The organism is Streptomyces sp. NPDC096323 (genome assembly GCF_040302845.1).
In the GTDB taxonomy this organism is placed as follows: Bacteria; Actinomycetota; Actinomycetes; order Streptomycetales; family Streptomycetaceae; genus Streptomyces.
This window is the reverse complement of sequence record NZ_JBEOSI010000001.1, coordinates 57,672-514,687: the sequence shown is the minus strand read 5'-3', so window position 1 is coordinate 514,687 and position 457,016 is coordinate 57,672. Positions and strand designations below refer to the sequence as shown.

At 71.1% G+C, this 457,016-nt stretch carries 392 protein-coding genes, 2 tRNA genes, 16 pseudogenes and 3 riboswitches (1 of these 413 only partly in view); of the genes and pseudogenes, 228 read left to right on the top strand and 182 right to left on the bottom strand.

Going from position 1 to position 457,016, the window contains the following annotated elements:
- The 3 genes in view from ABTX18_RS02305 to ABTX18_RS02295 are tightly spaced (at most 46 nt apart) and all read left to right on the top strand, a layout consistent with a single transcriptional unit that may run on beyond the window.
- A protein-coding gene (locus ABTX18_RS02305; RefSeq protein ID WP_352120832.1) for an FGGY family carbohydrate kinase crosses the window boundary here: on the top strand, window positions 1-506 show its final stretch. The gene continues 925 nt to the left of window position 1, outside the view; the window shows 506 of its 1,431 coding nt (coding positions 926-1,431); its start codon lies beyond the left edge, outside the window; the stop codon is at window positions 504-506.
- A gap of 46 nt (window positions 507-552) precedes the next feature.
- Entirely contained in the window at window positions 553-1,974 is a 1,422-nt protein-coding gene (locus ABTX18_RS02300) for an NAD(P)/FAD-dependent oxidoreductase (protein WP_352120831.1), read from the top strand.
- The gene (locus ABTX18_RS02295; RefSeq protein WP_352120830.1) at window positions 1,971-3,197 is read left to right on the top strand and encodes an FAD-dependent oxidoreductase; all 1,227 of its coding nucleotides are present in this window, start codon (window positions 1,971-1,973) and stop codon (window positions 3,195-3,197) included. The genes ABTX18_RS02300 and ABTX18_RS02295 overlap by 4 nt, the downstream gene beginning before the upstream one ends.
- A gap of 24 nt (window positions 3,198-3,221) precedes the next feature.
- Here ABTX18_RS02295 and ABTX18_RS02290 read toward each other — a convergent pair whose 3' ends face one another.
- Complete coding sequence (locus ABTX18_RS02290) at window positions 3,222-3,602, bottom strand: hypothetical protein (RefSeq protein WP_352120829.1); 381 nt, start codon at window positions 3,600-3,602, stop codon at window positions 3,222-3,224.
- Between the two features lie 96 nt (window positions 3,603-3,698).
- Window positions 3,699-4,220 (bottom strand): DUF309 domain-containing protein, encoded by a 522-nt coding sequence (locus ABTX18_RS02285; protein WP_352120828.1) that lies wholly within the window; start codon window positions 4,218-4,220, stop codon window positions 3,699-3,701.
- Window positions 4,221-4,329: 109 nt separating this feature from the next.
- Here ABTX18_RS02285 and ABTX18_RS02280 point away from each other — a divergent pair, with 109 nt between their 5' ends.
- From ABTX18_RS02280 to ABTX18_RS02270, 3 genes are all read left to right on the top strand, one after another.
- Window positions 4,330-6,963, top strand: a complete 2,634-nt coding sequence (locus tag ABTX18_RS02280) for an ATP-binding protein (RefSeq protein ID WP_352120827.1) — start codon at window positions 4,330-4,332, stop codon at window positions 6,961-6,963.
- A 48-nt stretch (window positions 6,964-7,011) separates the two neighbouring features.
- Window positions 7,012-7,085, top strand: a tRNA-Pro gene (locus ABTX18_RS02275).
- A gap of 201 nt (window positions 7,086-7,286) precedes the next feature.
- Window positions 7,287-7,511: a hypothetical protein gene (locus tag ABTX18_RS02270; protein ID WP_352120826.1), complete on the top strand. Its 225-nt coding sequence runs from the start codon at window positions 7,287-7,289 to the stop codon at window positions 7,509-7,511.
- 479 nt (window positions 7,512-7,990) lie between these two features.
- Here ABTX18_RS02270 and ABTX18_RS02265 read toward each other — a convergent pair whose 3' ends face one another.
- From ABTX18_RS02265 to ABTX18_RS02245, 5 genes are all read right to left on the bottom strand, one after another.
- Window positions 7,991-8,485, bottom strand: coding sequence for an FBP domain-containing protein (locus tag ABTX18_RS02265; RefSeq protein ID WP_352120825.1), 495 nt, complete (start codon window positions 8,483-8,485; stop codon window positions 7,991-7,993).
- Between the two features lie 56 nt (window positions 8,486-8,541).
- Window positions 8,542-9,045, bottom strand: a complete 504-nt coding sequence (locus tag ABTX18_RS02260; RefSeq protein WP_352120824.1) for a nucleotide triphosphate diphosphatase NUDT15 — start codon at window positions 9,043-9,045, stop codon at window positions 8,542-8,544.
- Between the two features lie 71 nt (window positions 9,046-9,116).
- Window positions 9,117-10,025 (bottom strand): diacylglycerol kinase catalytic domain-containing protein, encoded by a 909-nt coding sequence (locus ABTX18_RS02255; protein ID WP_352120823.1) that lies wholly within the window; start codon window positions 10,023-10,025, stop codon window positions 9,117-9,119.
- Entirely contained in the window at window positions 10,022-11,035 is a 1,014-nt protein-coding gene (locus ABTX18_RS02250; protein WP_352120822.1) for an SPFH domain-containing protein, read from the bottom strand. The genes ABTX18_RS02255 and ABTX18_RS02250 overlap by 4 nt, the downstream gene beginning before the upstream one ends.
- Window positions 11,036-11,250: 215 nt before the next feature.
- Window positions 11,251-11,880, bottom strand: coding sequence for a TetR/AcrR family transcriptional regulator (locus tag ABTX18_RS02245; protein ID WP_352120821.1), 630 nt, complete (start codon window positions 11,878-11,880; stop codon window positions 11,251-11,253).
- Between the two features lie 162 nt (window positions 11,881-12,042).
- On the opposite strand from ABTX18_RS02245, the gene ABTX18_RS02240 reads away from it, so the two are divergent.
- Window positions 12,043-12,936: a phosphatase PAP2 family protein gene (locus ABTX18_RS02240; RefSeq protein ID WP_352120820.1), complete on the top strand. Its 894-nt coding sequence runs from the start codon at window positions 12,043-12,045 to the stop codon at window positions 12,934-12,936.
- Window positions 12,933-13,892, top strand: a complete 960-nt coding sequence (locus tag ABTX18_RS02235) for a DMT family protein (protein WP_352120819.1) — start codon at window positions 12,933-12,935, stop codon at window positions 13,890-13,892. The genes ABTX18_RS02240 and ABTX18_RS02235 overlap by 4 nt, the downstream gene beginning before the upstream one ends.
- 78 nt (window positions 13,893-13,970) lie before the next feature.
- On the opposite strand, the gene ABTX18_RS02230 is transcribed toward ABTX18_RS02235, so the two are convergent.
- Entirely contained in the window at window positions 13,971-14,522 is a 552-nt protein-coding gene (locus ABTX18_RS02230) for a PadR family transcriptional regulator (RefSeq protein WP_352120818.1), read from the bottom strand.
- 62 nt (window positions 14,523-14,584) lie between these two features.
- On the bottom strand, window positions 14,585-16,600 hold the full coding sequence (locus tag ABTX18_RS02225) for an FAD-dependent oxidoreductase (RefSeq protein WP_352120817.1): 2,016 nt from the start codon (window positions 16,598-16,600) through the stop codon (window positions 14,585-14,587).
- 231 nt (window positions 16,601-16,831) lie between these two features.
- Between ABTX18_RS02225 and ABTX18_RS02220 the strand changes: the two genes are divergently transcribed.
- The gene (locus ABTX18_RS02220; protein WP_352120816.1) at window positions 16,832-17,356 is read left to right on the top strand and encodes a DoxX family protein; all 525 of its coding nucleotides are present in this window, start codon (window positions 16,832-16,834) and stop codon (window positions 17,354-17,356) included.
- Between the two features lie 129 nt (window positions 17,357-17,485).
- Here ABTX18_RS02220 and ABTX18_RS02215 read toward each other — a convergent pair whose 3' ends face one another.
- The 6 genes from ABTX18_RS02215 to ABTX18_RS02190 all read right to left on the bottom strand — a co-directional run bounded on the left by ABTX18_RS02215 (window position 17,486) and on the right by ABTX18_RS02190 (window position 21,938).
- The gene (locus tag ABTX18_RS02215; RefSeq protein ID WP_352120815.1) at window positions 17,486-19,132 is read right to left on the bottom strand and encodes an FAD-dependent oxidoreductase; all 1,647 of its coding nucleotides are present in this window, start codon (window positions 19,130-19,132) and stop codon (window positions 17,486-17,488) included.
- 62 nt (window positions 19,133-19,194) lie between these two features.
- Complete coding sequence (locus ABTX18_RS02210; protein WP_352120814.1) at window positions 19,195-20,109, bottom strand: AurF N-oxygenase family protein; 915 nt, start codon at window positions 20,107-20,109, stop codon at window positions 19,195-19,197.
- Window positions 20,110-20,438: 329 nt separating this feature from the next.
- Window positions 20,439-20,630 (bottom strand): hypothetical protein, encoded by a 192-nt coding sequence (locus tag ABTX18_RS02205; protein ID WP_352120813.1) that lies wholly within the window; start codon window positions 20,628-20,630, stop codon window positions 20,439-20,441.
- Between the two features lie 98 nt (window positions 20,631-20,728).
- Complete coding sequence (locus ABTX18_RS02200) at window positions 20,729-21,190, bottom strand: DUF6098 family protein (RefSeq protein ID WP_352120812.1); 462 nt, start codon at window positions 21,188-21,190, stop codon at window positions 20,729-20,731.
- A gap of 52 nt (window positions 21,191-21,242) precedes the next feature.
- A complete protein-coding gene (locus tag ABTX18_RS02195) occupies window positions 21,243-21,551 on the bottom strand; it encodes a hypothetical protein (RefSeq protein WP_352120811.1) in 309 nt (102 codons plus the stop codon).
- 9 nt (window positions 21,552-21,560) lie between these two features.
- Window positions 21,561-21,938, bottom strand: coding sequence for a DUF3140 domain-containing protein (locus ABTX18_RS02190; RefSeq protein WP_352120810.1), 378 nt, complete (start codon window positions 21,936-21,938; stop codon window positions 21,561-21,563).
- 175 nt (window positions 21,939-22,113) lie between these two features.
- Between ABTX18_RS02190 and ABTX18_RS02185 the strand changes: the two genes are divergently transcribed.
- From ABTX18_RS02185 to ABTX18_RS02175, 3 genes are all read left to right on the top strand, one after another.
- Entirely contained in the window at window positions 22,114-22,662 is a 549-nt protein-coding gene (locus tag ABTX18_RS02185) for a DUF1360 domain-containing protein (protein ID WP_352120809.1), read from the top strand.
- 532 nt (window positions 22,663-23,194) lie between these two features.
- Entirely contained in the window at window positions 23,195-24,424 is a 1,230-nt protein-coding gene (locus ABTX18_RS02180; RefSeq protein ID WP_352120808.1) for a PP2C family protein-serine/threonine phosphatase, read from the top strand.
- A gap of 229 nt (window positions 24,425-24,653) precedes the next feature.
- Complete coding sequence (locus ABTX18_RS02175; RefSeq protein ID WP_352120807.1) at window positions 24,654-26,072, top strand: DUF2252 domain-containing protein; 1,419 nt, start codon at window positions 24,654-24,656, stop codon at window positions 26,070-26,072.
- A 28-nt stretch (window positions 26,073-26,100) separates the two neighbouring features.
- Here the strand turns inward: ABTX18_RS02175 and ABTX18_RS02170 are convergent, their stop codons facing one another.
- The gene (locus ABTX18_RS02170) at window positions 26,101-27,051 is read right to left on the bottom strand and encodes an alpha/beta fold hydrolase (protein WP_352120806.1); all 951 of its coding nucleotides are present in this window, start codon (window positions 27,049-27,051) and stop codon (window positions 26,101-26,103) included.
- 90 nt (window positions 27,052-27,141) lie between these two features.
- Between ABTX18_RS02170 and ABTX18_RS02165 the strand changes: the two genes are divergently transcribed.
- Window positions 27,142-27,732, top strand: coding sequence for a TetR/AcrR family transcriptional regulator (locus ABTX18_RS02165; protein WP_352120805.1), 591 nt, complete (start codon window positions 27,142-27,144; stop codon window positions 27,730-27,732).
- On the opposite strand, the gene ABTX18_RS02160 is transcribed toward ABTX18_RS02165, so the two are convergent.
- Window positions 27,729-28,664, bottom strand: coding sequence for an oxygenase MpaB family protein (locus ABTX18_RS02160; RefSeq protein WP_352120804.1), 936 nt, complete (start codon window positions 28,662-28,664; stop codon window positions 27,729-27,731). The two genes, ABTX18_RS02165 and ABTX18_RS02160, sit on opposite strands and share 4 nt — an antisense overlap.
- A gap of 203 nt (window positions 28,665-28,867) precedes the next feature.
- Here ABTX18_RS02160 and ABTX18_RS02155 point away from each other — a divergent pair, with 203 nt between their 5' ends.
- Together ABTX18_RS02155 and ABTX18_RS02150 are read left to right on the top strand one after the other, a co-directional pair.
- The gene (locus ABTX18_RS02155) at window positions 28,868-29,248 is read left to right on the top strand and encodes a VOC family protein (protein ID WP_352120803.1); all 381 of its coding nucleotides are present in this window, start codon (window positions 28,868-28,870) and stop codon (window positions 29,246-29,248) included.
- A gap of 98 nt (window positions 29,249-29,346) precedes the next feature.
- On the top strand, window positions 29,347-29,781 hold the full coding sequence (locus ABTX18_RS02150; RefSeq protein ID WP_352120802.1) for an SRPBCC family protein: 435 nt from the start codon (window positions 29,347-29,349) through the stop codon (window positions 29,779-29,781).
- Window positions 29,782-30,042: 261 nt separating this feature from the next.
- On the opposite strand, the gene ABTX18_RS02145 is transcribed toward ABTX18_RS02150, so the two are convergent.
- The gene (locus ABTX18_RS02145) at window positions 30,043-30,894 is read right to left on the bottom strand and encodes a phytanoyl-CoA dioxygenase family protein (protein WP_503061080.1); all 852 of its coding nucleotides are present in this window, start codon (window positions 30,892-30,894) and stop codon (window positions 30,043-30,045) included.
- A 128-nt stretch (window positions 30,895-31,022) separates the two neighbouring features.
- Here ABTX18_RS02145 and ABTX18_RS02140 point away from each other — a divergent pair, with 128 nt between their 5' ends.
- The 3 genes from ABTX18_RS02140 (at window position 31,023) to ABTX18_RS02130 (ending at window position 33,103) form a co-directional block, all read left to right on the top strand.
- On the top strand, window positions 31,023-32,045 hold the full coding sequence (locus tag ABTX18_RS02140; RefSeq protein ID WP_352120801.1) for a LacI family DNA-binding transcriptional regulator: 1,023 nt from the start codon (window positions 31,023-31,025) through the stop codon (window positions 32,043-32,045).
- 238 nt (window positions 32,046-32,283) lie between these two features.
- Entirely contained in the window at window positions 32,284-32,709 is a 426-nt protein-coding gene (gene panD, locus ABTX18_RS02135) for an aspartate 1-decarboxylase (RefSeq protein ID WP_352120800.1), read from the top strand.
- 31 nt (window positions 32,710-32,740) lie between these two features.
- The gene (locus tag ABTX18_RS02130) at window positions 32,741-33,103 is read left to right on the top strand and encodes a GNAT family N-acetyltransferase (protein ID WP_352120799.1); all 363 of its coding nucleotides are present in this window, start codon (window positions 32,741-32,743) and stop codon (window positions 33,101-33,103) included.
- A gap of 626 nt (window positions 33,104-33,729) precedes the next feature.
- Here ABTX18_RS02130 and ABTX18_RS02125 read toward each other — a convergent pair.
- The 6 genes from ABTX18_RS02125 to ABTX18_RS02100 all read right to left on the bottom strand — a co-directional run bounded on the left by ABTX18_RS02125 (window position 33,730) and on the right by ABTX18_RS02100 (window position 39,347).
- Window positions 33,730-34,173 (bottom strand): winged helix DNA-binding protein, encoded by a 444-nt coding sequence (locus ABTX18_RS02125; protein WP_352120798.1) that lies wholly within the window; start codon window positions 34,171-34,173, stop codon window positions 33,730-33,732.
- On the bottom strand, window positions 34,170-34,655 hold the full coding sequence (locus ABTX18_RS02120; protein WP_352120797.1) for a MarR family winged helix-turn-helix transcriptional regulator: 486 nt from the start codon (window positions 34,653-34,655) through the stop codon (window positions 34,170-34,172). Before ABTX18_RS02120 ends, ABTX18_RS02125 begins: the two co-directional genes overlap by 4 nt.
- A gap of 76 nt (window positions 34,656-34,731) precedes the next feature.
- Window positions 34,732-36,093 carry a type III PLP-dependent enzyme domain-containing protein gene (locus ABTX18_RS02115; protein WP_352120796.1) on the bottom strand — a complete coding sequence of 454 codons (1,362 nt, stop codon included), beginning with the start codon at window positions 36,091-36,093 and terminating at the stop codon, window positions 34,732-34,734.
- A 181-nt stretch (window positions 36,094-36,274) separates the two neighbouring features.
- On the bottom strand, window positions 36,275-37,072 hold the full coding sequence (locus ABTX18_RS02110) for a family 1 encapsulin nanocompartment shell protein (protein WP_352120795.1): 798 nt from the start codon (window positions 37,070-37,072) through the stop codon (window positions 36,275-36,277).
- Window positions 37,072-38,142 (bottom strand): Dyp-type peroxidase, encoded by a 1,071-nt coding sequence (locus tag ABTX18_RS02105; protein WP_352120794.1) that lies wholly within the window; start codon window positions 38,140-38,142, stop codon window positions 37,072-37,074. Before ABTX18_RS02105 ends, ABTX18_RS02110 begins: the two co-directional genes overlap by 1 nt.
- 245 nt (window positions 38,143-38,387) lie before the next feature.
- A complete protein-coding gene (locus ABTX18_RS02100) occupies window positions 38,388-39,347 on the bottom strand; it encodes a LysR family transcriptional regulator (protein ID WP_352120793.1) in 960 nt (319 codons plus the stop codon).
- 140 nt (window positions 39,348-39,487) lie between these two features.
- On the opposite strand from ABTX18_RS02100, the gene ABTX18_RS02095 reads away from it, so the two are divergent.
- Entirely contained in the window at window positions 39,488-40,183 is a 696-nt protein-coding gene (locus ABTX18_RS02095) for a type 1 glutamine amidotransferase domain-containing protein (protein WP_352120792.1), read from the top strand.
- Window positions 40,184-40,459: 276 nt separating this feature from the next.
- On the opposite strand, the gene ABTX18_RS02090 is transcribed toward ABTX18_RS02095, so the two are convergent.
- Both ABTX18_RS02090 and ABTX18_RS02085 read right to left on the bottom strand, forming a co-directional pair.
- On the bottom strand, window positions 40,460-42,289 hold the full coding sequence (locus tag ABTX18_RS02090; RefSeq protein ID WP_352120791.1) for an alkyl/aryl-sulfatase: 1,830 nt from the start codon (window positions 42,287-42,289) through the stop codon (window positions 40,460-40,462).
- A gap of 145 nt (window positions 42,290-42,434) precedes the next feature.
- Window positions 42,435-43,016 (bottom strand): annotated as a pseudogene (locus tag ABTX18_RS02085) (helix-turn-helix domain-containing protein); the annotation flags it as partial.
- Between ABTX18_RS02085 and ABTX18_RS02080 the strand changes: the two are divergent.
- A complete protein-coding gene (locus tag ABTX18_RS02080; RefSeq protein ID WP_352120790.1) occupies window positions 43,003-43,752 on the top strand; it encodes an MFS transporter in 750 nt (249 codons plus the stop codon). The pseudogene ABTX18_RS02085 and the gene ABTX18_RS02080 sit on opposite strands and share 14 nt — an antisense overlap.
- A gap of 45 nt (window positions 43,753-43,797) precedes the next feature.
- A pseudogene (locus ABTX18_RS02075) lies at window positions 43,798-44,677 on the top strand (PhzF family phenazine biosynthesis isomerase).
- Between the two features lie 118 nt (window positions 44,678-44,795).
- Here the strand turns inward: ABTX18_RS02075 and ABTX18_RS02070 are convergent.
- From ABTX18_RS02070 to gnd, 3 genes are all read right to left on the bottom strand, one after another.
- A complete protein-coding gene (locus ABTX18_RS02070; protein ID WP_352121148.1) occupies window positions 44,796-45,152 on the bottom strand; it encodes a DUF2461 family protein in 357 nt (118 codons plus the stop codon).
- An 18-nt stretch (window positions 45,153-45,170) separates the two neighbouring features.
- Window positions 45,171-45,416 carry a hypothetical protein gene (locus tag ABTX18_RS02065; protein WP_352120789.1) on the bottom strand — a complete coding sequence of 82 codons (246 nt, stop codon included), beginning with the start codon at window positions 45,414-45,416 and terminating at the stop codon, window positions 45,171-45,173.
- A gap of 211 nt (window positions 45,417-45,627) precedes the next feature.
- Complete coding sequence (gnd, locus tag ABTX18_RS02060; RefSeq protein ID WP_352120788.1) at window positions 45,628-47,067, bottom strand: NADP-dependent phosphogluconate dehydrogenase; 1,440 nt, start codon at window positions 47,065-47,067, stop codon at window positions 45,628-45,630.
- 272 nt (window positions 47,068-47,339) lie between these two features.
- Between gnd and ABTX18_RS02055 the strand changes: the two genes are divergently transcribed.
- Window positions 47,340-47,933 carry a TetR/AcrR family transcriptional regulator gene (locus ABTX18_RS02055; protein ID WP_352120787.1) on the top strand — a complete coding sequence of 198 codons (594 nt, stop codon included), beginning with the start codon at window positions 47,340-47,342 and terminating at the stop codon, window positions 47,931-47,933.
- Window positions 47,934-48,095: 162 nt separating this feature from the next.
- Window positions 48,096-49,442, top strand: coding sequence for a transglycosylase family protein (locus tag ABTX18_RS02050; RefSeq protein ID WP_352120786.1), 1,347 nt, complete (start codon window positions 48,096-48,098; stop codon window positions 49,440-49,442).
- Here ABTX18_RS02050 and ABTX18_RS02045 read toward each other — a convergent pair.
- Window positions 49,412-50,758, bottom strand: coding sequence for a DMT family transporter (locus ABTX18_RS02045; RefSeq protein WP_352120785.1), 1,347 nt, complete (start codon window positions 50,756-50,758; stop codon window positions 49,412-49,414). The genes ABTX18_RS02050 and ABTX18_RS02045 overlap by 31 nt on opposite strands.
- Window positions 50,759-50,991: 233 nt before the next feature.
- Here ABTX18_RS02045 and ABTX18_RS02040 point away from each other — a divergent pair, with 233 nt between their 5' ends.
- From ABTX18_RS02040 to ABTX18_RS02025, 4 genes are all read left to right on the top strand, one after another.
- A complete protein-coding gene (locus ABTX18_RS02040) occupies window positions 50,992-51,693 on the top strand; it encodes a (2Fe-2S)-binding protein (RefSeq protein ID WP_352120784.1) in 702 nt (233 codons plus the stop codon).
- A gap of 227 nt (window positions 51,694-51,920) precedes the next feature.
- Window positions 51,921-52,568 (top strand): GAP family protein, encoded by a 648-nt coding sequence (locus ABTX18_RS02035; RefSeq protein WP_352120783.1) that lies wholly within the window; start codon window positions 51,921-51,923, stop codon window positions 52,566-52,568.
- A 151-nt stretch (window positions 52,569-52,719) separates the two neighbouring features.
- The gene (locus ABTX18_RS02030; protein ID WP_503061079.1) at window positions 52,720-55,401 is read left to right on the top strand and encodes a PA14 domain-containing protein; all 2,682 of its coding nucleotides are present in this window, start codon (window positions 52,720-52,722) and stop codon (window positions 55,399-55,401) included.
- Between the two features lie 127 nt (window positions 55,402-55,528).
- Complete coding sequence (locus ABTX18_RS02025) at window positions 55,529-57,880, top strand: GH92 family glycosyl hydrolase (protein ID WP_352120781.1); 2,352 nt, start codon at window positions 55,529-55,531, stop codon at window positions 57,878-57,880.
- Window positions 57,881-57,952: 72 nt separating this feature from the next.
- Here ABTX18_RS02025 and ABTX18_RS02020 read toward each other — a convergent pair whose 3' ends face one another.
- Together ABTX18_RS02020 and ABTX18_RS02015 are read right to left on the bottom strand one after the other, a co-directional pair.
- Window positions 57,953-58,285, bottom strand: a complete 333-nt coding sequence (locus ABTX18_RS02020) for an STAS domain-containing protein (RefSeq protein ID WP_352120780.1) — start codon at window positions 58,283-58,285, stop codon at window positions 57,953-57,955.
- Window positions 58,286-58,540: 255 nt separating this feature from the next.
- Window positions 58,541-59,053 carry a MarR family winged helix-turn-helix transcriptional regulator gene (locus ABTX18_RS02015; RefSeq protein WP_352120779.1) on the bottom strand — a complete coding sequence of 171 codons (513 nt, stop codon included), beginning with the start codon at window positions 59,051-59,053 and terminating at the stop codon, window positions 58,541-58,543.
- Window positions 59,054-59,133: 80 nt separating this feature from the next.
- Here ABTX18_RS02015 and ABTX18_RS02010 point away from each other — a divergent pair, with 80 nt between their 5' ends.
- Window positions 59,134-60,309, top strand: coding sequence for a PP2C family protein-serine/threonine phosphatase (locus ABTX18_RS02010; RefSeq protein WP_352120778.1), 1,176 nt, complete (start codon window positions 59,134-59,136; stop codon window positions 60,307-60,309).
- A gap of 29 nt (window positions 60,310-60,338) precedes the next feature.
- Here ABTX18_RS02010 and ABTX18_RS02005 read toward each other — a convergent pair whose 3' ends face one another.
- The 6 genes from ABTX18_RS02005 to ABTX18_RS01980 form a co-directional block, all read right to left on the bottom strand.
- Complete coding sequence (locus tag ABTX18_RS02005; protein ID WP_352120777.1) at window positions 60,339-60,797, bottom strand: ATP-binding protein; 459 nt, start codon at window positions 60,795-60,797, stop codon at window positions 60,339-60,341.
- Window positions 60,798-60,898: 101 nt separating this feature from the next.
- Window positions 60,899-61,342: a response regulator gene (locus ABTX18_RS02000; protein WP_136325649.1), complete on the bottom strand. Its 444-nt coding sequence runs from the start codon at window positions 61,340-61,342 to the stop codon at window positions 60,899-60,901.
- Window positions 61,339-62,961, bottom strand: coding sequence for a sensor histidine kinase (locus ABTX18_RS01995; protein ID WP_352120776.1), 1,623 nt, complete (start codon window positions 62,959-62,961; stop codon window positions 61,339-61,341). The genes ABTX18_RS02000 and ABTX18_RS01995 overlap by 4 nt, the downstream gene beginning before the upstream one ends.
- Window positions 62,951-64,204 carry a PP2C family protein-serine/threonine phosphatase gene (locus ABTX18_RS01990; protein WP_352121147.1) on the bottom strand — a complete coding sequence of 418 codons (1,254 nt, stop codon included), beginning with the start codon at window positions 64,202-64,204 and terminating at the stop codon, window positions 62,951-62,953. Before ABTX18_RS01990 ends, ABTX18_RS01995 begins: the two co-directional genes overlap by 11 nt.
- A gap of 171 nt (window positions 64,205-64,375) precedes the next feature.
- On the bottom strand, window positions 64,376-64,573 hold the full coding sequence (locus tag ABTX18_RS01985) for a hypothetical protein (RefSeq protein ID WP_352120775.1): 198 nt from the start codon (window positions 64,571-64,573) through the stop codon (window positions 64,376-64,378).
- Complete coding sequence (locus ABTX18_RS01980) at window positions 64,570-65,460, bottom strand: RNA polymerase sigma factor SigF (protein WP_352120774.1); 891 nt, start codon at window positions 65,458-65,460, stop codon at window positions 64,570-64,572. Before ABTX18_RS01980 ends, ABTX18_RS01985 begins: the two co-directional genes overlap by 4 nt.
- 323 nt (window positions 65,461-65,783) lie before the next feature.
- Between ABTX18_RS01980 and ABTX18_RS01975 the strand changes: the two genes are divergently transcribed.
- Together ABTX18_RS01975 and ABTX18_RS01970 are read left to right on the top strand one after the other, a co-directional pair.
- Entirely contained in the window at window positions 65,784-67,268 is a 1,485-nt protein-coding gene (locus tag ABTX18_RS01975) for an SDR family NAD(P)-dependent oxidoreductase (protein WP_352120773.1), read from the top strand.
- A 368-nt stretch (window positions 67,269-67,636) separates the two neighbouring features.
- Window positions 67,637-67,813, top strand: a complete 177-nt coding sequence (locus tag ABTX18_RS01970; protein ID WP_352120772.1) for a hypothetical protein — start codon at window positions 67,637-67,639, stop codon at window positions 67,811-67,813.
- Between the two features lie 82 nt (window positions 67,814-67,895).
- Here ABTX18_RS01970 and ABTX18_RS01965 read toward each other — a convergent pair whose 3' ends face one another.
- Genes ABTX18_RS01965 through ABTX18_RS01955 form a run of 3 tightly spaced genes read right to left on the bottom strand, consistent with a single transcriptional unit; the run spans window position 67,896 to window position 70,777 of the window.
- Complete coding sequence (locus ABTX18_RS01965; protein ID WP_352120771.1) at window positions 67,896-69,338, bottom strand: lipase maturation factor family protein; 1,443 nt, start codon at window positions 69,336-69,338, stop codon at window positions 67,896-67,898.
- 36 nt (window positions 69,339-69,374) lie between these two features.
- Complete coding sequence (locus tag ABTX18_RS01960; RefSeq protein ID WP_352120770.1) at window positions 69,375-69,899, bottom strand: DUF1990 domain-containing protein; 525 nt, start codon at window positions 69,897-69,899, stop codon at window positions 69,375-69,377.
- Window positions 69,896-70,777: a YndJ family protein gene (locus tag ABTX18_RS01955; protein WP_352120769.1), complete on the bottom strand. Its 882-nt coding sequence runs from the start codon at window positions 70,775-70,777 to the stop codon at window positions 69,896-69,898. The genes ABTX18_RS01960 and ABTX18_RS01955 overlap by 4 nt, the downstream gene beginning before the upstream one ends.
- Before the next feature lie 201 nt (window positions 70,778-70,978).
- Between ABTX18_RS01955 and ABTX18_RS01950 the strand changes: the two genes are divergently transcribed.
- Window positions 70,979-72,139: a DUF6777 domain-containing protein gene (locus ABTX18_RS01950; RefSeq protein WP_352120768.1), complete on the top strand. Its 1,161-nt coding sequence runs from the start codon at window positions 70,979-70,981 to the stop codon at window positions 72,137-72,139.
- Here ABTX18_RS01950 and ABTX18_RS01945 read toward each other — a convergent pair.
- Entirely contained in the window at window positions 72,129-72,284 is a 156-nt protein-coding gene (locus tag ABTX18_RS01945; protein ID WP_352120767.1) for a hypothetical protein, read from the bottom strand. The genes ABTX18_RS01950 and ABTX18_RS01945 overlap by 11 nt on opposite strands.
- A gap of 105 nt (window positions 72,285-72,389) precedes the next feature.
- On the opposite strand from ABTX18_RS01945, the gene ABTX18_RS01940 reads away from it, so the two are divergent.
- On the top strand, window positions 72,390-72,986 hold the full coding sequence (locus tag ABTX18_RS01940; protein ID WP_352120766.1) for a DUF3159 domain-containing protein: 597 nt from the start codon (window positions 72,390-72,392) through the stop codon (window positions 72,984-72,986).
- A 79-nt stretch (window positions 72,987-73,065) separates the two neighbouring features.
- On the opposite strand, the gene ABTX18_RS01935 is transcribed toward ABTX18_RS01940, so the two are convergent.
- Complete coding sequence (locus ABTX18_RS01935) at window positions 73,066-74,433, bottom strand: FAD-dependent oxidoreductase (protein WP_352120765.1); 1,368 nt, start codon at window positions 74,431-74,433, stop codon at window positions 73,066-73,068.
- Window positions 74,434-74,729: 296 nt separating this feature from the next.
- Here ABTX18_RS01935 and ABTX18_RS01930 point away from each other — a divergent pair, with 296 nt between their 5' ends.
- From ABTX18_RS01930 to ABTX18_RS01910, 5 genes are all read left to right on the top strand, one after another.
- On the top strand, window positions 74,730-76,796 hold the full coding sequence (locus ABTX18_RS01930) for a SpoIIE family protein phosphatase (RefSeq protein ID WP_352120764.1): 2,067 nt from the start codon (window positions 74,730-74,732) through the stop codon (window positions 76,794-76,796).
- Window positions 76,797-76,938: 142 nt separating this feature from the next.
- On the top strand, window positions 76,939-78,330 hold the full coding sequence (locus ABTX18_RS01925; RefSeq protein ID WP_352120763.1) for a wax ester/triacylglycerol synthase family O-acyltransferase: 1,392 nt from the start codon (window positions 76,939-76,941) through the stop codon (window positions 78,328-78,330).
- Between the two features lie 131 nt (window positions 78,331-78,461).
- Window positions 78,462-79,448 carry an aldo/keto reductase gene (locus ABTX18_RS01920; protein WP_352121146.1) on the top strand — a complete coding sequence of 329 codons (987 nt, stop codon included), beginning with the start codon at window positions 78,462-78,464 and terminating at the stop codon, window positions 79,446-79,448.
- A 1-nt stretch (window position 79,449) separates the two neighbouring features.
- Window positions 79,450-80,307 (top strand): amidohydrolase family protein, encoded by an 858-nt coding sequence (locus ABTX18_RS01915; protein ID WP_352120762.1) that lies wholly within the window; start codon window positions 79,450-79,452, stop codon window positions 80,305-80,307.
- Between the two features lie 33 nt (window positions 80,308-80,340).
- The gene (locus ABTX18_RS01910) at window positions 80,341-81,201 is read left to right on the top strand and encodes an Fpg/Nei family DNA glycosylase (protein WP_352120761.1); all 861 of its coding nucleotides are present in this window, start codon (window positions 80,341-80,343) and stop codon (window positions 81,199-81,201) included.
- A 6-nt stretch (window positions 81,202-81,207) separates the two neighbouring features.
- Here ABTX18_RS01910 and ABTX18_RS01905 read toward each other — a convergent pair whose 3' ends face one another.
- Window positions 81,208-81,849: a zf-HC2 domain-containing protein gene (locus ABTX18_RS01905; protein WP_352120760.1), complete on the bottom strand. Its 642-nt coding sequence runs from the start codon at window positions 81,847-81,849 to the stop codon at window positions 81,208-81,210.
- A gap of 81 nt (window positions 81,850-81,930) precedes the next feature.
- Between ABTX18_RS01905 and ABTX18_RS01900 the strand changes: the two genes are divergently transcribed.
- The 4 genes from ABTX18_RS01900 to ABTX18_RS01885 all read left to right on the top strand — a co-directional run bounded on the left by ABTX18_RS01900 (window position 81,931) and on the right by ABTX18_RS01885 (window position 85,773).
- On the top strand, window positions 81,931-82,683 hold the full coding sequence (locus ABTX18_RS01900; protein ID WP_352120759.1) for a LytR/AlgR family response regulator transcription factor: 753 nt from the start codon (window positions 81,931-81,933) through the stop codon (window positions 82,681-82,683).
- 62 nt (window positions 82,684-82,745) lie between these two features.
- Window positions 82,746-83,108 (top strand): hypothetical protein, encoded by a 363-nt coding sequence (locus ABTX18_RS01895; RefSeq protein WP_352120758.1) that lies wholly within the window; start codon window positions 82,746-82,748, stop codon window positions 83,106-83,108.
- Window positions 83,105-84,586 carry a sodium/solute symporter gene (locus ABTX18_RS01890; protein WP_352120757.1) on the top strand — a complete coding sequence of 494 codons (1,482 nt, stop codon included), beginning with the start codon at window positions 83,105-83,107 and terminating at the stop codon, window positions 84,584-84,586. The genes ABTX18_RS01895 and ABTX18_RS01890 overlap by 4 nt, the downstream gene beginning before the upstream one ends.
- Window positions 84,583-85,773, top strand: coding sequence for a sensor histidine kinase (locus ABTX18_RS01885; protein ID WP_352120756.1), 1,191 nt, complete (start codon window positions 84,583-84,585; stop codon window positions 85,771-85,773). Before ABTX18_RS01890 ends, ABTX18_RS01885 begins: the two co-directional genes overlap by 4 nt.
- Before the next feature lie 71 nt (window positions 85,774-85,844).
- Here the strand turns inward: ABTX18_RS01885 and ABTX18_RS01880 are convergent, their stop codons facing one another.
- Window positions 85,845-86,357: a hypothetical protein gene (locus ABTX18_RS01880; RefSeq protein ID WP_352120755.1), complete on the bottom strand. Its 513-nt coding sequence runs from the start codon at window positions 86,355-86,357 to the stop codon at window positions 85,845-85,847.
- Between the two features lie 124 nt (window positions 86,358-86,481).
- On the opposite strand from ABTX18_RS01880, the gene ABTX18_RS01875 reads away from it, so the two are divergent.
- On the top strand, window positions 86,482-86,679 hold the full coding sequence (locus tag ABTX18_RS01875; RefSeq protein ID WP_352120754.1) for a zf-HC2 domain-containing protein: 198 nt from the start codon (window positions 86,482-86,484) through the stop codon (window positions 86,677-86,679).
- Here ABTX18_RS01875 and ABTX18_RS01870 read toward each other — a convergent pair.
- Together ABTX18_RS01870 and ABTX18_RS01865 are read right to left on the bottom strand one after the other, a co-directional pair.
- Window positions 86,613-87,182, bottom strand: a complete 570-nt coding sequence (locus ABTX18_RS01870; protein WP_352120753.1) for a sigma-70 family RNA polymerase sigma factor — start codon at window positions 87,180-87,182, stop codon at window positions 86,613-86,615. The two genes, ABTX18_RS01875 and ABTX18_RS01870, sit on opposite strands and share 67 nt — an antisense overlap.
- Before the next feature lie 188 nt (window positions 87,183-87,370).
- Complete coding sequence (locus ABTX18_RS01865) at window positions 87,371-87,832, bottom strand: universal stress protein (protein WP_136325676.1); 462 nt, start codon at window positions 87,830-87,832, stop codon at window positions 87,371-87,373.
- Window positions 87,833-87,996: 164 nt separating this feature from the next.
- On the opposite strand from ABTX18_RS01865, the gene ABTX18_RS01860 reads away from it, so the two are divergent.
- Entirely contained in the window at window positions 87,997-88,842 is an 846-nt protein-coding gene (locus tag ABTX18_RS01860; RefSeq protein ID WP_352120752.1) for a polysaccharide deacetylase family protein, read from the top strand.
- Between the two features lie 87 nt (window positions 88,843-88,929).
- Here ABTX18_RS01860 and ABTX18_RS01855 read toward each other — a convergent pair whose 3' ends face one another.
- Window positions 88,930-89,589, bottom strand: coding sequence for a class F sortase (locus ABTX18_RS01855; protein ID WP_352120751.1), 660 nt, complete (start codon window positions 89,587-89,589; stop codon window positions 88,930-88,932).
- Between the two features lie 313 nt (window positions 89,590-89,902).
- On the opposite strand from ABTX18_RS01855, the gene ABTX18_RS01850 reads away from it, so the two are divergent.
- Entirely contained in the window at window positions 89,903-90,589 is a 687-nt protein-coding gene (locus ABTX18_RS01850; protein WP_352120750.1) for a hypothetical protein, read from the top strand.
- Between the two features lie 112 nt (window positions 90,590-90,701).
- Here ABTX18_RS01850 and ABTX18_RS01845 read toward each other — a convergent pair whose 3' ends face one another.
- Together ABTX18_RS01845 and ABTX18_RS01840 are read right to left on the bottom strand one after the other, a co-directional pair.
- Window positions 90,702-91,256, bottom strand: coding sequence for a hypothetical protein (locus ABTX18_RS01845; RefSeq protein ID WP_352120749.1), 555 nt, complete (start codon window positions 91,254-91,256; stop codon window positions 90,702-90,704).
- A gap of 173 nt (window positions 91,257-91,429) precedes the next feature.
- Complete coding sequence (locus tag ABTX18_RS01840; RefSeq protein ID WP_352120748.1) at window positions 91,430-92,197, bottom strand: bestrophin-like domain; 768 nt, start codon at window positions 92,195-92,197, stop codon at window positions 91,430-91,432.
- Between the two features lie 749 nt (window positions 92,198-92,946).
- Here ABTX18_RS01840 and ABTX18_RS01835 point away from each other — a divergent pair.
- The 3 genes from ABTX18_RS01835 to ABTX18_RS01825 all read left to right on the top strand — a co-directional run bounded on the left by ABTX18_RS01835 (window position 92,947) and on the right by ABTX18_RS01825 (window position 97,085).
- Window positions 92,947-93,903 (top strand): SCO0930 family lipoprotein, encoded by a 957-nt coding sequence (locus ABTX18_RS01835; protein WP_352120747.1) that lies wholly within the window; start codon window positions 92,947-92,949, stop codon window positions 93,901-93,903.
- A 192-nt stretch (window positions 93,904-94,095) separates the two neighbouring features.
- The gene (locus ABTX18_RS01830; RefSeq protein WP_352120746.1) at window positions 94,096-94,914 is read left to right on the top strand and encodes an SAM-dependent methyltransferase; all 819 of its coding nucleotides are present in this window, start codon (window positions 94,096-94,098) and stop codon (window positions 94,912-94,914) included.
- A complete protein-coding gene (locus tag ABTX18_RS01825; protein ID WP_352120745.1) occupies window positions 94,911-97,085 on the top strand; it encodes a putative bifunctional diguanylate cyclase/phosphodiesterase in 2,175 nt (724 codons plus the stop codon). The genes ABTX18_RS01830 and ABTX18_RS01825 overlap by 4 nt, the downstream gene beginning before the upstream one ends.
- Window positions 97,086-97,113: 28 nt before the next feature.
- Here the strand turns inward: ABTX18_RS01825 and ABTX18_RS01820 are convergent, their stop codons facing one another.
- Complete coding sequence (locus ABTX18_RS01820; protein WP_352120744.1) at window positions 97,114-98,013, bottom strand: LysR family transcriptional regulator; 900 nt, start codon at window positions 98,011-98,013, stop codon at window positions 97,114-97,116.
- 94 nt (window positions 98,014-98,107) lie between these two features.
- Here ABTX18_RS01820 and ABTX18_RS01815 point away from each other — a divergent pair, with 94 nt between their 5' ends.
- From ABTX18_RS01815 to ABTX18_RS01805, 3 genes are read left to right on the top strand one after another with little or no spacing between them, the layout of a single operon-like run.
- Window positions 98,108-98,815 (top strand): succinate dehydrogenase, encoded by a 708-nt coding sequence (locus ABTX18_RS01815; RefSeq protein ID WP_352120743.1) that lies wholly within the window; start codon window positions 98,108-98,110, stop codon window positions 98,813-98,815.
- Window position 98,816: 1 nt separating this feature from the next.
- Complete coding sequence (locus ABTX18_RS01810; protein WP_352120742.1) at window positions 98,817-100,766, top strand: fumarate reductase/succinate dehydrogenase flavoprotein subunit; 1,950 nt, start codon at window positions 98,817-98,819, stop codon at window positions 100,764-100,766.
- Window positions 100,763-101,509, top strand: coding sequence for a succinate dehydrogenase/fumarate reductase iron-sulfur subunit (locus ABTX18_RS01805; protein WP_136325685.1), 747 nt, complete (start codon window positions 100,763-100,765; stop codon window positions 101,507-101,509). The genes ABTX18_RS01810 and ABTX18_RS01805 overlap by 4 nt, the downstream gene beginning before the upstream one ends.
- A gap of 72 nt (window positions 101,510-101,581) precedes the next feature.
- Here ABTX18_RS01805 and ABTX18_RS01800 read toward each other — a convergent pair whose 3' ends face one another.
- Complete coding sequence (locus tag ABTX18_RS01800) at window positions 101,582-103,348, bottom strand: glycosyl hydrolase family 18 protein (protein WP_352120741.1); 1,767 nt, start codon at window positions 103,346-103,348, stop codon at window positions 101,582-101,584.
- 233 nt (window positions 103,349-103,581) lie between these two features.
- Window positions 103,582-105,996 carry an excinuclease ABC subunit UvrA gene (uvrA, locus tag ABTX18_RS01795; RefSeq protein WP_352120740.1) on the bottom strand — a complete coding sequence of 805 codons (2,415 nt, stop codon included), beginning with the start codon at window positions 105,994-105,996 and terminating at the stop codon, window positions 103,582-103,584.
- Window positions 105,997-106,144: 148 nt separating this feature from the next.
- Between uvrA and ABTX18_RS01790 the strand changes: the two genes are divergently transcribed.
- Complete coding sequence (locus ABTX18_RS01790) at window positions 106,145-106,636, top strand: phosphatase domain-containing protein (RefSeq protein ID WP_352120739.1); 492 nt, start codon at window positions 106,145-106,147, stop codon at window positions 106,634-106,636.
- 62 nt (window positions 106,637-106,698) lie between these two features.
- Here the strand turns inward: ABTX18_RS01790 and ABTX18_RS01785 are convergent, their stop codons facing one another.
- Window positions 106,699-106,914 (bottom strand): dodecin, encoded by a 216-nt coding sequence (locus tag ABTX18_RS01785; protein WP_136325688.1) that lies wholly within the window; start codon window positions 106,912-106,914, stop codon window positions 106,699-106,701.
- 205 nt (window positions 106,915-107,119) lie between these two features.
- On the opposite strand from ABTX18_RS01785, the gene ABTX18_RS01780 reads away from it, so the two are divergent.
- On the top strand, window positions 107,120-108,376 hold the full coding sequence (locus ABTX18_RS01780) for an extracellular solute-binding protein (RefSeq protein ID WP_352120738.1): 1,257 nt from the start codon (window positions 107,120-107,122) through the stop codon (window positions 108,374-108,376).
- Between the two features lie 54 nt (window positions 108,377-108,430).
- Here the strand turns inward: ABTX18_RS01780 and egtD are convergent, their stop codons facing one another.
- From egtD to egtA, 4 genes are read right to left on the bottom strand one after another with little or no spacing between them, the layout of a single operon-like run.
- Window positions 108,431-109,393, bottom strand: coding sequence for an L-histidine N(alpha)-methyltransferase (gene egtD / locus ABTX18_RS01775; protein WP_352120737.1), 963 nt, complete (start codon window positions 109,391-109,393; stop codon window positions 108,431-108,433).
- The gene (gene egtC, locus ABTX18_RS01770) at window positions 109,390-110,145 is read right to left on the bottom strand and encodes an ergothioneine biosynthesis protein EgtC (protein ID WP_352120736.1); all 756 of its coding nucleotides are present in this window, start codon (window positions 110,143-110,145) and stop codon (window positions 109,390-109,392) included. The genes egtD and egtC overlap by 4 nt, the downstream gene beginning before the upstream one ends.
- Entirely contained in the window at window positions 110,145-111,494 is a 1,350-nt protein-coding gene (gene egtB / locus ABTX18_RS01765; protein ID WP_352120735.1) for an ergothioneine biosynthesis protein EgtB, read from the bottom strand. Before egtB ends, egtC begins: the two co-directional genes overlap by 1 nt.
- Entirely contained in the window at window positions 111,491-112,807 is a 1,317-nt protein-coding gene (gene egtA, locus ABTX18_RS01760; protein ID WP_352120734.1) for an ergothioneine biosynthesis glutamate--cysteine ligase EgtA, read from the bottom strand. The genes egtB and egtA overlap by 4 nt, the downstream gene beginning before the upstream one ends.
- A 147-nt stretch (window positions 112,808-112,954) precedes the next feature.
- Here egtA and ABTX18_RS01755 point away from each other — a divergent pair, with 147 nt between their 5' ends.
- Window positions 112,955-113,797, top strand: coding sequence for a TIGR02452 family protein (locus tag ABTX18_RS01755; protein ID WP_352120733.1), 843 nt, complete (start codon window positions 112,955-112,957; stop codon window positions 113,795-113,797).
- Between the two features lie 56 nt (window positions 113,798-113,853).
- Here the strand turns inward: ABTX18_RS01755 and ABTX18_RS01750 are convergent, their stop codons facing one another.
- The gene (locus ABTX18_RS01750) at window positions 113,854-114,303 is read right to left on the bottom strand and encodes a type II toxin-antitoxin system PemK/MazF family toxin (RefSeq protein ID WP_352120732.1); all 450 of its coding nucleotides are present in this window, start codon (window positions 114,301-114,303) and stop codon (window positions 113,854-113,856) included.
- A gap of 110 nt (window positions 114,304-114,413) precedes the next feature.
- Between ABTX18_RS01750 and ABTX18_RS01745 the strand changes: the two genes are divergently transcribed.
- Both ABTX18_RS01745 and ABTX18_RS01740 read left to right on the top strand, forming a co-directional pair.
- On the top strand, window positions 114,414-115,433 hold the full coding sequence (locus tag ABTX18_RS01745; protein WP_352120731.1) for a LacI family DNA-binding transcriptional regulator: 1,020 nt from the start codon (window positions 114,414-114,416) through the stop codon (window positions 115,431-115,433).
- A gap of 56 nt (window positions 115,434-115,489) precedes the next feature.
- Window positions 115,490-115,972, top strand: coding sequence for a hypothetical protein (locus tag ABTX18_RS01740; RefSeq protein ID WP_352120730.1), 483 nt, complete (start codon window positions 115,490-115,492; stop codon window positions 115,970-115,972).
- Window positions 115,973-116,049: 77 nt separating this feature from the next.
- On the opposite strand, the gene trxA is transcribed toward ABTX18_RS01740, so the two are convergent.
- A complete protein-coding gene (gene trxA, locus ABTX18_RS01735; protein WP_352120729.1) occupies window positions 116,050-116,421 on the bottom strand; it encodes a thioredoxin in 372 nt (123 codons plus the stop codon).
- A gap of 115 nt (window positions 116,422-116,536) precedes the next feature.
- On the opposite strand from trxA, the gene ABTX18_RS01730 reads away from it, so the two are divergent.
- Window positions 116,537-117,979: a dihydrolipoyl dehydrogenase family protein gene (locus ABTX18_RS01730; RefSeq protein ID WP_352120728.1), complete on the top strand. Its 1,443-nt coding sequence runs from the start codon at window positions 116,537-116,539 to the stop codon at window positions 117,977-117,979.
- 41 nt (window positions 117,980-118,020) lie between these two features.
- Here ABTX18_RS01730 and ABTX18_RS01725 read toward each other — a convergent pair whose 3' ends face one another.
- On the bottom strand, window positions 118,021-118,611 hold the full coding sequence (locus tag ABTX18_RS01725; protein WP_352120727.1) for a histidine phosphatase family protein: 591 nt from the start codon (window positions 118,609-118,611) through the stop codon (window positions 118,021-118,023).
- Window positions 118,612-118,735: 124 nt separating this feature from the next.
- A riboswitch (adenosylcobalamin (AdoCbl) riboswitch) is annotated at window positions 118,736-118,829 on the top strand.
- A 45-nt stretch (window positions 118,830-118,874) separates the two neighbouring features.
- On the opposite strand from ABTX18_RS01725, the gene ABTX18_RS01720 reads away from it, so the two are divergent.
- Together ABTX18_RS01720 and ABTX18_RS01715 are read left to right on the top strand one after the other, a co-directional pair.
- The gene (locus tag ABTX18_RS01720) at window positions 118,875-119,090 is read left to right on the top strand and encodes a CbtB domain-containing protein (protein WP_352120726.1); all 216 of its coding nucleotides are present in this window, start codon (window positions 118,875-118,877) and stop codon (window positions 119,088-119,090) included.
- Between the two features lie 29 nt (window positions 119,091-119,119).
- Entirely contained in the window at window positions 119,120-119,893 is a 774-nt protein-coding gene (locus tag ABTX18_RS01715) for a CbtA family protein (RefSeq protein ID WP_352120725.1), read from the top strand.
- A gap of 128 nt (window positions 119,894-120,021) precedes the next feature.
- On the opposite strand, the gene ABTX18_RS01710 is transcribed toward ABTX18_RS01715, so the two are convergent.
- A complete protein-coding gene (locus ABTX18_RS01710) occupies window positions 120,022-120,531 on the bottom strand; it encodes a GNAT family N-acetyltransferase (RefSeq protein WP_352120724.1) in 510 nt (169 codons plus the stop codon).
- A 91-nt stretch (window positions 120,532-120,622) separates the two neighbouring features.
- A complete protein-coding gene (locus ABTX18_RS01705; protein WP_352120723.1) occupies window positions 120,623-120,979 on the bottom strand; it encodes a tetratricopeptide repeat protein in 357 nt (118 codons plus the stop codon).
- A gap of 141 nt (window positions 120,980-121,120) precedes the next feature.
- On the opposite strand from ABTX18_RS01705, the gene ABTX18_RS01700 reads away from it, so the two are divergent.
- Window positions 121,121-122,086 (top strand): pirin family protein, encoded by a 966-nt coding sequence (locus tag ABTX18_RS01700; protein WP_352120722.1) that lies wholly within the window; start codon window positions 121,121-121,123, stop codon window positions 122,084-122,086.
- Between the two features lie 799 nt (window positions 122,087-122,885).
- On the opposite strand, the pseudogene ABTX18_RS01695 reads toward ABTX18_RS01700, so the two are convergent.
- A pseudogene (locus tag ABTX18_RS01695) lies at window positions 122,886-123,221 on the bottom strand (zinc-binding dehydrogenase); the annotation flags it as partial.
- Between the two features lie 138 nt (window positions 123,222-123,359).
- On the opposite strand from ABTX18_RS01695, the gene ABTX18_RS01690 reads away from it, so the two are divergent.
- Both ABTX18_RS01690 and ABTX18_RS01685 read left to right on the top strand, forming a co-directional pair.
- Window positions 123,360-123,662, top strand: a complete 303-nt coding sequence (locus tag ABTX18_RS01690; RefSeq protein ID WP_352120721.1) for a hypothetical protein — start codon at window positions 123,360-123,362, stop codon at window positions 123,660-123,662.
- A 106-nt stretch (window positions 123,663-123,768) separates the two neighbouring features.
- Window positions 123,769-124,242 carry a peptidoglycan-binding domain-containing protein gene (locus tag ABTX18_RS01685; RefSeq protein ID WP_352121145.1) on the top strand — a complete coding sequence of 158 codons (474 nt, stop codon included), beginning with the start codon at window positions 123,769-123,771 and terminating at the stop codon, window positions 124,240-124,242.
- Window positions 124,243-124,416: 174 nt separating this feature from the next.
- Here the strand turns inward: ABTX18_RS01685 and ABTX18_RS01680 are convergent, their stop codons facing one another.
- Complete coding sequence (locus tag ABTX18_RS01680) at window positions 124,417-124,692, bottom strand: hypothetical protein (RefSeq protein ID WP_352120720.1); 276 nt, start codon at window positions 124,690-124,692, stop codon at window positions 124,417-124,419.
- Window positions 124,693-124,965: 273 nt separating this feature from the next.
- Between ABTX18_RS01680 and ABTX18_RS01675 the strand changes: the two genes are divergently transcribed.
- The 4 genes from ABTX18_RS01675 (at window position 124,966) to ABTX18_RS01660 (ending at window position 128,728) form a co-directional block, all read left to right on the top strand.
- Complete coding sequence (locus ABTX18_RS01675) at window positions 124,966-125,256, top strand: chaplin (protein WP_352120719.1); 291 nt, start codon at window positions 124,966-124,968, stop codon at window positions 125,254-125,256.
- Between the two features lie 812 nt (window positions 125,257-126,068).
- On the top strand, window positions 126,069-126,359 hold the full coding sequence (locus ABTX18_RS01670) for a hypothetical protein (RefSeq protein WP_352120718.1): 291 nt from the start codon (window positions 126,069-126,071) through the stop codon (window positions 126,357-126,359).
- A 1,646-nt stretch (window positions 126,360-128,005) separates the two neighbouring features.
- Window positions 128,006-128,320: a MerR family transcriptional regulator gene (locus ABTX18_RS01665; protein WP_352120717.1), complete on the top strand. Its 315-nt coding sequence runs from the start codon at window positions 128,006-128,008 to the stop codon at window positions 128,318-128,320.
- A 213-nt stretch (window positions 128,321-128,533) separates the two neighbouring features.
- Window positions 128,534-128,728 (top strand): hypothetical protein, encoded by a 195-nt coding sequence (locus tag ABTX18_RS01660; RefSeq protein WP_352120716.1) that lies wholly within the window; start codon window positions 128,534-128,536, stop codon window positions 128,726-128,728.
- Window positions 128,729-128,762: 34 nt separating this feature from the next.
- Here the strand turns inward: ABTX18_RS01660 and ABTX18_RS35805 are convergent.
- Window positions 128,763-128,993, bottom strand: a pseudogene (locus tag ABTX18_RS35805) (transposase); the annotation flags it as partial.
- On the opposite strand from ABTX18_RS35805, the pseudogene ABTX18_RS01650 reads away from it, so the two are divergent.
- A pseudogene (locus ABTX18_RS01650) lies at window positions 128,988-129,191 on the top strand (IS5-like element IS4811 family transposase); the annotation flags it as partial. The pseudogenes ABTX18_RS35805 and ABTX18_RS01650 overlap by 6 nt on opposite strands.
- A gap of 37 nt (window positions 129,192-129,228) precedes the next feature.
- On the opposite strand, the gene ABTX18_RS01645 reads toward ABTX18_RS01650, so the two are convergent.
- Window positions 129,229-129,504, bottom strand: a complete 276-nt coding sequence (locus ABTX18_RS01645) for a hypothetical protein (RefSeq protein ID WP_352120715.1) — start codon at window positions 129,502-129,504, stop codon at window positions 129,229-129,231.
- Window positions 129,505-130,166: 662 nt separating this feature from the next.
- Window positions 130,167-130,847 carry a TetR/AcrR family transcriptional regulator gene (locus ABTX18_RS01640; protein WP_352120714.1) on the bottom strand — a complete coding sequence of 227 codons (681 nt, stop codon included), beginning with the start codon at window positions 130,845-130,847 and terminating at the stop codon, window positions 130,167-130,169.
- 139 nt (window positions 130,848-130,986) lie between these two features.
- On the opposite strand from ABTX18_RS01640, the gene ABTX18_RS01635 reads away from it, so the two are divergent.
- Genes ABTX18_RS01635 through ABTX18_RS01625 form a run of 3 tightly spaced genes read left to right on the top strand, consistent with a single transcriptional unit; the run spans window position 130,987 to window position 133,884 of the window.
- A complete protein-coding gene (locus ABTX18_RS01635; protein ID WP_352120713.1) occupies window positions 130,987-131,205 on the top strand; it encodes a type II 3-dehydroquinate dehydratase in 219 nt (72 codons plus the stop codon).
- Entirely contained in the window at window positions 131,202-132,077 is an 876-nt protein-coding gene (locus ABTX18_RS01630) for a shikimate dehydrogenase (protein ID WP_352120712.1), read from the top strand. The genes ABTX18_RS01635 and ABTX18_RS01630 overlap by 4 nt, the downstream gene beginning before the upstream one ends.
- A gap of 19 nt (window positions 132,078-132,096) precedes the next feature.
- Window positions 132,097-133,884 (top strand): bifunctional sugar phosphate isomerase/epimerase/4-hydroxyphenylpyruvate dioxygenase family protein, encoded by a 1,788-nt coding sequence (locus tag ABTX18_RS01625; RefSeq protein WP_352120711.1) that lies wholly within the window; start codon window positions 132,097-132,099, stop codon window positions 133,882-133,884.
- A gap of 155 nt (window positions 133,885-134,039) precedes the next feature.
- Here ABTX18_RS01625 and pqqE read toward each other — a convergent pair whose 3' ends face one another.
- The 10 genes from pqqE to ABTX18_RS01575 form a co-directional block, all read right to left on the bottom strand.
- Window positions 134,040-135,146, bottom strand: coding sequence for a pyrroloquinoline quinone biosynthesis protein PqqE (pqqE, locus tag ABTX18_RS01620; RefSeq protein WP_352120710.1), 1,107 nt, complete (start codon window positions 135,144-135,146; stop codon window positions 134,040-134,042).
- Entirely contained in the window at window positions 135,143-135,415 is a 273-nt protein-coding gene (gene pqqD / locus ABTX18_RS01615; protein ID WP_352120709.1) for a pyrroloquinoline quinone biosynthesis peptide chaperone PqqD, read from the bottom strand. The genes pqqE and pqqD overlap by 4 nt, the downstream gene beginning before the upstream one ends.
- Window positions 135,412-136,170, bottom strand: a complete 759-nt coding sequence (gene pqqC, locus ABTX18_RS01610) for a pyrroloquinoline-quinone synthase PqqC (RefSeq protein ID WP_352120708.1) — start codon at window positions 136,168-136,170, stop codon at window positions 135,412-135,414. The genes pqqD and pqqC overlap by 4 nt, the downstream gene beginning before the upstream one ends.
- Window positions 136,167-137,063: a pyrroloquinoline quinone biosynthesis protein PqqB gene (gene pqqB, locus ABTX18_RS01605; protein WP_352120707.1), complete on the bottom strand. Its 897-nt coding sequence runs from the start codon at window positions 137,061-137,063 to the stop codon at window positions 136,167-136,169. Before pqqB ends, pqqC begins: the two co-directional genes overlap by 4 nt.
- An 11-nt stretch (window positions 137,064-137,074) precedes the next feature.
- Window positions 137,075-137,212: a pyrroloquinoline quinone precursor peptide PqqA gene (gene pqqA, locus ABTX18_RS01600; protein WP_352120706.1), complete on the bottom strand. Its 138-nt coding sequence runs from the start codon at window positions 137,210-137,212 to the stop codon at window positions 137,075-137,077.
- A 302-nt stretch (window positions 137,213-137,514) separates the two neighbouring features.
- Window positions 137,515-138,507 carry a ThuA domain-containing protein gene (locus tag ABTX18_RS01595; protein ID WP_352120705.1) on the bottom strand — a complete coding sequence of 331 codons (993 nt, stop codon included), beginning with the start codon at window positions 138,505-138,507 and terminating at the stop codon, window positions 137,515-137,517.
- Window positions 138,508-138,774: 267 nt separating this feature from the next.
- Entirely contained in the window at window positions 138,775-140,925 is a 2,151-nt protein-coding gene (locus ABTX18_RS01590) for an outer membrane protein assembly factor BamB family protein (RefSeq protein ID WP_352120704.1), read from the bottom strand.
- Window positions 140,926-141,102: 177 nt separating this feature from the next.
- A complete protein-coding gene (locus ABTX18_RS01585; RefSeq protein WP_352120703.1) occupies window positions 141,103-141,951 on the bottom strand; it encodes a citryl-CoA lyase in 849 nt (282 codons plus the stop codon).
- Entirely contained in the window at window positions 141,948-143,147 is a 1,200-nt protein-coding gene (locus tag ABTX18_RS01580) for a CaiB/BaiF CoA transferase family protein (protein ID WP_352120702.1), read from the bottom strand. The genes ABTX18_RS01585 and ABTX18_RS01580 overlap by 4 nt, the downstream gene beginning before the upstream one ends.
- Window positions 143,148-143,203: 56 nt before the next feature.
- Entirely contained in the window at window positions 143,204-143,971 is a 768-nt protein-coding gene (locus tag ABTX18_RS01575) for an IclR family transcriptional regulator (protein WP_352120701.1), read from the bottom strand.
- Window positions 143,972-144,182: 211 nt separating this feature from the next.
- On the opposite strand from ABTX18_RS01575, the gene ABTX18_RS01570 reads away from it, so the two are divergent.
- From ABTX18_RS01570 to ABTX18_RS01540, 7 genes are all read left to right on the top strand, one after another.
- The gene (locus ABTX18_RS01570) at window positions 144,183-145,685 is read left to right on the top strand and encodes an aldehyde dehydrogenase family protein (protein ID WP_352120700.1); all 1,503 of its coding nucleotides are present in this window, start codon (window positions 144,183-144,185) and stop codon (window positions 145,683-145,685) included.
- Window positions 145,682-147,430, top strand: coding sequence for a thiamine pyrophosphate-binding protein (locus ABTX18_RS01565; RefSeq protein WP_352120699.1), 1,749 nt, complete (start codon window positions 145,682-145,684; stop codon window positions 147,428-147,430). Before ABTX18_RS01570 ends, ABTX18_RS01565 begins: the two co-directional genes overlap by 4 nt.
- Window positions 147,431-147,435: 5 nt before the next feature.
- Entirely contained in the window at window positions 147,436-148,590 is a 1,155-nt protein-coding gene (locus ABTX18_RS01560; RefSeq protein WP_352120698.1) for an ABC transporter substrate-binding protein, read from the top strand.
- A gap of 51 nt (window positions 148,591-148,641) precedes the next feature.
- Complete coding sequence (locus tag ABTX18_RS01555; protein WP_352120697.1) at window positions 148,642-149,511, top strand: branched-chain amino acid ABC transporter permease; 870 nt, start codon at window positions 148,642-148,644, stop codon at window positions 149,509-149,511.
- Complete coding sequence (locus ABTX18_RS01550; protein ID WP_352120696.1) at window positions 149,508-151,343, top strand: branched-chain amino acid ABC transporter ATP-binding protein/permease; 1,836 nt, start codon at window positions 149,508-149,510, stop codon at window positions 151,341-151,343. Before ABTX18_RS01555 ends, ABTX18_RS01550 begins: the two co-directional genes overlap by 4 nt.
- A complete protein-coding gene (locus tag ABTX18_RS01545; RefSeq protein WP_352120695.1) occupies window positions 151,340-152,092 on the top strand; it encodes an ABC transporter ATP-binding protein in 753 nt (250 codons plus the stop codon). Before ABTX18_RS01550 ends, ABTX18_RS01545 begins: the two co-directional genes overlap by 4 nt.
- 319 nt (window positions 152,093-152,411) lie before the next feature.
- Window positions 152,412-152,915, top strand: coding sequence for a lamin tail domain-containing protein (locus ABTX18_RS01540; RefSeq protein WP_352120694.1), 504 nt, complete (start codon window positions 152,412-152,414; stop codon window positions 152,913-152,915).
- 71 nt (window positions 152,916-152,986) lie between these two features.
- Here ABTX18_RS01540 and ABTX18_RS01535 read toward each other — a convergent pair whose 3' ends face one another.
- Window positions 152,987-154,972: a SpoIIE family protein phosphatase gene (locus tag ABTX18_RS01535; RefSeq protein WP_352120693.1), complete on the bottom strand. Its 1,986-nt coding sequence runs from the start codon at window positions 154,970-154,972 to the stop codon at window positions 152,987-152,989.
- A 473-nt stretch (window positions 154,973-155,445) separates the two neighbouring features.
- Between ABTX18_RS01535 and ABTX18_RS01530 the strand changes: the two are divergent.
- The 5 genes and pseudogenes from ABTX18_RS01530 to ku form a co-directional block, all read left to right on the top strand.
- Window positions 155,446-156,072 (top strand): annotated as a pseudogene (locus ABTX18_RS01530) (FAD-dependent monooxygenase); the annotation flags it as partial.
- Window positions 156,073-156,525: 453 nt separating this feature from the next.
- Window positions 156,526-158,715, top strand: coding sequence for an FhaA domain-containing protein (locus ABTX18_RS01525; RefSeq protein ID WP_352120692.1), 2,190 nt, complete (start codon window positions 156,526-156,528; stop codon window positions 158,713-158,715).
- A gap of 297 nt (window positions 158,716-159,012) precedes the next feature.
- A complete protein-coding gene (locus tag ABTX18_RS01520) occupies window positions 159,013-159,378 on the top strand; it encodes a hypothetical protein (RefSeq protein WP_352120691.1) in 366 nt (121 codons plus the stop codon).
- Window positions 159,379-159,484: 106 nt separating this feature from the next.
- On the top strand, window positions 159,485-160,675 hold the full coding sequence (locus ABTX18_RS01515) for a PP2C family protein-serine/threonine phosphatase (RefSeq protein WP_352120690.1): 1,191 nt from the start codon (window positions 159,485-159,487) through the stop codon (window positions 160,673-160,675).
- Between the two features lie 152 nt (window positions 160,676-160,827).
- Window positions 160,828-161,745: a non-homologous end joining protein Ku gene (ku, locus tag ABTX18_RS01510; protein ID WP_352120689.1), complete on the top strand. Its 918-nt coding sequence runs from the start codon at window positions 160,828-160,830 to the stop codon at window positions 161,743-161,745.
- A 15-nt stretch (window positions 161,746-161,760) separates the two neighbouring features.
- Here ku and ABTX18_RS01505 read toward each other — a convergent pair whose 3' ends face one another.
- Window positions 161,761-162,585, bottom strand: a complete 825-nt coding sequence (locus ABTX18_RS01505; protein ID WP_352120688.1) for a sigma factor-like helix-turn-helix DNA-binding protein — start codon at window positions 162,583-162,585, stop codon at window positions 161,761-161,763.
- 197 nt (window positions 162,586-162,782) lie between these two features.
- Between ABTX18_RS01505 and ABTX18_RS01500 the strand changes: the two genes are divergently transcribed.
- The 3 genes from ABTX18_RS01500 to ABTX18_RS01490 all read left to right on the top strand — a co-directional run bounded on the left by ABTX18_RS01500 (window position 162,783) and on the right by ABTX18_RS01490 (window position 166,883).
- Window positions 162,783-164,234: a sugar porter family MFS transporter gene (locus ABTX18_RS01500; protein WP_352120687.1), complete on the top strand. Its 1,452-nt coding sequence runs from the start codon at window positions 162,783-162,785 to the stop codon at window positions 164,232-164,234.
- 64 nt (window positions 164,235-164,298) lie between these two features.
- On the top strand, window positions 164,299-165,723 hold the full coding sequence (zwf, locus tag ABTX18_RS01495) for a glucose-6-phosphate dehydrogenase (protein WP_352120686.1): 1,425 nt from the start codon (window positions 164,299-164,301) through the stop codon (window positions 165,721-165,723).
- Window positions 165,724-165,788: 65 nt separating this feature from the next.
- Window positions 165,789-166,883: an FUSC family protein gene (locus ABTX18_RS01490; protein ID WP_352120685.1), complete on the top strand. Its 1,095-nt coding sequence runs from the start codon at window positions 165,789-165,791 to the stop codon at window positions 166,881-166,883.
- A gap of 640 nt (window positions 166,884-167,523) precedes the next feature.
- Here the strand turns inward: ABTX18_RS01490 and ABTX18_RS01485 are convergent.
- From ABTX18_RS01485 to ABTX18_RS01475, 3 genes are read right to left on the bottom strand one after another with little or no spacing between them, the layout of a single operon-like run.
- On the bottom strand, window positions 167,524-167,697 hold the full coding sequence (locus ABTX18_RS01485; protein ID WP_352120684.1) for a rubredoxin: 174 nt from the start codon (window positions 167,695-167,697) through the stop codon (window positions 167,524-167,526).
- Window positions 167,694-167,873, bottom strand: coding sequence for a rubredoxin (locus ABTX18_RS01480; protein WP_352120683.1), 180 nt, complete (start codon window positions 167,871-167,873; stop codon window positions 167,694-167,696). The genes ABTX18_RS01485 and ABTX18_RS01480 overlap by 4 nt, the downstream gene beginning before the upstream one ends.
- Window positions 167,870-169,039 carry an alkane 1-monooxygenase gene (locus tag ABTX18_RS01475; RefSeq protein ID WP_352120682.1) on the bottom strand — a complete coding sequence of 390 codons (1,170 nt, stop codon included), beginning with the start codon at window positions 169,037-169,039 and terminating at the stop codon, window positions 167,870-167,872. Before ABTX18_RS01475 ends, ABTX18_RS01480 begins: the two co-directional genes overlap by 4 nt.
- A 141-nt stretch (window positions 169,040-169,180) precedes the next feature.
- Between ABTX18_RS01475 and ABTX18_RS01470 the strand changes: the two genes are divergently transcribed.
- Together ABTX18_RS01470 and ABTX18_RS01465 are read left to right on the top strand one after the other, a co-directional pair.
- On the top strand, window positions 169,181-169,753 hold the full coding sequence (locus tag ABTX18_RS01470; protein ID WP_503061078.1) for a TetR/AcrR family transcriptional regulator: 573 nt from the start codon (window positions 169,181-169,183) through the stop codon (window positions 169,751-169,753).
- Window positions 169,754-169,865: 112 nt separating this feature from the next.
- Window positions 169,866-171,173: a phytase gene (locus ABTX18_RS01465; protein WP_503061077.1), complete on the top strand. Its 1,308-nt coding sequence runs from the start codon at window positions 169,866-169,868 to the stop codon at window positions 171,171-171,173.
- A gap of 164 nt (window positions 171,174-171,337) precedes the next feature.
- Here the strand turns inward: ABTX18_RS01465 and ABTX18_RS01460 are convergent, their stop codons facing one another.
- Window positions 171,338-172,909 (bottom strand): cellulose binding domain-containing protein, encoded by a 1,572-nt coding sequence (locus ABTX18_RS01460; RefSeq protein ID WP_352121143.1) that lies wholly within the window; start codon window positions 172,907-172,909, stop codon window positions 171,338-171,340.
- A gap of 470 nt (window positions 172,910-173,379) precedes the next feature.
- On the opposite strand from ABTX18_RS01460, the gene ABTX18_RS35800 reads away from it, so the two are divergent.
- Window positions 173,380-173,604, top strand: coding sequence for a hypothetical protein (locus ABTX18_RS35800; RefSeq protein ID WP_503061076.1), 225 nt, complete (start codon window positions 173,380-173,382; stop codon window positions 173,602-173,604).
- Window positions 173,605-173,772: 168 nt separating this feature from the next.
- On the opposite strand, the gene ABTX18_RS01450 is transcribed toward ABTX18_RS35800, so the two are convergent.
- From ABTX18_RS01450 to ABTX18_RS01405, 10 genes are all read right to left on the bottom strand, one after another.
- Complete coding sequence (locus ABTX18_RS01450) at window positions 173,773-174,822, bottom strand: YihY/virulence factor BrkB family protein (RefSeq protein WP_352120680.1); 1,050 nt, start codon at window positions 174,820-174,822, stop codon at window positions 173,773-173,775.
- Window positions 174,823-174,871: 49 nt separating this feature from the next.
- Entirely contained in the window at window positions 174,872-175,558 is a 687-nt protein-coding gene (locus tag ABTX18_RS01445; RefSeq protein ID WP_352120679.1) for a DUF3618 domain-containing protein, read from the bottom strand.
- Entirely contained in the window at window positions 175,534-175,986 is a 453-nt protein-coding gene (locus ABTX18_RS01440; protein WP_352120678.1) for a phage holin family protein, read from the bottom strand. Before ABTX18_RS01440 ends, ABTX18_RS01445 begins: the two co-directional genes overlap by 25 nt.
- 25 nt (window positions 175,987-176,011) lie before the next feature.
- Window positions 176,012-176,686, bottom strand: coding sequence for a hypothetical protein (locus ABTX18_RS01435; RefSeq protein ID WP_352120677.1), 675 nt, complete (start codon window positions 176,684-176,686; stop codon window positions 176,012-176,014).
- Between the two features lie 381 nt (window positions 176,687-177,067).
- Window positions 177,068-178,039, bottom strand: coding sequence for a fumarylacetoacetate hydrolase family protein (locus ABTX18_RS01430; RefSeq protein WP_352120676.1), 972 nt, complete (start codon window positions 178,037-178,039; stop codon window positions 177,068-177,070).
- Between the two features lie 72 nt (window positions 178,040-178,111).
- Window positions 178,112-179,044, bottom strand: a complete 933-nt coding sequence (locus tag ABTX18_RS01425; RefSeq protein ID WP_352120675.1) for a VOC family protein — start codon at window positions 179,042-179,044, stop codon at window positions 178,112-178,114.
- A gap of 4 nt (window positions 179,045-179,048) precedes the next feature.
- Window positions 179,049-180,080: an amidohydrolase family protein gene (locus ABTX18_RS01420; RefSeq protein ID WP_352120674.1), complete on the bottom strand. Its 1,032-nt coding sequence runs from the start codon at window positions 180,078-180,080 to the stop codon at window positions 179,049-179,051.
- Window positions 180,077-181,219: an FAD-dependent oxidoreductase gene (locus ABTX18_RS01415; protein WP_352120673.1), complete on the bottom strand. Its 1,143-nt coding sequence runs from the start codon at window positions 181,217-181,219 to the stop codon at window positions 180,077-180,079. The genes ABTX18_RS01420 and ABTX18_RS01415 overlap by 4 nt, the downstream gene beginning before the upstream one ends.
- A gap of 23 nt (window positions 181,220-181,242) precedes the next feature.
- Window positions 181,243-182,205 (bottom strand): cyclase family protein, encoded by a 963-nt coding sequence (locus tag ABTX18_RS01410; RefSeq protein ID WP_352120672.1) that lies wholly within the window; start codon window positions 182,203-182,205, stop codon window positions 181,243-181,245.
- Entirely contained in the window at window positions 182,202-183,203 is a 1,002-nt protein-coding gene (locus ABTX18_RS01405; protein ID WP_352120671.1) for a fumarylacetoacetate hydrolase family protein, read from the bottom strand. Before ABTX18_RS01405 ends, ABTX18_RS01410 begins: the two co-directional genes overlap by 4 nt.
- 128 nt (window positions 183,204-183,331) lie before the next feature.
- Between ABTX18_RS01405 and ABTX18_RS01400 the strand changes: the two genes are divergently transcribed.
- Together ABTX18_RS01400 and ABTX18_RS01395 are read left to right on the top strand one after the other, a co-directional pair.
- The gene (locus ABTX18_RS01400; RefSeq protein WP_352120670.1) at window positions 183,332-184,264 is read left to right on the top strand and encodes a LysR family transcriptional regulator; all 933 of its coding nucleotides are present in this window, start codon (window positions 183,332-183,334) and stop codon (window positions 184,262-184,264) included.
- A gap of 143 nt (window positions 184,265-184,407) precedes the next feature.
- Window positions 184,408-185,667, top strand: coding sequence for a TerD family protein (locus ABTX18_RS01395; protein ID WP_352120669.1), 1,260 nt, complete (start codon window positions 184,408-184,410; stop codon window positions 185,665-185,667).
- A 45-nt stretch (window positions 185,668-185,712) separates the two neighbouring features.
- Here the strand turns inward: ABTX18_RS01395 and ABTX18_RS01390 are convergent, their stop codons facing one another.
- The 3 genes from ABTX18_RS01390 to ABTX18_RS01380 all read right to left on the bottom strand — a co-directional run bounded on the left by ABTX18_RS01390 (window position 185,713) and on the right by ABTX18_RS01380 (window position 187,267).
- The gene (locus ABTX18_RS01390; protein ID WP_352120668.1) at window positions 185,713-186,288 is read right to left on the bottom strand and encodes a DinB family protein; all 576 of its coding nucleotides are present in this window, start codon (window positions 186,286-186,288) and stop codon (window positions 185,713-185,715) included.
- A gap of 64 nt (window positions 186,289-186,352) precedes the next feature.
- A complete protein-coding gene (locus tag ABTX18_RS01385; protein ID WP_352120667.1) occupies window positions 186,353-186,928 on the bottom strand; it encodes a GNAT family N-acetyltransferase in 576 nt (191 codons plus the stop codon).
- Window positions 186,929-186,979: 51 nt separating this feature from the next.
- On the bottom strand, window positions 186,980-187,267 hold the full coding sequence (locus ABTX18_RS01380) for a DUF1905 domain-containing protein (protein ID WP_352120666.1): 288 nt from the start codon (window positions 187,265-187,267) through the stop codon (window positions 186,980-186,982).
- A gap of 329 nt (window positions 187,268-187,596) precedes the next feature.
- Between ABTX18_RS01380 and ABTX18_RS01375 the strand changes: the two genes are divergently transcribed.
- Complete coding sequence (locus ABTX18_RS01375) at window positions 187,597-189,411, top strand: ABC transporter ATP-binding protein (protein WP_352120665.1); 1,815 nt, start codon at window positions 187,597-187,599, stop codon at window positions 189,409-189,411.
- A gap of 31 nt (window positions 189,412-189,442) precedes the next feature.
- On the opposite strand, the pseudogene ABTX18_RS01370 reads toward ABTX18_RS01375, so the two are convergent.
- Window positions 189,443-189,598 (bottom strand): annotated as a pseudogene (locus ABTX18_RS01370) (helix-turn-helix domain-containing protein); the annotation flags it as partial.
- Here ABTX18_RS01370 and ABTX18_RS01365 point away from each other — a divergent pair.
- The 3 genes and pseudogenes from ABTX18_RS01365 (at window position 189,549) to gap (ending at window position 192,425) form a co-directional block, all read left to right on the top strand.
- Window positions 189,549-190,270: pseudogene (locus ABTX18_RS01365) on the top strand (M24B family metallopeptidase). The pseudogenes ABTX18_RS01370 and ABTX18_RS01365 overlap by 50 nt on opposite strands.
- Window positions 190,271-190,350: 80 nt before the next feature.
- Window positions 190,351-191,307 carry a GlxA family transcriptional regulator gene (locus ABTX18_RS01360; protein WP_352120664.1) on the top strand — a complete coding sequence of 319 codons (957 nt, stop codon included), beginning with the start codon at window positions 190,351-190,353 and terminating at the stop codon, window positions 191,305-191,307.
- Window positions 191,308-191,426: 119 nt separating this feature from the next.
- Entirely contained in the window at window positions 191,427-192,425 is a 999-nt protein-coding gene (gap, locus tag ABTX18_RS01355) for a type I glyceraldehyde-3-phosphate dehydrogenase (protein ID WP_352120663.1), read from the top strand.
- A gap of 70 nt (window positions 192,426-192,495) precedes the next feature.
- On the opposite strand, the gene ABTX18_RS01350 is transcribed toward gap, so the two are convergent.
- Window positions 192,496-193,506 carry a beta-sandwich domain-containing protein gene (locus ABTX18_RS01350; RefSeq protein WP_352120662.1) on the bottom strand — a complete coding sequence of 337 codons (1,011 nt, stop codon included), beginning with the start codon at window positions 193,504-193,506 and terminating at the stop codon, window positions 192,496-192,498.
- Between the two features lie 23 nt (window positions 193,507-193,529).
- Complete coding sequence (locus ABTX18_RS01345; protein ID WP_352120661.1) at window positions 193,530-194,981, bottom strand: Gfo/Idh/MocA family protein; 1,452 nt, start codon at window positions 194,979-194,981, stop codon at window positions 193,530-193,532.
- Window positions 194,982-195,234: 253 nt separating this feature from the next.
- Here ABTX18_RS01345 and ABTX18_RS01340 point away from each other — a divergent pair, with 253 nt between their 5' ends.
- From ABTX18_RS01340 to ABTX18_RS01310, 7 genes are all read left to right on the top strand, one after another.
- Window positions 195,235-196,029 carry an alpha/beta fold hydrolase gene (locus tag ABTX18_RS01340; protein ID WP_352120660.1) on the top strand — a complete coding sequence of 265 codons (795 nt, stop codon included), beginning with the start codon at window positions 195,235-195,237 and terminating at the stop codon, window positions 196,027-196,029.
- Window positions 196,026-197,297, top strand: a complete 1,272-nt coding sequence (locus tag ABTX18_RS01335; protein ID WP_352120659.1) for a cytochrome P450 — start codon at window positions 196,026-196,028, stop codon at window positions 197,295-197,297. The genes ABTX18_RS01340 and ABTX18_RS01335 overlap by 4 nt, the downstream gene beginning before the upstream one ends.
- Before the next feature lie 83 nt (window positions 197,298-197,380).
- Window positions 197,381-197,833 (top strand): flavodoxin family protein, encoded by a 453-nt coding sequence (locus tag ABTX18_RS01330; protein ID WP_352120658.1) that lies wholly within the window; start codon window positions 197,381-197,383, stop codon window positions 197,831-197,833.
- Between the two features lie 172 nt (window positions 197,834-198,005).
- A riboswitch (SAM riboswitch) is annotated at window positions 198,006-198,117 on the top strand.
- Window positions 198,118-198,157: 40 nt separating this feature from the next.
- Entirely contained in the window at window positions 198,158-198,274 is a 117-nt protein-coding gene (locus ABTX18_RS01325; RefSeq protein ID WP_352120657.1) for a putative leader peptide, read from the top strand.
- Window positions 198,275-198,347: 73 nt separating this feature from the next.
- Window positions 198,348-199,574 (top strand): LLM class flavin-dependent oxidoreductase, encoded by a 1,227-nt coding sequence (locus ABTX18_RS01320; RefSeq protein ID WP_352120656.1) that lies wholly within the window; start codon window positions 198,348-198,350, stop codon window positions 199,572-199,574.
- A gap of 18 nt (window positions 199,575-199,592) precedes the next feature.
- Window positions 199,593-200,999 (top strand): NtaA/DmoA family FMN-dependent monooxygenase, encoded by a 1,407-nt coding sequence (locus ABTX18_RS01315; RefSeq protein WP_352120655.1) that lies wholly within the window; start codon window positions 199,593-199,595, stop codon window positions 200,997-200,999.
- Between the two features lie 88 nt (window positions 201,000-201,087).
- Window positions 201,088-201,555, top strand: a complete 468-nt coding sequence (locus ABTX18_RS01310; protein WP_352120654.1) for a hypothetical protein — start codon at window positions 201,088-201,090, stop codon at window positions 201,553-201,555.
- A 26-nt stretch (window positions 201,556-201,581) separates the two neighbouring features.
- Here ABTX18_RS01310 and ABTX18_RS01305 read toward each other — a convergent pair whose 3' ends face one another.
- A complete protein-coding gene (locus ABTX18_RS01305) occupies window positions 201,582-202,172 on the bottom strand; it encodes a TetR/AcrR family transcriptional regulator (RefSeq protein WP_352120653.1) in 591 nt (196 codons plus the stop codon).
- Between the two features lie 276 nt (window positions 202,173-202,448).
- Here ABTX18_RS01305 and ABTX18_RS01300 point away from each other — a divergent pair, with 276 nt between their 5' ends.
- From ABTX18_RS01300 to ABTX18_RS01270, 7 genes are all read left to right on the top strand, one after another.
- Window positions 202,449-203,006 (top strand): (2Fe-2S)-binding protein, encoded by a 558-nt coding sequence (locus ABTX18_RS01300; RefSeq protein ID WP_352120652.1) that lies wholly within the window; start codon window positions 202,449-202,451, stop codon window positions 203,004-203,006.
- The gene (locus ABTX18_RS01295; RefSeq protein WP_352120651.1) at window positions 203,003-203,995 is read left to right on the top strand and encodes an FAD binding domain-containing protein; all 993 of its coding nucleotides are present in this window, start codon (window positions 203,003-203,005) and stop codon (window positions 203,993-203,995) included. Before ABTX18_RS01300 ends, ABTX18_RS01295 begins: the two co-directional genes overlap by 4 nt.
- Window positions 203,992-206,154: a xanthine dehydrogenase family protein molybdopterin-binding subunit gene (locus ABTX18_RS01290; RefSeq protein ID WP_352120650.1), complete on the top strand. Its 2,163-nt coding sequence runs from the start codon at window positions 203,992-203,994 to the stop codon at window positions 206,152-206,154. The genes ABTX18_RS01295 and ABTX18_RS01290 overlap by 4 nt, the downstream gene beginning before the upstream one ends.
- Window positions 206,147-207,280 carry an XdhC family protein gene (locus ABTX18_RS01285; RefSeq protein ID WP_352120649.1) on the top strand — a complete coding sequence of 378 codons (1,134 nt, stop codon included), beginning with the start codon at window positions 206,147-206,149 and terminating at the stop codon, window positions 207,278-207,280. The genes ABTX18_RS01290 and ABTX18_RS01285 overlap by 8 nt, the downstream gene beginning before the upstream one ends.
- Window positions 207,281-207,310: 30 nt before the next feature.
- The gene (locus ABTX18_RS01280) at window positions 207,311-208,180 is read left to right on the top strand and encodes an SMI1/KNR4 family protein (protein WP_352120648.1); all 870 of its coding nucleotides are present in this window, start codon (window positions 207,311-207,313) and stop codon (window positions 208,178-208,180) included.
- Window positions 208,181-208,270: 90 nt separating this feature from the next.
- Complete coding sequence (locus ABTX18_RS01275) at window positions 208,271-209,038, top strand: NPP1 family protein (protein ID WP_352120647.1); 768 nt, start codon at window positions 208,271-208,273, stop codon at window positions 209,036-209,038.
- Between the two features lie 52 nt (window positions 209,039-209,090).
- Window positions 209,091-211,277, top strand: coding sequence for an alpha-galactosidase (locus ABTX18_RS01270; RefSeq protein ID WP_352120646.1), 2,187 nt, complete (start codon window positions 209,091-209,093; stop codon window positions 211,275-211,277).
- Here the strand turns inward: ABTX18_RS01270 and ABTX18_RS01265 are convergent.
- From ABTX18_RS01265 to ABTX18_RS01255, 3 genes are all read right to left on the bottom strand, one after another.
- Window positions 211,274-212,929: an ABC-F family ATP-binding cassette domain-containing protein gene (locus ABTX18_RS01265; protein WP_352120645.1), complete on the bottom strand. Its 1,656-nt coding sequence runs from the start codon at window positions 212,927-212,929 to the stop codon at window positions 211,274-211,276. The two genes, ABTX18_RS01270 and ABTX18_RS01265, sit on opposite strands and share 4 nt — an antisense overlap.
- Window positions 212,930-213,006: 77 nt before the next feature.
- A complete protein-coding gene (locus tag ABTX18_RS01260; RefSeq protein ID WP_352120644.1) occupies window positions 213,007-214,641 on the bottom strand; it encodes an ABC-F family ATP-binding cassette domain-containing protein in 1,635 nt (544 codons plus the stop codon).
- Between the two features lie 318 nt (window positions 214,642-214,959).
- On the bottom strand, window positions 214,960-216,627 hold the full coding sequence (locus tag ABTX18_RS01255) for an IclR family transcriptional regulator domain-containing protein (RefSeq protein ID WP_352120643.1): 1,668 nt from the start codon (window positions 216,625-216,627) through the stop codon (window positions 214,960-214,962).
- Between the two features lie 185 nt (window positions 216,628-216,812).
- Between ABTX18_RS01255 and ABTX18_RS01250 the strand changes: the two genes are divergently transcribed.
- From ABTX18_RS01250 to ABTX18_RS01200, 11 genes and pseudogenes are all read left to right on the top strand, one after another.
- Window positions 216,813-217,598, top strand: coding sequence for a CoA transferase subunit A (locus tag ABTX18_RS01250; RefSeq protein ID WP_352120642.1), 786 nt, complete (start codon window positions 216,813-216,815; stop codon window positions 217,596-217,598).
- Window positions 217,595-218,242: a CoA transferase subunit B gene (locus tag ABTX18_RS01245; RefSeq protein WP_352120641.1), complete on the top strand. Its 648-nt coding sequence runs from the start codon at window positions 217,595-217,597 to the stop codon at window positions 218,240-218,242. Before ABTX18_RS01250 ends, ABTX18_RS01245 begins: the two co-directional genes overlap by 4 nt.
- Window positions 218,243-218,283: 41 nt before the next feature.
- Window positions 218,284-219,081: a protocatechuate 3,4-dioxygenase subunit beta gene (gene pcaH / locus ABTX18_RS01240; RefSeq protein ID WP_352120640.1), complete on the top strand. Its 798-nt coding sequence runs from the start codon at window positions 218,284-218,286 to the stop codon at window positions 219,079-219,081.
- A complete protein-coding gene (pcaG, locus tag ABTX18_RS01235) occupies window positions 219,081-219,755 on the top strand; it encodes a protocatechuate 3,4-dioxygenase subunit alpha (protein WP_352120639.1) in 675 nt (224 codons plus the stop codon). Before pcaH ends, pcaG begins: the two co-directional genes overlap by 1 nt.
- On the top strand, window positions 219,742-221,166 hold the full coding sequence (pcaB, locus tag ABTX18_RS01230; protein WP_352120638.1) for a 3-carboxy-cis,cis-muconate cycloisomerase: 1,425 nt from the start codon (window positions 219,742-219,744) through the stop codon (window positions 221,164-221,166). Before pcaG ends, pcaB begins: the two co-directional genes overlap by 14 nt.
- Window positions 221,167-221,311: 145 nt before the next feature.
- Window positions 221,312-222,517, top strand: coding sequence for a bifunctional 3-oxoadipate enol-lactonase/4-carboxymuconolactone decarboxylase PcaDC (pcaDC, locus tag ABTX18_RS01225; RefSeq protein ID WP_352120637.1), 1,206 nt, complete (start codon window positions 221,312-221,314; stop codon window positions 222,515-222,517).
- A 3-nt stretch (window positions 222,518-222,520) separates the two neighbouring features.
- A complete protein-coding gene (locus tag ABTX18_RS01220) occupies window positions 222,521-223,696 on the top strand; it encodes a 4-hydroxybenzoate 3-monooxygenase (RefSeq protein WP_352120636.1) in 1,176 nt (391 codons plus the stop codon).
- 24 nt (window positions 223,697-223,720) lie between these two features.
- On the top strand, window positions 223,721-224,623 hold the full coding sequence (locus ABTX18_RS01215; RefSeq protein WP_352120635.1) for a LysR family transcriptional regulator: 903 nt from the start codon (window positions 223,721-223,723) through the stop codon (window positions 224,621-224,623).
- A gap of 127 nt (window positions 224,624-224,750) precedes the next feature.
- The gene (locus ABTX18_RS01210; RefSeq protein WP_352120634.1) at window positions 224,751-225,308 is read left to right on the top strand and encodes a quercetin 2,3-dioxygenase; all 558 of its coding nucleotides are present in this window, start codon (window positions 224,751-224,753) and stop codon (window positions 225,306-225,308) included.
- Window positions 225,305-226,342, top strand: a complete 1,038-nt coding sequence (locus tag ABTX18_RS01205; RefSeq protein WP_352120633.1) for a prolyl oligopeptidase family serine peptidase — start codon at window positions 225,305-225,307, stop codon at window positions 226,340-226,342. The genes ABTX18_RS01210 and ABTX18_RS01205 overlap by 4 nt, the downstream gene beginning before the upstream one ends.
- A gap of 124 nt (window positions 226,343-226,466) precedes the next feature.
- Window positions 226,467-227,654, top strand: a pseudogene (locus tag ABTX18_RS01200) (MFS transporter); the annotation flags it as partial.
- On the opposite strand, the gene ABTX18_RS01195 reads toward ABTX18_RS01200, so the two are convergent.
- Window positions 227,654-228,601: a TauD/TfdA dioxygenase family protein gene (locus tag ABTX18_RS01195; RefSeq protein ID WP_352120632.1), complete on the bottom strand. Its 948-nt coding sequence runs from the start codon at window positions 228,599-228,601 to the stop codon at window positions 227,654-227,656. The pseudogene ABTX18_RS01200 and the gene ABTX18_RS01195 sit on opposite strands and share 1 nt — an antisense overlap.
- Before the next feature lie 646 nt (window positions 228,602-229,247).
- Between ABTX18_RS01195 and ABTX18_RS01190 the strand changes: the two genes are divergently transcribed.
- Window positions 229,248-230,909: an MFS transporter gene (locus tag ABTX18_RS01190; RefSeq protein ID WP_352121142.1), complete on the top strand. Its 1,662-nt coding sequence runs from the start codon at window positions 229,248-229,250 to the stop codon at window positions 230,907-230,909.
- A gap of 5 nt (window positions 230,910-230,914) precedes the next feature.
- Here ABTX18_RS01190 and ABTX18_RS01185 read toward each other — a convergent pair whose 3' ends face one another.
- Window positions 230,915-233,062 carry an MMPL family transporter gene (locus ABTX18_RS01185; RefSeq protein WP_352120631.1) on the bottom strand — a complete coding sequence of 716 codons (2,148 nt, stop codon included), beginning with the start codon at window positions 233,060-233,062 and terminating at the stop codon, window positions 230,915-230,917.
- Window positions 233,063-233,278: 216 nt separating this feature from the next.
- Complete coding sequence (locus ABTX18_RS01180; RefSeq protein WP_352120630.1) at window positions 233,279-235,570, bottom strand: exo-beta-d-1,3/1,6-glucosidase; 2,292 nt, start codon at window positions 235,568-235,570, stop codon at window positions 233,279-233,281.
- Between the two features lie 151 nt (window positions 235,571-235,721).
- On the opposite strand from ABTX18_RS01180, the gene ABTX18_RS01175 reads away from it, so the two are divergent.
- A complete protein-coding gene (locus tag ABTX18_RS01175; protein WP_352120629.1) occupies window positions 235,722-236,321 on the top strand; it encodes a TetR/AcrR family transcriptional regulator in 600 nt (199 codons plus the stop codon).
- Window positions 236,322-236,619: 298 nt separating this feature from the next.
- On the top strand, window positions 236,620-239,619 hold the full coding sequence (locus ABTX18_RS01170) for a carbohydrate binding domain-containing protein (RefSeq protein ID WP_352120628.1): 3,000 nt from the start codon (window positions 236,620-236,622) through the stop codon (window positions 239,617-239,619).
- 90 nt (window positions 239,620-239,709) lie between these two features.
- Here the strand turns inward: ABTX18_RS01170 and ABTX18_RS01165 are convergent, their stop codons facing one another.
- Window positions 239,710-240,627 carry a carbohydrate kinase family protein gene (locus ABTX18_RS01165; RefSeq protein ID WP_352120627.1) on the bottom strand — a complete coding sequence of 306 codons (918 nt, stop codon included), beginning with the start codon at window positions 240,625-240,627 and terminating at the stop codon, window positions 239,710-239,712.
- Between the two features lie 140 nt (window positions 240,628-240,767).
- Here ABTX18_RS01165 and ABTX18_RS01160 point away from each other — a divergent pair, with 140 nt between their 5' ends.
- Window positions 240,768-241,232, top strand: coding sequence for a hypothetical protein (locus ABTX18_RS01160; RefSeq protein WP_352120626.1), 465 nt, complete (start codon window positions 240,768-240,770; stop codon window positions 241,230-241,232).
- A gap of 97 nt (window positions 241,233-241,329) precedes the next feature.
- Here the strand turns inward: ABTX18_RS01160 and ABTX18_RS01155 are convergent, their stop codons facing one another.
- On the bottom strand, window positions 241,330-243,387 hold the full coding sequence (locus ABTX18_RS01155) for a SpoIIE family protein phosphatase (RefSeq protein ID WP_352121141.1): 2,058 nt from the start codon (window positions 243,385-243,387) through the stop codon (window positions 241,330-241,332).
- A gap of 212 nt (window positions 243,388-243,599) precedes the next feature.
- Between ABTX18_RS01155 and ABTX18_RS01150 the strand changes: the two genes are divergently transcribed.
- The 3 genes from ABTX18_RS01150 to ABTX18_RS01140 all read left to right on the top strand — a co-directional run bounded on the left by ABTX18_RS01150 (window position 243,600) and on the right by ABTX18_RS01140 (window position 244,829).
- Complete coding sequence (locus ABTX18_RS01150) at window positions 243,600-243,854, top strand: WhiB family transcriptional regulator (protein ID WP_352120625.1); 255 nt, start codon at window positions 243,600-243,602, stop codon at window positions 243,852-243,854.
- Window positions 243,855-243,929: 75 nt separating this feature from the next.
- The gene (locus ABTX18_RS01145; protein WP_352120624.1) at window positions 243,930-244,247 is read left to right on the top strand and encodes a YkvA family protein; all 318 of its coding nucleotides are present in this window, start codon (window positions 243,930-243,932) and stop codon (window positions 244,245-244,247) included.
- Between the two features lie 66 nt (window positions 244,248-244,313).
- The gene (locus tag ABTX18_RS01140) at window positions 244,314-244,829 is read left to right on the top strand and encodes a mycothiol transferase (protein WP_352120623.1); all 516 of its coding nucleotides are present in this window, start codon (window positions 244,314-244,316) and stop codon (window positions 244,827-244,829) included.
- 15 nt (window positions 244,830-244,844) lie between these two features.
- On the opposite strand, the gene ABTX18_RS01135 is transcribed toward ABTX18_RS01140, so the two are convergent.
- Window positions 244,845-245,693 (bottom strand): helix-turn-helix transcriptional regulator, encoded by an 849-nt coding sequence (locus ABTX18_RS01135; protein WP_352120622.1) that lies wholly within the window; start codon window positions 245,691-245,693, stop codon window positions 244,845-244,847.
- A gap of 99 nt (window positions 245,694-245,792) precedes the next feature.
- Between ABTX18_RS01135 and ABTX18_RS01130 the strand changes: the two genes are divergently transcribed.
- Window positions 245,793-246,224: a DUF2000 family protein gene (locus ABTX18_RS01130; protein WP_352120621.1), complete on the top strand. Its 432-nt coding sequence runs from the start codon at window positions 245,793-245,795 to the stop codon at window positions 246,222-246,224.
- Between the two features lie 54 nt (window positions 246,225-246,278).
- On the opposite strand, the gene ABTX18_RS01125 is transcribed toward ABTX18_RS01130, so the two are convergent.
- Complete coding sequence (locus tag ABTX18_RS01125) at window positions 246,279-247,580, bottom strand: phosphoribosyltransferase family protein (protein WP_352120620.1); 1,302 nt, start codon at window positions 247,578-247,580, stop codon at window positions 246,279-246,281.
- Between the two features lie 333 nt (window positions 247,581-247,913).
- Between ABTX18_RS01125 and ABTX18_RS01120 the strand changes: the two genes are divergently transcribed.
- The 10 genes from ABTX18_RS01120 (at window position 247,914) to ABTX18_RS01075 (ending at window position 259,503) form a co-directional block, all read left to right on the top strand.
- Window positions 247,914-249,170, top strand: coding sequence for an ATP-grasp domain-containing protein (locus ABTX18_RS01120; RefSeq protein WP_352120619.1), 1,257 nt, complete (start codon window positions 247,914-247,916; stop codon window positions 249,168-249,170).
- Between the two features lie 62 nt (window positions 249,171-249,232).
- Window positions 249,233-250,093: a hypothetical protein gene (locus ABTX18_RS01115; RefSeq protein WP_352120618.1), complete on the top strand. Its 861-nt coding sequence runs from the start codon at window positions 249,233-249,235 to the stop codon at window positions 250,091-250,093.
- A complete protein-coding gene (locus tag ABTX18_RS01110) occupies window positions 250,090-251,286 on the top strand; it encodes a PLP-dependent cysteine synthase family protein (protein WP_352120617.1) in 1,197 nt (398 codons plus the stop codon). Before ABTX18_RS01115 ends, ABTX18_RS01110 begins: the two co-directional genes overlap by 4 nt.
- Complete coding sequence (locus ABTX18_RS01105) at window positions 251,283-252,419, top strand: enolase C-terminal domain-like protein (RefSeq protein ID WP_352120616.1); 1,137 nt, start codon at window positions 251,283-251,285, stop codon at window positions 252,417-252,419. Before ABTX18_RS01110 ends, ABTX18_RS01105 begins: the two co-directional genes overlap by 4 nt.
- The gene (locus tag ABTX18_RS01100) at window positions 252,416-253,675 is read left to right on the top strand and encodes an MFS transporter (protein ID WP_352120615.1); all 1,260 of its coding nucleotides are present in this window, start codon (window positions 252,416-252,418) and stop codon (window positions 253,673-253,675) included. Before ABTX18_RS01105 ends, ABTX18_RS01100 begins: the two co-directional genes overlap by 4 nt.
- 10 nt (window positions 253,676-253,685) lie before the next feature.
- Window positions 253,686-254,474, top strand: coding sequence for a class I SAM-dependent DNA methyltransferase (locus ABTX18_RS01095; RefSeq protein WP_352120614.1), 789 nt, complete (start codon window positions 253,686-253,688; stop codon window positions 254,472-254,474).
- Window positions 254,475-254,511: 37 nt separating this feature from the next.
- Window positions 254,512-256,134, top strand: coding sequence for an ABC transporter substrate-binding protein (locus ABTX18_RS01090; protein ID WP_352120613.1), 1,623 nt, complete (start codon window positions 254,512-254,514; stop codon window positions 256,132-256,134).
- Complete coding sequence (locus tag ABTX18_RS01085; RefSeq protein ID WP_352120612.1) at window positions 256,131-257,084, top strand: ABC transporter permease; 954 nt, start codon at window positions 256,131-256,133, stop codon at window positions 257,082-257,084. Before ABTX18_RS01090 ends, ABTX18_RS01085 begins: the two co-directional genes overlap by 4 nt.
- Complete coding sequence (locus tag ABTX18_RS01080) at window positions 257,084-257,941, top strand: ABC transporter permease (protein WP_352120611.1); 858 nt, start codon at window positions 257,084-257,086, stop codon at window positions 257,939-257,941. The genes ABTX18_RS01085 and ABTX18_RS01080 overlap by 1 nt, the downstream gene beginning before the upstream one ends.
- Window positions 257,938-259,503: an ABC transporter ATP-binding protein gene (locus ABTX18_RS01075; protein ID WP_352120610.1), complete on the top strand. Its 1,566-nt coding sequence runs from the start codon at window positions 257,938-257,940 to the stop codon at window positions 259,501-259,503. The genes ABTX18_RS01080 and ABTX18_RS01075 overlap by 4 nt, the downstream gene beginning before the upstream one ends.
- 65 nt (window positions 259,504-259,568) lie before the next feature.
- Here ABTX18_RS01075 and ABTX18_RS01070 read toward each other — a convergent pair whose 3' ends face one another.
- Together ABTX18_RS01070 and ABTX18_RS01065 are read right to left on the bottom strand one after the other, a co-directional pair.
- Window positions 259,569-260,243, bottom strand: coding sequence for a formylglycine-generating enzyme family protein (locus ABTX18_RS01070; protein ID WP_352120609.1), 675 nt, complete (start codon window positions 260,241-260,243; stop codon window positions 259,569-259,571).
- 67 nt (window positions 260,244-260,310) lie between these two features.
- Window positions 260,311-260,703, bottom strand: coding sequence for a nuclear transport factor 2 family protein (locus ABTX18_RS01065; protein WP_352120608.1), 393 nt, complete (start codon window positions 260,701-260,703; stop codon window positions 260,311-260,313).
- 139 nt (window positions 260,704-260,842) lie between these two features.
- Between ABTX18_RS01065 and ABTX18_RS01060 the strand changes: the two genes are divergently transcribed.
- From ABTX18_RS01060 to ABTX18_RS01045, 4 genes are all read left to right on the top strand, one after another.
- Complete coding sequence (locus tag ABTX18_RS01060; RefSeq protein ID WP_352120607.1) at window positions 260,843-261,541, top strand: alpha/beta fold hydrolase; 699 nt, start codon at window positions 260,843-260,845, stop codon at window positions 261,539-261,541.
- Window positions 261,542-261,636: 95 nt separating this feature from the next.
- Window positions 261,637-262,314: an ABC transporter permease gene (locus ABTX18_RS01055; protein ID WP_352120606.1), complete on the top strand. Its 678-nt coding sequence runs from the start codon at window positions 261,637-261,639 to the stop codon at window positions 262,312-262,314.
- Entirely contained in the window at window positions 262,311-262,988 is a 678-nt protein-coding gene (locus tag ABTX18_RS01050; RefSeq protein WP_352120605.1) for an ABC transporter permease, read from the top strand. Before ABTX18_RS01055 ends, ABTX18_RS01050 begins: the two co-directional genes overlap by 4 nt.
- On the top strand, window positions 262,985-263,941 hold the full coding sequence (locus tag ABTX18_RS01045; protein ID WP_352120604.1) for an ABC transporter substrate-binding protein: 957 nt from the start codon (window positions 262,985-262,987) through the stop codon (window positions 263,939-263,941). Before ABTX18_RS01050 ends, ABTX18_RS01045 begins: the two co-directional genes overlap by 4 nt.
- 109 nt (window positions 263,942-264,050) lie before the next feature.
- On the opposite strand, the gene ABTX18_RS01040 is transcribed toward ABTX18_RS01045, so the two are convergent.
- Together ABTX18_RS01040 and ABTX18_RS01035 are read right to left on the bottom strand one after the other, a co-directional pair.
- Complete coding sequence (locus tag ABTX18_RS01040) at window positions 264,051-264,980, bottom strand: DUF6807 domain-containing protein (RefSeq protein WP_352120603.1); 930 nt, start codon at window positions 264,978-264,980, stop codon at window positions 264,051-264,053.
- The gene (locus ABTX18_RS01035) at window positions 264,977-266,128 is read right to left on the bottom strand and encodes a Gfo/Idh/MocA family protein (RefSeq protein WP_352121140.1); all 1,152 of its coding nucleotides are present in this window, start codon (window positions 266,126-266,128) and stop codon (window positions 264,977-264,979) included. The genes ABTX18_RS01040 and ABTX18_RS01035 overlap by 4 nt, the downstream gene beginning before the upstream one ends.
- Window positions 266,129-266,563: 435 nt before the next feature.
- Between ABTX18_RS01035 and ABTX18_RS01030 the strand changes: the two genes are divergently transcribed.
- Window positions 266,564-267,196 (top strand): LysE family transporter, encoded by a 633-nt coding sequence (locus ABTX18_RS01030; protein ID WP_352120602.1) that lies wholly within the window; start codon window positions 266,564-266,566, stop codon window positions 267,194-267,196.
- Between the two features lie 99 nt (window positions 267,197-267,295).
- Window positions 267,296-268,444 carry a serine hydrolase domain-containing protein gene (locus ABTX18_RS01025; RefSeq protein ID WP_352120601.1) on the top strand — a complete coding sequence of 383 codons (1,149 nt, stop codon included), beginning with the start codon at window positions 267,296-267,298 and terminating at the stop codon, window positions 268,442-268,444.
- A 63-nt stretch (window positions 268,445-268,507) separates the two neighbouring features.
- On the opposite strand, the gene ABTX18_RS01020 is transcribed toward ABTX18_RS01025, so the two are convergent.
- Window positions 268,508-269,671, bottom strand: coding sequence for an ABC transporter ATP-binding protein (locus tag ABTX18_RS01020; protein WP_352120600.1), 1,164 nt, complete (start codon window positions 269,669-269,671; stop codon window positions 268,508-268,510).
- 104 nt (window positions 269,672-269,775) lie between these two features.
- On the opposite strand from ABTX18_RS01020, the gene ABTX18_RS01015 reads away from it, so the two are divergent.
- Window positions 269,776-271,071 (top strand): alpha/beta fold hydrolase, encoded by a 1,296-nt coding sequence (locus ABTX18_RS01015; protein ID WP_352120599.1) that lies wholly within the window; start codon window positions 269,776-269,778, stop codon window positions 271,069-271,071.
- A gap of 133 nt (window positions 271,072-271,204) precedes the next feature.
- Here the strand turns inward: ABTX18_RS01015 and ABTX18_RS01010 are convergent, their stop codons facing one another.
- Window positions 271,205-271,777: a rhodanese-like domain-containing protein gene (locus ABTX18_RS01010; protein ID WP_352120598.1), complete on the bottom strand. Its 573-nt coding sequence runs from the start codon at window positions 271,775-271,777 to the stop codon at window positions 271,205-271,207.
- Window positions 271,778-271,878: 101 nt separating this feature from the next.
- Between ABTX18_RS01010 and ABTX18_RS01005 the strand changes: the two genes are divergently transcribed.
- From ABTX18_RS01005 to ABTX18_RS00970, 8 genes are all read left to right on the top strand, one after another.
- Window positions 271,879-272,157: a metal-sensitive transcriptional regulator gene (locus tag ABTX18_RS01005; RefSeq protein ID WP_352120597.1), complete on the top strand. Its 279-nt coding sequence runs from the start codon at window positions 271,879-271,881 to the stop codon at window positions 272,155-272,157.
- 65 nt (window positions 272,158-272,222) lie between these two features.
- On the top strand, window positions 272,223-272,954 hold the full coding sequence (locus ABTX18_RS01000; protein ID WP_352120596.1) for a PIG-L deacetylase family protein: 732 nt from the start codon (window positions 272,223-272,225) through the stop codon (window positions 272,952-272,954).
- 181 nt (window positions 272,955-273,135) lie between these two features.
- Window positions 273,136-274,104 carry an NADPH:quinone oxidoreductase family protein gene (locus ABTX18_RS00995; protein WP_352120595.1) on the top strand — a complete coding sequence of 323 codons (969 nt, stop codon included), beginning with the start codon at window positions 273,136-273,138 and terminating at the stop codon, window positions 274,102-274,104.
- On the top strand, window positions 274,101-275,291 hold the full coding sequence (locus ABTX18_RS00990) for an acyl-CoA dehydrogenase family protein (RefSeq protein ID WP_352120594.1): 1,191 nt from the start codon (window positions 274,101-274,103) through the stop codon (window positions 275,289-275,291). Before ABTX18_RS00995 ends, ABTX18_RS00990 begins: the two co-directional genes overlap by 4 nt.
- On the top strand, window positions 275,288-276,406 hold the full coding sequence (locus ABTX18_RS00985; RefSeq protein WP_352120593.1) for an acyl-CoA dehydrogenase family protein: 1,119 nt from the start codon (window positions 275,288-275,290) through the stop codon (window positions 276,404-276,406). Before ABTX18_RS00990 ends, ABTX18_RS00985 begins: the two co-directional genes overlap by 4 nt.
- 237 nt (window positions 276,407-276,643) lie before the next feature.
- Entirely contained in the window at window positions 276,644-277,519 is an 876-nt protein-coding gene (locus ABTX18_RS00980) for a phosphatidylinositol-specific phospholipase C/glycerophosphodiester phosphodiesterase family protein (RefSeq protein ID WP_352120592.1), read from the top strand.
- Between the two features lie 130 nt (window positions 277,520-277,649).
- Complete coding sequence (locus tag ABTX18_RS00975; protein WP_136325822.1) at window positions 277,650-277,844, top strand: hypothetical protein; 195 nt, start codon at window positions 277,650-277,652, stop codon at window positions 277,842-277,844.
- A 259-nt stretch (window positions 277,845-278,103) separates the two neighbouring features.
- A complete protein-coding gene (locus ABTX18_RS00970) occupies window positions 278,104-278,829 on the top strand; it encodes a hypothetical protein (RefSeq protein ID WP_352120591.1) in 726 nt (241 codons plus the stop codon).
- 40 nt (window positions 278,830-278,869) lie between these two features.
- Here ABTX18_RS00970 and ABTX18_RS00965 read toward each other — a convergent pair whose 3' ends face one another.
- Entirely contained in the window at window positions 278,870-279,187 is a 318-nt protein-coding gene (locus tag ABTX18_RS00965; protein WP_352120590.1) for a hypothetical protein, read from the bottom strand.
- A gap of 369 nt (window positions 279,188-279,556) precedes the next feature.
- Between ABTX18_RS00965 and ABTX18_RS00960 the strand changes: the two genes are divergently transcribed.
- On the top strand, window positions 279,557-280,954 hold the full coding sequence (locus ABTX18_RS00960) for an APC family permease (RefSeq protein ID WP_352120589.1): 1,398 nt from the start codon (window positions 279,557-279,559) through the stop codon (window positions 280,952-280,954).
- Between the two features lie 77 nt (window positions 280,955-281,031).
- On the top strand, window positions 281,032-281,886 hold the full coding sequence (locus tag ABTX18_RS00955; protein WP_352120588.1) for a PepSY domain-containing protein: 855 nt from the start codon (window positions 281,032-281,034) through the stop codon (window positions 281,884-281,886).
- 156 nt (window positions 281,887-282,042) lie between these two features.
- Here ABTX18_RS00955 and ABTX18_RS00950 read toward each other — a convergent pair whose 3' ends face one another.
- Window positions 282,043-283,944: an ABC transporter ATP-binding protein gene (locus tag ABTX18_RS00950; RefSeq protein WP_352120587.1), complete on the bottom strand. Its 1,902-nt coding sequence runs from the start codon at window positions 283,942-283,944 to the stop codon at window positions 282,043-282,045.
- Between the two features lie 285 nt (window positions 283,945-284,229).
- Here ABTX18_RS00950 and ABTX18_RS00945 point away from each other — a divergent pair, with 285 nt between their 5' ends.
- From ABTX18_RS00945 to ABTX18_RS00925, 5 genes are all read left to right on the top strand, one after another.
- Complete coding sequence (locus ABTX18_RS00945) at window positions 284,230-284,391, top strand: hypothetical protein (protein ID WP_352120586.1); 162 nt, start codon at window positions 284,230-284,232, stop codon at window positions 284,389-284,391.
- Between the two features lie 216 nt (window positions 284,392-284,607).
- Window positions 284,608-286,470, top strand: a complete 1,863-nt coding sequence (locus ABTX18_RS00940; RefSeq protein ID WP_352120585.1) for an ATP-binding SpoIIE family protein phosphatase — start codon at window positions 284,608-284,610, stop codon at window positions 286,468-286,470.
- 173 nt (window positions 286,471-286,643) lie between these two features.
- Complete coding sequence (locus tag ABTX18_RS00935; RefSeq protein ID WP_352120584.1) at window positions 286,644-287,321, top strand: TNT domain-containing protein; 678 nt, start codon at window positions 286,644-286,646, stop codon at window positions 287,319-287,321.
- Between the two features lie 7 nt (window positions 287,322-287,328).
- The gene (locus ABTX18_RS00930; protein ID WP_352120583.1) at window positions 287,329-287,565 is read left to right on the top strand and encodes a hypothetical protein; all 237 of its coding nucleotides are present in this window, start codon (window positions 287,329-287,331) and stop codon (window positions 287,563-287,565) included.
- A 231-nt stretch (window positions 287,566-287,796) separates the two neighbouring features.
- On the top strand, window positions 287,797-290,217 hold the full coding sequence (locus ABTX18_RS00925) for a glycoside hydrolase family 9 protein (protein ID WP_352120582.1): 2,421 nt from the start codon (window positions 287,797-287,799) through the stop codon (window positions 290,215-290,217).
- Between the two features lie 89 nt (window positions 290,218-290,306).
- Here the strand turns inward: ABTX18_RS00925 and ABTX18_RS00920 are convergent, their stop codons facing one another.
- Both ABTX18_RS00920 and ABTX18_RS00915 read right to left on the bottom strand, forming a co-directional pair.
- The gene (locus ABTX18_RS00920; protein WP_352120581.1) at window positions 290,307-292,100 is read right to left on the bottom strand and encodes an ABC transporter ATP-binding protein; all 1,794 of its coding nucleotides are present in this window, start codon (window positions 292,098-292,100) and stop codon (window positions 290,307-290,309) included.
- Between the two features lie 74 nt (window positions 292,101-292,174).
- Window positions 292,175-293,404, bottom strand: a complete 1,230-nt coding sequence (locus ABTX18_RS00915; RefSeq protein WP_352120580.1) for a benzoate/H(+) symporter BenE family transporter — start codon at window positions 293,402-293,404, stop codon at window positions 292,175-292,177.
- A gap of 151 nt (window positions 293,405-293,555) precedes the next feature.
- Between ABTX18_RS00915 and ABTX18_RS00910 the strand changes: the two genes are divergently transcribed.
- Window positions 293,556-294,146: a helix-turn-helix domain-containing protein gene (locus tag ABTX18_RS00910; protein ID WP_352120579.1), complete on the top strand. Its 591-nt coding sequence runs from the start codon at window positions 293,556-293,558 to the stop codon at window positions 294,144-294,146.
- A 10-nt stretch (window positions 294,147-294,156) separates the two neighbouring features.
- Here ABTX18_RS00910 and ABTX18_RS00905 read toward each other — a convergent pair whose 3' ends face one another.
- The 6 genes from ABTX18_RS00905 to ABTX18_RS00880 all read right to left on the bottom strand — a co-directional run bounded on the left by ABTX18_RS00905 (window position 294,157) and on the right by ABTX18_RS00880 (window position 303,527).
- The gene (locus tag ABTX18_RS00905; RefSeq protein WP_352120578.1) at window positions 294,157-294,945 is read right to left on the bottom strand and encodes a glutathione S-transferase family protein; all 789 of its coding nucleotides are present in this window, start codon (window positions 294,943-294,945) and stop codon (window positions 294,157-294,159) included.
- Between the two features lie 282 nt (window positions 294,946-295,227).
- Window positions 295,228-295,372: riboswitch (SAM riboswitch) on the bottom strand.
- 73 nt (window positions 295,373-295,445) lie between these two features.
- Window positions 295,446-296,036: an N-acetylmuramoyl-L-alanine amidase gene (locus ABTX18_RS00900; RefSeq protein ID WP_352120577.1), complete on the bottom strand. Its 591-nt coding sequence runs from the start codon at window positions 296,034-296,036 to the stop codon at window positions 295,446-295,448.
- A gap of 48 nt (window positions 296,037-296,084) precedes the next feature.
- On the bottom strand, window positions 296,085-297,560 hold the full coding sequence (locus ABTX18_RS00895) for an APC family permease (RefSeq protein ID WP_352120576.1): 1,476 nt from the start codon (window positions 297,558-297,560) through the stop codon (window positions 296,085-296,087).
- 187 nt (window positions 297,561-297,747) lie between these two features.
- On the bottom strand, window positions 297,748-299,097 hold the full coding sequence (locus tag ABTX18_RS00890) for an esterase-like activity of phytase family protein (protein ID WP_352120575.1): 1,350 nt from the start codon (window positions 299,095-299,097) through the stop codon (window positions 297,748-297,750).
- A 180-nt stretch (window positions 299,098-299,277) separates the two neighbouring features.
- On the bottom strand, window positions 299,278-300,639 hold the full coding sequence (locus tag ABTX18_RS00885) for an SWIM zinc finger family protein (RefSeq protein ID WP_352120574.1): 1,362 nt from the start codon (window positions 300,637-300,639) through the stop codon (window positions 299,278-299,280).
- A complete protein-coding gene (locus ABTX18_RS00880; protein ID WP_352120573.1) occupies window positions 300,636-303,527 on the bottom strand; it encodes an SCO1167/SCO6262 family helicase in 2,892 nt (963 codons plus the stop codon). Before ABTX18_RS00880 ends, ABTX18_RS00885 begins: the two co-directional genes overlap by 4 nt.
- Before the next feature lie 253 nt (window positions 303,528-303,780).
- Between ABTX18_RS00880 and ABTX18_RS00875 the strand changes: the two genes are divergently transcribed.
- The 3 genes from ABTX18_RS00875 to ABTX18_RS00865 all read left to right on the top strand — a co-directional run bounded on the left by ABTX18_RS00875 (window position 303,781) and on the right by ABTX18_RS00865 (window position 305,668).
- Window positions 303,781-304,833, top strand: a complete 1,053-nt coding sequence (locus ABTX18_RS00875) for a fatty acid desaturase family protein (RefSeq protein ID WP_352120572.1) — start codon at window positions 303,781-303,783, stop codon at window positions 304,831-304,833.
- 95 nt (window positions 304,834-304,928) lie between these two features.
- Window positions 304,929-305,111 carry a tail-anchor membrane protein gene (locus ABTX18_RS00870; RefSeq protein WP_136325839.1) on the top strand — a complete coding sequence of 61 codons (183 nt, stop codon included), beginning with the start codon at window positions 304,929-304,931 and terminating at the stop codon, window positions 305,109-305,111.
- A 14-nt stretch (window positions 305,112-305,125) separates the two neighbouring features.
- Window positions 305,126-305,668, top strand: coding sequence for an MOSC domain-containing protein (locus tag ABTX18_RS00865; RefSeq protein ID WP_352120571.1), 543 nt, complete (start codon window positions 305,126-305,128; stop codon window positions 305,666-305,668).
- A gap of 97 nt (window positions 305,669-305,765) precedes the next feature.
- Here ABTX18_RS00865 and ABTX18_RS00860 read toward each other — a convergent pair whose 3' ends face one another.
- Window positions 305,766-306,692, bottom strand: a complete 927-nt coding sequence (locus ABTX18_RS00860; protein ID WP_352120570.1) for a hypothetical protein — start codon at window positions 306,690-306,692, stop codon at window positions 305,766-305,768.
- A 96-nt stretch (window positions 306,693-306,788) separates the two neighbouring features.
- Window positions 306,789-307,097 carry a hypothetical protein gene (locus ABTX18_RS00855; RefSeq protein ID WP_352120569.1) on the bottom strand — a complete coding sequence of 103 codons (309 nt, stop codon included), beginning with the start codon at window positions 307,095-307,097 and terminating at the stop codon, window positions 306,789-306,791.
- 92 nt (window positions 307,098-307,189) lie between these two features.
- Between ABTX18_RS00855 and ABTX18_RS00850 the strand changes: the two genes are divergently transcribed.
- Window positions 307,190-308,092, top strand: coding sequence for an oxygenase MpaB family protein (locus ABTX18_RS00850; protein WP_352120568.1), 903 nt, complete (start codon window positions 307,190-307,192; stop codon window positions 308,090-308,092).
- Window positions 308,093-308,134: 42 nt separating this feature from the next.
- Here ABTX18_RS00850 and ABTX18_RS00845 read toward each other — a convergent pair whose 3' ends face one another.
- A complete protein-coding gene (locus ABTX18_RS00845) occupies window positions 308,135-308,734 on the bottom strand; it encodes a class I SAM-dependent methyltransferase (protein ID WP_352120567.1) in 600 nt (199 codons plus the stop codon).
- Window positions 308,735-308,893: 159 nt separating this feature from the next.
- On the opposite strand from ABTX18_RS00845, the gene ABTX18_RS00840 reads away from it, so the two are divergent.
- The 4 genes from ABTX18_RS00840 to ABTX18_RS00825 are packed head-to-tail and all read left to right on the top strand — an operon-like array spanning window position 308,894 to window position 313,285.
- Window positions 308,894-309,763, top strand: coding sequence for an MHYT domain-containing protein (locus ABTX18_RS00840; RefSeq protein ID WP_352120566.1), 870 nt, complete (start codon window positions 308,894-308,896; stop codon window positions 309,761-309,763).
- A 59-nt stretch (window positions 309,764-309,822) separates the two neighbouring features.
- Window positions 309,823-312,405: a sensor histidine kinase gene (locus ABTX18_RS00835; RefSeq protein WP_352120565.1), complete on the top strand. Its 2,583-nt coding sequence runs from the start codon at window positions 309,823-309,825 to the stop codon at window positions 312,403-312,405.
- Entirely contained in the window at window positions 312,402-312,839 is a 438-nt protein-coding gene (locus tag ABTX18_RS00830; protein WP_352120564.1) for a roadblock/LC7 domain-containing protein, read from the top strand. The genes ABTX18_RS00835 and ABTX18_RS00830 overlap by 4 nt, the downstream gene beginning before the upstream one ends.
- A 17-nt stretch (window positions 312,840-312,856) precedes the next feature.
- Window positions 312,857-313,285 (top strand): DUF742 domain-containing protein, encoded by a 429-nt coding sequence (locus ABTX18_RS00825; RefSeq protein WP_352120563.1) that lies wholly within the window; start codon window positions 312,857-312,859, stop codon window positions 313,283-313,285.
- 20 nt (window positions 313,286-313,305) lie between these two features.
- Here ABTX18_RS00825 and ABTX18_RS00820 read toward each other — a convergent pair whose 3' ends face one another.
- Window positions 313,306-313,815 carry a MarR family winged helix-turn-helix transcriptional regulator gene (locus ABTX18_RS00820; RefSeq protein ID WP_352120562.1) on the bottom strand — a complete coding sequence of 170 codons (510 nt, stop codon included), beginning with the start codon at window positions 313,813-313,815 and terminating at the stop codon, window positions 313,306-313,308.
- A gap of 143 nt (window positions 313,816-313,958) precedes the next feature.
- Here ABTX18_RS00820 and ABTX18_RS00815 point away from each other — a divergent pair.
- Window positions 313,959-315,164: pseudogene (locus ABTX18_RS00815) on the top strand (MMPL family transporter); the annotation flags it as partial.
- Between the two features lie 73 nt (window positions 315,165-315,237).
- Here the strand turns inward: ABTX18_RS00815 and ABTX18_RS00810 are convergent.
- Complete coding sequence (locus tag ABTX18_RS00810) at window positions 315,238-315,813, bottom strand: TerD family protein (RefSeq protein WP_352120561.1); 576 nt, start codon at window positions 315,811-315,813, stop codon at window positions 315,238-315,240.
- Window positions 315,814-316,216: 403 nt separating this feature from the next.
- On the opposite strand from ABTX18_RS00810, the gene ABTX18_RS00805 reads away from it, so the two are divergent.
- Window positions 316,217-317,698, top strand: coding sequence for an LCP family protein (locus ABTX18_RS00805; protein WP_503061075.1), 1,482 nt, complete (start codon window positions 316,217-316,219; stop codon window positions 317,696-317,698).
- Between the two features lie 65 nt (window positions 317,699-317,763).
- Here ABTX18_RS00805 and ABTX18_RS00800 read toward each other — a convergent pair.
- Window positions 317,764-318,039: pseudogene (locus tag ABTX18_RS00800) on the bottom strand (GNAT family N-acetyltransferase); the annotation flags it as partial.
- Between the two features lie 460 nt (window positions 318,040-318,499).
- Here ABTX18_RS00800 and ABTX18_RS00795 point away from each other — a divergent pair.
- From ABTX18_RS00795 to ABTX18_RS00775, 5 genes are all read left to right on the top strand, one after another.
- Window positions 318,500-319,123 carry a GTP-binding protein gene (locus ABTX18_RS00795; protein WP_352120559.1) on the top strand — a complete coding sequence of 208 codons (624 nt, stop codon included), beginning with the start codon at window positions 318,500-318,502 and terminating at the stop codon, window positions 319,121-319,123.
- A 119-nt stretch (window positions 319,124-319,242) separates the two neighbouring features.
- Window positions 319,243-319,656: a roadblock/LC7 domain-containing protein gene (locus ABTX18_RS00790; protein ID WP_352120558.1), complete on the top strand. Its 414-nt coding sequence runs from the start codon at window positions 319,243-319,245 to the stop codon at window positions 319,654-319,656.
- A gap of 114 nt (window positions 319,657-319,770) precedes the next feature.
- Window positions 319,771-320,868, top strand: coding sequence for a DUF6397 family protein (locus ABTX18_RS00785; protein ID WP_352120557.1), 1,098 nt, complete (start codon window positions 319,771-319,773; stop codon window positions 320,866-320,868).
- 18 nt (window positions 320,869-320,886) lie between these two features.
- Entirely contained in the window at window positions 320,887-321,375 is a 489-nt protein-coding gene (locus ABTX18_RS00780) for a GNAT family N-acetyltransferase (protein WP_352120556.1), read from the top strand.
- A gap of 248 nt (window positions 321,376-321,623) precedes the next feature.
- Window positions 321,624-322,265 (top strand): LAETG motif-containing sortase-dependent surface protein, encoded by a 642-nt coding sequence (locus tag ABTX18_RS00775; protein ID WP_352120555.1) that lies wholly within the window; start codon window positions 321,624-321,626, stop codon window positions 322,263-322,265.
- A 79-nt stretch (window positions 322,266-322,344) separates the two neighbouring features.
- On the opposite strand, the gene ABTX18_RS00770 is transcribed toward ABTX18_RS00775, so the two are convergent.
- Complete coding sequence (locus ABTX18_RS00770) at window positions 322,345-324,561, bottom strand: SpoIIE family protein phosphatase (RefSeq protein WP_352120554.1); 2,217 nt, start codon at window positions 324,559-324,561, stop codon at window positions 322,345-322,347.
- 239 nt (window positions 324,562-324,800) lie between these two features.
- On the opposite strand from ABTX18_RS00770, the gene ABTX18_RS00765 reads away from it, so the two are divergent.
- Window positions 324,801-325,874 carry an enoyl-CoA hydratase/isomerase family protein gene (locus ABTX18_RS00765; RefSeq protein WP_352120553.1) on the top strand — a complete coding sequence of 358 codons (1,074 nt, stop codon included), beginning with the start codon at window positions 324,801-324,803 and terminating at the stop codon, window positions 325,872-325,874.
- Window positions 325,875-325,931: 57 nt separating this feature from the next.
- On the opposite strand, the gene ABTX18_RS00760 is transcribed toward ABTX18_RS00765, so the two are convergent.
- The 5 genes from ABTX18_RS00760 to ABTX18_RS00740 all read right to left on the bottom strand — a co-directional run bounded on the left by ABTX18_RS00760 (window position 325,932) and on the right by ABTX18_RS00740 (window position 331,925).
- Complete coding sequence (locus tag ABTX18_RS00760) at window positions 325,932-327,461, bottom strand: rhamnulokinase (RefSeq protein ID WP_352120552.1); 1,530 nt, start codon at window positions 327,459-327,461, stop codon at window positions 325,932-325,934.
- Between the two features lie 16 nt (window positions 327,462-327,477).
- Window positions 327,478-329,523, bottom strand: a complete 2,046-nt coding sequence (locus ABTX18_RS00755) for a bifunctional aldolase/short-chain dehydrogenase (protein ID WP_352120551.1) — start codon at window positions 329,521-329,523, stop codon at window positions 327,478-327,480.
- A 63-nt stretch (window positions 329,524-329,586) separates the two neighbouring features.
- On the bottom strand, window positions 329,587-330,753 hold the full coding sequence (gene rhaI, locus ABTX18_RS00750) for an L-rhamnose isomerase (protein ID WP_352120550.1): 1,167 nt from the start codon (window positions 330,751-330,753) through the stop codon (window positions 329,587-329,589).
- A 364-nt stretch (window positions 330,754-331,117) separates the two neighbouring features.
- The gene (locus ABTX18_RS00745) at window positions 331,118-331,345 is read right to left on the bottom strand and encodes a hypothetical protein (protein ID WP_352120549.1); all 228 of its coding nucleotides are present in this window, start codon (window positions 331,343-331,345) and stop codon (window positions 331,118-331,120) included.
- 88 nt (window positions 331,346-331,433) lie between these two features.
- Window positions 331,434-331,925, bottom strand: a complete 492-nt coding sequence (locus tag ABTX18_RS00740) for a hypothetical protein (RefSeq protein WP_352120548.1) — start codon at window positions 331,923-331,925, stop codon at window positions 331,434-331,436.
- 157 nt (window positions 331,926-332,082) lie between these two features.
- Between ABTX18_RS00740 and ABTX18_RS00735 the strand changes: the two genes are divergently transcribed.
- Window positions 332,083-332,922 (top strand): pentapeptide repeat-containing protein, encoded by an 840-nt coding sequence (locus tag ABTX18_RS00735; RefSeq protein WP_352120547.1) that lies wholly within the window; start codon window positions 332,083-332,085, stop codon window positions 332,920-332,922.
- Window positions 332,923-332,936: 14 nt separating this feature from the next.
- On the opposite strand, the gene ABTX18_RS00730 is transcribed toward ABTX18_RS00735, so the two are convergent.
- On the bottom strand, window positions 332,937-333,461 hold the full coding sequence (locus ABTX18_RS00730) for an SRPBCC family protein (protein WP_352120546.1): 525 nt from the start codon (window positions 333,459-333,461) through the stop codon (window positions 332,937-332,939).
- Between the two features lie 97 nt (window positions 333,462-333,558).
- The gene (locus ABTX18_RS00725; protein WP_352120545.1) at window positions 333,559-334,488 is read right to left on the bottom strand and encodes a LysR family transcriptional regulator; all 930 of its coding nucleotides are present in this window, start codon (window positions 334,486-334,488) and stop codon (window positions 333,559-333,561) included.
- A gap of 115 nt (window positions 334,489-334,603) precedes the next feature.
- On the opposite strand from ABTX18_RS00725, the gene ABTX18_RS00720 reads away from it, so the two are divergent.
- Entirely contained in the window at window positions 334,604-335,476 is an 873-nt protein-coding gene (locus ABTX18_RS00720; protein ID WP_352120544.1) for an oxidoreductase, read from the top strand.
- Window positions 335,477-335,553: 77 nt separating this feature from the next.
- Here the strand turns inward: ABTX18_RS00720 and ABTX18_RS00715 are convergent.
- Window positions 335,554-336,222: pseudogene (locus ABTX18_RS00715) on the bottom strand (NADPH-dependent F420 reductase); the annotation flags it as partial.
- Between the two features lie 184 nt (window positions 336,223-336,406).
- Between ABTX18_RS00715 and ABTX18_RS00710 the strand changes: the two are divergent.
- The 6 genes from ABTX18_RS00710 (at window position 336,407) to ABTX18_RS00685 (ending at window position 342,802) form a co-directional block, all read left to right on the top strand.
- Window positions 336,407-336,958, top strand: a complete 552-nt coding sequence (locus ABTX18_RS00710) for a GH25 family lysozyme (protein ID WP_352120543.1) — start codon at window positions 336,407-336,409, stop codon at window positions 336,956-336,958.
- Window positions 336,959-337,049: 91 nt separating this feature from the next.
- Window positions 337,050-337,487 (top strand): MarR family winged helix-turn-helix transcriptional regulator, encoded by a 438-nt coding sequence (locus ABTX18_RS00705; protein ID WP_352121139.1) that lies wholly within the window; start codon window positions 337,050-337,052, stop codon window positions 337,485-337,487.
- Window positions 337,488-337,522: 35 nt separating this feature from the next.
- A complete protein-coding gene (locus tag ABTX18_RS00700) occupies window positions 337,523-337,792 on the top strand; it encodes a hypothetical protein (protein ID WP_326733446.1) in 270 nt (89 codons plus the stop codon).
- A gap of 132 nt (window positions 337,793-337,924) precedes the next feature.
- The gene (locus tag ABTX18_RS00695; RefSeq protein ID WP_352120542.1) at window positions 337,925-339,457 is read left to right on the top strand and encodes a carboxylesterase/lipase family protein; all 1,533 of its coding nucleotides are present in this window, start codon (window positions 337,925-337,927) and stop codon (window positions 339,455-339,457) included.
- A gap of 181 nt (window positions 339,458-339,638) precedes the next feature.
- The gene (locus ABTX18_RS00690; protein ID WP_352120541.1) at window positions 339,639-340,814 is read left to right on the top strand and encodes a S1 family peptidase; all 1,176 of its coding nucleotides are present in this window, start codon (window positions 339,639-339,641) and stop codon (window positions 340,812-340,814) included.
- A 497-nt stretch (window positions 340,815-341,311) separates the two neighbouring features.
- Window positions 341,312-342,802, top strand: a complete 1,491-nt coding sequence (locus ABTX18_RS00685) for a UDP-N-acetylmuramoyl-L-alanyl-D-glutamate--2,6-diaminopimelate ligase (RefSeq protein WP_352120540.1) — start codon at window positions 341,312-341,314, stop codon at window positions 342,800-342,802.
- A 49-nt stretch (window positions 342,803-342,851) separates the two neighbouring features.
- Here the strand turns inward: ABTX18_RS00685 and ABTX18_RS00680 are convergent, their stop codons facing one another.
- Complete coding sequence (locus tag ABTX18_RS00680) at window positions 342,852-343,301, bottom strand: GNAT family N-acetyltransferase (RefSeq protein ID WP_352120539.1); 450 nt, start codon at window positions 343,299-343,301, stop codon at window positions 342,852-342,854.
- Between the two features lie 154 nt (window positions 343,302-343,455).
- Between ABTX18_RS00680 and ABTX18_RS00675 the strand changes: the two genes are divergently transcribed.
- Window positions 343,456-343,743 (top strand): DUF2087 domain-containing protein, encoded by a 288-nt coding sequence (locus ABTX18_RS00675; RefSeq protein WP_352120538.1) that lies wholly within the window; start codon window positions 343,456-343,458, stop codon window positions 343,741-343,743.
- Window positions 343,744-343,780: 37 nt separating this feature from the next.
- Here the strand turns inward: ABTX18_RS00675 and ABTX18_RS00670 are convergent, their stop codons facing one another.
- On the bottom strand, window positions 343,781-344,662 hold the full coding sequence (locus tag ABTX18_RS00670) for a sigma-70 family RNA polymerase sigma factor (RefSeq protein ID WP_352120537.1): 882 nt from the start codon (window positions 344,660-344,662) through the stop codon (window positions 343,781-343,783).
- Between the two features lie 192 nt (window positions 344,663-344,854).
- Here ABTX18_RS00670 and ABTX18_RS00665 point away from each other — a divergent pair.
- Window positions 344,855-344,928: transfer RNA gene (locus ABTX18_RS00665), tRNA-Met, on the top strand.
- Between the two features lie 163 nt (window positions 344,929-345,091).
- On the opposite strand, the gene ABTX18_RS00660 is transcribed toward ABTX18_RS00665, so the two are convergent.
- Entirely contained in the window at window positions 345,092-345,934 is an 843-nt protein-coding gene (locus ABTX18_RS00660; RefSeq protein ID WP_352120536.1) for an oxidoreductase, read from the bottom strand.
- A gap of 68 nt (window positions 345,935-346,002) precedes the next feature.
- On the opposite strand from ABTX18_RS00660, the gene ABTX18_RS00655 reads away from it, so the two are divergent.
- A complete protein-coding gene (locus ABTX18_RS00655) occupies window positions 346,003-346,677 on the top strand; it encodes a DNA-binding response regulator (protein WP_352120535.1) in 675 nt (224 codons plus the stop codon).
- Window positions 346,678-346,794: 117 nt separating this feature from the next.
- On the opposite strand, the gene ABTX18_RS00650 is transcribed toward ABTX18_RS00655, so the two are convergent.
- The 4 genes from ABTX18_RS00650 to ABTX18_RS00635 all read right to left on the bottom strand — a co-directional run bounded on the left by ABTX18_RS00650 (window position 346,795) and on the right by ABTX18_RS00635 (window position 352,841).
- Window positions 346,795-347,268 carry a carboxymuconolactone decarboxylase family protein gene (locus ABTX18_RS00650; protein WP_352120534.1) on the bottom strand — a complete coding sequence of 158 codons (474 nt, stop codon included), beginning with the start codon at window positions 347,266-347,268 and terminating at the stop codon, window positions 346,795-346,797.
- Window positions 347,269-347,349: 81 nt separating this feature from the next.
- Complete coding sequence (locus ABTX18_RS00645; protein ID WP_352120533.1) at window positions 347,350-347,922, bottom strand: GNAT family N-acetyltransferase; 573 nt, start codon at window positions 347,920-347,922, stop codon at window positions 347,350-347,352.
- Window positions 347,923-348,050: 128 nt separating this feature from the next.
- Window positions 348,051-351,425: a pyruvate carboxylase gene (locus tag ABTX18_RS00640; protein WP_352120532.1), complete on the bottom strand. Its 3,375-nt coding sequence runs from the start codon at window positions 351,423-351,425 to the stop codon at window positions 348,051-348,053.
- A 342-nt stretch (window positions 351,426-351,767) separates the two neighbouring features.
- On the bottom strand, window positions 351,768-352,841 hold the full coding sequence (locus ABTX18_RS00635) for an alkene reductase (RefSeq protein WP_352120531.1): 1,074 nt from the start codon (window positions 352,839-352,841) through the stop codon (window positions 351,768-351,770).
- Between the two features lie 115 nt (window positions 352,842-352,956).
- On the opposite strand from ABTX18_RS00635, the gene ABTX18_RS00630 reads away from it, so the two are divergent.
- Window positions 352,957-353,337, top strand: coding sequence for a MerR family transcriptional regulator (locus tag ABTX18_RS00630; RefSeq protein WP_352120530.1), 381 nt, complete (start codon window positions 352,957-352,959; stop codon window positions 353,335-353,337).
- A 37-nt stretch (window positions 353,338-353,374) separates the two neighbouring features.
- Here ABTX18_RS00630 and ABTX18_RS00625 read toward each other — a convergent pair whose 3' ends face one another.
- Entirely contained in the window at window positions 353,375-354,121 is a 747-nt protein-coding gene (locus ABTX18_RS00625) for a TetR/AcrR family transcriptional regulator (RefSeq protein ID WP_352120529.1), read from the bottom strand.
- 121 nt (window positions 354,122-354,242) lie between these two features.
- Between ABTX18_RS00625 and ABTX18_RS00620 the strand changes: the two genes are divergently transcribed.
- From ABTX18_RS00620 to ABTX18_RS00595, 6 genes are all read left to right on the top strand, one after another.
- Window positions 354,243-354,860, top strand: coding sequence for a TOPRIM nucleotidyl transferase/hydrolase domain-containing protein (locus ABTX18_RS00620; protein WP_352120528.1), 618 nt, complete (start codon window positions 354,243-354,245; stop codon window positions 354,858-354,860).
- Window positions 354,861-354,974: 114 nt separating this feature from the next.
- Window positions 354,975-355,421 carry an SRPBCC domain-containing protein gene (locus tag ABTX18_RS00615; protein ID WP_352120527.1) on the top strand — a complete coding sequence of 149 codons (447 nt, stop codon included), beginning with the start codon at window positions 354,975-354,977 and terminating at the stop codon, window positions 355,419-355,421.
- Window positions 355,418-355,783, top strand: coding sequence for an ArsR/SmtB family transcription factor (locus tag ABTX18_RS00610; RefSeq protein ID WP_352120526.1), 366 nt, complete (start codon window positions 355,418-355,420; stop codon window positions 355,781-355,783). Before ABTX18_RS00615 ends, ABTX18_RS00610 begins: the two co-directional genes overlap by 4 nt.
- A gap of 39 nt (window positions 355,784-355,822) precedes the next feature.
- A complete protein-coding gene (locus ABTX18_RS00605) occupies window positions 355,823-356,293 on the top strand; it encodes a hypothetical protein (protein WP_352120525.1) in 471 nt (156 codons plus the stop codon).
- Between the two features lie 144 nt (window positions 356,294-356,437).
- Complete coding sequence (locus ABTX18_RS00600) at window positions 356,438-357,067, top strand: TetR/AcrR family transcriptional regulator (RefSeq protein WP_352120524.1); 630 nt, start codon at window positions 356,438-356,440, stop codon at window positions 357,065-357,067.
- Window positions 357,068-357,318: 251 nt separating this feature from the next.
- A complete protein-coding gene (locus ABTX18_RS00595) occupies window positions 357,319-358,524 on the top strand; it encodes a right-handed parallel beta-helix repeat-containing protein (RefSeq protein WP_352120523.1) in 1,206 nt (401 codons plus the stop codon).
- A gap of 92 nt (window positions 358,525-358,616) precedes the next feature.
- Here the strand turns inward: ABTX18_RS00595 and ABTX18_RS00590 are convergent, their stop codons facing one another.
- The 4 genes from ABTX18_RS00590 to ABTX18_RS00575 form a co-directional block, all read right to left on the bottom strand.
- Window positions 358,617-359,972 carry a VWA domain-containing protein gene (locus ABTX18_RS00590; RefSeq protein WP_352120522.1) on the bottom strand — a complete coding sequence of 452 codons (1,356 nt, stop codon included), beginning with the start codon at window positions 359,970-359,972 and terminating at the stop codon, window positions 358,617-358,619.
- A 95-nt stretch (window positions 359,973-360,067) separates the two neighbouring features.
- On the bottom strand, window positions 360,068-361,234 hold the full coding sequence (locus tag ABTX18_RS00585; RefSeq protein ID WP_352120521.1) for an alanine--tRNA ligase-related protein: 1,167 nt from the start codon (window positions 361,232-361,234) through the stop codon (window positions 360,068-360,070).
- A 204-nt stretch (window positions 361,235-361,438) separates the two neighbouring features.
- The gene (gene thpR, locus ABTX18_RS00580; RefSeq protein ID WP_352120520.1) at window positions 361,439-362,125 is read right to left on the bottom strand and encodes an RNA 2',3'-cyclic phosphodiesterase; all 687 of its coding nucleotides are present in this window, start codon (window positions 362,123-362,125) and stop codon (window positions 361,439-361,441) included.
- Window positions 362,126-362,130: 5 nt separating this feature from the next.
- Window positions 362,131-362,721, bottom strand: a complete 591-nt coding sequence (locus ABTX18_RS00575; RefSeq protein ID WP_352120519.1) for a TetR/AcrR family transcriptional regulator — start codon at window positions 362,719-362,721, stop codon at window positions 362,131-362,133.
- 342 nt (window positions 362,722-363,063) lie between these two features.
- On the opposite strand from ABTX18_RS00575, the gene ABTX18_RS00570 reads away from it, so the two are divergent.
- On the top strand, window positions 363,064-364,605 hold the full coding sequence (locus ABTX18_RS00570) for an MFS transporter (protein ID WP_352120518.1): 1,542 nt from the start codon (window positions 363,064-363,066) through the stop codon (window positions 364,603-364,605).
- Window positions 364,606-364,734: 129 nt separating this feature from the next.
- Here the strand turns inward: ABTX18_RS00570 and ABTX18_RS00565 are convergent, their stop codons facing one another.
- Window positions 364,735-365,940 (bottom strand): MFS transporter, encoded by a 1,206-nt coding sequence (locus ABTX18_RS00565; RefSeq protein WP_503061074.1) that lies wholly within the window; start codon window positions 365,938-365,940, stop codon window positions 364,735-364,737.
- Between the two features lie 232 nt (window positions 365,941-366,172).
- On the opposite strand from ABTX18_RS00565, the gene rph reads away from it, so the two are divergent.
- On the top strand, window positions 366,173-368,767 hold the full coding sequence (rph, locus tag ABTX18_RS00560) for a rifamycin-inactivating phosphotransferase (RefSeq protein ID WP_352120517.1): 2,595 nt from the start codon (window positions 366,173-366,175) through the stop codon (window positions 368,765-368,767).
- A gap of 115 nt (window positions 368,768-368,882) precedes the next feature.
- Here rph and ABTX18_RS00555 read toward each other — a convergent pair whose 3' ends face one another.
- Together ABTX18_RS00555 and ABTX18_RS00550 are read right to left on the bottom strand one after the other, a co-directional pair.
- Entirely contained in the window at window positions 368,883-369,581 is a 699-nt protein-coding gene (locus ABTX18_RS00555) for a tectonin domain-containing protein (RefSeq protein ID WP_352120516.1), read from the bottom strand.
- 291 nt (window positions 369,582-369,872) lie between these two features.
- Complete coding sequence (locus ABTX18_RS00550; RefSeq protein WP_352120515.1) at window positions 369,873-370,451, bottom strand: TetR/AcrR family transcriptional regulator; 579 nt, start codon at window positions 370,449-370,451, stop codon at window positions 369,873-369,875.
- A 182-nt stretch (window positions 370,452-370,633) separates the two neighbouring features.
- Here ABTX18_RS00550 and ABTX18_RS00545 point away from each other — a divergent pair, with 182 nt between their 5' ends.
- The 3 genes from ABTX18_RS00545 to ABTX18_RS00535 are packed head-to-tail and all read left to right on the top strand — an operon-like array spanning window position 370,634 to window position 373,010.
- The gene (locus ABTX18_RS00545; RefSeq protein WP_352120514.1) at window positions 370,634-371,284 is read left to right on the top strand and encodes a CatB-related O-acetyltransferase; all 651 of its coding nucleotides are present in this window, start codon (window positions 370,634-370,636) and stop codon (window positions 371,282-371,284) included.
- 38 nt (window positions 371,285-371,322) lie between these two features.
- On the top strand, window positions 371,323-372,600 hold the full coding sequence (locus ABTX18_RS00540) for an erythromycin esterase family protein (RefSeq protein ID WP_352120513.1): 1,278 nt from the start codon (window positions 371,323-371,325) through the stop codon (window positions 372,598-372,600).
- Window positions 372,597-373,010: a VOC family protein gene (locus ABTX18_RS00535; RefSeq protein WP_352120512.1), complete on the top strand. Its 414-nt coding sequence runs from the start codon at window positions 372,597-372,599 to the stop codon at window positions 373,008-373,010. The genes ABTX18_RS00540 and ABTX18_RS00535 overlap by 4 nt, the downstream gene beginning before the upstream one ends.
- 98 nt (window positions 373,011-373,108) lie before the next feature.
- Here the strand turns inward: ABTX18_RS00535 and ABTX18_RS00530 are convergent, their stop codons facing one another.
- On the bottom strand, window positions 373,109-374,071 hold the full coding sequence (locus tag ABTX18_RS00530) for a zinc-binding dehydrogenase (RefSeq protein WP_352120511.1): 963 nt from the start codon (window positions 374,069-374,071) through the stop codon (window positions 373,109-373,111).
- A 94-nt stretch (window positions 374,072-374,165) separates the two neighbouring features.
- On the opposite strand from ABTX18_RS00530, the gene ABTX18_RS00525 reads away from it, so the two are divergent.
- The 6 genes from ABTX18_RS00525 (at window position 374,166) to ABTX18_RS00500 (ending at window position 399,984) form a co-directional block, all read left to right on the top strand.
- Window positions 374,166-374,804, top strand: a complete 639-nt coding sequence (locus tag ABTX18_RS00525; RefSeq protein ID WP_352120510.1) for a TetR/AcrR family transcriptional regulator — start codon at window positions 374,166-374,168, stop codon at window positions 374,802-374,804.
- A 314-nt stretch (window positions 374,805-375,118) separates the two neighbouring features.
- Complete coding sequence (locus ABTX18_RS00520; RefSeq protein ID WP_352120509.1) at window positions 375,119-376,102, top strand: ricin-type beta-trefoil lectin domain protein; 984 nt, start codon at window positions 375,119-375,121, stop codon at window positions 376,100-376,102.
- 133 nt (window positions 376,103-376,235) lie between these two features.
- Complete coding sequence (locus ABTX18_RS00515; protein WP_352121137.1) at window positions 376,236-376,727, top strand: nucleotidyltransferase domain-containing protein; 492 nt, start codon at window positions 376,236-376,238, stop codon at window positions 376,725-376,727.
- Window positions 376,728-377,185: 458 nt separating this feature from the next.
- Complete coding sequence (locus tag ABTX18_RS00510; protein WP_352120508.1) at window positions 377,186-377,404, top strand: MbtH family protein; 219 nt, start codon at window positions 377,186-377,188, stop codon at window positions 377,402-377,404.
- A gap of 390 nt (window positions 377,405-377,794) precedes the next feature.
- Window positions 377,795-392,428, top strand: coding sequence for a non-ribosomal peptide synthetase (locus tag ABTX18_RS00505; RefSeq protein ID WP_352120507.1), 14,634 nt, complete (start codon window positions 377,795-377,797; stop codon window positions 392,426-392,428).
- A complete protein-coding gene (locus tag ABTX18_RS00500) occupies window positions 392,425-399,984 on the top strand; it encodes a non-ribosomal peptide synthetase (protein WP_352120506.1) in 7,560 nt (2,519 codons plus the stop codon). The genes ABTX18_RS00505 and ABTX18_RS00500 overlap by 4 nt, the downstream gene beginning before the upstream one ends.
- A 10-nt stretch (window positions 399,985-399,994) precedes the next feature.
- On the opposite strand, the gene ABTX18_RS00495 is transcribed toward ABTX18_RS00500, so the two are convergent.
- From ABTX18_RS00495 to ABTX18_RS00480, 4 genes are read right to left on the bottom strand one after another with little or no spacing between them, the layout of a single operon-like run.
- Window positions 399,995-400,900: an NAD-dependent protein deacetylase gene (locus tag ABTX18_RS00495; RefSeq protein ID WP_352120505.1), complete on the bottom strand. Its 906-nt coding sequence runs from the start codon at window positions 400,898-400,900 to the stop codon at window positions 399,995-399,997.
- Window positions 400,901-400,948: 48 nt separating this feature from the next.
- On the bottom strand, window positions 400,949-401,716 hold the full coding sequence (locus tag ABTX18_RS00490; RefSeq protein WP_352120504.1) for a phosphatase PAP2 family protein: 768 nt from the start codon (window positions 401,714-401,716) through the stop codon (window positions 400,949-400,951).
- 3 nt (window positions 401,717-401,719) lie between these two features.
- The gene (locus ABTX18_RS00485) at window positions 401,720-402,673 is read right to left on the bottom strand and encodes a YihY/virulence factor BrkB family protein (protein ID WP_352120503.1); all 954 of its coding nucleotides are present in this window, start codon (window positions 402,671-402,673) and stop codon (window positions 401,720-401,722) included.
- Window positions 402,674-404,422 carry a bifunctional phosphatase PAP2/diacylglycerol kinase family protein gene (locus ABTX18_RS00480; protein ID WP_352120502.1) on the bottom strand — a complete coding sequence of 583 codons (1,749 nt, stop codon included), beginning with the start codon at window positions 404,420-404,422 and terminating at the stop codon, window positions 402,674-402,676.
- Between the two features lie 422 nt (window positions 404,423-404,844).
- Between ABTX18_RS00480 and ABTX18_RS00475 the strand changes: the two genes are divergently transcribed.
- Window positions 404,845-405,672: a class I SAM-dependent methyltransferase gene (locus ABTX18_RS00475; protein ID WP_352120501.1), complete on the top strand. Its 828-nt coding sequence runs from the start codon at window positions 404,845-404,847 to the stop codon at window positions 405,670-405,672.
- Window positions 405,673-405,703: 31 nt separating this feature from the next.
- On the opposite strand, the gene ABTX18_RS00470 is transcribed toward ABTX18_RS00475, so the two are convergent.
- Together ABTX18_RS00470 and ABTX18_RS00465 are read right to left on the bottom strand one after the other, a co-directional pair.
- Window positions 405,704-407,053, bottom strand: coding sequence for an APC family permease (locus ABTX18_RS00470; protein WP_352120500.1), 1,350 nt, complete (start codon window positions 407,051-407,053; stop codon window positions 405,704-405,706).
- A gap of 144 nt (window positions 407,054-407,197) precedes the next feature.
- Window positions 407,198-407,326, bottom strand: coding sequence for an LPFR motif small protein (locus ABTX18_RS00465; RefSeq protein WP_276613944.1), 129 nt, complete (start codon window positions 407,324-407,326; stop codon window positions 407,198-407,200).
- Window positions 407,327-407,951: 625 nt separating this feature from the next.
- On the opposite strand from ABTX18_RS00465, the gene ABTX18_RS00460 reads away from it, so the two are divergent.
- The 4 genes from ABTX18_RS00460 to ABTX18_RS00445 are packed head-to-tail and all read left to right on the top strand — an operon-like array spanning window position 407,952 to window position 410,612.
- Complete coding sequence (locus ABTX18_RS00460) at window positions 407,952-408,419, top strand: STAS domain-containing protein (protein WP_352120499.1); 468 nt, start codon at window positions 407,952-407,954, stop codon at window positions 408,417-408,419.
- Entirely contained in the window at window positions 408,416-409,108 is a 693-nt protein-coding gene (locus tag ABTX18_RS00455) for a response regulator (protein WP_352120498.1), read from the top strand. The genes ABTX18_RS00460 and ABTX18_RS00455 overlap by 4 nt, the downstream gene beginning before the upstream one ends.
- Complete coding sequence (locus ABTX18_RS00450) at window positions 409,105-410,214, top strand: PAS domain-containing sensor histidine kinase (protein ID WP_352120497.1); 1,110 nt, start codon at window positions 409,105-409,107, stop codon at window positions 410,212-410,214. The genes ABTX18_RS00455 and ABTX18_RS00450 overlap by 4 nt, the downstream gene beginning before the upstream one ends.
- Window positions 410,211-410,612: a response regulator gene (locus ABTX18_RS00445; protein WP_352120496.1), complete on the top strand. Its 402-nt coding sequence runs from the start codon at window positions 410,211-410,213 to the stop codon at window positions 410,610-410,612. Before ABTX18_RS00450 ends, ABTX18_RS00445 begins: the two co-directional genes overlap by 4 nt.
- Window positions 410,613-410,782: 170 nt before the next feature.
- Here the strand turns inward: ABTX18_RS00445 and ABTX18_RS00440 are convergent, their stop codons facing one another.
- The 3 genes from ABTX18_RS00440 to ABTX18_RS00430 form a co-directional block, all read right to left on the bottom strand.
- Window positions 410,783-412,036 carry a PP2C family protein-serine/threonine phosphatase gene (locus tag ABTX18_RS00440; RefSeq protein WP_503061073.1) on the bottom strand — a complete coding sequence of 418 codons (1,254 nt, stop codon included), beginning with the start codon at window positions 412,034-412,036 and terminating at the stop codon, window positions 410,783-410,785.
- Entirely contained in the window at window positions 412,033-412,833 is an 801-nt protein-coding gene (locus ABTX18_RS00435; RefSeq protein ID WP_352120495.1) for an alpha/beta fold hydrolase, read from the bottom strand. The genes ABTX18_RS00440 and ABTX18_RS00435 overlap by 4 nt, the downstream gene beginning before the upstream one ends.
- A gap of 578 nt (window positions 412,834-413,411) precedes the next feature.
- Window positions 413,412-414,233 (bottom strand): alpha/beta fold hydrolase, encoded by an 822-nt coding sequence (locus tag ABTX18_RS00430; RefSeq protein WP_352120494.1) that lies wholly within the window; start codon window positions 414,231-414,233, stop codon window positions 413,412-413,414.
- 236 nt (window positions 414,234-414,469) lie between these two features.
- Here ABTX18_RS00430 and ABTX18_RS00425 point away from each other — a divergent pair, with 236 nt between their 5' ends.
- The gene (locus tag ABTX18_RS00425; RefSeq protein WP_352120493.1) at window positions 414,470-415,729 is read left to right on the top strand and encodes a PP2C family protein-serine/threonine phosphatase; all 1,260 of its coding nucleotides are present in this window, start codon (window positions 414,470-414,472) and stop codon (window positions 415,727-415,729) included.
- 254 nt (window positions 415,730-415,983) lie between these two features.
- On the opposite strand, the pseudogene ABTX18_RS00420 reads toward ABTX18_RS00425, so the two are convergent.
- The 3 genes and pseudogenes from ABTX18_RS00420 to ABTX18_RS00410 all read right to left on the bottom strand — a co-directional run.
- A pseudogene (locus ABTX18_RS00420) lies at window positions 415,984-416,346 on the bottom strand (RNA polymerase sigma factor); the annotation flags it as partial.
- A 375-nt stretch (window positions 416,347-416,721) separates the two neighbouring features.
- Entirely contained in the window at window positions 416,722-418,095 is a 1,374-nt protein-coding gene (locus tag ABTX18_RS00415) for a cryptochrome/photolyase family protein (protein ID WP_352120492.1), read from the bottom strand.
- Between the two features lie 37 nt (window positions 418,096-418,132).
- The gene (locus tag ABTX18_RS00410) at window positions 418,133-419,698 is read right to left on the bottom strand and encodes an SDR family oxidoreductase (protein WP_352120491.1); all 1,566 of its coding nucleotides are present in this window, start codon (window positions 419,696-419,698) and stop codon (window positions 418,133-418,135) included.
- A gap of 591 nt (window positions 419,699-420,289) precedes the next feature.
- Here ABTX18_RS00410 and ABTX18_RS00405 point away from each other — a divergent pair.
- Window positions 420,290-421,825 (top strand): alpha/beta hydrolase domain-containing protein, encoded by a 1,536-nt coding sequence (locus ABTX18_RS00405; RefSeq protein WP_352120490.1) that lies wholly within the window; start codon window positions 420,290-420,292, stop codon window positions 421,823-421,825.
- 282 nt (window positions 421,826-422,107) lie between these two features.
- Here the strand turns inward: ABTX18_RS00405 and ABTX18_RS00400 are convergent, their stop codons facing one another.
- Window positions 422,108-424,456, bottom strand: a complete 2,349-nt coding sequence (locus ABTX18_RS00400; RefSeq protein ID WP_352120489.1) for an ABC transporter permease — start codon at window positions 424,454-424,456, stop codon at window positions 422,108-422,110.
- Window positions 424,453-425,145, bottom strand: coding sequence for an ABC transporter ATP-binding protein (locus ABTX18_RS00395; RefSeq protein WP_352120488.1), 693 nt, complete (start codon window positions 425,143-425,145; stop codon window positions 424,453-424,455). Before ABTX18_RS00395 ends, ABTX18_RS00400 begins: the two co-directional genes overlap by 4 nt.
- 383 nt (window positions 425,146-425,528) lie before the next feature.
- Here ABTX18_RS00395 and ABTX18_RS00390 point away from each other — a divergent pair, with 383 nt between their 5' ends.
- Window positions 425,529-426,689: a sensor histidine kinase gene (locus tag ABTX18_RS00390; RefSeq protein WP_352120487.1), complete on the top strand. Its 1,161-nt coding sequence runs from the start codon at window positions 425,529-425,531 to the stop codon at window positions 426,687-426,689.
- A complete protein-coding gene (locus ABTX18_RS00385) occupies window positions 426,686-427,360 on the top strand; it encodes a response regulator (RefSeq protein WP_352120486.1) in 675 nt (224 codons plus the stop codon). The genes ABTX18_RS00390 and ABTX18_RS00385 overlap by 4 nt, the downstream gene beginning before the upstream one ends.
- A 761-nt stretch (window positions 427,361-428,121) precedes the next feature.
- On the opposite strand, the gene ABTX18_RS00375 is transcribed toward ABTX18_RS00385, so the two are convergent.
- From ABTX18_RS00375 to ABTX18_RS00350, 6 genes are all read right to left on the bottom strand, one after another.
- Window positions 428,122-428,568 (bottom strand): VOC family protein, encoded by a 447-nt coding sequence (locus ABTX18_RS00375; protein ID WP_352120485.1) that lies wholly within the window; start codon window positions 428,566-428,568, stop codon window positions 428,122-428,124.
- A gap of 485 nt (window positions 428,569-429,053) precedes the next feature.
- Window positions 429,054-429,671, bottom strand: coding sequence for a hypothetical protein (locus ABTX18_RS00370; RefSeq protein ID WP_352120484.1), 618 nt, complete (start codon window positions 429,669-429,671; stop codon window positions 429,054-429,056).
- 180 nt (window positions 429,672-429,851) lie between these two features.
- Window positions 429,852-432,920 carry an alpha-mannosidase gene (locus tag ABTX18_RS00365; RefSeq protein ID WP_352120483.1) on the bottom strand — a complete coding sequence of 1,023 codons (3,069 nt, stop codon included), beginning with the start codon at window positions 432,918-432,920 and terminating at the stop codon, window positions 429,852-429,854.
- A gap of 73 nt (window positions 432,921-432,993) precedes the next feature.
- On the bottom strand, window positions 432,994-434,010 hold the full coding sequence (locus tag ABTX18_RS00360; RefSeq protein WP_352120482.1) for a LacI family DNA-binding transcriptional regulator: 1,017 nt from the start codon (window positions 434,008-434,010) through the stop codon (window positions 432,994-432,996).
- 52 nt (window positions 434,011-434,062) lie between these two features.
- Window positions 434,063-434,989, bottom strand: a complete 927-nt coding sequence (locus ABTX18_RS00355; protein ID WP_352120481.1) for an ROK family protein — start codon at window positions 434,987-434,989, stop codon at window positions 434,063-434,065.
- The gene (locus ABTX18_RS00350) at window positions 434,986-436,698 is read right to left on the bottom strand and encodes a class I mannose-6-phosphate isomerase (RefSeq protein WP_352120480.1); all 1,713 of its coding nucleotides are present in this window, start codon (window positions 436,696-436,698) and stop codon (window positions 434,986-434,988) included. Before ABTX18_RS00350 ends, ABTX18_RS00355 begins: the two co-directional genes overlap by 4 nt.
- A 269-nt stretch (window positions 436,699-436,967) precedes the next feature.
- On the opposite strand from ABTX18_RS00350, the gene ABTX18_RS00345 reads away from it, so the two are divergent.
- From ABTX18_RS00345 to ABTX18_RS00325, 5 genes are all read left to right on the top strand, one after another.
- On the top strand, window positions 436,968-438,284 hold the full coding sequence (locus ABTX18_RS00345) for an ABC transporter substrate-binding protein (protein WP_352120479.1): 1,317 nt from the start codon (window positions 436,968-436,970) through the stop codon (window positions 438,282-438,284).
- Window positions 438,278-439,222, top strand: coding sequence for a carbohydrate ABC transporter permease (locus ABTX18_RS00340; RefSeq protein ID WP_503061085.1), 945 nt, complete (start codon window positions 438,278-438,280; stop codon window positions 439,220-439,222). Before ABTX18_RS00345 ends, ABTX18_RS00340 begins: the two co-directional genes overlap by 7 nt.
- A gap of 2 nt (window positions 439,223-439,224) precedes the next feature.
- Window positions 439,225-440,055: a carbohydrate ABC transporter permease gene (locus ABTX18_RS00335; RefSeq protein WP_352120477.1), complete on the top strand. Its 831-nt coding sequence runs from the start codon at window positions 439,225-439,227 to the stop codon at window positions 440,053-440,055.
- Between the two features lie 70 nt (window positions 440,056-440,125).
- Complete coding sequence (locus tag ABTX18_RS00330) at window positions 440,126-441,301, top strand: glycoside hydrolase family 76 protein (protein WP_352120476.1); 1,176 nt, start codon at window positions 440,126-440,128, stop codon at window positions 441,299-441,301.
- An 86-nt stretch (window positions 441,302-441,387) separates the two neighbouring features.
- Complete coding sequence (locus tag ABTX18_RS00325; RefSeq protein ID WP_352120475.1) at window positions 441,388-444,477, top strand: glycoside hydrolase family 38 N-terminal domain-containing protein; 3,090 nt, start codon at window positions 441,388-441,390, stop codon at window positions 444,475-444,477.
- Between the two features lie 292 nt (window positions 444,478-444,769).
- Here the strand turns inward: ABTX18_RS00325 and ABTX18_RS00320 are convergent, their stop codons facing one another.
- Genes ABTX18_RS00320 through ABTX18_RS00310 form a run of 3 tightly spaced genes read right to left on the bottom strand, consistent with a single transcriptional unit; the run spans window position 444,770 to window position 446,816 of the window.
- Window positions 444,770-445,264: a hypothetical protein gene (locus ABTX18_RS00320; RefSeq protein WP_352120474.1), complete on the bottom strand. Its 495-nt coding sequence runs from the start codon at window positions 445,262-445,264 to the stop codon at window positions 444,770-444,772.
- Window positions 445,265-445,269: 5 nt separating this feature from the next.
- Complete coding sequence (locus tag ABTX18_RS00315; protein WP_352120473.1) at window positions 445,270-446,232, bottom strand: oxidoreductase; 963 nt, start codon at window positions 446,230-446,232, stop codon at window positions 445,270-445,272.
- A 32-nt stretch (window positions 446,233-446,264) separates the two neighbouring features.
- Window positions 446,265-446,816, bottom strand: coding sequence for a carboxymuconolactone decarboxylase family protein (locus ABTX18_RS00310; RefSeq protein ID WP_352120472.1), 552 nt, complete (start codon window positions 446,814-446,816; stop codon window positions 446,265-446,267).
- Between the two features lie 688 nt (window positions 446,817-447,504).
- Between ABTX18_RS00310 and ABTX18_RS00305 the strand changes: the two genes are divergently transcribed.
- From ABTX18_RS00305 to ABTX18_RS00275, 7 genes and pseudogenes are all read left to right on the top strand, one after another.
- On the top strand, window positions 447,505-448,044 hold the full coding sequence (locus ABTX18_RS00305; RefSeq protein ID WP_352120471.1) for a carboxymuconolactone decarboxylase family protein: 540 nt from the start codon (window positions 447,505-447,507) through the stop codon (window positions 448,042-448,044).
- A gap of 17 nt (window positions 448,045-448,061) precedes the next feature.
- Window positions 448,062-449,351: an MFS transporter gene (locus ABTX18_RS00300; protein ID WP_352120470.1), complete on the top strand. Its 1,290-nt coding sequence runs from the start codon at window positions 448,062-448,064 to the stop codon at window positions 449,349-449,351.
- Between the two features lie 346 nt (window positions 449,352-449,697).
- Window positions 449,698-449,982, top strand: a complete 285-nt coding sequence (locus tag ABTX18_RS00295) for a hypothetical protein (RefSeq protein ID WP_352120469.1) — start codon at window positions 449,698-449,700, stop codon at window positions 449,980-449,982.
- Window positions 449,939-450,136: pseudogene (locus ABTX18_RS35795) on the top strand (transposase); the annotation flags it as partial. The gene ABTX18_RS00295 and the pseudogene ABTX18_RS35795, both read left to right, overlap by 44 nt.
- A pseudogene (locus ABTX18_RS00285) lies at window positions 450,067-450,876 on the top strand (IS701 family transposase); the annotation flags it as partial. The pseudogenes ABTX18_RS35795 and ABTX18_RS00285, both read left to right, overlap by 70 nt.
- A gap of 367 nt (window positions 450,877-451,243) precedes the next feature.
- On the top strand, window positions 451,244-451,387 hold the full coding sequence (locus ABTX18_RS00280; protein WP_352120468.1) for a hypothetical protein: 144 nt from the start codon (window positions 451,244-451,246) through the stop codon (window positions 451,385-451,387).
- A 96-nt stretch (window positions 451,388-451,483) separates the two neighbouring features.
- Complete coding sequence (locus tag ABTX18_RS00275; protein WP_352120467.1) at window positions 451,484-452,779, top strand: MFS transporter; 1,296 nt, start codon at window positions 451,484-451,486, stop codon at window positions 452,777-452,779.
- A gap of 330 nt (window positions 452,780-453,109) precedes the next feature.
- On the opposite strand, the gene ABTX18_RS00270 is transcribed toward ABTX18_RS00275, so the two are convergent.
- Window positions 453,110-453,679, bottom strand: coding sequence for a TetR/AcrR family transcriptional regulator (locus tag ABTX18_RS00270; RefSeq protein WP_352120466.1), 570 nt, complete (start codon window positions 453,677-453,679; stop codon window positions 453,110-453,112).
- Window positions 453,680-453,781: 102 nt separating this feature from the next.
- On the opposite strand from ABTX18_RS00270, the gene ABTX18_RS00265 reads away from it, so the two are divergent.
- The 3 genes and pseudogenes from ABTX18_RS00265 (at window position 453,782) to ABTX18_RS00255 (ending at window position 456,853) form a co-directional block, all read left to right on the top strand.
- Window positions 453,782-454,693, top strand: coding sequence for an alpha/beta hydrolase family protein (locus ABTX18_RS00265; RefSeq protein ID WP_352120465.1), 912 nt, complete (start codon window positions 453,782-453,784; stop codon window positions 454,691-454,693).
- 657 nt (window positions 454,694-455,350) lie between these two features.
- A pseudogene (locus ABTX18_RS00260) lies at window positions 455,351-455,558 on the top strand (hypothetical protein); the annotation flags it as partial.
- A gap of 104 nt (window positions 455,559-455,662) precedes the next feature.
- Window positions 455,663-456,853: an alpha/beta hydrolase family protein gene (locus ABTX18_RS00255; protein ID WP_352120464.1), complete on the top strand. Its 1,191-nt coding sequence runs from the start codon at window positions 455,663-455,665 to the stop codon at window positions 456,851-456,853.
- Window positions 456,854-457,016: the final 163 nt, after the last annotated feature.

The following is a 457,016-nucleotide window of genomic DNA, read 5'->3' as shown; positions in this document are numbered from 1 at the left end:
TCGACCCGGTCGGCGGCGCCGTTCCCGACTCCGGCGGTGTCACCTTCGTACCGGCCCTCGCCGGGCTCGCCGCCCCCTGGTGGCGGGGCGACCTGCGGGGATCGGTGACCGGGCTGAGCCTGGACACCACCGCCGGCCACCTCGTGCGCGCGCTGTGCGAGGGCATCGCCGCCCAGGTCGTCGAGCTCGCCGACGCGGTGGCGGCCGACCTGGGACGGCCGCTGTCCGCCCTGCGCGTCGACGGCGGACTGACCCGCTCGACACTGCTCATGCAGACCCAGGCCGATCTGCTGCAACGCCCGGTGGAGGTCTCGGCGTTGCCCGACGTCACCGCACTCGGCGCCGGAGCCGTGGCCAGGATCGGCCTCGACCCCGGACTCTCCCTCGCCGAGGCCGTCCCCGCCTGGCGGCCGGCCGCGGTGTACGAACCACGCATCGGCCCCGAGGAGGCGGCCGAGCGCCTCGCCGCGTTCCGTGCGGCCGTCGACACGCTCCTGGAACGGTGATGAGCACCAGCTCGTACGTCACGAACTACCGTGGCCGGACGCCCCGATGACGCACACCGTCACGACCGCCGGGGACCCGCTGCCGGCGCTGCCCGGCGGAGCCCCGTACGACGTCACCGTCATCGGAGCGGGCGTGGTCGGCACCGCCATCGCCCGCGAACTCGCCCGCTACCCGCTGAGCACCGCCCTCGTCGAGGCGTCGGACGACATCGGCAACGGCACATCCAAGGCCAACACCGCGATCCTGCACACCGGTTTCGACGCCGTGCCCGGTTCTCTGGAGGCCCGTCTCGTACGCGAAGGACAGCAGAAGCTCTCCGCGTACGCCGCCGAGACGGGGATTCCGGTGGAACGCGTCGGCGCCCTCCTCGTCGCCTGGGACGCGGAACAACTCGCCGCGCTGCCCGCCCTGCTGGCCAAGGCGGAAGCCAACGGCTACCACGCGGCCCGGCTCCTGGACGCCGACGCGGTCGCCGAACGGGAACCCCATCTGGGCCCCGGCGCACTCGGCGCACTGGAGGTCCCCGGCGAATCCGTCATCTGCCCCTGGACCACGCCCCTCGCCTTCGCCACCCAGGCGGTCCGCGCGGGCGTCCACCTGCACCTGGACTGCCCCGTCCACGACATCCGGCCCGGGGACGCCGTCCACACCCTGACGACCGGCCGCGGACCACTGCGCACCCGCTTCCTGATCAACGCCGCCGGGCTGTACGCCGACGAGATCGACCGGATGCTCGGCCACGACGTCTTCACCGTCACCCCGCGCCGCGGCCAGCTGATCGTGTTCGACAAACTCGCCCGCGACCTCGTCCGCCACATCCTGCTCCCCGTCCCCACCGCCGCGGGCAAGGGCGTCCTGATCGCACCGACGGTCTTCGGCAACATCCTGCTCGGCCCCACGGCCGAGGAACTCGACGACAAGACCGCCACCGGGTCCACCCAGGAGGGCCTCGCGCTGCTGAGGGAGAAGGGCCGCAGGATTCTGCCCCGGCTCCTCGACGAGGAGGTGACCGCCGTGTACGCGGGACTGCGGGCGGCCACCGGCCAGGAGGACTACCGGATCCAGGAATATCCCGGCCGGCGCTACATCGCCGTCGGCGGCATCCGGTCCACCGGGCTGACCGCCTCCATGGCCATCGCCGACCACGTCATCACCCTGCTCTCCCGGACCGGACTCGACCCGGGCGCCCCCGCCGGCCTCGAAGCCCTCACCATGCCCGCCCTCGGCGAGGCCGACCGCCGCCCCTGCCTCGACGCGTCACTCATCGCCCGGGACCCGGCCTACGGCACCGTGGTCTGCCACTGCGAACGCGTCACCGCGGGCGAGATCCGCGACGCACTGGCCTCGACCCTCCCGCCGCGAACCGTCGCCGGACTGGCCCGCAGGACCAGAGCAGGCAACGGACGCTGCCAGGGCTTCTACTGCGGGGCAGGTCTCCGCGCGCTGACCGAGGGGGCCCGGCCATGACCCGACGCGAGCGGACCGTCGACGTCCTGATCGTCGGAGCAGGACCCGCAGGACTGGGCGCCGCCACCGAACTCGCCGCGTCCGGCGTGCGACGGGTCGAGGTCCTGGAACGCGAACAGACCGCGGGCGGCATCCCCCGCCACTGCCACCACACGGGGTTCGGCAGCCGTACGGGAGGGGGGACGACCGGCCCCGAGTACGCCCGCCGGTGCACGGACGTCGCCACGCGCGCCGGCGCCGCCCTGCGCACCGGCATCACCGTCACCGGCTGGGCCGGACCCCTCACCCTCGACGCCACCGGACCGGACGGGCTCGAACGGATCACGGCACACGCCGTCGTCCTCGCCACCGGGGCCCGCGAACGCCCGCGCAGCGCGCGGCTCGTCCCCGGCACCCGCCCGGCGGGCGTCTACACCACCGGAGAGCTCCAGCAGGCCGTACACCTCCACCACCAGCACATCGGCACCCGCGCCGTGATCGTCGGCGACGAGCCGATCAGCCTTGCCGCGGCCGATGCCCTGCGGGCCGCCGGGGTCGCGGTCGTCGCCCGGGTCACCGACCGCCCGCCCTTCCTCCCCGCAGCCTTCGGACCGGGCCGCGGCGCCCCGCTGCTCACCCGCACCACCGTCACGGCCCTGACAGGCCGCACCCGGCTCACCGGAGTCGCGGTGCGCCACGAGGACGGCCGTACGACGACCCTGGCGTGCGACACCGTGGTGTTCACCGGCGACTGGATCCCCGACCACGAACTCGCGCGGCGCGGCGAGGTCCCCCTGGACGCGGGGACCCGCGGTCCCGCGTACGACGCCGCGTACCGCACCGGCGCCCCCGGGGTGTTCGCCGTCGGCAACCTGCTCCACCCGGTGGAGAGCGCCGGCACCGCGGCAGCGGAGGGCCGTGCCCTCGCCGTCCCCGTACGACGCCATCTGGCCACCGGAGCCTGGCCGGCACGCCGGCCCGCGTTCGCCGTCGCCGCGCCGCTGGAATGGATCGCGCCCAACCTGCTCGGTCCCGAAGGCGACCGGCCGCTGAACAACCGCTTCGTCCTGCGCACCCTCCGGCCGCTGACGGCCCCGCTGCTCGTGGTCCGGCAGGACGGGCGGGAACTGTTCCGCCGGCGCCTGCTGCGCAGCGTCCGGCCGGGCCGCCCCCTCCACCTGCCCGCCGACTGGCTCGACCGGGCCGACCCGCGGGGCGGCACGGTGAACGTCTCGACCGGGTGACCGGGTGACCGGATGAACGGGTGCTCAGGGAATCAGCAGCCAGTCCGCACCGATCGCCGCCACCAGGCCGACTCCGAGCAGCCAGCTGCCGAGCCGGGTCCGGCCGTTCCTGCTGAGCTCGATCACGATCCCGCACAGGATCAGAGCGAGCCCGTACACCCCGACCACCAGGACCGAGGACCGGCTCGCGATCCGCAGTCCCAGGACGACCGCCATCGCCGCCATTCCGACCGAGGAGAGGACGATCCGCAGGCGTCTGGCCTGCCGCGGCGTCAGTCTCCGGTCCCCGGCTTCCCCGGCTTCCCCGGCTTCCCCGGCGCCCCCGGCATCCGCGGTGTCCTCTGTCTCGGCTATCGGTGCGTCGATCGCCTGGTCCTGGTCCTGGTCCTGGTCAGAAGTGCTCATGACGCCGGATGTTAATCGTTTCCCACGACCCTGTTCACCGCTCTCGGTCAAGGGCAGGGAAACCAAGGGGAGTTGGGTGAAACCTCGCTCGCGCTGTCAGCCGTCCGTCCGCAGCCGCGGTGCTTCCGCGGCCGCGTCGATGACCGGCGCGCCCGGCTCCTCCACGCGCGCGGCCAGCTCCGTGGCCCAGCCGTTCAGTGCGCCGATACGCATCCTGTACGGCGTCGGTGCAGAGCCGGAGCCGGAGACATCGGCATGGGTGACGAACTCCTCCAGCGCCGCCGCACCCCGCCGGAGCAGCCGCGCCCCGCCCGTCGCGTTCCCCCGGGCGGCATGGGTCAGCCCGACGGCCAGCTGGGCCAGTCCGCGCCACAACTCCCGCTCCGCGTCGGGGCCCGACTTCCACGCGTCCTCGAAGACCTCGTGCGCGTGGAACGGCATTCCCGCGTCCAGCAGCCGCTGAGCCTCCCGTACGGTTTCCAGGGGGTCGCGCACCATCCCCTCGGGCTGCCGCTCCACCCCCCGCGCGCCGTACGGCAGAGGGCGTCCCAGCCCGTCGCGGGGGCGCGCGTTGTGCGCCCGCCCCTCGATGTCCCGGTCCCTGCGCGTCTCGTCCACCCCTCGATTGTGCCTCGCACCTGCGACGAACTGCCCGAACCACTGTCGGTGGGCCCCCGCGCACGACTAGTCTCGACTGTCACCGAAACGACTTTGGGGGAGGGTAGGCATGAAGCCGTCCCGGCCGCTGTACGAGCGCGAACCGGAACTCGCCGCTGCCGCTCAAGCCGTAGACGCGCTCTGCGGCGCACAGGCCACCGGCGGGCTGCTGGTCTTCAGCGGCGAAGCAGGCATCGGCAAGACGGCGCTGCTGGCCGAGATCCAGGCCATGGCAGCCGACCGGTGCACCGTCTGGTCCGCCCGAGGCGGCGAGACGGTCACCTCGGTTCCGTTCCACGTCGTACGCCAACTGCTCCAGCCCGCACTCGACGAGTTCTCCGCCGACGAGGTGAAGGCCCTGTTCGGAGCCTGGTACGAGAGCGCGGCACCGGCCCTGGGCCTCTCCGAGCCGACCGGCCCGCAGCCCGACCCGCAGGGTGTGCGCGACGGCCTCGACTGGGTCGTCCGACAGCTCGCCTCCCGGGTGAGTCACCGCCCGCTGCTGCTCATCATCGATGACGCGCACTGGGCGGACGGCGAATCCCTCGCCTGGCTCGCCTCGTTCACCGCCCGGCTCGGCGAAGTGAGGGTCCTGGTCGTCCAGGCCCACCGTCCCGAGGAGCTCGCGGCCCGCGAGGCCAAGCGCACCACGGCCGGCAGCCACCCGGCGCAGGTCCGCGTCGCCCTGCGCGCGCTCACCCCGGACGCGACCGCCGAACTGGTCCGCGCGACTCTCGGGGAGCACGCCGACGACCCGTTCTGCCGCGAGGTGTGGGCCGTCACGGGCGGCAACCCCTACGAGGCGGTCGAACTCGTCGCCAAGGTCCAGGACCGCGAACTGGCCCCGCTCGAGGAGTCCGCCGGGCTGCTGCGCGAACTCGGCGCTTCCGCCCGGGGCAGCGGTCTCGTCGACCGGCTCGAACGGCTCGGGACCAACGCCAACCGGTTCGCCTGGGCCGCCGCCGTCCTCGGTACGGACATCTCCCAGGACCTCGCCGCCACCCTGGCCGGGATGAGCCCCGCAGAAGCGGCGGACTGCACGGCCCGGCTGCGCGAGGCCCGTATCGTCACCGGCTTCGACCCGCTGGAGTTCGTACACCCCCTGATCGCCACCGCCGTGTACCGCTCCATTCCGCCGGCCACCCGCACCGCCATGCACGGCAGGGCCGCCTGGGCGATCACCCGGGCGGGCCTGGGACCGGCCGCCGCCTCCCGACATCTGCTCGAAGTCCATCCCGACGACGACCAGGAGCTGGTCGGACAGTTGCGGGCGGCCGCCAACCAGCACCTCGCGGTCGGCGCCCCCGAGGCCGCCCGGCGCTGCCTGGAGCGGGCCCTGCGGGAGCCCCCGCGCCACGACGCGCGCGCCACCCTGCTCTACGAACTGGGCTGCGCCACACTGCTCAGTTCGCCGGCCACCACCGTCCAGCACCTGCGGGCCGCGCTCGACCTGCCGGGCCTCGCCGACGAACTGCGGGTCGACGCCACCTACCGGCTCGCCGCCGCGCTGTCGCACAACAACCAGCTGAAGGAGGCGGCGCTCGCCCTGGCGGCCGAGGCCGAGCGCACCGCGCCCGGCCCGGGCCTGATGCGTCTGCAGGCCGCCCACTTCCTCTGGGAGGGCATGCAGGCCACCGAGGAGGACGGTCCAGGCCGCTCCCGCCGGCTCGCCGCCAACGCCGACCACCTCGCCGGCCGGGACAACGCCGAGCGGGCGCTGCTCACGCTGCGCGCCTTCGACGCCATGCTGCGCGGCGAGAACTCCCAGCTGATCGTGGACCTGTGCGAACGTGCCCTGGTCAACGGCCACCCCGCCCGCGGCCTCGGCTGGACCGACACCGAATGGGGCTTCGAACTCCCGACCCTGCTCGGCATCACCTACGCCTTCACCGACCAGCTGGACCGCGCCGAGGAACTCTTCGGCGAGGCCGTGCGCGCCTTCGAGATCTCCGGATGGAGCGGCGCCCACCTGGCCTTCGCCCACACGCTGATGGGACTGGTCCACCGCCGTCGCGGGCGGCTGGCCGAGGCGGAGGCCTTCCTGCGCGAGGGGCTCCGCCTCGCCGACCGGGTGGGCAGCGGACTGCCCGTGCACTGGGACGCCGCCTGTCTGCTCATCGACACACTGCTGGCCCGGGGCCGCATCACCGACGCACGCAAGATCGCCGACCAGTACGACTTCGGCCTGCCCTACCCCAGCGCCATGGTGCTGCCCGACGCCCCGTGCGTCCGAGGGCGACTGCTGCTCGCCGAAGGCCGTACGAAGGAAGCCGTCACGGAGCTGGAGGCGGCCGGCCAGTCCCTCGAACCGCGCGGCAGGTTCAACGGCATCTGGGGCCCCTGGGCCGGCGACCTGGCCCGCGCCCTGGCCGACGACGACCCGGACCGCGCCGCCCAGCTCGCCAACTCCGCCCGGATACACGCCGAGCGGTTCGGCACCGACACGGCGATCGGCGAGGCGCTGCGCTGTGTGGCCCTCTTCGCCCGCCCCGAGGAGGCCGCCCGTCTGCTGGGCGAGGCGGTCCGCCACCTGGAGGCGTCGCCGTCCGGCTACGAACGCGCGCTCGCCCTGTTCGACCACGGGGTCGCCACCCGGTCCCCGCGGGAGCTCGCCCGGGCGCACAAGCTGGCCACGGCCTGCGGCGCCGAGGCCCTGGCCACCCGCGCCCAGCAGGCACGGGCGTCGATCCGGTCCACGGAGTGAGGTAATGTTTGTCCTGCGCAGCCGCCCGGAGGACCGGGTGACTGGCAGCGGGACGTGGCGCAGCTTGGTAGCGCACTTGACTGGGGGTCAAGGGGTCGCAGGTTCAAATCCTGTCGTCCCGACTCGAGAGAGTCGTGGGCCGAGGGCCGGTACCGGAGAAATCCGGTACCGGCCCTCGGCCGTTGGGGTGTGAGCCACCTCTGAGCTACCAGCGGCCGGCCGGGATCCGTTCCCTCCAGCACCCGCTCGCGGATCCGGACGTCCAGGGTGCGCCGGCTGTCGTCGGCCTCCCGCCTGCGGAGGTAGCGCCCGACCTGGGCCAGGTGCCAGAGCAGCGGCGCGCCGCTCGCCCACTGCGCGCATCCCCGCAGCCCGGGCATCTGCAACAAGGTCGTCAGAACCTGCCCGAGGACCCGGAACGGCTCCCCGGCGCCCTGCTCCTCGGCCTTGTCGGAGCCCGGCAGCTGCGCACGGGCGTCCTCGGTCACCGCCGCCGTTCTCCGGTCTCCGCGCTCCACGGCCTGCCGGGCGAGCTCGTCGACCAGTGACGCGACGAACTCGGTCATGAAGGCGGCGTCCTCCTGCTCGTCGAGCGTCCAGGGCTCGTCGCCCTGGGCCTCGGCGTCCGTGAACAGGTCGCTGTAGTCGGCGAAGCGCACCTCAGCCAGCCAGCCCTGCATCAGCCCGGAGACCGCGTCGGCGTGCCCGGCTGCGCGTGCTCCCCCGGCCAGCGCCACGAGCCACTCGCGTCGTTCGCTCGCGGCGTCCCGCAGACCGCCGACCCCGTGGACGAACACAAGTTGAGGAGTGCCCGAAACGCTCACTCGTGCCCCCGAAGTATGGTGCGCCGACCATCGGGTGACCCTGGCGACAACTCACGGGCCCGGGGCGTGAATCAGTCAGGTGACGGGTGGAGGGACGGTTGCTCGTTCGTGAGCGTCTTGACCCCCGGCCGCGCGCGTTACGGCGCCGACATCGTGTCCGTCCCGTCAACCAGCGGGGCGGGCACGGCCGTGCTGCGCCCCGCTCAGCCGAAGAGCTTGGCGACGAACGCCGAGAGATTGGCCGTCGTCCGGGCGATCTTCTCCTCCAGTGTCAGCGACTCCTCGAAGCGTGCGCCCGAAGCCACCGCCTTCCTGCCTCGTACGTACAGCGAGCACGCCAGGTCGGTGCACATGTACAGACCGACCGAATTCCCCTCGCGCCCCGCCGGTCCCGCCTTGCGGGCCGTCTGGAGGGATACCCCGCTGCCCGGGTGTGTGGTCAGGCAGAGCGAACACATGCTGCGATGGAGGAATCCGCGCTGGTGGGAGGGGAAGCGCAGCGAGATCCCGGTCAGCCGGCCGTCGTACTCGGTGACGATGTAACTGCGCCCGGGGGCGGAGAGGTCACGCCACCCCAGGAAGTCGAGATCGTCCCACGGCAGCTCCTCGAACTCCCTGGGCAGCGGCAAGCGCTTGGCTTCTCCCTTGGAGCAATTGACGAACGATGTGCGGATGTCCTGCTCGGTCACGGCCTTCATACCGACGACGCTAACTCTGCCTACGAGCCCTAGGCAAATGATTAATGCTTATAGGGTTATGCCTGTGCCGTCTCGGGCGCGATGTCCAGGCGGTGTACGGGCGGGTGCGCGATGCCGAGATCCGGGCGCCAGGCGGCGAGGATCTGCGCCGAAGGGTCGAACAGCGGCGTCGGCAGTTCCTCGGGCCGGGTCCACTGCCAGGCGCTGATGAGATGGGGCTCGGTCACCCGCGCGGCGCCTTCGCCGATGGTCACCAGCGCGGCCATCGTCACCCGGTTGATCCCGTGGACCGCGTCGTGCAGCATCGCGAAGACGCGCACCTCGCGCTCGGCGGCCTCCAGCCCCGTCTCCTCCCGGAGCTCACGCACCGCCGCCGCCGCGATCGACTCGTGCGTCGGGTCGACCTTGCCGCCGGGCAGCTCCCAGGTGCCGCTGTGGTGGCGCCCGAGCAGGATGCGGCCCTGCCCGTCCTGTACGAGCACACCGACACCCAGCGCCGCCTGGGCCAGGGGCGGGCGGGAGTTGCGGGCGGGGACCGGGGGCGTCGCGGCGCTGTCCATGGGGTTCCTCACGGGGTTCGGTGGCCGTTACCACGCGTAGAGCCTATGGGGCGGGCCCGCGCGCACTGCGGCTATACGGCCAGCCTCAGGGAGGTGGCCGAGATGCCGAGCCGCACGGTCTGGCCCCACGTCAGCACCAACGCGTCCGCCTCCATGCCGTCGCCGAAGACCACCAGCCGGTCGGACTCGACGGTCAGCCGCAGCCCCTGCCCGCGGCCCAGCTCCCCCGAGACGAGCGAGGTGCCCGTCGCCGGTGACGGCCAGGCCTCCCGGACGAACCAGAGCAGCCGGGGATCGGTCGGGCCGGGAAGGGCGAGCGCGCTGCGGCGTTCCTGCCACAGGGAGCGCAGCCACCCGGTGGCGCCGGTCCCCGTGCCGACCAGCACACCGGACGAGGCCTGTGACTCGGCGGGGGAGGCGGGGGAGTCCGCGGGGCCGGTGCCCAGCCGGTAGCGCGCCGTCTGGTGTCCGGACGGGCCCAGGTAGATCTCGTTGAGGGCCAGGAGCCGCTGGGTGTCGTCGGCCACCGCCTCGACCATCGTGAGCTCGTCCGCCCGGCTGCCCGGCGCCACGGCCGCCCGCAGGAGGGCCGCAGCGTCGGCGGGCCGGTGGCGCACCAGGACGCCCGGGTTGCGGCCGGGGTCGGTGTCGATGCCCACGACCGGCTGGCCGGAGAGGTACTTGGCGGCGTTGGCGACCAGCCCGTCCTGGCCGACGACGACCACCACGTCCTCGGGTGCGAACAGGAACCGGTCCAGATCCGCCCGCTCCACCCGGGAGTGGCGCCACTGGAGCGGCACGGCCGCCGCCACGTCGGCCAGGGCCTGCCGCGTCCGTTCGTGCCGCCGGGCCACCTCGTCGATGGACCGGCCCCGGCTGGAGAGGAAGAACGCCGCCTGGCCGTGCGTCCCGTGCCGGGCCAGCAACTCCTCGTACTCGGTGGTGCGGTGGACCAGGACCGCCCTCGGAGCCAGACTCACGCCCGGGTCTCCGGGGCGCTCCGGCCGAGCTTGGCGAGCAGGCCGGTGAGCACGTCGGGGGAGAGGGTGAGGCTGTCGATGCGCGGCAGGTTCTCGGCGACCCGGGTGGCGGCCAGCGCGTGCAGGGTCGAGGTGTCGACCTCCCCGTGCACCCGCAGCCACGCCGCCTGCGCCTCGGCGCGGGCCGCGCCGACCTCACGGGCCGCCTCCGCCTCCGCGCGTGCGAGCCGCACCGTGCGGGCCGCCTCCGCCTCGGCGCGCACCCCGTCAGCTGCCGCGTGCTCCTCGGCCTCGCGGCGGGTGTTGGTGCCGCGCTGCTCGACCAGCTGCTCCTCGCGCCGGGCGAGCTCGATCTGGCTGGCCAGCTCGTTCTCGGCGATCGTCCGCTCGCGTTCGACGGCCACGGCACGGCGTTCGTAGGTGGCCCGGTCGGCCTCCTGCTGGATCTGCTCGCGGGCCGGCGTGCGCAGCGCGCGTTCCACCTCGGCCTCGGGGCGGATGGCGACGACGCGCACCGCCACCACGTCGATTCCGGTGGCGGGGAGCCTGGGTTCGCCGGCCAGGCCGGCCGCCACCCGTTCGCGTACCGCGGCGACACCGTCCACGAGGGCGGCGGCCAGCGGGGTGCGGGCCAGTACGTCCAGGGTGTGCTGCTGGGCGGTCTCGGTCAGCAGCGTCGCGATCTGCTCCAGTGGCGCGCCGCGCCAGGAGCCGGTGTCGGGATCGACGGAGAAGTCGAGCCGCGCGGCCGCCTCGGCCGGATCGCTGATCCGGTACGTGACGGTGGCCTGCACGGTGACGTCCTGGAAGTCGGCCGTACGGGCGTGGAACGCCATGGCCAGCTCGCGGTCGTTGACCGGCACCTCGGAGAGTGCGGCGCTCAGCGACCGGTACCAGAAGCTCAGCCCCGCCCCGTCGTGGGCGAGCACGCCGCGCTTGTGGTGGCGGATGTGGGCGGTCGGCGCGGAGCGCAGATGGCGCCAGCCGAAGCGCCGGGTGATGTCGGCCATGATGGACCCCCTCGTTCTCGTCGTGGCGACGATAATGGCTCGCGTCGCATATCGTCAAGGGGACGAAAAGGGGATGAGTGTGAGCGCGTGACCACATGCGGGCGGCCGGTGACTTCCGCAGAAGTCACCGGCCGGCCGGGGTGTGCGCCGCCCCCGTCCCCACGGTGCGGCGCGGGCGGGCCGTCGTCATCCGCTGGGACGACGGCCCACGTCTGTCAGGACCCGGACGCCTGCGCGTCCAGGCCGAGTGCGGGAAAGACGGCGGCCTCCACGAAGCGGACGAGGAACGTCTCGTCCGCCTGGGCGCACTCCAGCAGCGGACGTGCGCGCATCACGCCCAGCAGCTGGGCGGAGACGAACTCCGTCGCCGGGTTGTCCGCGGCCACCTCGCCCCGCGCCACCCCGCGCGCCACCATGGCGTCGATCGCCGCCAGTTCGGGCAGGATCAGCGACTCGCGCAGCGCGCACAGCAGCTCGGGGCTCTGCAGTGCGGCATGGCTCAGGGCCAGCATCAGAGGCGTGTCGCGTCCGGAGCCCTCACCGATGGCGCGCGCCGCCGCCCGCAGGTCCCCGGCGAGCGTGCCCGTGTCGATCCGGCCGAGCAGTCCGTGCCGGGTTCCGTGCAGGGCGGCGACGACCAGTTCGGGTTTCGACCCCCACTGACGGTAGAGCGTGGACTTTCCGCAGCGGGTCCGGCTCGCGACGCCCTCCATGGTGAGGGACTCGTAGCCGCTCTCTCTCAGCATGTCGAGCACGGCCGTGTAGAGCTCCTTGGCCCGCTCCGGCGTGATCTTCGAGCGGCGCGACGCGGTGGCCTGCTCCGGCCCCGATTCCTGCGACGACATGCGCTTTCCCTCTCTGCGACTCTGCGACGAGGTCCATCGATACGCCAGTGTACCGATACGTGAGTGTTCCGATACGCCTCCGTATCGGTACACTGGCGTATCGATACGGCAGGGACCCGCTCCCTGCCACCGCACACCGCTTCGTCAGCAAAGGGGCACCGGATGAGGTTCGCCGGTAGCAGGCCCGCCGATCGGGAGCCGGACACTTCTGCCCGCCCGCCCCTCGTCCGCGAGCTTCTTCTCGTCGTAGGACTCTTCGTGATCTACAAGTTCGGCCGTCAGGCGGCCAACGGTCACGTCGACGAGGCGTACCACAACGCCGGACGCGTATGGGATCTCGAACGCGCCGTGCACCTGCCCGGCGAGGGCGCCGTACAGAGTCTGCTGCTCCACGACGAGACGCTGATCCACCTCGCGAACACCTATTACGCGACCGTGCACTTCCCGGCCACGCTGCTCTTCCTCGCCTGGCTGTACTGGCGCCGCCCGCGCCACTACGTCTGGTCGCGCCGCATCCTCGCCGCGCTCACCGGCGCCGCGCTGGCCCTGCACCTGCTGGTCCCGCTCGCACCGCCGAGGCTGCTCGCCGCGACCGGCCTGACCGACACCGGGCAGGTCTACGGACCGACGGTGTACGGGTCCACGCCGGCCACCGACTCGATGGCGAACCAGTTCGCCGCCATGCCCTCACTCCACTTCGGCTGGGCCCTCATGGTCGGTGTCGGCCTCGTCGTCGCCACCCGCTCGCGGTGGCGCTGGCTGTCGCTGCTGCACCCGGCGATCACGCTCCTCGTCATCGTCGGAACCGCCAACCACTACTGGCTGGACTCGATCGTGGTGGCCGCGATGCTCTCGGTGGCGTTCGCGGCGCTGCGGCTCCCGCGCGCGGAACCCGTCCGGGCCCATCTGCCGTGGCCGTCCACGGCCGGAGTCCCGGCCCAGGCGGTCGCGGCACCGGCCGCCCATGCCGTCGCGGCACCGTACGGCTCCGGAATTTCGTCCACGTACGCCTCCGGGCGCCCCTCCTCCTACGCCTCCTCGGGAGCCCGGCGATGAACGCCACCCTGGCCGCCGTCGCGCTGTCGCTCGTCTCCGCCGCCGCCTACGCCTGGGCCGCGGTGGCCCAGGCGCGGCTCGCGGGGCGCACCGCACCGGGCACCGGAACGCTCAGGCTGCTCGGCAGCGGCGCCTGGTGGTCGGCCGTCGGGCTGAACGCCGGCGGCGCCCTGCTGCACGTCGCCGCCCTGAAGTACGGTCCGCTGACCCTCGTCCAGCCGCTCGGCGCGCTCACCCTGGTCGCCGCCGTACCGCTGGGAGCACGGGCCGCGGGCCGCAAGGTCTCGACGACCGAGTGGCGCGGCACGCTCCTGACCCTGCTGGGGCTGGGAGCGCTGCTGATGACCGCGGGCGGCTCCGCCCCGCACGAGACGCTGAGCCTGGCCGAGGCGCTGGCCGTCGGCGCCGCGACCATGGCGCTGGTCGCCGGGCTCAGCCGCCCGGGCGCACGGCCCGGACTGCGGCACGCCGCGGCCTCCGGCATCACCTCGGGCGTCGCCTCCGCACTGACCCAGACGCTGACCGTCGCCGTCACGGACCACACCACCGGCCCGCTGTTCAGCTGGCGCCTGGTCGTCGTCGCCCTGCTCGTCTCGGCCTTCGCGATGGGCGGGCTGCTCCTCTCCCAGACCGCCTACCGGGGCGGCCTCGGCGCACCGCTCGCCGTCGTCACTCTCGCCAACCCGGTCGCCGCGGCGGCGATCGGCCTGGCCCTGCTGGGCGAGCGGCTCCAGGGCGGGACGATCAGCCTGGTCCCGGCGCTGCTGGGCACCGCGGCGGCCGCACAGGGCGTGATCCTGCTCAGCCGCGCCCAGGCGCAGGCCGCCCCCGCCGCCGCGGCGGTCGTGGCAGGACCGGCTCCGAGCGTCCCGTCGAGGGTCGTCATCAGGAGCCCGCGGGCCGTACTCCACCAGCAGCACGCGCATCTGCGGCGGATCAGGGCCGACCGGTCGTAGCGGTCCAGCCCTGTGGTCGGTCTGCGGTAAACCGCGGCCTGCCGGCCGTAGCGGCCCTGCCCGGTGGTCCGCCGGTGCCTAACCGAGGCCGGCCGCCGCCGCGCCGGCGTCCTCGGCCAGCGCCCGGGTCAGCCAGCCGATCCAGAAGTTCTCCAGATCGATGCCGCCGCGCAGCACCAGATGGCGCAGCCGGTCCTGTGCCGCGTCGCGCCCGGGCGGGAAGTCGCGCTCCTCGATCTCCTGGTACTCCGCGAGCCGGCGCCGGTGCAGCGCGAGGTGGCGGCGCAGCTCCGCGTCGAGACCGGGCGCACCGACGACCGCCGCCGCCCGCATCCGCAGCAGCAGCGGATCGCGGATCTGCTTCGGGTCCTCGGGGCGGGCCACCCAGGCGGACAGCGCCTCCCTGCCCGCGGGCAGCACCTCGTACTCCTTCTTCTGCCCCCGGGCCGGCTGGGCCGGTTCCAGGGCCCTGATCTGCCCGGTCTGCTCCAGCTTTCCCAGCTCGCGGTAGATCTGCTGGTGCGTGGCGGACCAGAAGTAGCCGATCGACCGGTCGAACCTGCGGGTCAGCTCCAGCCCTGACGAAGGCTTTTCGAGCAGAGCGGTGAGGATCGCGTGCGGGAGTGACATGGGGTGCATCCTAAGGACCGCCGGAGGGCCGGACCTGCGGGTCCGGCCCTCCGGGACCGGGGTCAGAGCGAGGCGGCGAGTTCCGTGCCCTGGCGGATCGCCCGCTTGGCGTCCAGCTCGGCCGCGACGTCCGCGCCGCCGATCAGATGCGCGGGGCGGTCCGCGGCGAGCAGCTCCTCGTACAGGTCCCGCCGGGGCTCCTGGCCCGCGCAGAGCACGATCGTGTCGACCGGCAGCAGATGCTGTTCCCCGTCGACCGTGATGTGCAGTCCGTCGTCGTCGATCCGGTCGTAGCCGACGCCCGCGATCATGTTCACGCCCCGGTGGCGGAGCTCGGTGCGGTGGATCCAGCCCGTCGTCTTGCCGAGACCCGCGCCGACCTTGGTCGCCTTGCGCTGGAGCAGATGGACCGTGCGCGCGGACTTCGGGCGCTCGGGCGTGCCGAGTCCGCCCCGCTCGCGGTACTCCGTGTCGACGCCCCACTGCCGGAAGAACGTCTCCGGATCCAGGCTCGCCGCGTCCCCGCCGTCGGTCAGGAACTCCGCGACGTCGAAGCCGATGCCGCCCGCGCCGACCAGCGCCACCCGGTCGCCCACCGGCGCCCCGTGCCGCAGCACATCGAGGTAGCTGACCACGCTCGGGTGGTCCACGCCGGGGATCGCCGGCGTACGGGGGGTGACCCCGGTGGCCAGGACGATCTCGTCGAAGCCGTCGAGCTCCCCGGCGCCGACCGGGGCGCCCAGCCGCAGCTCGACCTTCTCCTCCGCCAGCCGGGTGCGGAAGTAGCGCAGCGTCTCGTTGAACTCCTCCTTGCCCGGAACCCGGCGCGCCACGTTGAGCTGCCCGCCGATCTCCTCGGCCGCGTCGAAGAGCGTCACCTGGTGCCCGCGCTCGGACGCCGTCACGGCGCAGGCCAGTCCGGCCGGTCCGGCGCCGACGACCGCGACGCGCTTACGGGTGCGGGTCGGCGAGAGGGTGAGTTCCGTCTCGTGGCAGGCGCGCGGATTGACCAGGCAGGAGGTGACCTTCCCGCTGAAGATGTGGTCCAGGCAGGCCTGGTTGCAGCCGATGCAGGTGTTGATCGCGTCCGCACGGCCCTCGCGCGCCTTCGCGACGAAGTCCGGGTCCGCGAGGAACGGCCGGGCCATCGACACCATGTCCGCGCGCCCCGCCGCCAGGACCTCCTCGGCGACCTCCGGGGTGTTGATGCGGTTGCTCGTCACCAGGGGGACGGAGACGGCGCCGCGCACCTTCTCGGTGACCCAGGTGAAGGCGGCGCGCGGCACGGACGTCGCGATGGTGGGGATGCGGGCCTCGTGCCAGCCGATGCCCGTGTTGATGATCGTCGCCCCGGCCGCCTCGATCTCCCGGGCGAGCCGCACGACCTCCTCCAGCGACGACCCGCCGGGCACCAGGTCCAGCATCGAGAGCCGGTAGATCAGGATGAAGTCGCTGCCGACCCGCTCCCGTACGCGCCGCACGATCTCGACGGGGAAGCGGATGCGGTTCTCGTACGAACCGCCCCAGCGGTCCTCGCGGTGGTTGGTCGCGGCGGCGATGAACTCATTGATCAGGTAGCCCTCGGAGCCCATGATCTCGACGCCGTCGTACCCCGCGCTCTGCGCCAGCGCGGCCGCCGTCACGAAGTCCTCGATGGTTGACTCGACCTCGTCGTCGGTCAGCGCGTGCGGGACGAACCCGCTGATCGGCGCCTGGATCGCGCTCGGCGCCACCAGCGCGGGGTGGTGCGCGTACCGCCCGAAGTGCAGGATCTGCATGGCGATCCGGCCACCCGCCGCGTGCACGGCCGACGTCACCACGGCATGCTGTGCGGCCTCCGCCTCGGTCGTCATCTTCGCGCCGCCGGGCAGCGAGCAGGCCTGCTCGTTCGGTGCGATGCCCCCGGTGACCATGAGGCCCACGCCACCGCGGGCGCGGGCGGCGTAGAACGCGGCCATGCGCTCGAAGCCGTTCTCGACCTCCTCGAGGCCGATATGCATCGATCCCATCAGCACCCGGTTGGGGAGGGTCGTGAACCCGAGGTCGAGCGGGCTCAGCAGATGCGGGTACGGGCTCATGGGGTGGCTCCTCGCGCGGTGTGGTTACGCCAGTTCTAGACCACCGAAACGTCATTGTGCAACAAGTTGCACAATGACGTATGTCGCACTGTGTCACGAGTCACGTGCGGCTCGGGGGCGCCCGGACGGCGTAACAACGTGACCCGCCGGGAACCCGGCGCGCGGAGAGTGGTTTCCGTACTTCCTGGGCCAGGCTTCAGGCCGGCCCCCCGAACCCTCCCGGAGAACCTCATGAGCAGCGTCAACCGTCGTGACCTCGGCCTCCTTGTCCTTCGCGTCGGCACCGGCGCCGTGCTGGCCGCGCACGGCAGCCAGAAACTCCTCGGCTGGTTCGGCGGCGGGGGCATCGAGGGCACCACGGCCGGGATGGAGGCCATGGGCTTCCATCCGCCCAGGCACAGCGCGATCGCCGCCGGTCTCGGCGAGGCCGGCGGCGGCGTCCTGCTGGCGCTCGGCCTGGCCACTCCGGCGGCCGGCGCCGCCGCCGCGGGCGCCATGGCGGGAGCCGTGGCCGTCCACGCCCCCGCCGGCTTCTTCGCGCAGGGCGGCGGCTACGAGTACCCCGCCTTCCTGGGCTTCACCGCGGGCGCGATCGGCCTGGCGGGCCCGGGCCGCTACTCCGTGGACCACGCCACCCGGCACGCGTTCAACCAGCCGTGGATGGTCGCCCTGGCCTTCGTGGGCAGCGCCGCGGCCGCGGTCGCCGTCGTCGGCAAGCGGGCCAAGGGGCAGAGCGCGGAGCCGGAGGAGTTCTGAGCCCAGGCCCGCAGGTTGGCGTGAAGCCCGCAGGTTGGCGTGAAGCCCGCAGGTCAGCGCGGAGACCGCAGGTTGGCGTGAAGCCCGCAGGTTGGCGTGAAGCCCGCAGGTCAGCGCGGAGACCGCCGGTCAGCGCGGAGACCGCAGGCCGCGCCCCTTCGCCGCGGCGATCAGCGCGGGGACCGTCTCGAACTTGGCCCGCGGGCGGCCCTGTTCGCGGCCCCGGGCCTGCTCGGCGCGGTCGATGGCGGCCAGCCCCCGGGCGTCGACCACCTGGCGGCCACGGCTCCGGGCCAGGCGCCCGAACGCCTTGGCGGGGTACGCGGGCGAGGGCAGCGCGCCGGCGACGGCGTCGGCCAGCAGGGTGCCGACGGTCTCGGCGGCGCAGGTGCGGTTGGCTCCGATGCCGCCCGACGCGCCGCGCTTGATCCAGCCGACGACGTAGCTGCCGGGCAGGCCCGCCACCCTGCCGCCCTCGTGCGGCACGGTGCCGGTCGCCTCGTCGAAGGGCAGACCGGGAACCGGCAGGCCACGGTAACCGATCGCCCGCAGGAACAGGCCCGCAGGTATCTCCTGATCGCCCGCGGCGGCCGTCACGCGCACCGCCTCGACGCCGTCGCGGCCGAGCACCTCCACGGGGGCGGAGTGGAAGCGGAAGACGATACGGCGTCCCGGCGGCGGTGGCTGCGACCAGTCGACGCTCTCCCGGGGCAACTCCCGCAGCAGGGCGGCCTTCTCGCCCTCGGCCGCGCCGTCGAGCACCTCACCGGTCCGCGGGTCGTGGTCGTCGACCACCAGGTCCACGCCCGGCAGATGACCGAGGGCGAGCAGTTCGGACGCGGTGCAGGCGGTGTCGTCGGGTCCGCGCCGGCCGAGCAGGACGACTTCGCGGACCCGGGAGTCCCGCAGCGCCGCCAGCGCGTGGCCGGCGATATCCGTGCCGGCCAGCGCGGCGGGGTCGGTGACGAGGATGCGTGCCACGTCCAGCGCTACGTTGCCGTTCCCGGCGACGACCACCCGCTCTGCCGACAACTCGACGGTTTCCGGCGTGACTTCCGGGTGGGCGTTGTACCAGGAGACGAACCGCGTGGCCGGGATGCTGGAGGGCAGGTCCTCGCCCGGGATGCCGAGCCGGCGGGAGTCGGAGGCGCCGACCGCGTAGATCACCGCGTCATGGTGGGCGGCGAGCTCCTCGACGGTGAGGTCCTTGCCGACCTCGACCCCCAGGTGCATCCGTACCCGGGGATGGGAGTGGAACCGTGCGAAGGTCTCACCCACGCCCTTCGTCGCGGGGTGGTCGGGCGCCACGCCGTACCGGACCAGGCCGCCCGCCACCGGCAGCCGGTCGATCAGCGTCACCTCGGCGTTGGTGTGCAGCAGCAGGTCCTCGGCCGCGTACATCCCGGCCGGGCCGGTGCCGACGACGGCCACCCTGAGGGGAGCGAAGTCGGACGGCAGACTGCGCGGGAACGACGGCTCGCCCCAGGCGTGGAAGTTCGGCCCGGCGGCGGGCTCCCGCTCCCGTCCCTCGTAGTACGCCGCGTTGATCGCTGCGTACTCCTTCTGCCCCGCGGACAGTGTGTCCACCGGGAAGATCGCGTCGACCGGACAGGCATCGGCGCAGGCGCCGCAGTCGATGCAGGTCGCCGGGTCGACGTAGAGCATCTCCGTGCTGCCGAAGGCCTGTTCCTCCGGCGTGGGGTGGATGCAGTTGACGGGGCACACGGCGACGCAGGTGGCATCGCTGCAGCAGGTCTGGGTGATGGCGTAGGTCATCTCGTCAGCTCGGGCTCTCGGCTCGGGTCAGGTCGGGTCTGCGCGCTCGCGGAGGACCCGGGTCAGATCAGGTGGGCACGCTTGTAGAAGAACAGGGCCGGCCTGGTGAGGAGGCGGGCCGAGGCCAGGAACTCCATCAGGCCCGCACAGCTGGAACGCATCAGGGACTTGTGGTGCTCGTTGGCCTTCGCCTCGGCGCGGGCGCGGGTGCTGTCCAGTCCCGCGTTCGCGTAGACGTCCCGGTTCACCATGCTGGTGACGATGTAGTACGAGGCGATGGCGACCACGAGCGAGTTGATCTGCCGGCGCAGCGGTCCCGCGGTGCGCAGGCGCCTGCGGGTCTCGTCCCGGGCGAACTTCATGTGCCGGGACTCCTCCACCACATGGATGTTGTTGATCGTCCGGACGAACGGCGCGACCCGCTCGTCCCGCATCCAGTCCCGCTGCATCACGTCCAGCACCTCCTCCGCCACGAGAATCGCCGCGTACGCCGCCTCGCCGAAGGCAAGTGTCTTGAAGGCGCGGCCCAGTTCGACCACGGGCCGGCGCGGCCGGTAGGCCGGTGCGCCCAGCTTCGCGGCGCCGCGCGCGAACATGATGGAGTGCCGGCACTCGTCGGCGACCTCGGTGAGGGCCCACTGGAACCGCGGGTCGGTGGGGTCCTTGGCGTACATGTCGCGCAGCACCATCTGCTGGAGGATCATCTCGAACCAGATGCCGGTGCTGGCGACGGAAGCGGCCTCCTGGCGCGTCAGCGCCTTGCGCTGGCCATCGGTCAACTCCTGCCAGTAAGCGGTTCCGTAGAGGGTGCTCCACTCCGGGCTCGCGCCGTGGTGACCGGTGTCCAGCGGCGTGTCCCAATCCACCTCGGTGGCCGGGTCGTACGAGAGTTTCGCGGCCGAATCGAGCAGGCGCCGGGCGACGTCCTGCTCGGCGAGCCGGTTCTGGTCCTCCGGCCGAACGGTGCTGCTTGCCATGCTGCGGCTCCTTGAATCGCGACAGACCGACCCGACGGCGATGCCCGGCCTCTTGCCTCGTCACGTCCCGGCCCGATGAGGCCGAGGGCCGGCGGGCGCCGTCCTCGCTTGTTAGACGTGGCGTCTAGCAAGCTGTTAGACGGAAGGTATAGCAAGAGGGTCGTCCAGGCCTACCCCCGCGCAGGGAATCCGTACGATCTCTCCACGACGAGGCTTGGACCGCCCGGCACATGGGGTGTCACGGGGCTGGGCACAGAGGTGCGCGCGGCCCCGTCAGTCCGGGGCCGCGCGCGAGTGGGTTGGACTGTAGCGAGGGCATGAGCGCCGGTTCAGGGATGGTCGGGCTGCTCGTCCGGCGGGGTCGCCCCGCCTTCGCCGCCCCCCTTGTTGCCCTTGTCGGTCCCGTGGGGCCGGCCGCCGCGGCCGCCGCCCGGCTGACCGGCCTTGATCTCGGCGCTGTCCTGAGGGGTGGCGCCCCCCTTGTCGCTTCTGCGCTGTTCGGGCTGCTGCGGGTTCGCCATGTCGACTCCCGGAGTGGTTGTTCGGTGCGGTGCGCCCTTCGCGCGGACACACACCGCCCATTGTCCTCCCGTCCGCGGCGGACCGCCCGGCCACGGCCTCAGTCGTTCGTCCGGCGCAGCGGGCCCCAGGCGCCGGCCTCGCGCTCCACCTTCTCGCGGGCCTCGCTGATCATTCCCTCGTCGATCCAGGCCATCGGCTCGACGTGCCCGACCAGCGGCTCGTTGTCGGGGCCCCGACCGTCCTCCTGGCCGACCAGGACCCAGGGGCGGACCCCCGGCCCCTTCTCGCGCGGCAGGTGCGAGTAGTCGTGCAGACGCCGGGCCACCCAGAGCTCGACAGGCCGGCCCTCCCACCAGGGCTCGACATACAGGGGGTTGGCCGACAGGCCGGGCATGTCGACACCCGTGAGATCGTCCCTGCTCATCACCTTGCCGAGGTCCGCCTCCGGGCCGCTGGACCAGCGCACGTACAGCCCCTCGCGCTGTTCGACGAGACGGGCGAGGTCCCGCAGCGTGTACAGGACCGGCAAGTCGTCCGAGCTGCTCGGTGCTGCGGTCACGGTCACTCCTTGTTCCGCTGAGCTCCGTCTTTCCCCTGACGCGGGGTGGCATTCAGGGGCGCGGGTTCATCCGTCGCCACGGCGGCCGGCTGTCCGCGCCGGTACGCCCGGCCACGGACGCACACCGCGGGCACAGGCGCTGCACGCGGTCCGCGGCGCCGCCGGACTCCGGAAGGGCGTCCGTCCAGGACACGCCCGCGAAGCACGTGAGCTGCGAGCGGCTGAGAGAGAGCCCGCAAACCGTCTCGTTCCGGCCGGGCTCCCATGCGTGCGCCTCACCGGCGGGCAGCCGCCGACGGCCCTCCTCCTCGTCGGTCCACTGACCGGAGGCGGCGACCGCGTATCTCGTACGCCGGGCCATCGTGCCGGGTCACCTCTGCTGGGCACGCGAACCGCCGGCGTCGGAGGCCGGTGGCTTCAACGGGTCGTGGCCGAGCGTCATCTGCCGGTGGCGCCATACGGCGTCGCCGGCCTTCTGTTCCAGGTCGGCCCCCCGTTGGGCGGTGATGGCGTCGATGACCTCGCGCATGACACGGATGTCGTCCTCGGTGAGGTCGGTGCGCCGCTTGCCGAGGATCTCCAGCACCCGACGGCCCTTCCCGGTACCCGCCTGGTCCGGGACCTCCTCGGTCTCCTCACCGGCGGAACGCGTCCGGAGCCAGTCGCCCAGTTCGCGCGAGGTCATGTTGACCACCGCGTGGAACTCGTTCCACAGCTCGTTCAGCTCTGTTTCAGGAATGTCCGCCATGACCGACCTCCACTTTCGTCCGCAGATGTCCCTGTGTCGTGCCGAGTACCCAGGGGCCTCCCCTGAAACCTGCGCCCGAGGTGTGGCGCCGGTTCCCAGGGGTACCCGTCCGGCGTCGCCGTCGGGACGGCCGGACCGGGCCGTCCTCCCTGCTCACCGCACCGCTGGAGGCGTCATGACAGCCGAGGAGCCCACGGAACAGAACGCGGGACAGAACGCGGAACAGGACACCGGGCAGAGCGAGGGACAGAAGTACGACGAGCGAGGGGCCGTGCCCGTGCTGGGTTACGCCGTCATCGCAGGTACGTACGCGGCCGCCTGCGGGGCCTTCGTGCTGCTCGCGCGCCGACGCGGTGTCGTTCTGCCCGAGCGCGTGCCGCCGTGGGACGTTGCGCTGCTGGGCGTGGCGACGTACAAGACGGCACGGCTGCTCACCAAGGACAAGATCACCAGCTTTCTCCGGGCGCCCTTCAGCCGCCGTTCGCAGGACACGACGGCGGGCGAGGTGTCTGACGAACCGCGGGGCCGCGGTCTCACCCTCGCGATGGGTGACCTGGTGACGTGCCCCTTCTGCACCGCCTCCTGGACAGCCACGGGACTCCTGGGCAGCTATGTACTCGCTCCCCGGGCCACCCGGCTCATAGGCGCCGGCTTCGGCGCGATGGCCGTCGCCGACTGGCTGCAGTACGCCTGGGCATGGACCCAGCAGAACGCCGAAGGCTGACCGAAGACGTTCCGCGGTGCCGGTGTCATGACTGAGAGGCGCGCCGCGCGAGCCGAGGTTGCATCGGCACCGTCGACTGTCATCTCCCCAGCAGGGCTTCCAGGACGGCCGTGAGCTCCTCGCGGCCGCCCCGATCGGCCATCCCGACGGCCGTCGCCCGCAGGCGAGGCAGTTCGCGCGCGTGCAGACCGGTGCAGGCCCAGTCGGAACGTGGGGCCGGGTTCGTCCGCCTGATCGTCCATCGCCCGCAGCTCCACGAGCGGGAATCCGAGCAGCCAAGCGGTACAAGCCCGGTTGATCCGCACGACCTCGCCGTCGTCGAACAGACTCCACGCCCAGTTCCGCGGCCGGGCTTGCGCATGCTGAGGCCGGCAAGCTCGTCGCGGTCGACCACGTCGAGGGCGGAAGCCGGTACACGTTCCCGGCTGAGCCGGCCGTACGCGCCCCTTGTCGCCCGCCCAGGCCCGGTGGGCTGTTCTCTTTTATCGTGGAATCGGCACACCGTGAAGGCCGAAGCCGAGGCGGACAGCACATGAGAAGACCGCAGATCGACTACACGGCGGTCTTCCATGCTCTGCCCGGCATGGTGGCGCTGCTCACCCCGGACCTGCTGTACGCCGACGCCAACGGTGACTTCCTGCGGCTGGCCGGGCGTACGCGCGAGCAGCTGCTGGGCCGCTACATCTTCGATGTGTTCCCCGAGAACCCGAACAACAAGGCGGCGGCCGGCATGCGGGAGACCCGGGCGTCGATGCTGCGGGCGGTGGCCACCGGTGAGCGCGACACCATGGCGCTGCTGCGCTACGACATCGAGGATGCCGAGTCGCCCGGCCGTTGGGTGGAGCACTTCTGGAGCCCGATCAACGCGCCTGTGCTGGATGCCGAGGGACATGTGGCGCTGATCGTGCACCGGGTGGAGGAGGTCACCGAACTCATCCGCGCCCGCGGCGGCCCCGGCCTCAACGGTCACGCGCGTGTGCTGGAGGCCGAGCTCTACACCCGTGCCCGTGAACTGCAGGACGTCAATGAACGCTTGCGCCGGGCGCAGGCGCGCGATCGGGAAATCGCCCTCGCGCTGCAGGAGGCCATGCTTCCCGCCCCCACGCCGGTCGGGCGTCACCTGGCGGCCGTCCGCTACTGGCCCGCCGTGGGCACCCTGCACGTGTGCGGCGACTGGTACGACCTGGTCGACCTCCCCGGTGACCGCATCGCGGTCGCGGTCGGCGACGTCGTCGGCCACGGCTTGGCGGCGGCATGCGTCATGGGACAGCTGCGCAGTGCGCTGAGCGCGGCCGCCCGTGTCGCCGAGGGGCCGGCCGAGGCCCTGGAGGCACTCGGTCTGTATGCCCGCAGTGTCGACGGGGCCGATTCGACCACTGCGGTGAGTGCCCTGATCGACTGGGGCGACCACACCATCACCTACAGCAGCGCCGGCCATCCGCCGCCGGCCCTGCTCGATACGGACGGCACCGTGACCTTTCTCGACCGGGCGACCGATCCGCCTCTAGGCGCGCGTCCCGAACACGCCCCGCGGCCGGAGGCCGGTACAACCTTCGACGCCGGCGCCACGCTGGTTCTCTATACGGACGGGCTGGTCGAACGCCGGACCGAGGACATCGACACCGGCCTGGCCCGCCTCGCCGACTCCCTCGCCCGACATGGCCGCCGCGACCCGGAGGACCTGGCCGACGCCCTGCTGGCCGACCTGGTCCCACCGGCCGGCAACACGGACGACACGGCGCTGGTCGTCATCCGCCTGTAAAGCGCTTAGATCGCACCCGTGCTGCTCGTTCGTATCGCCCTTCTGCTGGTGGGGCCGGAGTCAGGCGGTGGGGTGAGGTGGCCGTCGCCGCTCACCCGGGCGGAAAGATCTCACCCGGGCGGAAAGATTATGTCCGATTTGACTCTTCTGTCATTTCTGGCAGCGTGGTCGGTGCCGTATCTCCCCTCATCCTCAGGGCGATGTCGAGACCACCCACGGAGCCGCAGTCATGGCCGACAACCCTCCGGACGGACACGACGTGCGGCACCGGACCACGCAGCAGCGGGCCGCTCTCGGAAAGGCCGCGCGGGCCGTGGTGCCCCGCTCCAGCCACGCCGAGTTCGCGTCAGGGCCGGGGCGGGCGGACCCATTGAAGATCATCGAGAAGCAGTCGGCGTCCCGGCTGCCCGACCTCGTGCCGGTCCGCTACGGCAGGATGTCCGAGTCGCCGTTCCGCTTCTACCGGGGTGCGGCCGCCGTGATGGCATCAGATCTCGCGCACACCCCGACGACGGGACTTCGGACCCAACTCTGCGGTGACGCCCACATGTTGAACTTCCGGTTGCTGGCCTCACCCGAGCGCCGGCTGATGTTCGACATCAACGACTTCGACGAGACGTTGCCGGGCCCGTGGGAGTGGGACGTCAAACGCCTGGCCGCCAGCCTCGTCATCGCGGGCCGGGCGAACGGCTTCAGCACCAAGGAGCGGGCCGCGGTCGTCCGGGCCGGCGTGCGGTCGTACCGGGAGAGCATGCGAACCTTCGCCGGACTCGGCAACCTGGCGGTCTGGTACGCCCAGTTCGACGTCGACCGGGTACGGGACCGCTTCGCGGCCGACCTGTCAGCACGGGGCCGCGAGCGGTGGGCGCAGGCCGTGACCAAGGCGCGTTCGCACGACACCCTTCAGGTCTTCGACAAGCTCACCCACGTCGTCGACGGCCGGCGTCGCATCATCTCCGACCCGCCGCTCATCACCCGCCTCGAGGATCTGCTGCCGGATGACCGGCGTGATGCCATGGAACAGCAGATCCGCACGCTGATCGGACATTACGGCGAGACCCTGCAATCGGACCGGCGGTTCCTGCTGCAGCGGTACCGCGTGGCCGACATCGCCCGCAAGGTCGTCGGGGTCGGCAGCGTGGGCACGCGCTGCTGGATCGTACTCCTGCTCGGCAAGGACGACGAGGATCCGCTGTTCCTCCAGGCCAAGGAGGCCGACGAGTCGGTGCTGGCGCCCCACGTGGGGAACAGCACGTACCGCACACAGGGCGAGCGGGTGGTCGCCGGACAGAGGCTGATGCAGGCCACCAGTGACATCTTCCTGGGCTGGGAGCGCGCCGAGGGCATCGACGGCCGGCGACGGGACTTCTACATACGGCAGTTGCGGGACTGGAAGTGGGTCGCGGCGGCGGAGGACATGGTGCCCCGGGGCATGCGTACCTTCGGGGCACTGTGCGGTGCGACGCTGGCACGGGCCCACGCGCGATCCGGCGACCGCGTCGCCATCGCCGCCTATCTCGGCGGCGGCGACTCGTTCGACCGGGCACTGGTGACGTTCGCCGAGCACTACGCCGACCGGAACGAGCGCGACCATCAGGCACTCCTCGACGCCATCCGCACCGGGCGGCTGCCCGCCGGAGCCGCCTGAACAAGTCTTTCGGTGCACCTTCCCGTATCTACATCTGCTCGGCACGCTCGTGATCGATGAATGCCGTCAACACGTCCGCGGTCGCGTCGGGCTGCTCATCGGGAATGAAGTGTCCGGCCTGTGGGATGACGACGCCGGTCGCGTTCTCTGCCCACGGGCTGATGGAGGCGGCCATGTCGGGGATCGAGCCGTGGGAGCTGGAGATTCCCAGGACCGGGACGGTCAAGTGCCCCCGTTCGAGAGCGTCATGATTCCTGCGCGCTGATTCCGCGGCATCGCGGTAGTAGGCGAGAGACGCCGAAAGGCCGCCCTCGGCCGCGATGGCGGCGGCGTAATGATCGATCTCGGCGCCGTCGAAGGTGTCCGGGGACAGGGCTTTGACCTTCAAGAACCAGCCGACGTAGTCACGCTCGCGGCCGGTGAGCAGAGTCTCGGGCAGTTCGGGCACCAGGTGGAAGGCGAAGTGCCAGGTCTTCCAGGCCCGCTCCGGATCCATGGGGACGGAGTCCGGGAGGGTGATCCCGGGAATGCCTGCGTCCAGCAGAGCGACACCATGCAGGCGCTCCTCGTACTTCAGGGCCATCGAGAAGGCGACCCAGGCCCCGATGTCGTGGGCGACGAGCCAGTACTTCGGCACATCGAGCGCGGTCAGCGCGGCCTGGACGCGCGAGGCGACGGTGTGGGTGTCGTAGCTCCCGCGAGGGCGGTCGGAGTGGCCCTGCCCCGGCAGGTCGATCGCGATCACGCGGAACCGCCCGGCAAGGCCGGGCATCACCTTGCGCCAAGCCCACCAGGTCTGCGGGAATCCGGCGAGCAGGACGACGGCGGGACCGGACGGCCGGCCGCCTTCCACGGCGTGGAGCCGGATTCCTTCCGCGTCGACCCAGCGGTGAGTGAAACCCGCAAGGTCGTGCAGCGGCAGTCCGGGGAACGGATTCTGGTCGCAGGGGCGGTTCGGGGCCATGGCGTCGTCGGTCATGATCGTGAGCCTAGCGCATCTTGAACTGACCAGTTCAAGATAGGATGGGCGGCCCAGCAACGGGTGGTCGGAGAACGAGGTGCATGTGTGATGGCCGGGAAGAAGCAGTTCGACGTGGGCATCGCGCTTGACGCGGCGATGGTCCGGTTCTGGCGGGCCGGATACGCCGACACGTCTGTCGACGACCTCTCCAGGGCGACCGGATTGAACCGCAGTTCCCTCTACTCCTCGTTCGGCGACAAGGACTCGCTCTACCTGCGATGCCTGGACCGGTACGCCGAGCGGTACGGAAGCAAGTACGACCAGGCGCTTTCACGGGCGTCCGAGGAACCGCTCCAGGCGGTACGGGCGTTCTTCGACGTCACCCTGCAGCGCATCGCCGACCCCGACGTACCCGATGGATGCCTGGTCGCCCAGACCGCGATGGCGGCACCGGCGCTCAGCCCCGCCGTCGCCGCGCGCGCGTTCGAAGCCCTGGGCCGTCAGCATGCCCGGCTGCGGAACGCCTTGAACGCCGCGCAGTTGGCCGAAGGCGACGCCGAGGACTTCGCGGTACACCTGGCGGCGGTCAACCAGTCACTGGCCGTGATGAGCAGGACCGGAGCGAGCGAGAAGCAGCTCCGTACGGTCACCGACATCAGCATGCGCGCGCTCTCGCACGCCTTTCATGCCCGGAGCTAGGGCCTTTCGTTTGGATCGGGCCGGACCCCGCGAGCCCGGCATGATCCAAACGAAAGGCCCTGGTCCGACGGGCGTGGTGGGATCATGGCCCAGCGAATCGCGGCGGTCAGTGCTCGCCCGGTCGGGGCCACGCAGGTTTCGGCCATGCCGGACAGCCGGGGCAGTTCCAGAGCCGTGCGGGCCCACCGGGGGAGAGCCGCGATGGAGTTCGCGGCGAGGACGGCATAGGGCGCACGGGCGATCCAGGGCAGGGGCGGGTGCAGAAGGATGAAGCGTGCTGCCTCGCGTGCTTCCTCCGTCGGGCGCAGTTCGCCCCGGTACGCCCCGAGGCGGGCGGCGAGTTCGCTGCGACTGCGTGGGGGGTCGGTGACGCCGAGTGCTTCCGCCACCCGCGCCGTGTCGGTGAGGTAGCCGTCGCACCCGGCCGCGTCGAGCGGTTCGGCTCCGAATCGCTGGTGGGCGAGCAGGAAACTGTCGACCTCGGCCGCGTGCACCCAGCCGAGAAGGTGGGGATCGGCGGCGCTGTAGAGCTCTCCGCGTGAAGTCGTTCCGCGCACCCGGCCGTGTACGGCACGGACGTGGTCGACCGCCTGCTGTGCGTCGTCCGCTGTTCCGTACGTGGTGACGGCGAGGAAGGTGCTGGTGCGCTGGAGCCGTCCCCAGGGGTCGCCGCGGTAACCGGAATGAGCCTCCACGGCAGCCATGGCCAACGGGTGCAAGGACTGGAGCAGCAGCGCCCGCAGTCCACCGATGAACATGGACGCATCGCCGTGGACGGTGCGAATCGGCCGGTCCGGACCGAACCAGCGCGGGCCGGGCTCTCCGTGGATGCGGGCGCGGTTCTCCGGCCCTGCGGGACCGGCGACCTGGGCGAAGATCGCGCTGCCCAGCCGCTCCCGCAGGCCGGATACGGCACGCGCGGACGAGTCCATAAGGCCAGTATGCGCTCAGGGCAATTCCGGGTCGGCGTCATGCCCGCCGCCGGGCCCACCACGCCCGAACCACTCAGAGATCATTTACGGGAGACGCCCGACAAGCCAGTGGCCACATTCGGCAGAGACCAGGTGTGTGGCCCTTCGGCGCGGGTAGCCGGAACGACGTCCGGAGCCCGGATCCGTGAGACAGGAGGATGGCCATGGCGGTGCCGAAAACGAGCGTGCTGGTGCTGGACTGCGCGGAGCCGAGGGAACTGGCTGAATTCTATGCCGTGTTGCTCAATGCGGAAGTCCGCGTCGGCCGCGAGCCCGACATCGTCGAAGTCGTGGGGCAGACCGGGGTGCATCTCGCGATCCGTAGGGACCACGGTTACGCGCCCGCCAGTTGGCCGCGCCCCGATGATTCCCAGCAGGCTCACCTGCGCATTCTGGTGGCACGGGAGGATATCGACGAGGCGGAGCGCGAGGCGGTCGGCCTCGGCGCGCGTCCTCTGGACACGAAGAACAACGGAGGCCTTCATGACACGCGCCTCTATTCCGATCCCGCCGGGCACCCGTTCACGCTGGCCACACCTGCTTGATCCGCCGAACTGAACCTGGCCGTTCCGCGTGCGGAAAAGGGATCTGTGACCTGCTCCCCGCGAAGTACCCGAGAAGAAGTACCCAAGAAGGAGTCCTCATGTCCTCTTCGATAGTCGAGACCGTCGATATCAAGGCCCCGGTGGCCGTCAGTTGGGCACTGTGGAGTGATGTGGCTCAGTGGCCCAGGTTCCTGAGTCATGTCCAGCGCGTCGACCCACTGGACGAGCGCCGTTTCGCTTGGCAGTTGGCACTGCCGGGGGTCGACAAGAGCTTCGTGGCCGAACTCACCGAGGTGGTGACGGAGAACCGGATCGCCTGGAAGACGACGGAGGGCGTGCATCACGCCGGCGTCGTCACCTTCCATCGATTGGACGACGAGTCGAGTCGGTTGACCCTGCAGATCGAATACGACCCCCAGGGATTTATCGAGCACCTGGGAGCCCTCACCAATCTCGACTCGGTCCTGGCCAATTACGACCTCGGTGAGTTCCAGACGCTGGCCGAGCGGATCGCCGCAGGCGACATGCACTGAAGGTCTCCGCCTACCGCGGCAAAATCATCCCTCGGAGGAACCCGGGAAGCCGTCGGCAAGGCAGTTGCCGGCTTCCGTGTCCACGTCACCGCAGTCCGAGTGACGGTGATCACGGACGTCCTTGAGGGTGCCGCGTAGGCGTGGACCGTCGTCGTGGGGGGCCCGCGAGAGTGGGTGATGCCGCCCCCGGCCACCTGCCGAGGCGCCGGAGAAGTCGGGCGACCCGTAGCGGGTCAGGGCGCCGGAACGGACATGGCGGTCTCAGGCATCGCCCATGACCAGACCTTCGATGGTGTGCTTCTGTGTGACCGGCACGAGTTCCTTCACACGGGGGCACGCGAGGTGCTTGCGGACCCGCTCGGGCAGGGAGTCCCAGAAGCCGGTGGTGACGGCGGTGTCGTGCCGGTCTCCGTTGTTGGCCTCCGGCCCGTCGACGCCGAGTACCAGGACGGGGCGGGACTTCGCGGACTCGTTTTTCGTGCCGCGGTGAATGGTCAGGGCTGTCCGTGCGGAGATGTCCCCTCGCCGGGGGTATTTGCGCACGGCGCGTTCCACGTACCGGTCGTAGTGCGACTTGGGCGGAAACATGCCGTGTCCGAACTCCGGACTGTCGTCCCACTGCGTGCCCGGCGCGATCTCGAAGGGGCCCATGTCCTGTGCGGTGTCCACGGTGGTCACGTTGAAGGCGAGCGAGGTCAGGCGCCGCTCGCGGCGAGTCTCTTCCGGCAGCGGGAAGTCCCGGTGCCACGGCTGGTTGACGGCGCCCTCGAGCGGAACGTCGAAGCCGAGTTCCACGATGCGGTAGTCGGGGCCGAGCACTGCCGTGCAGAGCGACCGCACCCAGGGATGATCGACCAATTCGACGAAGCCCCTGATCTGCTCGGGGTGGATCTCGACGTAGTAGCGGTTCGGTCCGCGCCCCACTGCGCCGCCGGGGCGTGTGCGGGCCTCGGCGAACGCCGCGTCGACGTCCTCCCGAAGCCGGTCGGCCCATTCCCTCGTGAACGCGCCCTTCCGGGCGGTGATGCCGTCGCTGTACAGGGCCTCGACATCCGCGGACACGTCGACCTCCGGACCGTGGGCGGCGAACTCGGGGAATGCGTGGGTGGTCACGGCGTGCCTCCTTGCGCAGGGATGCTTGGCGGCTTCATGTTGCAGCGTTGCATGCAACGTGGCAATAGCTGCTGCTCATCTTCTTTCGCCCTTGGACCGCAATCGGGCTCCGTGCCAAGATGGCCGCCGTGAGCAGTCGTCTGAAGGACGTGGCAGCCCGGGCCGGGGTGTCAGTACGTACCGTTTCCAACGTGGTCAGTGGCTCGGCGCCGGTGGCAGACGCGACCCGGGTACGGGTCCAGGCGGTCCTGGACGAGCTCGGCTACCGCCCGAACCTGGCGGCCCGAAATCTGCGCGCCGGCCGTACGGGGCTGATCGGGCTGGCGATCCCCGAGCTGTACTCGCCCTACTTCGGTGAGCTCGCAAGCCTGCTCGTCGCGGCCGCTCAGCAACGTTCCTGGACGGTCGTCATCGACCAGACCTTTGGTGATCCCGAAGCGGAGAGACGGTTCTTCGAAGGAACCGGGGGACGGCTGGTGGACGGACTCATCATCAGCCCCTGGGCGCTGGGTCCGGAGGAGTTGAGGGCCGACGCCCGCAACATGCCGGTGGTCCTGCTGGGGGAGCGCCACCCTCAAGGACTGGCGGACCGCGTCGCCGTCGACAATGTTCTCGCGGCCGAGGAGGCGACGACGCACCTGCTCCAGGGCGGGCGCAGACGGATCGCGGCGATCGGTGTGCAGCCACATCTGCGCAACGAGACGGCCCGCCAGAGGCTCGAGGGATACCACCGGGCACTACGCCGGGCCGGGCTGCCCTTCGACCCCGTGCTGGAGCGGCCGGTGGAAGCGCTGCACCGTCAGGACGGCGCCCAGGCGATGGCCTCTTTGCTGCGAATCGATGTGCGGCCCGATGCCGTGTTCGCCTTCAGTGACGAACTCGCCCTCGGTGCATTGCACGTGGCGCACGAACGCGGTCTCCGTGTTCCGGAGGACCTCGCGATCGTGGGGTTCGACGGCATCGAGGACGCGCGATACTCGTACCCTCCGCTGACCACCGTGGCGCCGGACAAGAAGCAGATAGCCGAGCGAGCCCTGCAGTGTCTCGGAGACCGAATCCACAGCCCCGCTGCCACGACGGTGCCACCCCTGGACATCGTGGTACGCCATGAGCTCTGCGTCCGGGGCAGCAGCCGTCCCGCGGGTGCCTGAACGGCACACGCCGAACCACCACGTGCGGCTGTACTTCTGTGGGAAAGGTCGCTGCCGCGGCAAATGGAATGGGTACGAGTCGCGGTAGTGGGGGGCATCAGGAGAGTCGGCACCGGGTCAGCAACAGTCCTGAATAACCTGCTGACCCCTGCCCGAACGTGCGACTCGATGTACTCTGGGCGCACCGCCCTTGACCTGCAAATACGCAGGCAGGGAGCCTAGCAGACGGAGTGCCCTCATGATGCGTACCATGTTCAAGTCCAAGATTCACCGAGCCACCGTGACGCAGGCCGATCTGCATTACGTCGGCTCCGTCACCGTCGACGCCGCGCTGATGGAGGCCGCCGACCTGCTGCCCGGTGAGCTCGTCCATATCGTCGACATCGACAACGGCGCGCGGCTCGAGACGTACGTCATCGAGGGCGAGCGCGGTTCCGGCGTCATCGGGATCAACGGCGCCGCCGCCCACCTCATTAACCCCGGTGACCTCGTCATTCTGATCAGCTACGCGCAGGTCGAGGACGCCGAGGCGCGCGGGCTGATTCCGCGTATCGTCCATGTCGACGCGGGCAACCGGATCGTCGAGCTCGGCGCCGACGCCTCCGCGCCCGTGCCGGGATCCGACACCGAGCGCAGCCCGCACGCCGTGCCCGCGGCGCGCTGACGCGCCTCACCGAGCGAGGGAGCAACCGCCCATGACAGAGCAGGCCGGACAGACCGTGCCCGACATCCGCGACGACCGGGCGGCGGGCAAGCTGCTCGCGTACGTGGACGGCGAGGCCGCCGGGGTCATCGTGTACTTCGCGCTGGAGGGGACGCCAGCGGCGCTCGTCGCCGTGCACACCGTCGTCGAGCAGGGGCACGAGGGCAAGGGCATCGGCGGTTCCCTGGTGAAAGAGTTCTACGCCATGGCCGCCCGCGAGGGCGTCCCCGTCGTCCCGCTCTGCCCGTACGCCGCGAAGTGGGCGTCGCGCCACCCCGACGAGGCCCCCGAAGCCCCGGCGGAACTGGTGGAGCGGGCCAAGAAGGAGCTCGCCCTCCATTCTGAACTCCACTGACCCCGGGCTCACCGTGCGCCGCCTCGTGTACGAGGACCTGCTCGCCCGGGCGGGTGCGCTCGGCCGGAGGCGGCGGCGGGCGGGGGCGGGGGAGCGGGAGGTGGAGGTGGAGGTGCGGGAGGTTGGAGGTGCGCACGGTTCTGGTCGAGGGCGCCTGCAAGCGCTTCCAGGCCGGTGATCAGGACGGGTGCCTGGATGCCGCAGCGGTCGCGGCCGCATGCTGACGGCCGCCGCGCGACCGGGTGTGTGCCGGCGCGAGGCTGTGGGCCGGCTAGCGCATCCGCAGTCCGTACGTGTGGACTCACCGGGCGAGGGCAGCCGCTCCGGGAGACGGTGGAAGAGATCCACCCCGACCGTTCGGAGGCCCGAGATGACCCACCCGTTCCCCGACCCGGTACCGCCGGCGCCCACCCCAGGGCCGCTGCCGGGGCCACCGCAGCCACTGCCGGAGCCGACACCGGTTCCGCCAGGTCCCGGGCCTACACCGCCCAATCCGACACCGCCGGGCCCGGCGCCCGACCCGATTCCGCAGCCGCCCGCGCCGAACCCCGAACCGGTGCCGCCGCCCGAGCCCGAGCCCTCACCGGTCGGCTGACGGAACAGGTCGGCTGACGGAACCGGCAGGCTCAGCGCTCGGCCAGCACCGCGTTGGCCCGTGCGGTGACCTCTGTCAGGACCCGGGCTGCAGCCGCCAGGTCCTCGGCCGGCAGGTCCGCGTACAGCCGGGTGGTGATCTCCGCGATGCCGGCCCGGTGCGTACGGTGCAGTGCGCTGCCCGCGGCCGTGTGGGCCAGCCGTGCCACGTCTCCCGGCTGTTCTTCCAGCAGTCCCCGCGTGACCAGGCCGGTGAGGACCGTCTCCACGGTCGGCGCGTCCGTCTTCAGCGTGGAGGTCATGCGCTCGACGAGCCGGTGGCGCTCGATGCTCCCGCCGTTGTCCGCCGTGGCGTTCAGGGCGACGGACTCCTGGAAGCTGGTGCCGGTGGCGGCCAGCAGCCCTTCCAGGACGGCGCGCGTGGCGTAGTGGGCCTGGCCGATGACCTGGCCGTTGACGGTCGGTGCTGCGGTCATGAGGACTCCTCGGTGCAAGGTTCGGTGATTAGGGGAACCGGCACGTCGAGCAGTGCCGTCAATGCCTGGGTGAACGCCTCGGTGCCGGGGCCCTCCAGGCCGCCCAGGGGTGCGAGCAGCTCGTCGACGAGCCGGCGCACCACTTCGACCGCGCGGCCGGTGACCGCGAGGCCCTCATCGGTCAGGGACAGCCGGACGGCCCGCGTGTCGGCGGGGTCGGGCGCCCGTTCGACGAGGCCGGCGGCCTCCAGGCCGCGGGCCAGTTTCGAGACGTAGAGCGCTTCGAGTCCGGTGTGGTCCGCGAGTGCGCGCTGGTTCGGCCGCAGCCCCGTCCGCTGCAGTCCCAGCAGGGAACCCAGGAGCGAGTACTGCGCGTGCGTCAGCCCGAGCGGGGCCAGCGCCCTGTCGATGGCCACCCGCCATTTCATCGACAGCCGCCAGACCAGGAAGCCGGGGGTCGCACCGTCGGTTGCGTTGCTCATGAGCAATACAGTACATGGCTACTATCGCCATGGCTACTAAATGCCGAACGAAGGTCCAGGTCCTGCGGAGTCCGGCTCAGGCGTCCAGCTCCAGCAACGCGTCGGCGTGTGCCAGCCCGCTCTCCGCGGCGATCGAGTCCAGCGACTGGGCGTCACGCACTGGAGCGAACCGGACCGCGGGGCCGTCCTGCCCCGTGCCCGCCACCGTGCGGTATCCGTACACCGCGGGCCGCGGCAGGCTGTTGTAGGCCCATGGCGTGGAGAAGTAGTACGCGCCGGTGTCGTACAGCACCACATAGTCACCCGCCCGCAGTTCGGGCAGCTCCCGGGCGTGCGCGACGACGTCCCCGGCGAAGCAGCACGGCCCCGCGATGTCCTGGACGAGCGCCGGTCCGGCCTTCGGGAGCCCCTCGGCGTCGAACGCGCCCACCCGCAACGGCCAGGCCTCCGGCATGAAGACGGTACGGGTGGCGGTCTGCGCGCCCGCGTGGGTCAGGGCGATCCGACGGCCCCCGGCGTCCTTCGTGAACTCCACCAGCGCGCCGATGAAGCCGTGCTTCGCCATCAGCGACCGGCCGAACTCGGTGACGAGTTCGTACCGTCCGTCGAGCATCCCCGGCACCGCCCGGCGCAGGGCGGCCGCATAGGCGGCGAACGTGGGCCGGACCGTCTCGTCCGCGAAGTTGACAGGCAGGCCGCCGCCGATGTCGAGGCCGGTGACCTGCCTGCGCCCGAGCCGGGTGTTGATCTCCTCGGCCAGCAGGTACGTCTCGCCGACGCCCGCCGCGATCAGCTCCACGGAACACCCCTGCGAACCGATATGGGCGTGCAGACGGGTCAGCCACGGGTGCGTCGCGAACGCCTCCATGACCCGTTCGCGCGCTCCGGGATCGCGCAGCGCCACGCCGAACTTGGAGGTGGCCGTAGCCGTGCTCATCGCGCCGATGGCCCCGCCGCCGACCTGGGGATTGACCCGGAGCCCGATGGCGGACACCGCGTCGGAGGGCCGCAGCGAAGCGATCCGGCGCACCTCGTCCAGGCTGTCGGCGTTGAGCGCCACACCGAGCGCCAGCGCCCGGCGGATCTCGTCACGCGTCTTGACGGGGGAGTCGAGGACGATCTTCGCCGGCGCGAACCCGGCTTCGAGCGCGATCCGCAGCTCACCCGGGCTTGCGACCTCGCATCCCATGCCGCACGCCGACAGGAGTCGCAGCACGGGCACGAGCGACGCGGCCTTCGCGGCGAAGGTGTGGAGCACGCCGGGGACCTCCGCGAACGCCTCGTGGAGCGCGGCGACCGAGCCGCGTACGCCGTCCGTGTCGACGAATCCGGCGACGGGGCTGGACTCGCCGAGCAGTCCGGTCGCCACGGCGTGGCGGACCGCGGCCGCGACACGCGCGGAGGAGGGCGGGGCGGGAAGCGACGGGGAAGGGCTCATGGCATCGGATGTGGTGATCGGTCGGCCCCCGGTCTCCGTCCAGCAGGACGACATCGGTGCGGGCCCCCGGCCGGGCGGCCGGTGGACCGTACGGACCCACGGCGAGCCCGTGCGGTGAGGCGGACGGCGAGCAGGACGAGGGGCGGATGCCGGGATCGTCCGGATCCCTCTCCGCCGTCGGTCAGGCGATGATCGGGACCACCGCCTCCGGGGTCAGCATCCGGAAGGTGAACGACTGGTGGAAGTACAGCCGGATGTCGGTCGCGTCATGGTCCTGGTAGCCGATGGACAGGTCCTCGCCCAGGCACAGTTCGAAGTCGCCGCCCCGGGTGGACAGCAGCAGCCCGCCCGCGACGGCCGGCGCCCACAGGATCTGGTCGTCCAGCAGCCGCACCAGGTGTGTGGAGACGGGATAGCCGTGGTCGGACGTCTCGGTCGCCTCCGTGTACGCGTCCGCGCCCAGCAGCAGCCGGTACGGCCCGTCCACACCGGCAAGGCGCAGCCGGGTCAGCGCCTGACTGACCGTGGTCGGGTAGTCGCGCGCATCGGCGGGCAACGGCAGCGCGGTGTGCGAGGAGCCGTCGCGCAGGCCGGCGATCCCGGCCGAGGCGTATCCGTCGATGATCGCCATGTCCTCGGCGAACGCACAGGTGCGGGCCGCGTCCTTGACGGGCTGCCAGTCACTGTCGTCCGAGCCGCGATCGACATCGTCGACGGCCGCCCGTGTCACGGTGAACGGCACCCGCCACTCGATGACCGGCATCGACGTGCGGGCCCGGGCGATGACGTCGGGAGCGGGCGGATCGATGTCGCGCAGATGGCCGTCGCCGACCGCGGCCAGTCGCGGACCCTGCGGACCGCTGACATCGACGACCCGGCGGCCGGCCAGATGGCGGCTGAACGTGCGCCGGGCCTCCTCTTCGATCTGGTCCCAGGCGGCCTGGGTGACAGGGGCGAGTTCGCGGTGGAGGTTGTTCATCACTGGGCGCTTTCTTGCAGGCTGCCGATGCGCAGCGAACCGTCCCGGACCGCCGGCGTGACCACGGCCCTCGCCACCGGTGCGGACGCCGGCTCCGGCTGGGGCTTGGCCTCGGCGGAGGCGGGCAACGGCGGCGGGGCGTCGAGGAAGTCGGCGCCGGGGGCGTGGAAGAGCGTGCCGGTGACCGCGGTCGAGAAGTCGAGGATGCGGTCGTGGGTGCCGGGCGGGTCGCCGAGGAACATGTTGCGGAGCATCCGCTCGGTGACGTCCGGGTCGGCGGCGAAGCCGATGAAGTACGTGCCGAACTCGCCCTGGCCGAAGCTGCCGAACGGCATGTTGGCACGCAGGATGTCGCGCTCGGTGCCGTCCGGCTCGGTGATGGTGGTCAGCGCCACATGCGAATCGGCGGGTTTGACTTCGTCGGCCATCTCGATGTCGGTGAACTTGGTCCGCCCGATCACCCGCTCCTGTTCCTCGGTCGACAGGGCGTTCCACGAGGTCAGATCGTGCAGATACTTCTGCACGACGACATAGCTGCCGCCCGCGAACGCGGGGTCCTCGTCCCCCACGAGAGCCGCCGACCGGGCATCGTCGCCCACCGGGTTCTCGGTGCCGTCGACGAATCCCAGCAGGTCCCGGTGGTCGAGGTAGCGGAACCCCTGCGTCTCGTCGACGACCTTCACCGCGCCGCCCAGCCGGTTCAGCAGCTGCGAGGCCCACTCCCAGCACACGTCCATCCGCTCGGCCCGCACATGGAACAGCAGGTCACCGGGGGTCGCGGGGGCGTGATGGCGGGCTCCGTACAGTTCCTTGAAGGGGTGGAGGGAGGCCGGCCGAGGGCCCGAGAACAGCCGGTCCCAGGCATCGGAGCCGAACCCGGTCACGCAGACCAGCCCGGTATCCGGGTAGCGGAACCCGATGGAGCGGGCGAAGGCCGCCAGATCGGGCAGCGCCTCGTGGACGACCGGCTCGCCCCCGGGCTCGATCGTGGCGACCAGGATCAGGGCCGCACTGCTCAGGGGCGCGACGACGGGCTGTGCCGCGGCCTGTCCCTCGCTGGTCTCGGGCATGCGGCGGCTCCATGAGCTGGCTCGGCGGTACGACACGGTGGAACACGCCCCTGCCACAGGCGCGGCGAACGGGGACCCGCTGCCACTTACCCACACCCCGCGGCCGGCCGCACTCCGGGTCACCCGGCCGGGCGACGCGTACGGCCGCTTGAGCCGCCCGGTACTGGGCACGGGGCAGTCATCGAGGCGAGGGCGCCGACGGCGTGGCACGCCTGTCGAACACCGCCCGATCGTGCGGGACGGACCTACCAGCCGCGGCCCGCCCGCACGAGGTGGTCGCGGACCAGGTCCACATGAGGGTTCGCGGCAGAGCCCGGCCGGCGCACCAGATAGGCCGTGTTGATCGGCGCGTCCTCCGGGTCGGCGAGCAACGTCAGCGTGCCCGAGGCCAGTTCGCTCGCGCAGAGGTAGCGGGGCAGTACCGAGAAGCCCGCGCCCGCGGCGACCAGAGCGAGGACGCCGCGCAGGTCGGGGACGGTGACGGCGGCCGGGCAGCCCAGCCGTGAGCCGAACACATGCCGCCAGTAGCGGCGGGCGATCGGCAGGTCTTCCGCGTACGTGATCAGCGGTACCCCGTGCAGCACCGCGGGCCCGTCGGTGGCGAGCGCCCGCGGACCCCCGACGCGCTCGGCGACGTCAGGCGCCGCGACCAGGACGAACTCCTCGTCCATCAGCGGGACGGCACTCAGGGTGCGGCCCCGCGGCCGGCTGGTCGCGATCACCAAGTCATGCTGTCCCGAACGCAGCTCGTCGAGCAGCGGGTCCGTCAGGCCGGTGCTCGTGCGCAACCGCACTCCCTGGGTCACGAGCGCTGCGAGCGCCGGGAGCACCCGCAGGCACAGCAGCTCGGCGGGTCCGGCCAGCCGGACAGGTCCGGCGGCCGGGGCGCCGGCGGAGCTGTCGTCCCCGGTGATCACCGCCAGGTCGTCGAGGGGTGCGGCGACGCGGACGGCGAGGGCGTCCGCGAAGGGCACGGCCACCACGCCACGCGCCTGCCGCTCGAACAGTTCGCGCCCCAGTCGGCGCTCCAGGGTCCGGATCTGGGTGGTCACCGTCGGCTGGGAGAGACCCAGCACGCGGGCGGCGGCGGTAAAGGAGCCGGAGCGGTGAACGGCGAGGAAGGTGCGCAGCAGATTGAGATCTGCCGGCCCGGCGGCGGCCGTCTGCCCCATTCCCGTCATCCCATTGGATTCCCTATCGCTCATGGTCGCGATCCTATTGGAACCCGGTGGGTGTCCCGCCGTACCGTCGAGTCCGTCGGCGTGACGGCGGCCCGAAGGAGCGGGGCCGCCGGAGCGCACAGCCCACGGGGTGCAGGCCGCCCCGTCTCTCCGAAGGACATGACATGGCACAGATCCTCTTCGTGGTGACCGGATCCGACCACTGGACCCTGGCCGACGGCACCGAACACCCGACCGGCTTCTGGGCGGAGGAGGTCGTCGCCCCGTACGAGAGGTTCCGGGCCGCAGGTCACGAGATCGTCGTCGCCACCCCCGGTGGAGTGGTGCCGACCGTGGACCGGGGCAGCCTGGCCCCCGAGTTCAACGACGGCCAGGAGAACGCCGACAAGATGGCGGCGGCCGTCGCCGCCATGGCCGAGCTCGAGCATCCGCTGAAGCTGGAGGACGTGGACCCCGCCGACTACGCGGCGGTCTTCTACCCGGGCGGGCACGGGCCCATGGAGGACCTGGCGGTGAACGCGGACTCCGGCAGGCTGCTGACCCGGGCGCTGGAGTCGGGGATGCCGCTCGGCATCGTCTGCCACGCCCCGGCCGCCGTACTCGCAGCAACGAGGGGCGACGGCGCCAACGCCTTCGCCGGGTACCGGCTCACCGGCTTCACCAACACCGAGGAGGGCCACGCAGGCTTCGCCGACAAGGCCAAGTGGCTGCTGCAGGACCGTCTCGTGGAGGCCGGCACCGACTTCCAGGAGGGCGAGCCGTGGGCCCCGCACGTGGTCGTCGACCGCAACCTGGTCACCGGCCAGAACCCCGCATCGGCCGGCCCGCTCGCCGACGAACTGCTGAAGACGATCGGCTGACGGTTCTCTCGCGGTTCCGTGCCGCATTGTTGCCCAGGTCACCACCGACGCGGCTGCTGCTGTGGATCATCCGCCGGTAGCCCGCCGGCTCACAGAACGGTGCAGGGCGGCGACACCTGAGGACCAGGCTGATGAAGTCCCGCCGCCGGAGAGTCCGAAGGATCCGGAACCCACGACGCCGTGGTCAGCCGCATCGCACTCGTCGGGCCGCCTCGAAGGCACGCTGCGGGCTCCGGCGGCCGGGCGCGGCAGCCGGAGCGGGCGGGATGTCGCTGCTCAAGGCGTGACGATGGCGAAGTCCGGGTCGGGGGTGTCGAGCAGGCTCACGAGGGTCGCGAAGACCTGGGGGTCGCCTTGGACCTGTACGTCGTCCAGGCCCTTGCCCGCCAGGACCGCGAGCAGTTGCGGCTTGGTCAGGGTCAAGGTCAGGTCGGCGACCGGGCGCGGCGCGTCGCTCCCTGGGGCGGTATCGGTGCTGCGGTAGGTGAGGGCGCCGTTGGAGAGCAGGAGGTGCCAGGTGCGGCCCTCGTCGGTGACGTTCCACGTCATGGTGAGCCGCTCGTCCCACGCGTTCGGACCGTCGATACGGATGGCGAGCGAGTCGATGAGCATGTCGACGGTCAGAGCCATCGCCATCTCGGGGTTGGTCGCGTTCAGCGCCGTGTGCGCGACCTTGCCGCGCAGTTCCTGGGCGCCCATCAGGTAGAAGTTGCGCCAGGTGCCGTTCTCCGCACCGAAGCCGAGCTTCTCGTAGACCGAGGCCAGCGCCTGTTTGGCGATCGAGTCGCCGGGGGCGGCGAAGACCGCGTGCCCCAGCAGCGTGGCGGCGAACCGCAGGTCCCCGGACGCGGCGTACTCCTCGCCCTTGGCGATCAGCGCCGGCACACCGCCGTAGTCGGCGGCGAACCGCTGGGCCTGCTCGACGGGCGGGTGCTCCCACAGGTGGGCGGGGTTGCCGTCGAACCAGCCCATGTAGCGCTGGTAGATGGCCTTGACGTTGTGGCTGACGGAGCCGTAGTAGCCGCGGTTGGCCCACCTGTTCGCGATCGCCGGCGGGAGCTCCATCCGTTCGGCGATCTCCGTGCCGGTCAGTCCCTGGTTGGTCATGCGCAGGGTCTGGTCGTGGAGATAGGCCCACATGTCGCGCTGGCCGGCCAGGTGCTCGATGATGCGGTCCCGGCCCCACGTGGGCCAGTGGTGGGAGGCGAACGCGACCTCGGCCCGGTCGCCGAACAGCGTGATCGTCTCGCCCAGGTAATGCGCCCAGATTCGGGTGTCGCGGACCAGCGCCCCGCGCAGGGTCAGGATGTTGTGCATGTTGTGCGTCGCGTTCTCCGCCATGCACAGGGCCCGCCGGTCGGGGAAGTAGAAGTTCATCTCCGAGGGCGCCTCGGTGCCCGGCGTCATCTGGAAGACGATCCGCACACCGTCGACGGTCTCCTCCTGACCGGTGCGCGTGATGTCCACGGTCGGCGGTACGAGGGTGATCGTGCCCTTGGACGTCGTCATCCCCAGCCCGGCACTGATGTGCCCCGCAGGGCCCTTGCTCAGTTCCGCGCCGTACATGTACACCGCACGACGGGTCATCGCGCCGCCCGCGTACACGTTCTCCGAGACCGCGTGCTCGAGGAACCCGGCCGGTGCGATCACCGGCACCGGGGCATGGCCGTGCGGCAGAACACCGCGGGAACCGCCGAAGTGGTCGCCGTGCGAGTGGGTGTAGATGAGCCCGGTGACGGGGCGGTCGCCGCGGTGCTCGCGGTACAGCGCAAGCGCGGCGGCCGCGGTCTCCGCCGAGATCAACGGGTCGATGACGATGACCCCGGTCTCGCCCTCGACCAGCGTCATGTTCGACAGATCCAGGTTCCGGACCTGGTAGATCCCCGTCGTCACCTCGAACAGGCCCTGCTTGTTGCACAACTGGCTCTGCCGCCACAGGCTGGGGTGCGCGCTGGCGGGGCAGTCCTCGTCGAGAAACGCATACGCATCCCCGTCCCAGATCACCCGCCCGTCCTCCGACCGGACGACCGCGGGTGAGAGGGCGGCGACGAATCCCCGGTCGGCGTCCTCGAAGTCGGACCTGTCGGTGTAATCCAGATCATTCATAGACAAGGGATAACCTAAAAAATACCCATTTGCGCGTAAATAGGTCGCGCGCCCCTCGGTCGCTTGCCTGCAGCTCTCGGCGTTCTCCGCACTGTGGCCGGCTCTCCGCGGCCTGCGGCGTACCGGCCGGCGCCGGCCCTCATGAGCGGAAGGTGCGGCGGTAGGTGTCGGGTGGAACCCCGACGCTGCGATGGAAGTGGCGGCGCAGGGTGGTGGCCGTGCCCATACCGGTGACCACGGCGATGTTGTCCACGGTGGCGTTGGTGGTCTCCAGCAGTTCCTGAGCGTGGCGGATGCGCTGGGTGTGGAGCCACTGCAGCGGCGTGGTGCCGGTGAGGTGCTTGAAATGCCGGCCGAGGTGGCGGGAGCTCATGCGGGCCTGGCGGGCCAGGTCCTCCACGCCGAGCGGTTCGTCCAGTCGCTCCAGCGCCCAGGAGAAGAGTTCGCCCAGCGGGTGGCTGCCGGGGGCGGGGAGAGGGGTGGCGATGAACTGGGCCTGGCCGCCGTCGCGGTGGGGCGGGATGACCAGGCGTCGGGCGATCTTGTTGGCGTTGGCCGAGCCGTGGTCGAGGCGGACCAGGTGCAGGCACAGGTCCATGGCGGCGGCCTTGCCCGCGGAGGTGAGGACGTCACCGTTGTCGACGTAGAGGACGTCCGGATCGACGGTGGCCGCCGGGTGGCGCCGCGCCAGTTCCCGTGTGTGAGCCCAGTGCGTGGTGGCGCGCTGGACCTCACCGCTGGTGCTGTCGGCGTTCGGCCTCGGCGCCGTTGCATTGACCGCCTTCGCCGCCGTGGAACGCGCCCTCGAAGCCCGCGCCGCGGCCGACGGCCGACGAGCGCCGCTGCTCCCTCCCTCGCTCTTCCGCTCCCGCGCCTTTGCCGCCACCGCGGCGGTGGGCCTGCTGATCAGCCTCGGCTACTACGGCGTGCTCTTCCTGACCACCCTGTACTTCCAGCAGGAGCGCGGCTTCAGCGCCCTGGCAGCCGGTCTGGTGCTGCTGCCGTCGGTGGGCATGGGCCTGCTCGCGGCGCCGTTGTTCAGCCGGATCTCCGCGAGGACCGGCCCGTACGTGCCGATGGCCGCGGGGCTGGTCCTGGGCACGCTCGGCTTCCTCGGCTGGCTGCTCGCCGGGGACCGCACACCGTACTCGATTCTCCTGTTCGCCCTGATCGCCACCGGCCTCGGCCAGACCATGACGGCGCTGGCCGCCACCGCCGCCGTCATCGATGCCGCCTCGGCCTCCGGCGCGGGCATCGCCGCCGCAGTCTTCAACGTCTCCCGGCAGACCGGCAGCGCGGTAGGGGTGGCCCTTTTCGGGACCTTCGCCACCACGGCGGCCGACTTCACGGCGGGCCTGCGGCTGTCGGCGGCGGTCGCCGCGGCCGCCTTCGCAGCCGGCGCACTGCTCGCCCTGACCGCCGGACGCAGTGCTCGCAACCGCCCTCCTGCTGCCCCCTGTTGACCCCTGTCCGCTTCATCCGCCCAGCCAACCGATGGGACTTCGCAGATGACGAACCTCAACACCACCACCCCGGGACCGAAGCCGGCCGCGCAGGTGCTGCACTACACCGCCTTCGCCACCAGCCCGGCCGGCGGCAACCTCGCCGGCGTCGTCCTCGACGCCACGGCGCTCGGCGACGACGAGATGGTGGCGATCGTCGCCGACCTGGGCTACTCGGAGTCCGCCTTCGTCATCCCCGGCCCCGCCCCCGCCGGCGACGGCTCCTTCACCCTGCGGTTCTTCAGCCCAAAGGCGGAGGTCGGCTTCTGCGGCCACGCCGCGGTGGCCACCGCGGTGGCGCTCGGCGAACGGCTCGGCACCGGCGACTTCCACACCTCGGCGGGACTGGTGCCCGTCCGGGTCGTACGCGAGGACGGCACTCTCAAGGCCACGCTCACCAGCGTGGAGCCGGCGGTGTGCGACGTGGAGCCGGGCCGAGGTGGCGGAGGCCCTGGCGGCGCTCGGATGGGAGGCCGCCGAACTCGACCCCGCCCTCCCGTCGCGCATCGCCTTCGCGGGCGTACGCCACCTGATCCTGGCGGCCGCCACCCGCGAGCGACTGGCCGACCTCGACTACGACTTCGACCGGTTGCTGCGCCTCATGCAGCGGCTCGACCTGACGACGGTGCAGCTGGTGTGGCGCGAATCCGCCACCGTCTTTCACGTCCGTGACCCCTTCCCCGTCGGCGGCGTCGTGGAGGACGCCGCCACCGGCGCCGCGGCCGCCGCCTTCGGCGCCTACGCCCGCGAACTCGGTCTGGTTCCGGCAGCCGCGCACCTCACCCTGCACCAGGGCCACGACATGGGACGTCCGTCTCTCCTGGAGGTCGATCTGCGCACCGGGGAGCCGCGGGTAAGCGTCACCGGCGCTGCAATCGGCGTCTGACCCGGTAGCCGCTCATACTCAGCGCTGGGCAGCCCCTCTCGGGCCGGTCGTCAACGCTCTGACGGCCAGTCCCGCCAGATGCGGGTCCAGGTGGTCAGTCCGCCAGCCGGGGGCGATGTCAGGTGGCGCGCTTCACGTGGTGGGCCGGCCACATCGGCAAGGCGTCCAGGTCGGTGGCGGCCGAGAGTACCCGTTCGACCGCTTCCGGAGTGTGCAGCCATTCCTCGCAGCCGAGAGAACGGGCGGCGATCAGCGAACGGTGGCGCAGCGGGTCCGCACGGGGGTGAGCTGCCGGATAGCCGCGCGGGGGGCGTTTCATCAGGTCCCCGGAGATGTCGTATCCCTTGTGCCGCACGTCCTTGACGATGGCTGACAGTTCGCGGCCGCCGGCCTCGGAGGCCACGGCCCTGCGGAACACGTCTACCTGGCCGGGGTCGGGATACCACCAGGCGCCCTGGACCCGCAGGCCGTCCAGGGAGAATCGGAGACCGATCTAGATCTTGCGGCCGAGTCGGATCACCGCGCTCTGGTTCTGCCACCACCAGGAGTCGGCGCGGTAGTGCCGGACGGAGAAGTCCTCGTACCGGGGGTCGGTGTCGGCGACCTCGTTGAGCAGGGCGATCATCGGACGCTCGCGGTCTGCACGGTGGCGCTCCCTGGTCGCCTTGGTCGGTTCACCCTGGAGCTGCCACAGCACGTCCATGGCTTGCTCCGGCCAGCCGGTGAACTGTCTGCGCATGCGCGGAGAATAGCCCAGCCCGTCGTTCGCGAGCCCCGCGCGCGAGGGGCGTCGGCCGCTAGTAACAGGCACGAGCGGTGGTGAACCGGCGACGCCGGAGCAGGCCGGAGAAGTGGTCAGGCGCAGTGGGCGGCCTGGGTCACCCTCTGGGCCGGGCAGGCGCCTGCCGGGCCCAGCGGGCGGCCTGGGTCGCCCGCCGGCCTTGCTGCGGTCAGCTTTCGACTTCGGTCTTGTCGTCGCCCCAGAGGGTGTGGAAGGTGCCTTCGCGGTCGGTGCGGTGGTAGGTGTGTGCGCCGAAATAGTCGCGCTGGCCCTGGGTGAGGGCGGCGGGGAGGCGTTCGGCGCGCAGGGAGTCGTAGTAGGCGAGGGTGGCGGCGAAAGCGGGGGTGGGGACGCCCTGGGTGACGGCGGTGGCGATCACGGTGCGCCAGTCGTCCTGTGCCGCCGCGATCTCCTCGGCGAAGCTCTTGTCCGACAGCAGGCTCGGCAGCTCGGGCTGCGCTTCGTAGGCGCTGGTGATGCGGTCGAGGAACGCGGCCCGGATGATGCATCCGCCGCGCCAGATCGCGGCGACCTTGCCGAGGTCGATGTTCCAGTCGTACTGCTCGCTGCCGGCCGCGATCTCGTGGAAGCCCTGGGTGTAGGCGACGATCTTCGAGGCGTACAGGGCCTGCTCCACCTGGTCCGCGAAGGCCCTCGCGTCGTCCTCGCCGAGCTTGCGGGCGGCCGGTCCGGCGAGGTGGCGGGAGGCCTCGCGGAGGGCGGTGTGGCCGGAGACGGAGCGGGCGAAGACGGCCTCGGCGATGCCGGAGACGGGAACGCCCAGGTCGAGGGCGATCTGCACGGTCCAGCGGCCGGTGCCCTTCTGCTCCGCCTGGTCGAGCACGACGTCGACGAAGGGTTTACCGGTCGCCGCGTCCACATGCGAGAGCACCTCTGCGGTGATCTCGATGAGGTAGGAGTCCAGGCGCCCGGTGTTCCAGGTGCGGAAGATGTCCGCGATCTGCGAGGGGGAGTATCCGGCGACGTCGCGCAGGAGCTGGTACGCCTCGCCGATGAGCTGCATGTCCGCGTACTCGATGCCGTTGTGCACCATCTTGACGAAGTGGCCGGCCCCGTCCGGCCCGATGTGGGTGGTGCAGGGCGTGCCGTCCTTCGCCTTCGCCGCGATCTTCTCCAGCATCGGTCCGAGCGACTCGTACGACTGGGCGGAGCCGCCCGGCATGATGCTCGGCCCGTTCAGCGCGCCTTCCTCGCCGCCCGAGATGCCCGCGCCGACGAAGTGAATGCCCCGTTCCCGCAGCTCCTTCTCGCGGCGCCGGGTGTCCTCGAAGTGCGCGTTGCCGCCGTCGATGATGACATCGCCCTCGTCCAGCAACGGGGCGAACTCCTGGATGACCGCGTCCGTGGCCTCTCCGGCCTTCACCATGACGACCAGGCGCCGTGGGCGTTCAAGCGCCGCGACGAACTCCTCGGGCGTGTGCGCGGGCACGAAGGCCCCCTCGGCGCCGAATTCCTTCACCAGGGCATCCGTTTTCGCCGTCGTCCGGTTGTGCACCGCGACCGTGTAGCCGTTGCGGGCGAAGTTGCGGGCCAGATTGCGGCCCATCACCGCGAGTCCGGTGACGCCGATCTGCGCACTGCCGCTCATCTGTCTGCTCCTGCAATCTGTCGGGAGGACGGGGGAAGGCCGGCGGCCGCGAGGGCGCCGGGCGCGGAATCGCGGGCCGGGTCGCCCGCGGTGCTGCGATGTCCAGTATGGATACGGCGGTGGAGGACGGCCTGTTCACCTGCCGGACGGCGCGCCGTGGCCCGGTCCGGTCGCCGGCCCGGTGTGCGCTCTCGGCTCGCCAGTCTGCCTGTGTATATTCGGAGAAAAGCTAAAGGTCCTAGGCAGCACGGCAGCACACGGTGGGGGCGGCGATGGTTCGCGCAGGGCTCACGACCGACCGGGTCGTGGCGGCGGCTGCCGACCTGGCCGACTCGGCCGGCTTCGACAAGGTCACCATCTCCGCGCTGGCCCGCGGCTTCGGCGTCAAGGACGCCAGCCTGTACTCCCACGTCAAGAACCTCCGTGACCTGCGCACCCGGGTCGCATTGCTGGCCGCGGGGGAGTTCATCGACCGGATCGAGGCGGCCGTGGCCGGCCGGGCCGGAAAGGACGCGCTGATCGCGTTCGCCGACGCCTACCGGTCCTTCGCGCTCGAGTGCCCGGGCCGGTACGAGGCGACGCGGGTGCGGGTCGACCCCGCGATCGTCGCCGAAGCACCCGCGTACCACCGGACCATCGAGACCACCTCGTCGATGTTGCGCGCCTACAACCTGACCGAACCCGATCTCACGGATGCGGTAAGGCTCCTGCGCAGCACCTTCCACGGGTTCACCGCGCTGGAGGCCGACGGCGGATTCGGTGCGCCGCGCGCCGTGCAGACATCCTGGGAGCGGGCGGTCGAGGCCCTGCACTTCCTGCTGGCCAACTGGCCCTCGGCGACCGGCGGGGGCGGACGCGGCGTGTGATGCCGCGGGTGGGTGCCGGCCGGGAGCGCCCAGGCCGGCTGCCGCGCCGGAGGCACCCGGCCACGAGGTGGCCGGAACTCGCTGTGCTCTTGTCATCACCCGCTGTCTGCCCATAAGTTGACCGCTTGCGACGTGTCCTATTGCCAGTGGGGGAGCCAAGTCATGGCCGCGAACGGACGGCACCGCAGATACCAGCCGAGCCGGATCAACCGTGCCTCGCTCGCGGTCACGGCGGGCGGCGCGGGCATTGCCCTGCCGCTCATCACCGCGGCTTCCGCAGGCGCGGCGTCAGGTGATGTCTGGGACAAGGTCGCCGCGTGCGAATCCACCAGCAACTGGCACATCAACACGGGCAACGGGTACTTCGGCGGGCTTCAGTTCACCCGGTCGACCTGGGCGGCGTACGGCGGCACGGTCTACGCGCCGCGTGCGGACCTGGCCACCAGGGACGAGCAGATCGCCATCGCCGAGAAGGTCCTCGACGGGCAGGGCCCCGGCGCGTGGCCTGTCTGTTCCGGGAAGGCGGGCCTGACGCGGGGCGGTGACGGCCCCGACATCAGCACGCAGACCGAGCGGACCGAAGCGGTCGCGACACCGAAGCAGGCCGATCACCGGACCTCCACGCAGGCAAGGGCCGAGACGAAGACGGCCTCGGCGCCCGCCACGCCGACCACCGTGCCGGGCAAGCGCGACTCGTACACCGTGGCGCGCGGGGATTCGCTCTCCGGGATCGCGGCCGACCGGCGCCTGGAAGCCGGCTGGCAGCGGCTCTACTCGGCGAACCGCAAGGTCGTCGGTGACGACCCGGACCTGATCTTTCCCGGCCAGCGCCTGAGCCTCGACCTGGCGGGCACCCCGAGGACGGGCACCCGCACTGCTCCGAAGGCGGATGCCTCGCCGGAGCGGACAGCGAGGCAGCAGGCGGCGCCCGCACCGAAGAAGACGGCGCAGGCGGAGCGCAGCCGGACGGCCCAGCCCTCGAAGGCGAAGCCCAGGCCGACGGAGCACCCCAAGCAGACGCAGCACACCCAGCAGGCGAAGCCCAAGCCCAAGAAGACCGAAAGCCACAAGACGCAGACCCCCAGGACCGAGCGGGCGGAGAAGCACTCCGGGCTCACCGCCCCGGTGGCGGCCGGCATCGGCACCCCGTACCACCAGGCGGGTTCCTGGTCCAGCGGCTACCACACGGGCGTCGACTTCCCCGTGCCCACCGGCACTTCGGTGAAGGCGGTGCGGTCCGGCACGGTCGTCTCGGCGGGCTGGGGCGGGGCGTACGGCTACCAGATCGTCATCCGGCACGGCGACGGCAAGTACAGCCAGTACGCGCACCTGTCGTCGCTCCTGGTGCGCTCCGGTCAGCACGTCGGCGGGGGGCAGCGCATAGCCCGCTCCGGCTCCACCGGCAACGTCACGGGGCCGCACCTGCACTTCGAGATCCGGACGGGCCCCGACTACGGCTCCGACGTCGACCCGCTGGCCTACCTCAGGGCGGGCGGCGTCAGGGTCTGAACGCCGGGACGGTCACCGGCCGCGACGGCGGAGGCGGCGGACCCCGCGCAGGACGCGTTCCTGCGCCCGGCGCCGCCGAGCCCCCCGCCGTCCAGCGGCTCCGGGTCCGGTCCGAACCCGGACTGACCCACCCGGCGCTCCAGCGACCTTCGCGCGGGCAGCGGCGCAGGCACGGGAAACGTTTCGGCGGCCGTCACCGGAGGCCTCGGCACCACGGGCTCCGGCGGGGTTACCACGGCCGCCGTCGCCGACCGGACCGGCCGCGGGAGAAGACCCGGGTCGCCCGGTGCCCCCGCCGGGCCGGCCGCTTCGCCCGCCGGGGCCGGCGAGCCGGCGGGCCCGGTGAAATCCCCCGGGCCCTCGCCGGCGGTCGCCGCGGGCAGGGACACCGCCGAAGGGGCGGTGACGGTGGGGCCACCCGCGGTGCTGCCCGCACGGACAGCGGGCGGTGAGGGCTCGCAGCCCTCGGCCTGCCGCACCTCGCGGCGCTCCGCGCTCATCCGTTCCGTGGTGAGCATGATCAGTCCGCCGGCTGCCACGGCCCCGCAGACCAGGGCGAGCATCGTGCCCGCGGTGCCGTGCCGGAACTGTTCACCGAACAGCGTGATGCCGACCGCCGCGGCCACCACCGGGTTCACCACGGTCACCGTGGCGAGCGGGGCCGTCAGACCCGCGCCGCGGTAGGCGGCCTGGGACAGCAGCAGTCCGGCTCCCGCGAGCGCGGCGATCACCAGCAGTGTGGGAAGGCCGGCGCCCACCGAACCCGAGGTCCACTGCATGGCCACGGTCTTCGTGAACACCGAGGCGATGCCGAAGGCGACACCCGCCGCCCCGGCCAGGACCACACTGCGCATCACCGGCCGGCGCATGGCCTTCGCGACCAGGATGAGCGCGGCCACCGCGCCGAACGTCACGATGGCGAGCATCAGCTGCTCCGGCCCACCCAGGGTATGAGCGTCGGAACTCCCGGTCAGGGCCAGCAGCCCCGCGAGCCCCACGGTCGCCATGACGGCCCCGCGCCAGGCGGTGGCCCCGGCCTTGCGGCGCACGAAGAGAGCGGCCATCGGGAGGGCGAACACGATGGTCAGGGCGCCCAGCGGCTGAACGAGGCTGAGCGGGCCGTACGCCAGCGCCACCACGTGCAGGACGGCGCCCACGCCGTTCAACGCCACCGCCGCCCACCAGACGCGGTCGCGCAGCGGTGCGAGGGAGCGGCCGTCAGAGGCCGTGGCCACGCGCTCCTGCACGATCGCCCCGGCCGCGTAGGCGACCGCGGAGACCAGTGACAGCAGCACGGACAGCGCGAGGGAACTCATGTACACCACGATCTCCCTTCAAAGCCGCCGCGTCGTCGTCCCTGAGACGGCGATTCGGCCTACTGCTTTGGTAGTACGGGAGTGCTCCCAGTGTCCTCCTCCCGACGGTAGTCCTCCCCGCGGCCGGCGTCAGAACGATCATCCCGCACGGATACGGTGGACCGCGAGCCGCGGCACCGCCGGTGCCCGAGGCATCACAGCAGGTGGCCGGTGGAGCGGGAGGGGGCAAGCCGATGGAGGGGAACGACGCGACCGGCCCGGGCGGTTTCTTCGCGCTGCGGACGGCCCCGGTACCGGACGGCGGGCACTTCGCGCTGGCCCGTCTGTACGCCGGGGAGGGCGCACCGCTCACGGCCCGGATCGACACGGTCGCCGAGCGGCTCGGGACGTCCGAACGACGCGTCGCCGCCTCCGTCGCGCATCTGGGTCTCGCCGCGCGGCTCTGGTCCATCGCCCTGGGACCGGCGGCCCTGACGGGCGGTGTCCCCGGCCTGCGGGCCGAGGACCTCCACTGGGACCCGCGGCTGCCCGCCCCGCACGACCTCTGGTCCGGGGACGAAGCCACGCTCGCGGGCTCGGCCGCCCTGATCCGGGACGTCGTCCAGTACGGCCATCTCGCACCGCTCGCCGAGGCGATCCGCCGGGACACACCCGTGCCGGCCCGGCTGCTGTGGGGCAACGCCGGATCCGCGCTGGCCGGAGCCGTACGGCAGCTGATCGCCTGGGCGCGCATCCACGGCAGACCGGACGTCGCCGCGCGCGCCCGGGCCCTGGCGGCCGAACTCTTCGACCACCCGGATCTGCGCGACACGGGCGCCCCGCACGGGCCGGGCTACCGAAGAGGCACCTGCTGTCTCTACTACCGGGTTCCTGGCGGCGGCCTGTGCGGTGACTGCGTCTTCGACAGGGCCCCGCACAGGCCGCCGGGAGGATGAGGCGGGCGCCGGGCCTTTGCACGGCAGAGCCTTTCGGGTTTCTCTCGTGAGTGGTCCGGCACGTACGGCGGCAGGGGAGCGGCGAACGGGTTACGAAGTCGACGGAGAACGGTGCGTCTCCGCCCCACCCGTCCCCGTCCCGAGGAGCCCGGACATGCAGCAGTCCACCGCGAGGACCATCGGTGCCGGGCTCCGTGCCCGCACCCCGAGGTCGATCGGCACCACCGATGGTTCTTGACCTCGTCCTCATCGGCCTGGCCATCAACGCGGGACCCCTGCACAACAGCGCGTTCATCCTGCTGCTCTCCGCGCCCCGGGGTGTGCGCAAGGGGCTGGCCTTCATCCTGGCGTGGCTCGGCTGCCTGGTCCTGGTGCTTGCCGCGGTGCTTCTGCTGACCGGTGGCAAGCCACCATCACCCAGGAGCGCCCCTTCCACGGTCGCGCTGGCACTCAAGCTGGTGCTGGGTATCGCGATGGTGGTCTACGCGGAGCGGAAGCGGCGCCGGGGCAGCGCCCGCCGGCCGCCTCGGACCCCCAAGTGGCTGGGAAGGGTGGACAGCGCATCGGGCTGGACCGCCGCGGGACTGGGCGTCCTTCTGCAGCCCTGGGGCCTGGTCGCGGCAGGCGCCGCGACCGTCGTCCAGGCGCACCTGACCTCGGTCGGCTCGTACGTGGCGCTGCTGGTCTTCTGCCTGCTGGCGACCTCCGGCCTGATCGCGATGGAGCTGTACGCGACGTTCCGGCCCGCGAGCGCACGGGCCGAGCTCGGTGCGCTGCGCGACTGGACCGAGAGTCATCAGGACCAGGTGATCGTCACGCTCTCCCTGCTCGTCGGTGTGTGGCTGGTGGCCAAGAGCATCTACCAGCTCGTGTGATCCGTACCGCCGCCGCGCACGCCGAAAGGCGGCGCGGTGATCCGGTGCGCGCCGTCGTGCCGAGGGCTCTGACGTGGGCTCTTTTGGAATTCCTCCGCTCCGCACAGGGGCTTGTCATGGACCTGGACAGCGCCGCATCCGGCGTGCTGTCATGCCAACGGTCAATCCTTCCAACGTTGTACATCGGGTGGCGACGAGCCGCCACCCTTCCTCAGGAGGAGGTTCCGTGCGCATCGACAAGAGACTGATTCTGTTCCTGGCAGCCGCCGTGGGCGCCGCCGGACTGACCGCCGTACCCGCTGCGTCGGCGGTCGGCCAGGACCCCGGAGACTCCACCGAAGTGCGGGGGCTGAAGGGGGAGTACTACACACAGTCCGCCCCCGGAGCCTTCGACTTCGACGAGCTCAAGGCCACCGGATTCGATCCCTCCATCGACTTCCCGACCCTGGAGTCGCGGCTGACCTCGGCCACCGGACAGGCCGACGACGCCAGCATCCGGTGGACCGGGAAGATCGTGCCGGAGAAGTCCGGCACCCATACGTTCTCCATGATCGGCGACAACGGCTTCCGTCTCTGGATCGACGGGAAGCCGGTCATCGACCACTGGGTCGACGACTGGGACAAGGAACAGACCTCCCAGCCGGTCGAACTGACCGCCGGCACCGCCTATGACTTCAAAGTGGAGTACTTCGAACACTTCGGAGGCTCCAACCTGCACCTCAGATGGACCGAACCGGGCGGCACCAAGGTGCCCGTACCCCAGTCCGCGTTCCGGCTGCCGGACGACTTCGCTTACGACGGCGCCATCGGCGCCACCGTGCTCGCCGACGGACGCACGCTCAAGCTCGACTTCGCGCAGAAGCTCGGCGCGCTTCCGGCGGGTCTGGTGAACCACCTGGACGCCGTGATCGGCGGCGCCGAGTGGCCGCTCGGCGCTGTCGAGGCGGACCCGGCCGACCCGCGCAGCCTGACCGTCGCCCTCAAGGAGCCGGTCGTCGGAAACAAGGCCGGCGACGCCAAGGGCCTGGCCGACATCCGCTACGACGGGGACGGCGCACTGGCCGGTGAGGACGGCAAGCAGGTCGGCGCCTTCTGGTCCAGCGGCCTCAACCGCTCCACGTATCAGCTCCGCACGAAGTGGGCCGACGAGGTGGGGCCGAAGAACGCCCTGCCCGAGTACCCGCGCCCCCAGCTCACCCGGGACAAGTGGCAGAACCTCAACGGCTCCTGGGAGTTCGCCGCGGCGAAGGCGGGGGAGCAGCCGCCGGTCGGCAGGAAGCTCGGCGAGAAGATCCTCGTCCCCTACCCGGTCGAGTCCCAGCTCTCCGGGATCGAACGGCACGAGGACCGCATGTGGTACCGCCGGACCTTCACCGTCCCGAAGAACTGGAAGGTCGGCTCGGCCCAGCGGCTCCAGCTGAACTTCGGCGCCGTGGACTGGCAGTCCGAGGTGTACGTCAACGGCCACAAGGTCACCGAACACAGGGGCGGCTACGACAAGTTCAGCGCGGACGTCACCGACGCGCTGAAGCCCGGCCGCATCCAGGAGCTGATCGTCGGCGTCTACGACCCGACCGACGCCGCGGACGGTGAGAACCCGCCGATGGGCAAGCAGCGCCTGGACCCGAGCGGCATCTGGTACACACCGTCCTCCGGTATCTGGCAGACCGTCTGGATGGAACCGGTCGCGGCCGACCACGCGGACTCGCTGAAGCTCACCCCGGACGTCGCGGGCGAGAGCGTCGCCGTCGAGGTGCGCGGAGTGCGGGACGGTGTGCCGGTCACGGCGACCGCGTACGACGGCAGGCGCAAGGTGGGTACGGTCACCGGGCGGACCGGGTCGGCCCTGAAGGTGCCCGTGCCCGACCCGCACCTGTGGTCCGCGGACGATCCGCACCTCTACCGGCTCGAGGTCACGGTCGGATCCGACCGGGTCGGCAGCTACTTCGGTATGCGGTCCGTCGCCGTCGAGAAGGTGAACGGCACCCCGCGCACCATGCTCAACGGCAAGCCGGTCTTCATGATGGCCACCCTCGACCAGGGGTTCTGGCCGGACGGGCTGCACACCGCGCCGACCGACGAGGCACTCGCGTACGACCTGAAGATGCACAAGGCGCTGGGCTTCAACTCCGTCCGCAAGCACATCAAGGTCGAGCCCGACCGCTGGTTCTACTGGGCGGACAAGCTGGGCCTGATGGTCTGGCAGGACATGCCGGCGATGAACACCGTCAACCCGTCCGCCGCCGCGCGCGCCGAGTACGAGCACGAGATGAAGGAGATGATCGACGAACACTCGAGCCACCCGTCCGTCGTCATGTGGGTCACCTTCAACGAGGGCTGGGGCCAGTACGACGAGGCCCGGATCGCCGACCAGGCCAAGGCCTGGGACCCGACACGCCTGATCAACAGCATGTCCGGGATAAACCTCGGCGTCGACGGCGGCACCGGGGACATCATCGACGAGCACGGCTACCCGAGTCCCGCGCTGCCGGAGCCGGACGGCCGGCGGGCCCTGATGAGCGGCGAGTACGGCGGACTCGGACTCGCGGTGCCCGGCCATGCCTGGGCCGTACAGCAGTCCTACATCGCGGTCGACCCGGCCACCTACACCGACGACTACCTGACCAAGCTCGACGAGGTGCACGCGCTGGCCTGCAAGGGCGGCAACGGCGCGGTGTACACGCAGATCTCCGACGTGGAAGGCGAGTTGAACGGCCTGCTCACCTACGACCGCAGGGTCGTCAAGCCCGATGTGAAGCGGGTCCACGACGCGCAGCGGGCACTGATCCGCGACGCCTCGAAGGACGCCGTGGCGGGCTGTCCTGCGGTCTGACCTTTCGTCACCGCTGTGGTCCGGCCCTGCGCGGGGCGGACCACAGCACCGTCCGACCCCTTGACGCAGATCAACGGGGAACCAAGAATGATCACGCTCTGACAACGTTGTCCGAAGGAGTATCTCCATGCACCGGATCCCACGGCCGCGACTTCGCGGCCCGGCGGCCGCACTCGCCGCCGCCGCGCTCCTGGGCGGTGTCCTCACCGGCGGGGCCACGGCCCAGGCCGCACCCAGGACCGACGGCCGGCTGACCGACTTGGTCAACCCGTTCATCGGCACCCAGAACGAGGGCAACACCTACCCCGGCGCCTCCGTGCCCTTCGGCATGGTGCAGCTCTCCCCGGATACCGGTCACAACACCGGTTACGACTACGGCGAGAACCACATCCGCGGCTTCTCCTCCGTCCATCTCTCCGGCGTCGGCTGCGGGTTGGGCGGGGACCTGCCGACCCTGCCCACCACCGGTGACGTCACCGAGACCGACTACACCAAGTACGCGGCCGAGTTCAGCCACGACGACGAGAAGGCGAGCCCCGGCTACTACAAGGTCCGGCTCAGGACCGGCATCGAGGCGGAGCTGACCGCGACGCAACGCACCGGTGTCCAGCGCTACACCTTCCCCGCCACCGACAAGGCCAACGTCCTGCTCAACGCGGGCCAGTCACTGCACCGCACGCTCTCCTCCGAGGTCGAGATCCTCGACAACCGCACCGTGTGGACCGCGATCAGGGGCAGCGGCTTCTGCCAGGACACCAAGGCGTACACGGTCTACACGGTCACGCACTTCGACCGGCCGTTCACCACGTCCGGAACCTGGAACGGCGACACCGTCACCGAGGGCTCGAAGAAGTCCTCGGCCACCGACGCCCGCAACGGCGCCTGGCTGCGCTTCGACACCACCGGGGACCGCACCGTCGAGGCCACCACGGCCCTGAGCTACGTCGACGCCAAGGGCGCCGCGCTCAACCTCCGCGCGGAAGGCGGCCGCACCTTCGACCGCGTCGAGCGCGCCGCGCAGCGCACCTGGGAGAACCGCCTCGAAGGCGTGAAGGCCCAGGGCGGCAGCGACGAACTCCGTCGCACCTTCTACTCCTCCCTCTACCGATCCTTCCTCGCGCCCAACGTCGGCAGCGACGCCGACGGCCGCTACACCGGCTGGGACCAGAAGAAGCACCGGGCGGACGGCTTCACCTACTACCAGAACTGGTCGCTCTGGGACACCTACCGCACCCAGGCCCAGCTCCTGGCCCTGCTCGCCCCGCGCGAGTCACGCGACATGGCGATATCCGTCCTGCGGATCGACGCCGAAAGCGGCTGGCTGCCCAAGTGGGGCTACGGCACGGTCGAGACGAACATCATGACCGGCGACCCCGTCACCCCCTTCCTCACCAACGCCTACCAGCAGGGACTGCTGAAGGGGTACGAGGAGGAGGCGTACCGCGCCCTCAAGAAGAACGCCGACGGGGTGCCGGACGCCGGCTCCGCCCCGGTCGGCCGCGAGGCCAACGCCGAGTATCTGAAGGACGGCTTCGCCCCGTACATCAAGGGCCGTCCGCACGCCAAGCCCGGCGACTCCGACTACGACCACGGTGCCTCCGCCACCCTGGAGTACGCCCTGGCCGACGGCATGCTCGCCGAGATGGCCCGCGACCTCGGCCATGACGCCGACGCCGCGCGCTACGAGAGCCGCGCCCAGAACTACCGGAAGATCTTCGACCCCTCCACCGGCTTCTTCCGCGCCCGCGACGCCTCCGGCGCCTTCACCGGCCCCGCCGACCCGGCGCAGAGCGAGGGCTTCCACGAGGGCACGTCCTGGCAGTACCAGTGGATGGTGCCGCAGGACATCCCCGGCATGGTCGACCTGATCGGCGGCAAGGGCGCCGCCAACGAGCGGCTGGACTCCTTCTTCGCCTACGACAAGCTGCTCGCCGACCCGGCGAAGACGGCCCGCGAGGTGTGGGTCAACGGCCCGTACGCGTACTACAACGCCGACAAGTACAACCCGCAGAACGAGCCCGACCTCATCGCCCCGTACACCTATCTCTCCACCGGCCAGCCGTGGAAGACGACCGACGTGGTCCACGCCGCGCTGACGCTCTTCACCAACGGGCCGACCGGCATGACGGGCAACGACGACCTCGGCACCATGTCCGCCTGGATGGTGCTGTCCTCGATCGGCGTCTTCCCGGTCCAGCCGGGTACCGACACCTGGGGTCTGTCCACACCCGCCTTCGAGCGCGTCGACATCACGCTCGACCGCCGGTACTACCCGCGCGGTTCGCTCACGGTGAGCGCCCCCGGGGCCTCGGAGACCGACCGCTACATCCAGTCGGCGCGGCTCGACGGGGCGCGGCAGTCGCGCACCTACCTCACCACGGACGACATCCGCTCGGCGCGTTCGCTCTCCTTCACGGTGGGCAGCGAGCCGTCGGCGTGGGGCACCTCGCCCGAGGACGCTCCGCCCGCACTGGGCTGAGGCGGACACCGCACGCCACGCGAGCGCCCTTCCCCACTCCGACGGGGGGAAGGGCGCTCGCGTGTTCTGGCCTCAGGCGGGCAGGGGCGAGTCGATCGCCTCGGCGACGGTCGGGAAGACCGGCAGGACGCTGTCGAGGCCCAGTACCCCGATCAGCCGTTCCACGAAGGGGGACGGCGCGGCGACCCGCAGCCGGGGGCCCAGCAGGGTCTGGCCCTGAAGAAGAACGTTCACCGTCGTCGAATCCGCGAAATTCACCCCCGAGAGGTCGACGACCACTGGTGCGTCGCCGTCCTGCGCCGCGCTCTCCAGCGCGCCGCCGAGGGGGGCGACGTTGTCGAGGTCGAGGTCACCTGTCACGGCGAGGACCAACGCTCCGCGGTCCTGGCGTGGGACGATTCTCATGGCTTTGCCGGCGCTGGGGGATGGAAGCACTTTCACCTCGTGATGCACTGGACAGCGGGGGGAAGAGCGAGAACGCCGGTTGATATGGACGGTCCGACGCAGATCCGTTCCTGCTCGCGGCGGGTGTCGGCCAACGATAGAAGTAACAGTTGCCATTTGACAACATTCTCCGTGGGACAACAATCTGTACCCCGGTGATCAACGTACGCACCCGTCGAGGAGTGCCCCGGTACGCGGAAGCAGGGCTGGATGATGCTAGGCGCTGTCCGCGATGTCGTCGCGGAGCCGGTCAGCCGGGCTCCGGCCGGCGGCGAGCCGCTGCGACGCGGCCGAGCGGAAGGCGGCGAGCCCCTCGGTGAGCGCCGCCACCTCGGCCGGCTGCATACGCTCCAGTACGGCGGAGAGCTCGCGCGTGCGGATCGCCCGGCACTCCTCGAGGAGGGCGCGGCCCCGCCCGGTCAGCCTGAGCTCGACCTCACGGCGGCTCGTCGCGCTCGGGTCCCGCTGGACGAGGCCCATGGCCTCCATCCGGTCGCAGAGCCTGCTCACCGACGGGGCGCGCGAACCGAGCGCCTCACCGAGCGAGCGGAGGTTGCTGCCCTCCTGCCGCTCGATCACGAGCAGGGCCCGCAGCTGCGAGGGCGAGACCGTGCCGGGAGGCGCCGCCTCCTGGCCGCGCCCCCACAGCACCTCCAGCAGTTCGGAGGCGGCGCAGACGTCCTCGGAAACCCGCTCGAGGTGGTGAGGAAGGCCGGCGCGGTGGGGCATCCATCCACTCTGTCATCCGGAGCGTCCTCCTGTCAGCCCGGCCCCGTCCCTGTCACCCGACGAAGAATGAGCGGAAGACCGTGAACGCCCGTATCGAGATCGAACAAGCCATCCGCGCCGCCGCGCCGCACGCACTGGTGGAGACGGTGCGCGACGCACTAGCCACCGCGTACGACGCCCGGTCCGTGGAGCTGTTGCTGGCGGACTACGGGATGACCGTGCTCAAGCCGGTCGGCGCCGCACCGGAGCAGGAACGCGTTCTGTCGGTGCACAACAGCCCGCAGGGCCGGGCCTTCGGCAGCCAGCGGCCGCACGAGGAGCCGGCCGGTGACGGCGGCCAGGTCGACCATCACTTTCCCGTGACGGTACGCGGCGAGCGCCTGGGAATCCTCAGCGTGCGTCTTCCGGCCGATGCGGTCACCCCGCAGACCACTGACGAACTGGCCCACGTGGCCGACTTCCTGGGCCGCGAGATCGTTGTGGCGGATCGGGACACCGACCACTACCGGCGGGCCCGTCGCGTCAACCGGCTCACGCTCGCCGCCGAGATGCAGTGGCAACTGCTCCCCGCCCGGGCCCTCACCGCGGCCGAGTACGCCATCGGCGCGCAGTTGGAACCCGCCTACGCCATCCACGGGGACAACTTCGACTGGGCCGCGGACGGCGACCAGCTGACCGTCTCCGTGACCAACGGCTGGGGTGAGGGCATCCAGGCCTCCCTGCTCACCAACCTCGCCGTGAACGCGTTGCGCAACGCCAGGAGGGCGGGGAGCGGCATCGCGGACCAGGCGGCCCTCGCCGACCAGGCGCTCTACGAGCAGCACCGCGGCCACGCCCATGTATCGACCCTGCTGCTCCGCTTCGACCTCGCCACCGGACGGGTCGGCGCGGTGGACGCGGGCTCCCCGCAGCTGTGGCGGCTGCGGGGCGGCGCGGTCGCCCGGGTGGAACTGGACGCCCAGCTGCCGCTCGGCATGTTCGAGGAGTCGCAGTACGTGGCCCAGAGCTTCCAGGTGCTTCCGGGTGACCGTCTGCTGCTCGTCAGCGACGGGGTGTACGACGCCGTGTCACCCCAGGGCGAGGCGTACATGGAACGCGGACTGGCCAGGGTGATCCTCGGGACGCGGCTGCTGCCCGCCGCGTCGGTCCCGGGGGCCGTCCTGCGTGAACTCGCGGACCACCGCGCCGCGGACACGCTCGATGACGCGCTGGTCGTCTGCATCGACTGGTTCGGCAGACAGAGGAGTGACGGCTGACGCAACGGCCCGTGCGCTGCCCGGTCTGATCAGCTACTGAGCATGAACTCGGCACGGATGCGCTTGCCGACCGGCACCCGCTCGGCCGTCAGACGGTCGCAGAGGGCCACGACGATCTCCATGCCGTGCCCCCCGAGCCGGCTCGGGTCGGGGGAGTAGAACACCGGGAGCGCGCTGCTGCTGTCGTACACCGTGACGCTGACGCGCTCGGCGTTGCCCTCCAGTTCCAGCAGGTAGGGACCGTGGCTGTAGCGGTCGGCGTTGGTGACCAGCTCGCTCACGGCGAGCATCAGGTCATTGCGGGTGTGCGGGCCGAGCACGGCCATCCACTCGGCGACGAGCCGCGCGAGAAACCGATCGGCCAGGGCGCGCGCCTGGGCAATGCACCCGGGCTCGCCGTCGAACACCTCGGTGCTGTGCAGTGTCTCCGTGGGCGGACGACAACTCCGAGGGGAGTCGTCGGGCCGGGAGATGGCCTGTTCGTTCATGTGCTCCAGCCAGGGCGCGGCGGGGAGGCGGTGGGGCCTCTCTTCTCGCTGATCGTGTACCCACGCCGGGAGATCCCACTCCCGGGTGATGTCAGCGGATATTACGCCCGTCCGGGCAGCCGCACCACGGTCACGAAGAACTCGTCGATCTGGCGGACCGCCGCGATGAACTGGTCGAGGTCGACCGGCTTGGTGACATAGGCGTTGGCGTGCAGCTTGTAACTGCGCAGGATGTCCTCCTCGGCGGAAGACGTGGTCAGCACGACCACGGGAATGAGCGAGAGCTCAGGGTCCTGCTTGATCTGCTCCAGCACCTGGCGCCCGTCGTACCTGGGCAGGTTCAGGTCGAGCAGGATCAGGTCGGGGCGTGGGGCGTCGCCGTACGCGCCGCGACGGTAGAGGAAGTCGAGCGCCTCCTGCCCGTCGCGGACCACATGGAGCGTATTGCGGATCTTGTTGTCCTCGAACGCCTCACGCGTCATGAGCTCGTCGCCGGGGTCGTCCTCTACGAGCAGGACCTCGATGGGCTGTACGGGGTTGGTCACGCGGTGTCTCCGGAGATCTCGTCGGGGCCGGCCGTTTCCCCGGAAACTGCTGGGGAGGTTTCGGCGTCGGCGGGGAGGCAGAAATGGATGCGGGCGCCCTGGCGGGGTTCGGGGTCGAGCCAGATCCGGCCGCCGTGGAACTCGATGATCTTGCGGCACAGGGCAAGTCCGATGCCCGTGCCGTCGTATGCGTCGCGGGCGTGCAGACGCTGGAAGATGACGAAGACCTTGTCGGCGAACTCCGGGGCGATGCCTATGCCGTTGTCCGTCACGGTGAAGTGCCAGACGTCCTCCTCCCGGACACAGCCGACCGTGACGACACACGGCTCGTCGGGGCGGCGGAACTTCACGGCGTTCCCGATCAGGTTCTGCCAGATCATCGCGAGCGTCGTCGCGTCACCGTTCACCTCGGGGAGCGGGTCCGCACGCACGACCGTGGCTCCCGCCTCCTCGATGACCAGTGCCAAATTGGCCAGGCCCCGGTCCAGAGCGTGGTCGAGATCCACGGCGCTCCAGCCGTCGTGCACCCGGCCGACCCGGGAGAAGGTGAGCAGGTCGTTGATGAGCACCTGCATGCGCTTGGCGCCGTCGACCGCGAAGTCGATGTACTGCTTGCCGCGCGCGTCCAGCTCGGTCCCGTACCGCTTGTCCAGCAGCTGGCAGAACGACGCGATCTTCCGCAGCGGCTCCTGAAGGTCGTGCGAGGCGACGTAGGCGAACTGCTCCAGCTCGGAGTTGGAACGGCGGAGCTCCTCCGTCTGCTGTGCCAGCAGTTCCTCGCGCTCCTGGGAGGCATCGAGCTCCTCGACCAGCCGGCACCGCATGTCCTCGACGGCGGCGGCCACGGCCCGTACGTCGGACGGCCCGCGCACCTGGATCCGTCGGCCGAAGGCGCCGGACCGCACCCGCCGGGAGGCCTCGGCCAGGGCATTGAGCGGCCGTCCCACCACGCGGTGCAGCAGCAGGCTGAGGGCAAGCACGCACAGGACGAAGCAGGCCACCAGTGCGATCAGTGCCTTGTCGCGTGTGGCGTGTGCGTCGCCGAGCTGGTCACGCGCGTGGTCCCGGGCGGCGTCGAGATGGGACTGCTGGGCGGTAAGGAGGCGCCGGAGCGTGTCGAAGGCCGTCTTGCTCCCGGCGGTCCTGGCGGACGACCGGCCCTCCGGGCCGTCGCGCCGGACGGAGGCGATCAGCGGTTCGGCATGCTCCTTGCGCCACTGCGTTGCGGTGGCGGCGATCCGGTCCAGATCGCGGTTGTACGGGTCGCCGGTGCCGAGGGCCTCGCGGACCCGTGCCAGGCGCCGCTGCTCGTCGCGCTTGCCGCTCGTGTACGGCTGCAGGAAGGAGGGGTCGCCGGTGAGGGCGTAGCCACGGACCCCGGTCTCCTGGTCGAGCAGCGCGTTCTGCAGCTGGAAGGAGGCCGAGCGGGCGGGCTGGATACGGTCGACGAGTTCGGTGGTCCGGTCGGATATTCGGGCGAGGACGAGTCCGCCGACCACCAGACAGCCGCACACGACCAGGACGAAGCAGCTCAGGATCAGATGGACCCAGTTCTGCACCGACAGTCGCGCCAGCCGTCCCGGCGGCTGCAGGGTGTCGTCCGGTGGGTCACTGCTCATGAGCTGTCCTTTTCCAGGCGAGATGCAGCACGGCCACGTCGTCGGCGAGGCCGCCGTACGGAGCAGCCCCCTCGGAGGCGCCGGCGACCAGCGCGTCGACGAAGGGCCGGGCCGGCAGTGCGGACCGGTCCCGGGCCATGGCCAGCAGGCCTTCCTCGCCCAGTCGGGTGTCCGGTCCGGTGCGGCCCTCGAACAGGCCGTCGGTGAAGAGTACGAGACCGGCGCCGGGTGCCAGCGCGTGCTCGGTCGAGACCCACTGGCCGTGGCCGGGCAGCAGGCCGAGTGCGATACCGCCCTCGGGCTCCACCCACTCGATGTCCGTTCCGTGGCGCAGCAGGAGTCCCGGGTGTCCCGCCCTGACGATGACGGCGTGGTCCCCGCCGGGGGGCAGGACGAGCGAGGTGACGGTCGCGAAGACATGGGGGTCGGAGCGTTCCGCGACGAGGATCTCCTCGAGCAGTGCGAGTTGTTCGAGCTGGTCGGTGCCGCACAGGACCGCGGTGCGCCAGGCCACCCGCAGGCAGACCCCGAGCGCGGCCTCCGCAGCACCATGTCCGGACACGTCGCCGATCACGGCGTGGACGGTGCCGTCGGGTCTCTGGACCACGTCGTAGAAGTCGCCGCTGAGCAGTCCGTGGGCGCGCCCCGGCTCGTAACGGGCGACGGCCTCGAAACCGTCGTCGTGCAACAGCGGGACGGGCAGCAGCCCGCGTTCGAGGCGCGCGTTCTCCTGGGCCATCAGCTGAGTGGCGCGCAGGGCGGCCGCCGCCCGCTCGACCTGCTTGCGCTGGAGGGCGTAGCGGACCGCGCGCGACAGCGCCTGCGGGTCGATCCGCCCCTTGACGAGATAGTCCTGCGCACCGGCGGCCACCGCGTCGAGCCCCGCCTCGGCCTCCGCCAGACCGGTCAGCACCACGATGGCGGCGTCCGGGGTGGTCTCCAGGATCCGGTTCACGGCACTCAGCCCGTGTACATCGGGAAGGTGCAGGTCCAGCAGGACGCAGACGGGTCTCCGATGGCCGCGCAGGAAGGTGAGCCCCTCGGTCAGGCTCTTGCACCAGGTGAGCGCGGAGTCCAGCTCGCCGTCAGTGAGCATCTCCTCGACGAGCAGGGCATCGCCGGCGTCGTCCTCGACCAAAAGGATGGCGGCGTTGAGGCCCCAGACGGAAGGCCGTTCGGCCGGTACGGATCCGGCCTGCACCGGAAACGCCGCCGCGACCGGGGGCCGGGTGCTGGTGCGCATCTCAGCCACGTTTTCACCCTCTCGTCGCGCCCGAGCGGGCCGTCGTCATCGCCCCGCAGCATATGTGAACGACGCCCGCCGCCGTGCGGTCGGGCGCTGTCCGGCCGCTGAGTGGGGTTCGGGCACCGGTGGTTCAGCCCGGAGGAATGCCGCCGGTGAGCTTCTCCAGCCTCAGCAGATCGTGCGGGTGATGCCGCTGGGTCCGGACACCGCGTCGATGTCGGCGCCCGCGCGGACCGCGAGCACCGATTCCAGTTCGAAGTCCGCGCGGGCGGCATCGGCCGCCGTCTCGGCGTCCCGAAGCCGGTGCACGGCCAGTTCCGGTGGGGAGAGGTCCATGGGCGGGATGTCCTCACGCGCCGGGGTCACGCCTCGACGGACATCCCTGCCCGAAGCTCCTTGACGATGCGCGCGATCAGCCGGGAGACGTGCATCTGCGAGACCCCGAGCTCGGCACCGATCTGGGACTGCGTCATCTCCTGGCCGAAGCGCATCTGCACGATCCTGCGCTCGCGGTCGTCGAGCTGTTCCAGCAGCGGCGCCAGCGTGTGGAGGTTCTCGACGGCTTCCATCCCCGAATCGCTCTCGCCGATCACGTCGGCGAGGGACCGCTGGTCGTTGCCCGAGTCGGTCTCGGCCGAGGGCGTGTCCAGGGACCCCGCCGAATAGCCGTTGGCCGCGACGAGCCCCTCGATGATCTCTTCCTCGGGGAGGCCGAGGTGGCCGGCGAGTTCCTTGACCGTCGGGTCGCGGTCCAGGTCTGCGGCGAGCTGTTCCTTCGCCTTGGCGAGATCGACCCGCAACTCCTGGAGCCGGCGCGGCACGTGCACCGCCCAGGTGGTGTCCCGGAAGAAGCGCTTGATCTCCCCGACGATGTAGGGGACGGCGAAGGTGGCGAACTCGACCTCGCGCGAGAGGTCGAACCGGTCGATGGCCTTGATCAGCCCGATGGTGCCCACCTGGATGATGTCCTCGGTGTCGTCGCCACCGCGGTTGCGGAACCGCGAGGCGGCGAACCGCACCAGCGTGAGGTTCATCTCGATGAGGGTGTTGCGCGCGTACTGGTACTCGTGCGTGCCCTCTTCGAGAACCTGCAGACGGTCGAGGAACACCTTCGACAGGGCACGCGCGTCCTTCGGGGCCACCTTGCCGGTGTCCTCGATCCACGGCAGTTCCGAAGCTTCCGCACCGTCGTGCCCGGGCAGCGTGCGTGTGCTGCCGAGGGTGGTGCCTGTCTGCTCCGTCGTGCTTGTCATGATGTCGCCCCTCCGTGTTGCCAAGTGCGGTGGGGCTCGTGTGCCCGGTAATGGCGAGGTCATGCCGAACGGCGTGATTATTTTTTCGACGGCCGCCAGGCGGAGGGCCGGCCACCGGGTGCGACCGCTCCCGAACCCGAATGGAGCAGCGCTCGGGGCATGGCAAACTTGACGGGGGCGTTCGGCCCGCAGTGCGGCGGCTTTGCGCAGAAGCCCGCGGCCGGGTCTCAGCCCGTGGATGTCAGTCCTCATGAGCCCGGCTCGGTGGCGCGCCACGGTCCGCCAAGAGAATTCGGCGGTACTCAAGCGACAGAGGAACGGCAATGACGGTGACAGAGGAAAGCCCGGAGATCGCGCCCGGAATCGAGGAGTTCGGTCCCGGTATCGACCCGGAGCGGCTGGCCGTCTGCCTGAGCGTGCTCGACGAGCTCGACTCCATCGAGGTCGACCACCCGGACGCCATCGCCGTCCGCCGTGCCACCGCGGGGATCTACCGCACGGTGAAGCAGCGCCGCCGCCAGGAGCGCCGCGCCGCGAAGACCGCGCACGACAAGGCCGTGACCGAGGCGACCGCCACCGGCTCGGCCGAGCGCATCGACGACGAGACCCAGGGCGTTCTGCCGTCGTCCTCCGCCGCCGCCGAGATCGCCGGCGTCCTCCAGCGGCCGAGGTCCTGCTACATCTGCAAGACGCGGTACGTCGAGGTCGACGCCTTCTACCACCAGCTCTGCCAGGACTGCGCCTGCGAGAACCGCGCCCGGCGCGACGCGCGCACCGACCTCACCGGCCGCCGGGCGCTGCTCACCGGCGGGCGCGCCAAGATCGGCATGTACATCGCGCTGCGGCTGCTCCGCGACGGTGCGCACACCACGATCACCACCCGCTTCCCCAACGACGCGATCCGCCGCTTCAAGGCCATGCCGGACAGCGACGAGTGGATCCACCGCCTGAAGATCGTCGGCATCGACCTCCGCGACCCGGCGCAGGTCGTGGCGCTCGCCGACTCGGTGGCCGCCGAGGGGCCGTTGGACATCCTCATCAACAACGCCGCACAGACGGTGCGCCGCTCCGCGCAGGCGTACAGCGAGCTGCTCGGCGCCGAGTCCGCCCCGCTGCCCGCCGGCGAGCTGCCGGCCGCCGAGGTGATCGGCACTTTCGGCAGCGGCACGGTCGAGCGGGTGGCCGCGCTGCCCGCCGCCCGCAAGGAGGGGCTGAGCGCGCAGGACGTCACCGAGCTGGCCCTGGTGACCGGTTCGGCGTCCCTGGAGCGCATCGCCGCGGGCACGGCGATCGACGCGGGCGGGCTCGTCCCGGACCTGCACCACACCAACAGCTGGGTCCAGACGGTCGACGAGGTCGAACCGATCGAACTGCTGGAAGTCCAGCTCTGCAACTCCACGGCGCCGTTCATCCTGATCAGCCGGCTCCGCCCGGCCATGGCCGCTACCGCCGCCAAGCACTCCTACGTGGTCAACGTCTCCGCGATGGAGGGTGTTTTCGGTCGTGGTTACAAGGGCGCCGGTCACCCGCACACCAACATGGCGAAGGCCGCGCTTAACATGCTGACCCGCACCAGCGCCCAGGAGATGTTCGAGAAGGACGGCATCCTGATGACTGCCGTGGACACGGGCTGGATCACCGACGAGCGCCCGCACCCCGACAAGATCCGTCTCGCCGAGGAGGGCTTCCACGCCCCGCTCGACCTGGTCGACGGCGCGGCGCGTGTCTACGACCCGATCGTCCGCGGCGAGGCGGGCGAGACGATGTACGGCTGCTTCCTCAAGGACTACGCCCCCGCGAACTGGTAGCACTCCGCACCGTCGGTAGCTCTCCGCACCGATGGTGTCGCTTTCGGTCGCCGACCCGGCCCGGGACCCTTCCCGGGCCGGGTCTTTTCCATGCGTGGTGGCTGAAAGTGACCCAGGGCACACGTTCCATCGAGCATGGGCGCGCTCATTTGGTTACTCTGAGGGGAACGGACGCCACCAAGGAATCCACGAAGCTTCCTCGACCGTCCTGGGACAGGCTCGTCAACCGAGTCGCCGTCCCGTACCGTACCCGGCGCCACCGCGACCGAACAGATTCTGCCCTGCCCTGTACCACAGGCGGTCGACCACCGGATATGACGCCGGAACGTCGGATACGCCGAGGGCTATGCGACACGAAGGAGTGCGCGGTGACGACACCAGAACTGACGAAGCACGAGCAGCGGACAGCCGACCGTAACGGAGAGCGGGCCCGCAGGCCCGAGAAGCTCCGGAACATCGAGGTCTGGGCCAGGTCCGCGCCGATCCGGCTGGCCGGCTACGAGGACGACCTCGCCGAGCCGCACATCCTGCCCGGCATCGACTGAGTGCTTCACCACCGAGCTCCGGTCCGTACCCCGAAACAGGGGCGGGACCGGAGCTCGGTCATGCCGTGGCTGTGCGGGTAGGTCATACCGCGGCTGCCCCCCGAGGCCGGCCGGGAGCCGGTCCGGGCGGGGTCGGGCGCAGGAACTCCCGCACGTAGGTGCGGTGCCACCAGCACCCGGTCGCCCGCAGTTCCCGCCAGGTCGTGAACCGGTAGCGGTACACCCTGGCGCGGACGTGCGCCGGCGGCCCGTCGGGGAACGGGTTGTCACGCAGCAGCCGCAGCGTGTCCCGGTCGTTCTCCAGCAGCCGCTCCACGAACGGGCCGAACCAGGGCCGGGCGTACGCGGGCGAGAGCGCGGCGAACCACATCATCCAGTCGAGCCGCAGGTGGTACGGGGCGAACTGGCGCGGCAGCCGTCGCGGATCGCCCGGCTTGCCCCGGAAGCCGTACTCCCGCCACACCGTGCCCGAGTGGATCACCCGCTCGTCGGTGCCCTCGACCACCACCTCCATCCGGACCCGGCTGATGCTGCCGAACGCGCCGTACGTGTTGACCAGGTGCAGCGGGTCGAAGGAGCGGTTCATCACCTGCCGGTGCGCGAGGAGATTGCGGGCCGGGCGGTAGCTGAGGAACACGACCAGCGCGGTGACCGCGAAGACGACCACCTCGTACCAGAGGGGTGCGGCAGCCTGCTCGGGCGGCTCGGTGACCAGGGACCAGTCCATGGCCGGCAGGGCGAGGGCGATGGTCAGCCAGTTGAGCCAGGCGAAGTTGCCCGACAGCACCAGCCACAGCTGCGTGAGGACCATGAGCGCCGCAGCCGCGCTCGCCACCGGCTGCGGGGTGAAGAGCAGCACCGGCACGAGCAGCTGGGTCACATGGTTGGCCGCCACCTCCACCCGGTGCAGGGGCCGGGGGAGATGGTGGAAGAACCAGCTCAGCGGGCCCGGCATCGGCTGCGTCTCGTGGTGGAAGTCCAGGCACGTCAGGTTGCGCCAGCAAGCGTCCCCACGGATCTTGATCAGCCCCGCGCCGAACTCCACGCGGAAGAGCACCCACCGCAGCAGCCACAGCACGAGCACGGGTGGCGCCGTGTCCGCGTTGCCGAGGAACACGGCGAGGAACCCCGTCTCCAGGAGCAGCGACTCCCAGCCGAAGCCGTACCACGTGCTGCCGATCTGCACGATCGACAGGTACAGGCCCCAGGGCAGGGCCCAAAGGATCATGGCCCCCCACAACGGTACGAGTCCGTCGACGCCCGCGAGCAGGGCGACGGCCAGCGCGCAGCCGGTCCAGGCGACCAGCGCGAAGAACCGGTCGGAGTAGTGGAGGCGGAAGAGGCCTGGCGCGGTGCGCCAGCCCGTGCGCCGCAGGAGCGCGGGGGCGGGCAGCATGCCGCGCTCGCCGATCAGCGCCCGGAACTGGAGCGCGGCGGTGAGGAAGGCGGCGAGATAGATGACGGCCAGGGTCTTCTGGAAGAGGAGCCGGCCGAGCCAGTACCCGTCTGCGGTGAACCAGTCCATCGCTTCCAGTATCGGCCCGCCGCCGCTCCCGGCGCCTCAGCTCCGGTGGGCGCGTCCCTCCGTGACGATGCGGCGCAGGGTGTCCCCGAGCCGGCGTGCGTACCAGCGCTGCGCCACCGGCACGAGCGGCCCGGCGAGGCGGGTGTACCAGCGGGCGGGCCGGCTGAACGCCATCACGGTGAACGAGACCGTGCCGTCGTCGGCGAGTTCGGCCACGAAGGACTCCTCGCCGCACTCCGGGTGGCGGGCGAGCGTCCCGTACGCGAAACCGATGCGTTCCGGGCCGTACTCGGCCCAGACGACCCGGCACGGTGCGGTGAACCGGAAGGGGCCCGCCCCCAGTGCCACCCGGACGGACGCGCCGGGTTCGGCGCGGGGTGCGGAGGCGCTGACCCGGGCTCCGGAGAGACGGTGCATGCGGAAGGCGGTGATGGCGGCACCGGCTGTCTCGAAGTCCGCGCGGCCGTGTCCGATCCCGGTGCGGTGGTGCAGGTGGTGGTAGCCGCGGGGGAGGGGGCCGAGCCGGGTGGCGCCCGCCTCGGGGTACGTGAGGGTGTTCATGCGGTCCTTACTTCATGGGCGGTGCGGTCGTGCAGACGTGCCTGGGCGGTGCGGTGGTTCAGACGCTGCCAGGCGAGCACCGAGCAGAGAGCGAAGCCCAGCGCGTTGCCCACGCCGTGCGTGGCGGCCATCCAGGCCAGGGTGGGGTGCGGGAGGCCGGTGGCCTCGCCCAGGGCCCAGCTCAGCGCGAGCACCATGGTCGCCGCGAGCACGGCGGCCGAGACGGCGAGCAGCAGCCGGGCGGTCCGGTCGCGGGCCGCGGGGCGGACCGTGCGCCAGGTCAGGAAGGCGACGGTCCACATTCCCGCTGTGAGGACGACCGCCCCCGCCAGTTCGGCCCAGTCGCCGATGAAGTAGCCGATCAGGACGAGCAGGGTGCCCAGCGGCACGCTCAGCGCCGCGAACCGGCCCGCCGGACTGTCGGCGACGCGGGAGACCAGCCCCGCGACCAGAGCGGCCGCGAACCCGGCGAAGTGGAAGTGCGGCACGGTCAGCGCCAGGATCCCGAGCCCGAAGCCGAACAGCGAATGCCCCGAGCGCTCCGCGACCAGGGCGGTGGCGGCGACGGCCGGGCTCGACAGAGCGGTGAGCAGGGCGACCTCGGCGGGTGCGGTGCGCCATGACCGCAGGGGCTCGGGGCACCGGACGGCACGGGCGAGCGCGTGCAGGGCGAGGAGCGCGGCGCCGAGTCCGTAGCCGAGCGCCAGAACGGTGGCGGTGGGGCCGCGCGGCAGCCAGAGGGCAGCGGCCCCCGGCACGGCGAAGACCGGCCACAGCCGCCGCATCCGGTCCAGGCCGGGGGCGTCCGCCAGCCGCAGGCCGACGGGCACGATCACCAGCATGCCCAGCATCACGATCAGATCCACCAGGACCGACATGATCCACCCACCCCGCCTTGAACGCGTTCAACTGCTGGCGATGCCGACTCTATGGGCTTACTTGAACGTGTTCAAGTACTCGGCCGCCCCTTCCGCCCGAGAACGCGCCCACGCCCACGCGGCCCCGGCTTGCGGCGGAGGGGGAACTGCGGCAGATATGAGGGAAGCACCGGGACCGGTGACCAGGCAGGAGACCCGTTCGTGCACGCACCGATACGCATGCGCCGCGCCGCGCTCGCCGTACTGTCCGCCGGCATCCTCGTCACCGCGGGCTGTGCACGGGTGACCGCGGGCGGCGGCCACGGCACCGGGGCGGCGTCCGAGGGCGTCCTCCTCCAGCCGGCTGCCTCCCGGGGGCCCGATCCCTTCACCCGGTCGACGGCGGAGGCGTCCGGCGCTGCCCCGGCGGCGCCGAGCACGGCTCCGCCGGACACCCCCGTGCCCCGCGACGCCGCCCCGCACACGCTTCCCGGATCGACCCCCGGCCTCTACGGGGCCACCCGTTCCGTGGCGTCCTGCGATGCCGGACATCAGATCAGTCTTCTCGCGGCCGACCCGGCCAGGGAGAAGGCCTTCGCACGCGCCGCGGGCGTGGCCCGGGCGGGCGTCCCGGAGTTTCTGCGGAGCCTGACGTCCGTCGTGCTGCGGGCCGACACCCGGGTGGACAGCCACGGCTTCCGCGCGGGCTCCGCCACCACGTTCCGGTCCGTGCTCCAGGCCGGAACCGCCGTGATGGTGGACGACCACGGCCTCCCACGCGTCCGCTGCGCCTGCGGCAACCCGCTGAGCCGCCCCACCGGTGCGCGGGACACCGAGGACGGACGGGGCGAGAAGTGGAGGGGCTACGACCCGGCGCGGACCGTCGTCGTCGCGCCCGCCGCCAAGGCCGTCACGGGCCTGGTCGTCGTCGACGCCGACCACAACAGCTGGATGGTGCGGCCGACCGGAGACGAGGGCGCCCGGGACCACACCCCCGAGGTGGCGCCGCCGTACGCCCCGGACACCGACATCATCGGGCCGCTTCCCCGGGTGCCTCCTTCCAAGCCGTCGAAGCCGAAGAAGTCGGTGGCGCCGACGCCGTCGCGCTCCACCCCGGAGCCCGGGGACTGCCCGACGCCGATCGCCCCCACCCCGCCCGGCGAGGCCGTCGCGGCGACGGAGGAGCCCTCCGAGGCGCCGGCGGACTGCCCCACGCCGACCGGTGTGCCGTCGGACGGGGCCACGGACGAGCCCACCGGCACCCCGGCGGACCCGGACGAGCCGCCGATGACGGACGAACCGCAGACAGCCATCGAGCTGCCGTGGCCGGAGGACGAGGACGACGCGGACGAGGGCGACCGGCCACGTACCGCTATCTGGTGAGGCAGAACGCCTCGGTCGGGAGCTCCTGGAGCTCGGCGAGCGGCACGTCGCGCAGACGCTGCGTGAGCCCCCGGCGACGGCCCAAGGGGTCGAGCAGCCGGCTTTCCCGCTCGCCCCGGAAGGCGTCGCTCGACGGAGGGATCACGGTGGCACCGGCGCCGGCCGGGGGCGCTGGGATGCGCCTGTCCGGCCCCGGCTACACCATGGAAGAAGCGGCAGGGTGCCGTGCGAAACGCCCCGGAGGTGTCCGGTGGCTCAAGCCAACTCCGGGCGGCGGACCGGGAATCTGTTCTACGCGTTCGCCCCGTGGATCATTTTCGACGTGATCGCGGCCCCCAGCACATGGGAGTTCGCCGCGCTGGCAGGGCTCGTCGCCTCCGTCGTGCTCAATCTGCCCGATGTGCGCCGGGGTTCCTTCAAGGTGCTGGAGGTCGCCGGCATCGCCTTCTTCGCCGTGCTCAGCCTTCTGGCGCTCTTCCTGGACCGCCAGGATCTCCTCTGGCTGGAGCGGTACGCCCAGGTCCTGTCGAGCTCCGTGATCGCGGTGGTGGCGCTGGGCTCGCTGGCGTTCGTTCCGTTCACCGAACAGTACGCGCGCGAGACCACCCCCCGTGAGGTGTGGGGATCGCCCCGCTTCCGGCATGCGAACCGGGTGCTGACACTGCTCTGGGGAGGGGTCTTCGTCGCCACCGCGCTGCTGGGACTGCTCGCGGTGCACACGTCGTCCGGCGCCGACTGGTTCAACTGGGTCATCCCCGTCGCGCTGTTGGTCTTCGCGGTCCGGTTCACCGAGCGCTATCCGGACCGGGTGCGCGAGCGGGCCCGGAGCGCCTCCGCCGGACCGTGACCGGCTGCGCCGGCGCCGCCCCCGGCCCCGGCCCCGGCCCCCCTGAGCGGGGAATTCCGGGGCCGTCGCCGAAGGGGTGTCAGTTGCCGGGCTCCGAGGCGTCCAGCATGGCGTCGCGCTCCACGACCTTCACCCGCTCGCGGCCCTGCGCCTCGCCGAGCGCGCGCTCGTGTGCGTCCAGGCGGTACCAGCCCTCGCGGGTGGTGTAGCGGACGCCGCGGGACTCCAGGAACGCGGTCACGGCCGCCGGATCGGGCTGGGCCGCGGCGGGCAGCCGGCCGGTGGCGTGGTCCTCCAGCAGGCAGGCGACCGTCTCGTTGGCGTCGCCCTTGGTGTGCCCGATCAGGCCGATCGGACCGCGCTTGATCCAGCCCGTGACGTACACCGACTCCATCGGCTCGCCGGCGGCGAGCACCCGCCCGGCGGCGTGCGGAACCGTGCCGGACGCGACGTCGAACGGGAGCTTGGGCAGCTCCTGCGAGTAGTAGCCGACCGCGCGGTAGACGCTCTGCACGTCCCAGTCGTGGAAACGGCCGGTGCCCTTCACGTTTCCGGTGCCGTCCAGCTCGGTGCGCTCGGTACGCAGGCCGACGACGCTGCCGTCCTCGCCGAGGATCTCCACGGGGGACTCGAAGAAGTGCAGGAAGAGCTTGTGCGGCCGGTCGCCGACGTCGCGGATCGCCCAGTTCTCCAGCGTGGAGGCCACCATGTTGGCCTGCTTGTTCCCGCGGCGGGTCTCGATCGAACCGGCGTCGTAGTCGATGTCCTCGGGGTTGACGATGACCTCGATGTTCGGCGAGTGGTCGAGCTCCCGCAGCTCCATCGGGCTGAACTTGGCCTGGGCGGGGCCGCGGCGCCCGAAGACGTGTACCTCCAGCGCCTTGTTGGCCTTCAGACCGTCGTAGACGTTGGCGGGGATCTCGGTCGGCAGCAGCTCGTCGGCGGTCTTGGCGAGGATGCGGGCGACGTCCAGAGCCACGTTGCCGACACCCAGCACGGCGACCTTCTCGGCCTCCAGCGGCCAGGTGCGTGCCACGTCCGGGTGGCCGTCGTACCAGGACACGAAGTCGGCGGCGCCGTGCGAGCCGTCCAGGTCGCTGCCCGGTATGTCGAGGGCGCGGTCGGCGTCGGCGCCGGTGGAGAAGATCACGGCGTCGTAGAAGCTTCGCAGCTCGTCCAGGCCGATGTCGTTCGGGTAGTCGACGTTGCCGAAGAGGCGGATCTGCGGCTTGTCCAGGACCTGGTGCAGCGCCTGCACGATGCCCTTGATCCGCGGGTGGTCGGGGGCCACGCCGTAACGGATCAGGCCGAACGGGGCGGGCATCCGCTCGAACAGGTCGATGGAGACGCCCGGGCCGGCGGCGGCATCGGATTTGAGCAGCGCGTCCGCTGCGTAGATCCCGGCGGGGCCGGCTCCGACTATGGCTACGCGGACGGGGCGTGTCATGGAGGGCTGTTCCTTAGGACGGGCGAGCAGGGGCAGGGCGGGCCGTGGTAAGGCTTGGCTTACTCCGCCCCGAACGCACACGTTAGCCGCTGTCCCTGCCCGCTTTCGGAGCGGGTCGGCGTTCTGCGGCGATATCCGGCGCCCCGCACCTTTGCCGGACCCGGAAATCCCGCGGAATCCCGCGGAATCTCCGGGAAAGCATCCCTGCCGAGTAGCTCGTAAATGTGTTCCATCGCACGTTCACCTGGTGGACGGCTCGCTCGAAGAATCGGACAAATGGTGGCAGAGTTACCCGCATGGATGATCGGGTAACGCGTGCCCTGTCACTCCCGGACGACTGGCCGGCCCACCCGGACCTCAGTCTCGCCCTGAACCGTATGGGCAGCTTCGACTGGGATCTCGACAGTGGCCTCATGCACATGGACCAGGCGGCCCTCGACGTGTTCGACCTGCGGGCCGACGAGTACGACGACAAGCCGACGACACTCGCGACACGGGTCCCGCCGGACGAGAGCATGCGTCTGGACGCCATGGTCACCCAGGCGCTCAAATCCGGCCGGAACAACTACGGGGCGTACTTCCGCATGCTGCGGCGCGACGGCACCCTGCAGTGGACGCACACCCAGGGCTTCGTCCGCCGCGACGCCACCGGCCGACCGCGCCGCATCATCGGCATCGTCCGGGACGCCACCCAGGAACTGGCCGAGTCCACCGCCCGCCGCGAGCTGGACGAGGAGCGGCGGCGGCAGACCAGCCTGGTGGACGCCACGACGGCCGCGCTGGCCCACGCCCGTACCGTCAAGGACGTCATCGACGTGCTCAAGAACTCCCAGGGGCTGGCCCACCTGGGGGCCACCAGCCTGGTCATGGGGTTGATCGAGGCCGGGCGCATCCACCTGGTGGCCGACGGGCCCGAGGGGGCGTTCGTGCCCGGCACGCGGTACACACGGACGGACGAGCAGTACCCGATGAGTGAGGTCGTGCGCACGCTCGGCCCCCGCTTCATCGAGTCCGCCGAGGACTTCGCCGATTCGTATCCGGTCCTGTGGCCCCACATCAGCCACCTCGGCATCACCTGCGCCGCCTACCTGCCACTGATCGCCCAGGCCCGCCCCATCGGCGCCCTAGGGCTGCTCTACAGCGACAAGAACGGGTTCACCGGCGACGAACGCAATCTGCTGCTCGCCCTCGGCAGCTCCATCGCCCAGAGCCTCCAGCGCGCCATGCTCTACGAACAGGAGCACGACCTCGCCGAAGGTCTCCAGCAGGCCATGCTGCCGCGCCGCGTCCCCGAGGTGCCGGGCGCGCAGATCGCCGTGCGCTACCGGTCGGCGAGGCTCGGCCGGGACATCGGCGGCGACTGGTACGACGTCATCCCGCTGCCCGGCGGCCGGGTCGGCACCGTCATCGGAGACGTACAGGGCCACGACACGCACGCCGCCGCCGTCATGGGGCAGCTGCGCATCGTGCTGCGCGCGTACGCGGCCGAGGGCCACAGCCCCGCGACCGTCATGGCGCGGGCCTCCGTCTTCCTGCACGAGCTGGACACCGACCGCTTCGCGACCTGCATCTACGCCGAGGCCGACCTGACCACCGGCGTGGTCCAGGTGGTCCGGGCCGGCCATGTCGACCCGCTGGTACGCGACGCCGACGGGAGCTGCCGCAAGGTGCCGGTCGACGGCGGGCTGCCGCTGGGGCTCTCCGCCGAGTTCGGGCGGCTGGAGTACCCGGTCAGCACGGTCGAGCTGGACCCCGGGCAGACCATGGTGCTGTTCACCGACGGCCTGGTGGAGCTGCCGGGAACCGACCTCGACGAGGGCGTGCACCGGCTCACCGCCATGATCGGAAACGGCCCCCGGGACCTCCAGCGGCTGGCCGACCGGCTCTGCGCATCGGTCGACGAACGCGGTGGGGAGGACGACGTGGCGGTGCTGCTGCTGCGCCGCAAGGCCGCCCACGCCCCACAGCCCGGCGGCCGGCTCCAGCAGCACGTGGCGCAGAACGACCCGGAGGCCCTCAGCTCGGCGCGGCACATGATCCGTGCGGCGGTGCGTGCCTGGGGCGCGAAGGACCGGGCCGACGAGGTGGAGCTCGCCGCCGACGAGCTGACGACCAACGCCCTGATGCACACCGACGGCGGCGCGATCGTCACCATCCGGGTGCTCACCGGGCCCGAGCGCCGCCTGCGCGTCGACGTCGAGGACCGCTCCAGCGCGCTGCCCCGCCGCCGGGACGCGGGCGACGCCGGGGTCTCGGGCCGTGGCCTGATGCTCGTCGACCGGCTGGCGGACGCCTGGGGCGTCGAGTCCCGGGGCACCGGCAAGTGCGTCTGGTGCGAATTCGTCATCCCGCCGCGCGGCTGATCCGGTGAGGACCGCCGCCGTTCCGGGGGACTGAGCACTACCCGACAGTAACAGAACGTAACATGTCTGTACTTGACCGTAACCGACCGCGAGAGATTGACTGCGATCTGTCAGTCTTCGTCTTCCATGACATGAGGACCCGTTGGGCACTGAGCTACTGGCACCTCTCGATCTGGCCTTCTGGCACCTCGAGTCCGACGCGCACCCCATGCACCTGGGCGCGCTCGCCGTCTTCGCGCCGGGCGGCCACGCGCCACCCGGCCCCGACGGCCTCCTGGAACTGCTCGGCACCCGGGCCGCCGCGATCCCCCGCCTGCGGATGAGGGTGCGCGACGTGCTGCTGCCCGTCGGGGGAGCGGCCTGGTCGGTGGACAAGGACTTCGACGTCCACCGGCACGTCAAGCGGGTACGACTGCCCGAGGCGGCGACCGCCGGTGAGGGCGAGGCCGGGTTCATGGCGGCCGCCACCCTGCTGGCGGGCGAGCTGATGGAGCAGCCGCTGCGCCGCGGTATGCCGCCCTGGCAGATGTACGTCATCGACGGCGCTCCGGACGGCCCCTTCGCCGTGCTCGTCAAGCTCCACCACGCTCTCGCCGACGGGATGCGCGCGGTCGCCATCGGGGCCGGGATCTTCGACGAGATCGCCTCGGTCGCGGGCCGCGGGCGGCCGGGACCGGCGGCCGGCCGGGTCCGCCCCGTGCCGCCGCGCTCCTGGATGCCCGGCCCTCGCCAGGTCGCCGGACTCGCCCTCGGCCGGATCGAGGACCTCGGCCGGGCCTTCGGCGTCGGCGCGTCCCTGGTACGCGCCAGCCGCCTCGACTTGCGCGGCGCGCCGGCCCTCAGCGCCAGCTCCTCCGGCACCCGGCGCCTGGCCACGGCAGATCTCGACCTCGAAGCCGTGCAGCGCATCCGCCGGGCGGCGGGCGGCACGAGCAACGACGTGCTGCTCGCGATCGTCGCGGGTGCGCTGCGCCGCTGGATGCTGGAGCGCGGCGAACCCCTGCCCGGATCCGACCCGCGCGCCCTGGTCCCCGTCTCCCGGCGGCGCCCGGGCGGCGCGGCCGCGGCCAACGGCAACCGGCTCTCCGCCTATCTCCTGGGCCTGCCCGTCTCCGAACCCGACCCCTGGGAGCGGTTGCGGGCCGTCCGCGGCGCCATGGACCGCAACAAGTCCGCCGGTCCGCTGCGCGGGGCCGGGGCGGTCGCGGTCCTCGCCGACCAGCTGCCGTCGCTGGCCCACCGCTTCGGCGCGCCGCTCGCCGGGAGCGCCGCCCGGATGCTCTTCGACGTGCTGGTCACCAGCGTGCCGCTGCCGCGCTCGGCCCTCTCACTCGGCGGCTGCCCGCTGCGCGCGCTCTACCCGATGGCGCCGTTGGCCCGCGGCCAGTCCCTGGCCGTCGCGCTGACCACGTACGGCTCGACCGTGCAGATCGGGCTCGTGGCCGACGGCAAGGCGCTGCCCGATCTGGAGCGGCTCGGCCGGTGCGCCGAGGAGGAGGTGGCCGGTCTGCTCGCGCTGCTGCCCGAAGGGTGACGCGATCATAGATCGGACTGATCCCTCGGGTGGTGCGGGGCTTGTTCCTCCCAGCGGTGTTGACGCGCCCAAGTGATCCGATGAATATTCGCTCTGTGCAGGAAGCGATCTTCGGGGAGGGCGGCGGCCGGATGCGGCGCAACAGGCTGGGAAACAGCGCGGTCGAGGTCACCGAACTGTCCTTCGGGGCGGCCGCCATCGGCAATCTTTTCAGCGCCGTCGACCCCGCGCAGGCCGCCGCCGCCGTCGACGCCGCCTGGGACGAGGGCGTCCGCTGCTTCGACACCGCGCCGCACTACGGCCTCGGACTCTCCGAACGACGGCTCGGCGAAGCCCTGCGCGGCCGGCCCCGCGACGCGTACGTCCTGTCCACCAAGGTCGGCCGCGTGCTCGACCCGCTGCCTGATGGCGGGGACGCCGCCTCCGCATCGCTCTCCGAGGGCTTCGCCGTCCGTGCCACGCACCGCAGGCGCTGGGACTTCAGCGCCGCCGGTGTCCGCCGCAGCATCGAGGACAGCCTGGAACGTCTAGGCCTCGACCGCATCGACATCGCCTACCTCCACGACCCGGACGACCACGCGGAAGCCGCCTTCGGCGAGGCCTACCCGGAGCTGGAGAGACTGCGGGCCGAAGGGGTGATCGGGGCCATCGGAGCCGGGATGAACCAGACCGCGATGCTCACGCGCTTCGTCGTCGAGACCGACGTCGACGTGGTGCTGTGCGCCGGCCGCCACACCCTCCTCGACCAGTCCGCGCTCAACGATCTGCTGCCCGCGGCGGCGGACCGCGGATGCGGCGTCGTCGTCGGCGGTGTCTTCAACTCCGGCCTGCTCGCCGACCCGCGCCCCGGCGCCACGTACGACTACGCCGCCGCACCCCCGCACCTCCTGGACCGGGCCCTGCGTCTGAAGGCCGTCACCGAGGGCCACGGCGTGCCCCTGCGCGCGGCCGCCCTGCACTACCCGCTCGCCCACCCCGCGGTCGCCGGCGTGCTCGTCGGTGCGCGGTCACCCGACGAGATGCGCGACGCCGCCGCCCTCCTCCGCCGGGAGATCCCCGACGCCCTCTGGGACGACCTGCGCGCCGAGGGCCTGCGGCCCGTCGACGGGGAGCTGTGAGATGACCGGCCGCCCCCGCATCGTCGACGCCCATCACCACGTGTGGGATTTGTCGGTACGCGACCAGGACTGGATCACCGGGGACCAACTGGCACCCCTGCGGCGCGACTTCACCCTCGCCGACCTGGAACCGGAGGCCCGCGCCAACGGGGTGTGCGCGACGGTGCTCGTCCAGACCGTCACCCTTGCCGAGGAGACCCCCGAGTTCCTCGCGCTCGCCCACGGCAGCGACCTGGTCGCCGGCGTCGTCGGCTGGACCGATCTCACCGCCCCGCACATCGCGGACGCCCTCGCCGCCCTGACCGAGCTCCCCGGCGGCGACCGGCTCGTCTCCCTGCGCCACCAGGTCCAGCAAGAAGCCGACCCCCGCTGGCTGCTGCGCCCGGACGTACAGCGCGGACTGGCCGCCGTGGCGGACGCCGGACTCGTCTACGACCTGGTGGTCCAGCCCCACCAGCTGCCCGCCGCCGCCCGGGCCGCCGAACTGCTGCCCGGCCTCACCTTCGTACTCGACCATGCGGGAAAGCCGCCGGTCGCCGCCGGGCGGACGCACCCCTGGGCCGACGACCTGCGGGCACTCGCGGCCCTGCCCAACACCGCGTGCAAGCTCTCCGGCCTGGTCACCGAGGCCGACCCGCACGACTGGACCATCGAGGACCTGCGCCCGTACGCCGCCACCGTCCTCGACGCCTTCGGGCCCGGCCGGCTGATGTTCGGCTCGGACTGGCCGGTGTGCCGGCTCGCGGCGACGTACACCGAGGTCGTCGAGACCGCGCTGCTGCTCCTCGACGGCCTCGCCGACGACGAGCGGGACGCCGTCCTCGCCACCACCGCAGAGCGCGTGTACGGCCTCCGGTAGGCGCCGGGGCGCGGGCTGCGGCAGGCTGGAACCATGCCCGAACTGCCGGAAGTCGAAGCCCTGCGGGTCTTCCTCGACGACCACCTGGTCGGCAAGGAGATCGACCGCGTGCTGCCGCTCGCCATCAGCGTCCTGAAGACGTACGACCCGCCGCTCACCGCCCTGCACGGCGGCACGGTCACCGGCGTCCGGCGGCACGGGAAGTTCCTCGACATCGCCGTCGGCCCGCTTCACCTGGTCACCCACCTCGCCCGGGCCGGCTGGCTCCACTGGAAGGACAGCTTTCCCACCGCCCCGCCACGCCCGGGCAAGGGCCCCCTGGCGCTGCGTACCGTCCTCACCACCGGCGCCGGCTTCGACCTGACCGAGGCCGGGACCACCAAACGCCTTGCCGTGTACCTGGTGCACGACCCGGCCGCGATCCCCGGCGTGGCCCGCCTCGGCCCCGATCCGCTCGACCCGTCCTTCGACAGGGAGGCGTTCGCCGCCCTGCTCGCAGGCGAACGGCGCCAGATCAAGGGCGCCCTGCGCGACCAGTCGCTGATCGCCGGCATCGGCAACGCGTACAGCGACGAGATCCTGCACGTCGCGAAGATGTCCCCGTTCAAACTCACCGCGCACCTCACCGACGACGAGATCACCACGCTCCACACGGCTCTGCGCACCACGCTCGACGACGCCGTCGCCCGCTCCAGCGGACTGGCCGCGGGACGGCTCAAGGCGGAGAAGAAGAGCGGCATGCGCGTCCACGGGCGCACCGGCGCGGCCTGCCCGGTCTGCGGGGACACCATCCGCGAGGTGTCCTTCAGCGACTCCTCGCTCCAGTACTGCCCGACCTGTCAGACGGGCGGCAAAGCGCTCGCCGACCGCAGGCTCTCCAGGCTGCTCAAGTAGCGCGCCTCAACGGGCGAGCCGCAGCAACGGCCGCCCCGCCGCCGTGCGCACCTCGAACCGGTCGATGGCCCCGGGCCGCAGGGCCGCGCCGCCACTCAGCCGCAGCGGCTCCCCACCCGGGCCGGCCGACGACCAGGTGGCGACGGTCTCCTCCGTCCCGTCCCGCCCCACCGCGACCAGGGCGCACACCCCGCGCTCGGGTACCCCCGACACCTCCAGGCCCACATCGGCGCCCCACTCGCGCGCTCCCGCGGTCACGACGGCCGCCATCCCCGAGCCCCGGTCGGCGGCCGTCCACCGCTCGGTGCCCGGGCCCCCGCTCGCAACCACGAACGGCACCCCGGCCGCGAGCACCACGGCAGCCGCTCCCAGGGCGAGCCGCCGGCGCCGCGACCTCCTCCGCCCGGCCGCCACCGCCCCCACGGCCCGCCGCACCATCCCGGGACCGGCCACCACCACCGGGTCGACGCCCGGCGGCGTCAGCCGGGCGTACCGTCCGAGGACGGCCGCCACCCCACCGAACTCCACCATCCCGCCCGCACACAGGGGACAGCCCTCCAGATGTTCCTCGAAACGGAAGGCGTCGGCGGGGCCGAGCACGCCCAGGGCATAGGCGCCGACATCGCGACGGTGTTGCGGGCTGCACATACCATCCCGTACGGAAACAGCCGGTGAATCACTCACTACACCCCCCTCCGCCCCGTGCCGGCCGGTCTAAACTCCGGCCTCATGCTGCGCGTACTCGCCGTCGACGACGAAGAACCCGCCCTGGAGGAACTCCTGTACCTCCTGCGCGCCGATCCCCGGATCCGCAGCGCCGAGGGAGCCACCGGCGCCACCGAGGCGCTGCGGCGCATCGGCAGTGCCGTCGAGGCCGGTCCCGAGGACCCCGCCGCCATCGACGTCGTCTTCCTCGACATCCACATGGCGGGCCTCACCGGACTCGATGTCGCCCAGCTGCTGGCCGGTTTCGCCGCGCCCCCGCTCATCGTCTTCGTCACCGCCCACGAGGGCTTCGCCGTGCACGCCTTCGACCTCAAGGCCGTCGACTACGTCCTCAAACCCGTCCGCCGCGAACGCCTCGCCGAAGCGGTGCGCCGCGTGGCCGAACAGGTCGGCGGCCGTTCCGCACCCGTCCACGACACCAACCACGACCAGATACCCGTCGAACTCGGCGGCGTCATCCGCTTCATCCCGATCGACGACATCGCGTACGCCGAGGCCCAGGGCGACTACGCGCGGCTGCACACCGACACCGGCAGCCACCTGGTCCGTGTCCCCCTGACCACCCTGGAGGAGCGCTGGCGCACCCGCGGATTCGTCCGCATCCACCGCCGCCACCTCGTGGCGCTCGGCAGGATCGACGAACTGCGTCTGGACGCGGGCAGCATGAGCGTGCGCATCGGCACCGCCTCGCTGGCGGTCAGCCGCCGCCACACCCGTGCGCTGCGCGATCTGCTGATGCGGCAGACCGGCCGCTGACCAGCGTCTACGCACCCGGACCCCTTCCCAGCGAGGTCCGGTGCTGCGTACACTCCGGCCCCATGTCCGCAGAGCCAACGCCCCGGCGTGAAGTGGTGACGGGGGAGCCCCGCCGGGTGCGTCCGCTGCCGCGCTACCGCACCCAGTCGGAGATCGACGAGCAGACCGCACTCGGCGGCGCCTACGTCCGCTCGCTGATGCGCAGCCAGCTGCGCGCCGGACTCACCGCCTTCACCGTCCTCGCCGTCGTCGTCGGCACCCTGCCCCTCGTCTTCGAGGCCCTGCACAGCTCCGCCGTCGTCTGGGCCGTCCTCGGCTTCGCCGCCTACCCGCCGCTGACGCTGCTCGCCTGGTGGTACGTGCGCCGGGCCGAGCGCAACGAGCGCGACTTCGCCCGGCTCGTGGAAGGCCGCCCCGCACAGTGAGCCGCACGTACGCGGTGGCGGCCGTCGCCGCAGTCGTTCTCGCCACCGTCCTCGTCGGCGGGTTCGGGCTGCGCATCTCGCGCACCACCTCCGACTTCTACGTCGCCTCGCGCACCGTACGGCCCCGCCTCAACGCGGCCGCGATCAGCGGCGAATACCTCTCCGCCGCGTCCTTCCTCGGCATCGCCGGCCTGGTCCTCGTCCACGGCCCCGACATGCTCTGGTACCCGGTCGGCTACACCGCCGGCTACCTGGTCCTGCTGGTCTTCGTCGCCGCGCCGCTGCGCCGCTCGGGGGCGTACACCCTGCCCGACTTCGCGGAGGGACGGCTCGAATCGCGGCAGGTGCGCGGACTCGTCAGCGTCCTCGTCGTCGGCGCCGGCTGGCTCTATCTCGTCCCACAGCTCCAGGGCGCCGGACTGACCCTCAAGATCCTGACGGGCGCGCCCGGCTGGCTCGGCGACGTCCTCGTCGCCTCCGTCGTCGTCCTCGCCGTCGCCGCGGGCGGGATGCGTTCCATCACCTTCGTCCAGGTCTTCCAGTACTGGCTGAAACTGACCGCGCTCCTCGTCCCCGCCCTCTTCCTGGTGCTCGCCTGGCAGGGCGACGGACGGCCCCGCGTCACGTTCGACGAGCAGCTCTCCGTCTTCCGCGCCGACCACCCGCTGTACGCCACCTACGGCCTCATCGTCGCGACCTTCCTCGGCACCATGGGCCTGCCGCACGTCGTCGTCCGCTTCTACACCAGCCCCAACGGCCGCGACGCGCGCCGCACCACCGTCGCCGTCCTCGCCCTGATCGGCGTCTTCTACCTGCTGCCGCCCGTCTACGGAGCCCTCGGCCGGCTGTACGCGCCCGAGCTCATCCACGGCGGCGACGCGGACGCCGCCGTGCTGCTGCTCCCCGGCCGGGTCATCGGCGGACTCGGCGGCGATCTGCTCGGCGCGCTCATCGCCGGCGGCGCCTTCGCCGCGTTCCTGTCGACCGCCTCCGGACTGACGATGGCCGTCGCCGGTGTCCTCACCCAGGACGTCCTGCCCTCGCGCGGCGTAAGGCACTTCCGGCTGGCCACCGTCCTCGCCATCGCCGTGCCGCTCGCCGGTTCGCTGATGGTCAGCCGGGTGCCGGTCGCCGACTCGGTGGGGATGGCGTTCGCCGTGTCGGCGTCCTCCTTCTGCCCGCTGCTGGTCCTCGGCATCTGGTGGCGCCGGCTCACCCCGCCGGGGGCCGTTGCGGGACTCGTCCTGGGCGGCGGCTCGGCGCTGCTCTCCGTCGCCATCACCGTCAGCGGCGCGGTGCGCCCGCCCGGCTGGCCGCACGCCCTGCTGGCCTGGCCCGCCGTCTGGTCCGTGCCCGTCGGCTTCCTCGCCATGATCCTGGTCTCGCTCGCCACCCCGGGCCGGATACCCGCCGGCACGAACGCCGCGATGAGCCGTTTCCACCTGCCCGAGGCGCTGACCGCGGGGAGGCACCGGTGACCGGGGCCGGATACGCCGTCATCGTGCTCCTCGCGCTGCTGCTCTTCGGCGGCGGCCTGCTGGCCGGCCGGCGCACCGCGCGCCCCGTCCGCACCAGTGACGTCGGCACACCCGTCGAACACGCCACGTTCGAGACCCTGCACACCGCCTCGCTCGCCGCGCCCCCGCTGCGCGCCGGACTGACCGAGGAGAGCGCCCGCAAGTCGGCCCGCCGGCTCCGGTCGCTGCTCGGCACCGACGCCCTGTGCCTCACCGACCGCGACCGGGTGCTGGTCTGGGACGGTGAGGGCGACCACCACGGCCGGCACGTCATGGACCAGGTGCGGGGCGTCCTCGCCGGCGGGCGCGACACCGCCTTCAGCAGCGAGTGCGACGACCTCGACTGCCCGCTGCGCTGGGCCGTCGCCGTGCCGCTCACCGTCGACCACCGGGTTCTCGGCACGCTGATCGCTTACGCCCCGCGCGAATCCGCGGTCCTGGCGAGGGCCGCGGGCGAGGTCGCCCGCTGGGTCTGCGTACAGCTCGAACTCGCCGAGCTCGACCGCTCGCGCACCCAGCTCATCGAAGCCGAGATCAGGGCCCTGCGCGCACAGATCTCCCCGCACTTCATCTTCAACTCACTGGCGGCCATCGCCTCGTTCGTCCGAACCGACCCCGAGCAGGCCCGCGAGCTCCTTCTGGAGTTCGCCGACTTCACCCGCTACTCCTTCCGCAGCCACGGCGACTTCACCACCCTCGCCGACGAACTGCACTCCATCGACCAGTACCTGGCCCTCGTCCGGGCCCGGTTCGGCGAACGCCTCTCGGTCACCCTCCAGGTCGCCCCCGAGGTGCTGCCTGTCGCCCTGCCGTTCCTCTGTCTCCAGCCACTGGTCGAGAACGCCGTCAAGCACGGGCTCGAGGGGGCTGTCACCTCCAGCCGCATCACCATCAGCGCACTGGACGCCGGCTCCGAGGCCGAGGTCGTCATCGAGGACGACGGCACGGGCATGGACCCGGAGCGGCTGCGGCACATCCTGCGCGGCGAAGGCGGAAAGTCCACCGGCATCGGACTGCTCAACGTCGACGAACGGCTCCGCCAGGTGTACGGGGACGACTACGGGCTCGTCATCGAGACGGGCATCGGCGCCGGCATGCGCATCACCGTGCGCCTGCCGAAGTACCGGGCCGGGGTCCACGGTTCCTGAAGCGGGGGCGGACGATCCCTCAGACAGGCAGATCCCTCAGACAGGCAGATCCCTCAGTACAGGCGGACCTCTCAGTACAGGTGGATCGAGAGGTGCCCCAGCGGCAGGCCCAGCTGCCAGGCAGGTGTCCACACCTGGGCGGCCGCTCGCTCCTCCTCCGCCTCCCCGGAGCTGTCGGCCGGCTCCCGCGGCGGCGGACCGAGCGCGTCCAGGTCGGCCGTCAGGAGTTCGGTGTCCTCCAGCCACCGCCAGGCCGCCCGGGCCAGAGCGAGGTCCGGTCCGGTGTCGCCCGCTTCCTCCAGCGCGTCGAGCCGCGCGCAGACCCAGCCGCGCCACGGAGCCCCGTACGCCGTCAGCAGCCGCAGCTCGTCCACCCGGGCGGACGGGAGGGACCCGGCCACCGCGCCGTCGGACAGGAACACGGTCAGGGCGAGCGCATCGCGCCCCGCCCGGTATTCCAGCGTCGCCGGCTCCATCAGTTCGCCGGTCCGCAGCAGTTCGTCGGCGATGTACTCCGCGTACATCCAGGCCATCGGGATCAGCAGCCCGCCGCCACTGGATCCGTCTTGACGTTCCGGACGCATCCGGTCTCGCCCCATTCCGTTCTCGGTACGGCCCTACACGCAGCATTGAACCGGGGGAGCGCGCCCCGCGTGGCCAGAAGGACAGGATCCGTCGGACCCGATCCGTCACAGATACGAGGTTGCGATGACCGGCCACCCGGAGGACGGACCCCACATGCGGCAGTTGCTCGGCGCCTACGTCCTGGACGCGCTCACGGCCGCGGAGGCGCACACCGTGGCCCGCCATCTGCAGAGCTGCGACCGGTGCGCGGCCGACTACGTGGCGGTGGCGGAGGCGGCGGCCCTGCTGCCGCTGCTCAGCGAGGAGGACCTGCTCGAGTAGCCGGGCAGGTTACGGGAGAGCAGGCGCAGCGCGTAATAGGAGCGGGACTTCACCGTACCGGAGGGTATCCCGAGCACCTCGGCGGTCTCGCCCACGCTCAGTCCCCGGAAGTAGATCTGGACGAGCACGGCCCGGTGCTCCGGGCTGAGGGTGCGGACCGCCTCGCGTACATCGAGCGCGGCGACCGCGGAATCCGCGGTGTCCTCCCGCCCCGGGGCGCTCTCCAGTACCGAGTCGCTGACCTCGGAGGGCCGTGCCAGCCGCGCCCTGCGGGCGTCGATCGCCAGCCGGCGCCCTACCGTGAACAGCCAGGGGCGCATCGACTCGTACGGACCGTCGAACGCCTCCGGGTGCTGCCAGGCCCGAACCAGCGTCTCCTGGAGGAGATCCTCCGCGCGCTGCCGGTCGCCGAACGTCAGACCGAGCAGGAAGTGGAACAGGGCGGGTCCGTGGTCACGCTGCAGATCCGCGAGTGCCCGCTCATCGGTCGTCGTCGTGGTCATGGTGAACGCCCTTCCCCGCGGAGATTTCTGCCGCCTCGCTGCCGACTGGCGTATACGAACGCATTCACGCCCCGGGGAACAGGACAAACCCGGCGCTGTGCGACGAGCGGTCGCACGGAGCGGCGAATGGTGCGGTGAACGGTCGGGCGGGGGTGGCGCGGGGCCGGTGCGAGCAGAGGCCGGCGGCGTTACGGGACCACGGTGACGGGCCAGCGCCCGGCCTTCACCAGGCGCACGGCCACCGAGCCGATGAACCGGTGCCCCGCCGACTCGGAGGCGCCCACCACGACGGCGTCCGCCTTGAGCTCGTCCGCAGCCGTCACCAGACCGTTGTACGGGTCACCGCGGAAGGTGTGGAACTCCCAGCGCACATCCCATATGTCCTTCATCCGCTCCGTGGACGCCCTGATCTCGCTCACCAGGCCCTCCGCGACGTCCCCGGTCGCATCCCCGACCGGCGCACCGAGTGCGGCACCCGCCGTCAGCACGGGCTGGACGTAGACGAGGGCGAGCATGGCCCGCTGCCGACGGGCGAGGCCTGCGGCGTACGCCGCGGCGCGCATGGAGGATTCGGAGCCGTCGATGCCGGCGACGATCACTTTCGGGCCGTCTGTGCCACGTTCGAACTGGTGGGACTGCTGGTCTGTCACGGCAGTGAGGTTATCGGTTCCCCCGGTCGGGCCCGTTCCGGGCTCCCGAGTGCCCCGGCGCGCTGCTGCCGGATGCGCGGACGCACTCCCTCCATCGGGTGCAAAACCCTCCGTGACCGGTGTCGTGGGGAGAGGTGACAGAGCGGACGTGCGAGCAGTAGGTCATGAAAAATGATCAGATGCCGCCGACGCGCAGAACGCTGCTGAGGCTGGCCGCCGGGCTGGGCGCCGCCACTGTCGTGCGCCTGGTCGCGGCGGACTCCGCCGGTACCCCGTTCCAGCGTCCCGCGCCGCCGTCCGCCGCCACGGCCGGTCCGCAGGCGGCCGCCCTGCGGACCCGGCCGCTCGCCTACCGGCTGCGGCCCATGACCGCGGAAAGCCCGCCCCGCTACCGTCCGGCGGTGCCACCGGTCCGCACCCGGCCTTTCGAGGAACTGCCGGATATCGGCCGGGCCATGGTGCTGAGCTTCGACGACGGGCCCGATCCGCTGTACACCCCGCACATCCTGGACACGCTGCGCCGGTACCACGTACGGGCGATGTTCTTCCTCTGCGGGGAGATGGCCCACGACAACCAGGACCTCGTCCGCCGGATCGCCGACGACGGGCACACCGTGGGCAACCACTCGTGGACCCATCCGCTGGTCACCACGCTCTCCCGGGCCGGTGTCACCGACGAGCTGGGCCGTACGAGCGACGTGGTCGAGAAGCTCACCGGCGCTCCGCCACTCTGGTACCGGGCGCCCTACGGGGCCTGGAACCGGAACTCGTTCGAGATCGGGGCCTCGCTCGGCATGGAGCCGATGGCCTGGTCGCTGGACACCCTGGACTGGACCGAACCGGGCGCCGACACCATCGTCCGCCGGGTCGGGCAGGGCGCTGGCCCGGGAGTCGTGGTGCTCTCGCACGACGCCGGCGGCGACCGTTCGCAGAGCGTGGCGGCACTGCGCCGCTATCTGCCGGAGCTGCTCGACGACGGGTACCGGATGACTGTGCCGCAGCGCCGCTGAGGTGTGCGACGGCCGCTGCCGGGCCGGGGCGGGCCGGGGGCCGGGAAGCGGGGCCCGCAGCCGGGCCGCGGCTCCCGGCAGCAGTCGTCAGCGGGTGTCGACCAGGCGGGCGAACGCGACCACGTTTCCGTCGTAGCCGTTCGCCTTCGTGTAGCCGCCGCCGCAGGTGATGACCCGCAGTTCCGCCTGTCCCGTGTCGCCGTACACCCGGGCGCCGGGGAAGTCGTGCTTGGAGAAGACCTCGACGCCGTAGACCTCGAAGACCGCGACCCGGTCGTCGCTGCGGGTGACCTCGACGCGGTTGCCCTTCTTCAGGGATCCCAGCCCGTAGAAGACGGCGGGTCCCGCCTCGTTGTCGACGTGACCGACGATGACGGAGGTGCCGAGCTGGCCGGGCGCGATGCCGTTCTGGTACCAGCCGGCCAGGTTGGGGTCCTGCGGGGGCGGTGTCTCGATCCAGCCGTTCGCGTCGAGGTTCACGTCGATCACGGGTGCCTCGACCCCGATCGAGGGGATGGCCAGGCGTTCCACGGGCGCGTAGGCCAGCGGCTTCACGGCCGGGCCGGCCACCGGGGCCCCGGGGGCGACCTTCTGGTGGCCCACCGAGGCGGCGGCCACCGGCTGCGGCGGGCCGGGCGAGAGGTCCGCGCCGTTCCGCATCAGCGCGAGACCGGTGAGCATCGCCAGCGCGAGTGCGCCCCACGGCGAGTGTCTGATCCGTTCGGGGCGCCAGTTGTCCCGGCCCATGGTTCTCCCTTCGTCGCGACGAAGGAAACGCTAGGCCGGGGGCGGCCGCACGGCATTCAGGGACGTGCGAACGGGTGGTGACGATCTGACGGGCTGCTTATCGGAGTAGCAGCGGGATAAAAATTCTGCCGGGCGGTGACCTGCGGCTCCGTCAGGTGCGCGGCCATTCGTGCGGCGTGTCGGATCACCGGGGTGGAGCAGTCCCGAAATGCGGGGGGTGAAGGATCTGGTGATGGTTCGTCATGGGAGGCGTCCTCGTCGAACCATCCCGGTGCACAGAGCTCCGGAGCGCCTTCCGCTGGAGGTTCGAACGATGCGTGCTACACGCGCTCTCGTTGTCGCCGCGACCGCCGTCGCCGCTCTCGGGCTCGGTGCTCCGATGGCGGCTGCCGGCGGAGACGTCGGGAACGGCCAGAACAACGGCAACAGCCAGAACGACTGGAACGACCCCGGCGACTGGGACAACGGAGGCGGCAACGGCAACGGCAACGGCAACGGGAACGGGAACGGCAACGGGAACGGGAACGGCAACGGCAACGGGAACGGGAACGGCAACGGGAACGGGAACGGGAACGGCAACGGGAACGGCAACGGCCGCAACAACGGTCCGAACAACGTGACCGTCGACCCCGAGCGCGTGCACCAGGGCGCGGCCATGCAGGTCAGCGCCGAGGGCTGCGGCCGCGGCGGCAGCGTCTCGTCCAACGCGTTCCGGACCACGAGGCTCTCGGCCGGCCGGGTCGGCCACGCGCGGGTGCGGATCTTCAACGACGCGACGCCCGGCACCTACAACCTGACGGTGCGCTGCGACGGCACCGACCGGACGGCCGGACACCGCTTCACCGTGCTCAACAGCCGTGGCGCGCAGGGCGGCTTCGGCGGCTCCATGGCAGCGAGCCCGACGGAGATGGGCGTCGGCGCGGGCCTGGTCGCCTCGGCGGCCCTCGGCGGAGGCATGTACGTCATGCGCCGTCGGAGGATGAGCCATGGGGCGGTCTGACCGTAACGACGCACCCACCGGCCCGATAACCGAAGTCGCCCCGAGTCCTCCACGAGGACTCGGGGCGACTTCGGTCGTGTGCCGCTGTGCCGGTCGGTTGCTGCTGTGCCGGTCAGTGCGAGCGGCTCTCCTTGCGCCGGCGCACCACGAACACGGTGCCCGCGGCGGCGGCCACGGCCAGCGCGGTGCCGGCCACGATCTCGCCGGAGTTCACGCTGTCGATGCTGCCGCCGAGACCGCCCTGCACGCCGGCCGGGGAGGCCGTGGACACGGCGGAGCTCGTCGAGCTCGTGGTGGGCGTGCTCGTGGCAGCGCTGATCGTGAGGTTCACGTGCGCCGTGGAGCTCGGCGAGGTGTTGCAGGTGAACGTCACCTGATAGGCGGCGCCCGGCTTGGCGTCCCGGTCGACCGTTGCCGTGCCCGTGCCGTTCCTGGGGATGGTGACGGTGTCGAAGACCCCGGATGTCGCCGTGGCCGTGGCGGAGCAGGCCCTGGCCGCCAGGGTGACCTGGCCGCCGGGCGCGACCACCGAAGGCGTGACGGTGTATCCGCTCCCGGGGCTGGACGGACCGCCCGTGGTAGCGGCATACGCGGTCACGGCCGGAGCGGACAGGGCGAGTGCTGCGGCGCCGAGCAGAGCGACGGGGGTGACAGGTATTGCGCGCATGGTGAATCCTCCGGGTCCCCGAGGAGCAGCTGCGGAACGGATTTCCACAAAGCGTCAGAAATGCGCCTCGATAGGCGCAACGCTAGAAGTGGTGTATTTCGCCCGCGATCGGGGTCCGGCGAATGGGGCACCGGTGTCCCCCGGGCGGCGCACCGCCGGGGGACCGGGTGCTCCTATCCTCCCGCCGCGCCCGGGAACAGATCGAGGAACGGTGCGGCGGTGGCGGAGATGCCTCGCCCGAAGGGGGCGTCGAAGTCCCAGATCAGGAAGAGGAGGAAGGCGATCAGCACGCTGAAGAGGCCGGCCAGCAGGAGTTCGCGGAACGTGCGGCGGATCTGCAGAGTGAAGATCAGCCCCACCGTGACCAGCGCCCCCGTGATCAGCCCGAACCAGACGACGCCCGGCATCGTGGCGCCGGCACTCTGCCCCCTGGCATGGCGGGCGTCGTCCGCCGCGGCGACCTGGTCGACGAGCGGCTGGTACGCCTGCCCCTCGTGGTCCGTCTTCGGCCGGTAGTCCGTGACGTCGGCGCGGACCCGGGCCAGGAGCTCGCCGCCCCGGTCGCCGAGCGTGCCCCGCTCGCTCATGGTCCGCCACTCGTCGTGCACGACATAGCTGACGTAGGCGTCGACGTCCGCGCGGATCCGGGTGCGGACCTCGGCCGGGTAGACGGCGGAGCGCGCGTTGACCTCGTGCAGCGCCTGCGCCTCCAGGCGTACGTACTCCTGGGCCGCGCCGCGGCCCTCCCAGACGCCCGCGATGGCGAGGCCCAGCACGATCGCGTAGACCACGCCGATCATCATCGTCATGTATTCGATGACGTCAGGCGTCTCGGACGGGTCGTCGTCCTCGGGCAGCCGGCGGTTGTTGAGGACGGCGATGGTCAGCACAACGGTGCTGGCCGCGGCCATGGCGAGGGTGAGAACCAGCCATTCCGACATGGGTGCCTCCGGAGGTCATCGGGAAGAACGGGGCCGCAGTACGGCGACGGCGAACACTGCGGGGGCTGTGATCATCAAAGTGAGCGTGACCAGAGAGGTGTGACGTTCCGGTTCCTTCCTCACGGGTCTGCGGTACGAGGGAAGCGCCACGGGGGCCGGGGGTGCCGGGCGCGCGGAGGGCGAGGGTGCGGGTGACGGGGCCGGAGCAGGCGGAGGCGGAGGGGGAGGCGGCGGAGGGGGCGGTGCGGGCGCCGGGTCCGGCGGCGCGGGAAGGGGCGGCGGAGGTGGTGGCGGAGGCGGTGGGGGCGGCGGAGGTGGTGGCGGAGGCGGAGGCGGGGGTTTCGGCTTCGGGGTGGGCGGGGGAGCGGGCTCCGGTTCCGGCCCCGCATGACAGTTGCCGTCGCCGCTGACGGCCACCGCCGCCCCGCCGTCGTCGTCACCGATCGAGGCGTACGAGCAGCTGTCGGCCAGTGCGGGCGTGGGAGCGGTCAGCAGCCAGGTGAGTGCGACGGCCGCGGTGAGCCGGCCGATGAGTGATCCGTACACGTCGGGAGCATGTTCCGGGCTGTGGCCGGACACGCCCGGGAGCCGGTGGATTCCCCTGATGGAGCGGATCTTGGGCGTTAGGGGTTTGCGGCTTCCGAAGAATCTGAGTACGCATTGAACAAAGACCGGCCCGGCGCCCGTATCTAGGGCCATGAACGGCGCGAACCCGCGTCGCAACTGGCAGAAGTACCACGGGAGTTGACATGAACAGCTGGCGGAACGCCTCGCTCGCGGTGACCGCGGTGACCCTGTTGGCGCTGACGACGGCGTGCAGTCAGGACAAGGGCACGGAGTCCACCGGGCAGAACGTGGGCAACGCGAGCCCGGCCGGTCAGGCCGCTGACAGCTACGGGGCGGACAGCGGATACGGCTCCGGGGCGACGACGGAGAACGCCTCGGCGAAACAGGCCGGTCAGCTCGCCGTGTGGGACAGCAAGAAGCTCGGGAAAGTGCTGACGGACAGCGAGGGATTCACCCTTTACCGCTTCGACAAGGACACCGCGAGCCCGCCCCGGTCCAATTGCGACGGCGACTGTGCGAAAGCCTGGCCACCGGTCCCCGCGGGCAATGTCACGGCCGCCGCCGGGACCGATACCGCCCTCGTCGGCAAGGTCACGCGGGCCGACGGGACGCAGCAACTCACCCTGGCAGGCTGGCCGATGTACCGGTACGCCAAGGACGCCGCGCCGGGCGACGCCCTGGGCCAGGGGGTGGGCGGAACCTGGTTCGCCTCGGCGCCCGACGGCAAGAAGGCGGCACTGAACGCCGACGGCCCTTCCGGTGCCCAGCCGGCGGACCTCGCGGGACTCTCCGTGCGCAAGGATCCGAAACTCGGCGATATCGTCGTGGACAGGCGCGGCATGACGGTCTACCGCTTCAAGAAGGACGTTGCCTGGCCGATGAAATCGGCCTGTACCGGGGCGTGTCTCTCGAAGTGGCCGGTTGTCGCCCCGGTCGAGAAGAATGACGTGAACGGTGTCACGACGAAGGGATTCGTCACCTTCGACCGGCCCGACGGACTCAAGCAACAGGCCATTGACTGCTGGCCCATCTACACCTTCTCCGGGGACGTGAAACCCGGTGACACCAAGGGACAGGGCGTCGGCGGAACCTGGTACGCGGTGTCTCCCCAGGCGAAGTTGGCCGGCGCGCCCAAGTAGATCCTCCCCCGCCGTCCCGTCGCCGCATGTCACCCGCAGCGACGGGACGGTTGCACATGCCACTGGTGTGTGACCAATAACGGACCGCTAATTTCCGTTTCCGCTCGCTCTCCTGGTGGTGGGTCAGTAGCCTCTGGTCAATACTGACCATGAACATGGCCGGATCACCGAGGCGACTTGTTGGAGACATCGATGGAGCGTCCCGCCTGGGCACCGCACGGCATTGACATTTCGGTGCCGAGCGTGTCCCGAATGTACGACTTCTATCTGGGCGGCTCGCACAATTTCGAGGTGGACCGGGAAGCGGCCCGCAAGGCCATGGAGTTCATGCCGGGACTTCCCAAGATCATGCAGGCGAACCGCGCCTTTATGCGCCGTGCCGTGCGCTTCGCGCTGGACGAGGGCGTCACGCAGTTCCTGGACATCGGTTCCGGGATACCGACCTTCGGAAACGTGCACGAGGTCGCCCAGGCGATCGACCCGCAGGCGAAGGTGGCCTACGTCGACCACGACCCGGTCGCGGTCGCCCACAGCCAGGCCGTACTCGAAGGCAACGACCGTGCGGTGATCGCCGCCGCCGACCTGCGCCGGCCCGAGGAGATCCGGGACAATCCCGACGTCTCCAAGCTCCTCGACTTCGACCGTCCGGTGGCGCTGCTGCTCGTCGCCGTACTCCACTTCATCGAGGACGCCGACGACCCGCACGCGGCGGTCGCCGCCCTGCGCGACATCCTGGCTCCCGGAAGTCTCCTCGTCGTCACCCACGCGTCGTACGAGGGGATCCCGCTGACGGAGGAGGAGGCCGGCGGCGCGGTGGGGGTGTACAAGAACATCCGCAATCCGCTGGTCATGCGCTCGCGCGACGAGGTCGGCCGGTTCTTCGACGGCTACGAGATGGTCGAGCCCGGACTGGTGGCGATGCCGGCCTGGCGCCCCGAGACTTCCGCCGCGCTGGAGAACGAAGACCCGTACGCCTTCTCGGGCTTCGGTGGAGTGGGACGCAAGGCGTGAGCATCCCCGCCCAGGCGTCCGGAGCCCCGGACGCGGAGCCGGACGGTCCCGAGGACCGGCTCCGAAGATTCGCCACGATCTGGAGCCGGGCGATCTTTCCGTCGACGGCCACCTCCATGACCCGGCCGGAGGTCGAGCAGCATCTGCTCCCCCTGGCCCGCACGCTCAGCGACACCTTGCACGCCCGGCCCTTCGACCCCGCGCCCGCGAGCGCGGTGGGCACCGCACTCGTCGCGGCGCACTGCACGGACCCGGACGCGCTCAGCTCCACACTCGGCGTCGTCGACTCGTATCTGGTGCTCTACTGCGGAAGCAACGGCCCGGCCACGCTGTCGACGGAGGACAGCCGCTCCCGTTGCGCGCGGATCCAGCACGCGGTCGCCGGCGGCTTCTCGCAGGCCCTGCGCGAGCGGACGCTTGCCGAGCAGGAGGCGATCGCCCGCTCCGCGCTCACCGCGCGCTCCCATGCCGAACAGGCGCTGCACGCGACGGAGGCGCGCTTCAGGGCCGTCTTCAAGGACGCGGCCATCGGCATCGGCATCGCCGACCTGGACGGCAACGTGCTGGAGGTCAACGACACCCTCACCCGGATGTTCGGCGGCCTCGAGAACCACGTCCTGAGCCACCGCGTCAACGAGTGGGTCCACCCGGAGGACTCCCCGCAGGTCTGGAAGTACTACAACGAGCTGGTACGCGGCGAACGCGAGCACTACCGGGTCGAGAAGCCGTACTACCGCAACGACGGCACCGTCCTGTGGACCAATCTGACGGTGTCGCTGCTCCGAGACACCGAGGGCCGGCCGGAGTACCAGCTGGCCCTGATGGAGGACACCACCGAGCGGCGGCTGCTCAATCTGCGGCTGCGGTACGAGGCCACGCACGACGCGCTCACCGGCCTGCCGAACCGGACGCTCTTCTTCGAGCGCCTGGAGAAGGCGCTCTCGGCGGGTGACGGCAGCCGGTTCGGTCTGTGCTATCTGGATCTGGACGGTTTCAAGGCGATCAACGACAGCCTGGGCCACGCATCGGGCGACCGGCTGCTGGTCGAGGTGGCCGACCGGCTCCAGAGCTGCGCGACCGCACCCGGCGAGATGGTGGCACGGCTCGGCGGCGACGAGTTCGTGGCGCTCACCACCGGACCCGACACCGCGCAGGAGGTCGACGAGCTGGCCTGCCGGATCCTCAGCGCGCTCGCCACGCCGATCCGCCTCGACGGGCGCGAGCTCACCGTCCGCGGGTCCATCGGGGTCGTCGAGGGACCGGCCGGCGAACGCAGCGCCGCGGAGGTGCTGCGCAGCGCCGACATCACGATGTACCGGGCCAAGGCAGCGGGCGGCAACCGCTTCGAGCTCGCCGACGCGGAGGCGGACGCCCGGGCGATCACCCGGCACGGACTGACCACGGCGCTGCCGGCGGCGCTGGAGCGCGGTGAGTTCTTCATCGAGTACCAGCCGCTGGTGCACCTGGACGACGGTTCGGTGCACGGCGCGGAGGCGCTGGTGCGCTGGTGCCACCCGCAGCACGGGGTGCTCGGGCCCGACCGGTTCATCGCGCTGGCCGAGCACACCGGGCTGATCGTGCCGCTGGGGCGCTGGGTCCTCGAGGAGTCGGTACGGCAGGCCAACTTCTGGCAGGAGCGGCACACCGACGGCGGTCCGCTGCGGATCAACGTCAACCTCTCACCGGCCCAGCTGCACCACCCGCGGCTGGTCGCGGAGACCGTCGACGTCCTGGAACGCTCGGGGCTCGAAGCCGGGGCGCTGTGCCTGGAGGTCACCGAGTCGGCGCTCATCGGGGCCGACGAGGATCTGCTCAAGCCGCTGCGGCAACTGGCCGAGATGGGCGTCGACATAGCCCTCGACGACTTCGGCACCGGGTACTCCAACCTGGCGAACCTGCGGCGGCTGCCGGTGAGCGTGCTGAAGCTGGACCGTTCCTTCACCCAGGGCATGCAGCACCATCCGGCCGACCCGGTGGACCTGAAGATCGTCGAGGGGATCGTCTCGCTCGCGCACAGCCTGGACCTGGCCGTGACGGTGGAGGGCGTGGAGACGGGGGCGCAGGCGGAGCAGCTGCGGAAGCTGGGCTGCGACACGGCCCAGGGCTGGTACTACGCACGCCCCGGGGCGCCGGACCGGATCCACTCCCTGCGGCTGGCCGACGCGGTGTGAGCGGGGTGCACGCCGTGTCCTGAGCGCCTCAGGACACGGCGTCCGCCCGGCTGGCCAGGAGTACCCGCTGCAGCTCCCGCGCAGCCCGCGGCGGAGCCACGTCGCTGCGGTGCGCCAGCGCGATCGTGCGGCGCAGCCCCGGCCGTGCCAGCGGTGTCGTCCGCAGGTCCCGGCCCGCCCGGGTGGCGACCATGCTCGGCACGACCGCGACACCGAGACCCGCGCGCACGAAGCCGAGTACGGCGTCCATCTCGCCGCCCTCCACCGTGAACGAGGGCTCGAAGCCCTCGGCGCGGCATGCGGCGACCGTCAGCTCCCGCAGGTCGTATCCGTGCCGGAACATCACCAGCGGCTCGCCCTGGAGATCAGCGATCCGGACCGTGCCGCCCCGGCCGGGCCGGGGGCCGTCCGCCGACGAGACCACCACCAGATCCTCCTGGAGCAGCTCGACCGTGGTCAGCGCCGGTGAGGCCGCGGGCAGCGGGAGGACCAGCAGCGCCAGATCGAGTGCGCCGCGCGCCAGTTCCCGTACCAGGTCGTGCGAGCCGCCCTCCTCCAGCAGCAGTTCGATCCCCGGATGCAGGTCGTGGAAGGCGCGCAGCACATCGGGCAGCAGACCCGTGCAGACGCTGGGCGTCGCGCCCAGTCTGACCCGGCCGCGGCGCAGCTGGGCCAGCTCCTGGACCTCATGGCGTGCGGTGTCGGCGTCGGCCAGGATGCGCCGGGCGAGCGGAAGCAGGGCCTCGCCCGCGTCCGTCAGCGTGATGTTCCCCCGGGCCCGGCTGAACAGTTCGGCGCCCAGTTCACTCTCCAGGGCTCTGATCTGCTGCGAGAGCGAGGGCTGCGAGACGTGCACCTCCTCCGCGCCGCGAGTGAAGTGCCGGGCCTCGGCGACGGCCACGAAGTACGTGAGCTGCTGGAACTGCATACGTCATCCTACCCCCGTTGATAGACAGAGCCTATGGAGATCAGGCATTCCATGTCTTGGACCGATCGGGCCTTCCGGCCCTAGCGTCGTGTCCATGGCATTGGCAACCCGGACGGACCGACGGCCGTCCATGACGCGCACGCTCTGGGACTCGACCGTCGGCAAGAAGACGATCATGGCCGTGAGCGGGCTGGTCATGCTCCTCTACTTGGTCGTCCACATGGTCGGCAACCTGAAGATCTTCTTCGGTTCCGACGAGTTCAACGGCTACGCGCACTGGCTGCGGGTGATGGGCGAGCCGTTCCTGCACCACGAGTGGGCGCTGTGGATCGTCCGTGTCGTGCTGGTGGCTGCGGTGGTCCTGCACGCGGTCTCCGCGTACCAGCTCAGCCGGCGCGATCTCAGGGCCCGCCCCGTCACGTACGTGCACAAGAAGCCGCGCGCGAGCTACGCCACCCGCACGATGCGCTACGGCGGCATCATCCTGGCGCTGTTCATCGTCTGGCACATCCTCGACCTGACGACCGGCACCGTGCACTCGGGCGGCTTCCAGTCCGGACACCCGTACCAGAACGTCATCGACACCTTCTCCACCTGGTACGGCAACGTCGTCTACATCGTCGCCATGCTCGCCATGGGGCTGCACGTCCAGCACGGGTTCTGGAGCGCGGCGCAGACCCTCGGTGCCGGCCGCGCGACCCGCGACCGCTTCCTGAAGACCCTCGCAGGAGTCCTCGCACTCGCGTTGACGGTGGGCTTCGTCTCCGTACCCGTCGCCGTCATGACCGGAGTGGTGAGCTGACATGAACGACTACACGGACTACGCGACCGGGGCGCCGGTCGCCGACACCAAGGCACCCGGCGGCCCCGTCGCCGAGCGCTGGGACACCCGCCGCTTCGAGGCCAAACTGGTCAACCCGGCCAACCGCCGCAAGCACACCGTCATCGTCGTCGGCACCGGCCTGGCCGGCGGATCGGCCGGCGCGACACTGGCCGAACAGGGCTACCACGTCGTCCAGTTCTGCTTCCAGGACTCTCCCCGCCGGGCCCACTCGGTCGCGGCCCAGGGCGGCATCAACGCGGCGAAGAACTACCGCAACGACGGCGACTCGGTCCACCGGCTCTTCTACGACACCGTCAAGGGCGGCGACTTCCGCGCCCGCGAGTCCAACGTCCACCGCCTCGCCCAGATCTCCGTCGAGATCATCGACCAGTGCGTGGCGCAGGGTGTTCCCTTCGCCCGCGAGTACGGCGGCCTTCTCGACAACCGGTCCTTCGGCGGCGTCCAGGTCTCCCGCACCTTCTACGCCCGCGGCCAGACCGGGCAGCAGTTGCTCCTCGGCGCCTACCAGGCACTGTCCCGGCAGATCGCCGCGGGCAACGTCGAACTGCACTCCCGTACCGAGATGCTCGATCTGATCGTCGTCGACGGCAAGGCCCGCGGCATCGTCGCCCGCGACCTGGTCACCGGGGAGATCGACACGTACTTCGCCGACGCGGTCGTCCTGGCCAGCGGCGGTTACGGCAACGTCTTCTACCTGTCGACCAACGCCATGAACTCCAACGCCACCGCCATCTGGCGCGCCCACCGGCGCGGCGCCTACTTCGCCAACCCCTGCTTCACCCAGATCCACCCCACCTGCATCCCGCGCACCGGCGAGCACCAGTCCAAGCTGACGCTGATGAGCGAGTCGCTCCGCAACGACGGCCGCATCTGGGTGCCGAAGGCCAAGGGCGACACCCGCCCGGCGAACGAGATCCCCGAGGACGAGCGCGACTACTACCTGGAGCGGATCTACCCCGCCTTCGGTAACCTCGTGCCCCGCGACATCGCCTCCCGCGCCGCGAAGAACGTCTGCGACGAGGGCCGTGGCGTCGGACCCGGGGGCCAGGGCGTCTACCTGGACTTCGCCGAGGCCATCGCGCGGATGGGCCGCGCCAAGGTCGAGGAGAAGTACGGCAACCTCTTCGACATGTACGCGCAGATCACCGCGGAGAACCCGTACGAGACCCCGATGCGGATCTACCCGGCCGTGCACTACACGATGGGCGGACTCTGGGTCGACTACGACCTCCAGACCACGGTCCCCGGCCTGTTCGCGATCGGCGAGGCCAACTTCTCCGACCACGGCGCCAACCGGCTCGGCGCCTCCGCGCTGATGCAGGGGCTCGCCGACGGCTACTTCGTCCTGCCGTCGACGATCAACGACTACCTGGCCCGCCATCCGCACCACGAGGGGGTCGACGCCTCCCACCCCGCCGTGGAGGAGGCCGTGGCAGAGACCGAGGACCGGCTCAACCTGCTGCTGTCCGTCGACGGCGACCGCACCCCCGACTCCTTCCACCGGGAGATCGGCGAACTCATGTGGGAGTACTGCGGAATGGCCCGCACCGAGGAGGGTCTGCGCAAGGCCCTCGGCCGGATCCCGCAGATCCGGGAGGAGTTCTGGCGCCGGATCAAGGTCCCGGGCACCGGCGCCGAGTTCAACCAGTCGCTGGAGAAGGCCAACCGCGTCGTCGACTACCTGGAGCTCGCCGAGCTCATGTGCCTCGACGCGCTGCACCGCGCGGAGTCCTGCGGAGGCCACTTCCGTGAGGAGTCGCAGACCGCGGACGGTGAAGCCGCCCGCCGGGACGAGGAGTTCTCGTACGCGGCGGCCTGGGAGTTCGCCGCCGCCGGCGAGCCCCCCGTCCTGCACAAGGAAGACCTCGTCTTCGAGTACGTCCACCCCACTCAGCGGAGCTACGCATGAAGCTCACCCTGCGCGTCTGGCGCCAGAAGAACACCGACGCCCCCGGCGCCATGTCCACGTACGAGGTGGACGGCATCTCGCAGGACATGTCGTTCCTGGAGATGCTCGACACCCTCAACGAGGAGCTCATCCTCGCCGGCGACGACCCCGTCGCCTTCGACCACGACTGCCGCGAGGGCATCTGCGGCGCGTGCAGCCTCGTCATCAACGGCGACGCCCACGGCCCGGAGCGCACCACGACCTGCCAGCTCCACATGCGCTCGTTCCGCGACGGCGACACGATCGACATCGAGCCGTGGCGCGCCTCGGCCTTCCCGGTCGTCAAGGACCTCGTCGTGGACCGTTCGGCCTTCGACCGGATCATCCAGGCCGGCGGCTACATCTCCGCCCCTACCGGCACGGCACCCGACGCCCACGCGACGCCCGTGCCCAAGCCGGACGCGGACTTCGCCTTCGAGCACGCCGAGTGCATCGGCTGCGGCGCCTGCGTCGCGGCCTGCCCCAACGGCTCGGCGATGCTGTTCACCTCGGCGAAGGTCAACCACCTCAACGTGCTTCCGCAGGGTGCTCCCGAGCGCGAGACCCGGGTCCTGGACATGGTGGGCCAGATGGACAGCGAGGGATTCGGCGGGTGCACGCTCACCGGTGAGTGCGCCACCGCCTGCCCGAAGGGCATCCCGCTGCCGTCGATCTCCGCCATGAACAAGGAGTGGCTGCGGGCGGCCCGCAAGGTCCACCGCTGAGCGCGCATACCGGTTCCCGGCCCCGGAGGCCGCTCGCCTCCGGGACCGGGAAGTGCGTACGTCTCCGGCAGGTCAGGAGGTTACGGAGAGGTCGTCCCCGTAGACCGTGCCCTGCCCGTACCAGCCGTGCAGATAGACGGTCACCGTGCCGCTCGCCCCGGTGGTGAAGGCGACCGACTGCTTGGCGTACCCGCTGGACAGACCCCAGGTGCTCGCCGAGGCACCGCCCCGGACGCCGAGGTAGGCGTAGTTCCCCTGCACCCAGCCGCTGAGCTTGTACGCGGTGTTGGGGGACAGGATGAGCGTCTGGGTGCACTCGCCGGTCTGCGACGAGGTGGGCGCCACGGCGAGTGCGTGCGTACCACCGTGCACCGGCGAGGAGACGACCGCGCCGCCGGGCTCACAGGTCCAGGGGCCGAGCGACCCGGTCTCGAAGTCGCCGTTGACCAGCGATCCGGTGCCGCCACCCGGGCCGGAGACCGTCAGGGTGAGGGACGCCGTGTGGCTGAGCGTGCCCGCCGTACCGGTCACGGAGATCGTGTACGTGCCGGGCGCGGTGAACGCCGACGCGGTCACGCTCAGCGTCGATGTGCCCCCGGCGGTGACCGATGCCGGGCTGAGCGCCGTCGTCACACCGGCCGGCGCCCCGCTCGTCGTCAGCGCGACGGTCCTGGCGCTGCCCGAGGTGACCGCGGTCTTCACGGTGGCCGTGGCCGAGCCGCCCGGTGCGACCGTCGCCGAACCGGGCGCGACGGCCACCGAGTAGTCGTCCGTCACCGGACCGGTGCCGCCGCTCGTGAACGGGGCGAAGGTGTGGCTGAAGTACCAGGTGTCCTGCGCGATCCCGGAGCAGCTGTCGCTTCCGCCGGTGCCGGGGCAGCCGCCGTTGTCGCGCTGGAGTGCCCAGAACGACAGGGTACCGACGCCCTTGGAGACGGCCCAGTCGTAGACCACGGGGGCGTTGGCGGTGGTGAACGTCTCGGCCGGGCCGTAGTCGTCGATGCCCGGCATCTCGATGATGCCCGTCATGCCCCACAGCTGGGTGTCGGTCTTCGACGGGTAGAGCTTGGCCAGCTGGCCTTTGAGCCCGGTGATCGCCGTCTGGGTGTCCTGCGCCATGTTGTGCGCGGCGCCGTCGTAGTAGTCGAACGTCATGAGGTTCACGACGTCGACCTGGGCGCCGTTGGACACGGCGTTCTTGAGCACGGCGAGGCCGCTGGCCGCGAGCCCGCTGGTCGTGGTGGGCAGGGTGTACGAGATCTGCACCGAGCGCCCGTTGGCGGCGGCCCAGTCCTGGACCTTCTTGATCGCCTTGTTGCGGCGGTCGATTCCGGCGCTGTTCTCCAGGGAGTTGTCCTCGATGTCCATGTCGAGGCGGGACACGTCGTAGGTCGTGATGACCTTCTCGTACGCCGCCGCGATGGAGTCGACGCTCGTACAGCTGTCGGCGATCTCGGTGCCGCCGTTGTCGGCCGCGTAGCCGCCGAACGACGGGATCACATCGCCGCCGCGCGAGCGGATGGTGGTGAAGTCGGCGCCGAACTCGGACGAGGCGATGGGAGTTCCCGCATCGCCGTTCCAGTAGGGGGTGCAGGAACCGCGGGCCTCCGTCTGGATGAAGGCCATGGTCAGGTACTTCGCGCCGGACGCCTGGGAGAGCGCGGCCGGGCTGTCGCCGTTCCACGCCTCGAAGTACGGGGCGAAGACATGCGCGGGCAGGGGAGTGGCGGCGGTGGCGGCGGCCTGTGCGCCGGCGCCCGATCCGAGGACCAGGCCTGCGGACGCGATGGCGGTGGCCAAGGCGCCGAGGAGGGCGCCGGCTGTTCTTGGACGTCTCATGGGGCAGCTCCCAGCGGGGTGGGACAACGGGGATCGCACGGCTCGGCCGCGCCCGGTGAGGGGCGCGGCCCGTTCCTGTGAGGCCCGGCCGGGGTCACATGCCACACGGCAAGGAGCGACCGTGTGGCATGCCCATGATTGGTCTGGACCAACTAACTGTCAACCTTCTTTACTGTTTCATTCCTCCAGGCGTGCCGGAGGAGCAACTCAACTCGGGTGAAGGGGAGTTGTGGTCAGCTGAGGTGAAGCGCGGCCCGGAGGTACGGGGCCGTGCGGCTCTCCTGGGCCCCGGCCACGTCCAACGGCGGCCCCGCGGCCACGATCCGGCCGCCCCGGTCGCCGCCGCCCGGCCCGAGGTCGATCACCCAGTCGGCGCCCGCCACCACGGCCATGTCGTGCTCCACGACCACGACGGTGCTTCCCGCGTCGACCAGCCCGTGCAACTGCCGCATCAGCACCTCGACATCGGCCGGATGGAGTCCCGTCGTCGGCTCGTCGAGCAGATACAGGGTGTGGCCCCGGCGGGCGCGCTGCAGTTCCGCCGCCAGCTTGATCCGCTGCGCCTCGCCGCCGGACAGTTCGGTCGCCGGCTGCCCGAGCCGGAGATAGCCGAGGCCCACGTCGAGCAGCGTCCGCAGACTGCGTCCGGCGGCGGGCGTGTCCCTGAAGAACCCGGCCGCCGACTCCACCGTAAGGTCCAGCACTTGGGCGATGTTCAGCCCGCGCAGTGTGACGTCGAGCGTCTGCGGGTTGTACCGCGCGCCATGGCAGTCCGGGCAGGGCGCGTACGTACTGGGCAGGAAGAGCAGCTCCACCGACACGAACCCCTCGCCCTGGCAGGTCTCGCACCGCCCGCCCGCCACATTGAACGAGAATCGGCCGGCCCGGTAGCCCCGCTCGCGCGCCACGCCCGTCGCGGCGAACAGCTTGCGCACGACGTCGAAGAGTCCCGTGTACGTGGCCAGATTGGAGCGGGGGGTACGGCCGATGGGCCGCTGGTCGACCTGGACGAGGCGGTCCACCGCCTCCAGCCCCTCCGCCGACGCGCAGCCGGGTGCCGGCCGCTCCTGGGCGGTGTCCGCTGCCTGACGGTCGGCCAGCACACCCGCCAGCACCTGGCCGACCAGCGTCGACTTTCCCGAACCCGACACCCCCGTGACGGCGGTGAACACCCCGAGCGGGAAGGCGGCGTCCACCCCGCGCACGTTGTGCCGGTCCACCCCGACCAGCCGCAGCCACCCCGAGGGCGTGCGCACCTGGCGTACGGGGACGGGGGCGTCGTCGAAGAGGAAGCGCCGCGTCGCCGACTCCGCGACATCGGCGAGCCCGGCGGGCGGACCGCTGTGCAGCACCCTGCCCCCGTGCTCGCCGGCCAGCGGACCGACATCGACCAGCCAGTCCGCCCTCCGCACCACGTCCATCTGGTGCTCCACGACGAAGACCGTGTTCCCGGCCTCCTTGAGCCGGCCGAGCACCGCGAGGAGCGACTCCGTGTCCGCGGGGTGCAGCCCGGCCGACGGCTCGTCCAGGACGTAGACGACGCCGAAGAGCCCCGACCTCAGCTGGGTCGCCAGCCGCAGCCGCTGGAGTTCACCGGAGGAGAGCGTCGGAGCCGTACGGTCGAGGCTGAGATAGCCGAGCCCCAGTTCGGTCACCGTCCCGATGCGGGCGAGCAGATCCCCCGTCAGCACCCGGGCTGTGTCGCCCCCGCCCGCAGCGGACAGCACCTCGGCGAGATCCGTGAGGGGGAGGGCCGCCAGCTCCGCGATCGTACGGCCCGCGAAGGTCACGGCCATGGCCTCGGGCCGCAGCCGGCTGCCGCCGCAGACGGGGCAGGGCGCACTGGTCAGGAAACGCTCGGCCTTCGCGCGCAGCGTGCGGCTGCGGGAGTCGGCGAACGTGTGCATCACATAGCGCCGCGCGCTCATGTACGTACCCTGGTAAGGGCGTTGGATGCGGTCGGCGTCGCGCACCGGATGGACGGTGACCACCGGCTGCTCGTCGGTGAACAGGATCCACTCACGGTCGGCCGCATCGAGCTCGCGCCACGGCCGCTCGATGTCGTAGCCGAGCGCGTTCAGCACATCGCGCAGGTTCTTGCCCTGCCACGCCCCCGGCCAGGCGGCGATCGCCCCGGCCCTGATGGACAGCCCGGGGTCGGGGACCAGGAGTTCTTCGGTGGTGCGGTGGATGCGGCCGAGTCCGTGGCACTCGGGACAGGCGCCGGCGGCGGTGTTCGGCGAGAAGGCGTCGGAGTCGAGTCGCTCCGCCCCCTGCGGATAGTCCCCGGCGCGGGAGAACAGCATCCGCAGGGAGTTGGACAGCGTGGTCACCGTACCGACGGACGACCGGGCGCCGGGCGCGGAGCGGCGCTGTTCGAGCGAGACGGCGGGCGGCAGCCCGGTGATCTCGCCGACCTTCGGTGCGCCCACCTGGTGGATGAGCCGGCGGGCGTAGGGGGCGACCGACTCGAAGTAGCGTCGCTGGGCCTCCGCGTAGATCGTCCCGAAGGCCAGCGAGGACTTGCCTGAGCCGGAGACGCCCGTGAAGACGGTGAGGGTGTCGCGCGGGATGTCGACCCCGACGTCCCGCAGATTGTGCTCGCGTGCGCCGCGGACCCTGACGTACGGGTCGTGGGGGGTGGGCATGGGGGCGGGGGCTCCGTACGGTTCGGTTGGGCTGACCGGGGCAAACGGTTCGATCCTAGGCGGCGGAACGCGCGTCCGGCCGGGGCCGGGGCGGGGCCCGCCCCGTGCCGGATCGCCGAACGCGGCCGCACCTTGGTTTGCTGGGTCCATGAAGAACAACGCCGACCGGCCGCTGGCCGTATTCGATCTGGACGGCACCCTCGCCGACACCGCCCACCGCCAGCACTACCTGGAGGGCCCCCGGCGCAATTGGGACGCCTTCTTCTCCGCCGCCCCCGACGACCCGCCGCTGCCCGAAGGCGTACGGCTCGTCGTGAGCAGCGCCGAGGAGTGCGAGGTCGTCTACCTCACGGGCCGGCCCGAGCGCTGCCGCCAGGACACCGTGGCCTGGCTGGCCCGGCAGGGGCTCCCCGAAGGGCTGCTCCACATGCGGCGCGACGACGACCGGCGGCCGGCCCGCAGGACCAAGCTGGAGATCCTGAAGCGGATGGGCCGGGACCGCGTGGTACGGATGCTGGTGGACGACGACGAGCTGGTCTGCGACGAAGCCGAACGGGCCGGGTTCACGGTGGTGCGCGCCCGCTGGACGCACGCCTCGCCCGCCTTGAAGGACGCGCAGGAGCGCGAGGGGCGCACCTGATTGGAGCCGCAGCACAGCACATCATGAAGGCCGTCGTACCGGATCAGGGTCGCAACGCCTGATCACTCGGGGTCGTCGAGCCGGAAGCCCACTTTCAGCCCGACCTGGTAGTGCGCGATCCGGCCGTCCTCGATCTGCCCGCGAACCTGGGTGATCTCGAACCAGTCGAGATTGTGCAACGTTTCGGAAGCCCTTGCGACGCCGTTACGGATCGCCGCATCCACGCCGTCATGGGAGGTTCCTACGATCTCCGTGACGCGATACGTGTGGTTTGACATGGTGTGTCTCCTCTCGCCCTTACCAAGGTGCCCCACCTCGGCCAGGTTCGCGAGAGGTCGCGGACCGGCGGTCTGTCCGCAACCGCCCTTGACCGGAGCATTGGTCCATACCAAAATCCAGCCACGCCCGTGCGAGCGCAGCCCGCAGTCCCCCACACCGGGTCCCCACACACATCCGTCCTGCCGTTTCGCAGAAGGTGACCCCGTGAAGAACCGCATGCTCGCCGGAGCCATTGCCCTGATGTCCACCCTTGCGCTGGGCGGGTGCGCAATGGTGCCCGGGTCCGGCGGTTCGGGTGACAAGAAGGTCACCATCTGGCTGATGAAGGACAGTGTCACCGCTGACTTCCTGGACCGCTTCAAGAAGTCGTACGAGGACGAGCACTCCTCGGTGGAACTGGACTTCAGGATTCAGAACTGGAGCGGTATCGGGCCGAAGGTTCTGGCGGCACTGGGCGGCAAGGACACCCCGGACGTCATCGAAGTCGGGAACACCCAGGTCGCCCAGTACGCCGAGAGCGGCAACCTGCGCGATCTCACCCTGGAGTCCATGCGTGACCTGGGCAGCGAGGACTGGATTCCCGGCCTCGCCGAGCCGGGCAGCATCGGCGGTGTCCAGTACGGAATCCCGTGGTACGCCGCCAACCGGGTGGTGATCTACAACAAGGACCTCTTCGAACAGGCGGGAATCAAGAGCCTGCCGAAGACACGCACCCAGTGGATCGCGGACACCGAAAAGCTGAACCGGAACGGCAACCAGGGCATGTATCTGCCGGGCCAGAACTGGTACGTACTCGCCGGATTCATCTGGGACGAGGGCGGTGAACTCGCCGACGACACGGACGGCGACTGGCAGGGCGCTCTCAACAGCCCCGCCGCGCTCAGGGGCATGGACTTCTACTCCGAACTCCAGGCGCTCGGTGACGGCCCCAAGGACGCGGACGAGGAAATGCCCCCACAGAGCGGAGTGTTCGCCAAGGGAGACGTCGCGCAGATCATCTCCACCCCCAGCACCGCGACCCTCATCGAGAAGGCCAACCCCGAACTCGCGGGAAAGCTCGGCTACTTCCCCATACCGGGCAAGAGCGCGAAGGCGCCCGGGTCCGTTTTCACCGGCGGCTCCGACCTGATCATTCCGCAGAAGGCGGACCAGCGAAGCGCGGGATTCGAGGTCATCAAGGCACTGGCCGGGGCCAAGTGGCAGGAGGAACTCGCCAAGACCATGAGCTACGTGCCCAACAAGACATCCCTCGCCCATGTCATCGAGGGGGAGGAGAGCACCGCCGCGATGGCCGCAGGGGCCGCGCGGGGCCACGCGACCCCCAACTCGCCACAGTGGGCGGCCGTCGAAGCCGCCAACCCGATCAAGCCCTACATGACAGCGGTCCTCCAGGGCGGGGACCCCGCGACCGCGGCCAGGACCGCGTCCGAGAAGATCACCGCACTCCTCGCGGGCAGCTGACCGCCGGGGCCCGACGGGCAGCGCGCGCGGAGCTGCGCGCTGCCCGGGCCGGCTTCAGTCCACGGTGGCCAGGGACAGGGCGAACCTCCCCTCGGCGTCCGTCCACCACTGACTCAACCGAAGGCCGGCCGCCGCGAGTTCGCCGCGCACCCCGTCCTTGCGGAACTTCGCCGACACCTCCGTCCGCAGCTCCTCACCGGCTTCGAACGACACCAGCAGATCCAGTTCCGGGACCTTCACCGTGAGCGCCCGGCGGGCCCGCAGCCGCATCTCGATCCACTCCTGCCGCGCATTCCACCGGGCCACGTGCTCGAAGTCGTCCAGTGCGAAGTCCGCGCCCAGCTCCCGGTCGACGACCGACAGGACGTTCCGGTTGAACGCGGCCGTAACCCCGGCCGCGTCGTCGTACGCCGCGACCAGCACCTCCTCGTCCTTCACCAGGTCCGTCCCGAGCAGCAGCGTGTCGCCGGGGGAGAGCAGCGAGCGCACCGACGCCAGGAACGCGGCCCGTTCGTCCGGCAGGAGATTGCCGATGGTGCCGCCGAGGAACGCCACCAGCCGGGGACCCGGAGTGTCCGGCAGCGACAGTTCCGCGGTGAAGTCGGCGATCAGCGCGTGCACCGACAGCTCCGGCCGCTCCTCCAGCAGCGCCTCGGCCGCGCCGCGCAGCGCGCTCTCACTCACATCGACCGGTACGTAACTGTGCAGCTCCGGCAGCGCGTCCAGCAGGTGCCGGGTCTTCTCCGAGGACCCCGAGCCCAGCTCCACGAGCGTCCGGGCACCGGAGGCGGCGGCGATCTCGGCCGCCCGGTCGATCAGGATCTCCCGTTCCGCGCGCGTCGGGTAGTACTCGGGCAGCCGGGTGATCTCCTCGAACAGCTCACTGCCGCGGGCGTCGTAGAACCACTTCGGCGGCAGCGTCTTGGGGTGCCCGGTCAGACCGTCCAGCACATCGGCGCGCAGCGCCGCGTCCGTCGCGTCCACCGGCAGGGTACGGGTCAGCAGAAAAGGACTCACTCGGTGGGCTCCTTGAGCGGGGTCAGCGACACGTCGGCGCGGGTCGCGGTCAGCAGAGTGCGGTCGGGGACCTCTCGCCAGTGCGGATCGTCGTCGTACGGCTCCGAGGCGACGACCGTGCGCCGGCCGGGCTCGGCCAGGTACCACAAGGTGTCCCCCCAGGCCGTCGCCACGATGGTGAGGCCGTCGGTGAGCAGCAGATTGAGCCGGGATCCGGGCGCAGCCCCGGCCACCTCCAGCACGGTGTCCGCGACCGCCTCCGCGAGCGCGTCGCCCAGCGCCAGCCGGTGCCGCACGAGCGCCCACACGAACGCGGAGTCGGAGCGGGCGGTGAGCCCGAGCAGCTCGGCCGCGGGGAGCTTCGCCGCCGGCTGCGCCATCGATCCGGGCCAGCCCTTCACCGCACCGTTGTGGCTGAAGAGCACACCGCCGCCGACGAAGGGCGCGGCCGCCGCCTCGCCGTCCGGGTCCGCCGCGGTGGCGTCCCGGACCGCCGCGAGCAGGGCGTGGCTGCGCACCACTCTGGCCAGATCGGCGAACGTCTGGTCGCCCCAGACGGGGCCCCGCCGGCGGTACCGTCCCGGCACCGGGTCCCCGTCCGCGTACCAGCCGACACCGAAACCGTCCGCGTTGACGGTCCCGAACCGTTGCCGGCGTGGTTCCCAGGACTGCCGCACCAGCGAATGCTCCGGCTGACTCAGCACCACGCCCAGGGGTATCGGTACCCCCACATAAGCGATATGACGGCACATCAAACATCCCTGGCGGTGCGGAATCCGGAGAAGATCTGGCGCCGTACGGGCAGGTCCCAGTTGCGGAACGTCCCCCGGCAGGCCACCGCGTCCACCGCGAAGGAACCGCCGCGCAGCACCTTGTGCTCCGGACCGAAGAAGACCTCCGAGTACTCGCGGTACGGGAACGGCGCAAAGCCCGGATAGGGCAGGAAGTCGCTGGACGTCCACTCCCACACATCGCCGATCAGCTGCCCGGCACCGGACGGTGCGCGCCCGGCGGCGTACGCACCCGCCGGTGCGGGACGCAGATGGCGCTGCCCGAGGTTGGCGTGGTCCGGTGTCGGGTCCTCGTCGCCCCACGGGTAGCGCCGGGAGCGCCCGGAGCCGGGGTCGTGGCGGGCCGCCTTCTCCCACTCGGCCTCGGTGGGAAGCCTGCGGCCGGCCCAGCGGGCGTACGCGTCCGCCTCGTACCAGCTCACGTGCAGCACCGGCTCGTCGGCCGGGACCGGCTCGGTCACCCCGAAGCGCCGGCGCAGCCACTGCCCGGCGTCCCGCTGCCAGAACAGCGGCGCGGTCAGCCCGTGCTCACGCACCATGGCCCAGCCCTCGCTCGCCCACCAGCGCGGCTCCGTGTAGCCGCCGTCCTCGATGAACGCCCGGTAGGCGCCACAGGTCACCGGCGCGGTGTCGATGAAGAAACCGGGGACCTCGCGCCGGTGTGCGGGGCGCTCGTTGTCGAGCGCCCACGGTTCCGTGGACGTCCCCATGGTGAACAGTCCGCCGGGCACCAGGACTTCCGTGGCCAGGGCGGCCGCGTCGGCGGCCTGCGGCGGTTCCGGGGCGGTCAGCGCGGCGGGCCCCGAGCGCAGTTGATGGGTGATCAGCATGGTCTCGTCGTGCTGCTGTTCATGCTGGGCGATCATCCCGAAGACGAATCCGGACCGCACCAGCGGGCGGTCGCCCAGCGGCGTGGACTCCAGTACGTCCAGCGCCCGGCCGCGCACCTCGGCCGCATAGGAACGGGCCTCGGCGGGCGCCAGCAGCGGCAGCGACGGGCGGGAGGCCCGGGGATGTTCGAAGGCGTCGTAGAGGCCGTCGATCTCCGGGCGCATGGCCTCGCGGCCGGCGACGCCGCGCAGCAGCCACAGTTCCTCCTGGTTGCCGATGTGCGCGAGATCCCAGACCAGCGGCGACATCAAGGGGGAGTGCTGGGCCGTGAGTTCGTGGTCGTCCACGCTGTCGGTCAGGAGCGCGGTGCGCTCGCGGGCGGTGAGCAGCGCGGCGAGCGCGCGTTCCCGGAGCGCCTCGGGGTCCTGGACGTCCGGATTCCGCTGTCCGTACGGCGAGGGAGCGGGGGAGTCGGTCATGAGAGGGTCCCCTTCGGGTGGTCCGATCCGTGGTGCCGGTCCGTCATGAGCCGTTCCCGCAGGTCGTCGGCCGGACATCGGCCCCGGGCGACGTAGCGGTCGCGGAAACCGGCCACCGCGTCCTGTACGGCCCTCGTCGCTCCCAGGCGCGGCAGCGCCTCCAGGGCGAGGTCGAAGCAGGCCGTCGCCGCCGTCCGCAGTTCGGGATCGGTCAGCCCGTCGCGGGCGGCCCCGGTCCAGAGCGGATTGCGGGGTGCGGCGAGCGGGCCCGCCGTCTCGGCCAGGGGTTTGACGGTGCGGTACACGGTCTCGGCGGCCTCCGGATCGTCGAACAGGGCAGTGGTGACGGCGAGCGGCACGAGCCAGCCGTCGTCACCGGGCTGCGCGTCGATCATGCGCAGCTCCAGGTGTCCCCGCGGGCGCACCGGCGGGAACAGCGTGGTGATGTGGTAGTCGAGGTCGGCGCGCACCGGCCGGCGCGGCTCGCCGCGGCGGATCCAGTCGCGGAAGGTGAGCCCCTCGGGCACCGCCCAGGGGCCATCGCCGCCCCGGATGCACATGACGGGCGTGTCGAGCACGTAGGCCGTCCAGGCGTCACGTGGCGGCAGTTGCCCGGCCGGGGCCAGGGTGCGCAGCGGATCGAGATCGGCCCACAGCGACTGGCGCGTGGACCGCCACGGCGTCGGCGTCCCCAGCCGGAACGGCGAGTGGGCGAACGAGGCCACCAGCACCGCGCCCAGCAGATGGGCCAGCTGCCAGCGCCGCCCGTAGCCGAGCGGTCCCGGCTCCTCCTCTCCTGCGTCCAGACAGACCTGGACGGACGCGGTCGTGCACATCATGGCCCGGCCCGCGGGACCCGACCGGTCGAGCACGGTCTCCATGGCGTCGTAGCGCGGCCGGCGCAACAGCCGGCGCGGGGGATGCCAGGGGTCGACGCCGAACCCGGCCGGAGCCAGGCCCAGCCGGCCGAGCGCTTCGCGCACGGCGACGAGATCGGCGGCCGTGTCGTTGATGCACTCCATGAGCGAGTCCGCGGGGAGCGAACTGAGCTCGAGCTGGCCGCCTGGCTCGAACGTGAGCGCCGCGTTCAGCGGCAGCGCCCCGACGGCCGACGCGGCCGCGTCGAGACGGTCGGGCGTGACGGGAACGCGGGGCCGCTCACGGTCGTGCAGGAGCCATTCGAGCTCGACTCCCACGAGGCGGGGCGGTCCGGTCTTGAAGCAGATACAGCGCAGTAAATCCTCCGCCTCGCCCTCGCCGATGGGCGTGGTGTGTCCGGGCGGACCGTGTGCGCCAGGTGTGTCGGATGACATTCCGGGCCTCCTGTTCCAGTGCGACCGTCCTACCCAAACCCCTGCCGGGAGATCGCACAAGGGTGCCCCTGTGCGTCAGAAATTCACTTGCGCCCATGCCGTGGAGGCGTCGACCATGCCTCGTATGCACCATAAGGGGGAGGGGCGGTGAGCGCCCGGCTGCGCGGCATCGCGCGGGAGACCGAGACCATCGTCGAGGCGGGTCACTACCGCACACCACAGGGCCGCGAGGTCGCCATCGAGCGCGCGCTGACCGCCGCCCTGTCGGGCACCAGGCTGTACGGCCCCGAGCCGGTGCACGTCGCCGCACTGGACACGAACCGCACACCGCGCATCGAGGTCACCGGCGAGAGCAGCCTGCAGGCGGCCGCCCGGATGACCGGCGAGGGACCCGGCAAGGTCGCCGTCCTGAACTACGCATCCGCCCGCAACCCCTGCGGCGGCTACCTCAACGGGGCACAGGCACAGGAGGAGGCGCTGTGCCGCGGTTCCGCGCTGTACGCGACACTGCTGAGGGCCCCCGAGTTCTACGCCCACCACCGGGCCGAGCGCAGCGCCTTCTACACCGATCGGGTGATCCACTCACCGGGCGTGCCCGTCTTCCGCGACGACCGAGGCCGGCTGCTCGACACCCCGTACACGGCGGGATTCCTCACCTCGCCCGCACCCAACGCCGGAGTGATCCGCAGCCGGACCCCGGAGTCGGCCCGCCTCATCCCAGCCGCCCTCGCCTCGCGCGCCGAAAGGGTGGTGGAGGTCGCCGCGGTACGGGGCTACCGCAGGCTGGTCCTGGGCGCCTGGGGATGCGGCGTGTTCCAGAACGACCCGGCCGAGGTGGCGGGCGCCTTCCGCGCGCTGCTCACCGGCGGCGGCCGTTTCGCGGGCCACTTCGAGCAGATCGTCTTCGGCATTCCCGACCGCGACGCCGCTGCGCCCAACCGGGCGGCCTTCGACCGTGCGTTCGCCGACGAGGCTCAACTCTCAGGCTGAGGTCGAGCCATAGGCTGCGACGCCGGCCGGGCATCTTGCGGAAGGGCCGCCGGCCGTCACCTCCAGCCGTAGAGCTCACGCAGCCGCACGACGACCAGGTCGAACCTGTCCCGGTCCAGCGCGCACGCCTCGCGCCGCATTCCGCCCTCGTGGACCCGCAGCACCCGGTCCAGATCGACCCACGAGGCCCGGCCCGAACTGTCCCAGGGACCCGCTCCCAGCGCCACCCACTCCCGTTCCCGGTCGTGCTGCTTGCTCGACAGCTGTACGGCGAGCAGGGTGCCCGTCACCTCGCGTGCGACGACGAGAACGGGACGGTCCTTGCCGCGGCCGTCGTTCTCCTCGAAGGGCACCCAGGTCCAGACGATCTCGCCCGGGTCGGGGTCGCCGTCCCGGTCGGGGGCGTACGAGGTGCGGACCGGACCCACGTCGTGCGGGTCCGCCTGGGCGGTGGCGGTGGGACCGGCCTGGCCGGGGAAGCCGGCGCTGCGGTTCTGGATCGTCATCGCTCCACCGTAGGACCTGCGCGGCCTCGCGCGGGGAGCAGGTGCACCGTACCGGGTCCGGGCCCCGGCGCGTTCCCGCGCCGAACGGTTCTGTAAGACTGCCCGACGCCATGAGTCAGTTACCCAAGCAGCCCGCCGAAGGTCCCGTTCCGACCAGCGCCGACGTGGCGCGGCTCGCGGGCGTCTCGCGGGCCACCGTGTCGTACGTACTGAACAACAACACGGCCGTACGGATCAGCGATCCGACCCGCCGCCGGGTACGGGAGGCCGCCGCAGAACTCGGTTACGTACCGCATGCGGCCGCCCGGAGCCTGCGCGCGGGACACTCCCGCATGGTGCTCCTGCCGACGGCGAACCTTCCCTCCGCGCCGCTGCACCGCCGCTTCCTGCACGGGCTGGAGTCCGGTCTGCGGCATCTCGACTACACCGTCGTCCAGTACGGCTCCCTCGGCCTGGACCCGGACGACGCCGCCCGCGCGTGGGCCGAACTGCGCCCCGTCGCCGTCATCGTGCCGGGGTCGGTCCCGCTCGCCCCCCAGGGCATCGCCGTGCTCAGGCGCTCCGGCGCCAAGGCGGTCATCACCCTCGGGCCGCAGCCGGTGCCGGGCGCGCACGCGCTGATCGCCGATCAGCGGGAAGTGGGAGGCAGCGCCGTCCGGCATCTGCTGGAGCGCGGCCGGCGCCGGATCGGCGTGGTGATGCCCGCGGAACCGGGTCTCGCCCTGTTCGCCGGCCCCAGACTCGTCGGCGCTCGGTGCGCCGCCGGGGGCGAGGCCCTGATCGAGGAGCTCCCCCTGCGGTACACGGAGGAATCGGCCGCCGCCCTCGCCGCCCGCTGGCGCACGCTCCGTCTGGACGCCGTCTTCGCGTACGACGACAGCTACGCGATGCTGCTGATGCGGGCCCTCCAGGACGCCGGCATCGAGGTGCCCGCACAGACCGCGGTGATCGGCGCGGACGACTCACTGCCGGCCAGGCTGCTGCGGCCCAGGCTCAGCAGCGTACGGATGGAACTGGCCACGGTGGAGCCGCTGGCCGGCCTCGTCGACCGGCTGGTGCGGAACCCGGGGGCGGAGCCGGAGCGGCATGACCTGCTCCGGGCGCGGACCGTCCACCGCGAGTCCAGCTGAACCGACGCCAGCGCGGCAACATGCGCGGCGGGCGGCCCTTGCTTAGCGTCATGACCATGAGCCATCCGCAGAGTTACGAGATCCTGCTCGTCCCCGCGTTCACCGACGGCAAGGGCACGGCGGACGAGGGAGCCGGCACCGAGGATTCCGAAGCGCAAGACTCCGACGTCAAGGATTCCGACGTCCAGGATCCGGGTACGGGGGATGCCGACTCGGGCGACGCCGGTTCAGACGACGACGGTGCCGGGGATTCGGGCGTCGAAGGCGCCGAGGACGACGAGGACCTCAAGGGCACTGAGGGTGCCCGGGTCTCCGGCAGCCGGGACGCAGGCAACCACGGCCCCGGCGCGGCCATCCGCTCGGCGGTCGTGGCCGCCACCGGGGAGACGGGCGAGTCGGGATACCCGCGCTACGAAGGCGACGGGATGGTCGCGGACATCGACCCGGCCACGCACACCGTCGAGGCGCTGCTCATCGACGGATCGGAGCTCGACTACGGACTCACGGTCCGCATCTCGGAGCGGAACGTGGACGGCTGACACCGCCCGCCGGCACAACAGCCGTCAGGGCCCGGCCGTCAACGGCCGGGCCCTGGGCACACGCCAGGCGGCGTCGCCTACTTCTGTTCGTTCTGCTGCTCCGCGACCGACTTGCGGACCTCGTCCATGTCCAGCTTCCTGGCCTGGCCGATCACGTCCTCCAGGGCCGCCTCGGGCAGCGCGCCCGGCTGCGAGAAGACCGCCACATTGTCGCGGACGATCATCAGCGTCGGGATGGACCGGATCTCGAAGGCCGCCGCCAGTTCCTGCTGCGCCTCCGTGTCGACCTTGGCGAAGACCAGGTCCGCGTGACGCTCGGACGCCGCGTCGTAGACGGGCGCGAACTGCCGGCACGGGCCGCACCAGGAAGCCCAGAAGTCGATCAGGACGAATTCGTTCTCGCTGACGACCTGATCGAAGTTTTCCTTGGTGAGCTCTACGGTGCTCATGCTCTGCTACCTCTTCCTGTGCCCGTATCCACGTGTCCGGGACAACGGTGCCTGTGCTTGCGCTATTCCGCCTGCCCATGTGGCCGCGGCCCACACCCATGACCAGAATGGGCCCATGACACATGCTGTGGAGTCCGTCCCTTACGACGTTGTGGTCATCGGCGCTGGTCCGGTGGGTGAGAACGTGGCCGACCGCGCCCGCGCCGCCGGCCTGAGCACCGCCATCGTGGAGTCGGAGCTCATCGGCGGCGAGTGCTCGTACTGGGCCTGCATGCCGAGCAAGGCCCTGCTGCGCCCGGTCGTCGCCCGGGCCGACGCCCGCCGCGTCCCTGGCCTCGCCGCCGCGGTCCAGGGCCCGCTCGACACCGCCGCCGTGCTCGCGCACCGCGATACGTACGCCTCGCACTGGAAGGACGACGGCCAGGTCGCCTGGCTGGAGGGGATCGGAGCCGACATCTTCCGCGGCAAGGGCCGGCTGACGGGCCCGAAGGCCGTCACCGTCACCGCGCCCGACGGTACGGAACACCGGCTCACGGCCCGCCATGCGGTGGCCGTGTGCACGGGCAGCCGGGCCGTCGTCCCCGATCTGCCGGGCATCGACGGCGCGCGGCCCTGGACCAGCCGCGAGGCGACGAGCGCCAAGGAGGTGCCCGGACGTCTCGTCGTGGTCGGCGGGGGAGTGGTCGGCGTGGAGATGGCCACGGTGTGGGGCGCCCTGGGCGCCCAGATCACCATGCTGGTCCGCGGCAAGGGGCTGCTGCCCCGCATGGAGCCCTTCGCCGGTGAGCTGGTCGCCGAAGCGCTGACCGAGGCGGGAGCCGACATCCGTACGGGTGTCTCGGCCACCTCCGTCGAGCGCCCCGCGCCGGGCGGACCGGTCACCGTCGGACTCGACAACGGCGAACGGATCGAGGCCGACGAGATCCTCTTCGCCACCGGCCGCGCCCCGCGCACCGACGACCTGGGCCTGGAGACGGTCGGCCTGAAGCCCGGGTCCTGGCTCACCGTCGACGACAGCTGCCAGGTCGAGGGCGTCCCGTGGCTCTACGCGGTCGGTGATGTGAACCACCGGGCGCTCCTGACGCACCAGGGCAAATACCAGGCCCGCATCGCGGGCGCGGCGATCGCCGCACGTGCCCTAGGCGTGCCGCTGCTGGAAACGGACCGCTGGGGCGCCCACGCGGCCACCGCCGACCACGCGGCCGTCCCGCAGGTCGTCTTCACCGACCCGGAGGCGGCCTCGGTCGGCCTCACCCTCGCCGAGGCGGAACAGGCCGGCCACCGGGTCAGGGCCGTCGACCACGACCTCGCCGCCGTCGCCGGCTCCGGCCTGTACGCGGACGGCTACCGGGGCCGGGCCCGCATGATCGTCGACCTGGACCGGGAGATCCTGCTGGGGGTCACGTTCGTCGGCCCCGGCATCGGCGAGCTCCTGCATTCGGCGACGATCGCGGTCGCCGGCGAGGTCCCCCTCGACCGCCTGTGGCACGCGGTTCCCGCGTACCCGACGATCAGCGAGATCTGGCTGCGGCTGTTGGAGACGTACCGGGGGAATTAGGCTCTGACCGGCCGGACAGGCCCTGGGCTTTCCCGCTCGGCTCAACGCCCCGGCCCGGGCGCGAGCGGACGCCCGCAGCGCAGGTTCCACCGCCCCGCCCGGCCGCTGAGGTCCGTCAGCGCCAGCGGGGCGACGTCGATCCGCCAGAACGCCTGCGGCGGAAGCTCCAGGGCGCGGACGACCGCTGCCCTGACCACCGCAGGCTCCACCACCGCCAGCACCCGCCGGGGACTGTCGCCGTCCAGGTCCAGGGAGTCGAGCCACGCCCCCACCCGGGCGCATAGATCCAGCAGGGACTCGCCGCCGTGCGGGGCTGCGGCGGGATCCGCGAGCCAGGCGGCCACATCTTCCGGTTCGCTCGCGCTCACCTCGTCCAGCCGTGCACCGGACCAGCGGCCCAACTCCCAGTCGTGCGTGGCGGGTTCGACAACGGAACGCACGCCCAGGGCGTCGGCGGTCCGGGTGCAGCGGCGGGACGGGCCATGCACCGTCCGGTCCGCGGCGGGCAACGTGCCCGCGGCGGCACGGGCACGCCGGAGCCCGGAGTCGTCCAGGGGCGCGTCACCCGCGAACCGGGCCTCGCGCAGCGCGGCGTTCATCGCCGGTGAGACCAACATCACCCGTACCGCCATACCCGTTCTCCACTCCCTGAACTGTGGCCACTTGGCCAAGCACACCACGGCATCCGGGGGCCATCGAACCGCCCCCGGGCACCATGGCGGCTCTCGCGCCCAGGCGGTATGGTCGCGACGACATGACGAAGGTGTGACGGAAGCCCGGTGAGAATCCGGCACGGTCGCGCCACTGTGAACCCGTACCTGTGCGGGAAGTCAGACCCAGCACCTTCGTCTCAGGCACCACGATCGGGACGCGTGTTCCCTCAGGAGGTTCTGCCATGGCACAGACTGCTGCCCCCGCTGCCGTCACACCCGCCATCACCCCCATCTCGCTGAAGTCCCTTGCCCCTTGGGCGGTCTTCTTCGGCGTCCTCATGCTGATCCTGCTGTACTTCGTCGGCGCCGAGCAGGGCGCCACCGCGCTCATTTCGGGCGAAGGCGTGCACGAGTGGGTCCACGACGGCCGCCACCTCCTCGGTTTCCCCTGCCACTGATCCATCCGGCTCGTCCAGGGGAATCCCTCATGAACTCCATATCCGTCAGAGCCCTGCTGGTCCGCGGCATGCTGGCCGGCCTCGTCGCGGGCGCGTTCGCGCTGCTGGTCGCCTACTTCCTCGGCGAGTCCCGGGTCGACGCGGCCATCGCCCTCGAAGAGACGCACAGTCATGACCACGGCGGCGGCGAGGAACTCGTCAGTCGCACCCTGCAGTCCACGGGCGGCCTCGCCACCGGGGTACTCGTCTTCGGCGTCGCCGTCGGCGGCATCGCCGCACTCGTCTTCTGCTACGCCCTCGGCCGGATCGGCCGCTTCGGCCCCAGGGCCACGGCCGCGCTGATCGCGGGAGCGGCCCTGCTGACCGTGTACATCGTGCCGTTCCTGAAGTACCCGCCGAATCCGCCCGCGGTCGGCAACCCGGACACCATCGGGCGGCGCACCGCACTGTTCTTCCTGATGGTCGCGCTCAGCGTCCTGCTGGCCGTGGCCGCCGTCATCCTCGGCAGGCGGCTGGCTCCACGTCTGGGCAACTGGAACGCCACGATCGCCGCGGCCGCCGGCTATGTGCTCGTGACCGGCCTCGCCTACGCCTTCCTGCCCTCGTTCAACGAGGTCGGGCACGACTTCCCGGCCACACTGCTCTGGCAGTTCAGGCTGGCCACGCTCGCGGTGCAGATCACGCTGTGGACCACCTTCGGGCTGGTCTTCGGCTACCTCACCGAACGGCTGCTGGCGCCGAAGCCGGATGCGGTGACGGCCAAGGACGGCAAGACGAACCGGCCGGCCACTGTCGCGGGCTGAGTCCGGGAGCAACCAGACGACCCGCGACGGCGGGACGTAGGCGGCAGAGGCGTGCATACGGCGCCGGCGCCACGCGCAGAGCCCGCCGGGGGAGATCCCGGCGGGCTCCGCCGCGTAAGGAAGCCGGCTCACTCCTGCCCGGCGGGCCCGTCCCAGTCGATGCGGTAGTGCTTCAGCCGCGCGTCCTCCTTGACGAGGCGCATGCCCGCCGCGGACATGACGCGCTGCGAGCCGATGTTGTCGAGATCGGTGTCTCCGTGCACGCATGCGACGCCCTGGGCACGGGCGAACGTCAGCAGCGCGCGAAGCGCCTCGGAGGCGTACCCCATGCCGCGCATCGACGGCACGAGCCCGTAGCCGATCGTGACGTGCCCCTGCTCGTCGGGCGCCCCGTGAAACCCGGCACCGCCGATCACCAGCCCGTTCTCGCGGAGCCGTATCCCGTAGGGAACGTACGGACTCGGGTCGCCGGTCTCCGTGCACGTGTCCAGGAACCGCTTAGCCGCCCCCATCTCGCCGGGCCACGGGTACCCCGGAGCCCAGCGCACGCCCTCCCCCGGCCGGCCCGCCGCCACCTGCTCGGCATCGGCGACGGTCATCGGACGGAGGAGCAGGCGGGGTGTGACGAGGTCATCCATGCCCCAGGAAGTACCACGCGCCCCGGCCGGGCCGCACCGGAATATCGGGCCGGCCGGGGCGAAGGACTGCGGCGCCCGGCGGGTGCGGCGGTCAGGCGCCGCCGGCCGGGACGAAGTCCCCGGACAGAGCGGACGCCAGCCGCAGCTGCGTGTCCGCTTCGGCCTGGCGGTCCTGACGCTCCAGCGTGCGGCCGAGCATCAGCCGTGCGTACTGCTCGACCGGGTCGCGCTCCAGCACCGCGCGCAGCTCCGTCTCGGCGCGGACGAGCCGTGCCGAGTGGTAGTAGGCCCGCGCCAGCAGCAACCGTGGCGCGACCTGCTCCGGCACCTCCTCGACGAGGCCACCCAGAACCCGGGCCGCGATCGTGTACTCCTTCGCATCGAAGAAGAACTGCGCGCGGTCCCAGCGCTCGGCTGCGGTACCGAACTCGTAGTAGGTGTCGCTCATGTGACCTCCTCGGTCGGGGGTACCGCCGGGTCCTTCCCGTACGATCCACCCGCGTCAACACCCAGAGATGGTTTAACATTCCACTAAATATTCGGCGTGGGTGTCGCCCGCCCGGAGTCGCACGGGAATAGGTTGACCGCCATGAGCAATCTCGATCGCCAGGCCGCACTCTCCGTCTGCGGAGGGCGGGGTTTCGTCGTCGCCGAACCCGTACGGGAACTCCTCAGCCCGCGCCACGTCCGGCTCGGCGAGTCCACCGAGGTCCGCAGACTGCTGCCCAATCTGGGCCGGCGCATGGTCGGGGCCTGGGCCTTCGTCGACCACTACGGCCCCGACGACATCGCGGACGAGCCCGGGATGCAGGTGCCGCCCCACCCTCACATCGGTCTGCAGACCGTCAGCTGGCTGCACGAGGGGGAGGTCCTGCACCGCGACAGCCTGGGCAGCCTGGCGACGATCCGTCCGCGCGAACTCGGCCTCATGACCTCCGGCCGCGCCATCAGCCACTCCGAGGAGAGCCCCCGGCCGCACGCCGCGCTGCTGCACGGCGCCCAGCTGTGGGTCGCGCTCCCCGAGGCCCACCGCAACGTCGAGCCGCACTTCCAGCACCACGCGGGCCTGCCGACCGTCACCGCCCCCGGCCTCACGGCCACCGTGATCCTCGGCACCCTCGACGGCGCCACCTCGCCCGGCACCGCGTACACCCCGATCGTCGGCGCCGACCTCGCCCTGAGCGCAGGGGCCGAGGCGCGCCTTCCGCTGGACCCGGACTTCGAGTACGCCGTGCTGTCGATGTCCGGCGAGGTGGAGGTCGACGGCGTCCCGGTCGTCCCCGGCTCGATGCTCTACCTCGGCTGCGGCCGCACCGAGCTTCCCCTGCGCGCGGAGTCCGACGCCGGTCTGATGCTTCTGGGCGGCGAGCCGTTCGAGGAGGAGATCCTCATGTGGTGGAACTTCGTGGCCAGAACCCAGGACGAGATCACGCAGGCCCGCGAGGCCTGGATGAACGGTGATCGCTTCGGCGCGGTACGGGGCTACGACGGTGCACCGCTCGCTGCTCCGGCGTTGCCCGCCGTACCCTTGAAGCCCCGGGGACGTGTGCGCTGACTTGCGGGTTCTTCCGGGTTCGTGTCAGAGGACGGTCCTGCACTGCGCTGCTGTTCCCATCTGTGCCCGCGTTTGACCTTGTGTGCCAGGACGGATGCTTTCCTGGTTGGTCGTCAGGTAGGTGTGTTGCTGTTGCGGCGGCCAAGGATCTGGGGTGCCTCTCGGGCGAACGGGCTGGCAGGCGAATGGTGGCGTTGCGGTCCGGTCAAGCCGCCGTCGGCTGTCACAGAAAGAGATGCTGGCCACGGCCAGCGCATTGGTCGTGTGCTGGTGGCTCAGCGGCAGCGATCACGGGCTGCGAACATGATGGCCGGTGCCCCTACCGGGAGCCCCGCACCGAATTGGTCCCGATCTTGATCACTGCGGGCCCTGGGGCCGTTGCTGTGTTGAGTTGGCTGCAGTCGGCAGCTCCGGGGTGACGGTCCCAATCGCCCCGTTGCCGCGGGACCGGTACCGCGTGGTGGCAACCCTCGACGACGCCCCTCGGGAGCCGGACGCCGCGTACGTCCAGCGCATCCTGGACGAGCGGGCGCCCGGCCAGGCGGAGGTCACCGGGTGGTGTGGAGCTCGCGCTTCCGCGTGCACCACCGGGTCGCCGACTCCTACGGCCCAGCGCGGCCCGCAGTCACGAACGTCTCGCCCGCACTCGCTGACCGCTACCACGAACTCCGGTCCCATACGAACTCTGGCATCAAAAGCCGACCAGCGTCCTTGACCGTGATGGGGTAGCGCCTTGTGCGAGTGCCTGTTCTGCCTGCGCGAGTCCGCGGATCGCCTGGATCAGTTGACTCACCCTGGGTCAGGTGGCGTCCTCGGTGACGCGGATGATCGTCCGGCCGGTGATCCGCCGCTCGGGGGTGAACGCGGCGGCTGCCTCGGTCAGCGGCCGCACCTCGCCGATCCGCACGTCGAGCTGTCCGTCGCGCAGTCGCTGCGCGAGGTCCGCCAGGCGCACACGGTCGGGTTCGACGACGAAGAAGAGCGCCCGCCCGTCCTTGGGCCGGACGGCGGGGGGATGGGCGATGGTCACCAGCGTGCCGCCGGCGCGTACGAGAGCGGCCGAACGGTCGAGGACGTCACCCCCGATCACGTCGAACACCACGTCGACCTCACCGGCGTCTTCCAGCGGGTCGGCCGGCCTGCTCGACGGCAAGCCTCCGGCGGGTCTTCGCCCGGGAGCTGTCCATCAGCCCGGCCGCCTACCGGCGTCGCTTCGGAACGGCCCGCCGCCCACAGACGTAGGGCGCCGGCCGGGCACTGGTTCGGGCACGAGGTGACAGCCACCTCGCATGGCCCGCGCCGCGTCACGATCCGCGCCCGGCGCGCCTTCACCCGGTGTCGGGTGGTGAAGTTGCTGCGGGAGGCCACCGGGCGGACGGAGCCCGATCGGCGCGGCGTCGACTGGCCCGCGACGGTGGCCGCGCTGTGCACCGCGCTGCCGGGCGACTACAAGGACATCGCGGGGCGCTGGAGCCGAACGATGTCGGTGTTGTCATCGAGCACGGCACGGACAAGCGGTGGCTGGGCGAGTCACTGGCTGCGTCGATCAACGGGCGGGGCCGGTATGCAGGGATGAGGCAGCCCCTGAGGGGCCGGACCCGGGGGATCTCGCCCCACCCGCAGACGCCGTGCACCAATAGCCGTAGCCGCCCTGACAGTCACCGCAGCGCTGGCCACAGTTGGTGCCGTCCTGCTCTTCAACCACGGCACCCCAGACTCGTGCACCGCGGTCATCGACCGAACCTGACAACGCCACCTGCCACAAGCGCGTCGAAACGTTCTCAGATCGTGTCGCCGGAGACCACGACGATCACCCCACCCCGCAGTCCCGCCACCGAAGGGCATGCCCCCGACTGCCCCTGCGCCCACCCCGTCGGCGAACAGTTCCAGCCGCAACGACAAGCCCGCCTCCGTTCCCGCCCCCACGTCCCCCGGCTCAAGTCGAGACGCTACGGAACGGCGACGAAGGCGCAGGCGTGGCTGACGTTCAGCAACTCCTTTTACGCCAGGGCTTCACCTACGTCACGGTGACAGGTATCAACGACGACGCCACCACACGTGGCGTCGCACAGTTCCAGAGAGACCGCAGCCTGACCGGCGACCCACCAGGTGCCTACGGACCCGCCACCCGAACCGCACCGGAAGGCACCAGGTAGGGACAGCCGTTGGATCTACCCATGGCCCGCGCGACCCCAGCGTCAGGGCTGCCTTGCCTCGGCACCGAGCTGCTACACCCACGTTGCGGAAAGCTCTTCCGGCTCGGGTGAAGCCGGTTCTCAAGCCCCTCATCAGCGGTCCGCCGATGGCTTCGGGCCCGGCGCTTGTTGGTGTCAGCCGCTGATGTCATTCGCCGCGGTCTTGACGGAGTGACCGACCCCGCTAATCGCTGGCGGAGCAGAGCGGGTACGGATCAGCTTCCTTGATCGCCGATAGCGGCGCCATCGTGGACCGGGATCCCCGAGCACCAGCGCGAACAAGGCAAAGGCTGCCGATTCCGCCCAGTCCTGGGGTTCGTCGGTCACCTTCCCTAGGAACCAGAACGCCAACGTGGTCATGCCCCATGCAGCGAGCCAAATACCACTGCGCGTTATCCAGGGAGCGTTCATCCGCGTGACGATACATCTTGCGCCGATGGCGTCTCAGTCGGAGGAGTCTCCATGGATGAGTCAAGCCGCATACAGTCGTGGAAGCCGTTGAAGCAGCGATGTCAACGTGGGTTCAAATCCACACCCACCGCATATGAACGGCCCCTGACCAGGAAATCGGTCACACAGGTCACTGATTCGGCCCATTGCCCGTGACGGGCGGGCGGCTGAGGCCGTTGTGGGGGACGTCCATGCCGTACTTCGTGCGGCAGGTGTGAGTTGAAGGAGATTTCGATGTCACGTATCGCCAAGGCCGTAGCCGTTACCGCCGCCGCTGGTGCTGTCCTGGCAGGCGGGGTCGGCATGGCCGCCGCCGACGCCGGTGCCGGGGGCGCTGCCATCGGCTCCCCGGGCGTCCTGTCCGGCAACGTTCTCCAGGCGCCCATCCACATCCCGATCAACATCTGCGGCAACACCATCAACGTCGTCGGGGTCCTCAACCCCGCCTTCGGCAACGTGTGCATTAACGACGGCGGCGGCTTCAAGGGCGACCACAAGACCGACCACCACGGCGGCAAGTACTGACAGCACCAAGTCTTGGACCCGGCGTGCTCACCGCGCCGGGTCCAGCCAGCACCGACCTGTGAGTCAGCCGCAGCGCACAGCCCGGTACAGACCGGCCTCCCTTCATCCTCCAAGGGCGGCCGGTCTCATGACGACAACGCCCTGATTGGCGATGTCCAGGCGCAGCCGTGTGAACCGCATCGGGTGGCAGAAGGCACCGTGGGCGGTGTGGGCCGGGGTAGGCCGAGCGCTAATGTCCGTCACGTGGGGGGATCTGGCCAGACGCGGTCTCGGACCGACTTGGTGCTGCGCGGGCGTGGGACGCGCGCACGGTTGGATGCGGGAGAACTGGTACTGGATGGCGGTGGGGTGCGGCAGCGGATCCCACTGGCGGCGATCGAGAAGGTCGAGGCCCGAGGGGGGCGTGGAGCGGCCTTGGTGGTGACGCTGACGTCCGACGGTACGCCGCCGCGGAGGTATACCGTCCGGGGCCGCAACGCGTCAGCTCTGGAGGCGTACGCCGCGACGGTCGCGTGTTCCGTTCCGGTCAGGGACGCCGATGAACCTCGGGCCGATGGCTCGCGCCGTGTCGTGGTGGAGTTCCTGCCGGTGCGACCGAAGCGCTTGGACTCGGTCCAGCGAAGGTGCTCGTTGGGGCCGCCGTCCGGGCCTTGGTCCTGGCTGTGGTCATCGCCGACGGTGACCACACGGACGAGGACGTCTTGATGTGGCTTTTGGTACCACTGTTCCTGCTGCCAGGGGCTATGTGTGCGCTAGAGCTCTGGACGAGCATCCGTGACGCCTTGGTGCTGCCGCGGCGAGGCGTCACGGTGGTGGGTGAGTTGGTGGACAGCCCGGTCTGCTCGGACGGAGACGTCGTCGAGTACGTCTACGCGTTCACGGCGGTGGACAGCACCGTCCACCGGCACGAGGGCATGTTCGGTGGCGAGGAGTCCGTCGAGATCACCTATGACCCGTCCCACCCGGATCGGTCACGCGTGCACGGCAACGCAGGGGCTTCCGCGCTCAAGACCGTCCTTATCGTCGTCCTGGGCTTGCCGTTGTTCCTGACGGGAGCGGCGATGGCTTTCGTCCCACTGGCCAAACTGGTCTCGGGAGTCTGAGACGTCCGCTCCGGGGCCGTTCTGGCTCCACCGGCCGTACGTGCCCCCGCGGATGACGGCTCCGCCGCGCCCGTGTGGCGGGGGCGCCGATAAGCGAAGGGCGTCTTGAAAGGATTCGCTTGCGTGGGCATTCGCCGGACGCGGGGGCGGCCTTCGCCTGATTCTGCGTTCCGACCAAGATGCACGTGACCACGACGAAGCCCGGGGAGGGTGAGTCCGGTGCCTGATGCCGCCCGGAGGGAAGCGTCCGCGGAGGCACCGCGCTCCCGGGGCGAGTTCTCGGCACGCCTGACCACCCGGCGCGACGCATTGTTCGAGCTGGTGGAGGCGATGCAGGGTGCGGACGGTGCGGTGAAGTTGCCGGTGGACCTGACGCTGTGTCGTACAGGGGGACGGCGAAACTGCGCGTGTCGGCGGGTGCGCCGGTCAAGGCCGGCCGGATCTGCTGGTTGCCGGGAGAGGCAGGCGGTGAAGGCGCGGGAGGCTGGCGGCCCTGGCCGATGCCGGCCGCGCTGTCGCCCCTGACCACGGTCGGTACGGGGGGCGTCGACGTGAGGCTGATCGTCGTGCTGCCCGCCCCGGTCGCCCTTCACGCCTGCCGCCGGATATGCCCCAGCGCAGTTTCCAGGTCTACACACCGCAAGACATCACTGTCAGTTCTCACAGAAAACCTGTCATGACGGAGGTAGACATCCGAGTCTTGCTGGGGTTAGTGTCTTGTCCGTAGCCAAGAGATCGAGCAGGCCGGGCAGAGATGAACTGCCGGGAAGCAGTACACGTAAGTGCAGGTCGGTGCGGTGGTGGAGTTCCGAAGCCAGGTTTGTTGCAGGAAGGCGACGGGACTGACCCCGGACCGGGTGGCCCGCAGTGATCAGGGGCCACCGCGAGCAGTACCGCAGTACGCAAGTGCAGTCCGCAGTACCAGTGGTCCCTCGGTAAAAGGCGTCAGACTGCGGCGCGCGTACCGGGAAGTTCGGCAGTGGGGTTCCAAGCCAGAGCAGATGTACGACGGGCGACGGGGCTGGCTGCTGGAACGTGGCGCTTTCACAGGCCACCAGTAGAGCGGTGCGGTGGTGGAGTTTCGAAGCCAGAGCGGTTGCAAGGACGGCGACGGGGCTGACGACCGGACCGGGTGGCCCGCAGTGATCAGGGGCTGCCGTAAGAAGTAGCGCAGTTCACGCAGTGGCAGTACCAGTAGTCCCTCGGTAAAAGGCGTCAGACTGCGGCGCGCGTACCGGGAAGTTCGGCAGTGGGGTTCCAAGCCAGAGCAGATGCAAGACCGGCGACGGGGCTGGCTGCCGGAACGTGGCGCTTGATCAAGCCACGAGCAGTTCGCATCACCAGCAGTACCGATTGAACAGTACCCGCAGTTCCCAGTTGATCCCCAGAGGGAAGAACGGAGGAGTTGAGCGCCATCAGGATCGCCCGGGCAGAAGTCTGAACCTGGGTACCGCAGGACATCGTTAGTGAGGTGGTCTCCGGTCAAGCAACCGCGATCCCCGCACCCCCGACAGCTGCTCGGTCGGGTCGGCGGAAACAGAAGGCCGGCGCAGTACCGGGGCCGGCAGATGGTGTAGCAGTTCCTTCGGGGCCCTGGTGCCATTGGCACCAGGGCCCCTCCACGCGCGTTCCGCAGGAAGGTGCAGATGACAGCAGACGACTCGTTCAGCCGTCTCGATGACGACGACTACCCCGCCTACACCATGGGCCGCGCCGCCGACATGCTCAACACCACCCAGAGCTTCCTCCGCGCCATCGGCGAAGCCCGCCTCATCACCCCGCTCCGCACCCCAGGCGGACACCGCCGCTACTCCCGCTGCCAACTGCCCATCGCTGCCTGCGCCCGAGAACTCGTAGATGCTGGCACCCCCATCGAGGCCGCCTGCCGCATCGTCATCCTCGAGGACCAGCTCGAAGAAGCCCAGCGCATCAACACCGAATCCCACGTCTCCTTGGCGTGAGGCGTACTCATCAAGACCAACCACGCGCGGGGCCGGGGCATCTGGTTCGGGCAACGCATCGATCAGCCGCAACACCGCGCTGCGACTGATGGGCACCCCAAAGGCCCGTGCCATCCGGGCGCCGGCCCGGCCGGCGAGGGCGAGACCCACCGCGGCGAGAGTCGACCGCACCCGCTCCGTCCACCGGCTGTGCCGCCGGGGCAAGATGGGTACATGTTCTCCGACGACCCGGCGGACTGGATCGAATACGAGAAGAAGCAGTTCCGCCTCATCCTCGGCCGGCTCACTCGGATGATCACCGGCACGCTGGATCCGCACCTGGCCCGCTACCCGGATGACGAATGGGCCCAGCTGGCATCTGCCCAGCTCACTGGGGTCCGCGGGACCCTTGCTCAGCTGACGAAGTAGGTCTTCGATGCGTCATTCATCCCGCCGCCCAGGCCGCTACCCCTCGGACACCTCGGTCGCCGAGTGGGCCCTGATCGAGCCGTTGCTGCCGGTCCCGGCCTGCGAGACCAAGACAGAACCCGTAAACGGTCTGCCAGGGAGGGAAATCCGCAGGTAAGGCCCGCCATTTGGCGCCGTTGTCGACGATGAAGCGGATCGCGTCGACGACATCCCGCCGCGGGCACTTCTCCGGGTGCCCGCCGGCCCCAGGGGCGTCAAGGGGTTCGTCGTGCTGCCCTGGCGCTGGAAGGTCGAACGGTCGATCGGCTGGATTATGAACGCCCGCCGCAACTGCCGGGACTACGAACGTCTGCCCCAGCACGCAGAAGCCCACCTGAACTGGGCATTCATCACGCTCATGACCCGGCGCCTGGCCCGGAAGGGCCCCCGCGCCGACAGCTGGACGAAGAAGAACCGGCCCACCGGGTGACTACTTCTCAGCCGACAGCATGATCAGCAGGCTACGCGCTTTCCAGAGCCTTGATCACGTGGTCCAGTTCCGGCGGCATGACCGCGATCAGGACCTCCCCGTCGGACGAATCGCATTCCACGATCCGGGATCCCGGGTTGACCGTCACCGCCTCACGCAGTGAGGGCGAGCGCACCCCGGCCTGACACAGATCGGCCGGCAGAACGGCTTCCTGCTTACCAAAGGAAGGCTTCCAGACGAGGGGACCAGCGCCGACCAGCAGGCGTCCTGCCCTCCAGCGAGAGCCCTGAGCAGACCACTTGAGCATGCAAGGCACCCCGGCCGGCTCCCCGGCGGCTACCGCGGTCGACCTCTGCTGCTGCTTCCGGTGCATCAGCCATCCAACGAGGGCTGCAACGACCACACCAATCGCTAGTTCGATCACTCTCGCATTCAAGCAGGCGGAGAACGCGGGCGGAGCCCATCACCAAACAGCAGGGCCCTGCTGGGCCTTCAAAAACACCTGCTCAGCCAAGTTCTCTCCCGCAGGACCGGCACCGAGAACCACCACATCGTAGACGCGAGAAGTGCTGTCCATTCCTGTTCCGTCCGTTGTCTGAACTGAAGCCGCTGCGCGGCACCCGGAGAGGAGGTATCGCCCCGGTGCTCGTGGTTGACGCGGCGCCACCTCATCTTGCTCCAGCGAAGGAGACACCGCCCGATGGGTGCCGGACCGACCGACCTCGGTCCGGTCCGAGGTGCCCAAGAAGCACAATCTCGCGGCCGGTGACTCAGGGTTATGTATGTGTTTCCGCGCTCCGGGTCTTGTTGCGGCCGCGGCTGGCGAATCGGGCTGGTGAGGTGGTGCATGTGGTGGAACCTCATCGGGCGGTCCCACGAGGAGATCGAGCGGGCGCGCGCGGACTCACGAGGCCGTTGCGCGCCCGCGACGAGGCGGTCGGGCGGCTCGGTGCTGCCATGCCGTCCGGTTCAGCTCCGAGCTTCCGTGTCGTTGTGTGCGGGCGGTGATGTGAGGTAGGCGCAGATCATGTCCGCGAGCATGTTCCGGTAGTGGTCCCGGTTGTCAGGGGCGACCAGGTCGCGGGCGAAGAGCGCGCCGAACGTGTGGCGGTTCGACACGCGGAAGAAGCAGAACGAGCTGATCATCGCGTGTACGTCGATGGCGTCGACGTTCGCGTGGAACAGGCCCGCCTTCCGTCCTGACTCGAGGATGCGCTGGAGTACGTCCGTCGCCGGGGAGCCCAGTCGGCTCAACTTCTCGGAGCCGATGATGTGTTCCGCCTCGTGGATGTTCTCGATGCTGACGAGCCGGATGAAGTCGGGGTGTGCCTCGTGGTGGTCGAAGGTCAGCTCGACCAGCCGGCGGGTGGCGGCGACGGGGTCGAGATGTTCGACGTCCAGGTCGCCTTCCAGTTGGCGGATCTCCGAGTAGGCGGCCTCGAGCACTGCCGTGAAGAGCTGTTCCTTGCCGCCGAAGTAGTAGTAGATCATCCGCTTCGTTGTGCGGGTCAGGTCGGCGATCTTGTCGACCCGTGCGCCTGCGTAACCGTCCCGGGCGAACTCTCTGGTCGCCACCGCGAGAATTTCCGCCCGGGTGCGGGCCGCATCGCGCTGACGCTCTGCGGGCGCTGGCTTCTGGGCGCTGGGCATTCCTGGCTCCTCCGATGCGTCGCAGGTGTCCCGTGATTGTAGGAGCCGTCCGTGCCCGGATCCTTCGGTGTCAGGGCTTCTCGGCGCGGCCCGCTCTTGCTATAAGTAACGTACTAGTTCGTACATTACTGGAGGCGTGATGAACCGGGCCCCTGTGCAGGCGAGCGGGCGGGTACTCGTTCCGGTCGGCCCCGGCCTGGAACGTCGCATCATGGAGCTGCAGCTGACGCATACTCACCGACGTGAGGTGTTCCGTCACCACAGTGGCGTGTCGGGAGCGGCGGACGCCGCGGGCACGGACGGGTACGCCGTCGCGCTGACACGTCCCGCACGGCTGCTCGCCGAGGATGCGCGATGACGGCGGGCACCTACCTGGTCGGACTGATCGGCGCAGGCATATCCACCTCCCTCAGTCCCGCACTCCACGAGCGTGAGGCTGATCGGCAAGGGCTGCGCTACCTGTACAAGCTCCTGGATCTGGATGCCCTGGGTACCGGCCCCGAGGGGGTCGGAGATCTCGTCCGTGCGGCCCGCGATCTCGGGTACGACGGGCTCAACATCACCCACCCCTGCAAGCAGCTCGTCATCCCGCACCTGGACGGCCTCGACTCGCAGGCAGAGGCGCTCGGCGCCGTGAACACGGTCGTGTTCCGGGACGGACGGGCCACCGGGCACAACACCGACGTCACCGGTTTCGGCGCGGCGTTCACCCGGGGGCTGCCTGGTGTGCCCATGGCGCACGTCGTCCAGCTGGGAGCCGGTGGTGCCGGGGCGGCCGTCGCCCACGCCATGCTCACCCTGGGCGCCGGACGTCTGACCCTGGTCGACACCGACGAGTCGCGTGCCCGGTCCCTCGCTGCCTCGTTGAACTCCATCTTTCCCCTGGAACGTGTGGTCGCCGGTGGCCCGCGGGACCTGGCCCGGGAACTGCACCGCTGCGACGGCCTCGTGCACGCCACCCCGACCGGGATGAGCGCACACCCCGGGATGCCGTTCGCCCCGGAACTCCTCCACCCGGGCCTGTGGGTGGCCGAAGTCGTCTACCGGCCGTTGGAGACGCAGCTGCTCGCCGAGGCGCGCGCACTGGGCTGCACCACGCTGGACGGATCGGCAATGGTGGCTCTGCAGGCCGCCGACGCCTTCCGGTTCTTCACCCGACGCGAACCCGACGTGGAACGCATGCTCGGCGATGTCGCCGACCTGGTCACGGTCCACGGTCCACGCAGCTGAAGCCAGAAGAAGGATCACGATGCGTACCTCCATCGCCACCGTGTCGGTCAGCGGAACACTGACCGAGAAGCTCAACGCCGTGGCCCGTGCCGGGTTCGACGGTGTGGAGATCTTCGAGAACGACCTGCTGGCCAGTCCGCTCACTCCCGAACAGATCAGGGAACGCGCGGCGGACCTGGGCCTGGAACTCTTCCTGTACCAGCCGATGAGGGATGTCGAAGGACTCTCCGCCGAGGCGTTCACCCGAAGCATGCGCAGGGCCGAGCACAAGTTCCGTGTCATGCGCCGGCTCGGCGCCGACACGGTACTGGCCTGTTCCAACGTCTCCGCGCACGCCCGCGACGACGACGCCCTGGCCGCGGCTCAGCTGCGCGAGCTGGCCGAGCTGGCGGACGAGTACGGGATCCGCGTCGCCTACGAGGCGCTTGCGTGGGGACGCCACGTCAACACGTACGACCACGCCTGGCGCATCGTCGAGGCCGCGGACCACCCCGCTCTGGGTCTCTGCCTGGACAGCTTCCACATCCTGGCCCGCGGCTCCGACCCCGCGGGCTTCGCCGCTGTCCCCGGCGAGAAGATCTTCTTCGTTCAGCTCGCCGATGCCCCGCTCATGGGGATGGACGTCCTGCAATGGAGCCGTCACTACCGCTGCTTCCCGGGCCAGGGCGACTTCGACCTCGCGGAATTCGTACGCTCCGTGGTCCGCTCCGGGTACGACGGCCCGCTCTCGCTGGAAGTCTTCAACGACGTCTTCCGCCAGGCCGACTCCGGCCGTACGGCCGTCGACGCGAGGCGTTCCCTCTCCGCTCTGCAGGAGGCCGCGGGAGTACTCGAACTCCCCGCAGCGCTCGCGCCCACCGGCATCGCCTTCGCCGAACTGGTCGCCATGGACACGGAGCCGGTCACCGCGCTGCTCCAGGCACTGGGATTCTCCCGTACGGGAAAGCACCTGTCCAAGCCCGTCGACCTCTGGGAGCAGGGCGCGGCACGCGTCCTGGTGAACACCGCGCCCGCCATCGGAGGCAGCGGGCCACGTCTCGCAGCCGTCGGTCTCGAGTCCCCGGACCCCGGGGCCGCTGCCCTGCGCGCCGAGTCGCTCGGGGCACCGGTTCTGCCACGCCGTCGGGCCCGCAAGGACGTCCTGCTGGAGACGGTGGCCGCCCCGGACGGGACCGAGCTGTTCTTCTGCGCGTCCGGCCGGCCGGATCTGCCCGACTGGCTGGACGATTTCGACCCCGTATCGGACTCCGCACCCAGCGCCGGGCTCATCGGAGGGGTCGATCATCTCGCGCTCACCCAGCCGTGGCACCAGTACGACGAAGCCCTCCTCTTCTACCGGAGCGTGATCGGGCTGCGCCCTCACGGTGGCGTCGATGTTCCCGACCCGTACGGTCTGCGGCGCAGCCGGGCCGTCAGCAATCAGGACCATTCGGTGCGCATCGCGCTGAGCATCGCCCCGGCGCCGGGCGCCTCCCATGGGGCTTCGCAGCACATCGCTCTGGCCACCGACGACATCGTCGGCGCCGCGCGACGGATCGGGGGCGCCGGGCATCTCCTGCCGGTCCCCGACAACTACTACGACGATCTGGCCGCGCGCCATGCCTTCGGCCCAGGCGAACTTCAGACCTACCGTGAGCTGGGCATCCTCTACGACTGTGACGAGCATGGCCAGTTCCGCCACTTCTACACCGCGGCCATCGGGGACGTCTTCTTCGAAGTCGTCCAGCGCGACCCCGACTACGCGGGCTTCGGCGAGCAGAGCGCCAACGTGCGCCTGACCGCGCAGCACGCTCAGAAGCAGGCGTGACCTGGCCGGCCGGTGGCGGAGACGTACGGGACTGCGGAGCCTTCCATGTGACGTGAGGAGGCGGATGAGTTCAGGGCATCCGAGGTGCAGTCGCCATCTCTTGCAGCGGGGCAACGTGCCGGGCCTGCGCCGCTAACGCCCGAGCACGCTGCGGGTCAGACATGGGAGGCGGACCGCGGACCGGTGGTCGGACGGCGGGGGACCAGATCGGTCACCTGGCCGGGAGCGGTGAGAGTGAGGGCCGTCAGTGCCGTGTGGTCGGGGGAGAGGGAGCACGCCGGGTCGGTGCGTGTGGCGTCGCCGGTCAGGGCGAAGGCCTGGCAGCGGCAGCCGCCGAAGTCCTGGTCGCGTCGGTCGCAGGTCCGGCACGGCGAGGGCATCCAGTCGGTTCCTCGGTACAGGTTGAACGCTCTGGACTCCTCCCATATCCAGCGCAGTGTGCGGTCCTTGACGTTGACTGGTTCGAGTCCGGGCAGGGTGGCCGCCGCAGGGCAGGGCAGCGCTGTGCCGTCAGGGGTCACGGTGAGGGAGACGGCTCCCCACCCTCCCATGCAGGGTTTGGCCACCCCCTCGAAGTAGTCCGGCGCGACCCAGACGATCTCCAGGCTTCCCTCCAGTCGCTCCCGCCATCTGCTGACGGATTCCACCGCACGGGCGAGCTGGTCGCGGCCGGGCATCAACGCTTCCCGGTTGAGGAGGCCCCAGCCGTAGAACTGGGTGTTGGCGAGCTCGATGCGGTCCGCTCCCCAGCGCAGGGCGAGCTCCACGAGACCGTCGACGGCATCCAGATTGTGCCGGTGCAGCACGGCGTTGACACCCAGCGGCAGCCCTGCCTCGGTGACGAGTGCCGCCGCGGTCTCCTTGGCGGCGAACGCCCGGCTGCCCGCGATCCGGTCCGAGGCCGTGGGGTCGGCGTGCTGCACCGACAGCTGGACGCTGCGCAGTCCCGCGTCGGTCAAGGACCGGAGGCGGTCCTCGGTGAGCCCTGATCCGCTGGTGACCAGCTGGGTGTAGATGCCGGATTCCTCAGCACCCGTGACGATGGCCTCGAGGTCCTTGCGGAGCAGCGGTTCGCCTCCGGAGAGATGGGTCTGGAGGACGCCGAGATCCGCGGCCTGCCGGAATACGTCCACCCACTGCTCGGCGGTCAGTTCGCGGGAGCGGCGTGTCAGCTCAAGAGGGTTGGAGCAGTAGCCGCAGTGCAGGGGACACGCGTGCGTCAGTTCCGCCAGGAGACCCCAAGGCGGTGCGATCGTGTTCAACGGATCCAGCCTTCCTTGCGCATCCGCTCCACGAACGGACCCACTTCCGCTTCGACGGGAGCTTCGGGAAAACGCTCCCGCAGCTCCTCGGTAATCCGGGCGACCGTTCGCGTGCCGTCGCACAGTTGCACCACGTGCCGGGCGCTCCCCGTCAGTACGACGACCCGCTCCGGCATCAGCAGGACATGATTGCCGCGCGCGCGGTCGTGCCGAAGGAGGACGGCGGGTGCCGGACGCGGGCACCAGCGGTCCGGATCGGGTGTCGTCATGCTGCGCTCCCCGGCCTGCTCCCGTGCTCCACGGCATCCAGCAGCGACCACAGAACGTCGCACTTGAAGGCGAGGGCTGACAGCCCGGCAAGCTGTTCGGAGCGGGTCCGAGCCCAGTCGGTGACCCAGCTCAGCGCCTCAACACCGTCGCGGCGCCCCTGCGGAACCCTGCTGCGGAAGTAGGCGAGGCCCGGTTCCTCGATCCACGGGTAGTGGCGGGGGAAGGTCTCCAGACGGGTCAGCATGATGTCCGGTGCGCACAGTTCCGTGAGCGAGGACGCCACGGCCTCCAGAACGGGGCTCAGCCGGCAGAAGTTCACGTAGCCGTCGACCGCGAGACGCACCCCGGGAAGGACGGACCTGCCGGACTCCATTTCCGCGCGGTCGAGACCGACCGCCTCGCCGAGCCGCAGCCAGCGCTCGATACCGCCTTCGCCGTCCGTGAGGCCGTCGTGATCCTGGATCCTGCGCAGCCAGGAGCGGCGCATGGCCGGCTCGGGCAGTTTGGCGAGAATCAGGGCATCCTTCACCGGGATGCTCCGCTGGTAGTGGAACCGGTTGGCGACCCAGGTCCGGAGCTCGGCGGGGCTGAGCCCGCCCTGGTGCATCCGTACGTTGAACGGATGGGTGTCGTGGTAGCGGCTTCGCGCGAGTTCCCGCAGTTCGTGCTCGAATGCCGCAGGCGGCAGGGGACTGGTGTCCGGCCGCGCGGCGGACGCCGCAACCTGGGCCGGCCGCGCGGGTGCGGTTGTCATAGTTCGATCACCATGCCGTCCTGTGCCACTTCGAGCCCCAGCCCGGCGAGGACGCCGTGTTGCGGGGCAGAGGGGTCGACCAGGGGGTTCGTGTTGTTGAGGTGGGTGTACAGGCAGCGGGCCGGCAGTTGTGCCAGCCACTCGGCCGTTCCGCCGGGGCCGTCGATCGGCAGATGTCCCATACCGGTGGAGGTCCGGGCGGATATGCCCAGGCGCCTGGGCTCCTCGTCGTCCCAGAACGTCCCGTCGACCAAGACGCAGTCGGCGCCGGCGGCCTCCTTCGTGAACTCCTCGGTCCGGGCCGCGAGCGCCGGCGCGTAGATCGCCGTCGTGCCGGTGGCCGGGTCATGGAGGCGGGCAGCGACGACCCAGCTGTCGTGCTCCACGGCGTCGGCTGCATATCGGGGACGTTTGGTGGACAGGGGAACGGCGGACACCTCGATCCCGGCGGCCACCGCCGGAGTGTGCCCGGCGGGGGGCAGGTCGTGCCAGGTGAGGGTGGTGTACGGAGTGAGAACGGTGTCCAGTCCCAGGCGCTCGCGCAGCGCCCGCCGGACGGGTGGCGTTGCGAAGATCTCCAGATGGTGGGCCTCACGAAGCCGCAAAAGGCCCAGCGTGTGGTCGAGTTCGGCATCGGTGAGCAAAATGCGGACCACGGGCGTGCGCTCGCCGCCCGCGCCGGGGCGGAGCTCGGCGTGCGTCTCCATGTGTTCCGCGATGTCTGGACCGGCGTTGATGAGGAACCAGGACGACCGGCCGTCGCCGAGGACGGCGAGGGAGTCGTGGCTGCGGCGCCGGCCGGGGTGGGCGCGTGCCCCGGAACATCCGGGGCACGCGCAGTTCCACTGGGGAACTCCTCCACCCGCTGCCGTGCCCAGCGTGAGCAGCAGCATGGGGGCGTCTGCTAGAGGTCGTTGAGGTAGTAGGCGGTGACTTCCATGCCGGTCTCGATGACCGTGAAGTCCGGAGAGGACCAGGTGGTCACGGTCGCGGTGACGGGCGTGGCCTGGTCCTGCGGAGCAGGTGCGTTGGATTCAAGCATGGTCGGAATCCCTTCGGAAGAGGCGAGATCGGTGAGGGGGACGCGCTGCCGGGCGGAGTGCCGGGCACCGGCGGAGGGCGGGCGAATCCTTGCGTCAGGTGCGGTCGAGGACGACTCGGAATCCGTTGTGCGGTTCGTTCGTCCCGCCAGATGGTTCGATCCCTACGCTAGACACGGCGGGGAGCAGTGGCAAGAGGTGGGATGGGGTAGATCCAGACGTCTGCGGCCGACGGGTTCGGGACGCGGGCCCGGCGCCGCGCGGGCGTGTGGCCCGCGCCGCGTTCGAGGCCCCGAAGCCCGGGCTACTTGCAGAAGGGCTTGATGCCCGAGACGGACTGGATGCCGCCCACGATCAGCTTCTGGAACTCGGCCGCGCCGGCGAACGAACCGTCGGTGGTGAATTCCTTGGCGTCGTGGCCCAGGGTGGTGACCCAGGACCTGCCGCCGTCGTAGTACTGGCACCAGGCCACCGCGTGGTCGTCACCGTGTCCCGGGTGGCTGTAGTTGCCGGCCACTCCCTTGGCGAGGGTGCTCTCGTCGACCTTGGCGAGCACCCGCACCTTGGTGGGGGCGGGCACGAGGTTGTACCACTCGTCAGTGAAGGTCCACCGGGCCGGCAGTTCCTTGGTGGAGACGTCCTTGCGCTCGACGGTCTGCACCGTTCCCGGCTGGGACGCGCCGTGGTCGTAGAAGTTGGCGTTGCCCAGCAGCCCTTCGTACCAGGGCCAGTTGTACTCGGTGCCGAAGGCGTTGTGGATGCCGACGAAGCCGCCGCCGCCGCGGACGTACTGCCGCAGCGATGTCTGGGCGGCGTCGTCCAGCGCGTCCCGGCTGGTGGAGAAGAAGACCACCGCGTTGTACTTGAACAGGGTGTTGGGGGAAGCCAGTTGGCTGACGTCCTCGGTGTAGTCGACCTGGAAGCCCCCGGTCTCACCCAGCTTGATCATGGCCTTCTGGACCACGTTCGCGTCGGTGAGCGGCGGGTTGAGGCCGGTCGGCAGGGCGGGGCCGAGGTTCGCGTGACGCGGACCCGCGGTGCGGGTGTACAGCAGGATCTTGTAGCCCTCGGCCGGATCGAAGTTGCCCCAGTCGTGGTAGCAGTCGGGATCGAGACCGCGGCAGACGCCGTAGTCCGGATCGCCCAGTTCCTGGGCACCGGTCCCGATCCGCCCGTGGGCGACGCTGAGGGTGCCGGTGGCGATGAGCGCCACGACCATGGCAACCGCCATCCCCAGGGTGGCGAGGACCGCCGAGCGTGTGCTCAGGGCTCGCGCCCGGAGCGTTCTTCCTGACATGGGTGTGCTTCCTTCTCTTGTAGGTGGCGCGCCGGGAAAGTGGCACGCCGGAGAGAGGCGAGGGGTGGTGGGGCAGGGCATGCCGCTTCACCGCGGCTGGCGGAGGTGCCGTTGGGGGCGTGGGCCCTGGACCGGGGATGCGCGGGAGGGCGGTTGCGTCGCACGGGCCTTGGGGGCCGGCGGCCGGCCGGTGGGCCTGAGGAGCGCCTCTCCCGGGGCGCGTGATCCGCTCCCGGCGGCAGCGCTGCTCCCAGTGAACCGCGGGTGCTAGGAGACGACGATCTTGCCGGTGCTCTGCGGGGAGATCGGGTCGTTGTAGAAGAACTCGCCGGGCGTGTTGAACGTGTAGGTGTACGACTCGCCCGGCATCAGCAGACCGGTGTCGAACTCGGCCTCGAAGAAGGCGACCGCTCCGTGTGCGGACTTGTTGGCCGCCGGGTTGGTGAACGTGACCGCCGTGCCCCGGGGGATGGCGAGTTGCTGCGGGGACATGGCGTTCTGCGACACCAGGTTCTCGGCGGCCCCGGGCGCGTTCTTCGCGCTGTCCCAGATGCGTCCCAGTGTGATCGTGTTGCCCGCGGTCGCGCCGCTGACGGCCGCCGTGCGGATCTGGTTGCGCTTGGACGGGGGCGTGGGTGCGGCGGCGGGCCCGACCTTGCCACCGACCTTGAACGCCCACAGGTGGTCGCCGCGCGGGATGTCCGGATAGGGCAGACCGTTTCCGCCGGCCAGCACCGCCACGTACTGCTCGCCGTCGACCTCGTACGTCATGGGGCTCGTGTTGACACCCGCGCCGCACTGCCAGGTCCACAACTCCTCGCCGTTGGAGTCGTCCAGGGCGGTCAGCACGCCGTCGGGACGCCCCTGGAAGAGCACGCCGCTCGCTGTGCTGAGGACGCCGTTGCCGTGGGCGAGCGACCAGTCGCCCTCCTGCCGCCACGAGACCGTGTTGGTACGGGGATCGACGGCCACGACACCGCCGGCGAAGTACTCGCCGAGCGGACGGGCGGTGTTGACCCGGCCGCCATGGGTGTTGGAGTACGCGGAGTTGATCAGCCCGTAGCCGACATAGACCAGTCCCGTGCGGTGGCTGAAGGAGGGGGACGACCAGTCCGCGCCGCCGCCTGCCCCCGGGTACAGGATGGTGGGCCGGTCCCAGTGCACCTCGAAGACGCCGCCGGTGGCGTAGAACGGCACAGGACGCGTTGCCTTGTCGATCCGCGGCTCGGTCTCGACGAAGGGCTCACCTCCCGGGAAGGGCTGAGTGGGTGAGGTCTTCTGCGCTGCGTGCTGAGGTACGGCGCGTTCCTCCATGCCGTGCACCGGGTCGCCGCTCGCGCGGTCGAGGATGTAGTACATCCCCGTCTTGCTGCCGTAGACGACGACCTTGCGCTTGCGCCCCTTGATCTCGATGTCCGCGAGCACCGGCGACATGACGCCGTCGTAGTCCCAGATGTCGTGATGCACGGACTGGAAGTGCCAGCGCCGCTTTCCGGTCTTGGCGTCGATGGCCACCAGGCAGTTGGCGAAGAGGTTGTCGCCGCCGCGCGTGGAGCCGTCCGTGCGGGGATAAGGATTGCCGAACGTCCAGTAGAAGAGGCCCAGTTCGGGGTCGACGGCCGGGTGGATCCAGCACACCGCGCCACCGGTCTTCCAGGTGTCGCCCTCCCAGGTGTCATGGCCGAACTCGCCGGGGCCGGGCGTCCCCCAGAACGTCCACACGACTTCGCCGGTGGCTGCGTTCAGGGCGTAGCCCCGTCCCCGGGCGCCGGCGGTGCTGCCCTGGGTTCCGACGTAGATCATGCCGTCCCAGTAGACGACCGCCCCGGCCAGGCTTCCCTTGCTGCCGCCGCACTGGCCGGTGGCAGGGTCGCAGCCGGGATCGCCCTGGTCCTCGATGAGCATCTCCCTGGTCCAGACGACCGCGCCGGTGCGCTGGTCCAGGGCGTAGATGATGTTCGCGCCGGAGATGGTGAAGGCGAGTCCCTCGCCGAGGGCGACTCCGCGCATGTTGGTGGTCTCGGTGCCGACGCTTGTCTTCCACTTCACGGCACCGGTGCGGCCGTTGACGGCGAAGATGTTCTGCTGGGTGGTGGCGATGTAGAGCACGCCGTCCTGTGCGACGACGGCGCACTGCTGGGCGCGGCCGGTGTCGCCGCCCTCCAGATTGATGTGCCAGGCCCCGCCGAGCTGCTTGACGTTGCGCGGGGTGATCTTCTTGAGGGACGAGTAGTTCTGGTTGGCCAGGTTGCCGCCGGCCTTGGGGAAGTTCTTCGCTGTCGCCTCGAACGCCTGCCGGGGCACGGGCGTCGCAAGCGTGCCCGTGCGGGCTTCGGCGGCTTGGGCGGGGGAGTTGAGAACTGCGATGCCCGCGGTCGTGCCGGCCGCGGCTGTGGCGAGAAAACTGCGTCGGTCCATGAACCCTCTTTCATGACATGACCCTGCCGAAGCCCGGTCCACCTGATGGTCCGGTGGATGGCGAGGGTAAGAGAGTGAGAAGCGGATCTTGGTCCGCTGTGCGGTTTACTAGGCCCGCATGGTGGTCGCCGAGAGGCGCTTCCATACGTTAAGGACGCGGCAGCGGCCTGGCAAGGGTCACGACGCGGATTCCTCGTCGGCGCGCGGAGCGACAGGGTGCAGGCGGGCGGGCAGGACGGAGCGGGGGATGGGGCCCTTGTTCCGTCGGCCCTGACCGGTCTCCTCCCAGGCGTGCGCCAGGATGCCCACCGAGCGGCTGATGACGAACAGGCCCCTGGCGAGCGGTGCGGGGAAACCGAGTTCGGCGTAGATGACGGCCGTGGCGCCGTCGATGTTCATCGGTACGGGGCGTGCGCCGGCGCGCCGATGCCGCAGGGCGCGTTCGACGGCCAGGGCCGCCTGAAGGTGTTCGCCTGCCACGACTCCCGCGGCCACCGCCTCCTCCGTCAGCTTCAGGAGTGGATCGCGGCGGGGGTCGACGGGGTGGAAGCGATGGCCGAAGCCCGGAAGGTAGCGTGAACGCGCCTGGCGCAGGGCCATGACCTCGCGGGCGGCCGCGTCCCAGTCCTGGCTCTCCGCATGAAGGGTGCGGATCTCCTCAAGCATGTCCACGCACTGCTGGCCGGCTCCGCCATGGACGTCACCGAGCATGTTGACGCCGGTGGCGATCGCGTTGTTGAGCCCTACCCCGCAGGTGGCTGCCATGCGCGCGGCAGCGATCGACGGCGCCTGGGGGCCATGATCCACACCTGCTACGAGGGCCGCTTCCAGCAGCGCGGACTGGCGTGGTGACGGAAGCGACCCGCGCAGCAGGAGCCACAGGATGTCCACCAGGCCGACCGAACCGATCAAGTCCTGCACGGGCCGGTCCCGCAGTTCGATGGAACCGGGTTCGATGTGGCTGACTGCGGTGGCCCACCACTGTGCGGCCTCGTCGTGGGCGGATGCGGACGTGGACGCACTCATGAACGTGTCGCCTCCTTCGCGGCAGTGGCGGACCAGCGGGATGCGAGCTCGGCCCGTTCGTGGTTGTGCTCACCCAGCAGTGGCGGTGGTGTCCGAGGCAGGAACGCCTCTCCGTCGAAAAGCACCCCGCTCCCAAGAACGGGCAAGGCGGTGCCCGAGGCATCGGGCCTGCGGAGCTCGGAGATGAACCCCCGGTGCCGCAACTGGGGCTGGGAGAGGGCCTGCGGGACGGTGAGGACACGGGCCGCAGGCACTCCGGCGGCGGTCAGCAGTTGTTCCCACTCCGCGGCCGGGCGCCCTGAAAGGGCATGGTTGAGCGCGGTGTTCAGTTCCTCGCGATGGGCTTTACGGCCTTCCCGTTCGATGAAGCGGGGATCGGTGACGAGCTCGGGAGCGCCGACCAGCCGGCACAGGGTCTCGAACTGGCGCTGCTGGTTCGCGGCGATGTTCAGTGGTCCGTCCGCCGTGCGGAAGGTGCCGGAGGGCGCGGCCGTCGCGTTCTGGTCCCCCATCGGTTCCGGGGGGACTCCGCTGACCATGTAGTTCGAGACGGCCCATCCCATGGCCGACAGCGAAGTCTCCAGCATGGAGACGTCCAGCCGGCTGCCCTGTCCCGTGCGTTCCCGGTGCAGCAGCGCGGCGCTGACCGCGAGGGCCGCGGACAGTCCGCCCGTGGTGTCGCACACCGGGAATCCGACCCGGAGGGGAGCGGTGTCGGCGGTGCCGGTGACGCTCATCATCCCGGAGAGCCCCTGGATGATCTGGTCGTACGCCGGTGCATCGCTCATCGGACCGCTCTGACCGAAGCCGGATATGGAACAGCAGACCAGCCTGGGGTTGATCTGGTCGAGTCGTTCCTGGTCGTAGCCCATCCGTGAGAGCACCCCGGCGCGGAAATTCTCCAGGAGGACATCGGCGCCGGCGAGCATCTCCTCGAAGACGTCGCGGTCGGCAGGGTCCTTGAGGTCGAGCTCCACGGACTTCTTGCCCGCGTTCTGGGCCAGGAAGGAAGCCCCGATCCCGGCACGGTTCAGTTCGGCGTCGGGGCCGAGGTTGCGGGCGAGATCGCCTTGTCCGGGTCGCTCGATCTTGATGACCTCCGCCCCGAGGAGCATGAGGTGGTAACTGCAGTACGGCCCTGCCAGGACGTTCGTCAGGTCCAGGACTCTTATGTCGTCGAGCGGTCGCACATCCATAGATGTTGTCTCCTCACGCGGCGCCGTCGGACGGCACCGCTTTTCCGGCACGGTGGTCAGCCCCGCGGACCCAGGGGGTGGTCGAATCCCTGCGACATGATCTGCGCGGCCACCTGGAGCAGGTCCTGGGCGAAATCGTCGATCGCGTCCTGGGTGATGCGTGCGCTGGGACCGCTGAGGGAGAGCGAGGCGACGACCACACCGGACGAGGTGGTGAGCGGCACCGCCACGGCGGTGAGGCCGACGTCGCGCTCGCCGTGGCTCACCGCGTATCCCTGACGCCTGGTCTGATCCGCCCACTCCCGCAGGCGCTCGACATGCGGCTTGCCGTGCGGTGAGGCCAGCGCGATCCGCTGCAGCAGCGCGTCGCTCGCGTCGGCCAGCAGCACCTTGGACGAAGCGCCCGCCCACAGCGGCAGCTCGTCGCCCACGCGCACCACGTGGCGCAGCGGCTGAGGGCTCTCCTGCTGCGCTACGCAGACACGGTGGATGTCGCGCCGGATCATCACGTTCGCCGTCTCGCCGCGCCGGTCCGCCAGCGCGCGCAGCAGCTTGATCGTCTCCTGTGGCAACTCCCAGCCCCGGTGCGCCAGATGTGCCCAGCGCCACAGGCCCGGCCCTGCCGTGTATCCCGCGTCCGTGGACCAGAGCAGTCCGTACCCCTCGAGCGTCTGCACCAGCCTGACCACGGTGGTCTTCGCCAGGCCCGTCGCCTCCACCATGGTCTTGAGTGAGACGACGGGCTGGTCCTCGGTCAGCAGCGACAGGATGTCCAGGGCCCGGCGCACACTGCGCACGCCTCCCGGTCCTTGATCGGAATCCATGGTTCCTCCTTTGTGAGGTCTGTGTTGTAGTGCCTGTCAGGGATACACCAGGCGGGCGCCAGGTTCGCCCGGTGCCACCGATTCGGTGCGAAACCTGAGAATTCAACTTCTTTCGTCCGGCCTATTGCCAAGCCCAACCGGCGCCCGTACGTTACACGCCAGTCCACAAGGCGGTCTACGGAAACCGCTAGATGGCTTGTCTGGAGAAGTGATGCTGGAAGTCATCCTCAAATCTGTCGCCGATGCGGATGTCGTCGACGCACAGCCCTTCCTGGCGGGCACTTGGTCCGGTGACGGGCCGGCCTCGGAACGAATAGGCCCCTACCTGCGGCGCGTCGTCAGCCGGGCGCCCTCCGCCCTGCCCGCCGAAATCGACCAGGCAGTCGCGAACGCCCGCCGTTACGCTCCGCAGGTCGCCACCCTCGCTCCCGCGGCGCGGGCCGAGATCCTGCAGCGCGCCTCGGTAGCCGCGCTGGCCCACCGGGACCAACTGGCCGAGCTGCTCGCTCGGGAGCTGGGGAAGCCGGTCAAGGACAGCCGCGTCGAGATCGAGCGGGTCGCCTCCACGTTCGAGGTCTGCGCGGCCGAAGCCCGGCGCATCGACGGAGAGACCCTGCCGGTCGCGGGCTGGAACACAGGTGTCGGCAACAGCGCCTTCACCTACCGGGCCCCCGCCGGAATCGCCCTGGCGATCACGCCTTTCAACGCTCCGGCGAACCTGCTGGCCCACAAGCTCGGTGCCTCGTTCGCCGCAGGCAACACCACGCTCGTGAAGGCCCCGCCGCAGGCACCCGCCATCTCGGCGGCCGTGGTGGCCCTGCTGCTGGACAGCGGTATGCCCTGTCAGGCGGTTCAGTTGCTGCATGGCGGGGGAGACGTCGGCGCCGCGCTGTGCGCGGCCACCGAGGTCGACGTCATCAGCTTCACCGGAAGCGCCGCCACCGGAGCGGCCGTCGCACGCGCCGCCGGCGCCAAGCGACTGGCCCTGGAACTCGGCGGCAACGCCGCCACCATCGTGTGCGAGGACGCCGACATCGAGGCAGCGGCCAAGACCGCGGCGCGCACCGGATACAGCAACTCCGGGCAGAGCTGCATCTCCGTCCAGCGCGTCTACGTGCACCGCAGCCGCTACGCCGACTTCCTCGAAACCTTCGCCGCCGCCGTCGACACCCTCGTTATCGGTGACCCGATGGACCCCCTGACCGACATCGGGTCCATGGTCGACGAGGACGCGGCCGAACGAGTCGTCCGTTGGTCGGCCGAAGCCAAGGAACTCGGCGCCACGGTGCTGCGAGGCGGTACGCGTGACGGAGCCACCGCGACCCCGACGATCATCGCCGGACCGCCGGCGAACGCCTCGGTCGTCGTCCACGAGGTCTTCGGCGCACTCGTCGCTGTGATGCCGTACGACGACTTCGACACCGTCATCGGTGAATGCAACGCCAGCCGCTATGGACTGCAGGCCGGCCTCTACACCCACGACATCAACCGCATCTTCACCGCCTGGCGCCGTCTGGAGGTGGGTGGCCTCATCGTCAACGGCACTTCGAACTACCGCCTGGACCACATCCCGTTCGGCGGGGTCAAGGACTCCGGGTTCGGCCGGGAGTCGCCGCGCTGGCTGATCGACGACTACACCGTCGTCAAGACCCTCATGCTCCGCGGCCTGTCCATCTGGGGCGATCGCCACGACCTCACGAAAGAGAACCAGTGACCACCGTTACCGCCGCCGAAGCTCTTGTCACCCAACTGGAGTCGTATGGCGTCGAATACGTCTTCGGCACCTGCGGGCACACCAACATCGCCCTCCTCGACGCCCTCGGCCCCAGCTCCATCCACTTCGTGATCGCCCGGCACGAACAGGCCGCCGCCCACGCCGCCGACGGCTATGCCCGCGCGTCCGGGAAGCCCGGTGTCCTGCTCACGCACGTCGGCCCGGGCATGATGAACGCGGTCACCGGCGTCGCCACGGCCGCCATGGACTCCGTCCCACTTATCGTCATCTCCGGAGACATCCCCTCCTACTACTACGGTCGTCACCCGCACCAGGAGGTCAACCTCCACGCGGACGCCGACCAGACCGCGATCTACCGGCCCTTCTGCAAGCGCGCCTGGCCCGTCCAGCGCACCGCCGATCTGCCCCGGACACTTGAGCGCGCCTTCTGGACCGCGACCTCGGGCCGCCCCGGCGCCGTGCTCGTCAACGTCCCGATGGACCTCTTCTCACGCCAGGTCGAGCCGTACGCCCCCGGATCGCACGCCATACCCGACAGTGCTCTCCCCGGACTCACCGAGGAGACCGCCCAGCGAATCGCCCGGGCCCTGGTCGACGCCGAGCGCCCCCTCATCTACTTCGGCGGCGGACTGCGCACCCCCGATGCCAAGCAGGCGCTGCTCGCGCTGGCCGACCACCTCGACATCCCGCTCGCCCACTCCCTCATGGGCAAGGGCGCCATCCCCGACCGACACCCCCTGCTGCTCGGCATGCCCGGCTTCTGGGGCCTGGACTCCACGCACGCCCATACGAAGGACGCCGACCTGGTGCTGGCTCTGGCCACGCGGTTCGCCGAGACCGACGCCAGCTCCTGGGAAGCCGCCTACACCTGGAACTTCCCGCCGAGCAAGCTCATCCAGATCGACATCGACCCGGCGGAGATCGGCCGCAACTACCCGGTGGCGATCGGCGCGGTCGCCGACGTCGGCCACTCCGTGCGCGCCATCGAGGCAGCCGTCCGCGCTCTCCAGCCGGAGCCCACCCGCCGGCCGGGACTGCGGGAAACCATCGCCACCAGCCGTGCCCAGCTCTTCGCCACCGCTGACGAGAACGGGGCCAGTGACAGCTTCCCGCTGCGCCCCCAGCGCATCCTCGCCGACCTGCGGGCAACCCTCCCCGCCGACGCCATCCTGGTGACCGACGTCGGCTGGAACAAGAACGGCGTCGCCCAGTCCTACGACCTGCCTCCCGAGGGCCGCTTCATCACCCCCGGCGGAGCCTCCACGATGGGCTTCGGCCCGGCCGCCGCAGTGGGCGTGCAGATGGCACAGCCGCAGCGCACCGTGGTCGCCCTCATCGGCGACGGCGGGATGAGCGCCCAGCTGCCGGCCGTCCCGATGGCGGTGGAGCAGGGTCTGCCGGTCATCTTCGCCGTGATGAACAACCGCGCCCACGGCACCATCTCCGACCTCCAGCGCTCCAACTACGGCCGCGGGTACGGATGCGACTTCACCGGCCCCGACGGTGAGTCCTACAGCCCCGACTTCGCCGCATACGGAAGGTCCTGCGGGGCCGACGGCTACGAGGTGTCCACCGCCGAAGAACTGGCGAAGGTACTCGCCACGGCAGTGGAGCGACGACGGCCCGCCGTCATCGACATCCCCATGGTCAACGAGCCGGTCCCCACGCCCGGCCACTGGAACATCAACGACATCTACCAGGGCAAGTTTCAGGACGAAGGATGATTCCCATGCGCGCAAGAAACCGTCACATCGTCACCGTTCCGGCCGTCGTCCTCGGCGCTCTCCTCGCCGCTTCCGCGTGCAGCGCCCCCGGTGACTCCTCCTCCGACGACGCGGACGGCAGCGGTCCCATCAAGCTCGCCGTGGTGGACGCGCAGAGCGGACAGCTCGCCTCACTGGGGGACTGGGAGGCCAAGGGTGCCAAACTCGCGGTCGAGGAATGGAACAAGAAGGGCGGCATCGACGGCCGCAAGATCGATCTGACGGTCTTCGACGATCAGGGCGACCCGACCACCGGTACCAACATCGCGCGCAAGCTGGACAGCGGGAACTACGTCGCGATGATCGGCACGGCGGAAAGCGCCGTCACCGTGGCCATGGCCCCGATTCTCAAGCAGGCGGAAATACCCAACATCACCTCCGGCCAGGCCACCGCGCTCGTCGACGTGAAGAGCCCTTTCCTCTTCCTCAATGGCCCCACCAGCACCACCTATGACGCCACACTGGCCGACTACCTGGTCAAGACCAGGAAGTTCAAGAAGATCGCGATGATCTCCAACAACGGCTCCTACGGCAAGGGTGAGCACGACGCCTTCACTGCCGCGCTCAAGGAGGCGGGCATCACCCCGGTCACCGACCAGGTCGTCACCACGGACCAGAAGGACTTCAGCGCCTCCCTCTCCCGCATCCGCCAGGCCGGACCCGATGCCGTCTTCATCGGCTCGGAGGAGGTCGAGGCCGGCCTCATCGTGAAGCAGGCCCGCGACCTGGGCATCACCGCCCCGTTCGCCGGCGCGGCCCCGCAGGGCACCCCGGTCTTCATCGACACCGCCGGTGCCGCGAACGCCGAGGGCACGATCGTCAGCTCGCCCTACCTGAGCAACGAGATCAGTGACGCCAGCCGCGCCTTCGCCACGGCCTACAAGGCCAAGTACGGCAAGGACGCCGAACTCCACGGAGCCAAGGCATACGACGGCACCAACATCGTGCTCACCGCACTGAAGAACAGCGGCGGCGCCACCGGAAAGAAGCTCGCCGACGAGATCCGGGCCACCAAGTACACCGGCCTGCTCGGCAACTTCGCCTACGACGAGACCGGCGTCGGCATCTTCAAGACCACCATCGGCATCATCAAGGACGGAAAGCTCTCCGCAGCTCAGTAACCAGCCCGTCGAGCCGAGAGCCGGGCTCCGCACCGGCACCAGGGAGCCACCATGCAAGTAACCCTGCAGACCCTCGTCGGAGGACTCAGCCTCGGAGCGATCTACGCACTGATCGCTGTCGGATTCTCCGTCGTCTACCGCACCATGGGCCTGGTCAACTTCGCCCACGCCGACGTCGCAATGATCGGCGCCTACGCCGCCTCCACGTTCTACCTCACCACGCACATGCCGTTCATCGCGGCCACGGTCATCTCCATCGTCGTCACCGGCATCATCGGTCTGGTCATCGAGCGGGTCCTGCGCCCGCTCGAGAACAAGGACTTCGACCTGATGCTGATCGGCACCATCGGCTTCGGCACCGTCCTCCAGGCAGCCGCCACCCTGATCTGGGGGACCACCGGGCGAGCCATGCCCTCGCCGATCACTTCCGGGCCCATCGACGTCATGGGCATCCGCATCCGCACGTACGACCTGATGGTCATCGCGATCACCGCGACAGCCGTGGTCCTGCTCACCCTGTTCCTCCAGCGCACCAAGCCCGGAGCCGCCATGCAGGCGGTGGCCATGGACCATGAGGCCGCCACCGCGGTCGGCATCCATGTCGGCCGGAGCAACGCCCTGGCCTTCGCGATCGGGGCCGGCCTCGCGGCCCTGGCCGGCAGCCTCGCCGGCCCCATGCTCTACGTCGACGCCACCCTGGGGGGCGCCCTCGGTGTGAAGGGGTTCGCGGCCGCCATGCTCGGAGGCTTCGGCAGCGTCCCGGGAGCAGTGGTGGGCGGCCTGGCCATCGGCGTCCTCGACTCCTACGCGGGCGACCACTTCCAGGGCTACTCGGTCCTGGTCACCTTCCTGGTCTTCACCGTAGCCATCATGATCCGCCCGACCGGAATCTTCGGCGAAAGGACGGTGAGCCGGGCATGAGCATCCTCAAATCCAAGCCGGTGCTCATCCTGCTGGGATGCGTGGCCGCCTATCTGCTGCCGTACGGCCTGAACAGCTACTCGATGCACGTCGTGGACATCGCGATCATCTTCGCGTTGCTCGCCATCGGCATGGGTCTCGTCATGGGCGTCGCGGGCCAGATCAACCTGGCGCAGGTCGCCTTCTTCGGTGTCGGCGCGTACACGACGGCCATCCTCACCACCCACTCCGGCTTCGGCTTCTGGACCGCGGCGATCGTCGGGCTGGCGGCCACCGTCCTGGTAGGACTGCTCGTCGGGCTGCCGGCGTTGCGGATGCAGTCCCACTACCTCGGCATCGTCACGCTCGGCCTGGCGCTGGGATTCGTCAACTGGATCACCAACGCGGAAATCACCGGGGGAGCGGACGGCATCTCGGGTATACCGGTGCCGCCGTTCTTCGGGGTGGATCTCGCCGACGAGTACCTCTACTACTACCTGGAGATCGTGGTCTTCGGGCTCGCCCTCGCGTTCGGCACCTTCGTCGTACGGACCCGGCTCGGGCGCAGGCTCCGCGCCATGCGGGACGACGCCCTTGCCGCCGGCGCGATGGGCGCGGAGATCCCGCTGCTGCGGATGACCGCGTTCATGCTCGCCAGCGTGTACGGAGGTGCGGCGGGCATCCTGTACGCCGGTCTCATCCGGTACGTCGCCCCCGAGACCTTCAGCCTCAGCAACATGTTCCTGCTGCTGGCCATGGTCATCATCGGAGGCCGCCGCAGCCTCGTCGGCTGTGTCGTCGGCGCGGTCGGTCTCGTACTGATCCGTGAGGCACTCGTCGACTTCGCCGTCTACGCGCAGCTCGGCTACGGAATCGTCGTCGTCCTCATGGTGGTCTTCGCCCCCACCGGCCTTGCCGGCATCCCGGAACGTATCCGGCAGGCCATCAACCGGCGCAAGAAGACCGAGGACGTACGGGCCGCCGAGCTGGGTCCCTACCTGCCCGACGCGGACTCCACTGATCAGTTGCCCGACAGGGAGGCCGACAGTGGGCCGGCGCTGGAGATCAGCCACCTCACCAAGCGGTTCGGGGCTCTGGCGGCGCTCGACGACGTCAACCTCACCGTGCATCACGGCGAGATCCGGGGCATCGTCGGCCCGAACGGGTCCGGCAAGACGACCCTGTTCAACGTCATCAGCGGCCTCTACCGGCCCACCCAGGGCCGCGTGGTGGCGTCCGGCCGCGACATCAGCCGGGCCCGGCCCTACCTGCTCTCCCTTTGGGGAATGGCGCGGACGTTCCAGAACCTGCGCCTGTTCTCGCAGATGACCGTCCGCGAGAACATCCTCGTCGTCCTCGACCGCTCCCGCACCACAGCGGCCTGGCAGTACGCCGTGTGGCCCGTCGGCGTCCTGTCCACCGAACGCCGCCTGCAGGCCGAGGCGGACCGCATCCTGAAGGCATACGGGCTCACCGCCTTCGCGGACGCGCATCCGCAGTCCCTCCCGTACGGCATCCAGCGGCGGATCGAGATCGCGAGGGCCATGGCGGGAAGGCCCCGCCTGCTTCTCCTGGATGAGCCGGCGGCCGGTCTCAACGGTGAGGAGGTCGGCCAGCTCTCGGCGATCGTCCGTTCCATCCGCGACCAGGGCATCACCGTCGTTCTCATCGAACACAACATGGGACTGGTCATGTCGCTCTGCGAACGGATCACCGTTCTGGCGGCCGGCACGGTCATCGCAGAGGGGACACCCGCCGAAGTGGCGGCGACCCCCGAGGTCATCGAGGCGTACCTCGGCGACTCGGCACCCGTCGACATCCCCGTTCCCGCCGTACAGGAGATACCGCGATGACCACGAAAACCGACGGGCCCACCGCGCCGAAAACGGGCACCGACCACCTCGTCGTGACCGACCTGACCGTCCACTACGGCGGCGTCTGCGCGGTGAGGTCGGTAGCGCTGAGCGTCGCGCCCGGTGAGTCGATGGGCATCATCGGCTCCAACGGCGCCGGCAAGACGTCCACGCTCAAGGCGCTCATGGGGCACATCCCGCGCACGAGCGGCCGGATCACCCTCGGAGACACCGACCTCAGCACAGTACGAGCCCGTGACATGGTCCGTCACGGCGTGGGTTACGTGCCCGAGGGCCGCCATGTGTTCTCCGGGCTCTCCGTCGAGAAGAACCTGCTGCTCGGCGCGTACCACCTGTCGTGGAAGGGCGAAACCCGGGACACCCTGGCCCACGTGTACGACCTCTTCCCCATCCTGAGGGACTTCCGGAGCCGGGCCGCCGGAGATCTGTCCGGCGGCCAGCAGCAGATGCTGGCCATCGGCAGGGCCCTCATGTCCAGGCCCAGGCTTCTGCTGCTCGACGAACCCTCGATGGGCCTCTCACCGAAACTCATCGAGAACGTCCTGGAGATCCTCGTACGACTGCGTGGCGAGGGGCTCGGGCTGCTCCTGGTCGAGCAGAACGCCAAACTGACGTTCGGGGTGACCAGCCACTGCCTCGTCATGGAGAACGGCTCCGTCGCCATGTCGGGCACGTCCGAGGAACTCGCCCACGACGAACGGGTCCGTCAGATCTACCTCGGGCTGTAAGTGGCCCCGGTCCGGGGCGCCCGCGCCGGGTTCACGTGCCGGTATCCGGCCACCCGCCACGCACTTGGCACGCGCGCCGGACCCGGCTCACCTCCGTTCGCGCGGAGGTGAGCCGTCGTGGGGTGGAGCTCGCGCCCCGGGCGAGGCAGGAGACCGGGGCGCCGTGGAAGCCGCAGGCATCGGCTACGGGTTGCACCAGGGGCACCGCGAGCGCGCCCGGCACGCTGGACACACTTTCATCAGGCTTCCTTCACATGATGGTTACAAGGTTCGGTATGCTCCAGCACGCTCTATCCGCACCATCCAGGGGGGAATCCTCATGCACGCCCGTCATGCCATAGCCACCACCGCGGCTGCCGCCTCGGTCATCGCGCTCGGCCTCGCAACTGCCGCTCCCGCACAGGCTGCCGAGTATTCATCGGCCCTGAAGATCAGGGGCGTGCAGTACGACGCCCCGGGCAAGGACTCCAACAAGTGCTCGGGTGGCAACACCAAGAACGAGTACCTGACCATCAAGAACTACTCGCGCACGCTGACCGTCAACCTCAAGGGTTACGTCGTCAGGGACGCCGCCGGCAACAGGTTCACCTTCAAGGCGGCCCACTACCTGCAGCCCGGCGACTACGTCAGCCTGCGCGGTGCGCGCGGCACCGATTCGGACGCCAAGAACGTCGTCTACCGCCAGAACTGCAACTTCATCTGGAACAACGACAAGGACACCATCTACCTGTACAAGCCCACCGGTGCCCGCGCCGATGTCCACGCGTATACCAAGAAGGCCAACGACCGCGACGGCAACGGCTACATCACCTACCACGGCTGAGCGAACCGGTATCCGCTGAGTCGCTCCGGGCCCGGGTGGCAGGACCGTCGCGGGACCCTCGCCATGGCCCTTCAGGCCGCGTCCGCCCGGAAGGCGATCATGGCCGTGTCGTCGCGGTGGTCGGAGAGGTCCTGCAGTTGCTGGAGCAGGTCCGTGAGGGCGAGACGCCGATGACGGTGTGCTGCCTCGACCAGGTGCCGCTGTCCTTGGGCGAGGGTGGCGGTGGGTCTTTCGATGAGGCCGTCGGTGTAGAGGAGGAGCGTGTCACCCGGTGCCAGGGCGTGGTGGAGTGTGGTGCGTACGGCTCCCGGAATCACACAGAGGGGTGGGTCGGCTTCGGGGCCGGCGAGGTAGCGCGGAGCGCCGTGGGCCGGGATCAGCAACGGCGGCGGATGACCGGCGTTGGACCACGACAACCGCCAGGTGCCGTCCGGCTGCCGCGTCAGGTGGGCGTGTACGACGGTGGTGAAGGGGGCGGCCTCCAGCCCGTCGGCCACGGCGTCGAGTTGCTCGAGAACGTCGCAGGGCGAGGCGCTGAGACCGCAGTTGTACGCCAGGGCGCGCAGCATGCTGCGCATCTGGCCCATCGCGGTGGCGGCGGTGAGGTCATGGCCCGCGACGTCGCCGATGTCGAGCACGAGGGTGTGGTCGGGGAGGGCGAAGGCGTCGTACCAGTCGCCACCGATCTCCCGCGTGCTGCTGGCCGGCTGGTAGCGGGCGGCCAGGGTCGCACCGGGTACGGCCGGCGGCCGGGTGAGGTGGGTGCGCTGCAGGCGCAGGGCGGTTCGGCGGTCCCGGCCGTGCTCGAGGACCGTACGGATGGGCTGCTGGGCGTGGTGGACGACCTCGCGGAGCAGTTCGGTGTCCGCCGCACCCGGTGCCGGGCTGTCACCGCAGGTCGCTGTCGCGGCATAGCCGAGGACGGTGTCCCCGACGGTCAGGGGGATGAGCGTCATGCTGGTGGCTCCGGCGGCCCTGAGCCAGCGCTCGGTGACGGGAGGGACGAAGCCGGACGGTACGTTCCCGTCGGCCGTGAGGGAAAAGGTCTGCGGCTCGCCTCCTTCCAGGATGTGGCGCACGGCTGGGGACACGGCGACGCTCTGGCCCAGCAGGGCCGGCGGAGCGGGCAGCCCCGGGCGTGAGGCCGTGGCGATCCGGGCGGCATACAGGGGCACATGAGCGGGAACCGGCCACTCCTCGTGGGTGAGCGTCAGGATCAGGCACGCGTCCGTGAGTTCCGGAACGAGAGCGTCCACCACGGTCGCGAACGCCTGCGGGAGCCCGGTCTGTGAGCTGTCGGCGATCTGCGCCAGCAGGCGCTCGCGCAGTTGGACACGCCAGGAGTCCTCGATGTCGGCTGTCGCCGCGATCCACTCCGCGACCTGGCCGGCGCGGACGACCGGGACGGCTCGGGTGAACATGTGCCGGTGCTCACCCCGAGGCGTCCGGACACGGAAGGTGAACTCGAAGATGCGGGGAGGGTCCGCGGCGGCCGCTGTCAGCCACGCTTCCCGGAGCGGTTCGCGGTCGCGGGGGTGGATATGCGCGAACCAGTGGTCGTCCGCCCGCGTCCGCCACGGAATGCCGGTCATCGCTTCCCAGCCGGGCACGAGTTCGTTCATGGTCCCGTCCGGTCGCATCACCCACACCATCTGCGATACGGCGGTGGCCAGCGCCTCGTACCGCTGGAGTGTGTCCGTCTCCGCGGTTGTGTCCATGGCGATGGCGAGGATGCCGTCGCCGGTCCGTGTGGCGACCGGTGTGCAGGAGTACACGAAGTGGCGGGCCTGAGCGGCGGCGCCGGGATCTGTCTCACGTGCCCCTGTCACCTGTCGCGGCCGTCCACTCCGACGGACGTCCTCCAGTGCGGACAGGAAACCTCCGGCATCGGGGTCCGGAAAGGCCTCGCGGGCGGGGAGGCCGATGGTGCGCGGACCGAACAGAGTGGTGAAGGCGGCGTTGGCGTACAGCAGGCGGTGCTCCGGCCCCGCCAGCAGCGCGACCGCGGCCACCGCGTCGTCGAAGACGCGTGGATCGGGGAAGGGCGTTGAGCTCACCGAGGGAACGCCCCGGCCGCATCGCCGTAAGGAAGCCGCACAGATGCGGCACCATGCCACGTCTCAGGCATCCGGACACCTCTCGGTCGCACGTCCCATGCTCACTATCGCGTCAGCTCATCCATTCCGACATGCGAGGCACGCGCAGGGGTGACATCCGGTCCGCGGGGCTGTCGGCCCCCGTCGAGATGAGACAGGGCCTGTCGGCAGGCATGGACCATCGACGAAGCCATCACCTGGTTTCCCGACCTCAAAGTGCTCCAGTGTGCAGAGGTGATCGCCTGAACCGCTGCTGGACGCTGCGCCACATGATCCGCGGCGAACCGGGCGGCGCCCACCGCCCCGCGGGCCGGACCGAGGCTTCAGCGTGGTCATGGGGCCACTGTCGGCGTGGCACTCGATCCGAGTCCACCGGTAAACCGACGCCTGATGCCGACAGCCCGCCAACCTTCGCCGGCGCCCGCCGAGGCAGCTCCCACGAGTACGGCTACTCCTGGCTCAGCGTTCTGGCTGCCACCGAGACCAAGCCCTCGGGCATGGCGATCCACGACCTGGGCCTGGCCGGGATGATTCCCCGCGGCCCGGGCACCAGCCGCATCTACCTGCAGTGCGCGGCCGACGACACACCCGGAACGGTGGCCGGACGAGCGTATCTGGAGCGCACTGGAGGCCCGCTTCGGTACCCCGCCCTCGCGTGGCGGGATCCTGTCCAGGCGGATCGTTCCGCTGCGCAGCGTGGTGTCGACCCCATGAGCTACGGCAGGCTGTACCTCCTGGGAGACGCCGCGCACATCGTGCCGCCGATGAGCGCCAAGGGCATACACCTCGCTCTGCACGACGCCGAGGTCTTCGCCCGCGCGGTGATCCGGCAGGCCAAGGAGGGAGATTCCAGCCTCCTCGGCAGCTACTCGCAGACCTGCCTGCCGCACGTCTGGAACTACCAGGCGTTCGCGACGCGGATCACCGGCATCATGCACAACGCCGGATTCACCGGCTACGAAGGCGAGTTCAAGAAGAAGATCGCGCGCGCCGAGCTCCAGCGCCAGTTCGCCTCCGAGTCGGCGAACAAGCTGTTCAGCGAACTGACCGCCGGTACCAACTTGGAGCCCGCGGACGCGGCGGCCTTCGCCCGGGCCCGGGCCCGCACCTGCCAGGACCGAGCGGCGGACGACCACCCTCGCCGGTCCTGGGGACGGGCCCGGGTTTGCACATATGGAACCCGGAGCCCTCACGTAGCGATCACCGGATGGCCGACGTCGGCGCGACACCCGAGGCGACCTGCCGGAAAGATGGAGCCGAGTACAGAGGTGCTCGGTCAGTAGGCCGGGGCTGCGGTCGCTGGGCCCTTGCAGGGCGCCGGGCGCCAGCCATGGCGCGTTCAGAACGCGTATCGAATATGTGGTGCCGACGGCCCCGCGGGCTTTGCATCCGATCTGGTGATTCGTGACGACACAAATGCCAGGCGGTACCCGGTATGGCTAAACCGACACTATGCCAAAATACTATTACCTCATCTGTCTGGGTCGCGACAGATCGGCACCGCGGAGGCTTTGGTGGGAACGCTGAACAGGATCGAACAGCGTTTCGAGTCGCTCGTCAACGGCACGTTCGCCAGGATATTCAAATCTGCAGTACAGCCCCTGGAGTTCGTCGGGGCGCTCCGGCGCGAGTGTGACGTGAACGCCAGGATCTGGGGTCGGGATCACACCATCGTGCCCAACGGCTTCATCGTCGAGCTCAGTCCGGACGATCACGAAATGCACAGCGGGTGCTTGGTCATGCTCGGCGAGGAACTCGTCCAGAAGGTGCGCGAGTACGCCGATGAGCAGGGCTACGCGTTCGTGGGCCCCCTGAAGGTCCAGTTGCAGCGGTCGGAGAACCTGAAGGCCGGGCAGTACCGCGTGCGCAGCCGACTCGAAGCTCTGCCCGAGGTCCAGCGCGCGCTGGAAGTCGACCAGCGCCCGACTCGCCGCCATAAGCAGGTCCTCACGGTCAAGCAGTTCATAGCGATGGAGCTGACGTTCGGCGTGAACGGCAGACTGGCACGAGCGAACAACCCGAGCCCCCTTACCGCAGCGCCGAGGCCACCTCATCTCCCTGGGGCCGTGAAGAGCCACGCAGGGGTTGCCGCCTTCCCTCGGTCGGGCGGGCACGTACGTGCCCGCCCCGTCGGACAAGGCAGGCGTCCCGCGCTTGCCCCAGCGGCAGGCGGGGCCGACCGCCGGCAACTCGGCAGCTCGCCCCAGCCACAGGTCCTGACCGCGGCGCAAGCGCCGGCAGCTCTGGTGCCGGCCGGCGATTTCCGCCGGGCAGAGGCGACAAGCCAGGGATTCGACAGGCAGGCTCCGCCGCCAGGCGCAGAGCACCACCGTGGCCATGCCGACGGCGCTCCGCCCAACCGGCCCCCCAACTCTTCGAAAGGACTCATCGTGACGAACGATCGCGACATCTCCGTCGACGGCGAGCCACAGGCCGACGCACCTGTGGAATCCGTGACCGGCACGCAGATGGCGAACGGGACTGTTCCGCAGGGCGGCCGGGTGGATATCCATCAGGCGGAACCAGGGGACGGCGGGCGGGAGAACCGCACCCCGGTACCCGCAATGGACGAACTCGGGGCCGAGCCACCGGCAGCTCCCTACGCGAGAGGTGCGCTGCTGTCCCCCGGCAGCGGTGGAGTCCCGTCCCACTTCCGGTCGCCGGCCCACCACGGTGCGGCACCCTGGCCGACTCCGGACCGGGGTGGCCGGAGCGGCGCACTGGGGCACAGCGCTGCTGTCGACCTCTCCTCCGACCGCCTGCTGCGCGGTCGGGCCAACGAACGTACCGGACTCAGCCGACTGCGCATCAGCGGCCGTGCCGCTGAGCGGGAGCGCCTGCAGAAGTTGGCCATCCTCCGCACGCCGGTGACGCAATGCCACAGGATCGCGGTCATCAGCCTCAAGGGCGGCGTCGGCAAGACGACCACCACGACCGCTCTCGGCGCGACTCTTGCCACGGAACGTCAGGACCGGGTCGTCGCGATCGACGCCAATCCGGACGCGGGCACCCTCAGCCGCCGCGTGCGTCGTGAGACGAATGCGACCATCCGCGACCTGGTGGCCGAGATCCCGACCCTCACCAACTACATGGCGGTTCGGCGCTTCACCTCCCAGTCCGCGAGCGGTCTCGAGATCCTCGCCAACGAAGCGGATCCCGCTCTGTCGATGGCCTTCAACGACGAGGACTACCGACAGGTGGTCGGCTGCCTGGGACAGCACTACCCGATCGTGCTCACCGACTCCGGAACCGGCCTGCTGCACAGCGCGATGAGGGGGATCCTGGCTCTCGCCGACCAGCTGATCGTCGTAGCCACACCCAGCGTGGACGGCGCGACCAGCGCCAGCACCACCCTGGACTGGCTCAACGCGCACCACTACGAGGACCTCGTCCAGCGGAGCATCACCGTGGTGTCCGAGGCTCGCAGGAAGAGCAAGGCGGTGAAAGTGAACGAAGTGGTGGACCACTTCCGCGCCCGCTGCCGCGGCGTGGTGGTGGTTCCGTACGACGAGCACCTTGCCGAAGGCTCGGAGGTCGGCCTTGAGCAGATGAAGCCACGGACCCGCGAGGCCTACTTCAACCTGGCGACACTCGTGGCCGCGGACTTCCCTCGCACACAGCCCGAGGCCATGCGTTATGCCGCCTCCTACCCCCATTCGGGATACAACGCGGCCAGCATGTTTGCCACCCCCGCGTGGAGTTGAGCCGTCACCGGAGCGGATCCGACGGCGAACATCGAACAGTGCCCCGGCTCACAGCCGGGGCACTGTCGCGTCCGGGAACGCCCGCCGGCGACTGCCCGCAGCGCCGGCGGCGATTGTCGCTGTACGGGAAATGGTGTCCGGGGCAGTATGGGGACAGGGGTGCCGCCGTGTCACCGGTCCGCCTTCGAAAGGATTTCCTAAGCCGGGCCTCATCCACCGTTGACAGAGCGCAGTATGCCGCCGACGTCAGCCGAAGACTGTCGTGACGGGACCGAGGGTGAGCGGGGGGAGATGCCCATGGGCGTTTACGTGTCGATCAGAGGGTGGCTGGAGTGCGACGAGACACAGCTCGCCGCTGTCCGGCAGATCATTTCCTCGCACGAAGACGGCCACTACGCCAACGGATGGGGATTTCCCCGGCGGCACGTCAACTGGACCCACTACCTCTTCTACGGCGCCGACATCCGTGAGCAGGCCCTGGACTGGTTCGCCGGCCAGATCAGGGAGATCGCCCGGATCCCGCCCTCCGACGAAGACGGAGACCTTGTCCGAGGACTGTTCCTTGTCGGCCACGAAGTCGACGGTGCGGCCGAATGGCAGGTCCGCGACGGCCAACTCTTCATCGCCCCGGCCGACACCAGACACCGCTACCTCGACGAATAGCCCGGCGCGCTGCCCCACGCCGATGGCGCAGTGTCGCCCGCGCGCTCCCGCACGTCTCACTCATACGGTTGTCCAGTCGTACTGGCTTCGCCCGGAGAGAGGTGGCATGAGTCCGCACCGCCGTGTGACGGGGCTGCTCCAGCCCGACGTCACGGAATCGGAGACCATCCCGTCGTTGCCGCCCTGGGTGCGGTGGATGCCGCTGGTGCTGACAGGAGCGGCCCTCGCCGTCGACCTGCCCACACCGGGCGCGTGGAGCGGCGACGTGCTGCTGGCCCTCAGCGCGATGACGGCCGCCTGCGTCTACCCGACGGCCCTGGTGGTGCTCATGGCGGTCCTGAACAGCGCCGCGGGCCTGCTGCTCCTGCTGGCCACGCATGTGCAGGCCGAGGGCGGCCATGCGGTGATCGACTACTTCGCCCTGCTCGTCCTGGCCTGGGCGTCGATCCCGCTGTGCCGGCTGCGCCTGTCCCTGTACCGGCGGCTCCAGGGCGCCCAGCAGGCCGCGGAGTACGCACAGCGCGCCGTGCTGCCACCGGTACGGTCATGGCTGGGCCGCATCTGGATCGCGGTGCGCTACGAGGCGGCGTCGCACGCGGCGGCCGTGGGCGGCGACCTCTACGCCGCCGAATCCACCCCGTACGGCGTACGCCTGCTCATCGGTGACGTGCGCGGCAAGGGTCCCGACGCGATCCCGGCGGTGGCGGCCCTGGTCGGCAGCTTCCGTGAGGCGGCGCACCACACGGAGACGCTGCCGCTGCTCGCCCGGCATCTCGACGAGGCGGTCGCCCGGCACATCGGCGACCTGGCCTCCGTACGCGGCGGGGGCGGCTCCCCGGACGAGCAGTTCATCACCGCGGCCGTCGCCGAGATCCCGCCGGGCGGCGGCGAGGTACGTCTCCTGAGCAGGGGCCACTGCCCCGCCTATCTGGCGACCGGGGAGGGCGTGCGGACGTGGGAGCCGGCCGACCCGGGGCTGCCGCTCGGCCTCGGCGATCTGGACATGGGGCCGTGGGAGTACGAGACGCGGTCCTTCGCCCCCGGGGACCTGCTGCTCCTGTGTACGGACGGTCTGCTGGAGGCCCGCGACGCGGACGGCGTCTTCTTCTCTCCGGAGCACGGGCTGAGGGCGTCCTGGCGGCAAGGCCCGCCGACCGTGGTGGAGACGCTGGCCGACCTCGTGCACCGGCACGCCGGCGGGGTCCTCGCCGACGACCTGGCACTGCTCGCCGCGACCGTGTCACCAACAGGCCCGCTCCCGTCTGTCGGCACGGTCGCGGGCGGGGCAGCGGTGTAGGCGGTGCGCACCCCGCCGGCGCGGGACCGCGGCGATGATCCAGATGCGGTCCCGAGGATCCGGCCCAAGGATCGAAGTGCGGCGGTACGGTTCGCGTCCTTGGATCATGTCCTTATGACCCGGCGCGCCGGAGCCTCGACGAGGAGGTGCGTATGCCACGGCCTTTGTGGACGGGGGCGATCAGCTTCGGGCTGGTCACGATCCCCATCAAGATCATCAGTGCGACCGAGGATCACTCGATCCACTTTCGCCAGGTGCATCTGGAGGACATGGGCAGGGTCCGCACGCGCAAGATCTGCTCGATCGACGGCGAGGCAGTGTCGCAGGACGAGATCGGCAAGGGCTACGAGGTCTCCAAGGACGAGGTCGTCACCGTCACCGATCAGGAGCTCGACGCGATGCCGCTCCCGACCGCGAAAGCGATCGAGATCGTCGCCTTCGTCGACGCGGACACCATCGACCCGGTCAGGATCGGCGACAGCTACTACCTCGGAGTCGACGGCGACGTCGCCAAGAAGCCGTACACCTTGCTCCGCAAGGCGCTGGAACGCTCCGACAAGGTCGCCATCGCCAAGTTCGCCTGGCACGGCCGGGAACGGCTCGGCGTGCTCCGGGTCCGCGAGAGCGCCATCGTGCTGCATTCGATGCACTGGCCCGACGAGATCCGTAGTCCGGAATCCCTCGCGCCGAAGGACGTCGACCTGGACGACGACGAGATCGACCGGGCCGTCCAGCTCACCGACACCATGGTCACCGACGACATCTCCCAGTTCCGGGACCACTACCGCGACGCGCTGGAAGAGCTCATCGAGGCCAAGGCGGAGGACAAGGTCCTCCCCGAACCGGCTGAGGACGGGAAGCAGGAATCCGGGAAGGTGATGGACCTGATGGCCGCCCTGAACGCCTCGGTCCAGGCGGCGAAGGAAGGCCGCGGCGAACACGGCGGGGATGCCACGGTGCACGAGATACAGCCCGGCAAGAAGGCGGCGAAGAAGGCACCCGTGAAGAAGGCACCCGCGAAGAAGAGCCCCGCCAGGAAGACCGCGGCGAAGAAGCGCAGCGCGTCCTGAAGAGGTGACGGCTCCTCAGCCTGTGACCGTGGCGAGTGCGATGGCGGTGACAAGCGTCGCTGCCAGCGCGTAGACCGCCAGCGTCAGAAGGCGCATGCGCCGCTCGCTGCCGGCCCGCGTGGACAGGGCGCTGGGCAGCGTCGCGGACGCTCCGTCAGCGACAAGCCTGGTCAACGTGCTGGGCATCGCATCGGAGCCCGTGTCGTCGAGCCCTGGCACCCGTTGAGCGAGAGCGGAGCGTGCCTGCAGCAGTCGGCTTTCGGCGGCCGGAGGGCTTGCTTCCGTCTCGGCGGCTGCCTGAGCGATGCTGAGTCCGAGGCCGTCGCAGAGAAGGGCGATACGGCGGTGCGCCGCGGGCAGTGCGAGCAGGGCCCCGAGGAGCGGGTCGTCCGGAGCGGGTTCGGAGCGTCGGGCCGCGGGCCGCAAGCGGTGCCAGGGCGACAGTGCGTACTCGTATGCCTGAGCGCGCACCCATCCGACGGGGTCGGCGTCGCAGGCGACCTCCGGCCAGTGGTCCCAGGCGCGGTGGAAGGCGTACTCGACGGCTTCGAAGGCGAATCCGCGGTCTCCGGTGAGCAGGCGGATCTGGTGAACGAGCCCTGGCGCGGCGTGCAGGTACAGACCGTCGAAGGCGTCCTCGGGGGTGGTGGCCGACCGGAATGGAGGCCGGTGCGAGGCAGGCTCGAATGGATTTTCTGTAAGTCCGCCGACTCCGTCCGGCGTGCCTTCTCGTTTTTCCGAAGGCGGGACAGGGAGGGCGGGGCGATGCGCCGTGTCGTGACTCATGGCTGTGCGGGGGTACTCCAGACAGAGGTACGCAAGCGGGACAGAGGTACGCATGCGTGCATGTTGATGATGCAGGAAGCTTTTTCCTCACACGATACAGACACGCCCGCTCGCGATATCGCTCCCACGTCGGCGACCGCCTCGATCGTATGAGGTCACCGCCGAGCCACTCGATTGCCCGCACGAATGTCGGGATCCCCTCCGGGTGGCGACGATGGCCGTACAGACCATCAAGGAGAAATGGGCGGCACATGGTTCAGGGGTTTTCCAGGGAGCCGGGGACCCATGGTCCACTGACCGAAGTCGCGCCGGAGGGGATCCGTAAGATCACCCGCTGGGCTGCCGCTATCGCGCTGGGCGGATTCCTGTTCGGTTTCGACACGGGTGTGGTATCCGGCGCATTGCTGTACCTCAAGAAGGACTTCGGTCTCAACTCCTTCCAGCAGGGAAGCGTCGTCAGTGTTCTGCTCATCGGGGCCGTTTTCGGTGCCGCGTCGGCCGGCCGGCTGGCCGACAGACTCGGCAGGCGCAAGGCCCTGGGCCTGATCGGGCTCGTGTTCATCGTCGGAACGGTGATCGCGGCCACAGCGCCCGGCTACGCGGTGCTCATGGTGGGCCGCATCATCCTCGGCCTCTCCGTCGGTGCCGCATCCGCGACGGTGCCGGTGTATCTCTCGGAGATCTCACCGACGAAGGTCCGGGGCCGCCTGCTGACCATGAATCAGCTGATGATCACGGTGGGCATCCTCGTCGCCTATCTCGTCAATCTCCTCTTCGCGAGCAGCGAAGCGTGGCGTGCGATGTTCGCAGTGGGCGTCATTCCGGCCGTGCTCATGGTCGCGGCGACGCTGTGGTTCCTGCCCGAGTCCCCGCAGTGGCTCATCGCCCATGGACAGCAGGACGTGGCGCGCCGGGCAATCGCCGCGCTGACCGACGACGCGACGGCGAACGAGCTGATCCAGCGGGCCCAGCAGCGCATCGCCGCCGACAGCGAGACGCAGAAGCGGAACAAGCAGACAGGCGTGCGGGGCCCCAAGCCCTTGTTGGCGCGGGCTGTCCGGCCAGCTCTCGTCGTCGGGCTCACACTCGCCGCGGTGCAGCAGTTCGCCGGTATCAACACGATCATCTACTACGCGCCGACCATCATTCAGCAGACCGGTCTCAACGCGTCGAACTCCATCTTCTACTCCGTGTTCATCGGTGCGATCAACCTGGTCATGACGCTCGTGGCGATCCGGCTCGTCGACCGGGTGGGACGGCGGCCCCTGGTCCTCGTCTCACTCGGGCTCATGGCGGTCTCGATCTTCATGCTCGGGCTGGCCTTCATCGTGGGCATGAACTCGACGCTGACCCTGCTGTTCATGGTGATCTACATCGCGGCCTTCGCGGGCGGCCTCGGCCCGGTGTTCTGGACGCTGATCGGGGAACTCTTCCCTCCATCGGTCCGGGCCGAAGGATCGAGCGTGTCCACCGCCGTCAACTGGGTGTCCAACTTCGTCGTCAGTCTCGCCTTCCTGCCACTGGCAGGAGTCATCGGCCAGGGCGAGACGTTCTGGATCTTCGCCGGGATCTGTGTGCTCGCGTTCTGGTTCGTCAGCCGCTACCTCCCCGAGACGCAGGGCCGTGACCCCCAGCAGATCCAGGAGGCCCTGCGGTCCCGGTTCGGGCACTCGTCCGAGCCGCGATCGACGAAGACCGCCTGACAGGACACGGGAACCCGGACGCCGGCGACCCGCCGGTGGTGCTTCCTCGAGAAAGGACGTTGCGATGAGTGACACCCCGCTCGGCGCTCCCGAGCTGGAACGCTCCGATTGCCTGGTGCTCTTCGGGATCACCGGGGATCTTGCCAAGAAGATGCTGCTCCCGGCGCTCTACCGGCTCACCGAATCCGGCAAGCTGACCGTGCCGGTCATCGGGGTGGCCGCCTCGGACTGGGACGACGACGCCCTGCGCAAGCACGCGCGTGAGGCCGTGCTCGCCACCGGAACGGACATCGACGAGACGGTCTTCTCCCGGTTCGAGGCCGGTCTGTCCATCGTCACCGGAGACTTCGCCGACGACTCCACCTTCGCCCGGCTGCGCGACGCCGTGGCCGGATTCGGCTTCGTGACGCACTACCTGGCGATCCCGCCGACGCTGTTCACCAAGGTGGCCGCCTCGCTGGCCACGGCCGGACTGAACGGCAACGCCCGGCTGGTGGTGGAGAAGCCCTTCGGACACGACCGTGACTCCGCACTGAAGCTCCAGGACGAGCTGAGCGCTCATTTCGACGACAACCACCTGCTGCGCGTCGACCACTTCCTGGGCAACCGGGCGGTCGAGAGCCTGATGGTCTCCCGGTTCGCCAACACCCTGCTGGCGCCGATCTGGCACCGCACCTATGTGGACAACGTCCAGATCACTCTCGCCGAGGACTTCGACGTCGCCGACCGGGGCTCCTTCTACGACGGGGTGGGCTGCCTGCGCGACGTGGTCCAGAACCATATGCTCCAGGTCCTGGCCTTCCTGACGATGGATCCGCCGAGCGCCGGGAACGCGCGTGCGCAGGGGCTGGAGAAGTGGCGGGTGCTGCACGCGACCCGCACGATGGATCCCGCCGACACGGTCCGCGGACAGTACGAAGGCTATCGGGACGTCGAAGGGGTCGCACCGGACTCCACCACCGAGACGTACTTCGCGACCCGCATGTTCGTCGACAACTGGCGCTGGTCGGGCGTGCCCTTCTACCTCCGCAGCGGGAAGTCCCTGGCCGTCACCGCCACCGAGGTCGTCGTCGAACTGCGCAGGCCGCCACTGGATCTCTTCGGCGACGACGGCACCCAGGCGCCGGCCAACCTCATCCGCTTCCGCATCGACGGCGACACGGGGATCAGGGCGGATCTGGTCGTGAGCGAGCCGACGGAAGGCACGGGGCCGAGGTCCGTCCCCATGGGCGTCGACTTCGCCAAGGTCATGGGGCGGCAGGAACTCCCGTACGAGAACATCCTTCACGGGGCCGTCGAAGGCGACCCCGAGTGCTTCGCGTTCTTCCCCGCGATCCTGGAGTGCTGGCGCATCGTGGACCCGGTACTCGACACCGCCGAACCGCCGGTGCCCTATGCGCCGGGAACCTGGGGCCCGGAAGCCGCCGGCCGGCTCCCGGGGCTGCGGAGCTGGCACGAGTTGGGCCCCCGTCTGTTCGACGGCGACTAGCGCGAGGGATGAACCTCGCGCGTCACGGCGAACCGAAGAGGACGATGCACGAGGTCCGGCTGCGTGTGACGGACAACCTGTGGCCCGTGCTCCAGGAGGCCGCGGCGGCCGCGCTGTCCTGGTGGATCGCCAGGCAGGTCTTCGACCACCATGTCCCTCTCTTCGCGCCGATCGCCACCCTCGTCGCGCTCAACACGCCCGTCGGCGGACGCGGCACCAACGCGGTGAGGGTTGTGTCGGGGGTGATCGCCGGTGTCGTCGTCGGGCAGCTGGCCTTCCGCTTCCTGGGCCACGGTGCGCCGTCCGTCGGCGTGGCCGTCCTGTGTGCGCTCCTGGTCGCCCTCCTCATCGACGGGCAGCGCATCACCATGGCCCAGGCAGCGGTGGGGGCGGTGATCTCCGTCGCGGCCGGACAGCAGGCGGGCGTCGTCCGGGTGGAGGACGCGCTGCTCGGAGCCGGAGTGGCGCTCGTGTTCAGCCAGCTCCTCTTTCCCCCGCACCCGCTCGCCCTGCTGAGACGGGCCGAGACCGCCACCTTGCAGGGACTGAGCCGGGCGCTCGAACTGACGGCGCGGGCACTGGAGGCGTCGGCCGACGAGCGGAGTGCTCGGCCGTGGGAGGAGCTACGGCCCGTCTACACCTTGCTGAACGATCTCGGCAGGACGCGGGACGACACCATCGCCGTGGCCCGGCGCACCCCCCATTGGCGGGGGCGGCAGGAGCCCATCCACCAGGAGATCGCCTCCACGCGCGACCTGGACCTGCTCGGCAACAGCTGCCTGACACTCATCCGCGGCGCCTCGGCCCTCGATACGGGACACGGACAGGCCTTCGCCCACACGGTGAGGGACCTGGCCGGAGTCCTGGGAACGCTGGCGGCCGCCCCCGGAAGCCATGCGGTACGCCGCCACGCGACCGGCCGGGCGCTCGGTGTCGTCCGGGGCAGCCCGGAGGCCGGTCCGCCTCTTCCGGTCGCGGTGTGGGAAAGCGTCCGGCTGGTCGTGGGGGACGTCCTGGTCTTCGCGGGCGCCGACGCGGACCGGGCCCAACGGGCGGTGCGCGAGGGAGCCACCGATGTACGCCTCGGAGTACCCCCGGACCTTCGGTGGCCGTCGCCCCGGCGGCGCCGCCGGGGCCGACGCGGACCTTCGGCCCCGTAGGGGGCGGTAGAACACGGTTGCGGTCCATGACCTTCGCAGGGCGTGGTCCGAGTGACGCCGGGCAGGGAGAATCGTTTCCACGGTCATGAGAGTCATGAGCACCCCTGATGCTCCCACGGCCGTCGGCGTGGGTTCCGCTTCTCTGAGCACGGACTCACCCGGCAGATACGTAAGCGCTCCCGGTCGTGGTCTGAGAGACCTTCTGCCTGCGGCACGAGGTCATGCGATCAGGCGGGAAACGGAATGCGCGCCCGTGTATGCGGAGTTGGTGAGAACCTGGGCTGCGCGCGGGGGCACACTCCCCGGCGTGCCGGACCCGGAATGGAACCACCTGATTTCGCTCCGGCACCTTCATGAAGAAACGGAGCGGACGCTGCGGAAGCTCCGTCTCGAGGCCCTTCAGTAGCCCGGAAATCATCTGGGTCGGCGATGTCGCCGTGACATGTCCGAGAGGCTCGCGCGGGCGCTTTCTGCTGCCTGATGTTCGGATCGGATGACTGGAGGACGAGCCGACGTCTGAAGAAACGTTCACTCGGCCACCGCGTGATTCTTGGGAGAATGCCGGACTCCCTCGATCACGCGGTTGCCGGTCCGGCCCGACGCGAGAGTTCCCCGGGAGTCGGTCCTTCGCTCACTCTGCTCAGGCAGGGGTGATCTCGGTCATTTCGAAGTCCGCCTTGGCGGCTCCGCAGTCGGGGCAGGACCAGTCGTCGGGGATCTCCTCCCAGCGGGTGCCGGGGGCGATGCCCTCGTCCGGCCAGCCCTCGGCTTCCTCGTAGATCCAGCCGCACACCAGGCACTGCCACGTCTTCATGAGGTCTCCACCCGGTCGAAGTCGAGCTTCTCGCGTACGCCGCAGTCGGGGCAGCACCAGTCGTCAGGTACCTGGTCCCAGGACGTTCCTGCGGGGAAGCCCTCGCGGGGCGCCCCGGTTCGTTCGTCGTAGACGTAGTCGCAGACGGGGCAGACGAATCGGCGGGTCGCTGTCATGCGGCGCCTCCATAGCGCGCGAGGACGGCCAGGCGGCGTGAGGGCTGGATGTTGGCGCGGGTGACGTCGCCTTCGTAGTGGGCGATGACGCGGGGGTCCATGACGCGGCGCCACAGCGGAGGGAAGTAGGCCAGGAGGATCATCCCCGCGTAGCCGGCGGGGAGTTCCGGCGCCTCGTCGAAGTGGCGCAGAGCCTGGTAGCGGCGGGTGGGATTGGCGTGGTGGTCGCTGTGCCTCTGGAGGTGGTAGAGGAACACGTTGGTAGTGACGTTGTCGCTGTTCCAGCTGTGCTTGGGGGCGCAGCGCTCGTAGCGGCCGGATGCGGTGCGCTCGCGCAGCAGCCCGTAGTGCTCCGTGTAGTTGATGACTTCCAGGAGACAGAAGCCGAAGACGGCCTGGAAGACCAGGTACGGAAGAATGCCGGGGCCGAACGCGACCGTGAGCGCCGCGAAGAGGGCGAGCGACATCGCCCAGGCGTTGAGAACGTCGTTGCGCAGCGTCCAGGGGCCCCTGCCGCGCCGCTTCAGACGGTTCCTCTCCAGGCGCCAGGCCGAGCGCAGGCTGCCGGCGACGGTGCGGGGCAGGAAGCGCCAGAAGCTCTCACCGAGGCGGGCGCTGGCGGGGTCCTCGGGTGTCGCCACGCGGACATGGTGGCCGCGGTTGTGCTCGATGAAGAAGTGCCCGTACCAGGTCGGCGCGAGGGCGATCTTGGAGAGCCATCGCTCGACGGATTCCTTTTTGTGGCCGAGTTCGTGCGCGGTGTTGATCCCGATGCCCGAGACACCGCCGAGCGTGAGGGAAAGGCCCATGCGGTCCGCCGGGGAGAGGCCGCCACGGGAGATCAGCCAGCACCCGACGACGAGCCCGGCGTACTGCACGGGGAGGTAGAGGAAGATGCACCAGCGGTAGTAGCGGTCCTGCTCCAGCCAGGACAGCACGCTGTCCGGCGGGTTCGCGGTGTCCTTGCCGAAGAGCTGGTCGATGGCCGGGACGATCACGTAGAGCAGGACGAGGCCGGTCCACCAGAACGCGGCGAGTCCGGTCGCCTCCACCAGACCCCAGGAGATGAAGGGCAGTGAGGGGACGAGGAGCCCGATCAGCCACAGACAGCGCTTCGGATCGTGCCAGGTCACTGCCGCGTCCGCGGCCTCGGATGGTGCCGTCATGCGCCCACTCCCCAGGTAGGAGGACACTTTCCTAACTGAACGTCAAGTATTTAGACAGTTGATCTAGTTAGTGTCAAGGCTTTCGACATGGTGCGGACGGTTGATTACAGTGAGGCCACGATGACGAGGTTTCGTGAAAACGTGCGATCGCTGCTCCGCGAACAGGTAATGAACGCGGCCTATGAACTGGTGGCCGCCGAGGGCTGGGGCAAGCTGCGGCTGGCGGCGGTCGCGAGGATCGCGGGCATCAGCCGGCAGACCCTCTACAACGAGTTCGGCTCGAAGGAGGCCATCGGGCAGGCGCTCATCGCGCGCGAGGCCGAACGCTTCCTGCTGGGCATTCAGCAGCAGCTGGACGCGCACCGAGGCGACCTGGAGGCAGCCGCGGCCGCCGGGGTCTGCTACACCCTGCGCCAGGCCTCCGACAACGCCCTCATCAAGTCGGTTCTCACCAGCGCGCGCGGCGGCGAGGACGACCTGCTCGCCTATCTGACCACCCGGCCCGAGCCCGTCTTCAATACCGCCACCGCCATGCTCGACGCGTACGCGGCCGACGCCTGGCCCGAGGTCGACGCCGAGTCCCGCAGCCTCGCCGTCGAGACGATTGTGAGGCTGACGGTCAGTCATATCGTGCAGCCCGGTGCCTCTCCCGAGGAGTCGGCCCGTCGGATCGCCCGGATCACCGTTCTCACAGCCCGCTACCCGCGCCACTGACGTCCCCGTCCGAGGGCCGGGCGGCGGCGCACCCGGAATTCACCTTCCGTGCGGCTCCGCTCCACGTGCAGACCGCCTCCTTCTCGCATCCGGATCACAGGCTGCTGCGGCGATGTTCCCGATAACAAGGAGCCTTTACGTGGTCACCCCTGGCACGTCCCTGGTGGTCCTCGCCACAGCCTTCGCCGCGCTCACCGTGACGGCGACCGGCCCCGCGCAGGCCGCCGCGTCGCTGCCCGCCGTCTTCCCGCGCGCCGAGACCCCCGCCCTGCACGACGACGAGGCGGGGGGCGACGCCGATGCGGACGACCCCGCGATCTGGCGCAACCCGGCCGACCCGGACCGCAGCCTCGTCGTCGCGACGGCGAAGCAGGGCGGACTGCGCGTGTACGACCTCGACGCCCGCGAGGTGCAGTCGATCCCGGCACCGGCGGGGCCCGGGGCGGACGACGCGCCCGGCCGCTTCAACAACGTGGACCTAGTGCACAGCGCGCGCCTCGGCGACCTGGCCGTCACCACGGACCGGGGCAACGACCGGCTGCGGATCTACCGCATCGACCGGAACCGCGCCGGCGGCCCGCTCGGCGATGTGACCGACCGTACGGCCTCACCGGTCTTCTCCGCGTCGCAGGACGAGATCAACGAACAGCGCACCGCCTACGGCCTGGCCACCTGGACCGACCCGGCGACGGGCCGCTCCTTCGCGCTGGTGAGCCGACGTGAGCGCACCCGTATCGCCCTCCTGGAACTGACCGCCCGCGCCGACGGCTCCGTCGGCTACACCAAGGTCCGCACGCTGGACCTGCCCGCCGGCTTCCGTCTGCCGAACGGCGCCTCCTGGTCGCCGTGCGGTGAGCCGGGCGAACTTCCGCAGGTCGAGGGCATGGTCGTGGACCCCGTGAACGGCACGCTGTACGCGGGCCAGGAGGACGTCGGCATCTGGCGTCTGAAGGCCGACCTCACCGGGACGCCCAAGCTGATCGACAAGGTCCGCGAGTACGGCGTCCCCGGCACGTACGACGAGGCGACCGAGGAGTGCGTCGCGGGCGCCGACCCCGGCTTCGGCGGCACGAAGCTCACCGCCGACGTCGAGGGTCTCACCCTGGTCACCGAGAAGGACGGCGACGGCCTGCTGCTCGCCTCCAGCCAGGGGGACAACACCTTCGCCGCCTACGACCGCGAGATCTCCGACGCCAACGAGTACGAGGGCGGCTTCCGCGTCACCTCGGCCACGGCGGCCCCTGACGGCTCCGAGGAGTGCGACGGCGCGGCCGCGCTCAACGCACCGCTCGGCCGCCGCTACCCGAACGGCCTGCTCGTCGTCCAGGACGGCCACGACGCGCCCGGCGACGGCGACCGCCCCTCGACCAACTTCAAGTTCGTCGACCTGGGAGAAGTCACCGACGCGATCGACGACTGACCCGACGGGAGGGGCGGAGCACCCGGTCGCGGGCGCGCCGCCCTGCCCGCCCGCCGGCGCGTTTGTGCGCCGTGTGCCCGCGGGACCCGCCGGCACACGGCGCAGGGCGGCCTACGCAGCTCAACCGCGTGCTGTCGGCGAGCCGGTGAGGTGATCGGATCGGGTCAGGCCGAGGCGCAGGTGCTGCCGTTCAGGGTGAAAGCCGTCGGAAGGCCGTTGGTTCCGGGGTGCGAAGTGCCGCTGAATCCGAAGTTCAGGCTCGCGCCGGGCGGGATGGAGGTGTTGTAGCCGGTGGGGTGGACAGCGGTCACGTTCCGGCCGTCTTGGGTCCGGGAGGCGTTCCAGATCTGGGTGATGGACTGGTCACCGGGGAAGCCGAACGACAGCTCCCAGTTGTCGGCCGGGGTGGTGCCGGTGTTGTGGATCGTGACATCCGCGTTGAAGGTGGTTCCCCAGTCCGCCAGCTTGTAGGTGACCTTGCAGGAAGCCCCGGCCGTGGGTGACGCGGTGGGGGTGGGGGTCGGTTCGGTCGTGGGAGTCGGGTCCGTGGTCGGGGAGGGGGACGGGGTGCCCGGTGTGCGGCCGCTCTTGACGGCCATGCGGGCGGAGTGGTCGCGGAAGACCACGAGTTCGGGGGCGCCCTGGGAGACCCCGAACTTTCCGTCGATCTGCCGGTCCTGGTACCACCAGAAGGCGCTTCCGTCGCCGCCGGCCGTCTCGAAGTCGGCGTAGATCTCGCTCCACCAGGCGGCACGGTCGACGTTGTGGACGTTGAACTCGCCCATGAAGAACGGTTTGCCGACCTGCTCGTGCGAGTCGCTGATCCATGCCCGGATCAGCTTCTTCGTCTCGTCCAGAGTGAGGTCCGCCCAGTACTCCGTCGGGTACGGGTGCGCCGAGGTGAAGTCAAGGTACGGCGACTGCTGCAGGTGGACGAAGGGGTTGCCTTCGTCGCCGCCGAACCCGTACTGCGTGCCGTGCCCCTCGATGCCGGCGCCCAGCAGGTGGCGGGGGTCGATCCTCTTGACGAAGGCGCCCATCTCGTCGACCCAGGCCCGCAGCGTGGCCCCTCCGACGTTCTCCTCATGGCTCTGGGCCTCGTACCGAGGCTCGTTCATCAGATCCCAGGCGAAGATCGTCGGATCGTCCTTGTACTTGACCCCGGAGTAGTGGTTCGTCCGGTTCAGCGCGTAGCTCACATAGTTCTTGTACGAGGTGAAGCATCCGGGGCAGCGCGCCTTGTCGAAGAAGGCAGCCCTGGCCGGCTGGCCGCCGGACAGTCCCTGCCAGCGCAGGCGGGTGTCGATACCGCCGTACGCCTCCCAGTAGTTCTCGAACACGGGCATGAGGCGCATCCCGTGCGTCCGGGCGGACTCGATGATGTAGTCGAACTGCGCGAACTGCTGCTCGTTGTACACGCCTTCGGACTTCTCGAAACCGTGCCAGTCCTCGTGGCTGAACATCCACAGCCGGACGACATCGACACCGTCGCCACGCATGCGTGCGAAGTGGGCGTCGATGCGCGCCTTGTCCATGTACTGGGACTCCGTGTCGCCGGAGCCCGAGCCGAAGGTGAACAGGTCGTACGCGTTGGTCCCGGCGACGTAGTACTCCTTGCCGTCCAGACAGAAGCGGATCCCGCACCGTGTCGCGAACGAGTCGGTGGCGGCCGATGCCGGGGCGGGGCGCGCGAGCGACAGACAGGCGCCCGCCAAAGCGGCCAGAAGCAAGAACACCAAGGGCCAGTGACGTCTGGGCCAAGGGTGGGGGTGACTGCGCATGGCGTCTCTTTCGTCCGAAGGGAGCGGTCCGCGGCCTCGGAGGACGCGGCGGGTGGACGGGGCCGGCTTCGGCGGCTCGACGAAGGGAACTCCTGCCCTGTACCGGTTTATTGACCTGGAACGTAGGGGTGTGTTGCGTGACTGTCAATCAGTCGCGACGACCTCAAATATGCAGGTCATTAGAGAACTCCCAGGCCTTGGTAGGGATGACCATTAGGTTTAGCGGTTTAGTTCGCTGACGCGGTCTGCGGCCCGTCGACGGATCACGAACGCCCCGTTGACAGGGGTGGCATACGCGGTGCCTCATATGGGGGCGCCGACCGGGTCGCACCGCGGAGGCGTCCCTGATCACCGTCGCCCACCCGGGCCGGCCCCGCGGCCAGTCGGCGGCGCTGGGTGTGGGTGCCCTGCCGACAGAAGCGGTAGTGCCCGGGGTCCCGAAGGGCGGCCACGCGGCGAGTTGTGCGGGAAGGCTCACCGCCCAGGGCGGCGTCCACCGCCGCAGCAGGGCCGCGGTGACGGGTTCGGCCACCAGGAAAGCGGCTCGCACGCCCGACAGCGCGTACACCTTGGACAAGGAGGTGCTGGACCACGACCCGCGGGTCCTCCGCCGCCAGAACGGTGAGCGACTCCCGCCGCCAGAACGGTGAGCGACTCCCGCCGCCAGAACGGCGAGCGACTCCGCCAGATCGACATAGCCGAGACAGGCCTCGTCGATCCGCCAGCGGGTTGCGGCCCGATGCGGCCGCGATCGGGGCGCGCAGCTCGGTGGCCGGTGCGTGGCGTCCGGTCGGATTGTTCGGATTGACGCCCTGGCGCTATTCGCGCCGCTCGCTCCGTTCGTCGTCGTGACGGTCGTGACGGTCGTGACGGTCGTGACGGTCGGGACGGTCGGGACTGCCGGGGCGGTCGGCCGACCTGCGGTCCTCGTCGGTCCACTTCCGGGTGTCGCGTGGCTCGACGTACGGTTCCTCGTCCGGCGGGCGGCCGCTCACGACCGCTCGTTCCCGGGCGATCTCCGCGTCGAATTCGAGACCGAGCAGGATGGCGAGGTTCGTGATCCACAGCCAGACCAGGAAGATAATGATCCCGGCGAGGGCCCCGTACGTCTTGTTGTACGAACCGAAGTTGGCCACGTAGAACGCGAAGGCGGCCGAGGCCGCCAGCCAGATCAGCAGGGCCAGCAGGCTCCCCAGGGAAACAAACTTGAAGCCACGGTCCTTGGCGTTCGGGGCGGCCCAGTACAGGATCGCCAGCATGAGGCCCACCAGCACCACGAGGACGGGCCATTTGGCGATGGACCAGACGGTCATGGCGGTGTCGCCCACGCCCAGGATCGTGCCGACCTGCCGGGCCAGTCCTCCGGTGAGCACGACGATCAGCGCGCTGACGCAGGCGAGGACCATCAGGGCGAGGGTCATGCCGAGGCGCAGCGGCAGGATCTTCCAGGCCGGGCGGCCCTCGGGCACGTCGTAGACGGCGTTCGAGGCGCGGATGAAGGCGGCGATGTAGCCGGACGCGGACCAAAGTGCCCCCAGCAGGCCGACGACGGCCAGCACGGAGCTGGTCCCCCCGGTGGACTGCAGCTGGGTCACCGCGTGGGTGATCACGTCGCGGGCCGAGCCCGGCGCGAGCTTCTGGATGTTGCTCAGGACTGTCTGCGTGGTGGACTGGCCCGCGAGCCCCAGCAGGGCAACCAGCACCAGCAGGGCGGGGAACAGGGCGAGGATGCCGTAGTAGGTCAACCCCGCCGCCCTGTCGGCCAGTTCGTCCCGCTTGAATTCCTTCACCGTACGTTTCAGTACGTGGACCCACGAACTCCTGCTGACCTCCCCCGGTGAGGCGGGAGGCCGACCGGACTCATGCATGACAGCTACCTCACTCGTCGCAGTCGCAGGAAGAGGGCACCGGTTCGGTTCAGCCCTGTCGGCGACCCGCTTGGTCGCGGGCCTGCTGGGCCGCGTCCTGGCCGACCTGGCGCAGACCGGTGGCGGCCTCCTGGCCGGAGGCCTGAGCCTGTTGCCTGGTCGCTTCCGCGGCCTCCCGGGCCGTGCTCTTCACCGACTCCAGGGCCTCGGTGGCCGGCCGGCGCATGCCTTCCTTGAGGTCCTGTGCCGCCTCCTGCGCCGTCTGCCTGGCCGGCCCCAGCAGTTCGTCGGAATGCTCACGGAGCTGGGATCCCGCCCGCTCCTCGGCGTCCGAGACCGGCAGGAGTGTGGCGGCGAGCATGCCGGCGCCGAAGGCGATGATCCCTGCGGCGAGCGGGTTGCCCTGCGTCCGCCTGGTCACCTGCTCCGGAGCTTCCTGCACGGACTGGCCGACCTGATCGGCCGTGCGCCGCACCGAGCCGCCCGCTTCCGCGGCGGTGCTCCTCGCGCTCCTCGCGAGATCCTGCGCCTTCTGCTGGGGCGGTGCACCCGCCGTGTGGTCGGCCGATCCCATCACGCGCTCCTTCAGGGCGGTCAGCCGGTGCTGTGCGTGGTCCGCCTTGCGCCGGGCCACCTTCCGCGGCGCCGCCTTGTCCGCGAGGCGGTCGACGTTGTGCGCCAACCGGGCCCGCGTGTCGTCCACTTCGTGCTTCAGCTCCTCCGGGTTCGTACCCATTGGGCATCCTCCTTCAACGTCTCCGCGGTCCGTTCCGGCTTGACCCGTACCGCGCGCATACGTGTGCGGCCGACAGCGAAGAGGACAGCGCCCACCAGCGCCCAGACCGCGGTCACGATGAGTGCGGCCCACGCGAGATCGACCACGTGGGCCAGGCCGAAGATGGCGGCCAGGCTGCCCGTCAACAGCACCAGGTGACCGGCATAGCCGGAACCGGCAAGCATGCCCCCGGCCTTGCCCGCCCTGGTCGCCTCCTGCTTGACCTCGGCTTTCGCCAGATCGATCTCGCTGCGGACGAGGCGGCTGAAATCGTCGCTGATCTCGCCGACCAGTTCTCCGACGGACGGATCCGCCGCCGGCATCCGAGTGGAACCGGAGGCGCCGGCGGTGTGCCGGCCGATGGTGTGCTCCGAAGAGGAAATAGCCACGACGCGGCCCCCTAACGGTTCTTGCTTACGGTTCTTGCGAGTCACGGGTGGGATACGGCTCCGCGGCCAGGAACGGTCCGTCCGGTGCGACCGACCCGCCGTAGGACGGCGTGGGCGACTGCCCGTCGGAACCGGGTCCGGGGATGTCGCTCAGCCGGTCGGGTGTGCCACCCGGCAGTCCGTCCTCACTGACCGCCGACGCCCACGTGTCCGACCGGGCGCCGTCGGCAGGCGCGGCCGCACCGCTGCCCGCGGCCTTCACCCCTTTGCTGAGGCGGGCTGCCGCGAATCCTGCCAGCGCGGCACCCGCGAGGAATGCTCCGGGCCGCCGGCGCGCGAAGTCCTGGAGATCACTGACGAGTCCCTCTGGTCCACGGCTCTCCAGCCCGCCGGCCAGCCTGCGGCCGCGATCGGCCATCTGCCGCACGGCACCCGTGACGGGGGAGTCCGTCCTGCCGCTCTCTCCCATGTCACCTAGGTCGTCGGCGAGTTGACGCACAGTCCCGGCCAGTCGCTGCGTCTGGGTCCGGGCCTGCTCCTGCAATTGATCACGTAGCTCCCCTGCGACATCGCGGGCCCGGGTCGAAGCCTCACCCGCCACGTCGCTCGCATGGTCCTTGGCGGTGCCGACGACGTCAGTGGTCTTCTCGCGCACCAGGCCCGCGCCCTCGTCGGCTCTGTCCTGGGCCGCTTGCTTCACTGCCGCCGCGGTGTTCTCATTCGGACGGTCTGAACCGTTGAAATCACTCAACGTTCCTCCTCGGTCGTCCTGAGCCACTGGCGCAGTTATGCCGTCGCCAGTCTGTCCGGGCGCACTGCCACACAGCGGGCGCGCTGCCAACGGGTACGGCAACGCGGCTACGTACGTACGTCGTAGCTCCTCACCCGGGAATGCGCACCGGAGGGCTCCGAGGGGGCGCGGTGACGAGAGTCCTGCGAGGAAACCGCGCAGTCCTGCGAGGAAGCCGCGCCCCGTCCTTCCCGGCCCTTCCGGCGCTCACTCCGGGCCGACCCGCTTCTTCAATTCAGCCTAGGCAGTCGTCGGCGATCGCACCTCCCGGGAGCTCGGCATCGGCCCCTTTCAGCGCCTCTCACGAGCGCGGCGTCGGCCGGCCGGCAGGGGGTGGGGAGTGGCGCCGGCGACGACGGTGCTGGTGAGCGTGCCGATTCCCTCGACGGCCAGGGTGACGGTGTCGCCCGGCCGCAACGGGGGAGGGGTCTGCTCGCCGCGCACGCCCCAGAGCTCCGCGAGGCAGCCGCCGTTGCCGCAGGTTCCCGACCCGAGGACGTCGCCCGGCACGACCCGGGTGCCCCGGGACGCGTAGGCGGTCATCTCCTCGAAGGTCCAGCTCATGTTGGACAGCAGGTCCTGGCCCACCGTGGTCCCGTTGACGGCGGCGGTGAGCGCCAGACGCAGGAAGCCGTCCGCGTCCCGGTACGGCTCCAGTTCGTCGGCCGTGACCAGGTAGGGCCCCAGAGTGGTGGCGGTGTCCTTGCCCTTGCAGGGGCCGAGGCCGACCTTCATCTCCGCCGACTGCAGGTCACGCGCCGACCAGTCGTTGAAGACGGTGTAGCCCACGATGTGGTCCCGGGCCTGCTCCGGGGTGAGGTCGCGGCCCTCGCGGCCGATGACGGCGCCGACCTCGAGTTCGAAGTCCAGGACGGCCGATCCCGGCGGCATGGGCACGTCCTCGTCGGGGCCGTAGACCGCATGAGGATTGGTGAAGTAGAACGTCGGTGCCGCATACCACTGCTCGGGCACTCCCGAGACGCCGTCGACGGACCGGCGCACCCCCTCGACGTGCTCCTCGAACGTGACGAAGTCCCGTATGGAGGAAGGCTGGAGAGGCGGCAGCAGACGCACCTGCGATACATGAGGACCGGTCGGCACGTCGAGTGCCGCCGCACCCGCGGCGAGCAGTCCGCGAAGGCCTTCGGTCTCCCGCAGCAGTGCGGCGAGCGAGGAGACGCCCGGCAGCGGGAAGAGGGTGCCGTCCTCCTCCACGACGGCAACTCGGCGGCGGTGCTGATGCTCGTAGGCGGCGAAACGCATGGCAGGAGCTCCTGGGAAAGGGAGGGGCGGCGTGCGCGGGGAAGGCCGCGCACGCCGCCGGGGAGGACGGGATCAGACGGGCGGGGCGACGAACACGCCTCGGTCGGGGTCGTTGAACGACTCCTTGGCGATGAGTTCGTTCATCGCGTTGGCGGTGCCCCACTGGTCGGTGACCTCGGGCCTGGAGAAGTCGTAGACGTGCGGGTGCCAGGTGTCCTCGTCGAGGTTCTCCAGCTCCGTCGTGTACTCGACGGTGTTGCCGTGCGGGTCGAGGAAGTACGTGAAGGTGTTGTCGCCCGCCATGTGCCGGCCGGGGCCCCAGATCTTCTTGAAGCCGGCGCGCATCACCCGGCCGGAGCCGCGCATGTACTCGTCGATGCCGCGCATCTCGAAGGAGACGTGGTGCAGCGCGGTGTGCGGTCCCTGGGCGATGGCCATCGAGTGGTGCTGGTTGCTGATCCGCATGAAGTGCATCACCTCGCCCATGTGCGGGGAGCTGAGCGTGTCGGAGAGGGCGAAGCCGAGGTGGCGCTCGTACCACTCCCGGGTGCGGTTGAGGTCGGGGGAGTTGAGGACGACGTGGGACAGCTTGACCGGGATCGCCTCCTTCTCCTCGATCCTGCGGTGCTGCCGCACCTCGACGTCGGCGGAGACCTCGATGGTGCGCCCGTCGACGTCGAAGAAGCGGAAGCCGTATCCGCCGCCCGGGGTGTCCACCTTCCCGGGCCGGCTGATCAGCTCCACGCCGCCGGCCAGCAGCCGCTCGGCGAGGGTGTCCACATCGGCCGGGTTCGCGGCGCCGTACGAGACGAGGTCGAGCCGCTTCTCCTCGGCCTGGCGCAGCCGTACGACGTAACTCTCGGGGGAGCCCTCGGCGGCGAGGAACGAGATTCCGGAGTCCTCGGCGACCTTGGTCAGGCCCCACACCCCGGCGTAGAAGTCGAGCTGTTTGTCGTAGTCGGGCACGGCCAGGTCCACGTGGCGCAGGTGGGTGAGCAGGCGCATGGGGTCAGTCCTTCCGGAGGAGGGCGGCGGCATTGCCGCCTCGGACGGCGTGGAGGTCGGAGTCGGAGAGCTGTGCGGCCCGCAGGGCGCCGACCGGGTCCTCGCTGCCCATGTCGAAGGGGAAGTCCGAGCCGAGGAGCACACGATCGGCCCCGGCGGCGCGGACCAGCTCGCGCAGGACGTGCGGGTCATGGACGAGCGAGTCGAAGTACAGCCGCCTGAGATAACTGCTGGGCAGGTGGGCGCAGCCGGCTCCCGCGTCGGAGCGCGCGGACCAGGCATGGTCGGAGCGTCCGATGTGGGTGGGCAGATAGCCGCCGCCGTGTGCGGCGATCACCTTCAGCGCCGGGTGGCGGTCGAGCACGCCCGAGAAGATGAGGTGGGAGAGCGCGACGGCGTTCTCGGTCGGCTGGCCGACGGTGTTGGACAGGTACCACCGGTCCAGTCGCTCGTCGAGCGTGCACCCGAAGGGGTGCAGGAACAGCACAGCGCCGCTCTCCTCCGCCCGGGCCCACAGCCGTTCGTACGCCGGGTCGGACAGCTCCCGCCCCGGCGCGTGGCTGGAGATCTCCACCCCGAGCAGTCCGTGCCCCAGGGCGTCGTCGAGGGCCTCGACGGCGAGGTCCGGATGCTGGAGAGGTACGAGCCCGAGCCCGCGCAGCCGTTCCGGAGCGGCCGCGCAGTGGGCCGCGGTGGCCTCGTTGGCCAGCCGCCAGACCTTCTCGGCCGTCGTCTCGTCCGCCCAGTAGTGGTAGTGCGAGGGTGACGGGCTGACCAGCTGCACGTCGACACCCTGCCGGTCCATCGCCGCCAGGCGCTCGGCGACGTCCGTCAGCGCCGGGATGCGCTCACGCACCATGGGCCCGCTCACCGCGAGGGCCTCGGCGCCATTGCGGCGGGCGTCCAGGGCCCTGGCCTCGTCATGACCGGGAAGGCCGGCCACGAGAGCGTCGATCTGCGGCAGCAGGACGTGGGCGTGCACGTCGATGGTGGGGGAGGGGTGGGCGGCAGCGCCCGACGAGGGGCGGGCGGTCACGGCAGCTCCCGGAGCATCGTCATGGTGCGGCCCATCAGGCCGGGGACGTCCGCGTCGCGTACGCCGTCCAGCTGCCACTGGCCGAGCTGGACGGACGCCTCGACCACCGGGCGGACCCGCGCGATCCGCCGCTCGTAGTACGCCTGGAGCAGCGCGTCGTCCCAGGTGTCCGACCCGGTCAGCAACTGGGCCAGGACCCATGCGTCCTCCAGCGACAGAGCGGCTCCCTGGGCGAGCGTGGGCGGACAGCAGTGCGCCGCGTCGCCGACGAGCACAACCCGGCCGCGATGCCAGGAGCCCTCCACCAGCATCCGGTCGAACCAGGTGTAGTTGACCGCGGCGGGGTCCGTGATGTGCTCGGTGATCTCCGGCCAGAAGCCGCCGTACGCGGACGCCAGACGGCGCATCTCGTCGGCGTACGACTCCGGCGGGATCGAGGCGCGGTCGCGGTTGGCCTCCACGACGTACGCGTACAGGGTGGTGTCGCTGGTCGGGCAGTAGCCGGCGATGTAGGCGGGTCCGCCGTAGGCGAGGTCGGTGCGGGTCACACCGGCCGGGCGCGGGGCGGCGATCCGCCAGATGGCCATGCCGGTCGGCTCGGGCTTCGCCGTGATGCCGAGCGAGGCGCGGGTGGTGGACCCCAGCCCGTCGGCGGCGACGACCAGGTCGTAGCGGCCCTCGGAGCCGTCGCTGAAGCGGACGCGGACACCGTCGGCGTCCTGGTCCAGAGTCTCGGCCGTGACGCCCAGGCGGACGGCGGCGCCACTGGTGCGCACGGCGTCGATGAGGATGCGCTGGAGCTGCGGCCGCTGCATGCCGACCGTGGCGGGGAGGTCGTCGCCGCCGCTGCGGACGTCGTCCTGCACATGCAGGACGGTCCCGTCGGGGGCGGTGATGCCGACCGAGGCGAAGCCGTACCCGGACGCCTCGACCTGCTCCCACACACCCAGCTCGCGCAGCACCCGCAGGGCGTTGCCCTGCAGGGTGATACCCGAGCCGGCGGTGGCGTTCCAGTCGTCCCTCGCCTCGATCAGGTGCACCTCGACACCCGAGCGGCGCAGCAGGAGCGTGACGGCGTTGCCGGCCGCGCCGCCCCCGATCACGAGGACCGAACGAGCCTCGTTGCGTGCTTGATTCATGGGGAACTCCCTTGTTCCTGAGGCTACTTGACGGCGATCGGGTTCACGGGTGATCCGACGGCTCCGGTGATGGGAAGAGGGGCGGCGGTGAGCCAGAACTCGTACACGCCATCGACCGCACAGTCCTCGGCGAGGGCGTCCAGGTCCCACATCTCACCGATCAGCAGACCGATGTTGGGAATGGCGACCTGATGCAACGGCTGGAAGGCGTGCTCGAACTCGTTGGGACGGACCTCGAAGCCCCAGGTGTCCGTGGCGATGGCGGCGATCTCGCTGCCGTGCAGCCAGCCCGCGGTGGTGAACGACAGTCCGGGGGCGGGGCCGCCGGCGTAGTCGCCCCAGCCGTCGCGGCGGACCCGGCTGAGCTGTCCGGTGCGGACCAGGACGATGTCGCCACGGCCGACGGCCACCCCCTGGGCCTCGGCGGTCGCCCTCAGGTGTTCCTCGGTGACCGCGAAGCCGTCGGGCAGCTCGCCGCCGTCGCCCATGCGGCGGCCCACGTCCAGCAGGACACCGCGCCCGGCGACGTGCGGGGCCATGTGCTCGATGCCGGTGACCAGGTCCCCCTCGGAGGTGACGACATGGTCGGCCCGCCTCCCGTTCCACGCCTTGCCGTGGTCGAAGATGTGGCCGAGCCCGTCCCACTGCGTGGAGCACTGCAACGGCATCGCGATGACGTCGTCGGCGCCGCCGAGGCCGTGCGGGAACCCTTGGAGACCGAGAGCCGCGTCGGTGCCGGTGTCGAGCATGGTGTGCACCGGATTGGTGCGACGGCGCCAGCCCTTCTGCGGCCCGTCCATGTCGAACCGCTGGGAGAGGGAGAAACTGGCGCCACGCCGGACGAGAGCGGCGCCTTCGCGGCGCTTCGCCGCGTCGAGGAAGTTGAGCGTGCCCAGCACGTCGTCCTCGCCCCAGCGGCCCCAGTTGGAACACGTCTTCGCGGCCCGGGCGATCGACCCCTCGGGGTCGTGACGGTCGAAGGTCACGAGGCATCCTGTGCGACACATCGCGTGCGCTGGGCGCCGAGACCGGTGACGGAACCGTCCATCACGTCGCCGTCGCGCAGCAGCCGGCCCCAGTGCATGCCGTTGCCCGCCGGGGAGCCGGTCAGCACGAGATCGCCCGGAAGCAGCCGGGCGCTCTGCGAGGCGTACGACACCATGCGGGCCACATTGAAGATCATGTCCTTCGTGGACTCGTCCTGCATGGTCTCGCCGTTCAGCTTCAGTACGAGGCGCAGATCGCTGGTGTCCGTGACCGACGCGGCGGGCACGATCCAGGGGCCGAGCGGGGTGAAACCGGGCGCGTTCTTGCTGCGCAGCCAGTCCGTACCGATCTGCGGCATGTCGCGGCGGAAGACCGTGGCGCGGTCCGTCAGGTCGTTGGCGATCGTGTACCCGGCGACGTACTCCAGCGCCTCCTCCTCGGACACCCGGTGCGCGGGCCGGCCGATGACCGCCGTCAGCTCCAGCTCCCAGTCGGGCTTCGCGGCCCACGCGGGGAGCACGACGTCGTCGTACGGTCCGGTGATCGCGCTCGGCAGGCCGATGAACACGTACGGCAGGTCCTCGGCCGCCCGGCGGTCCATGATCTCCGCGGCCTCGGCGCGCCGCTCCTCCTCGGGCCGGTCGTCGCCGGGGGCACGGTGGGCGACATGGAGGTCGATCACGTGCTGACGGTAGTTGGCGCCGGACTGGAACACCTGGCGAGGCTCGACCGGGGCGTGCACCCGGAAGTCCGCCAGGGGCCTGCGCTCCAAGCCGTCGTCGGCGGCCAGCCCGGCCAGCCGGGACGCCGCGGTGTCCCAGACCTCCAGCAGGCCGCGGACGCTCAGACGCGGGTCGGCGAAGGTCACGCGCAGGTCGAGGACCTGGGCGTCCGCCGTGACGAGCGCGGGGAACGCCGGTCCGTCCGGTTCCGACAGCGTGGCGAGGGCGAACGGTCCGGCGAACAGCGCGGACGCGGATTCAGGTTTCACGAACAAGTCCTCCTGATTGCGATGCGACTAATCTGGACCCGCCACCCGGGATCAGGGAAATCGATTCTATGGATGATCGGCATCCGTGCCGTTTATTCCTCCCTGGTGGGAGTCCTACCGCAAGGGGAAGTTCCGTGAATCTGGCCCGCCTCGACCTGAACCTCGTCGTCGCCCTGCGCGCCCTGCTCGAGGAGCGCAACGTCACCCGGGCGGGGCAGCGTGTCGGGCTCAGCCAGCCCGCGATGAGCGCCGCCCTGGCCCGGCTGCGCCGCCACTTCGACGACGAACTGCTGGCCCGCGTGGGCGGCCACTACGAGCTGACCGCCCTGGGCCAGGTGCTGCTCCACCGCACCGCGACCGCGTACGAGGTCATGGAGCGCCTCTTCTCCAGTCAGGCGACGTTCGACCCGGGCAGCGAGACCCGCGAGTTCAAGATCGTGGCGTCCGACTACGCCGTCGCCGTGTTCGGCACCGAACTCGCCAAGGTGGTGCACGAAGAGGCTCCCGGAATCCGGCTGCGGTTCGCCCAGACCCCGCCCACCGTCGTCGACGACACGGCCACCCTGCTGAGCGCCACCGACGGACTCCTCATGCCGCACGGCGTCATCAGCGACTTCCCCGCCACCGACCTCTACGAGGACCGCTGGGTCTTCCTCGTCGCCGACGACCACCCCAGCGTCACCGGCCGGCTGACCCGGGCGGACCTCGGGCGGCTGCCGTGGGTCACCTACCAGCGGACCTACGACGCCCCGGCGGTCCGCCAGCTCGGCATGCTCGGGATCGAGCCGCAGGTGGAGGTCTCCGTCGACAGCTTCCACCTGCTGCCGCTGCTGGTCCAGGGCACTCAGCGCATCGCACTCGTCCAGGCGCGCCTCGCCCGGCTGTTCGCCCCGCTCGCCGCCGTACGGGTCATCGAGCCGCCGTACGAGGCCGTCCCGCTGCGGGAGGCGCTCTGGTGGCACCCCGTGCACACGCACGACGCCGCCCACATCTGGCTTCGCGAGACGGCCGCCCGGGTGGGCCGGCGCATGACGGGAGGCCCCGCGCAGGAGGAGAGCGGGTTCTGATCCCGCCGTTCGGTTGCCGGCCGCACCGCGGCCCGGCTCGGCAACGTCCGCCGGGTGGAAGGCAATTCCCCCTTTCCGGGAGGGCGCCACGCCGAAGTTCCGTACCCTGCCGAAGTCGGCACGCCCCACGGAGAGGGACCCGCATGTCGTTGCGCAAGGGCGCCAACACACCGGTGGAGACCACCCGCTTGCGGGTGGAACTCGGGTGGCGCGAAGTACCCGGAGCCCCTGAAGTGGACGTCTCGGCCCTCCTGCTGACGGCAGCCGGCAAGGTCCGCTCGGACGACGACTTCGTGTTCTACAACCAGCCCGTCCACCCCAGCGGTGCGGTACGCCACGAAGGCAGACGCCAGGACGGCGGCGGTGCGGTCGAAACGATCCGCGTGGCGCTGGCGGAGGTGGAGCAGGAGATCGGGACGGTGGTGATCGCGGCCTCCACGGACGGCACCTTCGGCCAGGTGCCCGGGCTGTTCGTGCGGGTGCTCGACGCGGTGACCGGCGCCGAGGCGGCGCGGTTCAACGCCACGGACGCCACGACGGAGACGGCGTTCGTGCTCGGGGAGCTGTACCGGCGCAACGGGGCCTGGAAGTTCCGCGCGGTGGGCCAGGGGTACGCCTCCGGCCTGGCGGGGCTCGCCACCGACTTCGGCATCAGTGTCGACGAGCCCGCCCCGGCCGCGCCGGTGGCCCTGCCCCGGCCTGCCGCTCCGGCTCCGCCGCCCGCGCCGCTGCCCCCGGCTGCGCCGGCCGTCCCCGCTCAGCCGGTAGGTCTCTCGAAGATCACCTTGACGAAGAGCGCGCCTTCGGTGTCGCTGACGAAGCAGGGGGCGACCTCGGGAGGCATGCGGGTCAACCTCTCCTGGAGCGCCCGACGGCCACCGCGCGGCTGGATGAGGAAGGGACCGGAGGCCGTACGGCTGGAGGACATCGACCTCGACCTCTCCTGCCTGTGGGAGCTGCAGAACGGAGCGACGGGGATCGTCCACCCCATCAACAACCAGTTCGGCTCGTTCGGCCGGGAGCCCTACGTCGAACTGGACCAGGACGACCGGACCGGCACGAGCGAGACCGGCGAGAACTTGATGATCAACCTTGATCACGCCGCCCGGATCAAGCGCCTGCTGGTATTCGTGGTCATCTACGCCGGCGCGTCAAGCTTCGCCGGACTCCACGGAGTTGCCACGCTCTTTCCACCCGCAGGCCCGCCCATCGAGGTGCTCCTGGACGAATGCACCGTTCCCTCGCAGGTGGCCGCGATCGCGCTGATCGAGAACATCGGCGGGGAGCTGATCGTCCGGCGGGAAGCGAAGTACCTGCTGCCGCCGCCCGGCATCTTCAAGCAGCAGGCCGCGGATCTCGAGTACGGCTGGGGGCTGTCGTGGCAGGGTGCCAGTAAGGACTGACCGGCCGCGAGCCGTCCCCGGTGGCGGGGCCGGCTCGCGGCCCCCTCACTGTCCCACCCGCCCGTCGACGCACTCGCGCAACAGGTCGGCGTGCCCGCAGTGACGGGCGTACTCGTCGATCCTGTGCACCATCAGCTCCCGCACCGCGACGCCGTCCTTCCCCAGACGCTCGCCCAGATCGGGATGCCCGGCCAGTGCCGCGTCCAACTCACCCTGTTCACGCTCCAGATCGGCGTACGCGGCATCGACCAGGGCCTGATCGGCGACGGCTTCGTCGAAGTCCGCGTCGCTCCCGCCGTACAGCTTCGGCAGCGGATCGGCGTCGCTGATCCAGTTGCGCCAGTCCCGCTCCACCTCGGCGAGGTGACGGAGCAGTCCGAGCAGTGACATCGTCGACGGCGGAACCGACCGGCGGGCCAGCTGCTCCGCGTCCAGGCCCTCGCACTTCATCCGCAGCGTGAGGCGGTAGTCCCGCAAGAAGTCCTGCAGCGTGGCGAGTTCGCCCTCCGGCCCTGCCCCGCCGCCGTTGCTGTTACGGGGGTCGTCGTCCGGGTCCGCCCACATGTCGGGGTAGACGGTGGCGCGGGTCCATCGTGCGGGTTGCTCGCTCATGCGCGCCATGTTCGTTTCCGAGGCCCCTGTCCCGCCACTGCTTTTCTTCGTACACAGTGTCTACAGGCAGCTCTCAGGCCTGCCCGCGGAAGTCCAGCATGCAGAAGACCTTGTCGTAGCGGCGCTCGCCGACGGCGACGAAGTCGGGCAGGCGGCCGTATTCGCTGAAGCCCAGCGACCGGTAGAGGCACAGGGCACCGGTGTTGTCCCCACGGGCGTCCAGGGTGAGGACCTCGATACCCACCTCCCTGGCGTCGGTGATCAGAGCAGCGGTCAGCGCACGGCCGACGCCACGACCGTGGGAGGCGGCGTCCACCGCGATCTTCTCCAGATCGGCGTGCGGCCGATGGGTCGGCCGGGCGTGGCGGAGCCAGTAGCCCAGCCCGACCAGCCGACGGTCGAGGTAAGCGGCACGCAGGGCGCCGTCCCCGGCCCGCGCGGCGGAGACGACATGGCCGAGGAGTTCCGCCACCTCGTCCCGCGAGGGAGGTTCGACCCAGCCCAGAGCGGCGCCGCCACGCACCAGATCCGCGAGGATCCGGTGGGCCGACTCCGCGAACCGGGCCTCCAGCTCCGGATCGGACGTCACCTCCATGGCGTCAAGGATCGCGAGTTCAGGGGTCACACCGCTGGTCAGGGCCGGTTTCATGACCGGCAGCCTAACGAGCTCGTGCACGGAGCGGAGGCGCGGTGGTACCGGCTACAGGCGCACGGTCATCCGCACGGTCACGTCATCGCCTGCCGAGAGGCCCTGCGGCTGACGCACGGCGTTCTTGAGCGGCAGCAGGTAACCCCCGTTCCTGGGGAAGAGCGAGGTGGTGAAGGCCGTCTCGCCGATGTGCGCCTCGACGGGCACCGCGCCCCAGCCGTACGTGGCCATCGCGGCCACCTCGCGGATGTCGGCGGCCTGTTCCTCGGGCACGGAGGCGAAGTAGAACGGTGAGGGGCCCCGCCACTCGATGACGCGGCCGGTGAACACGACGTGCATGGGACGATCCGTTCGTCGGGGCGGGCCGGATTCCGGGCAGCGTACAGAGCGCGTGCCACGCGGCCGTGCACCAGAGCACCTCGGTGCGGGCAACCCGGCACCCGGCCGGGAAAAACGCTTGGACTCGGCGGCCGCCGGAGCGGGACACTGGAACCCCTCGCCCGACCCCCGCTCGTACTCACCCCGGCACACCGCCGCGCGCCGTGTGCCGCAGGACCACCCCGGCGAGGGCACTCCACTCGAAACCGCAGCTGCGCGCGGCCGGTGAGGCGGACGCCTCCTTCCGCAGCGGTACGTGGCGGGCTGCCGCACGACCACACAGGGTTGGTATGGGATCGCCTGAATCGCACGATGCTCCGGGCAGGGGCTCCGTGCTCCTCGCACTTCGTTACTACGGACGGGAGTTGACCCGCCGAAAACGGCTGACGTTACCCGCGATGCTGTTTCCGGCACTGGGCAACATCGGCATCAACTACATCGCGCCTCTCGTCGTCGCGAAACTCGTCGGCCACCTCGCCGGCGGCGGAGACGACGACATCGGCTCGATGCTCCCCTACGTCCTCGGCTTCGCCGCAACGCTGCTCCTCGCGGAGGCCTGCTGGCGCGTCGGTATCCACTTCCTCAACCGCCTCGACGCCCTCGGTATCGAGCACCTGTACGTGCAGGGCATGGATGAGCTGTATGCCAAGGACACCGCGTTCTTCCACGACAACTTCGCCGGGTCGCTCACCAAGCGGGTCCTGAGCTTCGCCTCCCGCTTCGAGGAATTCGTCGACACGCTGACGTTCTCCGTCGTGGGCAGCTTCGTACCGCTGATCTTCGGTTCCGTGGTGCTGTGGCGCTACGAACCCCTGCTCGTCGTCGTCCTGTTGACGATGATCGCGGTGACGGCGCTGTGCGCGGCCCCTCTCATCCGCCGCAGGCAGGCCCTCGTCGGGGAGCGTGAGGAGGCGATCGCCCGGGTGTCCGGCCATGTGGCGGACAGCCTGATGAACATGGACACGGTCCGGGCGTTCGCCGCCGAGAAGCGGGAGGCCGCCGAACACCGCTCCCGGGTCGCGGAGTCGCGGCGCCTCACGCTGCGGTCCTGGGACTACGGCAACCTCCGTATCGACACCCTGGTCGCGCCCATGTCCGTGCTGACCAACGCCGTGGGCCTGCTGCTCGCCGTGACGCTCAGCGGGGGCGGGAACGGGGTGGAGGCCGTCGTCGTCGCCTTCATGTACTACTCCAACGCGACCCGGATCATGTTCGAGTTCAACCAGATCTACCGCCGCCTGGAAAGCTCGATGACGGAGGCCGCCCAGTTCACCGAACTGCTGCTGACGCCGCCCGCCCTGCGCGACCCCGAATCGCCGGAGCCGCTGCTGCCGCGGGGGGCCGACGTCCGCTTCGAGCACGTGACGTTCGCCCACACGGGAGCGCCGCCGCTCTTCGAGTCACTCGACCTGTCCGTGCCCAGCGGTGCGAAGATCGGCCTGGTCGGCCGGTCCGGCGGCGGCAAGACCACTCTCAGCCGGCTCCTGCTGCGGATGTCCGACATCGACGGCGGCCGGATCATGATCGGAGGCCAGGACATCAGCAGACTGCGCCAGGCCGACGTGCGGGGCATGATCGCCTATGTACCGCAGGACCCGGCGATGTTCCACCGCACCCTGCGGGACAACATCGCGTTCGCCCGGCCGGAGGCCACCGACGCCGAGATCCGCCGCGCGGCCAAGGCGGCGCACGTCACCGAGTTCGCCGACGCGCTGCCCGAGGGCTTCGGGACCATGGTGGGGGAGCGGGGCGTGAAGCTGTCCGGCGGACAGCGCCAGCGGGTCGCCCTCGCCCGGGCGATCCTGCGCGACGCGCCGATCCTGCTCCTCGACGAGGCGACCAGCGCCCTGGACTCGGAGAGCGAGATTCTCGTCCAGGAGGCGCTGTGGCGGCTCATGGAGGGACGGACGGCGCTCGTGGTGGCACACCGGCTGAGCACGGTCGCCACCATGGACGGGCTCGTGGTCCTGGATCGCGGCCGGATCATCGAGCAGGGCACGCACCACGAACTGCTCGCGTCGGACGGGGCCTACGCGAAGCTGTGGCAGCACCAGTCCGGCGGCTTCCTCGAAGATCCTTCCCAGCCGAAGGCCGGCCTGATCTGAAGCCGAGCGGACGCGGTCCGGCCGCGTCCGCTCACAGCCATCCCGAGCGCTGTGCCTGCAGAGCCATCTGGAAACGGTTCGCGGCACCCAGCCGGGCCATCAGGACGGAGAGGCGACGGAACAGCGTGCGGCGGCTGATGCCCAACTCGCGGGCGATCACGTCGTCGCTCGCGCCGCCGGCGAGGAGCCACCTCGAGGGCAACTCCGTTGGCTACGGCACCATCTGCGCCGCGGGCGACCACGCCACGATCATGCACTGGACGGACAACGAGGGCCCGGTCCGCCCGGGCGAGCTGCTCCTGTTCGACGCCGGCGTGGAGACGCACACCCTCTACACCGCCGACGTCACGCGCACACTGCCGATCAGCGGCACGTTCACGCCCGTGCAGCGCAAGGTCTACGACGCGGTGTACGAAGCCCAGGAAGCGGGCTTCGCCGCCGTCAAGCCGGGTGCCGCGTACCGCGACTTCCACGACGCGGCCCAGCGTCACCTCGCGGTCCGGCCGGTCGAGTGGGGCTTCATCGAGGGCCCGGCCGAGCGCGCGTTCGAGCTCGGCCTCCAGCGCCGCTTCACCATGGCGGGCACCGGACACATGCTCGGTCTCGACGTCCACGACTGCGCGCAGGCCCGGCACGAGGAGTATGTCGGAGGTGCCTGGAGCCCGGCATGGTGCTCACCGTCGAGCCCGGCCTGTACTTCCAGCCAGACGACCTGACTGTCCCGGAAGAGTGGCGCGGCATCGGCGTCCGGATCGAGGACGACCTGCTCGTGACCGCGGCCGGGCACGAGAACCTGTCGGCGGGCCTGCCCCGCTCGGCCGACGACGTCGAGGCGTGGATGGCCCGGTTCGCGGGCTGAGCACCGGCAAAGGACCCGGCCGCGCCGACGGGCCACAGCCTGTTCTCCGGCGCGGCCGGGCCCCTCGTACCCTGAGTCCCGTGTCAGCCTCCCGTCTCCACCGCACCGCCGTCCTCGTGCTCGAGGGCGCCAAACCGCTCGACGTCGGAATTCCCGCACAGGTGTTCACGACGCGCGCGAGCATGCCGTACGAGGTACGGGTGTGCGGCGCGGCGCCCGGGCTGGTGGCCGGTGGCGACGGACTGTCGTACCACGTCGCCGACGGTCTCGACGCGCTGGAATGGGCCGACATCGTCTTCATCCCCGGCTACCGGTTCCCCGACCGCGACGACCCGCCGCGGTCCGTCGTCGACGCGCTCGTCGCCGCCCATCACCGGGGCGCGCGGCTCGCGGCCATCTCGACCGGGGCCTTCGCGCTCGCGGCCACCGGCCTGCTCGACGGCAGACGGGCCACGACGCACTGGCACTACGCGCGGGCGCTCGCGGCGAAGCACCCCCGCGTCCAGGTCGACGAGAACGTGCTGTTCATCGACGAGGGCAGCGTCCTCACCTCGGCGGGCGCCGCTTCCGGGATCGACCTGTGCCTGCACATCCTGCGCGGCGACCTCGGGGTGGCTGCCTCGAACCACGCGGCCAGGCGGCTGGTGGCCGCCCCCTACCGCAGCGGCGGCCAGGCGCAGTACGTGCCCCGCAGCGTGCCCGAGCCGCTCGGCGAACGGTTCGCCGCCACCCGCGAATGGGCACTGCACCGGATCGGTGAACCGCTCACCCTGGAGGCGCTCGCCCGGCACGCGGCGGTCTCGCCGCGCACGCTCTCGCGGCGCTTCGTCGAGGACACCGGCTACACCCCGATGCAGTGGGTCATGCGGGCCCGCATCGATGTGGCCCGGGAACTGCTGGAGCGTTCGGAGCAGAGCATCGAGCAGATCGCCGCGGAGACCGGACTCGGCACGGGCACCAATCTGCGGCTCCACTTCCAGCGGATTCTCGGTACGACGCCGAGCGAGTACCGGCGCACGTTCGCCCGGGCCGAGTAGCCCGGTGGGCCCGGTGGCGTGATGGCGTGATCCTTTCGAACCGTGGCGCTCACGCCGCTGCCGCGACGGGGTGCGGCGAGCGAACCTGGTGGCGTACCGCAGGGACGAAGGGACATCTCATGACTCGCATCGCCATCAATGGATTCGGCCGCATCGGACGCAACGTGCTGCGCGCGCTGCTGGAGCGCGACAGCGACCTCGAAGTCGTCGCCGTCAACGACCTCACCGAACCCGCCGCTCTCGCGCGGCTCCTCGCCTTCGACTCGACGTCCGGCAGGCTGGGGCGCCCGGTGACGCTGGAAGGTGACGTCCTCGTCGTGGACGGCCGTCGCATCAAGGTGGTCGCCGAGCGCGATCCCGCGCAGCTGCCGTGGGCCGCCCTCGACGTCGACATCGTGCTGGAGGCCACCGGCCGGTTCACCTCGGCGAAGGCCGCCCGCGCCCACATCGACGCCGGCGCGAAGAAGGTGCTCGTCAGCGCTCCCTCCGACGGCGCCGATGTCACGCTCGCGTTCGGGGTCAACACCGACGCGTACGACCCGGCCCTGCACACGATCGTCTCGAACGCCTCGTGCACGACCAACGCACTCGCCCCGCTGGCCAAGGTCCTCGACGAACTCGCCGGGATCGAGCACGGTTTCATGACGACGGTGCACGCCTACACGCAGGAGCAGAACCTCCAGGACGGCCCGCACCGCGATCCCCGCCGGGCCCGTGCCGCCGGTGTGAACATCGTGCCGACCACGACCGGCGCCGCCAAGGCGATCGGCCATGTGCTGCCGAACCTCGAAGGCAAGCTGTCGGGCGACTCGATCCGAGTCCCCGTACCGGTCGGCTCGATCGTCGAGCTCAACACGACCGTGGCCCGCGACGTATCGCGCGAGGACGTGCTGGCGGCCTACCGCGCCGCGGCCGAGGGGCCGCTCGCCGGAGTCCTGGAGTACTCCGAGGACGCGCTCGTCTCGTCCGACATCACGGGCAACCCGGCCTCGTCGATCTTCGACTCGGAGCTCACCCGTGTCGAGGGCCGGCACATCAAGGTCGTCGCCTGGTACGACAACGAGTGGGGCTTCTCGAACCGTGTCATCGACACGCTCCAGCTCCTCGCCAACGGCTGACCGGCCATCGGGGCCCCGCGGCAGGCGCTCGGCGCCGGCCACCGGGGCCCCGGCCGTTCGCGGACGACGCTCAGGAAGCGATCGCCATGTCGAAGAGATGGACGTTCCCGTTCGCGGGCAGGACCACGAACTCGACCGTCCTGGACGGATCCAGCGCGATCGAGTGGGCGAACACGCTGTACTTCACCGTGGCGTTGCCGTACCCGTCCGGCCGGTTGCGGCCGTCCGTCGACTTCACCAGGGTCGCCCCGTGTGCGTCGACCGGGTCGAACGACCAGTTGGGGAAGCCGAACACGCCGGTGGTGGAGGTGCCGTCGGTGTAGAAGACGGTGGCCGTGCCCGTGGCGCCGCTGCCGACTCCGGAGCCGAGGAACACCAGCTTGGACCCCTGGCCCGCCAGGGCGACGGCCTGCCCGGCGCTCGACACGTTGTCCTTCGTGCCGGCCGGCACGTCCGGCCACGTCAGCGTCGCGCCCAGCGCGTCGACCTTCGCCCCGGGCGTCAGGCCGACCGCGGCGAGCTTCTGCGCCGAGAAGCTGTTGCCCTCGCCGTCGTAGTTCCCGGCCGTCGTGGCGGACTCGTCCGTGATCGCCACCCCGTTGTACGCCGCCGCGAGGTTCGCCTGCGGTGATCCCGAGCGGTCGGTCCGGGTGCCGGTGGCCGTTCCGAGGCCGTCGCCGCCCTGGTACGTCGCCGTCGCCGTGAACGTACGGATCACGAACCCGGACCGCTTCTCCGGCACCTGGATACGGAAGGTCGCGGAGGCCGAGGCACCCGTGGACAGCGAGCCGGCCACGCCGGCCACGGAAGGCTGGACCGCCCATCCGACGGGCCCGGCGAACGACACCTCGAGTGAACGCAGGCGCTGCGGCGCGGAGTTCTTGACCGTGACCTTCACCGTCGCGATGACCGGCCCGTCCAGGTCCACCGGGGAGACGGTCACCTCGGTCTGCGACTCGGCGGCCGCGGTTGCCGCCGTGGCCGGGGCCGGCGCGGCCGAGGCGGCCTGCGCGGGAAGGAGCAGGAGCGCGGCCGCCACGGCGGCGGCTCTGAGCGGGTTGATCAGTCGGGCCGTTCGCATGGCGTGCTCCTTGAAGAGGGAGGTCATGGGGCGACGGGAGGCATCTCGGTGGTGCGCGAGTCGAGGCCCATGCGCAGATTGACCCAGGAGCCGCGGGTGAAGTCGGGGATCTCCACCGGACGCCCCTTGGCGGCGAGGGACATGACGCTCAGCGGAACCGGCGCACACCAAGAGGCGGAGTCGTACACGTCGATGTCGGGTACCAGCCCCGCCCGCATCAGCTGGACCGTGCGCCACTGCAGGACGTAGTCCATGCCGCCGTGACCGCCGTTCTCGGCCTCGTCGCCGAGTTTCTTCCACAGCCAGTGGTCGAACTCCTTGCGGTACGTGTCGAAGTCGCGCCAGGTGTCGCCGCTGTGATCCGGCTCGACGTAGACACGTGCGTCGGTCGTCGACGTGCCCGCGTAGTCCTCGAAGATGCCGCGGCTGCCGACGAGCGAGTTGATCCGGCTGTACGGGCGGGGAGCGCTGACCGCGTGCTCGGCCCGGATCGTCCGCCCCTTCGCCGTCCGGATCTGACAGGTGACCAGGTCGCCGTTGACGTACGTCTCGTTCCACGACGGATGGGACTTCGGCATGAAGCGCTCGCGGTAGTCGGCGAGCCCCTTCGGGGCCGTCGCGGTGGCCGTCAGCGTGGTCATCCGGTCGCCGCGGTTGATGTCCATGGCGGCGGCGATGGGGGCCAGGCCGTGCATGGCGTAGAAGGACGCCGTGGAGCGGGTGTGCCACAACCGCCGCCAGGAGTCGGTGTAGTAGGTGTCGGAGAACAGCAGCGCGCGCAGGTCGTGGAGGTATCCGCCGTGCCCGTTGGTGAGCTCGCCGAACAGGCCCTCGTGGCCCATCTTGAGCATGGCCAGCTCGTTGCGGCCGTAACTGCAGTTCTCGGACAGCATCAGGTTCTTGCGGGTGCGCTCCGAGGTGTCCACGAGGTCCCAGAGCTGGTCGAGCTCGGTCGCGATGGGAAGCTCGACGACGACGTGCTTGCCCGCCAGAAGTGCGGCCTTGCCCTGCTCGAAGTGGAACTCCCAAGGCGTCGCTATGTAGATGAGATCGATGTCGTCGCGCTCGAGCATCTCGGCGTAGCTGCCCGCCGAGCCGCCGTACTCCGCCGGACGCGGCTTTCCGGCCGTCACCAGCCGGTCGGCGGTGCGCTTGGCGCGGTCGGCGCGGATGTCGCAGACCGCGGTCACCACGCAGCCGGGGATGACGGACCAGCCGGTGGTCATCCCGGAGCCCCGGTTGCCGAGCCCGATCACGCCGACGCGCACCGTCGCGCAGGGCTCGAACGGCACATTGACCATGGACTTCTGGCCCGGTTGCCGACGGGGAGCGGCCGCGGAGGTGAGTGCGGAGGCTGCCGCGGAACCGGGGACCGCCGAGGCAGGCGCGGCCGATCCGATTCCGGCGACGAGCGCCCCGGTGGCCAGCGTTCCTCCCAGAACCAAACGGCGTGACACTGCAGGGATTTGAGGCATGCGACAGGGCTCCTCGCTACGCGACCGGCATCACTGGGCGGCACGACTCTCGCGGGAACGACAGTGACATGTCAAGAGTTGTTCACCGTCGTCGTGTTTCGAGCATTCGCGAGCATGAGAATGTGGCGGCGAGTCATGAAGGCACCGCGGGCGGATCCCCCGTATGCACCCTTGCGCGGGCCGGAGCTTGCCGTCACCGTGAGGGACGGGCTGTTGACCGACAGATCACCGCCGTACCGTGACGGGAGCCAGTGTGACCGCATTGTCCGTTCTGCCTCATGCCCTGTACGGTGACGGCCCGCACAAGGTGATCGCGGTGCACGGCTGGCTCGCCGACCGTTCCGCGTACGGGCCGCTGCTGCCGGACCTCGACGCCGGGTCGTTCCAGTACGCGGTGGTGGACCTGCGGGGATACGGCGAGGCGAGGGACGTGGCCGGCGCGTACACGACGGCCGAGGGCGCCGCGGACGTGCTCGCGCTGGCCGACCGGCTCGGCTGGGACCGCTTCTCGCTGATCGGGCACTCGATGGGCGGCTCCGTCATTCAGCGCACGCTGGCCGCCGCGCCGCACCGGGTGCGCAGAATCGTCGGGGTGTCGCCGGTTCCCGCTTCGGGTCTGCCCCTGCCGCCCGAGCAGTGGGAGCTCTTCGCCGGGGCTGCGCACAATCCGGACAACCGCCGGGCCATCCTCGACGTCACGACCGGAGGCCGGCGCCCGGCGGCCTGGCTGGACCGCATGGTGCGTCGTTCGGTCGAGTGCAGCGACGCCAAGGCGTTCCGCGCCTGGCTGGATTCCTGGGCCGGGGAGGACTTCCACGACCGGATCGAGGGTTCGCCGGTGCCGGCCCTGGCAGTGGTGGGGGCGCTGGACCCGGCCCTCTCCGCCGATCTGCAGCGCGCCACCTGGTTGCGCTGGTTCCCGCGCGCCGAGCTGGTGGAGCTCGCCTCGTGCGGCCACTACGCGATGGACGAGGCGCCGCTCGACGTGATCCGGGTGGTCGAGGACTTCCTGCGGGCGGACGCGGAGGGTGGCGGGGCGGCGGCGTGAGCGGGCCCACCCCGCCGGAGCCCGTACCGGATGTCTTCGACCCGCGGCAGTACGCGCTCGGCATCCCGCACGACCGCTACCGCCTGCTGCGCGACCATTACCCGGTCGCGTGGCAGGAGGAGCCGGAGGTGCTGGGCTGGCCTGCGGGCCCCGGCTTCTGGGCGGTCACCCGGCACCAGGACGCCGTCCGCGTGCTGAAGGACTCGTCCACGTACTCCTCGTTCCTCGGCGCCACCCAGATCCGCGATCCGGACCCCGACGACCTGCCGTTCATCCGCCGCATGATGCTCAACCAGGACCCGCCGCACCACCGGCGGCTGCGGACGCTCGTCAGCCGCGCCTTCACGCCGAAACGCGTGGACCGTTTCGAGACGGTCGTACGCGAACGGGCGCACGCCCTGCTCGCCCGAGCGGTCGCCGAGGCACGCGCGGGCGACGGCACCTGCGACCTCGTCACCCAGGTCACCGACGACTACTCCCTGCTCAACCTCGCCGATCTGCTCGGCGTACCGGACACCGACCGCGCCCTCCTGCTGCACTGGACCCGGCGCGTCATCGGCTACCAGGACCCGGACGAGGCGGGGACGCCGGCGCTCGGCCCGGACGGCAAGCCGGTCAACCCGCGCTCCCCGGCGTCCCTGCGCGATATGTTCGCCTACGCGCACGCCCTGGTGGCACACAAACGCGAGCGCCCCGCCGACGATGTGATGACGGCCCTCGCCACCGACCCCGAACTGTCCGAAGCCGAACTGGAGATGTTCTTCTTCCTGCTTGTCGTGGCGGGAAACGACACGGTACGCAGCGCGGCCCCCGGCGGCCTGCGCCTGCTGGCCGAGCACCCACAAGCGTACGACCGGCTGAGCGACGGCGCGGTGGGATTCTCCACGGCCGTGGACGAACTCCTCCGCCGCCACCCGCCGGTCCTGACCTTCCGCCGCACCGCCTCCCAGGACACCGGCCTGGCGGGCACTCGCATCCGCAGGGGCGACAAGGTGGTCGTCTTCCACGCCTCCGCCAACCACGACGAGCGCGTCTTCCCCGACCCGTTCGCCCTGGACCTCGCCCGCTCCCCGAATCCGCACCTCTCGTTCGGTGACGGCCCGCACGTCTGCCTGGGCGCGCACTTCGCACGCCTCCAGTTGCGCGTGCTGTACGAGGAGACGTGCCGCGTACTCCCGCCCGGGTCGCTCCGGCCCGCGGCGCCGCCACGCCGCCTGGTGTCCAACTTCATCAACGGACTCAAGTCGCTGCCTGTGCGGATGGGATAGCACCGGCCAGGGGTGAGCGGCGCCCGGCGCGCCGGGTCGGCGGGCGCTTGCGGCGGGGCGGCGGGCACGGCAGGGTTCCGGGTGTGGCCACCTTGCTGATCGTGCATCACACGCCCTCGCCGAACTGTCAGGCACTGCTCGAAGCCGTCGTCTCCGGCGCGACGACGGACGAGATCGAAGGAGTCCGGGTCGTGCGGCGGGCGGCGCTGGCCGCGACGGTGTCCGACGTGCTCGCCGCCGACGGCGTTCTGCTCGGGACCCCGGCGAACCTCGGCTACATGTCCGGCGCCCTCAAGCACTTCTTCGACCAGATCTACTACCCCTGCCTGGACGCGACGCGCGGCCGCCCCTTCGGGTACTACGTGCACGGCGGGAACGACATCACCGGGGCCGTGCGGGCCATCGAGTCGGTCACGACGGGGCTGGGATGGCGCCGCGCGGCGGACGCCGTGACGGTCACGGGAGAACCCGCCAAGGGCGACATCGAGGCGTGCTGGGAGTTGGGGGCGACCGTCGCCGCCGGCCTGGCGGACTGACCGGCCCGGATCGGCACGGGTGTCATCGTCCTTCCCCAGTACGGGACTTGTAAAGATTCCCGCCAGGCGGAACAGCCGGTGCGCCGGCGTTGTTGTGGAGCACGACAGGATGAGCAAGACCATGATCCACCGGGCATTGCGCGGCGCGCCCGTCGCGCGTAGCGTTCGGGCAGGTCATGAGGTCAGCGTCAAGCCCTGGCTCGCTGACCGGCAACCCTCCCGCGCGGCGGGGTGCTCCAGGTGACGACCAGGCGGGGCCCGGCCGGGTTCCGCAAGCGCGAGGCCCCCGGGCCACGCCGAGCCGGAAGAGCGGAGGCGAGGGTCATGCCATCGGTGTCCCGCACGCTCGTCAGGGTGCTCGCTCCCCGGCCCCGCGTCCACCTCTACTCCCGGCCGCACATCGACCTCCAGCGCGTGGCCGGCGCGCTCTGTTGTTCCTGATCCGTTCCCGCGACGCCGAACCTTTCGAAGAGGCCCGGCGCTCACCCACGGTCGATCAGGAAGGCACCCCGTCGTGTCCGCATCAGCATCCCCGCACCCTTCCCCGTCCTCCCCGCTGCACCTCGCCGTCGCACTCGACGGCACGGGCTGGCACCCCGCCGCCTGGCGCGAACCGGAGGCCCGCCCCGGAGAACTGCTCACCGCCGCGTACTGGACCGACACCATCACCGAAGCCGAACGCGGCCTGCTCGACTTCGTGACGATCGAGGACGCATTCGGCCTCCAGTCCTCGCGCTTCACCGAGCCCGACGGCCGCACCGACCAGGAGCGCGGGCGCCTCGACGCGGTGCTCATCGCCGCCCGGGTGGCCCCGCTGACCCAGCACATCGGGCTCGTTCCCACCGTGGTCACCACGCACACCGAGCCGTTCCACCTCTCCAAGGCGATCGCCACCCTCGACTACGTGAGCACCGGCCGGGCCGGTCTGCGCATCCAGGTGTCGGCCCGGCAGCACGAAGCCGCCCACTTCGGGCGCCGTACGTTCCCGCACTTCGGCGTCGACGAGCTGGACACCCCGGCCGTACAGGCGCTGACCACCGAACTCTTCGAGGAGGCGGGCGACTACGTCGAGGCGGTACGGCGCCTCTGGGACAGCTGGGAGGACGGAGCGGAGATCCGGGACGCGGCCACGGGCCGCTTCATCGACCGCGAGAAACTGCACTACATCGACTTCGAGGGCCGGCATTTCAGCGTCAAGGGTCCCTCGATCACACCCCGGCCCCCGCAGGGCCAGCCGGTCGTCAGCGCCCTCGCGCACCGAAGGGTGCCCTTCCAACTGGTGGCCCGCTCGGCCGACATCGGATACGTCACCCCGCACGATGCCGAACAGGCCCGCGACATCGTCGACGAGATCCGCACCGAACAGGCGGCGGGCGGACGCGCGGCGGAACCCCTCCACATCTTCGGGGACCTCGTGGTCTTCCTCGACGACGACCCCGCGGTCGCCACGGCCCGCCGGGACCGTCTCGACGGCCTCGCCGGAGATCCGTACACCAGTGACGCGAAGGTCTTCACCGGGACGCCCGCGCAACTGGCGGACCTTCTTCTGCAATGGCAGCGGTCCGGGCTCTCCGGATTCCGGCTGCGCCCCGCAGTGACCGGCCACGACCTCCCGGCGATCACCCGCCGGCTGGTCCCCGAACTGCAGCGCCGAGGCGCCTTCCGGACCGCCTACGAGGCCGACACCCTGCGCGGGCTGCTCGGACTCGCCCGCCCCGCCAACCGCTACGCCACCGTCTGAGCCGGAGGGAACACCGATATGAGCACCAGCAACGGCACCGGCCGCAGCACCGGCAAGCCGCTCAAGCAGATCCATCTCGCCGCCCACTTCCCCGGCGTCAACAACACCACCGTATGGAGCGACCCCGCGGCCGGCAGCCACGTCGAGTTCAGCTCGTTCGCTCACTTCGCCCGCACCGCCGAGCGCGCCAAATTCGACTTCCTCTTCCTTGCCGAGGGGCTCCGCCTGCGCGAACAGGGCGGCGAAATCTACGACTTGGACGTCGTGGGCCGCCCCGACACCTTCACCGTCCTGTCCGCCCTCGCCGCCGTCACCGAACGCCTCGGCCTCACGGGAACGATCAACTCCACGTTCAACGAGCCCTATGAGGTGGCCCGCCAGTTCGCCAGCCTCGATCACCTCTCGGGCGGACGCGCGGCGTGGAACGTCGTCACCTCGTGGGACGCCTTCACGGGCGAGAACTTCCGCCGCGGCGGATTCCTGCCGCAGGAGGAGCGGTACTCCCGGGCCAAGGAGTTCCTCGCCACGGCCAACGAGCTGTTCGACTCCTGGCGCGGCGACGAAATAGTCGCCGACCAGCGGACAGGCACCTTCCTCCGGGACGCGAGGGCCGGATCCTTCGTGCACAAGGGGCAGCACTTCGACATCGAGGGGCAGTTCAACGTCCCGCGCAGCCCGCAGGGCCGCCCGGTGATCTTCCAGGCCGGAGACTCCGACGAAGGACGCGAGTTCGCGGCGGAGGGCGCCGACGCGATCTTCAGCCGCTACAGTACGCTCAAGGAGGGCCAGGCCTTCTACACGGACGTCAAGGGCCGCCTCGCCCGCCACGGCCGCACCCACGACCAGTTGCTGATCCTGCCCGCCGCGACCTTCGTCCTCGGCGAAACGGACGCCGAGGCGCAGGAACTGGCCCGCGAGGTCCGCAGGCAGCAGGTCAGCGGCGCCACCGCGATCAAGCACCTCGAGTTCGTCTGGAACCGCGACCTCTCCTCGTACGACCCCGAGGGCCCGCTGCCCGACATCGATCCGGACCTCGGCGAACACACCATCGCCCGCGGCCGGGCGCAGGTGCGCATGTACCGTGACCCGCTGGCCACCGCCCGGGAATGGCGGGAGCTCGCGGCCGCGAAGAACTGGTCGATCCGCGATCTGGTCATCGAGACCGGCAGCCGCCAGTCCTTCGTCGGCTCACCGGACACCGTCGCGTCGACCATCGACCACTTCGTCCAGGCCGACGCCGCCGACGGCTTCATCCTCGTCCCGCACATCACCCCCAAAGGCCTCGACGTCTTCGCCGACACGGTGGTTCCGCTCCTGCAGGAGCGCGGCGTGTTCCGTACGGACTACGAGGGCACGACGCTCCGCGACCACCTGGGCCTGAGCCACCCCGACGGGGCCGGGGCGGTCGAGCGCGCGGCCTCCTGACAGCCGGTCCTCTCGGCAGGCTTCGGCCGCACATGGGCCGGAGCTCCGGCAGGGCCGCATCGAGGCCGCCCGGGCCGCGCTCATCCGCATGCTCGACGACACGGGCCCGGACGCACGCCGCCTCCGGGAGCTGAGCCGTGCGCTGGAGGACATCGGCGACCACGCGCAGGCGGCCCGCACCCGTTTCAACCTGCTCTCGCTCCATGACACGGCATCGGACCGGGCCTCGGAGGCGTACGTCCTGGCCCGCCGCGAGCGCCGCAAGGGCGACCTCGCGGCGGCCGGCCGGGCTCCGGAGCGGGCCCGGACGGCCGTCGGCCTCGGAAGTCCGGCGCCCGATGCGGACGTGGCGGGAAGGCACCGACGCGGGCTCGGCCGGCTGATCACCGAAGAGCACCTGGAGCTGACACTCGCCACCGCCGGAGTGGGCGACGCGGACCTCGCGCGCGCGAGGTCCGCGTACGCGAGGATCCTGCTGGACACGATGGGCAAGGAATCCGCCAGGGCACTCAGCGCGCTGTCCACCCAAGCGAAACGGGCCGTGGCCGGGGTGTGAGCGACCGGGCACGACTCCCCCTGTGCTCAGGCCCGCGGCCCGCCCACGCCGGGCGCTCCCGCCCGCAGTCCGTCCATCACGAGGTCCAGCAGCCGGGCGGCCCTCGGCTGCCAGTCGCTGTGCGGGTCGAGCTGCCAGAGGCCGGCGATGGCGAGCTGGAAGTCGTCGGGGGTCACCCCGGGGCGGATGGTGCCCGCCTCCTCGTTCGCCTGCAGCAGGAGGGTGATGCCGCGGGTCACCGGGCCGTGGCCCAGCTGGGCCAGGCTGCCGTTGCACGCGGTCGTACGGAGGGCGACGGCCAGGCCGGCCTTGGCCATGGCGTACTGCGCCAGGCGGTCCATCCACTCGCGCAGCGCCCGGTCGGGGGTGCGGGTTCTGAGCAGCTGGGCCGCGGTGTCGGCGACCTGCTGCATCTCGTAGCGGTAGACCTCCAGGACGAGGGCCTCACGGTTGGGGAAGTTGCGGTAGAACGTGCCCTGGCCGACGCCGGCCTTCTTCGCGATCGCGCTCACCGGGGCGTCCGCCGACCGCGTCAGTTCCACGAGTGCGACGGCCAGGATGCGCTCGCGGTTGCGTTGGGCGTCCGGACGCTGGGGCGTGCTCTTCTCCTCGTCCACGCCTCCTCCTTCCGGAAACACGGCCGCGACGGTCCTGGAACACGGCAACGGCGGCGCCGAAACGCAACCTCGACAGTCTTGCTAAGCGGACAGCTGTCCGTTAGGTTCGACAGATAAGCGGACGGTTGTCCGCTTCCCCCATCCTAACGGTAGATCCGGCCCTTGCGGCCGACCCGTGTCCCGGCCGCCCGCCCCACGCATAACGCCCTCCCTCCGGGTACGGCTGCCGGGATCGTCTCGTTCGACGCGCATAAGCAATGCGAAAGAAGGCTGATCATGGCCCCATCGACGTCCAGTGCCATCACCCTGAACATCAATGGCGAAAAATACACGCTGCCCGTCGACCACCGCACCACCCTCCTGGACGCCCTGCGCGAGCGCCTCGACCTGACCGGCACCAAGAAGGGCTGTGACCAGGGGCAGTGCGGTGCCTGCACGGTGCTGCTCGACGGGCGGCGGACCGTCTCCTGTCTGCAGCTCGCGGTCGCCGCCGAGGGGCGCGCGATCACCACCATCGAGGGAGTTGCCGACGGGGACCAACTGCACCCCGTGCAGCAGGCGTTCCTGGACCTCGACGGCTACCAGTGCGGCTACTGCACGCCCGGGCAGATCTGTTCGGCACTCGCCGTGATCGAGGAACACGCGGCGGGCTGGCCGAGCGCCGTGACCGATGACGTCCGGCCGGAGGCGGGGGTGCCCGCTCTCACCGCCGAGGAGATCCGTGAGCGGATGAGCGGCAACCTCTGCCGCTGCGGCGCCTATATGTCGATCGTCCAGGCCGTGGCGCGCGCGGCCGAAGTGGCGGCCGCCGACACCGAGGGGGCCGTGGCATGAGGGAATTCGGATACGAACGCGCTCTTGACGTCTCCGGGGCCGTGGCCCTGCTCGCCGAGGAACCCGGCGCCCGTCTCCTCGGCGGCGGCACCAACCTCGTCGACCTGATGAAGGCCGGTGTGGAGCGGCCGACGCTCCTCGTCGACGTACAGGAACTCCCTCTGGGTGACGTCGGGTTCACGGCTGACGGCGGGCTGCGGATCGGCGCGACCGTCACCAACAGCGACCTCGCCGCCCATGCCGAAGTCCGCCGGCACTACCCGGCTCTGGCGCAGGCCGTCCTGGCCGGCGCCTCCGGACAGCTGCGCAACATGGCCACCGTCGGCGGGAACCTGCTCCAGCGGACCCGCTGCGGCTACTTCGGCGACGTCGCCAAGCCATGCAACAAGCGCACCCCGGGCAGTGGTTGTCCCGCGGCGGCGGGCGAGCACCGCAACCATGCGATCCTCGGCGCCTCCGAGCACTGCGTGGCGACACATCCCTCGGACATGGCGGTCGCGCTCGCGGCCTTCGATGCCGTGATCATGTACGAAACAGCCGACGGCCCCGGCGAGTTGCCGATCGACGACTTCTACCTGCCGGTGGGGGAGACCCCGCACATCGAAACGGCTCTGCCGCCCGGAGCGCTGATCACCGGTGTCTCCCTGCCGCCGGCCTCCGTCGCCGCGCACTCCCGCTACCGGAAAGTGCGCGAGCGCGCCTCCTTCGCGTTCGCGATCGGGTCCGTCGCCGCGGCGCTCGACATCCAGGACGGTGTCGTACGCGAAGTGCGCCTGGCCCTCGGCGCGGTGGCGTCCCGGCCCTGGCGGGCCCACGCGGCCGAACGGGCCCTGACCGGCGGCCCCGCCGACGCGGAGGCGTTCGCCGCTGCTGCGGACGCCGAACTGGCAGCCGCCGAGCCCCTCGCGGAGAACGGATACAAGGTGACCTTGATGCGCAACCTCGTGACGGCCGTGCTCACCGAACTCGCCGAGGAGGCCGCCCGATGACCGCCACGACCGAGAGCACCGCGGTGACCGGAGCGGTCGGCACCGCCCGTACCCGCGTGGAGGGCCGGGACAAGGTCACCGGCGCGGCCCGCTACGCCGGAGAGATCCCCTTCGCCGAACTCGCGCACGGCTGGCTCGTGTTGTCGACCGTGGCACGCGGCCGGATCCGGTCCGTGGAGGATGAGCCCGTCCGGGCCATGCCCGGGGTCCTGACCGTGCTCCACCACGAGAACGCGCCACGGGTCGACACCGGGTACATGGGCATGCTGGGACCGCCCAACCCGGTCGTCGGACTCTTCCAGCACGACCGGGTGCCCTTCCTCGGCTGGCCCGTCGCCCTGGTCGTCGCCGAGACGTCCGAGCAGGCCCGGGAGGCCGCCGAGGCGCTGGTGGTGAGCTACGACCAGGAACCGCACGACGTGGCGTTCCCCGCCGGGCCTTCCGGCGCCTACACCCCCGGCGAGCGCGCGATGGAGCAGGCCGACACGGAGAAGGGGGACCTGGAGGCCCGGCTCCGGGAGGCCGCCTTCGTCGTGGAGGAGGAGTACGCCACCCCGGAGGAACACCACAACTCCATGGAGCCGCACGCGGCGACGGCCCGGTGGGAGGGTGGCCGGCTGGATGTGCTCGATTCCAACCAGGGCACCTCCTGGGTGGCGAGCGAACTCGCGTCGCTCTTCTCCCTCGATCCGGCATCCGTACGGGTGCGCTCCGAGCACGTCGGCGGTGGCTTCGGATCGAAGGGCCTGGCGCCCCATCAGGTGGCCGCCGTGATGGCCACCACCCTGCTCCACCGCCCCGTCCGCGTCGTGCTGACACGCCGCCAGACGTTCTCCCTGGTCGGGTTCCGCAGCCCCACCGTGCAGCGGGTCACGCTCGGCGCCGACACCGGCGGACGCCTGCGGGCCTTCGACCACCAGGCGCTGAGCCTCACATCGACCGTGCACGAGTTCGTCGAGCCGAGCGCCAGTGTCGGACGCACCATGTACGACGCCGACGCGCATCGCACCGGGCACCGGCTGGTGCGGCTCGACGTGCCGACCCCGACCTGGATGCGGGCGCCGGGTGAGGCGCCCGGTTCCTTCGCCCTCGAATCGGCCATCGACGAGCTGGCCGAGAAGTGCGGCCTGGACCCGATCGAGCTGCGCGTGCGCAACCAGCCCGCGGCGGGCCCCGTGTCGGGGCTGCCCTTCAGCCGCCGCAACCTGCTCGCCTGCTTCGAGGAAGGCGCCCGCCGCTTCGGCTGGGCGGGCAGGGACCCCCGTCCCGGAGCCCGTCGCGAGGGGCGCTGGCTCCTGGGGACCGGAATGGCGGCGACCTCCTTCCCGGCGGGTGTCGGCCCGTCCACGGCGGCCGTGACCGCGGAGCAGGACGGCGGTTTCACCGTACGGATCAACGCGGCGGACATCGGGACCGGGGCGCGGACCGCCATGGTCGCGGTCGCAGCCGACGCCCTGCGGGTGGACCCGGCGCGGATCCGCGTACGCCTCGGGGACAGCGACCTCGGCCCGGCGTGGATCGCCGGGGGCTCCATGGGCACGCGCTCCTGGGCGTGGGCGGTGCGGCTGGCCGCGGACGAACTGCGCGACCTGCTCGCCCTCGGGGGAACCATTCCGCCGCAGGGCCTCACCACCCGTTCGGACACCAGCGAGGCCATCGGCGCCCTGGCGCGGAAGGAACGGCACTCCTACGGGGCGCAGTTCGCCGAGGCCGCGGTGGACACCGCCACCGGTGAGGTACGCGTACGGAGGCTGCTCGGCATCTTCGCCGCGGGCACCATCGTGAACCCGCTCACCGCCCGGAGCCAGCTCGTCGGCGGCATGACCTGGGGGCTCTCCATGGCCCTGCACGAGGAGGCGGTCCGAGACGCGGCGTCCGGCGGGTACGTCAACGCCGACCTGGCCGGCTACCACGTGGCCGCCCACGCCGATGTGGAGCACATCGAGGCGGACTGGGTCGACGACCACGACCCGGAGGACCCGGTCGGGATCAAGGGCGTCGGCGAGATCGGCATCGTGGGCGTCGCCGCCGCGATCGCCAACGCGGTCTGGCACGCGACCGGTGTGCGCCACCGCAGTCTGCCGATCCGCCCCGACCGCGTCCTCGCCGCCGCGGAAGAGGCACGACAGCGGGCTGCGGAGGAAGTACCGGGTGCTTGACATCGCGGCGGACCTGAACCGCTGGTCCGAGGAGGGCCGGGACTACGCCGTCGCCACGGTGGTCGCGGTCGACGGCAGTGCGCCGCGGGCCCCGGGCGCGGCCATGGCGGTCGACAGCGAAGGCACGGCGATCGGTTCGGTCTCCGGGGGCTGCGTGGAGGGCGCCGTCTACGAACTGTGCGTGCAGGCGCTCCAGGACGGCCGCACGGTACGGGAGCGGTTCGGATACAGCGACGAGGACGCGTTCGCCGTGGGACTCACCTGCGGCGGTGTCATCGACGTCCTCGTCGCACCGGTGCGCTCCCAACAGCCGCTGTTCCGCGCGGCGTTGTCGGCGGCCGGCCGCGAGGAGCCGGCTGCGCTCACCCGGGTGGTGCGCGGGCCGGACGGACTGCTCGGCCGGGCCCTGCTGGTCCGGGGCGACGGATCGTACGAGGGCAGCCTCGACGGTCGTCCGCCCCTGGACCACAGGGCGGCCGCCGAGGCCCGGGCGCTGCTGGACGCAGGCCGCACCGGCACCGTGGAGATCGCGGAGGACGGGACGAGCTGCCCGGGCGGCCTGACGCTCTTCGTGGAGTCGAGCGTGCCGCCGCCCCGGATGATCGTGTTCGGCGCGGTGGACTTCGCGAAGGCGCTGGTCCGGGCGGGCAAGTTCCTCGGCCACCATGTGACGGTGTGCGACGCCCGGCCCGTCTTCGCGACCCGCGCCCGCTTCCCCGAGGCTGATGACGTGGTCGTCGACTGGCCGCACCGGTACCTCGCGGGCACCGTCATCGACGAGCGGAGCGTCCTGTGCGTGCTCACCCATGACGCCAGGTTCGACATCCCGCTCCTGGAGACGGCCCTGCGCCTGCCGGTCGCGTACGTCGGCGCGATGGGCTCGCGCCGCACGCACGAGGAGCGCAACCAGCGACTGCGGGAAGCCGGCCTGACCGAGGACGAGTTGGACCGCCTGCACTCCCCGATCGGCCTCGACCTCGGCGCCCGTACGCCGGAGGAGACCGCCGTGTCCATCGCCGCGGAGATCGTGGCGGAGCGCCGGGGCGGCTCGGGCGCCCCGCTGACCGGGGCGCGGACACCCATCCACCACGAGGCCGACGGCGGCATCGGGGCAGCGGTGAGCTGAGTGTCGGAGGCATGCGGTTGACTGCCGGTCATGGCCGAACCCGCATGGATCAACACCCTCTGGCAGCACCTCCGTCACGCGCTGGGGCCCGCTCCCGAACCCCGTCCGGCCGTCCTCCTGGACGTGCCGGACGGGACGGACTTCCGGGAACTCGTCCAGGAGATCTCCGGCAGGGCGGGGAACCCCCGCACGCTGATCGACGACGGCCGCAGGGTGGAGCCGCTCAACGCGCGCACCGGACTGCCACTCGTCGAGCCCTTCGGCGAGGAAGTGCGGGAACTGTGCGCGTGGCCCTGGTGGAACGACTGGATCGGGTGCGCCCGTGTGGTCCGGGCCGGACGTGAGCACGCGGTCGCCGTGATCGCACACCGCGCGGACCCGGCGGCGGAGGGGATGCCGGAGGGCGCCCCATGGACCGAGAAGCTGCGTCTGCTCACCGGCTGGGAACCGGCTCCGCGCACTCCGGTCGACTGGCAGGCAGCCGAACAGGCTTTGGGCACGAGGCTGCCGGGCGACTACAAGGAGATCGTGGACCTGTTCGGGTACGGAAGCTTCGACACTTACCTCGAACTTCTCGTCCCCGGCGTTCGCGGACTGGACCTGGTCGACTGGTTCTCGTCCGCGCAGACGTATGGAGTGGATCTCTGGCGGCCCCATCCCGTCTATCCGGAACCGGGGGGTCTGCTGCGCTGGGGAGTGTCGGAGCAGGAGCTCGACTTCGTCTGGCAGACGGGTGCGGCCGATCCGGACGACTGGACCGTACTCATCCGCACGGACTTCGACACCTGGGAGCGCTACGAGTGCGGTGCGGGCGAGTTCCTCGTCCGCCTGCTCACGGACACACGGCTCGGCTACCCCACCAGCCGCATAGCCGCCCACTTCTTCGCGGACTACGCGTGAGGGACGGCGGACGCGACGGGGTTCTCCGAGTCTCGGCATGGGCATGCCATGGCAGGGCTATGTCCGGCTGGCGTGATCCAGGAGGAAGCAATGAAGCACACAGGACGACTCCGCAACGCGTTACTCACCCTTTCCACTGCCACGGTGCTCGTCGTCGCCGCTTCCGGCAGCGCCTTCGCCGCCGTGCCGGGCGCGCTGCCCGCCCGCGCGGACGGGCTGGAGCAGACGTTCCAGCCCGCCTTCGACTACGACGGCGACGGTTGCTATCCGACACCCGCCATCGGCCCCGACGGGGCCATCGCGCCCGGACTGAAGACCACGGGCGCCGTCAACGGCAGCTGCCACGACTCCTGGGACCTGGACAACACCAACGGCTATGCACGCTCCCTGTGCAACAACGGCTGGTGCGCCATCATGTACGGCCTCTATTTCGAGAAGGATCAGGCCGTGGCCGGAAGCGGTCTCGGCGGGCACCGTCACGACTGGGAGCACGTCGTGGTGTGGGTGCAGGACAACGAGGCGAAGTACGTGTCCACCTCCGCCCACGGCGCCTTCAGCGTGTACGGCCAGGACGCCATGCTGTGGGACGGGACGCACCCGAAGGTCGTCTACCACAAGGACGGAATCGGGACGCACTGCTTCCGCCGCGCGACCACGGGCGACGAACCGCCGGAGAACCACTACCACGAGTGGCAGTTCCCCGACCTGGTCGGCTGGAACGGTTATCCCGCAGGCATCCGGGAGAAGCTGGTCCAGGCCGACTTCGGCAGTGCCGTCTTCGGTCTGAAGGACGGCAACTTCGCCGGCCACCTGGACCGGGCGAAGCCCGCCGGGATTCCCTTCGCCCCCTACGCCTGACCGGACGAGGGGGCGGGACGCGAACCGCCCCCTCGTCCCGAGAGGACACGGCATGACCCGCAGCACCACCCGGATCGCGCACCTGCGCGCGGCCGGAGTGAGTTTCGTCGTCGAGCTCCGCACCCCTGTGCCCCGCGTCCTGCACTGGGGGGAGGACCTCGGGGAGCTGCCCGACGAGGACCTCGCATGCCTGGCGCTGTCGGCGGACGCCGCCTCGCTCCACTGCGCGCTCGACGAACCACGGCAGTTCACCATCTGGCCCACCCAGGCCGACGGCTGGTCGGGCACCCCCGCCCACGAGGGCCACCGGGCCGGGACGGCCACCACGCCCCGCGTCACGATGACCGGCGCCGAGGAGCGCCCGGACGCGCTCGTCATCGCGCTCAGCGACACCGACGCCGGGCTCGACCTCACCCTCACCTACCGGCTCGACCCGTCCGGCGTGCTGGCCGTGCGCACCCGGATGTCCTCCCCGGCCGGCGCACCCGGCCCCGCCCCCTACGACCTTGCCGCCACCACCGCCCTGCTCCCGCTGCCGAACCGGGCCCAGGAGATCCTGGACTTCACCGGCAAGTGGTGCCGCGAACGCTCCCCGCAGCGCGGCCGGTTCGCCTTCGCCGGCCATGTCCGCGAGGTCCGCCGAGGGCGCCCCGGTCTGGACGCGCCCCATCTGCTGACGGTCGGCGTGCCCGGGTTCGGATTCCGTACGGGCGAGGTCTGGGCACTGCACGTCGGCTGGAGCGGCAACCAGCGCTGGCTCGCCGAACGGCTGCCCGAAGGCGCCGGAGTGCACGGTGGCGTCCTCGGCGGGGGCGAGCTGCTCTCGGCCGGCGAGATCCGGCTCGCCCCTGGCGACAGCTACACCTCACCCGAGTGCTATTTCGCCTGGTCCGCCGAGGGCCTGGACGGTCTCGCCGGCCGCTTCCACACGATGCTCCGCTCCCGTCCCGGTCACCCGTCCACGCCACGTCCGCTGACCCTGAACACCTGGGAGGCGGTCTACTTCGACCACCGGCCCGAACGGCTCCTGGCGCTGGCCGACGCCGCCGCCGAGGCCGGGGTGGAACGCCTCGTGCTGGACGACGGCTGGTTCCTCGGCCGGCGCGACGACACGGCCGGACTCGGCGACTGGACGGTCGACCCGCGGATGTGGCCCCAGGGGCTGACCCCGCTGGCGGACCGGGTGCACGCCCACGGCATGCAGTTCGGGCTCTGGGTGGAGCCGGAGATGGTGAACCTCCGCTCGCACCTCGCGCGCGAGCACCCCGACTGGATCCTCGGCCCGTCCGCGGGCCTGGGGCCGAGCTCCCGCAATCAGTACGTGCTGAACGTGGCCCACGAGGAGGCGTTCGCCTACCTCCTGGAGTCACTGGACGCCCTCGTCGCCGAATACCGCGTCGACTATCTCAAGTGGGACCACAACCGGGAACTGCACGAGGCCGTCCACCGCGACGCGCACGGCGGTGACCGGCCCGGCGTGCACGCCCAGACCCGGGCGCTGTACCGGCTGATGGACGCGCTCAGGTCCCGCCGGCCCGGCCTGGAGATCGAATCGTGCTCCAGCGGGGGCGGACGCGTCGACCTCGGAGTCCTCGCCCGCACGGACCGGGTGTGGGCTTCGGACTGCAACGATCCCGTGGAGCGCCAGTCCATCCAGCGCTGGACGGCGCAGCTCCTGCCGCCCGAGCTCATCGGCGCCCATGTCGGGGGCCCGCGCAGCCATACGACCGGCCGGGTCGCGGACGACTCGTTCCGCCTGATCACCGCATTGTTCGGGCACGCGGGCATCGAGGACGACCTGACGGCGCGCACCCCCGAGGAGCGGCAGGCACTGACCAGGTGGGCGGCTCTGTACAAGGAGGTACGCGGCCTGCTGCACGGCGGGCGGGTGGTCAGGGCGGACCTCGACGACGACGCGACGTTCCTGCACGGAGTCGTCGCACCGGACGCCGCCGCCGCGCTGTACTGCTGGGCGCGGACGGAGACGTCCCTGCCGGCCCAGTCGGGCCGCGTCCGGCTCCCCGGCCTGACCCCCGGCCGCCCCTACCGGGTCCGCGTCCGCACGGAGGCGGGGCTGCCGTCCATGCACCAGGTCACCGCTCCCGCCTGGTACCGGGCGGCGGTCGAGGGCTGGACGCCGATGCCCGGCACGGTACTGACCCGCGCGGGGCTGCCCATGCCGACGCTCAACCCCGGGCAGGCCCTGCTGATCGAGGTCGCCGCGCCGGCCGCGTCCTAGTTCCTCCCGCCCTCCGGGCGCAGAGCGAGCTCCCGGCCCTGCCAGCGCCTGCGCAGCCAGCGGTCGTGGCTGGCCAGGACGATGGCCCCGGGGCCCGTCCCCAGGGCCTCCTCCAACTCGTCGCACAGGCGCGGGGACAGATGGTTCGTGGGCTCGTCCAGCAGCAGGAGCTGCGGCGGGCGTGCCGTCAGCACGGCCAGGGCGAGCCTGCGGCGCTGGCCGGAAGACACCTGTCCCACCGGCTTGCCCAGGTCTCCCTCGGGCAGCAGACCGAGGGAGACCAGCGGCACCTCCTCGGCCCGTTCGAAGCCCAGCGCCTTCTCGTACGTCTCCCGGACGGAGAGGTCCGGCCGGGCGAACTCCGTGTCCTGGGTGAGCATCCCCACCGTCAGCCCCGGGCGTCGGCCCACGTCACCCTCGACGGCCAGTGCCTCGGCCGCCGTACCCCCGGCCAGTACCGCGAGGAGCGTCGACTTCCCCGCGCCGTTGCCGCCCGTGACCAGCAGCCGTTCGGTCGCCATGACGTCGAGCCGGCCGACGGTCAGGCGGCCCGGAACCCGTACCCCGCGCAGGGACACGAGGGTCCCCTCCGCCGACGGCCCCGCCAGAGAGGCGTACCGGAACCGCAGAGGCGGGGGCGGCTCCCCGATCCTGTTGCGTTCCAGCTCGTCCAGTCGGCGGGAGGCGTTGCGGACCCGGCGCGCGATCTGGCTCTGTACGCGGCCGGCCCGCAGGCCGTACCCCATCTTCTCGTTGTCGCGCGGACCCCGGTCGGGCGCGACCATGCGCGCGGTCACCTCGGCCGAGCGCCGCAGCGCCTCCAGCTCCTGCTGCTCCTCGGCATGGCGGCGTTCCCACCGTGTCCGTTCGGCCCGCTTCTCGGTCAGATAGGCGCTGTAGCCGCCGCCGTACCGTACGGGGCCGTCGACCGCCGGATCGAGGTCGATCAGATCCGTGCAGACGGCGTCGAGGAAGGCCCGGTCGTGACTGGCGATCACCACGGGGCCCGGCATGGCGCGCAGCTGCTCCTCCACGAACGCGGCGGCCTCGTCGTCGAGGTGGTTGGTCGGCTCGTCCAGCAGCAGGGCGGAGGGCCGCCGCACCAGTAGCGCGGCGAGTGCCAGGCGGCCGCGCTGCCCGCCCGAGAGCGAGCCGAGTGTCCGCCCGTGCGGCAGGGCCCCGAGGCCGAGCCCGGTGAGCAGGATCGCGGCGCGCCGGTCGGCGTCCCACGTCTCGCGTTCCTCCGCCTGCTCCAGCCGCCCGCCGTACGCCTCCAGGACCGCGGCGTGGTCCGGGGAGCTCTGCGGGGTGCGGGCGAGCAGCCCGGAGAGCCGGTCGAGCTCCGCCAGGTCCGCCCGGGCCTCCCGCAGGGCGTCGTCCAGCACGTCGGCGATGGCCGCCCCGGCGTCGAACGCCGTCTCCTGGTGCAGGAAGCCCACATCGGCAGGCCTGGTGACGCTGCCGGAGTCGGGTTCGTCCGTCCCGGCCAGGAGCCGCAGCAGAGTCGACTTGCCGACTCCGTTCTCCCCGATCAGGCCGATGCGGTGACCGGGCGCGGCGGTGAGGGACACCCCGTCGAGTACGCGCCGCGCGCCGAAGGTGCGGACGAGGTCGTGTGCGAGCAGGGCGGGCGGGCGTGCGGGGTGGGTCATCGTCGCCTCCGACGTGGTCGGTTGCGGGCCCGCCGGGCGAGGCCTCGGGCGCGGGCCGGGTACGGCACGTCGGCGCGTCACGTCTGAGGCGCCCCGGTCTCCACCAGTTCCCCGCCGGCCAGCCGCAGCCACCGGTCCACCCCGATCCGCTCGAGGAACCGCTCATCGTGGCTGACGACCACGAACGCTCCCCGGTAGGAGCCCAGTGCACCCTCCAGCTGACCGGCGCTGACCAGGTCGAGGTTGTTCGTCGGCTCGTCCAGGAGCAGCAGCTGCGGGGCAGGCTCCGCGCACAGGACGCAGGCCAGCGTGGCCCGCAGCCGCTCGCCGCCGGACAGGACCCCGACGGGCAGATGGGCGCGGTCGCCGCGGAACAGGAAACGCGCGAGCAGGTTCATCCGCTCCGCCTCCGGGCGGTGCGGGGCGAACGCGGCGAAGTTCTCGGCCACCGTGCGGTCGAGGTCGAGCAGGTCGAGACGTTGCGAGAGATACGCGATCCGGCCCTCGGCCCGCCTGATCTCTCCGCCGTCCAGCGGCAGGTCGCCGTTGATCAGTCGCAACAGGGTGCTCTTTCCCGCTCCGTTGGGTCCGGTGAGCGCGATGCGCTCGGGCCCTCGGATCGTCAGGTCGACGCCCTGGCCGGCGAACTGCTCCCGGCCGCCGTGGCGGACCCGCATCCGCTCGCCGAGCAGGACGGTACGCCCGGCGGGTACGTCGGTCTCCGGGAGCTCGAGGGTGATGCGCTGCTCGTCGCGCACGGCCCGGCCCGCCTCGTCGAGCCGCGCCTTGGCGTCGCCGACCCGGGCGGCATGGGTCTGGCCGGCCCGCCCGGCGGACTCCTGGGCGCCCCGCTTCATGTTCCCGGCGAAGATGCGCGGCAGACCCGCGCTCTTCAGGTTGCGGGCCGCGTTGCTCGCGCGTCGCTCGGCACGCTCACGGGCCTGCTGCAGCTCCCGCTTCTCCCGCTTCAGCTCCTGTTCGGCGCTGCGGACGTTCTTCTCGGCGACGTCCTGCTCGGCCCGCACGGACTCCTCGTACGCGGTGAAGTCGCCTCCGTACAGACGTAGTTCGTCCGGGTGGAGCTCGGCGATGCGCTCCATGCGGTCGAGCAGCGCGCGGTCGTGGCTGACGAGCAGCAGGGCGCCGTTCCACGCTTCCAGGGCGTCGTGGAGCGTGCGGCGCGCGTCGGCGTCCAGGTTGTTGGTCGGCTCGTCGAGCAGGAGTACGTCGGGCCGCTTCAGCAATTGGGCGGCCAGCCCGAGCGACACGACCTGGCCGCCGCTGAGCGTGCCGATGGCGCGGTCGAGGGCGATGCCCTCCAGCCCGAGCCGGTCCAGCTGGGCGCGGGTGCGTTCCTCGATGTCCCAGTCATCGCCGATGACGGCGAAGTGGTCCTCGTCCACGTCTCCGGACTCCACGGCGTTCAGCGCGCGGATCACCGCGTCGACGCCCAGGACCTCGGCCACCGACAGCTCGCCGGTCAGGGGCAGGCTCTGCGGGAGATAGCCGAGTGTGCCGCCCACGGACACTGATCCTGAGGCGGGGCGCAGCTCCCCGGCGATCAGCTTGAGCAGGGTGCTCTTGCCCGATCCATTGGGTGCGACCAGGCCGGTACGGCCGGCGCCCACGGTGAACGACAGACCGGTGAAGACGGGCGTGTCGTCGGGCCAGGAGAAGGAGAGGTTCGAGCAGATGACGGATGCGTCGGACATGCGGAAGACCTCGCGTGTGAATCCGGGGTCGGCACGGAGCGCCGTCCCGGGGGAGTGGCAGAAAGGGAACAACGACATGGCCACTGCGGTGGCGCCCCTGGGCGCCCGCTGTGGCCGATCGGCTCCGGGTATCACCCGGAGATGTCGTCGTCGCCTGCCATGTCTGGTCTCCTCGGTACACGCTGAACGGCCCGACGATCTTAGCAGCCGGGCCTTGTCATCGCCTGATGGTTTTCGCGCGCCCGCCGTGGGGCCTTGCTGTTCGCCCAACGGGAGTCGGGCGCGGGACGGCTCGCTGTCGAGCGGTGCCCCGCGGGATCACATCGCCGGGACCCGTACGAACCGCTCGGTGATGTGCAGGTCGGCCTCGATGCGGCCGGCCGCCGCGCGCAGGCGGGGCAGCACGTCCGTCACGCACTCCTGCCGTGTGCGGCTGCTGCTGTGCATGGCCACGTTGACCGCCGCCACGACGGTTCCGCGGCGGTCGTGGAGGGGGACGGCGACCGAACGCAGCCCCACCTCCAGCTCCTCGTCGACCAGCGCGTAGCCGTCCGCCCGGACACGGTCCAGGACGGTGCGGAGCTCGGCGGGGCGGGTGATGGTGTACGGGGTGAGAGCGTCCGGCTCCGTCCGGGCGAGGCGGCTCTCGCGCTCCGCCGGCGGCAGAGCCGCGAGCAGGACGCGGCCCATGGAGGTCGCGTGGGCGGGGAAGCGCGTACCGACCGTGATGTTGACGTTCATGATGCGCCGGGTCGCCACGCGGCCGGTGTACTGGACGTCGTCGCCGACGAGGACGGCGAGCGAGGCCGAGTCCCTGACCTGCCCGGTCAGGGCGGCCAGGTGGGGTTGCGCGATCTGCGGCAGCGTCGCGCGGGACAACGGCGGGTAGCCGAGGGCCAGGACGCGCGGGGTGAGGTGGTGGGCCCGCGCCTGTGCGGTGACGTATCCGAGGTGCTCGAGGGTGATCAGCGCGCGCCGGGCGGTCGCCCTGGCCAGCCCGGTGGCTCGCGCCACGTCGGTCAGCGTCAGCGCGTCCCGGCCCTCGCCGAATGCGGCGAGCACGGTGAGGCCGCGTGCGAGCGACTCGTTGAACTCGCGGCCCAGTTCCTGCTTGGAGGCGCCGGTCCAGGAGGCCAGCGCCGCGGGGGAGTCCGGGGCGATGGGGGGAGGTGCCTGCCGGAGGTCCTCTTCCATCGCGGCGGCGGCCGCCAGCAGCCGGGGCAGCAGGGTGTCGCGCAGGGAAGCCGCGGTGTGCCGGCTGGTGTGGCTCACGACGCTGACGAAGCAGGCCGCTTCGCCCCCGGGGGAGCGGACCGGCACCGCGAGGGCGACGAGACCGGGCTCGATCGACTGGTCGTCGAGCGCCCAGCCGTCGTGACGCGCCCGCTGCGCGCGTACGGAGAAGCCCTTCTCGTCCGTGGGCGGGGACGGGGGGATCGCGGTGAAGGCCAGACCGTCGGGGTCCGCGGCCCGCCGCTCCCGCCACCGCTGCCACTGGTGTGCGTCCCAGCCGGCCGCCAACAGCGGCCCCGGCGCGGTGCGTTCGGCGGGCAGCAGGTCACCGATGCGGAAGCTCAGCGACATCGCGCGGCGCCGGGTGGCCTGATGGATGAAGCGGATGCCGTCGTCGTCGCCGACCGCCAGGGACACCGACTCGTCGAGTTCGTCCGCCAGCGCGTCGGCGCGCGCGCCGAGCAGGGACGGAAGGCGGAGCGCGGAGAGATAGGCGTTGCCCAGCTCCATCAGGCGCGGGGCGAGCGTGACGTCGCGGCCGTCCACGCGTACGTACTCCATGCGGGCCAGGGTGGCGGTGATCCGGTCGACCGTGGACCGGGCCAGGCCGGTGGTGCGCTCGATGGCGCTCGGGCTCATCGTCCCGCCCTCGTCGGTGAGCCGGCGCAGGACCGCGATGCCGCGCATGAGCGGGGCGACGGCCTCGGCCGGCGCCGGCGTCTCGGTCTGCTGAAGCGTGTGGGGCGGTGGCATCGGCTCTCCGTCGTGCGTCGTGAGGACACAAGTATGAACACCGGCGGACGAGGGCAGCGGACCGTCCGTCCGGTGGGCCGCCGACCGTTGACAGGTCTCCGGGCGGGCGGCAGACTCCGTGCCAAGAATAGTGAAAGAAACTTCACTATGCGAACAAGTTCTGTGAACGAGTGAGGAACGGTCCCATGGACAAGGTGGTCGCCTCCGCCGCGCAAGCCGTGGCCGACGTGCCGGACGGCGCCTCGGTCGCGGTGGGCGGCTTCGGACTCAGCGGCGTCCCCGACGCCCTGATCGCGGCCCTCCACGAACGGGGGACGAAGGACCTGCGCGTCGTGTCCAACAACTGCGGCGCGCAGGACTCCGGGCTCGCGGTCCTGCTCTCGGCGGGCCGGATCAGCCGGGTCACCGGCTCGTACATCGGCGGCAACAAGGAATTCGGGCGCCAGTACCTGGCCGGTGAGCTGGAACTCGAACTCATCCCGCAGGGCACCCTCGCCGAGCGCCTGCGTGCCGGCGGCTCGGGCATCCCCGCGTTCTACACGCCGGCCGGAGTCGGCACCCTCGTCGCCGACGGCGGAATGCCCTGGCGCTACGACGGCGACGGCGGCGTAGCGGTCACCTCGCCGGCCAAGGAGGTACGCGACTTCGACGGCACCCCCTACGTCCTGGAGCGCGGCATCCGCACCGACTTCGCGCTCGTCAGGGCGGCCAGGGGGGACCGGCACGGGAACCTCGTCTTCAACAAGGCGTCCCGCAACTTCAACCCCCTCGCCGCCATGGCGGGCCGCGTCACGATCGCCGAGGTCGAGGAACTGGTCGAGCCCGGCGAGATCGACCCCGACCACGTTCACCTGCCCGGCATCTTCGTCCGGCGCGTGGTCGCCCTGACCCCGGATCAGGCGGCCGACAAGAGGATCGAGCAGCGCACCGTGACACCACGGACCAACCCGGACGAGGACGGCCACCGATGAGCTGGAACCGGCAGGAGATGGCCGCCCGCGCGGCCGCGGAACTCCGCGACGGCGAGTACGTCAACCTGGGCATCGGCCTTCCGACGCTGATCCCCAACCACCTGCCCGAGGGGGTGCACGTCGTCCTCGAATCCGAGAACGGCATCCTGGGCACCGGCCCCTTCCCGTACGACGAGGACGTCGACCCCGACCTGATCAACGCGGGCAAGGAAACGGTGACCGTCCTGCCCGGGGCCTCGTTCTTCGACTCGGCGCTCTCCTTCGGCATGATCCGCGGCGGCCATATCGACACGGCCGTGCTCGGCGCCATGCAGGTGTCCGCCGGCGGCGACCTCGCCAACTGGGCCGTCCCCGGCAAGCTCGTCACCGGGATCGGCGGCGCCATGGACCTCGTGCACGGGGCCCGCCGGGTCATCGTGACGATGACCCACACCGCCAAGGACGGCAGCCCCAAGATCGTCGAAGAGTGCACCCTGCCGCTCACCGGCCGCGCCTGTGTCCACCGGATCATCACGGATCTGGCCGTGCTCGACGTGACCCCCGACGGTCTCGTCCTGGTGGAGAGTGCACCCGGCGTCGACGCCGACGAGGTGCTCGCCCGGACCGCCGCCCCGGTCCGCGTCACCGGAACGACCGAGCGGTGAGCGGGCAGCCGCCCCGTACCGGAAAGGAAGCAGCCACACCCATGACCCCGCCAACCGCCCCGGCCGCCCCGCGCGCGCTGACCCAGGCCGACATCACCGCCGAGATCACCGAGGCACGCGAGGACTACGCCACATCGCTGGCCGGCGGCGCACCCGTGCGCCCGCACCCCGCCCGGGACTACGCCCCCTACCGCAGCAGCACCCTGCGCCACCCGAAGCAGCCGCTGATTCCCGTAGGCGCCGACCCCGAGGCCGTCGAGCTGACCGGCCCCGTCTTCGGCGTCACCGACATCACCGAACTCGACCACGACCTGACGCGGCAGCACCACGGAGAACCGCTGGGCGAGCGGATCACGGTCACCGGGCGGGTCCTCGACCGGTCGGGCCGTCCCGTGCGCGGCCAGCTCGTCGAGGTCTGGCAGGCCAACGCGTCGGGCCGCTACGCCCACCTGCGCGACCAGCACCCCGCCCCCCTCGACCCGAACTTCACCGGCGTGGGCCGCTGCCTGACCGACGACCAGGGCGCGTACTCCTTCGTCACCGTCAAGCCCGGCGCCTACCCGTGGCGCAACCACACCAACGCCTGGCGCCCCGCGCACATCCACTTCTCCCTGTTCGGGGACGCGTTCACGCAGCGGCTGATCACCCAGATGTACTTCCCGGGCGACCCGCTCTTCGCCTACGACCCGATCCTGCAGTCCGTCACCGACGACGACGCCCGCGGCCGTCTCGTCGCGGCGTACGACCACGACCTGTCCACCGCCGAATGGTCGCTCGGCTACCGCTGGGACATCGTCCTCGACGGCCCGTCCGCCACCTGGATCGAGGAGGGCCGCTGATGTCCGCCGCCATACCCGCCGCCGAGCCCGCCACCGTCTCGGTCCCCGCTTCCGCTTCCGCTTCCGCTTCCGCTTCCGCCTCCGCCTCCGCCTCCGCCTCCGGTGAGCTTCTGCCCACGCCGTCCCAGACCGTCGGCCCCTTCTACGGGTACGCCCTGCCCTTCGCGGGCGGCGGCGACCTCGCGCCGGCCGGTCACCCGGACTCCGTGGTCCTGCACGGCCATGTCCTCGACGGGGCCGGTGCGCCGGTGCCCGACGCCCTCATCGAGGTGTGGCAGCCCGCACCCGACGGCTCCCGGCACGGGGCGCCCGGCTCGCTTCGCCGCGACCCCGTCACCGGTGCGGTCATCGGCCGCCACGGAGTCGCGTTCACCGGCTTCGGCCGGGTCGCGACGGACGCCGACGGCCACTACACCGTCAGGACGCTGCCGCCGGGCGGGGCCCCGTATCTCGCGATCGTCGTCTTCGCCCGCGGGCTGACGCACCACCTGCACACCCGCGCCTATCTGCACGACGCGGAGGGACTCGCACAGGACCAGCTGCTCGCGGGACTTCCCGAGGCACGGAGGGCCACGCTCCTCACCACGCCGGAGGAGACCGGCATCCACCGATTCGACATCCGCCTGCAGTACGACGGCGTACATGAGGAGACGGTCTTCCTTGACTTCGGCTGACACGGCGGCGGACGTCGGCCTGCTGGCGCCGGTACGCGCCGGCGCGGCCGTCGAGGACGCGACGGGCGACGCGGCGTACGTACGGGCGCTGCTCGCCGCCGAGACGGCGCTCGTCCGCGCCCAGGAAGTGCTGGGCCACGCCCCGGCCGGGACGGCGGACGCCGTCGCCTCGGCCACGGCCGACGCGACCCGGTTCGACCCGCGCTCCCTGGCGCTGCGGGCCCGCTCCGGCGGCAACCCGGTCATCCCGCTGGTCACCGACCTGACGGCCGCCGTCGCCGCACGCTCCCCGCGGGCCGCGGCCCACGTCCACCGGGGCGCGACCAGCCAGGACATCCTCGACACCGCCGCCATGCTGGTGGCGTCCGAGGCCCTGCGCCTGATCCTGGCAGACCTGGACCGCGCCGCCGCCGCGCTGGCGACGGTCGCCGCCGAGCACCGCGACACGCCGATGGCCGGTCGCACCCTCACCCAGCACGCCGTGCCGACGACCTTCGGGCTCAAGGCGGCGGGCTGGCGCAGCCTGGTCCTCGACGCGCGCGACCGGCTCGCGGCGGTCCGGGCCGCGCTGCCGGTCCAACTGGGCGGCGCGGCCGGGACCCTGGCGGCGTTCTCGGCGTTCGCGGAGCCCGGGACGGCGGCCGCCCCGGGCGGCGCGGCGCAGGACGGTGACACGGGCCTGGCGCTCGTCGAGGCCTACGCCGACGCCACCGGACTTGCCGCGCCCCCGCTGCCCTGGCACACCCTGCGCACGCCGGTCGCCGACCTCGGCGGAGCCCTGGCATTCACCGCCGGAGCGCTCGGCAAACTCGCCGCGGACGTCCTCGTCCTCTCCCGTACGGAGATCGGCGAGGTCTCCGAGAGCACCGGCGGAGGATCGTCGGCGATGCCGCACAAGGCCAATCCGGCCCGTGCCGTCCTCATCGCCGCGGCCGCCCGTCAGGTCCCCGCGCTGGCTGGGATCCTGTACGGGGCGCTCGCAGCCGAGGACGAGCGCCCGCCCGGAGCGTGGCACGCCGAATGGCAGCCCCTGCGGGAGGCCCTGCGCACCGTCGGCGGAGCCGCCGACGCCGCGGCCGCCCTTGCCGAAGGGCTGCGCGTCCACCCCGGGCGGATGCGCGAGAACCTCGACGCGACCGGCGGGCTGATCGTCAGCGAACGGCTCGTCGCCGTCCTCGCACCCAGGACCGGACGGGCCGAGGCCCGTACGGCGGTGACCGATGCAGCCGCCCGTGCGGCCCGAGAGGGAATCCGCCTCCACGAAGCCCTGGCCCAGGACCCCGCCCTGGCGGTCGTCGTGACGCCGGACGAGTTGAGGAGCCTCAGCGATCCGTCCGGATACACCGGGTCGGCCGGCCTCCTCGTCGACCGGGCGCTGCGGCGCGGCAACGAGGGGACGGTGCCGCGATGACGCGCAGGCCACAGCCCGAGAACCCGATCCGCGACTGCCACCCGGCGGCCTGGCTCCCGTACCGTGCCCGCCCGGCGGCTGCCGCTTCCCCGCCACCTGCGGCTACCGACCTCACACCGCCGGCACCCGCCGGTCCAGGAGCACCATGACCATCCCCAACCCGCCCACCGCCCCCGCCGCGCGCCTTCTCCACCACCGGGTCGACGGTCCCCCGGCCGCACCGCCCCTGATTCTCGGGCCGTCGCTCGGCACCGCGCTGTCCGTCTGGGACGCGCAGATCGCCGGCCTGGCTCGCGACCACCGCGTCGTCCGCTGGGACCTGCCCGGCCACGGCGGCACGCCCGCCGCGCTGTTCCCCACAGGCAGCGGCGTCGCCGAGCTGGGCCGCCAGGTGCTCCGCCTCGCCGACGCCCTCGGCATCGAGCGGTTCGCCTACGCGGGCATCTCCCTCGGCGGCGCCGTGGGGAGCTGGCTGGCCGTCCACCACCCCGACCGCATCACCTCGCTCGCGCTCGTCTGCTCCTCGGCGCGCTTCGGCGAACCGCAGGCGTGGCACGCACGCGCCGCCCTCGTGCGGACCGAAGGCATCGGACCGGTGGCCGACACCGCGGCGAGCCGGTGGTTCACCGCGGACTTCGCCGACAGCCCCGCGGCCCGTACGGTCCTGACCGGCCTGCGCGAGGGCGTCGACCCCCACGCGTACGCCTCGCTGTGCGACGCGCTCGCCGCACACGACCTGCGCGGCGAACTGGTGGGCATCACCGCCCCCACGCTCGTCATGGCGGGCCGCGACGACCCCGCGACCCCGGTCGCCCACGCCCGCGAACTGGCCGACGCGGTGCGCGGCTCGGCACTGGTCGAGCTCCCGGGCGCCTCCCACCTCGCCAACGTGGAGCGGCCCGCAGCCGTAACGGCCGCGCTGCTCAGCCACTTGGGAGCCTCCGCGACCGCCACCGACGACGCCTCCCGGCACACTGCCGGCCTTGCCGTCCGCCGCAGCGTCCTCGGTGACGCGCACGTCGACCGGGCCCTCGCCCGGACCACGCCCTTCACCGCGGTCTTCCAGGACTTCATCACCCGCTATGCCTGGGGCGAGGTGTGGACCCGGCCCGGTCTCGACCACCGGACCCGGCGCTGCCTCACCCTGACCGCTCTGGTGGCGCTCGGCCACCACGAGGAACTCGCCATGCACCTGCGCGCCGCCCTCGTCAGCGGCGACCTCACCCCCGAGGACGTCCAGGAGGTCCTGCTCCAGGCAGCCGTCTACTGCGGAGTCCCGGCGGCCAACGGCGCGTTCGCCGCGGCCGACCGGATCCTCGCCGAAATCACCCATGCCGCAGAGGAGAAGTAGCCCATGCACACGACCGTAGGGATCATCGGCGGCGGACCGGCCGGGCTGCTGCTCGCCCGTCTGCTGCACCGCGCAGGCGTCGACTGCGTCGTCCTGGAGAGCCGCGACCGCGCCTATGTCGAACAGCGTCAGCGCGCCGGCATTCTCGAACAGCCCACCGTCGACGCGCTCCGCGAGGCCGGAGCCGCCCAGCGCCTCGACGCCGAGGGGCTGGTGCACGACGGCATCGAGCTCCGCTGGGACGGACGCGCCCACCGCGTCGACTTCCCCTCGCTCACCGACGGCCGCCGGGTGTGGGTCTACGCCCAGACCGAAGTCGTCAAGGACCTCATAGCCCTGCAACTGGCGGAGGGTGCACCGCTGTTCTTCGAGGCGCAGGTCACGTCGGTCGAAGGCGCGGACACCGACCGGCCCGCCGTCCACTACACCCATGAGGGCCGCGACGAGGTGCTCACCTGCGACTACGTGGTGGGCTGCGACGGGTTCCACGGTGTCACCCGCGCCGCGGCCCCGGCCGGTGTGCAGCGGACGTACGACCGGGTGTACCCGTATTCCTGGCTCGGGATCCTCGCCGACGTGCCCCCGTCCTGCGACGAACTGATCTACGCCCACTCGCCGCGCGGCTTCGCCCTGCACAGCATGCGGTCGCCCGAGGTCAGCCGGCTGTACCTCCAGGTGCCCAACGGCACCGACCCCGCCGACTGGGCCGACGAGCGGATCTGGGACGAACTCGACGCCCGATTCGCCATCGACGGGGACTGGAAGCTGCGACGCGGCCCCATCACGGCGAAGTCCGTTCTGCCGATGCGCAGTTCCGTCACCGAGCCCATGCGGTACGGCCGGGTGTTCCTCGCCGGGGACGCCGCCCACATCGTTCCGCCCACCGGCGCGAAGGGGCTCAACCTCGCGGCGGCCGACGTCGCCGTGCTGGCCCGCGCCCTGGTCCGCCGGCACACGACCGGATCGACCGACCTGCTGGAGGCCTACTCGGACACCTGCCTGAGCCGGGTGTGGCGGGCCGAGCACTTCTCGTACTTCATGACCACCGCGCTCCACACCGACCCCGAGCAGAGCGGCTTCGACACACGGCTGCAGATCTCGCAGCTGGACAGGATCGCCTCCTCGCCGCACGCCGCCGCCGAACTCGCGCAGAACTACGCGGGCCTGCCTCTGCCGTAGGTACATCGCACCAGGAGGATCTCCGTGGACCTGACGGTCCAGCAACTGCGGTACTTCGTCGCCGTGGCACACGAACTCCACTTCGCCCGTGCCGCGCAGGCCCTGCGCATCTCAGCCCCGTCGCTGAGCCAGCAGATCGCCGCGCTGGAACGGAAGTTCGGTGCCCCGCTGTTCCGACGGGACGCACGCCACGTCGAACTCACCGAGACAGGCTCCGAGTTGCTGCCGATGGCCCGCCGCTCCATCGCCGCGCTCGACGACGTCGTGTCCTGGGCCGAGGAACGGCGGGCGGCCGGGGCGGTGGTGCGCGTCGGCCTCGTCGTCGGAAGCCACATCGGATCCGTCATCCTGAGCGAGGCGGCGCGCGCCTTTCCCGGTACCCGGTGGAAGATCACCCGCCTCGGGTTCGACGGCTCCCTGACCGCGCTGCGGACGGGCCTGGTCGATATCGTCCTCGCACCGGCCATGGCAGCCCCCTCGGGGCCGGATCTGCACGCGGTGCCGCTCTGGTCCGAGGGCAGGGTCCTGGTGGTCGGCGCCGGCCACCCGCTGGCCGGCCGTGACAGCGTCACCGTGGACGAGGTGGCGGACGAGCACTTCGTCGCGACCCTGGGCGACGAGGCACTCACCGACTGGCTGGGGCTGCCCCGCAGCGACGGCTTCACGCCCAAGGTCGCCTACGTCGCCGCCACGTTCGAGGAGGTCCTCGACATCTGCTCCGCGGGCCTCGGCGTCAACATCGCCGGCGCCGGAGCGGTCTCCGGGTCGCCCCGGCCCGGTGTCGTGTTCGTGCCGGTACGAGGACTGCCCGACGCCACCGTCTACCTGCTGCGGTCGGCCAGGGCGCCCTCGGCGGCGGTTCTCGCCGTCGAGGAACTCGCCGTACGGGTGGCGCGCCGCGAGACCGGGCGGGATACGGGTGAGTGACGGCCGCACACCACCCTGACCTGCAAGATTAGGTTCGTCCTCATGATGCTTGGGGTAAGAAGTCGTGGCCCCGGGGGAGTCCGGTCAGCAGACTCGGTCACACGCGCACCCACCCCTTGGAGCACCTGTGACATTCGATCAAGTCGCCGACCGCCGGTCGAAGCCGTCCTGGGAAGGAGTCCTTCCCGGACGCCCCGCCCCCTTCTTCCTCGAGGACGGGGACGGCGAACGGGCCAAGCTGTTCGACAGCGTCGTGACGGTCCTGCTCTCGGCGGACGAGACGGAGGGCCAGTTCGGAGTCTTCACCACCCGCCAGCCCAAGGGCGACCTCATCGTCGCGCACTCCCACGAGGACGTGCACGAGATCTTCTACGTCGTCGAAGGCGCCGCCCGCGTCTTCCTCGAACACCCCGACGGCCGTCAGGAGAGCAAACTGCTGCTCCCCGGCGACTTCGGCTACGTCCCCGCGGGCATCGTCCACTCGTACCGCACCGAAGGCGAGTACAACAAGATCCTCGGCGTCTCCACCGGCGGGTTCGAGCGCTTCTTCCAGGCGCTGGGCGACCTGACGGAGGAACGGGACGTGCCGACCGTGCCCTTCATCCCCTCCCCGGACCGGATGCAACAGGCGTTCACCCGCTACCGGAACATTCCGGCCCCGGGCCAGCAGTGGGAGGGCGCGTGAGCACCCGACCGGAGACGGACGAGGTGGCCGCCGCGGAACAGCGCGGCCGCAACGCGAACCTGATGCAGACGTACGTCGAGGGCCTCGCCTCGACCACGCCGCCGGGGCCGACGGCGCCCGCACCGCCCGTGACGGTGCTGCGCGATCTGGTCTTCTCCGAGCCCGGCACCGGCGGTGAACTGCGACTGGACCTGTACCTGCCCGAGGGCGTGCCGGGGCCGCGGCCCGTCATCGTCTGGCTGCCCGGCGGCGGATGGCAGCGGGCCGCCCGGGGCATGGGCCCTCATCTGGGACGCCTCTTCGCGCAACGCGGCTATGCCATGGCGGACGTCGAGTACCGCTCGAGCCGCACGGCGATCTGGCCGGCCCAGCTGCACGACGTGAAGGCCGCCGTGCGCTATCTGCGCTCGGTGGCGGAAGACCGGGGCCTGGACGCGGAACGCATCGGCGTCTGGGGAAGCTCGGCCGGCGGCCACCTGGCCGCGCTGCTCGGCCTGACCGGCGGGGACCCGGAATGGGAGGGGAACGGCGGCCACGCCGAGTTCAGCAGCGAAGTGGGGGCGGTCGTCGACGGATACGGTCCCACCGATCTCCCGCACATGGACGCCGACAGCCTGCCGGGCGGGGTTGTCAACGACATCGACCCGGCGTCCCCGCCCTGGGGCCTGATCGGCGGGCCGACGACCGACCACCCCGAACTCGCGCGCCAGGCAAGCCCGGTGAGCCATGTGAACGGGCCGGCCGCTCCCTTCCTCATCCTGCACGGAGACGTCGATCTCCTGGTCGGGCCGGAGCAGAGCCGGCGGCTGTTCGACGCCCTGCACAAGGCGGGCAGCGAGGCCACCCTGGTGACGGTCCACGGCGCCGGACACGGCTTCTTCAACACTGACGCCCTGGAGCGGACGCCGTCTCTGCCCACGACCGTTCAGGCCACCCGGTCCGGCGACCGCGCCCCCGACCGGACCGGTGCGCTCACCTCCGGCCTCGTCGAGCGGTTCTTCGACCAGCACCTGCGCCGGCACTTCTCCGACTGAGCGGCCGAGCGGCAGGGGGCGGAGCGCAGACGTACGGGGATGCGGGAGCAGCGGAAAGTGGCCCACTGACAAGGCCGCGAACTGCCCCACAGGGGTGAGCCGTTTACCGCGTAACGTCCAGGTCATGCCGAACCTCTTGCCGCCGGCCGGGCCGCAACGCACGCTGTCACTGGCTCAGTTGAGCAACTCCGTCGGTGACGGCGCCTACTACGTCACCTCTGCCCTCTACTTCACCCATGTGGTCGGCCTCGCCCCCGCCCGGATCGGGCTCGGGCTCACCGTCGCCTGGGCCGTCGGCTCCGTCGTCGGCGTGCCGCTCGGCCGGCTCGCGGACCGCCGGGGACCGAGGGGAACGGCGGTCCTGCTCGCCCTCGCGACCGGTGTCGCGGTCGCGTCCTTCCTGGTCGTCAGGGACTTCGCCCTGTTCCTCGCGGCGGCCTGCCTCTACGCCACCGCGCAGTCGGGCCTCGCCGCCGCCCGCCAGGCGCTGCTCGCCGGCCTCGTCGCCAAGGAGGAGCGCACCGGGGCGCTCGCCCATCTCCAGTCGACGCTCAACGCGGGCCTCGCTGTGGGCGCCGCGCTCGGCGGCCTCGCGCTGTCCGCCGGAACGACGGCGGCGTACCTCGCCGTGTTCGCCGTCGACGCGGCGAGCTTCCTGCTCTGCGCGCTCGTCCTGCTCCGGCTGCCGGCCGTCGCCGCCGTGCCCGGCGATCGGAGCGCGAAGCTCGTGGTGCTGCGGGACCGGCCGTACGCCGTCGTCACGCTGCTCAACACCGTGCTGCTCCTGCGGATGCCGCTGCTCAGCCTCGGCCTGCCGCTGTGGATCACCGAGCGGACGGCGGCCCCCGAGTGGGTGGTCTCCGCGCTCTTCGTGCTCAACACCGGTGCGGTGATGCTCTTCCAGGTGCGCACCGCCCGCTCCGTGAACGGCGTCACCACAGCGGCCCGCGCGCTGCGCCGGTCGGGCGGGCTCATGTTTCTCACCTGCGCCGTTTTCGCCTTGTCGGCGGCGGACTCGCCGTGGGTCGCCGTGGCCGCCCTGGCCGGTGGTTCCGTGCTGCTGGTGGCCGCCGAGATGCTGCACTCGGCCGGCTCGTGGCAGCTCTCCTTCGACCTGGCGCCGGCGGGGCGCACCGGCGAGTACCAGGGCTTCTTCGGCACCGGTGTGACCGTCGCGCGCACGCTGGGGCCCCTGCTGCTCACCGCGCTGCTGGTCGGGTGGGGTACGGCAGGCTGGCTCCTGCTCGGCGCGACGGTCCTCGGCGCCTCGTACGCGCTGGGGCCGGTGGCCCGGTGGGCGGCCCAGGCGCGTCAGGCGCCCGCCGTCGAGGCGCCGGACGGGATGCCGAAGGACGGGTCGGGCACGGCTTCCGGGCTGATGAGCGTGGAGGGGCGGCCGTCGGTGCCGACCGGCACGTCGCCGTCGATGGTGACGCGCCGCAGCTTGCGCTCGTGGGTGTCGGAGTCGTCCACGCCGTAGTGCTGGGTGGCACGGTTGTCCCAGATGGCGACGTCGCCCACCTGCCAGTCCCAGCGCACCGTGTTCTCCGGCCGCTCGATGTGGGACTGGAACAGATCGACCAGGGCCCGGGAGTCGCGACCGGTCAGACCGCTGATCCGCTGGACGAAGTTGCCGAGCAGCAGCACGCGTTCACCGGTCTCGGGGTGGACGCGGACCACCGGGTGCTCGGTGCGGAACTTCGTCGAGGTGAACACCTCCTGGTACTTCGCGAGCGCCTCCGGAAGGGCGTTCGGCCGCAGGGCGATGTAGTCGTAGTCGTTGGAGTGGACGGCCCGCAGGCTGTCCGCCAGGGTGCGCAGCTGCTCCGGCAGCTCGGCATAAGCGGCGGCGGTGTTGGACCACAGGGTGTTGCCGCCGTACGGCGGGATGACGACGGCGCGCAGAATCGAGAAGGCCGGGTAGGCGGGGACGAACGTGACGTCGGTGTGCCACTGGTTGGCCCGGCCGCCGTGGTCGGAGTCGATGCCGAGCGAGTAGCGCCCGTCGGCGGACGGGACGGTCGGGTGGGCGACCGGGGTGCCGAGCAGCCGGCCGAACGCCTCGTGACCGGCCTCGTCCAGATGGTCCTGGCCGCGGAAGAAGACGACCTTGTCGGCCAGCAGCGCGGCACGGACGGCCGCGACCGTCTCGGGGGCGAGATCGCCGCCGAGGCGCACCCCGGAGATGACGGCGCCGATGCGGCCGCCAAGCTTCTGGACCGTAACGGCGGGTGCGGGGGCGGTGATGGTCGAAGACATGACAGATCCCTTTGATCGATTCGGGAGCGAAGGAAATTCGGGAGCGGAAGGAAAGCGGAGGTGCGACGGCCGGCCGCGAACGGGTGCTGTCCGGGAGCCGAGCCACGGGCAGGGAGCCGTCCGGCGTGCGGTGCGGGGCAGCCTGGATCAGGCGGCGGTACAGCGGCCCGGACACGCGGGCGGCATCGCGGTGCGGCCGGCGCGGGCGGGCCGCGCATCGGTAACGGCCGTCGCGAACATGTTCCGGAGACTCGCAGCGCCCCGCGGCGTACGTCAAGTGCCCCGCAGGGCATGCGGCAGTGGTTTGACCGGCCCTTGCGCGGCGCCCGCACCACCTCCGTACCGCCCCCGCGAAAACGCCACTGAGCTGCGGCTTCTCCTGTGGTCGCCGAAGCCCCGCACGCCCCGCCCCGGCACCGGGCGCGAGCCCGGCGACGAATTCACGCCGCCGTAACGTCGCGACCGTCCCCGTGTCGCAGCACCCGGCAAGGCCCATGGGTCTCAAGGCCCCGGACCCGCGCCGCGTCGCCCGATTGGCGGCTCCCGGCGGGCGGAGCTAACGTCGGTGGAGTGAACGACCGCGTTCACTGACGGATCGAGTGCACGATGGCTCGCGTTGTCCAACGGCGCGAGCGCGAGCAAACCGATGACGGGCTCCCACGCGACACCCCACCAGGCTGCCGACTCCCCGAAGAAGGGACGAGGCAGCGGGATCGCCCTACTCGTCATCTGCTCCTGCCAGTTGATGGTGGTCCTCGACATCACCATCGTGAACATCGCCCTTCCGCACATCCAGACTTCACTGGGCTTCTCCACCGAGAACCTGTCGTGGGTGATCAACGCCTACACCCTGACCTTCGGCGGACTGCTCCTGCTGGGCGGGCGGCTGGGGGACATTCTCGGCCGGCGCCGGGTCTTCATGTTCGGCGTCGCTTTGTTCGTCTTCGCTTCCCTGCTCGGCGGCCTCTCCCAGGAATCGTGGCAACTGCTCGCCGCCCGTTCCCTCCAGGGTGTCGGTGGTGCGATCGCCTCGCCGACCGCTCTGTCGCTCATCACCACGACCTTCCGCGAAGGGCCTGCACGCAACAGGGCGTTCGGCGTGTTCGCGGCGGTGTCGGCAGGTGGCAGCGCCATCGGGCTGCTGGCGGGCGGAGTGCTGGTGGAGTGGCTCGACTGGCGGTGGATCTTCTTCGTCAACATCCCCATCGGTCTGCTGATCGTGCTGGCCACGCCCCGCTACATCCGGGAATCCGAACGCCATCCCGGCCACTTCGACTTCATCGGCGCGCTCACCGCGACGCTCGGTATGGTGTGCCTCGTCTACGGCTTCATCCGCGCGTCCGAAGAGGGCTGGAGCGACGTCCTCACCATGGCCGCCTTCGCCGCGGCCGTGGTGCTGCTCGCCCTGTTCATCTCGGTCGAGAGCCGGTCCCGGCAGCCGATCACGCCTCTGTGGATGTTCCGCGACCGCAACCGCGCCGGCACCTACGGAATGATGCTGAGCCTGGCCGCGGCGATGTTCGGCATGTTCTTCTTCCTGACCCTGTTCGTCCAGAACATCCTGGACTTCAGCCCGTTGAAGGCGGGTCTCGCCTTCCTGCCGGTCAGCGTGATCATCGCGATCGGCGCCGGCATCGCCTCCCAACTGCTGCCCAAGTGGGGTCCGAAGCCGTTCATGGTGACGGGCGCCCTCCTGGCCGCCGTGGGCCTGGGCTGGCTGACGCAGACCGATGTGCACAGTTCGTACCTGGGCAGTCTCCTGGGCCCGATACTGGTGTTCGGCCTCGGCATGGGACTGCAGTTCGTGTCGTTGACGCTGATGGCCGTTTCGGGCGTGGAGCCGAAGGAGGCCGGTGCGGCATCCGGCATCCTCAACACGACGCAGCAGGTGGGCGGCTCGCTCGGCCTGTCCATCCTCGTCACCGTCTTCGGTACGGCCAGCCGCAACGAGGCGACCGACCAGGTACCGAAGTTCCTGGCGGACGCCACACCGGCACAACTGGCGGAGTTCCGCAGGACCGGAGAGCTTCCGGGGCAGTGGGGCGACCAGGTCCTCGCGTCCGGCGTCTCCAACGCCTTCATCGTCGCCGCGGTCTTCGCGGTCGTCGCCGCCCTGATCGCCCTGATCATCATCCAGGTGCGCCCCTCGGACCTGGAGCGACTGCGCGGAAACGGTGCGATGCCCGGTGCGGGGACGGCGGACGACGGGCCGGCGGCGGAGACGAGCGCGGCCGGTGCGTCGCACCCGGATCCGGCCGCGCGGCCGCCCAGGGGTGATGCCCGCGAAGGCCCCCGGCCGGAGCGGTGACCCGGTTACGCCTTCGGCGCCGCCCCGCCCTCCCGCACCGTCGCACCTTCCTCGCGGGTCAGCCGGCTCGGCCACCACACCCGCGGCCCGATGTCGAGGAACAGCGAGGTCACCAGCACCGAACGCACGACGAAGGTGTCCAGCAGCACGCCCAGGGCCACAGCGAATCCGATCTCCGCGAAGACCACGACCGGCAGGGTGCCGAGTGCCGCGAACGTGCCGGCGAGCACCAGGCCGGCCGACGTGATCACCGCGCCGGTGGCCGCGAGACCCGCCACCACACCTGCCCGGGTGCCCTGGAGCGCCGCCTCCTCGCGGATCCTCGTCGAGAGGAAGATGTTGTAGTCGATGCCGAGGGCCACCAGGAACACGAAGACGAAGAGCGGGAAGTCCGTCGACTCACCCGCGTAGTCGAAGACGTGCCGGAACGCCAGCGCGCTGATGCCGAGCGCGGCGGCGAACGACAGCACCACCGTCGCGACCAGTACCACGGGTGCCACCACCGCCCGCAGCAGCAGCCCCAGGATGATCAGCACCACCAGGAGCACCAGCGGAATGATCAGCAGGTTGTCGTGCCTGGTCGCGGCGTCCATGTCGAGCAGGGCCGCAGTGCTGCCGCCCACCTGTGCATCCGCGCCCGGCACCGCGTGTACTGCGTCGCGTACCCGCTCCACCGTCTTCTCGGCCGCGTCGCTGTCCCCAGGGTCGGTCATCGTCGCCTCGAGGATGACCTGCCCGTTCGCCTCCGGCCGGGCCCCGGGCGGCGTACCGACGGATCCGGGCACCACACCCCGGGTCGTGGCCACCGCCGCCCGTACCGCGGGGCCGCGGCCGGCCGCGGCGACGATCACCAGGGGATCGCCGCTGCCCGCGGGGAAGTACCGGTCCTGGACCTCCTGGCCGGTGATCGAATCCGGCTTGCCGGTGAACGAGTCGGCGTTGCTGAGGCCGGAGGCCTCCAGTTGCGTCAGCCCCAGGGAGAAGCAGGCCAGCACCACCGCGGTGACGACCCAGATCGTGCGCGGCCTGCGTGCCTGCCGCCGGCCCATCCGTGCCCAGAACCCGCGCTCGGTCGGCTCGGCGGAGCCGAAGTGCGGGACGACCGGCCAGAAGACCCACCGGCCGAAGATCACCAGCAGGGCGGGCAGAAGGGTGAGCATGGAGATCAGGGCGACGGCCACCCCGATCGCGGCCACAGGTCCGAGGCCCCGGGTCGAGTTCATCTCCGCGACCAGCAGGACCAGCATGCCGAGCACCACCGTGCCGCTGCTCGCCAGCACCGCGGGACCGGCCCGGTGGAGTGCCCGGGCCATCGCCTCGTGCCGGTCCTCGTGCCGGCGGAGCTCTTCCCGGTATCGGGCCACGAGCAGCAGGGCGTAGTCCGTGCCCGCGCCGAACACCAGCACCGTGAGGATGCCCGCGCTCTGTCCGTTCACGGTCAGGCCCGCGTGCGCGGCGAGCAGATAGATCACCGCCTGCGCGCTGAAGAGCGCGGCCACGACCGCGATCACGGGCAGCAACAGAAGGGTGGGGCTGCGGTAGGTGATCAGCAGCATCACGACCACCACCGCCAGTGCGGCGACCAGCAGGGTGGAATCGATGCCGGAGAAGGCCTCCGCGGAGTCGGCCGTGACGCCGCCGGGACCGGTGACGTGCACGGCGAGGCCGCCGCCGCTCCTGCCCACGATTTCTCTGATGTCGTCGACCGCGGGGCCGATCTGTTCCCAGCCCTCTTCGCCCATCGTGATGGGCACGAAGACCTGCGCGGCCCGGGGCGCGGCCTTCCTGTCGTAGACCGGGCCCCGGGTCTCCGTGCCCCGCACGCCGTGCGCGTCCAGCCCGTGCAACTGTCCGGTGTCCTCGACGATCCGGGAGCGGTCCGCCCCGGTCAGCCCGGCGTCACGGGCGTACACCACGATGGCCGTGATGATCTCGGGCCGGAAGTCCTTCGAGCTCTCCAGGACCTGCGTGGACTCCGCGCTGCTCGGCAGCCAGGACGTGGCGTCGTTGTCCTGCGCGTCGGTGAGCTTCTGGGCGAGCGGCGCCGCGACGACGAAGACGATCAGCCACAAGGCCACGATCAGCCATTTGGTGCGCCGTCCGCACACGAAGCGGGCCACGCCCGGTGATCGACGCTGCTGTACGTCCGGCATGCCACTCCCCGTACTCCGTCATGAGCGGTGACGTCGTCATCGAGAGGGAGGGCGGCCGCCGGGGCGGCCGCACCGCGCCGACACCGCGACGTCACCCGTTCTCGGGTTCCGTGCCGGTGACAGTAGGCGGCATGTCGCGGTGCGCCCGTGCGACATGCCGCCGGGCCGTTGCCCGGCACCCGTTGGGCTACCTCGGCCCGGCCCGGACGAGAAGCACTACCCCTTGACCCTGAACCCCGCCCGCAGCAGGACGTCGTCGCGCGAGGACGGCCCGACGAGCAGCTGGAACGCACCCGGCTCGACGATCCGCCTGCCGTCGGCGTCCACGAGGCTGCAGTCGGCGACCGGCAGCTCGATGGAGACCTCACGCGACTCGCCGGGGGCCAGCAGCACCTGGCGGTAGGCCTTGAGCTCCTTCTCCGCCCAGGTCACGGAGGTCACCGTGTCACTGACGTACGCCTGCACCGTCTCCCGCACGGAACGCTCACCGGTGTTGCGGACGGTGACCCGCGCCCGCAGCGTGTCACCCGCGCCGAGGACATCGGTGAGCACCTCCAGATCCGTGTACGAGACCGTCGTGTAGCTGAGGCCCTCGCCGAAGACGAAGGCCGGACGCTGAGTCAGGTCGGCGTAGCGCGAGCCGTGTTGGCCGCGCACCTGGTTGTAGTACGTCGGCTGCTGACCCGCGTGACGGGCGAAGGAGACGGGCAGCCGCCCGGACGGCTCGATCAGGCCGAGCGCGAGTTCGGCGACGGCCCGGCCGCCGCACATCCCCGGGTTGAAGGCGTGCACGATCGCCGCGGCACGGTCGGCGGACGGCGGCAGGACGAGCGGCTTGGAGCTGATGACGACCACGACGAGCGGCTTGCCCGTCGCCGCGAGCGCGTCGAGCAGTGCGACCTGACCGCCGATCAGCTCCAGGGTCGCCGTCGAGCGGCCCTCGCCGACCAGCTCGATCCGGTCACCCACGACCGCGACGACGTAGTCGGCCGCCTCTGCCGCGGCGACCGCCTCGGCGATCATGGCCGGGGAGGGCTCCGCCGGGACGACGATCTCCGGGCGCGGCTGCCCGTCGGGGAAGAACGCGCCCTCGGGGTCCGGACCCACGGTCAGGATGTCGGCGCCCCGGGCGTGCGTGACGCTCCAGCTGTCCGGCACATGCTCACGGAACCCGTCCAGCACGGTACGGATCATGGCCCGCGGATGCCCGTCCGGCAGCCAGTCCGCCTGACCCGACGAGCCCGCCCAGTCGCCGAGCTGTGTCTGCGCGTCGTCGGCGTTCGGCCCGATCACGGCGACCGTACGCGGCGCCGACCCGGCGTCCGCGACCGCGCGGCCGCCGGGACCGGCCCCGAACCCGCCGGCCAGCGGCAGCGTGCCGTCGTTGGCCAGCAGCACCAGCGAACGGCGGGCCGCCTCGAGGTTCAGGGCGGCGTGGTCCGCGCCCCCGATGACCGCCGCCTGGCGCTCGCGGTCGGGGTGGCGCGGATTCTCGAACAGGCCCAGTTCGAACTTGAGCGTGAGGATGCGCCGGACCGCCGCGTCGATCTCCGCCTCGTCGAGGGTGCCGGCGGTGACCGCCTCCTGCGCACCGTCGAAGAACGCCGGCGTCGTCATCACCATGTCGTTGCCCGCCCGGACCGCGGCGGCGGCCGCCTGCGTGTCGTCGGCGTACACATGCTGCTCCCACACCATGCGGCCGACGTTGTCCCAGTCGGTCACCAGCGTGCCGGTGTAGCCCCACTCGCCCCGCAGCACCTCGTTCAACAGCCAGTTGTTGACCGTGATCGGTACCCCGTCCATGGACTGGTAGCCGAGCATGAACGTCCGGCAGCCCTCGCGGGCGACCCGCTCGAACGGCGGCAGGAACCACGAGCGCAGCTTGCGCCGCGAGATGTCGGCCTCACTGGCGTCCCGGCCGCCCTGGGTCTCGGAGTACCCCGCGAAATGCTTGGCGCACGCGAGGATCGCCGTCGGGTCGTCCAGCCCGTCGCCCTGATAACCGCGCACCATCGCCGAGGCGAGCTCGCCGATGAGGAACGGGTCCTCCCCGAAGGTCTCGCTCACGCGGCCCCAGCGCAGGTCCCGGGTGATGCACAGGACCGGGGAGAACGTCCAGTGGACCCCGGTCGCGGCCACCTCGACGGCCGTCGCGCGGGCGATCCGTTCCACGAGCTCCGGATCCCACGTCGCCGCCATGCCGAGCTGGGTGGGGTAGATCGTGGCGCCCTCCCAGAACGAGTGACCGTGGATGCAGTCCTCCGCCACCAGCAGGGGGATCCGCAGCCGGGTTTCCTCGGTGAGCGCGGCGGCCTCCAGCACCCGGTCGGGGGAGGCATGGAGGATCGATCCCGCGTGCAGGTCCTCGATGAGGTGCCGGACGCCGTCCTTCGCGTTCAGCTGAAGCATCTGACCGACCTTCTCCGGCAGCGTCATCCGGCCGACCAGGTCGGCGACGCGCTCGGGGACGGAGAGGGCGGGGTCGAGATAAGGCAGGGAGGAGCCCACGGAGGTTCCTTTCACAGCGTCGGCGGGATGGCGCGGCAGGGCACGACTCAGCCGCTGGGCCCACCGTACGCCGAATCCCGACCGCCTGGTAAGTATGTGAGTGTGCGACGGCACGCAGGGGTGCCGTCCGACCCGACCGGGAGAGTGGCGAGTGACGGGTGAGCCGCGTCGTGGCTATGCGAAGGGCCGCGCCAAGCGCGTGGAGATCCTCGACCAGGCGATGGCCCTGTTCGGCGAGGTCGGCTATCGGGGTGCCTCGCTGCGTGTGATCGCGACCCGCTGCGGCATCTCGCATCCGGGTCTGCTGCACCATTTCCCCACGAAGGGGTTGCTGCTGCTCGCGGTTCTCGAACACCGCGACGAGGTGGACGGGGAGTGGTTCTCCGTCGGTGAGCCCAGGGGCGTGGACTGTCTGCGCCGGCTGGTCGACCTTGCCGTGCTGAACGCCGAACGGCGGGGCATCGTCGAACTGTTCTCCGTGCTCGCCGCCGAGGCCACCTCTGCCGAGCACCCGGCTCACGCCTATTTCGTCGAGCGGTACCGCAACCTGGTTCTGAACACCGCTGTCTCCTACACCGAGGCCCGGGACGCGGGAGCCCTTCGGGACGGGATCGCCCCCGACGCGGCGGCGCAGCAGCTGATCGCGCTCATGGACGGACTCCAGACGCAATGGCTCCTCAGCGGCTGCGCGACGGACATGGCGGGCGTGCTGCGCGCGCATGTGCAGGCGCAGTTGACCGTACGTCTCTGAACGGCGGCGCTGCGCCGGGCGCGGGCGAGAGGGCGACTGTCCGTGCGGAACGAGTCATTCCGTTCGAGGCGGGGGTGACGAGTGGCGTCGGACCCCTTTACTGCCTTGTCATGCGCCGGTAACTTCCGACTGCAAGGTATTGCAGCAACATTCCGGCTGTCTTTTCAGTCGGAACCATCCCCATCGTCAGAGCCTTGAGGCGCGTCAGGGTTTCCGGCGGGACGGACGCAGGTCCCCGACTCCTGCGTCCTGGACGCCACGGCTTCACCGTCGCCGTGGCCCTTCCCTGGAGACACCGATGAAACGCACCCCTCACAGGCTTCTGAGACGCCCTCTCGCCGCAGCCACGGCCGCGGCCGCGGCACTCGGTCTGTTCACCGTGCTGCCCGGTACGCCCGAACTGGACGCGAAGCCGGTGGCCGCGTCCGAGACCTCCACCACCGTCTTCTACTACACCAAGACGAAGAACTGGACCGCCTACAACCTGCATTACGCGCCTGACGGCGGCTCCTGGACATCCGTACCCGGTGTCGCGATGGAGGCCGCCTGCACCGACTGGGTCAAGACGACCGTTTCTCTCGGGACCGCGCAGGGGCTGCGGGCCACCTTCAACAACGGCTCCGGCGTGTGGGACAACAACGCCGGCAACAACTATGCCCTGGGCAGCGGAAACGTCACGGTCAAGGACGGGGTGGTGGCCCACAGCGACCCGTGCGAAGGAACCGGCCCGGACCCCGACCCGAGCCCGTCCGACGGCGGCGCACACACCGCGTCGGTCTACTACTCGACCGCCACCGTCGGCTGGACCACCACCAATCTGCACTACCAGCCCTCGGGCGGCGCCTGGACCACGGTGCCAGGGATCGGCATGGAGGCCGCCTGCACCGGCTGGGTGAGGAAGACGGTCGACCTCGGCGCCGCCACCTCGATGCAGGCCGTGTTCAACAACGGCAACGGCGTCTGGGACAACAACAACGGGGGCAACTACACGCTCTCCACCGGCCTCAGCACCGTGAAGGACCGTGTGGTCGTCAAGGACGCCAAGGACCCGTGCGTCGCCGAGCCGCCGGACACCGAGGCGCCGACCGTGCCCACCGCGGTGACGGCCAAGGCCGACGGGGTAGCCGTCGTCCTTACCTGGGAACCCTCCTCCGACAACAAGAAGGTGACCAAGTATCAGGTCACCAGGACCGGAGGCACCAAGGGCAGTGCCGTCACCGACGTGAGCTCGACGGTGCTCTCCGAGTCGGACCTGGAGGAGAACACCGCCTACACCTACACCGTCAAGGCGGTCGACGCGGCGGGCAACACCTCCGCGGCCTCCACCGCCGCGCGGACGACCACCGGGGTCAAGCCACCGACGGCCGCCCAGGGAAAGCCGCTGGGCACCGATCCGCGCAAGGACCCGATCTACTTCGTGCTGACCGCCCGCTTCAACGACGGGGACGCGAGCAACAACCGCGGCGGCAGCCAGGACGTGAAGTCGGGCAACGCCGCCGGCAACGACCCCATGTTCCGGGGTGACTTCAAGGGTCTGGTCAACAAGCTCGACTACATCAAGGGACTCGGCTTCTCGGCCATCTGGATCACCCCGGTCGTCCTGAACAGGTCCGACTACGACTACCACGGCTATCACGGCTACGACTTCTACAAGGTCGACCCGCGTCTGGAGTCCGCCGGAGCCTCGTACCAGGACCTGATCAACGCGGCCCACGCCAAGGGTGTGAAGATCTACCAGGACGTCGTCTACAACCACTCCTCGCGCTGGGGCGCCAAGGGCCTGTTCACCCCGACCGTCTACGGCGTCCGGGACAGCCAGTGGAGCTGGTACTACGACGAGAAGAACGAGGGCTTCGAGTACGACGGACTGACCGTCGACCCCAAGAGCGGCAAGTCGTACTACAACGGAGACCTGTGGTCCACGGCCGAGCCCGCGGGCAACACGTGCCTCAACTGGGGCAAGGCGACGGGGGCCGCCTCGCCCGAGGGCTACAAGATCTACAACTGCCAGTGGCCCAACCCCACATCGGGCATGTTCCCGAAGGAGTACTACCACAACTGCTGGCTGGGGAACTGGGAGGGCGAGGACTCCCGCTCGTGCTGGCTGCACGACGACCTCGCCGACTTCAACACCGAGTCCGCACCGGTCCAGAACTACCTGATCGGCGCGTACAACAAGTACATCGACATGGGCGTCGACGGCTTCCGCATCGACACCGCCGTCCACATCCCGCGCACCACCTGGAACCGCCGCTTCCTGCCCGCGATCCAGGAGCGCGTCACCCAGCGGTTCGGCGCCGAGGCCGCGAAGAACTTCCTGGTTTTCGGTGAGGTCGGCGCATTCGTCAACGACAAGTGGAACCGCGGCTCGGTCAACCACTCCGCGCAGTTCTTCACCTGGAAGGAACGCAAGGAGTATGCCGCCGACGACGCCAAGGCCGCACTGGAGATGTACGACTACGAGCAGCAGCTCGGCACCGGCGCACAGCCGGCCTCGGACAACGCGTTCCTGAACGGCAACACGTACCACGTACCGGACCACAGCAAGTTCTCCGGCATGAACATCATCGACATGCGCATGCACATGAACTTCGGGGACGCCACGAACGCGTACAACAACGGCAAGGACTCCGACGACTCGACCAACGACGCCACCTACAACGTCGTCTACGTCGACAGCCACGACTACGGCCCCAACAAGAGCAGTGAGCGCTACACGGGCGGTGCCGACGCCTGGGCCGAGAACATGGCTCTGATGTGGACCTTCCGCGGCATCCCCACCCTCTACTACGGATCGGAGATCGAGTTCCAGGCCGGCAAGAAGATCGACTGCGGCCCCACCTGCCCGCTGGCCACGACCGGACGGGCCTACTACGGCGACCACCTCGCGGGGAACGTCACGTCCTCGGAGTTCTCCAAGGTCGACTCCGCCAGTGGTGAGGTCGCCAACACACTGGCCAAGCCCCTGGTCAAGCACGTCCAGAGGCTCAACGAGATCCGCCGGACCGTCCCCGCCCTGCAGATGGGCCAGTACTCCACCGAGGGCATCACCGGCCAGATGGCGTACAAGCGCCGCTATACCAGCGGGACGACGGACAGCTTCGCACTCGTCACCGTCACCGGCGGAGCCTCGTACACCGGTATCCCCAACGGCACGTACAAGGACGCCGTCACCGGCGACACGCGGGTCGTCACCGACGGAAAGCTCACCGTCGCAGCCCCGGGCAAGGGCAACATGCGCGTCTACGTGCTGAACGGCCCGGGCATGATCGGCACTGCGGGCCCCTACCTGAAGTAGGCGGGCAGCAGCGGTCACCCGCCCGCGACGCGAGCGCCCCGGCGGGCCGGCCATCCCGGCCCGCCGGGGCGCGTCCGTGCGTGGTGCTGCCTACGAACCGCCGCCGTCCGCCGCCAGCAGGGCCTCCCGGCCGATCATGGCGGTGGAGCCCGGTGCCGTACAGGCGAAGGCGCCCGCCACCGCGCCCAGCCGGGCGGACGCCAGGGCGTCCCGGCCGTCGAGCCTCCCGTACAGGAAACCGGTGACGAACGCGTCGCCCGCGCCATTGCTGTCCACCACCGGCGCGGGCGGCACGGCCGCCGGGACATGGCGCGGGTCGGGTCCGCCGTCGCGGGTGAGGACGTAGGACCCCTCCGCGCCCGCCGTGGCGACGACGGTCGTGGCGCGGCCCTCACGCAGAATCTCCCGCATCAGCGCTGACGTGCGGTCGCCGGTCACCGCCGCGCTGAAAAACACGAGATCGGACCTGAGGGCGAACTCCCGCTGGTGGTCGGCCCGTCCGTCCCAGTCGTGCAGATCGGTGGAGACCGGAACACCGAGGGCCTCGATGTCGTCGTACAGGAAGCGGGTGAAGTTCATGATGGACAGATGGACGTGGCGGGCCCGCCGCAGCCGGGGGAGATAGAAGTCCCGCGGCATCCGCAGATCCTCCGGATCGCGGGCGTCGTAGAACGACATCCGCCGGCCCGTCGCGTCGACCAGGTTCACCGCACGGCGGGTGCCGGCAGCCGAGATCATCGGATGGAACTCCACATCGCCCTCGGCCAGCCGCTCACGCACCTGCGCACCGGTCCAGTCGTCGCCGATGCAGTCGAGCAGCGCGACGCCCAGCCCCAGTGCCCGGGCGCCGAGAGCCACATTGCCCCCGGTGTGACCGGGCCACTCCTCGATCGGGCCGACCATCACCGAGTCCGCGAGCGGGACCGGCAGGGCGTCGACGCGGACGATCGTGTCCACCCCGCTGCCGCCGACCACCAAGACGTCGTATTCCGTTTGTCGTTGGACCACTGTGCCGCCTCTCCGTTCCCGCCGCGATCAGTATGGCCGAGGCCGTCCGCGGCACCGGGCGGTCGTACTCTGCGCGCGTGCGGGGAGCCCCCTGGCTATGCTCGACGAGGGGCCTACGACCCTGACAAATGGAGGCGCCCATGCTGCCGCTGCCCGAACCGCGCGACTTCCCGCCGCGCATCGCCACCGGCGCGTTCATCCTCAATTCCGGCCTCGGCAAGCTCAAGGCGGACGAAGCGACCCAGCAGGGCCTGCACGGCATGGCCTGCACGGCCTACCCGTTCCTCAAGAAGCTCGAGCCCGACCGGTTCACCCGGCTGCTGGCCTGGTCCGAGATCGCGGTCGGCAGCAGCCTGCTCATCCCCTTCGTCCCGACCAGGCTCGCCGGACTCGCCCTCACCGGGTTCTCCGGAGGGCTGATCGGCCTGTATCTGCGGGTACCCGGGATGCGCGAGGACGGCAGTCTGCGCCCCAGCCAGAACGGCATCGCGCTGGCCAAGGACACCTGGATGTTCGGCATCGGCCTGGGTTTCCTCAGCGCGGGCACCCGCCGGTCCGTCACTGCATCGCTCCGCTGCCGCCGGCACCGCAGGTGCAGGCACTGACGTACTGACCACCGGAACCGGCCTGCCGGGGCGGTGACACGGGAGGGGCGGTGCCGCAGAGGGGCGGTGACACGGACCCCGTGTCACCGCCCCGGCGTCATGTGGGCACCCGGGCCACGAGCAGGGCCACATCGTCATGGTCCTGGGGGTCCCGCAGTTCGCGCAGCAGCCGGTCGCACGACTCCTCCAGCGACGTGTCCGGCTCGCGCAACAGCGCGAGCAGGGCGTCCAGCCGGCTGTCGATGTCGTCGTCCCGGGTCTCCACCAGGCCGTCCGTGTACAGCACGAGCCGGTCGCCGGGGCCGAAGGGAACGCTGACGTCGCTGAACGGCACCCCGCCCACCCCGAGCGGCGCCCCGGGCGGCAGATCCAGCAGCCGCGGCGCACCGTCCCGCGGAATCAGCACCGGGGGCAGATGACCGGCGGTGCTCACCCGGCACTGCCCGGCCGCCGGGTCGTACACGGCATACACACAGGTGGCGAAGGGCGGGTTCAGGTCGGCGGTGATCTCGTCGAGGTGAGCCAGCACCTCGGCGGGCTGGAGGCCCAGCCTGGACAGGGTCTGGGTGGCCGTCCGCAGCCGCCCCATCGTCATGGCCGCGTTGATCCCGCTGCCCATCACATCGCCCACCACCAGCGCGGTCCGCCCGTGCCGCAGCCGGATGACGTCGAACCAGTCCCCGCCGACCTCGTAACGGGAGGCGGCCGGCTGGTAGCGGGACGCCACCTCCAGACCCACCGGGTCGTGGTGGTTGCGCGGCAGCATGCTGCGCTGGAGGGTGAGCGCGGTCTCCCGCTGCTGCCGGTACAGTCGCGCGTTGTCGATACTGACCGCGGCCCGGGCCGCGAGCTCGCACGCCATCACCTCGTCGTCCTCGGTGAACGGCAGCGGATTGTCCGTCCGGATCAGGTCGATCGCACCCAGAACCTCACCCCGCGCGATCAGCGGCACCGCCAGATAGGAATGAGCGCCCGCCTCCGCGAGCAGCGCGGCCGAACGGCTGTCGCGGGCTATGCGCGAGAGTATCTCCGCGTCGAGGTGCGGCTCCCGGACCGGCCGGCCGGTCCGCACACAGCGGGTGATCAGCCGGTCGACGCCGTACTGCGCGGCGTGACCCGGCGGATCCGCCGCCTCGACCACGGGGTTCGGCCGGGCGGCGACGACGGCCAGGGCTTGGATGAGGAGCGGCCCCTCGGTCCGGCCGGGGCGCCCCTTCAGGACGCTGTCCAGCACATCGACGGCGGCGACGTCGGCGAGCTCGGGCACGGTGACCTCGGCCAGTTCCCGGGCCGTCTGCTCCAGATCCAGCGTCGTGCCGATCCGCACCGAGGCGTCGGCGATCACCGCCAGGCGGTGCCTGGCACGCTCCGCCTCGGCGGCCGCCCGATAACGGTCGGTGACGTCGATCAGCGACACGGCGATCCCGAGCACCCGGCCCCCGGAGTCGTCCAGCCGGTACAGCGACACCCTCCAGGCGCGGTCGGTCTCCGGATCGGCAGGGGTCCGGCCCACCACCTCGTGCGACACCTGCGGCACACCGCTGGCGAGGACCTCGTACATCGCCGCCTCGATGGTCTCGGAGTCCAGGAACGGCAGGGCTTCTTCGACCCGGCGGCCCAGGTGGCCGTCAGCGCTGAGCCCGTCCATCCGCTCCAGCGCGGGATTGGCGGCCAGGTAGCGCAGATCGCCGTCCAGGACCGCCAGGCCGATCGGCGACTGGTCGACCAGCCGCACGGACAGCGCGAGGTCGCGTTCGACCTCACGCAGCGTCGCCCCGTCCGCCGCCAGACCCAGCGCGTAGTAGTCGCCGCGGTCGTCCTGGAGCCTCATGTTGCGGAACTCCAGCAGCCGGGAGGTGCCGTCCTTGTGCCGCACCGGAAATACACCCGCCCATGCCTCGCCGCTGTCCATCACCTCGGTGAACAGCCTCAGCACCAGCTCGAAGTGATCCTCGTCCACGAGCACCCGGGCGGCGAAGCGGCCCAGCGCCTCCTCGGGCGCGTACCCCAGCAGCTGCTCCGCCTGGGGGCTCCACAGCACGACGCGGCCCTCGGTGTCGAGCACCATCGCCCCCACCCCCAGGACGTCCAGCAGACCGCCCTCGGGGGAACGGCGCACCCCCTCGCGGCGGGCATCGCCCAGGCCGGTCCGCATGTCATCAGTGCCGCCCACAGATGATCCTTCCCATGCAGTCACCGCGCCCGGACGCAGGTCCGCTGTCTCCCATGGTCGCCCCGGATCCACCACCCCCGCAGCTTCGACAGGTGCGGCCGGTGCGCCGCAAGGGGTTTCGGACGCCAGAAGGCGGTCACCCGCAGCGTACGGAGCCGAACGGACGAAAACGACCGTCAGGAGAGTGAGACACCATGGAGAACTGGCGCATGCGGGCGGCCTGCCGCGACGAGGACCCCGATCTGTTCTTCCCCATCGGCAGCACCGGACCCGCCCTGGTGCAGACGGAGGATGCCAAGGCTGTCTGCCAGGTCTGCCCCGTGCGGCAGGAGTGCCTGCGATGGGCGCTGGAGAACGGCCAGGACGCGGGCGTGTGGGGTGGGCTGGCAGAGGACGAGCGACGCACGCTGAAGCGCCGCTCGCGCAGGCGCGCCAAGCACCCCGGATAGCGACGAGGGCATCGTCACAGCGGCGGATGCCGCACTCGCCTGGTGTTTCTCCGGTCGTCCGGTACACCATGAAGCATGGACACCACGGCTTGGATCGTCATCGGCGCGGCTCTCGTGCTGCTCACCGTGGGCGTCGCAGGCGTCCTCCTGGTACGGGTGCTGCGGGCCAGGAAACTGCTGGCAGCCGCCGGAATCCCGCTGCGCGACAAGGCGCTGTTCTGGGCCGCCGTGATCTACACGGTCTCGCCCGTCGACCTGCTGCCCGACCCCGTCTACCTCGACGACATCGGCTTTCTGCTGCTGGCCCTGCGCTCCCTGAACGGCGCCGCACGGGCGGCCGGAGCGAGCAGGCGTGCCCAGCGGCCCGCGGAGGCCGGCAGCCTCGTGCCGTAACGGCCCCCGTGCACGGGGGCGTGTCGATGGCGGCAGGCGGGCGGGGAAGCGGCCAAGGTTGAGGACATGAACGTCGCAGAGATCCTGACCGAGGGATACGCCCGCATCGGGGAGACGGTGCACGCGGCCGTCGAGGGCCTCGAACCGGACGACCTCAACGCCCGCCTCGACGACGGGGCGAATTCGATCGCCTGGCTGGTCTGGCACCTGACCCGCGTCCAGGACGACCACATCGCGGACGCGTCGGGGACCGAACAGGTCTGGTTCACCGAGGACTGGGCGTCACGCTTCGATCTGCCCGTCGCCAAGGGCGCCACCGGCTACGGACACAGCAGCAAGCAGGTCGGCGCCGTCCAGGTCGGCTCAACGGAGCTGCTGCTCGGGTACCACGACGCGGTGCAGGCCCGGTCGGCCGCATTCGTGCGGGGCCTCGACGCCAAGGACCTCGACCGCGTCGTCGACGAGGCATGGTCGCCGCCCGTCACCCTGGGCGTGCGGCTGATCAGCGTCCTTTCGGACGACCTTCAGCACGCCGGGCAGGCGGCCTTCGTCCGGGGCTGCCTGGAACGCCGCGGAGCCTAGGGCCTTTCGTTTGGATCAGGCCCCGCGAGCCCGGCATGATCCGAACGAAAGGCCCTGGGCCCGGACTTGTCCGCGGGCGCGGGCGTAGTGGCCCGGGCCCGTGCCCACGACGCGCTTGAAGTGGCGCGTCAGATGGGACTGGTCGTAGAAGCCCACGGCGCTCGCCACCTCGGACGCCGGCAGCCCCTGGAGCAGCATCCGACGGGCGAGATCGACGCGGCGGCCCGTCACGTACTGGTGCGGTGCCATGCCGAACTCCCGGCTGAAGGCCCGCACCAGATGCGCGTGATGCGCGTGCAGCCGCAGCGCCGCCTCCTGGAGCGTGATCCCCTCCACGAACAGCTCGTCGAGCAGGTCCCGCAGCCGGTGCGCGATCCGGCGGTCGTGGACGTACCGCACGGGCTCCGGACGGCTGCGCAGATGCTGGTCGAGGCGTTCGGCGACCAGCGCGAGCCGGCTGGCCGCCTCCAGCTCGTCGCCCGGTCCGGCGAGCGCCGTGTGCAGGCGGTCGATCCGGCGGCGCAGGGCCGGGTCGCGCAGGACCGGCCGGTCGACGGCCATGCCCACGAGTTCCTCGTCGACCTGGGCGACATCGAGGTACAGGACGCGCTTGCGGAACCCCGCGGACGTGGCGGCGCCGCCGTTGTGCGGGACGTGCGGCGGCAGCAGGGTCACCACGTCGGTGAGTACCCCGTGCTCGTGACGGTCCAGGTCGTAGCGGACCATGCCCTCGTCCACGAGGAGCAGCGTCCAGGCGTCGTGCGTGTGCATCGGGTAGGTGTGGTCGGTGAAGTGGGCGTGGAAGACCTCTTCGATTCCCGCCACCGACGGACGCCACGCGGTGATGTCCGGACGTGCAGCCATGAAGGGATCGTACGCCCGGCCGCTCGGCGCGTGTCCCGGAGGCCGCCGTGCAAAGTTCGTACAAGACGGGGCGGCACACGGCCCGGCAGGCTCGGTTCCATGACAGACGAAACCGCCCCCGTCCGCTTCGACACCAAGATCGCCGTGCTGCTCCGGGACGACCTGGAGACCTGGCAGCGGCTGAATGTGACGGCCTTCCTGGTCAGTGGGCTCGGCACGGCCGTGCCCGAGCTGATCGGAGAGCCCTACGCCGACGCCGACGACACCCCGTACCTGCCGATGTTCCGCCAGCCGGTGATGGTCTTCGAAGGGCCCAAGGAACTGATGGCCACGGCGCACACCCGGGCGGTCGGCCGGGGCGTGACTCTCTCGGTGTTCACATCCGACCTCTTCGCGACGGGCAACGACCGGGACAACCGGGCCGCCGTCCGCGCGGTGCGGCGGGACGCGATGGACCTGGTCGGGCTGGCCGTGCACGGGCCCCGCAACGCCGTGGACAAGATCCTCAAGGGTGCCTCGATGCACCGTTGAGCACCTCACGCCCGGGATCGAGCCCTTGCTCGCGCGGCGGCGTACGGCAGCAGGTCAGCCGGACCGCGTGGCCAGATGCCGGGTGAACCACTCCTGGGCCAGCCCGGCGACCTCGTCCAGCGCACCCGGCTCCTCGAAGAGGTGCGTGGCACCGGCGACGACGTCGAGCCGGTTCTCACAGCGCAGCCGGGCCTGGGCCTGCCGGTTCAGCTCCAGGACCTGGGTGTCGTCGCCGCCCACGATGAGCAGCGTCGGCGCCCGTACGTCACCGAGGCAGTCGCCCGCGAGGTCCGGCCGGCCGCCCCGCGAGACGACGGCGTCGATCCCCGCTCCGCCCTCCGTGCCGGCGGCCGCGGCCGCCGCCCGGAGCGCCGCCGCGGCCCCGGTGCTGGCACCGAACAGGCCCACGGGGACGGGCGTGCGGCGCTGCACCCAGGCGGTGACGTCCACCAGCCGGTCCGCCAGGGTCGCGATGTCGAAGACGTTGGCGCGGTCGGCCTCCTCGGCGGGGGTGAGCAGGTCGAAGAGCAGGGTGCCGAGCCCCGCCCGGTTCAGGGCCGCCGCCACCGAACGGTTGCGGGGGCTGTGCCGGCTGCTGCCGGAGCCGTGCGCGAACACGACCAGCGCGCCGCCGTCCCCCGCCTCGGTGAGCTCGCCCGGCAAGGTCACGCCGCCCGCCTCCACCCTCACCTCGACGGGGGCAGCGGTGGCGGTCCGGGACGGGGCCGCGGCCCGGGCGAGCAACGAGACGACCTCCTCGTCCGGGGTCTGGCCGAAGTCCCGGTACCACTCGCCCACCGCGGAGAATCCGTACGGCTTCGACAGGCACACCAGCTCGTCGACCTGTGAGCCCAGCCGATCGGCCGCGTCCGGCGGCCCCACCGGGACGGCCAGCACCACTCGCGCCGCGCCCTGGGCCCGGGCGACCTCGCAGGCGGCCAGGGCGGTCGCGCCGGTCGCGATGCCGTCATCGACGACGATCACCGTACGTCCCGCCAGCGGGATGCGGGGCCGGTCGCCCCGGAACGCCCGCGCCCGCCGCCGCAGTTCGGCCTCCTCGGCGCCCTCGACCGAGGCGACATCAGTCTGGGACACCCCGCCGCGGCGCACGACGTCATCGCTGATGACCCGTACGCCGCCCTCGCCGATGGCACCGAAGGCCAGCTCGGGGTGGTAGGGGACGCCCAGCTTGCGCACCACGATCACATCCAGTGCGGCGCCGAGTTCCCTGGCGACGTGGAAGGCGACGGGCACACCGCCACGCGGCAGCCCCAGCACGACGGGGTCGTCCGCCGCCAGCGGGCGGAGGGCCTCGGCCAAGCGTTGCCCCGCGTCGGCGCGATCGGTGAACAGCACGGGATTCACCCCCAGGGGGAAGCGGGCGGCCGCCCGGACACCTCCTTCGAATGAACACCTTGCCCCGCCGGGTCGCAACCGCCCGGGACCACTCCGCCGCCATGAACCGGAGCTCCTGGACCAATACGGCGGGCGACGCCCGGCAATTCGGCACCTTCTTCAATAAATGCCCTCTCAGACTTCCGACAAGAGACCCGAAGAGACCCGAAGAGTTCCGCTCGCTAGATGACAATGAAAACGATTGTCGATAGCGTGTGGCGAGTCAGGCGCGAGCCCCCGGACGGGTGCTGCCGCCTGCCCAGGTCCTGAACTGCTTGGCGAAGAGGGGTAGTCGTGGCACATCTGCTGATGGTCGAGAGCTGGGTCGGATCGATGAGCAGACTTCTGCCACGGGCGATCCGGGAGGGCGGCCACGCCTTCACCTTCCTCACCCGCGACCTGCACCACTACCTGCGCGCCGCGCCGGAGGGCGTAACCCACCCGCTCCTCACGGCCCGGCACATCCTGACGGCGGACACCAACGACACCGGACTGCTGCTGCCGTTCGCCGAGCGGGCCCACGCCTCCCTGCGGTTCGACGGCGTGATCACGTCCTGCGACTACTACCTGCCGGTGGCTGCCGCGATCGCCGCCCGGCTGAACCTGCCGGGGCCCACGCCCGCTGCCGTGGAGAACGCCTGCCGCAAGGACGTCACGCGGCGGGTCCTCGCCGAAGCGGGCGTCCCGGGACCGCGGTTCGCCGTCTGCGGAGATCACGCGGAGGCCGTGCGGGCCGCCGGGGAGATCGGACTTCCGCTGGTCCTCAAGCCCGTGGACCTGTGCGCCGGAATGTTCGTCCGACGGGTCGACGACGAGGCGGGCCTCGCCGAGGCCCACCGCGCGCTCATGGACTTCCCCGTCAACGCGCGAGGCCAGGACCGCGCGCCGGTGGTGCTGCTCGAAGAGTTCCTCCACGGGCCAGAAGTCAGCGTGGAGACCGTCACGTTCGCCGGCCGTACGGAGGTGGTCGGGGTGACGGACAAGAGCACCGGCGGCGCGCCGGCCTTCGTGGAGACCGGCCACATGTTCCCCGCGGCACTCACCGAGGAGGACGACCGCGCGGCGCGGGAAACCGCCGTGCGGGCCGTCGAGGCGCTCGGCCTGGACGCCGTCGTGGCGCACACCGAGATCAAGCTGACGCCGGACGGCCCGCGCGTGGTGGAGGTCAACCCCCGTCCGGCCGGCAACCGCATCACCGAACTGGTCCGCCATGTGACCGGCATCGACCTCGCCGCCGCCTGCGTGAACGTGGCGCTCGGGCGCGAACCGGACCTGCGGCACCGCCCGACCGGCCTGCACAGCGCGGCCATCGGCTTCCTCCTGCCCGCCGCCGGGGGAGTGCTGGAAGGGGTCGACGGCGCCGACGAGGTGGGCGAGGCGTCCGACGTCCTGGAACTCAGCGTCGCGGCACCCGGCACCCGCGTCGGCGCGCCGAACAGCAACAACGCCTACCTGGGCCACGTCATGGCCGGCGACGCGGGCGGGCCGGGCGCCCGAGCCGGCGTCGAGGCGCACCTCGCCCGGCTGCGTCCCCAGGTGGTGAACGGATGACCGCGATCGCGCCCGCAGGTGGTGAACGGATGACCGCGATCGCGCCCGCAGGTGGGGAACCGATGACCGTGCCCGCACGCACCGTCCCCGTCGCGGCCTCGTACGAGGACCTCGTCGCGGGGGTCCTGGCCGGACACTTCGGGCCCGACCCGCGCACACGCCACATCGCCATGGCGTTCACCACCCGCCAGTCCGTACGGCACCCGGGGCGCGGAAGCGGATATCGCAACGAGGTGCTGAGCCTGCGTCTCGGCGCGGCCGTCGGCTCCTGCGCCGTCGAGCCGGGGGAACTGCCCGCCGAGGCCGTCGACGACTGCGTCGGCGCGGATGTCGCCACGCTGCTCGCCCACCGGCTGCGCCCGGTGCGGATCGCCGCGCTCGACACGTACCTGATGGACGTGCTCCCTCACGGCCCCGCCACCGGCGCCCGGCCCTGGCCGCTGCCGGCCGGCGGCTCCCTGGAGAAGTCCCGGGCGCGGGCGCGCGCCGTCGTCGGCCTGCTCGACCTCCCGCCGGGCGGCACGGTGCTCGTCGTCGGCGTCGTCAACTCGCTGCTTGAGGCCCTGCGTGAGCGCGGGCTCGCCTACGTACCGTGCGATCTCAAGGGCGGTACGACGGAGTGGGGCGAGCCGGTACGGACCCAGGTGCCCACCGGGCCGGAGCACTGGGACGCGGTCCTGGCGTCCGGGATGACCCTCGGCAACGGGACGTTCGAGCCGCTGAGGGAGCGCGCCCTGCGATACGGCACACCCCTGGTCGTGTTCGCCCAGACCGGCAGCGCGGTGCTGCCCCGGCTCATCGGCGCCGGGGTCACCGCCGTGTCCGCGGAGCCGTACCCGTTCTTCTGGCTCGACGGCGGCCACGGAACCGTGCACCACTACGGCGGCCCGGAGACCGTTCGCCACCACGGAGGCGCCCGGTGACCACCGCACTTCTGCGCCCCGCCGGCAACCGGGAACTCCTCGGGCTCGTCGGCCGCACCCCGCTCGCCCGTATCACCGCCGACCTGCCCTGCCCGCACCCCGGCTTCTGGGCCAAACTCGAGGGCTTCGCCGTGGGCGGCATGAAGGCGCGCGCCGCCGTGTCCATGCTGCTGGGCGCCGAGCGGCGCGGCGAACTGCGTCCGGGCGCGCCGGTGGTGGAGTCCACCTCCGGCACCCTCGGCATCGGCCTCGCCTTCGCGGGCCAGGCGCTCGGCCATCCGGTCGTGCTGGTCGGCGACACCGAACTCGAACCGTCGATGCGTTCTCTCCTGCACGCCCACGGCGCCCGGCTGGAACTCGTCGGCCGCCCGGCCCCCGAGGGCGGCTGGCAGGCCGCCCGGCTGGCCAGGCTCCGGGAACTCGTCAGCGAACTACCGGGCGCCTACTGGCCCGACCAGTACAACAACCCCGACAACACAGCCGGTTACGCCTCGCTCGCCGCCGAGATCGCCGGCCGCCTCGACCACGTCGACATCCTGGTCTGCAGCGTCGGAACGGGCGGGCACAGCGCGGGAGTCGTCGGTCCGCTGCGCAGGCGCTGGCCCGGACTCCGGCTGATCGGCGTCGACGCCACCGGCTCGACGATCTTCGGGCAGCCCGCCCGGCCCCGACTGATGCGGGGACTCGGCAGCAGCATCCATCCGCGCAATGTGGCCCACGACCAGTTCGACGAGGTCCACTGGGTCGGACCGGCGGAGGCCGCGGACAGCTGCCGGCGGCTGGCCAGGGACAACTTCGTCAGCGGCGGCTGGAGCACCGGCGCCGTCGCACTCGTCGCGGCCTGGGCGGCCCGCGTCCACCCGGGGGCCGTCGTCGCGACCGTCTTCCCCGACGGGCCGCACCGCTACCTCGGCAGCATCTTCGACGACGGATTCAACGCGCTGCACGGGCTCGGCGCGGAGGCGGTGGCCACCCGCCCGGTGGAGATCCGCCACCCGCAGGCCGCGGAGGCGACCGGCTGGACCCGCTGCCGCGCGGTCGCCGGGCGGCGCGAGGACCACCGGCCCGCGCGGCTGCCGGTGTCCCGCCTGCCGGCGGGCGCGACGCTGCCCCGTGCGCCCGCGGGGAACACGCCGCCGTACGCCCGCCCGTACACCGTCCGTCTGCCGTACGAACCGGGGGAGGGCCGATGAACGTGAGCCGGCGCACCGTGCGGCTGCGGCTGGCCGAGCCGCTGCGGATCTCCCGCTCCACCACGACGGCACGCGATGCCGTCCGGCTGTCGATCGAGCACGAGGGGCTGCACGGCCACGGCGAGACCGTGACCAGCGTGTACTACAGCCTCGACACCGCGACCGTCACGCACTGGCTGGACCGGTGCGGCCGTACGCTCGCACGCTTCGCGGACCCGGAGCGGGCCCTGGCCGCCGTGTCCGATCAGACGGCCGGAGGCGCCGGCGGTCCGGTCGCACCCGGGACACCCCCGGCCGTGACGGCCGCAGTCGAGGCGGCGCTGCTCGACCTCGTCGGCAAGCGCGCGGGCACCCCGGTGCACCGTCTCCTCGGCACGGCCGCCGCACCCGTCGTCGCGACCGCCAGGACCATCGGGATCACCTCGCCCGGCCACGCCGCGACCCATGCCGCCCGGCTGGCCGGGGAAGGGTTCACGGTCATCAAGATCAAGGCCGGCTCGCCCGACCCGGAGGACGACGTGGCACGCGTACGTGCCGTGCGCGCGGCGGCCCCACAGGTGCGGCTGCTCCTCGACCCCAACGGCGGCTGGAGCAGCGCGGCGGCGCCCACCCTGCTCGGGCGCTTCGCCGAACTCGGCGTAGAGGCCGTCGAACAGCCCGTCGCCCCGGGTGACCCCGAGGCACTGGCCCGGCTCGCCGCCCGCTCGCCCCTGCCCGTGATCGCGGACGAGGACGCGGTCGGCATCGAGGACGCCCGGCGGCTCGCCGGCCGCGTCCACGGCATCAACGTCAAACTCGCCAAGTGCGGAGGCGTGAGCGCCGCGCTGCGCATCGCCGGACTGATCGACGGCAGCGGCACCGGCCTCATGCTCGGCTGCCTCACCACCAGTTCGCTGGGCATCGCCCCGGCCGTGCACCTCGCCGACCGCGCCCGGTGGGCCGACCTGGACGGACACCTGCTGCTCGCCCACGACCCCTGGACGGGGATCGGCGGCGCCGACGGAACCGTGCGGGCGAGCAGCCACCCGGGACTGGGCGTACGCCCGCGCACACCGTTCGACGGGCCGCGGTCGCCCGGCCCGGCCGGCGGCCCCGCTCGGGGACGTACCCGCGAAGGACGGGTGCCGTCATGAGCACCTGGCGCGAGATAGGCGCCCTGCCCCCGGCCGTGCGCCTCCTGCTGGTCAACCAACTCGGGGTCAACACCGGCTTCTACCTGCTCATCCCCTATCTGGCCGTGCACCTCAGCGACGACCTCGGGATGTCGGCCGCCGCCGTCGGCACCGTTCTCGGGGTGCGCAACCTCAGCCAGCAGGGGCTGTTCGTCCTCGGGGGATCGGCGTCCGACCGGCTGGGAGCCCGCGGCGTGATCATCGCCGGATGCGCCCTGCGGACGGCCGGATTCGCCCTCTTCGCTCTCGGCGACGGGCTCGTGGTCCTGCTCGCCGCCTCCGTGCTCAGCGGACTGGCGGGCGCCCTGTTCAACCCCGCCGTCCGTGCCCACCTCGCCCAGGAGGCGGGGGAGCGCAAGGCGGAGGCGTTCGCGCTCTTCAACGTCTTCGCGACGACCGGAGCCCTCATCGGCCCCCTCCTCGGCAGCGCCCTCCTCCTGGTCGACTTCCGGGCCGCCGCCCTCACCGCGGCCGGGATCTTCGCCGTGCTGACCGTCGCCCAGGCCCTGGTGCTGCCGCCCGGCCGGGTCGCACCCCCCACGAACGGTGTGCTCGCCGACTGGCGCGAAGTGGCCGGCAACCGGCCCTTCATGGCCTTCGCCTGCGCGATGGTTTCCATGATCGCGCTGGAGAGCCAGCTGTATCTGCTGCTCCCCGACGGCGCACGCCGGGCCACCGGCTGGGACGGGGCGGCGGGGGCGGTGTTCCTCGTGGGGACGCTCGCGGGGCTCGCGTTCCAGCTGCGCATCACCCGCCTTCTCAAGCGGCGGGGCAGCCGGGGGAAGTGGATCGCAGCGGGCCTCGCCCTGATGGCCGCGGCCTTCGTGCCGCCGATGCTGGTGACGTCCGGCCCTCCGCCGGACGCCGGCGCGGTCCAGACCGCGCTGCGGGCGATCCCGGTGCTGACGGGCGCTCTGCTGCTCCAGACCGGCCTCATGGCCGCCCAGCCGTTCGTGATGGAGCTGATCCCCGAATTCGGCAGGCCCGGCCTCACCGGCACCTACTTCGGCGTCTTCTACGTCCTGTCCGGGATCGCCGCCGCTCTCGGAAACACCGCTGTCGGCTGGGCCATGGACACAGGTCAGCGCATCGGCGCCGGCTGGCTGCCCTGGGCCTGCTGCCTGGCGTTCGGCCTCGTCTCGGCCACGGCGATCGCCCGGCTCCACCGCCGCGCGGCGCTGCCCGGCCGGCCCGCCCCGGTGTCCGCCCATGCCTGAGGAGAGCCCCGTGGACGACGCCAACCTGCTCACCGACCACCCGGCACTGTACGAGGCCCGCTTCCCCGACCCCGTACGCCTCGCCGGACGCTGGACCGAGGAATCGCTCCGGCGGTACGGCTCCGGTCCCCGCGTCCTGGACATCGGCTGCGGCACCGGCCGCGACGCCGCGTACCTCCATGCGGCGGGGCGCACCGTGACCGGTGCCGACCTCTCCGGCGCGATGCTCGCGCACGCCTCCCGGGAGCACCCGGGCCCGGAGTATCTCCGCGCCGATCTGCGGGAGTTCGACCTGGGAGCACGGCGATTCGACGCCGCCGTGTGCCTCGACAGCGCGCTGCTGTACTGCCGGACCGACGCCGAACTGGACAGCTTCCTCACCTCCTGCCGACGCTCCCTGACGCCCGGAGGGCTGTTCGTCGCGGAGATGCGCAACGGCGCGTACTTCCTCCGCCGCGCCCCGATCCCCACGGCCCCGGCCGTCCACAGCTTCACCCATCGCGGCACCGTCCACCGCTCCGTCACCCGGCTGCGCGTGGACCCGGCAGCCCGCCTGCTCCACCGCAGCCGCACCTGGACCACCGACGACGGAGCACCCGCGGTCGAACAGCGCTCCGCCTGGCGCCTGTTGCGTCCCGAGGAACTCCACCGGGCGCTCACCGCCCATGGATTCGAGGTCCTCGCGCTCCACGACGGACCCGGGCCCCGTACCGAACCACCCTGGCGCGAGGGCGACCTCCCCGGCGGATCGACGGACGCCGACCGGCTTCATGTGATCGCCCGTCTCACCGACGGCTGACCACCCCGCACACTCCCACCGGATCAAGGACACCCGCATGCACAGCGACACACCCACCACGACAGCAACGCCCTTCCCCGGCCTGCACCGCCGCGGCTTCCTGGCCGTCTCCGGCGCCGCCGGTCTCGGCGCCCTCGCGCTGACCGGCTGCGCGGACACCTCCGCCAACGGACCCGACGACGCCAACGGACCCGACGACGCCAACGGGGACGGCACGCCGAAGCGGGGCGGCCGGCTGCGGGCCGCCTTCGCCGGGGGCGGGGCGAGCGAGACCCTCGACCCGCACCTGAGCAACCTCTTCGCCGAGGCCGCCCGCGCCAAGGCCCTCTACGACAAACTGGCCGACTACGGCGGCGACCTCGCCGCCCGGCCGCGCCTCGCCTCCTCCTGGGAACCCAACACCGGCCTCGACCGGTGGAAGGTCTCCCTGCGGGCAGCGCTGTTCCACGACGGGCAGCCCGTGACCGCGAAGGACGTGCTGCACAGCTACCGGCGCATCGCCGACCCCGCCCGTGCCTTCCGCGCCAGGGCATCTCTCGAACCGATCGACCTGGCGGCCAGCCGGGCCCTCGACGAGCGGACCGTCGAGTTCGTCCTCAAGCGGCCGACGGCCGAATTCCCCAACGTGATGGCGGCGTTCGGCGCGTACATCGTCCCCGCGTCCGCCCGGGACGGCGACTTCGACCACCGGCCCGTCGGCAGCGGACCGTTCCGCCTGGTGTCCTTCGCCCCGGGCCGCTCCACCGTCCTGCGCCGCAACGACGACTACTGGGACGGCGCGCCCCACCTGGACGAGCTGGAGTTCGTCGTCGCCAACGAGGAGTCCGCACGCGTCAACGCCCTGCTCGGCGGCCAGGTCGAGTACGCCCACGAGCTGAACCCGGCGACCGCCCGCGCCCATGAGGACGGCGGCCGGATCCGGATCGTACGGCTACGCAACAGCGCCATGCAGTCCTTCGCCATGAAGACCGACCGGCCGCCCTTCGACGACCGGCGCGTGCGCCAGGCCCTGATGCTCGTCGCCGACCGCGAGGAACTCGTCCAGGGGGCGTTCTCCGGTGCCGGAGAGATCGGCAACGATCTGTTCGGCAAGGGGTACGAGTACTACGAAGGCACTCTGCCCCAGCGCGAACAGGACCTCGGCCGGGCCCGCAGCCTGCTGAAGCAGGCGGGCGCCGAGGGCCTGCGTATCACGCTCGACACCTCACCCGTCGCCGCCGGTTTCACCGAGGCCGCCGCCGTCTTCCGCGACCAGGCGGCCAAGGCCGGCATCACCGTCGAGGTGAGGACCGGCAGCAAGGACACGTACTGGAAGGACATCCTCGACTCCGGAACCCTCTGCTGCTACCGCTCCGGCGCCATGCCCATCGAATCGCACCTCTCCCAGCGCCTGCTGACGGGCTCGACGACCAACGCGACCAAGTGGCGCCACCAGGACTTCGACGCCCTCTACCAGCAGGCCCAGTCCACGCGGGACCCGGAGCAGCGCGCCGCCGTGTTCGCCCGCATGCAGCGCCGCCTCCACACCGAGGGTCCCTTCCTGATCTGGGGCTTCGCCGACTGGATACTCGGCACCGCCCGCGGCGTCCGGGGCATCGCACAGCAGGCGCCCGCCAACACCCTCGACTGGGCCCGCTTCGACAAGGTGTGGCTGGCGTGAGCGGATCCCTGCCGTGGGCGGCACGGCGGCTGCTGCTCGGCGGGGCGCAGACGGCGGCCGTGGTGGTGCTCGTCTTCGCCCTGACGGAGGCACTGCCCGGGGATGCCGCCGTGGCCCTCGCCGGCGACCAGCCGGACCCGGAACGGATCGAGGCGGTACGGGCCGCCCTGCACCTGGACCGGCCGCCCCTGGAGCGTCTGCTGGGCTGGTCGGCCGGGCTGCTCCACGGCGACCTCGGGGTCTCGCTGACCTCGGGGCGGCCCGTGAGCGCCTACGTCGCGGACGGCTTCGGGCCGACCCTCCTGCTCGCCGTCCCGACGGTCCTGCTGCTGATCCCGACAGCCGTCGGTCTCGGGGTGCTCGCCGCCCGGCACGAAGGGCGCCCGGTCGACCGGATCGTCAGCGCGGTGACGCTGAGCCTGTACGCAGTACCGGAGTTCGCCCTCGGCGTGCTGCTGGTCACCGTGTTCGCGCTCCGGCTCGGCTGGCTGCCGCCGACAGCCGTTGGATACGGCACCGATCTGCTCGCCCACCCGGCCGCGCTGGTCCTGCCCGTCCTGGTCCTGCTGGCGCGCCCGGTGTGCTCGCTCGCCCGGCTGATCAGGGCCGGCATGACCGACGCGCTCGCCTCGCCGTACGTCGCCCAGGCGCTGCGCTGCGGGGTGCCGGGAGCCCGGGTCCGTTACGCCCACGCCCTGCCCAATGCGATGGCGCCGGCCGCTCAGCAACTGGCCCGCACGGTCGACTGGCTGCTGTGCGGGGTTGTCGTCGTGGAGGCGCTCTTCGTGATCCCGGGCCTCGGTACCGTCCTCATGAACGCCGTCGCGGAGCGCGATGTCCCCGTGGTGCAGGGCCTCGCGGTCGTCTTCGGCGTCGCCACCGTCCTGCTCAACCTCGGGGCGGACCTGGTCACCCGCCGCCTCGCACCGCGCACGGGCGTGGCGGCGTGATGGCCCTCGCGCTCGCCCGCTCCCGGCGCGGGCTGAAGGCACTCGTCGTCGGGTGGCCCCGGGTGAGGGGTTTCCTCCCCGGACTGCTCGTGGTCGGCGTGCCGCTCGTACTCGCCCTGGCCGGACCGCTGTTCGCGGGAGACGCCGGGCCGCGCGGCACCTCGCTCACCACCGGCGACGGGCACTGGTTCGGTACGGACTTCATCGGCCGGGACGTCCGCAGACAGGTGCTGCTGGGCGGGCGTTCGGTGGTCCTCGTGGCGCTCGCCTCGACGGCCCTCGCCTACGCGGTGGCCCTGCCGGTCGGCTTCGTCTGCGCCCTCACCCGCCGGAGCTGGCTGGAGGAACTGCTTATGCGCCCGCTGGACGTGCTCCTGTCCATCCCGTCGCTCCTGCTCATTCTGCTGGTGGCCGCCGTCATCGCACCGGGCCCCGCGGGCCTCGCCCTGCTGGTGGCGCTCGTCAACATCCCGGACGCCGCCCGGATCGTCCGCGCCGCCGGAGCGGAGGCCGCCTCGCGCCCGGCCGTCGAGTTGCTGCGCATGCAGGGCGAGAGCTGGGCGCGGATGGCCTTCGGCTACGTCGGCCGGTCGGTCGCCCGGACCCTCGCCGCCGACGCGGGCGTACGCCTGACGGGGGCGCTGTACCTCGTGGCCACGGCGGCGTTCCTCGGCGTCGGCGTCGCACCGGATGCCGCCGACTGGGCGGTGATGGTGGACCGCAACCGCACCGGGCTGTTCGTCCAGCCGTGGGCGGTGGTGGTCCCGGCCCTGTTGATCGTCGCGCTCACCATGGGCGGCAACCTGCTCGTCGACGCCGCACTCGCCCGCCCCGGCAGCAAGGAGAAGAAGCCATGAACACAGTCGCACAGCCACGCACGGACACCGGGGCGGAACCGGTGGCCGTCGTCGAGGGGCTCCGCGTGGAGGCCGGCGGGCGGGCCATCGTCGACGGCCTCAGCCTGCGCGTGCTGCCGGGGCGGATCCTCGCGCTGGTGGGCGCGTCGGGCAGCGGCAAGACCACCACCGGGCGCGCGCTGCTGGGGGAGTACCCGCCGGGCGCGCGAGTCACGGGGGAGGTGCGGGTGGCGGACGGCCTGATCGGGTACGTGCCGCAGCACCCGGCCACCGTACTCAACCCCGCCCGCCGGACCGGCGCCCTGCTGGGCGACATCGCCCGGCGCCGGGCGGCCCACCTTCCCCGGGCCCGGCGCAGGGCGGCGGCGCGGGAACGGATACGCGACGCCCTCGCCCGGGCCCAACTGCCCTCGGACGGAGCCCTCCTGCGCCGCTACCCCCATGAGCTCTCCGGCGGTCAGCAGCAACGCGTGGTCCTCGCCCAGGCGCTGCTGCTCGGCGCCCGCGCCGTCGTGGCGGACGAGCCCACCACCGGGCAGGACCCCCTGACGAAACGCCGCATCGTGGAGCGGCTGGCGGCCGTCGCCCGGCAGGGCATCGCCGTGGTCCTGCTCAGCCACGACCTCGACGTCGTCCGCGCGCTCGCCGACGACGTGGTCGTCCTGCGCGACGGAAAGGCCGTCGAGGCGGGGCCCGCCGAGCAGGTGCTGCGCGCCCCCGGCCATCCGTGGACCCGCGAACTCCTGGCGCAGCCGCAGGACATGCTCAGGAGGGCGGCCCGGGCGGAACCACCCACCGCCACCGTCCTGGACGTCCGCTCCCTCACCGCACGCCACGGCCGGACCACGGTGCTCCGCCACGCGGCCCTCACCCTGCGCGCCGGTGAGAGCCTCGCCGTCGTCGGACGCTCCGGAAGCGGCAAGACGACGCTCGCCCGCTGCCTGAGCGGCCTGCACTCCGACCACGACGGAGAGGTGCTCCTGGACGGGCTGCCGCTGCCGCGCAGCCTGCGGGACCGGGACCGGGAGCAACTGGCCTCGGTCCAGTACGTCTTCCAGGACGCCAAGGCGGCCTTCGACGCGCACCGCCCCGTACTCGATCAGATCGCGCGGACAGCCGTACGGCTGCGCGGAGTGGACCGGGCCGCGGCGCGAGGCGAGGCGCTGCGTGTACTGGGCTCGCTGGACCTCCCGGCCCAGCGGGCGCTGCGTGTCCCCGAGGGGCTGTCCGGCGGCGAACTCCAGCGCGCCGCACTGGCCCGCGCGCTGCTCGCGCGTCCCCGGGTGCTGGTCTGCGACGAGATCACCTCGGGCCTCGACACGTTCGCCAGGCGGTCCCTGTTGGGCCTGCTCACCGAACTGCTCCGGTCGGGCGCCGTCCCGGCCCTCGTCCTGATCACCCACGACCTCGACACGGCGGCCCTCGCCGATCGTGTCACGGTGCTGGAGGACGGCGAGATCGTCGAGGCCGGGCCGGCCGACGACGTACTGAACGCGCCGCGCCACCCCTTCACCACCGAACTGACCGCCGCGGCACGGTCGATGCGGACCACCGCCGACTGACGCACCGGGCCACCGGAAGCCGGCTCAAGCGTCAGCAGGCACCGGCAGCTCGACCGGCCGCCGGCTCACCGCGCGCCGGAGCGCGCCACGCGGAACCCCGTGTCGTCGATCCGGAACGTCGGGTGGCTGCGGCGGCGGACCGAGGCCCGGCAGCTCCAGCGCTCGTCGAACCAGCCACCGCCCCGCAGCACCCGGTACGTGCCGTACACCTCGGCGTCGTAGACGTCCCAGCACCACTCCCACACGTTGCCCAACGTGTCGTAAAGGCCCCAGGCGTTGGGCTGTCTGCCGCCCACCTCGTGCGGGCGCTCCTGCGAGTTGCCGCGATGCCAGGCGACGTCGTCGAGCGGCCCGTACCGCGCCTCGGCCGTGCCGGCCCGGCACGCGTGTTCCCACTCGGCCTCGGCCGGCAGCCGGTATCCGTCTGCCGCCGTGTCCCACTCGACGAGCGCGGCATCGGCGTGGAGACGGTAGGCGGGGGCCAGCCCCTCGCGCACGGACAGGGCGTTGCAGAAGCCGACGGCGTCCAGCCAGGAAACGCCTTCGACGGGAAGGAGTTCGCCCTGCGCGGTGCTCGGCCGTTCCCCGGTCACCTGCAGGTACTGCGCCTGGGTGACCGGACACGCAGCGAGCCGGTACGGGGCGAGGCCGACCTTCCAGCTGTGCTGCGTACGGCGGTCGGTGAGGGTCACCTGCCCGGGTGGAACGTCGACCATGGCGATTTCAACGCTGGTGTCCATAGGCCGGTGATCGTATCAACGGCCACCCCTGTGGAGGGGCCCCGAACCGCCCTCGACGGCTCGGTGCTCAGCCTGCCGAGGCCTCACGGGCGATCTGCTCGAACCGGGCACCCATGGCGGCGGCCAGTGCCTGCGCGGCCGATAGCGGCCGGACCATGACCGTCAGACCGTCGATCTCGCCCGCCTCGTTCACGTGGAGGAAGTCGCAGCCGGTGATCTCCCGGTCGCCCACCTTCGCCTCGAAGACGAGCGCGTGATCGCGGCCGTCGTCGCTCGCCATCTCGCGGACGTAGCGGAAGTCCGTGAAGATCTCGGCCACCGCGCGCAGGATCGCGGCGGTGAGGGGCTTGCCGGGGTAGGGCTTGAACGCCACCGGGCTGGTGAGGACGACGTCCTCGGCCAGCAGCGCCTCGACCGCGCCGAGATCATGCGCCTCGACGGCCTTGCGGAAAGGGTGCATCCCGAGCTCCTTAGTCAATTTATTGAATAGGTGTGAAAGAGAGTAGTCGTATCGGTGCCGGGCCGTCATCCCCTACGAGCGTCCGGCTTCCTGCCGCCGGACCAAGCCCGTTGTCAGACCCCTCGGTTACGTTTTCCGCATGAGTGATTTCGTACTGGTGGCAGGTGCCTGGCTGGGAGCTTCGGCCTGGGAGGACGTGGTGCCCGGCTTGCGGGCGGCAGGGCACGGGGTACACCCGGTGACCTTGTCCGGCGTCGGTGAGAAGAGGGAGGAACCGGTGGGCCGGCAGACTCATGTGACCGACATCGTCGACGAGGTGGACCGTCTCGGTCTGCGCGACGTCGTTCTCGTCGGACACAGTTACTCGGGCATTCCCGTCGGACAGGCCGCCGAGCGCCTCGGTGACCGGCTGGCCCGCGTTGTCTTCGTCGACGCCAGTGTCCCGGCCGACGGCGAGTCCTTCGTCTCCGCCTGGTGGCAGGGCCCGGCAGCGCTGGAGGCCCAGCTCGCGGGGAACGGCGGGTGGTGGGCCCCGCCGGCCGCACCCGACTTCGAGGGACAGGGCCTCAGCGACGCACAGACCGCACGGATAGTGAGCGACTGCACACCGCACCCGGGAGCCTCGCTGAGCGACCGGGCCGTGCTGAGCGGTGGGCTCGGCAAGCTTCCGGCGACGTACATCAAATGCCTTCTTGACGGCCCCGAACCGTCCGACGACGTGGCCGCGTTGCTGACCGGTGAGCGGTGGGAGCTCGTCACGATGGACACGGGTCACTGGCCGATGTACTCCCGCCCGGACGAACTGGCCGGGATTCTGAACGGCACAGTGGCGCACTGACCGGCGGGCGGGCGGGCGGGAGTGCGGGGCCGCGCGCCCCTCGAACAGCCGATCAGGACGCGCGCCCCCGCACTCCCGGACGCTGCAATGGACAGGTGACCGCGCCCCCCGACGACTGCCTCGCGCGCAACGAGTGGGTCTGCGGCGCCTACCTGAGCAGCCGTCGGCACATTCTCTGGGACGCCGTGCTGCAACACCTCCAGCTGACCGCGGTCTCCGTCCTCATCGGACTGGTCATCGCGCTGCCGCTCGCCCTCGCCGCCCGCCGATGGGGCTGGGCCGCGGGACCGGTGCTGGGAGTGACGACCATCCTCTACACCGTCCCCTCGCTCGCGATGTTCTCTCTGCTGCTCCCCGTCTACGGACTCTCCGCCTCGCTCGTCGTGGCGGGCCTCGTCCTGTACTCGCTCACCCTGCTCGTACGGAACATCCTGGCCGGGCTGCGGGCCGTGCCCGAGGAGACCCGGCAGGCGGCGCGCGGCATGGGCTACGGGCCCGTGCGGCTGCTCGTCGCCGTCGAACTCCCGCTCGCGCTGCCGGCCGCGATGGCCGGCCTGCGCATCGCGACCGTCTCCGCCGTCTCCCTCGTCACCATCGGCGCGATCGTCGGCTACGGCGGCCTCGGCAACCTCATCTACTCCGGGATGAACACCTACTTCAAGGCCCAGGTGCTCACCGCCTCCGTCCTGTGCGTCGTCATCGCCGTCGCCGCCGACCTGCTGCTCCTCCTCGCACAGCGCCTGCTCACCCCCTGGACCCGGAGGCAGTCGTGAACACCCTCGCCGACGCCTGGACCTGGCTCACCACAGCGGCGCACTGGTACGGCGAGGACGGCATCTGGACGCGGCTCGCCCAGCACCTCGTCCTCACCGTCGTCTGCCTGCTGATCAGCTGCCTCATCGCCCTGCCCGTCGCCCTGGTCCTCGGCCACCTCGGCAAGGGCGGCGCCCTGGCCGTCAACATCTCCAATATCGGCCGGGCCGTCCCCACCTTCGCCGTCCTCGTCCTGCTGCTGCTCACGCCGGTCGGGCGGTTCGGGGAGGGGCCGACCGTCGTCGCGCTCGTCCTGTTCGCCGTACCGCCGCTGCTCACCAACGCGTACGTCGGCATGAGGGAGGTCGACCAGGACGTCGTACGGGCGGCAAGAGGGATGGGCATGACAGGCCGGCAGATGCTGACGCAGGTGGAGGTCCCGCTCGCGCTGCCCCTCATCCTGACCGGGGTACGGATCGCAGCGGTCCAGCTCGTCGCCACCGCCACCATCGCCGCGCTGGCCGGCGGCGGGGGACTGGGCCGCATCATCACCGCCGGTTTCAACCTCGCGTCCACCGCCCAGGTGGTCGCCGGGGCCGTGCTGGTCGCCGTGTTCGCGCTCGTCGTGGAAGGCCTCTTCGAGCTGGCCCAGCGTCTCGCCCCCGACCGGGCCCGCGGCGGGGGCACCGGATGAGGTCCCGGCACACGGTCACGGCGGCCCTCCTGCTGCTTCTCGCCCCGGTCTCCGCCTGCACCACCGGACCCGCGCTGGAGAACCAGGGCGAGGTCACCGCTCCGCCCGGCGACAGCAAGCACCTCACCATCGGCTCGGCGGGATTCACCGAGAGTGATCTGCTCGCCCAGATGTACGCGCTCCTGCTCGGCAGGGCCGGATACTCCACGAAGATCATCTCCGTCACCAACCGGGAGATCTACGAACCGGCGCTCGAGAGCGGCCAGATCGACGTCGTCCCCGAATACGCGGCGACCTTCGCCGACTGGCTCAACGCGAAGAAGAACGGCGCCGACGCCACCCCCGTCGGCTCGCCCGACCTCGCCACCACCATGAAGGCCCTGCGCGCCCTGGCGGCACCCCGCGGCCTCACCGTCCTGGACGCCGGCCGGTCCGTCGACCAGAACGCCTTCGCGGTCACCTCCGCCTACGCGACGAAACACCGGCTGAAGTCACTGAGCGACCTGGGGCGGTCGGGCCTTCCCGTGCGTCTTGCCGCGGGCGACGAATGCGTCCAGCGCCCCTACTGCGCCCCCGGGCTGAAGAAGACGTACGGCATCGACATCACCGGCGTCGACCCCAAGGGCGTCGGCACCACGCAGGCCAAACAGGCCGTCCAGAGCGGCCGCGACCAGATGGTGCTGACCACCACCACCGACGCCACCCTGGACGATTTCGGTCTCGTCCTGCTCGCCGACGACAAGCACCTCCAGAACGCCGACTACCTGGTCCCCGTCGTCAACCGGTCCCGGGCGGGCAGCGAAGGCGTCCGCAAGGCGCTGGGCAAGCTGAACACCGTACTGACGACCAAGGACCTGGCCCGGCTGAACGAACAGGTGGACAGCTGGCGCCGCCTCCCGGAGGACGTGGCCCGCACCTATCTGCGGTCCCACGGCCTCCTGCCCGACGACTGACGGCCCCACGGTCTCCTGCCCGACGACTGACGGTCCCACGGTCTCCTCCCCGACGACCGACCGCCCGGCGCGCCGGCCGCCGTACCGGACCGGGCGGCGGCGCGCCCGCTCACCAGGTCAGCTCGGCGAGCCGCGCCTCGATCCGCTCGCGGTCCCATGCCCCGTCGGCGACGACCACCCGGTAGCGCCGGGCCAGCGTGGCCCCCGGCTCCAGGACGAGTTCGTCGTGGAAGGCGAAGGACGGCGCGACCGCGGCGAAGGGGTCGTTGCGGACGAACCAGTGCGCGGGGTGCGCGCCACCCGCACCCGTGTGGTCGTTCTCCGGGGCGTGGACGAAGACGAGCGTCGCGTGACCGTCGGCCCCGTCGTGTTCACCGCTGTACGCCAGCCAGGGCGCCTGCCGGCCCATCAGCTCCGGGCCCTCGCCGTCCGGCGTGAGGATCCGACCGTCGCGGAAGGCGCGCGGACCCCGCCAGAACAGCCCCGTATAGCCCGCGCCCTCCCGCCCGTGCGTGGTCGGACTGCCGAAGCGCAGGGGTTCGTCCCGGCGGTTGGTGACCGCCGACGACCATGTCAGGACCCAGCTGCCGGACGCCGGATCGACGTCGTGCACCTCGACCTCCCGCACCTCCTCGGCCCACAGTTCACCGCTGTACGGATGCCAGCTCAGCCGCTCGGTGACCCTGGCCCCGCCGTCCCCGGCCGACACCACGTCGAACCCGCGGTGCGCCATGGAGCCCACGCGCTCGGGCAGCGGCTGATAGCCCTCGCCCGGCACATAGGTGTTGCCGCCCCACAGGTTCTGGCCCGACAGATGCGAGGCGGTCAGCTGCAGTCCCTTGTGCCAGCGGTGGTCGTTGGGCCGATAGTCGGTCACCACCCGGTCCGCGAGGGTGCGCAGCGGGTGGATGTACGGCTTCGGCGCCTCCCAGGCCGCCTCGGGCCGGTACACGTACCGCAGCAGTTCCACCCCGGTCTCTGTTACGGAGACGGCGATGTGGTCGCCGTGCCGGTGGACGAGGTCCAGCCGGCCGGTCACGCGGACACCTCCGCCGGCTCGGGCGCCCAGCCCGGGGCGTTGCCGTGCAGGGCGCTGTAGTAGGGGTCGCCGGGACCGATCTCGCCGGCCAGGACGGTGTTCCCGGTGAAGGCCGCCTTGTAGAGGGCGGCGACCAGTTCCAGGCTGGTGCGCCCGTCGGCGCCGCTGCTGCGCGGCCGGTGCCCGGCCCGCAGGTCGCGGAGCAGCCCGCGCAGCTGGGCCTCGTGGGAGCTGGGCACGTCGGCGCCGAAGTCCCGCCAGAGGGCGACCTCTTCAGCCGGCACCCCGGGAGCCGGGGTGATCCGCCAGTCGGCGTTGCGATGGCCGTACAGATGGGTGAGCTCGACCGTGGCCCGCTCGCAGTCGATGCGGATCCGGCTGACCTCGTCCGGGCTGAGGACACTGTTGACGATCGTGGCCATGGTGCCGTTCTCGAAGCGGACGAGTGCGGTGGAGACGTCCTCCGTCTCGACGTCGTGCACCAGCCGTCCAGCCATCGCGCGGATCTCCGACCACGGCCCCAGCAGGTCGAGCAGCAGATCCATCTGATGGATGCCGTGGCCCATCGCAGGGCCGCCGCCCTCCGTGCTCCAACGCCCCCGCCAAGGCGCGGAGTAGTACGCCGTGTCCCGGTACCAGGTGGTCTGGCAGTGGGCGACCAGCGGCCGCCCCATCGCCTGATCGGCCAGCAGCGCCCGTACGTGGTCGGAGCCGGAGCCGAACCGGTGCTGGAACACGATCGCGGCATACGGGCCGCCCTTGTCCGGGTCCTCCGCCGCCTCGATGGCGTCGAAGTCCTCCAGCGAGGGGCAGGGAGGCTTTTCGCACCAGACCCACGCCCCGGCGCGCAGCGCGGCGATGGTCTGGTCGCGGTGGAAGCGGGGCGGGGTGCCGAGCGTGACGAGATCGGGGCGCTCCTCGGCGAGCATCCGGTCCAGGTCCGTGTACGGACGGCCGCTGCCCGCTTCGGCGCAGAACGCCTCCGCGGAGGCGGCGTCGACATCGACCGCCGCGACGATTTCCAGGGGCTGTTCGGCGGCCAGCGCACGCAGGGCAGGCAGATGACTGACGCGTGCGATCGCGCCGGTGCCGACGATCGCGACCCGGATCGGCCTGCTGGGGGAAGCCTGGCTGGGCGTGACAAACACCTCCACGGTGAGCGGGGCGCCGACCTGGATAGCAAGCGCTTTCTCCCAGCGGAAACCTAGGCTTCGGGCAGGGTGCGGGTCAAGGGATCGCCCGTCGGGGCATCGGGCGACAGGCCGTTGCCGGAGCGCCGGCCGAAGTGCGTTGCCGGGGTGCCGGGGTGCCGGACCGCCGGACCGCCGGACCGCCGGACCGCCGGACCGCCGGACACCGGACACCGGACACCGGACCGAGGGTGCGGGTACCGGAGGGCGGGCCGAAGGTGCCGTCGTCGGAGCGTTCCGGGAAAACGAGTTGCCGGGCCGGCCGTCCCGGCCGCAGCATCTGCGCATGACCACGGACCTGATGCTCCTGCCGCCGAAGCCCGCCGACCGACCGGTGACGAGCGGCCGACAGCAGCAGCCGGGCCACCCGCGGAAGCGGCCACGCCACGGCGGATGACCGCCGCCCTGGTCGCCGGACTCCTCGCCGGATACGGCATCGCCATGCCGGTCGGAGCCGTCGCGACCTATCTCGCCGCCCTCACCACACGTACCTCGTTGAAGACCGGAGCCTTCGCCGCGCTCGGCGTCGCGACGGCGGACGGGCTCTATGCACTGATCGCCGTCGTCGGGGGCTCGACGCTCACCCCGCTCATCGAGCCCGTCATGCTTCCCTTCCGCTGGGCGTCCGCCGCAGTCCTCGTCGCTCTCGCGCTTCGCGGTGGCGTCAGCGCGCTGCGCGCGCACCGCAGCGGCGGCGCACCCCCATCCGACGACGGCACGCCGCTCAGCCCCCTACGGGCCTATGCCGCGCTGCTGGCCATCACTCTGATGAACCCGATGACCGTCGTCTACTTCGCTGCCCTGGTCCTCGGCAGCGAGGCGGTCGCCGCCTCGGCCCCCGCGCACCGGGCCGTCTTCGTCCTCGCCGCCTTCGTCGCGTCAGCCAGCTGGCAGCTGCTCGTCGCGGGCGGCGGGGCGCTGCTCGGCCGGGCGCTGACGGGGAACCGGGGGAGGCTGGTCACGGCGCTCGCCTCCAGCACCCTGATCACGGTGCTCGCCGTGCGGCTTCTGTTCCCCTCCTCCTGACGCGCGGAACGGCGGCCTCCCGGCGCGGTCCGATGAGTTCGGGCCGTCGCGGGAGTCATGGTGGTGGACGACCGAGGCGGAAAGCGAGAAGGCGGAGAGATGAGCACCCTGCGCGACGTACTGGAGACGCACGTACACGACGGTTCGGTGCCGGGAGCCGTGGCCCTGGTGGCCCGGGGAGACCGGGTGGACGTGCAGGCGGTGGGCAGCGCCGACGCCGACGGCTCCGCCCCGATGGCCCCGGACTCGATCTTCCGGATCGCCTCCATCACCAAACCGGTCACCGCGGCGGCCGCCATGATGCTGATCGAGGACGGCCGGATCGCCCTGGAAGACCCGGTGACGCCCTGGCTCCCCGAGCTGGTGGCGCCCATGGTCGTGCGCACCCCCGAGAGCCCCGTCGACGACGTGGTCCCGGCCGCCCGGCCCCTCACCGTGCTGGACCTGCTGACCTTCCGGGCCGGATACGGATTCCCGTCCGACTTCTCGCTGCCCGCCGTCGCACCCCTGTTCAGCGAGCTGAAGCAGGCCCCGCCGCGGCCCCGGGCCGTCGCCGCCCCGGACGACTGGATGGCGAAGCTGTCGCGCATCCCGCTGCTGCACCAGCCGGGGGAGGCATGGCTGTACAACACCTGCTCCGACATCCTGGGCGTCCTGATCGCCCGGGCCTCCGGAATGCCGCTGCCGGAATTCCTGGCCGAGCGGATCTTCGAACCGCTCGGCATGAGCGACACCGGGTTCGAGGTGCCCGCGCGGAAACTCGACCGGTTCACCAGCTACTACCGGACCGGTGAGGCGGGGAACCTTGAACTCGTCGACGCCCCCGACGGCCAGTGGAGCAGCATGCCGGACTTCCCGTCCGCGGCCGGCGGCCTGGTCTCGACCGCCGGTGACTGGTACGCCTTCGGACGGATGCTGCTCGCCGGCGGGACCGTGGGCGACCGCACTCTGCTGACCCGCGAGTCCGTGCGGCAGATGACGACCGATCACCTGAGCGCCGCGCAGCGCAAGGCGAGCGGACTGTTCACCGAGGGCCAGGGCTGGGGCTTCGGCGGCTCGGTGGACGTCGAGAAGACCGATCCGTGGAACGTACCGGGCCGCTACGGCTGGGTCGGCGGCACCGGCACCACGGCGCACATCATCCCGGCCACCGGCACGGTCGCGATCATGCTCAGCCAGGTGGAGATGGCCGGCCCCACGCCGCCCGCGACCATGCGGGACTTCTGGCGGTACGTCGCCGGGGGGTGACTCGCTGGAGGGCGAGGACACACGTCGCGCGTCCGCACGGCGCGGCAACTCGGCGCTGCCCCCTCACGCATCCGCCACCGAGTCGAACTGCACCTCGTCGCGTCCCACGCCCTGCGCGTCCGCGTCCACCGAACGCCGCAGGGCCTCATGGAGCTTGGCCGGCGTCAGCACACCGAGGAAGCGGGCCCCGTCCAGCACCGCCACCCACCCCGCGTCGTGCTGGAGCATCTCGCTGAACGCCTGCTTGAGCGGGGCGCCCACCGGCACCCACGCGTCCATCCGGCGGGCGAGCTCGGCCACCGTCCCGTGCTCACCGGCGATCCGCAGCGCGTCGGCCGACACCCAGCCGTGCAGCTCACCGTCGCCGTTCAGCACCACCGCCCACCGCGCACCGGCTGCGCCGAGCCGGGCCGCCGCCGCCGGAGCACGCTCGTCCAGCCGGGCGACCGGCGGCTCCTCCAGGTCCTCGGGCTCGATCGTGGTGACCGACAGCCGCTTCAGCCCCCGGTCGGCGCCGACGAACCGTGCCACGTACGGAGTGGCGGGAGACCCGAGCACCGCGCCCGGGCTGTCCAGCTGCTCGATGCGCCCTTCCCCGTACACCGCGACGCGGTCACCCATCCGCACCGCCTCCTCGATGTCATGGGTGACCATCAGGACCGTCTTCCTGACCGTGGCCTGCAGATTGAGGAACTCGTTCTGCAGCCGCTCCCGCACCACCGGGTCCACCGCGCCGAACGGTTCGTCCATCAGGAGCACGGGCGGGTCCGCCGCCAGGGCCCGCGCCACCCCGACCCGCTGGCGCTGCCCGCCCGAGAGCTGGGCGGGGTACCGCGAGCCGTGCGTCCCCGGGTCCAGGCCCACCAGATCGAGCAGCTCGGCCGCCCGCGCCCGGGCCCGGGAACGCTTCCAGCCGACCAGGGCCGGGACCGTCGCGGTGTTGTCCAGGACGGTCCGGTGCGGAAAGAGCCCCACCTGCTGGATGACATAGCCGATCCGGCGGCGCAGTTTCACCGGGTCGGTCTTCGCGATGTCCTGGCCGTCGACCAGGATGCGGCCCGAGGTCGGTTCGATCAGCCGGTTCACCATCATCATCGTGGTGGTCTTGCCGCAGCCCGAGGGGCCGACCAGGGTGACCAGTTCCCCCTCGGCGACCTCGAAGGACAGCTCGTGGACCGCGGTCGTCCCGTCCGGATAGACCTTGCCGACCTGCTCGAACCGGATCATGAGTGCAGGGTAGGAGCCGGGCGGGTCGCTCGCACACGGGCCGGGACCGTCGGGGGCGCGGCGCTGTGCTGAACTGTCCGTGAACCATCGATCCAGGAGCCCTCTTGAACAGCTACCGTCAGCCCGGCCTCGTCCTCACCGACCGTCACTTCACCGTGCCGCTCGACCACAGCGACCCCGGCGGTGAGCAGATCGAGATCTTCGGCCGTGAGGTGGTGGCCGGCTCCCGGGCCGGCGAGGAACTGCCGTGGCTGCTCTACCTGGAGGGCGGCCCCGGCTTCGGCGCCCGCCGCTTCGCCGGTGCCGAGGCCTGGCTCGGGCGGGCGGTGAAGGAGTTCCGGGTACTGCTCCTGGACCAGCGCGGTACCGGGCTGTCCACACCGGCCAACCGGCAGACGCTGCCGCTGCGCGGCGGTCCGCGTGAGCAGGCCGACTACCTCGCGCACTTCCGGTCCGACAGCATCGTGCGCGACTGCGAGCTGATCCGGCCGCAGCTGACCGGGGGCGCGCCCTGGACCGTCCTAGGCCAGTCCTTCGGCGGCTTCTGCGCCGTCCGCTACCTCTCGGCGGCACCGGAAGGACTCAGTACCGTCCTGATCACCGGCGGCCTGCCCTCCCTCGACGCCCACGCGGACGAGGTCTACCGGGCCGCGTACCCGAGGATCGAGCGGAAGGTCGCCGCGCACTACGCCCGCTACCCGCAGGACGTCGAGCGCGCCCGGGAGATCACCGCTCACCTCGCGGAGCACCGCCCGGACAGCGCCGGACACCGGCTGACGCCCGAGGGGTTCCAGTCCCTCGGCATCATGCTCGGCGGGGCCAACGGCACTCACCAACTGCACTACCTGCTGGAGAACGCCTTTGTCGCGACCCCGTACGGCAAGGAGCTCTCCGACACCTTCCAGGAGGCCATGCGCACGGCCGGCTCGTTCGCCGGACATCCGCTGTACGCACTCCTGCACGAGGCCATCTACGGGCAGGACGAGCGCCCCACCGGCTGGGCGGCCGAGCGGGTCCGGGCCGAGTTCCCGCAGTTCGACGCGGAGACCGCGCTCAAGGGCGACGGTCCGGTCCTGTTCACCGGCGAGAGCATCCACCCCTGGCACTTCGACGTCGACCCCGCGCTGCGGCCGCTGCGCGAGACGGCGGAGCTGCTCGCCACCCGTGGTGGCTGGGAGCCGTTGTACGACACCGAGCGGCTGGCGGCCAACGAGGTTCCGGTGGCCGCCGCCGTCTACCACGACGACATGTACGTCGACACCGCGCACGCGCTGCGCACCGCCGCCGCGATCCGGGAGCTGCGGACCTGGGTGACGGACGAGTTCGAGCACGACGGACTGCGCGCGGGCGGACCGCGGGTACTGGACCGGCTGCTCGCCCTGGCCCGCGACGAGGTCTGAGGCCACGTACGAGAAGGCCCGCGACGAGGTCTGAGGCCACGTACGAGAAGGCCCGCGACGAGGCCTGAGTCCACGTACGCGAAGGAGCCGGTCGCACGCGGGGTGCGACCGGCTCCTTCGCGCTCCGGGCGGGTCAGCCCTGCAGTGCGTCCAGCGTCGCGTTCAGGTTCGCGGCCGACTGCGGGGCGCGGTTGTGCGGGAGCTTCGCGAGCACCGCCGCCATGCCGCAGGTGTTGGTCACGGCGGAGAAGACGAGACCGGCGCCGACGCCGGCGGACAGCCAGCGCGCGGCGGGGCGGCGCACACCCGCGAGAAGACCGGCCACCACGAGCGAGCCGGCGGCGAGCCGCACCTGGCGTTCCATCGGCCAGGTGGCCCGGCCGCCCTCCGGACGGTCGAGACCATGGCCCTCGCCCTCCCAGGCGGAGGTGCCGCCGGAGAGCGTCGCCGCGTCGATGTCGGCGGCCGAGAGGATGTCGCAGGCCCGCGTGGAGCGGACACCCGAGGCGCAGACCACGAGCAGGGCGCCCCGGGCCGAAGCGGACTTGAGGGCGGGCACCGCTTCGGAGAGACGGTCGAGGGGGATGTTCAGGGCACCGGGGACGTGGCCCGAGGCGTATTCGCCGGGGGCGCGTACGTCGATCACGGTGAAGTCCGCGAGACGGGCGGCGGCCTGGGCGGGGGAGAGGGACACGGGGCTGGTCACGAGCAGTGTTTCCTTTCGTTCTCCGGGTGTGAGGCAGAGACTCGGTCTCTCCTGCCCCGGACCCGCTAGAATACCCCCTGGGGTATGCAAAGGGAGGGTGTGTGGAACTCGACATGGCGGCCGATGAACTGAAATCGGTGCTCAATCGCCTGCGCCGCGCACAGGGCCAGCTCACCGGCATCATCAGGATGGTCGAGGAAGGGCGCGACTGCGAGGACGTCATCACTCAGATGGCGGCCGTCTCCCGGGCGCTCGACCGGGCAGGCTTCGCGATCATCGCGACAGGGCTTCAGCACTGCCTGGCCGAGGGCGGCGGCGAACCCGCGGACCGGGACCGGATGCGGGCACGCCTGGAGAAGCTGTTCCTCTCGCTGGCCTGAGAGCGGGCGCGGGCCGCCGGGACCGGCACAGCGCCACCGGGCCGGACAGGCACTAGCCTGCGGTCATGACGGAGCAGCTCGAACCCATGCCCGCGGACTGGCAGCGTGCGCTCGCCGTCGTCGCTCACCCCGACGACCTGGAGTACGGCTGTGCGGCGGCCGTCGCCGGCTGGACCGATGACGGGCGCGACATCACCTATCTCCTGGCCACGCGGGGCGAGGCCGGCATCGACACGCTCGAACCGGAGAGGTGCGCGCCGCTGCGCGAACAGGAGCAGCGCGCGAGCGCGGCGGTCGTCGGGGTCTCCCGCGTCGAGTTCCTCGACCACCGCGACGGAGTGATCGAGTACGGCATCGGCCTGCGCCGTGACATCGCGGCAGCCGTCCGCCGCCACCGGCCTGAGCTGGTGATCACGCTGAACCACCGTGACACCTGGGGCGGTGTCGCCTGGAACACCCCCGACCACCGCGCGGTCGGCCGGGCCACGCTGGACGCGGTGGCCGACGCCGGCAACCGCTGGATCTTCCCGGAACTGACCGAGCAGGGTCTCGAACCGTGGGACGGCGTGCGCTGGGTGGCCGTGGCCGGATCGTCCACGCCCACGCACGCCGTCGACGCGACGGCCGGTCTCGAGCGGTCGGTGCAGTCGCTCCTCGCGCACCGCACGTACATCGAAGTCCTCACGGACGAGGATCCCGAGGTGTACTGCCGTACCTTCCTCACCGGCAACGCGCAGGCGTCCGCCGGGCGCTTCGGGGGCCGTCCCGCGGTCGCCTTCGAGCTGTTCGCGCGCTGAAACCGTACGGAGCCGGCCCCGTTCGATCGTGCGCCCGCCATCCCTCCTGGGGGAGGGCCGGGCGCACTCCCATGTCCGCATCGGCCGGATCGGCCACCCCCAGGTTGTTCCCAGAGGGGCAAGCGACCGCTTAGTATGCGCCGGAGCAGTGGTAATGCCGACAGTGTTGTGGAGGCCCCTCATGCAGGCATGGCGAGTGCACCGGAACGGCGAGCCGAGCGAGGTGATGCGGCTCGAAGAAGTGGACCGGCCCACGCCCGGCGACGGGCAGGTGCTCCTCGAGGTGCTCGCGGCGAACATCAACTTCCCCGACGCGCTGCTCTGCCGCGGCCAGTACCAGGTGCGGCCCCCGCTGCCGTTCACGCCCGGCGTGGAGATCTGCGGCCGGACCGAGGACGGGCGCCGGGTGCTCGCCACTCCCGCCCTGCCGGACGGCGGATTCGCCCAGTACGTCGTCGCGGACGAGGCGGCCCTGCTGCCGGCCCCCGAGGCCTTGGACGACGCCGAGGCGGCGGCGCTGCACATCGGCTACCAGACCGGCTGGTTCGGACTGCACCGCCGGGCGCACCTCCGGGCCGGCGAGACCCTCCTCGTCCACGCCGCGGCAGGGGGCGTCGGCAGTGCGGCCGTCCAGCTCGGCAAGGCCGCCGGCGCCACCGTCATCGGTGTGGCCGGAGGCCCAGAGAAGGCCAAGACCGCCGCCGGACTCGGCTGCGACCTCGTCATCGACCGCCGCACCGAGGACATCGTCGCCGCGGTCAAGGAGTTCACCGGTGGCCGCGGCGCCGACGTGGTGTACGACCCGGTCGGCGGCGACGCGTACGCCAAGTCCGTGAAGTGCATCGCGTTCGAGGGCCGGGTGATCGTCGTCGGCTTCGCCAGCGGCGTCATCCCCACCCCGGGGCTCAACCACGCCCTGGTGAAGAACTACTCCGTGCTCGGGCTCCACTGGGGCCTGTACAACACCAAGGACCCGCAGGCGGTCCGCGACTGCCACGACGAGCTCACCCGGCTCGCCGCCCAGGGCGTCATCAAGCCGCTCATCAGCGAGCGCGTCGCCATGGACGGGGCAGCGGCCGCCGTCCAGCGCGTCGCCGACGGCACCAGCACCGGCCGCATCGTCGTCCTCCCGTCAGGAGCCGCCCGATGACCGCCGCCCCGGACGCCGCGGACCTGCGCCGCCGCACCCGCGAACTGCTCGCCGCCCACCCCCCGGCCACCACGGACCGCACCGACTTCCTCAAGGCGCGCTTCGATGCCGGACTCGCCTGGGTTCACTACCCGGCCGGACTCGGCGGCCTCGACGCGCCGCGCTCCCTCCAGCCCGTCGTCGACGCCGAACTCGCCGCGGCGAACGCCCCGGACAACGACCCCCGCCGCATCGGCATCGGCCTCGGCATGGCGGCCCCCACCATCCTGGGCTTCGGCACGGACGAGCAGAAACAGCGCTTCCTGCGCCCCCTGTGGGTCGGCGAGGAGGTGTGGTGCCAGCTCTTCAGCGAGCCGGGCGCCGGCTCCGACCTGGCCGCCCTCGGCACCCGTGCCGTACGCGACGGGGAAGACTGGGTGGTCGACGGGCAGAAGGTCTGGACGTCCAGCGCCCACGTGGCACGCTGGGCGATCCTCATCGCCCGCACCGACCCGGACGTGCCCAAGCACCGCGGCATCAGCTACTTCATCTGCGACATGACCGACCCCGGCGTCGAGGTGCGGCCGCTGCGCCAGATCACCGGGGAGGCCGAGTTCAACGAGGTCTTCCTCACCGGCGTGCGCATCCCCGACAGCCGACGGCTCGGAGCCGTGGGCGAGGGCTGGAAGGTCGCGCAGACGACCCTCATGAACGAGCGCGTCTCCATCGGCGGATCCCGGATCCCGCGCGAGGGCGGCATGATCGGCCCCATCGCCGCGACCTGGCGCGACCGCCCCGAGCTGCGCACCCACGATCTGCACCAGCGCCTGCTGACCCTCTGGGTCGAGGCGGAGGTCGCCCGGCTCGCCGGGGAGCGCCTGCGCCAGCAGCTCGTCGCCGGACAGCCGGGCCCCGAGGGCTCAGGCATGAAGCTCGCCTTCGCCCGCCTCAACCAGGAGATCAGCGGCCTGGAAGTCGAACTCCTCGGCGACGACGGGCTTCTGTACAGCGACTGGACGATGCGCCGACCGGACCACGTCGACTTCACCGGCCGCGACGCCGGCTACCGCTACCTCCGCTCCAAGGGCAACTCCATCGAGGGCGGCACGAGCGAGGTACTGCTCAACATCGTCGCCGAACGCGTGCTCGGACTGCCCGCCGAGCCGCGCAACGACAAGGACGTCGCCTGGAAGGACCTCTCCCGATGACCGCACCGACCGAACCGAGCCAGGCGCCCGATCTGCTGTACTCGGAGGCCGAGGAGGATCTGCGCGCCGCGGTGCGCTCCCTGCTCGCCGACCGGGCCGACGCGCCGACGGTGATCGCCCGCACCGAGTCCGACACGCCGTACGACCCGCAGCTCTGGAAGGCCCTCGCCACCGGAATCGGCGCCGCCGGCCTGTTGGTGCCCGAGAAGCTCGGCGGACAGGGCGCCACCCACCGCGAGGCTGCCGTCATCATCGAGGAACTGGGGCGCAGCGTCGCCCCGGCGCCCTACCTGACCAGCTCCGTCGTCGCCACCGAGACGCTCCTGGCGCTCGGCGTCGAGGACGGACCGGTGGGTGAACTGCTCACCGAACTGGCCGAGGGCCGCAAGGTCGCGGTGCTCGCGGTGCCCTTCTCCGCCGCGGCGTCCGGCACGCCGGTGCTGACCGGAGCTCTCGACGGAACACTCGGGCCGGTCGCCGACGCGGCCGCCGCCGATGTGCTGCTGGTGCCCACCAGCGACGGCCTCTACGCGGTCGGAACGGGCGCGGCCGGTGTCGCCGTCCAGGCCCTCGTCCCGCTCGACCTCACCCGTCCGCTCGCCACCGTCACCCTCACCGGCGCCACCGGTATCCGGCTCGCGGACGCCGGGGCGGCGCGGACCGCGGTGGACCGCGGACTGCTGGCCGGTGCGGGGCTGCTCGCCTCCGAGCAGCTCGGACTCGCCGAATGGTGCCTGACCGAGACGGTCCGGCACACCCGGGAGCGGCACCAGTTCAACCGCCCGGTCGGATCCTTCCAGTCGCTCAAGCACCGCATGGCGCAGCTCTGGCTGGAGGTCGTCTCGGCCCGGGCCGCGGCACGCAACGCCGCCGACGCGCTGGCGACGGGCAGCCCCGACACGCCGTTGGCCGTGGCCGTGGCGCAGGCGTACTGCTCCAAGGTCGCCGTCCACGCGGCGGAGGAATGCGTCCAGTTGCACGGCGGCATCGGCATGACCTGGGAGCACCCGGCGCACCTGTATCTGAAGCGGGCCAAGGCCGACGCGACCGCCTTCGGAACGGCGGGCCGCCACCGCGAGACCGTCGCCGCCCTGATGGAGCTGCCGGCCCCCTGAGGGCCGTCCGTACCCCGAGCGGGGGCGCGTTCACACGCGCCCCCGCTCCGTCCTGCCCGCGTACCGGGGCACGCGCCAGGGCCGTTTCGCGCGGATCCGGCCACGACGGGCGGAACACGGGCCGACGGAGGGGCGGCGAACGAGACAACTCTGCTCGTTCGCAAACCTGTTGAGGTGCGGCGCTTCCATACTCGGTCGCGTCCGCCCGTCCGGCACGCCTCGCAACCGGGAGATCCCATGGCGTTCCCCACCCGCCGCCGCGTTGTCACCACCGCACTGGCCACCACGGCCGCAGGCGCGTTCGTACCTCTTCGCACGGCCACCGCGAGCGAAGCCCCGCGTGCCCTGGGCGCCCGGTCCCTGCCCCGGGCTCACGCCCACAACGACTATCTGCACCCCCGCCCGCTCCACGACGCACTGGACCAGGGATTCACCAGCGTCGAAGCCGACATCTTCCTCGTGGACGGCGAACTGCTCGTCGCCCACGAGGCCACCGGCCTCGATCCCGCCCGCACCCTGGCCGCGCTCTATCTCGAACCGCTCCTCACCCGGGTGCGGGCCAACCACGGCACCGTGTTCCGCGGCGACCGCACCCCGGTGCAGCTGCTCATCGACATCAAGACGGACGGTGCGGCCGCCTACGCGGAACTCGACCGCCAACTCCGCCGCCACCGGCAGATGCTGACCTCCTTCCGGCACGGGCGGGTGCGGCCCGGAGCCGTCACGGCCGTCATTTCGGGCGACCGGGCCGCCCGTGCTCCGATGGAGGCCCAGCCCACCCGGTACGCCTTCTACGACGGCAGGCTCGACGACCTCGGCACCGCGGCCACCGCTTCGTTCATCCCCCTCATCAGCGGCAGTTGGTCCGGGACGTTCACCTGGCTCGGGGACGGGCCGGTCCCGCCCGCGGAAAGGGAGGCGCTGCGCGCGATCACCGTCGCCGCGCACCGCGCGGGACAGCGCGTGCGCTTCTGGGCCACGCCCGACGCGGCCGGCCCGCAGCGCGAGGCGGTCTGGGCCGAGCTGCTGGCCGCCGGCGTGGACCACCTCAACACCGACGACCTCGCGGGACTCGCCCGTTTCCTGCGCGACCAGGACCGGCGCGCCCGCTAGAGCAACAGCCCATGACCGGCACGGCCCATTCGTACCCGTTTGGCGGACACGCCAGTGCGCCGGATGGCTCCTCCGCTCCGCCAAACTGACGGCGAATGCCGCAATTCCGGCGCGGCGGAGGAGGTTGGCCATGGCCATTTCGATCTCACTGGTGCTGCTTCTGCTGATTCTTGCGGTGATCTTCCTCCGCAACGGCGGACTGAAGATCTCGCACGCCCTGGTCTGCGCCCTCCTCGGGTTCTTCCTCGCGGGTACGAGCATGGCCCCCACGATCCAGGAAGGGCTCACGGCCACCGCGGACGTCGTCAGCAGCATCAGGCCCTGACCGCGTCGCCGGACGCGGGCCTGACCTGCCACCGGCGGCAAGGTCACACAGCGGTACGGAATCGCTCACGAACGGGCTCGACCGGCGCCAGAGCATGATCATTACGTTCAATCGGCCGCATTATGTGGTCAATCGGGGAGCGCGGGCATTCCGGTGTGCAACGGTCCGGTGGGGCGCGGGGCGGGCCGGACCGGTGGCCTCACCCGTCGCGGCAAGGGCCACCGGGTGCCGAAGCGAGCCGGACCCGGGGAGCGGAGCCATGTCATTTCCTCCTTTCGGACGTGACCCGGGCGCGGTCCACCACGAACACTGCAACACCGGCCGCTGCTGCCGGTGTCAGCAGCGGCCCTGGACGACCGCCGTCGGCGGGGAACGCCTCTGCGGACTGTGCGCCGCCTGCTGCCGGGAATGCGGCCGGGCGCCCGCCCCGCATCTGCGCGGGCTCGACGACGGGCTCTGCGGTGACTGCCGCGGGGTATGCGGGCGGTGCGCCATGCCGGTCTCGGCCGACGGTGACTGCCAGTGCCCGCGCTGGCAGCGACCGTCCACGGATCCGGTCCTGTATCTGCTGCACGCTCTGCCGTCGCCGCTCATGCGGGAGTTCGGCGGCCGCTACCCGGGCGAGCTCGTGGACATGATCCGGCGGGAACTGAGCCGGCGCACCCCCGACCAGCTCCTGGAACGGGTCGAGCGGCGGTGGCACTCACGCTGGTCCCACACCCTTCAGGAGAAGGACGAGGAAGGGCGCCGCCGCAATCCCCTGGAGATCGCCGAACAACTGCTCCGGCCGGGCCTCTGCGCCGAGCCGGCGTGCGAGGACGGGCGGCTGATCACCGCCGACTCCCCGTGTCCGCGCTGTACGAGTCCGCTGCACCGCTTCGTGCCGGCGCAGGCCGGCCGGAAAGCTGCTTCGGACCGGGCGGGAACCGTGGCAGCCGCGATCAGGAGGGAGATGCTCGACCGCCGGACCGGCGGACGCCGCTGAGGCACCGGCCCGTCCGCGTCGTCCCGCCTCGCCCGGAGGGCTACTCCGCGGCCGCTTCCCCCGCCGCGACGCCCGGTTCCGGCGGCAGGGCCGGAACTCTGGCAGCCGCGCCCTGCCGGACGGCCTCCACCACGGCTTCGTGCAGCGAACGGCTCGCCTTCTCGGACGGACAGGGCACAGGACTGCCCGCCATGGTGAACCAGTCGGCCGCATCGGTGTACTGCACGGTTATCTGCGCCGTGCCCTCGGCCCAAGTGGTGTGGACGGTCAAGTCGCCGGACAGCGGCCCGACCTCCTCGGTGAGCACGCCGCCGTGCCCCGAGTAAATCCCGCGTGTCGTCCAGGACGCCCAAGTCATGGATCCAGGCTCGCACCAAAGCCCGCGTATCGCGACCCACGGGCCAAGGTCCCAGGAGAGCAGGGACCGCAGAGCCATGGCCGCCGGGTCCGCAGGCGAACCCCGGATGGATTTAACCGAATTTTTTCGAGCGGCCGCACTGCGGTTCCCGCAGTGCCCGATCCCGTTGCCCTGACGCCATCTTGACGGCAAACCGTCGACCAGTGATCCACGGGCGACGAATTCCGAAGGAAAACAGCTATTGACCTGCGGAAGGCGTCGGTATTGCATGACGCGTCGGGAGCACCGGAACCACCCCTCACACCTCGTCCCGGAGGCGATACCGCTCCCGCGCTCAGACACCGCACCTGTTGATCGGAACCCGACTCGATGACCGACACGCTCAGCGCTCCACAGGCACTCGCCCCCGCGACCGGACCCACCCCGCAGAAGCTCAAGCGTTCCATCGGCGTCGTCGGAGGGACCCTGCTCACGCTCTCCTGCGTGACTCCCGCCTCCACCCTCTTCGTGGTCGTACCGGACCTGTTCTCCAGCCTCGGCACGTACACCGCGCTCACCATCGCGATCGGCTCGCTGCTCTGCATCGCGGTGGCCTTCTGCTACTCGGAGCTGGGCACCCTCATCCCCAGCGCCGGGGGCGAGTACGCCATGGTGTCGACGATGGCGGGGCGGCTCGCGGGCTGGCTCGTCTTCGTGCTCTCCCTGCTCGTCGTCATGATCGTGCCCCCGGTCATCGCCATGGGGACCGCCGACTACCTCGCACCGCTCGTGCACATCCCCGCCTCCCTCGCCGGGGCGGGCGTCATGCTGCTGGCCACCCTCGCGGGCCTCCTCGACCTGCGCGCGAACGCATGGATCACCGGCATCTTCCTGGTCCTGGAAGTGATCGCCGCCGGCGTCGTCGCCGTCCTCGGGTTCGCCCACTCCGAGCGGGGCGCCTCCGCGCTCGTGCACGGCTCCGTCGCCTCGTCGGGCGGTACGAGTTCGACCGTCACCGCCATGATGGTCGTCTCCGGGCTCGCCATCGCCCTCTTCATCACGCAGGGCTTCTCCACGGCCGTCTACCTCTCGGAGGAACTGGAGAACCCGCGGCGCAACGTGGCCCGTACGGTCCTCGCCACGCTCGTGATCTCGACGGCCGTCATCCTCGTTCCCGTCATCGCGATCACCGTGGGCGCCCCCGACCTCGCGGCCCTGACCTCCGGTGACCTCAGCGGCATGGTCGAGGCCTGGTCCAACTCGGCCGTCGGCACGTTCGTCAGCCTCTGCGTCGCCCTCGCCATCATCAACGCCGGCATCGTCATGGTCATCCAGAACTCCCGGGTGCTGTTCGCCTCCGCCCGTGACAAGGCGTGGCCCGCCCCGGTCAACCAGGCGCTCTCCCGGCTCGGCCGGTTCGGATCGCCGTGGGTGGCGACCCTCCTGGTCGGCCTTCCGGGAGCGGCCCTCTGCTTCGTCAACCTCGACACGCTGTACGGCGTCACCGGGGTCTCCGTCACCGCCATGTACCTGCTGGTGGCCGTCGCGGCGCTGCTGTGCCGCCGGGGTGCCCACCGCGACGCACCCGCCTGGCGCATGCCGCTCTGGCCCGCGGTGCCGGTGCTGCTCATCCTCGTCCTCGCGTACATCCTGACCCAGCAGGAGCCCGAGTACCTGCTCTGGACCGGCGGGATCACCGCAGTGGCCACGCTGTACTGGGCCCTGTACCTGAGGCCCCGCCGCGCCACCCGGTGGCTGGTGAGCATCCCCGAGGACGCGCAGGCCTGAAACAGGTACTCCGGTGATCGGGTGACTCCGGCAGCGGCACGTCATGCCGGAGTGGCAGTGCGGTTAGGAATGCGGGCATGACATGTGACTCCCCACCTGAGACCACCGGATTCCTCCGCAGCCACCGTCTGCGCGCCGCCGGCGCCGCAGGCGTGCTCCTGGCCGCGGCACTGCTCACGGGCTGCGGTCAGGACAGCGGCGACTCCTCGACCGGCACCGCCACCTCGGAAGCCGCGCGCGCCGTCCCGGAGCGGACCACCACGCCGTCGAACAGCACGAGCGCGTCCGCGACCGCCGCGCTGACCGAGGACCAGAAGGAACGCAAGACGCTCCTCGCCTCCACCAAGATCACCTACGACAAGGCCGTCACGACGGCCGAGGGCGCCGTCAGCGGCGGAAAGGTGGTCGACCTCGACCTGAAGGGCCCCGGCAAGTCGGACGACGACACGGACGACGAGAGCGCGTCGCCCAGCGCCAGCGCCTCACTGTCCCAGAGCGCCTCACCGTCCGGAAGCGCCAGCGCCTCCCCGACGTCCACCGGCGCCTCGCCCAGCGGTGCCAGCGCCTCGCCCTCCGCCGGCGGGCCGGAGTGGGTCGCGACGGTCGCCGCGAAGGACGGTACCGAGCACATCGTGCGCATCGACGCCGTCTCCGGGAAGGTCGTCAAGTCGACCGAGGACTCCGACCAGGACTCGGAGGACAAGACCACCACGGCCGACCAGATCGCCAAGGCCAAGCAGACGCCGCGGCAGGCCGCCAAGGCGGCCCTGGCCAAGACGAAGGGCACGGTCACGTCCCTGGAACTCGACGAGAACGACAAGAACGTCCTCGTCTGGTCCGTGGACGTCGTGGGCAAGGACTGGAAGAAGACCACCGTCGACGTGGACGCGGCCACCGGCTCCGTCACCGGCCAGGAGACCGACACCGACTGACCCGGGCCCGCCCCGGCACACGCACACACGTATGCCCCCGGTTCGCACGGACCGGGGGCATCGCCCTGCGCCAGGGCCTCTCGCTCGGATCAGGTCGGACCCCGCGAGCCCGGCATGATCCGAACGAGAGGCCCCAGGTCCGGGCCCGCGCCCGGCTCAGACCGACTCCGCGTGCGCTCCCTGCGTCTCCCCCGCCTCCGGAGCGGCGAACTGCGTCCGGTACAGCTCCTCGTACCGCCCGCCCACGGCCAGCAGCTCGGCATGGGTGCCACGCTCCACCACCCGGCCCTCCTCGACGACGAGGATCAGATCGGCCGCCCGCACGGTCGACAACCGGTGCGCGATCACCACGGCGGTGCGCCCCTCCAGAGCCTCGGCGAGGGCCTCCTGCACCGCGGCCTCCGACGTGGAGTCGAGGTGCGCGGTCGCCTCGTCGAGGATGACCACGCGCTGGCGGGCCAGCAGCAGCCGGGCGATCGTCAGCCGCTGACGCTCACCGCCGGAGAGCCGGTACCCGCGCTCGCCCACCACCGTGTCGAGCCCGTCGGGCAGCGAGGCCACGAGACCGTCCAGCCGGGAGCGCCGCAGTGCGTCCCAGATCTCGTCCTCGGTCGCCCCGGGCCGGGCCAGGGTCAGATTGGCGCGGACCGACTCGTGGAAGAGATGCCCGTCCTGGGTGACCATCCCGAGCGTCTCGCGAATCGACTCGGCGGTCAGATCGCGCACATCGATGCCGGCCAGCCGCACGGCACCCGAATCGGCGTCGTACAGCCGGGGCAGCAGCTGCGCGATCGTCGACTTTCCGGCGCCGGAGGAGCCGACCAGGGCGACCATCCGGCCGGGCTCGGCACGGAACGAGACCTCGTGCAGCACCTCCGTACCCCCGCGCGAGTCCAGGGTCGCCACCTCTTCGAGCGAGGCGAGCGAGACCTTGTCGGCCGACGGATATCCGAAGGAGACACCGTCGAACTCCACGGACACCGGACCCTCCGGCACCTTGCGCGCATCAGGCTTCTCGGCGATAAGAGGCTTCAGGTCGAGGATCTCGAAGACCCGCTCGAAGCTCACCAGCGCGCTCATCACCTCGACCCTGGCTCCCGCCAGCGCCGTCAGCGGGGCGTAGAGGCGGGTCAGCAGCAGGGCCAGGGACACGACGGCGCCCGGTTCCAGACTGCCGCGCAGCGCGTAGTAGCCGCCGAGCCCGTAGACGAGCGCCAACGCCAGCGCGGAGACCAGGGTGAGCGCCGTGATGAACGTCGACTGAGCCATGGCCGTACGGATGCCGATGTCACGGACCCGGCTCGCCCGCGCGGCGAACTCGGCGGACTCGTCGGCGGGCCGCCCGAAGAGCTTGACGAGGGTGGCGCCGGGGGCCGAGAACCGCTCCGTCATCTGCGTGCCCATGGCCGCGTTGTGCGCGGCCGCCTCACGCTGCATCCGTGCCATCCGGGAGCCCATCCGGCGGGCGGGAACGACGAACACCGGCAGCAGGACGAGCGCGAGCAGAGTGATCTGCCAGGAGATCGTCAGCATCACCGTGAGCGTCAGCAGCAGGGTCACCAGGTTGGAGACCACTCCGGACAGGGTGTTGCTGAACGCCCGCTGCGCCCCGATCACGTCGTTGTTGAGCCGGCTGACCAGGGCCCCGGTGCGGGTGCGGGTGAAGAAGGCGACCGGCATCCGCTGTACATGGTCGAAGACGGCCGTACGCAGGTCGAGGATCAGGCCCTCGCCCAGCGTGGCCGACAGCAGCCGGGTCAGCAGACCGAGCCCCGCCTCGGCCACCGCGATCACGGCGATCAGCAGCGCGAGCCGGGTGACCGTGCCGCTCTCCTTGCCCTGCACGATCGCGTCGACCACCCGCCCCGCCAGCACCGGTGTGGCCACCGCCAGCAGAGCCATGACGACGCTCAGCAACAGGAAGCGGTAGACCTCGCGGCGGCGCGGCCGGGCGAAGGAGCCGATCCGGCGCACGGTGGCCTTGGAGAACGGTCTGCGGTCCTGCTGGGCGTTCATCGCGCTGTGCAGCGATGACCACGCCGTGACTTCCATACTCATGCGGTGCCTCCGGGGTGCGAAATTGCCTGAGCGGCTCCCGGTGGGCGGACACTGACCGGGGCGCAGGGAGAACGCTATGAGCTCAAGCGGACTTGAGGTCAACAGATTTCCCCGCGAGGGCGGCGGAAAGGACGGCGCCCAAGATCCGAAACCGGTAAGAGCGCAGGTCGGCCGCGTGGACGCCCGAGATTCGGTGCCCTCTGCGGACGCGCGGGCGGACCACGTAGAATCGGCCCCTGTTTCCGGCCGAACGATGGCGAACACAACCGATTGAGGCAGTGCGACGTGAGTTTCACCGACAGTACCGAGGCACCGATCTACGCCGGACTCGTGGAAGAACACGGGGATGTGGTCGCCGAGGCGCGCCGGGTGGCCGAGGAGACGCTGCGCGAGGCCGACCTGGCCATCGACTTCAGTGACGTGCACAGGGCAGCGGCGTACCGGTAGCAAGGGGTAACCGCCTCCGGAGCGGCGCCGCCCCGGAGGACCGGGGGCCATCCGCGCCGCCGGACGCACCCGTTCGCGCTGCCACGCTGCCCCTCCCGCCCCGCCCGCGCACCCCTCACCCGCCCCCCGATCTCCCGCCTCGCGGCCGGCCCCGGCACCCCCGCCCCGCCGCTGCAACGACGTCTCGTACTGCGGACCCGGCTCTCCCGTCGGAGCATGGAACGGACAGTCGGCGACGACATCGGGACGAAGGGATGCCGGATGGGTGGTGAACGGCATGAGCCGCCGCCGGACGGGTTCGGGGCCGAGCTGGACCAGATCGACGCCCTGAACCGCCTGGAGAGCCCCCGCCCGGGCCCTCCCGAGCAGGAGGCGCCCGCCGACGCGACCGAGGAGGCCAGAGCGCGCGACTCCCTGCTGCTCTCCGCGGGGCACGCCCTCGGCGACGCCGACTCCCTCGACGAGGCGCTGAAGCTGGTGGCCGCTCTGTACGCCCCCGATTTCGCGCTGGACGGCCAGGTCGTGTTCAGTGTCGCCGAGGCGAACCTGGTCGCTCTGGGCCAGTTCGGCTTCTATCCGGGGGGCGCCGACCGCGGGTTCCGGATGCCGATGACGACCGGATATCCGGCCGCCGAGGTCGCCCGAACCGGGCGGTCCGTGTATCTCGCCTCCAAGGAGGAGTACCGGCGCCGCTTCCCGGCGACCTGGCACACGTCCGCCCGCGAGAACCGCGAGGCGTGGGCCTTCGTCCCGCTCGTGACCGCCGGACGGGTCACCGGAGTCTGGCTGACGGCCTTCCGGGCACCGGTGGCGTTCACCGCGTCCGAGCGTGCCCTGCTGAACGCGACCGGACGGATGATCGCCCAGGTGCTGGAACGCGCCAGGGCAAGCCGGGCCGAACTGGAACTCTCCCGGGGCCTGCGCCGCAGCATGCGCACGGACGGCCCGGCACTCACCGGCCTGAGCGTGGCCACGCGCTACGTGCCGACCGGCGGCGGCCTCATGGTCGGCGGCGACTGGTACGACAGCATCGACCTGCCCAACGGCCGGCTGGCCCTCGTCATCGGCGACGTCCAGGGACACGACGTGCACGCAGCGGGCCTGATGGCCCAGTTGCGTACAGCCGTGCACGCCTATGCCGCCGAAGGGCACGGCCCGGACGCCGTACTGGCGCGGGCCTCACGCTTCCTGACCACCCTCGACGAGGACCGGTTCGCCACCTGCCTCTACATCGAGGCCGACCCGTCCACCGGAGACCTGCACATCGCACGCGCCGGACATCCGCACCCGGTCCTGCGCACACCCGACGGCACCTGTCTCATCAAGCACGTCAGCGGCGGCCTGCCCCTGGGCCTGATGCCCGGCGAGGAGGACTACCCCGTCGACATCGTGCGCCTGCACGACGACGAGGTCCTGATGCTGTGCACCGACGGGCTGATCGAGAACGGCGGCCACGACATGTACACCGGCTGGGTCCGCGTCCGCGACGCGTTCTCGCCGGGCCCCGTCGAGGACCTCGAAGGGATGGCCGACCGGCTCATGGCGTCCGTGCTCAGCCCCGAGCCGGGCGCCCCGGAGGGCGACACCGGACGGGACGGCGACGACATCGCCCTCCTGCTCGTGCGCCGGGACCCCGGACGGACACGGGCCGAGGTCAGCCGGCGCCAGCTGATGCTGACCGTGGGCCAGGACCAGGGCGAGGGACTCGCCGAGGCCCGGGCCGAACTGAAGGCGCTGCTGCACGACTGGGCGCGGCCGGACCAGGTGGACACCGCGGTGCTCCTGGCGACCGAACTCCTCGGCAACGTACTCGTGCACACCGACCAGGACGGCGCCCTCAACGCTTATGTCACCGGCGAGACCGGCCAACGCCGCCTGCTCGTCGAGGTCATGGACCGCGGCGACGAACTGCCCCATCAGCGGACCCCCGGTGAACTCGCCTCCTCGGGCCGCGGGCTGATGCTGCTCGACATCCTGGCCGACCAGTGGGGCGTGCGCCCCGAACCCGAGGGCAAGACAGCCTGGTTCGCGCTCACCGAAGCATCCCCGGCGGACGCCGGCGATACCGCGACGGCCTGAGACCCGCAAGCGCGGCGCTCACGTAAGGCCCAGGTTGCGGCCCGCCTGCGTCGCCCACCGAGAACTCACGAGCAGCAGGGACACGGCACGGCACGCCGTGAACCCACACGGTGATCATGCGGATACCCTTTGTCACCTCACCTTTGACCGTCAGTACCCGAGGGGACCCCTGAATGCACCGTATGCGCACCGTATTTGCCGCACTCGGCATCACCGCCGGACTGATCGCGGCCCCCGCGGCCAGCGCCTCGGCCAAGCCGGAGAACCCGGAGACCGGCGCCGCGGCCCGGCACGAGCCCTGCACCGGCGAGTTCCAGGACGACGCGCGGCTCGGCCCGAAGTGGCTGCCGAACAGGAACCTGGCCCCGGTCGGACCGCTCCTCAAGGGCTACCAGCGCACCGGAGCCCTGTCCCCGCAGGCGTTCCTGAAGAAGTACTGGGAGGGCCCCGCCGACTCCGGCAGCTGGAAGTACCCGCCCAACGACGGGTTCGGCGAGGTCAACGGCCAGATCGACAAGGAGCCCACGAAGCTGCGCACCGGCCAGCGCCTGGACCGCTTCGGCTCGGAGTTCGGCGGCTACCTGGCCCCGGCCGGTGACGCGTACGCGGAGCGCGCACTGCCCCCGCAGAACCTCAACACCCGTGATGCGGCCGTCGCCTGCGACTACCGCGTCTACAAGGTCGCGAAGCCCTTCTGGGTGTGGCAGGGCAGCATCGCCCCCTGGTTCGAGCAGCCGGGCGGAGGCCGGCAGATCAAGCTCGACGCGGTCTTCCTCGACCCCGGCCAGGGTCAGCGCCTGAACGTGAAGTGGCTGCTGGAGCACGGCTACCTCGCTCCCGCGGGCGCGTAGCACCGGCGTGGAACGCCGGGAACTGCGGGCCGCACTGAGCTCCGCGGGGGTGGCCGGCGGCTACTACCGCATCGAGGGGGTCCATGAACCGGCCCCCACACCCACCGACTTCCTGTTCCTGCGGCAGGCGTCCGACGGGGTGTGGGAGACCGGCGCGTTCGAGCGGGGCAGGTATGAGGTGATCGCCCGTCACCAGCAGGAATCGGCGGCGTGCGCCCACCTCTTCAGCCTCCTCGTTCCGTAGGAGCGCGGCCGGGGTTCCGCACCGCCGCGGGCCGGCCCGACGGACTCCCCGTCGGGCCGGTCTGCGCGGCGGCGTCAGCTACTCCCCCGAAGCGTGCCGCTTCGCTGAAGTGTTCCTGTCAGAAGTGTTGACAGGCTCCCACGGGAGCTGGCTTCATGAGCAACGCCTATGGGAGCGCTCCCATGCGGTTGCGGTTCCGCGCCCCCACCGACGTACGGAAGGATTGTTCCGTTGCGCTCGCTCACTCTCCCCACCCTGCGAAGACGACACCGGCGGGCCGGCACGGGCCCGTCCGCGTACCGGCCCGGCCGCCCCGGCTCCATCGCGCTGGCCCTCGCTCTCGGTGCCGGTCTGCTGCTTCCGCTGTCGCTGTCCGGCAACGCGGCCGCCGCGCCGGCCTTCGACTACGGCGAGGCGCTGCAGAAATCGGTGCTGTTCTACGAGGCGCAGCAGTCGGGCACTCTCCCCGACACCAACCGGGTCGGCTGGCGCGGTGATTCCGCCCTCGACGACGGGAAGGACGCCGGTCTCGATCTCACGGGTGGCTGGTACGACGCCGGTGACCACGTCAAGTTCGGTCTGCCGATGGCCTTCTCCACCACCATGCTCGCCTGGGGCGGTGTCGAGGAGAAGAGTGCGTACGCGTCCTCCGGACAGCTCCCGTACCTCAAGAACAACCTCCGCTTCGTCAACGACTACTTCCTCAAGGCGCATCCCTCGCCCAACGTCCTCTACGGGCAGGTGGGCAACGGCGGGGACGACCACAAATGGTGGGGGCCGGCCGAGGTGATGCCGATGAAGCGGCCCGCCTACAAGATCGACGCCTCCTGCCCCGGCACCGACCTGGCCGGTCAGACAGCGGCGGCCCTGGCCTCCTCGTCGATGGTGTTCGCGGACAGCGACCCCGCGTACGCCACGAAGCTGATCACCCATGCGAAGCAGCTGTACACCTTCGCCGACACCTACCGCGGGAAGTACAGCGACTGCATCACCGACGCGCAGGCGTACTACAACTCCTGGAGCGGGTACAACGACGAACTGGTCTGGGGCGCGATCTGGCTCTACAAGGCCACCGGTGACACCTCGTACCTGGCCAAGGCCGAGTCGTACTACGACAACCTCTCGACCGAGCCGCAGAGCAGCACCCGGTCCTACCGCTGGACGCTCTCCTGGGACGACAGTTCCTACGGGGCGTACGTGCTGCTCGCCCAGCTGACGGGGAAGCAGAAGTACGTCGACGACGCGAACCGCTGGCTCGACTGGTGGACGGTCGGCGTCAACGGGCAGCGCGTGGCCTACTCGCCCGGCGGCCAGGCCGTGCTCGACAGCTGGGGATCCCTGCGGTACGCGGCGAACACCGCCTTCGTGGCGCTCAGTTACTCCGACTGGCTGACCGACACCACCCGCAAGGCGCGATACCACGACTTCGCCGTCCGGCAGATCAACTACGCGCTGGGCGACAACCCGCGCAAGTCGAGTTACGTGGTCGGCTTCGGCAGCAACCCGCCGACGAAGCCGCACCACCGCACCGCACACGGTTCGTGGACCGACCAGATGAACAACCCCGTGGAGACCAGGCACACGCTGTACGGAGCCCTCGTCGGCGGGCCCAGCGCGGCCAACGACTCGTACACCGACGACCGTTCCAACTACGTGAACAACGAGGTCGCCACCGACTACAACGCGGCCTTCACCGGCGCACTGGCCCGGCTCTACGGCGAATACGGCGGCGCCCCGCTCGCGGACTTCCCGCGGCAGGAGACACCGGACGGGCCCGAGATGTCGGTCCAGGCATCGGTCAACGCGGCGGGCAGCAACTTCACCGAGATCAAGGCATATCTCGTCAACCGGTCCGCATGGCCGGCGCGCGCACTCACCAACGCGTCCGCGCGCTACTACTTCACCCTGGAACCCGGCGTCACACCGGGACAGATCAGCTTCACCACCAACTACAACCAGTGCGGTCAGGTGACGGGCCCCACGCATGTGGCGGGGGACGTCTACTACGTGAGCGTGGACTGCTCCGCCACGGACATCGCACCGGCCGGCCAGTCCGCGTACCGCAAGGAGGTGCAGTTCCGGATCACCTCGTCCGGGGCCTGGAATCCGGCGAACGACTGGTCCTACCCCTCGTCGGCCACGACCCCCGGCACCGCGCCCGTGGACGCACCGCACATGGTGCTGCTCGAGGGCACCGCGCCACAGTGGGGGAGCGCCCCCGACGGCACCGGACCCGAACCGACGCCGGACCCGACGACGACCCCGGATCCGACGCCCGACCCCACGACGACCCCGGACCCCACACCGACGCCCGACCCGACCGGTACGCCCGGCCCGGCCGGCTCCTGCGCGGTCACCTACCGCGTCGGCCAGTCATGGGGAAGCGGATTCACGGCGGACGTCACGGTCCGGAACACCGGAACGGCCCCGGTCGACGGCTGGCAGCTGGGCTTCGCCTTCGGCGGGGCGGAGAAGATCACCAACGCCTGGAACGCGACCGCCACGCAGAGCGGCTCAAGCGTCACGGTGAAGAACGCGTCCCACAACGCGGCGATTCCGGCGGGAGGTTCCGTCTCCTTCGGGTTCCAGGCCGGCGGCGCGCCGGCGCAGGCGCCGTCCTCCTTCACCCTCAACGGGACGGAGTGCGGCTGACCCACCCGGGGGCTGTCCCTGTCCCGGGACAGCCCCCCTCGGCAGGGGGTGATCCTGTTGGGAGGCGGCCCGCTGTCCGCCCGGTCCGTTTACGGGTGGGCAGGCTGAAGGCCCGCGTACACGCCTTCCCGGCCGATCAGTTCCTCGTGCGTGCCCACCTCCGCGATCCGGCCGCCCTCCATCGCCACGATGCGGTCGGCGCCCTGGATCGTGGAGAGCCGGTGGGCGACGACGAAGACCGTACGGCCCTGTACGAGCCGCGAAAGAGCCTCCTGCACCAGGGCCTCGGAGCGGTTGTCCAGCGCGGAGGTGGCCTCGTCGAGCACCAGCACCCTGGGGTCCCGGATCAGCGCCCGGGCGATGGCGAGGCGCTGCTTCTGGCCGCCCGAGAGGCGGGCCCCCCGCTCACCGACGACCGTGTCCAGGCCGAGGGGCAGATCGTTGACGAACTCCAGCGCGTTGGCGTCCGCCAGCGCGCGTATGAGTGTGGCCTCGTCGGTGTCCTTCATCCCGTACGTCACGTTGTCGCGGATGCTGCCCTCGAAGAGGATCGATTCCTGCGGGACCACGGACAGGAAGCGCCGGTAGCTGCGCAGATCGAGCCCCGCCATGTCCTTGCCGTCGAGCAGGATGCGGCCCGACGTGGGCCGGATGAAGCCGATGAGGAGGTTCAGGACGGTCGATTTGCCGGCGCCCGATGCGCCGACCAGCGCGATGGTCTCGCCAGGCCGCGCGGAGAGGGTGAACCCGTCGACGGCGGGGTCCGCGTCCTCGTAGGCGAAGCCGACGTCCTCGAAGTCGATCCGGCCGGTGACGTGGTCGACCTGTGCCTTGCCCGCGTTGTGTTCGAGGTCGGGCGCCTGGAGCACCTCGCCCGCCGAACGCACCGACTCCAGCCCCTTGGTGAGGATGGGTGCCAGGCCCAGCAGCGTGGTCACCGAGCCCGTCAGTACGGTGAAGAAGGCGCTCAGCATCACGACGTCGCCGGCGGTGATGGGCATCCAGCCGTGGTACGCGATCAGTGCCGATCCCGTCAGGCACAGCACGCCCAGGGTGTTGAGGATGACCCAGGCCAGGGACCCGAAGCGGCCGTTGATCACGTCCAGGCGCAGGCCGGCCGCGAAGACCTGGCGCAGCGAGCCGTCGACCCGGCCGAGCGCGGTGCGCTCCAGTCCGTGGGCGCGGGTGATGGGGATGAGGGTGGTCATCTCGCCGACCCGGGAGGACAGTTGCTCGACCTCGCGCCGGAAGGACTCGTTGTGGCTGCGCAGCCGGCCGCGCAGCTTCATCACGAGGAAACCGGCCGCGGGCACCACGATCAGGAAGACCGGAAGGAACGCGGGTACGCGCACGCCGATGACGACGAGGCCGCCGACCAGCGTCACGACGGCGCCGAGCCCCATGTCGGCGCTCTGCTGCATCATCTGCTCCACGGACTCCACGTCGCGGACCACCTTGGCCTGCAGGACGCTCGAACTGACCCGTGCGTGGTAGCCGATGGACAGTTGCTGCATGCGCCGGCACAGCGCCGAGCGCAGGGTGATGCCCATGCGCCGGATGCTGCCGCCGAGGCAGCGTACGTACCACTGGTGCAGCGGATAGTTGATCACGAGGATGAACAACAGGACGCCGGTGGCCTTCCACAGCCGCGATTCCGGGCCGTGCTGGACCACCACGTCCAGGACGGTGGCGGTGATCAGGGGAAGCAGCCAGATGGGGCTGTGCTTCACGACGAAGAAGACGACCGCGAGTGCCAGCCGTCCCCGGTCGGGACGCAAAAGGTAGGCGAGGGTACGGAAGGGGTTCTCGCCGCGGTAGCGGTGGTCGAGGTGGTCGAGGGCCGCCAGGGGTTCGGCGGGAGGCTGGGAAACCGCTTTCTGCATGGTGACCATCCCACCCCGCATCCGCCGCCCGGAGCAACCCCGTCCCACGGAGGGGACAGAAGCGGGTCCGGGACTCAGTGGACGCGGACTTCCTCCGGCACCGCCCCGGTCGCGGACTCCTCGCGGCGCGGTCGGCCCACCGAGGCGATCGCACCCGTGACCAGACCGGCCAGCAGACCCCAGAACGCGGAGCCGATCCCCAGCAGTGTCACACCGGAAGCGGTGGCGAGGAAGGTCACCACGGCCGCCTCCCGGGACGCCTTGTCGGCCAGCGCCGCCGACAACGAGGCCTCGATGGTGGCGAGCAGGCCGATTCCGGCGATCGCCAGGACGAGTACCTGCGGCATCGCGGTGAGAAGCGAGGCGACGGTCGCGCCGAGGAGGCCGACGCAAAGGTAGAAGAAGCCCGCCCACACCGCGGCCAGGAAGCGCCTGTCGCGGTCGGGGTGGGCCTCCTCGCCCGTGCAGATGGCGGCCGTGATCGCGGCCAGGTTGAGGCCGAACGCCCCGAACGGCGCCAGTACGGCGTTGGCCGCGCCGGTCCACGTCATCAGGGGCGAGACCGGTACGTCGTACCCGGCACCGCGGATCACGGCGACGCCCGGCAGGTTCTGCGAGGCCATGGTGACGACGAACAGGGGCGTGCCGACGCTGACGAGCACCTTCCAGTTGAACTCCGGTGTGGTGAAGACCGGAACGGCCAGGCCCAGCCGGAGCTCGCCCAGCTGCCAGCCGCCGGTGAACACGGTGGCCACCACGCCCGCCGCGAGGGCCAGCAGCACCGCATACCGCGGCAGCAGGCGCCGGCCGAGCAGATAGAGGACGAACATGGGGAACGCGACCGCGAACCCGCCGTGCATCGTGCTGAACAGCCCTGTGCCGAACCGCAGCAGCACCCCGGCGAGGAGCGCGGCCGCCAGCGGAACCGGGATCCGGCCCATGAGACGGCTGAACCAGCCCGTCACGCCGCTCACGAGGATGAGCAGCCCCGAGAAGACGAACGCGCCCACCGCCTGAGCCATCGTCACCCCGCTCAGGCCCGTCGTCAGCAGGGCGGCTCCCGGCGTCGACCACGCGGTCACGACGGGCGCCCGGAAGCGGAGCGACAGCCCGATGCAGGTGCAGGCCAGACCGACACCCAGTGCGAGCATCCAGGACGAGATCTCGCGCGCGTCCGCCCCCGCGGCCCGCGCGGCCGTGAAGACCAGCGCCGCCGAACTGGTGACGCCGACCATGACGGCGATCAGTCCGGCCACCACGGCCGAGAGCGGGGCGGCCGAGCGTATGCGGGCGATCGCGAACATGAGGGAGCCACTTCCTGTGCTGCTGTGAGAGGGCCGATGTCCCGGTGTCCCGGCACGCCCGGCGTTCCATATACGGAACGTTCTGTATGTGGAACACTAGAGAAGCGGGCCGACGCCCGTCAACCAGGAATGCGGAGCGGGTGCGGAGCCGATGGGGCTGAACGAGGACGTGGGACGCAGGCTACGAACGCTGCGGAGCGAGCGGGGCCTGTCCCTGTCCGAGCTGGCCCGGCGCTCCCGCGTGGGCAAGGGGACGCTCTCGGAGCTGGAGAGCGGGACGCGCAATCCCACCCTGGAGACGTTGTACGCCCTCGCCACCGCGCTCGGCCTTCCGCTCAGCGCCGTACTCGGCGACCCGCCGTCGGCGGGCCGCTGGGGGCAGGCACTTCCCGGCGTCTCGGGGAGCGCCGTCACCGCCGTTCTTCTGGAGCGGTACGAGGACGGGCCCGCGGTCACCGACGTGTTCCGCATCAGCATCGGGGCGGGGACCGTACAGGAGTCGCAGGGGCATGTCCCCGGTACGCGGGAGAGCCTGATGGTGCTGACCGGCACCGCCGTCGTCGGACCGCCGGACGACACCAGTACGGCCGTCCCCGGCGTCTGTGCGCACTGGAAGGCCGACGCGCCCCACGTCTACAGCGCGCCCGACGGGGATGTGCAGGGCATCCTCTTCGTCCGCTATCCGTCGGTGGGAGAGCCCGCGGGCGGTGCCGGTCGGGGAACCGCCCGCGACGGCGGCTGAGCGCGGGGGGTCACGCCGCGGCGGACGCCACCTCGTTCGCGCACCGGAAGGCGGGATGGCCGCCGAGTCGGCGGACGTACTCCTGGAGCCGGGGGTACGGGCACAGGGAGTCGGCCGGACCCGGCTGGACGAGCGCCACCCACAGGTCCACGTCGGCGGCCGTCAGCTCCGCACCCACCGCATAGGGATGCAGGGAGAGCCGGCGCTCCATGACATCGAGCGCCGCCGATCGCTCCGAGGGCGCGGCGGAAGAAGTGACATTGCGGTCCAGCAGCTCACGCAGGGCTTCGATGTCCGCGGCGAGCGCCGGCGGGTGCAGCGCGGAAGGGCAGGCATCGTCGTGTCCGGACAGCGGACCCGCGAGGTCGCGGAGGATGCCGGGGGTGTGGTTGCTGACGATGCGGCCGCTCCAGCGGTCGCGCAGAGCGGGAGCCGTCAGAGGTCCGTCGTAGTGGTGCACCGTGGCCTCGTACGCGCTGCGCAGTGAGGCGAAGGCCTCGGGTGCCCCGGCCGGGTGGGTCAGGAGCGTCGTGGTGACCGAGTCCCGCAGGCCGAGAAGGCCGACAGTGATGGAGATGCGCAGCGAGCGCGGACAACCCGCCGACAGGAACAGCTCATAGCGGTGCGGTGCCGGATAGAAGCCGCCGCCGAGACCGACGCCGATCCGGCTGCGCAGGCGGGGGGACGGAACACCCGACGAGGGGCGCAGGCCTGCCGCGCGTGAAGCGGCGGCTGAGGAAACGGGTCCGCGCTGTGGCGGGTTGCCCGCACTGGAACCGCGCGATGCTGTCTCGGGCATGACTCTCCCTATGGGATTACCTGCGGGAAGGACGAAGCCACCACCGCCGTGTGGGCGGGGGTATGCGGAGCGACTGCGCTTGCGTACCGGGCCGGACCGAGCGGACCCGGCCGGCCCCGGCGCGAGCGCGCCGGGACGAAGGGCCCGGCCGGTCCGGCCAGGACAGGTCCGGCGTCGGCTAGTAGGCGCTGGAGACGCGCAGCAGATCGATGTGCAGGCGCCTCGTCAAGCCGTTCCTCGGCAAATCCCCACCGGTCCCGCCATCAGGGCTCGCGAGACGCGAGACCACGCTTGTCCTGTTGCACCAACAGAACCCGGTCGTCACCCGGGGCACCCCATCGCGGTGGAAGGGTTGCCTGTCAGCGGGCCGGGGCCGATAACCGCACGAGCGGGAGATCCCGCACGGGCAGCGCTGACAATCGTGACCGTCCACGTCAGTTTCGACGCGCCGGGATGCGCCGTCAAGAAGGCGGGGCGAGCCGTCTCACCTGGTGGTCGGCTCAGCCCGCACCCAGGAGATTGACCAGGCGGATGTAGCGCACCCAGTCCCAGTGCGGCCCCGGGTCCGTGTGGTCCGTGCCGGGGACCTGAGCATGGCCCAGGATGTGCGCGCGGTCCTTGGGGATGCCGTAGCGGTCGCACACCGACGCGGTCAGCAACGCCGACTGCTCGTACAGGGCGTTGGTGAAGTAGGCGGGCTGGTCCACATAGCCCTCGTGCTCGATTCCGATGCTGCGCGTGTTGTAGTCCCAGTTCCCCGCGTGCCAGGCGATGTTCTTCTCCCGCACGCACTGGTCGATGTAGCCGTCCGACGAGCGCACCACATAGTGCGCGGACACCTGTTTCGCCGGATTCTGGAAGATCGCCACGGCGTCCGAGAACGTCTCCTGCGTGACATGGATGATCACGAACTGCACCGGATAGGCCGAAGGGCGGGTCGACACCGTGTAGTTGGACGTCGAGGCCGGCACCCAGTGGGCCGCCGGATAGTCCGTCTCGCCGGCCGTCGCCGCGGTGGCGCGGACGGAGGCGGGAAGCAGGGCACCCGCGGCCGTCGCCGTGACGCCCTGAAGGATCCTTCTGCGGTCCATGCGTTACTCCTGGGTGTGGGGGGAGGGACAACCGCTTTGGCTGACCGGTCAGTTGGGCGCTCTGACCTCCTGGGCCCCCGGGTCGTCGTCCAGATGGATCCTGCCCATCCGGGCCACCCGCTCCGGATGTCTGCGCAGCAGCACCGCCAGGACGACGATCCCGGTCACCATCCAGATGCCGACGACGGGACCCGCGTACGAGACGGGGGCGCTGAGTTCGGAGACGAAGTCGAACACGGGGATACCGGCGGCCGTCAGCAGCGCCGGTACGAACGCCGCGATGCCCAGCACCGGGAACACGAGGTGCAGAACCGGGTTGAACGCGTCCCGGCGCCGCCGCAGGAAATAGCCGGCGCAGGCCAGGTTCACCACGATGTACACGCCGATGATCACCGTCACGATCACGGTGGCCAGCAGAACGAAGGCCGTCACGGGGTCGTACGCGAATCCCAGGCCGAGCGCCGCGCCCACCGCGATCACGAACTGCGCGGCGACCCCGGTGACGGGGGAGCGGCGGCGCGGATGGAGCCGTGCGAACGCCCGGGGAAACACTCCGGTGCGGCCGAGCGCGTACGCCGTGCGGGTCGACACGTTCGCGCACGCGTTCGCGTTGGCCACGGTCGAGTTGACGACGGCGAGGAAGAGCAGCACCCAGAACAGGCCGAACGACGCGCGGGCCACGCCCTCCCAGGAGGCTGCTCCCGAGGTGCCGAAGCCCGCCAACCGGTCCGGCCCGAAATACACGGATATGGCGTACGTGGTGAGGACGTACACCAGGCCGATGGACAGCGCGGCGCCCAGCACCGCACGCCTCATGGTGCGACGCGGGTTCTTCGTCTCCTCGGCGAGAGGCGCCGCCGCCTCGAACCCCGCGAAGGCCAGCACGGTGTAGACGGAACCGGCGAAGATGCCGCTGATGCCGTCGAAGCCCTCGGCCGTGTGGGAGGGGCCGAACACCGACAGGGTGTTGTCGGCCCCCGCCTGCCCGATCAGCAGCACGGCGAAGGCGACGAACACCAGCACCTCGAAGACGCCGAGCACGGTGCCGAACCGGGCGGAGGCCCGGACGCCGAAGTAGCCGGCCAGCGCGATGATCACCGCGCCCAGGAGCGACCACGGCCACCAGAGGTCCGCAGGGTAGGACGCCCACTCCTGATGGAGGGTGCCCGCGGTCGTGAATCCGAGCTGAAGCAGCAGCAGCGCGGGCACCAGCGCCTCGACGAACACGTATCCCCACCCGACGAGAAAGCCCACCGTCGGATGCAGCCCCTGCGCCGAGTACGTGGCGACCGACCCGGCCGCGGGCAGATGACGGGCCAGCTCCGCCACGCACGAGGCGGTGAACAGACAGGCCACCAGCGCCACGAGCACCGACAACGGCAGGCTGCCGCCCGCGAACGCGGCCCCGGCGGGGATGGAAGCGGCGATGGCGGCCGCCGGAGCCATCGCCGTGACGCTCTGGAACAGGACCTCGCGCAGCCCGATGGCATCGCGCAGAAGCCCGTGACCCGATTCCCCCGACATCCCGTGACTCCCTCTTGTCCGGTGACCGGAATCCGACGTCCGATGTACGGCCGAGCAGCGTGCGCGCCCCACCGTACGGGCGTCGCGCGGGTGACGGAAGACGGCAGAAGCCCGAAATCGCAGCGGGCGAGGGGGAGTTGGTGGTGGCAGGTGCGCCTTCGGGGCCGCCGGACGGCCCGTCGGTTCGTCAGTGCGTCAGCGGGCGCGGGAGCTTCAGCAGTGTCACGGACGTCTTGATGCCGGAGTCGACCAGCCGGCCGTCCGCGTCGAAGGCGCTTGCCCCGTCGGTCATGCCGAAGTCGTTGTCGTTGATGAGGGCGAGCGTGTCCGGGCCCGTCACCGCCACGCCTTCGATCTTCCCGGGCACGCCCGGGACCGTACCCAGGTCGACGACGAGACGCTTGCGCAGGACCGGTACACCCGCGGCCGCAGGGTCCGCCAGTTCCTCGTACGAGGGCGAGGCTGCCGGGACGTCCCAGCGCGAGCCCAGGATGCCGGCGCCGCGGGGGAGCGTGACGCGGTGCAGACGGGCCGCCCGGTCGGTGCGCTCCTCGATCAGGAGGTCGTTGCCGCCGATCGCGACGACCGAGGAGATCTTCAGCTCGGACGTGTCGTCCTCACCCGGGTCCACGACCCCCACGGCGTCGAAGCGGTACGCGTACTCCGCCGTGACCGCACGCTTCTTCGGGGAGAAGCGCAGCAGCCGCACGTTGCGCGAAGCCTCGCCCGCGTCCTTGTCGGGCAGCGCGAGCGGGCTCTGGACGGCGAGCACCAGATCGCCGCCCGGCAGCAGTGCCAGGCCCTCGAAGCCGCGGTTGACCTTCCGGTGGAGCAGAACGCCGGGCAGCGCCTCGACCACGGGGTAGTCCGCGCCCGCGAGGTCCAGGCCCTCGGGGACGTAACGGGCCAGCACCCGGCCGCCTGCCGAGACGTGTACCAGCGACGGGCCGTACTCGTCGACCAGCCAGAACGAGCCGTCCGCGCTCCGGACGATCCCTTCCGTGTCCAGCCCGTTCGGGTCGTACGGGAGCCGTGTCCTCGCGTCGTACGAGTAGGGGGCCTCGTCGCGGTCCGCCTGGTTCGGCAGGCCGGTGACGGGAGCACCGGAACGCGTGGTCAGCGGGAGGGAGCGCAGCACCTCGACGTGCTTGCCGCTCACCCGGACCTTCACGATCGCCGGGTCGAAGCCGGGGACGGGGAAGGTACGCCGCTTGGTGCCGTCGACCTTGATCTGACCGTTCGGGCCCCGGTCCGTGACCGTCCAGAACTCGCCCTTGCGGCCGGCCGGGTAGATGTCGCTGCCGATGCCCCCGAGCATCACGCCGCGGTCGTCGTCGACGGTCCCGGGCAGCAGCCCGTTGCTGAAGCCCGCCAGCGGTACGTCCCCGAGCAGGGCGCTCGCGGTGACCCGCGCGGTGCCCTCGGGGCGGTGCTGCCGGTCCTGCGCGCCGGTGGCGGTGCCTGCGGCACACACCGTGCCGAGCAGGGCGAGCGGCAGCCCGACGGCAAGAGATCGACGGACGACACGCGGGGACATGGGGCCTCCTGAGGAGCGAATGACCTGACCGGCGTCACGTTCCGCCGTGCTCCTCAACGGCCGGTGACATCGAGTTGAACTGCCGGGCGGAAGGGGGTGGCGGGCTGGGAACTGAGGCGTTGTGTCAGGAACGACGGCCGGCAGGGGCGGTGTGCCCTGCCGGCCGCCGGTGAGCTGCTGTCAGACGTCCGCGGGGACCGCCGCGTCCGCCCAGGCCGCCGCCGGATCCTCGTCGCACGGCCCCGCCGGGGCCCAGCGGCCGTTCTCCTTGCGGTACGGATACCAGCGCCCGTCCCGCCCGTAGCGCAGCTGGGCGGTGCCGTCCGCCGAGGTCCAGCGGTTGCGCTCGGACCGCAGCCGGGGCGCCTCGTCCTCCTCCCACGCCCCGGCGAGCCGCGTCCTGGCCCGGGCCATCGCGGCGGCGTCCGGCGTCCACTCCTCGTCGAGCACGGCGAGCGCTGCGGCACCGCCGTACTGCCAGGCGCGCACCGCGGCCGGGAGACCGGCGGGCCGACGGCCCGAGCCGGCCGCCAGCCGGTTGGCGATCCACGGCTCGGGGCGCGCCTCGGCTGCCAGCCGTACCGCGTCCTGCCCGGGCGTCAGCCCTGCCGGGACGGGCTGCTGTCCGTGACCGGGCGACAGCGCCTGAGCCAGCATCAGGTGCGCCCGGGCCGCGCTGTCCGCGGCCAGCATCTCCAGGGCCGCGGGGTCCAGGCCCGGTCCGGGGCCGGTCTCCGTGTCCAGGGAGGGCGCCGGTCCCGGGCCGTCGGGGAGGGCCGGGACCGGGGGCAGCGGCGGGAGGATGCCGGCAGCCGCGTAGGCCTCCGCCGCCGGAATCCCGCGCACGGCCCGGTCACCCGTCTCCCCGGCGGGCTCGTCCGCGGTGTCCGACGGCGCCCGACCCGCGGCCCTGGCGGCGATCCGGACCTGGAGTTCGTCCAGCAGCCGCCGCTCCCCGCGGCCCCGCATCAGCAGCAGGACGAACGGATCCTGGTCCAGCAGGCGGGCCACCTGGTAGCAGAGGGCGGCGGTGTGCGGGCAGTGGTCCCACGCCTCGCAGCCGCACTCGGGGTCGAGGTCGCCGATGCCCGGCAGCAGGTCCACACCGGCCGCCGCCGCGTCCTCGACCAGGTGCGGCGGCATCTCCCGGTCGAGCAGGGCCGCGATGTGTCCGGCCCGCTCCACGGCCACGTCCAGGAAGCGGTCCCACTCTCCCTCGGTCAGCTCCTGGAGCAGTACGTCGCTGCGGTACCCGCTCTCCTCACGGTCACGGACCACCGCGGTGATCCGGCCCGGCCGCACGGACACCGCGCCGACCCGGCCCTCACGCGCGAACCGGCGGCCCTTCTTCAGCTGCTGTCCGTCCAGCGCGGTGTCCTCCAGGGCCTTCAGCCACGCCAGGCCCCACCAGGACTCCGCGAAGCGGCGGCCCTTCGCCGGAGGCAGGGCGGCGAACGTGCGCTCCTGCCCGGGCGCCGTCTCGTCGGGCCCCTCCCTGTCGGACCGGTCGCCGAATGCGTCCGACTCATATCCCTCGCTCATCGCGCGCCCCCTCGCAGCTCCACCAGATCGGCCAGTTCCGCATCGCTGAGCTCGGTCAGGGCGCTCTCGCCGGAACCGAGCACCGCGTCCGCGAGCCCCTGTTTGCGGGCCAGCATCTCCGCGATCCGGTCCTCGATCGTGCCCTCGGCGATCAGCCGGTGGACCTGCACCGGCTGGGTCTGCCCGATGCGGTACGCGCGGTCCGTGGCCTGTGCCTCCACCGCCGGGTTCCACCAGCGGTCGAAGTGCACCACATGGCCCGCACGGGTCAGATTGAGTCCCGTCCCCGCGGCCTTCAGCGACAGCAGGAAGACCGGCGCCCCGCCCGACTGGAACCGGCTGACCATCTCCTCCCGCCGAGCCACCGGCGTACCGCCGTGCAGGAACTGGGTGGCGATCCCGCGCGCCGCGAGATGCCGCTCCAGCAGCCGGGCCATCTGCACGTACTGGGTGAAGACGAGGACGCCGGCGCCCTCCGCGAGGATGGTGTCCAGCAGTTCGTCGAGCAGCTCCACCTTCCCAGAACGGTCCGCGACCTGCGGATTCTCCTCCTTCAGGTACTGCGCGGGGTGGTTGCAGATCTGCTTGAGCCCGGTGAGCAGCTTCACCACCAGGCCACGCCGGGCCATCCCGTCGGCTTCGGAGATCGCGGCCAGGGTCTCGCGCACCACCGCCTCGTACAGGCCCGCCTGTTCGGCCGTCAGCGACACCGCGCGGTCCGTCTCCGTCTTCGGCGGAAGTTCCGGGGCGATACCCGGATCGGACTTGCGCCGGCGCAGCAGGAACGGCCGTACCAGAGCGCCGAGGCGCTCGGCAGCCGCCGGGTCGCTGCCGCCTTCCACCGCGCGCGCGTACCGGGTGCGGAAGGTGCCGAGGCGGCCGAGCAGGCCGGGCGTCGTCCAGTCGAGGATGGCCCACAGCTCGGAGAGGTTGTTCTCCACGGGGGTGCCGGTGAGGGCGACCCGCGCCTGCGCGCCGATCGTCCGCAACTGCCTGGCCGTCGCCGAGTAGGGATTCTTCACATGCTGCGCCTCGTCCGCGACGACCATGCCCCACCGCGCGGCCGCGAGCCGGGACGCGTCCAGGCGCATCGTGCCGTAGGTGGTCAGCACGAACTCCCCGTCCACCAGGTTCTCCAGGCTCCGCGAGGCGCCGTGGAAGCGGCGGACCGGAGTGCCGGGGGCGAACTTCTCGATCTCCCGCTGCCAGTTGCCCATCAGGGAGGTCGGGCAGACCACCAGCGTGGGTCCCGCGGCCCCGTCGAGGGCCTGGCGGTGCAGATGCAGGGCGATCAGCGTGATGGTCTTGCCGAGCCCCATGTCGTCGGCCAGACAGCCACCGAGACCGAGCGAGGTCATCGTGTCCAGCCAGTTCAGGCCGCGCAGCTGGTAGTCCCTCAACGTCGCGGCGAGCGCGGTCGGCTGACGAACCGCCGGCTCGTCCCCCGGCCGGGACTCCGGGTCCGCGACCCGCTCCCGCAGGCGCTCCAGCCACCCCGTCGCCCGGACGTCGACGCGTTGGCCGTCGATCTCCGTGGACCCGGTCAGTACGGCGCCGAGCGCGTCGATCGGGGTGACCTTGCGGTCCTGGGTTTCGCGGGCGCGCCGCGCCTCCTCGGGGTCGATCAGCACCCAACGGTCGCGCAGCCGGACCAGGGGCCGTCCGGCCTCGGCGAGCCGGTCGAGTTCGGCACGGCTGAGCTTCTGGTCACCGAGGGCGAACCACCAGTCGAAGGTCAGCAGGGAGTCGGCGGACAGCAGCGGTGCGGTGTCCGACGCGTTGCGCCCGGCTCGTCGGCCCCCGTCCTCCTCCTCGTCCGCGGGGCCGATCACCGCGCCCGCCGTCAGCTTGCGGGCCAGTTCCCTGGGCCAGTGCACCTGAACACCGGTGGCGGACAGCGCCCGTGAGGCCGGGCCGAGCAGGTCGGCGATCTCCTCGTCGGCCGGCTCCACGGCATCCGGTACGGCCGCCGACAGCAGCGGCGCCAGGGGCGGCCACGCGCGCGCGGCCCGGCGCAGCATCAACAGGGTGTCCATCCGGGCCCTCGGCCCGAAGGCGGCGGCGGCCGGTCCCGAGCCGGCCCAGATCTCGGCGGCGTCGGCGACCAGCGCCGGGTCGCTCACGCCGTGGAGCTGCGGGACGACCCGGAAGGAAGGGCTGGGCGCCTGCCCGGAGGGCGCCTCACCGGTCCGGCCGAGACCCAGGACCTCCACGCGCAGCGAGAGCCGGACGCCCGCGTCGTGCCCCGCCGCGACATCGGTGACCCAGGCGCGCCGGCCCGGCAGGCGCTGCGGCGCGTCCGCGGTGAACGCCGGGCCACCCGTGGCGAACGAGGCACCGGGGGTGCGCGGCAGCCCGTCCGCCACCGCGTCGATGAACTCCCGTACCAGCCCATCCGGTTCGGGGAGAAGGAGGGGTTGCGCCAATGCGTCGACGGGCACCGCGTGGGCGGTCGGAGGCATGGACGCGGCCAGGGTGCGGATCCGCGTCCGGTCGTCCGCCGTGAGCGGACCGGCCCGCCACGCGTCGTGGTCCGTGGTGCTCAGTCCCGGCAGCAACAGCCCCCGGGCGGCGAACTGCAGGGCCAGCAGCCCCGCAGCCCCCCAGAACAGGGCGGCGGTGGAGGCGTGTGCCGCCGTCCGGGCGCGGGTGAGCACCGCGAGGGCGTCCCGTACGGGCAGGATGCGCGCGGGCACGGCGTACGGCAGGGCATCGGCCCCGGCGACGGTGAGTTCCTCGACGGTTCCGGGGGCGTCGGGCGGACTGCTGCCGTCCGGATACCAGAAGGCGACCCGTCCGGTCCGGGAGGGATCCGCGGGCAGGAAGACCGCACAACAGCCGGCGAGTGCGGAGATCTCGGAGAGCGTTGCTGCGGGGAGGCGGTGCACAGCGATGTCAGAGTCCTCAAGTTTGACTAGTGGGCCGAGGCCGCCGAGGGTACTGCATCGCGGCCACTGGCGGCCGTGTACGGAGCGTGATGCACATCACGTTCCTGTCCCATATGTCCGCGAGGTGTGGCCAGCCCCCCGTCGGAATGAGGGGGTGGGCACCAGGAAACTCGGGGTGGTGGCGCCATGGCTGCTATACATCTGCGACCCGTACGTTTCATCAGGTCAGCGCACCTATAAGACCGGAGACATCATGCCTCAGGCCGCAACCACCGTCGCGGAACCAACTCGCGACAGTGCCGGAAGTGCCGGAAGTACAGGAAGTGACTTCGCGCCACTGCTGCGGGCCGTCAAGGGGCAGGGGCTCCTCGAACGGCGCACCGGCTGGTACGCGGCAGGCATCGCCGTCAATCTGCTCGCCCTGAGCGCGGTGCTGACCGCGGTCGTCCTCCTCGGGAACACCTGGTGGACGCTGCTGCTCGCACTGCCCCTCGCCATCGTCTGGTCCCGCACCGCCTTCTTCGGGCACGACGCCGGCCATGCGCAGATAACCGGCGACCGGTGGGTGAGCCGGACCATCGGCCTCTTCCACGCCAACCTCCTGCTCGGCATGAACGAAGCGTGGTGGAACGACAAGCACGTACGTCACCACGCCAACCCCAACCACATCGACAAGGACCCCGACGTCGGCGTCGGGGCCCTCGTCTGGACCCAGAAGCAGGCGGCGCAGCGCGAGGGATTCGCCCGCTGGCTCACCCGCAACCAGGCCCGGCTGTTCTTCCCGATGCTGCTGCTCGAAGGCATCGCTCTGAAGATCTCGGGCTTCCAGTACCTGCGGCAGCAGCCCGTCAAGGAGCGCGCACTGTCCGGCCTGCTCCTGGTCGCCCACCTCGGCCTCTACGCCGCGCTGCTGCTCACCGTCATGTCCCCCGGAAAGGCCGTCGTCTTCGCGCTCGTGCACCACGCGCTCTTCGGTCTCCACCTCGGCATGGCCTTCGCCCCGAACCACAAGGGCATGGAGATGCCCGACCCCGACGGGGACCGCTGGGGACACCTGCAGCGGCAGGTCCTCACCTCGCGCAACGTGCGCGGCGCCGTCCTCACCGACTGGTTCCTCGGCGGGCTCAACTACCAGATCGAGCACCATCTCTTCCCGAGCATGCCGCGCCCGCATCTGCGACTGGCCCAGCCCCTGGTCAAGGCCCACTGCGAGGCCCTCGGCATGCCGTATGCCGAGACCGGACTGATCGAGTCCTACCGGCAGGCGCTGGAGCACATGCACGAGGTCGGCGCCCCTCTGCGGTGACCGGCGCGGACTCACCCGCCGCGGCCGGAACCGATGGGCACCCACAGGCGTTCTCACAGCAGGAGCGGCCACGGGCCGCGAAGGAGGCGTGGACGATGTCGAACAGCGCGAAGATCGCCATCGGAGGAGTTGTCGTCGCAGTCGTCCTGATGCCGTTCATCGGGTTCTGGCTGTCACTGCTGGTCCTCATCGGAGTGCCCGCGATCGCTTATCTGGCCTTGGACCCGAGCCAGCGGCGCAGGCTTCGTAGGATCACGCGTAAGGAAATAGGCCGCTGAGAGGGGTCCGCACCGTGAGTGGGACAGTCACCGCCGTGAGCAGTAATGACGCGTACAGCTTCACCAAGCCGAACCGGGACAGCGTGACGCTGCTGACCGGACTCGGCGTGGAAGGGGACGTGCACGCGGGGGTGACGGTCAAACACCGCTCCAGGGTCGCGCAGGACCCCACCCAGCCGAATCTGCGCCAGGTCCACCTCATACAGGAAGAGCTGTTCGACGAGCTGCGCGAGGCCGGGTTCGAGGTCGCGCCCGGTGACCTCGGGGAGAACGTCACCACCCGGGGCATCGATCTGCTGGCGCTTCCCGTCGGCACCCTGCTGCACCTCGGCGACGAGGCCGTCGTCGAGGTCACGGGGCTGCGCAACCCGTGCCTCCAGATCGATAACTTCCAGGGCGGACTGCTCAAGCAGGTCGTCGGCCGGGACGAGGCGGGCGCCGTCGTCCGTAGGGCCGGGATCATGAGCGTGGTCGCCGTGGGCGGCGTGGTCCGGCCCGGCGACCCGGTGAAGGCCGAGCTCCCGGCGCAGCCCCACCGGCCGCTGGAACGGGTCTGACGCGCCCGATGCACGGACGAGCGCGGAGCCACGGGATCGGTCCTTCGATCCCGTGGCTCCCGCGCGCGGCGGTCGGTTTGATTCGTCCAACCAGGTGTCAGGAGGGCCGGACGGCCATCGCGTCCAGGGCCATGAGCAGTCCGGGAAGCGCGGGCCCGCGCCGCACGGTCAGGATTTCCCCCGGCACCTCGTCGAGCAGCACGAGGGCGATGTCGTCGGTCCTGGCGACCAGGGACCAGCCGGGGCCGTCGGCGCGGATCATCCGGGCGTCACCGGGCGCGAACGAGGAGCGGACGCGGCCGGGGGGCGGCGGGGTGTCGGTATACGCGTGCGCCTCGGCCAGAGCCCGCCGGACGCCGGGGTGCGTGATGGAGGGCGGGGTGTCGTCAGTTCCCGAGGCGTCCGCGTCAGCCTTTGAGCCGTCCGCGTCCGCCTTCGAGCCGTCCGCCTCGGCCTTCGAGCCGGACTCCGCCCCGCCCTCCGCCGGCGCGAAGGCCGTGTCGTCGTCGATCTGCTCCCGCCAGACGGCCCACTGGAGCGCGATCGCGTCCGCGCCCAGCCGTCGCTGAGCGGGTCCCCAGACGCCGGTGTCGGGCGGGGCCAGGGGTGGCGGGTCCTCCCCGTCCGCCTCCGGGTCGGGCTCCGGATCGTGCGGAGCGCCCACCCCGGGCGCCGCGACCGCCACGGCCAGCGGCCAGCCGGGGAGCGCGCAGACCACCGAGCGGTCGTCCGGCGACAGGTCGTACTCCATCCCGCAGTCCCAGGACGCTATCGCGACGGCCACCAGGGACACGTCGTCGACCACCACGGTCCACCGGGCCCCGTCGCCGTCCTGGCCCAGGACCAGCCCGTATCCCTCGGCGTACGGTTCCAGGCCCAGGGCCGCACACGCTGCCGGGTAGTCGTCGCCGAGGACGCTGGGGAACTGCGCAGGGGTCAGCAGGACCGCGGTCAGCACGTACAGTGCGTCGTCGTCGGCGACTGTGTTGTCCGTCCCGGCCACTGCACCCTCCTCTTCCGTCATGGTTGTCGTCGGCGCACCTTAACCAGTGGGTAACCCCCTCGTCGAGGCCCTGACAAGGCAGGACGCGAGCTGAGCGACGAGCCCGGACGGCGTTCCTCATTCCTCCGACAGGCCGAGCAGCGTACGGGCCACCGTCTCCGGCGACTCGTCGCGCTCACGGGCGAGCGCGATGACGGCCCGGCAGGCCAGTTCGCCGACGCCGAAGGAGAGCGCCTCCGGAGACACCCAGCCGCTCGCCTCGTCCATCCGGTCCTGGTCGTCCTCCACCGACGCCGCGACGAACGTGGCGGCCGCCTCGAAGAGGTTGTGCTGCCGCCGCCCGGCCGCCGCCGCGGGCGCCGGGGACCCGCCTGCCTTGCGTCCCGGGGCCACGGCTCTGCGCAGTATGCCGAACATGCTGGTCATGGGGACCGCCTTTCGTCGTCCGTCGTACGTACTCACCGTCTTGCCCCCGCACGTACGCTTGGACACTCGACCTGGACGAGGGAGACGGTGCGGTGAAGCGTTTCGACCGGCTGAAGGAAATCCAACGCCTCGACCCGGAGCGCGACTTCCTGGAGATCTACCGGATCACGGCGACGTTCGAGTTCCCCTGGGACATCGCGCGCGCCCTCGAACTGGCGCTGTACCGCACCTATGCCGTGCCGAGCATCGGGCGGCTCCTCGCCGAGACCGCCGAGCTGACGGACCGTACGCAGAAGCGGTACGACGACACCGCGCTGCTGCTCGACACGGTCGTGGAGCACGGCTTCGACAGTGACTTGGGACGTACGGCCATCCGCCGGATCAACCGGATGCACAACAGCTTCGACATCGGCAACGACGACATGCGCTACGTGCTGTGCACCTTCGTGGTCACCCCGAAGAGGTGGCTCGACGCCTACGGCTGGCGCCGGTTCTCCGGTCACGAACTGCGTGCGTGCGCCGCCTACTACCGGACCCTGGGCGCTCACCTGGGCATCAAGGACCTGCCGCAGACGTACGAGGACTTCGAGCACACCCTCGACACCTACGAGGACGCGCACTTCGGCTGGGACGAAGGCGCGCGCTCTGTGTCGGACGCGACGCTGGAGCTGATGGCCTCCTGGTATCCGCGCCCGCTCGCGCCGATCGTGCGCGGCGCGAGCCTCGCGCTGCTCGACGACTCGCTGCTGCGGTCCTTCCGGTACGAACGGCCGAGCACCGCTGCCCGCGCCCTCACCCGCGGCGCCCTGCGTCTGAGAGGGCGCGCGGTCCGGCTGCTGCCGCCGCGCGCCAAGCCGCACTACGCCCGGCAGAACCCGGAGATCAGGGGCTACCCCGACGGCTACGAGGTGGCCGCGCTCGGCACGTTCCCCACCCCGGGCGCAGGGGGCTGCCCGGTCCCGCACCTGCGCCGCCCGGACTCCCGGGCAACGTGACCCCGGAGGCAGCCTGCCCCACCGCTTGAGCCGGCCGCCCGCTCACCCCGTCCGTTCGGCCAGGGCGAGGAAGCGGCTGCTCTCATCGGCGTACGAGGTCAGGCGCCAGCCCGAACGGGCCAGCGCGGGGCGGAGGTTGGGCTCGGCCCGCAGATCACCGTCCGTGAGCCGCCGGCCGTGCCGCGCGGCCAGTGCCGCCCGTCCGATGGGGTGGAACAGCGCCAGCAGCCCGCCCGGCCTCACCACCCGGGCCAGCTCGGCCAGGTCAGGACCCGGCCGGGACAAGTGAGAGATCAGCCCGGCCGCGAACACCGCGTCGAGGGCCCCCGGCCGCAGCGGCAGCCGGGCGGCGTCGGCCTGGACGAGCAGCCCGCTGCCGCCGCGGCCCGCGCGCGCCGCCGACTCCAGCATGGCCGCGGTGAGGTCGGCACCCAGCACGGTGCCTGCGGGACCGACCGCCGCCCGCAGGGCCGGAAGCGCCCGCCCCGTACCGCATCCCGCGTCGAGAACGGCATCACCGGGACGGAGTCCCAGCGCGGCGACGGCGGTGACGAAGGCAGGGCCGTCGTCGGGAAAACGTGTGTCCCAGTCCGCGGCGCGAGCGCTGAAGAACTCCTGGACATGTGTGTGGTCATCGGCCATACGGACATGATCGCGCAGCCGCCACCCGAACGGAACGTCGTGAATCGACGCGCATGTTCGACCACGTTGCGATCGTTGGGGAACATCTCTCTGTCATATTTCGGCAGCTTTCGAATGCGCCCCGGACGCGCGCCTCAGCGAGACTAGCGTCCCCGAGTCATGGGACACCTGGACCACGCCACCTTCGGCTGGCTGACACCTCTGCTGTCGTACGCGATGGCCTGCATCGGCGCCGCGCTCGGCCTGAGCTGTACCGTGCGCGCGCTCGACACGACCGGGCGCTCGCGCCGCAACTGGCTGATCACCGCCGCATCGGCCATCGGCTCCGGCATCTGGACCATGCACTTCGTCGCCATGCTCGGCTTCGGCGTGTACGGCACCGACATCCGCTACAACGTGCCGCTGACCTTCCTCAGCCTGCTCGGCGCCATGGTGGTGGTCGGCGGCGGGGTCTTCGCCGTCGGCTACAGCCGCGACCGGACCAGGGCGCTGCTGCTCGGCGGTTTCGCCACCGGGCTCGGCGTCGCCAGCATGCACTACCTGGGCATGGCGGCCCTCCGGCTGCACGGAACCGTCCACTACGACCCGCTCAGGGTCGTCCTCTCCGTCGTCATCGCGGTCATCGCCGCCACGGCCGCCCTGTGGGCCGCGCTCAACATCCGGTCGACGCGCGCCGTGGCTCTTGCCGCCCTCGTCATGGGCGCGGCCGTCAGCAGCATGCACTACACCGGCATGCTGGCCGTGACCGTGCAGGTGACGCCCTCGGGGGCGGCACTGCACGGGGCCACCGCGATGCAGTTCATCTTCCCCCTCGCCGTCGGACTCGGCTCCTACCTCTTCCTCACGTCGGCGTTCGTGGCCCTGTCCCCGACCGCGCCCGAACGCGCCGCCTACGCCCACGCCGAGCACACGCAGACACCCGGCGACGCGGCACCCTCCGGACGAGGCCCGGACCTACGGTCCCGGCGCGCCGCCCGCAGCCCCGACGCGCCGACCGCCGACCGCCGTTCACCCGCCGCCACCCGTTGACGAGCGGCCCGGCCCGCCGCCCCGCCACCCACCCAGCTCCGACCCGGAACGAGGAGGCCATGCGCCCACCCCGCACGACGACCCCGGACCCCGGCGCCTCCGCCGCCCGGCCCGCCGCCCCGTCGGCCCCGCCGGCCCGAGGCCGGCGCGCGCACGCAGGACCGCCCGCCGACGAGGGCGCCGAGCACGACGGTCCGCCGCCCGCGCACGGCATAGCCACCCCGCGCCGCCGGACGCTGCGCCCCGGGACCGTGCGCGCGAAGATCATCTCGCTGCTCATGCTGCCCGTCGTCTCCCTGCTGGCCCTCTGGGGATTCGCCACCGTGTCCACCGCCCAGGACGTGGCACGGCTGCGCCAGCTGCAGCGCGTCGACGAAGAGGTCAGGACGCCGGTCGCGGCTGCGGTCGCCGCGCTGCAGAACGAACGCAAGGCGGCCATGCTCCAGGCCGCCGACCCCGGTCGCGCCCGCGACTCGGCCCTGAAGGAGCGTGCAGGGCGCACCGACACCGCCCTCGACGCGCTGCGGCTCGATGACGGGCACACCATCGCCGACACCGGCAACCTCCCCGGGGGAGTGGCCGGCCGGCTCGACCACTTCCTGGCCCTGGCCGAGAACCTGCGGGCGGACCACGGAAGCCGCAAGGGCGCCGGAGACGACGAGGGAGCGGTGTACGACCGCTACACCTCGACGCTCAGCGCAGCCTTCGCCGTCTCGGGTGCCCTCACCGGCATCCAGGACGACGCCCTCGGCTCCGACGCCCGCGTCCTGCTCGAACTCGCCCGCGCCGACGAGATGCTGGCCCGCGAGGACGCACTGCTGGCCACCGCCGCGAGCGCCGGCACCCTGAAGGACCGCCCGCTGCGGCTGTTCACCGGCGCGGTCGACACCCGGCGCAGCCTCACCGAGACCGCCGGCGCCGACCTTCCGGCCACCGAACGCACCGCCTGGCGGGAGTTCACCGCCCGGCCCTCCTACCGCTCCATCCAGGCGGCCGAGGACCAGGTGCTCGCGGCGGCACCCGGCCGCGACGCCGCCCGGGCCGTGCCTGCGGCCGACTGGCAGCGCGCCGCCGACGAGGTCCGCGGCGAACTCCACAGCATCGGCACCGGTGCCGGCGACCGCGCCGCCGACCGCGCGGACCCCCTCGCCCACGGACTGCTCAGCCCGTCCGGCGCCGCCGTCATCCTCGGCTTCGTCGCCGTCGCCGCGTCCCTCGTGATCTCCGTACGCATCGGGCGCGCGCTCGTCGTCGAGCTGGTCAGCCTGCGCAACAGCGCGCTGGAGATCGCCCGGCGCAAACTGCCTCTGGCCATGCAGCGGCTGCGTGCGGGCGAAGAGCTCGACATCCGGGCCGAGGCTCCGCCCGGGCTCGCCTCCCAGGACGAGATCGGCCAGGTCGGCGAGGCCCTCGGCACCGTCCACCGGGCGGCCCTCAGCGCCGCCGTCGAGCGGGCCGAGCTCGCGGACGGCATCTCCGGCGTCTTCGTCAACCTCGCCCGGCGCAGCCAGGTCCTGGTCCACCGTCAGCTCAACCTCCTGGACAGCATGGAGCGCAAGGCCGACGACCCCGACGAGCTGAGCGATCTCTTCCGGCTCGACCACCTCACCACCCGGATGCGCCGCCACGCCGAGAGCCTGATCATCCTGTCCGGCGCGGCCCCCGGCAGGGCCTGGCGCATGCCCGTGTCCCTGACCAACGTCGTGCGCGCCGCCGTCTCCGAGATCGAGGACTACGCCCGGGTGGAGGTCAGCAGGCTCCCCGACGCCGCCGTGAAAGGCACGGCCGTGGCCGACCTCACCCACCTGCTCGCCGAACTCATCGAGAACGCGGCACAGTTCTCACCCCCGCACACCAAGGTCCGCATCACCGGCGAACCGGTGGGCAACGGCTACGCGCTGGAGATCGAGGACCGCGGCCTCGGCATGGGCACCGAACTGCTCGGCGACGCCAACCGCCGCATCGAGCAGGCCGAGGCGCTCGACCTGTTCGACAGCGACCGGCTCGGCCTGTTCGTCGTCAGCCGGCTCGCCGTACGGCACCGGATCAAGGTCCAGCTGCGCACCTCCCCGTACGGCGGCACGACAGCGGTGGTCCTGCTCCCGACGGAGCTGCTGCAGACCGCACTGCCCCCGGCCGAGGCGCAGGCGGCGCCGCAGAAGGCCTCCGCCGAGCGCCGGGACGACCACGAACGCACCTCCTTCGGACCGGGCCCCCGTTCCGTACGCCCCCAGAACACCGCGTTTCCCGCGCCCGTCCCGGTCCCCGCCCTGGAGTCCCGCACCGGACCCGCCACCGGAGTGACCTCGCTGCGCCCCCGCCGGCCGGAGGCCAAGACGGACAAGGCCGCGCCGGCGCCGCGACCGCCCGCCGGCGAGAAGGACGATGAGGAGACCCTGCCCCGCCGGGTGCGCCAGGCCAGCCTCGTGCCGCAACTGCGCGAAGAACCACGGCCCGAGCCGCCGCGGACCGGCGGGCCCGACGAGGAGCCGGCCGCGCAACGCACCCCGGAACAGGCCAGGGACCGCATGAGCGCCTACCGGGCCGGCTGGGTCCGCGGCGGCGGCGCCTCCCCCGGCGCCCCGGCAGCGGCCCCGAGCACCATCCGACACCGTGCGCCGAGCGAAGGAGACTCCGCATGATCGCGAACGAGAGGACCGGGGTACCCCGCCGATCCGGTGAACTCGACTGGCTGCTGGACGAACTGGTGACCCGCGTCGGCGAGGTCCGGCACGCGGTCGTGCTCTCCGGCGACGGGCTCGCCGTCGGCGCGTCCAGCGCGCTGAGCCGCGAGGACGCCGAGCACCTGGCCGCGGTCGCCTCCGGCTTCCACAGCCTCGCCAAGGGAGCGGGACGGCACTTCCGGGCGGGAGACGTGCGCCAGACGATGGTCGAGATGGACGACGGATTCCTGTTCGTCGCCGCGGCGGGGGAGGGGTCCTGCCTCGCCGTGCTCAGCACGGCGTTCGCCGACATCGGTCTGGTCGCCTACGAGATGGCCCGCCTCGTCAAACGGGTCGGCGAGCACCTGCGTACCCCGGCGCGCTTCGCCGAACACCCGTCGGCAGCCGGCTGAAAGGGGCTGGAAGACCAGTGACCAGGACCGGCGGGGGCCCGGAGACCCCCGACCCGTACGAGCTGCCGGGCAGCCAGTGGTACGACGCCGACGCAGGCCCGCTCGTCCGCCCGTACGCCATGACCGGCGGGCGGACCGAACCCGGGCCCGGCGGCGCGCGCTTCGACCTGATCGCGCTCGTCACCATCGACGACACCGTGACCGGCAGCTCCGAGGACGCGCTGCTGGGGCCGGAGCACCGGACGCTGCTGGCCCTGTGCCGCACCGAGACGCAGTCGGTCGCCGAACTCTCCGCCGACGCCGACCTGCCGGTCGGCGTGGTGCGTGTGCTCCTCGGCGACCTGCTCGGATCTGGGTACGTGACGGTCAGCCGCCCGGTGCCACCGGCCCAGCTGCCTGATGAACGCATCCTCCGCGAGGTGATCAACGGCCTGCGCGCACTCTGAGGGGCCGGCTGCCTGGTGGGCTACGACGTTCTCGTGCGGCCCCTCAACTGCGTGAGCTCGTCGTTCTGGGCCTCCAGGAAGCGCACGACGACCTGGAGTTCGTCCTCGTCGAACTGGCGCCGGGCCGCCTCGGTGGCGGTCGCCAGCGGGCTGAAGAAGTCACGGGCGACCGCTTTCGCCGCCGGCGCGTAATGCAGCCGTACCACCCGCCGGTCGCCGCCGTCCCGGACGCGGTGAACGTGCCCCGCACGCTCCAGCCGGTCCAGGCACGCCGTCACCGCCCCCGAGGTGAGGTCCAACTGCTCGCGGAGCCTCCCCGGCGTCATGGCCGACCCGTCCTCACCGTGTTCGGCGTCCAGGACGGCGATGAGAGCCTGCACATCCGTCGGATGGAGCCCCTGAGCCTGGGCGAACTCATGGGTGATGCGATTGAGCTCGCTCGTCATACGGCGCAGCAGCACAGCGAACGACTGGAGCCCCGTGGGACCGCCGCTCATGCCTCTGTCCGGGCCTTCCTCTGCTGTACGCATCCTCCCAGGGTAATATCTCTCACTCATTGAGATAATGAATAGCCGAGAGACATGACGTATAGACCCATGGGGAAGAAATGAAGCCCGCACCGCGGCACCGCGTCGTCCGATGGCTGGTGCCCGTAGCCCTGCTCGTCGTCTGGCTCGGCATCGGAGGGACGCTCGGCATCGTCTGCGCGGTACTGAGCACACTGACGTTCCTTCCCGCGGTGCTTGTCCTGTGCGGCCCGGCCGCCTACTGGCCGGCAAGGCCCCGTCCTGCCGGCCAGGAGCCGGACGGGCACGGCATCTGGCGCCGGGTCGCCGGCCGCGTCGACCGCTCCCCGCGCAAGGTATGGGTCTCCACCACCCTGGCCCTCGTCGCCTGCGCGGCGTTCGCACCCACGCTCAAGTCGCAGGGCGTGCCCCTGGACGAGATCTTCGTGAACGACGCCCCGTCCGTCTCGGCGCAGGCCACGCTGGGCCGGCACTTCCCCGGAGGCTCCGGCAACCCCGCCGTGATCGTCGCGGCGGCCGACCGGGCCGACGAGACGGCCGTCGCCGCTGCGGGAACGCCCGGCGTCGCCTCCGCGGCACCCGTGACCGTGTCCGGGCGCCCGGGCGACGGGCCGCCGCTCGTGGTCGACGGCCGGGTGCGCATCGACGCGACCCTGGACGATGCGGCCGACACCGACGAGGCCAAGGCTTCGGTCCAGCGTCTGCGTGACGCCGTGCACGGCGTCACGGGAGCCGAGGCGCTCGTCGGCGGCTACACCGCGCAGCAGTACGACACCCAGCAGACGGCGGACCGTGACCGCGGGATCATCGTGCCGGTGGTGCTTGTGATCATCCTGCTGATCCTGATGGGGCTGTTGCGTGCGGTACTCGTCCCCGTCCTGCTGGTAGCGACCGTCGGCCTCAACTTCCTCGCGACCCTCGGGGTCGCGTCGCTGGTCTTCGAGCACATCCTTGGATTCAGCGGCACCGACGCGTCCGTGCCGCTGTACGGATTCGTCTTCCTGGTGGCCCTCGGCGTCGACTACAACATCTTCCTGATGTCACGGGTCCGGGAGGAGGCCCTGGAACACGGGGCCCGGCAGGGAGTGCTGCGGGGCCTGGTCAGCACGGGCGGGGTCATCACCTCTGCCGGGGTGGTGCTGGCCGCCACCTTCGCGGCGCTCATCGTCATCCCGCTGGCGTTCCTCGCCCAGATCGCGTTCATCGTGGCCTTCGGGGTGCTGCTGGACACCCTGGTGGTGCGCTCGCTGCTGGCACCCGCCCTGGTCGTGGACATCGGGCCCCGGGCCTGGTGGCCGAGCGGGATCAGCCGGATCCCGGCCGGATCGGGGCGGGGGAGCGAGGAAGGGTGACGCAAACCGGGCCCTGTGCCCGCCCGGAAGTCCGGAGCGGGCACAGGGCCCGGGCGCACGGCTGTGCGGGCGGTCAGACGTTGACGCCGTAGTCCGACGCGATGCCGGCCAGCCCCGAGGCGTAACCCTGGCCCACCGCACGGAACTTCCACTCCGCACCGTGACGGTACAGCTCGCCGAACACCATCGCCGTCTCGGTCGAGGCGTCCTCGCTGAGGTCGTAGCGGGCGAGCTCCACCCCGTTGGCCCGGTTCACCACGCGGATGAACGCGTTGCGCACCTGGCCGAAGCTCTGCCCCCGGCTCTGCGCGTCATGGATGGAGACCGGGAAGACGATCTTGGCGACATTCGCGGGGACGCCCGCCAGGTCCACGTTGATGGACTCGTCGTCGCCCTCGCCCTCACCCGTGAGGTTGTCACCGGTGTGCTGGACGGAACCGTCCGGGCTGTTGAGGTTGTTGTAGAAGACGAAGTGCTGGTCCGACAGGACCCTGCCGGCGTCCGAGCACAGCAGCGCGCTGGCGTCGAGGTCGTGATCGGCGCCCGTGGTCGTCCGTACGTCCCAGCCCAGACCCACCGTCACCGCGGTCAGGCCGGGCGCCTCCTTCGACAGGGAGACGTTGCCGCCCTTGGCCAGGGTCACACCCATGAACTTCCTCCAATGATCCGGTGATCTATTGATCCGTTGATCAGTGTTCCTTCGGCCGCCACCGAAGAGGACGGCGGCCCTTCCCCTATGGTTCCCTGGTTGCACAGGTCGTGAAGTGGCGGGGTGTTCCCGGGAGTCGCGATCGGCGCTCCGGCGTGGCCCGGCCTCCTTCGGAGCCCTGGTCCACTCTTCAGGATCCGCAGGGATTTGCCCAGGGCACGGGCGGTACCGGGTGGCTTCCGGTCAATGTTTCCAGCGGCCGGTTGTGGACAGGGGACCGGACCGAGGATGGACGGGGTCGGTGATCCACGCGGCCACCGCGACCTTCCGCACAGCGCAACCGCACCACCATGCGAGGCCGATGCCGGTTCTTCCGCATGGCAGCCGGACGAACGGGGAATCGATGACAGGCAGTCACAAGGGGGCAACGGCCCAGGGAAGGGGAAGCCGACTTCGGCGGACGGCCGTGATCGGGCTGTCCTTCCTCGTCCTGCTGGTCGCCGGGGCCGGCTGGGGCTATCTCAAACTGACCGGCAGCATCGACACGTTCAGCGCGGACGGGATTTCCGGGGACCGGCCACCCGACACCTCCGCAGGGCAGAACGTCCTCGTCATCGGGTCGGACTCACGAGCGGGCGACAACAGCGGTCTCGGCGGCGGCAGGGGCGAGGTCGGCCGCTCCGACACCGCGTTCCTGCTGCACGTCTACGCCGACCACAAGCACGCCGTCGCCGTCTCCATCCCCCGTGACTCACTGGTCGACATCCCGGCCTGCAAGAAACCGGGAGGCGACTGGACGACGCCTCAGCATCACGTCATGTTCAACGGGGCTTTCTCGGTGGGGGAGACCGCCGAGGGCAACCCGGCCTGCACCCAGAACACCGTCGAGCACCTCACCGGCCTGCGAGTCGACCACACCGTCGTGGTCGACTTCGCCGGTTTCTCCGCCCTGACCTCGGCCGTCGGCGGAGTCCCCGTCTGCCTTCCGCAGGACATCTACCAGCGCGACCTCAACCCCAAGCGCCACACCCGCGGCGAGCGGGTCTTCGCCAAGGGCCCCCAGACGGTCTCGGGGCAGCGGGCACTCGACTACGTACGGATCCGGCACGGCATCGGCGACGGCTCCGACATAGGCAGGATCCAGCGGCAGCAGGCCTTCGTGGGCTCCCTCATCAAGGAGGTGAAGTCGCGTGGGCTGAACCCCACCACACTGCTGCCCCTGGCCAAGGCGGCGACCGGCGCGATGACCGTCGACCCGGGCCTCGGCTCGGCCGACAAACTGCTGAGCTTCGCCCTGTCGATGAAGAACGTCGACCTGCACAACACCAAGTTCATCACCGTTCCCTGGCGTTACGAGGGGGCCCGCGTCGCCATCGTCGAGGCGGAGGCCGACGCGCTGTGGGCGACGCTCAAGGCCGACCGCACGATCGACGGGCAGGACGCCAGGGGCACCGGCCGGGGCAGGAAGACACCACCTGGACCGGGCACTCGCTCCGCCGCCCCCGTCTCCGGCACGGGCATCGATGTGGCCGTGTACAACGGCACCACGGTGACGGGACTCGCGGCCCGGGCGGCCGAGCTGCTGCGCACGCACGGCTTCACCGTCACCGGCACCGCCACTGCGGACTCCCAGGACCAGGCCCGGACCGTCGTCATCCACGGTCCCGGCGGGCAGGGCGAGGCCGAGACCACGGCCCGGCTCTTCGGCGGCGCCCGCGTCAAGGAGTCCACCACGGCCGGAATCCAGGTGATCGTGGGCCGTGACTACGCAGACGACCCCTCGCCCGCTCCGGCATCACCGACACCCGAATCCGTGCCGTCCGACGTCGCGGACCGGGCCCGCTCCGCCGACGACGACCCGTGCAGCGACCTCTCGTACGGCTGAAACCGCTGCGGTCGGTCGACGCGCAGTTGCAGCACGGGGTTGCCGGGCGGCGCGAACCCGAACGCCTCGTACAGCCCGGCGCCTTCGCCCGTGGCGTGAAGACCGACCGTGGTCACACGCGTCTCCTCGCGGAACCAGGTCAGCAACGTGTCCACGCAGGCGCGGGCGTGCCCGAGCCTGCGCCGCCGCGGATCCGTGCACACGTTGGACACGTGGCCCCGCAGACCGCTCGGATCGCCCGGACTCGGCGCGCGCCCCTCGCACGTGCCCACCGCGCAGGCTACGACGCCCAGTTCCGGGTCCTCGACGACGAAGGCGGCGAACTCGTCCGCCCGCGGCATGCGGCCGGCGAACCAGCGGGCCGCGTCCGCCCGCCAGGGGGCGCCGTCGCCTCCGACGTCCGTCCCCATGCTCGCCAGCATCAGTGCCCGCAGTCGTACCAGTGCCGCGACATCTGCGGGCGTGGCCCGGCGTATACGCGCCGGGCGGCCGCGAGAGGCCCCGGCGCTCGCTCGGGCGGTGTTCGCCGTCGTCATGAAATCCTCCGGTGCGGTTCGTCGTACTCGTGTCGGCCAAGAACAATCGATGGGCTGACAATCACACCGGAATTCGTGCGGTCCTGGGCATCGGACGGCCGAAATCAGTCACATCCCCAAAATTGTGATCGCACCCCACCGGCCGGGTGCGGTTTTGCCATGCTGTCGCCGTACGCCTGCCGATGATGCACTGAACCCGAGACCTCAAGATGACTCCGACCCGCGAACTCGACGTCATGAGGCTCACTGGTGAGAGAAGTGATCGATGCCGACCGAGCACGCTGACAACCCCGGGGACGAGTCCCCAGGGGCCGCTACGAACGATGCCCTGGCCCTGAAGATCCTGGTCGCCGGGGGATTCGGGGTGGGCAAGACGACGCTCGTCGGCGCGGTGAGCGAGATCAGGCCCCTGCGTACGGAGGAACTCCTCAGCGAGGCCGGGGAGTCGGTCGACGACACCGACGGCGTCGCCCAGAAGACCACCACCACCGTCGCCATGGACTTCGGACGCATCACCATCAGGTCCGGACTCTCCCTCTACCTGTTCGGCACCCCGGGCCAGGACCGGTTCTGGTTCCTGTGGGACGAACTCTCCCAAGGCGCCCTGGGCGCGGTCGTTCTGGCCGACACCCGGCGGCTGGAGGACTGCTTCCCGGCGGTCGACTACTTCGAGCACCGCCGGATTCCGTTCGTCGTCGCCGTCAACTGCTTCGCGGGGGCTCGTTCGTACGGCGAACAGGACGTTTCGCGCGCCCTCGACCTCGACCCCGGCACGCCTGTGGTGCTGTGCGATGCCAGAGACCGCGATTCGGGCAAGGAAGTCCTGATCCGGATGGTCGAGTACGCGGGCCGGATGCACACCGCACGGCTCCTCGACTCGGTGGGATGAGCCGTTTTGGCCTGATCCCGCCCCGCTGTCGGGTAGCGGGGTGCTTGCCCGTACGTGACCGGTGCGTAAGGCTTGCGCACAAGCGGGACACGGGGAACGTATGAGCGGGGAGGAACAGAATGGCGCTGGACAGGGGACTCGACTGGCTGCTCGACGATCTCACCAGCCGGGTGGAGCACATACGGCACGCCCTGGTGCTGTCGAACGACGGCCTGGTGACGGGAGCCAGCACCGGGCTGGCACGCGAGGACGCGGAGCACCTCGCCGCCGTCTCCTCCGGACTGCACAGTCTCGCCCGCGGGTCGGGACGGCACTTCCGTGCCGGAAAGGCCCGGCAGACGATGGTGGAGTTCGACGAGGCGTTGCTCTTCGTGACAGCCGCCGGGGACGGCAGCTGCCTGTGCGTCCTGAGTGAGGCCGAGGCGGATGTGGGGCAGGTGGCGTACGAGATGACGCTGCTGGTCAACAAGGTCGGGGAGCATCTCGGCGTGGCCGCACGGCAGGACGGGAGCATGAGGGTCGACCGGGTCTGACGCCTGCTCGGTACTGCCGCCCGGCCGGGAGTTATCCACAGGCAGGGCGGCAGTCGCCTTTTCCGGGCTACCGTGGTCACGGAGAGTATTCGGGTCTCACGGGGGAGAATCGTCATGCCGACGACGGAAACGGTGCGTGATGACGGCGGTCACACGGTCAGCGCGAGCAGAGCCGCTGCGGAACTTGAGCTGAGGCGCGGAGAGTTCGCCCTGGCCGTACATCTGGGCATCGTTCAGGTGGACGCCGGGCAGGCAGACGCGCGGGCCAGGGTCCGGCAGGAGGAGATCGGCCGGCTCAGGTCGCAGGACGGATTCCCGGAGGCGCTGCGGGAGCGGGTGCGCACCGTGGGGACCGCCGAAGGGGCCGAGTTGCTCGGCATCAGTCCGGTCCGCTTCGCTCGGCTGGCGCGGGCAGGGTGTCTCACGCCGGTCGCCTTCTACCTGAATCGCTACCGAGCCGTGGTGTGGCTCTACCTCGCGCAGGAGGTGGTCGTCCTCGCCGCGCGGTCGCCCGAACTCCTGGTGGGCCACAGCCCGCCCTGGATGCGCAGGATGCTGGACGCGGGCACGGACTGCCGGCCCCGCAACTGGCGCGCGCGCCGGACCGAGCGGCTGCTGGCGCTCACCGACGACCCCTGGGCGCGTGCGGCTGTCGTGGCTGAATCCCTGGACCCGGTCCAACTGGCCGAGGTGGTGGACGATCCGTACGAGCGCTCCTACCTCGGCAGGGTCCGGCCGGTACCGGTCTTCGGCCGCGGCGGGTCGGGTGCCGGGCGGGAGGCGATGGCGCAGCTGATGCTCGCCGATGAACCGGACGAGATCCTGTGGCGGCGGGTCACCCTCGGTATGGAACTGGACAGCGCTCGCGAGCTGCGTGCGGCCCCGCGTCCGGGCGAACGGGCGCCGACCGAAACGGCGGGGCCGGTGGCCCCGCCTGAACCAGTGGGCTCCGCGGGGTCGGTGGGTGCGACCGAACCGGTCGGTTCGATCGAATCGGTGGGTGCGACCGAATCGGTGGGTGCGGCGTGCGCGCCGGCAGAACGGTTCGAGCCAGGCGCACAGGAGAGCGGCGGGCACGGCGGTGCGGGCAGCGGCGGTGGCGGCGCGCCAGGGCTGCTGGCGCGGTTGCGCCTTCGCAGGCCACGTGGGAGCCGACGCCCTCCCGGGGGCAGCCGCCGACAGGCGGTAAACCGCTTGTCACCGAAGCCCTGACCAGGCATTCTCTGCCCCATGCTGATCAGGGAGGCCACCGCTGAGGACTGGCCCGCCATCTGGCCGTTCTTCCACGAAATCGTCGCCGCGGGCGATACGTTCACCTACCCTCTCGATCTCGGTGAGAGCGACGCCCTCGACTGGTGGCTCCTGAAGCCCCCGAACCGCACGGTCGTCGCGGTCGACGAGGGCGGCGGCGTCCTGGGCACGGCGAAGATGAACAACAACCAGATGGGCAACGGCTCGCACATCGCCAGCGCCAGCTACATGGTCGACCCCCGGCACGCCGGAAAGGGCGTGGGGCGCGCCCTGTGCGCGTACACGATCGACTGGGCCCGTACGGCCGGATTCCGCGCCATGCAGTTCAACGCGGTGGTGGAGACGAACGCCGCCGCGGTCGGGCTCTACCGCTCACTCGGCTTCGAGGTTCTGGGGACTCTTCCGGAGGGGTTCCACCACCCGGAGAAGGGGTTCGTGGGACTGCACATCATGTACCGGCCGCTCTGATGGACCAGCCGGCGGCCGTGGCTGCCGAGCGCCCCCGGGCACGGTCCGGCGCCGGGTGCTCAATTCGCGCCACCGCCGGGGCCGACCCGATGCCGACGGTCGTGTCCGTGTTGCCCCAACCGGCGACGATGTGCGGCCAGTTGTGACGCCGAATGGGTTGTGGGGCGGGTGCACACAGGGGGGAAAGGGGCAGTACTGTGCGCCCCACCGCCCAATCGGGCGATGAAACATTTGCGGAGGAAGAATCCATGACCATACCCAGGAGATCGTGGCGCGCTGCGGGAACTCTCGCCGCCGTCGCGATGGCCGGTCTGACCGGTACGGTTCTCGCCGCCGGTCCGGCCGCAGCTCACACCCCCACCTGGGACGTGACCTGTACCGAAGTGAGCCTGCACCTGACCCAGTACAACGATCACGTCACCAACCAGGTGACCGTCACCGTCGACGGCAAGGACCTCCTGCCGACGGAGACCTTCGGCAAGGGGCTCGACAAGACGATCGCGCTGCCCGAGCACGACAAGGCGCTGACGGTCCGTCTGGTCGTCAAGGCCGGTGACGGCGATCGGTACTCCCGCGACGAGACCAAGCAGGCCCCGGTCTGCGAGGAGAAGACGCCGAAGCCCACGCCGACGCCGACCGAGACGAAGCCGTCCTCGACGCCCACCACGGCGACGCCCACCACGGCGGCGCCCACGCCGACCGCCACTCCCAGCGAGACCGCTTCGTCGTCTGCGCCCGCCGCGGCCACGCCGAGCCCCAGCTCGCCGGATCTGGCCGAGACCGGTTCGTCCTCCGCCACCCCGGTCATCGGTGGTGCGGCTGTCGCCGTGCTGCTGGCCGGTGGCGGCATCATGTGGTCCGTGCGCAAGCGCCGCACCGCGCAGCACTGATGTAGTCCGACGGCCCCGGTCCGCCCGGGACCGTCGGAGGGGGGCGTGCCGTGTCCTGCAGGACGGGATGGCGCGCCCCTCAGCGCTGTCCGCCCGCGGGGCCCGCAGGGCCGGGGCGGTGGTGACCGGGAGGACCCGAGCCGGCGCGGCCGGCGGGGTCCGCCGGATCCGCGGCGTCCCGGTGGACGGGGGCCGTCGTGGGCGGTGCCGCCGGCCCGATCTCGCACCAGACCGCCTTGCCCTCGCCGCGGGGCTCGATGCCCCAGCGGGTGGTGACGGCGTCCAGGAGCAGGAGCCCCCGGCCCGAGGTCGCGGTCTCACCGGGTGCGCGTCGCCGGGGCCACGCGCTGGAACGGTCCTGTACCGACAGACGGATCCGCCGCACCGGTTCCGGCAGTACCTCAAGGGTGAGCACGGCCCCGCCCTCCGTGTGCAGTAGCACATTCACGAGCAGTTCACCGGTCACCAGCTCGGCATCGTCGGCGAGTTCGGCCATGTTCCAGTCGGTCAGGGCCTGGCGCACGATCGTCCGGGCGTCCGAGAGCCCCTCCGGATCGGCCTGATGGATGTACTGATGGAGCCGCGGCGCTCGCGGGGACCCCGGGTCGGGGCTGCGCCGCAGCACCAGCAGCGCCACGTCGTCGCCCGAGCCCCAGCGCTCCCACAGCCGGTCCGACAGATGGTCGGCGAGCGCCTCCGCGCCCGCCGGTCCCGCGCTGACCTCGTTGATGAGCGTGCGCACCCCCGCGTCGATGTCGGCGCCGGGCTCCTCCACGAGTCCGTCGGTGTAGAGGACCAGCGTCTCGCCCGGTACCAGGTCCAGCCGGGTCTCCGGGAACTCCTCGTCGTCGAACGCGGTCGCGATGCCCAGCGGAACGCCGCCCCGCACCTGCGGGCTGCCGACCCGGCCGTCCATGTGCCGGATCAGTGGCCCGAAGTGGCCGGCCCGCACGACCCGCACGGTGCCGCTCATCAGGTCGGCCTGAGCGTAGGTGCAGGTGGCGAACCGGTCCGTGTCCAGCTCGGCGAGGAACCGCGAGGCCCGCGCCAGGACCGTCGACGGCGGATGCCCCTCGGCGGCGTACGCACGCAGCGCGATGCGCAGCTGGCCCATGATCGCCGCCGCGTGGGTGTCGTGTCCCTGCACGTCACCGACCACGATGCCGACGCGCTTGTTGGGCAGGGCGATCACGTCGTACCAGTCGCCGCCGACCTGGCGGCCGCTCCAGGCCGCGTGATACCGGACGGCGATTTCGCCGCCCTCGATGTCCTGGATCCGGCGCGGCAGCATCGCGGACTGGAGCCCGGTGGCGAATTCCCGTTCCTCGTCGAAGAGCGTGGCTCGTTGCAGGGACTGGGCGACGATCGCGGCGAGCCCCAGACAGAGGTTGCGTTCGTCGGCGGTGAAGGCGGTGCGTTCACGGTAGAAGAGCGCGAGCGCGCCGAGGGTCCGGGCCTGGGCGACGAGCGGAAGATACGCCGCCGCCTGGAAGTTGAGCTGCCCCAGGGACCCCTCCAGCGCCGGATAACGCCGGGCGAGTGCGCCGAGTGAACTCACGAAGCGTGGCCGTCCGCTCAGGACGGTGTCGGCGAGCGGGAACCGCGGGTCGAGCCCGCCCGAGGCCGGCTCGTCGACGACCTCCAGTGAGTCACCGCTCAGGGCGACGACATTCAGCGTGCTGTTGTCGAGCAGGCCCAGGGCGAGCCCGTCGGCGCCCAGCCGTGCCAGCCCGCCCGGTCCGGTCAGCGCAGCCGTCACATCGTCCACGGTCACCGCCCGTGACAACGCACTGGTGGTCCGCTCAACGATGTCGGTCTGGCGCTGACGGCGCTTTTCCAGATCCCGCACGAAGGCCGAATGGGTGACCTCCGCCGTCGCGTCCCTGACCAGACCGATGACCCGGTGGGCCCGGCCGTCGTCGCCCCGCAGAATGCGCGCCTGCAGATGGGTCCACTGATCACCGCCGTCGGGCTGCGGGACCCGGAGGTGCACGCTGTACGAGGCGCTCCCGCCCTTGATCGCCTCGTCGATCGCCTCGTCGAGACGGACCTGCTCCGCCGGGTCGAGGAGCTCCCTCAAGGACTCGGGCCGGGAGTCGAAGGCGGCCGGGTCCAGGCCGAGGACCAGCAGCCCCGGTTCATCGATGTCCAGCGTCCGGGCATCGAGGTCCCACTCGAAACTGCCCGCGCGGTTCATGGCGAGCCGCTCGGCCGTCGCCCTCTCGCCCCTGGCCGCCTTCCCGCCCGGCAGGCGGGGCGGGACGGGGACGAACGGGGGCCGGTCGTGATCGGTCATTCATGCTCCGAAGATCGTCCGGCGGGCTGACGTAGAGGTCACTCAATTGTCCGGCGGGTCCGGCACCGCTGCCACACCGGGAACCCGCCGTGCGGTGCACCGACGCCGTGCGGTGCACCGACCTGCCCCCGGGCAGCCACCCCTCCTGCCGTCCGCCCAGGAGCGCCGCGCACAATGGCGGCGGAAGATCGTCCGTGACCGGCGGACGGTACGGCACTGGGCCTGACCGGAGCGCACGCATGACCCACGACGATTCCGTCCTGCTGCACACCGAGGGACGCGTCCGCCACCTCACGCTGAACCGGCCGCGGGCCCTGAACGCGCTCAACCACGCCATGGTGCGGCACATGGCCGAGGCGCTGGACGCGGCGGAACAGGACCCCTCGGTCGTCGCGGTGCTGCTCACCGGCGCGGGGGAGCGGGGCCTGTGCGCGGGCGGCGACATCCGGTCCATCCACGACGACGCGCTGTCCGGCGGCCGTGCGTCACTGGACTTCTGGCGTGACGAGTACCGGCTCAACGCCCGGATCGCCCGCTTCCCCAAGCCGTACGTCGCCGTCATGGACGGCATCGTGATGGGCGGCGGAGTAGGCGTGTCGGCCCATGGCTCCCTCCGTATCGTCACGGAGCGCTCCCGTATCGCCATGCCCGAGACCGGCATCGGATTCGTGCCCGACGTCGGCGGCACTCACCTGCTCGGCGCCGCCCCCGGCGAACTCGGCATGCACCTGGCGCTCACCGGGGGCGCGGTCGGAGCGGCCGACGCGCTGCTGTGCGGCCTCGCCGACCACTTCGTACCGTCCGCGGACCTGCCCGACCTGCTCGCCGCACTGGACACGTGCACCACGCCCGAGGCCGTCGTCGCGACAGCGGAGCGGTACGCGAAGGCCGCCCCCGCCGGGGAACTGGCCGGGCACCGCGACTGGATCGACGCGTGCTACGCGGCGGACACGGTCGAGGAGATCGTCGAGCGCCTCGACGGCTACGGGGTGCCCGCCGCGAAGCAGGCCGCGGCCACGATCCTGGCCAAGTCACCCACGGCACTCAAGGTGACGCTCGCGGCCGTCCGCCGCGCCCGCCGCGCGGAGAGCCTGGAAGCCGCCCTCGACCAGGAGTACCGCGTCTCCTCCGCGGCCTTCACCCGGCCCGATCTGGTGGAGGGCGTGCGCGCCCGGATCATCGACAAGGACCGCAGCCCCCGCTGGCGCCCGGCGAAGCTCGCCGAGGTCACCGACGAGGAGGTGGCCCGCCACTTCGCTCCGCTGGGTGACGACGAACTCGGTCTGGGCCCGGCGGCAGCGGAGACCGCCTGAGACGGGCGGCCTCGCTGCCCGGCGGCAGCGGAGACCGCCTGAGACGGGCGGCCTCGCTCAGCCCATGCCCCCTTCCGCACCGGCGTCCACGTGCTCCCCCGACCGACCGAGCCGGGCCTCCGCGCGGTCCCAGTCGCGACCGTTGCCGCGCGGCTCGTAATGCCGCAGTTCCTGGGTACGGGCGACCAGTCGGCGTAGAGCGGTGAGGTCACCCACCAGGCCGTGGGCGCGGGCCTGGAGCAGGATGTTGCCGAGCGCCGTGGCCTCGGCGGGACCCGCCGTCACCGGAAGCCCGCTCGCGTCCGCCGTCCACTGGCACAGCAACTCGTTGCGGGAGCCACCGCCGACCAGGTGGATCCGCACCGGCGCGCGCCCGGCGAGTTCGGCGGCCCTGCGCAGCGTCCTGCGATGGGCCAGCGCCAGACTCTCCAGCACACAGCGCACGTACCCGCCCGGCGTGCGCGGCGGCGCCTGCCCCGTACGCAGCAGATAGGCGTCGATGCGGGATGGCATGTCTCCCGGTGCGAGGAACGACGCGTCGTCCGGATCGATCACCGCGGCGAACGGCTCGGACGCGGCCGCGTCGGCGAGCAGACGGCTCAGACCGAGAGGCGCGCCCGTACGGTCCCACTCCCGGCGGCACTCCTCCAGCAGCCACATGCCCATGATGTTGCGGAGATAGCGGACGGTGCCGTCCACCCCGCGCTCATTGGTGAAATTCGCCGCCCTGGACTCCTCGGAGAGGACCGGAGCGTCCAGTTCCAGCCCGGCCAGCGACCACGTGCCGCACGAGACGTACGCGAAGTCCGCTTCCGTGGCCGGAACCGCCGCGACCGCCGAAGCCGTGTCGTGCGAGGCGACCGTCGTCACCGGGGTACCGGCCGGCAGACCGGTGTGGTCGGCGACGTGCGGCAGGAGCGTCCCGGCCGGCGCGCCCGGCTCGCGCAGCGGTGGGAACAGGGCACGGTCCAGCCCCAGTCGCCCGATCAGCGCATCGGACCAGTCACCGCCGCGCGCGTCGAACAGCCCCGTCGTCGACGCGTTCGTGATCTCCGCGCCCACCGAACCGGTCAGCCAGTACACCAGCAGGTCGGGCATCAGCAGCAGCGTCCTGGCCGCCTCCCACTGGGCCGTCTCCCGGTGAGCGAGAAGCTGGAAGACCGTGTTGAACGGCAGGTGCTGCAATCCGCTGACCGCGTACAGCTCCCGCACGCCACAACCGTCCGGCAGCCGCTGCGACATCCCGCTGTTGCGCGCGTCCCGGTAGTGGAACGGCAGCCCCAGCAGCGCCCCGTCCCCATCCAGCAGCCCGTAGTCCACCGCCCATGTGTCCACGCCGATGGAGGCGACCGGGCCCGACCGCCCGGCCGCCCGCAGCCCGTCCAGCATCCCCTGGTACAGGGCCAGTACGTCCCAGCGCAGACCGTCCGGCAGGCGCACCGGGGTATTGGCGAACCGGTGGGCCTCGGTCAGTTCGAGCCTCCCCGGCCCGACCCGGCCGGTGATCACGCGGCCGCTGGTCGCGCCGAGGTCCACAGCGGCGAAGACGGCTTCGCCGGCGGCGCCGGCCATGGAGTTCACAGGCATCGGGATCGCGTCCAGGTCATCGCAGGAAGGCGGCGGCCACACCGGCGTCCACCGGAATGTGCAGGCCGGTGGTGTGGGTGAGATCGCCGCCGGTCAGCGCGAACACGGCGTTGGCGACGTGCTCGGGCAGCACCTCGCGCTTGAGCAGGGTGCGCTGGGCGTAGAACTCGCCGAGCTTCTCCTCCTCGATGCCGTACGTCGCCGCCCGCTGGGCGCCCCAGCCGGCGGCGAAGATCCCCGAACCCCGCACCACCCCGTCCGGGTTGATGCCGTTGACGCGGATCCCGTGCTCGCCGAGCTCGGCCGCCAGCAGCCGTACCTGGTGCGCCTGGTCGGCCTTGGTCGCCGAGTACGCGATGTTGTTCGGGCCGGCGAACACGGCGTTCTTGGAAGCGATGTAGATGATGTCGCCGCCGATGTTCTGCGCCTGCATGACCCGGGCGGCCTCGCGCGCCACGAGGAACGAGCCGCGCGCCATGATGTCGTGCTGGAGGTCCCAGTCACGCGCCGTGGTCTCCAGCAGCGGCTTGGAGATGGAGATCCCCGCGTTGTTCACGACGAGGTCCACCCCGCCGAACGCGAGCACGGCGGCCCGGAAGGCCTCCGCGATCTGGTCCTCGCTCGTGACGTCGACGGTGACCGCCACGGCCCGGTCCGGTCCGCCCAGGTCCTCCGCGACCGCGGCCGCGTTCTCGGCGTTCAGGTCCGCCACCACCACACAGGCGCCCTCGGCCACCAGCCGGTGCGCGATGGCGCGCCCGATCCCCGACCCGGCGCCGGTCACCAGCGCGACCCGGGTGGCCAGCGGCTTCGCCTTCGGCATCCGGCGCAGCTTGGCCTCCTCCAGCTCCCAGTACTCGATCCGGAACTTCTCGGACTCCTCGATCGGCGCGTACGTGGAGACGGCCTCGGCGCCACGCATCACGTTGATGGCGTTGAGGTAGAACTCCCCGGCGACGCGGGCGGTCTGCTTGTCCTTGCCGAAGGAGAACATCCCGACGCCGGGCACGAGCACGATCGCGGGATCAGCGCCGCGCATGGCGGGTGAGTCCGGGACGGCGTGCCGCTCGTAGTACGCGCGATACGCCTCGCGGTACTCGCCGTGCAGTGCCTTCAGCCGCTCCACCGCCTCGGCGACCGGTGCGTCCGCCGGAAGGTCGAGCACCAGCGGGCTGACCTTCGTACGCAGGAAGTGGTCCGGGCACGACGTGCCGAGCGCGGCGAGCCGCGGGTGCTCGGCGCGGGAGAGGAAGTCCAGCACCGGCCCGGCGTCCGTGAAGTGGCCGACCTGGGGGCGGTCGGTGGACGCCAGGCCGCGGATCACCGGGGCCAGCGCCGCCGCCCGCTCCCGGCGCTCAGGGGCGGACAACGCGGCGCGGCCGGGCAGCACGGCGCCGAACGGCTCGGGCCTGCCGCGCTCCACCAGGAAGGTCTCCGCCGTACGGATCATCCACAGGGCGTTGCGCTCGCACTCGTCCGACGTCTCGCCCCAGGCGGTGATTCCGTGACCGCCCAGGACGACGCCGACGGCCCGCGGATGGGCCTCCTTGACGGCGGCGATGTCCAGGCCGAGCTGGAACCCGGGCCGGCGCCATCCCACCCAGGCCACCTTGTCGCCGAAGCACTCGGCGGTCAGCTTCTCCCCGTCGGCCGCGCACGCCAGGGCGATTCCCGAATCCGGATGCAGATGGTCGACGTGCGCCGCCTCGACCAGGGCGTGCATGGCGGTGTCGATCGACGGCGCCGCGCCTCCCTTGCCGTGCAGGCAGTAGTCGAACGCCGCCACCATCTCGTCCTCGCGCTCGACGCCCGGGTACACCTTCTTGAGGGCGCGGACCCGGTCCAGGCGCAGCACGGCGAGCCCCTCCTCCTTGAGGGTGCCGAGGTCGCCCCCGGAGCCCTTGACCCACAGGAGTTCGGTCTCACCACCGGTCACCGGGTCGTGGCCGGTGGCCTTCACCGAGGTGTTGCCACCCGCGTAGTTGGTGTTGCGCGGGTCGGATCCGATCCGGTGTGCGCGCTCCAGGAGCGCGGCGACTTCGGAGTGGGTCGGGGACGTCATGAGCATTCCTTCGGGAGGAGGTGTGCGGGGGCGAGGGGCGGCGGTGTGCGGACGCGACCGGGGTCAGGCGCCCCAGCCGGCCTGGGTGCCGCCCACCCGGGCGGCGGCGATGCGCTCCTGGTTGCCGGAGGCGAGGTAGGCGGCGAACGGGTCGCCGGCCAGTCCCTGTTCCTCCCGGACCTCGGCCAGCAGCGGCCGGACATCGGTGTTGTAGGCGTCCATCAGCACGGCGTTCGAGGCGAGCACGTCGCCCGACTTCTGCGCGGCGGCGAGCGCGTCCATGTCGACCAGCAGGGCCTTGGCCGTCGCTTCCTGCACATTGGCGACCGACCGGATCACGGCGGGAATCTTCGCCTCGATGTTGTGGCACTGGTCGAGCATGAAATTGACGTTGGTCTCGGAGCGGAGACCGCCGTTCTTCGCGACCTCGTGCATGATCCGGAAGAGCTGGAAGGGATCGGCCGCGCCGACCATCAGGTCGTCGTCCGCGTAGAAGCGGGAGTTGAAGTCGAACGCGCCGAGCCGGCCTTCCCGGAGCAGCAGGGCCACGATGAACTCGATGTTCGTGCCGGGGGCGTGGTGCCCCGTGTCCACGACGACCTGCGCCTTCGGACCGAGCTTGAGACAGTGCGCGTACGCCGTGCCCCAGTCGGGCACGTCCGTCGTGTAGAAGGCCGGCTCGAAGAGCTTGTACTCCAGCAGCATGCGCTGGTCGTCCCCGAGCCGCTCGTACACCTCCGCCAGCGACTCGGCCAGCCGGTCCTGGCGGGCAACGATGTCATCCTGCCCCGGGTAGTTCGTCCCGTCGGAGAACCACAGCTTGAGATCGGGTGACCCCGTCTGGTCCATGACGTCGACGCACTCCAGCAGATGGTCCGTCGCCTTGCGCCGCACCGCCGCGTCGGGGTGGGTGACCGAGCCGAGCTTGTAGTCGTCGTCCTGGAATACGTTGGAGTTGATGGCGCCGATCCGCAGCCCGAGGCCCTCCGCGTGGCGGGTGAGGGCGGCGTAGTCCTCGACCTTGTCCCAGGGAATGTGCAAGGACACCTTCGGAGCGACGCCGGTGAAGGCGTGGACCTGCGCCGCGTCCTCCATCTTCTCGAACGGGTCGCGCGGCACGCCGGCCTGCGCGAACACCTTGAACCGGGTCCCGGAATTGCCGTATCCCCACGACGGGGTCTCGATCACCTGAGACATCAGGGCTGCCTTGACGGCCGACACATCAGACATGAACACCTCGTAAGCAGAGTCCCCCGACGACCGAGATCGTCGAGCATGTGAATCGTTTCATTCGACCGTACGCTAGGTCTGGCCTCGCTCACTAGTCAAGAGGCCGGGCAGTCTGCATCTGAGGTCGGACGAGGTTGAATCAATTCACCACGGACCGGGGCGTCCCGGCCGAAGACGGGCCCGGCCCGCCCCGGGATTTAGGGGCGGGCCGGGGGCGCAACGGACGTGGACGGCTCAGCGGCGCGGGGGACGGCCGGCCGGACGGCCGTGCTGTACGGGAGCCGGTCCGGCGCCGCAGCCGGGGAAGGCCCGACGGCCGCTCAAAGACTCCGGCCGCTCGGTGCCCGCTGCCGGAGCGGTCCGCTCAGTGCCCGCTGCCGGACATGCTGGGCTGGAGCGAGCGGACGAGGTCGAAGAACCGTGGCTCATTGCCCGACAGGCCCGCGCGGCGCAGCGCGCCGTCCGCCTCGGCGATCGGCGAGGCGAGCAACGGCATGTACAGCGGGGCGTCGTCCGGATCGCAGAGCGCCGCCCGCGTCGCCTCCAGTAAACGGACGTACGCCTGCGCCGCGGCGAGTTCGTCATCGCTCATCTCAGCATCTCCCGGTCAGAGGTGTCGGACCCACAAGCATCCCTCATGGGTCTGACAACGGACCTCGGCGACGGCCGCGGCACGCCTCCTATCGGCTGTCCGGCCGAGCCGTTCCCGTCGGCGGCTCGACCTCCAGGAACCTGCGGCTGCGCGGTCCGCGGTAGAGCAGGGCGATCCAGCCCAACTCCCGGAGCACCGCCACGCACCGGGTCAGCTCACTCTCCTCCTCGTGCGCCGCGCCGCTGCCCGGCGGACCCAGCCACTCCACCCGGACGGTGCCCGGCGACGCGCCCGCGGACACCCGGTAGCCCGTCGCCGTGCGTTGTCCTGACGCGTCAACGGCCGAGGCGGCCCGCCCCGACGCCTCGAGGGCCAGGGCAACAGCCCGTACCGCCCTGTGCAGTTCCCAGGCCGCCGGCACCGCCTCCGGCGCGGGGTGCCCGGTGTTCGTCAGGCGCCGGATCTGGAGCATCCCGTCGAAGGCAGTCCGCACCGAGGCGGCCCGCGCTCCGGCCGGTTCCGGGAGCGGCGGGCCGTCCCCGGTCGCCGGTTCGAAACCGGTCCCTTCCCCGGTGCTCATCCGATCCCCTCTCGTCAGTGCCGCACGCATGCCAGTGTGCGCCGCCCCACTGACACCGGTCGGACGGCCCCGAGCACCCCTCGTGGCGGGGCGGAGCCCCGTACCTCGATAGGCTCGACCGGCCATCGACCACGCATCACCGAAGGACTCACGTACCGTGCCCGACAACGACCGAGCCCGCGACACCGACGGCCGTGCCGCTCTGCGTGCCGACTGCGGGAACTGTTTCGGACTGTGCTGCGTCGCCCTGACCCTCACCCGGTCCGCGGACTTCGCCGTCGACAAGGACGCCGGCACACCCTGCGGCAACCTCCAGGACGACTTCCGCTGCGGCATCCACACCCGGCTCCGCACCGAGGGCTTCGCCGGCTGCACGGTGTACGACTGCTTCGGCGCGGGCCAGAAGGTGTCGGGTGAGACCTTCGGCGGGCGGGACTGGCGCGCGGCCCCGGACAGCGCCCGGCAGATGTTCCAGGTCTTCCCGGTCGTGCGGCAGCTCCACGAGCTCCTCTGGTACCTCACGGAGGCGGCGTCCCTGGCACCGGCCCGCTCCCTGCACGGTGAGATCCGGCGCACCCTGGCGGAGACCGAACGGCTCACCCACCTCGACGCCGACGCGTTCGCCGACCTGGACGTGGCGGCGCACCGTGACGGGGTCGCCGCGCTCCTGGCGCGGACCAGCGAACTCGTGCGCGCCACCGCGCCCCGCAAGAAGAAGCGCAGCCACCGCGGCGCGGACCTGATCGCCGCCCGCCTCAGGGGAGCGGACCTGCGGGGCGCCGACCTGCGCGGCGCCTACCTCATCGCGGCGGACCTCGCCGGCGCCGACCTGCGGCTGGCCGATCTGATCGGAGCGGACTTCCGGGACGCCGACCTGTCCGGCGCCGATCTGACCGGGGCGCTCTTCCTGACGCAGTCCCAGCTCAACGCGGCCAAGGGGAACGGCGCCACCAGGCTTCCCCCCACCCTCGGCCGCCCCGCCCACTGGGAGAAGTGACCGGCCGCCACTGCTCAGAGGGGCCGGGACCCGTCGGACGGCGCCGCCTCCAGCACCGCCTTGAGACGCTGGAGCGTGCTACGGATGTTGCCGCGCTGGAACTCGGCGAAGGTGTGCCCCCGGGTCGCCGCCCGGTCGAAGGCGTTGGCCAGGAAGTCCGGCCAGGCGCGGCGGTCGTCCGTCCAGGTCTCGGTGACCCTGGTGCCGCCGGCCGCGGCCTCGAAGCGGTACTCCCAGGTGGCGATCGCGCCGGGCAGCCGCGGCCGCTTCGCCCCGATGGCGTGGACGCGGAAGGCGAACCGTTCCCCCGGGTCGGCCGCCGTCACCGTGCACCGGGTACTCCAGCGCAGGGCCCCGCGCTTGTTCCGGCCCTCGAAGACCATCCCGACGTAGGCGCCCCGACGCTCCCCGAGCACTCTCGCGCCCCGGTTCTCCGGACTCCAGCGGCCCATCTCCGTGGGGTCGCTCAACTGTTCGTACACGAACAAGGGCTCGGCGAGAACCACGATGCTGTCCGACACGGACATGGTGCGGGGCATGAGGCACTTCCGTTCCACGGCCGACTCCGGCAACCACCGGGCCGTCGGAACGGCCGCACGGCCGACGGGCTCCCGGGACCCACACCCTACTCACCGGTCATACGGGCCCGGTGGCGGTTTCCGGCCGCTTCGTCAGTGCGCCCGGCTCCGACGCGGAGAGTTCACGCACCACGCCGGCGAATCCCCGGACCAGCGCGTTGTCGCCCTCCTCGGGCCAGGCGAGCACGACGCGCAGCGGTTCCACGTCCGTCAGCGGAACCCAGGAGAGGTCGGGCCGCGCGTAGTACCGCGCCATGCTCAGCGGGGCGAAACAGATGGCGGCCCCCTCAGCGACCTGCTCCAGCATCTCCTCGACGTTGTCGTTGGTCGGCCCCCACCGTGGACTCGACCCGTCCGGGCGCGGGTTGACGGCCCACCAGTCCACCCACTCCCGGGGCGCCCGCTGCGTCCACAGCAGCGGTTCGTCCCCGACCTCCAGCACCGAGACGCCCGATCGGGCCGCCAGGGCGTGTCCGGAGGGCAACCCCACGACGCGCGGCTCCGTGTGTACCAACTCGCTGTGCAGACCGGTCAGGTCATTGGGCAGCCAGACGAAGGCCACATCCGTCAGCCCGTCCCGCAGCGCGTCGGCCTCCTGTCCCCAGTCGTAGCGCTTGGGCGCCACTCGCACGCCCGGGTGCCGCCGGGAGAACTCCGCGCGCGCCCGCGTGGTCAGTTCGCCGGCACCACTCGCCTCGAACCCCACCCGCAGGACCCCCGTCTCACCCCGCACATGCCGCTCGGCCGCAGCGCTCACCCGCTCGGACTGGCGCACCGTGAGCAGGGCCTCGGCGATCACGTCATGCCCCGCGGCGGTCGCCGAGACGCCACCGGCGTGCCGGTCGAAGAGGCGCACTCCGAGTTCGGACTCAAGGCTCTTCAGTGCGTACGAGAGGGCGGGCTGGCTGACGAACAGCCGCTTGGCGGCCCGCCCCAGATTCTCCTCTTCGGCGATCACGGTGAGGTAGTGCAGCTGGCGCAGCTCCATCCAGCGATCATAAGGCCCGTTTATCGGTCCGGCGGATCTCTGTCTTGGACCTCCCTGGCAGCCGGATGACATAACTGGATCACCGCAACAGCGCCACCCACACCTGGAGTTGGACATGACCGCCGAACACACAGCAGCTGCCCGCGACAACGCTCCGGGCCGTGTCTGGCTCATCACCGGGGCATCCTCCGGCTTCGGCCGCGCCATCGCCACGGCCGCCCTCGCGGCCGGGGACACCGTCGTCGCCACGGCCCGCAGGCCTGCGGCACTCGACGACCTGGTGGCGGCACACCCCGACCGTGCCGTCGCCGTGCAGCTGGACGTCACCGACACGGCGCGCATCGCCGACGTCGTGGCGGACACCATGCTCTGGTACGGCCGGATAGACGTGGTGGTCAACAACGCGGGCATGGGGCTGGTCGGAGCGGTGGAGGAGACGACCGACCGCGAACTGCGCGACCTCATGGACCTGCACTTCTTCGGGCCGGCGGCGCTGGTACGGGCCGTGCTGCCGCACATGCGCCGCAACGGCTCCGGTGCCGTCGTCCAGATGAGCAGCATGGGCGGCCGGTTCACCTTCCCCGGAGTCGGCGGCTACTCGGCGACGAAGTTCGCGCTGGAAGGCCTGTCCGAGGCGCTGGCCGCCGAGGTGGCGCCGCACGGCATCAAGGTCCTGATCGTCGAGCCCGGGTCGTTTCGCACCGGATTCGCCGGGGGAGGGGCCCTGCGCCAGTCGGCGGCCCTTCCCGCGTACGAGGACACGGTGGGACCGGTCCGCAGCAACCTTCCGGACTCCGACGGCAAGCAGGAGGGTGACCCGGACAGGGCCGCGGCCGCCATCCTGACGGCACTGGCCGCTCAGGACACCCCGCTCCGGCTGCCGCTCGGAAACGACGCCACCGACGCGGTTCTGGCCAGCCTCGATGCCTCCCGCGCCGAGGTCCTGGCCTGGGAGAAGGTCAGCCGCAGCACCGGCTACGACAGCTGATGTCCGGGCGGCCGTGAGCGGTGCGGCAGGGGTGGGCCATATCCGTACCCCTGCCGCATGTCCGCCGGACAGGGCTGTCAGGCCCGCCACTCGGCGGTGCGCTCCGCGGACGCCGAGGCCAGGGCCTTCTCGATCGCCGCCACATCGCCCTGGTTGCCGTACACCGGCGTACCGGGCTGCTGGCGCCACGACTCGTCGAGCCCACCCGCGTCCACCGTGTCGAACCCCAGTTCGTCGATCAGGTCGCGGACCTTCTGCTTGGCCGCGGCGTCGTCCCCGGCCACCGGCAGCGCCTGACGACCCTCGGTGCCCTTGGGACGGCCGTTGGTGAGGATGTCCTGCGCGTACGTCCCGTTGAAGGCCTTGATGACGGGGTGGCCGATCCGTTCCTCCGTCCACCGGCTCTCCGGCAGGCCGTCCTCGATGGCAGCGATCCGGCCGTCGCGCTCGCGCGGGTAGTAGTTCCCGGTGTCGATGACCGCGACGCCCTCCGCCGCACCGTCGAGGAGGCCGGCGGGAAGCGCCGGAACGGCCTTGAGCGGAACGGTGACGACCACGACCTCCGCGCCGTTCGCCGCCTCGGCGGCGGTGACGGCGGTGGCACCGGTCTCCTCGGCCAGTGCGGTGAGCGTCTGCGGACCCCGCGAATTGGCGACGGACACCTCATGGCCGAGCGCGCTGAGGCGCCTGGTGAGGTTGCCGCCGATATTCCCTGCCCCGATGATGCCGATCTTCATGGTTCCGGCCTTCCGATGCTGCGTGGGATGCGTGAAAACAGTCTCTCCGGTTCACCAACTGCTGCTTGCCCGGAGCTATTCCACCCTGTCGAACAAACGATTCGGCGGCCCCCGGGACGGGTGGGAACCGTCGGCTGCGGGCACGTATCGGAGAGGGAAGCGGAATTGCCGGACCACGTGTGAGGCGGTACCCATGCTGCACGGTGTCGACGTCAGTGCCTATCAGCCGTCGTTCGAAACGGACGGGCTGGATTTCGTCCTCATCAAGGCCACCGAGGGCCGTTCGTACATCAACCCGCGCCTGGCGGCGCAGACGAAGCGTGCCCGGGACGCGGAATGCGTCGTCGGGTTCTACCACTTCCTGTGGCCCGGGAATATCACGGCGCAGGCGGAGTATTTCCTGAGCAAGGCGCCGGAAAGGGCGGGCGAGCTGCTGGTCGTCGACTGGGAGCAGAACGGCGAGGGCACGCACGCGAGCAACGCGGAGAAGGACCGCTTCATCCGCGAGGTCAAACGACGGCGGCCGCACCACAAGATGCTGCTCTACTGCAACCGCTACTTCTGGCTGAACCACGACACCACGTCGTACGCCGGGGACGGTCTCTGGATCGCCGATTACGTCACCCCCGGAAAGCCCCGAATCAAGGCGTCCTGGCGCATCCATCAGTACACGGACGAGCCGCTGGACAGGGATGTCGCCGCCTTCTCCTCCCGGGCGGCCATGCGCACCTGGGCCGGGGGTTAGGGCCTGTCCGGCGGGTTTGATGGGTGCGCACCCATCATGGGCCTGTGCCTACGATATAAAGGTGAACGAGAACGAGACCCCACCCAGTCTCATGGGACTCACGACCTACCTCATGTCCAGGACGGGCAAGGCCGCGCGCAGTCGCCTGGCCGAACGGCTGGCCGACCGCGGCTTCCGGCTCCCGCACATGGCGGTGCTGGCCGCCCTGGTCGATTTCGGCCCCCATGCGCAACGGGAACTGGCGTCGCGGCTGACGATCGACCGCAGTGACATCGTGAAGATCATCGACGAGCTGGGCGAGGCCGGACTGGTGGACCGGGCACGCGATACGACCGACCGGCGGCGTGTGACGGTCACCGTCAGCCCGGCGGGCCGCGCACTGTTCGACCGGCTCCGGGCCGACGCGAGTTCCGTGCAGGACGACGTACTGGCGCCGTTGAACGCGCGAGAACGCGCCCGGCTGACGGCCCTGTTGACACGCGTGCACAACCATCTGCGGACCGGGGGAGCGGCGCGGCCAGGTCGCTGACCCATTCCGGGACCCGCGTACGGCAGACTTCCTCGGTGACCACTGCCGCGGCTCAGCCGCCTCGTGACCGTGCACTCGGGCGCGGAATCTCCACCCTCATTCCGCAGGCCGCGACCGCGACGCCTGCCGAGCAGGCGGCGGCCGTGCTGACGGCCATGCAGAGCGTTCCGGTGCGGGTGGGTGTGCTCCAGGCGGCCGTCGTGCTGCTGGAGGAGCGGGTGCGCGCCACGGACGACGAGGCGGAGCGCGCCGCCGCGGCGACCACCGTGGCCATGCTCCGCAGCGCGATCGGCCAGGCCGGCTGACCACAGCCGCGGCGCACACCTGGGCGTCAGGCGCGGGTGGTGATCATTTCGCTCGCGCCGCGGCCGTCCGCTCTGTCATTCTGCCTTCGTGCCGCCAGGCAGGGGTGGGAAGCGAAGAGGGGCAGAGCAGTCTTGACCAGTGTTTTCGACACGGTGAACGGCCGGGTGCGCGGACGGGCCGCGGTGCGGGGCGTCGTCGCGGTGCTCGGGATCCCGTACGCCGAACCGCCCTTCGGAGCAGACCGGTTCAGGGAGCCGCGCCCCCGGCGCCCCTGGGCGGGCGTCCGGGACTGTGTGGAATACGGCCCCGTATCGCCGCAGTCGGCCGAGCTGCCGGGCGCACCGCGGTGGTCGCCGGGTGACGAGGACGTCCTCAGCCTCAACGTCTGGACGCCCGAACGCGCGAAGGGGACCGAGGACCGCCCGCTGCCGGTGCTCGTCTGGATCCACGGCGGGGCCTACACCTTCGGGTCCGGCGCCGAGCCGGGCTTCGACGGAACAGCGCTCGCCCGTGCCGGCCTGGTCGTCGTCAGCCTCAACTACCGGGTCGGATTCGAGGGATTCGGCCACATTCCGTCCGACGGCGAGGACGCCTGCCCGCCGAACCGCGGGCTGCTCGACCAGATCGCCGCGCTGGAGTGGGTACGCGACAACATCGCGTCCTTCGGCGGCGCGCCCGACCGTGTCACCGTGGCAGGCCAGTCCGCGGGAGCGACGTCCGCGGCCTGCCTGATGACCATGGACGGGGCACGCGGGCTGTTCCGGCGGGCGATCGCGCACAGCGCGGTCGGCCCCGTCTTCGCACCGGCACTCGCCGAGCGCCTCGCGCGGAAGGTGGCCGCCGCGGCGGGGGTCCCCGCCACCCACGCCGGATTCGCGGCCGCGTCCCCGCAGTCCCTGGTACGGGCGTCCGACGCGGTCGCCGACGGTTACCGGCAGGACCCGCACTCCGGGCGCCTCTCCTGGGACCCCGTCATCTTCGGCCCGGTCGCCGACGGACACCTTCTGCGCGCCGACCCACTGGACCTGATCGCGGCCGGCGTGGCCCGGGACACCGATCTCCTCGTCTGCCACACCACGCAGGAGTACTGGCTGATGAGCGCTGTAGACAGCTGCGCCGAGGCCGCCACGGAGGAGGAACTGACCCGTTTCATCGAGGACTTCGGCCTCCCGGAGTCCTTGCCCGAGGGCTATCGCCGCCTCGTGCCCGAGGCGTCCGTGCGCGACATCCACCTGGCGCTCCACGGCGACCTGAGGTTCGGTGAGTACAGCAACCGGCTCGCCGACGCGCACACACGAAGCGGCGGGCGCACGTTCCTGTCGCGCTTCGCCCGGCAGCGGGACGGGACCGGGCCGGGGGTGTACGCCTGGCACTGCGCGGACGTCCCCTTCGCCTTCGGGAACCTCGCCGAGGAGAACATCCAGTTCCTGATCGGCGGTCCGCCGACGCCGTCGGACCACCGTCTCTCCGACCGGATGGTCGCGGCCTGGGCGGGGTTCGCGGCCACCGGCGATCCGGGCTGGAAGCCGGTCGGTGACGACGCGCACGACGCGGTCAGGATCTGGGGAACGGCCGCTTCTGCCGCGGGACCCGACTTCTGGCAGGACGCCGGGGCTCTGCGCAGGCTGTGGAGCACGTTCACCTACCGCCCCGAACGGCTCTGACGCGGTCTCACGGCCGCATGTCCAAAGGGCGGTTGCCGCTGCTTGTCATTGGCATGGACCTGCTAAGGAGTCTCGGCTACAGTCCGGATCGGCACACTCTGAGAGCGCTCTCAGTAGAGACGGCTCCCGGACGCCTGCTGTTCCTCCCCCACGTCGCCGGAACAACAGAAGGGCCACTACCGTGAGACGCACCACGGCTTTACGCACCGCTCTGTCCGCCGTGCTCCTCGTCGGAGCCTGGGCGGGCGCGGGATTCCCGTCCGCATCGGCCGCGGACGCCCCCACCGCCGACTCCCGCACCACCACCACAACCACCGACACGCGCCAGGCATCCGCCGGTCTGCTGGCCGCCCTGCAGAAGGACCTCGGCCTGACCGAAGCCCAGGCCAGGGCGCGCCTGTCCGCCGAGAAGGCGGCGACCGCCCTACAGCCCAGGGCGCAGCGCGCCGCCGGGGCCTCGTACGGCGGTTCCTGGTTCGACGCGTCCACGGGCGGCCTCACGGTCGCCGTCACCAGCGAGAAACAGGCAGCGTCCGTACGGGCGACCGGCGCCGCCGTCAGGCTGGTGACCCACACCGCGCGCAGTCTGGACGCCGTCAAGGCGAAGATCGACCGGCTCCGGGCGCCCGCGGGGGTCAGCAGCTGGCACGTCGACCCCGAGGCCAACAAGGTCGTCGTGAACGTCGTCTCCTCGGCGCGGTCCGACAACGATGTCCGCCAGTTCGTCGAGCGGGCCGGGGCCGCCGGCCCCGTCGCCGTCGAGGAGACCGCCGAGGCGCCGCGGACCTTCTCCGCGGGGACCGTGGGCGGTGACCCGTACTACACGGGCAACGTCCGGTGCTCGATAGGTTTCTCCGTGTACGGCGGCTTCGTCACCGCCGGACACTGCGGGCAGGCGGGCGCGTCCGTCAGGGGATGGGACGGATCGGGGATAGGGAACTTCCAGGGGTCCTCCTTCCCCGGTGACGACTACGCCTGGGTCGGGGTGGGCAACGGCTGGTGGACCGTCCCGGTCGTCCTCGGCTGGGGAACCGTCTCCGACCAACTGGTCCGCGGCTCGGCCGTGGCGCCGGTCGGCGCCTCGGTCTGCCGGTCCGGATCCACCTCGCACTGGCACTGCGGCAACGTGCTCGCCACCAACGAGACGGTGAACTACAGCCAGGGCGCGGTGTACCAGATGACGAAGACCAGCGTGTGCGCCGAACCCGGCGACTCGGGCGGATCCTTCATCAGCGGCGACCAGGCGCAGGGCGTCACCTCCGGAGGATGGGGCAACTGCAGCTCGGGCGGTCAGACCTGGCATCAGCCGGTCAACGAGATCCTGAACCGGTACGGGCTCACTCTGCACACGGCCTGACACCGGACGGCCGGTCCCCGGGGCCCGCCGCACGGGAGCACACCGCTCCCGTGCGGCGGGCCCTCGGTGCGTGGCCGAAGCTGTTCGGCCCGAGTGCCCAGCGGCCCCACCAGGACAGGACTACGAGCGCCGAGCGCCGAGCGCCGCGACGACGACCGGGATCCGGCACGGTCCACGGGACGTACACTCCCCTCATGGGTCACACAGATGCGGTGAGGGAGTGCCTGCGACAGGTGCCCCGCCTTCTGGGCCGCGCCGCGCCCCGGGCGCGTTGCCGCGCCCTGCACGGCCACGGCTGACCAGGACCCACCGCCACCGGCCGTCCCGCGACGCTCTTCCCGCCCCGGCCGGGCTCTCCCGCTCCGCCACCGGAGCCGTTCCACCCCTTCGCTGCGCGGACCGCAGCACCCCACACCCTGCGCAGCTCCCGCGGCGCGCCGTCGGCAACCCCTCGACGGCGGCCGACGGGGTGAGCCGCATTTTCGAGAGGACCCCGCATGAATCTGAGGGAGTTGCTGGCCGGTCACGATCACGAGGTCCTCCTCGGCGATCCCGGGACCCCGATCACCGCCGGACCCTGCTTCGACGCCCATCGCGTCACGCCCGGCTCGCTGTACATCGCCGTGCCCGGGCACGAGGAGGGCGGCCCCCGGGCGGTCGGTGCGGCGCTGGCCCGCGGAGCCGTCGCCGTGCTCCTGGACGGCGGGGCGCAGGAGATCCTGGCGGCCGTGCACGCCGCGGGCACCGGCGCGTGCGTGGTGCGGGTGGCCGACACCCGGGCCGCGGCGGCCGTCGTGACCTCCCGGTACTTCGGAGAACCGGGCCGGGCCATGGACATGGTGGCCGTCACCGGCACCAACGGGAAGACCTCGGTCTCGTACATGGTCGAATCCGTGCTGAGGATCGCGGAGGGTACGAAGGTCGGCGTGATCGGCACGTCCGGCAGCCGCATCGGTGACGCGGTCATCCCGATGCCCCGCTCCGTCCTGAGCACACCGGAATCACCGGACTTCCAGTACCTCCTCGGCCGGATGCGCGACCAGGAGGTCACCACCGTGGTCCTGGAGGCCACGTCGATGGGCCTGCTGCACCACCGCGTGGACCAGGCCTTCCTGGACGTGGGCATCTTCACCAACCTCACCCAGGACCACCTGGACGACCACGGCACCATGGAGCACTACCGCGACGCCAAGCTCCGCCTCTTCCAGGGGCTCTGCCGCCGCGCCGTGGTCAACGCGGACGACCCGGTCGGGGCCGCGATCGTGCCGACGATGCCCGGCATGGTCACCACGTACGGCATCGACGCCCCCGCCGACTACCGCGCCACCGACCTGAGCATGAACGCCTTCGGCACCCGCTTCACCCTCCACCACGAGGGGAGCAAGTACCCGGCGGCGATCCCGGTGCCGGGACGCTTCTCCGTCTCCAACGCACTCGCCTCCGTGGCGGCCTGCCACCTCCTGGGACATGACCTCGCGGGCCTGGTGGCGGCACTCGACCGGATGCCCCCGGTCCCCGGTCGGCTCGAACGGTTCGTGACGCCGCGCGGCACGGCGGTGATCGTGGACTACGCCCACTCCCCGGACTCCCTGGACAAAGTGCTCGGCACCGTACGGGACTTCGCCACGGGCCAGGTCATCACCGTGTTCGGCTGCGGGGGAGACCGGGACGTCACCAAGCGGGCACGGATGGGCGAGATCGCCGGTACGCGCTCCGACCTGTGCGTCCTGACCTCCGACAACCCGCGGAACGAGGACCCCGAGGCGATCATGGACCAGATCGCCCCGGGTCTCCGGGCCACGGGGACGAGGTTCGAACGCCGCGCGGACCGCCGCGAAGCGATCGCCCTCGCCCTGTCGGCCGCCGGGCCCGACGACATCGTGCTGGTCGCGGGAAAGGGCAGCGAGCCCCACCAGATCGTCGGCGAAGAGCTCATCCCCTTCAGCGACATGGCGACGGTCCGCGAACTCGCCGCCCTCCAGAACTGACAGCGGGCGCTCTGCGACCGCCGCGGAGCGCCGCCTCCCGGCGCATGTGTCAGGCCAGCCGCAGATCGATGAACGGCACGCTGTCACCCGGCAGTACGTACCGCTCGGTCTCGACGAATCCACGGCCGAGCGCGAAGCGCAGCCCCTCCGGGTTGGACTCCAGTACGCAGGTCTCGATCACGGGGGCGCCGAGTGCGCGAGCGTCCGCCAGACCGCGCTCGTACAACTGCCCGCCGAAGCCCCTGCCGCGATGGTCCGGCAGTACCCGCGCGATCACGGTGGCCGCCGTGGAGGCCTCCGCCGGCGGTCGCACGGTCGAACAGCCCACCGGCAGGCCGTCGAGATACGCGACGGTGAGCCGGTTGCGTCCGGCCCGTTCGCGGACCGCCTGAAGCGACAGCACGGCCGTGGGGATGATCGCGTTGTGGACGTACCGCCAGTCCTCGAGCAGGGTGTCGCCGTCCACGTCCACCCGCTCGAAACGAAGAATCTCAGTCATCGCAGCAGGAAACAGGGGGGATGCCCACGCGTCAACTCGCTCCCACTTTCAGCAGACTTCGGACAGCGCGGGGCCCACCACCCCGGCTCCGCCCGCTCCGGCCCACGGATAAACACGTTGCCGCGCGCCGGAACCGGCTGAGAGGCTCCGGGCCATGCACGACAACCGATCAAGCTCCAGCCATGGCGTGTCCGCCCTCTTCTCGCAGGGGCGGCTGACGACGATCCCGCGCAAGACGACCCGTCGCCGACAGCTCCTCGAACACCTCACCGAGACGCTGTTCCAGCCCGACCGGACGTACACCGAACGCGAAGTCAACGATGCCCTCCTCACCGTTCATGAGGACTGCGCCGCGCTGCGCCGCTATCTGGTCATCGGCGGCCTGCTCTCGCGGACCAAGGACGGCGTCAGCTACCGCCGCCTCGCACAGCCGGTGGCCTGACGCCGCCGCCCGGGGGAGCGGCGCCGCCAGGCCCGTGTCAGTCGTCGAGGACGCCGATGTCGAGCGCGTCGAGGCGGTCCGGGTCCGCGACGACGTCGATGCCGGAGATCAGCCCGTCCACAAGGGTGAAATCGAGAACCAGGCGCAGTCGTCCCTGCGGCGCCATCGCCAGGGCGACCGCTCCGTCGACAAGCGCCACCCCGGTGAACAGCGCGCGGCCCGTGGCCGCCATCGCACCTCGCGCCACGGTGTCGGCGCCCCGGACCACGACGGGTTCGGGGCTGGGGATGACCGACCGGTCGGCGTGCAGCACCACGTCCGGGTGGAGCAGTGCCACCAGTGCGTCGAAGTCCCCGGCGCGGGAGGCGGACAGGAAGGCTTCGACGACCTGGCGGCGCCGGAGCGGATCCGCACCGGGCGACGAGGCGGCGCCGCCCTTGATCCGGCGACGGGCCCGGCTCGCGAGCTGCCGGGCGGTGTCCGGGGAACGGTCGAGCAGGGGGCCGATCTCCGCGAAGGGCACGGCGAACATGTCGTGGAGCACGAAGGCGAGGCGTTCCGCCGGTGCCAGCTTGTCGAGCACCACCAGGAGGGCCAGCCCGACGGAGTCGGCCAGCAGGGCCTCCTGCTCCGGATCGTCCCCCTCGTCGGGGCCGGGCGTCCGGTCGTACGCGTCGAGAGGATCCTCACGCCGGGTACGGCGGCTGCGGAGCATGTTCAGACAGACCCGGCCCACCACGGTGGTCAGCCACCCGGTGAGGTTGTGCACCTCGCTGACGTCGGCCTGGGCAGCTCGCAGCCAGGATTCCTGTACCGCGTCCTCGGCCTCGCTCGCCGAACCCAGCATCCGGTACGCGACCGCCTTCAGGTGGCTCCTGTCCGCCTCGAACCGTTCGGCCAGCGCGGTGCGGTCGTCCATGTGTCACATTCCTTCGTCGGCGGGTCCACTGAAGCTGCTCACCAGAAACTACTGGTGTGCAGGACACGACAAGAACGCCGGCCCGCGTGGACCGCATCCGAGGGGCCCCGCCGCACGACCGGGAACAGGGGCCCCGGGCAGGCAGGTGGTCACGGGGGCCGCCCGGATGGCATACGGTAGGGATCACAACGACGCGGGGTGGAGCAGCTCGGTAGCTCGCTGGGCTCATAACCCAGAGGTCGCAGGTTCAAATCCTGTCCCCGCTACTGTCGAGGCAGGGCCCGGAAACCATTGGTTCCGGGCCCTGCCTCATTCCGCCACCCAGCGGTGTGCAGTACGAGGCAACAGCGGGCTGCCCGGTGCAGTTCGGGCCCGCCCCGGATCGGCGCCGGCGTAGCCGCCTCCCGCACCTCCGCCGGAAAAGGCGGGTCAGCCGCGCAGGCCGGACAGGTCCTCCTCGACGAGACGGATATCGTTCGCCGCCAGGTTCTCCTCCAGGTGTGCGAGGGAGCCGGTGCCCGGAATCGCCAGCATCGACGGTGACGACGCCAGCAGCGAGGCGATCCGTACCTGAGCCACACTCACGCCCAGTCGGGCCGCGACCTTGCCGAGCCGTTCGCTGTCGAGCGGCGTGCGGCCACCGCCGAGCGGGAAGTACGGCACGTACGCGATCCCCGATGCCTCGCACTCCGCGAGAAGCTCCATGTCCTCGCCGTACTGGTTCTGCACCGCGGTGACGGGCGCGATGGCCCGGGCCTCGGTGAACTGGGCGGCATCGACGTTGCTGACGCCCAGGTGCCGGATCAGCCCCTCCTCGCGCAGCCCGGCCAGCACCGCGAACCGTTCCGCGATCGATTCGCCGCCCGGCCCGGTGACGCCGCCCACCCGCAGGTACACGAGATCGAGCCGGTCCAGTTGGAGGGCTCGCAGATCCGCCTCGACCAGGGCGCGCAACTGACCGGGCGTCGCCTGCCCGCTCGGAACACCACCCGGTCCGGGCAGCGGCCCGACCTTCGTCGCGATCACCAGATCGTCCTGGTAGGGCGCCAGAGCCGTACGGATCAGCTCATTGGCCCGGACCGTGCCTCTGCCGTAGAACCCGGCCGTGTCGATGTGGTTCACACCCAGTGCCACGGCCCGCCGGAGCACCGCGATGCCGTCACGCGGGTCGCGCGCCGGGCCGTCGAACGTACTCATCGCCAGACGCATGGCGCCGAATCCGAGCCGATGGATGGTCAGGTCGCCGCCGAGGGGGAAAGTCTTGATCGTCATGGGATCCATGGTGTGGGGCAGGGGGCAGTGCGGGCGAGCCCGTGGCAGCTTGCTGTCAGACTGGCCGCGTGCGGAATGAACAGATGTTCTCGGTCCAAGGGGACGCGGAGCTGCTCGCGCGCGCCGGTCATCTCTTCGAGTCGGCGCGCACCGAGTTCCTGTGCGTCGCCAGGGACCTCGACACCTGGTCGCAGCCGGCGGCCAGAGCGGCGATCGGCACCCGCATGCGGGCCACGAATTCTCCGGGCCTGACCACCCGCAAACTGCTCAGCCCGACGGCGCTCGCCGATGAGGAGACCCGTGCGCACGTGCGGCTGGTGCGGAGCCGGGGCGCCCAGGTCCGGATCAGCGGCTCAGCGCTGCCGCACGAGACGATCATCATCGACCGGCGGGTGACCATCCTCGCCGGCCGGGAGACGCCCACCGGCCGGCAGTACACCGTGACCACGTCATCGACCACGGTCGACGCGGTGCACTCCCTGTTCTCCGCGATCTGGGACAGCTCCATGGATTTCGACGCCTACCTCCGGCAGGACGTTCCGCATCTCGATGCCGACGGCCGGAGGATCCTCGACGCGCTCGGTTCGGGGCTCACGGACGCATCGGCGGCCCGACGGCTCGGTGTCTCGCTGCGCACCTATCGACGGCGGGTGGCCGAACTCATGGCCACCCTCGACGCGGGCTCACGCTTCCAGGCCGGCCTGAGGGCGGGAGAGCTGGGACTGCCGCGCCGGACGAAGTGAACACTTGCTCTCCCTCGGGGCGGGCAGGGCGGGCGGGCACTTCGTCCGGGCGTCCGGTGCAGGAGAGCGCCGGTGTACGAGAGCGTCGGGCCCGGTGCCGGGGGCCCGGGCCTCGGACTATGCGAACTGGCCGGGCCGGTAGTCGCCCGCCGGCTGCTGGACGATGACGTTCAGCCGGTTGAAGGCGTTGATGAGCGCGATCGTGGCCACCAAGGCGACGAGCTGGTCCTCGTCGTAGTACTTGGCCGCGTTCGCCCAGGCCTCGTCCGTGACACCTCCGGCCGCGTCCGCGATGCGGGTCCCCTGCTCCGCCAGCTCCAGCGCCGCGCGCTCGGCGTCGGTGAACACGGTCGCCTCCCGCCAGGCCGCGACGAGGTGGAGCCGGGTCGCGGTCTCCCCGGCGTGCGCGGCGTCCTTGGTGTGCATGTCGGTGCAGAACCCGCAGCCGTTGATCTGGCTTGCGCGGAGCCTCACCAGCTCCGCCGTCGCAGCCGGCAGCGTCGAGCCGGCGAAGGCCGTCCCCGCGGCGACCAGGTGCTTCAAGGACTTGCCCGCGAGCGGGTTGGCGAAAAGGTTGAGACGCGCTTCCATGGTGATCTCCTTGCCGTGAAGACGGATACACCTCTGTGACGAGTCGGCTCGGCAGAATGTGACACGGGCGCCCGGGAACAGTCAGCGCAGATCGAGGCGCATCAGGACCCGGGGGTGCCCGGCCAGTACGGACGTGGTGTCGGCGGCATGAGTGAACCCGGCGCGCTCGAAGTTCTTCCGGATCCCGGCGTACGCCATGGTCAGGTCCACCTTGGCGTCACCGCTGTCGAGCGGATAGGCCTCGATCGCGGGCGCGCCGTTGGCGCGTGCGAACTCGACGGCGCCGGCGATGAGCGCGTGCGAGATCCCTTGCTTCCGGTGGCCGGGGCGCACGCGGATGCACCACAGGGACCAGACCGGGAGGTCGTCGATGTGCGGGATCCGCCGGCTGCGCGCGAACGAGGTGGCGGAGCGCGGTGCGACGGCGGCCCAGCCGACCGGCTCGTCGCCGTCGTGGGCGAGGACACCGGGCGCGGGCTGTGCGTGGCACAGCTCGGCGACGTACTCGCCACGAGCCGGACCGCGCAGTTCGTTGTTGAGCTTGGACGGGATCCGGTAGCTGAGGCACCAGCAGACGTTGGCCCCCGGTGACTTGGGGCCGAGGAGAGCGCGGACATCCTCGAAGTCCGATGCCGGGCGAACGTCAATGGTCATGGCCCCACAGTGACATGCGGGCACGGTGTGCGGGCGGGCCCACGCCTGCGGACGGCGGCTGTGTCCCGTAAGGAAGGGGCCGACGGGTCCCGCCCGCCCGCAGACGTGCGTGCGGGCGGGCCCGGGGCTCAGGCGATCTCGATGAGCAGGTCACCGGCCTCGACCTGCTGCACCTTCCCGATCGCCAGGCGGCGCACGGTCCCCGCGGCCTGCGCGGTGATCGAGGCCTCCATCTTCATCGCCTCGATCGTGGCGACCGTCTGGCCGGCCGACACCGTGGCGCCCTCCTCCACCTGCAGGGTCACGACACCGGCGAACGGCGCGGCGACATGGCCCGCGTTGCCGCGGTCCGCCTTCTCGGCCGCCTTCACCTCGGTCGCCACGGACTTGTCCCGTACCGACACCGGACGCAACTGCCCGTTGAGGGTGGCCAGCACGCTGCGGAAACCACGCTCGTCGGCCTCGGAGATCGCCTCCAGCTCGATCAGCAGCGTGACACCGGGATCGAGCGTGACCGTGTGCTCGGTCTCCGTCTCCAGGCCGTACAGGAAGTCCTGCGTCGGCAGGACGGAGGTGTCCCCGTACGCCTCGCGGTGCGCGTCGAACTCCTTCGTCGGGCCCGGGAACAGGAGCCGGTTCAGCGTCGCGCGCGGGGACTGCCGCAGGGCTTCGCGGTCCTCGTCCGACAGATGCGGGGTCTGCGCCTTCGCCGGACGGCCCTGCAGGGCGCGGGTACGGAAGGGCTCCGGCCAGCCGCCGGGCGGGTCGCCGAGTTCGCCGCGCAGGAACCCGATCACGGAGTCCGGCACGTCGAACTTGCCGGGATCCGACTCGAAGTCCGACGCCTCGACCCCCGCGCCCACCAGATGCAGGGCCAGGTCACCGACAACCTTCGAGGAGGGCGTCACCTTCACCAGCCGGCCGAGCATGCGGTCGGCCGCGGCGTAGCAGTCCTCGATGAGTTCGAAGCGGTCGCCCAGACCGAGGGCGATGGCCTGCTGACGCAGGTTGGACAGCTGGCCGCCGGGGATCTCGTGGTGGTAGATCCGGCCGGTCGGCGAGGCCAGCCCGGACTCGAAGGGGGCGTACACCTTGCGGGTCGCCTCCCAGTAGGGCTCCAGGTCGCCGACCGCCTGGAGGGAGAGGCCGGTCGCGCGCTCGGTGTGGTCCGTGGCGGCCACCAGCGCCGACATGGGGGGCTGGCTGGTGGTCCCGGCCATGGACGCGACCGCAGCGTCCACCGCGTCCACGCCCGCGTCGATCGCGGCGACCAGCGTGGCGAGCTGCCCGCCGGCGGTGTCGTGGGTGTGCAGGTGGACCGGCAGGTCGAACCGCTCGCGCAGCGCGGTGACGAGGGTACGGGCCGCCGGCGGGCGCAGCAGCCCGGCCATGTCCTTGATGGCGAGCACATGCGCTCCCGCCTCCACGATCTGCTCGGCGAGACGCAGGTAGTAGTCCAGCGTGTACAGGGTCTCGCCGGGATCCGAGAGGTCAGCGGTGTAGCACAGGGCCACCTCGGCGAGCGAGGTGCCGGTGGCGCGGACGGCGTCGATCGCCGGACGCATCTGGGACACGTCGTTGAGGGCGTCGAAGATCCGGAAGATGTCCATCCCGGTGGACGCGGCCTCGGCGACGAACGCCTCGGTGACCTCGGTGGGGTACGGCGTGTACCCGACGGTGTTGCGCCCGCGCAGCAGCATCTGCGTACAGATGTTGGGCACGGCCTCCCGCAGCTTGGCCAGCCGCTCCCACGGGTCCTCGGCCAGGAAGCGCAGCGCCACGTCGTAGGTGGCACCGCCCCAGCACTCGATGCTGAGGAGCTGGGGCACGGTCTGCGCGACGTGCGGGGCGACGGCGAGCAGGTCGCGGGTACGGACCCGGGTGGCCAGCAGCGACTGATGGGCGTCGCGGAACGTGGTGTCGGTGACGGCGACGGCCGACTGGGCGCGCAGCTCGGCGGCGAACGCCTGCGGACCGATGGCCGCGAGGCGCTGCCGAGACCCGGCCGGCGGTGTGCCGGCCGGAAGGGCGGGCAGCTTGTCGGCGGGCTCGATGACGGAAGGGCGGTGACCGTAGGGCCGGTTGACGGTGGTCTCGGCGAGGTACGTCAGCATGCGGCTGCCCCGGTCCGCCGACGGGCGGGCCCGGATCAGCTCCGGGTGCTCCTCGATGAAGCTGGTCGTGATGCGCCCCGCCCGGAAGTCGGGCTGGTCCAGCACGGCCCCCAGGAACGGCAGGTTCGTCGCCACTCCCCGGATGCGGAACTCCGCGATCGCCCGTCGTGCGCGACGGGCCGCGTTGGCGAAGTCATGCCCGTGACAGGTCAGTTTGACCAGCATCGAGTCGAAGTGGGCCGACACCTCGGCGCCGGTGTGGACGGTTCCGCCGTCCAGCCGTACGCCGGGCCCGCCCGGCGAGCGGTAGGCGGAGATGGTGCCGGTGTCCGGACGGAACCCGTTGGCGGGGTCCTCCGTCGTGATGCGGCACTGCATGGCCGTGCCGTTGAGGGTGATGTCGTCCTGCGTGAGACGCAGATCGGGCAGCGTCATGCCGGCGGCGATGCGCAGCTGCGCGATGACCAGGTCGCGTCCGGTCACCTGCTCGGTGACGGTGTGCTCGACCTGGATGCGCGGGTTCATCTCGATGAACACGTGATTGCCGCGCTCGTCGACGAGGAACTCGACGGTGCCCGCGTTCACGTATCCGATGTGGCGCGCGAAGGCGACCGCGTCGGCGCAGATCCGGCTTCGCAGCTCCGGGTCGAGGTTCGGGGCGGGGGCGATCTCGACGACCTTCTGGTGGCGGCGCTGCAAGGAGCAGTCCCGCTCGTAGAGATGGACGACATTGCCGTCGGCGTCGGCGAGGATCTGCACCTCGATGTGGCGGGGGTTGATCACGGCCTGTTCCAGGAAGACCGTCGCGTCGCCGAACGCGGAGCGGGCCTCGCGCATCGCCGCGTCGATCGCCTCGCGCAGCTCACCCGGCTCCGCGACGCGGCGCATCCCGCGCCCGCCGCCACCGGCGACGGCCTTCACGAAGACCGGGAAGCCGATGTCGTCGGAGGCCGCGACGAGCGCGTCCACGTCTTCCGAGGGTTCGGACGACTTCAGCACCGGCACGCCGGCCGCCCGGGCGGCCGCCACCGCCCGGGACTTGTTCCCCGTCAGGTTCAGCACCGATGCCGGCGGCCCGACGAACGTGATACCGGCCGCGGAGCACGCGGCCGCGAGGTCCGGGTTCTCCGACAGGAAGCCGTACCCCGGGTAGATGGCGTCCGCGCCCGCCTTCCGCGCCGCCTCGACCACCTCGTCCACCGAGAGGTAGGCCCGTACGGGATGCCCGGGCTCCCCGATCCGGTAGGCCTCGTCGGCCTTGGCGCGGTGCAGGGAATTGCGGTCCTCGTGCGGATACACGGCCACGGTGGAGATGCCGAGCTCGAACGCCGCGCGAAACGCCCGGATCGCGATCTCCCCGCGGTTGGCGACCAATACCTTCTCGAACATCAAACTCCCCAGTCGTGTCACGGGCGCGTGGCCTCAGGACAGGCGATGTCGCACGGGACGCACGTATCGGCATCCGGTGGTCGGGTGGCGGTGGCGAAGTGCTCCGTGCCTCTCGGGCCGGAGCGTTCGACACCGTACCGGAGACCTTCCCAGAGATCGCGGGCGCAAAGGATGGCGTGCGTCACGTGCCGCGATTCCGGCCCGCGAGCCGTCGGAAACCGCGCACCCGGACGCCCGGACGGCGCGCAGAACAGGCGGCCGTCCGCCCGACGTGGCGTCAGGGCGGCGCCCACCGGCCGCCGCCGGAACAGGCGCGGCCGATGGGCGCGGAACAACGGGGAGTCAGGCCGCGTACTGATAGGCCGGGTAGGTGAGGTAGCCCGCGTCGCCGCCCTGGTAGTACGTCGCCTCGTCGACGGGGGCGATCGGAAGTCCGCCACGCAGCCGCTCGACGAGGTCGGGGTTGGCGATGAAGGCGCGGCCGAAGCTGATGAGGTCGGCCCCCAGCCCGAGCCAGTGGTCGGCGTCGTCCCGGCCGGTCTGCTTGGGCCCCATCGGCAGGGTGGGGTTGATGATCAGGGCGCCCGGCCATGCGCGCCGCAGAGCCAGGAGAGCCTCCTCCTCGACGGTGGCCTCAAGGTGTACGTAGGCCACTTCGAGGCGGGCCAGTTCGGTCAGGAGCGCGGTGTAGAGCTCGGCGGTCTCGCTGTCCTCGACCCCCCAGAACAAGCCGCCGGGCGAGAGGCGGATGCCGGTCCTGGCAGCCCCGACGGCGTCGACGGTGGCGGCGACGGACTCGACGGCGAAGCGGATCCGGTTGGCGACCGGGCCGCCGTAGCGGTCCGTGCGCAGGTTGGCGTTGGACGAGAGGAACTGGGAGATCAAGTAGCCGTTGGCGCCGTGCAGTTCCACCCCGTCGAAGCCGGCGTCGACGGCGCGGCGCGCGGCCCGTGCGTACGACTGCGCGTGCTCGGGCACCTCGGCGGTGTCCAGGGCCCGGGGCATCGGCGCGGGCTGCGGTCCGCTCGGGGTGAACACGTCACCGACGGCCGGGACGGCGGAGGGCCCGACCGGCTGCATTCCGGTGGTGTCGGGGTGCGAGACCCGGCCGCCGTGCATGACCTGGGCGAAGATCCGCCCCCCGTTGGCGTGGACCGCGGCGGTCGCGGGGCGCCAGGAGGCGACCTGCTCGTCGGTGTGCAACCCCGGCGTCCCCGGATTGGACTGCCCGATCGCGCTCGGCTGGACCCCTTCGCTCACGATCAGCCCGGCGCTGGCCCGCTGGGCGTAGTAGGCGGCCATGGACGGCGTCGCCAGCCCGTCGGCAGCGGCCCGTACCCGGGTCATCGGAGCCATGACCACCCGGTTGGGCAGTGTCAGACCGGCGAGACGGTAGCCGGAGAAGAGGGATGTCACGTCAGGACTCCTTGGCGTTCAGCGGTGCCCGGACCTCGGGCATGCAGTTACGCTAAAACCTCACATTGATGTCAGAGGCAAGTCCTGTGACGCAGGACACGAGCGGGAGGGTTTCGTGCGCATCGGGGAGCTCGCGTCGAGAGCCGGAGTCAGCGTCCGGTCCGTGCGCTACTACGAGGAGCAGGGCCTGCTCGCCAGCACCCGCAGTTCCAGCGGCCAGCGGCACTTCACGGACGACGACGTCGAACGGGTCGCGTTCATCCAGCGCCTCTACGCGGCGGGCCTGTCCAGCCGCACCGTCCTCGAACTGCTGCCCTGCGTCGACGCGCCCAGCAGGGAGAACTCGGACGACGCGCTGGAGCGGATGGCCCAGGAGCGCGATCGGCTCTCCGCGCACATCGACGAGCTGGTGCGTACGAGGGACACGCTCGACGCGCTGGTGGCGACGGCGAGGGCGCACCGTGAGCAGATGGAGGCGGCCGGCGCGGTCTGCTGACCGGCGACCAGCAATCGGCGCGGGTGCGGCGCGTTGCTCAGACGCTCCGGCCGTCGGAGGCGAGGCGGTCGAGCCACTCCCTCAGGAGCTGCTGCTCCGAGGCGCTGAGGGCCGTCTGTTCGGGCAGTGCCGCACGCAGGGCGCGTGCGGCGCCGGCCGGGCCCGCGCTCTGCACGGCGGGTTCCCGGCTCGTCACGGCGGCGACCATGGACTCCCGCAGCGCGGTCAGCAGCGCCGGGTCGCGCCGGTCCTCCGGCAGCGACAGCCAGGTGAGCACCGCGCCGCGCGCGGTGGCGTGGATGATCATGGCCGCGAGGTCCTCGTCCACGCGGAGCCAGCCACCCGCGGCCAGGCGCCGGATCCTGGCCAGCAGGATCTCCATCCCGGCCTTGAAGGCGGTCGAGGCGGTCCGGTTGGGCTCGCTGTACATGAGTGTGTACAGGGCGGGATGGGCCAGTCCGAACTCCACCGCCAGATCCCAGCCGGCCCGCAGGTCCTCGATGGGGCCCCCGGGGTCCGGATCGACGCGCTTCGCCGCGAGGAACTTGGCGAAACCGTGCTCGGCCACCGCTTCGAGCAGCCCGTCCTTGTCGCCGAACAGCCGGTAGATGGCAGGGGGCTGGAGGCCCGCCGCGACCGCGACCGCCCGGGTGGTGACCGCGTCGCGGCCCTCACGTGCCAGCAGATCGGCGGCGGCCTCGATGACCCGCTGCCGCGGCTGCTCGCGGCCTGTGGCTGTGGTCGCGGACTCGGTGCCGGCGGTGCCGCGGGAACGTGGAGGCATGAATCAACGATACAGCGAGACCGGTTCCGTCGTTAGCGTCGGCGTTCACGCACACGCGCTGGATGCCGGCCCCGCCGGAAATTCCCTACCGGCGTGGCAGTGCATCGCGCAGACTCCTCCCGTGGCTGACATGGGTTTGTTCCGGGAGACCGTCATCGCGTGGGCCGCCGGTGGTCCGGGAGAGCCCGCGCGCGAACTGGCGGGGCGGGTGTCCGTGCGGGCAGCCGTGCTGCTGGAGGGGCCGAGCGACTCGGCCGCGGTGAACGCCCTGGCCGCGAGCCGGGGCCGGGACCTGGCGGCCGAGGGGGTCTGCGTCCTGCCGATGGGCGGTGCCATGAGCGTCGGGCGCTTCGCCCGCCTGCTCGGGCCGACCGGACTGGGCCTTCGGCTCACGGGGCTGTGTGACGAGGCCGAACAGCCCTACTACGCACGGGGCTTGGAGCGTGCAGGCGCCGCGCAGGAGCAGTTCTTCGTCTGCGCGGCGGATCTGGAGGACGAGTTCATCCGCGCACTGGGCGTGCCGCGCGTGGAGGAGCTCATCCGGGCCGAGGGAGACCTGCGCGCCTTCCAGGCCTTCCTGCACCAGCCCGCCCAGCAGAGCCGTACGCCGGAACAGCGGGTGCGGAGATTTCTCGGTACGAAGAAGGGCCGCAAGATCCACTACGGTCGCGTCCTCGCCGAGGCGCTCGACCCCGGCCGCGTACCCGCCCCGCTCGACGGCTTGCTCGCCGCCCTCTGATCATCGACGGGCGCCTTCCTCCCGCCCCTCGTGCAACCTGCCGGTTGCGCATGGGCGGTCATCGTGCAACCCTGGAGTTGCAAGTCCGTTGACGACGAGAAGTGGAGTCACCCCATGAGCAAGGACCGGATCGAACGCGAAACCCTGATCGAGGCGCCCTTGGAGCGGGTCTGGTCGCTGGTGGCACAGCCCGGCTTCTGGGTGGCCGACAAGGCGAGCCTCCCGGGCACCGTGGCAAGAGAAGGCGAATCGATGGTGGCGAAGAACCCCGAGCACGGCGACTTCCCGGTACGTGTGGAGACGGTCCGGCCGCCGGCGTACCTGGCCTACCGCTGGACCAGCGCGTTCCCGGGAGAGGAACTGCGCGAGAACAACAGCACCCTCGTGGAGTTCACCCTGACACAGGAGGGCGACCGGACGAGGCTGCGCGTCGTCGAGAGCGGGTTCGCGTCACTGGCGGGCTCCGAGGAACTGCGTGATCAGAACCTCAAGGACCACACCGGGGGCTGGCCCATGGAGCTCGACGCGCTCAAGACACGCGCCGAACAGCCCGCCCCATGACGGAAGAACGTCCCGACGCCGAGGCCGTCGGCAGCGTCCTCGGCGCGCTGGCCGACCCGACCCGACGCCAATTGCTCGATCTGCTGGCGGCGCGGGGCGAGGCCACCGCGACGACGCTGGCCGAACGGCTCCCGGTCTCGCGACAGGCGGTGGTCAAGCACCTCGCCGTCCTGGACGCCGCCGGCCTCGTCTCCGGCATCCGGGCCGGGCGCGAGGTGCGGTACGCGGTACAGCCCGCGGCGCTCGACGCGACGGCGCGGTGGATGACCTCCCTCGCGGCCGACTGGGACCGGCGGCTGGCATACATCAAACGCGTCGCCGAGTCCGCGGAGCGGGAAGCACGTGAGGCGCGCCCCGACTGAAGCGGTACGCGAAACCGCCCGACCGAAGGAATTCAGCCCATGGACACGACAGCACTCCGTCATGCCTACGACGCCCTGTTCGACGCGGCGGCCCTGGCCGGCACCGGCGACCCGGGCGACGGCGGATGGAACGCCGACCAGGTACTGGCTCATCTCCTCAGCGTCGACGCCGCGACCGCGGCCGTCGCCCTCGGCGTCGTCGCCGGAGCGCGCCCCACGTTCGACAACCGGATTTCCCTGAATCCGTGGAACCTGGACCGGATCATCGCCGACCACACAGGGAGGGGGGACCTGATCGATCACGTCCGGCGGCAGGCCGCCGTCCTGTGCGACATCGCCGGCCGGCTCTCCGAAGCCAACGCCTCGGTCCTGGTCCCCTCACTCCTCCTGTCCGGCGACACGCTCCTGCTCGACGGGCCGGTTCCCCTCGCGGGCCTCATCGACGGCCTCGCCGAGAACCACGTACCCGTACACACGCGGCAACTCCTCGACCTGCGCGCAGCCGGTTGACCGCCGCTCGGCGCGGGAGGTGATGGCGCAGGAGAGCGGCGACTTGAGTGCGGCCGGCTCCGGGATCCGGTGCCCCGTCCCGGGCGGGCGTTCCGGCAGCAGGGGGAGCTGGAAGAAGAGCATGTACGTGGTACCACTGGCTCCATGAACACCCGGGCGGCCGGACGGCCTTACCACCACGGCTCCTTGCCGGAGACACTGGTCGCGCACGCCATCGAGCTGCTGGACGAGGGTGGTGCCGAGGCGGTGACCGTCCGCGAGGTGGCCCGCCGGGCGGGTGTCTCCCCTTCTGCGCCGTTCAGGCACTTCCCGGACCGGGCGGCCCTTCTCGCGGCGGTTGCCGAAGCGGTCGCCATGGACTTCGGCGCGGCCCAGATGGCCGTTGTGAACTCTGCGCGGTCGCTTCCCTTCCGGGCCCTCGGTGCCGCGTTCGTGCACTACGCCCTGGCTCATCCGCACCGGTTCTCCCTGCTGCGCGCAGGCGTCTTCAGCGGGGATCGCACGCCTGCGACGGAGGAGGGGCACCGGGCGATGACCGACGGCATCACCGAACTGATCGTCGCGGGGCAGCAGCGCGGCGAACTGCGGCAGGGTGACGCCGACATGATCCGAATCGCCGCTCAGGCCCTCGTCTACGGGCTGTCCCAGATGTTCGTCGACAACTATCTCGACGCCTCGCGGGCCGACGGGCTGATCGACCAGGTCATCGACCTGTTCGGCCTGGGCGTCCTCGCCCCCGGCGGCGATGGGCGCGAGGCTCCCGAAAACTCCTGACGCACCGTTACCGGCGTGGTGGCCCGGTGGGCGGGCAGGGGCGGGGAGTTGCAGCCGCATCGTTCATAAGCATGACCATGTTTCAGCTACCTGTCCGTTGACGTGAACATGAAGTCAGCCTAGTGTCCTTGGAAAGCGCTTGCAGAGCCGTCGCCCGGTTCTCCGAAGCCCCACCCGGAGGCGAACCGGGCGACCGCATCAGCTCGCCGCGTGAACTCGTCGAACGAACCAACCCCACCTGGAGTCGAACGATGCAGATCAAACCCGTCCTCGCATGTGTCAGCCTGCTGGCCTGCTCGCTTGCCGCCGTGTCCGGCCCGACCGCTCAGGCGGCACCCACCCCCGGTCTCAGCGCCTCCGTGGCACTTGACGCCACCGCCCTGTACGTGGCACCGGACGGCACCGACGACGCGGCCGGAACGGAGGCGGACCCGACAACGCTGGCCTCGGCGATCAGCCGAGTGGACTCCGGCGGAACGATCTACCTGCGCGGCGGCACGTACCACTACGCACAGACCGTCACCATCCCGCCGGGCAACGACGGTTCGTCGAGCGCCCGCACCACGATGGCCGCCTACCCGGGGGAGACCCCGGTGCTGAACTTCGCGGAGATGAGCGAGGACCCGGCGCACCGCGGGCTCGCCGTGAACGGGGACTTCTGGCACCTCAACGGCATCGTCGTCGAGCACGCCGGTGACAACGGAATCTTCGTCGGCGGAAGCGACAACATCGTCGAACGCGTCGTGACCCGCTTCAACCACGACTCGGGGCTGCAGATCTCACGGATCGCCTCGACCACTCCGGACGACGAGTGGCCCGCCCGCAACCTCATCCTGAGTTCGGAGTCGCACGACAACGCCGACTCCGACGGAGAGGACGCCGACGGGTTCGCCGCCAAGCTGACGTCCGGCCCCGGGAACGTCTTCCGCTACACGGTGTCCCACAACAACATCGACGACGGTTGGGACCTCTACACCAAGACCGAGACCGGCCCCATCGGCCCGGTGACCATCGAGGACTCCCTCTCCTACAGCAACGGCACGCTCTCGGACGGGACCGTCAACGCCGACGGCGACCGCAACGGCTTCAAGCTCGGCGGCGACGGCATCAAGGTCAACCATGTCGTGCGGCGCAACATCGCCTACGGGAACGGGCACCACGGATTCACGTACAACAGCAACCCCGGTTCGATGACGGTGTCGGACAACGTCGGCATAGACAACGAGGAACGCAACTTCTCCTTCGACAAGGGGACTTCCGTGTACCGCAACAACACCTCCTGCCGCAGCGGCAGTGGGTCGAACGACAAGACCGTCGGCGACGCCGACAGCTCGAACCAGTTCTGGACGGGCTCGAACGGCTCCCGGTGCGCCTCGTACGACGGAGCCCTGGGCTGGTCGTTCGCCACGGACGGGCGCCTCGTCGTGACGTTCGGCGGCAACGCCGTGACGCCGTAACCCGCCAACGGGCGGGCCGCAGAGCGCACGGGCGGGAGAGGCGACCCGCCCGTGCGCCGGCACCGGGTACCGAGCCGCCGCGCAGCCGACGCTCAGCGCAGAATGCCGAGTTGCCTGGCCGTCCTCACCCAGGACGGGAACTCCGACAGCAGCCGCTCGTACAGCTCCGCGTCAGGGACCTTCTCGATGTCGTCCGCGGCGAAGAAGCCGACATTGTCGACCCGCCTGCCGGGCAGCGTGTCGAAGCGTTCCAGCACACCGTACTGCGCGCGCCCGAGGCCGATGAACTGCCAGAAGACCGGCTCCTCCACCGCCGCCCGCAACTCCCGCTCGATCTCGGCGTCGCGGTACACGCCACCGTCCGAGAAGAACAGGACCAGGGTCGGGTCGGACACCGGATGGTCCCGCACGAAGGCGCGCACCTCGGCGATGACCTTCTGCTCCTCGTTCTGGATCCCGACCGCGCGCATGTCGACCTGCCCGGGGAGGAGACCCCTCGGCGGCTTCTTGCGGCCGAAGAGGCTGACCTGGCCCACGCGCACGTGCAGCGCCAGCCACTCGGGCAGTTCACCGACCACGAGGTCGGGCAGCCGGGCGGGGTTGCTGGCGAACGTCCAGGCCTGCATCTCGCCGTCGTCGTCGAGCTGGGCCGCGACGGCCGCCATCCGCTCGGTGACGCCCGCCATCGTGCCGCGCGTGTAGAGGGCGCCCATCGATCCGGACGCGTCGAGAACGAGGATGACGCGTGCGGTCAGTCCGCTCACCCCGTGCTTGGCCAGGCTGACAGCGATCTGCTCCTTGCGCAGCGACAGACGCTTGCGCATGTCGACCGGCAGGTTTTCCTCACCCTTGGTGAGCCGGATGGAAGACTCGCCCCGCCCGGCCGCGGGGCGCGGTGACACCGGGGTGGGCGGGGGAACAGCCGCAGGCCGTTCCTCATCGACGCTGATCCCGAAGTCGGTGGCCAGCCCGGCCAGTCCGTCCGCGTATCCCTGACCGACGGCCCGGAACTTCCAGCCACCGTCGCGCCGGTAGAGCTCGCCGCTCACATAAGCGGTCTCCGCGCCGGCCTCCATGTCGAAGCGGGCCAGCTCGGCACCGGACGAGGCATCGAGCAGCCGCAGATGCAGGCCGGGCACCTGCCCGAAGGTCCCACCGTCGACCGACGCGCAGAGGGCGACCCGCTCGATGTCCCGTTCCACTGCGGCGAGGTCGACGTCCAGCGCGTCGGTCCCCGCCTGCTTGCCGAGGTGGCCTACGGCGCCCGAGGCATGCCGCGGCTGGTTGTAGAAGACGAAGTCGCCGTCGGACCGGACTCGTCCGCTGCCGGTCACCAGGAGTGCGGAAGCATCAACGTCCGGCACGCCGGGCCCGGGGGACCAGCCCAGGACCGCCCTGACGGTGGATTCCGTCACCGGCATGTTGGCACCCTTGCTCAGTGTCGTCACAAGGACAGTCTGCCCGGCCCCGAGCGGCGTGGCGCCCCTGCGGGTGCTCGGTATACACCCGCTGCCTGTTCGGCGCCGTGGTCCGTACCCGTATCTCACCCCTGGCGCAGACCCGTGATCAGGTCACGAGGCAGACCATGGGTGTCGTGGAGGTAGTGGAAGTCCTCCTCGGTCAGCCGGCCTCGGAACCGGGGGCGGGCGAGCACCTGCCGGCCGCGTTCCATGAGGGTCCCGAACCGGCGCTCCTCGTCGAGCAGCACACGACGCACATCGGCCGGCGGCATGTCCTGCCGGAAGTGGTCCAGGGTGTGCCGGACCAGCTCCTCCGGCAGGTCGCCCAGACCGTACGAGGAATCCTCCCGCCACAGCACGGTGAGAACCCTTCGCACCAGGCGGCGCAGGACGTAGCCCCGCCCCGTGTTGGCCGGGCGCACGCCGTCCCCCAGCACGACGACGGCGGAGCGCAGATGGTCGCAGACCAGCCGCAGCGAGGGTTCGTCCAGTCGCCACAGGGGCGGAACGAGCCGGCGCCAGGGGTCGAAGAGGTCGCATTCGAATACGGACGACTTGCCCTGGAGCAGCGAGGCCAGCCGCTCCAGGCCCAGTCCGGTGTCGATGTTCCGCTGGGGCAGAGGCACGAGGGAACCGTCCTCGCGACGGCGGTGCCTCATCATCACGTGGTTCCACACCTCCACCCAGCGGTCGTCCTCGGTGGGTGTGGAGCGGGGCGAACCCTCACCGCTCCAAAGGAAGATCTCCGAGTCGGGACCGCACGGCCCGACGGCTCCGTTGGACCACCAGTTGTCCTCGACGGTCAGTTCCACGGGTACCCCGCGGTCCTCCCACAACTGGAGGGATGGGATGTCCCGCTCGCACTGGCCGTCACCGGCGAAGACGGTGGCGTGCAGCAGGCTGCGATCGACACCCAGCCCCTCGGTGAGCAGCCCGTACCCCCAGTCGAGACTGAGCGGGCCCCCGTAGTCGCCCAGTGACCATGTGCCGAGCATTTCGAAGACGGTCAGATGCGTGGCGTCGCCGACCTCCTCCAGATCCGTGGTGCGCAGACAGCGCTGTACGTTGACCAGCCGGCTGCCCAGTGGATGGGGCCGGCCCTCCAGGTACGGGGTGAGCGGGTGCATGCCGGAGGTGGTGAACAGCACGGGGTCGCCCGGTGGCGGCAGCAGTGTCGAGCCGACGATGCGCTGGTGGCCGCGTTCCTCGTAGTACTCGACGAACGTCCTGACCAGTTGTTCCGTGTTCATGGGATGGCTCCTTCGCGACGCAGCGGGGGAGGCACCGGAGAACGGGACCGTGCAGTCACCCGGCCGGGGCCAGAGGCGCCACGGCACTGCCGACGGACCGTTTCCGGTCGCCGGGGGAGAGGAAGTCAGACGGCGGCAACCGGCGAGCTGGTCGCTCGCGCGGTCGCGGTGGTGTTGAGGCCGGTGACGTTCATGCGAGGCACGTTAGCGCGGCCCGCTCGCCGAAGCATCCGAATTCCGGCCCGAGGACGGGGAAGCCGGGTCGTGCGGCGCCGCAGCCGACCGGGGCGTCGAGGGACCGTCGCCGTGTTCCCCGGAGCCGAGCGGCCATGCGGTGATGTCGCGGTAGTGAATCGGCCCGGTGCTCCGGCCGGCGTTGCTGCCGACCAGGTGCAGGCGTTCGGCGGCCCAGGTGCGGCCGGTGAACCCGGCGAGCGCTGCGGCGATCTCCGCTGCCGAGGACAGGTCTCCCCGACGGGCGCGGGCCAGCGTCAGATGCGGTCGCAGCGGCCGGTCCTCCAAGGCGACCTGGCATCCCTTGACCGTGGTCCGTACGTCGGCGGCGAGCTCGTGCAACGCGTCCAGTTCCCCGTCGACCCCGGTCCACAGCACCCGGTCGTCGAACTCCCCGCCACCCCGCAGCGCGAGGCGCGGGCCCCGGTGCGCCGCCGCGACGCCGGCGAGGGACCTGCGCAGCAGGGGCACCGTTTCGACCGGCAGCTCTCCGAGGAACGCGAGGGTGATGTGCCAGTCCTCGATGCGGTTCCAGCGCAGGTGCGGGTGCGTGCCGTAGGCAGGGCGAAGCGCTCCGGCCAGTTCCTCTTTCGCGGAGTCGGGCGGGGCGAGGGCGATGAACACGCGGATGGTCGCGGGCTGTGCCGGTTCGTTCACGTCCGTCAGACGGCGGGAGCGTCGGTGCCGTACCGGAGGCCGTTGACGAGCAGGGCGATCATGCGCTGGGTGTATCCCTGGTCGTCGGGAGACACGAGATCGCTGACAGCGCGCAACAGGTCGTACGGGGGTACGTCGGCGCGGATCCCGCCGGATGCGGCGGCCGCGTCCAGCAGCTCCGTCACGACGGGCAGGAAGCGCTGCTGGAAGTAGGCGGGCAGGCTTTCGTAGGCGGGGTCGCCGGAGTGCAGGGCGGTCTTGAGGCCGCGCTTGGCCGCTACGAACTGCGCGAAGCGCTGCAGCCACCGGGTGAGGGCCTCGACCGGCTCATGCCGCTCCGCGAGGTCGGGGGCGGCCTCGGCGCAGGCGTCGACCTCGTGGCGGAACACGGCGGTGATGAGGTCGGAACGCTGCGGGAAATGGCGGTAGAGGGTGCCCGCCCCCACCCCCGCCTTCGCCGTGATCCGCCGCACCGGGGCGTCCACCCCGTCCGACGCGAAGACCTCGGCGGCTGCGGTCAGCAGGGCGTCCAGGTTGCGTTGGACGTCGGGTCGCACACGGCGGGCGACCGGCTCCTCGGTGGGGCGATCAGACATCGAAGGATTCCCTTTGCGCTCCGGAACGATGTTCCGTATTGTGGTTGCTGAACGGCGTTCCGGTTTCATTCTAGCCGGACCCGCGACCGGTAGCTCATAGACGGGAGGAGGCTCATGCGGTACCGCACGCTGGGCCGGACCGGTATGAAGGCCAACCCGCACTGAGACCGGCGTCGGCAGCCCCGAAACGGCCTGCCGCCCGCCCGCGTTCACCCAGACCGCCCGCCGGCGCACCATGCCCAGCAACGCCACCTGACCCGCGCAACCCGGAGCGTACGCAGCTCCGTCCCCCTCTCCCCGGTCGTCTTCAGTCCCGAATTGAGTCCCGAAGTGGGTACCCCCATGTCCGAAACATCTCTGTCCGCCGGAAAAGTCGACACCGGCCCCGACCCGAGGCGCTGGAAGGCGCTGATCTTCATAGCCCTGGCGCAGCTGATGGTCGTGCTCGACGCGACCATCGTGAACATCGCGCTCCCCTCCGCCCAGCAGGACCTGGGGATATCGGACGGCAACCGGCAGTGGGTCATCACCGCCTACGCCCTGGCCTTCGGCGGTCTGCTGCTGTTCGGTGGCCGCGTCGCCGACCTCTGGGGCCGGAAGCGGACCTTCCTCGTCGGACTGACGGGCTTCGCCACCGCCTCCGTGCTGGGCGGCGCTGCTCAGAGCGAGGCGATGATGCTCGGCGCCCGTGCGCTGCAGGGGGCCTTCGGCGCGCTGCTCGCACCCGCCGCGCTCTCGCTGCTCGCGGTGACGTTCACCGAGGCCAGGGAGCGCGCCAAGGCGTTCGGAATCTACGGTGCGATCGCCGGTGGCGGCGGTGCCGTGGGCTTCATCCTCGGCGGCGCCCTTACCGAGTACCTGAACTGGCGCTGGACCTTCTTCGTGAACGTCCCCTTCGCGATCGTCGCCGCCCTGGGCGCGTACTTCGTGATCCGTGAGCCGGCCGGTGGCCGCAACCGCTCGCCCCTCGACATCCCGGGCGTCGTGCTGTCCAGCCTCGGTCTGGTCTCGCTGGTCTACGGTTTCACGCGGGCCGAGTCGGCCGGCTGGTCCGACTCGCTGACGATCGGCATGTTCGTCGCCTCCGCCGCCCTGATTGGGGCGTTCCTGGTCACCGAGGCCAAGGTCAAGGCGCCGCTGCTGCCGCTGCGCGTGCCGGCCGACCGCAACCGCGGCGGGGTCTACCTTTCGCTCGGTCTCGCGGTCATCGCGATGTTCGGCACGTTCCTGTTCCTCACCTACTACCTGCAGATCGTCCAGGGCTACTCGCCGGTCAAGACCGGTCTGGCGTTCCTTCCGATGGTCGCCGGCATGATCACGGGCTCCACCCAGATCGGCGCCCGGCTGATGACGAGGGTTCCTCCGCGCCTGCTCATGGGGCCGGGCTTCCTGGTCGCCGCGTCCGGCATGCTGTTCCTGACCCGGATGGACATCGGCAGCTCGTACGCCGGCCTGGTGCTGCCCGGTCTGCTGCTGCTCGGCCTCGGTATGGGCACGGCCTTCATGCCGGCGATGTCGCTCGCCACCCACGGTGTCGAGCCGCGTGACGCGGGTGTCGCCTCCGCGATGGTCAACACCTCGCAGCAGGTCGGCGGCGCCATCGGCACCGCGCTCCTGAACACCATCGCGGCCTCGGCCACGACCGCCTACCTGGCCGCGCATGCGGCGGGTGCGACGACTCCGGCCGCACAGAAGCTGGTTCAGGCACAGGCCATGGTGGACGGATACTCCACCGCCACCTGGTGGGCGGTCGGGATCCTGGTGCTCGCCGCGAGCATCGCGCTGACCATGATCAAGGCCGGTCACCAGGGCGGACCGGCAGCCGCCTCGCGCGCCACGGAAGGCGCTCAGGACGAGACGAGGATCCCCGTCGTCGCGCACTGAGCCGTCCGGCCCCCACTGAGCCGTCCGGCGCCCCATCCGAAGGCCGCGGTCCGCATGCCGGCCGCGGCCTTCCGGCGCGTCGGCCACTGCCGCGGGCCCCGGCAGAACGTACAGAGCGCCGGAACCTTCCTACGTACGTGGCGGATTGAGGGCGGAGTAGGTTCCCGCGCCCGCCGCCAGCAGGATGACGCAGCCCGTGAAGATCAGCCCGGCCTCGCGCAGGCCCAGCCACGTGGCCAGGGCGCCGACACCGACGACCGGGACCGAGATACCGGTGTACGCGACGACGAAGAACGCCGAGATGGTGCCGCCCCGATGGGTGTCCGGGGCGGCGTCGCTGACGAGGGTGAGCGCCGCACGGAACGAGAGACCCTGGCCGGTGCCGCCGAACAGAGCGCCGAGGACGATCAGCGGCAGCGATTCCGCAAGGAGCGACGACGCCACCAGCAGCAGGCCGACGATGAGGGCGCCGCAGCCGAGCGGCAGCGCGAGGCGCGCGCCGATGCGCCGGGTCAGCGACTGGCCCACGGTCGAGGCCAGGAACACGGAGAACACGACGGCTCCGATCACCGCCAGGTTGTCCACACCCAGCGTCTCCTTCGCGAAGCTCGGCGCGACCGCGGTGAACAGCCCGAGCAGGGAGAAACCGGCGAACGCCGCCAGCGAGGCACGCGCGAACACCCCCTTCACCTCGGGCGGCACCGCCACCCCCTGAGGCGCCGGCCGCGGCCAGTGCTGAGGGTGCGTCACCGTCTCCGGCAGACGCCAGGTGATCCCGCACGCGATGGCCACCAGACCGAGGTGGACCCAGAAGGGCAGGGTCAGCGGCCAGGGCGTGTACTCGGCGAGGAAGCCGGAAAGCAATGGCCCGCATCCCAGCCCGCCCATGTTCGCGGCCGTGGCGGCGAACCCGGCCCGTGCCTTCTGCCCCGGACGGGCGAGTTCCAGGACCGCCGCGGTCGCCGCCCCACTCAGCAGCCCGGCCGCGCCGCCGGACAGGAGACGCCCCGCGAAGAGCAGCGGCAGCCCGCTCTCCAGCAGGAAGCATCCCGCGCTCGCCGCCGACAGCGCCATGGCGCAGAGCAGTACGGGCCTGCGGCCGGCCTTGTCGGAGTAGTTTCCCGCGAGCATCAGTACGGTGATCACCGCCAGGGCGTACACGGCGAACACGACGGTCACCATCAGCTCGGAGAACCCGATCTGCTTCTGGTAGAGCCCGTACAGGGGAGTGGGCAGAGTGGTCCCCGCCATCCCGATGGCGAACACCACGGCGGCTGCCGCATAGCCGGGCCGCCGCCCACCGCCTGCTTTCACCGCACCCTCGCGAACGATCACCCGTGCCACCCTACGATCGCCCACCGGCCCGGACCGTGCACGGCGCGAGGCACGTCGGGTCGAGTCGTGGCCGTCCGGCATGCCGGATCCGGCACGGTAGGGCAAGAGGAAGGGCAAGGAGATCGCTCTCCTCGCCCTTCCTAACGTATAGCGCACTGGGGGGCTTGCGGCAAGGCCCGGGTGGTGGCGCAGAATCGTCGGCCGAGGCCACAACCTGCGGAAATGGGAGACGATGGAGCAGTACGTACGGGATCTCCAGGAGATCGACGAGACGCAGGTCGCGCTCGTCGGCGGCAAGGGCGCGCACCTGGGTGCGCTGGCGCGGATCGACGGCATCCGGGTGCCGCCCGGCTTCTGCGTGACCACGGACGCCTTCCGGAGCGTCATGGCGCAGAACACGTCGGTCGGTGACCAGCTCGATCAGCTGGCGGGCGTGGACCCGGACGACCGGGAGGCGGTCCGCACGCTCAGTGCGCAGATCCGCCGCACGATCGAAGAGGCCGCCGTTCCGGGCGGGCTCGCGACGGCGATCACCCGCGCTCTGGCCCCGCTCGGCGAGCAGGCCGCCTACGCGGTCCGGTCCAGCGCGACGGCGGAGGACCTGCCGACGTCCTCCTTCGCCGGCCAGCAGGACACGTACCTCAATGTGCTGGGACCTGCGGCGATCCTCCGGCACATCAGCCGGTGCTGGGCCTCGCTGTTCACCGAGCGGGCCGTGACCTACCGGCAGCGCAACGGCATCGATCACCGTACGGTCCACATGGCCGTGGTCGTCCAGCGGATGGTCTTCCCGCAGGCGGCCGGCATCCTGTTCACGGCGGACCCGGTCACGGGCAGCCGAAAGGTCGCCACCGTGGACGCCGGCTTCGGCCTCGGCGAGGCACTGGTCTCCGGACTGGTCAACCCGGACGTGTTCAAGGTGCGGGACGGCGAAGTCGTCGCCAGGGCCGTCTCCGCCAAACAGCTTGCGGTACACGCCCTCCCGGCCGGTGGCACGCACGAAGTGGCGATCGACGCGCACCGGCAGGAGCAGCCGGCGCTGACCGATGCGCAGGCCGTGCGGCTCGTACGGCTCGGGCGACGGATCGAAGCACATTTCGGCCGGCCCCAGGACATCGAATGGTGCCTGGCCGACGACGGCTTCCAGATCGTCCAGAGCCGGCCGATCACCACGCTGTTCCCGATCCCCGATTCCGGCGACCAGGAGAACCACGTCTACGTCTCCGTCGGTCATCAGCAGATGATGACCGACCCCATGAAGCCCCTGGGCTACTCCATGTGGCAGCAGACGGCCATGGTGGCGATGCACGAGGCCGGTGGAAGGCTGTTCGTCGACGTCACCCGGCGGCTGGCCTCGCCCGCCGGCCGGGCCGCCCTCCTGGACATCATGGGGAAAGGCGATCCGCTGGTCAGGGACGCCCTGGAGACGGTCCTGGACCGCGAAGGCTTCGTCCCGTCGATCCCGGACGCGGGCCCCGGCGGGCCGGCGGCCGGCGGTGCTCCGGCGCCGATCGAAACCGATCCGGCCATCGTCACCGACTTGATCGAGCGCAGCGAGGCGTCCATCGCCGCCCTGGAGCGCGACATCCGGACGCAGAGCGGACCGGCGCTGTTCGACTTCCTGCTGAAAGCCTTCGTGGAACACAAACGAGTCCTCAGTGACCCGGTGAGCATTCAAGTGATCATGGCGGGGATGGAGTCGACGTGGTGGCTGAACGACAAGCTGCAGGAGTGGCTGGGTGAGAGGAACGCGGCCGACACGCTCACACTGTCCGCTCCCGGCAACATCACGTCGGAGATGGGGCTGGAACTGCTCGCAGTGGCGGACGTGATCCGCCCGTATCCGGAGCTGGTGACGTTCCTGGAGGGCGTGGAGGACGACGACTTCCTGGACGAGCTGTCCACACGCGAGGGCGGGGCCGAAGCACGCGAGGCCATCGAGACCTACCTCGACCGGTACGGCATGCGCTGCGTCGGCGAGATCGACATCACGAGGCCACGCTGGCGCGAGCGCCCCACCACGCTCGTGCCCGTGATCCTCGACCACGTCCGGAACTTCGGACCGGGCGCCGCCGAGCGGCGCTTCGAGCAGGGGCGGCAGAAGGCGCTGAAGAAGGAACAGGACGTGCTGTCACGCCTGCGGGCCCTGCCGGACGGGGACCGGAAGGCGGACGAGGCCAAGCGGATGATCGACCGGGTGAGGACCTTCATCGGATACAGGGAGTACCCGAAATACGGCATCGTCAGCCGCTCCTTCGTCTACAAGCGGGCTCTGCTGGCAGAGGCCGAACGCCTGGTGCGGGCCAACGTGATCCGCGAGAAGGAGGACGTCTTCTACCTCACGTTCCAGGAGTTCCACGATGCCGTTCGCTCGAACCGGGTGGATGACCGGCTCATCCAGCGGCGCAAGGACGCGTTCCGCTCGTACCACGCCCTCACACCGCCCCGGGTCCTCACCTCGGAGGGTGAGGCGTTCACCGGGGCCTACCGGCGCGACGACGTGCCGGCCGGCGCCCTGACCGGCGTCCCGGTTTCCGCGGGGACCATCGAGGGAAGGGCCCGCGTCATCCTTGACATGGCGGACGCCGACCTCGAAGCGGGCGACATCCTGGTCACGACCTTCACGGACCCCAGCTGGTCGCCGCTGTTCGTCGGGATCGCGGGTTTGGTGACGGAGGTGGGAGGCCTGATGACCCATGGCGCGGTGATCGCCCGGGAGTACGGCCTGCCGGCCGTCGTGGGCGTGGAGCGGGCCACCCGGCTGATCCGGGACGGTCAGCGCATCCGCGTGCACGGAACGGACGGGTATGTGGAACTCCTGCCCTGACTGACCGCCCTCCGCCAGGAGTTCCCCTCTGCCGCCCGGAATGCCCTCGGGTGCGCGTGCGGGGTACCGCTGCCGCCGATGAGGTCGGCGGCAGCGGCTTTCCGTTCGGCCGGGGTCAGCTGGGCTGGTCGCCGGTGTAGCGGTAGATGTTGCCGGCGGAGTTGACGCCCCAGACGGTGCCGTCGGCGCCCGCGCCGATGTCGGTGAGCGCTCCTGGGACTTGGTGCCAGGGCGCACCGTCGTTGTTCGTGTAGGTGTAGATGTTCGCGCCCGCGTTCACGCCCCACACGTTGGTGCGGGAGCCTGCCGAGATCGCTTTCAACGCGCCGTCGATCTGCTTCCAGTGGCCGGTTTCCTGGTCGCCGGTGTAGCGGTAGATGTTGCCGGCGGAGTTGACGCCCCAGACGGTGCCGTCCGCCGCTGCGCCGATGTCGGTGAGTGCGCCGGGGATCTGTACCCACGGCTTGGCGTCGTTGTTGGTGTAGCGGTAGATGTTCCCGGCTGCGTTCACACCCCACACGTTCGTCCTGGACCCCACCGCGATCCGCACCAGCGCGCCGCTGATCTGCTTCCAGTGGCCGGTTTCCTGGTCGCCGGTGTAGCGGTAGATGTTGCCGGCGGAGTTGACGCCCCAGACGGCGCCGTCCGCGCCCGCGCCGATGTCGGTGAGCGCGCCGGGAATCTGTACCCAGGGCGCGGCGTCGTTGTTCGTGTAGTGGTAGATGTTCCCGGCTGCGTTTACACCCCACACATTGGTGCGGGATCCCGCCGCGATCCGTACCAACGCTCCGCTGATCTGCTTCCAGTCGGGCAAGGTGCCGACTCCTCTCTGGTCGGGAAGTACGTGTACAAGCTCCCCAGGAGAAACGATTCGCCTCGCGAACGGATATGAAGACCGATCACACTTCTTGTCCTTAAATAGCGCGTTTGCGAACATGGTCGGCCGCCGGGACTGCTCTGGTGCCGGCCCGCAGGGTGGTCAAGCGACGCGAATCGCCCTCGCTCGTGTGGGTTTTCCGCAGGTGGCACGTTGACGTGGGCTCCGTCCGAGACGTATCGCGCGGCCGGAGACGTCCGCCATCCACCGGAAGACCGCAGTCCTACTTCACGCGCGTGGTCCCATGCCGGTGAACAGGGCATCGAGAACGCGGTCGACGTACGCGTGTGTCACGGGTTCCTGCGCGATCAGCAGACGGAAGTACAGCGGGCCGGAGAGGAGCGCCATCGCCAGGTCCAGGTCAAAGCCGGGCGACAGCTGCCCCTTGTCCTGCGCCGCCCTGAGGCGCGCCACGGTTCTGTCTGCCTGGGGAGCGATGAAGCGTTCATTGAGCGCGGTGGCGACGCCGGGGTCGCGCTGGGCCTCGCCGACCAGGGCTTGGAAGAGCGGGCCGAGGGGGTTCCTCGCCAGGAGGTCGACAGCCCCGTAGATCTGCGTGCGCAGGTCTGCGATGACATCGCCCGTATCGGGGTAGTCCAGGTCCGAGCCGTTGAGCGACAGCAGCGAGTCGAGCAGCAAGGCGCCCTTGGAGGGCCATCGGCGATAGACGGTGTGCTTGCCGACGCCGGCCTGTGCGGCGATCCCCTCGATGCTGAGCTTGGCGTATCCGAGTTCCTGCCCCAGCTCCAGCGTGGTGCGCATGATGGCTTCGGTCAGGTCGGAGCCGCTACGACGGGCTTGGGTCATGTCCCCACCGTACCGGCACGGCACGTGCCGTTCTTGACAGGATTCCGTGATCCAGACACGCTGCTGTCACCGGCACGGCACGTGCCGTGCCGATGCCGTCGGGACCACCAGCCGGCCGCAGCCCACGCTATTGACCACTCGCACCCGTTCCGAACCACTCGCAAACGATGAGGACCTCCGTCATGCCCGTACCCGCCGATCCCACCGTGCTCCACCCGATGCCCGGGCAGCCGCGCGTCGTGCTGCTGAAGCCACTGGTGAAGTCCCCGCTCATCGAGGTCGGGGAGTACTCCTACTACGACGACCCGGACGACGCGACCGCGTTCGAGACACGCAACGTGCTGTACCACTACGGGCCGGAGAAGCTCGTCATCGGAAAGTTCTGCGCGCTGGGCACCGGGACGCGGTTCCTCATGAACGGCGCCAACCACCGCATGGACGGCCCCTCCACCTTTCCCTTCCCCACCATGGGCGGCTCCTGGGCCGACCACTTCGACCTGCTCACCGGCCTGCCCGCCCGGGGGGACACCGTCGTGGGCAACGACGTCTGGTTCGGCCACAGCGCGACGGTCATGCCCGGGGTCCGTATCGGCCACGGCGCGATCATCGGCGCCGGCGCCGTGGTCACCACCGACGTACCCGACTACGGAATCGCCGGCGGCAACCCGGCCCGCCTCATCCGCACCCGCTACAGCGCCGAGGACGTCGCACGGCTGCTGGCGGTGGCCTGGTGGGACTGGCCCGCCGAGCACATCACCGAACACGTACGGACCATCATGTCCGGGAGCGTCGACCAACTGCAGAACGCGTCACCCACCCTCCCGCACCCGTAATCCACCCCGTGCCGTCTCCCCTTGCGGAAGGCCCCAGCATGCCTGCCGAAAACCTCCCAACACCCTTCACCGACTGGCTCCACGGCCATGCCACCCCGCTCAGCCAGCTCGACCCGACAGCGCCCCTGGACGACCTGGAACCGCTGCGCGACGTCCTCGACGGCACCCGGGTGGTCGCCCTGGGCGAGCACTCCCACTTCATCGCCGAGTTCGCCGCGATGCGCCAACGTCTTCTGCGCTTCCTCGTCGAACGGTGCGGCTTCACCGTCCTGGCCTTCGAGTACGGCTTCGGCGAAGCCATCTCCGTCGACTCCTGGGCCCAGGGCCAGGGAGCCGACGGCGACCTCTCCACGCTCCTGGCGTCATCGGTCCCCATCGGGCTCCCGGATCCGGTGCGCTTCATCCGCCGGCACAACCACACAGCCGCAACACCCGTCCGCTTCGCAGGAATCGACATCCCCGCGGCCGGCGGGTCGCTGCTCCCCGCCCTGACGCCCGTGGCCGACTACCTCAGCCGGACCGACCCGGAAACCCTGCCCGCGCTCCGGAGCGCGATCACGATCGCCGCCTCCTTCGCCGGGGACTCCGCAGCCGCGGCCGCTCCCGCGTGGGCGCGCCTGGCCCCCACCGAACAGGACACCCTCAGTGCGCTCCTGGCACGACTGCTCATCCGCTTCCGTTCATTGAAGCCGCTGTACGTCTCCCGCGGGGACCAGCACAGCTACGACACCGCCCTGCGATGCCTGGAAGGCGCCTGCTACGGCGACTACACCTTCCGCGCGATGGCCGCCCTCTTCGCCGGAGAGGGCCTCACCGCCGACACCTCCGCCCGCGACCTGTACATGGCGGAATCGCTGCTGTGGCACCTGAACCATGCCGAACCCACGGCCCGCGTCGTGCTGGTGGCGCACAACGCCCATATCCAGAAGACACCGATCGCCTTCGACGGCCACCTCACAGGGATCCCCATGGGACAGCACCTGCACAGCGCACTCGGCGACGCCTACTTCGCTCTCGGCCTGACAAGCCTCACCGGGCACACGGCGGAGATGCGTCGCGACGAAGAAGCAGCCTTTGGATTCAGCATCCACGACACGCCGCTGGAGCCACCCGTGCCCGGAAGCATCGAAGGGGCCTTCGCCGACACCCGCCTCGGACTCGCCTTCGCCGATCTGCGTCAGGCCCGAGCGGGCAGCCTCAGCGGCCCCGACCGCATCCGGATGCAGAGCATCTTCCAGCGCACTCCGGTCATCGACGCGTTCGACGGCATCCTCAGCACGCCCGCCTCCACCATCGCCGACCTGGAGAAGCCATGACCAGCAGGTTCACCGAATTGGTCGTCGATTGCCGTGATCCGGAACTCCTCGCGGCCTTCTGGTGCGAAGCCCTCGACTTCACGGTGCTCGACCGGACCGAAGGCAAAGTCGAGATCGGCTCCTGGGAGCCGACCGTGGAGGCGGTCCGGGCCGGCCAGGCGCCGCCCACCCTGGTGTTCATTCAGGTGCCCGAGGGCAAAACCGTGAAGAACCGGCTCCACCTTGACGTGAGCCCCATCGACGCCACCACCGACGAGGAAGTCACCAGGCTGCTCAGCCTCGGCGCCACCAGGCGGGACGTAGGCCAAGGCGCTGTCCGGAGCTGGGTGGTGATGGCCGACCCCGAAGGCAACGAGTTCGACGTCCTGCGCACCCTGGCCCCGTCCACTCCCATCGCGCCCTCCGCATAGCGGGGCTTCTGCGCAGGAGCAGTGACCACAGCAGCGCGACGAGGAGGCGAGTGGCCGGACGCGGAAACCCAGGCGCCCCACGAGGAGAGAACGCGGAGCTACGGCGTGAGCACGATCCTGCCGAAGACCTGACCCGCGTCCATCTTCTTGTGCGCCACCACAGCCTCGTCCAGCGGCAGCAGTTCGTGCACCACCGCTTCGATCTCGCCACGGGCGGCCGCGTCGAACTGCTCGCTGCGTACGGCACTCAGGTCGGCCGGGGTGATGGTGGCCGCGCTGAAAGCGGCGAAGGACATCGACTTCTGGAACGCCGCCATGATCTTTGTGCCGAAGTCCGCGGGCGGCTGACCTGCAACGGCGCCCACGGCCACCATGCGGCCGTTGGCGTTGAGCCTGTCGAAGAACGACGGCATGTCCTCACCGGCCGCCACGTCGATGATGATGTCATAGCCCGGGGGAGCCTCCTCACCTCCGTTGCCCGAGCGGTCCAGCACGTGGGTCGCGCCGAGACGGCGCAGCCGCTCGCCGCGCTCGGACGACGAGGTCGTGACCGCCACCGCGGCGGCCCCACCGCGAGCCGCGAGCTGCACCGCCATGATTCCGATACTGCCGGCTGCGCCCCGCACCAAGACCGTCTCCCCGGCAGCGAAACGGGCGTGGCGCAGCCCGAAGTGGGCCACCGCACCGGAACCGCCGAGCGTGACGGCGGCAGCGGCGGACAGGCTGCCGGGCAGGGGAACAGTCTGCTCGACCGGTGCGACGGCCTGTTCGGCATAGCCTCCGCCGGTGCCGGTGAAGCCCCAGACCCGCCGACCGATCCACGACGCGTCGACGCCGTCACCGACCGCGGAGACGGTGCCCGCCACCTCACTGCCCGGGATGTGGCCCTCCTGGAAGCCGTAGGCGGCCAGAGCCCCGCTTCGGATCAGGGTGTCGACACCCCCGACGCCCACCGCCTCGGTGGCTATCAGCACCTGCCCGGCAGCAGGTTCGGGTATCGGCAGGTCGACAACGGCGAGACCGTCAGGCCTTCCGAACGTCTGGATCGAGATCGCTTTCATGTGGTCTCCAGGTCATCGGACAGCTCAAGCGCGAGAGCTTCTACGTCCCGGACGGTAGACGGACGCCCCCGTCCGTTTAGGTAAAGTGAGAGTGGTGACCGACCGTTTGCCTCATACGCTGCGCTCCGACGCGCTGGACAACCGCGAGCGCATCCTCGACGCCGCCCGCGCGCTGTTCTCCACCGAGGGCCTGGACGTGCCGATGCGGGAGGTCGCGCGGCGGGCCGCGGTGGGCCCTGCCACCCTCTACCGTCACTTCCCGACCAAGCAGACGCTGGTCGCCGAGGCCTTCGCGAACCAGCTGAACGCGTGCCGGGCCATCGTCGACGAGGGGTGCGCCGATCCTGATCCGTGGCGTGGCCTGTGCCTGGTGATCGAGAGGATCTGTGAGCTGCACGCACGCGACCGGGGCTTCACCGAGGCCTTCCTGTCGACCTACCCGGGGATGACGGATGTCGCCGAAGGCCGCGAGTACACGGTGAAAGCGGTCGCCGGGCTGGCTCAGCGAGCCAAGGATGCTGGGCACCTGCGGTCCGACTTCGTCCTGGACGATCTGATCCTCGTACTCATGGCCAACAAGGGAATCCACGCCGCGTCGACGGCCGGCCAGGTCAAGGCCTCCCGGCGCTTTTCCGCCCTGGTGATCCAGGCGTTCGAAGCCTGCCCTCGCCACGCACCGCTACCACCAGCGGCACGACTGGCATCCGCGCCGTCCCACCGCCCGACAGGGTAAGTCCCTGGCGGGAGCATGGGCGACCAGCAGATTCGCGAAGCATCCGAGGACGCCGAGTGCCACTCCGACACGAGAATTCGTCGGCGTGGGCTTCCTCCTGGATGCCGTGGCCACATGAAAAGATGTTCGAAGTACCAGGGGGTGCGGGCCAGGTCGTAGGCGGTGGGGGGCCGCGCCGCCCCGCGTGTTCGCGACCGGCACACCTCTCCGAGACGAACGGCGGGCACCGGCATGCTCGTGCACCGTGCGGCGCCGCGACTGCCTCCGTGGGAAACACCCTCAACTTCCTCACCTTGCACAAGGAGCACGACAGAATGTCGGAACTGCCCCGACGGAACATAGGCCAGGACCGGCGCGCGGGCTTACCACCGGACAGGCAATCCGGCATCAACGACGAGGCGAAGCTGGCGGCCGCCCGTGCCGCTCTCGCCCGTGCGGCCGCGGCCCACCGAGCCGACACCGGGGACGACAAGGAAGCTTCGCCACCGGAGTCGCCCGCCCGTTTCGCCGGCCGCGACGAAGCCGTCACCGTCCCGGCTCCACCGGATGACAGTCCCCCGCCCGGCCCCCGCCGCCCACGAACGAAGTGGATCGCTGTCGCCGCCGCCGTGGCCATCGCGGTGACAGCCGCCGGCGTGGCGGTCACGATCGGCGGGACGCGGGACCAGGCCGATCGGCAGTCCCACGCCGCGGACGAGCTCCGCCAGTCCGATGTGACCGAACTGGCAACCCTCGACACGGAGCGGTTGCCGAGCTCTTCGGCGAGCGCGGCCCGGTCGTCCTTACCCGCTTCCAGCAACTCCGCCACGCCTTCCGGCCAGGCATCCGACCAGGAAACGTCACCGGCCACGGACAAGGCGGCGGGGACCGACGCGAAGGCCACCGCGAGCAAAACGCCGCACAAGGACGGAACCGACCGAGAAGACGACCTGGCTGCCGCCCCCGGGAGGGCGCTCGTGGTCGAAGCCTCCGGCAACTGCCTGACAGGCGCCGGCTCGGGATCCGAACTGGTGGTCGCAGCCTGCACCGGTGCAAACACCCAGTTGTGGAGCATCGGATCCGGCACGGCACTTCAGCAGGGCGGCCTCTGCGCGACTGTCACCGGCACGGAGGACCGCACGCCGGTGGTCCTGACGACGTGTGACCGTTCGGCAGCTCAGCGGTTGAGCCTGTCAGGGAAATCGTTGCTGTCCGCGTCGACCAGTAAGTGCCTCGACCTCTTCGGAGGCGCGTCAGGCACCCAGGTGGTGCTCTGGGAATGCAACGGCCGTGACAACCAGCGGTGGAGCAGCAGCTGATCCCTGCATACGAAGGGCCGGCGGCCGGCCCGCCGGCCGAAGCCGCAGCGGGCACTGATCACGGGTTGCGGGTGGCCGCAGCGGAGTAATTCGTTCGCAGACGGAGGAGATCGCTCCTAGCCTGCGTCGTGTGATGACGGCTGAAGACGTGTTGTCCGTCCTGGCGCTGCTGCGACGGGCAGAGGCTGATGTCTGGATCGGCGGAGGATGGGGCATTGACGCTCTGATCGGGCAACAGACGCGGCTTCACCGCGACTTGGACCTGATGCATCGGCAAGAGCAGGAGGCCGCCGTGGTAGGGGCTCTCTGCGAGGCGGGTTTCGAGGAGAGCCTCAACTGGAGGCCCGTCCGGTTCGTCGTCACGGCTGCGGACGGCGGGGAGATCGACCTCCATCCCCTCGTCTTCGCCGACGACGGCTCGGCGAAGCAGGCATCACCTGATCCGGAGCGTCCCTTCGTCTACCCCTCCTCATGCTTCGTGACCGGCGCCATCGGGGGAACGCCTGTCCCGTGTCTGTCAGCCGAGCAGCAGGTCTACTTCCACCAGGGGTACGAGCCCACGGACCGCGATCGGCACGACATGACCCAGCTCCGGCGTGTCTTCGGGATCGTCACCCACTTCTGAGAACCGGCCGGGGGCCGGGCCGGGGCCCGCGGGGCCCGGACTGGATACGCCACGTACCGCTGCGCGCCCGCCTTCTCGATGCTCGGGGGCGCGTACCGGGCGCATGGAGGCTCGGTGGGATCTTCGCGTATAGCGGGTGCGCGCGGGCGCACGCGGGCGCCTTTCCGAAAGTGCGTGGTTCATATCAAGTTCTATCCGCACTATAGGGACATCGGGTGGCTGGATCCTTCCGTGGGGGGCTCGTTGGCATATTCGCCGGATAAGAACCCTGCCTGGCGACACATTGGATACCGGTAAGTAACCTGGTGGGAACGCGCCTTTCCTTGCCTCAGGTCCTCTAATGTGATTGGCATGAACGGGTGAAGCTGGGTAACCGGCAGAGTGGGAGTCCGACAGCGTGTCGCGAAAACGGCAGACACGAACTGCCCGGACGTAACTGATCGAGGTGGGGGACGGACGTGACCAATCCTTTCGATGACGAGTCGGGACGGTTCTTGGTGCTGGTGAACGGCGAGGGGCAGTACTCGCTGTGGCCCGCGCATATTGACGTTCCCGCCGGCTGGCGCACCGATGGACCGGAAGGGTCGCGTCAGGAATGTCTGGACGTGATCGAAGGCGCGTGGACCGATATGCGCCCCACCAGTCTGGTGCGGGCGATGGAAGCCGACGCGGGATAGGCCGACGGCCGGACCTCCGACTGCGCCAGGCTGAGCAGCGTGTTAGGCAAGCCAGCCTGATCGGTTCCGCTCATGGTTGAGCGGAACCGATCAGGCTGGGTAAAAGTTTGATGGGTTTCGCTTGCGCATGCTCAGTTCGGATTCGTAGGGCGTTCGAAACGTAAACTGACGTGCTGCCTCGCGGCCGCTCTTGATGCGCGACGCACATGGTTCCCGCGTGTTCCCGTGGGCCGGTGCGCGATTCCGTGCGCGCCGGTCAGCCCTGGATGCGCACCGTGTCCCCGTCCGCTTATGCCGGCGCCCGGAACGCTGCCGTGGTCTGTGTTCATCCGGGTTCATCCGGCCTTTCTTCACCGTTCCCGAAAACTCTCCCCAAAGGTGTGGACCGGCATGCAGGAAAACAGTTCACTTCCGACAGACACGGTTCCCGAAGCGATTCTCGAACTGACCGCGGCACAACAGGGCGTCTGGTACGGGCAGCTCGTCGACCCGGACAGTCCGAAATACAACATCGGGGAATGCTTCGAGATCCCTGGGGAGCTCGACGAGGGGTTATTCTCCGCGGCGCTCCGCCGTGCGGCTGCCCTGTGCGACAGTCTTCACCTCGTGTTCGTCACCGAGGGCGAGACCGTGCGCCAGCATGTCGTCCGCCGCCCCACGGCTGAGACCGGCCGGCTCCACGTGGTCGATCTGTCCCGCGCCGATGACCCCGTCGCCGCCGCCGAGAGCTACATGGCCGACGACATGTCCACCGTCGACCGGCTCGACGCCCCGCACCACCACTTCGCACTGCTGCGCCTCGGCACCCGGCTGCACTATTGGTACGTCCGCTTCCACCACATCGCCGTCGACGGCCTCGGCGGCGCCGTGTTCGGCCGCACCGTGGCGGATCTGTACGGGCGCGCGCTGCGTGGCGAGGACCTCGCCACGGCCGAGCTGCCCGCCGCACCGCTGCACGACCTGGTGGCCGACGAGACGGCCTACCGCGGCTCGGACCGCTACGAGGCCGACCGCGCCTACTGGACCGGCAAGTTCGCCGACCTGGCGGGCACCGGTGGGGTGGGCCCGGCAGGCGTCGCCGGTCCCGGGGACGACACGCAGGCGCGCGGCAGGACGGCGCTCATCCGACGGCGGACCGACGCTCCGGCAGAGGCAGTACAGGAAGCACACGCAGCACACGCAGCGGAGTCAGCACGGGCAACGGACGCCGCACAGGGAGTACAGGCCGCACCCGCCGGAGCGGACGTCCGGATGCACACCGGCGAAACCCTGCCCGTCGCCGTCCTGGACGATCTGCGCAGACTCGCCGCCGGCAACCGCACCAGGTGGAGCGCCGTCCTCGTGAGCGCCGTCGCCGCCTACGTCGGCCGGGTCACCCAAGCGCAGGACATCACCGTGGGCCTGGCCTCCAACGGCCGTCACGGCGGGATGCGGCACATCGTCGGCATGACCGCCAACATCCTGCCGCTACGGGTGACCGTCACCGCCGACATGACGGTCGGCGCTCTCATACGTACCGTGGCCGCCGAGATGGGCGGCGCTCTGCGCCACCGCCGCTTCTCCCGCGAACAGCTCGCCCGTGAGCTGAACATGACTGACGGCGCGGCGCGCCTGACCGATGTCGTCGTCAACATCATGGGCTACGACTACGACCTCGACTTCGCCGGCAGTCCCGCCCCCTCCCGCGTCCTGTCCATCGGCCCCGTCGACGACGTGTCGCTCTTCGTATCGGAACGGGCCGAGGGCAAAGGGCCATTGATCGGCTTCGACGCCAACCCGGAGCTGTACCACCCCGACGACGTGCGGCTGCTCCAGCAGGCGCTCGTATCCTTCCTGTCGGCTCTCGCCCGTGCAGACGCCGACACGCCTCTCCGCGACCTGCCGTTCCTCGACGACGCCGTCGCCGGGACGCTCCTCGCCCAGGGGCGAGGCGCCGTGCTGCCGCTCACGACAGCAACGCCGAGCGTGTCGGAGGCCTTTGGCGCGCAGGCCCGCCTGACCCCCGACGCCCCGGCAGTGGTGGACGGCGCCCGGACGCTCTCCTACCGGCAGCTGGCCAAGGTGGCCGAAGACCTCTCCGGCGTTCTGGCCGGCTGGGGCGTCGGTGCCGAGGACGGCGTCGGTATCCTCGTGGGCCGGTCGGCGGCCCTCGTGTCCGCCACACTCGGCGCGATCGGCGCGGGGGCCGCGTACGTGCCGATGGATGCGGCCTGGCCGGCCGAGCGGCTCGACCGCGTCGCCGAAGTGGCTCGCGTCCGCGCTCTCGTGGTCGACGAGGCCACCGCCGCTCAGCCCTGGGCCGTGGAGAGAGCCGCCACGCTCCCGGTGGTCGTGGTCGATGGTCTCGGCGCCGTCGTGCACGGCGCTCCGCCAGGACGCAGACCGCTGCCGGCGGTGATCCGCCCCGACCAGCTCGCCTACGTGATGTTCACCTCCGGCTCCACGGGTCTGCCCAAGGGCGTCGGTGTCACCCACGCCGACGTCCTGGCGCTGGCAGCCGACACCGCCTGGACGGGCGGTGCGTGCGAGGCGGTGCTGCTGCATTCGGCCTACGTCTTCGACGCCTCGACGTTCGAGATCTGGGTGCCGCTCCTGAACGGCGGCTCCGTCGTCGTCGCGCCAGGTGCCGTCCTGGAAGCGCCGGCCCTGAAGGATCTGGTGGATCGGTACGGGGTGACCGCGCTGTTCCTCACGACAGCTCTGTTCAACGTGGTGGCGGAGGCCGACCCAGGCGCGTTCGCCGGGCTGCGCCTGGTCGCCGCGGGCGGCGAAGCCGCCACCCCGGGCTTGATGCAGCGGGTGGCCGCGACCGCGCCCGGCACACACGTCCTGCACGTCTACGGGCCGACCGAGACCACGACCTTCGCCACCCGCCACCGGATCACCCCCGGCGTGCCGGGCGTCCCGCCCATCGGCCGGGCCCTCGACGGGATGCGCCTGTACGTGCTCGACAGCGCCCTCGGACCGGTGCCGCCCGGTGTGGTGGGGGAGCTGTACGTGAGCGGCCGCGGCGTCGCACGTGGCTACGAGGGGCGTACGGCGCTGACCGCCACCCGGTTCGTCGCCGACCCGTACGACGCGCGCGGCGGCCGCATGTACCGCACGGGAGACCTCGTGCGCTGGACCACGCGTGGCGACATCGAGTACGTCGGACGCGCGGACGGGCAGGTCAAACTCCGCGGATTCCGCATCGAGCCGGCCGAGATCGAGAGCACGCTGCTCGCCGCCCCGGAGGTACGTGCCGCCTGCGTCCTGGTCCGCGAGGACGTGCCCGGCGACCGGCGCCTCGTGGCCTACGTCGCCGGGGCCCCGGGTGCCCGCCCGGACGAGACCGCGCTGGCCCGCCGCGTAGGACGCACGCTGCCCGCGTACATGGTGCCTTCCGCGTTCGTGCTCCTGGACACGCTGCCGCTGAACGCCAACGGCAAGACCGACCGCAGTGCCCTGCCCGCGCCCCGGACGGTCGCCCCCACCGGCGGCGCCCCGCGCACGGCCCAGGAGGAGATCCTGGCCGGACTGTTCGCCGATGTCCTGGGCGTGCCGGCCGTGGGCATCGACGACAACTTCTTCTCCCTGGGCGGCCACTCCCTGCTCGCCACCCGCCTCGCCGGCCGGGTGCGGGCCGCCCTGGGCGCCGAACTCAGCATGCGTACCCTCTTCGAACATCCCACGGTCGCCTCCCTCGCCGCCGCCCTCGACACCACCGGAACGGACCGCCCCGCCCTCGTCCCTCAGCAACGGCCCGAAGCGGTTCCGCTGTCCTTCGCGCAGCAGCGCCTCTGGTTCCTCAACCGCGCAGAGGGCCCCAGCGACACCTACACCATTCCGCTCGTCCTCGAACTCGAAGGCCCCCTCGACACGGACGCCCTGCGCGGCGCCCTGACCGACGTGGTGGCCCGCCACGAGAGCCTGCGCACCGTCTTCGCCGAGCACGACGGCGTGCCCTGCCAGGAGGTCCTCGACCCCTTCGCCGCGGCGGCGCTCGTCCCCCTTGTCGTCGAGTCGCCCCCGGCCGAGGAGAGCGCCGACGACTGGGCCGAGAGAGAGGTGCGCCGCCTTTCCGAGGTTCCCTTCGACCTCGACGGCCACGCCGGCGTCCGCGCCCATGTACTCCGGCTGGGCCCCGCACGCCATGTCCTGGTCCTCGTCCTGCACCACGTCGTCGCCGACGGCTGGTCCCTTGCGCCGCTCAGCCGTGACCTCGGGGCCGCCTACCGCGCAAGGATCGCGGGTACGGAAGAGCCCGACTGGCCCGCCCTGCGGGTGCAGTACGCCGACTACGCGCTCTGGCAGCGCCGGCTGCTCGGCGACGACGGCGACCCGGACAGCCGGGCCGCACACCAACTCGCGTTCTGGCAGGAGGCGCTGCGCGGCGCCCCCGACCTGCTGGACCTGCCTCTCGACCGGCCTCGTCCGGCCGTGGCCGGCCACCGGGGCGACGCGGTCCCCTTCGAACTGCCCGCCTCGGCGCATGGAGCGCTCATCCGGCTCGCCCGCGCGACCGGCTGCACCCCCTTCATGGTGCTTCAAGCCGCCCTGGCCGTGACGCTGCACGCCCACGGCGCCGGCAGCGACATCCCGCTGGGCACCGCGGTGGCCGGGCGCACCGACGAGGCCCTCGACGACATGGTCGGGTTCTTCGTCAACACCGTGGTGCTGCGGGCCGACCTGTCGGGCGACCCGAGCTTCCGCGAACTGCTGGAGAGGGTCAAGGAGTTCGATATTGCCGCCTTCAGCCACGGTGACATTCCCTTCGAGCGGATCGTCGAGGCGGTGAACCCCGAGCGGTCCGGTGACCACCACCCGCTCTTCCAGACCATGCTGGTCCTCCAGAACCAGGAGCGGGCGGGACTCGACCTGCCCGGCATCACCGTCCACGACCGGTCGCGGCACACGAGGGTCAGCAAGTTCGACCTGACGTTCTCGCTCACGGAAGTCACAGAACCGACCGAGGTCACAGAACCGACCGAGGTCACGGAACCGACCGAGGTCACGGAACCGACCGAGGTCACGGAACCGACCGAAGTCACGGAACCCGCGGACGTCACGGAAGCCGACCCGGCCGCGCGCCCCTCATCGGACGCCACGGCCGCCGGCGGCATCGGCGGATACCTGGAATACGCCACCGACCTCTTCGACGCCGCCACCGCCCGCGCTCTCTGCGCCCGCTTCGCCCGCGTCCTCACCCTGGCCGTGACCGACCCCGACCGTACGGTCGGCGATCTCGACCCCCTCGCGCCGGGCGAGCGGGACCGCCTCCTCGGCCTGGGGCGCGGGGCACAACTCCCGGACCCCGCCCCGACCGTCCCCGAAGCGGTCCGGGAGTGGGCCGCGCGCACACCGCACGCCGTCGCCGTGCGCGACGAGCACGCGAGCCTCACGTACGCCGAACTCGACGCCCGCGCCGACGCACTCGCCCACGTCCTGCGCGAGCGCGGAGCCGGCCGCGAGGACAGGGTGGCCCTCGCCGCGCCTCCGTCCGTGGACACCGTCGTCGCCCTGCTGGCCGTCCTGCGGGCCGGCGCCGCCTACCTGCCCGTCGACCCGCAGTACCCGCCCGCCCGCATCCGGCACATGCTCGACGACGCCCGGCCCGTCCTCCTGCTCACCACCAAGGACGTCCACGCGGGCCTGCCCGCCTGCGACGTCCCGTGGCTCGCCCTCGACGATCCGGCCGCCCGGCCCGACGAGCACACCGTGCCGCTCCCCGACAGCCCCCACCCCGCGGACCCCGCCTACGTCATCCACACCTCCGGCTCGACCGGCCGCCCCAAGGGCGTGGTCGTACCGCACGGCGCGCTGGCCAACCACATGGCCTGGATGGCGCGGCACCTGGCCGTCACCCCGGACGACCGGGTCCTCGCCCGCACCTCCACCAGCTTCGACGCCTCCGTGTGGGAGCTGTGGCTCCCCCTGATGAACGGCGCCGAAGTCTGTGTGCTTCCCGCCGAAGCCAACCGCGAACCCCGGGACCTCGTCTCGTGGATGAGCCGATTCGGCGTCACCGTCGCGCAGTTCGTGCCCTCGCACCTGACCCTCGTGCTCACCGAGGCGGCGCAGGCCGCGCCGCTCCCCACCCTGCGCGCCGTCCTGTGCGGCGGCGAACCTCTGCCGCGGGCCCTCGCCGACGACGTCGCCGAGCAATGGCGGGCGGAGGTGCACAACCTCTACGGGCCGACCGAGGCGACCATCGACGCGACCGCCCACCGCGCCCGCGGCCCGGAGGCCGGCGGAGCCACGGGCACGCACACGCCGTCCGAGCAGGTGCCGATCGGCCTTCCCGTCGACACCATGCGCGCCTATGTCCTCGACGGCCGGCTGCGGCCCGTCCCGCCCGGCGTCACCGGGGAGCTGTACTTGTCGGGCCCCAACCTCGCCCGCGGCTACCTCGACCGGCCGGGCCTGACCGCCACACGGTTCGTGGCCGACCCGTACGACGCCACCGGCGCCCGCATGTACCGCACGGGCGACCTCGTACGGTGGAACGGTCAGGGCCTCCTCGACTACGTGGCCCGCGCCGACGACCAGGTCAAACTGCGCGGATTCCGCGTCGAGTTGGGGGAGGTCGAGGCCGCACTCCTGGCGCGCCCCGGTGTCACCGCCGCCTGCGCCGTGATCCGCGAGGACATACCCGGCCGGCGCGGACTCGTCGCCTATGCCGTCACCGCGGACCCCGCCCTGCGCCCCGCCGCCCTGCGCGACGGCCTCGCCGAGACCCTGCCGCACTACATGGTGCCCGGCGCCGTCGTCGTCCTTCCCGGCCTCCCGCTCCTGCCCAACGGCAAGGTCGACCGGCGCGCCCTGCCCGAGCCGGCGGCGGACAGTGACACCCCCGCCGAGCCGGGCGGGAGCACCCTCCGGGAGGACGTGCTCGCCGGCATCTTCGCCGACATCCTGGACCGGCACCCCGTCGGCCCGCACGACAGCTTCTTCGACCTCGGCGGGCACTCGCTCCTGGCCATGCGCGTCGTCAGCCGTGTCCGTGCCGTCCTGGGTGCGGAGATCGCCGTACGCACCCTTTTCGAGCACCCGACCGTCGCCGGCCTGGCCCGCGTCCTCGACACGCCGGAGCGGACCCGCCCACCGGTGGTGCCCGTGGCCCAACGGCCCGACCCGCTGCCGCTGTCCTTCGCGCAGCAGCGACTGTGGTTCCTGAACCGGCTCGAAGGACCCGGCTCCACCTACAACATCCCGCTCGTCCTCGAACTCGACGGCGCCCTGGACGCGGACGCACTGCGCGCAGCCCTCCTCGACGTCGTGGAGCGGCACGAGGCACTGCGGACCGTCTTCCCCGAACGCGACGGCGTCCCGCACCAGATGGTGCTTCCCGCCGCGGCTGTCGCACCGTGCCTGCCCGTCGTGCCCGTGGCGCCCGCCGGTCTGGAGGACGCCGTCCTGGCCGCGGTGCGCGAGCCGTTCGACGTCGTCACGGACCCGCCGCTGCGTGCCCTGCTCCTGCGCGCCGCACCCGGCCACCACGTCCTGGTGCTCGTCCTGCACCACATCGCGGCCGACGGCTGGTCGCTCGCCCCGCTCGCCCGCCACCTCGGCGACGCCTACCGGGCCCGGCTGGCGGGCCACGAACCCCAGCGGGCGGCAGGCACCCCGCTCCAGTACGCCGACTACACCCTGTGGCAGCACGCGGCCCTGGGAGACGGCGACGCGCCGCAGAGCGTCCTGCGGCAGCAACTCGACCACTGGCACACCGCCCTGGCGGGCCTGCCCGGTCTGATCGACCTGCCGCTGGACCGGCCCCGCCCGGCGACGACCGACCCCAGGGGTGCCGTTCACACCTTCGACGTTCCCTCGCACTTGCACCCCCGGCTCCTGCGTCTCGCCGCGGAGTCGGGCAGCAGCCTGTTCATGGTGCTCCAGGCGGCGGTCGCCACCCTGTTGCACCGGCACGGCGCGGGTGACGACATCCCGCTCGGCTCGCCCGTCGCCGGCCGCCCGGACGAAGGACTGGAGGACCTGGTCGGATTCTTCGTCAACACACTCGTCCTGCGCACGGACCTGTCCGGCAACCCGACCTTCCGCGAACTGCTCGCCCGGGTACGCGAGTTCGACCTGGGCGCGTACACGCACCAGGACGTGCCCTTCGAGCGGCTCGTCGAGAGCGTCAACCCCGTCAGGGCGCGCAATCACCACCCGTTGTTCCAGACCATGCTGGTCCTGCAGAACCAGGAGGCGGTCCACGCCGACCTGCCGGGACTCACCGTGCAGGACCGGCTCGTGCACAACGGCCTGAGCAAGTTCGACCTCACTTTCGCCTTCACCGAGGAGCGGGCCGGGGGCGGCCTCACCGCCGGGATCGAGTACGCCACCGCCCTCTTCGACCGCACCACAGTCGAAACCCTGGCCGCCCGCCTGGTCCGGCTCCTGGAGCACGTGGCCGGCGACCCGGACCTGCCCCTGGCGGGCTACGGCCTGATGACCCCGGACGAGCACGCCCGGGTCATGCGCTGGGGCACCGGCCGGGCCCTGCCCGCCAACACCGAGGACGCCACCCTGCCCGCCCTCTTCGCGGCCCAGGCCCGCCGGACGCCCGGCGCCGTGGCCGTGTCCGGCGGCGACGCCGCTCTCACGTACACCGAACTGGACCAGGTCTCCGCGGACCTGGCGCGCACTCTGGCCGGTCTCGGCGTCGGCCCCGAGTCCGGCGTCGGCGTGCTGCTCACCCGCTCGCCGGCCGTGGTGTCGGTGTCCCTCGGCGCGGTCCGCGCGGCCGGCGCCTACGTCCCGATGGACGCGCGCTGGCCCGGGGAACGGCTCGACCAGGTCGCCGGCGTGGCAGCCGTACGGGTCCTCGTCGTCGACGAAGACGCCTTCGCCACCCCCTGGGTCACCGCGACGGCCCGCCGGCTGCCGGTCGTGGTCGTCGACCGGCTCGGCCGGGTCCTGCGGGGCGCGCCCGAGAAGCCGGGCATCCCGGCCGCAGTACCCGGCCCGGGCGCACTCGCCTACATCATGTTCACCTCCGGCTCGACCGGCCTGCCCAAGGGCGTCGGCGTCACGCACGCCGACGTGGTCGCGCTCACGGCCGACTCCGCCTGGGACGGGGGCGCGGCCGACGCGGTCCTGATGCACTCGGCGTACGTCTTCGACGCCTCCACGTTCGAAATCTGGGCTCCGCTCCTGCGCGGCGGCCGGATCGTCGTGGCACCGGACGGCGTCCTGGAGGCCGGCGTCCTCGGCGACGTCGTCCACGAGCACCGGGTGACCGCCGTCTTCCTGACGACGGCGCTGTTCAACGTGATCGCGGAGACGGACCCCGGTGCCTTCGCCGGTCTCCGACTGGTGTGCGCCGGTGGGGAGAAGGCCTCACCGGACGCGATGCAGCGCGTCGCCGGCTCCGCGCCCGGCGTGCGCGTTCTGCACGTGTACGGACCCACGGAGACCACTACCTTCGCCACCCGCTACGACGTGGCGGCCGACCTGCCGTCCGGCCCGCCGCCCATCGGCCGTGTCCTGGACGGCATGCGCGGATACGTCCTCGACGGCTCCCTGGGCCCCGTACCTCCCGGCGTCGTGGGCGAGCTGTACCTCGCCGGACGCGGCGTGGCCCGCGGGTACACCGGCCTCCCGGGCCTGACCGCCACGCGTTTCGTAGCCGATCCGTTCGATCCGGCGGGCGGACGCATGTACCGCACCGGCGACCTCGTCCGGTGGACCCGCGACGGCCGGCTCGCCTACGTCGACCGCGCCGACGGGCAGGTGAAACTGCGCGGCCACCGCATCGAACCCGGCGAGATCGAGGGCGTGCTGGCCTGCTGCGACGGCGTCGCCGACGCCTTCGTGGCCGTCCGCGAGGACACCCCCGGCGACCGGCGGCTGGTCGCCTACGTGGTGCCCGCCCGCGGTGCGCGACCCGAACCGGGCGACCTCGCCCGCGCCGTCGGCCGGTCCCTGCCCGCCTACATGGTGCCCTCCGCCTTCGTCCTGCTCGACGCGCTGCCGCTGACCATCAACGGCAAGGTGGACCGGCGCGCCCTGCCCGCCCCGGAGCACCACGCTCCGGCCCGGGGGCGCACCGCCCGCACGGCCGGCGAGGAGGTCCTGTGCGCACTCTTCGCCGACGTCCTCGGCCTCGACGGGGTGGGCCGCGACGACGACTTCTTCGCCCTGGGCGGCCACTCGCTGCTCGCCACCCGCCTCGCGGCGCGCATCCGCGCGGCACTCCGCGTCGAGGTCCCGCTCAAGGCCCTGTTCGAACATCCCACGCCGACGGCGCTCGCCGCCGCGCTGCACGGCGCCGACGCGGCAAGAAGCCCCCTGGAGCGCGCCACGAGCCGCCCCGATCCGCTGCCCCTGTCCTACGCGCAGCAGCGCCTGTGGTTCCTCAACCGGTTCGAGGGGCCCAGCGCCACCTACAACGTGCCGCTCGTGCTCCGCCTGCACGGCCCCCTCGACGCGGAGGCCCTGGAGAGTGCCCTGGGGGACGTCGTCGAACGCCACGAGAGCCTGCGCACCGTTTTTCCGGACACCGACGGCGTGGCGCGTCAGGTCGTCCTCGACGGCTGTGGCGCCGACCTCGACCTGACGCCCCGTGACACGGACTCCGCCCGCCTCGACGAGCTTCTCGGCGCCGAGGTGGCGCACGCCTTCGACGTGAGTACGGACATCCCCGTACGGGCCCGGCTGCTGCGACTGGACGCCGAGGACCACGTCCTCGTGCTGATCGTCCACCACATCGCGGGCGACGGCTGGTCCCTCGCCCCGCTCGCCCGCGACCTCGGGGAGGCGTACCGGGCACGCACCGAAGGCGTGGAGCCCTCCTGGACGGAACTCGGCGTCCAGTACGCCGACTACACCCTGTGGCAGCGCGCGCTGCTCGGCGACGAGGACGATCCGGCCGGTCAGGCCGCCCGCCAGCTGGAGTTCTGGCGAACCGCTCTCGCCGGCGCTCCCGACCTGCTCGATCTGCCCTACGACCGGCCGCGCCCCGCCGTCACGGCGCACCGGGGCGACGCGTTCGCCTTCCCCGTCGACGCGGACACCCACCGGGCGCTTGCGGCACTGGCCCGCGCCCGCGGATGCAGCCTCTTCATGGTGCTCCAGGCCGCCCTGTCGGTACTCCTGTCCCGGCACGGCGCCGGTGAGGACATCCCGCTCGGCACCGCCGTCGCCGGACGCACCGACGAGGCCCTCGACGATCTGGTGGGCTTCTTCGTCAACACCCTCGTCCTGCGCACGGACCTGAGCGGGGACCCCACCTTCGCCGAGGTACTCGACCGTGTACGGGAGTTCGACCTGGCGGCCTACGCCCACCAGGACGTGCCGTTCGAGCGGCTGGTGGACCTGCTCAGCCCGGTCCGGGCCCAGAACCACCACCCGCTGTTCCAGACGATGCTCGTCCTGCAGAACCACGCGGAGGCCGAGGTCGACCTGGCCGGTGTCACGGTCACGGAACAGCCCGTGCACACCGGCATCAGCAAATTCGACCTGACGTTCACCTTCAAGGAGACGCGCGACGGCACCGGACGGCCCGCCGGCCTCGACGGCGTCCTGGAGTTCTCCACCGAACTCTTCACCCACGCCACCGCCCACACGCTCGCCGCCCGCCTGACCCGCCTGCTCGCATCGCTCGCCGCCGACCCCGGCCGGCGCGTCCACACCACCGACGTCATGGACCCGGCCGAGCGGCAGAGCGCCGACCGTGCCGCGCACGCCCCCGTCCGGCCGGTCGGGGCCCGCACGGCGCCCGACGCGTTCCGCGCCCAGTGCGCGAGGACCCCCGCGGCGACCGCCGTGCTGGACGGCGCGAACCGCCTCACCTTCCGCGAACTCGACGCGCTCTCCGACGACCTGGCGCACCACCTGCACAGCCGGGACATCGGCGCCGGAGACCTCGTCGCCCTCGCCCTTGAGGGCACCGCCGACCAGGTCGTGGCGATGCTGGCGGTCGCCAAGGCAGGGGCCGCCTACCTGCCGGTCGACCTGGAGTACCCCGAGGCGCGTATCGCCTACATGCTCGAAGACGCCCGCCCGGCGCTCCTGCTCACCCACGGAGCCGCACCCGCCGCGCGGTACGGCGCGTTCGTCCCCTGCCTCGCCCTCGACGACCGGGCCTCCTGGTGCACCGGGCGGGCGGCTCCGGCGGCCGCCGCACCGGACCCGCGCGACGCGGCGTACGTCATCTACACCTCGGGCTCCACCGGCCGCCCCAAGGGCGTCGTCGTCACCCACGCCTCCCTGACCAACCACATGGCGTGGATGGCGGACCACCTCGGCCTCACCGACGAGGACCGGGTCCTGGCCCGTACGTCACCGAGCTTCGACGCCTCGGTCTGGGAGACCTGGCTGCCCCTCCTGCACGGCGGTGCCACCTGCCCCGTGCCGCCCGCCGTCAACCACGACCCGGCAGGCCTGCTGGCCCGTATGCGCGACACCGGCACCACCCTCGCCCAGTTCGTGCCCTCGCACCTCTCACTCGTCCTCACCGAAACCGCTCCCGAAGAGGCGCCCACGACGCTGCGGGCCGTCCTCTGCGGCGGCGAGCCCCTGCCCCGGAGGCTGGCGGAGCGGGCCGGGTCCGCCTGGTCGGCCGAGGTGCACAACCTGTACGGGCCCACCGAGACGACCATCGACGCCGTCGCCCACCACCACCGGGGCGGTAACACGGAGCCGGGAGACGGCACCGTCCCGCTCGGCCGCCCCGTCGACAACACCCGCGCCTACGTCCTGGACCCCGGCCTCCGGCCGGTACCGCCAGGCGTCACCGGCGAGCTCTACGTCGCGGGCGACGGCCTCGCGCGCGGCTACCTCCGCCGCCCGGGCCTGACCGCCTCGCGGTTCGTCGCCGACCCGTACGGACCCGCGGGGAGCCGCATGTACCGCACGGGCGACCTCGTCCGACGGGACACCGACGGCCTGCTCACCTACGTCGCCCGCGCCGACGACCAGGTCAAGCTGCACGGCTTCCGCATCGAACTCGGCGAGATCGAGGCCGCGCTGACCGCGCTCGACGGCATCGCCGCCGCCTGCGCCCTCGTACGGGAGGACCGGCCGGGGGAGCGGCGTCTGATCGCGTACACCGTTCACGACGGGCACGCCGGCGCCGCACCCCCCGCCGAAGGGGAGCTGCGAGCCCGGCTCGCATCGGCCCTGCCGCCGTACATGGTGCCCGCGGTGTTCGTGCTCCTCGACGCGCTGCCCCTGCTGCCCAACGGCAAGACGGACCGGCGCGCCCTGCCCGCCCCGGAGCGCCCCGCAGGCACCCGGCCCGGCGGCCGGCCACGCACCGCACAGGAAGGCGTCCTGTGTGACGTGTTCACCTCCGTCCTGCGCACCCCCGCCGTCCGCACCGACGACGACTTCTTCGCGCTCGGCGGTGACAGCATCCTCTCCATCCAGCTCGTCAGCCGCGTCCGCCAGGCCGGTCTCGGCATCACCCCGCGCGACGTCTTCGTCCACCGCACGCCCGAGGCCATCGCGGCCGTCGCCACCACCCTGGGCCGCGAGGCCACCGTGCCGGCCGGGGCGGGCACCGGCGAGATGCCGCCGACGCCCATCGCGGCCTGGTTCCTGGAACGGCCCGGGACCACGGACGGATACAACCAGTCCGGGGTGCTGCGCACCCCCGCGGGCGCCGACGAGGACTCCCTCGTCGACACCCTCCAACTTCTCATCGACCACCACGACACACTCCGTCTGCGCGCCGCCCGGGCGGCCGGCGGCGCACCCCTCCTCGAAGTCCTGCCACCCGGCTCCGTGCCGGCCCGGCACCGCTTCACGCGGGTCGACATCGCGGGTCTCGACGCCGCATCGATCCGCGCCGCCGTCACCGAGGCGGGCGAACAGGCCCGCAGACGGCTGCGGCCCGCGCACGGAGAGGTGATCGAAGCGGTCTGGTGCGACGCCGGCCCCCACACCCATGGGCGGCTGCTGCTCGTCGTGCACCACCTGGCCGTCGACGCGGTCTCCTGGCGCATCCTGGCCGCCGATGTGGCCAGTGCCTGGCAGGCCGTCACCAGCGCGGCGACCGCCGGTGAACGGGCCGCAGCACTGCCCCCGGCCACCACGCCCTACCGGCACTGGGCCCAACTCCTCGCCTCCCAGGCGCATGACGCCGCGCGCGAGTCCGAACTGCCGTCGTGGCAAAGCGTGTTGAGTACCGCCGACCCCCAGCTGGGATACCGGCCGCTCGACCCCGACCGGGACACCGCCGACCGGACGCGCACGCTGACCACCCGCCTGCCGGCCACCTGGACCACGCCCCTGCTCACCACCGTCCCCGCCGCCTTCCACGCCGGGGTGGACGACGTCCTGCTCACGGCACTCGCCCTTGCCGTCTGCTCGTGGCGCGCGGAACGAGATGCCGCCAACCGAGGGCCCGGGTCCGGCAGTACCGCCGTACTCCTCGACCTCGAGGGCCACGGCCGCGAGCAGATCGCCGACCACCTCGACCTCTCCCGCACGGTCGGCTGGTTCACCAGCCTCTACCCGGTCCGGCTCGACCCCGGACCCGTCGACGCCCGCGACCCCGGACGCTTCGACGCAGCCCTGGTCGAACGCGCCCTCAAACGCGTCAAGGAACAGCTGCGGACCATCCCCGACCACGGCGTCGGCTACGGCATGCTCCGCCACCTCAATCCGGCCTCCCGCCATCGCCTGGCCACCGCGCCCGATCCCCAGATCGGATTCAACTACCTCGGCCGGTACACCGCCGCGCACGAAACCGCGGACGGCGGCGAAGGCGCCGACTGGGAGGTACTCCTCGACGGCGGCGGGCCGCGCGCCCAGGATCCCGACATGCCGGTCCACCACGTGCTCGACATCAACGCGCACACCGAGGACCTGCCCGACGGACCACGCCTGGTGACCCGCTGGACCTGGCCCAGCGACCTCCTCAAGGAGGAGGACGTGGAGGCACTCGCGGACGCCTTCACCCGCGCGCTGCGCGCGCTCGCCGAACATGCCGAACGGCCGGACTCGGGCGGCTGGACGCCCTCCGACCTTCCCCTGGTCTCGCTCGACCAGGCCCAGATCGACCGACTGCAGAACAAGTGGGGTGGACGCAAGTGACCGGGTTCCGACTGGAAGACATACTGCCGCTGACGCCGTTGCAGGCAGGCATGCTCTTCCACGCGCTGTACGACTCCCACGCCGTGGACGTCTACACGGCGCAGTTCGTCTTCGACCTCGAGGGTCCCGTGAGCGTCCCCGCTCTGCACGCTGCCGTCGGCGGCCTGCTGCGGCGGCACGCCAACCTGCGGGTCGGTTTCCTCCACGAGGACCTGGACGAGCCCGTGCAGGCCGTCGCCGCCGAGGTGCCGGTGCCGCTGGAGGAACTGGACCTGACCGGCGCCGACGGCACGCGTACGGCGCATGAGCGCCTCACCGCGTTCCTCGCCGCAGACCGTACCCGCCGCTTCGACCTCGACGCCCCGCCGCTGATGCGCTTCACCCTCGTGCGCACCGCACCCGACCGGCACCGCCTCGTGATGACGAGCCATCACATCCTGCTCGACGGATGGTCGATGCCCCTGCTCGTACGCGAACTCTTCGAGCTGTACGCGCGCCGCGGCGACGACAGCGCCCTGCCGCGCGTCACCCCCTACCGCACCTACCTCGCCTGGCTGGCCGGGCAGGACCGGGCCGCCGCCCTGGACGTCTGGCGCACCGCTCTGGCCGGAATCGAGGCGCCGACCCTGCTCGCCGGGCGCGGGGCGCACGTTCCGGGCTCCGGTGACCTGCCCGAGACTCTTCTCCTCGAACTGGACGCCGCCACGACGCACCGGCTGCGCGAGACGGCCCGCACCCACCGGCTCACCCTCAACACCCTGGTCCAGGGCGCCTGGGGCCTGCTGCTCGCCCACCTCACCGGACGCACCGACGTCGTGTTCGGCACCACCGTCTCCGGCCGGCCACCGGAGATCCCCGGCATCGAGTCGATGGTCGGCCTCTTCATCAACACCGTGCCGGTACGGCTCCGCCCGGCACCGGGCGAGACCCTGGCCGCGCTCCTGACCCGCCTCCAGGAGGAACAGGGCCGCCTCCTCGGCAGCCAGTACGTGGGTCTGACCGAGATACGCGGCGTCACGGACCTGGACGAACTCTTCGACACCCTGGCCGTGTTCGAGAACTACCCGATGGACGCCGAGGCACTGCGCACCGCGCAGCAGCAACTGCCCGGCCTCGCCGTGACCGGATTCAGTGGCACGGACGCGGCCCACTACCCACTGACCCTCACCATCGCCCCGGGTGATTCCCTGAGGATCACCTTCGGTTACCGGGCCGCGGTCCTCGACCGGGAAGAGGTGGCCCGCACGGTAGCCCGCATGCGGCGCCTGCTCACCGCGATGGCGGACGGGCTCGACGGCCGCGTCGACGCCGCGCCCCTCCTCCTGGAAGGCGAGCGGGAGGCGCTGCTCTCCCAAGGACACGGCTCCGCACTCACATGCGGCGCCCCGGGCGAGAGCATCCCGGCCGCCATTGCCCGGTACGCTGCCCGGCACCCCGACGCCATGGCCGTTTCCGGAGCGAGCGAGCAGCTGACGTACTTCCAACTGGACGGTCTCGCAACAGGGTTGGCAGAGGCCCTGGCCGGCGCCGCGGTGGGTGTGGAGGACGGCGTCGGCATTCTCCTGGGCCGCTCCACCGCCGTGGTCACCGCGTCCCTGGCGGTCCTGCGCGCAGGCGCCGCCTACGTCCCGCTCGACCCGCGATGGCCCGACGACCGGCTCACCCGCGTCGCCGAGGTGGCCGCCCTGCGCGCCCTGATCGTCGACGAGGCGACTCGCGCGCACCCCTGGGTGCGGCGGCTCGGCCCCGATGTCCGCGTGGTGACCGTCGACGCCGCGGGCCGGCTCCGGCAAGCCCGCCCGGCCGCCCCTGCGGCCCTTCCCGACGTCGTGGGCGGCGACCGGCTCGCGTACGTGATGTTCACCTCCGGCTCCACCGGCCTGCCCAAGGGCGTCGGCGTCACCCACGCCGACATCACCGCCCTCGCCGCCGACCGTACGTGGGGTGACGGCGCGGCCGACGCGGTCCTGATGCACTCGGCGTACGTCTTCGACGCCTCGACCTTCGAGATATGGGCGCCCCTCCTCAACGGGGGCCGTGTCGTCGTGGCCCCCGAAGGGGCCCTCCAGCCCGCAGTGCTCCGGGATCTGGCCGTCCAGGACGGTGTGACGGCGGCGTTCCTGACGACGGCTCTGTTCAATGTCATCGCCGAGACCGACCCCGGCGCCCTCGGCCTGATGCGCCTGACCGCCTGCGGAGGCGAGGCAGCAGCCCCCGGCGTCCTCCAGCGCCTCGCCGCCGCGCATCCCGGGACCGACTTCCTCAACATCTACGGGCCCACCGAGACCACCACCTTCGCGACGCTCCACCACGTCCGCCCCGGGGACGCTTCCATGGGCGTACCGCCGATCGGCCGGCCCCTCGACGGCATGCGCGCCTACGTCCTGGACACGGCCCTGCGCCCCGTGCCGCCCGGCGCCGAGGGCGAGCTCTACGTCGCCGGGCCGGGCGTCGCGCGCGGCTACCTGGGGCGCCCCGGCCTCACCGCCACCCGGTTCGTCGCCGACCCGTTCGCCGGGACCGGGGCGCGGATGTACCGCACCGGCGACCTCGTGCGCCGGGACCCCGACGGCACCCTGCACCACGTCGCCCGCGCCGACCAGCAGATCAAACTCCGCGGCCACCGCATCGAGCCCGCGGAGATCGAAGAGGCCCTGCGGACCCACGCGTCCGTGCGCGCGGCCTGCGTCCTGGTCCGCGAGGACCTGCCCGGCGACCGCACCCTGACCGCCTACGTCGTCCCGGCGCCCGGACACACCCCGGACCCCGAACTGCTCGCCGCGCACGTAGGCCGCCAACTGCCCGCCTACATGGTGCCGGCCGCCGTTCAGCCCCTCGACGCCCTGCCGCTGACCCCCAACGGCAAGCTCGACCGGTCGGCACTGCCCGCTCCCGTCACCCCGCCCGGCACGGCGGGCCGGCCGCCGCGCGACGCCCACGAGGAGATCCTCGCCGGGCTGTTCGCCGACGTACTGGGTGTGTCCCGCGTCGCCATGGACGACAACTTCTTCGCCCTGGGCGGCCACTCCCTGCTCGCCACCCGGCTCGCGGGACGCATCCGCACCGCCCTGGACACCGAGGCCGAAATCCGCACCCTCTTCGAGAACCCCACGGTCGCCGCCCTCGCCACCGCCCTGCGGGACGCGGACCGTCCCGCCCGCCCCGCCCTCGTACCGCAGGAACGCCCCACCACGCTCCCGCTCTCCTACGCCCAGCAGCGGCTGTGGTTCCTCCACCGCCTCGAAGGCCCCTCCGCCACCTACAACATCCCCTTCGCCCTGCGCATCGACGGACCACTCGACACGGAGGCCCTGCACCAGGCCCTCCACGACGTCATCACCCGGCACGCCGCCCTGCGCACCGTCTTCCCGGAACGCGACGGCCGCCCGCACCAGCACATCACCGCCCCGGACGAGGTCCGCCTCCCCCTCACCCCCGTATCCGTCGAGGAGGAACAACTCACCGACCGGATCACAGCCGCCGCGACCACGCCCATCGACATCGAGCACCGCCTCCCGCTCCGGGCGACGCTGCTGCGCCCGGCCGGCGACTCCCATGTCCTGGTCCTGGTGATCCACCACATCGCCGCCGACGGCTCGTCCCTGGCGACCCTCGCCCACGACCTCGGCCTCGCCTACCGCGCCCGTGTCCGCGCCGAGGAACCGGCATGGGCGGCCCTCCCCGTCGACTACGCCGACCACACCCTCTGGCAGCGCCGCCTGCTGGGCGACGAACACGACCCCGGAAGCCTCGTTGCGCAGCAACTCACCTACTGGGCAGGCGCGTTGCGCGGACTCCCGGGGATGGTCGAACTGCCCTGGGACCGGCCACGCCCCGCCGTGCCCCGGCACACCGGCGCCACCCACGACTTCGCCCTCGACCCCGCCATCGCCCGGCAGATCGCGGACCTCGCCCGCTCCCGCGGATGCAGCGTCTTCATGGTGCTCCAGGCCGCCCTGTCCGCCGTTCTGGCCCGGCACGGCGCGGGAGACGACATCCCGCTGGGCACGGCTGTCGCCGGACGCACCGACGAGGCCGCCTCGGACCTCGTCGGCTTCTTCGTCAACACGCTCGTGCTGCGCGCGGACCTGTCCGGTGACCCCACGTTCCTCGAACTCCTCGACCGGGTGAAGGAGTCCGACCTCTCCGCGTACGCGCATCAGGACGTCCCCTTCGAGCGCCTCGTCGAGCTGCTCAACCCCGCGCGCTCGCAGAACCACCACCCGCTCTTCCAGACCATGCTCATCCTCCAGAACCACACCCCCGCGGCCCCGCTCGAACTGCCCGGCCTCACCGTGGCCGGCGTACCGGTCGACCCCGGAGTCAGCAAGTTCGACCTGTCGTTCACCTTCACCGAGACCTACGACGACCACGGCGCGGCCGACGGCATGCGGGCCACCGTCGACTACGCCACCGAGCTCTTCGACGCGGCCACGGTCCGCGACCTCGCCGGACGGCTCGTACTCCTGCTCACCGCCGTGACCGCTGACCCGGACCGCCGCCTCAGCACGTACGACGTCATGACCACCGCGGAACGGACCCGCCTCGCAGCCTGGGAGAGCGGCCCCGTCGAGAACCTGCCCGAGCAGACCGTCCCCGCGCTCTTCGAGCGGTGGGCCAGGCACACCCCCGACGCCCCGGCCGTCCGGGACGCGGGCACCACCCTCACCTACGCGGAGCTCAACTCCCGCGCCGACGCCCTCGCCCGCCACCTCACGGCGCGGAACATCGGTCCCGAGGACCGGGTGGCCGTCGCCCTGCCGCGCACCCACGACCTCGTCGTGGCGCTCCTCGGCGTCCTCAAGGCAGGGGCGGCGTACGTGCCGCTCGACCCGGACTACCCGGCCCAGCGCCTGTCCCACATGCTCGACGACTCCCGGCCGCGTCTGCTCCTCACCACCCCCGGTATCCGCCGCCGCCTCCCGGAGACCCAGGTGCCCTGCGTGTACGCCGACGGCCTCGGCACGCCGGCACCCGCGCACACCGGCCCCGCCCCCGCCCTGCACCCGGCCCACCCGGCGTACGTCATCTACACGTCCGGCTCCACCGGCCGCCCCAAGGGAGTCGTGGTCACGCACCGGGGTGCCGGCGCCATGGCGAGGACCCAGTGCGAACGGCTGCGCGTCGCCCCGGGCAGCCGGGTGCTGCACATGGCGTCCGTCAGCTTCGACGCCGCGTTCTGGGAACTGTGCATGGGTCTGCTCTCCGGAGCATGCCTGGAGATCGACGAACGCGACGCCCTGCTGCCCGGCCCCGCCCTCGCCGCACTGGTCCGCGAGCGGGGCGTCACCCACCTCACCCTGCCGCCCGCCGCCCTCGCGGTGATGCCGCCCGGCTCGCTCCCCTCCGGGGTCACGATGGTTCTCGCCGGGGAGGCATGCCCGCCGGCCCTGGCGCGTGCCTGGGCCCAGGACCGGTTCCTCGTCAACGCCTACGGCCCGACGGAAACCACCGTCTGCGCGACCATGAGCACCTTCCAGCACGCGGACGGGCCCCTCGCCCCGGACCGCACCGTGCCCATCGGCGTCCCCGTCAACGGCACCCGGGTCCACGTCCTGGACGACCGGCTGGCTCCGGTGCCGCCCGGCGTCGTCGGCGAACTGTTCGTCGCCGGCGGGGGAGTGGCCCGCGGATACCACGGCCGGGCCGCCCTGACCGCGTCCCGCTTCGTGGCCGACCCGTTCGACCGGGCGGGCGGACGCATGTACCGCACCGGCGACCTGGTGCGGTGGACGGCCGACGGGGAGCTCGTCTACGTCTCCCGCGCCGACGACCAGGTGAAACTCCGCGGCTTCCGCATCGAACCCGGGGAGATCGAAGCCGCGCTCACCGCGCTGCCCGGCGTCGCGGGGGCGTGCGTCGTCGTCCGCGAGGACCGGCCAGGCGACCGGCGGCTGGTCGCGTACACCGTCCCCGCGGACGGGGCGGCCGGCCCGGATGACGACGAGGTGCGCGCGCACCTCGCCGCCACCCTGCCCGACCACATGATCCCCGCGGCCCACGTACGGCTCGACGCCCTGCCCGTCACGCCCAACGGCAAGACCGACCGGCGCGCCCTGCCCGCACCCGCCCCGGCCGCACCGGCCGGGGGCCGCGCACCGGAGACCGCCCGCGAACGCGCCCTCTGCGAGGCGTTCGCCGAGACGCTCGGAGTGCCCGAAGTGGGCGTCACGGACGACTTCTTCGCCCTGGGCGGCCACTCGCTCCTCGCCGTCACCCTCGCCCAGCGGATCGCGGAACGGTGCGGCAGTCGTCCCTCCCTGCGCGCCCTGTTCGAGGCACCCACCGTCGAGGGCCTGGCCCGGCTCCTGGAGAGCGAGGCGGGCCAGGAGAACAGCGTGTCACCCGACCTCGCCGGTGACGTACGCCTGGCTCCGGACATCACCGGCCGGACCGGAACGGCTCACCTGCCCGCTCCCCGCAGGACCTCCCGCCCGGCCGCCCGGCCACTCCTGACCGGTGCGTCGGGATTCCTCGGCGCCTTCCTCCTGCGCGACCTCATCGAGACCACCGGCGGCCCGGTCGACTGCCTCGTACGGGCCGAGGACGGGCAACGCGCCGCGGACCGGCTGCGGACCACTCTGGAGCGGTACGGCCTGTGGAATCCCCGGCACGCGGAGCTGATCCGTCCCGTTCCCGGAGACCTCGCCGCTCCCGGCCTCGGCCTGTCACCCCAGGACAGGACCGCCCTGGTCCACCGGCTCGGCCCCGTGATCCACAACGGCGCACGCGTCAACTTCGCCGCCGGGTACGGCGATCTACGCGCCCCCAACGTGGCGGGGACCGAGGAACTGCTGCGCCTGCTCGCCGACTCCGACTCACCCGGCATGCACTACGTCTCGACCACGAGCGTCTACGCCCCGGCGTCCGGCGCGGACCCCGTCACCGTCACCGAGTGGACCCCGACGGGCCCGGCGGCCGACCTGCCCGACGGCTACGCGCAGAGCAAGTGGGCCGCCGAACAACTCGTCGGCCAGGCCCGCGAACGCGGCCTGCCGGTCACCGTCTACCGGCCGGGCCGCATCAGCGGCGACACCGCCACCGGCGCCTGCCAGGACCGCGACCTGCTCTGGCAGCTCATCAAGGGATGCCTCCAGGCGGGCGCGGTGCCGGACCTGCCGTACGGCACGACCGACTGGGTGCCGGTGGACTACGTCAGCGCGGCTGTCGTGGCGCTGTCCACGTCCGGTGGAACGGGAGCCGAGACCTATCACCTCACCAACCCGGACGCACCCGGCCTGGACCGCGTCTTCGAAGCGGCCGCCCGTCTGGGCCACGAGCTGAGCACCGTCCCCGCGTCGCACTGGCAGGCCCGCGTCGCCGCCCAGCACGACAACGCGGCCCAGCTGTTCCTCGGCGACGAGAGGCACGCCCGGAACAAGGCAACCGAACACCGCCGCTTCGATTCCAGCCAGACGGCCAAGGCGACAGGTGCCCTGGGCGTCCACCTGCCACCGCTGACCGACGACGTCCTGACCCGCTACCTGACCTACTTCCGCGGCACAGGGTTCCTGCCCACCCCCCAGGGGGCACGAGCGCACGGGGCCGTGTCGTGACCGAGCCCGTCTACGCGGGCTCTGCCGACTCGTGGCGGAGGGCGATGCCCAGCTCAGCGGCCACGGTGGTGAGAGCCGCCCCCAGGGGGAGAGCGACGCGGGCGACGGCGTGCCGGTCGCCCCGGGTCAGGTCCCGGTTGACGATCAGCACGGGCTTCCCCGCCTCGGCCGCGTAGCGGACGAATCGGAGCCCGGACATCACCGTCAAGGAGGAGCCGAGGACGAGCAGCGAGGCCGCGTCACGGACCAGTGCGCGGCAGTGCTCGACGCGCTGAGGAGGCACGGTTTCGCCGAAGAAGACCACGTCCGGTTTGAGGATGCCGCCGCAGACCGTGCAGGGCACCACGTGGAAGTCTCCGACCTGCTCGTCGGTGAGATCCGCGTCACCGTCCGGGTTGATCGCGGCGGCCACCGGGGCGAACCCGGTATTGGCCTCCTCCAGCCGCTGGGCGAGTTCCCGGCGCAAGCCGGTGGCGCCGCACGACAGACAGACGACGCGTTCCAGGCTTCCGTGGAGTTCCACGACGTCCTCGCTGCCTGCGGCCTGGTGCAGACCGTCGACGTTCTGGGTGATCAGCCCCGAGAGCAGACCGCGCTGCCCGAACGCGGCCACGGCCCGGTGCCCGGCGTTGGGACGGGCGCGGCCGAAGGTACGCCAGCCGAGGTGGCTGCGCGCCCAGTACCTCCGCCGGGCCTGGGCGTCGGCGATGAAGTCCTGGTACGTCATCGGGGTGTGCCGGCTCAGGCTTCCGCCCTCGCCCCGGTAGTCGGGGATGCCCGACTCCGTGGAGATCCCGGCTCCGCTGAGCACCAGCACACCGCCCCTCCTCAGCGCTTCGGTGACCGGCTCCGGATCCGTGATGGCAGGGGGCAGCTCCTCGGTGGGAGCCCAGCTCAGGGTGGGGCGGATGCGCATTCCTCCAGAGTACGGAACAGGCTCCCGTCTCCCGATGGCCCCGCCCGCTCACCGCTCGGGGCCGGCCTCGTTCAGTTCGGGCTCCAGGCCTTCGGCCATCGAGCTGCGGCGGCGGCCGGAGTCGGCGCGCCAGGCCTCGAAGGCCCAGGCGGTCGACGCCACCACGGCCGCACCGAGGAGCCAGCCGCCGACCACGTCGCTGAACCAGTGGACGCCGAGCGCGACCCGGGTGAAGCCCACACCCACCACCGAGAGCACCGCCACGCTCCAGCACAGGGTTCTCCACCAGCCACGAGGCACCAGCGGCAGCAGGACGAGCATCAGGATGGCGAGCGAGGTGGTGGCGGTCATCGCGTGACCCGAGGGGAAGGAGAACCCCGGCGCCCGGGCCACCGGGTCGGCCAACGAGGGCCTGGCCCGTTCGACCACGGTCTTGACCAGCAGCCCTGTCAGGGCGCCGGCCACCGCCGTCACGCCGCACCAGGCGGCCAGCCGCCAGGCGCGCCGCCAGAGCAGCCACGCCGTCAGCAGGGCGACCACGCAACGCAGCGTCGCAGGATCCCAGACCCAGTCGGACAGGAAGCGCAGGGCGCTCGTCCACCCAGGGTGCGCCAGCGCGGACTCGTGCAGCCGCCGGGCCGCATCCGCGTCCATGACGCGCAGCGGACGCCATCGGCCCTCGACGAGCACGAGAAGGAGACCGAAGGGCACCGCGGCGAGCGCGGCGACGGCGACAGCGCCGAACAGCCGGACGCCGAATCTGCGGTCCGCCCGCGCGCGGCGCTCACGAAGCAGCAGGCCGGTCGCTCGCACCACCGATCACGCTCCCGGATCGGGGTGGACGGGACCGGGCCGCCGGGCACGAGCGGCTTCCAGCTGCGCGGCGAAGGACAGGCCGAGAAAGAGGGCTATGGAGGTCAGATAGGCCCAGAGAAGCAGCGACATGAAGGCACTGAGAGGGCCGTACACCGTGTCGAAGGACCCGCTGACCGAGAGATAGAGGCTGAGCAGCCAGGTCAGCATCGTCCACAGAACCAGGTAGACGGCCGCCCCGAACGCCAGCCAGGTGTAGCCCGGCTGCTTGCGCCGAGGGGAACGACGGAAGATGGCGCTCGCGGACATGAGCGCGAGCAGCAGCCCGCACGGCCAGCGCAGCAGGTCCCAGGAGTTGCCGGCACTCTCATCGAGACCGTAGACCGTCACAGCGGCTGCGGCCAGGTCGCCGCCCACCACCATCAGGATGAATCCGAGACCCAGCGGGATCCCGGCAGCCAGCGCCATCACCAGACCCCGGAAGTACTTCCGGTGGAAGGGGCGGTCACGCTCGACCCCGTAGATCCGGTTGGCGCCGCGTTCGATCTGGCACATTGCCGTGGTGACGTTCACCAGCGAAAAGGCCAGACCGAACCAGAGCGTGAGCTGAGAGCCCTCCCCGGCGGTCTGCCTGCTCCGTTCCAGAGCATCGTCCACCACCTCGGCGCTCGGTCCCGCGGCGATGCGATGGATGGTCAGTTCCGCAAGCCTCCCCACGTTCTCCGTATGCAGTGAAGCGGACAGCCCGACGAAGGCGATGACGAGCGGTATCACGGCGAGAACGGTCTGCAGCGCGAGGGCACGGGAGTGGCTGAACCCGTCGGCGTACCGGAAACGGACGAAGGAGTCACGCACCAGCGGCCAGCGGCCGTAGCGGCGCAGCGATGCCAGCGCCTCGTCGGCGGAGAGCTCGTCGCCGGACATGTCGCGGGTCTGTGGGACGCGGGTCGCGGTTCCCATTCACTCGCCCCCCGCCGGCAGGAGCACGGTGAGGGCCCCGGGCTCGACTTCGGCGACGAGCAGCCGGCCAGGTCCCACCGGATCTCCGTCGATCTCGCGCGGCTGCACCGGGGAGAAGCGGATCTCGGCGTGGCGAAAGGTGAAGTACTCCACCGGGGTGCCGGTGGCGTCCGCGGGAGGGAAGCTGCCCTGCGCGGAAGGGCGAGGTGCTTTCGAACGACCGCGCAGCAGGATCCCCACGGCACGCAGCCAGCCGGTGGGCCCGTGCGGGTCGAAGACGGCGAGATCGAGTACCCCGTCGTCGGGTTCGGCGGCCGGGACGAGGGCGGCGCCGCCCTGCACCCTGCCGATGTTGGCGAGGAGAACCGTGCGGGCGGTGCGGTGCAGTACCGGCCCGCTGTCGAGCCGGATCGACAGGGACATCCGAGGTGCCCGCAGACTGCTGACGCCGGCTATCACGTAGGCGGGCCAGCCCAGGGCCGACTTCGCGCGGTCCCCGGTGTTCTCCAGCATCGCGGCGTCCAGGCCGGCGCCGGAAATGGCGGTGAAACGGGTGGCAGGGAGGGAGTCTCCCTCGATCCGCCCCATGTCGATCCGGCGAGCGCCGCCCGACAGCGCGGCGTCCAGAGCATCCGCGGCTTTCAGGGGCAGCCCCAGGTTCCGGGCGAGCAGGTTGCCGGTTCCGCAAGGCACCACAGCCAGGGGGACGCCGGTGCCGGCCAGTGCGTCCGCCACCGCCCGAACTGTTCCGTCGCCACCGCAGACCACTACCAGCGAGGCGCCTTCACGAACCGCAGCGGCGGCCTGGCCACCGCCCGGATCATCGGCAGTGGTGGCGACGAACTGCGCGGCATGGCGACCGTGTTGTTCCAGGACCAGCCGCAGGCGGTCGCGTTCCGCATCGTCCGTGACCGTCGGGTTGACGATCACGACGGTCTGGCCCGCAACGCGTTCCGAGCGCTGCTTCGCCGCCTCCAGCGCGATGTCCATCGCGTTCGTCGGCGCAGGGGTGGGGATGTTGCCGTCGCTCATCAGGGCGCGGCCGACGATCAGGAGCGACAGGCTGCCGTTCAGCAGTCCGCCGAGGACATCGGTGGGGTGGTGCATCCCCCGGTACAGGCGCGCGACCGCGACCAGCAACGGTACGAGAAGCAGCAGGCCGCCGACCGCCTTGCGCCAGGGACCCCGGATGCGGGAGAGCGCCAGAACGGCAAGACCGGCGTAGAGCGCCGTGGCAGCACCCGTGTGGCCGGAGGTGTAACTGGCCGTCGGCGGCGAGGCGTCGAGGCGGTCCACATCCGGCCGGTCGCGGTCCACGCACGTGGAGATGACCAGGAACACCAGCGCCTGGAGTGAGACGGAGACGGCGAGGAACACCGCCTCCCGCCACTTGGGCAGCCGCGGTATCAGGATCAGCCCCATACAGGCCAGGACGGTGACGATGACCACCGTGCCGGTGTTGCCGGCCTCCGACGCGATGAGTGACGCGTCGCTGAGAGCCCCCGTGCGCAGGCGCTCGAAACCCTCGTTGACCTGATCCTCACTGGAGAGTGGCCATGTTCCATCGGCGGGTCCGGTGATCAGGAGACCGAGCCCCACCAGCAGCGCGGCCTGGCAGACGGTCATCGCGCCGATCCGGACCGCGGCCCGTCTGCTGCCACTGGTCAGGGCGGGCGATCGTCCGGGGCGAGGGGAGGCAGCGGGTTCCGCGGTCGCGCGGACCGGTCTCTCGGGCAGGGCGGTAGGCATGGGGCTCCAGACTTTCGGCGTGGCGGACTGCAGTGGTGGCCGGCCGACGGCTCGGACCTCCCGGTGCTCCGCCATCTGCCCCGGAATACGCCCGTCAGGCACACACTCGTGGACTTTGCGCTTCCTGCGCCGGTGGGGCGGAGCTGCACGGCGTCCGCCGCCCGCCGACACGGGTCGTCATGTGCCGAGATCCCAGAGGTCGATTGGGACGGGGGCGCGGCGCGCCTCGGCCGCTGCGGCGGCCGCAGGTGGAGGATCGGTGGGGCGGTGGTATCGAGACGAGCCACCCGGCACCGCACTGCCCCACCGCGTGAAGAGAGACCGGTCATGAAACCGTTGCGCTACCCGCTGTCCCAGTCCCTCCCCGCCGGACCACCGCGACCCGGCAAGGACGACGCTCTCGGCATCGTCCCGGGAGCGGCGTGAGCACCGGTCCACGCGGGGGCGCGCCCGATGGCGGTCGGTACGGTGAAGCGTTCTTCCGGCCCGGACAGGCGGGGGAGGGCGAGCGCATCGATTTTGGGGCCCTTGCCTACGACGACTTCACCATGGCGCGGCTCCGGGCCATCGGGGCCGGCCCCGGATGGCGCTGCCTGGACGTGGGGGCCGGCACGGGTACGGTCTCCGGCCGGCTGCTCGAGGAGGCCGGAGTGGAGAGCGTGCTCGCCGTGGACCGCGACGTGCGGTTTCTCGCCGAGCTGTCCTTGCCGGGGCTCGACGTGCTGGAGGCCGACATCACGGCCCCTGACTTCGTCTCCGGCCGGTTCCAGCTCGTCCACGCACGCTTCGTACTGATGCATCTGCCCGAGCGCGACCGCGTGATCCGGGCCTTGGCCGAACGCGTTGCGCCCGGGGGAGTGCTGGTGCTCAGCGACGCGGTCGACCTGACGAGTGACCGGACGCCCGGCACGCCGTACACCGAGGTGATGCGGGCGATGTGGCAAGGGCTGCGGAGCACGATCGGTACCGCTGTCGACTGGGTGCCGTCGTACCCGCAGATGCTGCGTGGAGCGGGGCTCGAGTCCGTCGCCGCCGAGATCCATGTGCCGCCGCTGCTGCCGGGGAGCGCCATCAGCAGGTTCTGGGCGGAAACCTGGGAGCGCAGCAGAGCGGCGATGATCGCCACCGGGCTCGTCGACGACATGGCCATCGACGCGGCGGTCCGGTATCTGGGCTCCGGCGAATGCGCCGCGGTGTCGGCCGGCATGCTCACCGTCTGGGGACGCAGGCCCGACAAGGACGGGGGTTGAGCAGCCGCAGCCCGGGCCCCGCCCAGGGCGCTCAGGGGGCCGGCTCAGGTGTGTCCGGACCACGTCGTCTGCGGACCGCGGCGACGATGCCGAGAACCATCCCCACGGCGAGCACGATCAGCCCCCGCAGCCACACGTCAGCTTCCACCTGGGTGGCGAGCAGGATGCAGGACGCTGCTCCGAGTACGGGAAGTGCCGTGGGTGCCCGGAAATGATCGTGTGCTGTGCCGTCGCGGCGCAGCACCAGGACCGCGGTGTTGACGATGAAGAACACGACGAGGAGAAGCAGGACCAGTGTGGAGGCCAGCGTGGCGATGTCGGAGGTGAGGGCGAGCAGCAGGGACAGTGCGGTGGTGGCCGCGATGGCTGCCCACGGCGTGCGGCGGCCGGGCAGGACGCGGGCGAGGAACCGCGGGAGCAGACCGTCCCTGGCCATGCCGTAGGCCAGCCGTGAGGCCATGATGCCGGTGAGGAGTGCTCCGTTGGCGACGGCGATCAGGGCGATCGCGCTGAAGAGCTCAGTGGGTACCCCGCCGGCCTTCCGTACTACTTCGAGGAGTGGGCCGCTCGACCCGGTCAGGGTCGGCGTGGCGACGGCCGCGGAAGCCGCGGCGCCCACCAGGACGTACACCGCGCCGGCGGTGGTCAGCGCTCCGAAAAGTGCCCGCGGATAGGCACGTCGGGGGTCGCGGGTCTCCTCAGCCACGTTGACCGACGTCTCGAATCCGACGAATGAGTAGTAGGCCAGCACGGCTCCGCTCAGAATCGCGGCGGCCGGCCCCTTGCCGGCGGTGCCCAGGTCAGTCAGTCGTCCGAGATCGGCGTCACCCCGCAGGATGATCCAGGCGCCGAGAACGATGACGAGTACGAGTCCGCTCACTTCGATGACCGTGGCGACGACGTTGGCACGAGTCGATTCGCTGATGCCCCGGGCGTTCAGCAGTGCCAGAGCGACGAGGAAGACGAATGCGACCAGTACGACAGGGAGAGTAACGAACTCGGCCAGGTAATCCCCCGCGAACCCGCGCGCCAGGGCCGCGACCGAGACGACGCCTGCGGTCAGCATGCAGTACCCGGCGAGGAAACCGGTGAAAGGGCCGTATGCCAGGTTCGCGTAGTGGGAGGCCCCGCCCGCCCGTGGGTACTTCGTGGCCAGCTCGGCGTACGAGGCGGCTGTCAGCAGAGCCAGAGACAAGGCCGCCAGCAACGGCACCCAGACAGCGCCCCCCGATTGTGCGGCGACCTGTCCCACAAGGACATAGACGCCCGCACCCAGCACATCTCCAAGGATGAAGAAGTAAAGCAGGGGAGTAGTCAGGGCCTTTTTGAGGGTTGTCGTCTGCGGGCCGGTGGTTTCGGTTGATCCTCTGGGTGAGTTCACGAAGGGCCAGATACCCCGAATAGCAGCCCGCAGACGGCGCTGCTCCGAATGGCACGCGCAGCCGAGCCGACACGGCGGACGTCCGCATCCCGGCCCGGCTCGGAGGAGTCGGCCGAGAGACGGACGTCCGCCCGTACGCGCTGATCAGTGGTGGCCGTGGGCGCTGTTGGACGCGCCGCCGAACAGCTTGGCAAGGGCACGGAACGGAAGCGTGACGACCGTGGCTATGGCGCTTCCGATGGTCCTGAGAACGTCTGCAATGGCCTTCAGCACGGTGGAACCTCCGTAGGAATACTGCCCGACAACCGGAAAAGATTGCTTCGGTGGACTGTTGTCCAGCGGCTACCCGGCCCGGAAGGGTGGAAACAGGTGAGATGGTGAGCGCCGCTGTGACGGATCCGCGTTCCGCCCTGAGAAATCGGCCCCTTCTGCGCCCAGGAACACACACCTCGGAGGCGAGGCTTCCGTGCATTCGGCTCCCACGTCGGGCGGTGTCGTAAAAGGAGGGGTGCGGGACAGCCCTTAGTGGTTTCCGGAGAACCTTGAATGCGTCGACATCCAGGGTCATGCCGGCGTCGAGCTGAGACCGGGACGCTTCTGTCCGGGAGCGGTCCGGGCGGAGATGAGGGAGCGGTCGCGTCCTGTGGAGCGGGCGTGGCGCCGTCATCCAGTACGAGGGCTTCCGGCCCAACGGGACGCGGGTACCCATCCGCACGGCTGGAGGGGTACCCCACCTCAGGCCTCGGCGGCTCGATTTCTGTCCACTTCTGTTGGTGCGTGTTGACGTCCGCCTCTAGTGCAGATTCACTAGGGTTCACCTGATGTCCTCACACTATGGGGTAGTGATGCGGCAGCTGACGACGAGGAGACCCCTGGCAGACAGGGTGCGCGGGACCACATGGCGCGGGTGCGTGCCGCGCGTGAGCACGGAGAGGTGCGCGACGCTGTGACCGCTTACCCGTTCACGTCGCACGCCGCGGTGCGTTCGGGCGTCGCGCGAGTGACTCTCGCCGGTGAACTCGACCTGGACTCGGGCCCCGCCGTCCAGGAGGCGGTGAGTGCTTGTCTGGAGGAGGAGGTGACGAGTCTCTGGCTCGATCTGACCGACGTCTCCTTCTGCGACTGTGCCGGCCTGGGCGCCTTGTTCAGGGCGCGGACGGCCGTTCTCCGAGCAGGCGCGGATCTCGTCGTTGAGGGGGTGGGATCCCAGTTGGGGCGGCTGCTCCGCCTCGTCGGGGCCGAAGACCTCTTCACCGGGAGGAGCGCGAATCCCGAGTCGGCTCATCGGGCTTCGGGAACGGCCTCGACACGCCGTGATGTTCGGGCGGAGGCCACCGCCGAGTGGCCGTTGCGGAGACTGGCATGATCATGCGATCCGCCCCTTCCAAGGATGCGCCGATGCCTTCACCTTTCGCACACAGCCGGCCGGTCAGGATTCTGCTGGTCGAGGACCACGACATGGTGGCCGAGGCGATATGCCTCGCCCTGGAGCGCTCGCCCGATCTGCAGGTCGTGGCGCGTGCGGCGTCGGTGGCGTCCGCACTGGCCGACGTGCAGCGATGCGAGCCGGATGTCGTACTTATGGACCGGCGCTTGCCGGACGGCGACGGGGTCACCGCCATCGCCGATCTGCTGGCCCTCGTGCCGGACGCCCGTGTCCTGGTTCTGGCCGGAGAAGGCAGTGCGTCGGTAGCGGCGCGCGTCGCGGAGATGGGCGGGGCGGGCCTGATTCTCAAGGCCCGCGGTCTGAGGGAGTTGGAGGAGGCGGTCCGTCGAGTCGCAGCGGGTGAGGTGGTGTTCAGCCAGGACCTGTTGGGCGACGTGCTGGAACGGCTGACAGGCCGGACGCCGGGGCTCGGTGCGAACCTCACTCCGCGGGAAAGGGAAACACTTCATCTGTTGGGGGAGGGGCACAGCACCGCGAGGATCAGCGAGCAGCTCGGAGTGGCTCTCAACACGGGGCGCAACCACGTCCAACGGGTGCTGGAAAAGCTGGGAGCGCGTTCCCAGCTGGAAGCTGTGACGGTCGCGCGACGTGAAGGGCTCCTCAAGTGACGCAGCAGCCACTGGAACAGGCATGGGTGAGGAAGCCGCCGGCTCCGTTGTCGGATGCGGCTTTCACACTGCTGGTGCAAGGGGTCCTGGACTACGGCATCTTCATGCTCGACCCGCAGGGCTACATCATCAGTTGGAACGCCGGTGCGGAGCGCATCAAGGGATACAGCGCAGAGGACATCGTCGGCCAGCACTTCTCGGTCTTCTACCCACTCGAGGACCAGTCCTCGGGCAAGCCGAAATGGGAGTTGGAGACCGCCGTGGCCGAGGGCAGACTGGAGGACGAGGGCTGGCGCGTCCGCAAGGACGGCTCCCGGTTCTGGGCGAACGTGGTCATCACCGCCTTGTGGGACGAAAAAGGTGTGCTGCAGGGATTCGGCAAGGTCACCCGGGACATGTCCGAACGGCGGGCAGCGCAGCATGCCCTCACCGAGCGACGACGGTTGTTCGATCACCTGGTCCAGGCTCAGGAGTCGGAACGACGCCGCATCGCCTGGGACGTCCACGACGACTCCATCCAGGCCATGGTCGCTGTCGGAATGCGGCTGGAACTGCTCGCGGACCGCGTACCGGAGCCGTACTCCGCAGAGTTGCAGCGTCTCGACGTCTCGGTCCGTGAAGCGATCGGCCGGCTCCGGAGTCTGACGTTCCGGCTGCATCCCCCCGGGATAGACCGGCACGGCCTGGTCGAAGGACTCTCCAGCCACCTGGAGGACGTGGTGGGCTCTTCCTGGGGGATGCCCTATGCGTTCGAGCACCGCCTCGACCGGGAACCTCCCCCCGAGACGGCCATCACCATCTTCCGCATCGTCCAGGAGACCCTGCTGAACGTGCACAAGCACGCAGGCGCGAGCAGAGTCGACGTCAGCGTCGAGTCGGTCGACAGAGGAGTTCTGACGCGGGTCACGGACGACGGAACCGGCGCGCCCATGTCGCAGGACGGTACCCGCGAACATTTCGGGATCATCGAGATGCGGGAGAGGGCCGAGACGGCAGGAGGATGGTGGTCCATGCAGAGCCGGCCCGGAACGGGCACGACAGTCGAGTTCTGGGTACCCGATCCCTGTCCGGTAACCGACTCGACGCCGACGGACGGTGCGCCGTGACGGCGGAGGCACCGGGCGGCTCCGCCGTCCCACCGTTCAGCGTGATCCTCTGTGACGACAATGTGCTGCTGCTGGAGATCCTGGGCGAGGTCGTTCAGGCACAGCCCGACCTCGAGGTCGTCGGCACGGCGCGCAACGACGAGCAGGCGCTTCGACTCGCGAACCGATATCAACCGGACCTCGTGATCCTTGACGTCCGCTTCCCCGGCGGGGGCCCCTCCGTTGCCAGGGACATCGCACGGTGCTCACCCACCAGCAGAATCGTGGCGTTCTCCGCGTACGACGACAAGGGTTCCGTCGAGCGGATGATGGACGCCGGTGTCTGCGGGTACGTACTCAAAGGTGCGAGCAACCGGGAACTCCTCACGGCCCTGCGCCGGGCGGCGGAATCTCGATAGGGACGCTGTGCTCCTCCGCTCCCGTCCTTGCCCGCCTCCGGCGCCCGCCCTGCGCAAGGGAAGTGTGAGTCGAGCAGGCCGGACCGCAGATGCCCGACGCGGAGAGGGCCGGGATGTACAGCGGGGACGGGGTGGCCGGTTCTCGCCTGCTTGTCGTGGCGCCGACCCGCTCATCGTGCGGCCGGAGGCACGCTCATCGCCAGCAGTGCGGTGTCGTCGTCGAGTCCCTCGCCGAACGAGTCGAGCAGCTCGGTGAGCGCCTCCACGGCACTGGTGGCCGAGGCGGGTGCGAAGACCCGGGCGAACCGCAGGAGCGCTTCGTCGCCATAGCGTTCGCCTGTGTGCGGGATACGCGCCTCGGTCAGACCGTCGGTATAGAGCAGCAGGGTGTCACCAGGACGTAGATCCAGGGCGACCGTGGTGAACTGGGCGTCCGGAACCACTCCGACCAACTGGCCGCCCGGCGTGGGCCGGTAGTCGGCACTGCCGTCGGCACGCAGCAGCACAGCGGGCGGGTGCCCGCCGCCGGCCAGGACGATGTGGAATTCCGTGTCGTCGTCTCCGGGCGTCAGAAGGCCGAAGATCACCGTGCAGAACCGCGGTTCGTCGTCCTGTGTCTGGTGGTTGAGAGCGGTGTTGAGGTTGGCGAGCACCGTAGCCGGTATCGGATCGGAGACCGCCGCGGCTCGCAGGGTGTACCGCGCCAAGGACGTCACCACGGCGGCGTCAGCGCCCTTGCCGCGTACGTCTCCCATGAAGAAGCCCCAGCGACCGCCGGCCAGCGGGAACAGATCGTAGAAATCCCCGCCCACCTCGTCGGGAGATGCGAAGTGGTAGTGCGCGGCGACGTCCAGGCCCGGAACCGGTTCGAGCGTCGGCGGGATCAGGGTGCGCTGCAGAGTCGTGGCGAGGCGCTGCAGGCGGTCGCGGTCGCGGTCGGCCTCCTGACGGGCACGTAGGAGCTCACGCTCGTAGGTGCGTCTGTCCCGGGCGTCCAGAAGAGTGGTGCGGATCAGCATCGGTTCGCCGTCGCGGTCCTGCTTGACGACGGAGGTGACCAGGACGGGCAGTCGGCTGCCGTCGGCGGCCTTGAGCTCCAGGGCGATACCGCTGATCTCGCCCTGCATGCGCAGCAGTGGTGAGAAGTGCGTCTCGTGATACAACCTGCCGCCGACGGTCAACAGATCGGGGAACTTCCTGCGGCCTATCAGTTCCTCCCGGCGGTAGCCGAGCCATTTCAACAGCGTTTCGTTGACCTTCGCTATCCGACCGTCCATCAGGGTGGAGAGGTAGCCGCACGGCGCGTTCTCGTACAGGTCCTCGGCACTGTCCTCCAGCAGAGCGGAGAACGACAGTTGTTCCTGGTCGGAGCCTCCAGCCGCCCACAATCCGTTGGCCTCCTCGTTGCCCGGGTCCACCGTCACGGCCCCTGCACGAAGGCGATGATGGCCTCGGCCGTCTCCTCGGGGGCGCTCAGCTGGGGGCAGTGGCCTGTCGAGTCCAGGGTGACCAGTTGACTGCCGGGGATCCGGGCCTGGACGTAGGCACCGACCTCACGCGGAGCGATCGTGTCGCGCGCACTCTCGACGATGAGCGTCGCAACGGTCACCGTGGCGAGGTCCGCGCGGTTGTCGGAGAGGAAAGTGGCTCGCGCGAACAGCCGTGCGATCTCGGGATCCGTTCGGCAGAAGCTGTTGGTCAGCTCCTCGCCCAGTTCGGGGCGTTCCGGGTTTCCCATGATCACCGGTGCCATGGTCGCGGACCAGCCGAGGTAATTGCTATCCAGCGACTCGAGCAGTTCGTCGATATCCTGCTTGCTGAATCCGCCGCGGTAGTCGCCGTCGTCGATGTACGACGGCGACGGGGTGAGAAGGACGAGCTTGTCGAAAAGGCGGGGCTCCTGCGCGGCGGCAAGGACACCGATCATGGAACTGACCGAATGCCCGACGAAGACCACCGGTCCGAGTCCGAGGGTTCGGCATATCTCGAGGACATCCTGCGCATAGCCCTCCAGAGTGGAGTAGCGCTCGGGGCTCCAGGCGGACACGTCGGAGCGCCCCGCCCCCACGTAGTCGAAGAGGACCACCCGGAAGCGTTCCTCCAGCACGGGCGCGACTAGACGCCACAGGTTCTGATCACATCCGAAACCGTGGGCCAGCATCACCACAGGCCCGCCGTCCCGGCCCGTCACCGATACGCGGTTCCTTGTCAGGACGTCCATAAGAACATCGTGACACTCCACGCGCGGGACGGCCTGCTCAGGCGGGCGAGGGGCGGCTCACCAGCATGGAGAGGGCCAGTGGGTCCCAGCCGCCGCCCTGAGGTTGTCCTCAGGTGTCTCCGTCCGCGGTCTTTTTGCCGTTCGCTTCGCGGTGCACCTCAAAGCTGCTGCACACCCCGGCCGCCCGCCCAGGGCTACAAGCCGAGCTCGGCCTGGTGGACGACCGGTCGTTCGAAAGGCCTCAGCACCGGGAACCGCGTGGATTGAGGCCGCAGCCCGAGTCGCCGGAGTCAGGCCGGGTCCACGAGCTCGACGCCGCGCAGCAAGCGGTGTACCCGGTGGGGTGAATCGGACAGGCAACGTGCCTGCAGGCAGCCACGGAACCGCCACTGCGCTCAGGGGGTACTGCCGTCTGCATGGGGGGAGCTTTGAGTCAGCCTTCGGGATGAGTCGTCGGAGAGGAGGCGCCCGTTCACTGCAGGCTCGGAGCCACGAGCGCACGGGTGTCGCCGGTGTTTGACAAGGCGGTGCGGGTCCGCAAGCACGGAGAACCGCCGGTGCTCGACTCGGTCCGCAGCTCAGGCCGAGGGGAATCCGGCCGTCAGCCACGCCAACAGCTGGCCCGGCGCGTCTTCCTGGAGAAGATGGCCGGCGCCCTCGATCCAGTGCAGCTCTGCTTGCGGAACCCGTTCGTGCAGCCACTCGGCGTACTTCGGAGGAAGAATGCGGTCCTCGCGGCCCCAGACGAGCCGTACCGGAAGCGAGATTCCGCTCAGCAGATGCTCATACGCCACCGTGTCCGTCTGCCTGATCTGGCTGTACTGGCGATAGAACGCCGCTTGCCCTGCGTCCCCCCGCCACGGTGCGAGGAACGTGTCGAGGACTCCCGGCCTGAAGCCGACGTGCGTGGCGTGCCGCAGATGGCTGATGACCAGCGCTTCGTGTGCGTAGCCCGGAAGTTTCTGGAAGACCTCCTCGTGCTCGAGAAAGAGCTGGAAGAGCCCTCGCTCCCACTCACCGCCGCTCACCGCGTCGAAGAGGGTCAGGTCGCGGTAGCGCCTCTCCTCCAACAACAAGGTGCGAAGCGCCACAGCCCCGCCGATGTCGTGGGCGACAACACTGGGGTCGGACAGCTCCCAGTGGTCGAGGAGCCGGGCAAAGGTTTTCGCGTGGGCCGCCAGGCTGAGGTCCTGGCCCTCGCGCTGGTCCGACTCACCGAAGCCGAGGTGGTCGAAGAAGAAGACCTTGCGGGTACGGGCGAGCGCCGGAGCGATGTCCCGCCAGAGAAACGAAGAATACGGCGTGCCGTGCACGAGCACGACCGGGTCTCCGCTCCCCAGGGCTCCCCACCGCACCACACCTTGAGGCGTCTGGAATTCCTCACCAAGTGTCCAGTCCATCACTGGCCTCCTGTTCCGTCCCATGAACACCACCTGCCACTCAGAGCATGCCCTGATGTCGCTTTGGCAAAAAAGCTCCCGCGCCTGCGGACCCCGACTCATCGGCAAGGCCTGCTGCGGGAGCCGGCGGCGGTACGGGGATGCGTGGGAACCCGATGTAGCGCGGGGAGCAGATGTGATGTGAGGTGGAGAGAGGAACGGGGTCCTGGTGCACAAGGTGATCTGTGAGGTGGGTGATGCGGGACGGGGATGTGCGTCGGATGCTGGCCGGGTTGTTGGACGACAGCCATGTGCTGTCGTTCGAGCAACTGCCGGAAGTGGTGGCCAGGCACGCTGCGGCTGCCGGGTTCACCGATGTCCTCATCTACCTGGGCGATCTGCAGCGTGACGTGCTGCGATTGGCCACCGGTCACGGTCTGGACGCCGCCGGGGAAACGGAAGGGCATCAGAGGCAACTCCTGGTGGAGGGCACGGTGGCAGGGCGGGCCTACCAGTACGGCAGCATCACGGGCGCGGCCGACAGCACGGAGGGCGCGCACAAGTGGTGGATTCCGCTGCTGGACGGCACGGAGCGGCTCGGCGTACTGCACCTGGGAACGACCACGGACGACGAGGACGTGCGACAGGCGATGCTGTCGCTCGCCTCCCTGGTGGCGATGATGGTGGTCAGCACGGGGGACACAAGTGACTCCTATGCCCGGCTGGCCCGTATCAGGCCGATGAACGTCGCCGCGGAAATGCAGTGGCAACTGATGGCACCGCGCACGTACGTCGACGGAAGGGTGGCCATCGCCGCGGTGATGGAGCCGGCCTACGAGGTCAGTGGCGACGCCTACGACTACGCCACGGCCGGCGACGTCGTGCACTTGTCTCTGTTCGACGCCATGGGGCACGACACCGCAGCCGGTCTGACGGCCAACCTGGCCGTGGGCGCCTGCCGCAACCGGCGGCGTCAGGGCACCGGCCTCGCCGACCTCGGCGACGCCATCGAGCAGGTGCTGCTCGAACAGTTCAAGACCGAGCGCTGGGTCACCGGCGTCCTGGCCGACCTGGACACCCGGACGGGCATGCTCTCCTGGACGAACCGGGGCCACCTCCCGCCTGTCGTCATCCGTGCCGGTCGCTGGACCACGCTGCTGGACTGCCCGCCCGCCCACCCCATGGGCAGCGACTTCGGCCTGCCCACGGTCGTGTGCCGAGAACAGCTGCAACCCGGCGACCGCCTCGTCCTGTACAGCGATGGCATCGTCGAAGCCCGGAACACGCGCGGAGAGGAATTCGGAGAAACCGCCTTCCGCGACTTCCTCGCCCGTCACCATTTCGACGCCCTGCCCGTCGCCGAAACACTGCGCCGACTCATGCGCTCCCTGCTCGCCCTCCACGACGGAAAGCTCCAGGACGACGCCACCATCCTGCTCTGCGAATGGCTCGGCCCCACCACCCGCTCCACCGCGGCCGCCGCCCCCATCGCCGGCGTACCCCGGCCGGCCGGGTGAAGAGAGGCCGGCGCGTACGTCCAGGAGCCCGATCCGGCGAGCCCGCGCCGCCGGAGTCCTTGCGGGAGGGGGACCGCACCGCCGTGGCGGCCGGGCCGTGATCGGGTCGCGGGTCTCCAACGGCGAGGCGAGCGCCAAGACGGGCGACGGCACGGCGGACGGCACTCGGGGCCCGGCCGCCACGAGCGGCGAGAGCGTCGGACATGGCGTCGATGGCGAAGGCGTAACCACGGCTTTGTGGGTCCCGTTCGCCTTCAGCGTCTCGTGGGCGAGGCCGTGCCGTGGATGCCGGGCTGGTCGATCATCAGACGCAGCCGGTGCAGACCGCGGCGCGTGTGACTCTTGACCGTTCCCAATGGCACCCCGGTGCGTTCGGCGATCTGGACTTGCGTCAGGTCCTCGTAGAAGGCCAGGCACAGCACCTCGCGCTGAGCGCGAGGCAGTCGGTGCAGGGCGTCGACGAGCAGCACATGGTCCAGTACGGCGTCCGGTGCCGTCTCGGCGGGGCCGGCGGGGGTGGCGTCGCGCGCGGCCGAGTCGACCACGGCCATGCGCCGGGTCCTGGCGGCCAGCGCGTCGAGAATCTCCCTGAGGACACTGCCAACCGCGTCCGTGCCGTCGGCCGTGGCGAGTGGATCGACGACGAGTTCGGCCGGTGGGGCCACCATCGGCGGCAGTCCAAGCATGCACGACCCCTTCTCGCTCCCGGTCATCCGCACAGCAGTGCTTCCGCCGGATGTCTCGATGCGGATGCGCCGACTCCTGCCGAAACGGCGCTGCTGCCGGGTGCATGCGCCTCGGCGGCCTGTCGACGGGTGATCCATGGCGGCGTGTCGCCCGAGGCCTTGGCCCGGCGGAGACGGCGCCGCCACAAGAAGGGGCGCGCCTCGATCATGAGCAGGGGCGTGACGCGCCCGTGCCCCCCTTCGCCCGGGGTGACGAGGCGGGGACCGAGTTGGCCGCCGAAGAGACAGTGCACGACGGGTGCCTCCTCAGTCGCGGCCGCGGGCATGCTTGAAGCGTGCGAGCCCGTCGGCGAGGTCGATGAGTGGGTCCGGGTAGTCGACACCGGCGCGTTGCTCCGCCGGGAGCCGCCAGGGTTCGTGCACTCTCCTTCCCTCCAGGTCCGTGAGCTCGGGGACCCAGCGGCGCACATAGGTGCCGTCCGGATCGAACCTTTTCGCCTGGAGGAGGGGGTTGAGGACGCGATGGGGCCGGGTGTCGGTGCCGGTGCCGGCGACCCACTGCCAGTTGAGCTGGTTGTTGACGATGTCGCCGTCCACGAGGAGGTCCAGGAAGTGCTGGGCGCCGATCCGCCAGTCGACGTACAGCGTCTTGGCCAGGAAGCTCGCTGTCAGCAGGCGTGCGCGGTTGTGCATCCAGCCCTCGTGCCGCAGTTGTCGCATGGCGGCATCGACGATCGGGTATCCCGTCCGTCCGTCCCGCCATGCGGCGATGTCCTCGGCCGCGTCCTCCTCGTTTCGCCACCGGTCCTGGTGTGTGCGGTAGTCCTTGCCGGATGCCTCAGGGCGCGCCGCCATCACTTGGTGGTGGAAGTCCCGCCAGCACACCTGACGTACGAACGCGTCCGCGCCGGGACCGCCGTGCTTGCGGGCCCGGTGGACGAGCTCCACCGGGGAGAGGGCTCCGAAGTGGAGAAAGGCCGACAGCTTTGAAGTGGCGTCACCCGCGAGGTCGTCGTGGCTGTCCTCGTACTGGGACAGCCCGGAACGCGACCACCGCGAGAACCGGTCACGGCCGGACGTCTCCCCTCCACGCAGAAGACCGGGCGAGGCGCCGGTCACGTCGGCACGTGCCGGGAGTGGCTCGCCGCGTGCCCCGTCGGGGACGCGTACGGACCGCGGCGCGGGGAAGGGCGTCCTCAGCGACTCCTGGGACCAGCGGCGGGAATACGGGGTGAAGACGGCGAAGTGGTCGGAACCGGAGGGCGTCACCGCGCCCGGGGCGATAGCGGTGATGACCGTCTCGTGCACGCGCAGGGTCACACTTCCTTCACCGAGGGCTTCGCGCAGCTGTTCCTCTCGGCGGTGGGCGTACGCGGTGACGCCGGCGGCCATGTGAACCACGACGGCCTCGCACTCGGCGGCGACCGCGCAGACCTCCCGGACGACCGGCCCCGCGCGGACCACGAGCCGGCCACCGCGGCTGCGCAGCGAGGCGTCGAGGTCGTTGAGGCAGTCGGCGAGAAAGGCCCGCCGGTTGGGAGCGTCGAACCCCGCCGCGTGAATCCCGGAATCCAGGACGAACAACGGCACCACCTCGTCCGCCGCCTTCAGCGCCGCGTGCAGCGGCGGATGGTCGTGCAGACGCAGGTCCGAGGTGAACAGGACGACCGCGACGGTCATGACTTGACTCCTGGCGCAATGGTGCGTGAACGGGTACCTAGTGCCGCCCACTTCGCCGGCGGTAGCGGCGCCGGATGCGCCCGTGGGGCTGATCACCCCTATGGGCGGTCAAGCCCTTCGCGGCGGCCTGGGTGATGTTGCGTGCCATGCCGCCGAAGACGACGGCGTGAAACGGGGAGACGGCCCACCAGTACGCGTGACCGAGGAGCCCGCGCGGGTGAAAGAGCGCGCGCTGCCGGTAGCGGGTGCGGCCTCCGGCGTCCGTCTCGACGTGCATCTCCAGCCAGGCCAGACCCGGCAGCCGCATCTCCGCCCGCAGCCGCAGCAGTCGGACCGGCTCGATCTCCTCGACTCGCCAGAAGTCCAGCGAGTCGCCGACCCGCAGGCGTTCCGCGTCTCGCCGTCCGCGGCGCAGACCGACACCGCCGATGAACCGGTCCAGCCAGCCGCGTACCGCCCACGCCAGGGGCAGGGAATACCAGCCGTTGTCACCGCCGATTCCCTCCACCACCTTCCACAACGCTTGCGGTGACGCGTCGACGGGCAGTTGCCTCTCGTCCTTGTACAGGCTGCCGCCCGCCCAGTCGGGGTCGGTGGGAAGGGGATCGCTGGGAGCCCCCGGGACGGAAGCGGACGACCAGCGCGTGGCGACCTGTGCCTCTCGGACCCGCCGCAAGGCCAGGGCCAATGCCTCGTCGAACGGCAGGGGCCGGCCCGGGGGGTCGGGGACGTACCGGGCGATGTCGTGTTCCCGGCAGACGACCTCATGACGAAGCGACTCCGTCAGGGGCCGGGCGATCGAGGCCGGGACCGGAGTCACCAGGCCGACCCAGTGGCTGGACAACCGTGGGGTGAGCACCGGTACGGGGACGATGATCCGCCTTTTGAGCCCGGCGACGGCAGCGTATCGACGCATCATCTCGCGGTAGGTGAGCACGTCCGGACCGCCGACGTCGAAAGCCCGGTCCACGTCGTCCGGCATGGTGGCCGCTCCGACCAGGTAGCGCAGAACGTCGCGGACCCCGATGGGCTGGGTGCGGGTGTGCACCCAGCTGGGCGTCACCATGACGGGCAGCCGTTCGGTCAGATAGCGCAGCATCTCGAACGACGCGGACCCCGAGCCGATGACGACCGCGGCCCGCAGCACCGTGGCGGAAACCGGGGAGTCGAGGAAGATGTGGCCGACCTCCGAACGGGAGCGCAGATGCGGGGAGAGCGTCTGTTCGGGGACGTTTCTCGGAGTGAGACCGCCGAGGTAGACAATTCTCCGGATGCCTGCCGCGTGAGCCTGCTGGGCGAAGACATGTGCCGCGCGGCGGTCGGTTTCCTCGAAGTCCGCGCCCGATGAGAGGGCGTGCACCAGGTAATAGGCGACGTCGACGCCGCGCATGCCCTCGGCGACGGAATTCAGGTCGGTGACGTCCCCCTGGAGGCTCTCGACGTCGGCCGCCCAGGGCTGGTCCCTGAGTTTGGCGGGTGAGCGGACCAGGCACCGCACTCGATGGCCGGCCTCCAGCAGCTCCGGCACCAGGCGTCCGCCGATGTACCCGGACGCGCCGGTCACCAGACAGAGCAGCCGTTCCGCGTCCCGCTGTCCGGTCATCGCCACAGTCCTCTTTCCCGGCTCGTCGGCGCCACCGTGTCCTCTCGACCGATCATGGGTCCCACAACACGACTTCGCCTGTTGCGGCGAGGCTGTCCGCGGCCATGACGGGCGACCGGGAACCGCCCGGTCCGGCCAACGTCTCCTGGCCGGAAGACCACGCGGCGTAGGCTGCCCGAGCCTGGTCGCACCCACTGCTTCCCGCTCAACAGCTGCGGCGGATGCACCAGCAGCGGGTGCCGATCGCACGACCGGGCGGACCGGTTCAGCTGCCTGGTTGACACCGCCGCAGTACCCGGCGGACGGGTGGCGTGGTGGGGGGCAACGGTCGGTGCGGCCGACGGGCGACGGGCAGCCGGAGAACCCGTACCTGCACATGTGATCGCCGGCCTTGGGACCCGGGGCGAGTGACCGGCCAAGCCCTACCGGGGTGAGGCAGAAAGGTACAGGCGCCCGGCTGGGACAGGTGTCCGGTGTCCGGTCGCCGGTCACCGTTCCTGGGACGCTGGTGGATTCGCCGATGGCGGCCGGCCCTGGCCCGTCGAGACTGCGGTCTCAACCCATTGGGACACGCGTTCACGGAGGCAATCCATGCGCATGCTTGCTCGGTTATCCCGGCGGTCCGTCACCGCCACCGCGCTGGGGGCGGTGCTTTGCGGCGCGCTCTTCGCCGTCGCCCCGCAGGCCGCCCCGGCCGCAGCTTCCGCCGCCGGGGCTGCGAGTCCGACGGTCACCGTCCCGCCCGCCGGCACTCACGGCTTCCCGTTCCTCGCCGCGGCGGAGGACCTCGGCTCGTTCGGCTACGCCGAGAGCGAGTACTTCATCTCGGGCACCGCCACGTCATACGCCAAGTCGGGCCTGTGGACGTCGGACGGCCGGTGGAACGTCCGAGCGTCGGGCACCGCCGCCTACAAGAGCCGCCTGCTGGTGCGGCGCCCCGCCGATCCGGCGAAGTTCAACGGCACGGTGGTCGTGGAGTGGCTCAACGTCAGCGGCCAGCTCGACCTCTCCCCGGACTACTGGTTCGAGCGCGACGAGCTGCTTCGCGAGGGCTACGCCTGGGTCGGCGTCTCGGCACAGGCCGTCGGGGTCAACGGCGGGCGGGGTGAGATCAAGGGCCTCAAGGGCTGGGACCCGGCCCGGTACGGCAGCCTGGTCCATCCCGGGGACGCCTTCGCCTACGACATCTTCTCCCAGGCGGGCCAGGCGCTGCGGGCCCCGAACGGGCCGGACCCGCTCGGCGGGCTCCCGGTCCGGACGTTGCTCGCCGACGGCGAGTCGCAGTCGGCGGGCTTCATGACGACATACGTCAACGCGGTCCAGCCCGTGTCCGGGGTCTACGACGGCTTCATGGTCCACAGCAACAGCGCGATCGCCGCTCCCCTCAGCGGCGAGCTCGCCGACACCCTGCTGATGCCGAACCCGTCGCGGATCAGGAGCGACCTGGCGGCGCCGACGTTCGTCGTGCTCACGGAGACCGACGTGCCGGGCGCCGCGACCGCCCGGCAGCCGGACACCACCAGCGTCGTGCACTGGGAGTTGGCCGGCACCGCGCACGGCGACCAGTGGGCCTACGACGTCGGCAACCCAACGGTGCAGAAGTCCGCGGGCTCGGCGGCGCCGTCGACCGACTGTGCCGCCGGGTCGGCTCCGTTCAACGACGGGCCCGGCCACTGGGCGATGAACGCGGCGCTGCGCCACCTGGCCGTCTGGGCGCGGGGCGGTGCGCGGCCGCCGAGCGGCCGGCCGCTGAGCACCGTCCTGCGTGACCCGGCCACCGGCCTGGCCACCGGCGGTGTCCGCCTGCCGGACGTCACGGTGCCCACCCGTACGCTCACCGGTTCGCGTGACACCACGGGCAGCGGCGTCTTCTGCGGTCTGTACGGCGCCCGGGACCCGTGGAACGGCGACGCCGACGCCTGGGACCGGCACGACGACGGCGATCCGTCCGACCCCTCCTTCCCGGCCACGGCGGAACCGGTGCTCAGCCGGCTCTACCCGACCCACGCCGACTATGTGGGCAAGGTGCGCACGGCCGCGCAGATGTCCGTCGACGCCGGGTACCTGCTGCCACAGGACGCGGAGGCGGTCGTCGCTGCCGCGCAGGCCTCGGGAATCGGCGGCTGACCCACCAGCAGCGGGGCCGTCGGCGCTGCAGGAGCGCGTCGACGGCCTCCACGCCGTGCTCGTACATCTCCTGCCGCCGGCCGCCGTGAGTACGTCCGTATTCACTGTGAGTTCCTCGACATGTCCGCCCCCGTCCGATCACCCGGACCGGACGGGGGCGTCGTGTGCACGCACGTGTGTGGCGGCTTGACCGTCATGCGGGCCCGGCAGCCTGACCGCCCAGCGGGTTCGGCGGGCCGGAGCCCGTGGTCGGTGGCCGTCCTTGCGTGCCGTTGCCGGCCGCTACTCCGTGCGCAGGGCTGTCGCGGTGCGGGCCCTGGCCGCCCAGCCCGCGGGAAGCATCGCGCCCAGCATCGCGATAGCGATACCGGCCAGCCCCAGCAGGGCCAGCTGCCACGGCTCGTACACCTCGAGGATCGACGGCGGGAGGTTGGTGCCTCCCGCATGCCCCATCACCGGCAGCACGTAGCCGTGCAGTGCGTACCCGGCCGGGACACCGACCAGTCCGCCGAGTACGCCGATCCCGGCGACCGAGGCGAGCACGAGGCTCACGGTCTGCCGCGGCGACATGCCGAGCGCCTTGCAGACACCGATGTCATGGACGCGTTCGCGGGTGTCGAGGACCACGGAGTTGAGTACCCCGAGCCCCGCGACCGAGACGAGCATGAGGGTGAGCAGCACCGCCATCGCGTTCAGGACGAGGATCATGCTCTCCCCTTCGGAGGGCGAGTTGGCCATGACCTCGCCACCCAGCGGCTGCACCGCGGCCTCCAGCTTCTGCGCGTACTGGGCGGGGGAGACGCCCGGCTCGACCGCGATGAGGAAGTCCTGGACCTCGGCCCCGGTGAACGTGGCGAGGTCCATGGTGAGATGCAGGCCGCCGTCCGACGTGTCGAAGGCTTCGCCGACGATCTTCAGGTTCCTGGTCTGCTTCTTGTACGTCACCCGGACGGTGTCACCGATCCCGGTTCCGGTGCGCTCCAGGAAGCCGGTGGGCACCACGGCCTCTCCGGGAGCCGCGAACCAGCGCCCGGAGCTCATCTCGTAGCGGCCGGATCCCGTCTCACCCTGGTAGAAGTTGGCCCGGACGGTGCCGGAGATCCCGGGCACGGTGACGTCGTCCTGCGTCATGCCGTAGTACGAGGCGGTGCCGGCCTGTGCCTCGATGGCGGCGCGGACCCGGGACGGGTCGGCGTGCGGAGCGGGCCGGCCGCCGGCCGGGGGTCCGCCGCCCTCGGGCCTGCTGGCGACCACGGTGACCTCGGCCCGTTCCTCGGGGTCCGACGCCGCGCCGATCGCGTTGAGGGACGAGGTGAGCCCGAGCGCGAAGGTCGCCGCGACCGTGCCGAACGCCACCGCGAGGAGCAGCGCGAGCGCCCGCACCGGGTGGGCGAACGGGCTCGCGAGGCCGTACGTCACCGCCCGCGGCAGGGGCAGCTTTCCCGCTGCCCGGTGCGCCCACTGACCCCGCCCGGTGCGCGGCGCCCGTCCGACCGCGATGGCCTCGACGGTACGCAGCCGGCCGGCCCGCAGCGCGGGGACCAGCGCCGCGACACCGACGACGAGCGTGGTGACGGCCACGACCAGGACGTCCACCCACCAGGCCACGGACAGCGAGGCGGTCCCGTACACCGACTCGGTGTCCGCCAGCAGCGGCATCGCCAGGAGGTTGCCCAGCACGACGCCCAGCGCGATACCGGTACCGGCGGGGATCAGGGCCTGGGCCAGATAGGCCCGGACGACTTCGCGCGGGGTGAAGCCGATGGCTTTGAGTATCCCGATGCGGCGAAGACCGGTGCCCACGGAGCCGCTGACCACGCTGCCGACGATGATCACCGACATGATGATGCCCAGCACTCCGAAGGCGATCAGGAACGGGATGGTCGGCGCCGCGCCCCGGTCGGCGTCCCGCTTGGTGTCCAGCCAGGACTGGCTGCCTGCCAGCGCCCCCGACGGGAGGGCGGCGGCGAGCTGCTTGCGGCCGTCGGCGATCTTCTGCTTCGTCCCCGCGGAGTCGAGGCGGTAGAGCATCTGGCTGGTCACCGGGCTGTCCGTCGATGCCAGCGCGGTGATTTGGGCGGGGAGCGCCCATGCGTCGGCGGTCCTGCCGGCCGAGATGGCGAGGCCGACGACGGTCAGGCTCGGGCTGTCCGCGGCGTCCGAGGCCTTCAGGACCATGCCGAGGTCGAAGGCGGGTCCGGCGACGGACGCGGTGAGCACGATCTCGCCGGGCTTCTCGGGCCAGCGGCCGGACTTCAGATTCAGATCGTCCACCGTGCTGTGCGGGCCGGTGCGTCCGACCAGCGTCAGCCCCGTCATGTGGCCGCCCCGTTCGTCCACCGGGCGGATCGTCGTGGTCGGATACGGCCCCGCGCTCGCGCTGATCCCGGGCAGCCGCCCGGTTTCCCTGAGCTGGGCCGCAGTGGCCTTGGCCGGGTCGAACTGCGCGGTGATATGGGCCCCGTGCTGCTTGGCGAAGGCGTGGTCGAAGGGGGCGTCCGCGGCGACCATGAGCGATCCGGCGACCACGGCGGAGGCCACGGCCATCACGGTGGCGATGGCGATCACGGTGGTCTGTACCCAGCGTCGGCCCACCCCGGACCGCACGACCCGGCCGAGAGCGCCGTTCATCGGACGGCCTGCGCAAGGGTGTCGGCCGCGAGATGCCCGTCGACCAGGTGGATGGTCCGGCCGGCGCAGGACTGTGCCAGTGCCAGGTCGTGCGTCACCAGCACGATGGTCTGCCCGCCGCGGTGCAGATCAAGCAGCAGCTCCCGTACGTCCTGGCCCGAGGCGGTGTCGAGCGCACCGGTGGGCTCATCGGCCAGCAGCAGGGCCGGCCGGTTGATCAGCGCCCTGGCCACCGCGACCCGCTGGCGCTCTCCGCCGGACAGGCGGCCAGGGTAGGCGCGCGCGTGCTTCGAGATGCCCAGCAGCTCCATGAGTTCACCGGCGCGGACCGCCGCCTTCTTCCTGGCCGTCCCGGTGAGCTGGGCGGGAAGCTGGATGTTGTCGGCGACGCTGAGGTCGTCGAGGAGATTGAAGAACTGGAAGACCATGCCGATCTGCTCGCGGCGGAAACGGGCCAGCGCGTGTTCGCTGAGCTGGTCGATCCGCCGTCCGGCCACGGTCACGGAGCCTTCGGTCGGCTTGTCGAGACCGGCGATGAGATTGAGCAGGGTGGACTTGCCGCTGCCGGAGGGGCCGGTCACGGCGAGCGCCTCGCCTTCGGCGACGGTGAGGCCGATCGGCCCGAGCGCAGGAGCACCGGTGCCGCCGTAGCGTTTGGCCACGCCCTGCAGTTCGATCACATGAGTCACGGGAGCTGTCCTTACGGTCGGGGCGTACGCATGTCCTGGCCCGCCCGGCGAACCCTGCGGCGAGAGAGCCGAGGAGCGGCACGACTTGGCCGGCCCAGTGAACGTAGGGGCGAGCCGCCGGGGGGTGCGTCGTCCGCGGCACCGACATCCGGCCCTCCGCGCGGAGGATCCGGCCCCAGGGTCATCCCTGCGACGTACACCCGCGGGACGGTGCCCTGCTCAGCAGGGCTGATGTGACTCGGGCGCGAGAGCCGCACAATGTGCTGATGGAGAAGGAAGACAGGCGTCGGTGGCTCGGGCAGCTGCGCGATGCGCTACGCCCGGAGCCCAGACCTGCTCCACCGTCACCCGGGGCCGTGCGCTTCGATGCGGTGTCGGCCCTCGTGCTGACTGCCGTTGCCCTGCTCTGGGCCGCCCGCTACCCCGATGTCGGACAGCTCGTCAGGATCGACCAGGACGCTTTCGCGCCACCGGGGATCGAGCACCGCATCATGGTGCCGGAGCCGCAGCATGCGCCGGCGCTCTGGCCCTTCGTCGTCCTGTCGACACTGCCGCTGGCGGCCCGGCGACGGTATCCGCTGGCGGCCTTCGCCGTAGCGATGTGCGCGACGCTGGCCATGGTCGACGACGCCTCCTGGATGAATGTGGCGACCTGCGGGATCGGCGCGTACAGCGCTGTCGTCCACAGCCGCTACCGGGTGCGGGCGATGGCCGCAATGGTCGTCGCCGCCGTACTGGCGGGCCTCGCGTTCCGGGAGACGGAGCCCATTCTGCCGGGCTGGTCGAGCCCGGCAGTCGTGCTGCTGATCGCCGGAGTGGTGGCCGGCCTCGTCCGGTTCTGGCAGCGCCAGCTGAGCGCGAGCCAGGACCGCTACGCACAGCTGCAGCAGGCCCAGGAACAGGCCACGCGCCGGGCCGTCGAGGAGGAACGGTCCCGGATCGCAGCCGAGTTGCACGATGTCGTGACCCACAACGTGAGCGTGATGGTGATCCAGGCGGGCGCGGCACGCAAGGTCATGGACGCGATGCCCGAGCGCTCCAAGACAGCGCTGCTCGCCGTCGAGGCCGGAGGACGGGCCGCCATGTCGGAACTCCGCCACGTGATGGGCCTGCTCGCGGCACCGGACAACGAGCGACTCGACGGCTTCGCGCCCCAGCCCGGGCTGGGACAGCTCGATACCCTGGTGGAGCGGGTACGCGCCGCCGGGACACAGGTGCGTGTCGTCGTGACCCTGCCGCCGGAGCCACTGCCGCCCGGAGTGGACCTCGCGGCGTACCGCGTCGTCCAGGAGGCGCTGACCAACACGATCAAGCACGCGCCCGGTGGCGAGGCGTCGGTGATGATCGGGTACGCCGAGGAGTGGCTGGAGATCGAGATCGATGACGTGGGCGGTAAGCGGGACTCCGCGCCGGCGGAAGGCAACGGCAGCGGCCTCATCGGGCTGCGCGAACGGCTGGCCGTCTACGGCGGCAAACTGACGGCGGGCCCGACTCCTGCCGGCGGCTACCGGGTCAAGGCCCGTGTCTCCTGGCGGACCGCATGAGCCGGCCGGCCCTGCGCGCCGTCGTCGCCGACGACCAGGCACTCGTGCGAACGGGCTTCGGAATGATCCTGGCGGCGGACGGCATCGAGGTGACGGCCGAAGCAGCCGACGGGGCCGAGGCGGTCGCAGCGGTCCGCCGCACCAGGCCCGATGTCGTACTCATGGATATCCGGATGCCGCGGATGGACGGCATCGAAGCAACGAGGCGGATCCTCGCCGACGGCCAGGACAGCACCCGCGTCATCATCCTGACCACCTACGACCTCGACCACTACGTCTACGCAGCCCTCACCGTCGGCGCCAGCGGTTTCCTGCTCAAGGACGTCAGCCCCGAGCACCTCGTGGCCGCCGTGCGACTGGTGCAGTCGGGCGATGCCCTCCTCGCTCCGTCGATCACCCGCCGCCTGATCGAACGCTTCGCCCTGCGCGAGGAACCGGCCACCACGGTGCACCGCGAACTGTCGGGCCTCACCCCGCGCGAACTCGAGGTGCTCCGCCTGCTCGCGACCGGCCTCAGCAACGCCGAACTCGCCGAGCGCCTCTTCCTCAGCCCGACCACGGTCAAGACGCACATCGGCCGCATCCTCTCGAAGCTCGACCTCCGCGACCGCGTACAAGCCGTGGTCCTCGCCTACGAGACAGGCCTGATCGTCCCGGAAGGCGGTACCTGACTCACCTTTCGGCCCGTGCAAGGCCGACGCGGCGGGGCAGGTCGTTCCGCGGGGGCGCGCAGCCGCACGGCCGTCCGGTGCCGCATCGGGCCACCATGTCGGCCCGGCGGGGCAAGGAGGAGTGGGAGCTGTTCCGGCTGCGGGGCGCTCCTCGCCGCCTGCGGGCAGCTCGACGAGGTGGTTGAGGAGGCCGGGGCGCACCCCGAGGGCGGGAGTCCGTACGTGGTGGAGACGCTGGCTGGCCTGTTGGCCGCCACCGGACGCCCGGAGGAAACTGTCGCTCTCCTGGACGCGGACCGCATGGACCACCGACGGACTCTCGGCCCGCTCCTGGTGGGGCTGGGCCGGGTCGAGGAGGCCGTGGCGCTGCTACGTACGCCGCGCCCCGCCGCACTACTGGCGGAGCCGACGGGCTACACGACTGTCCACCCTTCCAGGACGCGTATCGAGTCGCGTCAATCTGTGGGATTTGCCAGGCCGGCGCTTCTCGGACGTTCCAGGGGCGGGCGGACCAGCAAGGTCCGCCTCGCCACCGACCGCAGGTGCCGCCCTCCGGCGTTCCTCCCGACCGCTGGACAAGCCGCTGACAGTCCGCGGTTCAGCCCAGTGCTGGGACGGATCCGCGTCCGCGGTCCTGTCGGCCTCCCTCGTACCCGGAGAAGTCGGTCCAGGCCGCCAACCAAAAGAAGAAGGGCTTCGGGGGCGGCCGGCGCGCCAGCCACGAAGCGGGGATCAAAGACCTCGCCCGAGGCACCCCTTGATCACAGCCCTGTCGCGCCCTGAGGGCGGACGTAAGGCCGCGTCATGACCTCCATGTTGTGACCGTCCGGGTCGGCGAAGTAGGCGCCGCGACCACCGAACAGACGGTTGATCCGACCGGGTTCGGTGTGGCTGGGGTCGGCGTAGTAGGTGACCCCGACCACCTCCAGGCGGGTGACAACGGCGTCGAACTGCTCGTCAGGGACGAGGAAGGCGTAATGCTGCGACTGGATCGGCTCGTCCCTCTTCTCGTAGTAGTCGAGGGTCACGCCGTTGCCGAGGTCGACGGGCAGGAACGGCCCAAAGGGGGCGCCGACCTTCAAGCCCAGGACCGCGGCGAGGAACTCGGCGGACAGGTGCCGGTCGCTTGCGTAGACGGCGGTGTGGTTCAGCTGGACGCCGGCCGTCGCGGGCGCGGATTCATGCGGGTACAGCTGGTCATAGGACATCAGTGGTGTGTCTCCGGTCTTGGGATCCGCTGGAACTGGGCGCCGTATGCAGGCGCCGGGGAGCTAAGACACGGAGAAATGGGCGGGCCTCGTGCCCGCCTCGTGCTCACGCCGAGGCCGGGAACCTCACTCGTGCGTGGCCCATGGCCGACCCGGCAGTCACCCGGCCGACCTTAGTGACCGTGACCGACGGGGGCAACGTTTGTTTCTTGGCCGTCCCCGCCGCAGACCGAGCCGCCGAAGTGTCATAGGGGGCGTCATCCGCACACCCCACCACTACCAACGCCGTTTCGGTCGGTGGCTGCTCGTCCTTGCGACGCTCTCGACCGTCGGCGCGTTCTTCCACGGCATTGCGCCCATGATCGACGCGTGATGCGGGCCTGTCCTGAGGCGTTGGAGCAGCTCTTCGACGAGGCGGAGATCATTCCCACTGATCCTTTCCGGGCATCGGTCGTGTGAGACAACGATCGAACCGCTCCCGGCGGTCAACGCGAGTGATCACCAGGAGCGTATCGGCTCCAGTTTCCGCCGGCTTCGGTGCCCTGGCGCGTGGCGGTCTTGTCGTGGTAGCCGAGTGCTTCCGCGATGACGGGGGCCGGGGCCTGGAGAACCACACGATGACACCAACGCCTGACACCACCCTCGGGGAGGCGGTCCACGTCCTCCGCGAACAGCCCTCCGCGCGTGGCGGGCGCATCCAGTCGGGCAGTGCGGTCATGGCTTCGCCGTAGCGGTGCGTCGGGTCCGGAAGGCGGCGCGGGGCGGGGCTGTCCTACTCGGCCGGCAGACGGAGCATCGGTTCGAAGGCCGCGTCCTCCTCGCCCTCGACCGAAGGGGCCGTCCGGGACGGTGCGGGCGGCCGTGGTGAGGAGGCGGGCCAGGACCTCGGGGGCGGTGGCCGGGGGGAGGCGGAGGGCGGCGAGGAGGCGGTCGCGGACCTCGGGGTGGTCCGGATTGTCCTCAAGGTAGTCGGCGTTGAGCGCGGGGGGACGGAAGCCGGCCAGGGCGTCGTGCCAGGAGGGGAGGACGATGGCCAGGGTCAGGGCCTCGGCGAGTGACTCCGCGATGAGGGAGGCCTGGCCCTCGGTGCTGTATGGCTTCACCCCGAGGCCGGGGTACGGCCGGCGAACGAGCGCCGCAGAGCCGGCCGGCGGCCGATCGTCCGCCGGCCCGGCTGCGTGATCAGGGCTGTCCAGCCTACGCCTGGCCTTGATCGTTCGTGTCCGCGTTCCTCACAAGCATTGGCCTCGCACTGCCACTGTCCCGAAGCCGAGAGATCGCACTCAGCCGGCCCCGCCCGCGGCAGGCACCAGCCGCAGGGTCAGGATCTGGAACGGGCGCAGGGGGAGCGTCACCTCGGATCCGTGGAAGGCCAGTGCCTCACCCTCCAGATCCCGTTCCAGCAGATCCGTGATCCGCGCGGAGGCCATGGCGAAACCGGCCCTGAGAGTGGTCCGCACGCGACCGCCGCCGGACTCGTAGAGGCGGACCACCACGTCGCCCGAACGGTCGTCCGCGAGCTTGACGGCCTCGATGACGACGTCTTCCTCGTCGATCCGCACCAGCGGTTCGACGGCCGCACCGCCGGGAACGGCGCGCTCGGCCAGGTTGAAGTGGTAACCCTCGCGGATCGCGTCGCGGAGGTCCGCGCCGAGGACCAGCGCGTACCGCAGACGGTGTTCACCCCGGTCGCAGTCGGGGTCAGGGAAGAGCGGGGCGCGCAGGAGCGAGATCCGCGCCGTCGTGGTGGTTCCGCCGTCGGGGCGCACGTCCCGCGTCACGTCGTGGCCGTAGCTGGAGTCGTTGACCAGGGCCGCGCCCCAGCCGGGCTCCGCGAGGTGCAGATAGCGGTGGGCACAGATCTCGAACCGGGCGCTGTCCCACGAGGTGTTGGTGTGCGTGGGGCGCCGGACATGGCCGAAGGGGATCTCGGCGCTGGACTCCGCAGCCCGTACGTCGAGTGGGAAGGCGGCCTTGAGGATCTTCTCGCACTCCTGCCAGTCGACGTCCGTCTCGATGTCGAGACGGCGGCTTCCCTCGTCGAGGCGCAGCACCTGGGTGATGCGCGAGGCGTTGAAGCTCCGCACCACCCGGACGCCGTCAGGAACCGCACTGACCTCGTCCGCCCCGGTCAGGTCGCGCACGGTGTTGCGGTAGAACGCGTCGACGTCCCAGGCGTCCCACTGGTTCGGGAAGTCCTGGTGCAGCTGGAGGAGGTTGCCGACCGTGCCCGGCGCGAGCGCCTCGCGTCCGGCCGTCAGGTCGAGGGCCGAGGTCACGAGGCCCCGGGCGTCCACCGTGATGCGTACGAGGCCGTTGTCGAGGACGAACCCGCCCTCCTCGGTGGGCCGGGCGGCCACCGGGCCGGAAGCCCGCGCACGCGGCGAGGCGCCGAGCGCGGGAACGCCGTCCCGGGCGTGCGGCGCCGCGTTGAACACGGTCTCACCGCCCGCCCCCCTGCCGCTCCCGCCCGCCGCGAGGCTGCGCTGGGCGCTGTCGATGACCTCGCCGAGCTCGCGGGCCACCTCCGCGTACGTCTCCTCGGCCTCGCGGTGCACCCAGGCGATCGACGTACCGGGCAGGATGTCGTGGAACTGGTGGAGCAGCACGGTCTTCCACACCCGGTCGAGGAGTTCGTACGGGTACGGCCGGCCGGTGCGCAGGGCCGCGGTGGAGGCCCACAGCTCGGCCTCCCGGAGCAGGTGTTCGCTGCGCCTGTTGCCCTGTTTGGTGGCGAGCTGGCTGGTGAGCGTGCCGCGGTGCAGCTCGAGGTAGAGCTCGCCCACCCAGACGGGGGCGTCCGTGTACTCCTCCCGGGCCTTGGTGAAGAACTCCGCCGGTCCCTCCATCTCCAGCCGGGCCGAGCCTTCGAGGTCCTCCAGCCTTTGCGCCCGTGCCAGCATCTCGCGGGTGGGACCGCCGCCGCCGTCGCCGTAGCCGAAGGGGACGAGCGAACGGTTGGCCGGGCCCTTGTCCCGGAAGTTGCGCTCGGTGTGCCCGATGTCTGAGCCGGAGAGGTCGCCGTTGTAGGAGTCGACGGGAGGGAAGTGGCTGAAGATGCGGGTCCCGTCGATGCCCTCCCACCAGAAGGTGTGGTGGGGGAAGGCGTTCGTGGTGTTCCAGGAGATCTTCTGGGTGAGGAACCATTCGATGCCCGCCAGCTTCATGAGCTGGGGCAGGGCCGCGTTGTACCCGAAGGTGTCGGGCAGCCACATGTCTTTCGTCTCGACCCCGAACTCCTCCAGGTAGAAGCGCTTTCCGTGGACGAACTGCCGGACCAGCGACTCCCCACCGGAGAGATTGGTGTCGGGCTCCACCCAGAGGCTGCCGGTGGGCAGGAACTGCCCGGTGCGCACCTTCTCGACCACGCGGGCGAACACCTCCGGCCGCTGCTCCTTGAGCCAGGCCAGCTGCTGCGCCTGCGACATGACGAAGCGGAAGCCGGGGTGGTCGTCCATCAGGGCGGTGACGTTCGCGACCGTTCGGGCGGCCTTGCGGACGGTCTCGCGTACGGGCCAGAGCCAGGCGGTGTCGATGTGGGCGTGGCCCACGGCGGAGACACGGTGGGCTCCCGCGTGGGCGGGGGAGGCCAGCGCGGGAGCGAGGAGCCCGCGCGCACGCGCGGCCGTACCGCCGATGTCCTGGAGATCGATGACGTCCAGGGCGCGGTCCACGGCGTGCGCCAGCTGCCGGCGCCGGGTTGAGTCCTCGGGCAGCTGGTGCATCAGCCCGCCGAGCACGTCCAGATCCTGTACGAGTTCCCACACGACGGAGTCGAAGACGGCGAGATCCATCCGGTTCAGCCGGTAGAGCGGCTCGTCCGGAGCCCTGTCGCCATGCAGCCAAGGGGCGACACCGCCGGCCCGGGTCGGTACGAACGGGTCACCTTCCGTACCCGAGTCGAAGATGACCGGATTGGCGGCCGCCTCGATGTAGTAGACGAACTCCTCACCCCCGGCGGCACGTTCGGCGATCGGGAGCCACGCGTTGCGGGGATTGAGAGCCTTGACGGGCGTTCCGTCGGCCCGGTACACGAGGCCCTCCGCGGAGAACCCCGGCTGGGTGGTACCGAAGCCGAGGTCCAGAACCGCCTCGACCCGCTGTCCGGCCCAGGCGGCGGGAATCCTGCCGCTGACCCGGAACCAGCTGGTGGACCAGGCCGGTCCCCACGTCGCCCCGGTGCGGACCGTTTCGTACGGTGCCGCGATTCCTTCGGACACGGGCACGGGCTCGCCGCTGACGTTCCATATCGCGACGTCCAGCGGCAGGCTCTCGCGGTACACCGCGGGCCGCAGGCGCTGGTCCAGTACGCGGGCGAGCCGGCGTTCGGTGACCGTTCGGTCGTGGTGCATGGGAACTCCGTGAGGGATGACGGGGAGCGAAAAAGGGCAAATCGGTGCCGTGGCATGGGCGGCAGGGACTGGGTCAGTGCGTCCCGTAGCGGATGACGTGGGTGGGGACGACGGTTCTGCGGGCCGGGATCGGCTCGGCGGACGAGCCGTTGATCCGGTCGATGAGCATCTGCCCCGCCCGCCGCCCGATCTCGTCGGCGTCGTACGCGACGATGGTCAGCGGCAGACCGAGGACGTCGGCGAGGTCGAAGTCGTCGAAGCCGGCGAGCGCGACCGGTCTGCCGAGCGCCCGCACGGCGCGGATGGCTCCCTGCGTCAGACGGTTGTTGGTGCAGAAGAGAGCCGTCGGCGCGTCCGGTGCGTCAAGGAGCGCGAGCGCGGCGGCCTCGGCGGTGGGTACATCGGTGAGACCGCGCCGTACCTGGCGTTCGTCGGGTTCGATCCCGGCGCTCTCGTGGGCGGCCCAGTATCCGCGGAACCGTTCCGCCCCGGTGTACAGGGCGGGCGGGTTGCCCAGGAAGCCGATCCGGCGGTGACCGTCCGCGATGAGCTGTCCGGCGGCCTGCTCGGCGCCGCCGAAGTCGTCGACCAGTACGCAGTCGGCGTCCATCCCGGCGGGCGGCCGGGACGCCAGGACGATCGGTATGCCACGCAGCGCGGCGGGCGCCAGATGACGATGGCTGCTGCCTGCCGGGACGACGATCATGCCGTCGACCTGACGGGACGCCAGGTCCTCGACGAGTCCGCGTTCCTTGTCGACCTGCTCCGCGGTGTTGCTGAGCAGCACCCGCAGGCCGTGCTCGGAAGCCACCTCCTGCACACCGAGAGCCAGACGCGAGTAGAAGGGGTTGGCGAGGTTGGTGACGATCAGTCCGATCATCCCGCTGCCGCCCAGACGCAGGCTGCGCGCCGTCTCGTTGCGCCGGTAACCGAGCTCCTCGACGGCTGCGAGCACGCGCTCCCGTGCCGTCTCGCTGACCCGGGTGTCGTTCTTGAGCACCCGGGAGACCGTCATGGCACTGACACCGGCGCGGGCGGCCACGTCACGCATCGTGGGGGCTCCGCCGTCGCCCGATAGGTGCTGTGCCATGGGCGGATCTCCTGCGGGGTCATGTGGCGGGTGGGTGGCGAACGCCGTCATTCTAGGTCCGTACCGGGGGAGTGCCGGTGGACCCGCGCAGTGCCCAGTGGGCGGCGCCGATCAGTGGTGCGTCGGCAGGGCGCAGAGCCGTGACGGTCAGGGGCGCGGTCCCGGGTGCCCACGACTCGAAGCCCGCCCGGACGGCGGGCCCCACCAGGTCCCAGGACCCGGTCATCGACCCTCCGACGACCAGGAGGTCCGGCCGGAACCGCTCGCACCACGGCGCGAGCGCCCGGCCGAGCGCGCCGAAGCAGTGCCGGACCGTACGCAGGGCATGTGCGTCGCCGGCGCGGGCCGAACCGGCGATCTCGTGCACGTCCGGGAGGCGGTGGGCATCGGGCACCGCCGCGGCCCGGGCGAAGAACCTGCGGATCGCGCGCCGCGAGACCACCTCCTCCAGCGGGAGCCCGTCGACGGTGAGGAGGTGCGCCCTGCCGCCGGGCGGCACATCGGGGCCCTCCACGACCGGGTGCCCACCGTCCAGGAACGAGGAGCCGACGCCGGTGCCGAGCGTGATGCACACGGCCCGGCGCCGGCCGGCGGCCGCGCCCGCCCGGTACTCGCCGATGGCGAAGGCATCGGCGTCGTTGACGAAACTGATGCCGCTCGGCACACCCGGGAGCCGGCCGAGCAGTTCCGCGCCCACGTCCACACCGTGCAGCGACTCGAACTTGCCGATGCCCCGGAAGCGCCCGACACCGCAGGCGTAGTCGAAGGGGCCCGGTATCGCCACGCCCCAGTGCGCTGCCGCCGGGACGTCCACGCGGTCGGCGGCGGCGGCGATCGCGTCGAGGAGCTCACCGGCCGGCGCGTCGGCGGGCACCGGCTGCCGTACGGCCGAGAACGGGACGGGCAGTCCGGCCTCGGTGTCGACGACGGCGGCCGTCACATGTGTGCCGCCGATCTCCAGCACGGGAACGTGGCTCATACCTGCGTCACCAGGGACTTCACCACGTGCACCGGCCGGCTGCCGACGGGGCGCAGCCGGTAGGGGCCGACGGACGCGGGCACGGTGAGGGTCTCGGCGAAGGCGAGGTCGTGACGGAGACCGCCGGCGGTCTCCACGACGACGCCGTCGCCTGCCGAGACGTTGAGTATGTGGAAGCGGCCCGCGGTGTCGTCCTCCGCGGCCTCCGGCCCCTCGATCACGAAACGGTGCACTGCGTAGAACATGTCGGGCAGGGCGCCGACTAGCTCCTCGCGCCAGCCCTGGCCCTCGCGAAGTGTTCGCGGCTGCTGGACGAGGTCCTTCAGGACGTCGCCGCCGCGCCGCGAGGTGTCGAGGTTGGCGAAGCCGTGCGCGTACGAGAGCGGCCTGGGGGCACCGGAAGTGCCCTTGCGCAGCCAGTCGTAGAAGCGCAGGGAGTAGAGGTAGGGCGTGGCGCTGATCTCCAGGACCAGGTTGCCCTCGCCGGACGAGTGCGGGGTGCCGGCCGGGATCATGAAGAGCTGACCGGCGTCCGCCGGGTGCCTCATCACGTGGTCCTCGACGCGCAGCGGCAGCCCGTCCGCGGCTGCCGCCTCGACCTCCTTGCGCATGACGTCCACGTCCGTACTGTCCCTCAGACCGAGATAGACCTGGGCACCGGGTTCGCTCGCGGTCACGTAGTACGTCTCGTGCTGGGTGTACGGCCAGCCGAACGTCTCCCGCATGTACCGCTCCTGCGGGTGCAGATGCAGGGACAGGTTGCCGCCACCGACCGTGTCGAGGTAGTCGAACCGGATGGGGAAGGACGTGCCGTACCGGCGGTGGACATCCGGGCCGAGGAAGTCCTCGGGATGCAGCACGCACAGCAGCTGGAAGGGGATCTCCACCTGGGCCGCCGCGTCCTGGCCGACCAGGATCCCGGCTTCGGGGGCGATGAGCTCGTAGCCGAGGGCCGTGTTGCCGCCCCGCGGCTCGAAGCCGAGCTCCCGGGCGGCCCACTGTCCTCCCCACGGTGTGGAATTGAAGAAGGGGCGGGTTCGGACGGGCCTGGTCGCCAGCGCGGCGAGGGTGGCCCGCACGCAGGCGCCGTCCAGCGATGCAGGCTCCTGTTCGCCCTGGAGGTCTACCCAGCGGTCGACCCGGTGGGCGAAGGCGTCGCGGTGGCGGTCCCCGACGGGCCAGTCGGTGTAGAAGAGACTTCGCAGCTCACCGGGGGTGTGGGGGCGGCCCAGGTTGACGCCGAGCGGCGGTTCTCCCCGGGTGACAGCCTCTTCGGCGTACCGCTTCGGGAGGTCGGCCCACCAAAGCAGGTCGGGCTCGGCGAGGGCGGCTCCCGGACCGAAGACGAGAAGGACACCGGCGCGGGGGCGTTGCTGAACGGGGGACGTCTCGAAGAGATCGCTCATGGAGAACTCGGCGAGGGGCAGGAAGAACGCGTCCGCGTCCGCGGCCGGGACACAGAGCCGTTCGACGGCGGCCGCGGACCAGAGGCCCCGCACGTCGCACACGGTGACTTCGGTGCCCCGGGCGCGCAGGGCGGCGGCGAGGGAGCCGGCGGCGTCCTCCCAGTCCAGGGCGGCGGGCCCGTCGAGGGCGAGGACGGTGGGGGCCGTCGGCAGGTCCGCCACGGCGGCCGCCCAGCCGGTGACGACGGTGCCGCCGGTGGCGGCGTACCGCGGGTTGCGTTCGTAGGGACGGGGCTGATGCACAGATGCTCCTGATGACGAGACCGACAAGCACATGCATGGTATCGATAACACTGGACGTGAACAAGGTGCGTCTAGCAACGGTTCCCGATCGGCAGCGCTGAACTGCCGATCTGTCGGATTCCAAGAGAAACCCTTGTTTCGATCTCGTGGTGTCGTTAACATCCTGGCAACCCGGAGCGCGGAGACGAACGCCGTACGCGCATTCGGTGGATCTCCACACCGCACCCCAGAGCCACGGATCCTCCCGGGATCCGGAGGGAAGTGAACGCATGAGATCAACCGGCGAGACGACAGAGCAGTCGTCTCACCCGATCCGCCGGCGCACCGTGCTGGCCGGCCTCGGGGCCGGCGCGGCGGCCGCGCTGGCCGGAGGCTGCGCACGGGGCGACAGCACGGCCTCGATACCGGGTACGACATCACTGGCGAACGACAACGCGACCTGGGACGCGGGGTACGTCGCCGCCGGGCGCGAGCTCAGGAAGCTCACCGGCTACGCGCTGCGCCCGCTGTCCAACCCGAACCCCACCGCCTACACCCAGGTCACGCAGATCTCCTTGCAGACGACCAAGGCGACGGACCTGATCAAGTGGCAGTCGGGCTACAACCTCAAGCAACTCGCGCGCACCGGCAGCCTCAGCGACCTGACCGGAATGTGGGACGCGTACGAGCGCAAGGGCTGGGTGACCAGATCCCTGCGCGACGCGATGTCCTACCGGGGCGCGGTGTACGGGGTGCCCCTCTACCAGTCGTACTACGTGCTGTTCTACAACACACAGCTCTTCGACGAGCACGGACTGCGGGCACCGGAGACATGGGACGAACTGCTCCACAACGCGGAGGTGCTCAAGAAGTCCGGCGTCACCCCGTTCGTCGCCACGCAGAGCGGCAACTGGCCCGCCTACGAGTGGTTCGAGGAACTCATCAGCAAGGTCGACCCGGTCTTCTACGCCGACCTGATCGCGGGCCGGGCCCGGTACACCGATCCGCAGGCGCACAAGGCCATGCAGATCTGGCAGGACTTCATGAAGAAGGGCTGGATGACCCCGGCCGACTTCGACCAGAACAACGGCCCCGCCGCGCTGAAGACCGGCAAGGTCGGCATGTTCCTGCACGGCTCCTGGCAGTCGCAGGGACTGGCGGCGGCGGGGATGAAACCGGGTGAGGGCTTCGACGCCTTCGTCCTGCCTCCGGTCGACGCCTCCACGAAGCGCTCCGTGATCACCGAGGCGGGCGTCCTCGCCGTGCCCGAGAAGGCCGTGTCGCACGACGCCGCCATGGCCAACGCCGGCAACTGGCTGCACCCCTCGGTCCAGCGGGTGTGGACCGACTTCCTGCAGGACGGCTCGGCCAACCCGCAGGCGGTCACCTCCAATCCGGTGCTCGCCCGCCTCAGGCGGAGGGCGCAGCGCGAACACTGGACCGAGCTGCCCCGCTACGGACAGTCCGGGCCGCCCAACCTCATGCAGGGAAACACCGACGACCTGGGCGCCTTCATGACCCAGGCCATGTCGGCGGAGGCGACCCTGCGCAGCATGGCGAGCCGCGCCTCCAAGGAATGGGCCGCCTGGAACAAGGACGAATCATGACATCGGCAGTCGACAGGCGCCCCACGGCAGCCCCTTCACCCGCGCCGCCACCCGCACCCCCCGTCTGCATACCCCCGCGCAGGCTGAAGGACAGGCTGGCCGGAGCCGGCTTCCTGACACCCGCCGTGCTGCTCGTCGCAGCTCTGCTCCTCGCCCCGTTCGCCGTGACGCTGTACCGCAGCTTCTTCAGCGACGGCCGGGTCTCCTCCTTCACTTGGCTCACCAACTACGGCCTGTTCCTCAGCGATCCGGTTCTCGCCAAATCCATAGAGAACACCCTGATGTGGGTGGTCGGCACGGTCGCCCTGCCGCTGGTCCTGGGCCTGGGCATCGCGGTCATGACCAACCAGTCCGGATGGTCCCGGGTGGCCAGGCTGCTCGTGGTGCTGCCGTACGCGATCTCCGGATCCGCCGTGGCCGTCGTATGGAACTTCATCCTCACCACGGACGGTGCGGCGAACCAGGCCCTCCAGGCACTCGGCCTCGGCTCGTTCGCCCAGGGCTGGCTGCTCGAGTGGCCGGGCAACACCCTCGTCATGATCGTCGCCAACACCTGGCAGTCCACGGGTGTGGCCGTGATCCTCTTCCTGGTCGGCCTGCAGACCATCCCTCCGGAGACCCTGGAGGCGGCATCCCTCGACGGCGCCGACGGCCTGCGGAAGTTCTGGTACGTCGTCATGCCCCAGCTGCGGACCGTGTCCGTGATCGTCGTCGGCAGCAGCCTGGTCAACGGGCTGAAGTCGTTCGACCTCATCTGGGTGCTGACCCAGGGCGGCCCCGGCCGCAACTCCGAGACACTCGCGGTCTCTATGTACCAGGAGACGTTCCTCGCGCTGCGTCCCGGCGCCGGGGCGGCGGTCGCCGTCGTCCTCACCGTCATCGTGCTGCTGGCCTCGTGGCTGTATCTGCGGCGCCAGCTGACCCCGAAAGGCGCATGAGTATGACCACCCGCCGCATCTCCGCCGGGGCCGCCGTCCGCAACACGGTCCTGGTCCTCGTCTCCTTCCTCTGGGCAGTACCCACCTGGCTGCTGGTGGTCAACGCCCTGGTGCCGGCCGCCGACTACAGCGGCAGCCCGCACTGGCTGCCGCACGGGGGCTTCGGTCTCTTCGACAACATGTCGCAGGCATGGACCCGGGCGAGGCTGGGCCCCGCGATGGGCAACAGCCTGCTGTACGCGGTGACCAGTTCGGCCGCCGCCATCGTGGTGGCCACCACCGCGGCGTTCGCCACCGTGATCATGCCCGTGAAGCGCAAGACCCTGTGGTTCTGGCTGATCTACTCGGGCACGCTGCTGCCCCTCCAGGTCTTCCTGCGCCCGCTGTTCCTCGCCTACGCGCGCACCGGCCTCTACGACGCGCAGATCGGACTGTTCCTCGTCTACGTCGCGGTGGCGATCCCGTTCGCGTACTTCATCATGCGCAACTTCGCCCAGACGCTGCCCGGTGAGGTGATCGAGGCGGCGAGGCTGGACGGAGCGTCCTGGTGGCGCGTCTTCTGGCAGATCCATGTACCGCTGTCCAGGTCAGCGATGGTCGCCGCGTTCGTCTTCCAGTTCGTCGCCGTCTGGAACGACCTGCTCTTCGGGATCACCCTGTCCACCAGCCGCAACATCCGCCCGGTGATGGCCGCGCTCGCAGAGCTCCAGGGCAACTACTCCAATGTCGGGCCCCCGGTCGTGCTCGGGGGAGCGCTGCTCGTCTCACTGCCGACCGTCGTCCTGTTCTTCTCCGCGCAGCGGTTCTTCGTCAGCAGTCTCAAGCTCGGCTGACACCGGCCGAGGCCGCACGCACCGCTCCCGCACCGCGCCCCGATCCGAACCCCGAAAGGCAGGCACCCCGGTGAAGATCCCCGCCCGCACCGCCCTCGCGCTGGCCGCCGCCCCGCTGCTGTGTACCGCCCTCGCTCCCACGCCCGCCGGCGCCGCGCCGCCGGCAGCGGGCCCCTGGAAGGACCGCGCGGTCCACACGTACGACGCACTCCAGAAGCACCTGTACCAAGGCGCGGACAACCACGGCCTGTACCAGGAGAAGACCCCGCGCCAGAGCACCGACAACGCTCACTCCTACCTCTGGCCCCTGCGCGAGGCGGCGGCCGCGACGGTCGACATGGCCGGCCTCCCCGGTGCGGGTGCCGGCTACACGGCGGACGCGGCCGAACGTTTCGACACCCTGGAGCTCTACTTCGAACCCCGCGACGGCCGCCCCGGCTACGACTCCTACCTGCCCGCACCGCTCGGCCAGGGCGGCGACGTCTTCTACGACGACAACTCCGTGGTGGGCCTCTCACTGCTGGACCAGTACAGCTCCACCGGGAACAGCACCTACCTCCACCGGGCGGAACTGACCTTCGACATCGTCAGCCGCGGCTGGGACGACGACTCGGCCAAGGAGTGCCCCGGCGGGATGGACTGGGTGGACTCCCCGGCCAACACCACACGCGCCGCCAACGTGACAGGGCTCGCTGCGGAACTCGCCGCCCGACTCCACCAAGAGACGCACGAGAGCCGCTACCTGACCAGCGCCCGGAAGTGGTACGAGTGGAACTGGTCCTGCCTGCGCCAGTCCCCGGGCCTCTACCGCAACAGCCGCGGTGACGACGGAACCGTGGACCCCACCCTGTGGACCTACAACTCCGGCGCCATGATCGGCACCGCGACGACGCTCTACCAGGTGACGGGAGACCGCTCCTACCTCAAGCGCGCCGTGCAGGACGCGGACGGCTCGCTCGCGTACTGGAAGCAGGGTGAACGCCTGCACGACCAGCCGGCGATCTTCAACGCGATCTACTTCGACAACCTCCGCACCCTGGCCGGGGTCCATCCGGGCCAGGCCAACCGGCAGGTGGAGAAGACCTACGCGGAGCGCGCCTGGAAGGAGAACCGCGACCCGTCGAACGGTCTCTTCCGCTTCCAGCCCTCGGGCGGCGGCGACTACGACGCGTCAGCTCCCGCCGAGACACTCGAACAGTCCGCGATGGTCCAGATCTTCGCAGGCCTGGCCGCCGACGGCTCCTGACCCCGCATCCCTGCGGTCCGCCACACGTCACCGCCGCCCCCGAACGCACCAACCGGCACACCACGCCAGAGCGGAGAACCCTCTCCATGCCCCGCCCCGACCTGTCCCGCCCTTCCTGGTGGGACTCCGACATCGCCCGCGACATTCTGCGCGACCGTGGCGTGAGCGCCACCGGCGTCCTCGGCGGACACGACGTCCGGCTCTCCTGCGAGCCACTGTTGCGTCATGACGGCGACGGCGGACTCCTGCAGTCCGTACGGGTACGGGCCGGCCGTCCCCTCACACAGGCCCACGTCACCACCCTGTCCGGCACGTCCCTGCGCTGTGAGCTGATACCCGGCCCCGAGGGCGACACCCGGCTGCTGGTCCCCGAGGCCGACTCGCCCCTCCCGGTACGGGTGGAGCTGCCCGAGCTGGCACCGGGTGAGCACATCGAAGTGCTGCTGACCCCCCAGCGGCACTGGACACTGCACCTGGTGCAGCACGCCCACCTCGACATCGGGTACACGGACCCGCAGGGAACGGTACTGGCCGAAGGCCGCAAGTACCTCGACTCCCTGCTCGAACTGTGCCGCGCCACGGACGACCGGCCGGACGCGTCGAAGTTCCGATGGGCGGTCGAGGGCTTCTTCAGTTTCGAGAACTGGTCGGCGAACCGCCCGCCGGAGCAGGTCGCCCGCTTCCTGGACCGCGTGCGCGAGGGCCGCATCGAGCTCACCGCGATGCCGTTCAACCTGCACACGGAGACCTGTTCCACCGACGAGCTGCACGAACTCCTGCGCCCCGTCCGTGAGCTGCGCGAACGGCACGGGATCGACATCACCACAGCCATGCAGACGGACGTCCCCGGGCAGGTCGTCGGGCTGCCCGACGTCCTCGCGGACAGCGGCATCCGCTATCTCTCGGTCGCCCACAACTGGGCCGGTCGGGCGGTGCCGCACCACACCGGCGGCGGCGAACTGCCCCGGCTCTTCAGGTGGAAGGCGCCGAGCGGCCGCAGCGTGCTGGTGTGGCGCACGGACACCCCGCACGGGCTGGCGTACATGGAGGGCTCGATCCTGGGCTTCGACGAGTCCTTCGAACGCGTCGACGACCTCCTGCCCCACTACCTTTCGGCGCTGGCCACTCACCAGTACCCGCACGAGGGGCGCGGCATCCCGGGATTCCCGGTCCTGGACGAGGAGTTCAAGGGCGATCCCTACCCCTGGGACATCCTGCACCTGCGGGTGCTGGGCAAGTTCGCGGACAACGGCCCGCCGCGCCGGGTCATCGCGGACACCGTGCGCCGGTGGAACGAGGAGTGGGCCTTCCCCGCTCTGCGCACCTCGCGCAACGAGGACTTCTTCGTCGACGCGGAAGCCCGTTACGGCGACCGGCTGGAGACCTTCGAGGGCGACTGGAGCGACTGGTGGGTGGACGGCGTCGGAGCCGGTGCCGTCCCGCTCGCGGCCACCCGTGACGGCCAGGCAGCACTGGCCGATGCCCAGACGGTGGCCGGACACGCGGAGATCCTCGGTGCGGCGGGCGCCGGAATCACCGCGTCGGCTCCCGAGGTCTACCGGGCCGCCTCTCTGTTCAATGAGCACACCTGGGGCGGCGGTGACCCCTGGACGCACGGCGACCACGGCCACGCGTCGGGCGAACGGCAGTGGCACTGGAAGTACGCGCAGGCGCTGCGTGCCCACGACGACGCGAAGACGCTCCTCGACGGCGCAGGCGCGGCACTCGGTGGTCGTCTCTCTCCGCGCGCGGGCACCCTCGCCGGCTACTACGTCACCAACACGTGCAGTTGGCCCCGTTCGGAGACGGTCCGGCTGTTCCTCCCGGAAAGCACGGTCCCGCTGGAGGATCCGGTCCGCGTGCTCGACGCACGCGACGGCTCACCGCTGGAGCACACGGAGGAGGCCCAGACGAACCAACTGCACCGGGCCGCCGGACGATTCCTCCTGTTCCGGCCGGCGGACGTGCCCGCGCACGGGGCGGTCCGCGTGGACATCGTCTCGGGGGAGGAAGCCTCGCCGGCGGCGGCGCCCGACGCGGCGGAGCCCACCGTTCTGGAGAACGAGCTCCTGCGGGTGCGCGTCGATCTCCGGTCCGCGTGGATCAGTTCCGTCATCGACAAGCGGACCGGCCGGGAACTGGTGCGCCAGGACGCGACGCTCGGCCTCAACGGTTACGTGTACGACGAGTACGCCACGGCCGGCGGCTTCAACCACCAGTCGAGCAAGACCACGGCAAACGAGTCGATGCACCTGCTCGCCACCCGCACGGCAGCCCCACCGGCCGCGCTGGTGGACCGATTCCGCGACTCCACCGGCGAGACACTGATCTACGAGTGCGCGCCGGCCGGCACGGAGCTGCTGCGGGTACGCGTACACCTCCCGCACGGGCAGGCCCGCATCGATCTCGAGAACCGGATCGTGAAGCGCGCGACCCTGACAAAGGAGAGCGCCTTCTTCGCCTTTCCCTTCGCCATGTCCCAGCCGGTCGTCCGCATGGAGGCCACCGGTGGCATGACGGGCACCGGTCTTCCGACGGTGCCGGGATCGGCGCAGCACATGCGAGCGGTGCGCCGCTGGGTGAGCTTCGAGGAGGAGACCGTGGTCGCCGCAGTGGCCACGCAGGACGCCCCGCTGGTGCAGGTGGGCGGGATCGCGATTCCCTATGCGCCCTATCCGCAGTCGCTGGCCCAGGAGGAACCGGGCACCCTCTTCTCCTGGGTGCACAACAACATCTGGGACACCAACTTCCCCTCCGAGCAGGCCTTCGACCACGTGTTCCGCTACAGCGTGGCCGTAGGGGAGGCCCCCCAGACCAATGGGCCCGAGCTGGGGACGCGCACGGCCGCCGCCGGCAGCCGACCCCTGATCGCCGTCCGGGCGCTGGGAGAGCAAAGCGAGAAGCCGGATGCCTCCTACGGACTGCTGACGGTCGGCGATCCACGGGTCCGGGTCGTGGGTCTCACCGTTCCCGCCCCCGGACAGGTGCTGGTCAGGCTCCAGTCCTACGCGCAGGAACCCGTCGCCTGCCGGATCACCCCCGGTTTTCCCGTCACGGAGACCGTGGCGGCCGACTACCTCGGCGCAGCCGGTGAGCGCCTGGAACCCGATGCCAGCGGTGCGACGACCATCGGTGTTCCGAAGCTGGGAACCCGGGCGGTGCTGCTGCGCCTCTGACCGTCCACGCCTCGGACCGTTCGTTGGTCTGTGGCCGGTAGGGCCGGGCTCGCTTGTGGGTGATCCCGGCCGCTGTCAGGTTGCCCGGCGCAACGGGCCATCCGTCATCGACCACGCAGCGGGCCGGCCTCAGGCGTCCGGTCTCGGTCAAGGGTGCGTGACGGTGGGGCATGAGGTCCTTTCGGGCTGGTGCAGACGTCGCAATCCACAGCGAACCCGGAAGGCCCTCACTCGTTCAAGGTCCCCAGACGGTGATCACCGCCACCGCACGCACCCTCCGTGGGCAGAACACCTAGCCCCGTCCGCACGTACGGGAGGAATCATCGTGTCCACGAACACCGCCCTGTCCGAGACCAGCTTCTTCCTGGAGCCCGTCGTCACCGGGCGGGCCCGCCGCCGCGTCGAGGAAGTCCTGGCCGACTTCCGCAGCGGCGCCCGGCATCCGACCCGGCTCGAAGGCCGCGTCGCCGAGCTGCTCCTCGCCTCGACCGCCGGAGACGGCATGCTCACCCCCGGCCGCATCCGCGCGGCCCTGTGGGAGGGGAACCTTGCGCTGACCTACGAGAACGACGGCCGCTTCCCCCAGGTCCTCACAGACCTCGTTCCCGTCCTCGACGACCCCCAGCTCGGGCAGGCCGGCGGAGTCCTTCTGCCAGGCAGCGCCCGTCACGTCCGGCAGCACCGTGTCGAAGTTCCGCCACATCCACGCCCAGGCCGCGACCGGCCGAAACCGCCGCTGCCGGTCCGACCCTGTGTCCACACCGGCCTCGATACCCTCCTCCGCCACGGCGCTCACCCTCGCGCGTCAGTCACCGGACACACCACGCCGGAGAGCTCCGGCGCCGGAACCGACGGAAACGCGTAGCGCACGCCTGTCAGCCCCTCGGACAGCTTCCACAGGCGATCTTGCGCCGCCATGTCCCGGGAGGCCCGGCTGGAGCGGGCCGCGGTGGGTGCGCCCCGGCTCTCGAAGAGCTTCGAAGGCCCGAGGTGAGCGCCGCCGGGTACGTGAGGATCCGTGGCCGCGCGCAGCGACGGCAGCGCCGCCCGGTCGGCAGGATGGGCCAGCCACCGCAGTCCCGCCGCGGCCACGGGCCGCAGGAACCAAGGCGGGTCGCCGTGCCACAGGCCGGTCGGGGACAGGCCTGGATGTGCGGCGAGCGAGGCCGTGGGCGCACCCGCCGTGGCGAGTCGGCGGTGCAACTCCTGCGCGAACAGCAGGTTGGCGAGCTTGGAGCGTCCGTACGCCGTGAGCGACCGCCGTCCGGTCGACGACCGGGCCGCGTCCTCGTCCAGGGCCCCGAGACCCGCCCGGTGCGCGAGGCTGGCGACCGTGACGATCCGGGAGCCGGGCAGCGCCGTCATCAGGTCGAGCAGCAGGCCCGTCAGCGCGAAGTGCCCGAGGTGGTTGACACCGAAGTGCGCCTCGAAGCCGTCCTCGGTGCGCCGGTACGACGGGAACATCACCCCGGCGTTGTTGACCAGCAGGTCCAGACGCTCGTACCGGCCGCGCACCCCCTCTGCCGCCTCTCGTACCGAGTCCAGCGACGTCAGGTCCAGGTGGACGACCTCGGTGCTGCCGCCGATGCGGGCGGCGGCGGCCCGGCCCCGTTCCATGCTGCGGCAGGCGAGGAGGACGTGTGCCCCGCGGTCCGCGAGCACGCGGGCGGTCTCCAGACCGATGCCGCCGGAAGCGCCAGTGACCAGCGCGGTCCTGCCGCTCTGGTCGAGAACGTGTGCGTCGGACCAGGCCATTTACCCCTCCTGAGGAAGACAGCGCGGACGAGCTAGGAGCGTCGGTGAGCGGCACCGTATCCGTGCTGGACGATGCGCTCCGCCGCCGCGTCGTAGAAGGCCGGGTCGGACGGAACGTCCGTGGCCAGACCATTCACGTAGCGGTTGAACATCGCGAACGCGGCCGCGATCAGGACCGTGTCGTGGATGTGGGTGTCCGTGGCGCCCTCCGCGCGGGCTGCGGCGATCACCTCGTCGGAGACGGGGGCCGCCTTGCTCTGCACCTCGGCCGCCACCTTCAGCAGTGACCGGAGCAGCGGGGTGATCGCCGCCGCGTCGGGGTCGTCGAGCACGGACGCCACCAGTTCGGCGCCCCCCTCCAGCTGCGCGGCCGCGAAAGCACTGTGCGAACCGGCGCAGAAGGCGGTGCAGTTCAGATTCGACACGTACGCGGCGATCAGTTCGCGTTCGCCGCGGCTCAGCGGCGACGGACCGCTGCGCAGCAGGGTCTCGGCGAGGTCCGACAGGGGGCCTGCGGTGTCCGGTCGCTGGGCGAAGAGCCCGCTGATGCCGGGAAGGGCATGGGTGATCTCGATGTGGGGCACCGACGCGTCCTCGTCTTCGCATGGGGTGCGGACGTGCACATCCTCGGGACCCGCGGGCGGGCCGGTCAACTCTCAGCGTGCGGACCTCGCCCCGGGCGGTCGCCGTCAGTTCCGCACGCGGAGAGAAGCGTTGGGCCGTCCGCATCCAAGAATGAGGACTTGGCAAGGAAATCTCGCCATACGCGGAGACTTGGGCAGGTGGTCGTGCCCGGTACGGGCACGTCCCGCCGCCCGGCGTCATGCCTCCACAGGTCCGGTGAACCGCCAGCCACGCAGGCGGGCGACACCGCCAGAGCCCGCCCGGCACACGGCACGGCACCGCCGTGCGGGGCTCGCCTTGTCGGGGGCCAGCAGGAAGGCGACACCCCGGGCCCCTGCCCGGCTCGCGTGCACCCCTGCGTGCTTCACCCTGTCGTCCGGCCCGCACACCGTCCACAGCCCGGCCAGCAGAGCGTCGGAGGGGCCTCGCCACATGGCGCAAGCTCCAGGGCGAGGTCGCCTACCGCCGCCGCCGCGAGGAACCCGCAGAGATGGCCGACACGCGCCGCCAGTGGAAGACCGTCAGTAAGCACACTCGCCGCAAGGGCCGCCGCTGAACGGCACTCCGGAACCGCACGAAGGAAGTTGGCCGACCGCTCCCAGGTTGCCAACGATGAGGCGACGACACCTCCCAACCGAAGGACGACCCGTGCCGCACATCCGGATCTCCAATGATCTCCCGGGCATCAGGGGTTTGATGACCGACCGTCCCGACACGGCAGCCCCGCTCAACGCCGTCGCCGATGCCCTGCTGCGCGGCGACTCGCCCCTCCCCCGCGGTGAACGCGAACTGATCGCCGCGTACGTGTCGGAGCTCAACGCCACCCGCTTCTGCGCCGACACCCACGGCGCGGCCGCCGCCGCCCAGCTCGACGGCGGCATCGACCTGGTCAAGGCCGTTCAGCACGACGCCGACACCGCCCCGCTCACCCCCCTGCTGCGGGCCCTCCTCCGGATGGCCGCCGAGGTCCAGGCACAGGCCGCGCCCGTCCGCGACGAGACCATCGCCATCGCCCGCGCCGAGGGCGCCACTGACACCCACATCCACGACACCGTGCTCATCGCGGCCGCCTTCTGCATGTACAACCGCTACGTCAGCGCCCTGGCCACCGCGCTGCCCACCGAGCCCGGCTACTACGAGGAGGCGGGCCGGCGGATCACCACCCACGGCTACGGCACCGCGGTCTGAAGGAGAAACGGCCCATCATGTCTGCGCACTCCCCGGAAAAGACCCACCGCAGAGCGGTCACCGCCACCGTGGTCGGCAACTTCATAGAGTCCTTCGACTGGCTCGGCTACGGCCTCTTCGCGCCCCTGTTCGCCGCCCAGTTCTTCCCCTCCGGGAACTCCTTCACCTCCATCCTCGGCGCCTTCGCGGTCCTCGGCGTCGGCGTCCTCATGCGCCCTCTCGGCGGCCTCCTCCTCGGCCGCTACGCCGACCGCCGCGGCCGCCGCCCCGCCCTCATGCTGGCCGTCTCCCTCATGGCCGGCGGCTCGCTCCTCATCGGCGTCACCCCCTCGTACGCGCACATCGGCCTGCTCGCCCCCGTGCTGCTGCTCCTGGCCCGCATGGCCCAGGGCGTCTCCCACGGCGGCGAATGGCCCGCTGCCGCCGCGTACCTGATGGAAGTCGCCCCCGAGAAGCGCAAGGCCACTTACGGCAGCCTGTTCTCCCTCACCACCTGCGCCGGCGCCTTCAGCGCCTCCCTCCTCGGCGGTGGCCTGACCGCCGCCCTCGGGCCCGCCGCCATGGCCGACTGGGGCTGGCGCGTGCCGTTCCTCGTCGGCGGCGTCCTCGGCCTGATCCTGCTGGTGCTGCGCACCAGGCTCGCCGAGACCGAGGCCTTCCAGCACCAGGCGCAGGGCCGCCGCTACCGCGGCTCGCTCCGTCAGGTTCTCGTCACCCACCGCCGCAACGTTCTCCTGGCCGTCCTGTTCGTCGCCGGATCCGGCGCCGTCGGCGGCACCTGGACCGCGGTCGTCCCCGCGCTCGGAGGCCGCCTCGCACCGCCCGGAATGATGTTCTGGGTCGTCGTGACCGCCACCGCGCTGATGATGACGCTGAACGTGCCGATCGGCCTGCTCGCCGACAAGATCGGCGCCGCCCGCCTCCTCGTCGCGGCCAGCGCCCTGTTCGCCGTCGCCGGATCCGTCTCGTACCTCACCATGACCGGCACCTTCGCCAGCCTGCTGTTCACCTACGGCTCCGGAGTCATCTACCTGGTCTGCGCGACGACCGTGTTGCCCAAGCTCCTCACGGAGATCTTCCCGACGGAGGTCCGGGCCCTGGGCGTGGGTCTGCCCAACGCCGTCACCAGCGCCGTCCTCGGCGGTGTCGCCCCGGCCTCCGCCGCCTTCGCCGCGGAACACCACGCCTCCGGCTGGTTCATCGCCGGCGTCATGACAGCCGTCCTCATGTCGATCCCGGCATCCCTGCTGGCCCGGACCATGCGTCCCGCCGAGGCCTGTGTGCCCGTACAGGTCCTGGCCACCTGACAAGCAAGAACGCCGGCTCCCCTCGGGGAGGAAGGGGAGCCGGCGTTCTTGCTTGTCAGGCACGACCTCAGGGGTGGTTGTTCCTACCCTCGAGCCACAGCGTGTCTGAGTCGTCGGCGTGCGTACCACCCGAGCCGACGTGCTTGTCCGAGATCTGCGCGCCGTTCTTGAAGACGTGCACGAGCGCCATCCGTCCCGCCACCCGGCGAAAGACCAGGTCAGACAGCAAAGTCCGGCTGGAGCACCAGGAAGTGTGTGAGATGTGCTCGTAGAGGCTGATAGCGACCGGCTCGACTGCACCCGCCCCACGCGGGCGGTCATCGAGTGGGCCGGTTACCGTTCCTCCGTGGCAGAGGAACCCATAACCATCAAGTTCACGCGCGATCAGGCTTTTGTGCTGTCGGACTGGCTCTACCGTGCGATGCACCAGTCCGACGTGCTGGATGACCTGTTGAAGACGGACCGTGCAGTCTGGTCTCCGATCTACACAATCTCCGGGGCTCTGGAGACGACGCTCGCTGAGGTCTTCATGCCGGACTACGACGAGCACCTGAAGGCGGCGCGTGAGCGACTGCTGGTCGAGATGTATGGCTCGGATGAGGAAGCAGGGACGGGGGAGGCAGCGTCCTGACACGGGATTAAGGCGTCGATCAAGGTCATGGAATGATCTTGGTGTGGCGCGTGGTGATCTGACGGACGAGCAGTGGGAGCGGCTGGAGTTACTGTTGCCGCCGATACCGAAGATGGGTCGGCCGCCGAGGGACCGGCGGCAGGTCTTCGACGGGATCTGGTGGCGGGCCAGAACCGGTTCGCCGTGGCGGGACGTCCCCGGCCGGTACGGGCCGTGACCAAGCCGGAACTTGCACGCGCCATGGTCCAGCGGGCACTGGACTCAGCCCTGCCGATCGCCTGGGTCACCGCCGACGCGGCCTACGGGCAGGAGTGGCACTTCCGGTGCATGCTGGAGGAGGCAGGCGTGAGCTACGTCCTGGCGGTGCCCAAGTCGCAGCAGGTCAAGTCCCCAGCGGGCAGCTGGCGCATCGACCATGTTCTTACCGGCGCCCCGGCTGAGGCATGGGAGCGGATCTCTTGCGGTGACGGTGCGAAAGGGCCGCGCGTCTACGACTGGGCCGCGGCCAAGCTGCCCGCCGTCGACGGCGCGAAGTCCACCCATTGCCGCTGGGTGCCGGCCCGCCGCAGCCTGGCGCGTCCCGAGGAGATCGCCTACTACTTGGCCTTCGCACCGGCTGAAGCCTCCGTCGCCGAACTGGTTCGGGTGGCCGGCGCACGGTGGGCCATCGAGGAGTGCTTCCAGGCCGCGAGGAACGAGTGCGGCCTGGACCAGTACGAAGTCCGCCGTTACGTCGGCTGGTACCGCCACATCACCTTGGCAATGCTCGCGCACGCCTTCCTGGCCGCGATGACAGCCCACGCCCTGGAAAAGGGGGCCGCAGAAACGGTTCGAGCAGCCCCGTTCCCCTCACCGTGGCAGAAATCCGACGGCTCCTGGACCTTGCCCATCCCCTCGCAGTTCGGCACCGGCAACCCACCCGTCGGATCTACTGGTCCCACTGGCGCCGACGTCACCAGGCCATCGCCCGCCACTGCCACTACCAGCGCCGCACGCGCCCCGATCGAGTGAGCCACGAACCTCCGCCCACCTGATGAAGCGTCAGCCAACTAGACTCGAAAAAGGCCCTGCGGCCAGGACAAATGGAGAAGCACGGCTGGAGTACTAGTACTCCAGCCGTAGATCGTGATCTCGCTGGCGGGGGCTGGCGGAGCTCGATTGCTGCGCGGGCGGCGCCGGTACGTGGGTGGCGGTACTGGCGCAGATGGGGCGGGTTCGGGCGGAGCGAGTTCACCGGCTCGATCAGCGCCCGGAAGCGGTGATGTGCCTCCAGGCGTTCGATGTCGGCCGGGTCCTGGCCGCGCAGGATCTCGGCGTCGCCGGACTGGACGAGTTCCGCGAGGGCGAGGCGCAGGTCGTTGACGTCCTGGCCGGTGGCGGTGGCCAGGCGGTCCAGGGGGGGTGAGGACCTCGGGGCGATTGACGCAGCTCGGGAGGGGTATGACGTCCGGCCAGTAATTCCGTTGTACGAGGCCGACGTTGTGGGAAATCATGCGCGTTTGTGACCTCGCGAGCAGATGGACCCATCCACGACACAGCCCCGCCCGCCCCCACCGCAGCCGTTACCCCCTCCACCCCGGTGCACCGGGACGGCAATGTCCTGCGCTGGCTGATCGCCTACACCTTCTCCGTGGTCGGCGACGCCGCCTACTTCGTGGCGCTCGGCTGGGCCGCGCAGAAGGTGGCCGGCCCGGCCCAGGTCGGCCTGGTGATGGCGGTCGGCGCGATACCCCGGGCGATCCTCATGCTCGGCGGCGGAGTGATCGCCGACCGGTTCGGCCCGCGCAGGGTGGTCATCTCCTCCGACGCGGTCCGCGCTGCGGTGATCCTCGCGGCCGCCGCAGCGCTCGCGTTCAGCGCCCCCGGCCTCTGGTTGCTTGTCGCGCTCGCCCTCGCCTTCGGCGTCGTGGACGCCCTGTTCATGCCGGCAGTCGGAGCCATGCCGCCCCGGCTCACCGGCCGCGACCAGTTGATGCGGCTGCAGAGCCTGCGCAATCTGGTGCAGCGATCCGGCCACATCGCCGGTCCGCCCCTGGCGGGATTCTCGATGGGGCTCGGGGGCCCCGCCGCCGCGTTCGCCGTGACCGGCCTCCTCTTCACACTCTCACTGTTCCTCCTGGTCACGGTCCGGATGGCCCCGCTGCCGCCCGAGGAGCAGCCCCCCGCGGACTCCACCGCCCGCCGCGACCTGGTCGACGGCATCATCTACCTGCGCCACGAGCCCGTCGTCGGCCCGCTCGTCCTCTCCGGACTGCTCTCCATGGTCGGCTGTATTCCACCGATGGCGATCGGCGTCATCATGCTCGCCGAGGAACGCGGCTGGGGCCCCTCCGGCGGTGCCTGGGTGAACGCTGCCCTCAGCGCCGGCGTCTGCACGACCTCGCTCCTGCTCGTCGTGCGCGGCCGCTTCCCCCGGGCTGGCCACTGGCACAACATCGCCCTGCTCGTCGCCTCCGCCGGCATCGGCCTGATCGGCGTCATGCCGAACCTCGCCCTCACGGTCGCCGTGGCGCTCGTCTCCGGCCTGGTATCCGGCCTCTGCGGCGGTCTGGCCCTGGCCCTGATGCAGGCCAACACCGCCCTCGCCTTCCAGGGCCGGGTCGCCTCCGTCCAGGCGCTCAGCGCGGTCGGCATCACCCCGGTGATGTTCCCGCTCTTCGGCCTCCTGGTGGAAGGGTGGGGCACCGGCCCCACCTTCCTCCTCTTTGGCTGCATCAGCATGCTCGGCGCCACGGTCTCCACCGCCTCCCACGCCGTCCGCCATGCCGACCTGGACTTCACGAAGACCGCGGACTGACTCCGGCCCTCGGCTGGGTCCCCTAGGAGCTGTCCGGGCGATCATGTTCGGAGCCAGATAGCGAAGGCCTGCCCGGGCCGGGCTTCACAACGCGAATCCGCGCGGCGGTGCGAACGGCTGGGAACCGCGCCCACCTGCGCCACCGCGGGATCCGTCGCCCAATTCGGGCAAGGCCGACCAGGCGCGCAACCGCCAGAAGCTCGGCTCCCGTGGCGGTCGGCCGCCGCGTTTCGACCCGGCCGACTACGCGAGCGTCACGCGGTGGGCACCACGGCTTCACGCCCCAGGCGGAGATCGATGTTGCGTACAGCGCGAGGCCGGGGCCTGTGGCTACGCCTTGCGACGGCATCCGTCGAGGAGGGTTGCGACCATGTGTTTGGCGTCGGCCTGGTCGTAGTCGGGGCCGGTGATGCAGAGGTTCCCGATGGCGCGCATGAGTACGTAGGCGGTGATGCCGGGGCTGAGTTCGTCGGCGGCGACGCAGGCGTCGAGCAGTGTTTCGCAGGCAGGGACCAGGGTGTCGAGCATGAGGGCGTGGAGGTTCTCCAGCCCCGGATCGCCGGACCCCAGGGCGGCGCCGAGGCCGTGCTTGGTCACCAGGAACTCCACGAACGCGTCCGCCCAGCAAGTCAGGGCGGTGAACGGGGAGCCTGATTCCTCCAGGAGTTGGGGCGCGAGTGCGGTGCATGTGTCGATCTGGTGCCGGTAGACGGCGGTGACGAGGTCCGCCCGGGTCGGGAAGTTCCGGTAGATCGTGCCGACGCCGACGCCGGCCCGTTCGGCGATGTCGCGGATGGGAGCTTGGACGCCCTGGTCCACGAAGACCGCCGATGCTGCCGCCAGTACGCCGCTGCGGGTGCGCTGCGCCTGTGCTTTCCGTACTCCGACCGCTTCGGGCACGAGGCCTCTCCTTGCTCGCGGAACAGTGTTCCGCTAAGTTGGCGGAACGACGCTCCGCCAAAGTATGGCAGAGCGATCCCATGGAGAAAGCGCAGGACCCCCATGTCTTCCAGCCAACTCGACCAGCGGATCGTCGCGGTCAAGCCCATCACTGTTCCCGCGCCCGGCCGCAGTGTCGAGCTCCAGGTGAAGGTCACCGCTCCGCTGTCGGGGCAGAACCTTCCCGTCATCGTGTTCTCCCACGGCAATGCATGGTCCCTGGACGGATACGAACCCCTTGTCGACCGCTGGGCGGCTGCCGGATTCATCGTCGTGCAGCCCACCCACCTGGACTCCCGCCGTAACGGCATCGAGTGGGACGACCCGCGCTTCGCCACCATCTGGCGCGTCCGCATCGCCGACCTCCACGCGGTCCTCGACGGCCTCGGCGACATCCTTCGCCAGGCCGGCGGCCTGGAGACCCGCGTCGACCATGAGCGCATCGCGATCGTCGGCCACTCCTGGGGCGCCCAGACCGCCGGCGCGATCCTCGGCGCGCGCGTGCTCGACACCGACGGCGTTTCCGGAGAGGACTTCTCCCACTCCGCGGTCACGGCCGGCGCGCTGATCGCCGCGACCGGAACCGGCGACACCCTCACCTCGTTCGCCGCCGAACACCTTCCGTTCATGAGGCCGGACTACTCCACCATGACGACCCCGACCCTGGTCGTCGCGGGCGGCAAGGACCAGTCCCAGCTCTCCACGCGGGGCCCGGAGTGGTTCACCGACGCCTACCACCTCAGCCCGTCCCCGAAGAGCCTGCTCGCCATCGCCGAGGGCGAACACACCCTCGGCGGCCTCGCCGGCGAGAGGGTCGCCGAGACCACCGACGAGGACCCCGTCCGCGTCGCCCTCGTCGCGGACACGATCTCCGCCTACCTCCATGACGCCTTCAAGCTCGACGACGCCACGTGGACCGCCCTCAACAACGCCGCTGCGGCCGGCGACGGAACATGGAGCATCACCAGCAAGTGAACCCAGCCGGACCGCGCTGCCGGACGAGCCGGGTGCGGATGGAGCGGGCATCGCCGCGCTCGCCCTCTGGCCTCGTCAAAGGGGGCCCGCCGGTCGATAGGCTCACGTCATGGGCCTCGACATGACCACACTGATCGCCGACTGGTCGTGGCTGGCCGAGGCCCCGCCCCGGGAGCGGCTGCCACGCCTGAGGGACGCCTGGTACGACGACGAGACCGGGTTCTGGGACGACGATTCGTCGCAGGCCGACGGCGGCTGGGAGTGGCCGCGCGGGCCGCACAGCGCGCACTTCGGCGTGTACGAGTTTCCCGGCGCCCTCGGCTCGTTCAAGCCGCACTTCTGGGCGGGGGACCGGTGGGAGAAGGTACGCGACCACGTCGACCCGGCCGTGCGCGCGGAGGTGGATGCGCTGCTGGGCGGGCTGATCTGGGACGGGCCGGACTTCGACGATGACGAGGAGGGCGAGGGCTACGCCTTCTTCGCAGGGGATCCCGCCTCCGCCCCCGGCCTGCTGGTGGCGAAGAACCCGCAGGGCGTGAGGGAACCGCTCGCGACCTGGGAGCGCGTACGGCCCCGGCTCGACGAGCTGCGCGCGCCCTTCGACGAGCACGCCGCCCTGCCCGATGGGTGGATCCGCGACTTCGATGCGTTCGTAGGCCTCCCGCCACGCCCGGCGATCTGGTCCGGCACGCCGACGGGTACCGCACGCCGGCCGACCAGGACCCGCGGCCATGTGGCCGGCGACCTCCACTCCGGCTACCAGCGGATCATGACCGCCCTGGGCTCCGGCAGCGAGACCGCGCTGCACGCGTACTACGCCGGCCGTGACTGCTGCCGGTGGCCGAGCCGGGCCCGCCGCCGGTAGGCCCGTGGCACGACACACAGCCCCGCGCATGCGACCCTGGAGGTACCAAATAGCAGCCCCTGGGCGGACGTTGAGACACCGGCTCCGCACCTAGCGTTCGGATCATGAGAACTCGTCACCACGCCATGGCCGCCTCGCTCCTCGTCCTCGCCCTGGGCGCCACGGCCGCCGCCCCGTCCGCCGCCTCCTCCCCGTCGCCCGCCGGGAACGGCCGCGCGCTCGCCGTCACCGCCGCGCAGCTGCGGCTGCCCGCGCCGACCGGGCCGTACGCCGTCGGTGAGAGCACCGTGCACCTGAGGGACACCGGCCGCGCCGACCCGTACGTTCCGGAGGCCGGCGGACGCGAGCTGCTGGCGTCCCTGTTCTACCCGGCACGGGCCGGGAGCGGTGTGCCCGCGCCGTACATGAGCGCGCAGGAGGCGGAACTGCTGCTGGAGTCCCGAGGGCTCGGCGGTCTCGTCGAGCCCGGGGCGGTCGCGGCCACCGAGACGTACGCGCGTCTCGGCGCGGCGCCCGCGCGCGGCCGGTTCCCGCTGATCGTGCTGTCGCCCGGCTTCGAGCAGAGCCGGTTCACGCTCACGTCCCTCGCGGCGGATCTGGCCTCCCGCGGTTACGTCGTCGCGGCGGTGGACCACGCCTACGAGTCCACCGCGACCGTCTTCCCGGGGGGCCGAGCCCTGCCCTGCGCAGCCTGCGACTTCGTCGAGCGGACCGGTGAGGCGGGCATGGCGGAGGTCGCCCGGGGGCGCGCCGTGGACGTCTCCTTCCTGCTGGACCGGCTGGCGGGAGGCCACCCCGCCTGGCGGCACGCCTCGATGATCGACCGGCGGCGTGTCGCCATGGCCGGGCACTCCATCGGCGGCGACGCCGCCGCGTCGACGATGGCCGCCGACCGGCGGGTGCGAGCAGGCGTGAACATGGACGGCGCCTTCTACGCCCCGGTCCCCGCCGCAGGGCTGGGGGGCCGGCCGTTCATGATGCTCGGCACCGACGCCCAGCACGCCCCCGGCGGCACCACCGACACCACGTGGGACCGGGACTGGCCGCGCCTGGACGGCTGGAAGCGGTGGCTCACGGTCGCGGGGGCCGGTCACTTCACGTTCACCGACATGCCGGTGCTCGGCGCGGAACTGGGCATCGAGGACCCCTCGGCACCGCTGCCCGCCGACCGCTCCTGCCGGATCACCCGCGACTACGTAGCCGCGTTCTTCGACCTCCACCTCAAGGGCGCACGGCAGCCGCTGCTCGCCGGACCGATACCCGCGAACCCGGAGGTCACGTTCCAGCGGCCGTGACACGTCTCGCCGTACACGTGGCGGATGCAGGCCTGCCCGGGGCCGGGGCCGGGGCGTCGGCGGTCGCCCGATGGTGCGCGCGGGTCACCGGGTTGACCCGGGTCGGCCGTACCGTCCCTTGCTCGGCGCTCCGAACCGGTACCCCGGGACTTCGCTGCTGCAC

Coding starts and splice junctions, on each gene's coding strand:
- ABTX18_RS00845 (WP_352120567.1), bottom strand. CDS start 308,734: ATGGCCGATGACCACACACATGTCCAGGAGTTCTTCAGCGCTCGCGCC.
- ABTX18_RS01630 (WP_352120712.1), top strand. CDS start 131,202: ATGACGGCGGGCACCTACCTGGTCGGACTGATCGGCGCAGGCATATCC.
- ABTX18_RS02280 (WP_352120827.1), top strand. CDS start 4,330: ATGAAGCCGTCCCGGCCGCTGTACGAGCGCGAACCGGAACTCGCCGCT.
- ABTX18_RS00785 (WP_352120557.1), top strand. CDS start 319,771: ATGCCGACGACGGAAACGGTGCGTGATGACGGCGGTCACACGGTCAGC.
- ABTX18_RS00545 (WP_352120514.1), top strand. CDS start 370,634: ATGCCCGTACCCGCCGATCCCACCGTGCTCCACCCGATGCCCGGGCAG.
- ABTX18_RS01645 (WP_352120715.1), bottom strand. CDS start 129,504: ATGCTCAAGTGGTCTGCTCAGGGCTCTCGCTGGAGGGCAGGACGCCTG.
- ABTX18_RS01975 (WP_352120773.1), top strand. CDS start 65,784: ATGACGGTGACAGAGGAAAGCCCGGAGATCGCGCCCGGAATCGAGGAG.
- ABTX18_RS01080 (WP_352120611.1), top strand. CDS start 257,084: ATGGCCCTCGCGCTCGCCCGCTCCCGGCGCGGGCTGAAGGCACTCGTC.
- ABTX18_RS01750 (WP_352120732.1), bottom strand. CDS start 114,303: ATGACGATCCAGAACCGCAGCGCCGGCTTCCCCGGCCAGGCCGGTCCC.
- trxA (WP_352120729.1), bottom strand. CDS start 116,421: ATGAGCACCGTAGAGCTCACCAAGGAAAACTTCGATCAGGTCGTCAGC.
- ABTX18_RS01385 (WP_352120667.1), bottom strand. CDS start 186,928: ATGAAACCGGCCCTGACCAGCGGTGTGACCCCTGAACTCGCGATCCTT.
- ABTX18_RS00730 (WP_352120546.1), bottom strand. CDS start 333,461: ATGCCCCGCACCATGTCCGTGTCGGACAGCATCGTGGTTCTCGCCGAG.
- ABTX18_RS00790 (WP_352120558.1), top strand. CDS start 319,243: ATGGCGCTGGACAGGGGACTCGACTGGCTGCTCGACGATCTCACCAGC.
- ABTX18_RS01710 (WP_352120724.1), bottom strand. CDS start 120,531: ATGGATGACCTCGTCACACCCCGCCTGCTCCTCCGTCCGATGACCGTC.
- ABTX18_RS01960 (WP_352120770.1), bottom strand. CDS start 69,899: ATGAACACCCTCACGTACCCCGAGGCGGGCGCCACCCGGCTCGGCCCC.
- ABTX18_RS02170 (WP_352120806.1), bottom strand. CDS start 27,051: ATGACCGACGACGCCATGGCCCCGAACCGCCCCTGCGACCAGAATCCG.
- ABTX18_RS01965 (WP_352120771.1), bottom strand. CDS start 69,338: ATGGACTGGTTCACCGCAGACGGGTACTGGCTCGGCCGGCTCCTCTTC.
- pcaG (WP_352120639.1), top strand. CDS start 219,081: ATGTCCGCCGCCATACCCGCCGCCGAGCCCGCCACCGTCTCGGTCCCC.
- ABTX18_RS01880 (WP_352120755.1), bottom strand. CDS start 86,357: ATGCGTCCGGAACGTCAAGACGGATCCAGTGGCGGCGGGCTGCTGATC.
- ABTX18_RS00430 (WP_352120494.1), bottom strand. CDS start 414,233: ATGGACTGGACACTTGGTGAGGAATTCCAGACGCCTCAAGGTGTGGTG.
- ABTX18_RS01875 (WP_352120754.1), top strand. CDS start 86,482: ATGACCGGCCACCCGGAGGACGGACCCCACATGCGGCAGTTGCTCGGC.
- ABTX18_RS01075 (WP_352120610.1), top strand. CDS start 257,938: ATGAACACAGTCGCACAGCCACGCACGGACACCGGGGCGGAACCGGTG.
- ABTX18_RS00485 (WP_352120503.1), bottom strand. CDS start 402,673: ATGGGAACCGCGACCCGCGTCCCACAGACCCGCGACATGTCCGGCGAC.
- ABTX18_RS01145 (WP_352120624.1), top strand. CDS start 243,930: ATGGACACCACGGCTTGGATCGTCATCGGCGCGGCTCTCGTGCTGCTC.
- ABTX18_RS02265 (WP_352120825.1), bottom strand. CDS start 8,485: ATGAAGGCCGTGACCGAGCAGGACATCCGCACATCGTTCGTCAATTGC.
- ABTX18_RS00415 (WP_352120492.1), bottom strand. CDS start 418,095: ATGACCGTCGCGGTCGTCCTGTTCACCTCGGACCTGCGTCTGCACGAC.
- ABTX18_RS01575 (WP_352120701.1), bottom strand. CDS start 143,971: ATGGATTCCGATCAAGGACCGGGAGGCGTGCGCAGTGTGCGCCGGGCC.
- ABTX18_RS00770 (WP_352120554.1), bottom strand. CDS start 324,561: ATGACCGATCACGACCGGCCCCCGTTCGTCCCCGTCCCGCCCCGCCTG.
- ABTX18_RS01785 (WP_136325688.1), bottom strand. CDS start 106,914: ATGTCAAACCACACGTATCGCGTCACGGAGATCGTAGGAACCTCCCAT.
- ABTX18_RS01745 (WP_352120731.1), top strand. CDS start 114,414: ATGAGTCAGTTACCCAAGCAGCCCGCCGAAGGTCCCGTTCCGACCAGC.
- ABTX18_RS02100 (WP_352120793.1), bottom strand. CDS start 39,347: ATGAGCGATAGGGAATCCAATGGGATGACGGGAATGGGGCAGACGGCC.
- ABTX18_RS00875 (WP_352120572.1), top strand. CDS start 303,781: ATGCCTCAGGCCGCAACCACCGTCGCGGAACCAACTCGCGACAGTGCC.
- ABTX18_RS01590 (WP_352120704.1), bottom strand. CDS start 140,925: ATGGACCGACGCAGTTTTCTCGCCACAGCCGCGGCCGGCACGACCGCG.
- ABTX18_RS01680 (WP_352120720.1), bottom strand. CDS start 124,692: ATGAACGCTCCCTGGATAACGCGCAGTGGTATTTGGCTCGCTGCATGG.
- ABTX18_RS02195 (WP_352120811.1), bottom strand. CDS start 21,551: ATGGCCCGGCGTACGAGATACGCGGTCGCCGCCTCCGGTCAGTGGACC.
- ABTX18_RS02155 (WP_352120803.1), top strand. CDS start 28,868: ATGGCGGTGCCGAAAACGAGCGTGCTGGTGCTGGACTGCGCGGAGCCG.
- ABTX18_RS00740 (WP_352120548.1), bottom strand. CDS start 331,925: ATGAGCACCGGGGAAGGGACCGGTTTCGAACCGGCGACCGGGGACGGC.
- ABTX18_RS01295 (WP_352120651.1), top strand. CDS start 203,003: ATGAGGGAATTCGGATACGAACGCGCTCTTGACGTCTCCGGGGCCGTG.
- ABTX18_RS00670 (WP_352120537.1), bottom strand. CDS start 344,662: ATGGACGACCGCACCGCGCTGGCCGAACGGTTCGAGGCGGACAGGAGC.
- ABTX18_RS00400 (WP_352120489.1), bottom strand. CDS start 424,456: ATGAACGGCGCTCTCGGCCGGGTCGTGCGGTCCGGGGTGGGCCGACGC.
- ABTX18_RS00385 (WP_352120486.1), top strand. CDS start 426,686: ATGAGCCGGCCGGCCCTGCGCGCCGTCGTCGCCGACGACCAGGCACTC.
- ABTX18_RS01900 (WP_352120759.1), top strand. CDS start 81,931: ATGCTGCGCGTACTCGCCGTCGACGACGAAGAACCCGCCCTGGAGGAA.
- ABTX18_RS01140 (WP_352120623.1), top strand. CDS start 244,314: ATGAACGTCGCAGAGATCCTGACCGAGGGATACGCCCGCATCGGGGAG.
- ABTX18_RS01485 (WP_352120684.1), bottom strand. CDS start 167,697: ATGAAGACGTGGCAGTGCCTGGTGTGCGGCTGGATCTACGAGGAAGCC.
- ABTX18_RS01395 (WP_352120669.1), top strand. CDS start 184,408: ATGTCGTTGCGCAAGGGCGCCAACACACCGGTGGAGACCACCCGCTTG.
- ABTX18_RS02120 (WP_352120797.1), bottom strand. CDS start 34,655: ATGAGCAACGCAACCGACGGTGCGACCCCCGGCTTCCTGGTCTGGCGG.
- pcaH (WP_352120640.1), top strand. CDS start 218,284: ATGACCCCGCCAACCGCCCCGGCCGCCCCGCGCGCGCTGACCCAGGCC.
- ABTX18_RS02065 (WP_352120789.1), bottom strand. CDS start 45,416: ATGCGCAGACAGTTCACCGGCTGGCCGGAGCAAGCCATGGACGTGCTG.
- ABTX18_RS00985 (WP_352120593.1), top strand. CDS start 275,288: ATGACCGCACCGACCGAACCGAGCCAGGCGCCCGATCTGCTGTACTCG.
- ABTX18_RS01930 (WP_352120764.1), top strand. CDS start 74,730: ATGGATGATCGGGTAACGCGTGCCCTGTCACTCCCGGACGACTGGCCG.
- ABTX18_RS00365 (WP_352120483.1), bottom strand. CDS start 432,920: ATGCACCACGACCGAACGGTCACCGAACGCCGGCTCGCCCGCGTACTG.
- ABTX18_RS02005 (WP_352120777.1), bottom strand. CDS start 60,797: ATGAACGAACAGGCCATCTCCCGGCCCGACGACTCCCCTCGGAGTTGT.
- ABTX18_RS01345 (WP_352120661.1), bottom strand. CDS start 194,981: ATGCCTCAAATCCCTGCAGTGTCACGCCGTTTGGTTCTGGGAGGAACG.
- ABTX18_RS01725 (WP_352120727.1), bottom strand. CDS start 118,611: ATGGCGGTACGGGTGATGTTGGTCTCACCGGCGATGAACGCCGCGCTG.
- pqqD (WP_352120709.1), bottom strand. CDS start 135,415: ATGACGACACCCGATCCGGACCGCTGGTGCCCGCGTCCGGCACCCGCC.
- ABTX18_RS01935 (WP_352120765.1), bottom strand. CDS start 74,433: ATGACACGCCCCGTCCGCGTAGCCATAGTCGGAGCCGGCCCCGCCGGG.
- ABTX18_RS01255 (WP_352120643.1), bottom strand. CDS start 216,627: ATGCCACCGCCCCACACGCTTCAGCAGACCGAGACGCCGGCGCCGGCC.
- ABTX18_RS00950 (WP_352120587.1), bottom strand. CDS start 283,944: ATGAGTATGGAAGTCACGGCGTGGTCATCGCTGCACAGCGCGATGAAC.
- ABTX18_RS00535 (WP_352120512.1), top strand. CDS start 372,597: ATGACCAGCAGGTTCACCGAATTGGTCGTCGATTGCCGTGATCCGGAA.
- ABTX18_RS01640 (WP_352120714.1), bottom strand. CDS start 130,847: ATGCCCAGCGCCCAGAAGCCAGCGCCCGCAGAGCGTCAGCGCGATGCG.
- ABTX18_RS01105 (WP_352120616.1), top strand. CDS start 251,283: ATGAACGTGAGCCGGCGCACCGTGCGGCTGCGGCTGGCCGAGCCGCTG.
- ABTX18_RS02165 (WP_352120805.1), top strand. CDS start 27,142: ATGGCCGGGAAGAAGCAGTTCGACGTGGGCATCGCGCTTGACGCGGCG.
- ABTX18_RS01310 (WP_352120654.1), top strand. CDS start 201,088: ATGCTCGACGACACGGGCCCGGACGCACGCCGCCTCCGGGAGCTGAGC.
- ABTX18_RS01635 (WP_352120713.1), top strand. CDS start 130,987: ATGAACCGGGCCCCTGTGCAGGCGAGCGGGCGGGTACTCGTTCCGGTC.
- ABTX18_RS01070 (WP_352120609.1), bottom strand. CDS start 260,243: ATGGACACCAGCGTTGAAATCGCCATGGTCGACGTTCCACCCGGGCAG.
- ABTX18_RS00710 (WP_352120543.1), top strand. CDS start 336,407: ATGCTGCACGGTGTCGACGTCAGTGCCTATCAGCCGTCGTTCGAAACG.
- ABTX18_RS00550 (WP_352120515.1), bottom strand. CDS start 370,451: ATGACCCAAGCCCGTCGTAGCGGCTCCGACCTGACCGAAGCCATCATG.
- ABTX18_RS01270 (WP_352120646.1), top strand. CDS start 209,091: ATGACCCGCAGCACCACCCGGATCGCGCACCTGCGCGCGGCCGGAGTG.
- ABTX18_RS00980 (WP_352120592.1), top strand. CDS start 276,644: ATGGCGTTCCCCACCCGCCGCCGCGTTGTCACCACCGCACTGGCCACC.
- ABTX18_RS00955 (WP_352120588.1), top strand. CDS start 281,032: ATGACATGTGACTCCCCACCTGAGACCACCGGATTCCTCCGCAGCCAC.
- ABTX18_RS02035 (WP_352120783.1), top strand. CDS start 51,921: ATGGTTCTTGACCTCGTCCTCATCGGCCTGGCCATCAACGCGGGACCC.
- ABTX18_RS01150 (WP_352120625.1), top strand. CDS start 243,600: ATGGAGAACTGGCGCATGCGGGCGGCCTGCCGCGACGAGGACCCCGAT.
- ABTX18_RS01730 (WP_352120728.1), top strand. CDS start 116,537: ATGACACATGCTGTGGAGTCCGTCCCTTACGACGTTGTGGTCATCGGC.
- ABTX18_RS01625 (WP_352120711.1), top strand. CDS start 132,097: ATGCGTACCTCCATCGCCACCGTGTCGGTCAGCGGAACACTGACCGAG.
- ABTX18_RS00585 (WP_352120521.1), bottom strand. CDS start 361,234: ATGAACACGGAACAACTGGTCAGGACGTTCGTCGAGTACTACGAGGAA.
- ABTX18_RS01060 (WP_352120607.1), top strand. CDS start 260,843: ATGAGTGATTTCGTACTGGTGGCAGGTGCCTGGCTGGGAGCTTCGGCC.
- ABTX18_RS01430 (WP_352120676.1), bottom strand. CDS start 178,039: ATGCGTTTCGCCGCCTACGAGCATCAGCACCGCCGCCGAGTTGCCGTC.
- ABTX18_RS01555 (WP_352120697.1), top strand. CDS start 148,642: ATGCAAGTAACCCTGCAGACCCTCGTCGGAGGACTCAGCCTCGGAGCG.
- ABTX18_RS00810 (WP_352120561.1), bottom strand. CDS start 315,813: ATGGGTGTGACCCTGGCCAAGGGCGGCAACGTCTCCCTGTCGAAGGAG.
- ABTX18_RS00860 (WP_352120570.1), bottom strand. CDS start 306,692: ATGACGGAAGAGGAGGGTGCAGTGGCCGGGACGGACAACACAGTCGCC.
- ABTX18_RS01065 (WP_352120608.1), bottom strand. CDS start 260,703: ATGCACCCTTTCCGCAAGGCCGTCGAGGCGCATGATCTCGGCGCGGTC.
- ABTX18_RS01275 (WP_352120647.1), top strand. CDS start 208,271: ATGAAGCACACAGGACGACTCCGCAACGCGTTACTCACCCTTTCCACT.
- ABTX18_RS01220 (WP_352120636.1), top strand. CDS start 222,521: ATGCACACGACCGTAGGGATCATCGGCGGCGGACCGGCCGGGCTGCTG.
- ABTX18_RS00830 (WP_352120564.1), top strand. CDS start 312,402: ATGATCGCGAACGAGAGGACCGGGGTACCCCGCCGATCCGGTGAACTC.
- ABTX18_RS01250 (WP_352120642.1), top strand. CDS start 216,813: ATGGACAAGGTGGTCGCCTCCGCCGCGCAAGCCGTGGCCGACGTGCCG.
- ABTX18_RS01540 (WP_352120694.1), top strand. CDS start 152,412: ATGCACGCCCGTCATGCCATAGCCACCACCGCGGCTGCCGCCTCGGTC.
- ABTX18_RS02185 (WP_352120809.1), top strand. CDS start 22,114: ATGACAGCCGAGGAGCCCACGGAACAGAACGCGGGACAGAACGCGGAA.
- ABTX18_RS01475 (WP_352120682.1), bottom strand. CDS start 169,039: ATGACGGCACCATCCGAGGCCGCGGACGCGGCAGTGACCTGGCACGAT.
- ABTX18_RS00920 (WP_352120581.1), bottom strand. CDS start 292,100: ATGCAGAAAGCGGTTTCCCAGCCTCCCGCCGAACCCCTGGCGGCCCTC.
- ABTX18_RS02225 (WP_352120817.1), bottom strand. CDS start 16,600: ATGAGCCCGTACCCGCATCTGCTGAGCCCGCTCGACCTCGGGTTCACG.
- ABTX18_RS01280 (WP_352120648.1), top strand. CDS start 207,311: ATGGCCGAACCCGCATGGATCAACACCCTCTGGCAGCACCTCCGTCAC.
- ABTX18_RS01380 (WP_352120666.1), bottom strand. CDS start 187,267: ATGCACGTCGTGTTCACCGGCCGCGTCATCGAGTGGCGGGGCCCCTCA.
- ABTX18_RS01920 (WP_352121146.1), top strand. CDS start 78,462: ATGCGGCGCAACAGGCTGGGAAACAGCGCGGTCGAGGTCACCGAACTG.
- ABTX18_RS01805 (WP_136325685.1), top strand. CDS start 100,763: ATGAAGCTCACCCTGCGCGTCTGGCGCCAGAAGAACACCGACGCCCCC.
- ABTX18_RS00840 (WP_352120566.1), top strand. CDS start 308,894: ATGGGACACCTGGACCACGCCACCTTCGGCTGGCTGACACCTCTGCTG.
- ABTX18_RS00765 (WP_352120553.1), top strand. CDS start 324,801: ATGACCCACGACGATTCCGTCCTGCTGCACACCGAGGGACGCGTCCGC.
- ABTX18_RS02175 (WP_352120807.1), top strand. CDS start 24,654: ATGGCCGACAACCCTCCGGACGGACACGACGTGCGGCACCGGACCACG.
- ABTX18_RS01185 (WP_352120631.1), bottom strand. CDS start 233,062: ATGCCGGACGTACAGCAGCGTCGATCACCGGGCGTGGCCCGCTTCGTG.
- pqqC (WP_352120708.1), bottom strand. CDS start 136,170: ATGACAACCGCACCCGCGCGGCCGGCCCAGGTTGCGGCGTCCGCCGCG.
- ABTX18_RS01585 (WP_352120703.1), bottom strand. CDS start 141,951: ATGAGTGCGTCCACGTCCGCATCCGCCCACGACGAGGCCGCACAGTGG.
- ABTX18_RS00605 (WP_352120525.1), top strand. CDS start 355,823: ATGGACACGACAGCACTCCGTCATGCCTACGACGCCCTGTTCGACGCG.
- ABTX18_RS01570 (WP_352120700.1), top strand. CDS start 144,183: ATGCTGGAAGTCATCCTCAAATCTGTCGCCGATGCGGATGTCGTCGAC.
- egtA (WP_352120734.1), bottom strand. CDS start 112,807: ATGTCATCCGACACACCTGGCGCACACGGTCCGCCCGGACACACCACG.
- ABTX18_RS02230 (WP_352120818.1), bottom strand. CDS start 14,522: ATGTCACTCCCGCACGCGATCCTCACCGCTCTGCTCGAAAAGCCTTCG.
- ABTX18_RS02205 (WP_352120813.1), bottom strand. CDS start 20,630: ATGGCGAACCCGCAGCAGCCCGAACAGCGCAGAAGCGACAAGGGGGGC.
- ABTX18_RS01245 (WP_352120641.1), top strand. CDS start 217,595: ATGAGCTGGAACCGGCAGGAGATGGCCGCCCGCGCGGCCGCGGAACTC.
- ABTX18_RS01190 (WP_352121142.1), top strand. CDS start 229,248: ATGACGGGCTCCCACGCGACACCCCACCAGGCTGCCGACTCCCCGAAG.
- ABTX18_RS01810 (WP_352120742.1), top strand. CDS start 98,817: ATGAACGACTACACGGACTACGCGACCGGGGCGCCGGTCGCCGACACC.
- ABTX18_RS02235 (WP_352120819.1), top strand. CDS start 12,933: ATGAACGCCACCCTGGCCGCCGTCGCGCTGTCGCTCGTCTCCGCCGCC.
- ABTX18_RS02115 (WP_352120796.1), bottom strand. CDS start 36,093: ATGAGCCCTTCCCCGTCGCTTCCCGCCCCGCCCTCCTCCGCGCGTGTC.
- ABTX18_RS01090 (WP_352120613.1), top strand. CDS start 254,512: ATGCACAGCGACACACCCACCACGACAGCAACGCCCTTCCCCGGCCTG.
- ABTX18_RS00775 (WP_352120555.1), top strand. CDS start 321,624: ATGACCATACCCAGGAGATCGTGGCGCGCTGCGGGAACTCTCGCCGCC.
- ABTX18_RS00780 (WP_352120556.1), top strand. CDS start 320,887: ATGCTGATCAGGGAGGCCACCGCTGAGGACTGGCCCGCCATCTGGCCG.
- ABTX18_RS01135 (WP_352120622.1), bottom strand. CDS start 245,693: ATGGCTGCACGTCCGGACATCACCGCGTGGCGTCCGTCGGTGGCGGGA.
- ABTX18_RS01545 (WP_352120695.1), top strand. CDS start 151,340: ATGACCACGAAAACCGACGGGCCCACCGCGCCGAAAACGGGCACCGAC.
- egtB (WP_352120735.1), bottom strand. CDS start 111,494: ATGACCGACTCCCCCGCTCCCTCGCCGTACGGACAGCGGAATCCGGAC.
- ABTX18_RS01705 (WP_352120723.1), bottom strand. CDS start 120,979: ATGAGCGACACCTACTACGAGTTCGGTACCGCAGCCGAGCGCTGGGAC.
- ABTX18_RS02125 (WP_352120798.1), bottom strand. CDS start 34,173: ATGACCGCAGCACCGACCGTCAACGGCCAGGTCATCGGCCAGGCCCAC.
- ABTX18_RS00530 (WP_352120511.1), bottom strand. CDS start 374,071: ATGAAAGCGATCTCGATCCAGACGTTCGGAAGGCCTGACGGTCTCGCC.
- ABTX18_RS00625 (WP_352120529.1), bottom strand. CDS start 354,121: ATGCCTCCACGTTCCCGCGGCACCGCCGGCACCGAGTCCGCGACCACA.
- ABTX18_RS01390 (WP_352120668.1), bottom strand. CDS start 186,288: ATGGCGCGCATGAGCGAGCAACCCGCACGATGGACCCGCGCCACCGTC.
- ABTX18_RS02025 (WP_352120781.1), top strand. CDS start 55,529: ATGCACCGGATCCCACGGCCGCGACTTCGCGGCCCGGCGGCCGCACTC.
- ABTX18_RS01195 (WP_352120632.1), bottom strand. CDS start 228,601: ATGTCTTCGACCATCACCGCCCCCGCACCCGCCGTTACGGTCCAGAAG.
- ABTX18_RS01170 (WP_352120628.1), top strand. CDS start 236,620: ATGAAACGCACCCCTCACAGGCTTCTGAGACGCCCTCTCGCCGCAGCC.
- ABTX18_RS01020 (WP_352120600.1), bottom strand. CDS start 269,671: ATGATCCGGTTCGAGCAGGTCGGCAAGGTCTATCCGGACGGGACGACC.
- ABTX18_RS00870 (WP_136325839.1), top strand. CDS start 304,929: ATGTCGAACAGCGCGAAGATCGCCATCGGAGGAGTTGTCGTCGCAGTC.
- ABTX18_RS02030 (WP_503061079.1), top strand. CDS start 52,720: ATGCCAACGGTCAATCCTTCCAACGTTGTACATCGGGTGGCGACGAGC.
- ABTX18_RS00660 (WP_352120536.1), bottom strand. CDS start 345,934: ATGACGATCAAGACTTTCCCCCTCGGCGGCGACCTGACCATCCATCGG.
- ABTX18_RS00315 (WP_352120473.1), bottom strand. CDS start 446,232: ATGGCCTGGTCCGACGCACACGTTCTCGACCAGAGCGGCAGGACCGCG.
- ABTX18_RS01815 (WP_352120743.1), top strand. CDS start 98,108: ATGGCATTGGCAACCCGGACGGACCGACGGCCGTCCATGACGCGCACG.
- ABTX18_RS01910 (WP_352120761.1), top strand. CDS start 80,341: ATGCCCGAACTGCCGGAAGTCGAAGCCCTGCGGGTCTTCCTCGACGAC.
- ABTX18_RS00265 (WP_352120465.1), top strand. CDS start 453,782: ATGTCTTCCAGCCAACTCGACCAGCGGATCGTCGCGGTCAAGCCCATC.
- ABTX18_RS01720 (WP_352120726.1), top strand. CDS start 118,875: ATGGCACAGACTGCTGCCCCCGCTGCCGTCACACCCGCCATCACCCCC.
- ABTX18_RS00520 (WP_352120509.1), top strand. CDS start 375,119: ATGTCGGAACTGCCCCGACGGAACATAGGCCAGGACCGGCGCGCGGGC.
- ABTX18_RS00645 (WP_352120533.1), bottom strand. CDS start 347,922: ATGACCATTGACGTTCGCCCGGCATCGGACTTCGAGGATGTCCGCGCT.
- ABTX18_RS00480 (WP_352120502.1), bottom strand. CDS start 404,422: ATGCCTACCGCCCTGCCCGAGAGACCGGTCCGCGCGACCGCGGAACCC.
- ABTX18_RS01550 (WP_352120696.1), top strand. CDS start 149,508: ATGAGCATCCTCAAATCCAAGCCGGTGCTCATCCTGCTGGGATGCGTG.
- ABTX18_RS00375 (WP_352120485.1), bottom strand. CDS start 428,568: ATGTCCTATGACCAGCTGTACCCGCATGAATCCGCGCCCGCGACGGCC.
- rph (WP_352120517.1), top strand. CDS start 366,173: ATGGAGCAGTACGTACGGGATCTCCAGGAGATCGACGAGACGCAGGTC.
- ABTX18_RS00760 (WP_352120552.1), bottom strand. CDS start 327,461: ATGCCTGTGAACTCCATGGCCGGCGCCGCCGGCGAAGCCGTCTTCGCC.
- rhaI (WP_352120550.1), bottom strand. CDS start 330,753: ATGTCTGATGTGTCGGCCGTCAAGGCAGCCCTGATGTCTCAGGTGATC.
- ABTX18_RS02180 (WP_352120808.1), top strand. CDS start 23,195: ATGAGAAGACCGCAGATCGACTACACGGCGGTCTTCCATGCTCTGCCC.
- ABTX18_RS02090 (WP_352120791.1), bottom strand. CDS start 42,289: ATGAATGATCTGGATTACACCGACAGGTCCGACTTCGAGGACGCCGAC.
- ABTX18_RS01520 (WP_352120691.1), top strand. CDS start 159,013: ATGGGCGTTTACGTGTCGATCAGAGGGTGGCTGGAGTGCGACGAGACA.
- ABTX18_RS01595 (WP_352120705.1), bottom strand. CDS start 138,507: ATGTCAGGAAGAACGCTCCGGGCGCGAGCCCTGAGCACACGCTCGGCG.
- pcaDC (WP_352120637.1), top strand. CDS start 221,312: ATGACCATCCCCAACCCGCCCACCGCCCCCGCCGCGCGCCTTCTCCAC.
- ABTX18_RS01155 (WP_352121141.1), bottom strand. CDS start 243,387: ATGCGGACCGGCCTGGGCGATGCCCGCCGCGAGGGGGTGCGCCGTTCC.
- ABTX18_RS02020 (WP_352120780.1), bottom strand. CDS start 58,285: ATGAGAATCGTCCCACGCCAGGACCGCGGAGCGTTGGTCCTCGCCGTG.
- ABTX18_RS00805 (WP_503061075.1), top strand. CDS start 316,217: ATGACAGGCAGTCACAAGGGGGCAACGGCCCAGGGAAGGGGAAGCCGA.
- ABTX18_RS01995 (WP_352120776.1), bottom strand. CDS start 62,961: ATGAGCAGTGACCCACCGGACGACACCCTGCAGCCGCCGGGACGGCTG.
- ABTX18_RS01700 (WP_352120722.1), top strand. CDS start 121,121: ATGAGCAATCTCGATCGCCAGGCCGCACTCTCCGTCTGCGGAGGGCGG.
- ABTX18_RS00410 (WP_352120491.1), bottom strand. CDS start 419,698: ATGACCGGACAGCGGGACGCGGAACGGCTGCTCTGTCTGGTGACCGGC.
- ABTX18_RS00895 (WP_352120576.1), bottom strand. CDS start 297,560: ATGTCGGGGGAATCGGGTCACGGGCTTCTGCGCGATGCCATCGGGCTG.
- ABTX18_RS01000 (WP_352120596.1), top strand. CDS start 272,223: ATGACGGAGCAGCTCGAACCCATGCCCGCGGACTGGCAGCGTGCGCTC.
- ABTX18_RS00680 (WP_352120539.1), bottom strand. CDS start 343,301: ATGACTGAGATTCTTCGTTTCGAGCGGGTGGACGTGGACGGCGACACC.
- ABTX18_RS01850 (WP_352120750.1), top strand. CDS start 89,903: ATGCGTGCTACACGCGCTCTCGTTGTCGCCGCGACCGCCGTCGCCGCT.
- ABTX18_RS01800 (WP_352120741.1), bottom strand. CDS start 103,348: ATGAGACGTCCAAGAACAGCCGGCGCCCTCCTCGGCGCCTTGGCCACC.
- ABTX18_RS01845 (WP_352120749.1), bottom strand. CDS start 91,256: ATGCGCGCAATACCTGTCACCCCCGTCGCTCTGCTCGGCGCCGCAGCA.
- ABTX18_RS01415 (WP_352120673.1), bottom strand. CDS start 181,219: ATGAATCAAGCACGCAACGAGGCTCGTTCGGTCCTCGTGATCGGGGGC.
- zwf (WP_352120686.1), top strand. CDS start 164,299: ATGAGTGACACCCCGCTCGGCGCTCCCGAGCTGGAACGCTCCGATTGC.
- ABTX18_RS00940 (WP_352120585.1), top strand. CDS start 284,608: ATGGAACGGACAGTCGGCGACGACATCGGGACGAAGGGATGCCGGATG.
- ABTX18_RS00335 (WP_352120477.1), top strand. CDS start 439,225: ATGACCACCCGCCGCATCTCCGCCGGGGCCGCCGTCCGCAACACGGTC.
- ABTX18_RS00965 (WP_352120590.1), bottom strand. CDS start 279,187: ATGACTTGGGCGTCCTGGACGACACGCGGGATTTACTCGGGGCACGGC.
- ABTX18_RS01980 (WP_352120774.1), bottom strand. CDS start 65,460: ATGACAAGCACGACGGAGCAGACAGGCACCACCCTCGGCAGCACACGC.
- ABTX18_RS00960 (WP_352120589.1), top strand. CDS start 279,557: ATGACCGACACGCTCAGCGCTCCACAGGCACTCGCCCCCGCGACCGGA.
- ABTX18_RS01665 (WP_352120717.1), top strand. CDS start 128,006: ATGACAGCAGACGACTCGTTCAGCCGTCTCGATGACGACGACTACCCC.
- ABTX18_RS00575 (WP_352120519.1), bottom strand. CDS start 362,721: ATGTCTGATCGCCCCACCGAGGAGCCGGTCGCCCGCCGTGTGCGACCC.
- ABTX18_RS01025 (WP_352120601.1), top strand. CDS start 267,296: ATGAGCACCCTGCGCGACGTACTGGAGACGCACGTACACGACGGTTCG.
- ABTX18_RS01905 (WP_352120760.1), bottom strand. CDS start 81,849: ATGTGCAGCCCGCAACACCGTCGCGATGTCGGCGCCTATGCCCTGGGC.
- ABTX18_RS01660 (WP_352120716.1), top strand. CDS start 128,534: ATGTTCTCCGACGACCCGGCGGACTGGATCGAATACGAGAAGAAGCAG.
- ABTX18_RS00505 (WP_352120507.1), top strand. CDS start 377,795: ATGCAGGAAAACAGTTCACTTCCGACAGACACGGTTCCCGAAGCGATT.
- ABTX18_RS00705 (WP_352121139.1), top strand. CDS start 337,050: ATGGGACTCACGACCTACCTCATGTCCAGGACGGGCAAGGCCGCGCGC.
- ABTX18_RS00650 (WP_352120534.1), bottom strand. CDS start 347,268: ATGGAAGCGCGTCTCAACCTTTTCGCCAACCCGCTCGCGGGCAAGTCC.
- egtC (WP_352120736.1), bottom strand. CDS start 110,145: ATGTGCCGTCATATCGCTTATGTGGGGGTACCGATACCCCTGGGCGTG.
- ABTX18_RS00455 (WP_352120498.1), top strand. CDS start 408,416: ATGATCATGCGATCCGCCCCTTCCAAGGATGCGCCGATGCCTTCACCT.
- uvrA (WP_352120740.1), bottom strand. CDS start 105,996: ATGCCCACCCCCCACGACCCGTACGTCAGGGTCCGCGGCGCACGCGAG.
- ABTX18_RS00345 (WP_352120479.1), top strand. CDS start 436,968: ATGAGATCAACCGGCGAGACGACAGAGCAGTCGTCTCACCCGATCCGC.
- ABTX18_RS02245 (WP_352120821.1), bottom strand. CDS start 11,880: ATGTCGTCGCAGGAATCGGGGCCGGAGCAGGCCACCGCGTCGCGCCGC.
- ABTX18_RS00835 (WP_352120565.1), top strand. CDS start 309,823: ATGCGCCCACCCCGCACGACGACCCCGGACCCCGGCGCCTCCGCCGCC.
- pqqB (WP_352120707.1), bottom strand. CDS start 137,063: ATGCTGCTGCTCACGCTGGGCACGGCAGCGGGTGGAGGAGTTCCCCAG.
- ABTX18_RS00910 (WP_352120579.1), top strand. CDS start 293,556: ATGGGGCTGAACGAGGACGTGGGACGCAGGCTACGAACGCTGCGGAGC.
- ABTX18_RS00720 (WP_352120544.1), top strand. CDS start 334,604: ATGACCGCCGAACACACAGCAGCTGCCCGCGACAACGCTCCGGGCCGT.
- ABTX18_RS00935 (WP_352120584.1), top strand. CDS start 286,644: ATGCACCGTATGCGCACCGTATTTGCCGCACTCGGCATCACCGCCGGA.
- ABTX18_RS02040 (WP_352120784.1), top strand. CDS start 50,992: ATGGAGGGGAACGACGCGACCGGCCCGGGCGGTTTCTTCGCGCTGCGG.
- ABTX18_RS01130 (WP_352120621.1), top strand. CDS start 245,793: ATGACAGACGAAACCGCCCCCGTCCGCTTCGACACCAAGATCGCCGTG.
- ku (WP_352120689.1), top strand. CDS start 160,828: ATGCCACGGCCTTTGTGGACGGGGGCGATCAGCTTCGGGCTGGTCACG.
- ABTX18_RS01835 (WP_352120747.1), top strand. CDS start 92,947: ATGAACAGCTGGCGGAACGCCTCGCTCGCGGTGACCGCGGTGACCCTG.
- ABTX18_RS01840 (WP_352120748.1), bottom strand. CDS start 92,197: ATGTCGGAATGGCTGGTTCTCACCCTCGCCATGGCCGCGGCCAGCACC.
- ABTX18_RS01260 (WP_352120644.1), bottom strand. CDS start 214,641: ATGTCCGACGCATCCGTCATCTGCTCGAACCTCTCCTTCTCCTGGCCC.
- ABTX18_RS00540 (WP_352120513.1), top strand. CDS start 371,323: ATGCCTGCCGAAAACCTCCCAACACCCTTCACCGACTGGCTCCACGGC.
- ABTX18_RS00355 (WP_352120481.1), bottom strand. CDS start 434,989: ATGAGCCACGTTCCCGTGCTGGAGATCGGCGGCACACATGTGACGGCC.
- ABTX18_RS02215 (WP_352120815.1), bottom strand. CDS start 19,132: ATGACCTACGCCATCACCCAGACCTGCTGCAGCGATGCCACCTGCGTC.
- ABTX18_RS02250 (WP_352120822.1), bottom strand. CDS start 11,035: ATGGCCGACATCACCCGGCGCTTCGGCTGGCGCCATCTGCGCTCCGCG.
- ABTX18_RS00300 (WP_352120470.1), top strand. CDS start 448,062: ATGTCTGCGCACTCCCCGGAAAAGACCCACCGCAGAGCGGTCACCGCC.
- ABTX18_RS02300 (WP_352120831.1), top strand. CDS start 553: ATGACGCACACCGTCACGACCGCCGGGGACCCGCTGCCGGCGCTGCCC.
- gap (WP_352120663.1), top strand. CDS start 191,427: ATGACTCGCATCGCCATCAATGGATTCGGCCGCATCGGACGCAACGTG.
- ABTX18_RS01325 (WP_352120657.1), top strand. CDS start 198,158: ATGCCATCGGTGTCCCGCACGCTCGTCAGGGTGCTCGCTCCCCGGCCC.
- ABTX18_RS01100 (WP_352120615.1), top strand. CDS start 252,416: ATGAGCACCTGGCGCGAGATAGGCGCCCTGCCCCCGGCCGTGCGCCTC.
- ABTX18_RS02105 (WP_352120794.1), bottom strand. CDS start 38,142: ATGCCCGAGACCAGCGAGGGACAGGCCGCGGCACAGCCCGTCGTCGCG.
- ABTX18_RS01030 (WP_352120602.1), top strand. CDS start 266,564: ATGACCGCCGCCCTGGTCGCCGGACTCCTCGCCGGATACGGCATCGCC.
- ABTX18_RS02220 (WP_352120816.1), top strand. CDS start 16,832: ATGAGCAGCGTCAACCGTCGTGACCTCGGCCTCCTTGTCCTTCGCGTC.
- pqqA (WP_352120706.1), bottom strand. CDS start 137,212: ATGCTTGAATCCAACGCACCTGCTCCGCAGGACCAGGCCACGCCCGTC.
- ABTX18_RS00405 (WP_352120490.1), top strand. CDS start 420,290: ATGCGCATGCTTGCTCGGTTATCCCGGCGGTCCGTCACCGCCACCGCG.
- ABTX18_RS00990 (WP_352120594.1), top strand. CDS start 274,101: ATGACCGCCGCCCCGGACGCCGCGGACCTGCGCCGCCGCACCCGCGAA.
- ABTX18_RS01505 (WP_352120688.1), bottom strand. CDS start 162,585: ATGCGTACCTCTGTCCCGCTTGCGTACCTCTGTCTGGAGTACCCCCGC.
- ABTX18_RS00995 (WP_352120595.1), top strand. CDS start 273,136: ATGCAGGCATGGCGAGTGCACCGGAACGGCGAGCCGAGCGAGGTGATG.
- ABTX18_RS02260 (WP_352120824.1), bottom strand. CDS start 9,045: ATGGACAGCGCCGCGACGCCCCCGGTCCCCGCCCGCAACTCCCGCCCG.
- ABTX18_RS01450 (WP_352120680.1), bottom strand. CDS start 174,822: ATGCATGAGTCCGGTCGGCCTCCCGCCTCACCGGGGGAGGTCAGCAGG.
- ABTX18_RS01915 (WP_352120762.1), top strand. CDS start 79,450: ATGACCGGCCGCCCCCGCATCGTCGACGCCCATCACCACGTGTGGGAT.
- ABTX18_RS00795 (WP_352120559.1), top strand. CDS start 318,500: ATGCCGACCGAGCACGCTGACAACCCCGGGGACGAGTCCCCAGGGGCC.
- ABTX18_RS00255 (WP_352120464.1), top strand. CDS start 455,663: ATGAGAACTCGTCACCACGCCATGGCCGCCTCGCTCCTCGTCCTCGCC.
- ABTX18_RS00325 (WP_352120475.1), top strand. CDS start 441,388: ATGCCCCGCCCCGACCTGTCCCGCCCTTCCTGGTGGGACTCCGACATC.
- ABTX18_RS01830 (WP_352120746.1), top strand. CDS start 94,096: ATGGAGCGTCCCGCCTGGGCACCGCACGGCATTGACATTTCGGTGCCG.
- ABTX18_RS00610 (WP_352120526.1), top strand. CDS start 355,418: ATGACGGAAGAACGTCCCGACGCCGAGGCCGTCGGCAGCGTCCTCGGC.
- ABTX18_RS01425 (WP_352120675.1), bottom strand. CDS start 179,044: ATGCGCCTGCTCACCCACCTGCGCCACGTGGACCTGGCCGTGCCCGAC.
- ABTX18_RS01855 (WP_352120751.1), bottom strand. CDS start 89,589: ATGGGCCGGGACAACTGGCGCCCCGAACGGATCAGACACTCGCCGTGG.
- ABTX18_RS01375 (WP_352120665.1), top strand. CDS start 187,597: ATGGGATCGCCTGAATCGCACGATGCTCCGGGCAGGGGCTCCGTGCTC.
- ABTX18_RS00495 (WP_352120505.1), bottom strand. CDS start 400,900: ATGCGCATCCGCCCCACCCTGAGCTGGGCTCCCACCGAGGAGCTGCCC.
- ABTX18_RS00725 (WP_352120545.1), bottom strand. CDS start 334,488: ATGGAGCTGCGCCAGCTGCACTACCTCACCGTGATCGCCGAAGAGGAG.
- ABTX18_RS00745 (WP_352120549.1), bottom strand. CDS start 331,345: ATGAGCGATGACGAACTCGCCGCGGCGCAGGCGTACGTCCGTTTACTG.
- ABTX18_RS02295 (WP_352120830.1), top strand. CDS start 1,971: ATGACCCGACGCGAGCGGACCGTCGACGTCCTGATCGTCGGAGCAGGA.
- ABTX18_RS02055 (WP_352120787.1), top strand. CDS start 47,340: ATGGTTCGCGCAGGGCTCACGACCGACCGGGTCGTGGCGGCGGCTGCC.
- ABTX18_RS01160 (WP_352120626.1), top strand. CDS start 240,768: ATGCTGCCGCTGCCCGAACCGCGCGACTTCCCGCCGCGCATCGCCACC.
- ABTX18_RS01715 (WP_352120725.1), top strand. CDS start 119,120: ATGAACTCCATATCCGTCAGAGCCCTGCTGGTCCGCGGCATGCTGGCC.
- ABTX18_RS02290 (WP_352120829.1), bottom strand. CDS start 3,602: ATGAGCACTTCTGACCAGGACCAGGACCAGGACCAGGCGATCGACGCA.
- ABTX18_RS00975 (WP_136325822.1), top strand. CDS start 277,650: ATGGCCATTTCGATCTCACTGGTGCTGCTTCTGCTGATTCTTGCGGTG.
- ABTX18_RS01740 (WP_352120730.1), top strand. CDS start 115,490: ATGAGCCATCCGCAGAGTTACGAGATCCTGCTCGTCCCCGCGTTCACC.
- ABTX18_RS00970 (WP_352120591.1), top strand. CDS start 278,104: ATGTCATTTCCTCCTTTCGGACGTGACCCGGGCGCGGTCCACCACGAA.
- ABTX18_RS02015 (WP_352120779.1), bottom strand. CDS start 59,053: ATGCCCCACCGCGCCGGCCTTCCTCACCACCTCGAGCGGGTTTCCGAG.
- ABTX18_RS00820 (WP_352120562.1), bottom strand. CDS start 313,815: ATGCGTACAGCAGAGGAAGGCCCGGACAGAGGCATGAGCGGCGGTCCC.
- ABTX18_RS00675 (WP_352120538.1), top strand. CDS start 343,456: ATGCACGACAACCGATCAAGCTCCAGCCATGGCGTGTCCGCCCTCTTC.
- ABTX18_RS00460 (WP_352120499.1), top strand. CDS start 407,952: ATGGCGCGGGTGCGTGCCGCGCGTGAGCACGGAGAGGTGCGCGACGCT.
- ABTX18_RS00640 (WP_352120532.1), bottom strand. CDS start 351,425: ATGTTCGAGAAGGTATTGGTCGCCAACCGCGGGGAGATCGCGATCCGG.
- ABTX18_RS02190 (WP_352120810.1), bottom strand. CDS start 21,938: ATGGCGGACATTCCTGAAACAGAGCTGAACGAGCTGTGGAACGAGTTC.
- ABTX18_RS02110 (WP_352120795.1), bottom strand. CDS start 37,072: ATGAACAACCTCCACCGCGAACTCGCCCCTGTCACCCAGGCCGCCTGG.
- ABTX18_RS01955 (WP_352120769.1), bottom strand. CDS start 70,777: ATGTCGGTCCTGGTGGATCTGATCGTGATGCTGGGCATGCTGGTGATC.
- ABTX18_RS00600 (WP_352120524.1), top strand. CDS start 356,438: ATGAACACCCGGGCGGCCGGACGGCCTTACCACCACGGCTCCTTGCCG.
- panD (WP_352120800.1), top strand. CDS start 32,284: ATGATGCGTACCATGTTCAAGTCCAAGATTCACCGAGCCACCGTGACG.
- ABTX18_RS01560 (WP_352120698.1), top strand. CDS start 147,436: ATGCGCGCAAGAAACCGTCACATCGTCACCGTTCCGGCCGTCGTCCTC.
- gnd (WP_352120788.1), bottom strand. CDS start 47,067: ATGAGCGGCAGTGCGCAGATCGGCGTCACCGGACTCGCGGTGATGGGC.
- ABTX18_RS01500 (WP_352120687.1), top strand. CDS start 162,783: ATGGTTCAGGGGTTTTCCAGGGAGCCGGGGACCCATGGTCCACTGACC.
- ABTX18_RS01870 (WP_352120753.1), bottom strand. CDS start 87,182: ATGACCACGACGACGACCGATGAGCGGGCACTCGCGGATCTGCAGCGT.
- ABTX18_RS02050 (WP_352120786.1), top strand. CDS start 48,096: ATGGCCGCGAACGGACGGCACCGCAGATACCAGCCGAGCCGGATCAAC.
- ABTX18_RS01045 (WP_352120604.1), top strand. CDS start 262,985: ATGAGGTCCCGGCACACGGTCACGGCGGCCCTCCTGCTGCTTCTCGCC.
- ABTX18_RS01790 (WP_352120739.1), top strand. CDS start 106,145: ATGAAGAACAACGCCGACCGGCCGCTGGCCGTATTCGATCTGGACGGC.
- ABTX18_RS01580 (WP_352120702.1), bottom strand. CDS start 143,147: ATGGATGTGCGACCGCTCGACGACATAAGAGTCCTGGACCTGACGAAC.
- ABTX18_RS00435 (WP_352120495.1), bottom strand. CDS start 412,833: ATGGACGTCCTGACAAGGAACCGCGTATCGGTGACGGGCCGGGACGGC.
- ABTX18_RS01480 (WP_352120683.1), bottom strand. CDS start 167,873: ATGACAGCGACCCGCCGATTCGTCTGCCCCGTCTGCGACTACGTCTAC.
- ABTX18_RS02240 (WP_352120820.1), top strand. CDS start 12,043: ATGAGGTTCGCCGGTAGCAGGCCCGCCGATCGGGAGCCGGACACTTCT.
- ABTX18_RS02130 (WP_352120799.1), top strand. CDS start 32,741: ATGACAGAGCAGGCCGGACAGACCGTGCCCGACATCCGCGACGACCGG.
- ABTX18_RS00515 (WP_352121137.1), top strand. CDS start 376,236: ATGACGGCTGAAGACGTGTTGTCCGTCCTGGCGCTGCTGCGACGGGCA.
- ABTX18_RS02150 (WP_352120802.1), top strand. CDS start 29,347: ATGTCCTCTTCGATAGTCGAGACCGTCGATATCAAGGCCCCGGTGGCC.
- ABTX18_RS01265 (WP_352120645.1), bottom strand. CDS start 212,929: ATGACCCACCCCGCACGCCCGCCCGCCCTGCTCGCACACGACCTCGTC.
- ABTX18_RS01315 (WP_352120655.1), top strand. CDS start 199,593: ATGAGCACCAGCAACGGCACCGGCCGCAGCACCGGCAAGCCGCTCAAG.
- ABTX18_RS01860 (WP_352120752.1), top strand. CDS start 87,997: ATGAAAAATGATCAGATGCCGCCGACGCGCAGAACGCTGCTGAGGCTG.
- ABTX18_RS00360 (WP_352120482.1), bottom strand. CDS start 434,010: ATGGCACAGCACCTATCGGGCGACGGCGGAGCCCCCACGATGCGTGAC.
- ABTX18_RS00915 (WP_352120580.1), bottom strand. CDS start 293,404: ATGTTCGCGATCGCCCGCATACGCTCGGCCGCCCCGCTCTCGGCCGTG.
- ABTX18_RS02095 (WP_352120792.1), top strand. CDS start 39,488: ATGGCACAGATCCTCTTCGTGGTGACCGGATCCGACCACTGGACCCTG.
- ABTX18_RS00905 (WP_352120578.1), bottom strand. CDS start 294,945: ATGCCCGAGACAGCATCGCGCGGTTCCAGTGCGGGCAACCCGCCACAG.
- ABTX18_RS00615 (WP_352120527.1), top strand. CDS start 354,975: ATGAGCAAGGACCGGATCGAACGCGAAACCCTGATCGAGGCGCCCTTG.
- ABTX18_RS01290 (WP_352120650.1), top strand. CDS start 203,992: ATGACCGCCACGACCGAGAGCACCGCGGTGACCGGAGCGGTCGGCACC.
- ABTX18_RS01300 (WP_352120652.1), top strand. CDS start 202,449: ATGGCCCCATCGACGTCCAGTGCCATCACCCTGAACATCAATGGCGAA.
- ABTX18_RS00570 (WP_352120518.1), top strand. CDS start 363,064: ATGTCCGAAACATCTCTGTCCGCCGGAAAAGTCGACACCGGCCCCGAC.
- ABTX18_RS01350 (WP_352120662.1), bottom strand. CDS start 193,506: ATGCGAACGGCCCGACTGATCAACCCGCTCAGAGCCGCCGCCGTGGCG.
- ABTX18_RS00885 (WP_352120574.1), bottom strand. CDS start 300,639: ATGAGCGAGGGATATGAGTCGGACGCATTCGGCGACCGGTCCGACAGG.
- ABTX18_RS01465 (WP_503061077.1), top strand. CDS start 169,866: ATGTTCCCGATAACAAGGAGCCTTTACGTGGTCACCCCTGGCACGTCC.
- ABTX18_RS00595 (WP_352120523.1), top strand. CDS start 357,319: ATGCAGATCAAACCCGTCCTCGCATGTGTCAGCCTGCTGGCCTGCTCG.
- ABTX18_RS01990 (WP_352121147.1), bottom strand. CDS start 64,204: ATGCGCACCAGCACCCGGCCCCCGGTCGCGGCGGCGTTTCCGGTGCAG.
- ABTX18_RS02045 (WP_352120785.1), bottom strand. CDS start 50,758: ATGAGTTCCCTCGCGCTGTCCGTGCTGCTGTCACTGGTCTCCGCGGTC.
- ABTX18_RS01895 (WP_352120758.1), top strand. CDS start 82,746: ATGTCCGCAGAGCCAACGCCCCGGCGTGAAGTGGTGACGGGGGAGCCC.
- ABTX18_RS00855 (WP_352120569.1), bottom strand. CDS start 307,097: ATGACCAGCATGTTCGGCATACTGCGCAGAGCCGTGGCCCCGGGACGC.
- ABTX18_RS01675 (WP_352120719.1), top strand. CDS start 124,966: ATGTCACGTATCGCCAAGGCCGTAGCCGTTACCGCCGCCGCTGGTGCT.
- ABTX18_RS01445 (WP_352120679.1), bottom strand. CDS start 175,558: ATGGGTACGAACCCGGAGGAGCTGAAGCACGAAGTGGACGACACGCGG.
- ABTX18_RS01820 (WP_352120744.1), bottom strand. CDS start 98,013: ATGCAGTTCCAGCAGCTCACGTACTTCGTGGCCGTCGCCGAGGCCCGG.
- ABTX18_RS00900 (WP_352120577.1), bottom strand. CDS start 296,036: ATGGACCGCAGAAGGATCCTTCAGGGCGTCACGGCGACGGCCGCGGGT.
- ABTX18_RS00755 (WP_352120551.1), bottom strand. CDS start 329,523: ATGACGTCCCCGACCCACTCCGAAGTCGCCGCGCTCCTGGAGCGCGCA.
- ABTX18_RS02160 (WP_352120804.1), bottom strand. CDS start 28,664: ATGGACTCGTCCGCGCGTGCCGTATCCGGCCTGCGGGAGCGGCTGGGC.
- ABTX18_RS00890 (WP_352120575.1), bottom strand. CDS start 299,097: ATGTCCCCGCGTGTCGTCCGTCGATCTCTTGCCGTCGGGCTGCCGCTC.
- ABTX18_RS02210 (WP_352120814.1), bottom strand. CDS start 20,109: ATGGCAAGCAGCACCGTTCGGCCGGAGGACCAGAACCGGCTCGCCGAG.
- ABTX18_RS00280 (WP_352120468.1), top strand. CDS start 451,244: ATGTGCCTCCAGGCGTTCGATGTCGGCCGGGTCCTGGCCGCGCAGGAT.
- ABTX18_RS00425 (WP_352120493.1), top strand. CDS start 414,470: ATGCGGGACGGGGATGTGCGTCGGATGCTGGCCGGGTTGTTGGACGAC.
- ABTX18_RS00685 (WP_352120540.1), top strand. CDS start 341,312: ATGAATCTGAGGGAGTTGCTGGCCGGTCACGATCACGAGGTCCTCCTC.
- ABTX18_RS01515 (WP_352120690.1), top strand. CDS start 159,485: ATGAGTCCGCACCGCCGTGTGACGGGGCTGCTCCAGCCCGACGTCACG.
- ABTX18_RS01115 (WP_352120618.1), top strand. CDS start 249,233: ATGACCGTGCCCGCACGCACCGTCCCCGTCGCGGCCTCGTACGAGGAC.